Raw genomic sequence first — 353,227 nt, 5'->3', positions numbered from 1 at the left:
AGTAGAGTGGAGCACGTCGAGGTCTTTCGGGATGGCAAGCGTGAAGAACTTCCATCATCCGGGAGACCTCGACCCCTACCCGGCCACCGACGCGCTCAACCGACTACACCCTCGTTCGTGAAGAGCCACCAAACTCAACCGTTTGTGCCCCGACTTCCCCGGCATATTGCAGGGCCTGATCAAGAGTTAATTCCGACAAACTATCCGTAAGAATTCCAATTCGCATAGCGACTCCCACATCTTTGTAGTGCGGTTGACAGAATAAATTAGACCGCTCTAAAGTGAACCGTATCAGACCTGATTTGGTCAGTGAAGACTGAAATCGAAAGGAGCACGTAGCAGTGCAAAAGACCTTGAAAGTCGCCCTGGTTGGCGCAGGCATGGCCGGTCAAGCCCACGCCTTCGGCTACCGAAATGCAACGATGGCTGACGACCTGCGCGGGCTCACTCTCGAGCTCGACACCGTTGCCGATGTGTCCGAGTCACTCGCGGAGGATGTTCGCCTCCGCTACGGTTTCCGGCGCGCAACGACGGACATCACCGAGATCGCCAATGACCCGGAGATTGATATCATCAGCGTCGCTCTCCCCAACCACGCTCACCGGGAAGTCCTCGAGGTGCTGCTTGCCAGCGGCAAGCATGTCCTGACCGAAAAGCCACTCGGGGTGGGTGTTGAGGATGCGGAGTATCTGACGGCACTGTCCAAGGAGAATTCCGGAACACATGCGGTCGGTTTCTCGTACCGACGGATTCCAGCCCTCGCCCAGATGGCGAAGATTGTTCGCGAGGGTCAACTCGGCGATATCTGGCATTTTGAGTCCAGCTACTACTCGGATCACGCGGCGGCTACGACCGACCCGTTCACCTGGCGGTTTGACCGCGCCACGGCTGGCGGCGGCGCGCTCAGCGACCTCGGGGCCCACGCGGTTGACGCCATTGCTTTCGTGATTTCACCCATCGCGGATGTCCTCTCCGCGCACTTTCAGACTTCAATCCCCGAGCGCCGCGACCGTGCGGGGGAACCGCATCCCGTTACTAATGACGACTTCGCGAGCGCGCTCGTGCGCACTGAATCGGGGGCCACGGGATCGCTCTTGACCAGTCGCGTCGCCTACGGTCAGCCCAATCGACTCGCACTTTCGGTGTACGGGAGCAAGGGCTCCGCGCACTTTGACACCCAGCACTACAACGATCTCCAGGTCTTCCAGGCTGGCGGCGATGCCGCGACCACGGGCCCGAGTCACGTCGTGATGGGACCGGCAAACCCGCACTATGCCGATGTTTCTTCTTTCCGTAGCCGCGGCGTGAACACCGGTTACGGCGAGGCCTTCATCGCTGAAATTCAGGACTTCATCCGAGCGGTACTCGGGCTCAAGGAGCTCGACACCACCTTCGACAATGCGCTGCACGCCATGCGCGTCATCGACGCCATGTACGCGTTCGAGAAGCACACCGTTCGCTGAAAGTAGATTGACATGACCACTACTTTGCAACTCCCGGCATCTCGCGTTCAGGATCCCAATTCCGCTCCGCCACTGCGCTGGGGAATCATGGGACCCGGACGAATCGCGACCGACTTTGCCAGCTCCTTGAAACAGCATACCCAGCAACAGCTCACGGCAGTCGCATCCCGTAATCACGCGCGCGCCGAAGATTTTGCTGAGCAATTCGGCATTGGCCTGACCTTCGATAGCTATCAAGCGCTAGCCGCCTCACCAGATGTCGATGTGGTGTACATCGCAACACCGCACCCGTTCCATGCCGAATGCGCCCGAATCGCCCTCGAACACGGCAAGCACGTCCTCATCGAGAAACCCTTCGCCGTGAACGCGGAAGAAGCGCAGTCCATCGTCGAGCTTGCTCGTGAGCGCAACCTCTTCGCCATGGAGGCAATGTGGGCACGGTTCACGCCGGCAGCGGATGTGATTCGACAGATTCTCGCGAACGGATTGCTCGGTGAGGTGCAGCACGTGCGCGCGGATCTCGGCGAGCACTTCGACCCTGTCCGGAATGCCCGCCTGTTCGACCCGGCTTTGGGAGGTGGTTCGCTGCTGGATCTGGGCGTCTACCTCATCGCCTACGACGCGTTCCTCTTCGGGGAACCACCTCTCGAGGTAGCCGCGGTGGGCAACCGCACGGACAGTGGCGTAAGCGCCGATGTCGCGATGACCCTCACCCACCGCACGGGCACGTCGCAGTTGTTCACCACCCTGGATGTTCGCACCCCAACAGCAGCATTTGTGAAGGGCTCCACGGCCATGCTTGAAATACACACCCCGTTTTACGCGCCCACCGCGATTTCATTGCGCGCCAACGACGCCTCGAGCGAGGTTCGGCAGGATTTCAGCGTCCAATCCCAAGTCGATGGGCTCTGCTTTGAAGCCGCGGAGGTTGCCCGCTGCATCACTGCCGGTCTCACCGAATCCCCGCACCACACCCTCGACGGGACAGTCGAGACCCTGCGAGTGCTTGACCGGGCTGAGAGCCTTATTCCAGCGGTCGGTGTAGCCCTGAACTCCGTGTAACCCCGTGGGATCGGCCGCGCGAACCCCTGGGTGATCGCGCTACGCCTCCGTCAGCTCAATCCGCAAGAGTCGATCATCCTCGTCACTCGGGCTGCCACGCCCATCGGTGTTGTTCGTGAGAATCAGCAGGCTCCCGTCTGAATCAATCCCCGCATCCCGAATTCGTGCCGGAACCCCCTCCGGCACGAATTCGACCGGTTTGCCGCCAACCTCGCCGGCCGCAGTGTCAATCACCCAAAGCTGCTGACCGCGCAGGGTCGCAAGGAAGAGCGTGTCACCTTTCGCTGCCATCCCGCTCGGGCTCGCTTCCGAAGGTGACCATTGGATGCGCGGGTCAATAAACCCTTCTTCACCGGCAATTCCTTCTACCGTGGGCCAACCGTAGTTGCCACCGGCCTCAATGACATTGAGTTCATCCCAGGTGTTCTGACCGAACTCGCTCGCCCACATGATTCCGTCGGAAGTCCACGCGAAGCCCTGGACATTGCGGTGCCCGAGGCTGTACACGAGATTATCGAAGGGATTGTCCGGGGCCGCGTTCCCCTCAGCATCCACCCGAAGAATTTTGCCGGCGAGCGAGTCCCGATCCTGCGCCGCGTGACGCTGCTGCGCATCCCCCGTAGAGATATAGAGGTAGCCGTCGGGACCGAAATGGATGCGCCCACCATTGTGCGTATTCGCGCGCGGGATGCCGGTGACGATGGACTCGGATGCCCCGAGTTCCAGCTCGTCGAGGGTCATTCGCACCACGCGGTTATCGTCTTCGGCACCGTGGTAGGCGTAGAGGTAGGTCTGGCCGCCATCGTCGAGAAGGGCGAGCCCGTGCAGGCCAGATTCGCCGCCAGAGACCACACCTTCGACCTCGCCGATGGCCGTCTGCGACCCATCCGCGTCGACATACACAATCTCACCATCATCGCGCTGCGAGACGAGGTACCCATCCCGGTAAGGGATGACCGACCAGGGTGATTCCAGACCAGTCGCGAGGGTCTCGGGTTGCGCATCCGCAACGGCCCAGAACCCGGAATAGCCATTGGTGGATGCGTCCGGGTCAGTCGAACCGGACGTCTCGGGTGCCAGTGCACTCGTGCTGCTCTCGGCATCCGGCGTATTCACCACGACCGAATCGCCACTTGTGCACCCCGCGAGCGCAAGCGCGCTCACCATCGCAACCGCAAGCATCCTCACCCGTCGCACGGGCTTCCCGCTTCTTCGTTCGACACCCATGGCCTCAGCTTGCCGTGTAGACCTTGGATTCCGCGGCGTAATCGCCTCGGCAAACCCGCACCCCGATACCCAATACCCGATCGAATGGCGCAGCGTGCGGGTGGCACGTCCCCGCGGCTGCGATGCTTTAGGCCTTCATCTTTCGGAGGAAGGGGATACCGACGAGGATCGCGACCGCCAAGACCGCCGCGGCGAGAGCGGTGAGCGACGGGTACCCGAGCTTGACCGCGAGAAATGAGGGAGCGATCGCACCGATTGCCGCACCGGCGGCGATGATGAGCCCGAATGAGCCAATGATCTGAGCACCCGCAAGGTGTTGTTGGTTCGCAAGGTACATCACCAGGAACAACAGCAGCATGACCAGCAGACCCGCCAGGAACACTCGGCCGGGGCCAAACTTCGCCGCGAGCTTCCCCGCCACGGGGTAGAGCAGAGTGCCTATCGCTGCACCGACCAGGAAGAGCAGCGAAGACACCGTGGCCGAAATCGAGAACGCATCCCGCATCACAAGCGGCACCACGTTGAAGAAGGTTTGTACCCCGGTCATCGCGATGAGCCAGATAACGAGGAACACAACATAGGTGCTCACACGCATCTCCCGGTTCTCACGAGCAGCCAGCCGCCAGATTATCAGGGGCGCTATTCTTGGAAAGTCGCTAATTTTCGTCTAATCGCAGTCAAGGGTGCTGCAATTCTGCCAAATGCGTTCATTTCAATTACGAACGCATGCATATCGGTGGCCCGCGATCAGCTGGTGGAGCGCTCGGAGACTCCGATACGTTCAAGGGCCGCTGCGACGCGGGCACGGTCGGCATCGTTGAGGCCGAGTATCGGGAGAGGCAAGCAGGACCGGCGGGCCAAGCCCAAGTGTTCCGCGATCGCGGCCACCACTCTGTTACTGCCGCCGAGTTCGGCAAAGAGCTCCCAAATCGGGGCAAGCCGCTCGGACTCGGCCATAGCATCCGCCGCCCGACCCCGTTGTGCCGCGCGCGTGATTGCCAGTGCCGGTTCGGGCAGGGTGCCGCCGATCACCGAATACCAGGCATCGCATCCCGTGTTCAGGCCGTTCGCGGCGGATGCATCCCCCGAGACGCCGATGCTCACGTGCTCCGGCAGCCGCGCACGAATTGCCTGCACGTGCTCACGCGCGGCAGCAGAATCTGCAGGCACCGCGGGGATCTTGATCGAGGCGATACCGGGAAGTGCCCCGAGCCGCTCATAGAGGTCGTGACTGAAGGTGAAGTGGGTGGTGCCGGGGTTGTCGTAGACAATCACTGGCAAGTTGGAGTGCTCGGTGACGGTGCGGAAGAGCTCGAAGACGTCCTCATCGGTGAGCGGTTGATAGCTGACCGGCGCCAAGAGCAGACCCGAAGCACCCGCCGCTTCCGCAGCATCCGCGTGCGCAAGAACCTGTGACGTTCGCAGGGCCCCGATGCCGATCACCACGGGCGTATCCCCTGCGTGCTCAACGGCGAGCTTCGCGACGCGGGATCGTTCTTCGGTCGAGAGGTACGCATAGGAGCCCGTTGAGCCCAGCGCCGTGATCGAATCGACTCCCGCGGCGGCAAGCCGTTGCACTAGCCTTGTAAATGCTTGCTCGTCGACGTGATCGTCGAACAAGGGAGTCAGCGGAAAGGCACTGAGGCCGGTGAACTTCATCATGGGTTTTCCTTCCGACTGACCGCTTGCGGCTTGAACTTGCCGAAGCTCACCACCAGGATGAGCAGGATCAACGGGATGATCCAACCACTCCAACCGGTGATATTCGCCTCGAGTGGATCGAAGCTGCTGTTCGCGGCGATGAACAAGAAGAACAGTGTCGCCGAAGCGTTGAGTGAGCTGTGTGCGAGCGCGGCAGGCCAGACCGAGCCACCGCGCAGTCGCAACCAACCAAAGAGGCCGCCCATGATTGTGCAGAATACGACCATCGCGATGAGCGCCAACCAGCCTGGCGTCCCCGGATAGTTGTATCCGAGCAGAATCACCGGCGCATGCCAGAGTCCCCAGATCAGGCCCGACAGCTGGATGGCGGGCCAAGGCCCAAATCGCAAGAGCTTGGGCAGCAGCCAGCCACGCCAGCCAATTTCTTCACCCAGCGCGGGAATGATGTTGATGAAAAGCGCGGCAATGATCAGGTTCACAAACTGCAGGACAACGAGGACGTCGATGGGCATCGGCAACTCGGTGATTCCCACTTCAGCAAGCTGCATTCGGGTGATCTGCTCGAAACCTCTGAAATGGAGGAAGTCCGCGGGAAATACCCCGAGCAAAGCACCGACCGCGAGCGCGAGTACACACAACACGATCGGCAGAATGAGCGCAATTGCGAGATAACCGATCAGTCGCCCGACGGGTTTCAGTGGCACTAACCCGAGGGCACGCGCCTTGTGTTCAGGCTTTTCAATGAAGAACACCACGACCAGCGCTGCAATCGTCGGGGTGAACATCATCGCCACAAGCAAGTTCCCCGCAAGCGGTGAGCTCAGCCCCTCTCCCAGCCACAGTGGCAGCGCCACCAACCAAGCGAGCACGATCGCGATCGCTATGAACACGGCAATCGAAACAGCGCCGCGCATCCGACGACTCCCGCTTGCTGTCTCTGCCAAATCCAACCCTTTCGTTCGCCCGATCAGGACTAATTTACCGATGCGCTGGCAATGCGTCGATGAGTCGGGGTAGGGTGGCTCGCAACACGGGGTGCCCCACGGGGCTGAGATCACACCCGAGAACCTGAACGAGTTAGGACTCGCGGAGGGATGTTATCGGTAGGTCCATTTGGTACCTGCTTTGGCGGCATACGCTGCCATCACTCTGCGTGATCCCGTTCGATGAACACGAAAGGATCACCGCTTTTGACCACCAGATTCACTGAAGAGCTGCGCAACCAAAACCTGCGCACCTGGGAGGCCGCCGTTGGCCACCAGTTCGTCAAGGAATTATTTGACGGTTCGATCGACGACACCGTCATGGCCGGGTATCTCACCCAGGACTACCGCTTCCTCGACGCATTCCTCGCCCTAATCGGTGCCGCGGTGGCTTCCGCGGACACCCTCGAGGCACGCCTGACGCTCGCCCGGTTTGCCGGAGAAGTCGCCGGTGATGAAAACACCTACTTCCAGCACTCCTTCGACACCCTCGGAGTCACGGAGGAGCTTCGTCGAGAGACACCGAATACCGCCGCAACCACGGGCTTTCAGGCGCTCTTCCGCGAAGCCGCAGACACCCGCGAGTACGCAGCAATCTTGTCGGTACTCGTCGTCGCCGAGTGGCTCTACCTCGATTGGGCGACCAGAGTCTCGCATCCGCGCCCAACGGACCCCGTGCACGCTGACTGGATTACCCTCCATGACTATCCGGGATTCCACGAGTTAGTCGCGTTCCTGCGTGCTGAACTCGACCGTGTCGGCCCGCAAGACCGAGACACTGCCGGAGACTTCTTTGGCCGCGCCGTCGACCTCGAGCTTGCCTTCTTCGACGCTGCGTATGCGCATCCACTCACCGAAGCCGGTCGGGAGGTCGTTCGATGAGTCTTTTCGAAGATCTCAAAGCTGCGGCAGCCGAAGAATGGTCGGCATACACGCAGCACGAGTTCGTGCTGCGAATGGGTGATGGCACGCTGCCCCAGGCCGCGTTTCAGGACTACCTCGTGCAGGATTATCTCTTCCTCATTCAGTTTGCCCGCGCGAATGCGCTGGCGGCATACAAGGGCCGCACCCTCGCTGAGATTCAAGAAGGTGCGGATGCGCTGTCGCTGATTCTCGACGAGACGAAGCTGCACCGTCGGCTCACGGCACGCTGGGGGATCGCGGGTGCCGAGTTGGATGCGACCCCCGAGAAGATGGCAACCGTCGCCTACACGCGCTACGTGTTGGATGCCGGCCAGTCGGGTGATCTGTTGGATCTGCACGTAACCCTCGCGCCCTGCGTCATTGGGTACGCCGAAATCGGTGCGGCGCTCGAACCGCAACTGCGAGAAGGCCACCCCTACGGGGAGTGGATCGCCGAATATGCAAGTGAGGCGTTCCAAACGGGCGCGGCTGCAGCTGTGCAACGTCTCGACACCCTCTCGGAAGGTGCGCTCACCGAGCGTCGTTTCGAAAGGCTGGTCGGACTATTCCGCACTGCAACGCGATTGGAAGCCGATTTTTGGCAGCAGGCACTCAATAGCCTCTGACGGAAAGCGGGGTGCAGCGTCGCTCAGTGAGGCTGGATTCGTTCGGTGGCACGGGATTCGTTCGTACCGCCATGGGGCTGGTACAAAGAGGTGTGAACCACTGGAAAGCCCGCGCCATCGCTGCATCCCTCGCCGTCGCTCTCGCATTCGGCCTCGCAGGATGCGAACCCCGGTCGACCTTGACGTCGACCTCGACCTTGGACGTCGCTACAGAAACGCCGACAAGCACTCCGGCGAGCGAAACCGCGACCCTCGCCCCGACCGAAGCCGCGAGCGCGCCGGAGAGCCAGGACACGGCATCCGCCACCGAGACCCCAGACACCTTCACGGTCGTCTCCATCACCGATGGCGACACGATTGTGACGAGCGCGGGCAAGGTTCGCCTGATCGGCATCGACACCCCCGAAATCGGTCAATGCGGGTATACCGAGGCTTCAGCAGCAATTTCAGCGCTGCTGAAGCCCGGCGACACGGTCACGCTGACACTCCCTGATGGGCAAAGCGATACCGATCGTTACGATCGGCTGCTGCGCTATGTGTACACCGAATCCGGTGAGGACGTCGGTCAGCTCCAAATCGAGGCCGGGCACGCGGTCGCCCGCTACGACTCCCGGGATGGCTACCCCGCGCATCCGCACGAGGATGCCTATCACGCCGCACAACTGGCGACCCAGGATGCATCCGGCACGGTCATTCCCGTTGGCTGCGAGCCGGCCGTCGAAATGGAGCCTGCTCCGGCGACGGACTCGTGGTGGCTGGAGTACTCGTCTTGCTCGAAGCTGAAGAAGAACACGGTCGGGCATCCCAAGGGCCCGTTCTCACGTGATGACGCAGCCGAGGCCGAAATCTACCAGTGGTTCGCCTACGGCACCGGCCACCGCGGCGATGGTGACGGCGACGGTCTCGCCTGCGAGTGAGGTGATCAGCGCTTAGGCGCTGGCGCCGTAGCGTTGGCGGGCGGCCTCGCCGCTGGTTCCGATCGCTTCACCGACTTCGCGCCATGACAGGCGCTGCTCGCGCGCAGCATGCACGGCCTCTGCGAGTTCGCGTTCGGCGGCGTCACGTCGCCAAGCGGCGAGCTTTACTGCCATTACTGGGGGCAGCGGAGCATCGACGTCGTCGGGCTTCGGATCATAGTTTTCGAACGCGTCTGCGAACTCGTCGGCGCGGGCCTTGATGTCATCGATAGAGCGTCGAGCCATGAAATTCACCTCAAATACTTAGATCGGGCCGGACGCATCGCGTGGGCAATAGCGATCACACCGTGCCATTCAATGACACCAACTTCGACCAGAATGCCGGTCTCGTCGGGGCCGATGAACATGGTCATCGCATCGTCTTGCACGAAGTGCCGGACTGGGTAACGGAGCGCATGGAGCATCGCCGCATCCGTGACGCCGTGCCGATGGGCACTGTCGAGGATGATCGGTTCTGATTCCACATCACAAGTTTACTTGTGGCAAGTTAACTTGTCGAGGAGCGTGTTCGACATGATCACGTACGCTGACAATGCGCTCAGATTCCTCCATCCGTGTGGGTGCAACACCATACGCTGGAGACATGTCCATGGATGCCACAGAAGGCCGTAGCCTCTCTGCCGAAGAGCGGGAGCTCGCTGCGGTCCCACTCCAGCAGATCAGTGACGATGAACAGGCCGAGGTCGATACGGCCTGGCGTTCGGAACTTCGCCGTCGCATAGACGACATCGAAAGCGGCAAAGTTGACCTGCTCGACGCGGACGAAGTTCACGCGCAGATCCGTGCCGAGCTTGCAGCAAAGCGCAAGTGGCGCTGAACCGCTGCAAGCCCAGGTACTGGGAACACCGGCTAGGCCGGTGACACTTTTCTCGACAGGTAACCCGCACGAACGTGCAGTATTCCTACCCGTATGTTGAGGAGTGAATCGCGTCATGCGGGAGTTTGCGCAGGCCGGTATCGCAAGGCGACCGCGCCCGACCGGAACTCCTGTCGATCCACGAGTTCGAGCTGGATGCCTTCGCGGAGCCCGGCGAGCAAGGTCGGTCCGTGTCCGGCGAGTACCGGCTGCACGATGAACTCGTACTCGTCGATCAGGCCCAGATTTGCCAATGCCAGCGGGAGCGCCACGCCGCCCACCCACAGGCCCTCGCCCGGCTCCTGCTTGAGCCGCTGGATCGTTGGAGCCAGGTCGCCCCGCAGCAGCTCAGCATTCCAGTCGACTCCGCTCAGCGTGCTCGACACGACGTACTTCTTCGCCCGGTCGATAGCCTCGGCGAACGGGACCTCCCATTCATCCATCCAGTCAGGCCACGTGCCCGTAGCCGGCCGCCGCCACGCCGACTCCATCATCTCGTAGGTGATCCGGCCGAAGAGCAGGGCATCGACTCGCGCCATCTGCGCGGTCCAGTAGCGCATCGACTCCTCGTCAGGCGGAAGCCCTGCCTCGTGATGGACACAGCCATCGAGCGTGACGTTGATCGAGTATCGAAGTGGTCTCATCTCGCGGCTCTCCCTTTTGACGAAAACGACCCCTGACCTTGGGAACTCAATCCCAGGTCAGAGGTCATTTTCTCTTCGTGCGCGAGGGGGGACTTGAACCCCCACGCTCTTGCGAGCACTGGCACCTGAAGCCAGCGCGTCTACCAATTCCGCCACTCGCGCGCAGGGAGCAACGCTACCAGAAAAAATCCGCCAAGCGTTAATCGGGCAGAATTTTCTCTGGAATAAGGCCCTCAGCGCCCTTGCACTCATCCGCGCCTATTACTATGCCAATCGACCAGCGCGAGGATTAGTGCGCGCAGATAAGCAAGGAGTCACGTGGGAATTCTCGACAAGTTCGAGCGCGGACTGGAGCGCGCCTTCAATGGCGCCTTCGCGAAAACTTTCCGGTCGGGCCTGCAACCGGTCGAAATTGTCTCGGCGCTGAAGCGCGAAATGGACACCAAGGCTTCGATCATCTCGCGCCAGCGCATCCTCGTGCCGAATCGCTTCCACGTGATCGTCTCGCCCACCGACTACGAACGACTCGCCTCGATGGGTGACACGCTCAATTCCTCTCTTATGCAAGAGATCGAGCGTCACGCGGCCTCGCACGCCTACCAGTTCCCTGGCGGTCTTTCAATCAAGCTCATGCAAGATGATTCGAAGAGCCTCGGCCAGCTATCGATCGAATCCCGTTCGGTCGAGGGCAAGGTCAATTGGACTCCCGTACTCGAGGTCAATGGGAGGCGCCACCAGCTCCACCAGGGATCGAACGTGATCGGTCGCGGCTCCGAAGCGCAGATCACCATCGACGATGGCGGGGCCTCGCGTCGTCACGCAGAAGTGGTCTGGGATGGGCAACGCGCGGGGTTGCGTGACCTTGGATCGACAAACGGTACTAAACTCAACGGGCGTCGAGTCGCGCAATCCGCACTCGAACCCGATTCGCTCATTGAAATTGGCCGCACCCAATTGACTTTCCGGATTGTGCCGGAGGCACCGCCAAGTGACGATACGGGATACCTGCGACGACCGGGAGGTTCACAATGAGTGGCGAACTCACACTGCTCGTTATCCGCCTCGTGTTTCTCGCGATCATGTGGATCTTCGTGTTTTCGATCGTGTACGCGCTGCGCAGCGACCTCTTTGGCTCCCGCTCGCGCGACTACCAGCAAGCAATGGCCCAATCACGCCAGCAAACCTTCGCCGGTTCCGGTGAGAGCAACGCGGCCGCAGCTGCCAGACCTCAGCCAACGCAGCCGGCGCCGCAGTCGGCGCCCGCCGCATCCTCTCCCCCGCCCTCGCAGGGTGGCCAAGCTCAGTCAAGCAATCAGGGCCAGCCCGATCGTCTCTCCAAGCTGGTAATCACTTCGGGCCCCAAACGCGGATTCGAGATCGAACTCGGCCGCGAACCCCTCTCGATTGGTCGGGCGCGGGATGCCGATGTGTGCATCCAAGACGACTACACCTCGACCCGCCACGCTCGCCTGCTCAACTGGGACGGTGCCTGGATGCTGCAAGACCTCGACTCCACCAACGGCACGTTCATCAATGGTGAGCGCGTAAGCCAGCCCGTTGAGCTCCGTAGCGGCGTCTCCGTCCGCATCGGTACGACCACTTTTGAGCTCCGTTAATGCCGAAAGTCGTTCGCGCTGGTGCCGTATCGCACGTCGGTCGAGTCCGATCCAATAACCAGGATTCCGGCTTCATCGGCAAGCACATTTACGGTGTTGCCGACGGCATGGGTGGCCACGCCGGTGGTGATGTCGCCTCCTCCATTGCGGTGAAGTACCTCGCCGAACAAGACCAACTCTTTGACACCGTTGACGATGCCAAGCGAGGCCTGACCGAGGCCCTCCTCCAAGCCAACACCCTCATCACCGATGCCGTTGATGAGCACTCGGAGCTGCGCGGGATGGGCACCACGGCAGATCTCATCACCCGCGTGGACGATGAAATGGTGATCGCCCACATCGGTGACTCGCGCGTGTATCGCTTCCACGAAGGACAGCTCGAGCAAATCACCACCGACCACACCTTCGTGCAGCGACTGGTGGATGCGGGCCGCATTACCCCCGAGGAAGCCCTCGTCCACCCCCGCCGCTCGGTGCTCATGCGCGTGCTCGGCGACGTCGAAACGAACCCAGATGTAGACACCTACGTGGTGCCCGCCGTCGAGGGCGATCGCTGGCTACTGTGCTCGGACGGCCTCTCGAGCTATGTCGAAGAGGACCAGATCGCGGAGGTCCTCGCCCGCACCGTCGAGTCTTCGCGCGAGGTCGCGGACGATCTCGTGCAGCTCGCGCTCGATAATGGCGCCCCCGACAATGTCACCGTGGTGGTCATCGAGCTTGGCAACCGCCCGCTCGAGCCAATGCGCAGCCGCATCGTGGGTGCCGCAGCCAACCCCCTCAAGTACGCATCCCGCGCACCTCGCCGGGTCAAGCGCATCCTGCCGGATGTGCTGCAGTCGAGCCGTCGCCTCGCGCAACTTCCCGAACGCGAAGAGTTCGTGCCGCCCAGCGACGAATTCCTGCAGCAGCTTATTGACGAGGAGCGTAAGCGTAAGCGCTGGCGTCGGGTGACCTGGCTGGTCGCCACGGTGGTGCTCCTCGCCGTCATTGCCGGTGCCGCGATGCTCGCCTATTCGTGGACGCAGCAGCAGTACTACGTCGGCGCCTATGAAGACCAGGTGGCGATTTTCCAGGGCGTGCAGGCCACCCTCGGCCCGTGGGAACTGTCGACCATGATCGAGGAAACGGGAATTTCGGTGGATGACCTTCCCGCGTACCAGCACATGCAGGTAACCTCAACCATTCCGTTCTCGTCGTTGGAAGAGGCGCAGGCACTCGTAGAAAGGTTGGAGGATGCGGTCAAGCACTAGTTCGCCAGTCGGCGAGGCCCAGGCGCAGTTCCCCAGCCCGAAACGGGAGCGCAAGCAGGGCCTGCGCAATATGGAACTCGGGTTCCTGATTTTTTCGTACGTCATCGTGCTCGCGGCGCTGCTGCAGGTGCAGCTCGGCGTCACCGGTGAATTCAACTTCAATGCGCTGACCCTGCTCGGATTGGTTGCGGCGCTCACCCTCGCCATGCACGTGGTGTTGCGCTTCCTCGCCCCGCAAGCCGACCCGTTCATCCTGCCGATTGCGACCACGATCAACGGTCTCGGTATTGCGATGATCTACCGCTTAGATCTCGCCGACTCCGACAATGCGGGCGTGTTCTGGACTTCCTCCACCGCACAGATTCTCTACACCGCGATCGGTGTGACCATCGGCATTGCCGTGCTCTTCTTTGTGCGAAACCACCGCATCCTGCAGCGATTCACGTACCTTGCGGGCCTGATCTCGCTGGTGTTGCTGCTGCTGCCGCTCATTCCAGGGCTCGGGGTATCCGAGGCGAATGCGCGCGTGTGGATCTCGATCGGGCCGTTCAACTTCCAGCCGGGTGAGATCGCGAAGGTCACCATCGCCATCTTCTTCGCCGGCTACCTCGTGACTGCCCGCGACTCGCTCTCCATGGTGAGCCGCAAGTTCCTCGGCATGAAACTCCCTCGGATGCGCGACCTCGGCCCGATCTTGATCATCTGGGCGATCTGTATGTGCATCCTCGTCTTCCAGCGGGATCTGGGTACCTCGCTCCTCTACTTCGGGCTCTTCCTGGTGATGATTTTTGTTGCCACCGGCCGAATCTCTTGGGTCGTCATCGGCCTCGTGCTCTTCGTGGCCGGTGCGCTCGTCGCGGCCCTCAACATCAGCTATGTGAACTGGCGTGTGACCGCCTGGCTCGACCCGCTCAGCCCCGAGCACTACGACGCCGCGGGTGGTAGCTATCAGCTCGTCCAGGGGATGTTTGGGCTCGCGAACGGCGGGCTCATTGGCACGGGCCTCGGCCAGGGCCGACCCGACATCACCCCACTTGCCGAGAGTGACTTCATCGTCGCTGCGCTCGGCGAGGAACTGGGTCTCGCCGGCCTCTTTGCAATTCTCTGCCTCTACCTGCTGTTCGTGGCGCGCGGCTTCCGCATTGGCCACCAGGGTGGGGATGATTTCGGTCGCCTGCTTGCGACCGGGCTTTCCTTCGCGATCGGGCTGCAGGTGTTCATCGTCTTCGGTGGTGTCACCCGAGTGATTCCGCTGACCGGTCTGACCACGCCCTTCCTCGCGGCGGGTGGCTCGAGCCTCCTCACCAACTGGATCATCGTCGCGATCCTGCTGCGGCTGAGCGATACCGTGAAAACTTCTAGTTCCTTAGCCCCGCAATCAGCATCCCGGGAGGTGCGAGCATGAGTCGCAATATTCGCGTGGTCGGCATTGTGATGCTTGCGATGTTCCTGGCGCTGTTTGGGTCATCGACCTATATCCAGTTCGTGCAGGAGCCGCAGCTCGTCGCCGACGGCCGCAACACTCGGACGCTGCTCGAAAGCTACGAAGTTCAACGCGGTCCCATCCTCGTAGACGGCACACCCATCGCCTACTCCCAGGCCGATGACACGTCCTATATGTTCCAGCGGGTTTATACCGACGGAGAACTGTACGCGCCCATCACCGGTTACTACTCGGCAAATCAGGGCGCTACGGGCCTCGAAGAGGCCATGAATGCGGAGCTCTCCGGCACTGCTGACTCGCAGTTCTTCACGAGCCTCCGGGCGCTGTTCACGGGTGAAGAACCGGCCGGTGCCGCCATCGAAACGACCATCAACCCGAATGCACAGCAGGTCGCGTTTGACCTGCTCGATGGGCGCCCGGGTGCCGTGTTCGCCTATGACCCCGCCACTGGCGCGATTTTGGTGTCTGCAAGCTCCCCGAGCTTCGACCCGAACTCGCTCGCGATGCATGACGACGCCGAAGTCATTACGAACTACAACGACCTGCTCAACGACCCTTTGAACCCGCTATACAACCGTGCCATCGCCGGGAATCTGAACCCCCCGGGTTCGGTGTTCAAGCTCGTCGTCGCCGCCGCGGCGCTCGAGAACGGGCTCGCAACCGCCGACTCGGAACTCGACAACCCCGAAGAGTGGACCCTTCCCGGTTCCACTTCGAAAATTTACAACCCGAACCACGGCCAAAAGTGCGGTTCGGATGACAAGACCACGCTGCGTATCGCGCTGCAGTACTCCTGCAATATCCCGTTCGCGCAGCTCGCCGTTGAACTCGGTGATGACAAGATTCGCGAGATGGCGGAGGCCTTTGGCTTCAACAGCTCCGTCGACATTCCGATGGAATCAACGCCGAGCTATTACCCAACCGATCCGCTTGATGACGCCCAAACTGCGCTGACCGGTTTCGGCCAGTACGATGTAAGCGCAACGCCGTTGCAGATGGCAATGATTTCCGGAGCTATCGCAAACGGCGGTGAAATGATTCAGCCAACGCTGATCGAGCAAGTACTCACCCCAAGCCTGCAGGTTATCCAGGGCCCTCAGGTGGAATCGCTCGGGAATGTAATTTCCTCAGCGACCGCCACGGCATTGACCGACATGATGCAGGGAAGTGTCGCCGACGGTGTCGCCTCAAACGCGCAAATTGCTGGCGTGGATGTGGCAGGCAAGACCGGTACCGCTGAGAATGGTGAGGGCGAACCTTATTCACTTTGGTTCACCGGATTTGCCGAATTGGATGGACAACAGGTCGCAGTCGCCGTCGTGTTGGAAGACGGCGGTGGTATGGGTCAAAGCGGAACGGGAAACGGCTTAGCGGCCACGATTGGACAGCAAGTGATTAAGGCGGTGCTTGAGCTATGAGGCCTGGGCAGGGAGTCACATTCGGCAACCGGTACCAACTGGGAAGCCGCATCGCCATTGGCGGTATGGGCGAAGTGTGGGAAGCCACCGACCTCGTCATCGGCCGTCAGGTCGCGATCAAGATCCTCAAGGATGAGTACATGGGGGACCCCGGGTTCCTCGAACGATTCCGCGCGGAGGCCCGGCACGCTGCCCTCGTCAACCACGAAGGTATCGCCAACGTGTACGACTACGGCGAAGAAAACGGTTCCGCCTACCTCGTGATGGAACTCGTGCCCGGCGAGGCGCTGTCCACCATCCTCGAACGTGAACGCGTACTGCCAGCCGATCAGGTCATGGACATCGTGGCGCAGACCAGCGCGGCGCTGTCCGCCGCGCACCGGGCTGGGCTCGTGCACCGTGACATCAAGCCCGGCAACCTGCTGATCACACCTGACCACCGGGTGAAGATCACCGACTTCGGCATCGCCCGCATCGCCGACCAGGTGCCGCTGACCGCGACCGGCCAGGTCATGGGCACCGTCCAGTACCTCTCCCCCGAACAGGCCTCGGGACAGCCGGCCACCGCATCCACCGACATCTACTCGCTCGGGATCGTCGCCTACGAATCCCTGGCGGGGCGTCGCCCTTTCACCGGCGAATCGCAGGTCGCGATCGCCATGGCCCACATTAACGACCAGCCTTCGGCCCTGCCGGTAACCGTGCCGGAGCCGGTACGCAATCTCGTGATGGCATCCATCGCGAAGGATCCGAAGGATCGTCCGGAGTCGGCCGATGCCTTCTCGCGTGCGGCAGCCGCGCTGCGCGACGGCCAGGTGCAACGGGCCGCACAGGCGGTGCCCGCGGTGCTTGGGGCTCCCGGCACCCAGTCCACGGCGCAGCTCGACCAAACGCAGCTCCTGAGCAGCGATGACCGGGCCACCACGGTGCTCTCCGGTCCGGTGCAGGGCAATCAGTTTGATTCCCTGCTTGGTGACACCCGCGAACACAATGCTGTCGGCGACGAAGTCGGACTCGTCGAGAATGAGGATGCACCCAAAGACAAAAGCGGCCAGTGGCGGTGGTGGCTCGTCGGTGCCATTGCTCTGCTCGCCATTGCCCTCGGCATCCTGAGCGTCGCTCTGCTACAGGGTGGCAGCCCCGAACCAACCCCCACGCCGACAAACACGCCGGTGGAAACCACACCGGAGGAAACCGAACCGGAGACCATCTCCATCAGTGCGGCCGACTACATCGGCCTGAGCTACGAAGAGGCAGCTGAGCAACTCACGAGCCTCGGGCTCGTACCGGTGCGGGTGGAAGGGAATGCCGCCACCGATGACTCGCAGGTCGGCACCGTGCACGACATTAACCCAACCGGCAATGTGCGCCCGGGGGCCAGCATTTCCGTGATGGTCTACACGGAGCCGGAAGCCTTGGAGGCACCTTCGAGCGCACCGACCGTGGCATTACAAGGCAGCACACAGCTCACAGTAACTGGCCTCGATCGGACCTGCCCGGCTGGGCGTCCCTTTGAGAGTTTCACCGTGACCACCGCCTGGAGCACCGGTGACACTGAGACAAACCAGACTTCCGACACCTCGATCACCATTCCGGTACCAAACGGTGCCACGTCAGTGAATGTGTCCTACACGCGCTCCTGTGGCGGAGAAGATTCGCCCTCGTCACCGGCAACCCAGTACACGCTCAACCTGCCGGAACCTCCGAACAACAACACCAGCGGTTCGAGTAACTCGTCCAGCAATGACGGCGCGAATAACGCCAATGCCACTGCGGACGCCACCGGGGATAGTGACTCAGCCGGCAGTGACGCGGACAGCGAGGCTGCCACGCCAGAAAGCGATAGCGACGCGGACGCCTAATAGGCCGAATCGACGGGTCTAAGTTGAGGAAAGGTGCTCGAAAAGCAGGGTGGTCGCTAGACTGGGCACTTCGTAAACGTTCGAAAGGACGTCGCAACATCGAGGAGTTTGTGTCGTGATTCAGGCGCAGCGCACACTCGCCGACCGGTATCTCATCGGCCGACGAATTGGCCGAGGCGGAATGGCAGAGGTCTACGCAGCGACCGACCAACGACTGGGCCGACGCGTGGCCGCCAAGTTATTGCACACGAACCTCTCCACCGAACCAGCCTTCCGCAAGCGCTTCCGGCAAGAGGCCCAGGCGGCCGCTCGCATGACCCACCCCACGATCGTGCGGGTCTTCGACGCCGGTGAAGACACCTTCGTCCGTGATGATGGTTACGAGCTGGTCGTGCCCTATATCGTCATGGAGTTCATCGACGGCAATCAGCTCGGAGACATCATGTCCGAGGGCATCCTGCCGCCGGACAAAATCGAGAAGTACATGACGGGGCTCCTCACCTCACTCGAATACTCGCACCGGGCGGGCGTCGTCCACCGCGATATCAAGCCCGCCAACATCATGATCACCACCAGCGACGAGGTGAAGGTCACCGACTTCGGTATCGCCCGCGCGATCTCCGATACCGCCGGCACGATCGCACAGACCACCGCGATCCTTGGCACCGCATCCTATTTCTCCCCCGAACAAGCCCGTGGCGAGACCGTGGACGGTCGCAGCGACCTGTACTCCGCCGGAGTGGTCCTCTATGAGATGCTCACCGGCCGCGTACCCTTCCAAGGTGACTCGGCCGTGGCTGTCGCGTATCAGCACGTTACGGAGCCGCCTCGCCGCCCGAGCGAGATCAATCCGCAAGTGTCCCAAGCTCTGGATGCGGTGGCCCTCAAAGCCCTCGCCAAGCGGCGCGAGGATCGCTATCAGACCGCGGCCGAGTTCCGCGCCGATCTGATCAATGCCTTCCGCGGGGTGTCACCCTCCTACGCCAGCGACACGGTGGAAGAGACGCCCACGGAACTGTTCGGCCCGGGGCCGACCGCGGTGGATGCAACCGAATCGGCGCTACAAAGCATGAGCACCGAAGACGATCGTGCCCCACAGGTGCAACGTCGCCCACCGGCGATGTGGATCTGGGGCGCCACGGGGCTCGTGCTCGCGGTCATCATCGGCGTGCTTATCTGGGTCATGCTGCTGCCGAAAGAGGGGCAGTTGCCCTCTGCCAGCGTCTCGATGCCCGACGTCGTCGGGATGCAGAAGGATGAGGCGGTCACGACAATCGAGGATCTCGGCTTGGTTGCGAACGTCGAAACTTCGCCCAGCGACGATGTCGAGATCGATGAGGTGATGTCGCAGAGTCCACCGGCAGAATCTTCAATTCCGCACGGTGACACCGTGACCATCACGGTGTCAGCGGGCCCTTCCTCGGTGACCGTTCCCAACCTCAATACGCTCACGCAGGAAGCGGCCATCAAGGCGCTCGAGAACGCCGGGCTGACGCTTGGCTCGGTGTACTCAGAAGACTCGCCCTCGCAACCGGCGGAGCAGATCATCCGGAGCGAGCCCTCCGGTGGATCCGCGGCAGCGCCAGGTAGCGCCGTCGACATCTACGTTTCCACCGGCCAGGTCACCATCCCGAACTTCATCGGGGAGAATCTGGAGGACGCGGAAGACATCGTCGGTTCCCTGGGTCTGCGCGTCGAGCGACAGCCTGACTACTCCTGCGTCGCGGAGGATGGCTGGCCGATCACACAGCAGTCCGTGCAGCCGGGCAAGGTGGATCAGGGCTCCACAGTGGGGCTCACCTACTGTGACGGTACGACTGAGGTTCCCTTACCCACCACCGACAACTCCAACTCGAATTCCGACGCTAACGACAATGAAAATGCCGACGAGGATGATGACGGCGGCGGCATTGAAGGCGGCTTCGGCGGACGTCGCTAGGGGTCGACCCCTAACGCATAAGGCCCGATCTCGAGGTGTATTCCTCGGGATCGGGCCTTGTCGTTAAGTATCGTCGTTAGGTATCGAGCCCCATGGAGACGGTGATGTCTTCAGTGTTGGGGAGCACGATTTCCGCATCCACCCACGGGAATACCCACTCCACGAGCGCGTACAGTACCGCGGCGATGAGGATCAAGTACACGATCAATTTCACCGGCCAGGGACCGGGGATCGCACGCCAAATAGCTCCGTACATTAGAGGTCACCGCCCGTGTCGCCATTGTTATTGTTCTTGCGTTCTTCGAAGATGTCGGCAATCTCGGCGGGTGGCCCGTCCGAGCGCGGCACGAAGTCGACCAGCACCGTGTAGGCGACCTGACGCTCAAGCGAGGACGTGTAGATCGGGTTACAGGTCTGCAGGATCATCACCCGGTCTTCGCTCTGGAGCTCCGGGAATCGCGGCACACCGGCAAGCACCGAAACCTCGGTGGGCATGACGTACTCCCCCGACCGGTAGGTGTACACGTACCAACCGTCCACCGTCTCGATGTAGACGTTGTCACCGACCGAGAGGTCGGGCACTTCCTTGAACGCAGAGCCGTAACCCCAGCGGTGCCCGGCAATCACGAAGTTCCCCACCGAACCGACCGGGTCAGACTTCTCATAGGCACCCACGTATTGGTCGAGCACACCATAGAAGGATGTTCCGGTCGCGATCGTGCGCGAGAAGTTACCTTCCCAAGACGGCACGTAGAGCACCGCAAATTCCTGACCTTCGCCCTCCGGCATCGGCCGGATCGGGATGCCGCTTTCGTCAAGCTCTGGCTCGTCAATAGTTTGGTATTGCTCTTCGAGCTGTTGGCTCAGGTTGGCGCCAGCCTCGTCTTGGGCGCTGCCAGCGAGGCCATCGAAGTAGAAGTACTTCCAGCCAATAAACAGCAAGAGCAATGCGCCAACGGTAAGGAGCAATTCGCCAAGAACGCCGGTGAAGGTGACCCTCTTCCGGCGTTTCCCTGCTGCCCGTCGACCGCTTTGCATGCGAGTCTTACTGTGTTGGGGTGCAGTCATGCGGTCATTGTATGTGGCTAGACTTAATCCATGCCCAAGGAGACTGCCTCAACCCCTGCCGAGAACGAGTCGGACGAGACTCTCGACAAAGAGCAGGTGGACACCACCGAATCTACCGAGAACAGCGACAACACGGCTGCCGCCGAAGAGTTGACTGCCGACGCTGACATCGAAGACTCGGAACTCGAAGACGCTGAAGACGCTGAAGACGCTGAAGACGAAGCCGAGCCGGTCGCGGCGACAGTGAAGAAGTCCGCTCTCTCGGAGAAGGAACGCATCCAGCGCTCCAAGGAGATTGCTGCCAAGGCGAAGGGCAAGACCCCGAAGAAGGGGAAGGCGACGCCGAAGCGTAACGCCAAGAAGCTGCAAGTTGAGGAAGCCAAGCGCGCGAGCATGACGAAGGAGCAGCTGCGTGCATCCGGCAAGAAGCAGCGACCCTCGGACGCGAACCCGGTCTGGTTCAAGCCGATCATGTTCGGCTTCCTGCTGCTCGGATTCGTCTGGATCATCGTGTACTACCTGTCGCAGGGCTACTTCCCCGTGCAGGCACTCGGCGACTGGAACATCCTCGTCGGCTTCGGGATTGCGCTCGTCGGATTCTTGATGATGACGAACTGGAAATAGCCCTAAATCTGTGGATAACCCCACCCTTCTGTGGATAACTTTCCACAATTGTGAATAACACTTGTGTAATTACATGTGTGTAATTCTCCCCAGATGTGAATAACCCTGTGGATAACTATCCACAGGGTTATTTTTTGGGGATTAGGCGCGGGGTCGTTGCGAGAATGGATGCGTGAGCCCCGACCATGCAGTCACGCACCGTTGCCGGGGAACGGCTCCATGCAACCCTAGTGGACGCTCCCTAATCGAACGTCTCTAACGAAGGATCCCGATCAGTGGCGGCAGTGCCACACAGACTACGCCGACGAGGATCTGCAACCAGATCCCGAGCTTGCCTCGGTTCGCCTTCGAGAGGTCGGTGACCGTGAGCCAACCGCACAGTGCACCGATGATGAGACCACCGAGGTGTGCTTCCCAAGAGATTCCGGGATTGAACAGTGCCAAGACGACGTTGATACCGATCAGCACAAACATCGGGGTTACGTCCTGGCGTTGTTTGCGCAACACGACGAACCAGGCACCAAAGAGACCAAAGATCGCGCCCGATGCACCCACCACCGCGGTATCGGGCGAGATGAGCGCCACCGCGAGTGAGCCGCCGAGCGCGGAGACGAGCCACAGCAGCAAAAATCGGCCGGAGTTTAGGAGCGGCTCAAGCGCGCGGCCGAAGATCCACAGCGTCAGGGCATTCATCGCGAAATGCATGAATGAGCCATGTAGGAAAGCTGAGGTAAGCATCCGCCACGGCTCGAAAGCGACCACCCCGGATGCCGTGTGGTGCTGCATATCGGTGTACTGCGGCGAATAGGTAAAGAGGAAGTCGATGACCGGCGTCCCCAGCTGCCGGGTGAGCCATTGCAGCAAGCCCATCACGGCCATGATGCCGAGCAGCGTGTAGGTGACCGGAGAGTCGCCGCCGAAGAAACGCGAACTGCTCACACGGGACGCGAGCGTGCGTTTCGGCCTCTGGCTCTTGACGCGCGTCTTGCTCTCTTGAATGCAAGTGGGACAGATGACCCCGACCGGCGCCTGGGTCTGGCACTCGGGACAAATCGTGCGGCCACAGCGCTGGCAAAGCACGAAACTTTGCCGTTTGGGGTGGCGGTAACAGTAGTTGTTCGAGTCGCGGACCTGGCCGGTCGGGGTCGTCATGTTGTGTTGTATGAACCTTGAGTTGGAACTAGAGCTGCTCGACGTCAACCGACTCGATGACGACGTCCTCGAGCGGACGGTCACGGCCATCGGTCTCTAGACCCTCAATGGCGTCGACCACGCGCTTCGAATCCTCGTCAGCAACTTCACCGAAGATGGTGTGCTTACCCACGAGCCAGCTGGTGTTCGCGGTGGTGATGAAGAACTGCGAGCCGTTGGTGCCGCGGCCAGCCATCTTGCCGGCATTTGCCATGGCGAGGACATAAGGCTCGTTGAAGTTCAGCTCCGGGTGGATCTCGTCATCGAAGACGAAGCCCGGGCCGCCCGAACCGGTGCCGGTGCGGTCACCACCCTGCAGCATGAAGTCGCGGATGATGCGGTGGAAGACGACACCGCTATAGAAGGGAGTGTTCTCCTTCTTCTCACCCGTCTGCGGGTCAGTCCACTCGAGTTCACCCGTTGCCAGGCCCGTGATGATCTTCACGGTGTTCGGCGCGTGGTTTCCGAAGAGGTTGAGCTTGATGTCGCCCTTGTTGGTGTGCAGGGTCATGACTGCAGTCGCATTACTCATACCGCTTATCCAAGCACAGCCTGGCGACACATCCCCCAGATTTCACTGCAGGCGAGTTTCAGGATTCGCGGACGGCGCCGTGACAAGATAAGGAGTCGTACCTCGCAAATTCGATTTATCGCCGGAGGAAGTAATGGCACTGTCCAGGAAGAACAAGCGCAAGCTCGAACGTCTCCGCCGAGACGCAGACCGACTTTGGGGCGACCAGCAGGAAGTGCTCGCCAAGGCCCGCGACCTCGGTAGCCGCGGTGTTGAGTCAGCCCGTGACTACGCGGACGCCGAGGTGCTCCCCGCAATCCGCAAGAACGTTGAGAACGTCCGCCCCGCGTTTGAGCGCGGTGTCGAGTCGGGTCGTTCGGCACTCCACAAGGCCGAGTCGGCCCTGCAGCGCAATGTCCTTCCCGCAATTGCTCAGGCAGGCGGCAATGTCACCGGTGCCGTGCGCGAGTTCGTTGACTCGAACAAGACGGTACAGCAGGTGCAGTCCCGCGGCGAGAGCATCGCTAAGGAAGCGGTGAAGCGCGTGGAGGAACTGCAGAAGCAGATCGCCAAGGAGCAGAAGAAGCAGAAGAAGTCCGGCATCGGCGTTGGCGGCTGGTTCGCCATCGGTGCGGGCGTTGCTGCGCTCGCCGCCATTGGCTATGCGCTGTGGCAGACCTTCCGCGCGGACGACGACCTCTGGATCGCCGACGAAGAGCTCGACGCTCCCGTTGAGACCGTCACCCGCAACAACTAAACAGCTTTAGCGAGAAGGATGCGTGCCCCGGCTCCCCGGGCCACGCATCCTTTTTCTTCCCGCCCGTTGAGTAGCGGAGCGTATCGAAACGTGCGGGCGCGCTTCCTCCCACCAAGCAGCCACGCACTAACTCGTCACCAAACGCTGCCACCGCCACCCAAAACAGCATCCATCGACGAGTCCCCAAACAGACGCCCGCTAACTCGTCACCAGATGCTGCCGCAGCCACCAACCACAGCATCCATCGACGAATCTCGGACGAGTGGCCCGCCAACTCGTCACTCGATGCGGCCACGGCCACCAACAACAGCATCCGTTGACGAGTCTCTGAAGAGCGTTGAGTAGCGCAGCGCGTTCTTCCCCGCTGATTGAGTAGCGAAACGTACCCCTTCCCGCCCGTTGAGTAGCGAAGCGTATCGAAACGTGCGGGAACACCTCGATACGGGCTACGCCCTACTCGGTGATCGAAGGTGGTAGTACTCGGTGAACGAGCGGATGTGCGGCGTGCAGCGCGCGCTAGTTGCCTTTGCGCTTGGAAAGCTTTTCGAGGTGGCCGTTGCGCGGACGCTCATGGTAGAGCCGCATCGCGACCCGGACGAGCGACACCGTCTGCAGGGTCTTCACTTCCGAGAGGTCAAACCACTTCGCTTCGTCGGTGGTGCCGCCGACTTCGCTGCGCAGCTCTCCCCCGGTGATGCTCGCGAGGTAAACGATCCGCACATTCTGTAGCGGCGCCTCCCCGGGCTTTCCGGCGCGGCGACGGTTACGCGCGTTGACCACGATCGAATCGACACCGAGCATCTGGTCGATCGCGGCCTCGTAGCCGGTCTCTTCGCGAATCTCGCGGATCGCGGCATCGTAGGGATCCTCCCCCGCCTCCACACCGCCGCCGGGCAGCGTCCATCCCGAGCGTCCGCGCGCGTTCCAATGTGCAAGCAAGATTTGCTTATCGCGCACAATCACGCCGTAGGCGCCGACACGGAATCTCAATTCGACTCCTTTCGGCGAACAGACAGATGGACAATTGCAATAGTCTACGCCGCCGCTACCTGCGCAGTTGCTCTATCGGCAGCGCCTCGCCAAAGCGACCACGCAGCTAGCGACGCATCGCCTTGCGGGCCAGCCAGTTCCCGAGGAACTGCACCACCTGCACCAGAATGATGATGATGATCACGGCGGTCCACGTGACCCAGGGGTTGAATTGGCGATAGCCCCATTGGATCGCGAAGTTACCGAGACCCTCACCACCCACGTAGCCGGCCACCGCCGACATGTCGATGACGGCAACAAAGGCGTAGGTGTAGCCAAGAATCAGCGGGCCGAGGCCCTCGGGAATTACCACCGTCAGCAGCGTCCTGAAACGCCCCGCACCGCTCGCGCGCGCGGCTTCGACGACTCCGGGAGGCACTGTCACGAGCCCCTGCTCAACGAGCCTCGAGATACCGAAGGTCGCGGCGAAGGTCATCGCGAAGATCGCCATCTGGTTACCGATACCGATACCGATGATGGCTCTCGCGAAGGGCTGCAGTGCGGCGAGTAAGATGATGAACGGGATCGGTCGAAAGATATTCACGATCACGTTCAGGATGTTGAAGATGAATTTGTTCTCGAGGATGTTCCCGGGCCTGGTCGCGTAGAGCGCGACGCCGAGAATGAGCCCGAGGATGCCGCCGAGCAGCATCGCCATCGCGACCAGCATGAGCGTGGTCGCCAGCTCCCCCGGCAGCTTCGGCAGCAGGTCAATGAGGCGGTCAATCTGATCGTTCATGCGCGGTTCGCCCCCTCGAGCGTCGTTACGCTGGCAATCTGCGAAACCTGTGCGAGCGACTCGCGAATCTGTGCATCCTCGCCGGTCAGTTCAAAAGTGAGGTGCCCGAAGGAGCGGCCCGAAACCTCATTCATACCGCCGTAGACGAGCTGCGCGTTCGCACCCGAGGCCAGCAGCCGTCGCAGCACCTCGTGCTGTGCGGTCTGCTCATCGTTCACGGTTACCGTGGCGAGCAATCCGGTATGACGGGAGCGGAGGTCAGCGAGCTCGCGGTCGCCCGGGATGCCGGGGATGATCGTCGAGACAAAGCGCTGGGTCGCGGGATGCTGGGGTTTCGAGAAGATATCGAAGACCTCGCCCTGCTCGACCACCTTGCCCTTTTCCATTACCGCGACGTGGGATGCGATGCGCTTGATCACATCCATCTCGTGGGTAATGACGACGATCGTGACGCCGAGTTCGCGATTCACTCGCTCGAGGAGGTCGAGGACGTCTGAGGTGGTTTGCGGGTCGAGCGCCGAAGTCGACTCGTCGGCAAGCAGGATCTTTGGGGAGGTGGATAGCGCCCGGGCGATGCCCACACGCTGCTTCTGGCCGCCCGAGAGCTGATCGGGGTAGGCGCGAGCCTTGTCGGCGAGGCCCACGAAGTCGAGCAGTTCCTTGACCCGCGCGGCCCGGTTCTCTTTCGGGTAGTTCGCGACGTTGAGCGGGAACGCAACGTTCGCCGCGACATTGCGCGAGTTGAAGAGGTTGAACTGCTGGAAGATCATCCCAATGTCGGTGCGAACCTTCTGCAGTCGCGATTCGGAGAGCTGGGTGATGTCGGTGCCATCGACTTCGATCACACCCGAAGTGGATGGTTCGAGCGCGTTAATCAGCCGCACCAGGGTGGATTTTCCGGCCCCCGAATAGCCAATTACGCCGAAGATATCGCCCGGATTGATGTCGAGCGAGACACCATCCACCGCACGGATCGGATCTCCGCCGCGTTTGGCGGAGGGATATTCCTTCACCACATCGCGCATTGAAATCATTGCCATTTGCGTTCCTTTCCGTGCCTACTCAGCGCTGGCCAGCGGCCGCTAACGTGACACGCACCCGGTACCGACGGTAACCGGGTGCGTGTCTAGTATTGCCGAGCGACAAGGGATATTCCCAAGCGACAAGCGAATTGCCTGTCAGTTTGGGCTTAGGGCTGTGCTTCCTGAACTTCGGCGAGCGAAGCCTGAAGTTCCTCGGCGGGGATTACGAGCATCACGGCCGTGCCGCCCGAGGCCTCAAGGGCACCCGCCTGGACGTCTTCATTGGTCTGGTAGATCTCCACCAGCTTCAGGAGCGTCTCGTTGGTCTTGTCTTCCTCGCGTACCGCGAAGACGTTGACGTAGCCGAAGGATGCGGGGTCGTTCGGGTCATCCTGTGCGATCGCGTCTTCGGCGGTGAGGCCAGCGTCTGCCACGAAGTCGTTGTTGATGATGCCGGCGTCAAGGTCGGGCAGCGAAGCGGGGATGAGGTCGGCGTTGAAAGCCTGGACCGTCACCTTGGACTCGTCCGCGATGATGTCGTCGAGGGTCGAGTAGGGGCTACCGCCGTCCGCGAGCGAGATCAGTCCGGCCGACTGCAGGACGAGCAGCCCGCGAGCCTGGTTGGTGGTGTCATTGGGAACACCGACGACGCCGCCCTCGGGGATGTCATCCACCGAGTCGTACTTCGAGGAGTAGAGGCCCAGCGGGTAGATCGCGGTCGAGCCGATCACGGTGAGGGTGTCACCGGTCGCGTTGTTGTGCTCGGCGAGGTAGATGATGTGCTGGAACTGGTTGATGTCGAGTTCGCCGGCGCTCAGAGCGGGGTTCGGCTGGTTGTAGTCACCGAAGTCGACGATTTCGAGGTCAATGCCCTCAGCTTCGACGGCCTCTTCGAATACGGCCCAGTACGGCTCCGAGGCGCCAACGACGCCGAGCTTGATGGTTTCGCCGGTCTCGCCGCCGTCGCTCGAGCCACCCGAGCAGGCGGCCAAGCTACCGATGAGCGCAAGCGCGCCAGCAGCCGCCAGCGCCTTTGTAATGCGTGCCATAGGGAGGTTCCTCTCAAAGATTCGGCGCGCTGATACATCCGCGCCTGACGGATAAAGTTTAGAGATTCCAAGCGGATTCACACTAATTTCTGTTCATTCCGCGTAATATTCGCCGGATGCGAGCAACTCTTCAAGGACGAACCGTGCTCATCTCAGGCGGTAGCCGCGGCATTGGGCTTGCAATTGCACGCCGCGCAGCCGCAGAGGGCGCCAACATTGCGCTGATCGCCAAAACCGCTGATCCGCATCCAAAACTCGAAGGAACCGTCTTCTCCGCAGCCGAGGAAATCCGCGCCGCCGGGGGCCAAGCGCTGCCGATAGTCGGCGACGTTCGTGAGGAATCCAGCGTGGTGGATGCGGTAGCTCAGACGGTCGCGGAATTTGGCGGTATCGACGTGGTCGTGAATAACGCCTCGGCCATCAACCTCACCGGTTCTGCCGAGATCGAGATGAAGCGCTACGACCTGATGCACCAGATCAACACCCGCGGCACCTTCCTGCTGACCCGCACCGCGCTGCCGCACCTGCGCAAATCGGCTGACCCACGCATCCTGAGCCTGTCGCCGCCGCTGAATCTCGCGCAAAAGTGGCTCGGCGCCTACCCGGCGTACATGCTCGCGAAGTACGGGATGACACTGGCGACCCTCGGCATTGGCGCCGAGACGGGCATCCCCGCCGCGACCCTGTGGCCGCGCACGACGATTCGGACCGCGGCCGTCTCGAACATTCTGGGTGGGGATGAGGTCTACCGTCGCTCGCGTACGCCCGAGATTTATGCGGATGCGGCGCACGCGCTGCTAACCGGGCCGGCTGAGGCGATGGCCGGCCAGCAGCTGCTGTGCGAGGACGTGCTGCGGGATGCGGGAGTTACGGACTTCTCGAAGTACTCACCCGGAGTGCCCGAGTCCGAGCTTTTTCCGGATGCGTTTGTGTGAGGTTCGAACTGTCCAAAATTGTGCACGCCGCAAACTGAATACCGGCGAGTTTGCGGTCTACCGCCCCAGTTAGGCGGCGTGTCGCGTCGAAGCGTGCACAATTTTGGACAGGCGGGAGCGACTGGGAAGAGCCGGGAGCCGCGAGGAGCTAACCAGTCGTGACCATTCCGGTGTCGGCCTTGGTCGAGGCCTCCAGCACCACGGGTTCGGGACGGTTCGCCTTGATCGTGAAGGCGAGGACAACCGCGACCAAGGTCAGGATGCCGCCGACGACGAACGGGTAGCGCACCGCATCCTCAGTCGACCCAGCGAGTGACATGCCGAGGCCAAAGGCGGTGAGGAAGAGCGCCGTGCCGATTGCGCCTGCGAGTTGCTGCAGCGTGTTCACGATTGCCGAGCCGTGGCCGTACATTTCGCGCGCGAGCGAGCCGAGCGAGTGGGTCATCATCGAGGCCATCACGAGGGCCATCCCCGCGCCGAAGACCGTGTGGCACGTGATGACGAGCCACACGGGAGTGTCTGCACCCGAGGTGGCAAGGCCCCACTGTCCCGCCGAAAGGAGAACCGCCCCCGGGATCACAAGAGGGCGCGGGCCCTTGCGGTCGAAGATACGACCCGCGATCGGCGAGATAACCGCTTGGATGAGTCCGCCAGGCAGGAGCGCGAGGCCCACCGATGCAGGGTTCAGCCCGAGGCCGTTTTCGAGGTAGACCGGCAGCACGACGACCGAGCCGAGCATCGCTCCGAAAGCAATCGCGATAATGATCACGCTGCGGTTGAAGGCACTGTTCTTGAGCGGTGCCAGGTGCAGGAGCGGGGCGCTCTGCTTGCGTACCAGCGCGTTCTGCCGACGCACAAAGAATGCGAGCGCGATCAGGCCGATGACGATGGCGACAAGCGGCAGGAAGTCACCTTCGATGACCTGCGAAACGCTCGAGACACCGTAGACAAAACCGCCGAAGCCGATGATCGAGAGCAGAATCGAGAACGCATCCAGGCGACCCGCCGGCCTTCCCTTGCCCGAGGGAAGCGACACGAGACCCGCAGCGAATGCGAGGACCGCGAAGGCCGCCATGCCCCAGAACAGCGCGTGCCACGAGATCGCGTTGATGACGATTCCGGCAACGGTGGGTCCAACGGCAGGCCCGACCGAGAGAACGACGGCATTGAGCCCCATGATCGAACCGCGGTGCTGGGCCGGGACCAGGTGGAGCGTCGTAGTCATCAGCAGCGGCATGATGACCGCGGTGCCGAGCGCCTGCACGATGCGCGCGATGAGCATCGTCTCGAAGTTCAGCGCGAGCGCCGCGACCAGGGTGCCGATGCCGAAGAGGGCGATGGCGGTGAGGAACAGCGACTTCATGCTGAACCGCTGCATCAGATAGCCGGTCAGAGGGATGCAGATCGCCATCGTGAGCAGGAAGCCGGTGGTGAACCATCCCGCAGTGGCTGCGGAAATCGAGAAGTCGGCCATCAGCGATGGCAGCGCCACGGTCAGGACGGTTTCGTTCAGGATCATCACGAATGCGGCAACGGCAAGCGTTCCGATGATGGCGACGAGTCGTGCGGTTGAAAACGCTTCAGGCGGGGTCTGCTTCTCGGTCTGGGTCATAGATTTCCTCAGCTTCTAAATATTTGAAGCAACAACCATGTCACATTGTGCCATCTTGTCGTAAGCTGACGTCGGCAAATCTCTTTGAAATCGGACGTGAAGCAATGGCGACCATGACCTCAGACGGCCTCTCGCTGACCGAGCGCCGTCGCGCCCAAACCAGCAACGACATCCACCTGGCGGCAATCGCCCTCTACGAAAAGCAAGGTGTGGATGCGACCACGGTCGCCGAGATTGCGTCGGCGGCTGGAGTGTCCTCGCGTACGTTCTTTCGCTACTTCGAGAACAAGGAGCACGCGGGCATTCCGGGGCAGTTCAGCCTGCGCAACCGGGTTGCGCGTTTCGCGCCCTCCGATGGCTCGCCGAGCAGTGTGCTGCGACAGATCGAGGGCCTCTTCGAAGAAGAAATTCTGAGCGGGGTCGAGCGCGATGAAGATTCGGTGCGGGTCGCCCGGCTGTTTGCGGCGGAGCCGGCTCTGCTGGAAGAGGCTGCGGCGCAGCTGCAGCGGGTGTCGAAGCTGTTGCAGGTTGTACTGTCAGAACACTGCCCTTCGCTGCAGCGATCAACCTCGTTGATGATCACTGACCTAGCGATGACGACCTGGCACACCAGCTGGGAGACCCTCGGGCAGCGCTATCGCGCCGGGGAAGACATCACGCCGATTGAGAACTACCGCGAGCACTGCGCGCTGCTGCGCGAAATCGTGCGCTGATGCACCGGGCCGCTGGTCAAAATTGTGCACGTCCTGAGCGACGTTCGGGCGGATCAGCACGTTTTACCGCAGTCGCCCGGCGTGTCGCGCCGAAGTATGCACAATTTTGACCACGGCTGGGCTGGGGAAGGCTGGGCCGGGCCGGGCTGGGCTGGGCTGGGCTGGGATGCGTAACCTCACCTTGTGCGCGTCGGAAAAGTGCACGCTACGAGGATGTAACCGGCGTGTCGCCGCGTGTCACCCCATAGCGTGCACTTTTCTGACAAGGCCTGCGCTGGCACTGGATCCAGGGCTGGGCCGGGAGGCCCCAGCCCAGCCGGATGCCTACTAGTTGGCTTCGTACTGGCGGGCGCCGCCCTTGATGCCGGCAAAGCGGAAGGGGGCCTTGGTCACGCGGGGCGTCTCAGCATCCGCCTGGCTCGGCAGCACGTTCTCGTGCAGTTCGACGTACTCGTCGAAGGTGATGACGTTGCGTTCGGCAAGCTCAGACTGAATTGGCTCGCGGTAGAGGTGCTCGCGGTAGTCGTCGCGCACGACGCCGGTGAAGAATTCACCCGCACTACCCGAACCGTAGCTGTAGAAGCCGACGCGCTTGCCAGCGAGATCGTCATCGTGGTGCAGCAGCGAAATCAGCCCCGAGTAGATCGAAGCACCGTAGGTATTGCCGAGGTTGCGGTTGTACTCGAAGCTGGCTTCGAGCACATCCTCGGTCAGTTCAGCACCGGTGTGCTTCGCGAGCTCGCGGTGGCCCTTGCGCGCCATTTTGGTGAAGGGCTGGTGGTAGAGGAAGCGGTCGATCTCTCCGATTGGGTGACCACCGTTGGCCTGGTAGTCGTCCCAGGAACCGGAGAGTGCATCCAGGTATGCCTTGAGCGAGAGCGCGCCGTCGACCACCGCTGTGGTCGAGTCGTTCGGGCGCCAGAAGTCATCCACATCGGCGCTGTAAACGCCGGTCGCAGGCTCGATCTCCACGAGAGCAGGGTCGGCGGAAATCAGCATCGCCACGGCGCCGGCGCCCTGAGTGGGTTCGCCCGAGCCTGCCAGTTCGTACTTGGCGATATCGCTCATCACCACAAGGACCTTCGCCTCCGGGTCGCGTGCAATCACACCCAGCGCCGACTGCAGCGCCACGGTTCCGGCATAGCAGGCCTGCTTGATTTCGGCCACGCGCATGGCCTGCGGCAGTCCCAGCAGGCCGTGGATGAACATCCCGGCCGACTTCGACTGGTCAACTCCCGACTCGGTTGCGAACAGCAGCGAGCGGATGCCTTCGGTTCCGGTGCGCTCGATCAGTCGCGCCGCCGCGGTGGCCCCCATGGTGACGGGGTCCTCGTCGACGGCGGGCACGCTCATGAGGCTCTGGCCGAGGCCAATCTCAAACTTGGCCGGGTCCACGCCGCGCGCGGCTGCGAGATCGGCGAGAGGAAGCACGTTGTGCGTCGTGGCGAGCTCAATGTCGTGAATACCAATGGTGGTCATAGTTACTTCCTTTCACCGCGCTCAAGCGCTACGTGTGATCGCATCAGCTCGCCGGGGTTGGTCTGGGCGGCAAGGAGCGAGAGCTCACCGCAAAGCACGGTCGCGGCGATCATGGCCGCAAGACGTCGTGCGTTGGCGCCGGGTTCGCGCTCTTCACGGCAACCCAGCTGTTCAAGAGTGTCGTTGACGTGGTCGAGGTGCTTTCCGTTCCCGACGGTACCAACGATTAGGTGCGGCAGAGAGCAGGAAAAGTACAAACCTTCGGCACGATTTTCAGCGTAAACAATGCCTTGTGAGCCCTCAACGATGTTGGCGGCATCCTGTCCGGTCGCCAGATAGAACGCGAGGAGCATGTTCGCGAAGTGCGCGTTCGCCGAGCGCAGGGCCCCGGCGATCGTGGAACCCACGAGGTTTTTGCGCACGACCATGTCGGTGATCTGCTGCGCGGTGCTGCGCAGTTTCGTCTCGACGATCTCGTGCGGGATGAGGATCTCGGCGACCACGCGCTTGCCGCGACCGAGCACGCCGTTGACGGCGGTGGCCTTCTTGTCCGAGCAGAAGTTGCCCGAGACGGAGCCGTAGTCGAGCCCGAGATCCCAGGAGAGGATCAGGTTCATCAGGGTGTCGGCGGCCTGGGTGACCATATTGTGGCCGGAGGCGTCGCCGGTGGTGAAGGCGAAGCGGATGAACAGCAGGTTGCCGACGATTTCCTCGTGCATTTCGATGAGCTTCGCGAAGCGGCTCTGGGCCGAGACGGCTTCCTGCAGTTCGGCTTCGCGGGCGCGGATGCTCGCCATCGCCTCGTAGGCGTGGCCGGCATCGCGCGCGACAAAGAGTGTGGAGCGGGTCATCCGTTCATCAATGACGGTGGTGCGGATGCCGCCCTCCACCAGGCGCGAGATCCGGGCCCCGCGACCTACCGAGGGCCATAGTGGGGTCTCATAGGTGGCCAGTGGCACCTTGATCTCTTCATTGATTGCGTTCCCGCTGATCCGGAGCGGGCCCACCCAGCTTGACGGAATCCCGGTCACAAATTGGTCGTGCTTGCTCATCGTTCCTCCTGGAGGCGAGCGCCAGAGCGGTCGCTCAGTGCGGCGACGTCAATGCCGCGAAGTGTGGCGAACTCGCGCACGCGTCCGCGCACGAGTAGGTCGGTGTTAGTGAGGTCTGCCGGTGTGGCTGCGCCGAGCATGGCGTGCAGCATCCGCAATTGGTCGAGCCAGCTGCGGATCTCGTCGGTCAACGTCTCGGGTGTGCCCTCAAGTGCCGGCAGTAGGAAGGGTCCGGCAACGCCGACCGCGCGCGCCCCGAGTGCGAGGGCTTTGATCGCGTCGAGCGGATGCCGCACCCCGCCCGAGGCGAGGAGGGTCGGGAACGCGACCGGTGCATCCAGGAGGCAAGCTGCGGCAGACTGGCCGAAATTGCCAAGATAGGCGAAGGCGTTGCCCCCGCGCGCCGACTCGATCCGCGCGAAGTTCGTGCCGCCCAGGCCCGAGACATCGGCGATCTGCACGCCCACTTCTTGCAGTTGCTGGAGCGTGCGACGGCTCAGCCCGAAGCCGACTTCTTTCACGATTACGGGCACGTCGGTTGCGGCCACGGTGCGCTCCACGCCGCGCAGCCAGTCGGCGAAGTCGCGGCCGCCCTCGGGCATCACTGTTTCCTGCACCGCATTGAGGTGCAGCTGCAGCGCGTTCGCTTCGAGGAGGTCCACCGCGCGCTGACCGTGGTCGGCAGGCCGCCCCGCACCGATATTCGCCATTACGAACCCGTCCGGGTTTTCCTCACGAATGACTCGGAAGCTCGCGGCCGTTGCGGGGTCGTCGATCGCGATGCCAACCGAACCGGATGCCATGGGCAGGTTGAGCTCTCGGGCCGCGATCGCGAGGGCGCGGTTCACGCGCATCGCGGTTTCGGCGCCACCGGTCATGCCGTTGATGTAGAGCGGTGCGGACCAGGTCCAGTCACCGACCTGCGCGGTAAGGTCGACGGTCGCGTTATCGATTCCGCCGAGGGCGTGGTGCAGGAATTCGAGATCATCGAATTCGTTGTGTCCCTTGACGGCAGGGTCCTCGCGGCGCTGATCGGCGGCGAGCCTGATGTGGTCTTCCTTGCGGGCGGATGCGCTGGCGACAGCCTGTCGGTGCGCCTCACCATCGCGAGTGGGCTCGACGCTGTGTGGCGACTCGGTCATGCTTCGCCTCCTTCGGACTCGCGAGCATCCGAGTCGGAAGCACCGGAGTCGGAAGCATCAGAGCCGAACGCACCCGAGTCACCAGCTTCCGAGCCATCAGTCTCCGAATCGCACACGTCCGCCTCGCCGCAAGACGGGTACACCCCGAGCCCGAGGCGGCTGATCCCGGCGGCCTGCCAATCGACGAAGATGGCGTCATTGTCGGTTTCCGGACCCGCGAGCACGATGCCGCAGTCGCCACCGCCTGCGCCCGAAGGTTTCGCGGCGGCACCGTGCGATTCGGCGATCTCGCACAGGGCATGCAGTTTCTCGGTTTCGATCTGAATTCCGGTGGTTTCTCCCAGCCCCTGCAGCAGCGTGCGCGCCGCCCGAATCAGCTCGAGCGTGCGCGACGCATCCTGTGCCTGCATGGCCGATACCAGCGCATCCACAATGCCGCGACTTTCGGCGAGGAAAGCTTCGTGGCTGGTGGAGTCGACCGGCGTACGTTTTTCGACGCCCTTGACGAGGCGTTCGGTGGATGCGGGGGAACCGGTCCAGCCGACGAGGAGTTCCAGCGTTTCGGGTTCCGGAAGTTGGGTGACGCTGAAGTCGTCCCACCCGGCCGAGCCGAGGGTTTCCGAGACGGTCTCATTGCATTCGAGATCTTCGAGGAGCGCGTCGCGATCCGGCGAGGTGTAGCGGATCCAACCGCCAAAGGTGCTCGCCGCCAGGTCGCCGCCGGATGAGCGCGGAGCGACCCGCGCGGTAGACAACAGTGCGAGTTTGAAGCGTTCGGTGGGGGTCAGCCCGAGCGCGTAGAAATCGTTGATTGCGGCGATGGTTGCCACCACCACCGCGGCAGAAGAGCCGAGGCCGAACTTGCGGCCGCTGGAGTCGTCCAGCTCGCTTTCAATGTGCAGATCGAAATAGCGCGGCTCGTACCCGCGCTCCCCGCGCAGTCGTTCGGTCACGGCGATCGCGGCCATCACGTAGTCGAACGGCCGGTGTTCAAGCTGGATGCTGTCGTCATCGTCGCGGGTCCAGACCACCGGTCGCAGACCGTACTCGCTGGAGAACACGCGCCCGAGATCATCGCTCGGGGTGAGTTTGACGGTGAGTACCCGGTCGACCGCGACGATCACCGAGGGCTCCCCGGGTTCGACAACCGCGTACTCACCTGCGATGTACAGCTTGCCCGGCGCTTTTGTTTCGATCGCCCCGCGCTCGTTCACAGAGCCTCGCTGTCCGCGAGGAGCTCGGCTCCGGGCCCCGGAGCCATTGTGCGCACCGAGCCGAACTCGACGAGCGCCGCTGCCACCGCATCTGCGTCTTCGGGACGTGCGATGACGCAAACATTGGGGCCAGCATCCGCCGTGGCATAGGCCTCGAGACCCGATTCGCGCAGTTCTCGCACCTTGTTGAAAATCGCGAGGCTGGTCGGTGCGAGGTAGAGAATCGGCGGGTCGCAAGCCTGAATCGTGGCGTGCATCCGCAGCGCATTGGTTTCAGTGATCCGGCCAATGCGGGTGAAGTCGTTGTCGGCGCAGGCGCTCATCATCGACTCGAGTGCCTGCTCGGTGGAGCTCACCCAGGCGTCGTTAAAGGGGGAGGTCAGCGCGGTGCGTTTCATCGCCTCGCGACTGGAGATTTCCTTATTGCCGGCGTTGACGACCACCACGATCATCCGCATATCGGGGGCGTCGATGGCTTCAGCCACGGAAGTTTCGTCGTCGCCCGCGCGCCAAACCGCGAAGTGCGGGATGACCGAACGGGTTGCCGAGCCGGAACCGCGACGAGCGAGGCGGCTGACATCGGCCGGGTCGAGCGAGAGATCGTAGGCCTTGGATGCGGCCAGTGCGAGGGCGGCGAAACCAGAGGCTGAGGATGCCAGGCCCGCGGCGGTCGGCACCTCGTTCTTCGAGCGCACGGCGGCGAACTCGCGAATTCCGGCCTGTTCGCGAACCAGGTCGAGGAACTTCGTCACTCGGCGAAGCGGCTCACCCTCGATAACCTCGCCGTTCAATTCAAAATGGTCGGCGGCGGCCTCGGGGGTGCGTTCCACGGTGGTGGTCGTAGGGAAATCGTCGAGGGTCATCGACATGCTGCCGGTCAATGGCAGCATGAGCGTCGAGTCGCGCTTGCCCCAGTACTTCACGAGCGCAATATTGGGGTATGCGCGAGCCGTGGCCTTGGTCATCGAGTTGCCTCCAGGGTCATGGTCCAGACGTCGGCCGCACCGGCTTTGGTGAGCGCGGTAGCCAGCGCGTCTGTTGCTTGGGGCGTGGCCGCAAGCGCAATGATGCAGCCGCCAAGCCCGCCGCCGGTAAGTTTAGCCCCGATGGCGCCCGCATCCAGCGCCGCGGTGACGAGGTCGTTGAGCTCTGCCGAGCTCACGTCGATGCGGGTGAGGAGTCCGTGAGCCTCGGTCATGATCGTCCCGAGGGTCGGCACGTCGCCGTCGGCGAGCGCAATGCGGGATGCTTCGGTCAGTTCCCCGAGGCGATTGATGGCTGCGGTGGCCATGTCGTGATCAAGCTCGTGCAGTACTCGGACTCCGGCGAGGGCCTGCGCGGTGAAGCTCGGCCGCCCGGTATCGGCAATCACAAAACCGAAAGGGGTACCGACCTCGATGCGGCTGGCCTGTCCGTGCTGAAAGTAGACGGGATGATCGGAAATCACAGTGCGTGCATCCAAGCCACTCGGAGTGCCGTGGGCAATGCGTTCGGAGGCCTGGATAAGTTCGTAGCGCTCGTCGTCGTTCCAGCGCAACCCCGCGACGCTGGCCGCTGCATCCACAATCGCGCCCGCGACCGCGGCCGAGGAGCCGAGCCCGCGACCGACCGGTACGCTGCTGCGAATTGTGACGCCGACCTGGCCTTTTTCGAAACCCGCAGCCTGGGTGACCGCATCCACCGCGGCGAGCACCGGGGCCACTTCTTCGGGTGCTGCATCGGAGAGCCCGACGTAGAGGTCGCTGTCGATCCGCGCGGCATCGAAAAGCCGCAGCGTGACGGCCGCTTCGACGCTGTTCACCGGCAGCGCGATGGCAGGTTGCCCGTAGACCACGGCGTGCTCACCAATGAGAATCACCTTGCCATGGACGCGGCCTTCACCCTCCGCACGCACTGTCGGAGCGTCGGAGAGACGAAGTGCTGCGGTATGAAAAGGATTCGCTGGAACGGGCTGATTCATGCGGATTAAGCGTGTGGGTAGCTAGCTGTCATGCGGTAAGGGCAATTCCATGCTCGTAATGAAACACGCGGACAGGCACAGCCCATCCGCGCACGGTTAGGCGAAAGTTTACCGCGTGTTACTGATGGCCGGTACCCGTTCCGCCTTCGGCGTACGCTCGCCCTACTCCCGCCTGGCTTCTAGCGCCTTTCCCGCTCACGCTCAACCCGTGCGGGCCGATCGGGAGTCACCGGTTGTCGAGCTCCCGGCTTTCGAACTATTGACTGTCGCTGGAGTACCTGTCGTTGGAGTGCGCCGACTTTGCGAGTTGCCAGGCGCTGGCGGCGTGTTGTTGGTTCCAGAAGCTCGCGAAGCGGCCTTCGGCCGCGAAGAGCTCTTCGATCGTGCCGTCCTCGATGATCTGACCGCGATCAATGAACACCACGCGGTCGGCATTGCGAATTGAACTGAGCCGGTGCGCGACGATCACCCGAGTGCGGGAAATCGGGTCGTCGGTGAGTGCCGCCGAAACCGCAACTTCGTTCTCGGTGTCGAGGGCGCTGGTGGCCTCATCAACAAGCAGCACCGGGGCGGGCTTCAACAGCGCCCGCGCGATCGAGACACGTTGCCGCTCACCGCCCGAGAGACTCGATCCCGCTTCACCGACCCGCGCATCCATACCGTCAGGCAGGCGAGCGGCGAGGGTATCGACGCGAGCGAGAGTCGCGGCACCGGCCACCGCATCCGCCGCCGCCTCGGGAGAGCCGACCAGGATGTTTTCGCGCACGCTGCCGTCGAAAAGATAGGGCTGCTGGAAGACGACGCTCACGAGCTCGCGGCGCGCTTCGGGCGTGAGTGTCGCGAGGTCGACATCATCGATGTAGATGCGACCTGCGGTCGGTTCGTGCAGGCCCGCGAGGAGCGCGAGGATCGTGCTCTTCCCGGAACCGGATGGGCCGACGATCGCGGTGGTGGTGCCCGGTTCGAGGGTGAGGTTGAAGTTGTCGAGGACTCGCGCGCTCTCGACGGTGCTATCCGAGCTCGCCGCGCTGGCAGCGGCCCGAGCATTCGACTCCTGCGCACTGTGACCCTGGCCACTCGAGGCTGCCGTGGAGTACGCGAACCGCACGCCCTGGAATTCAATCCGCGGTGCCGAACCGGCGGCGGCTGGCGAGAGCGTTTCGGTGCCTACCGAGACCATCGGGGCATCCAGCACTTCGCGGATGCGCCGCAGGGTTCCGGTGGTCGCTTCCACGCCCGGCGAGAGCTGCGCGAGCATCGTGAAGGATTCGAGGTACCGCACGATCACCACGATCAGCGCGATCGCCTGCGGCACGGTCAGCTCGCCGCGCACCGCCAGCACCACCGTCATCCCGGCGAGCAGAATCAGCATCAGTTGGCTCACGATGCCAAAAATGATCTGCCCTGGAATCTGTAGAAGCAGCAGCCGCATGGTCGCACCGTGTTGCGCATCCAGGGCCGCACCGGTAAGGCTGCGCTCGTGTTCGACCCGGCGCGCGGCGCGCAGGGCCTGCTGGGTGCGGGCGAATTGAATAATGCGCTCGGTCAGGCTCACGTTGGCGACTTCTGCCGCGCGATCGGCATTGCGACTGAACTTGCCCGAGAGGAAATATGCGCCAAGCAGCAGGGGCACCCCGATCAGGGCAACTATCCCGAGCTGCCACGCGATGGGCAGCAGACCGATGCCGATGAACACCGGCAGCAGCACCGCACCGATTAGCGGGGTGACGAGGTAAATGATCACGCCCACGAGGTCCGGCCCGGTCGCGGCCACGGCCTGGCGGGTGGTCGAGGTGTTTTCGGCGTTGAACCAGCCGAGGCGGATGCTCGAAATACGTTCCGCGACCGTGCGCTGTCCCGTATCCAGCAGCCCGAATCCGAGGTCATAGGCGCGACGGGCCACGGCAGCGTCGACAAACCAACCGATCACGGTCGCCAAGGCGAGCATCCCAAGCCAGGGCCAGGCGGATGCTGGATCCTCGCTGAAGAGTGCGGCGACCAGCGGGACGAGCAGCACGATGCCCGCGGCCCGGAAAAGCAGGCCGATGACTGAGAAAATGAGGTGGCTCGTGATGAGTCGGCCGCGCCCCCGGCCGAGCAGCTGCAGCATGGTGCGAATCATCGGATCTGCCCTTCTCCGGATGCGCTCGTGAGGGTCTCAGCGGTGTCGGTAGCGGCACCGGCATTGGCTGCTTTCGCTGCACCGGTTGCGGTATCTGAGCCGGGTTCAGTGGATGCGCCGACGGTGGTGGATGCGCCGACTAGGGTCGCGGCGGCGCCAGCGTCCCAGAGCTGCCGGTAGCGGCCCGCCTGAGTGATGAGCGTTTCGTGATTGCCGAGTTCCGCGAGCCGCCCGTCTTCGAGCACGACGATCTGGTCGACTCCGGTGATCGTGTGCAGGCGGTGCGCGATCACGAGCACCGTCCGCCCCGCGGTGAGCCGGTCGAGAGCCTGCTGCACGAGGTATTCGGATTCGGGGTCGGCGAAGGCTGTGGCCTCGTCAAGCACGAGCACCGGCGTATCCGCGAGGATCGCGCGCGCAATCGTGAGTCGCTGTCGCTCCCCACCCGAGAGCGCCGCATCCGGCCCGAGCACCGTGTCGTAGCCCTGCGGCATGGTTTGGATGCGATCGTGCAGCTGAGCCGCGCGGGCTGCCGCTTCGATTTGCTCGTCGGTGGCGTCGGGAACGGCGAGTGCGATGTTCTCGCGCACCGTGCCGTGCACGAGTTGGGTCTGTTGGAAGACGAACCCGACCTTGGTGTAGAGCTCATCCGGGGTGAATTCGCGCAGGTCGTGGCCGTCAATGCGGATCGCGCCGGATGCCACATCGTGGAAGCGAGCGAGCAGTGCCGCCAGCGTGGATTTCCCGGACCCTGACGGCCCCACAAGCGCCGTCACGGTGCCGGGCTCGAGTGAGAGTGAGAGGTCTGAAATCACCGGGACTCCGGGTCGGTAGGAGAAGCCGACGCGGTCGAACTCAACGCGGCCCGATGCATCCCTGCCCGGCGCATCCGGTGACGCATCGCGACTCGACGCATCCCGGTCAGAGGGATCGCGACCCGGCACAGCCCTACGACCCGACGCATCCTGAACCGACCCCACTGTGGCGGCAGAGCTACCGACCGACGGCGCAGACACGAGCGTCTCAAGTTCGCCCTCGTCGAGGGTGACTTGGATGCGCCGGGCCGCGAGCAGTCCGCCGCGCAAGCCCGAGAGTCCGTAACCGACACCGAGCAGGCGCGCGCCGAAGGTGGTGCCGAGGAAGAGGAAGGGCAGGATCGAGACCGGATCCATTGCGCCGGTCACGATCAGGGTCGTGCCAAGCCCGCAAATGAGCAGCAGGAAGGTTGCGGGGCGGGTGACAAGGTCGATGAAGGCCTTCTGCCCGCTCATCGGCCGCTGCCAGTCCTCGAGGAACTGGATGTATTCACCGAGCCGAGCGCGGAAGGTCGAGGCCGCGGCCCCGCCAAAGACCCGCACCACCGGCTGGCCCTCGAGGTAAGACCCGGCCTCCACGTTCATCCGCTCGGCCCACTTCATGGCTTGCCCCGTGCGCGGACCGGACTGCACCACCATGATCGCCATCGCGACGATGTAGATGAGCACTGGCAGCAGGAGCAGCAGCGCAATCCGCCAGTCAACGAAGAAGAGGTACACGAGGACCGTGATCGGCGCGACTGCGGCGGCCACCGCATCCGGTACCGCGTGGGTGACGAGATAGTGCAGCGCGAGGGTGTCGTCCTGCACGAGCTGTTTGACCTGGCCGGAACTGCGAGCGTCGAACCAACCGAGTGGCACGCGAGAGAGTTTCCGGAGCAGTCGTTGTCGCAAGTCCTTCGCGAAGCGCGCATCCACGGCGTGCAGCCAGAGCAATAGCGCGGTGGAGAGCAGCACCCCGGCACCCATCAGCGCGACCGCCCAGACCCCGAGGGTCCACAGTTGTGCGGCTTCGGCGCCGCTCAGCAGCAGTCGCGCGAGCTCCACGAGCAGCACGAAGGGGGCGAGTTCGACGAGGGTGATGATGCCCTGCGCGATGCCCGCGAGGATGAAGGTCGGTTTCAGCGGCGCGAGCAGCCGGCCACCAGCCTCGGCCTTCCAGGCGCCGCGCTTGGGTGCAGGTTCGCTCGATGCCACGTGACTCGCTTTAGAGTCCATCGTCGCTGCAGATCTCGAGGCCGACGTCGGCAGATCGCCGGCGTATGCACCGACCGACTCTTCACTGACCTCACGACGCTCCCCGGTCACCAAAGCCTCCGGAGTCGATGCGCCTTCCTGCGCAGCAACAGTCCCCGCCGCATCCGGCGCCGCCGTCTCGATCGCCGTCTCGTCGACGAGGTTCTTCGGCCGTTTCTTGCCAAACTCGCGCCCGTAGTACCAATAGGCCTGCGCGTGAATCTCTGATTTCGGGAAGCCGAAGTCATCCCGCAGCCGCTTCCGCAGGTGCTTCAGCGAGCCGGATTCCGGCGCCGCCCACACCTTCCAGTCTGACCAGTCGCGATCTTCAATCGCCGCCGCGAGCGAAGTTTCACCGCGACGCGGCACCCAATGGAACCTTGCCAGCGGGTGGCTTGCCAGCGGGATGCTGCGGTCCTTCGGGTCGTGCTCTTCGAGATAGATCTCCAGCGGGACCTCGTTCGGCACGGTCTCGAGGATCGCGTTGATGGCGGGGATGGATGCGGAGTCACCAATGACGAGATAGCCCGCGGGGAGCTCTTCCGGCACGTCAAAATGCGTGGACCCGAGGGGTGTGACCGAGACGCTATCGCCCGGTTTGGCTTTCATCATCCACGCGGATGCGGGACCGGAAGGCTCGTGGAGGACGACGTCCACGGCGAAAGTACCCGCGTCCTCGTCGATTTCGGTAATCGTGTAGGCCCGCTGCTGTTCCGACTCCGGGTCGTCAACATCCGGGAACCAAAAGCGCACGAAGCAGGTGGGGAGGTAGACGAAGTCGTCCATGAGGGTCGGGGAACTCATCCGCACCCGAATGAAATGCTGCGTGCGCGGCAGGATCTCGGTGACGGTAGCCTCGTGATCGCGCGCACCATAGGTGCGCATCACGACCCCATTAAACCCGCGTTTAGCCATCGGACTGCCTTTCCACTGCCTTCAGCGCCGCTCTGATGCCATCGAACGATCGCCCGGGAGGCGGTGCTAGTGCATCCGCGCCCACCTTGGGAAGCTGCCGCTGCGCGTTGCCGAGTCGTGCATCCTGCAGCGTCTCGCTGATGGCCTGCTCAAGCTGATCTGCCGCGGTCAACCGCCGATCCGCACCACGTCTGATCCCCCGGTTTCGTGCCACGACTCACAGTGAGCTATTGACATTAACTAAGGTGAGCCTAACTTGCTAGCAACCTCGCCTCAAGTGCCAACTTCGGCCGGAAATAGGGTCGGCGGAATAGACCGATCACGTAGCCGCGCACAAGGGCAGTGCTTTGCGGCTGCTCAAGAACTGACTGGTGCGCCGACCGGCGAGGGTACTTCCAAGCGTGAATACTGCGGTCGCAACCAGAAGGCGTAGACCAGCACAATGAAGATCGCAGCCGCCACGAGCGAGAGGTAGGTGTTGACCTTCCCAAGTTCTGCGGCAATCACCGCATCATTGAAGGAGTGCAGCGCGGCAGCCCCTACGTAGGCCGCAATGCCCATACCTATAGCTTTGCCGCGGGAGTACTTCGTGGCCGCGAGCCAGATCATTGCCGCCGCACCGGCGGTCACGATGGGATGCAGCGGCTCGATGATTGCGCGGTTGACCGTACCGACGGCTCCGACTACCGCGTGGAGGCCAGCACTGACTTCTGGTTTGAGGAATTGCAGCACATCATGAATCACGTATCCGAGGCCTTCGAGGAGACCCAACATCGCCCCAGCTGCCATCACCATCCAGAACCCAAGCTTCGGGTCGCGGAAACGGGAACCGAACGCGAGCAGCAACACGGGAAACAGTAGCTTCATCGCTTCCTCTATGGGCCCCGCCAGTGCGAGAGTGCCGGTCGACGTGCCCCAAAAACCAGGGAGGTGTTTGCTGGCAGTCTCGATGAGCAAGGCGAGCACGGTGGCCACAACACCCCAGCCGAGGCCAATAAGAAGTGCCTGCCCGTGGTGGGGGACTTGGCTAATACGGATGCGCGCTCCGGAATAGAGCAGCACCACAAGGATTGCACCGCCCACACCTACGAGTGCCCCCGCAATCACGAGCAACATTGGCAACACGTCGTCGGCTGGGAGCACCGACTTATCGCCCGCCGTCGCCGCGTGCAGCAGGTAACTACCCCAGGCAGCAAGCCCGGCACCCACAAGAATCAACAAAACAATCGCAAGAATCGCGCGGCCACCGTGGTACGTCGTCTTCGTGGCCATGTTGCCCTCTCTGTCAATAATCCCCAGGCTAGCCAATGCCAACGACGTTGGTCGCCGTTGGTCTCATTCCGGCCCCACGAAAACCGAGAGCCCACTAAACTCGTGTTGGCGGCGCGCCGGGTAGGTTTCAAGAACCGTGGTCTGCGGCGAAGCGCCGAACCTAAGCCTGATAACGATGGAAAGCAGCGATTCGAAAATGCACAGTAACGAGTTCCGAGGCACCGGGGCAACGCTCAAAGCGTTAGTCGACATCCTAGGGAAAGCTCATGTGCTGACCTCGGCCCGCGCAACGGGTCCGTACGCGCGTGGCAACCGATTCGGTTCCGGCAAGGTACTTGCGGTGCTTCGCCCCGGCAACCTCGTGGACATGTGGCGTGCACTGCAGGTCTGCGTCGACAAGGACCTCATCGTTATTCCGCAGGCCGCCAACACCGGCCTGACCGGCGGTTCCGGCCCCGGCCAGCAGGGCTACGATCGCGACGTCGTCATTATGTCGACGATGCGTATCAACCAGATCCATCTCATCAACGATGCGCGCGAGGCTGTCTGCCTCGCCGGGTCGAGACTCTACGAGCTCGAGGACACCCTCGCTCCGCACGGGCGTGAACCGCACTCGGTAATCGGATCCACCTCGATTGGCGCATCCGTAATCGGCGGCATCGCGAATAACTCGGGCGGTAGCCAGGTGCGTAAGGGTCCGGCGTTCACCGAACACGCGATCTTCGCGCGCGTGAACGAAGACAAGAAGGTCGAACTCGTCAACCACCTCGGCATCGAGCTCGGCGACGACCCGGCACAGGTGCTCGACCGACTGCAGCGCGGCGACTGGTCGGATGCGGATGTCACTCCGCCGCCGACCGATTCACTGAACATGCCCTACGCGGAACACGTGCGTGAGATCGCCGACTCGCCTGCCCGCTATAACGCCGACCCGAAGTTCCTTTACGAGGCCTCCGGGTCTGCAGGCAAGATCCTCGTGTTCGCCGTGCGTACGCGCACCTTCCCGAAGGATGAGCACACCACGACGTTCTATATCGGTACGAACGATCCTGCCGAGCTTGAGGATCTGCGTCGGGCGGTCCTCGCATCCGATAACCAGCTGCCGATTTCCGGCGAGTACCTCGACCGCACGACCTTCGACCTGGCGGAGAAGTACGGCAAGGACACTTATGTCGCGATGAAGTACGCGGGAAGCAACCTGCTCGGCAAGATGTTCTCGCTGAAGACCTGGGCAAACGGAGTCTTTGGGAAGTTCAAGGTCTTCGGACCGACCTTCGCTGACACGATTTCGCAGAAAATCTTCGGCTTGGTGCCCGCGAAGCTGCCGAAACGTCTCGTCGATATCCGTGACCGCTATGAGCACCACCTGATCATGGAAGTCGGCAACGCGCAGAAGCAGGAAACCGAGCAGTTCCTCACCGCGTTCTTCGCTGAGCCGGGTCGTGGTGGTGGCTTCTTGCTTTGCACCGAAGACGAGGCGGAAAGCGCGATGCTGCAGCGTTTCGGTGCGGCCAGCGCGATGGGTCGTTACAACAACCTCAACCGCGAAAAGGTTGGTGGCATGGTGACCTTCGATGTCGCGCTGCGCCGGGACGACTACGACTGGCTCGAGGTGCTGCCGCCGGAGATCAAGGATCAGATCGAGGTGAGCGTGTACTACGGCCACTTCTTCTGCCACGTGATGCACCAAAACCACGTCGCGAAGAAGGGCGTGGACACCGCCAAGCTCAAGGAGCAGATGACGAAACTGCTCACCGACCGCGGCGCCGCCATCCCCGCCGAACACAACTACGGCCGCATCTACGAGGCACCGGAGTCGCTGGAGTCCTTCTACAAGGAACTTGACCCCTGCAACGTCTTCAACGCCGGCGTCGGCAACACCTCGCCCCGCAGGAACTGGGCCTAGTTGGGCTGAGCATCCGCCCGAGACAGGGCACGATTCGCCGAGACAGGGGTGCTGGCGCTGAGCCGGGGTGTTCTATCACCCCGGCTCAGCGCCAGCACCCCTGGTGGAAAGGCTAACTTCCTGTGATAGCTTCATTCTTGAAGACCCCGGAAGGCCTCTGCGACAGCAAGTCTCCGGGGTTATCGCTTGTAAAAGCCACCCACCACGGGAAATTTCGATGAACCCGTTCCTGCCCATGCCAGATCACGGCTGGAAGGGAAGCAGCAGCGGGACCATGAGAGCGAGGCTGAAGAGCGCAAACGGGGCTCGGGATGCGGCGGGAGCGCTCTCGTCACTCTCGCGCGGCGGCGCCATCGACAGGAAATCGCCCGTCACTTCACCGAGGCGACGAATCGCGTCCCAATCACAGGCGAGCAGCAGCACCGCACCGGCACGCAACCGCTGGTAAGCGGGGTCGCCCTTCACGACACGACCGGCTTGACGCACACCCAGCACCGTCACCCCGTGATCCGAACGGAAGCGCAACTCACTCACGCTCTGCCCGACCATGCGCGAATCCGGAGGAATGACTACCTCCACCATGCCGAGCTGACGTGCGTGGTCATCGAACACGCGGTCCGAGTCACCGACGTACTTGAGCCCCAGCTGCACGAGTTTGGAGCCCTCCGGTGCAAGGTCAAGAATCAGCGTGTCACCGCGCTTGAGCACGGTGTCCGGCTCGGTCAGCAGGGCTGTTCCTTGCCAGAAGCGCTTTCGTTCGACCCCGAGCACGAAAGTCGGCGCATCCTCGAATTGAATCCCTGCGACGGCGCTCCCGATCAGGGGTGACCGAGCGCCGATACGAAACCTGCTCGTGCGGGACTCGATCTCGTAGCGCGTGAGCAGGTCGTTGAAAGAGTCTCTGCCGCTGCCCAACCCTTCAGTCTCGTCGCCACCCAGAAACCGCTGCACGACAAGCATGTAGCCGATCCCGAGCAGCAAGATCACCAGGCCGAAGGGCGTGACCGAGAAGAAATCGAAGCCGCCGGCGCCCTGCCGCTGTAGTTCCGCGTCCACAATGAGGTTCGGCGCGGTGGCGATCAAGGTGAGCATGCCACTGGTGAGCGCCGCCATGCTGAGCGGCATCATCAGCATCCGTGGCGAGATCCCCATGCGTGCGGCGAGGCTCAACACCACGGGGATGAATATGGCCACCACGCCGGTTGAACTCATCACCGCACCCAACGCGGCAACCGTCAGCATCAGCAGCACCAGCAGCCGCCTCGGATTCGACTTCGAATGCTTCACGAGCCAATCTCCGACCCGATAGGTCACGCCTGTGCGCGAGAGTCCCTCGCCCACCACGAAGAGCGCTGCGATCAGAATCACACTGGGATCAGCAAATCCCGCGAGGGCCTCGGGAAAGGTGAGCACTCCCGCCAGCGGGAAAGCGACGATGGCAAGCAGCGACAACGTCGAGCCGCGGCCTACCGAGCCCGAACAGGACGATGACCACAGCGAGCAGTCCGAGTACGAGCCACAGATCGACAGTCATCGGCGGCACCCCTCGTTGTGAGCGGTACCCGGATCACGGGTTGAGCCCCACTGTACTGGCTCTGCGCGGTCATTCGGCGAGGGTTTTTGCCGGGGGTGATGACCGGAAGCGTACGCCGAGACAGGGTGTTCGCGCTGAGCGGGGTTGTTCTAACAGCCTGGCTCGATGCAAACAGTAGGGCTTGGCGGTGCCGCAACCCGCATCGGTGAGGCTCCGACCCGGCTCGGCGCGACATGACCACGGTTGGACGCCGTTGCACCATGGATGGATGCCATTGCACCCTTGGTTGAGCAAAGCGGGGGCCGGGGCCACACCGTAGCCAGCAGCCGGAAGCCGGCAACCACAGAAAGCCAACCCGCACACGCAAACAGGGCCTCCGCCGAAGCGCAGACCCTGTTTTTCCTTGTGGACGCGGGCGGACTCAAACCGAACACCTGGCAGCGGTTCGAGCGGCTGGGTTCCGCGTGGGAACAGGCGAAACTCGGTCTTGGGGACGAGCCTCAAGATGCAGCCGAGGACGAGCCCGAGGTCGTAGCGAACCCTAGGAGACGAGCTAGAACACCGCTGACAGAAAGCCAAGTGGACGCTATTAGAACTGCCCGAGCGGACGGCGAGAGCGTGGTTTCGATCTCCCGGCGGTTCGGCGTGCATCGGATGACGGTGTGGACACACACGAAGGACTTGCTGTCGTGATCCAAGCGAGCACTGGACCCTTACCGACGGACTGGGAGTCGGTCCGAGGAGGGTCTGTGGTCAACTCAGGAGCACATCCGGAGCACCAGCGGCAGTCGATCACAAGGCCGCGACAGCAAGAAAGCGACGTCTCCGATCGAGTAGCCGACTTCCTCAAGAGGAACACTCAGTGTGGGACGATCGGAACATGAGTAGCGAGTCCGATGTACCTACCGGCACAACAGGTCCCGCTTTCACTATTCACTCGCTGAACAACTACACGAATGTGTACGTCTCATCGAGTGCGGCAGCGCTCGACCTTGACAGCAAACACGTCGGCGACCTGATCCGTGCGCTGCATCGCGAGACGACCCGCGAACTTGCCAGGGGCGGCGTGGAGTACGCCGACCTGCGGTGGGCTCTGACTCCCCGAGCGACACATGCGGAGGTCGCCTTCCTCTTCGACTCCACCGCCGCCGAGAGCAACCACTATGGTTTCGAATTCTCGAAATCTTGGTTGCCGGCGCTCTGGCGTCACGGGCCTCAGCGGACTGCGATCAGCCAGGGCGACATCCTCAGCGCGCCGCCCGATTGGGTGTGGAAGGAACTGGACGAGCACCTGGTCCGCACGAACGACTTTCCTCAATTGGCCACTGAGCAGTACTACGTCCTCTATCTCACGAACATGTCGCGAACACAGGTCAGCGCGATGGACGCCGCGCTGCGAGACTCGACGGCCGCGTACTTGGGATACGTCGACTGCTCGACATGGACTCCACTCAAGTCGTTCATGCTGCTTCCGCAGTACGCGATCCGCGACGGCGATGCGCTCGTCGTTCCAGCCGACGAGGACGGCTCACCGCACATCACCCCGCCCACCAGAGACCACGGTTTCCGGCTCGTCGGAGTTGAGCAGACGCTCTACGGCGTGGTACTCGACCACCGCATGGACAACGGCGTGCCGGAGTGGGCCGACGAAGACAGCGCGCTCACGCTGACCGCGCTCGGTGGCGCGCAGAGCCCGCTCAGTGAGTTGAAGCTTGATCTCGACGAGCGACGATTCATCTACTTGACGAGCGAGACCGACGGTCACGGAGCCTCAGTGCGCAGGGCTGGACTCGATGGGCTTAGCCGAGAGGAACTCGTCCAGGCTATTGAGGCCAAGATCCGAAGCGGCCTCATGTTCCACCTGCGATTCGTCCATGGGACCCGTGACGGCGAACCTGCACCTGAGAACGACGCGTTGATGTTCACTGTGCCAGTGGAGTTCCCCGACGGCGCCGGCACGGTCCGCCGCTACCAAGTCGGGGTCAAATACTCCCCGGCAAGTCACTCGGGAGAAGTCGTGACATTTCACTAGCCAGCCGCGCGGACCTCCCCGCGACCATGTGGAGCACACGAGGCAGCTCGTTACTTCTTCCGTAGGTTCAGGTTGAAGTCCCCGCAGGAGCACCGAAGTTCTTCTTCCTTTCCGGGGATACCGAGAACGTAGATCCACCCGGCGCACGCATCGTTACTACAGGTGAACAGTTCGAGGAACTGCTTGCAAGCTTCAACGACTGGTGCGAAGTCCGCTTTCGTCATAGTCGCCCAGTCGTTGTTGTGGACGAGAGTGTTGATCGTCCAGTTTTCCCCGTCCTGAGCGAGGATCGCCTTCGCTCGCTCACCCTTCAGGGCTTCGACCTTCTGCTTCGCCGCGTCGTTGTTCCACGAGTTCGCGGAGGCGGTGGCCTTCTTGAGCAGGTCTCCGTGCCTGCCCTTGACCGCTGAGAAGAAGGATGAGAGGTCGTAGTTGTTATCGGCGCGGAACACGACCTGGCCTTGGATGCTCGCAGCGACATCGGCTAGTGACGACTCCAGATTGCGCCGCAGCTTATGAGCCGCGCCAGGAACATCATCACTGGCGAGGTCGGTTTCGATCTGAGTCCAGAAGTCGACACCCTGACCATAGAACGGTCCCCCATCGACGGTCCAGCCGTGGAATCGAGCGAGCGAACGTCGAGCGATGAGTCCCGAGGACTGCATTTGTCGTGCCCAAACCTCATCGTGGGTCGTCATGATGAACTGGACGTCAGGGAAGACGTCTTTGAGCAACTTGCAGAACTGTCGGCGGTGGTTGGCATCCACGGAGGTGACGACGTCGTCGAGAACGGCGAGCCGGAAGTCCGATTTGAGGAGTTGCCTGATCAGGGCCAGGTAGAGGCAGACCCCCATCCCGTCCTGGTGACCTTCGCTGTGGTAGGCCATCGGTGGGAACATGCCGAGCCCGTAGAAGTCGACTTCGAGGTCGAGCTTCCCGGCGGTGGGTGACAGCCCTGCTTTGAAGGATGATTCGTCGTCGGCGTTGATCTGCCGATAGAAGTTACTGAAGTCGGTCTCGACAGTCTTGTAGAGCGTCGTCAGTGCCGCGTCTGCCACAGAGTTGTACTTCTCGTAGACCTCGTTCGCGGCTTTGTGAGCTGCGGTTGCCTTCGTTGCTTTCGCCCGCGCTTGGCGTAGTTGAGTCCAACGATCTTGAGCAACAGTGAGGAAGGTCCGTGCGGCCTCGGTCGTGGTCTGGTCTGGCAGTGCTTCGATCGTCGTTCGAAGCGCCTTCAATCCATCAGCGATCGGTGACGGAGTGTCCAACGGATCGGTGGTGACGCGTTCGGACTCGTCACGGACGGACTCGACTGCCGTCAGCTTCGCTTCGAACGCGGCAAGGTCATTCGACCACTCCAAGAGAGACGTCTGCAACGCAGACTGTCCCATCGTGACAGCGTGCGGTTGTGCCGCTTGGATCAGGGAACGTACCACGCGAAGTTGCCCGATCACCTTGCCCGCAGCGGTCTGGATGCGCTGCTGGAGCGTTGCGGCGGTCTCGGATCGAGTGAGCTTGTCGTTCAGATGTTTCCGCAGCGACGCGACATCGGGCCACTCCAGGTCGCACAGCGGGCAGGCGGTACTGATCACTAGTGGCAGGCCGGTCTCGACCAGTTGGCGGTGCTTCAGCGAGTCGAGGACTGCGGGATCGGCATCGAGATCGCTCAATGCCGCGCCCAGATCGTTCGCTGCGTTGTCCAGGTCTTCGTGCTCAGCCATGTAGCTGGTGACGGCTTCGATGTCCCGGATGGCCGAAGCTCGGTTGAAAGTGCTTTGACTATCGTCGGTTCTGGCTCCGGCGCTGAGGTCAGTCTCAAGGGTGGTTACTGGCAGCGCTTCCAGGCCGAGCACTTCACGCTTCTTGTTGACCGCCACCGTGACCTCGCTCGGCAGCAGATCGGTGATGTCGAGGCCGCGTTTGACGGCATCCTCTGCGGACTTCACGGCGTCGTCCGCGCTCCTGGCGGCAGCGCTCGTCTTGTTGCGGGCCGTGTTGAGTAGGCGACGAGTCTCGTCGATACGGTCGAGCTTTAGAAGAGCCTGCACTTCTTGGGCACGTTTCCCCGGCTCGGTGTTGACATACTTAATGACTTCACGTCGTGACAGGATCAACTCAGGATGGCGAGCAGCCCATTCCACAGCTGCGACGAGTTCGGGAGTCTTGGGCTCCAGGGTGAACTGGCCCGCGGTCTTCACGCTACGAGTGAGAGTACCGGTCTGTCCGCTGGCTGGGTGTGTGAACGTCAAGGTGACGCTAGCAGCGGCTGGGTTATCCCGCTGGTGCACGTGCGGCGCGTGCTTCGCGACAGAGATGCCGCCTGTGCCAGCTCCGCTGAGGCGAGCGACGTTGCCCGTCAACGCGAAGTCGATGGCGTCTACCACTCCGCTCTTGCCCGACCCGTTCGGCCCGACCACCACGAAGGAACCGCTGCCCAGGTCGAGGTCGAGGTCGCGAATGCCGCGAAACTCTTCTATTCGAAGTTTCTGAACCTGGATCACAGCGCTGACTCACCACTCGCATCGGTGTAGAGCGCCACAAGCTGGTCCGGCTTCGGTAGCTTGTCCGCCGCCAGCAACGCTGCAAGCCTCTCGGTCACCTGCGGCGGCACGTCATCCACATCTGTCAGTGCGGCTAGGAAGGTCTCTAAGACCTCCGATTCGATGCCCGCCACTCCGCGCCCCTTTGCTTGCGATCGCGGCGAAACCTGGACCGCCTACCTGATGATGCCACCACGATTCTACCGCCGCGATCCCGATGGACGTGGGCCAACGCGCGTTCAACTGACGGTGCCTGTGCGGAAGACGTCTGCCACCAGCATGCGCACAGACCCACGCACCGCAGCACTGTCCGGTGCGATACGAAGGAGGTTCGATCGGTGGCACACGTCGCGATCGTCGAGCGCTGTCCTGCGGAACTCGATCTAGGCTTCACCTGGGGCAGGAGATATCGAGGCTCGCAATAGAAAGGCCATTAGGAATCCGCGACTGGCGCATCGTTCAAATCGAGGGCGTTCATGTAAGCATCGATGTCAACAGCCGCGACGGTGCCAACCTTCTGCAAGCGGCCGAACAGTCGGATGAGGAAGAACATCAGCGTCACATCGGGCTCGCTGTACTCCGGCAAACTTGTTGGAGGCTCTTCTATCCGGTTGAACGAGACTCCTCGTAGGGCACAGCCGATGTCTACCCGGCGGGCGCCGCTTAGTTCTAGCAACGCGTTCACAGCGGCCTTTCCTTCTAGATCGGCCCAGCCGCTCCGCGTGGTCAGTAGTCCGCCGAGGATCGGAATGGGTGGCTTGGGGTCGTACGTGCCTCCCGCATGGGCGATGTTGACCGACGTGCGGGTCAGTTCACGCACACTAGCGATCTTCTTCCCGGCGTACTCCAGAAACTTCCTATTCATTTCTTGCTTCACTTCGAAAACTGCGTAGACAGCTTCCGCTGGTACGAACAGATCCCCGTTCGCAGTCTTAGCGAGTAGCGGAGTGTACTGAGCATCGTAGATAAGCAAGTCGATCTGGTCGCTGATGCCCCCTTGCGAGTCTATGACCTGTCCTTTTGCAATCCCGTACCGCGCGGGTAGGAACTCACGAAGTACCCGCGCCCAGTTCGCCTCGGAGTCGTCACCAATCGTTGTTCCGTGACCGGTCAGGTCTGGCACAATCTCCAGGGCGGCGAGCAGGTGGTTCTGCTTTGCGAGGAACGCTGACCTGAGCCTGTTGTTATCCGTCATTGCCGGTTCCTTCCACACTGAACTTGAGCGTCTCTATGCTTTCTGTCGGATCCGCGTTGAGCGCATGGCCACTCCAACCTCGTGTCCCTAGAGCAAGAACCAGTAGAGCGATGTCATGGCCTCCGGCGACGGCAAGCCGTCCAGATGCGTGAACATCAGTCGTGCTCGGGCCGATCGGTAGTGGATGGGTGTGCCACTCGCCGATGTAGCCGAGGGCATCGCTATCGTCCGCGCGGATCCTTGCTCTTAGGATGCGTTCGGCAGCAACGACATCTCGGCGATATCGGATGCGAGTAGCACGCGGGTCGGGCACAACATGGGCTTCGGTTACGTGCGGCCCGATTTCGGTGTAGTACCCGAGCAATAGGCCGCCAGTTTCACGAGGAAGTGCTCGTGTGCCTGCCAGCCGCAGAGTTCGCCATACGGTGTCCGTGAGAGTGAGTGTTCTGGTCATGGGAGCACCGGAAACAGTTCGCGCGACTCACCAGCCGGGAGAACCGACTCCCCAGCGAGCATCCTGATCGCAAAGCGAGCACCCATCGCTGCGGTCTCGGCTACTGCCGTAGGCGGCGTAGGGCTCACTGGGTCGCCGCATCCTGCTTCCCACTCGGTAGCTGCGAGAGGCTGAACAACACTCTCCGCAACGGGATCTGCCCCCTCTAGCGGAGGGCAGATATCTACACGGCCGACCTGCCCATGTCCGATGACTGCGACGTGTAGAAAAGATCGTCCGGTGACTTCGGCGGCGGCAAGCAGAAGTTGCCACGTGAGCCGATCGCCGGTGCAGTCGACCACAAGATCCTGGTCGCGTAAGAGCTGTACAGCTTCGTTAAGGCCTCGAACCGAGGTAGAGGTCTTGATCGGGTGTTCCGGTGTTCGCAGGTTCGCTGTTTCTCTTACGGCAGTCGTCTTTGAGGCACCAACAAAAGCTGGAGAAGCGGCGTGACGTGTGAGATTTCCGGGGAATAGCACATCGAAGTCGTGGATCGTGAGGTCATTCACACCACTGCGATGGAGAAGGTCGGCGAGATGAGAGCCAATACTGCCTGCGCCAATGACCGATACCTTCCGATCTGAGAGGGTTGCCGCATGCCACCCGGCTCGCCGTTGTTGCGCGTATCGCCGTTCAGCTACGGGAAAGCATCGGCGGGTAATTCCATCTTTTGTAGATTCGAACCAGAAACCGATGAAACCTACGGCCTCGTCGCGCGTGTATCGAGCCGCGAACAGAACTGGCCGCCTTGCTTCCAGCATCGCTACGATCAAGGGACCGTTCGCCCCTGCTTCTTCGGCTAACTGCTCGGTGAAGATGAACGGCTTCGTGACCTTCCCGAGGTCAATGGCGATTCCGTTCAGGAACTTGTTCGGTCGGTTCTGCGTGCTGAGTCCGGCTCTTCGCTTCTTCTTGTTGCGCGGGGGTGCTGGCGTTGCTGGCTCAGATAGCTGCGCGCTCGTGACTGTTAGCAGACCGTTCTCGTCGGGTGGAGTGGTGCGAAACCAACCTCCAGCTATCTGTTCCCAATCATCGATAGCCAAGATAGGGGTGAACCATTGGCCATCGCGGACCTCGAGCCATAGGTTGTTGTACGCTTCCAAATCAAGCTGTGGCATGTCATCGACCCAACCTGCCTCCGCATGAGCAATCCACTCTTCGATCCGCGCAAGGAGCCCGTCTCCGTCGAGCCACGGCTGGCTTCCTAGGGAGTGAGCGTTCCAAAGGCACAGTGACCCATCCGGCATCTGATGCCAATCGATCTCATCCACTCTTTGTGGTAGAACGACGCGAGGAGCTGCAAACGGAAAATCGTTGGTGAGTGAGATGGTCGCTGGCTCAGAATTCCCTCCTACCGTGCCGATCCACTCCCAGTCGTCAGGGGCGTCGCCACACTTCACAGTTTGAAATCGCGCGCGGTTCAGCGCCTCGTCGAAGCGGCGGACCGCCGCTTCGACGTAAGCGTCTGTGGTCTGGCTCATCCGAACGTGGGTGACTCTCCGCTGGGCAAGCTGCGGTGTCCGGCTGACACCGCCACCGGAACCTCGAAGACATCGTTACCGTCGCTGTTTTGTCCGAGCAGGCGCTTGAACGTCCGAGCCGCGTCCTGGTCGTTTCCCGATTCCAAGGCTTGACGCGCATCGACGGCAGCTTGTTCCCACTCATCGGCGATCGTGTCAAGTTCTTCCTGGGTTGCTCGGATGTGAAGCTCTTGATCTGGTATCGCTGGATTCATCAGTCGGGCGACACCATCCGCGTGGTCACGAAGGATAGGTGCCATCTTTTCTAGTGCTACCGTGTAGTACTCCGCCGTAGAGCTTGGCGACTCATCCGAACTTCCATCCGGGATATCCGCGAACGCGTGATATGCGGCAACCTCTACAAAGAAGCCGCCGGGTTTGACGTCGCCACGCAGTGCCCGACGGGTTTGGCGCACGAGTTTGACCACTGGAACGTACTTGTCATCATGATCTTGATTTCGGGCAGTGCTGAGTTCGCTGAACTTTACAGGATGAGTTTTCTCCCATCCGCCATCACGATCGGGGATTTCCCATTCATCATCGGCGGGTCGAGCTGGCACTACGTCCACGTGCATATCGAAATCAGGGAAGTCCACCTTCACTGAGCGGTCGTTCTTCGTAACCCGGTCTCCATACTCGCCTTCGAGCAGGTTAGCGAACTTATCCAGCAGATCCTGCGGGTCCTCATCGTCTGGCAGGTTCGGTAGTTCACAGAAGACATCCACGTCTTTAACTCGGCGAATTGAAACTTCGCGTCTGTACGAGCCGATGAGCACGGAGTGAAGACCCCACTCCACAAGATCGGCATGACCGTCGAGGACATCACGGACCTCGGCATGAGCCTCGGCTGCGTGTTCAGCGTCCTCCCCAGGTTCTATCTTCGAGAGTGCGTCCTTGAACTGTTTCGTGAGGACCGACATGCTGTCCCCCCTTTCTGCCTTGAGATTTCGGGCGTGGTCTGGTGTTCCAATGATAGTTGCGGGCTCCGACATCGACGGGGTGCAAGCCTCGCACCCCGCGCTAGACGACGAAGGTGGCGAACAGCGTTCCGGGGCACGACGACCTTCAGAGGCGGAGCCGAGGGTCTGGCCGACGAGCAACTCGATCCTGCACCTGATCATGATCTCGGTTCGCTGTCTGAGCGCCCCGGAGCGCAACCTGTGCCGCTCGATACTCGACCGCTTGGTCTGCGGTCGTGATGGCCTTGGCATCGCCGAGCGGTGACGGGCCGGTGATCTCGTAGCGGTAGCGGTACAGCGCGACCGTGACCGCGTGCGCCTCCCACCGTTCTTGCGCCTCGGCGCGGGCGCTGGGTTGCCCGAGCTTCGCCACCCATGCGGCTCCTACTTCTTGGGCGTCGCGTAGGAGTCGGCGCGCAGCAGCCTCGATGAGCGCCTGCCGCTGGGCGAGCGCGGTCTGCATGTCGTCAGCGATCGGCTCGACAGGCTTCGCGATGAGTCCGGCTACCCGCGCCCTGGTTCGTTTACCGGGCCGGAGTTGCTGGGTGGCTTGGTCAAGCATGTCGGCGAGCTGCGCGGCGGGGTCAGCCTGGTCTTCGCCCGGCGTGAGTCTCGGTGCGAGTGCGGTAAGCGCGGCCGACGCGAGACGGCCGGCGGCCTCGTGCCGGGCGAGGGCTGCTTCGAGGCGTTCGTAGTAGGGGCTGGTGAACACGTCGTCGGCCACGTTCTCGGGGAACGGTGCGACATCGAGCAGAGTTGCCCATCGCTCGGTCTGTGCTTCGCGGGCGAGCACGTCGTACTCGGCGAGCAGCGTGGACAGAGAGGAGTGTCGATCGACCTCGAGCTTGAGGGTTTCGGTGGCGGACAGGTCAGCATCGCTGCGGGCGAGCACCTTGGCGAGCCGGTCCGTCACGGTCAAGGGTTCGGGCTGGCCGAGATGCGCTTCGATCTCGTGCGGGTCGGGCACGATGACATAGGCGTAGTTGCGCTGCTTGCCTCGCGTCATCGCCACATAGAACAACTCCCGCGACGAGACTTCAGGGTCAACGAGCGCGTGCGCGGTATCCACGCTGGCTCCCTGAGCCCGGTGAACGGTGGAGGCGTAGCCGAGTTCGAGTTCCTCGCGGACGTACTTCGCGGGTAGCACGAGAGCTTTACCGTGGGGCTTGTCGCCGCGCCCCAACCGGCGCACAGCGAGCGAGCCGTCGTCGTAGCGGCGGGTGACGTGCCAGCGGTCGCCATTCTTGACCCACGCCCTGCCGGTGGACAAGCGGCGGTCGTTGAGTCGAGTGACGACGAGATCGCCGACGCCTGCGGTAGTGCCATCATGCAGCCGCACACCATCTGCCTCGACCTGCCCAGTCTCGATGAGGTCTGCGCGGGCGCGCTCGTTGAGTTGGGCGACCATCTCGCCGGTGCCCGCGATCATCAGCGTGCGCAGGCCCTCGTCGCGGTCGCTGCGCCACGCCTCGTAGATCGCATCGAGCATCGTCTCGGCGTCACCGCCCGCCAGCCTGCCACGCTCCTGGTACTCGTCGAGCGCATCGGTGCGTCCGTGTCGCAGGCCGAGGCTGGCGGTCTTTTCCCAATCGTTGGCGAAGCGGCGCACATCCGTGAGTTCGGGCACGCTTTGCCGATGGCGCACGAGCATCCCGAACGCCCCGCCGACCTCGACCGCCGAGAGTTGCGCCCAATCGCCGATGAGCACGACCTTGGCTCCGACCTTGGCGGCATGCTCGGTGATGCGATCGAGCGCGAGGGTTCCGGCGAGGGAGGACTCGTCCACCAGCATGAGCTGTCCGGCTTCGAGTTTCCAGCGTCTGTGATGGTGTTCGTAAAGGAACTTCGCGGTGTTCTCTGCCCGCACGCCGAGCGATTCGCCGAGCACTTCGGCGGCAGCCGCTGACGGCGCGAGGCCGATCACCGAGTCGCGTCCGTGTGCGGCTGTCCACGCCCGGTGCAGAGCACGTAGTGCGGTGGTCTTGCCGGAACCAGCGGGGCCGACCAGCAGATCGAGAGTCAGCCCGGAACGGGAGATGCGGGTGATAGCGACGGCTTGGTCGGGGTCGAGCCGGACGCCCCTGATCTTGCGGGAGGTATGCCGCGCGACGAGCCGCGCCGTCAATGATGGCCCGCCGGTGCGCTGACTGCGCGCGAGTAGGCGCTGCTCAGCATCGAGGATGTCTTGGCTGGAGTACGCGATCTGATCGACGGGCTGGAACCTATTGCCCTCGCTCTCGATGTAGTGAGCGGGTAGGGCGCGGTCGTAGTCCGGGGTGAGTCTGAGCGATTCGGCTTCCGCGTGCGCGACGATCTGATCGAGCACCTGGAGACGGTCTTCGGTGGTTGCGAAGCGGACGCCCATGATCTGCCGCATGGTCTCGGCGTGCAGGTTGAAGCGCCCCCAGGTTGCGCGCCGGTTCGCCACACTCATCAGCACCACCGAGGCGAGATCCTCGACCTGCTCCAGCCCGAGATCGTCCGCACGCAGCCGGGCTTCGGTCGCACCCCGGTCGAGCAGGTGCTGCGCCCACGTGGGTGCGTCCTCGCCGAGTACGACCTCGGCCCGCGCACGCCAGTCGGCGGTGAGGTCGGCCAGCGAGTGCAGTTCCTTCTCGGGTCGCGTCTCCAAGGTCGCCTGTTGCCGGAGCTTCGCAATCGTCGCCGCTGAGGGTTGCCTGCCGTGCTCGGCAACGTACCGCTCGATCAGCCGGTTCTTGGCCTGCTCGATGCCCTCCCCGCTGTCGCTGCCTCCTGTGGTGCGGCGGGAGAACTCCGCGATCAACGCGACAGGTACCCCCTCGATCTCCCAGCCGGTGTTGCGGTCCTTGCCCCGGTCGACGGGCACCCACGTCACGCCGAGCAACCGCGCAGTGTGATCGGTGAGAAAAGCGTTGTACGACGCCGAGAGCGCGACCGTCGCCCGGTGCAGGCGACGCGAGTCGAGCGTGCGCCAGCGGCCATCCTCGCCCTGCACCTTGTTTGACACCACGACGTGCGTATGCAGTTGCGGGTCGGCCGCTCGGGAGTCGTAGTGGTCGAACGCCGTGGCGATTACGCCCACGATCGGCATCTGCGCGATACCGCCCGCGCCGACGCGGGTTGCGGCGACCCGCTGTTCGAGCAACGCGATCGTGTCGCGCATCGCGGCGTGATGCGCCTGCGCGATCAGGGCTTGCGTGCCCGCGTCGGCCACGCCCCAGATCGCGCTGACCGACTTGGGCGGTGAGAACGTCAGGTCGAACCCTGCAACGGCGGTGCGCGGCTTCTTCGCAACCTCTTCCTCACGGATGCGCTCCACGGCCTCTGCCCGTGCCTCGCCATGCAAGCCGGGGTCGAGGCGTGCAATCCGCGCCGCAATCCGCTCGCGTGGGGGTTGCAACGAGGGGAACCTCTTGCCGAGCTTGTCCCCGGTGACCGGATGGATGCCCTCACCGAGCAGTCGGGCTAGATGTTCCTCGGTCACGGTGTCGCCCTCGGCCAACGCCGGGGTGCGCCCGTCGTCGAGGCTCGTCAGGCCGGTGCCGGCCCACGTTCCGGGCGGGCAGCCGGACTCGGTGTAGTACCGGGTCAGCGGGCTACTCATCTCGCGGTCGCCGTCGCCGACGACGACCGACTTCAGCAGGTACTCGTAGCCCTTGCCGGACGACATGACCCGGATGGTCATCACCAAGACGGCCCCTCCCCGAGACCGTCACGGGCGGGCCGGTCTCGGGGGTCAGGTGCGCGTATAGCGCGCGGCTCGCACTCTTAGTGCCAACCGTGTGGGGGTCGCTAGCGCAGACGGAAGCGTCGTCAGATGATCCCGCCGAGGCGTGCCTCCATCTGGGACTTGGGCATAGCGCCCATGACCTCCCGAACGACCTCGCCACCCTGGAAGACCTTCATGGCCGGTATTGAACTGACGTCATAGCGGGAGGCCAGACTGGGATTCTCATCGACGTTGAGCTTCACCACTCGCAGCTTGCCGTCCTGTTCGGCTGCGATCTGGTCGAGGATCGGAGCGATCGCGCGGCATGGACCACACCAGGGTGCCCAAAAGTCGACAAGGACAGGGATGTCGCTCTGCAGAACGACCTTGTCGAAGGTCTGGACGTCAACGCTGATCGCTTCGCTCATGGTGATTGGTTTGCCTTCCCTTTGATCTTGCGTGCGCTGGCGCTGGGCCCATTCCCTGCAACGTGCTACCCCTGGGGGGTATTCCAAGACGGGTGTCAGGTCAGTTGCATCGTGGTGATGCAGGTCTGTGCGTCGTCGCCGGCCGTGGAGATGCTGGAGGTGACGGCTTGTCCTCCGCGCGTGATGGTGATCGTTGCTTGAATGTCGCGAGGTAGCCACAAGCCGGCAAACCCGTTGTCGAAGGTTTGCATGTTCTCGTCGAAGATCGTCTCGCCCGTCTCGGAGTTGGTCACGACCACGACGACGTCTACGTTCCGCAACTCTCCGACGCAGCTCGTAGGGCTGTGGTGGAAGCAGTCGTGAGTCTGCGACTGATAAGGAGCGATGGACACGTAGATAACGTCGCTGGGGAGTGCGACCTCGACTGCGTGCTTGTGCTGGTCGGTCAGGGTCAGCGCCTCTGCCGTGATCGAAGTGGTGAGGCCGTCTGGGCGGTCAGTCAACGGCATTGAATCGAGTGCGTTGACGAGCTGGCCGACGTCGAGACCATCGAGGTTGTGCTCGGCAAGGATGTCGTTGTCGGTGCTGATCGGGGTCGACGTTGATGAGGCTTCGACGCTCGCGCACCCGCTGAGCATGATCGCGCCAAGCGTCAGGGCTGCTACAGCAATGGCTCGGATGCGGACACCTCCAGGGAACGGTCTGAGTCTGTTCATGGAGTTCCTTGCTGTGTCTGTTGGTAGCGGACGGGGATCGCGTGAAGTGGATGCCGCGCGACGTAGAGGTTGGGGCGGCCGGACGGCGAGCCGACCGCCCCAGGGACGATTACAGGCTCTTGAGCATCTCCTGCATCTCCTGAATCTCGGCCGTCTGGGCCTCGATGATCTGCTCAGCGAGCTCGACGGCGTTGGTGTTCCGCCCATCCTTGACCTGCGCCTCGGCCATCTCGACGGCGCCCTCGTGGTGCTGGATCATCTGCTCAAGGAACAGCCTCGACGCGGTTGGGCCGTCGGCGGCTTCCAGCGCCGCCATGTCCTCCTCGGACATCATGCCGCCCATGCCATCGCCGTGGTCCATCCCGCCCATGTCGGGGGCGGACGCTCCCCACGCCTTGAGCCAGTCATTCATCCGGTCGATCTCCGGCCCCTGGGCGTCCTTGATCTTCTGTGCCAACTCGGTGACCGCCGGGTCAACACTGTTCTTGGCGAGGATGACGTCGCTCATCTCGATCGCCTGCTCGTGATGGACGATCATCATGGTTGCGAACATCTCGTCCGCGGCGTTCGCCTCGGCCGACACTTCAGCCGACGGCACCGAGGACGATCCGGACGACTCAGTTCCGGACGGCGTGCTGCTGCATCCAGTCAATAGCAGGACGGCGGTGATGGACGCGGCGGCGAAAGTAGCAATTCTGGCTTTGCTCATGGTTGGTATCTCTCTTCTTGGTCGATGGGTGAAGCGCCCGCCGAGCGGTAGCGGGCGAGCAGGCGTGCTCCTGCGGTTGAGGCCGAGGAGCGCGCCACCATCAGGTCCGACTGATCGAGAGGGCTATGAGCGAGGGTCTGAGATGAGGTGGGGCCGGTTTTAGTCTGGGCTTCCGTCGGACAATGCGCTGGATGCGGACTGTCACCCCCGAGGGAAGGCGGAGCACACTGAGGCCGAGCACGGATAGGAGCACCATGCCGCACATCAGCATCATCCCGACGCCGTCGGAATCGTGCTCTCCGCAGCTCACACACGCATCGACGGCGTCGTTGGTCGTAACAGGGGCGTGAGTGGACCCGGCGACCGTATGGGCGGAGACAGCGGTCGTCGGCGGCGCGACGTGGTTGCTCGTGAAGGTGTGCATACCCAGCAGACCACCGATGACGAGCACGATGACGCCGCCGAGCAGCAGCAATCGGGCGGCGCCAAGACGCGCAGCGACTTTGCGAACGCACCCGCCTCTATTGCCCACGAGTCTAGAGTACCCCATAGGGGTACCCGCTATCCGTGATGATCGGGTGAAAGGACGACCGCGCGTCCTGGATGATGTCGATGTATGCGCTCGAGGCCGGAACCGGTTCGGACCGCACCGCCGACGCCCCAATACCTCACCACTCACCCCCGGAGCACCGCTACCGGACACCTCTCAGACCGGTGAGTCCGAGGATGACGAAGGAGCCGCGCTCAAGCGGTTCGCCTGCGTGAACGTCGAACCGGAGCGTTTGGATTGGCTGGACCTGTCCGGCCCGAAGCCCGCAAGGTGGCGCTTCGTCCGTAAGGGCCGCGTGGAGCGGGCTCGCGATCGTTCCTCGAAGCTCGTTGAGACCGGATGTAGCAATTGGCAAAGCTGCGGCGCCGAGCTACTTCTTGCTTCCTCTATGCGCTTTCGTCTGATGCTGAGCGCAGAGCTTCACCGCGTCGCCCGTCAGATTGAGGAACTTTTCCGCTGCCGTGAACAGCTCGATGAGTGCTTCCGGGTGCTGGAGGGAGTAGATGGACGCTCGACCTTCGGGACGGGAGACCACCAGTCCGGTGTCCTTGAGGCTGGCGAGGTGCTTGGAGACGGTGCTCTGCGAGAGCCCCAGGTGCTCGGTCAGGTCAACGACGCGATGCTCACCGAGCTGGAGATGCTGAAGGATAACTAGCCGCGAGGGATCGCTGAAACTGTGAAACAGGCAGGCCGCGGCCGTCATCGCGGAGACCTCGTCGGCCCAGGCTGCCGGGGGTGCCGCCGCTTCCTTCATCGCCATATGTCGATGATACCCGTGTCTGGGATGGATTGTCGGCGTGTTCCCCGCTCGATGGTGACGGCGGGGCGGTCATCGATCGCCCCGCCGTCCGACTTCTAGTCCTGCGGAGGAGTCGGGCCTCAGTGACTGTGCCCCGCGTGCTGCCCGCCGCTGACTGATGGAGCATCGGTCAGTCCCGCGAGGTCACGGTGCATCGCGCCCTCGTGCTCCAGGTGCCCCGGCTCCTCGAGCTGGACGGTGGAGTGCTCGATGTTGAAGAGCTCGCGCATGCGTTCGGTGACCTGGTCGAGGATCTGCGTACCCCGCCCTTGCTCGTGCGCGTCATCGGTGAGGATGATATGTGCGCTCATGACGGGCACTCCGCTGGTCAGGGCCCACACGTGGAGGCTGTGGACCGCCTCAACGCCGTCCGTTCCATCGATCTCCTTGCGGACCTGCTCGATGTCGATGCCATCGGGGACGCCCTGCAGGATGATATTGATCGCCTGCTTGAGGAGCATGAATGCCCTGGGGAGGATGATCACACCGATCGCGGCAGCGGCGATCGCGTCACCTTGCTTCCAGCCGAGCGTGATGTTCAGGATCCCCGAGACGATGATCGCGGCTGCGCCGATACCGTCGCTCATGACTTCGAGGAACGCGGCTTTGACGTTCAGGCTCTCCTTCGCTCCGCGGCTGAGAATGATCAAGGAGATGGACGCACCGATCAGGCCGACGACCGCGAAGGCGATCACGCCGCCACCCTCGACATCCGTGGGGTTGAACCACCGCTCGACGGCCTCGACCAGGATGATCCCGCCCAGCGCAAACAGCAGGAGGCAGTTGATCAGCACGGCGACGATCTCGGCGCGCATCATGCCGTAAGTGCGCTTCTTCGATGCCTTGCGTGCGGCGAGGAACGTCGCGATCAGGGCGATGAGGATGCCGCTGGCATCGACGGCCATATGCCCAGCCTCGGCCATCAGCGCGAGGCTGCCGGTCACGGCGGCACCGACGATCTGCGCGAGGATGATCGTGGCGTAGATGCCGAGGACCACCATCAAGCGGCGGCGGTGGCTTCCCGTCGCGGTCTGCACGGCATTCTGGCCGCCACCGTGGTCATGATTGTGTCCGATGCCCATTTAGTCGTTCTCCTTTTCTTGGATGGGGTCGTCTTGTGGGGTTCTCAGATGCGCGCAGAGCTGGGAGTGCGTGCCTGCGGCACCGAGAAGGTCTTCAGCGGACGCGATAAGCGAACGCAAACGTGCGGGGTCAGCGAGCGAATACCACGACGACCGGCCCTCTGGCTGCATCGTGATGAGCCGGCAGTCCGAGAGGAAGCTCAGATGCCTGCTCACTGTGGACTGAGCGAAGCCCATGTGGTCCACCAAGTCGCGAACTCGGTGCTGGCCAGAGGCGAGGTGCTGCAACACCGCGAGGCGTGTCGGGTCGGCAAGGGCCTGGAACAGGTGCGCGTACTCGGCCGTCGCTCCACCGTCCACGGCACTCGTTCGAGCCTCACGATTCATCGCCATGTAACGATGCTATCGCTTTATGACACTGTTGTCGACATGTGACGATGCCACTCTGGCCCGACGGCCATGTGTCGGACTTGCGCCAGCGGCTCGGCGCGCCGCCTAGGTGGTCCCGCCGCACCCGATCTCGAATCGCCCGATGGGTGGCGTTGACAAGGGCGTGATCGACAGGGCGACCTCCGCAGTGATTGCCGCCTGCATCGCGGTCGTACGTGGGTTGGGGCGGGCACCGGGTGCTGGTCGAGGTCTTCGTCGAACCCGATGCCTCGACGTTGAGGGCGGGCGGCGGGGTCAATGACGGGCCTTCGAGCCGGAGTCGTACGCACCGGAGCGGGGGCTCATCGCAGTCGCGGCTTTCCCTACCCGTTGCGACCTCTGGAGGTGCCTACGGGATTCGAACCCGTGTGGACGGCTTTGCAGGCCGCTGCCTAACCACTCGGCCAAGGCACCGTTGCGTCAGGGCTAATTCCCTGGCGTGAGTCCGGCGAGGAGATTGAACGCGCCGGTGAGGATGTTGAGTGAGATGACTCCGACCACATCGGCGACCTCGCGGTCGCTATACCCGAAGTGGCGCAGCCGCCCGATCTGCTCGTCGGTGATGGAGCTCGGCTCACGGTAGACCTGGAGTCCGAGCTCGATGATCGCCGCGACGGCTGGATCGCTGGACTTGCCTTGATGGGCGAGTTCGATGTCCTGCTCCGGGACGCCGAGAGATCGGGCTGCTGCAACATGGGATTCCAGGCAGAGGCCACACCCCTGCTGCGCCTGCACGGCAATCGAGATCAGCTCGCTGGTCTTGCGGGCGAGCTTGGCCCGGCGCATGGCCTTGCTCAGCTGTAGGTAGCCACCGAGCACCGCGGGCGAGTTGGCCATCGTGGAGACCATGTCGCCGACGGTCCCGTGCCGGCTGACGAGGTCGCCGAGCAGCTCACGAGAGGCGCCCACGGCGGTGTCCGGGGTCAGTCGAGTAAAGCGGGGCAAGGTTCCTCCTTTGTCGTTGGGCACCTATCTGGTCGCAGCGTGTGCTTGTGAGTCGGCCTGGTGCTGGGCATGGAAGATGGCATTTGCCGCCAATGAGCCCGCGTGCCCATTGGCGAGCTGGTAGAAGTCACGACGGCCATCACGTTCTCGGGCCACGACGCCCGCCGACTCGAGGGTCGCCAGTTCTTGTCCGACCTGCTCGGCCGGGAGGTCCACGATGTCGGCGAGGTGGTTGGCCGACATCTCTATGCCGCGGAGGGCGAGGATGATCTTCACACGGATCGGATGGGCAAGGAGGGCGAAGACTGCGACCGCGGAATCCAGGTACGGCGACTCATAGGTCGCGTTGTCGTGGTAAACCTCTCTCATGCTCGCCACCCTACCCCCTACCCCTACTGGGTATCAACGGAGTATCGCCCTGACACACTCGCACCGGCCGCCGAGCAGCGTGGCTACGGGCCGACAACCGGACTCAGTGGCGGATTCCGAACTGCCTAGCAGGGCCGAGTCAAGAGCGAACGAGCCGGTTGATCGCGTCGGTGGCTTCTTGGATCTTCGCCAGGGCTGCTGCGTCGTCGCCGAGCTTGGCCGCATCGAGCACGCAGTGCTTGAGGTGGTCGTCCAGCAGGCCTGTTGCGACGCCTTGGATCGCACGGGTCAGCGCGCTGATCTGGGTGAGGATGTCGATGCAGTACTTCTCCTCGTCGATCATCTTCGCGATCCCGCGTGCCTGGCCTTCGATGCGCTTCATGCGCTGGAGGTACTGCTCCTTCTCGGTGATGTAACCGTGCTGTTGTGCTGCGGCGCTTTGCGATGACATGGTCGGTTCCTTACCTTCTAGGCCCCACGGGACTTGCTCGCTTTCGGAGGGAACCCCCTACCGGTATTAGGGTAGCCGTCCCGGCGACGCGGTGGCCTGAGCTTGGGGACAGCACCGGATCGGTCAACGGGGACGGTGTTGGCGAGAGCTTCGACTGCGGCGCGGTCAACGACGACGGTCGCGCTGAGACGATGCGTCCTCAAGTCTTCTCCCGTCGCAGACTTCCGTTCAGGATCGCCTGGGTACTAGCTGCGGGACTCAGGTCCAGACGTCGCAGCAGCTGCGCGTTGAGCGCGACCACGACGGTAGACAGCGACATCAGGACGGCCCCGACGGACATGGGCAGGACGAACCCCACTGGGGCGAGCACGCCAGCGGCGAGCGGAACGGAGATGAGGTTGTAGCCGGCCGCCCACCACAGGTTCTGCTTCATCTTGCGGTAGGCGGCCCTGGACAGCTCGATCACCGAGAGCACGGAGCGCGGGTCCGAGCTGGCGAGGATGACGCCGGCCGAGGCGATGGCGACGTCCGTGCCGGCGCCGATGGCGATGCCGACATCGGCCTGGGCGAGAGCGGGCGCGTCGTTGACGCCGTCTCCCACCACCGCGACCTTCTTGCCCTCGTGCTGCAGCTGGGCGACCTTCGCGGACTTGTCCTCGGGACGGACACCGGCGAACACCCGGTCGATACCGAGCTCGCGGCCGACCTCCTGCGCCACGGCCTCCGCGTCACCGGTGATCATGACGACCTCGACGCCAAGCTTGTGCAGTGCGTCCACGGCGTCGCGGGACTCGGGACGGACCTCGTCGGCGAGCTTCAGGCCGCCGATCATGGTGCCGTCGCGGACGACATGCAGGATGATCGCGCCCTCGGCGCGCCAGTCGTCCGCGATGCTGGTCTCGGGCTGCCCGGCCTCCTCGAGCAGGCGCGGCCCGCCGACCCGGATCTCATGGCCGGCAACGGTCGCGGTGACACCCACAGCCGGGGAGGAGGTGAACCCGCTGGCCCGTTCGAGCCGGAGGCCCTTGTCCTTGGCGGCGGCGACGATCGCTTTGGCGAGCGGGTGCTCGCTGTCGGCCTCGGCGGACGCCGCCAGGGCCAGGACTGCGTCGGCGTCGAGGTCGCTGGCGGGCTCGACGCCGACGACGGTCGGCTCGCCCTTGGTGAGCGTCCCGGTCTTGTCGAACAGCACCGCGTCGATCTGTCGCATGGACTCCAGCGCCAAGCGGTCCTTGACCAGGACGCCGCCGCGGGCGGCGCGCTCGGTGGCGATGGACACGACGAGGGGGATCGCGAGGCCGAGGGCGTGCGGGCAGGCGATCACCAGCACTGTGATCGCCCGGACCACCGCGGCATCCGGGTCGCCGACGGAAGTCCACACGACCGCGGTGATGGCGGCGGCGATCAGCGCGAACCAGAAGAGCAGCGCGGCTGCACGGTCGGCGATTCGCTGCGCATGCGAGGACGAGTTCTGCGCTTCGGCGACGAGACGGTTGATGCCCGCCAGGGTGGTGTCGTCGCCGGTGGCGGTGATCTGCACCCGCAGCCCGGAGTCGGTCGCGACGGTGCCCGCGGTGACGGCATCGCCTTCACCACGGGCGACCGGCCGCGATTCGCCGGTGATCATGGACTCGTCCATGTCCGCGCTGCCGTCGACGATGCGGCCGTCGGCGGGGACGCTGCCGCCGGGGCGCACGATGACGACGTCCCCCACGGCAAGGTCGCCGGGGGCCACCTTGACGACGTCGTCGCCCTCGACGCGCTCCGCCTCATCAGGCAGCAGCGCGGCCAGCGAGTCCAGCGCCGAGGTGGTCTGAGCGAGAGAGCGCATCTCGATCCAGTGGCCCAGCAGCATGATGACGATCAGCAGGGCCAGCTCCCACCAGAACTCCAGCTCGTGGTGCACCAGTCCCAGGGTCGCGGCCCAGGAGGCGAAGAAGGCCACGGTGATCGCCAACGCGATCAGCAGCATCATCCCCGGCTTGCGGTTCTTCAACTCGCTCCAGGCGCCGGTGAGGAACGGCCAGCCGCCCCATCCGTACATGACGGTGCCGAGCACGGGCGCAATCCAGGTCGCCCAGGCTGGCACGTCGTAGCCAAGCAGCATGCCGAACATCGGCGAGAAGGCGACCACCGGGATCGCGATGATGAGGTTGATCCAGAACAGTCGTCGGAACTGGCCGGCGTGGTCGCCGTGCCCGGCGTGGCCTCCGTGACCGCCGCCGTGGCCCCCGTGACCGCCCTGGCCGCCATGTGCTTTGTGGTCGTCGCGCGCCACGCATCCGGCGTGGTCGCCGTGGGCGTTGTGCTCCATCTTGTGGCCGTCGTGCACCGCGTGCGCGCCGGGCCGGCTGTGGGACGCCGCTGCGGCAGCGTGGTGCTCTCCGTGCGCAGGCACGCCAGTAACGTCGCCCTCGTGATCGTGGTGTGCGTTCGGATCTGTCATCACTCTGCTCCTCCGCGTCCGGATCGCCCCCAGATAGTCCTCTGAGTGCATCGTGACCGGCTCAGGACGCCGGCTGGATCTCGCTCTCAACGACCCACTTGTGGTTCGTCATCGTCATCCCGTGGGCTTCGTAGTCGACCATGTAGACGGTCTCGTCGCTGGAGTAGGCGATCGTCGCGTGCGCGCCCTCCATGCCCTTCATGTGCTCCGCGAGCAGGGTGACCTCCGCGCCGTCAGGCAGTCGCTGGTCACCGGCGTCGCGGATCTCCTCCTGCACGACCCACCGATGGTCGGTGACGGTGTCACCGCCGGTGGTGGGCGTGTAGTTCACCGAGTAGGTGTAGGTGTCGTAGGCTCCGGCGATCGTCGCCCGAGCCCCATCCATGCCCGCCATGTGGTCCGCCGTCAGGGTGACGTCGGTGCCGACCGGGTACGTCGGATCGGCGGCTTCCTTGATGCCCTCGGGCGCGGGTCCGCCGTCCATCGGGTGGTCCATCATCGAGTGATCCATGTCAGTGTCACCTTTCCGTCAATGCTCTAACCTTATACCCCTAGGGGGTACTAGACAAGGGTGGAGGCGTGCCGCTAGTTGTCCTTGACGGGCAGGGCGGCAATCAGCGGGTGGTCGTAGCCGGTGGGTCCGACCTTCGCGGCTCCGCCGGGTGAGCCGAGCTCGTCGAAGAACTCGACGTTGGCCTTGTAGTAGTCCTGCCACTGGTCGGGCAGATCGTCCTCGTAGTAGATGGCTTCGACCGGGCAGACCGGCTCGCATGCGCCGCAGTCGACGCACTCGTCGGGATGGATGTAGAGCGACCGTTCACCTTCGTAGATGCAGTCGACGGGGCACTCGTCGATGCAGGCGCGGTCCTTGACATCCACGCAGGGAAGCGCGATTACGTAGGTCATGGGCTCTCCTATCGGTAGCAAGCGGATGGGGGCGTTCGCTCAGATCGCCTGCGAACGGGAGTGGAAGTCGCATACCCGAACGCGAACCGGCGCGGCCTGCGCAGCGGTGCGTTCGATCATGAGCCGCCCCCGCGTGATCGCGACAGATGCCGATCAGGGATACGCGCGCGTAGGACCGTGGCGACGAGACTGAGGACGACGATGACCGCGCCAAGCACGATCATCGTCCCGGTCAGCGTCAGTAGTGGCACCAGCAGCCCAGCGATGATGGTCGGCACTCCGAAAGCCAGATAGGAGATGGTGTAGACGACGGCCATCACGGCCGCCCGCTCTGAGGCGGCCGTGTGCGGCATGAGCGTGCGCAGCACACCGAGGAAGGCGGTGCCGAACCCGGAGCCGACGACGGCGACCGCGGCCACGTAGGCCGGGTAGGAGTGCAGTGCGAGCGCACCGATGCTCGCCACCGTGCCCAAGGCCAGCGCCGTGGCCGCGTAGAGGCTGATGGTGCGCGCGGATCGCTGCTGGAGCAGGCGGGATGCGACCACGCCGGCGATGGCCAGAGCGGCGATGACGATGCCCGCGTGAGTGTGCGTGGACCCACCGAGCTCGGTCTGCACAAGTCCCGCCCCGAGGGCTAGGAAGAGTCCGTTCGTGGCCCAGCCAGCGATGATCGCGGGCATGCCGGCGGCGAGCATCCGTCGCAGATGAGGTGGCACGGTGAACCGCGGACGCAGGTCACTTCGTTGTACGCAGACTCTGGAGACAAGCTCGGGCGTGCTCCAGACGGTCGCGGCCACTAGGACGAACGCGACGACGAGGATTCCGAAGACGGCAACCGCCGGGCTGGTGGTGAAGTCGAGGAGGATCGCGGCGCTCAGCGCACCGGTAGCGAGGCCGAGCATCGGCCCGATCGTGTTCCACAGTGCTGCGGCGTTCGGCTGCGTCGGCGGTTCGAAGTCGATCATCATCGCCGAGAGCGTGGGGATGAGGATGCCTGCGGCGAGTCCTTGCAGCGCCCTGGCGATGAGCAGCATCGTCAGACTCCCGGCCCACCAGAACATAACCAGGCTCACGGCGAGCAGGAGCGAACCGGCCATCACGACCGGTCGGCGGCCGATGCGGTCGGAGACTGAGCCGAGGTACAGCAGCGCACCCAAGAGGGTGAACGTATAGACCGCGAACACGAGCGTCGTGGCGACCGGGATGAGTCCGAGGCGGTCCGCGATCTGCGGGTAGAACAGCGAAGGTGCGCTGGCGGCGGCCATCGTGAGGATGGTGGCCGCCAGCGCGAGCGCGAACCCGCGTCGTGGGGTCTGGCTGGTACAGACTCCCGGCATGTCTCAGGCTCGCACGCCGTGGAGGCGCTGCCCCCACTGGTAGACGGTGCCTACCGAGTCAATGCCTGTGACACCGACCACCGTGCCCTCCGTCTCGTGCCGGACGACGAACTCCTCGCCGTCCTCGAGGTGGGCTTCGGCGTCACCGCTGTACCCGACGCCGGAGATCATCTGCCCATAAACCATCGCCATGTAGGGGCTGCGCGGCAGATAGACATCCGGATCGCTCTCGAGGCCGAGCTCGTGCAGGGCGACCTGAGCAGCGTGGGTGCCCTGCGCCGCAGCGTCCTCCCAATGGTCGATGCGCCAGGTGCCGAGCGCATCATCGTGGTGGACCGCGACGCCACCGGCCGCATAGACATGCGGCGCATCGGTACGGAGGCGATCGTCGACGTCGATGCCGCCAGTCCAGGGTGCCGGGGCGGCGGGGGTCGTGCCGAGAGCCAGCACGAGGAAGTCTGCGACGACGGGGCTGTCGTTGTCGAGCGTGATGGCAACGCCCGTGTCGGTCACCTCGATGTGCCGTACGGTTCGGCCGAGGCGTGCGAGGACGCGCGCGCTGTGATCGGCGGCGAGACGTTCGGCCACGGGAGCGCCGAACGCAGTCACGCCGGGAACCTCACTACGGGAGATGAGCGTGACAATGTGTCCGTCGCTGTGCAGTGAGGAGGCCGTCTCGGCGGCGATGACCCCGCCGCCGTAGATCGCGACACGAGCTGGCCGCCCGAGGCCAGTCAGCAGCCTCCGCACGCGTAGGGCATCTTCCAGGGAATGAAGGGAACCCACTCGTCCCGCGTCCGTCACAGCGTCTTCGCCGCCGACGTCGGCGGGGAGCATGCGTGGCCTGCTGCCTGTAGCCACGATGAGCGCGTCGTAGGAGAGGCGTGTACCGGAGGCGAGCTGCACCTCCTTCGCCGACGTATCGACCTCGACCGCGGTGTCAGAGAGGACCTCGACGTCGGGCAGAGGAAGCTTGATCATCTCCGGAGGTGTCGGACCGAACGCAACTCCCTTGATGAGCATCCGCGTATAGGGCGTTTCGCCAGTCCGTACCGCGAGCGTGACCCGGATATCCTCACGCGATGCGAGAGCGCGGGCGGCGGCGACGCCGGCTGCCCCCGAGCCGAGGATGAGGACGTGATGCTTGGGCATGGAGATACTCCTGGATTGGTCGTGGCAGAGAGAAGCGCGGCAGTGTCTATGAGCGCACGAGCCGAGCGATGGCGTCGGTGGCCTCGATGATTTTCTGATCGGCCACCGGCCCGCCGGCGACGGCAGCGTCGAGGACGCAATGGCGGAGATGATCGTTGAGCAGGCCGAGAGCGACGCTTTCGAGTGCATTGGTGACGGCCGAGATCTGGGTGAGGATATCGATGCAGTACCGGTCCTCGTCGACCATGCGGTCGATGCCGCGAACCTGACCTTCGAGTCGTCGGAGACGGTTGCGGTACTGAGCCTTATCGGTGATGTAGCCGTGGCCGGATGTTGCGCCGTGCTCGCCCGACGGGCAGATGTCGAGGACGGGGTCGGTGGTAGGGATGGTCATTGTGGCTCCGATCAGGTGGTGGGGGTCGCAGGTCAGACGTGCTGGACTGCGACCCCCACGCGCTGGTGGGCTACGCCATGTTGGCGGCGTACTTGGCCGGGTCCGAGTCGAATGCGGGGCCACAGCCAGCGCAGCAGAAGTAGTAACGCTGGCCCTCGTAGTCTCGGAACAGACCCGCCGCTTCGGCGGCCTTCTTACTGACCGGGTTGCCGACCATGACCGGGCAGGTGGTCATGTCGCTGGCGTTGTCGAGCAGATTCTCACGACCGTTGCCGGCCGCTGCTGGGTTGGCAGAGCTGGTGCTGCAGCAGCTCGATGCAACCGGAGCCTCGACGACAGGAGCCGCCTGCGCCGGGGTGCTGCTGCAACAGCTGGACGTGGTCTGGGTGTCGTTCGTCATGCGTTGAATACCTTTCGCTTGGTGTGATGGGGAGGGTCGGTTCGCAGCCTTACTGCTTGGCAACGCTCTTGAACCCGCGCAGGCGCAGGCTGTTGCCAACGACGAAGACGCTGGAGAACGCCATCGCCGCTCCTGCGAGCATGGGGTTGAGCATGCCTAGCGCGGCAACTGGAATAGCCGCCACGTTGTAGGCGAATGCCCAGAACAGGTTGGTCTTGATCGTCGACAGCGTCTTGCGGGACAGCCGAATCGCGTCGACCGCGCTCCGCAGGTCTCCCCGCACGAGCGTGAGGTCGGATGCCTCGATCGCGACGTCGGTGCCGGTGCCCATCGCCAGGCCCAGGTCGGCCTGCGCCAGGGCCGGAGCATCGTTGACGCCGTCTCCGACCATCGCGACGACCTTGCCCTCCTTCTGGAGGCTGGTGACGACGTCGACCTTGTCCTTGGGCAGCACCTCGGCGATGACCTGCTCGATGCCGACCTCAGCGGCGATCTGGCGGGCGACCGCCTCGTTGTCACCGGTGAGCAGCACCGGGGTAAGCCCTAGATCCTTCAGGCCCTGGATGGCCTCGGCGCTGGTCGGCTTGACGGTGTCGGCCACGACGAGGATGCCGCGGGCTTGCCCGTCCCAGCCGATGGCGACGACGGTCTTGCCCTCGCCCTCGGCGCGAGACTTGGCCGAAGCGACCTCGCGGGAGAGCTTCTGCGACCAGTCGGCCAGCAGCGACTCCCGGCCCACGACCACGGCGATCCCCTCGACGATGCCCTGTACACCCTTGCCCTCAACGTTGGCGAAGTCCTCGGGCGTCGGCAGTGTGCCGACCTCCTGAGTGGCGCCCTTCGCAATGGCCTGGGCAATCGGGTGCTCGGAGGCGTCCTCCAGGGCACCGGCGAATCGCAGCAGCTCGGCGCGGTCCACACCAGGCTCGGTGATCACGTCGACCAGGGTCATCTTGCCGCTGGTGACGGTGCCGGTCTTGTCGAGGACCACCGTATCGACCTTGCGTGTGGATTCCAGCACCTCCGGACCCTTGATGAGGATGCCCATCTGGGCACCGCGCCCCGTGCCGACAAGCAGCGCCGTCGGAGTGGCGAGACCCAGCGCGCAGGGGCAAGCGATGACCAGGACCGCGACTGCGGCGGTGAACGCGGCCGCAACCGGGAATCCGGCTCCGAGCCACGCGCCCAGGGCGACTACAGCGATGACGATGACGATCGGGACGAAGACGCCCGAGATCTTGTCGGCGAGGCGTTGGACCTCGGCCTTGCCGGTCTGCGCGTCCTCGACGAGCTTGGCCATCTGTGCGAGCTGCGTGTCCGACCCGACGCGGGTCGCGCGGACCACGAGCCTGCCGCCCGCGTTCACGGTAGCTCCGGTGACGGGGTCGCCTTCGCCGACTTCCACGGGTACGGACTCGCCGGTCAGCATCGACGCATCAACCGCGGAGGTGCCGGAGACGACCACGCCGTCGGTGGCAATCTTCTCGCCGGGGCGGACGATGAACTCGTCGCCCACCTGCAGCTCGTCGGTCGGGATTTTCGTCTCCACGCCGTTGCGCAGCACGGAGACTTCCTTGGCGCCGAGTTCGAGCAGTGCGCGGAGCGCCGCCCCGGCCTGGCGCTTGGACCGCTTCTCGAAGTAGCGTCCCGCGAGGATGAACATCGTCACGCCCGCGCCGACCTCGAGGTAGATGTTCGCGGCGCCGTCGGACGGGGCAATCGTCAGCTCGAACGGGTGCGTCATGCCGGGCGTGCCCGCCGTGCCGAAGAACAGGGCGTACAGCGACCACAGCAGCGCGACCGACGTGCCCATCGAGATGAGCGTGTCCATCGTTGCCGCGCCGTGCTTCAGGTTCGTCCACGCAGCCTTGTGGAACGGCCATGCCGCCCACACGATCACCGGCGCCGCGAGCGCCAGCGATGCCCACTGCCAGTAGGTGAACTGCAGGGCCGGAATCATCGCCATCGCGATCACCGGGACGGTGAGCACGATCGCCCCGATCAGCCGATGCCGTAGCGACGTCAGCTCCGCATCTTCCTCAGGCGTGTCGTCGGAGTCAGACTGGGCAGCCTTCGTGTGCTTCGGCTTCGGCAGCGCCGCGGTGTACCCGGTCTTCTCCACCTCCGCAATCAGCAGCGCAGGGTCATATCCGGTCGGTACGGTGACCTTGGCCTTCTCGGTGGCATAGTTGACCGTCGCCGAGACACCGTCGAGCTTGTTCAGCTTCTTCTCGATCCGGTTCGCGCAGGAGGCGCAGGTCATTCCGCCGATCTCCAGCTCGATGTCCGGCCCACCCGCAGGTGGCGCTGATGTGCTCATCCTCTTCCTTCTCTTTCAGCTTCTAGCGACGGCCAGAACTCAACGGGCGTGGTCGTCTGGGTAAGATTCGTTGTCTGCGCTCAGTGGCCCGTATCGAGCACGAATTCGGCGGTATGAACCTGCCCGTCGACCTGGAAGTCCAGGTACAGCAGGTAGCGGCCCTCGGTCGGAGGCTCCGCGGCGAACGCGATCTCCGGTCCAGCGGTGTCACCGGGCTGCGGTTCATCGCCCTCGGCGTGGACGTGCAGATAGGCGAGATCGCCTTCACGCAGCGCGACCAGGTGACCGAACGCGCCGAGATAGGGCTCCAGCGTCGTCACGGGCTTGCCGTCACGAGTAATCGAGATCGTCAACTCGCTCGAGGAGCCCGCATTGAGGTGCCCGTCGATCGTTACGGTGTACCCGTCGACCTCGTCGGTGGCCTGAACGGCGCTCTGCTCAGGGGTAAAGTCACCCGAGACCTGAACTGTGCGAGTCAGCGTGATGGCTGATGCATTCTCGCCGACCGGGGTGAAGTCCGCGAACACCCGGTAGGTGCCCGCTTCCTCCCACGTCCACGGGATCGACCAGGTGCCCGTGCCCTCGTTCAGCACCGGGTGAGCGTGATGGAACTGCGTGCCATCGCTGCGTACGACGATCAAGTGCAGATCCTTCTCATGGGCCGTGGTGAACTCCGTCACCGGGTCGCCAGCCTCGTCGAGGATCTGGAAGCTCATCGTGCCTTCGGTGCCCGCAGCCGTGGGCGCCTGGACGGCCGAGAGCACGAAACCGTCGGCGTCCAGCGAGAGGCCGTTCAAGGTGTGACCCTCAGCCTCCTGCTTGGAGTCTCCGTGGCCGCCGCCGTGCCCAGCCGTCTCGCTCTGTTCCGCCCATGCGGCGACGTAGCTATCGGGCACGACGATGCCGGACAGCCCGAAGGCTGCGCCGAACGCCGCGACCAGCCCGACACCGTAGAGCGCGAGCCTTGCTGGTGCCTTCATCAGACGCGCACCGCCGAGTAGCCGGCCTCCTCGACAGCCGCCAAAACCTTCGCGTCGTCGATGTCACCGGAGGCGGTGACCACGAGCTTGCCGGTCTGCGCGCTGACCTGGATGTCCTCGACGCCGGAGATCTCGCTGACTTCCTCGCGGATCGACATCTCGCAGTGCCCGCAGGTCATGCCCGTCACCTGGTACTCGTTCGCAGCCATCAGGTATCCTCCTTCGTAGGTAGTACCCCTACCGGGTACGTGTACAGGATGCAACGGTATACCCCTTGTGGGTATTCCCGCAAGGGCGGCGGCTCGTGCTCAAGGGGATCTGCCCACCCGCAGGATCGATGGCTCGCGATGGATGATGACGCCGGCACTCCCAGCTCGTCACGTACCGGCGAGCGTCCGCTCGTGCCTCTCATCGCACGATCGCGGACGATCTACCATCGAGTGGATCCTGTCGCCTATGACTGCGTGAAAGTGATCATCGTCAGAGACGGAACGGCGATTGTCTTCTCAGAGTTCGGGCAGAAGCCGGTACGACCAGGTGACGTTGTGTTGCTGGCCGCGAACACCCTGTGCGCATCGGAGCCGGAGGGCCACGTTACGGTGACCTCGGTCTCGTTGGACCCGGACTATCTGCTCGATCAGGTGCGCTGGCAGTTTGCTGGCGTCCTCCGAGATCGGCTAGACGCACAAGGTTTCGCGGACGCGATCTACACGGAACCGGCTCAGATCCTTCGTCTTGGTGAAGATCGGGCCGGGATGCTGACGCCCTGGCTGGACGAACTCGTCGCGCTCAGCATCGAACGACAGTTCTCTCGCGACTACTTCCGGATTCAGGCACTTTGGTTCTCCATCACGCATGTAATCGCTCCGTACATCAAGGTTTCTCCGGTACGGGTTTCGTCCTCACAGCGTGCGCATATCCGGCCCACGCTGCCGAGGGACCGACGCTTCGCCCCGTTGCGCGCCGAGGCCCGCCATGCTGCCGAGCTGCTGCGCGAAGCACCAGCACACCGATGGACACTGGAGGATCTAGCCGCACAGGTGCACCTGTCGTCGTCGCAGCTCGCTCGCGTATTTGTAGAGGCGTATGGGAAGACGCCACTGGCGTTCCTGACGATGGTGCGAGCCGAGCATCTCGCCCGATACTTGCGAGAGACCGATATGTCCGTCGCTACGGCGATGCGGGAGGTCGGCTGGCACTCCCGCAGCCACGCGACAGAGCTGTTCCGCCAATACGTCGGGCTCACTCCTGGTCAATACCGGCAGAAGCGCGCACGAATCTGACGTTGTGCCCGTTCTGGCCATGCTATGTGCCCGTAATCAGGATCGTTGCCGCACTCGAGCCCTTCGAGGCCGACTCGTCCGGTAGTCCGGTAGAGACTCGTCGGGCTCATTTCTGGCCTGGCGGTCGAAGTCTCGTTCCCTCGTCCGCCTCCTGATCCTCCCGGCGCGTACCTCGCGATCGCGCAGCCCTCCATCACGGAGCGGCTATGGCAGGCAGAGGGAGGCGAAGTGATGGTGCGAACGGACGAACCCCGTCAGATGGTGACGAGCGGTGGTCACGCCGAGGACATCGCCGTGCTGTTTCGCCAGCTCGGTGGGATGCCGCTGCCGATGGCGGCGCACGCGATCGCGTCCGCGGGAGTGCCGGTGTTCCCGTGCGTGCCTGGCAAGAAGAACCCGATCGTTCCGTCCGGCTTCAAGCTCGCGACCGACGACCTTCGCCAGGTAGACGGCTGGTGGCGCTGGCAGCCGCAGGCGAACATCGGTATCCCCACGGGTGAGGCTTCGGGCCTGGTCGTGATCGACGTGGATCTGCACGGCACGAACGGGTATACCGCCTACGCCCGAGCCGTCAGAGCGGGCCTGATCCCCGAACCGCTGGTCACCGTCGTTACGCCGACCGGCGGACAACACTCCTACTTCCCGGCCGACCCCGCGCATGAGCAGCGGTCATGGGCCATCGGCGACGTGGGCGTGGACTGTCGCGGCGACGGGGGCTACATCGTCGCCCCGCCGTCGATGGTTCGACTGGACGGTGCTCATCGTGCATACCGGGTCGAGCAGACGGCTGTGGGCAGCGTGCAGCCGGTCGACGCCGCGCGTCTGCGTGAGTTCCTCAAGCCGCGCCCGCCGCGCCGGCCGGTGCCGCCGGGGCGACAGGTGGGTCGAACGGATGCGGCTCGGCTGGGCGCGTGGTTGGCGCGGCAGGCCACCGACAGGAACATCAAGCTCTTCTGGGCGGCGTGCCGACTTGCTGAGGGCAACGTGCCCGTCACCGTGGCACTCGACGCGTTGATGCTGGCCGCTCAGGAGGACTTCGGTGAGCGCGAGATCACACGCACCGTGTGCAGCGCCTACCGAACCGTCGGCGCTGGTGGTCGCGGTCGCGACCCGTCGGTCGGTCATCGTCGCTCGTTTGGGGACGGCCTGGTTCCTCGAGCCACGGAGTCGTGCGCTTCCGCGTCGAGGGTGCTGTGATGAAGGGCCAGTCGCGGCGGTGGGCGGTGGCGACGGCGACCGGGGGCACGGTCGGGATCGCCGGGTTCGCGTTCTGGCTGTCGTTCATCGCGCTCACCGATCTGGCCCGCCGTTCCGGTGTGGCCGAGGGGCAGGCGTGGGCGTGGCCGCTCATCGTCGATGGCCTGATCGTTGTGGCAACGGTCGCGGCGTTCGCGCTCGACGGGCACCGTTCGGCCTGGTATCCGTGGCTGCTACTCATGGCCGCGACGGGTGTGTCGGTCGCCGGGAACGTCATGCACGCGACGGTCACCGCCGAATCCGGCGTGCCGGCCCTCCTGGCCGGATGCGTCGCCGCGGTACCACCGATGATGCTGCTGGCAAGCACGCATCTGACGGTCGTGCTGATCCGCTCGACACGTCCAGTCGAACCCGACACCGCGCCTCTTCCGGATTTGGCGGAAGGAGCGTCCGGCTCCTTGCTGGGCGAGTCGGCACTGGAGGCGAGCGACGCGCACCAGGAACTGGATCGCCGGGCCGTCGCGGCCCAGCTGCGCGAGCAGGAATGGTCGAACAGGGCCATCGCCCGGCTCCTGGGCGTGCATCCCGCGACGGTCGGCAGATGGCTGCCACGCCCCGACCAGCCCGACGAAGCCGAGGAGCCTCATGCTCACCATGCCGATGAGACCGACCCCTCCGGGGCGGAACTGGTGAAGCAAGGAGCAGACCAATGAACGAGCAGGAGTACGAGCAGCGGGAACTCGCCGAGCGACACCACCGCGCCGCCAAGGCCGCGCGGGCAGGGCAGGCCGACTCCGAGGCGCGCCCCGCGCAGGCCGCGGAGGCGGCGACGCCGGATGCGGTGAAGGAAGCCGAGGTGTCCCGGCAGGCGGTGAAGCAGCGGCTCGCGCAAATGCGTGGCCGTGGCGTGGATTGGGTGCGCCCGACCGACCTGATGGCGCATCACGCCGGGTCGCTGTCGCAGCGCGGTATCGACTTCACCGCCGAGCAGAGCCGCCGCCTTCGGGCACCGCTGGAAGCGCACGCGCAACGGATCGCCGAGCGGGCGCGCCGCCTGCCGTCCTTGAGCGCCTTCGGACGCCACGGGACCGCCGATCAGGGCCAGAGCCGGTCCGGGGTCGGGATGAGGTAGCAGGGGTGGTGATGAGTCATGGACGCCCGCAAGGCCGAGGCGAGTTCCGCAGTCCGCTGCGGGCTCACCTCCCCGCCAGGAGGCGACCAGACCATGACTCACGACACCACAACGACCCATCCGGCAAACGGCCGGGCGGCTGAGGACTACCGCACCAGCGACGGACTGCGCGCGCTGCTCAACCGGCTCCATGCTGCGGGCAAGCACGCCTGGGAGCACGACCCCGTGGCGGCGGAGCTGATGCAGTTCGCGGCTGAGAAGTACGCCGCCCTCGCGACCAAGCACCGGCTCGACCCGTGGGAGGCCGCATCGGCCGCGTTCGACGTGATGCGCACCAAGTCCGCCCGAACGGCGGAAGACCCGTGGGCGGTGGTCACCCATGCCGTGCGGATCACCTGCATCGCGGAGGAACGCGGCCAAGGGCTCCTGTGCTCCACGCATCAGGCACGCCGGCCTCGCTACTCGGTCTTCCACGACGCCGAACGACTCTCCGACCGCGAGAACGTCCTCTCCGACTATCACCCTGCGTTCCAGGTCCGCGACGCCCACCTCGGCGATACCGCAGCTGATGAGCCCAGCCGATCGGATGCCACCACCGCAGCGGCAGCAGTGGAGGACGCCATCACGCTCCTGACCCTGCTCGGCTGGCAGATCGGCACCGCCAGGGCGTGCGTCGAGCACGTCTGCGCGGCGCTGACCCGCGTCGGGAACCGACACACCGCCTACGAGACACTGCGCCGCGACAAGCACGCCCGCGCGCTGCTCGATCTGCCTGCCCGCTCCTGGGCTGTGCTGTTGCGGGCACTGCTCGGCACCCCGCAGGCCGAGCTTGCCGCGACCGCCGCAGGACGCGGGGTGCTGCTGCGGCTGCTGATCGGCGAGACGCTGCCGCTGCTGCTCCGGGACGACGACCTCGTGCTGACGCTTTCGCTGGCCGCGCCCGGCACCAAGGCGGGACGAGGTGCGAGATGAGCGCACCAGCCGGGCACATCGAACTGGAGCGGACGGTGGAGTCGATCATCATCGGCCACCGGCACCGCGCCGAGCTGGGAGACATCGACGCACTCGCTGCGTCGATCGAACGCGACGGGCTACTGCAGCCGCCGACGATCACCCCGGACGGCGTGCTGGTATGCGGGGCGCGACGGCTCGCCGCGATCAAGAGACTCGGCTGGCGGAGGGTCAGCGTGTGGGTGCGATCCGGGATCTCTGACCAGCTCGGGCTGCTGCTGGCCGAGCGCGACGACAACCTGCTCCACAAACCGCTGACTCCCACCGAAGCCGCGGCGCTGTACCGGGAGATCAAGGGGCTCATGGCCGAGGACGCGGCCCGCAGGAAGGCGCTCACGCAGTTCCAGGACGGGCACGAGCCGGGAAGTCATGGTCCCGCCGATTCGGCGGGACCAGCAGGGTCGCTCCAACTCGGCGACGCTCGCCAGCAGGCCGCGCAGATGGTGACCGGCTCGTCCTCCTACACCCGCCTGGAGCAGATCGGATTCCTGCAACGCCTCGCGACCGATCTCGCCGCCTCGGACGCTCTGCGGGCACTGGCGCAGGATGGCCTGGTTCAGATCGAGGCCGGCGCAGCCGTCAACCCGATCTTCCAGCGCGTCCGTGACGCACGCGCCGAGGCGGAGACCGAACGAGACCGGCTGCTGCACGACCTCGCGAGCGACGCCCTGGAACGCGCCCACGCCACCAAGGGCGCGAAGGCCACCAAAGCGAAGACCGACGCCGCACCGCGGTCGCCGTCACAGGCAGAGAACGCCTTGCCGCTGCGGTACTCCGTGCGCGCCTTCGTCATGACCTGGGGCGAGATGGTGTCCTGGTGGTCGCACTACGACCTCTACGAGCTGGCGGTCGAACTGACCGACGAGCAGATCGACGCCTTCTTCGCGACGGTGGACGGGACCGTCGAGTTCACCGAGCAACTCCGTCAGGCACGGGCCAGGATGCGATCCGGCCGGCCGCTGCTGCGCGCCCTCTGAGCCCTCGAGTCCTGCCAGTCCGGGGCGGGCTCACCTCGGGGCATGAAGACGAACTCTGCCTCCTGGTCCCGTGGCCGACGCATCGCGGTGATCGCCGCCGGCCTCGTGCTGCTCCTGATCGGAGTCGGCGCGTACGGGCTGATCGCCGGCCCGCGACAGCCCACCGACCCCGCGCCCGCCCCGGCCCCGACCGTCACCGTTCCCGGTGAGTCCGACACCGGCAGACCTGGTCCGCCACGGGTGATCCCATCGAACGACCCCGACGAGTTCGCCCGCAACATCGCCACGGCGCTGTTCGCCTGGGACACCGGCTCCGGGCTGATGCCACTGGACTACTCCGCCGCGATCTTGGAGGTCGGTGACCCGTCCGGCCACGAGCAGGCCGGCCTCGCCTCCGACATCGCCGGCTACCTGCCCACCCGTGATGCGTGGATCGAGCTGCGCAAGTACGCGACCATCCAGCACCTCACGATCGACAACTCCTTCGTGCCCGAGGCCTGGGGCCAGGCGGTCGATCAGGCGCAGCCCGGCCAGCTCCCGCCCGGTGCCACCGCGGTCACGATCGAGGGCACCCGGCACCGCGAAGGCGTCTGGAACGGCGAACCCGTGACCTCGGAACACTCGGTGTCCTTCACCGTGTTCCTGGCCTGTCCACCGCCGTCACCGCAGTTCCGCACCGGCTTCTGCCATGTGCTGCGACTGTCGCAGCTCGACAACCCGCTCCGATAGCCGGGGGCTCGTCGTGGTCACGAAGCTCCTCATTCTCGGGCTCGCGTTCGTGCTGTTCGGACCAGCCAGCATCCTGCTCGCCATCGGCGTGCTGATGAACCCCGCCGTCGCGAACTGCGCCGTCCCCGGCGGCAGCGTCACCGTGGCAAACGTCCCCGACGCGCTGACGGTCACCACCGCCGACGGCACCACGTTCACGCTGAACAAGACGCAACTCACGCACGCGGCCACGATCATCACCATCGGCGGCGGGATCGAGGGCGTCGGCCGTCCGGGAGTCAAGATCGCGCTGATGGCCGCGCTCACCGAGAGCACCCTGCGGATGCTGGCGAACACGAGTGCCTATCCCGAGAGCGGTTCGTACCCGAACGACGGCAACGGCGGCGATCATGATTCGCTCGGCTTGTTCCAGATGCGGCCGCAATCGGGCTGGGGCACCGTCGCGGAACTGATGGACCCGCAGTACCAAGCCAAGGCTTTCTTCGGAGGGGCAGGCGGCCCTAACTTCCCAAGCCCAAGAGGATTGCTGGACATTCCCGGCTGGCAGCAGATGGACCCTGGCGAGGCCGCGCAAGCCGTCGAGGTTTCGGCCTTCCCCGATCGCTACCAGAACTACGCGCCCGTCGCTGATGCGATTCTGGATGCTCTCACGACGGTGGCGCGTGCGAACGGCGGCGGCTCGGCGGCGCCGGCCTTGGCGGAGTCGTCGCGGGTCGTGTTCCCACTTCCCGAAGGCACCTGGGTAAAGACTGACGACTTCGGGCCGCGTGTCCATCCGATCACAGGCGAGCAGACATTCCACACCGGGCTCGATCTCGGGGCCCCCGGCGGCACTCCGATCCTGGCCGCCGCTGACGGCCGGGTCACGGTCGCAGAGTTCTCCGGTGGCTATGGCGGCCTCATCATGATCGAGCACACCATCGACGGCAAGACCATAGCGACCGCCTACGCACATATGTGGCAGTCAGGCATCCTTGTGCAGGCCGGCGACAGGGTTACGGCAGGTCAACACATCGGCGATGTCGGCAGCAGCGGCATGTCGACAGGCGATCATCTGCACTTCGAGGTTCGGCCAGGTGGCACGAACGCCGAAGCGGTTGACCCTGCCGGCTGGCTCAACGCGCACGGTGCCGCGAACCTGCCTGAGCCCACCGGCGATATCGGCGGCGGTTGTACATCTGGGGCTACGAACGCGGGCGCACCGATGCCGCTCGATGGTGACCCGAACCTGATGGTCGGCGACGCCACCAGTGACGGGCAGATCACAGCGCGTCTGGCGCATCTGATGGTGCAGACCAAGACTGCTTTCCCTGACACCGCCTGGGGATGCTACTCACCTCGACCGGGCACGAGATCAGAACATCCATTGGGCAGAGCTTGCGACATCACCTTCGGAAACCGAATCGGAACGCGCCCGACACCGGCACAGCTCGAGGCCGGGTGGCGGGTGACGAACTGGATGAAGACCAACGCCGATCTCCTCGGCGTTGAGTACCTGATCTGGCAGGGGAAGATCTGGTCCGTTGCCCGCGACTCTGAGGGATGGCGGCCCTACGACGGCGGCGGGATGCATGACCCGAACGACGTGACGGGCGGCCACTACGACCACCTGCACGTCACCGTCAAGGCCGGTGCGTGATGGGTGTCTTCCCCGACTTCGACGGGCTCGGCGGGATCGGCGACCTGAAACAGGTCGTCGGCGCGCTGCTGATGATCGTGCTCATCGTGGCGGTGCTCATGGTCATCGTCTCAGCGATCTGCTGGGCGGTGGGGACGTCGCACGGCAATCACTCGCTTGCCTCGAAAGGCAGGGTCGGTGTGCTCGTCGGCGTCGCCGGGGCTGCGCTCGCCGGGGCCGGCGTTGCGTGGGTGAACTGGCTGATCGCCTTGGGCAACCAACTCTGACCTCACCACCTATGAAGGCCCGCTCTCCGCGTGGAGAGCGGGCCTTCGTCATGTCCTCTCGCGCCAGGAGGTTCCTGGTTCACCTCGCCGCCACAAACCCAATGGCTCAGCGAGGGAGTACCACCGTGATCGACATCGACCCCAACAGCAATGGTCTGCCCGGCATCGAACAGCTCCGCACCATCGTCGGTGCGGTGATGACGGTGGGCTTGGTCCTGGCTGTCCTGGCTCTGATCGTCTCGGCGATCGTCTGGGCTTACGGCGCGAACTCCAGCAACCCTCACCTCGCCGGGCGGGGCAAGCTCGGCGTGCTGATTTCCTGCGGGGCCGCGGTGATCTGTGGGGCCAGCGTGACGTTGGTCAACTTCTTCTGGAACGTCGGCCAGGCCGTCTGAGCGCGCCCCGCACAGCAGGAGATTCGTGATGGGTGTCTGCGACGTTCCCGTGATCTCGACCGTCTGCGACATCGCTGGCGAGGCCGCCGCGACGGTCGTGGCCGCCCCGTTCGACTGGCTCGCTCAGGCGATGGGCGGCGCGGCCGGATGGCTGATCGAGGCGATGTGGACCGTGTTCGACACGACCACCCTGGTCGATGTCCGGGCGGACGGGTTCACCAGCGTCTACAACTTGATCTTCGGCATCGGGGTCTTCTTGGTGCTGGTCTTCTTCTGTCTCCAACTCATCACCGGGTTGGTTCGCCGCGACCCGACCGCGTTGTCCAGGGCCGCGCTCGGCGCGGCGAAATCGGTGCTCGGCGCGTTCGTCGTCGTCACGCTGACCGCGCTCGCGCTGGAGATTGTGGATCAGCTCTGCATCGGCATCGTGCAGGCCGCCGGTGAAACCACGGGCTCGATGGGCGACAAGATCGCCCTCCTTGCCGCTGGGCTCGCTGGTATCAACATTGCGGCTCCGGGCGTGGGTGCGATCGTCACGATCTTCCTCGCCGGTCTGATGATCGCTGCGGTCGCGATCGTGTGGTTCAGCCTGCTGATCCGCAAGGCGCTGCTGCTGGTCGGGGTCGTGCTCGCGCCGATCGCGTTCTCCGGCGCGTCCTGGGACGCGACGCGCGGATGGATCGGCAAGTGGGCTGCCTTCGTGATCGCCCTCATCATCAGCAAGCTCGTCCTCGTCGTCGTCTTCCTGTTGGCGATCACGCAGATCGCGACCCCGATCGAGCTGGACATCTCAGCGGTGACCGAACCGATCACCGGGATCGTCCTGCTTGGGATCGCGGCCTTCGCGCCGTACATGGTCTATCGCTTCGTGTCCTTCGTCGGGTTCGACCTCTACCAGCAGATGGGGACGGAGCAGGAGGCGAAGAACGCCCTCAATCGTCCGATCCCGGTGCCCGCCAGGCCGAAGGGTGGCGGGGAGCCGCAGAAGGTTCTCGAAGATCCCAAGGGCGGCGGACCCGGTGGCGGGTCAGGTGGCGCACCGCCACCGCCCTCGGGCTCCGCACCGACCGCCGGGTCGGGTGCCGCCAGCACGGCCGGCGCTGGTGCGAGTGCCGGAGCTGGTGCCGGGGCAGGTGCGGCTGCCGCTGGACCCGCTGCTGCGGTCGTCGTCGGTGCGCAGGTCGTCAAGGGAGCCGCTGAGGCTGGGCCGAAGGCCGGCCACGCGGTCGCGGGCCAGGCCGAGACCGCCGCCGGCGCGGCAGGAGGCGACGGCGGCGTCGCGCCCTCGCAGACGCCGCCGCCACCGTCGGCACCGCAGCCGCGCACTCCGGCACCGTCGCGGCCCGCTCCGCCCGCGAGCGGAAGGGAGTGACTGCGATGTCTACCAGGAGGGAACAGCGCAGCACCGGCAGTGAGCTGACGCCGATGAAGTTCTCCCGGCTCTCGCGACGAGGCGTGCTGCTGGGACTTTCCGTCGCGCAGCTCATCACGCTCGGTATCGGCGGGCTCACGCTGCTGGCTGCGTTCTACGGTGGTGCCGGGATGCTGCTGGCCTACTCCGCCCCGATCTGGGTGCTCTGCGCGGCGCTGACGTGGATACCGGTCGCGGGCCGTCCGATCGTTGAGTGGCTTCCGGTCGTGTGCTGGTGGCTGTGGCGATCCACGGGCGGGCAGCTGCTCTACCGCAGGCGGATCGTGAAGCCGCGCCCGGCGGGCAATCTCGCGCTGCCGGGCGACATGGCTCGGTTGCGGGAGTACCGCGACCCGGAGTCGAAGGCGTGCATGATCCACGACCCGCGCCAGGCCACGCTCACCGTCGTCTGCGAGGTCACGCATCCCGCGTTCGTGTTGTTGGACCCCGGCGAGCAGGAACGCCGGGTCACGTCGTGGGGGCGGGTGCTGGCGACGGTCTGCCGGTCCGGTCGGATCGCGACCCTGCAAGTGCTGGAGAGGACCCTGCCGGACTCCGGCAGCGGCCTGGCGGAGTGGTGGTCTGAGCATGGCACCGCCGATGGGTCGTGGGCCGCGACCACCTACGCCGAGCTGATCGAACGCGCTGGCCCCGCCGGGGAACGGCACGCCACGACGATCAGCCTGTCCCTGGACATGAAGACGGCCGCCCGACAGATCAGAACCGCGGGCGGCGGCATCCGTGGCGCAGCCGCGGTGCTCCGGCAGGAGATGGCGACCCTCACCGCGGCGCTACGCTCGGCGGACCTGACCCCGACCGGCTGGCTCGGCCCTGGACAGGTCGCCGTGATCCTGCGCTCGGCCTACGACCCTGCCGTCGCGGCGACGCTGGAACGACACGGACGGCTCGGGCAGGAGCTCGCCACGGCCGGCCCGGTCGCGGTCACCGAGACCTGGGGAAACCTGCGCACAGATTCCGCCTGGCACGCCGTGCTGTGGGTGTCGGAATGGCCCCGCAGCATGGTCTATCCGGGATTCCTCGCCCCGGTGCTGCTGTCCACCGGAATCCAACGGTCGATGTCGCTGATCTACACGCCGATGCGCTCCGACCAGGCCGCCCGCGACATCCGCAAGAAGAAGGTCGAGCACATCAGCGATGCCGCCCAGCGGGCACGGATGGGTCAGATCGAGGACGCCAGCCAGACGGCCGAATACCAGGATGTTCTTCAGCAGGAAGCCGATCTGACCGCCGGGCACGGGGTGCTCCGCGTCTCGGGCCTCGTCAGCGTCTCCGCGCCCACGCTCGACGAGTTGGAGGCCGCGACCGCCGCGATCGAGCAGTCCGCGATCCAAGCGTCGTGCGAGACCCGCCGACTCGTCGGTCAGCAAGCGGTCGCGTTCACGGCGGCCGCGCTGCCGCTGTGCCGGATCGTGTGACGCCGCGCCCACCTCACAGGCAACCCGAACCCGCCAAGGAGACCGTGATGCCCACGTTCACGAACCCGACCAGCGACGCCAACTCCGCCAGCGAGGCGCTGCGCGGGCTCGCGCACGCCACCCGGACCTTCCAGGAACCGGCCGACACCTACCGGGTGATCGGCGACCTGCTGGGTGGGGTTCGCTCCCTCCGGCAGGTACTCGATCAGCTCGCCAGCGTGCACGACTCCCACCGCGACCGAGTCACCGACGATGCCCGCGACTACGCGGCCGGTGCCACCGCAGCGACCTCGGCGGCAGACGAGCTGCGTCAAGCCGCCGCGCTCGTCGACCAGGCCGAGGACCGCCTCAACACGGCGATGATCCACTCCGGCCGGATCGTGTGGAGTCCCGGCGACCGGCTCGTCGAGCGATGGATCGGCGTCGTGTTCCTACAAGGTGACGATGCCGATTACATGCTCGACCTCATCGAACAGCAAGGGTGGCAGAAGGGCATCGAGAACCTGAGCGCGTGGGACTACGGCACCGAGACCACCGACGCCGCGATGGTCAACGGCGACGTTCACGATGCCGCCCCGGTCTATCCGGGCGACCGGCAGGACGAGACCGGCGAGTACGTCATGACCTACAACGCGCAAGCGGGTCACGTCGCGCTCTACCGCCGGCACCTGATCCCCGCCGAGGACGCGATCGACCCACCCGACGAGGCACCCGCACAGCCCGACGCAGGCATCGAGGCGCGCCGCAGCGCGATCCGCGCCGGTGAGTGGTTCGAACCGGCCGCGATCACCGAAGTCAAGCTGGCCAGGAGGCTGGCACTGTGAGCCGGGACGAGAAGCTGCACACCGCCGTCCTCGTTGCCCCGGCATCGGAGCGGCGTCGGCTGCGCAAGGCGCGCAGAGGGGCGGCGGCGCGGCTTGTCGCCGAGCAACGTCAGGCTGAGAAGGAAGCAGCTCGAGCCAAAGCAGAAGCCGCGCGCGCCGAACAGCGCGCCACGGTCTATCTACCTGCGGCGGGAGAGCCCGGCCCCGCGAGCCTCTGGTCACCAGGCCGGTTCCGGCTGTCGCGCCACCAGGACACCAGCGCCGTGCTCGCGGGCCAGTACCCATTTCTCGCCGAGGCGGGGCTGGGGCCGGCGGGCATGTTCATCGGTCAGGATCTGTACTCGGGCTCGTCGTTCGTCTACGACCCGTGGGTGCTCTACCAGCGGGGCCTCATCACCGCCCCGAACTTGATCCTGGCGGGCATCGTCGGCTCCGGGAAATCCAGCCTCGCTAAGAGCCTCTACACGCGCAGCTTGCCCTTCGGATACAGGGTTTATGTTCCCGGAGACCCGAAAGGCGAACACAGCGGAGTCGCCGAGGCGGTCGGCGGGAAGGCGATCATCCTCGGGCACGGGATGGGCACCCGCCTGAATCCGCTCGACGAGGGCTACCGGCCCGGCGGCCTGTCCGACTTGGAATGGGCCACCACCCTCGCCGCGCGGCGGCGCGACCTTCTCGGCGCGCTCACCGAGACGGTTCTCGACCGGCCGCTCGCGCCGTTGGAGCACACCGCGATCGACACCGCCCTGGCTGGCACGGTTCGCGACGCGGAAGTGCCGATCCTGCCCATGGTGGTCGATCGGCTGCTGCGTCCCGATCCCGCCGACGACCCCGACGGACGGCTCACGGAAGACGGCAGGCTCGTCGGCCACGCTCTGCGCCGGCTGGTCGCCGGGGACTTGGCCGGCCTGTTCGACGGCCCGAGCACGGTGCGCTTCGATCCGACCTTGCCGATGGTCAGCCTCGACTTGTCCCGCGTCACCGAGAACTCCACCCTCATCAGCGTCCTCATGACGTGCTCGTCCGCGTGGATGGAAGCGGCCTTGCTCGATCCCAATGGGGGCCGCAGATGGGTGATCTACGACGAGGCATGGCGATTGATGAGCCATCCTGCGCTGCTGCGAAGGATGGACGCGCACTGGCGACTGGCCCGGCACTACGGGCTCGCGAACCTACTCATCTTTCACAAGCTGAGCGACCTGGAGAACGTCGGTGACGTCGGTTCGGCGAGCCGCGGATTGGCGAACAGCCTGCTCGCGAACGCGGAGACCCGGATCGTGTACCGGCAGGAGACCGACCAGCTCGGTCCCACCGCCACCGCGCTCGGGCTGACCGGCACCGAGCAGCGCCTTCTGCCTGGCCTCGGCACCGGGCAGGGACTCTGGCGGATCAAGGACAGGTCGTTCGTCGTGCAGCACCAGCTTCACCCCGCCGAGCTGCGCGCTTTCGACACCACGGCCCGGATGACAGACAAAGTTTAAAGTTCGTCGAACTATTGAAGGTTTTCGCCGGAACTTGAGTACCCGATGCTCCCTCAGACTATCCCGTAGTCAAAGTTCGCGGAACCCGTCAGCCCGACGAGCGAACGTCTTCCCGCGACAAGCTCGACTCTTGCCGATAGGTCAGTGAACACTGTACGGTCAGTGCATGCTGACTCTTGCTTCGCGGGTGGACGTGATGAACCGGCTGGGCCGGGCGATGGCCGATCCCACCCGCTCCCGCATCTTGCTCTTCCTGCTGAACGAGCCGGGGTATCCGGCGCAGCTCGCCCGCGAGCTGGATCTGACGCGCACGAACGTGTCGAACCACCTCGCCTGTCTGCGCGGATGCGGGATCGTGGTCGCCGAGCCCGAGGGCCGGCAGACCCGCTACGAGATCGCCGATCCCCACCTCGCAGCCGCGCTGACGGCCCTGGTTGACGTGACCTTGGCGGTCGACGAGAACGCGCCGTGCATCGACCCGGCCTGCACGGTCCCCGGTTGCTGCACCCCGGAGGAGGAGAAGTGACGACGGCGGTGCTGACTCCTTCGCGGAGCGGAGTGCTGCGGCGGCAGATCAGGATCGTGGTCGCGATCACGATCACCTGGAACGTCATCGAGGCGGCGGTCGCTCTCGCCGCCGGTGGTACCGCGTCGTCAGCCGCGTTGATCGGGTTCGGCCTGGACTCGATCGTGGAAGTCCTCTCTGCCGCGGCGGTGGCCTGGCAGTTCGCCGCTCCCGATCCCGAGAAGCGCGAGAAGGTCGCGCTGCGCGTGATCGCGGTGTCCTTCTTCGGCCTTGCCGCCTACGTCTCGGTCGACGCGACCCTGTCGCTGACGGGTCTGCGAGACCCGGAGCATTCGACGGTCGGGATCGTGCTGGCCGCGTTGAGTCTTCTGGTGATGCCGTTCCTGTCCTGGTTTGAGCGGCGCACCGGACGCGAACTCGGCTCCGCCTCCGCGGTCGCGGACTCTAAGCAGACCCTGATCTGCACCTACCTCTCCGCCGCCTTACTCGTTGGACTCCTGCTCAACAGCCTGCTCGGATGGGCGTGGGCGGACTCCATCGCTGCCCTGGTGATCGCTGGCTTCGCCATCCGCGAGGGCATCGAGGCATGGCGTGGCGATGCGTGCTGCGCCGCGCCCGTCGCCGTCCTCACCGGAGAACGCGAGCCTGAGCATTGCGACGACACCTGCTGCAAAGCTCCTTAGCCACTCTCGGGTTCACGCCCACTGACGATCCCTCAGCCAGCGCGACGAACCTTCACCAACGGTGATCGTTCGTCACCCATCGCCTTTGACTTCGGAAGCCTTGTGCCACTTGGGAAGTAGCCCCATTAGCATGTCGGACCCCGAGTCGGAACCTGAGTGCTCACGGCTGGTTTCAGCATAGTTGAGGGCGCGGGTTTCGGGAACCCGTTGTCCCGCGTCTTGCTCAGTGCTGCGCCTTGGCCCGGCGTTCAGCTGCGGCCGCGTCGAGGTGCGGGCGGGCCTGCCAGGTGATGAGCGCGAAGAGTGCGCCCAGGATGCCGAGTGCGACGAGCACGAGCGCGACAGCGGGTAGGCCGATCGCCGCGCCGAGCGCCCCGGCGAAAGGGTAGGTGATGAGGAAGCAGGCATGCGAGAGGGAGAACTGCGCGGCGAACACGGCGGGCCGGTTCTGCTCAGTGCAGTTACGGCGCAGCAGACGCGCGGACGGGGTGAGAATCGTGGAGGTCCCGGCCCCGAGCAGTACCCAGAGCGCCAGCAGTGTAACCCATTGGGATGTGCCCTCTAACCAGGCGATGGTTCCGGAAGTTGCGAGCAACAGGAACGGCAGGGCGACGCCGCCGGTGAGCATCACGCGACGATCAGGGAGGGAGTCGAGCAGCTTGGGCATGCCGAGCGCGACGATCATGGAGCCCAGACCATAGGCACCCAGGAGGAGCGCGACGTCGATCTGGGGACGGCCGAGGTCGCCTTGGACGAGGATGACGGTGTTCACGATGACCATCGCGGTCGTGGTTGCGACAACGAGGTTCAATCCCATCAGCCCGCGCAGTTCGCTATTGGCCCAGAACGCTTGTGCCCCGCGGGTGAGGCGGTTTAGGAACGGCGCAGGTGCTGGGGGCTCGATGTGCGGGAAGCGGGATGCGATCACGAGGATCGCGGAGGCGAGGAACCCGACCACGGTGCCGACGAAGAGGTTGTGGAAGCTGACCACAGTCAGCAGCACGGCGGCGAGCATCGGGCTGACCAGCGACTCGAGGACATATGCCAGGCGCGAAAGCGACAGCGCCCGCGTATACTCGCGCTCGTCCGGCAGCACGGAGGGGATCACGGCCTGGAACGCGGGCGTGAACGTCGCCGAAGCCGACTGCAGCAGGAAGATCAGGAGGTAGATCTGCCACGCCTCGGTTACGAACGGCAACGACACCGCCACCCCCGCCCGGATCAGGTCTGCGCCGATGAGCACTTGCTTGCGGGACAGGCGCGCGACGAGCGCGGTCGTGACCGGGGAGACAGCGACGTAGGCGACCATCTTGATCGTCATCGCCACCCCCAGCACTATCCCGGCATCCCCGCCCGCGATCTCGAACGCGAGCAGACCCAGCGCGACGGTGAGCAGGCCCGTGCCGAGCAGGGCGATGATCTGCGCGCTGAACAGCTTCGCGTAGGTCGGGTTACGGAGAACGGCAAGCATCAGGGTGGGTCAATCGGTTCAGGGAGGAGGACGCCGGGTTACTGCTGGGCGGCGTGGTGGTGGGGCGGGATCTGCCCGTTCGCGACCGCGTGCTCGGCCTGCTTGATCGGCTCGGCCACCAGAGCGACGGCGCGCTCGTCGGCGAGCCGGTAGAGCACGCTCGTGCCCTCCTGCCGGGTCGTGACCATCCGCGCCATCCGCATCCGGGCCAGATGCTGCGACACCCTCGAGGGCTTCTTCCCCACGATCTCCGCCAGCGCGTTCACGGGCAGCTCGTCAGCCCGCCAAAGAGCGAGCACGATCTGCTCGTGATCGCCGCGGTCATGCGCGTGCCTGTCGGGGTGCGCCTGCCCGTGGGCGTCCAGGTGCGGATGCGCGTATGGCGCGTGCGCGTGGGCAGCATCCTGTCCGTGGTCGTGGATGTGTGCGGTCATGGCTGATCCTGATTCGTCTGCTGGTGGTGGTGAGGCGTGCCGCCCAGGGTGTGCTCGGCCTGGAAGATCGCGTCCGAGACGAGCTGGGAGGCATGCTCGTTCTCCAACCGGTAGAACACCCGCTGCCCCTCCTGCCGGGTCGCCACGATCCGCGCCAGACGCAGCTTCGCCAAATGCTGCGAAACCGCCGCCGGGGACTTGTCCACCACCTCGGCCAACTGGTTCACCGGCAGCTCGCCCGCCTGCCGCAACGCGAGGATGATCCGCACCCGGGTCGCGTCCGCGAGCATCCCGAACACCTCCACCGCAAGCTCGACATACTCCGAATCCGGATCGAGCCCGCATACCTGCTTATCTGCGTCCATACGCAGATTATTGCACACTCCTGACTGCTCAGGATGTGAGGTCAAGAAGCGATACGCACCCGCGCCAACTCGGCCGAAGCGCACGAATCGCGAGGATCACGTGCGAATCCGAGTTCGCCGTTCTTCGCCGCGCACCTCCCGACATGAAGCACCTCGGGAAGCCATGCCGATTCGAAATCGCGGCAGTTGGGACGATCTCGCAAACTCCGACTGGCTCCGGTCGGAGGCATGACGGCCATGCCTGGCAATGATTGGAACGAGGTTCGGGATCAGATCGCTCTCGGCCGCGCGCTGGACGCCTTCGAGGCTCACGTGGATCGGGAGGCCACACTTGGCGGGCTACTTCTCTCCGAACCGTTGTTCTCGGTGCGCGATGGGGAGGTCGGACTCCTGACGCCCCAGGAGCGGGTCGTCGTGGTCGAGGTCAATGGAGAGAGCGGCGGGCGGGCACTGCGGGCAGGGCCGTTGCGGGAAGGACCATTCGAAGCGCGGGTACGGAACACAACCGACACCGCAGGCGCGGCACGCACACTCGGCATGAGCGAGACCGAGGCTGAGCAACTCCTGTCCCACCTCGAGCAAGCCGTACGAGCGGGAATCACCGCCTACGGCCAGGCCACAGAGGCTTTCGACCGCGAGCAGCAGCGACTAACCTGCAACATGAATGCGCTCAACGATGGCCTGGAGCGCATCGTTCGCGTCTACAGCGAGCACGTTCATCTGGAATACGAGGACCCCGAGACCTTCGGGGGTGGGCACTACGTGCTGTATCCGATCGAGAACAGCGACGCCCGCTTCGCGATCGAGGAACGCTACACGGGCACCGACTGGTCCGACCCTGATCGTCTGCCGACTTCCTGGGCATGGCGTGCTGAACGCACGGCACGGCGAACAGACGGCACTTATGGATGGCGCGTCTCCGCGCGCGGCGCAGTCGATTCGGACGACGCGGCGACGCTGCTCAGGCAGGCCGAGATCTGGGCGAAGCGAACCCGCAACGCTGCCCAGCACGCCGTATCGGTTCGGCGTGATGCGCCAGGTCGCCCATCGCCGGACGCACCCCGCTTGTGATCCAAACGGGTCCAACGGCCCCGTAGGAGCGTCGAAGCCAAGATCGTCGCTGGTCGCGTCCGGGCTCACCTCGGCGACATGAGGAAACCCGAGCCTGAGTCTGTCCCGGTGTCGATCCCGCACGTCGTGCTCGACGTGCACGCAGACGGCACGCTCACTGCGACGCTTGACGGTGCGCCGTTCTCACCGCCCGAGGGTGCGCCGGCGTGGCTGCGATCGTCGTTCCCGGAGATCGTCGACCTGGCCAGCCGAAACCGCGTCATCCCTGTGCGGGTGGAGGTTCGCGAAGCCGATGGGGCGGTGTTCACCGACTTCATTCCCTCCAGGCCGCATCGCACCTCCGAGAACACGCCGCAGGCCGCGCCGAAGCGTGCGGCCGTGCCGGTCTTCCACACCGTTGAGGGGCCAGGGTTCGTCCCTGGCGAGGATGTCGCGGTCGCGATCATCACGGGGCACACTGACGCCGCGCACACGGGTATCGCCCGCGCGCTCATCGACCCCACGCACCTCAGCGCGGAGAACGCGGGCGGCGGCGTGGAAGTGCTGCTGTTCGGGCGGGTCTCCGGCACGACGATCGTACGGCGGGTGCCGTGAACGAGGGCCGGCAGACCGGCTCGTTCGGGGATGAACTGACGAACCTGGCAATGATCGGCCTGGTCGTGCTCTTCGGCGTTGCGCTCGTGCTGCGTGGGGCAGGGTCGATTGCGGCGTTTCTGACCGGCACCGCGCAGCCTGCGGCCGGCCCGGCGTCCGGGGTCGCTGTGCTGTTCCGGCCGGGCGACCCCGCCGCGGCGTTGGAGGCGGCGGGCCTGAATCCGGTCGTCTACTGGGTCGTCGCCACGCTTCTGCTGGCGGCCCTCGTCGCCGCCGGCATGTGGGGGTGGACTCGGCTGCGGCGACACGCCCGCAGGATCGAGACCGACCCGCGACGGATCGCGGGGACGGCGACGAAGCACGAGGTCGCCAAGGCCGCGTCCAGTGCGGCGCTGCTGAAACGGGCCGGCACTCTGCGGCCTTCGCTGGAATCACCGCGGCCGCACGATGTCGGCTACCGGATCGGGACGTCCAAGGGCAGCGAGGTGTGGGCGTCGGTCGAGGACTCGATCCTCGTGATCGGCCCGCCGCGGAGTGGGAAGTCGCTGCAGATCCTGGTCAACGCGATCCTGGACGCGCCTGGCGCGGTCGTCTCGACCTCGACGAGACCGGACAACATGACCGCCACCTTGCGGGCGCGGCAGAGGGTCGGGCCGGTGGCCGTGTTCGACCCGCAGCGCCTGGCGGAGGGGCTTCCGGCCGGTTTGCGGTGGTCGCCGATCAGAGGGTGCGAGAACCCGCAGACGGCGATGATCCGCGCGGCGGGCCTTGCGTCCGCGACCGGGCTCGCTGGGGGCGGCGTCGATGGCGGCGGGTTCTGGGAGGGCAAGACGCGCACGGCGCTGCAAGGGTTGCTGCACGCGGCTGCGCTCGACCATCGTCCACCGAGCGAGCTGTTCAGATGGACCCTCGATCCGACGGCGGCGGCGGATGCCGTGGCGATCCTGGTCAACAACGCCGGGGCGGCGCTGGGGTGGGCGGAGTCGCTGGAGGCGATGATCGACGCCGATCCGCGCACGAGGGACAGCATTTGGCAGGGCGTGAGTCTGGCGCTCGGCGCACTGGCCGACCCGCGGGTGCTCGATTCGGTCAGTCCGGGCGAGGGCGAGAGCTTCGACCCGGCCGCGTTCATCCGCGACTGTGGCACCCTGTTCCTCCTGGCGACGGGCTCGGGCTCCAATGCCTCGGCGGCGCTCGTCGCTGCGCTGGTGGAAGACCTGGTGGAGACCGCGCGGCGGCTGGCTGCGCGCTCGGCGGGTGCCCGTCTCGATCCGCCGATGCTGTTGGCGCTCGATGAGATCGCCAACCTTGCCCCGCTGCCGAGCCTGCCGACGCTCATGGCGGAAGGGGGCGGCACCGGGGTCACGACGATGCCGGTTCTGCAATCGCTGGCGCAGGCACGCGACCGCTGGAACGAGAACCAGGCCAATGCGATCTGGGACGCGAGCATCGTCAAGATCATCCTCGGCGGGGCGTCGTCCTCGCGCGACCTGCAAGACCTATCCACACTCATCGGCGAGCGGGACGAGACCACCGACTCGGTGACGCTCGGCGATCACGGCTCCCGCTCCAACCAGCGGTCGGTACGACGCGTCGCGATCCTGCCTCCTGACCGCATCCGGACGCTGCCGTTCGGAACCGGTGTCGTGATGCTGCGCTCCGCCGCACCGATCATCACCGACCTGCGGGCCTGGCCCGATCGCCCCGACGCCGACCGGCTCAAGGCCGACCGTGCGGAGATCGAGGCTCTGCTGGAAGCGGGCGCGGATGGGCCATGACCGACACTCCCAGACGCCCGTGATCGGCGCGACGTCTGATAGCCACGACCGCTCTGGGCGGGGGTGGCCGTGACGGCGCGCCGACGGCGCACGGTTCCACCGGGTCAGCTCGAACTCGACCTGTGGGGGCTCGACGAGCCCGCCGCCGACACCCTGTTGGCGAGCGGGGAATCCAGCACGCCAGCAACCGAGACGAGGGAGAGCACCGATGAACCGCTACGGAGCACGAGTGCGGGAGCACTGGACGAGGCACGCCCCGAACAGGCTGGCGGAGCTGGAGAACCCGGAGCAGTTCTTCACCGACCTCGGGGCGGAGATACAGGGCCAAGTGTCGGACCTGGCAGCGAAACTGGAGAACAATCCGGCCTGGATGCTGGAGATGGGGCGCTCTTCGGCGCAGACTTACTTACAGGACGTGGCCCGTCGGACGACGGCTCGCAGGATCGCAGAGGAGGTCGTGATGAACCAGCTCGCATGGATCAGCGACCCGAGCCTGCCACTGGATCAGGCCCGCGAGGAATGGGAGCAGACCCGTCCCTCGGACGAGAACCTGGTGACCTGGGCGGAGAGGATGCAGGACGCACCGGACCTGATGCCCTCGACGGTCGAGCTGGAGGACAAGGCCAAGGAGTGGGCCGTCCCGGTCGAGTTCTTGGAGGGACTGGTCGAGGCGGAGATTCCGCGCCAGTACCTGGAGTCGAACCGGGCGCTGCTGGCCGAAGCGGCGACGATCCGCTTCCTCCGCGAAGTCCGCTAACCCCGCAAGAACCGGTCGCGGCTGAGCTGCCGCGGTTCGTCCCTGCGTCGCAGGACGACCTCGCCCCGTCCGGAGCAAAAGCGCGGTTCCGCGCCAACCTCGCCGCGATCCAGGTCGTCCGCACGCTGGCCGAGCAGCAGCGGGCCGCCACCGCTGATGAACGGCAGGCACTGGCCCGCTGGTCGTCGTGGGGTGCGATCCCCGAGGTCTTCGACGACGCCAAGCCTGAGTGGGACAGCGAGCGCGACGAGCTGCGCGACCTGCTCAGCGCGGATGAGTGGGACGCAGCGGCCCGCACGACGATCAACGCGCACTACACCGATCCGATGATCGTCGCTCAGATCTGGCGCGCCATGCGCACGCTCGGGTTCGACGGCGGCGAGGTGCTGGAACCGGGCTCGGGCGCGGGCACCTTCATCGGCCTGGCACCCGAGACCGCACAGATGACCGGCGTCGAGCTGGACCCGCTGACCGCCGCGATCAGCCGCGGGCTGTACCCGCACGCGACGATCCGGGCCGAGTCGTTCGCCGACACCCGGCTGCCGGAGGCGCATTTCGACGCGACGGTCGGGAACGTCCCGTTCGGGAACATCGTGTTGCACGACGCGCTGCACAATCCAACCCGGCAGACGATTCACAACCACTTCATCCTGAAGAGCCTGCGGTTGACCAGGCCGGGCGGGCTGGTCGCCGTGTTGACCTCGCACTACACGCTCGACGCGCAGAACCCCGGCGCCCGACGCGAGATGAACCTGCTCGCCGATCTCGTGGGAGCCGTCCGACTCCCGACCGGCGCGCATCGTCGGGCCGCGGGAACCGAGGTCGTCAGCGACCTGCTGATCTTCCGCCGCCGCGAAGACGGCCAGCCGCCGGCCGATGACCTGTGGGAGACCGTCACCCCGATCAGCGTGGACGGTCAACTCATCAAGATCAACGCCTACTTCGACCATCATCCCGAGCGGGTGCTCGGCGATCTGGAGGTCGGTCACGGGATGCACGGCAACGCCACCCTCAACGTGCGCGGCGATCTTGACCGGCTCGAGGACGAACTGCGCGACGCGATCGAGCAGGTCACGTTCAGCGCCCGTCGGCAAGGGCTGACGATGACCGAGCGCACCGGCGCGCAGGAGACCCGCCGTGCGGCGTTCACGCCAGCCCCGCCCGAGCTGTGGGACGGCAGCATCGTCCCCACCGACGGCGGCGAGTTCGGCAGCGTCGTCGACGGCGGCGTCCAACCGTTGGAGGTACCCAAGTCCGCCGCGGTCGAGCTGCGCGCGCTGCTCGGCTTACGCGACGGAGCGACCCGGCTGCTGGCCCTGGAAGCTGCCACGGTGGATGACACCGACGAGATCGTCCAGGCCCGTGAAGGGTTGCGCCGCAGCTATCAGAAGTACGTCGGCAAGTACGGGCCGCTGAACCGCTACTCGCTGCGCCGCACCGGCCGCACCAACGACACCGGCGAGGAGACCTACGCCAGGGTCGTGCCGACGCCGATCCGCATCCTCCGCTCGGACCCGTTCGGGCCGCTCGTGCTGGCGCTGGAGCAGTTCGATGACACCGACCAGACCGCGGCCCCGGCGGCGATCATGTCCCGCCGCGTCGTCGCACCGCGCGCCGAGATTCAGGGCGTCGAGACCCCCGCGGATGCCGTCGCGGTCAGCCTCGACCGCACCGGCGGCATCGACCTCGGCCTGATCGCCGACATGCTCGGCATGGACGAGACCGAGGCGCGCGGGGCATTGACCGGTCTCGTGTTCACCGATCCGGTCACCGACGAGCTCGTCCACGCACCGGCCTACGTTTCCGGCGATGTGCGGGCGAAGCTCGACGCCGCGAAGGCACGCGCCGCCGATGATCCTGAGTTCCAGACCAACGTGGACGCGCTGACCGAGGTGCTGCCGGAGACGCTGGGCGTGGAGGACATCACTGCACGGCTCGGCGCGGTCTGGATCAGCGCCGACATTCACGAACAGTTCCTCAACCAGCTGCTGCGCACCCGCGAGGTCCGCGTGGAGAACGCATTGCCGGGCATGTGGGAGGTTCGCGGCGGACGGCAGGGGCTGCTGGCCACCAGTGAGTGGGGCACCGAGCGTCGCCCCGCACCGGACATCGCGCAGGCCGTGATGGAGCAACGCACGCTGCTCGTCTACGACGAGGTCGAGGACATCGAGGGCAAGAAGCGTCGCGTCCTCAACCCGGTCGAAACGACCGCCGCGCAGGAGAAGGCCGATGCGCTTCAGGAGCGGTTCGGCGAATGGGTGTGGGAAGACCCCGAGCGAGCCCGAGCACTGGTGGACGAGTACAACACGCGGTTTAACTCGCTCGTCTTGAGGGACTACACCGGGGCCGGGGAGTACCTGACGCTGCCGGGGCTCGCGGCGAACTTCTCCCCACGGCCGCATCAACGCTCCGCGGTCGCGCGCATGATCGCCGAACCCTCCGCCGGGTTGTTCCATGAAGTCGGCGCGGGCAAGACGGCCGAGATGATTATGGGCGTCATGGAGATGCGCCGCATGGGCCTGATCTCCAAGCCGGTCCTGGTCGTCCCGAATCACATGCTCGAACAGTTCGGCCGGGAGTGGTTGCAGATCTACCCGCGCGCCAAGATTCTCGCCGCGTCCAGCAAAGACCTCACCGCGGACAAGCGTCGTCTGTTCGTTGCCCGCGCGTCCGCGAGCGAGTGGGACGGCGTGCTCATGACGCAGGGCGCGTTCGCCAAGATCCCGCTGCGGCCGGAGACGCAGCAGACCTACGTCGATGCGCAGGTCGAGCAGTTGCGCCGCGTCCTGCAGGATGCTGAGGGCGAGGACCGGATGAGCGTCAAGCGCATCCAACGCAAGCTGCTCCAACTGGAGAACCGGGCCAAGGCGCGCGCCGACTCCGACCGTGATGTCGGGGTCTGCTTCGAGGACACCGGTATCGACTACGTCGTTGTGGACGAGATGCACATGTATAAGAACCTCTCCACGGAGTCGAACATCCGCGACGCCTCGATCGACGGCTCCGAGCGGGCGACCGACCTGCACATGAAGTTGGAGTACCTGCGCTCCCTGGGACGGGAGCGGGTGGTGACCGGGGCGACCGCGACCCCGATCAGCAACTCGGTGACTGAGGCGTACGTGATGCAGAAGTACCTGCGGCCCGACCTGCTCGACGCGGCCGGGATCGGGAGTTTCGACGCCTGGGCGGCGACGTTCGGGCAGACCGTCACGCAGATGGAAATGGCCCCGACCGGGAACAACACGTTCCGGATGAAGACCAGGTTCGCGAAGTTCTCCAACGTGCCGGAGATGCTGCGGCTGTGGAGCATCTTCGCCGACGTGAAGACCGGCGAAGACCTGCAACTCCCGGTGCCGGACCTCGCCCCTCGCGACGACGGGAAGCGCGCGCCCGCGACGGTGGCCGTGCAGCCCACGGTGGAGCTGGAGCAGTTCATCGAACACCTCGGCAGGCGCGCGGACAAGGTGGCGACCAAGAGCGTGTCGCCGAGCGAGGACAACATGCTCGCCATCAGCACCGACGGGCGCAAGGCCGCTCTCGACATCCGCATGATCGTCCCGAACTCCCCGTCCGGGCCGACCAAGGTGGACGTCGCCGCCGACACCATCTATCGCGTCTGGGAGCAGACCAAGGACAACGAGTACCTCGACACCATCACCGGGGAACCCTCGCCGGTGCGTGGTGCCTTGCAGCTGGTGTTCTCCGACATCGGCACCCCGAACCGGGAACGGTGGAACGCCTACGACGAGCTGCACCTTCAGCTTGTGCAGCGCGGGATGCCCGCCGAGGCGATCCGGTACATGCACGAGGCGAAGACCGACGCGGACAAGGCCAGGCTGTTCGCGGCAGCGCGAGCCGGCCACATCGCCGTCCTGATGGGTTCGACGGAGAAGATGGGCGTCGGCACGAACGTGCAAGCCAGGGCGGTCGCGCTGTACCACCTGGACTGCCCGTGGCGGCCCAGCGACATCGCGCAACGCGAGGGCCGCATCCTGCGCCAGCTGAACCAGAATCCCGAGGTCGCGATCGTCCGGTTCGTCACCGAGCGATCCTTCGACTCCTATATGTGGCAGGGCGTGGAACGGAAGGCCACGTTCATCTCCCAGCTCATGCGCGGCAGGCTCGACTCCCGCGAGATCGAAGAGATCGACTCATCCGCCCTCTCGGCCGCGGAAGCGAAGGCGATCAGCTCGGGCAACCCACTGCTGTTGGAGCACTCCACCATCCAGAACGAGGTCACCCGGCTGCAACGGCTCGAACGCGCCTACCACCGCAACCAGTCCATGCTCGTCCACACCCGCGACCGCTCCCAGGACGATGCCCGCCGCGCCACCGCGGACATCGCGGCCCTCGAAGCCGCGCTCCCGCGGATTGCCGACACGTCCGGCGGTCGGTTCCGGATGGAGCTGCGGGACAGCGGTTACACGTCCCGCGTCGACGCGGCGCACGCACTCGCGACCTGGGCGCACGCCTCCGACCTGAAATGGGCACCTCGGTACGCCAGCCGCGACTACGGCACCATCGGCTCGATCAGCGGATTCGACATCACGGTGAACACGAGTCCGGCGTTCGGCGGTGAGGTCATGGTGCACGTCGCGCTCGACGGCGTGCCGCGCAGCTCGTTCATGCTCGGCCGCGACCTCTTTCTCGAAGGCGGCGTCGGGTTGATCCAGCGCATCGAGAACCGTGTCTCCGGCATCCCTAGCCTGCTCGACCAGGCCCGTACCGACCTCGCCGCCGCCGAGGAAGCCACGGCCGAGGCGCAGCAGCGGATCGGTCAACCGTTCCGCTACGCCCAGGCGCTCAGAGACGCCAGGGAAGACCTCGCCGACGTTGAGACCCGCCTGGCTGCGATGCAGGAGGACATCGAGAACGCCGCGCCCGGCCCGGAGCCGATCACGTCAGACGAAGGGCTCACCGTCGAAGCAGTCAGAGCCCACCGGGCCGCGCTCGGGGTCAGGGGCGATCCGCAACGCAGTCCTGTCGCGGCCGCCTCTGCTGCGGCCGGGGAGTGCGCGGCGCGTGATCCGCACTCGCTGGGCTTGTAGGCGAGCACCTGCCTGCCACATCGGCCGTGGGAATGCGGCCGTGGGAAGGACAGGAGGCTACGAGATGAGCATCAAGAACGCCACGGTCATGGTCTGTCACATCGCCGGTGACCCGAGGCTGACTTACAGCGAGAAGACGGGGACGCCGCGGTTCTACGCGCGCGTAGGCGTCGATCACTGGCGGCGCGAGGAAGACGGCACGTTCACCAAGCTCGATCGCACGTTCCACGACCTCTCGCTGCGCTACAAGGCCGCAGAGGTCGCGAAGGAGCTGTACCGCAAGGGCGATGACGTCATCGCCACCGGAAAGTTCGAGAAGTTCCCCGACCCCGAGACCGGAGTCGAGCGGGAAGAGTTCCGGGCCGACACGCTCACCCCGAACCCGGTCAGCGGCCGGATCACGATCAACCGTGAGCCGCGCAACGCGACCGTCGAGCGCGACGCCGCCGGCGTGGATCGCAATCAGGCGTTCGAGCGCCCCGACCAGTCCCCGCAGGCGCGCGAGCCGGCCGTGCTGGGCTCCTGAGCAGGAGCCCAGCACATGGCCAACGACGACACCTCCACTACGGGCGACGAAGCAGAGGACCGTCCAGATCCCGACCTCGATCCTGCCTCGATCCCCGAGCCCCGCGGCGACCTCGGACCGATACTCGATGAGCCGCCGGCGCCGATCAACTGGAACCTGCTGCGCGCTGACGAGGCCGAGCACGCCTGGCTGGAGCTGAACCAGTGGGTCAACTGGCTTCGCGTCACCTACGGCCTGCCTGCCAGCGTGGTACCGCCGATGTGGCACAAGCATTGGGAACTGGTGTGGGAGCTGAGCGCGCTGCACCTGCACTGGCTGTGCGCCTACGACCCGCAGCAGTCTGGCAGCGCACCGCTGGGCTGGCATCGGGACTTCAGCGACGCGCGGCAGCGGCTACGCGATTGGGTGGGGGCCAGCGGCACCCGGCTCGATCGGGACCGGCCGACCCGGCAGACCGTCTGGCCCGGCGAAGACCCCGCCGCACCGATCGAGGACGTAGAGATCGTCAACCGAGACGAGGATTTCGTGGACTTCGTGATCGCAGACGTGAACCGACGCCGGCAAGCCGAAGAAGACTTCCTCGCCAACCTCAACGTCGATCCGCAGACCGGCGAAGTCCTCTAGACGGCAACCAGCGGGGCCGAGACCAGCAGAGTCTCGGCCCCGCTGGCGTGCGCAGCCCACGAGGGGCACGCCGCCCGGTGCCTTCCGCATGTCGGGGCCGGGGCGTAGACTGGTCGCAGGCGACAGGAATCAGCTAGGCCATCCGCCTCACGGTCGGTAGCATGACGAGCCAGAGATCCGCTCAGGCAAGTCCTCCCAACACATTGGCGTCGCCGCCAGTGGAGGACTGCGCCATGTTCCGGCTGATCTTTACCGCGACCGCCAACACTCACGGGCTTCTCGGCTATGCACCGAGCAACCTGCTGCTCGACTACATCCGCACCCGCCGCGATCCGAAGTGGGCATTGTGGGCGATGCTCATCGCCGTCCCGTACTTCGCCATCGCCTACTGGTGCACCACGATCATCGACAACGGCGGGCCGGGCTGGCTCCACCTCGTCGTCCTCGTCTGCATCTGGAACGCCCTCAAGTTCCTCATCATGGGGCCGGTCACCCTGGCCCGGCTCACCCGCGAGCACATCCGGGCGCGGCGGCAGGCGCGTGCCCAGGCCGATGATCTTGCGACTCGGGTCGGTGCACCTGCCGCCCATGAAGCACTACCGGGTGACGAGCACCGGCCGACGGATCGCGGCCGAGTCCCGGACACGCTCCACCCCTGACACCAAGCAACTGATCGCGCTCGTGCTGCACGTCGCTGACGAGCTCCACGCCCAAGAACTCGACGAGCGACAGCGTCAGATCGGTGATCGACAAAGGGCTGAGGACATAGCACCGGCCGCCGAGGCGGCGGCTGCAGACGGAGGTAGTAGTCATGACACTCGCGATGCCCATGCAGGAGACGGACCTTGCACCCCTGCTGACCGCGGTGACGTATCAGCGGGTCTCGACCAAGGAACAGGCGTCCAAGGGCGGTCGTGACGAAGGGTTCTCGATCCCGGCGCAACGTCAGGCGAACGCCCGCAAAGCCGAAGACCTCGGAGCACGGATCGTCGCTGAGTTCGTTGACGCTGGAGAGTCGGCTCGTTCAGCAGATCGGCCCGACCTGCAACGGATGCTGGAGTACATCACCACGCATCAGGTCAACTACTGCATCGTCCACAAGGTCGATCGCCTCGCGCGGAACCGCCTTGACGACGTGGAGATTCACCGCCGCCTGGTCGAAGCCGGTGTCATGCTGGTGTCGGCGACGGAGAACATCGACGAGACTCCATCCGGGATGCTGCTGCACGGCATCATGTCCTCGATCGCGGAGTTCTATTCCAAGAACCTCGCAACCGAGGTCGCCAAGGGTCTGACGCAGAAGTTCGAGACTGGCGGCACCCCGATGCGCGCCCCGATCGGCTACCTCAACGTCCGCAAGCGCGACGATCAAGGACGCGAGTACCGCACCATCGAGATCGACCCTGAGCGTGCTCCGCTCGTGCGGTGGGTGTTCGAGCAGTATGCAGGCGGCGACCGCACCGTCGTTGATCTGCTCGCCGAAGTCACAGCACGGGGGCTTACGACCGTGCCGACCCCGAAACGTCCCTCCGGTCCGATGGCACGCTCGGGATTCTTCAAGCTCCTGCGCAATCCGTACTACATCGGCGTCGTCCGTTACAAAGGCGCAGAGCAAGCGGGCACGCACGAGCCTCTGATCGACATGGCGACCTGGCAGCAGGTACAGAGCCTGCTCAACGCTCGGAAGATCGCGTCCGAGCGGCGGCGCAGCCACGACCACTACCTGAAGGGCGCCCTGTATTGCGGGGCGTGCGGATCGCGCCTACAACTCGACTTCCCGGCCAACAAGCAGGGCGTCCGCTACGCCTACTACGTCTGCTCGGGCCGAGCCTCCAAGCGGAAGAACTGCACTCGCCGTGCCGTGCCGGTCGGGATCGCGGAGCAGCTCGTCGCGGACTGCTACCGCGACATCGCGATCACCGAAGAGCAGTACGCGGCACTCGCCGCGCAAGTCGAGGCCGCATTCGATGAACGCCTCACGTCCCGGTCACAAGAACTTGCCGAGCTGACGGAGAACCGCAAGCGGCTGCAGAACGAGAGCGACAAACTGCTCGCCGCGCACTTCGCCGACGCGATCGACCTAGAGACCCTCAAGCGACACCAAGACCGCATCCGCGCCGGCCTCGCCGACATCGACCGACGCCTCGCCAGCGAGCACGACTACCACGAGGGATCACGCAAGCAACTCAGCACCGCGCTGAGCCTGCTGGTCGACTGCGCCACCCTGTACGCCCGCACCGACGAGCACGGCAAGCGACTGGCGAACCAAGCACTGACCAACGGCATCGAGATCAGCGAAGACGAAAGGGCGACGATCCGGCTCGCTGAGCCCTTCGCCGCCCTCGCACCCGAGCACGCATCGAGCGATGTCAGGTGTTCTAGTACGTCTTCAATTGTGGAGCCTAGGAGACTCGAACTCCTGACATCCTGCTTGCAAAGCAGGCGCTCTACCAACTGAGCTAAGGCCCCGTGCTGTTCTTTCGAACAACTGCAGTTCCGAAGAACTACCGGATCAATCCTACTGGATTGAGTGGGGCTACGAGGACTTGAACCTCGGACCTCATCGTTATCAGCGATGCGCTCTAACCACCTGAGCTATAGCCCCAATCCTGTGCTTCACCATTCGCTTGGAATGCCTTGGCACAAGAGAAAAGATTACCAGTTCTTTTCCGCTGCGCAAAATCCGCGGCCAAAAATTTTTCTAGGAGTTTGTGAACCCGAAGACGATGCCCCCGGTCAGCCGCACCGTGAGGTTGTAGAGGAACGCCGCAATTGCCGCCAGGGCGGTCATCACCACGATCTCCAACAGCGCGAGAATCGCCGAGAAGGCGAGCACACCCTGGAAGTTGATGAACGTCTCCACGGTGATCTGCTCGTTGCTCGTGACGTCGTTCAGCAGGTTATTGATCGACTCCATCACGCCGGTGTTGGCCAGCACCGTCCACAGCAAAATCGCGGCAACGATAATGACCACGCCGACGCAGGCGGCGATGAGCAGTGCGAGCTTCACCACCGACCACACGTCAATTTGAACGAGACGAAGCCGCACTTGCTTTTTGGAGGTGCGACGCTCCGACTTCTTTGCGAGCTTGTCCGCTACAGATGTCATGATGGTCGATCCTACTCGTCGGCCTCTGAAGCGGCATCATTTTCGGCTTCGCTCTCGGCATGTCCCGATGCAGTTGCATCTTCAGTCGTAGCCTCGGCAGCCGTCTCGGTGGATGCATCCACCACGTCAGTTGCGGGAGCCTCGGCACCCGAATCTTCCGCATTTTCGTCCTGCGCATCCGCCTCATCGTCGCCGAGATCGCGCTCGGTGTTGCGGGCCACGCCCACGACCGAATCCTTCTTGTCCATACGTGCGAACACCACACCCATGGTGTCGCGGCCCTTCGCGGGGACCTCTGCGACGTCAGAGCGGGCGACCTTGCCGGAGTTCAAGATCACCAGCACCTCGTCGCTCTCGTGAACCAACAGTGCCCCGGCGATCTCGCCGCGGTCTTCCGACTGCTTCATCACCTTGATACCGAGGCCACCGCGGCCCTGGATGCGGTAGTCACCTACCGAGGTTCGCTTGGCATAGCCTGCCTCGGTGACGGTGAAGACGTAGAGGTTCTCATCGGTACCGACCGCCGCGTTGATGAGGTAGTCACCGTCGCGGAAGCTCATGCCCTTCACGCCCGAGGTGTCGCGGCCCATGGGGCGCAGCTGCTCGTTGTCGGCTTCGAAGTGCAGCGACTGACCGGCGTGCGAGAACAGGAAGATGTGGTCGCCATCCTTGATCGCCATTGCCGAGACGAGCTCATCGCCCTCGCGCAGTTTGATCGCGATCACGCCCGCCTGGCGGTTCGTGTCATAGAGCTTCAGTGCGGTCTTCTTCACAAGGCCATTGCGGGTGGCGAGCACGAGGTAGTCGTGCTCCTCGTAGTTCTCGAGGTCGAGGATCTGCGCGACCTCTTCACCCGGTTGCAGCGGGATCAGGTTCGCAATGTGCTGACCCTTCGAATCCCGGCTCGCTTCCACCAGTTCGTAGCACTTCGCGCGGTACACGCGGCCGAAGTTCGTGAAGAACAGCAGCCAGTGGTGCGTGGTCGTGACGAAGAAGTGCTCAACGATGTCATCAGCCTTCAGCGTCGCGCCGCGCACACCCTTGCTGCCGCGGTGCGAGGAGCGGTACTGGTCACTACGGGTGCGCTTGATGTAGCCCGCGCGGGTCACCGTGACGACCTGCTCTTCGACCGGGATGAGCTCTTCATCGCTCACGCCACCTTCGAAGCCGTAGAGGATCTCAGTGCGGCGGTCGTCGCCGAAGCGGCGCACGATCTCGCTGAGCTCTTCCGAGATGATTTCGCGCTGCTGCTCGGGGGAGGCGAGGATGCCCTTGTACTCGAGGATGAGCGCCTCGAGTCGATCCGCCTCGTCAGTGATCTTCTGGCGTTCGAGGGCAGCCAGGCGACGCAGCTGCAGGTTGAGGATCGCCGAAGCTTGAATCTCGTCAACATCGAGCAGTTCCATCAAGCCCGTGCGCGCGATCTCAACCGTCTGCGAAGCCCGGATGAGCGCAATTACCTCGTCCAGCGCATCCAAGGCCTTGAGGTAACCACGCAGGATGTGGACCTCTTCTTCGGCCTTCCGCAGCCGGTACTGGGTGCGGCGCACGATGACCTCGACCTGGTGGTCGAGCCAGTGCGTGATGAATCCGTCAAGCGTGAGAGTCCTCGGGGCACCGTCCACGATCGCGAGCATGTTCGCGCCGAAAGTGTCCTGCAGCTGGGTGTGCTTGTAGAGGTTGTTGAGCACGACCTTCGCGACGGCGTCGCGCTTCAGGATGATCACCAGGCGCTGACCGGTGTGACCGCTGGTTTCATCGCGAATATCGGCGATGCCGTTGATCTTGCCGTCGCGGACCATCTGCACGATACGGTCGGCGAGGTTATCGGGGTTCACCTGGTATGGCAGCTCGGTGACGACTAGGCAGGTGCGACCACCGATTTCTTCGACGTTCACCACGGCGCGCATCGTGATCGAGCCGCGGCCCGTGCGATACGCCTCCTGGATTCCCTTGGTGCCGAGAATCTGCGCACCGGTGGGGAAATCGGGGCCGGGGATGCGCTCAATCAGCGCGTCGAGGAGCTCCTCGCGGGATGCATCCGGGTGCTCAAGCGCCCAAAGGGCACCGTCGGCGACCTCCCGCAGGTTGTGCGGGGGAATCTTGGTCGCCATACCAACCGCGATACCCTCCGAACCGTTCACGAGCAGGTTCGGGTAGCGCGCCGGGAGGACGGTCGGCTCCTGGGTCTGACCGTCGTAGTTGTCCATGAAATCGACGGTGTCTTCTTCAATGTCGCGCACCATCTCGAGGGCGAGCGGCGCCATTTTCGTCTCGGTGTATCGGGGAGCTGCGGCGCCGTCGTTACCGGCCGAACCGAAATTTCCCTGCCCGAGGGCGAGCGGATAGCGCATCGACCAGGGCTGCACAAGACGCACGAGGGTGTCGTAGATCGCCGAGTCACCGTGCGGGTGATACTGACCCATCACATCCCCGACCACACGCGCGCACTTCGAGAAGGACTTGTCGGGGCGGTAGCCGCCGTCGTACATGCCGTAAATCACGCGGCGGTGCACGGGCTTCAAGCCGTCGCGCACCTCGGGTAGCGCGCGTCCCACGATCACGCTCATCGCGTAGTCGAGATAGGAGCGCTGCATCTCGAGCTGCAGGTCAACCTGCTCGACCCGGTCGTTTACCGGCGCATTGTCGTTGGTGAGATCGGTCTCATCAGCCATGTGTATTCAGCCTTGTTGTGTCGGGTTCAAAAAGTGTGTGGATGCGCGGCCAGCAGGGCCGTGCAGGCTCGTCGCTGTTAGATGTCGAGGAAGCGCACGTCGTGTGCGTTTTGCTGGATGAACGCGCGGCGCGATTCGACGTCCTCACCCATGAGCGTGGAGAAGACCTCGTCGGCGGCTTCCGCATCCGACATCGTGACCTGGCGGAGGGTGCGCGTCTCGGGGTTCATCGTGGTGTCCCACAGCTCCGAGTAGTTCATTTCGCCCAGACCCTTGTAACGCTGAATCGCGTTGTCCTTCGGCAGGCGACGACCGGCCGCTCGACCGCGTTCGATCAGCGCATCCCGCTCTTCATCGGAGTAGGCATATTCGTGTGCCGCGTTCGTCCACTTGAGGCGATACAGCGGCGGCATGGCGAGGTAGACGTAGCCGACCTCGATCAGCGGCCGCATGAAGCGGAAGAGCACCGTGAGCAGCAGCGTCGTGATGTGCTGGCCGTCGACGTCAGCATCCGCCATCAGAATCACCTTGTGATAGCGGGCCTTTTCGGCGTCAAAGTCGTCACCAATGCCGGTACCGAACGCGGTGATCATCGACTGAATTTCAAGGTTCTGCAGCGCCCGGTCAATCCGCGCCTTCTCAACGTTCAGCACCTTGCCGCGCAGCGGCAGAATCGCCTGCGTGCGCGGGTTACGGCCCTGCACCGCCGAACCACCGGCCGAGTCACCCTCCACGAGGAAGATCTCCGACTCATCCGGGTTCCGCGAGGAGCAGTCACGAAGCTTGCCGGGCATTCCGCTCGACTCGAGCAGGCCCTTGCGGCGGGTCTGTTCGCGGGCACGTCGCGCCGCGATGCGGGCGGCGGATGCTTGGCTCGCCTTGCGAATCACCTCGCGTGCCTGAGTCGGGTTGCGGTCCAACCAGTCGTTGAGCGCCGCGGTCATTACCCGCTGCACATAGGACTTCGCCTCGGTGTTGCCGAGTTTGGTCTTGGTCTGCCCCTCGAACTGCGGCTCACCGAGCTTCACCGAGATGATCGCGGCGAGACCCTCGCGGACGTCTTCACCGGAGAGGTTCTCGTCCTTGTCCTTGAGGAGGTTCTTCTCGCGGGCATAGCGGTTGATTACCGAGGTCAGCGCCGAACGGAACCCTTCGAGGTGGGTGCCGCCCTCCTTGGTGTTGATCGTGTTTGCGAAGGAGTGCACGGCCTCGTTGTACGACTCGGTCCACTGCATCGCGACTTCGAGGGAAATCTTTGCGACGGTGTCCTCTTCGATGATCTCGATGACCTCGTCGTGGACGACCTCGACCTTTTTGCGCTTAACGAGGTGCTCAACGTAGTCAACAAGCCCTCGATCGTATTTGAAGACCTGCTTGCGCGGCTCCCAAGCCTCCTCGACCTCGGCGCCGTCCTCTGCATCCACCGCCTCGCCCTGCTCGGTCTCGAGGACTTCGCTGACCGTCGTCAGGCTGGCCTTGAGGTCATGCGGGTTGCGCTCATCAATGAGCGTGATGCGAAGGCCCCGGTTGAGGAACGCCATCTGCTGGAAGCGCGCCCGCAGCGTCTCATAGTCGAATTCGATGGTCTCGAAGATGTCGCCGTTGGGGTAGAACGTGATGTTCGTACCGGTGTCAGTGACTTCCTCGCCCTTCTCGATTTGATGCTGGGGGACACCGTCGGCAAATTCGAGCTTCCACTCGTACCCGTCACGGTGCACCTGGGCGACGAACTTGTGCGAGAGCGCGTTCACCACGGAAGAACCCACACCGTGGAGACCACCCGAGACTGCGTAACCGCCACCGCCGAACTTACCGCCGGCGTGGAGCTTCGTGAGCACTACCTCGAGTGTGGAAATGCCCTCAATTGGGTGCATTTCCACGGGAATACCACGACCGTTGTCGAGCACATTCGCGCCACCGTCAGCCTGCAGGGTCACGACAATGTCGTCGCAGTAGCCAGCGAGGGATTCGTCAACCGAGTTGTCGACGATTTCGTAGACGAGGTGGTGGAGGCCGTCCGGTCCCGTCGAACCGATGTACATACCGGGCCGCTTACGAACCGCTTCCAGTCCCTCGAGTACTTGGATCTCGCTGGCGCCGTAGGTGTTTTCAACCTTGTGGCTACCGGGAACCTGGTGATTCGCTTCGGTCTCACTCATCGATTCGGACTCCTTGACGGTTCATGAAAAGTAAACAGCCCAGGACAAGCCCGAGGCTGACGTTCCATCTTACCAAGGATGCCGTTATTTAGCCTTAGAAGGCCCGCTAACCGATTTTGACCCCATCTCTGTGGGTTGGTACGTGATCCCTACCCGTACGTGTCTCGAGGCCCGCGGCCGGGGATCGATCTCGGTCCGCGTTTCCACGACGGTGCGCCGGGGTTCAGGAACTGAATTTCATCAATTCCGGCTTCCGGCATTTGCTCGTGGATGCGCCCAATGATTGTTGAGCGGATGCTCCGCAGCTGCGTGGCCCAGGCCGTGGAATCACACTGCACCACGAGCTTGCCCTCTTCGACATAGAGCGGTTGCGCATGCTGCGCGGTCTGGTGGCCGGCAAGTTCTGCCCATTCATTGATGACCTTGGCCTGCTCGAGCTGGCCCTGCCAGTTGTACTCACGGAAGAGGCCCTGCAGCAGGTCTGACATTCCGATCGGATCCCGATGCGGCCCGAACGCGAACTGCTCTTCCGCGGTGGCTTCTTGTTTCTTCCGCTGGCGCTCTTTGCGGCGATGAAAGGAGGTGGTTTGGCCCCCAAAGACCGCTTTGAAGCGGTGCCAGACTTCGGATGCTTCACTCGGCTGATTCATCCGCGTCACATTCCTCTTGGGTCCCGAGGATCCGGCCGGCGGAAATCCGAATTGTCCGGGTCCAGAGTTCCTTGGGGAGATCGGCAAGCACCGCGCAGGTGATGAGCACCTGCTCGTAGCTTTCCACCGCAGCTGCGAGTCGGCTGCGCCGCTCGCCGTCGAGCTCGGCAAACACGTCATCGAGGATCAACACCGGATCACCGGTGCGAGATTCTTCCCGCACGAGCTGTGCTGCCGCGAGCTTCAGCGACAGCGCGAAGGACCAAGATTCCCCCTGGCTAGCGGTGATTCGGGCGGGGAGATCATTGAGCCAGAAGGTGACATCGTCGCGGTGCGGACCGACCAGGGTGGTGCCGCGCTCAAACTCCCGACTGCGCGCATCCGCCAACCGCTGGGCGAACTGCTGCCGGATCTCATCCACGGTGAGTTCCGTGTCAATCTCACCCCCGGCACCGTCTTCGTCCATGAGATTCTTCGCATCCGCCAGCGCCGAAACCCGCATGGTCATGCCCGCACCGTGATCGGCCGCAACGAGCGCCCGATAGCTTTGGGCCAGGTGCGGTCGCAGCCGCGTGACCAGCGCCAGCCGTGCGGCAATGATCTCGGTACCGAGTGAAATGAGCTGGTCATTCCACACTTCGAGGGTGCCGAGCATGGCGTCCGAAACCTTGCGGGCCTTCGCCGAACGCAGCAGGGAATTGCGCTGTTTGAGCACCCGCTCGTAGTTCGTGATGACCTCGGCCAGCCGGGGTGCGTGCGTGGCGAGAAGCGAATCGATGAAAGCTCTGCGCTGGGCGGGTTCGCCACGGACGAGTGCCAAGTCTTCCGGCGCAAACACCACGGTGTTGAAATACCGCGGCAGTTCCCGAGCTCTGACCGGATGCCCGCTCACGCGAGCCCGATTGGAACCCGATTTTGCGATCTCGACGTCAATGCTCAGTGTTCGCGGTCCGTGGGCGAGCTCGGCGCGGACCACGGCTGAGTCTTCGCCGAATTTCACCAGTGCGGAGTCACTCGATACCCGGTGCGAGCGAAGGGTCGACAGATAGGCGATCGCTTCGATGAGGTTGGTTTTGCCCTGTCCGTTGACACCCTCGAAAATCCTCACACCGGGTGCGAGGTCGAGATCCGCGGATGCGTAATTGCGAAAATTTTGCAGGGTGAGGTGAGTGACGTGCACCGCTTATCGCATGAGCAGGTTCGGCTGCAGCAGGTAGCGGAACGTGTCGTTCTCGGCGGGTTCGTCGAGCGAGGTTTGACCGCTGAGCAGTACCGGTCCGGGCTTATTCGGGTTGTCGGTGGCGGTGAATGCGATCTTCACGAAGGCAGAGTGGATAGCGCCAACGCCATCGAGCAGGAACTGCGGTTTCAGGGACACCACGATGTCATTACCCTGCAGGTTTGCGCCGATTTCCTCGGAACCCGCTGCCTGTTCGGCACCGTGCGCCTGCAGGTTGAGTCCCTCCTCGGTGAAGGAAAAGCGCAGCGCCTGTTCCCGCTCGAGCACAAGCTGCATACGGCGGACCGCGTCGACAACTTCGCTGCCCTGGATCACGGCGTAGTGCGGGGTCTCTTTCGGGAAGAGGCGCGATACAGCGGGGAAGTTGCCCTTGATCAGCAGCGAAGTGACCGTGCGACCTTCGGCGGTAAAGCCAATGAGCTGTCGTTCGCCCTCGGCAACGAGCGTGATCACCACCTCATTGGCGTGTGCGAATGACTTTCCGACTTCGCTGAGGGTACGGGCGGGAACGAGCGCCTGATCGCCCTCGTTGAAATTGCTCTGCCAACTGATGTTGCGAACCGCGACGCGGTAGCGGTCGGTGGCGACCAAGCCAAGCTCATTCGGGGAGAGAGTGAGATTTACACCGGTGATGACCGGCGCCACGTCCTCTTTCGAAGCAGCGAGGGAGACCTGACCGATTGCTTCGGAGAAATCCTCACCGGAAACAACTCCGGTAGTACCTTCCACGACCGGCAACGTGGGGAATTCTTCGATGGGCATTGTTGGCAGCGAGAAATTCGCTCGACCGCAGGTGATTGCAACACCCTGGTCGGTGCGCTCAACCGTGACCGGAGCATCCGGCAGGCGGTTGGCGATATCGGCCAAGAGTCGACCCTGTACCAAGACGGCACCCGGTTCTTCGATTTGAGCGTCGATCGCGGTGCGACTGGAGACTTCGTAGTCGAAGGAAGAAAGCGATAGACCCTCATCCGTGGCTTCGAGTACGACACCACTCAGAATCGGCAGGGTTGGTCGTTGCGGCAAAAGCTTGACGACAAATGACACTGCGTCGCTGAATACGTCGCGGTTGACCTCGAACTTCACGGTGCGTCCTCTCGATGTAGTCGGAGCACCCATGCTAGCCGCATCTGTGACTGTTGTTCCCCAGCTTTCGCAATCACTGGCCGCGGATGCGTAGTGAGGCTTCGTTCTACAGATCCTGTTCTTGTCTCTGGCTGCGTGCGTGATTTTCGTTGTGTTTCCCACTGTGTTCGAAGTGTTCGAGTGATGTCGAACAGAGTATCGATATTGGGTAGTCAAGTAGGTGTTGACGCACTCGACGGGCAAAATTTGCACGAAACCGGGTCAATGTCACGAGCGGGCCCTTAAAGAGTAGATAGATCGCAACCGCACTATTAACAGCTGTGGATAATGTGGATAACTCTGTGGAAGCTTGTCGGGAGTAGGGAACTACATCAGTGTGAGTTGTGGTTTACAGGTGAATGGAAAGTGACAAAAAGTTCCGCTGATGTGAATGGAAACTGAGTTCTCCACAGCCATGTCCGGGTTCTCCACAGAATTTGGGCCCATTTGAGGGCAGTTATCCACAGATTGTGGAATTTGCGTCGAGTTCCGTTGTCCACCGTCTATCCACGGGGTTCTGCACATAGTTATCCACCGAGCCTGTGGATAACTCATTGAATCTGTGGATTAAGGGACCGAGGCATTAAAGGTGCTCGTCGTCGTGCGCACCCTCGATAAATGACCCCTATATATAAGGGGGAAGATTCGAGCGAACCCGCCTAGTTACGGCTGTTCTGCCGGATGCGCGAGGTGAGCTCGGTGACCTGGTTATAGACGGAGCGGTCTTCGGTGATGAGCTTCGTGATCTTGCGGTGTGCGTACATCACCGTGGTGTGGTCTCGGCCACCGAAGAGCTGACCAATTTTCGGGAGCGAGAGGTTCGTCATTTCGCGGCAGAGATACATCGCGACCTGGCGGCTGGTCGCGATGGCCTGTGACCGGCTGGAGCCGTAGAGGTCTTCCACGGTGAGGTGGAAATAGTCTGCGGTCTCGCGAATGATTTCCTGCGGCGCGATGATGTTCGGCTCATCGTCGGTGATGAGGTCCTTGAGCACCACACTCACTAGGTTGAGGTCGATGGCCTGCTGATTGAGGTTGGCATACGCCGTAACGCGGATGAGCGTGCCTTCGAGTTCTCGAATCGAACCGTTCACGTGCGCCGCGATGAACTCGATCGCATCCTTCGGAAGCGAAATATCGTCTGCCTCGGCCTTCTTTCGCAGAATCGCGATTCGGGTTTCGAGGTCAGGAGCCAAGACATCGGTGATCAGACCCCACTCAAAGCGGGAACGCATCCGATTCTCAAAGCCGGTGAGCTGCTTGGGTGGCACATCCGAGGTGATGACGACCTGCTTATTGTGCTCGTGCAGCGTATTAAAGGTGTGGAAGAAGGCCTCCATCGTGGAGTCCTTGCCCTGCAGGAACTGGATGTCGTCAATCATCAGGATGTCGTTATTGCGGTACCGCGCGTGGAACTCTTGCGCGCGGTTGTCAGCAATCGAGTTGATGAAGTCGTTCGTGAACTCTTCACTCGAGACATAGCGGACCTGGATGCCCGGATAGATGTTTTCCGCGTAGTTGCCGATCGCGTGCAACAGGTGGGTCTTGCCGAGCCCGGAGTCTCCGTAGATAAACAGCGGGTTATAGCTTCTTGCCGGTGCTTCGGCGACGGCGACGGCGGCCGCGTGGGCGAAACGGTTGGATGCACCTATGATGAAGTTCTCAAAGTTGTAGCGACGATTGATCCGCGAGTCATGCTCCGGCATCGGTGCCGGCGGCTCAGCGTGGTACGGAGCCTGTTGAAAAGCGTTCGTCGCCTGTAGGGCATTCGATGCCGCTGCCGCCTGTGAATAACCGGTGGATAACGGCTCGTGAGCGACTTCGGTCTGAGCCATGGAAGCCTGTTCCAGGGCACTGGGATAGTCGGGCTCGACCTCATATTCGCGCTCATCGACACGCTGTCGAGGCTGAATATCGGGATTCACGACCACCGCGAAATTGGCCACGCCAGATTCTGGACCGAGGTTCGTGATCGCTTCAAACAGCGGCTCGCGGCCACGCTGTTCGATCATCGTCCGGGTCATGTCGTTCGGCACTTCGAGATAAATAGTGCCGCTCATCACGCCTTTTGGTTCGACGAGCGAGAAGAACCCACGCATCGAAGGCGGTACCGATTCGTTTGACCTGAGGGTGTTGAGCAGTGCTGACCAGATGACTGAAACGTCTTCGGTCATGTGGCTGCTCCTCGGTCGTGGTGGTCGGTGTAGTTCAGTTGCGCACCGAACGTTAGGCGTGTCGGGCTTGATCTTGCCGCGAGCCAGGCGCTGTCGGCAAGTTATTCACAGTCTCTGTGGATAACTGTGGAATCTGTGAATAATAGTAGCGGTAGACCGACCAGCATAAGACCACTCGGTTGGGTTAACACAATCGATTTTGGCACTCTCGGCGAGTCGTCGGAGGGAAAAGCTGCCCGAGTGGTAGAGCGCGCCCAGATTCAAGTTTTACTTGACCTGCAAGTTGCCCGACATGTAGTCTATTGCGGTTGAGCCCGCCTTCTGGGCGATTAGTCGTTTCCCCGTTGACGGGGCTACAAATCCCGGAGTCAATTTATGTCTAAGCGTACTTTCCAGCCGAACAACCGCCGTCGCTCGAAGAAGCACGGCTTCCGCCTTCGCATGCGCACCCGCGCAGGCCGCGCCATCCTCGCATCGCGCCGCGCAAAGGGCCGCAAGGTTCTCTCGGCGTAATTTCGTTGCTAGCCCACCCGAACCGGGTCACTCGAGGCGATGATTACCGTCGCATTTCTCGGAGGGGCCATCGGGTTGGTGCACGCGGCCTCGTCGTACTCGCCGAGCTGCACGTCGACGCAACCGCACCCACTCGATTCGGATTCATCATTACGAAGCGGGTGGGTGTTGCTGTTGTCCGCAACCGTCTGCGCCGTCGGCTCAAGGCCATTTCGCGTGAGTTGTTGATCCTCGTCCCAACCGGGGCATCGTTCATCATCCGCGTGTTTCCGGAAGTTGCCGACCTTACTTATGCCGAGTTACGCGCTCGCGTGCGCGGAGCCGTGCTGAACGCATCCGAACAGATCGGTGTCAAGGCGATACCGGAGCAGTGCTCTTGTGCTGACGTGATCGACTGAGATGCTCAAGCTGCTGCACAACCTCGTGCTCATTCCTCGGAATATTGGGGTGGCGCTCCTTCTGGTCTATCGGAAGGTCATATCTCCCATTTATGGTGATGTTTGCCGGTACTACCCGACGTGTTCCGCGTATGGTTTAGAAGCAGTGCAGGTATACGGTCTGCTTCGAGGCAGCTGGATGGCCCTGCGGCGGATCCTTCGTTGTCACCCCTGGGCGAAACCCGATTTCGACGAGGTACCGGAACAGAAACGCGAGTTCTCGATAAGCACCACCGCATCCGGATTCGTAGTATCAACCCTCCAACCGAAAGACTGATCCCTCCCAATGGACTTTCTCGACACAATCCTCTGGCCACTTCGCTGGGTCATTGAAGTCATTCTCGTGGGTGGCCATTGGCTTCTCACCGAAGTGGGACTGGGCAATCTCGATGGTTGGACCTGGATCCTCTCGATCCTCTTGCTGGTGTTGATCGTTCGGTCGGCGATGATTCCGTTGACGGTTCGGCAGGTGAAATCGATGCGCGGCATGATGGAGCTGCAGCCCGAGCTCAAGCGCATCCAAGACAAGTACAAGGGCAAACGCGATCAGTTCTCGCAGCAGGCGATGCAACAAGAAACGATGGCGCTGTACAAGGAGCACGGCTCGAGCCCGCTCTCCGGCTGCTGGCCGATGCTGATCCAGATGCCGATCTTCTTCGCGCTCTTCCGCGTGCTCAACACCGCGAACAACAATGAGGCCGGCGTTGGCCTCATGAACTTGGAGCTCGCGCACTCCTTCTCGAATTCCACCATCTTCGGCGCTCCGCTGAGCGCGACGCTCGTCAATAACGACGGCAATACCGCGGTCATCGTGGTCGCGATCATCATCATCATTCTGATGGTGGCAACGCAGTTCTTCACGCAGTTCCAGATCACGGCGCAGAACATTTCCCCCACGGCGAAGGAATCGCCGATGTTCAAACAGCAGCAGATGATGATGTACCTGCTGCCGTTGGTAATGGCGGTTTCGGGCCTGATGTTCCCGATCGGTGTCATGAGCTACTGGGCGTTGTCGAACCTGTGGACCATGGGACAGCAGTACGTGACGATCCGCAATATGCCGACTCCAGGTTCGGATGCTGCTAAGAAGCGTGAGGAGCGTCTGCGTCGCCAGGGCAAGTGGGAGACTTCGCCCGACAACCCGGCAAACCAGAAGAAGAAGGGTGCTCCGGTCGAGGAGATCGAGCAGAAGCCGCAGGGTCAGCGCGAACAACCGATTTCGAAGCAGCGCGCCAAGAAGAAGAAAAAGAAGAAGTAGTTTTGTTGTTGGGGCAGGTTTGACCTGCCTCGAGTCCACCCGCCGAAAGGGAAGCAAATGACGAGCGGTATCAGGGAAGACGAGCGCCACGAGGACGCCCTCGACCACGACAAGGTCATTGAGGATGCGCAGGAGACCGAGTCGGATTCCGTCGAGGAGAATGACGCGGACCTCGTTGGCGACGCCGACTTTGACGACGCCGCGGGCGATGACTCCGACGATGAAGATCGCGACGAAGGCGACATCGCCGCGGACTACATCGAGGAATTGCTCGATATCGCGGATGTGGATGGTGACCTCGAAATCGACGTCACCGCTGGCCGCACCTATGTCTCGGTGACTGCAGAGGGTGAATCTAACCTTTCGAAGTTGTCCTCGGGTCCGGTGGTGGATGCACTGCAGCAGTTGACTCGTTTGGCCGTACAGGCGGAGACGGGCGAGTTCTCGCGCCTGATTCTGGATGTGGGTGGCTCGCGCGAGGCGCGTAAGCAGGAACTCGAGGCACTCGTCGGCCGTGCGATCGAACGGATCGAAGAGGGTGCGGCCACCGCTGCTCTGCCACCGATGTCCTCCTATGAGCGCAAGATCGTCCACGACATCGCTGCAGACCGTGGTTACCACTCCGAGAGCGAGGGTGAGGGTCGCGACCGTCACACCGTCCTTCGGGTGCGTGACTAGTCGGCGCTGGAGGGATCAGGATGAGTGACCCGGCGGTGATTCCGGAGCCAATTACTGAGCTGGAGATTGAAGGCGAGCGAGTTGAGGTTGAACCTCGTCCTGCCGTTGCCGAAGAGATCTTCGGAGACCGGGTTGGCATCGCCCAGGCCTATGCGAATGCCCTGGCCCGCGACGGAGAATTGCTGGGCCTGTTGGGGCCGCTAGAGTATCCGCGACTTTGGACCCGGCACGTTATTAACTCGGCACTGATTGCGCCATTGCTGCACGGTGAAGTGGGCGATGTGGGTTCCGGAGCAGGGCTGCCTGGTATTCCTCTCGCTATTGCTCGTCCGGATGTGAAGTTCACGCTCATTGAGCCGATGGAGCGTCGCCACAATTGGCTGGTGCAGCAGATTAAGGAACTCGGTCTTGATAATGTGACCGCTGTTCGTGGTCGCGCCGAAGAGGTTGCTGAGTCCGTTGCCTTCGATCAGGTGACCGCCCGTGCAGTGGCTGCACTGTCGAAGCTGCTTCCGTGGACGGTGCCGTTGGTGAAGTACGGCGGCGAGGTTGTACTGCTGAAGGGTCGTTCTGCGGAAGCAGAAATCACTAAGGCAGCGAAAGTCATTCGTCGCTACAAGCTCGAAGATATTCGAGTGGAAGAAGTAGGTGAGGGTCTCGATACAGAACCCACACGAGTCGTACGAGCCACTGTTGAGTAGTATCTAATCTTAGAAAGCCTGATCCGCAGAATTCGCTGCTGATCAGGCTTTTCTGTTCTCATGACGCTTCCACAGAGTGAGTAATAGTGCTCTGACCTGGGCTTTCTTTGATTGGTAGTTGCTTGAATGAAGGATAAGCAACTATACCTTTGGGGTTCACGATTGCAGTTTTAGTGGACCTCAGCTCCAGTCAGTAGTTTGCTGCTCTCAAGGACGCCCAGTAATCCTGGAAATATTTCGTGCGACTTCCTTCGATTCTCCCTAGGTCTGGGCTGGATGTGGATGCCGGTGTCGGTATGCATGTTTCACGTGAAACGGTGATTGGTTTTGCCAGACGATTGACAGTCCGCGTACTTGGCAATGGCCTGGCGTTGATGACCAACGTGGGAGTCCTTTCGTAGTGCTGATTGTCGGGTCCTTTAGACGCGCTTCTCCCAGAAGGAGGGAAGCGTGGGTCTATTCGTTTCAGATTGATGGGCGGTAGTTACTCGACTCAGTTGAGTGCAAAGGGAGAAAACTCAGTGAAGGCCGGTACTTGGTGGTGCCGCTCACGTGTGCGAATGTCGCTCAAGCAACGTACGCTGTCTGGGATTCCATTCTTGCTGGGTTTCGACTCCGCGTGGACTAGAAATACTGTCTTCGGTTCTGGCATGGCGCCATGCTTTCGATAGGCGCGTAGAAGTGTGAACCTCGGTACGTGAAGGATGTGAAGGCAAAGGCCCGTGGGTTTGCCGCTTCACGTGGAACGGGTGGGGTATACGGTGATGAACTTTCCCGGTTCGAAGCGAGAGTCGCGGCACGACCTGTGTTGGCCAGCTCCAAGGTGCGCGATCGCTCCCAACCTGCCAGGAATATGTCACGCTGTGCAATTTGTACTTCCTCAAGAGTTGCCTGGTGCAGGGTGCGGGGTGCCCGTTGCCTTCTCCGGGCGTTGGTTGTTGTCCTCATCGAGACAATTCAGCTGCCCCATACTGGTTCAAGTGGCGTTTCAGATTGGTAGACAGATTGCTCAGCTCAGCTGTGGCGCAACTTTGGCAGAATTTGAAAGTAGCGTTTCACGTGAAACTACTCACCGACTGATTGCCAGCAGGAGATCAACATGGTCCGAATCAGCAAGGTAAGAAGAGTTTGTCTTGCTGTTTCACGTCAAACACGAGCGAAGCAGTGACTTCAGAACTACGCGGTTGGTTCCCGCAGAACCTGATGATGTGTCAAAGCTTGGAACCGATACGTTTCACGTGAAACGTGAGAACGTGAAGCAGCAAAGCGCCCATGTAGACAGCGATAGACATGTCTCCATGGATATCCGAAGACGTGGTGTAATCCAAAGGGGATTCGCTCTTCTTCGGTGAATGCGGTGCGTCGCCTTGTTGATTGGCAATGCTCCATAACTATCTCCAAACAACTACGTTGGCCATCGAACGTTCAGAGTGCACAAGACAAGAGCATCTAGCTGCGGTTCTTGTTCCCATGAAACTGTTGGGTATGGCTAGGAACTCACATCGCGTCCTGGGATTCGTATTAGTTCCAGACAACGCGGTTCTGTCAAGTTGAGGGACATTGCATAAACCTCGTGGTCACCCGATGACGTCGTTATGTGTCCGATCTTTCAGCTCATGCTGCGTATCAGGCTAGTGGGGTTGTTTCACGTGAAACGGTATGAGCGTGGTGAAGCGAGTTCGACATAGAGCGAAGAGTCTCTCTATTGATGACAAGAACTGACTCAAAAACTGACGACGAAGAATGTTACCGGTCGTATTCCATGCACTCGATGTTGATGATTCACCACCGTCGTCTAGGAAGTGCCTGGTTCTCCACGAAGAATAGCTGCAGGGTGAGTGCGCACAAATCGCTGAGTGAATGGCGGTGAGGACGTTTCATGTGAAACGGACCGATGGCATCTCTCACGAATAGGTCACTGACAGCGGGCTGGCAACCTGGAGAGTGGAGCTGGTTGGTGGGAAGTCGTTTCTATTCGTCCAGTTCGTGCCACTGGAACAATACTGCTCTGATTTGAAATACAGTCAGGCCGATCCTTAAGGGCCACTTTCAATAGTTGCCGAACATCGAGATTGGCAAGTGAGAACATGTCAGTCTCATTTCAAGAGATTTGCGTGGTTGACCGAGGAAGGATTTGTATTTGCTACGGAGGTCTTCGAGATGCTGTCCGTTGCCGAGTGCACGCAGCAATAGGAGCTGGGCAATGGATTCAGGGATTCTCCTCGAGAAACTGTTTGCGCGATTAGTTCCGATCCCGTTGTACTAATACAGCCGTCCAAGGCATCACTGTGATCTAAGCATGACTGGCTGACGCCCCCCGGTCTTCAGTTGGCGAGGGGGCTTTGCAGACACGGATGACGGTAGAGCTTCGTCGATCTACACACACGGGTGTGGGGGCGTTCACTGCCGAGCCGTTTTTGCAGTGAATCCTGTCCTGAATTTCGGGAGGGTGTTTCACGTGAAACAACGCAAACATCACGGGCACGGATGCTCGCTTCATTTCACACGCAGCCCGGAAGTGGTCAACAGTGGTGTAGAACTAGGTTCCTTCCTTCTGCGACGCATACTGCTGGTGGTCGTCACGAACACAACCCTGTCGAAGTCGGCAGGAACCCTTTGTGAATCGTCACGAACTGCCGGTCTCACTCACGTGATTGGCTTGATCGTGCAATGTTTCACGTGAAACGCTGCGGATCTCACTTCAGACTGCTTTCACTGGTGAGTGGCCCGGACGTCCGCTGCATCATTTCTTCCAAGTAGTGGCTGCTCCGTTGGTCACGGAGATGTGTACACGGGAGAGCGTGTGGCTTCTCGGGCGCAATGCTGCCAAATAGTCTAGATTCGAAAGTGAAAAGTGGAACTGCGGAACTGACAGCGCGACGTCCAGCTCGGTCATACGACAGAAATCCAAGTAGGTCGGGTCAATATTGACCTGTCTCCTGTCTTCCGACGGCCGAATATCAGTGCATGGGTCGTCATTCCTGTGGTGTGGAACTCGCGCGGTGTCGGACCAAGCAACTTGATAGCCTAGGCAGCAGTCGCGCGGAGAGAGTCCCGAGTGAAGTGACCCCTTTCCACTCTCTTTCGGGTGTGGATTTGAGCTTCAGAGTGCGAGTGGTGTTGGCGTCGATGCCGAAATCAGAAGCAGCTGCCGTTTCACGTGGGACATATGGCCGATGGTGGCAACGGGCTGAGAGCTTCTGTTCAGCAGTATGTACGGTTCACGAAGCGTATAGGCACTGAGCGAAGATGATTTGGCGATCAGTGTGCGGGCTGTGTTCGCTCCAGAAATTCTAAGACGAACAACTTTCAACTCGAGTCTCTAATTCTTTGAGGCGCAGGACTACGACGTAATTGTTCGCGGGATATGTTTCACGTGAAACATTGAATCGCTAGGTAACGTCGGCACACGACTCTGACTCGACAGTAAGAGATTTGACCGATAGCACCTCCATAGGTGGCCAGACTGTGTGGATGTTTGTTGGAAACGCGATGCGCGAAAGAGGGAAGCGTTTCACGTGAAACGAGTTGCCCTATACGGCTGAGCTTGTCGACATGGCTGCATTCCCCGTTTGAGGAAGGGCTGTTTCACGTGAAACGGGAGTGATGCCCTATTCGGTTAGGGATGGTGCACGTTGGCCAAATTATCAACGTGCACCGGCGATCGGCTCCGGAATCGACCTGGGATCAAGGAAACCTGGGATCAAGTCAGATCGAAGATCAAAGCAGAGCCCGGACCGGAGCAGGCGTTTCACGTGAAACCATCACGACAAATTTGGTCCTTGGAACAGCACTGCAACGTCCCACAAAGGCGTGTCGGAGGCTCATGTGAGACTTCGTGAACGGGGTTGAAGTGGCGTGAGAGCCGAGGAATTGGAAAGTCTCATGTTCCACGTGAAACGTACTTATCCACAGGCCGCGAGTCTTTCCGAAGATTCCCAATTGTGGACGAAGATAGAAGTCCCGGAGCGAAATCAGTACTGAGCACGAACTGGGAGAAAGGGTCAGCCAGCATGAGCGACATTTTTGATTCGCCGATTGCCCGTCAACTCGCGGAACTCAACGCAAAAAAGAAGTCCCTGAAGAAGGAAATTGCGCCACGACCAGGGAAAACGCGTGTTCTGACGGTGTCGAATCAGAAGGGTGGCGTGGGTAAGACGACTACAACCGTCAACCTCGCGGCTGCACTGGCCACTTTCGACCTTCGAGTGCTGGTCATCGACAATGACCCGCAGGGTAATGCATCCACGGCACTCAACATCGAGCACCGAGGTGACACCCCAGGAACATACGAAGTCCTTATTGAAGGGATGCCACTTCGTGAAGTGATTCAGGCTAGCCCGGATCACAAGAACCTCTTCTGCTGCCCCGCAACCCTCGACCTTGCCGGTGCCGAGATTGAACTGGTGCCGATGGAATCACGTGAAACGCGACTTCGGACTGCGATCGAGCAGTACCTCAAAGAAACTGACGAGTCAGGTGACCGCGTTGACTATGTCTTCATTGACTGCCCGCCCTCTCTCGGTCTGCTGACGATCAATGCATTCGCCGCCGCCGAGGAAGTACTCATTCCGATTCAGAGTGAGTACTACGCCCTAGAGGGTCTCGGCCAGCTGCTTGGCTCAATCGACAAACTTCGTGGCTACCTTAACCCAAACCTCAGAGTGAGCACGATCCTGATGACGATGTTCGATAAACGGACCAATCTGTCACATGACGTGCTGAGCGAGATTCAACAACACTTCCCCGATGAGCTCTTGGACACCGTGATCCCGCGATCAGTGCGAATCTCGGAAGCCCCGAGCTTCAATAAGACAGTCATCGGCTACGACCCGGAAGGCGTCGGCGCAGTCGCCTATAAAGAAGCGGCACTCGAAATGGCAAAGCAAGGAGCGAGCACCAATGGCAACTAAGCGGCGAGCAGGTCTTGGCCGAGGATTGGGTGCGCTCATCCCACAAGCACCAGAAAGCGATGATCGTGCCATCGATGTCTTCTTCAACGGCTCGGCACCGAGTGGCCGGCAAGATGCATCGAAAAAAATCGATGCAGAAACTGAGGACGCCCAGAAGGATTCTCCTGAGCTCGTTGCAGACCTGAAGAAAGGTACCCCAAAGTCTGCTCCTGCGAAGAAGACTGCCTCCAAAACTTCTGCAGCAAAAACTACCAAGTCGAATTCGGCGAAAAATGCCAAAGAATCGATGATCGTGGATGAATCGACCGGGGAAATTCTCGACGAAACTTATCCACAGTCATCCACAACTTCATCCACAGATCTCTCCACAGCGAGTTCACCGGAGGTAGTGCAGGTAGACGCAGCTACGTCTGAGGAAACTGACGAGCAGCTTGCATTGAGAATTATCGATGAAGCTGAATCCATGCTTTCCGATGGATTCGCACCCAACGGTGAAGGTGAGGATGCCGGCGAAGAGCAGATCGAACCGGCGGACAATCTGCTGCCCATCCCAGGTGCACAACTCGGGAATCTCGATCCCTTCCGGATCGTTGCGAACACCCGCCAGCCTCGAAGTGAGTTTGATCAGGAAGCGCTCGATGAGCTCACGCACTCCGTGCGCGAGTTCGGAGTCTTCCAGCCCATTGTGGTCCGACCCATCCCCGATGAGGATCCGCGTCGGAGTGAAGGCGAATACGAACTCATCATGGGTGAGCGACGCCTCCGCGCAACCAAAGCATCCGGCCGGACTTCTATTCCTGCGATCATCCGGCACACCGATGACGAAGACATGCTTCGGGATGCGCTGCTCGAGAACCTGCACCGCGCCGACCTGAACCCACTCGAAGAAGCATCTGCGTATCAGCAGCTCCTCGAGGACTTCGGTTGCTCACAGCAGGAACTCTCGGAGCGGATCGGCCGTTCGCGCCCGAGAATCTCGAACACCATTCGCCTGCTTAAGCTGCCAGTCGATGTGCAGCGCAAGGTTGCCGCGGGTGTGCTGAGTGCCGGCCACGCTCGCGCGATCCTCTCGGTGGGTGAACCAGCAGCGATGACGCAGCTCGCGAATAAGATCATTAACGAGAACCTCACCGTGCGTGAATCGGAAATGGCTGCCGCAACCATGAGCATCCGCACCGACCGTCCCCCGACGAAGCAGGCGCAGGTCGGCACCGACTCGCTCAACGCACACCTGTCGACCGTGGGGGAGCGGCTCGGGGACCGGCTCAATACCCGAGTCAAGGTTGTACTCCGCAAGACCAAGGGGCAAATCAGCATTGACTTTGCGTCAGTGGCTGACCTTAACCGGATTCTTGAAGCGATCGGCGAACCAACCGACTACTAGCTGGAAAGCCTCGAGTGGTGTTGCCATGCCACGAAAGCCTCCCCGATCAATCGCAGCTCGTTGCTTTGATTGGGGAGGCTTTTTCCGGTGAATTAATCACGTGGATAGAGCCATAGCGGTTTACTAGCTCCACATATGTTGGGTAAATTCGGGAAAATCTGTGATTTTCAGAAATCTTGAAACGTTTCACTAGACACCGGCGGTGCGGCCCGGTTACGCTACAAACATGGAGCGGCAAGCGCTTTCCCGCGAAGACGCGGAAGCAAATCAGCAGACCACAGAGACCTCGTGGTCTAGTGGCACGCGGCCTCTTCCCAATGCGGGGAAGGCGGCACGGGCCAAAGTCGCTGACGCTGAACTACGGTTGCTCGACACAGGGGCCGCGATTCGGATAAGTCTTGGCGAGGCGCGACTTGCGACCTACACGTACCGCGACGCAAGCTTTTCTGCGTCTGCGTCTGCGTCTGCGTCTGCGTCTGCGTCTGCGTCTGCGTCTGCGTCTGCGTCTGCGTCTGCGTCTGCGTCTGCGTCTGCGTCTACCCAAGGTACGGCAAGTGGCATAGAGGCAGTGCGGGCGCCGCGACCCATTTGGCAGTTCTGGGATGCACAGGGGCGTGAACTGACCGATCGCTTCCCGGACGACCACCCATGGCACGAGGGACTTTCGCTCGCCATTGCGCACGTGGGCAACACGAATTTCTGGGGCGGTCCGACCTATCAGCCTGGCACAGCAGAGCGCGCGGCCGGCTATCAGCAGCTCGAGAACCTGGGGAACCAGGCGCATCAAGCACTCCGCGTCGAGACTTCCATCCTGGGCTCCGCGAATTCCGCGATCCACATCACCCATGAGCTGGAATGGCTCGATGAACGGGTGTTACCCATCCTGAGTGAACTCCGTCGAATGACACTCACCGTCGAAGACGCGCAGCACTGGCGCCTGACCTGGCACACAACCCTCCGCAACCTCAGCAAGGGGCCGGTGCACCTCGGGTCTCCGGCAACCAAGGGGCGGGCGGGTGCTGGCTACGGTGGCATCTTCTTGCGGCTCGCAGCTGACTACCGCGACGGCATCCTCGTCGACGCGAAAGGCAACCGCGGCGAGTCTGTAGCCGAGGGCCATGCCTCGTGGCTCAGACAGTACTCGACCGACGCATCCCGACCCAGCGTCCGCTTGAGCAGTGCGTCCTCCCAGCCCACCTGGTTCGCTCGAAGCGTTGAATACCCGGGCCTTGGCCCGGCACCCTTTGCAGAGACCGAAACCACCTTGGCATCCGGCGACACGGTCGAGCTCGAGTTCGAGATGACCGTCGCTCGAGATGCATTCAGCCCGGATGCATTCAGCCAGGATGCATCCACTCAAGATCCGGAGGTGACACCATGACCTCAACTACCCTCCGCTGTGCAATTGTCGGTACCGGAGACGCGGCGCGCCTGCACGCGGAAGCGATCCTGGCGCATCCGGCCGCGGAGCTCAGCGCGGTCACGAGCCTCAACCTCGATGTCGCGCGAGCCTTTGCCAAGACTTGGGGTGAGCCGGCAGTCTATGACTCCCTCGAGAGTCTGCTCGCGGAAGCCGCACCCGACGTGGTGCTGCTCTGCACGCCGCCGGCCACACATGCGGATGCGGCCCTCGCCGCCTTCGCTGCGGGCGCGCATGTGATCTGCGAGAAGCCACCGGCCACCAGTCTCGTTGATGTGCGTCGGATGGAGGCTGCGGCGCGGGCGGCTGGGCGCGAGTTTGCGGTCGTGTTCCAGCAGCGCTCCGGAACCGCCACGCAGCACGTGCAGCAGCTGCTTCGCAGCGGCGCCGTGGGGCGACCCCTCGTGGCCCAGTGCAATACCCTGTGGTATCGACCGGATGCATACTTCGATGTGCCTTGGCGCGGTACCTGGGCCTCGGAAGGCGCGGGGACTCTGCTGCAGCACGGCATCCACCAGGTGGATCTGCTGAACTACCTCGCGGGCCCCTGGGCGGCAGCGAGCGGCCGACTGTGGCGACTCGCGCGTGACACCGAAACCGAGGACACTGCCACCGGCACGATTCAGTTCGCCAGCGGCCTCATCGCCCAGGTCACCTCCACGGTGCTCGCACCGCGGCAGTCGAGCGCAATCCGAATCGACACCGAGCTCGCCACCATCGAACTCGAGCACCTCTATGGGCACGGCCACGCCAACTGGCGGATCACCCCCGCCCCGGATGTTCCGGAAGCGGTTGCAGCAGGCTGGCAGCTCCCGGAAGCAGAAGTTCCGAGCGGCCACACGCCAATCTTGCACGGGGTGTTGGATGCGCTTGCCACCGGAAGTGCGCTCCCCGACATCGCTACCGGCGCAAGCGAAAGCTTCGGCTTGCTCACCGCGATGTATCAATCCGCCCAAGACGACGGCAGGCTCGTTCGCCCGGATGAACTGACCGCCGACAATGCCGCAACCAGATCGTTGCGGGCCGAAGTCACCGAGCTGCGGCCGGAAGTCACCGAGCTACGGCCGGATGCATCCCAAACCACCGAAATATTCGGCTGAATAGCCGAACCGACCCACCGACCCTATCCACCCACCATCCAACCAACAACCACATCGCTCAAAGCTGCGCGAAATTGAAACGTATCAATCCGCATCCTTGCGCGAACCATGCAGGTCACGTGACATGATCTGACCACGAAAGGATCGAAACTCAATGACGATTTCGGACTCCGGCACCCGCCGAACACCAAAGAAGGCTGCGCTCAGCGGCTGGATCGGCAGCGCCCTCGAGTACTACGACTTCGCGATTTACGCGCAGGCCGCGGCACTCATCTTCCCGCGCATCTTCTTCCCCGACTCCAACCCCGCGGTGGCGATCATTGCATCCCTCGCGACCTATGCCGTCGGCTACGTCGCTCGACCCATTGGTGCGGTCGTCCTCGGCCACTGGGGTGACAGAATCGGCCGCAAGAGCGTGCTCGTGTTCGCGATGTTCCTCATGGGAGTATCCACCTTCGCGGTTGGATTGCTGCCGACCTACGCCCAAATTGGTGTGGTCGCACCGCTCCTGCTGGTCTTGCTGCGTCTCATTCAGGGCTTTGCGGTGGCCGGTGAACTTGGCGGTGCGAGCGCAATGATCATCGAGCATGCGCCGGACGGCAAGCGCGGTTACTACGCGAGCTTCCCCCTGCAGGGCACGCAGCTCGGCACGGCGCTCGGCTCGGCGGTGTTCATTCCGCTGACCGCATTCCTGCCGGATGCCGCGTTTGAGTCCTGGGGCTGGCGAGTGCCGTTCATGCTCAGCGTTGTTGTGGTGATTGCCGGCTACCTGATTCGTCGCCATGTTCGCGAGACCCCGACCTTCCAGGAGAACCGCACCGAGATCAAGCGCGAGAAGCCACCGGTGATCGAGGTATTCCGCACCCGCTGGAAGCTCATCATCAAGGCAATCCTGATGTCCTTCGTGAACATCATCGGCACCACGGTGGTCGTCTTCGGCACCGCGTACGCCACGAACCCCGGGTACGGCGTCGGTATGGATCCCACCGTCTACCTGTGGATTCCGGTGCTCGCGAACCTGGTCGCGATCGCGCTCATCCCCTCCTTCGGGAAGCTCTCGGACCGCATCGGTCGTCGTCCGGTGATGCTCATCGGCACCATCGGGGCCGGACTCCTCGTCTTCCCCTACCTCTACGCGGTCGGGCACAAGAACGAAGTGCTCACGATTCTCCTCGCCATCCTGCTGATGGGTGTGCTCTTCCAGATGTGGAACGCGGTCTTCGCGAGCTTCTTCCAGGAGATGTTCCCCGCATCCACCCGCGTGACTGGCTTCGCGATCTCGCAGAACATTGGTCTTGCGATCGTCGCCTTCGCGCCCACGATCTTCTCCTTCGTGGCACCTCCGGGCACCGAGAATGTACCGCTGATCGTTGGCGGCATCTGCCTGGTCGTTTGCCTCCTCGCCGCGGTGGCGACCATCCTCACTCCGGAAAGTCACCGGGTTCGGCTCGAGGACCTCGGTACCTGGAGCGCCCCGGTGATTCCGAAGGAAGAGTATATGAAGCTCTACCGTGCCAAGACGGAGGATGCGCCTGCCGCAGCCGAGTAGGCGCCCGCCCGCTAGACGACCAGGTTAGGGGTGGCCGGGGTATTACGCGGGCCACGAGCCGCCGCATGCTCGGCGAGTCGCGCGTAGACATCGGACACCTCGAGCCCGGCGGCCTGGATGCCGAGGGGCACGAGCGAGGTCTCGGTCATGCCGGGAATGGGGTCGGCTTCGATGAACCACGGCTTGCCGGATTCATCCACGATGAAGTCGACCCTCGCGACATCGGCGAGGCCAATCACCTGGCAGGCCTTCACCGCAAGCTCCGACACTTCGGCGAGTACCGCTTCGCTCACTCGAGCGGGTGCGAAGAAGGTGGTCTCACCGGCGTTATAACGGGCCGCATAGTCGTAGACACCGCTGTGCGGCACGACCTCAACCGGGGGCACCGCGAAGGGGCCCTCGCCAAAGTCGAGAACACCGACCATGAGTTCGGTGCCGGTGACCTTCTTCTCGATGAGCACGCCATCCGAGTAAGTGAACGCCGTGACCATGGCTCGCGAAAACTCAGCCTTCTCGTTCACGAATGACACGCCCTGGGAAGAACCACCTTCGACCGGCTTCACAACGGCGGGGAAGTCCACACCCTTCGAGATCGCGTCAATCACGCTCGCGGCACCCAGCTCCCGGAAAGTGTCGTTCGGCAGCACGATGGACTGCGGCGTCGCGATGCCGGCGCGCTTCACGAGTGCCTTCGACGTGGCCTTATTCCAGGCGAGCATCGCCGCCGTCGGACGAGACCCGACGTAGGGCACTTCGAGCGCCCGCAGCAGCGAATACAGCGCACCGTTCTCACCCGAGACGCCGTGCAGCACCGGCCACACCACATCCACATCCTCGAAGTGCTGCTCGAGCCAGGGCAGGAGTTTCTCATCGGGTTCTCGAACGGTGACCCGGGCACCTGCCTTGATCAGCGCATCCGACACCCGCCGGCCCGAACGCAGCGAGACATCGCGTTCGTGCGAGATCCCACCCGAGAGAATTACTACGTGGCGTCCCTCGATCGTCATAACGTTTGCTCCTAGCTTCGCTTCAATTCGTTCGGTGAGGGGTTAGTTGAGGTCCGGCGGCGCCGAGGCAAAACGGCCGTCATCGGCGGATCGATTGTCGAAGCTGCCGAAAGTCTCGATGATTTCGAGTTCGCCGTTGATGACATTCGCGAGGCGTCGGACGCCGAGGCGGATGCGCTCGGGTGTGGGCAGCGAGAAGGACAATCGCATTTTGTCGTGCCCGCGGCCATCGGCGTAGAAGCCGGTGCCCGGGGTGTATGCGACCAGTTCCTTCGTCGCGCGGGGCAGCATTTGCTTGGAATCGAGCGACTGCGGCAGCTGCACCCAGGTGAAAAAACCACCGTTGGGAACGGTCCACGACAGCTGCGGCAAGTATTCCTCGAGAGCCAGCAGCATCGCATCCCGCCGCTCGCGATAGGTGCCGCGGAAGGTGTCGATCTGCGCCCGCCAATCGCTGCCCTCGAGGTACTCGGTGACGAGCCATTGGTTGAGGGAGGACGGGGAGAGGATCGAGGACTCCACCGCGAGGATGAGCTTTTCGCGGATGCCGTGCGGTGCGAGCACGTAGCCCACGCGCACGCCCGGCGAGAGAATCTTCGAGAAGGAACCGAGGTAGAGAACGTGGTCCTCATCGAGCGAGCGGATCGCGTTCGGCGCGGGCTCGTCGAAGTAGAGCAGCCCGTAGGGGTTGTCCTCGACGATCAGCACATCTTCGCGGATGCACAGGTCGAGCACCTCGCGGCGTCGCGCTGCCGACATGGTCACCCCGGTGGGGTTATTAAAGTTCGGGATCGTGTAGAGGAACTTGACGGCCTTGCCCTCGGCCCGGGCCTTGTGGATCGCGGCCTCAAGCGCCTCGAGGTTGAGCCCTTCCTCGTCCATATCGACGTGGCGAACATCCGCCTCATAGGATTTGAAGGTGCCGAGCGCGCCGACGTAGCTCGGTGTTTCGAGCAGGATCACGTCGCCGGGGTTGATGAAGAGTTTGGTGACGAGGTCAATCGCGTGCTGCGAGCCGGTGGTGGTCACCACGTCGTCGGCCGAGGCTCCGGTGATGCCTTCAATCGCCATCAGGTCAAGGATGCGCTCGCGCAACTGCACGATGCCCTGGCCGCCGCCGTACTGCAGCGCTTCGGCGCCGTGCTCCTTCATCATCCGCTTGAACGCTCGGTGAATGAGCTCTTCCGGCAGCGCGCTCACGAATGGGGAGCCACCGGCGAGTGAGACGACCTCGGGGCGTGAGGCGACTGCGAAGAGCGCTCGCACCTCGCTTACGGTCAGGCCGGCGGTGCGGCGCGCATAGTTGTCGTACCAGGGGTCTAAATTGAGGCCCCCGGGCTGATGTGTTGAATCTTGCGATGACACGGGCATCCTTCGCGTAATAGACGAAAGGCCAGTCTACGCCCGGGGTAGGCGTGAGACTGGCCGGTCGCTGCGTGACGCGTCCTGAGCGTCGTATCGAAGGAAGGAACCTAGTCCAGCAGGCCCTCAAAGTCCTTCTCGAGCGCGCCCTTGGGCTTTGCGCCGACAACTTCCTTGCGGATTTCACCGTCGCGGAAGAGCTTGATCGCGGGGATCCCGGTGACTTGGTACTCCATCGCGAGGCTCATTTCCTCGTCGACATTCACCTTGACCACCTTGACGTTGGGGTGCTCCTCGGCCAGCTGGTCGAGCACGGGCGATACCTGGCGGCAGGGGCCGCACCATTCCGCCCAGAAGTCGACGATGACGGGGCCGTCTGCCCCGAGCACTTCCTGCTCGAAGGTTGCGGCGGTGGCGTGAGTGACGTTTGCCATGGTGTGAATCCTTACTTGTCGGAGAGCAACGAGGGGTTGAACCCGATGGGGTTGAGTGAAATCGACGCTGCAGCGGGAGCCTCGGCCAACCCGATTGCGGGGGCTTCGGCGTCTGCGGCTTCAGCGTCGGCAGCGCTGTCGCTGGTTTCGACTGAGACCTGGGCGAGGAGCTCGGGGCGCAGCGAACCGAGGTAGTCCTCCACATCGAGCGCTGCGACCGTGCCGGACCCGGCCGCGGTGATCGCCTGGCGGTAGTGGTCGTCGATCACGTCACCGGCGGCGAAGACACCCGGCAGGGTGGTGCGGGATGAACGGCCATCCACCTTCACAACACCGGTCTCGGTGAGTTCGATCTGGTCCTTGAACAGGTCGGTGCGGGGGTCGTTACCGATCGCCACGAAGGTGCCGGTGAATTCCCGCTCGAACTGCTCGCCGGTGATGGTGTTCTCGAGCTTCAGGCCGGTCAGGTTCGTCTCGCCGAGGTACTCAAGCACCTTCGTGTTCGTGACCCACTCAATCTTCTCGTTGGCTTGGGCACGCTCGAGCATGATCTTGGATGCGCGGAAGTTTTCCGAGCGGTGAATGACGGTCACGCGGTCGGCAAAGCGGGTGAGGAAGAGCGCCTCTTCCATTGCCGAGTCACCACCGCCGATTACCGCGATGTGCTGTTCGCGGAAGAACGCACCGTCACAGGTTGCGCACCAGGACACGCCGCGGCCCGAGAGGCGGTCCTCACCCGGAACGTTCAGGTGGCGGTATGCCGAACCGGTCGCGAGGATGACCGCGAGGGCCTCGTAGTCACCCGAGTAGGCGGTGTGGATCTTCTTGATCTCGCCCTCGAGTTCGACCGACTCGACGTCGTCGAAGACGAGTTCGGTGCCGAAGCGCACGGCCTGGTCCTGGAATTTCTGCATCAGGTCCGGGCCGAGGATACCCTCGGGGAAGCCGGGGAAGTTCTCCACATCGGTCGTGTTCATCAGTTCGCCACCGACCTCGACTGCCGAGGTAAACAGCACCGGTTTCAGCCCGGCGCGGGCAACGTAGATGGCGGCGGTGTAACCGGCGGGACCGGAACCAATGATGGCGACATTTCGCATGGGGCGACTCCTGGATGCAGTGCTGGGGTTGGCTGCTATTGACGGCAACCGTAATCGGCGGGGTTCTATTCCGCCAGGGTGGCGGTCAGAAACTGTGGGGGTATGTGGCTGGCAGACTGGTTGACTCTTGGTTAGATCAGTGGCTCATCGTCGATGGCGTGGCGTTTCTCGTACGCCTCGCGGCTGCGTTTGCGCTCATATTCGCGCAGCTCCCGACGGGAGGGCACTTCGGTGGTGACTTGGCTCGCCATCGCCATTTCGCTCTCGGGGCTTGCGGGCGTGGTGGAGCCGAAGGCGGAACCGAGATCCGGCGTGTATTGGTGGACGAGCGAGTCGTATTCCTGCGCGAACTCATCCGCGTTTACGGCTGCAGCCGAGTGGCGGGCGAGTTCGATCGAGTGGCGGCCTCGGCGGCCGACCACGCGGCGAATGAGCGGCCCCACGAAGGGCTCAATTTCGGGGCTGCGTGTCGCGATGGCGATACCGAAGTACAGCAGTGCCATCACGGCACCACCGATGGCGCAGGCCACCAGGGCGTTGAAAATACTGGCTCGTGCCCAACCGCCCTCGCTGTAGGTACCGAGGCTCCACATTAACAGCAGGCCGACCACACCGGCGGGAATGGCGTACACCACAAACCGCACGAAGGCCCGCAGCAGCGAAGCTCCTTCGAGGTGGCCGAGCCGCTTGCGCAGCACATTAATCATGATCGCAAAGCGCAGCCAGGTGACCGCCGACTGGACGAGTACGAGGCAGATCACGAGGATCTCCACCGGGGCGAACTGCGCGACCAGCCAGATGCCTACAAGCTGCAGCGGTGCTGTGAGCGCGTAGAGCAGGAACACACTGCGGGTGTCTTCGAAGGCGTAGAACACGCGCTGCACGTAATAGAGCAGTGAGTAGGACAGCAGGCTCAAAAGGGCCCCGCACATCACCAGCGCGAGGGCTTCGAGCCCGGAATCGCTCCCGTCAAAGATGCGCGCGAAGGCGGGCGAGATCACCATCAGCCCGAAGGCCGAGAAGATCATGAACATCGTGATCGCTCGGGCGCCGCGGGAGAAATCGGCGATCACCGATTTGGTGTCTTTATCGGCGGCCTTCTCGCTCAACGAGGTGAACATTGTGGTGGTCAGCGACACCGTCACGATGGAGTGCGGCAGCATGAAGATCATCCACGCGTTTTGCAGTGCTGCGAGCGAAGCGGCCTGACCGAAGGCCACGTTCGCGGCCACGGTCTCCAGCCAACCGGTGACCTGCACCACGATCAGCAGGCCGAAGGACCAGCCCGCGAGTTTGCCGATCCGGCCCAGCCCGGTGCCGCGGAACTGGAAGTCCAGACGGTACCGCAGCCCCGCCTTGCGCAGAAATAGGAAGAGCACTCCCGCCTGGGCGACCACGCCGAAGGTCGTACCGCCACCGAGCACGGCGATCATCATCGGGTCCCAGTCGGCGATCTGGCGCGACCCGGAGGGGTCGGCGCCGAAGACCACCGAGAAGACCACGAGCATCCCGATCGCGATCACGTTGTTGAGCGCCGGGGCCCAGGCGAAGGGGGCGAAAATGCTGCGGGCGTTGAGTACCTCGGAAACCACCGCGTAGAGGCCGTAGAAGAAGATCTGCGGTAGGCACCAGTAGGCGAAGGCGATCACGAGCCCGAGCTGTTCGCTCGAAAGCGTCACCCCATAGATCCACGAGAGTACGGGAGCGCCGATCGTCACGATCAGCGTCAGCGCACCGAGCACCACCACCGCGAGGGTAATGAGCCTGTTGACGTACTCCTGCCCGCCATCCTCACGCTTGGTGGCCCGCACAATCTGCGGCACGAGCACCGCGTTTAGCAGACCACCCGCGATCAGCGAGTAGATATTCGAGGGCAACGAGTTTGCGTTGGCGAAGGCGTCGGCGGAGGCCGACCCGACCAGACCGATGGTCTGGGCCAACACGATCGCCTTCACGAACCCGAGCACGCGCGAAACGAGCGTTCCCGAGGCCAGCACGAGGCTCGTGCGTCCGAAAGATTTAGCCATTGCTAGTCGTTGTTACTGCTTTCTGTCGGCGCGGATTCCGACTCGCTCGATTCTTCCACTTCAGCGGCGTTGTCGCGCGTTCGGCGGCGAATGGTGCGCCAGATTCCCAAGACAAACAGCAGCACACCGGCCCCGATCAGGATGCCCACTGCCACCGTTTCGAGGCTCGCATTCACATTCACGACGAACTCGGCAGAGTTATTCAGCTGCACATTCGTGGTCGTCCACAGGGTCGCCTCCACCCCGCTCACCCCGTTCGCGATGGCCTGTACCGGGAGGGTGGCGCGGGTCACGGTTCCCGCGGGAATCGTGACGGTGGTGACTTCATCCACGGTGAGATGTCCGGTGGTGGGTCGCAGCCGAAGCTCGACCGTGACATCCCGATCGGAGGCGTTTTCAATAAACAGCGGCAGCGAGGATTCGTGGCCAATGAGTTGAATCTCACTGTCACCAACGATCGAAATCTCATCCGCAACCCCCGTCGCGAATTCCGTAAACTCCGCCCGCTCGCCTGGCCACGCATCCGTCTCTATGACCGAATTTCGGATTGTCCAAAGCAGTGCCACCTGCAGTTCTTGGTCCACCGCCTGCGGATCCTCATAGAGGGCGGTGAGGTTCATGCCGCGCTCGAGCGCGGAGGTCAGCTCGAGAAACTCCGTTACGGTCTCTTGCGCATAGCCGCCCGGCACGAGCTCGGTTTCGGGGAGGATGCTCGGGTCGTCTGCCCGGGTCGGAATCGCGTCAATCGCGGTCCAACTATTGTCGGTGAGCCCAGCGAGCAGCTCCCCGAGCAGCTCCGGATCGGCCAGCGCTTCACGCGGGAGGACGGTCACGATTTGGCGGACCTCATTGGGAGCCTCACGCGCGATGACCGCGAGCAGGGATGCGATATCGGTGCTCGCATCCTGGAATTCGAGGGTGGATTCGGCGGTCACCGCGCTCGCGATCGCAGCATCGAGGGTCTGATCGGTGACAAGCACCTCGGTGCCAGCAATCTGCTGTTGGGAACTCGGCGTCGCGGAGCGGTCGGGCGAGCTGGTGGCCTGATCGCCAGCCAAAATAATGGTCTCCGCGCCCCAATCGGTCAAGGCCTCCAGGCTCTCCACGGTGCCGGATGCTGGCCAAGACAAATCGGGCCGGGTGTAGTCGAATTCGAGGAGCTCTTCGGCCTCGGGCGCTTCCCGAGGCTCCAGGATCGGCTCCTCTTCGTCGGCGGCATCATCGGCGTCCGGCTCGCCAGCGCCGGTTTGCGCGGGATCGGTCTGGCTGGGGTTTGTTTGGGCAGGGTCGGTTTCACCGGGCTCTGTGAGGCTTGTCTCCAGGGGCAATTCACCGGTGCTGTCGGCTTGGCCCTCCACCTCGGGGGCGTCCGTGCCATTTGTGCTGCCCGGGGTTTCGGTGCCGGTTGGCTCCGTGGGCGTCGGGGTGGGCTGCACCTCGGTGAAGAACTCGTGCTGTGAGGTTTCGAAACGAAATCCGGTGGTCTCGATCGGCGCTTCGAGGCCCGCCTGCGCTTGCAAGGTGAGGCTCGCATCCGCAAACTCGAGGGCGAAACTGGGGTCCTCGAGCGACTCGAGCCGCTCGAGCCAGGCCACCGCAGTCTCCGGCGCATCCGCACCCAGAGCACGAATCGAAACCAGCAACCGCGGGTCGATCGCGAGCGTCGCCGAGGTACCCGCCACCGCATCCAGCAGCTGCGTGAGGTCACCCTCGGGGGCCGTGAGCTGTTCCAACTCAACCGCGTCGAGTAGCCCCTCGTCGCCGAGATCGGTAACGATGGGTACCACCGGGCTGATACCCACCGGGTTTGCGGGCGATTCTGCATCCCAGACAAAGGAACTGCGCCCCTGTGCGGCGATACCGCCGTCGGCGTGCCATTGGAGCGTCAAGCCACGCGTGCCGAAGCTGCTGGCAGCCAAAAACTGGGTCGCACTGGCCGGAATTGTGACGGTGAATTCCAGTGTCGAACCTGGATGCACCTGGTCGACAGTCTGTCGGTATACCTCGGTTCCGAGCGAGAAATCAGGGAAGGACTGGGTGTTCTCGGTCCACGCGGTGAGGTCGTATCGCGTGTCGATTGTCTCGTCATCAATGTGGAAGGAGATTTCACCGGCGCTGGCGATCTGATCGGTGCGATTCGAGAGCAGAATCGTGGCCGTGACGGCCTCTCCCGGGGAAAGCGCGCCACCGTCATGCAAGACGAGATCGGCGGACAACTGACCCTCGACACCGTCACCGAGGTCGGTCGGCTCGAGCTGCGCATCCTGCCCCAACACGGCATCCTGACTGAGTCCAGCATCCTGACCCGGCACGGCGCCCGTCTGCGGGGTCGCCAAAGCGCCCTGCGGCGCGAGCGGAGTGACCCCACCGAGGCCGAGTGCCACGACTGCGGCGGCAAGCAAATGTCGCCAGGGCAGTCGTGGTGCTCGCGGATGCGGTGCATCAGACATGAACTTCAGTCTACGAGTCGTCTGGTCCAAGCCGCCTCGGCCGCACGGTGGAGCCCGGCATCCCACGAGGTTCTCAGCTTGTCGTATGGCCCTCGTAGACTGGTTCGGTGGAACACGTGCAGACAGCTATGGCGAGATTGACCGAACTTGCCCGCTCGGGACCGGTCGCGAAGCTTGCGACCGCCTTCGCCGAGGCGGGCGCTCAGTTGGCCCTGGTTGGAGGTCCGGTTCGCGACGCTTTCCTCGGGCGGCCCGTGCACGACCTCGATTTCGCGACGGATGCGCGACCTGACCGCATCCTCGAGATCGTCAAGCCCATCGCGCAGGCGCACTGGGATATTGGTCGCGATTTCGGCACCATCGGTGCGCGGATTGACGGTGAGCAGGTCGAGATTACGACCTATCGTTCGGATGAATACGACGGGCAGTCGCGCAAGCCCGTGGTGGCTTTCGGTGACTCGATTGAAGGTGACCTGCACCGCCGCGATTTCACGGTCAATGCGCTTGCGCTCGCCCTGCCGCAGCTCGAATTGGTCGACCCCACCGGTGGTTTTCAGGACCTCGTTGACGGTGTGCTGCGCACTCCGATTGAACCTGAGATTTCCTTCGGTGATGATCCGCTGCGGATGCTGCGCGGGATTCGGTTTTCTTCGCAGCTTGGTTTCCAGCTCGATTACGCGGCGTTTGAGGCGACTCGGGAAATGGCGCCGCGCATTAAGGACATTTCCGCCGAGCGGGTACGCGATGAGTTCATCAAATTGATGTCGACCGATTCGCCGCGGGCGGGTATCGAGCTGCTTGTGGAGACGGGGCTTGCCGATCTTGTGCTGCCGGAATTGCCGGCGCTGCAGTTGGAGCGCGACTCGGCGCATCAGCACAAGGACGTGTACGAGCACTCGATTCAGGTGCTCGAGAACGCGATTGCGCTCGAGAAGGAGGCGGCAGCGAAGCGGGCTGCGGTGGATGCTGAGGGTGCCGCTGCCGAGGGGTCGCTCGCAGCCGAGTCAGAGGTCAAGCCCGAAGCCGACGTCGTGCTGCGTATTGCTGCGCTGTTGCACGACATCGGTAAGCCGCGCACTCGCGAGTTTGGCCCGAACGGTCAGGTGACGTTTCATGGACATGACTGGGTCGGCGCCAAGATGACGAAGAAGCGTCTGAGCGCACTGCGCTTCGACAATGATTCGGTGAAGGCAATTGCGCGACTGGTCGAGTTGCACATGCGGATGTACAACTACGGCAGTGCGGGGTGGACGGACTCGGCTGTGCGTCGCTTTGCGCGCGACGCCGGGGAGCGGCTGGACCAGCTCCTGATCTTGATCCGCGCCGACATCACCACGCGCAACCGCCGCAAGTCAGAGCGACTGCAGTTCGGCATCAACGACCTCGAAAACCGGCTGGCGGCGCTCCGCGAGCAAGAGGAACTCGACGCCATGCGACCGGACCTCGACGGCGATCAGATCATGCGCATCCTCGACCTGAAACCGGGACGTGAGGTGGGCGAAGCACGCAAGTTCCTACTCGACCTGCGCCTCGACGAGGGCGCCCTCGGCGAAGAAGAAGCCACCAAGCGCCTGCTCGCCTGGTGGGCGTCCCGCTCCGAGAGTCGGCCGTAGGCCGTATCCCGCTCCATGAGTAGGCCGTAGGCCGTATCGAACGGTGCCTAACCGTAGAGCTCGCGGTAGCGGCGTTCGGCCGCTTTGTGGAGGGGAATCGGGGCGGTGTCGATCAGCGCCGCCAGGGTGAGGTACTGGATGCCGGAAGTATCTTCCGGGATGAGCGCGGCCGAGTCGCCGACGAGCACATCCACGACCGCCTGCGCAATCGAATCGGGCAGATCTGGCCGCGCGAGCAGGAAATTCGCGATCCCAATCGTCGGTGTCGGCGTCACCGATCCGTACACACCCGTTGGCACCTCGGTGAGGGAGTAGGTGTGGGGATAGGCGCGATTGAGTGGATCAAACGCGCTGGAAAGATCGAGCAGGCGGATGGGTGTGGTCACCTGCAGCTCGTGGATGCGGGCGGTGGGCACACCACCCGACCAAAAGAACGCGTCGAGCGCCCCCGAACTCAGGGCTGCCGTGGCCTCCTCGAGCGGAAATTCGCCAATTATCGGAGGATCCACGGCATCAATGAGGCCATTCGCAGCCAGTAGCCGCGTGGTGGTCAGCGAACTGCCGGAGCCGACCGCGCCAATGGAAATGGCTCGTCCACGCAGGTCCTGCAGGGAACGGATATCGGTACCGGCGCGCACCACGCACTGCAGATAGTTTTGGTACACCCGGCCCAGAGCCACCACATCTGCGCCCTGCCCGAGCGCATCAATCGCCGAATCCGCGAGAGACATCGCTAGCGGTGCCGAACGATCCGCCAGCATCGCGAGATTTGCCACGCTGCCGTTCGTGATGAGCACTTCCAATTCCGGCCCACCGCGGCGGCCCAGCGCATCCCGCAGCAACTCACCAAATTGCAGATAGAGACCGCCTGGTTCACCAGCGGCGAGTCGAAGCCCATCGGAGTCTCTGCTGGTCGTGCAGCCCAGCAGCGGCAGCGCGAACGTAGCGGCCATTGCCATCAGCACGGTACGACGGGACACTGCCGCCGAAGACTGCCCGCTCATGCCGCCACCAACCGGATGCGGGTACGCAGACCACCCTGCGGTGCACGGTCGACCTGCACGGTCGCGTAATTGGCCTTCGCGAGTTGCATGATGATCGCATAGCCAAGCCCGGTACCCGGCAACTCGCGGTGCTCGGAGGCCCGCCAGAACCGGTTGCCGAGCTGAGCCACGTCCTCCTCGCTCAGTCCGGGGCCGGAATCGGCCACCTCCAATACGGCCGCGGTCCCGTGAACACTTAGCCCCACCGTGACGACGGCACCTGCTCCGGCGTATTTTCGTGCGTTGTCGAGCAAAATCTCCACAATTTCGACCAGGTCGTTTTCCTCCGCGAGCAGGTGCACGGGGGTGTCCTGCGCGATGAGTTCCAGCCCCGCCTGTTCGAGTGAATATCGTTGCGGTTCGGCGAGCGTGGCGGCACTGGTCACACATTCAACCGGGCACTCGACGCCCGCATCCATGCCTTGACCGCTGACCGTCTCGGCGGCGCGATGTTCCGCGTTCGCGAGCGTCAGCATCCGCTCAACCGTGTATTCGAGCCGATCGAGGTCTCGATCCACGGCAGCGAGTTCTGCGGCATTTTCTTCGCGAGCCAGCGAATCAATGCGCAGCCGGATCGCCGCGAGCGGCGTACGAAGCTGATGGGATGCATCCGCGACGAGCCCGCGCTGCTGCTCGAGAGCTTGGTTGACGCTCTGCGCCATTTTCACGAATGACTCCGAAAGCCGCTGCAGCTCGGGCGGGCCGCTCACGCCAGCCAGTTCGTGATCGCGCTGTTCCGAGATCGCAATCGCGGCCGTATCGAGCGCGCTCACCGGCCGAAGCACCCAGCGCGTCCAGACCCAGGATGCGGCGATCAGGACCGCAAGCAGCGCGAGCCCGATCACCGTAATGAGAATCCAATCGCGGGTGACATCGGCTCGGGCCGCGGTTTGGTTGATTTCGAGGAGCACCGCACCGCGCACAGAGTGCTCGGCATGAATCGGATCGGCGACGAGCGCGCTATCGGGACTCCACGGGTAGATCGTTGGCAGCGACCACTGGGGTACCGCTCTGGCTGCCGCAGTCAGCAGTTCCGTGACCTGCGCATCCAGCGGTAGATCCCCCACCGAAGCGACTTCGCTGCCGCTGCCGTCTACCACAATGACCGCTTCACCGAAGGTGTCATAAAAGCGATCGAGATACTGCTGGAGCTCGACGGTGCCGTCTTGCGCTGAGTCATTCCGAGCTGCCGCGGACTGCGCATGCAGGATGAGCTGGTCCATGGAGCTTTCCCGTTCGAGGGCGAGCTGCTGCGTCCGGGATTCGGCCACGGCCTGCCCCACGAACACGAGCACCGCGCACACCGTGATCAGCCCGAACACGAGCAGGGGATAGAGGACCCGACGTCTCATTCTGGGGATTCCAGCCGAAACCCGAAACCGCGAATGGTCGTGATCGCCAAGGCCGGTAGCTTCTGTCGCAACTGCGCCAGGTGCACATCGAAGGAGCGAGAATTCGCGGCGTACCCTTCCGGCCACACCTCATCGATGAGATCCGCGCGGCTTACCGCGGTGCCGGCATGTTCGGCCAGTGAGGTGAGCAGCTGGAATTCTGTTGGGGTGAGCGTAACCGTCTCGCCGTTGCTGGTAACGCGCATTGCCCTGGTGTCAATGACGACCGCACCGAGTTCATACCGTTCGGGTTTCACCGGTGCCGCATAGCGACGCGCAACCGCCCCAATCCGGGCGAGCAACTCGTGCAGCCGAACGGGCTTGACGAGATAATCATCCGCACCGAGCCGCAGAGCGCGCACGGTCGATCGCTCATCCCCGCGAGCGGTCACCACGATCACCGGCATTTCGCTCACTTGCCGAAGCTGTGCCAGCGCCTGAAAACCGTCGAGATCCGCGAGGCCCAGGTCGAGCAAAACAATATCGGCTTCCTGATGCCGGGCCACGACCTCGCTGCCGCGAGTAATTCGGATGCAGGAATGGCCGGCTCGAGTGAGGGCCGAGGTGAGTGCGGCGGCGATGGAGGGATCGTCTTCAACGACGAGTAGTCGCATGCGGTGTCTCCCTCCTCGTTATCTCATCCGTCTCCGGAATCTGCGTATGCGTCCCAACGTAAATCCCAATGTAAAGGGAACGTAAGGGATTTGAGCGGACCCGCGGATCATTCGGAACCATAGCTTCGACCAAGATTCTGCACGATTGCGGCGCGAGCCGGCGCTCGAAACGTGCAGCACCTTACGAAACGATTGGACTGGCTAATGTCAACGACGACTGCAACCAAACCGAATCTACGCCGTTCTGTCTCGAACACGCTCAAGGGTTCCGCAGGCAACCTCGTTGAGTGGTACGACGTCTACGTATATTCGGTGTTTGCAACCTACTTTGAATCGCAGTTCTTTGACGAGAACGATGAGAACTCCACCGTCTACGTGTGGGCTATCTTCGCGATTACCTTCCTCATGCGCCCGCTGGGCTCATGGTTCTTCGGCCGCTTCGCCGACCGCTACGGTCGACGCCTGGCGCTGACGATCTCGGTCTCGGTGATGGCCGCATGCTCGATGCTGATCGCGCTCACCCCCACCGCCGAGACCATCGGAATGGGTGCCGTGGTGATTCTTGTGTTCGCCCGCCTCGTGCAGGGCTTCGCAACCGGCGGTGAATACGGCACCAGCGCGACCTACATGTCCGAGGCCGCGATTTCCGGTCGCCGTGGCTTCCTGTCTTCCTTCCACTACGTCACCTTGGTTGGCGGCCACGTGCTCGCACAGCTGACGCTGCTGATCATGGTTATCGCCCTTCCGCACGACGCAATCGCACAGTGGGGCTGGCGCGTAGCCTTCCTGATCGGTGGCGTTGGCGCGCTCGCGGTCCTCATCCTTCGTCGCACCATGGACGAAACCCTGGAGACCAGCGCGATTGCCGCATCCAAGGCGGGTAAGGCGAAGCAAACCGGTTCGATGCGCGAACTGTTTGTGAACCAGTGGAAGCCGCTGCTGCTGTGCTTCCTCGTGACCGCCGGCGGCACGATCGCGTTCTACACCTATTCGGTCACTGGCCCGAGCATCGTGAAGAAGGCGTTCTCGGACGGCGATGTCGTCACTGGTACCGTGCTCAACCTCATCGCGCTGGTCATCCTGATGCTGCTGCAGCCGCTCGGCGGCTGGCTCTCGGACATTGTCGGTCGCAAGACGCTGCTGGTCTTCTTCGGTATCGGTGGTGTGAGCTACACCTGGTTCTTCCTGACCGCCCTGCCGCAGCAGCAGAACCCGGTCGTGGCCTTCTCGATCCTGGTCGGTGGCTTCATCATCCTCACCGGCTACACCTCGATCAACGCGGTGGTGAAGGCGGAACTCTTCCCCACGCACATCCGTGCCCTCGGGCTCGGCTTTGGTTACGCGATGGCGAACTCGGTCTTTGGCGGTACCGCGCCGCTGCTCTACCAGGCAGCCGGTGAGGCGGGTCAGGTTCCGACCTTTATCTGGTACGTCATTGGGGTCATCGCCGTGTCGCTATTCGTGTACGTCTTCTTCCTCAAGAACAAGGGGCAGAACTGGCTCGACGACGAGACCGCAATGAACCAGGTCGTCACAGACGGTGCCCGTGAAGCAGACGCGCAGCGCGAAGAAAAGGACGCCGTGCGCGTGTAGTTGATTGCTGCTGTACAGCAAAGCGGGGTGTGGAATCGATTCCACACCCCGCTTTTTGGTCGGTCTGTGACTTAGTCGTACATGCTGTTTTGGGTAACGAAGAACAGCGGCAGGAACGCGAATAGGGTGAGGATGAGCAACAGCGCCATGATCAGTAACGCGGCGATACTTACTCCGAGCCCCCACCCGGCAAGCGCGCGTCGGCCCTCATACTTCTTGCTCAACCCGATGAAGCCGAGGATGATCCCCGCGACGGGCATGAAGATCGCGAGCCCGCCGATGATCGGAAGAATCCAGAAGAGGAATGACCCCAGCCCGAGGATGAGCGACCAGAGTCCCGGCTGGTTCGTGTTGCTGGCGACGTTTTGGTTTGGGTACGCATTGGATGCGTACTGATTCATCCCGTAGTTCGGCGTCGAATAGTACGGCGCGACTGACCCCGGGACGCCCGGCTGAGTGCCGAATTGGGCGCCGTACTGTGGCGCGCCATATTGGGGAGCGCCGTATTGCGGCGCGACGTTCTGAGGCGGCTGATTGGGATTGAAATACTGCGAAGGGGAAGCATTCGGGTTGGGAGTCTGGGGACTGGATGCATCCGGCTGGGATGCATAAGGCGACTGGCCCGGCTGCTGGTCGCCTTCGGGAGCTTGTCCTGGGTAGTGGGTCACGATGCTGCTTCTCCTAGGTTTCGTATTCCTGCTCGATGAGCGTCTCGAAACTGTCGATGGTGCCCGACTGCTCAAGCCAGTTCCAGGTCCACCAAATGCTGGTGATCACCGGAAGGAACATAGCCAGGATAAAGGCGACACCGCTGACGGCCGTGCCGATGATACCGAGCATCCGCCTACCACGATATTTATCGAGGGCGATACCCAAGATGCCGAACACCAGACCGACAAAGCCGATGAGCACGCCCACGAAACCGATCCAGGGAATCCAGCAAACAGCCAGCGCGACGATGCCGATAATCAAGCCCGTCAAGCCCATCCCATTGATGCCACCGGAGGGCTGTGGTTGGGTCGCCGGTGACTGGTTATACCCAGACTGTTGCCCGTATTGGGGTGGGGGCATGGACATGGCAGCTCCTTGGGGTTGGGTCCTATCCATCACATCACTCGCAGCAATCGGAGTCGATCCCGCGGTCGAGGGATCTTTTGGTCCTCCGAAAGCACGTGATTGCACTGGCGCGGGAACTTTTAACCCTCTAAACTTATCCAGTTGTCCCGACACTGCTGTGTCTGGTCACGGCATTCCCTCGATCAACCGTAGGGGATGTGATGCAACAACCCTCCTGCTGCGGAACGTCCGCAGCCGTTCAAGACCAAAGGAGGTGGGTTTATCGTGCATCAGTATGAGCTCATGGTGATCATCGATCCAGAGATCGACGAGCGCACCGTCGCCCCGAGCCTCGATAAGTTCCTCGCCGTTATCACCAAGGATGGCGGAACCATCGAGAACACCGACATCTGGGGTCGCCGCAAGCTGGCCTACGAGATCAACAAGAAGTCCGAAGGCATCTACGCCGTCGTGAACTTCACGGCTGAGCCGGCAACCGCCGCAGAGCTCGACCGTCAGCTTCGTCTGTCCGAGGCAATCATGCGCACCAAGGTGCTGCGTGCCGAGGAAGCTATCGCCCGTGTGGCAAAGGTGGAAGCTGCAAAGGCTAAGAAGGCTGAGTCCGTAAAGTCGGTCGCAGCTGAGGCAGCCAAGGTTGCCGCATCTTCATCCTCCGACGCTGAGTAATCAGCGACTGAGTAATCACACTTCATCCAAGTAGGGAGCGCGATATGGCAGGCGACACGATCATCACAGTGGTGGGAAATCTCACCGCCGACCCCGAACTCCGGTACACCCCAAATGGTTTTGCAGTGGCGAACTTCACCATTGCATCCACCCCTCGCACCTTCGACCGTCAGTCGAATCAGTGGCAGGACGGGGAGCCGCTGTTCCTTCGTGCGTCTGTATGGCGTGAGCACGCCGAAAACGTCGCGGCAACGCTGACCAAGGGTCAGCGCGTGATCGCGCAGGGCAAGCTCAAGCAGCGTTCCTACGAATCCCGCGAGGGCGAGAAGCGCACCGCGTTCGAACTCGACATTGACGAGATCGGTCCGGCACTTCGCTACGCAACCGCGCAGGTCACCCGCAGCGCAGGCGGCGGTGGCGGTGGCGGTCAAGTTGGCGGCGGTGGCGGCCAGTTTGGTGGCGGCGCTCCCGCACACCAGCAGCGCCCGCAACAGACCCAGCAGCAGCGTCCCCAGGCTGAAGAGCCCTGGGGCAGCCAGCCTTCGGGCGGCGGGAACTTCGGTTCCGGCGGTTGGGCAGCACCGGGCGCGGGTAACTCGGGTGGATTCGATGACGAGCCGCCGTTCTAAACGGCAGGTTCTCACAACGTTTCATATAGCTAAGAAAGAAGCAGATCAGCATGGCTGGTAAGTCGAGCGGCAAGCGCCGCACGCAGGGTCGCGGCAAGGACAAGCCCGCAGCACCCGCGAAAAGCATCAAGGTTGGCGTCATTGACTACAAGGACGTCAACACCCTCCGTAAGTTCGTGTCGGAGCGCGGCAAGATCCGTGCCCGCCGTATCACCGGTGTTTCGGTTCAGGAGCAGCGTCTCATCGCTCGCGCCGTAAAGAACGCCCGTGAGATGGCTCTCCTTCCGTACGCCGGCTCAGGCCGCTAGGAAGAAAGGTCCACGACATCATGGCAAAGGTAATTCTTACTAACGAGGTCAGCGGGCTCGGCTCGGCTGGCGACGTCGTTGAGGTTCGTAACGGCTACGCCCGTAACTACCTCGTACCGCAGGGTCTGGCAACGAACTGGACCCGTGGTGGCGAGAAGCAGGTAGAGCAGATTCAGGCTGCTCGCGCCGCTCGCGAACTCCACTCGGTTGAAGACGCTAAGGCACTCAAGGCTTCGCTTGAGGCTGCACTCGTCAAGGTCAACGTCAAGGCTGGCAAGGAAGGCCGTCTCTTCGGTTCGGTTCGCCCGGCCGCCGTTGCAGAGGCTGCTGAGGCTCAGGGCATTGGCAAGATCGACCAGCGCAAGATCGTGTTCCCGAACCCGATCAAGTCGGTTGGAAACCACCAGGCAACCGTTCGTCTGCACGACGACGTTTCGGCAACCTTCACGGTTCAGGTGATCGCAGCTCGCTAAGCAATTTGGCGAACTGACACCTCAAGGGTTGGTTGTGCATCCGCTGGATGCACAACCAACCCTTTATCGTGTTTCCGGCCGGTTATCCACAGTGAAAGTGCAGTGAGCTAAAACTCTCAAGTTCAACTTTACACAGATTAAGATTTTTGCCTGTGGAGTGTAAAAAGCCTGGTCAGCTAGTATTTTTCTGGTCGTATTTTTGGAGTTATCCATAGTTTTCCACAGGCTGCTCACATGAGCCAACAGGTTCGTCCACGAACCCTCCACAAGTTTTCCACAGGTGCGGATTTTTGTGAGTTGAACTGCCGCTATGGTGGCGAAGCGCTCTCTTTCGGACCAGCGGGTCGCCATTTTTCGTCGATGTCGGTGGCTCGCGATAGAACCGTTCCAATTGAGATTTGCGCAGAGGAAGGAAGTCCATGACGATCACGCATCTGGGTGCAGAGGCTCGCGAGCGGTCAAAGGATGCGCAGGACGGCTCCCGCACTCCTCCGCACGACTTGCTTGCCGAGCAGTCGGCGCTCGGCGGCATGCTGCTGTCGAAGGATGCGGTGGCGGACGTGGTCGAGTCGGTTCGCGGTGTCGACTTCTACATTCCCAAGCACGAGATCATCTTTGACGCGCTGAGCACGCTCTACGCGGCGGGTGAGCCGACAGACGTCATCGCGGTCACCGACCAACTCACCAAGACCGGTGATCTGCAGCGTGCCGGTGGGGCTGATTACCTGCACACTCTCGCGGGCATTGTGCCGACCGCGGCCAACGCCGGCTACTACGCCGGGATCGTCGCCGAGCGCGCGGTGCTGCGCCGTCTTGTCGAAGCGGGTACTCGCATTGTGCAGATGGGCTACGGCGCCGAGGGTGAAGTCGTTGAACTGGTGAACCAGGCTCAGGCCGAGATTTACGGTGTTACCGGTGGTGTTGAGACTGAAGACTATGTGCCGCTGAGCGATGCGCTGCTCGAAGCGCTGGGTGAGATCGACGCCGCACAGAACCGTGACGGCACGATGACCGGTGTCCCCACCGGCTTCCGCGATCTCGATGCCCTGACGAACGGCTTGCACTCCGGGCAGTTGATCATCATCGCGGCACGACCAGGTTTGGGTAAGTCGACTTTTGCGTTGGACCTGTGCCGCAGTGCGGCGGTGCACGCCAAGAAACCGGCGATCTTCTTCTCGCTTGAAATGAGTCGCGCCGAGATCGCAATGCGTTTGATCTCGGCGGAGGCAAACGTGAAGCTGCAGCACATGCGTACCGGCAAGGTTTCGGATGAGGACATGCAGCGCATCGTGCGCACGCAGGGAGACATTAACGATTCCCCGCTCTACATCGATGACTCACCGAATATGACGCTCGTGGAGATCCGCGCGAAGTGCCGTCGGTTGAAGCAGAAGTACGGCCTCGAGCTGATCGTGATCGACTATCTGCAGCTGATGACCTCGGGCAAGCGTGTGGAATCGCGTCAGCAAGAGGTGTCGGAGTTCTCGCGTGCGCTGAAGCTGCTCGCGAAGGAGCTCGAAGTACCGGTAATCGCGCTGTCGCAGCTGAACCGTAACTCTGAGCAGCGCGCCGATAAGAAACCCGCCGTGAGTGACCTGCGTGAGTCCGGCTCGCTCGAGCAGGACGCCGACATGGTGATTCTGCTGCACCGTGAAGGTGCGTATGAAAAGGATCACCCGCGCGCATCCGAGGCCGACATCATCGTCGCGAAGCACCGTAACGGCCCGACCGATACGATCACCGTGCTCTTCCAGGGCCACCTCTCGAAGTTCGTCGACTACGCCCCGGGCATGGCGCCGTCGCAGAATATGGGGCCGTAGGGCGAGCTTCAAGCGGTGTGGCTGATTACGCCTCTGTCAGCGAGTCAGGCGTGAGTCGCAGACGAACGGGTATTTCGACCTCAAAAGTCTCTGTACCGGTAGCGCGGTCGACCTCGACGTACGAACCGTCGACCAGGTCCCAAGCAATGACGGACGGTTCGTCGGGGTCCACGACCCAGTAGTGAGGGCAACCGGCGCGCTGCAATCGCTCCTTCTTCAGGAGCATGTCGATGCTGCGGGTTGAAGGCGAGACCACTTCAACTGCGAGCAGCGGTGGGCCGGGGAGTTCGGTTTCCGTGAAGGCGTCGTGTGGCGCGACCAAGAGGTCGGGCTGGATGACGGTGTTGTCGGCAAGCACGACATCGATGGGTGCAAAAAGGACTTCGAGGTCAGATGGCACGGACTCCTGCAAGATCCTCACGAGCTGTGCCAGTACTCGCTGATGCCGCACTCGTGGTGCCGGGGTCACGATGAGCACTCCATCGATGAGTTCGTAGCGGTACCCGTCATCGGGCACCGACTGCAGATCGGCACGCGTCAGCTCCCGCCCGTAAGGCAAGAAACTCTGCGCTGAAGTCGTCATGGTCGACATGGTAATTCGCCTCCCTGGTCAGGGGGAGACAGCGAAGACGCCGTGGGCGCCGTGTTCGGCGTCGATCATGAGGTGAGAGACGAACGGATAGTTGCCAGCCTCGGGGAAGCTCAACTCGACAAATCCACCCTGTGCGGGCAGCAAATCCAATGCCTGTGCGCCGACGCCCGGACTGTTGTTGATCGAGTAGGCACCCTCCTTCCACACCGTGTCGAACTGACCACCGACGATGTGGAAACTCGAGGGTCGCTCGATTCCCGCATCCAACACCCAAATACGCACCCGTTCGCCGACCGACGCTTCGAGCGGTGCGTGATCGTATTGGTTTGCGTAGCCATTGAAGACGACGAGGTCGGGCGCGCGATCTTCGATCTTGGTCATGTCGACCTCACCACCCTCATGATCGCCGAGATAGTACTCACCCTGGACGAGCACATAACTGCGGTCCACAGCGGGCAGGTCGTCGGGCTCGATGACCACCGCGCCGTACATACCGTTCGCAATATGCGCCGACATCGGCATCGTCGAGCAGTGGTACATCCAGATCCCGGCGCGGGTCGCCGTGAAGGTGTACGTGAGCTGTTCACCCGGCGCGATGGTGCGCATCGGCTCGTCAGGGGCGAGCGCTCCCGCGTGGAAGTCGATCGAGTGGCCCATATTGCCGTAGTTCACGAGGGTGACCACGAAGGTATCGCCCACTCGACCGTGCAGGGTTGGGCCCGGAGCGCTGCCGTTGTAGACCCAGAGCGTCTGTGTGACGCCGGGTGCCACTTCGAGCACCTCGTCGGTGACGGTGAGTGTCACCTCGTGGGTAGTCGGGCCATCCGCGGCGGGGAGGGGTGGCAAATCGGCAGCAAACGGTGTGAAACCCGCGCCGGGATCCGCCGTAAGATCCACGCCACCCATGTCCATATCGGCCATCGAGTGGCCGTCCTCGGCGGATGCATCGCTCGTGTCATCGGCGCCACTGGAGTCAGCACCATCTGCGGTGTTCGCCGAGTCGACGGCTCCGGTCACCTTGACCGTCAAGGTCATCCCCATTTGACGGTGTCCCACGATGGAGCACCAGCCGTCCAAGTCCTCGGTCAACACCCCAAAATCGATGGTTTCACTCTCGCCAGGCGCGAGACGACCACTCGTGACCCCGTTCGCAAACACCAAGTCGTGCACCTGCGAGGCATCGGTATTGGTGAGCTCAACGACGAGCCGATTACCCGCCGGAACCTCCAGCACATTCGGCGTGAAGGTCATGTCCGCGGCATCGACCTGAATCGTGGTGACCGGCGCATCCGCGTCTCCCGCTGCTCCGGCACCCCAGCCGACACCGATCGGGTCGAGGGATGCGGTAATTACCGCCGCCAGCAGCACCGTCACGAGTCCTGCCATTGCCTGTCCGGCGCGGCGACCCTTTTCAGGAGCCGCCCGTTCAGGGCGAGCCGGCTTTGGGGTCGCCGAGTCTGGGGTCGCCGCCGCAGTGCGCGCCGGTTTAACGTTCGCGGCGACCTTGCCCGCCGATTCAGCGCTTGCGGCAGCCTCGCCCGCCGATTCAGCCCTCGTGGCAGCCTTGCCCGCCAAGGCCTGTTTCGCCTTTCGCTGGGCCCGCATTGCCGGGAACATATTGACGAGGAAGGATCCCATCGCGATTACATAGAGCAGCGATGCAACCACCCGCATCAGGCTCGACACTGGCAGGGCACAGACCACGAGCGCGGCATTCGCGACGGTGACCCGCAGCGTCCCGAGCCGGTCAAAGGCGACGGTGCCGATACGGACGGGGCGAGGTCCACCACCGAGCACCACGGGAACGAGATAGCTCAACGCGCCCACGAGTACCTGCGCCGCGAACCCCGCCGCCAGGTACGGCACAAGGCCATCGATGAGCACCTGAATCTGCTCGAAACCGCCACCGGTTAGCCGCTTGGTGATCGTGCCGACCATGAGCACGGCCACACAGCCGAACCACCACAGCAGTGCGCATCCAACCGAAAGTGCGGCGAAGCTGCGGGGCGGAGCATTGCGGGCCGCGCGTACGAGCGAAACCCCGAGCATCCCGAGACCGGCAAGATATCCGGCCAGACCCACTGCCAGCAGTGGCATCAGGGCGAGCGCTGCCCCGAGCGCGGCCACCAGCACACCCACCGCGAGGACCGGCAGCGCGCGCATGGCCCAGGTGGCCGCGTGCTCATCGGCGCGGGTGCGCAGGATCGTCGGCCAGAGCGTCACGACCGTCCCGGCCACGGTGAGCCCGACCCAACCGAGCACATTGATCAGTGCGTGTGAAAGCGCGAGCTGAGGGGCCGCATCCCCTCGGGCGACGATTGCGCCGAGCACCGCACCGATTGCGAGGAGCCCGGCCGAGGCCACGTAGTAGCGGATCGTCTTGCCGAACTTCCCCGGCAGGCTCCCTCGAGCGCGCCGCACGATCGCCCAGCCATGCCACAGCACCGCCACGATCAGCGCCGCCGAACCCACCGCGGTGAGCGCCCAAATGCCCGTAGGCACACCGATGAACACGAGCACCGCGCCCAGGTTGGAGCAGGTCAGACGGATGTTTTGCAGTTTTTGATCGCGTCTGGTCGCGCGAGTGCGAAGCAGCGCGAAGGAGAAATACTCGCTCCAGGTGAGGATGGCGTGGGTGATCGCGCCGAGCAGCAGCAGGTGGATCATCAACCAGCGCGGTTCGGGAATGCCGCGGTGCACGAAGGTCGCGATCAGCGCGAGCAGCAGCCACAGCGCGGTGGGAATATCGCGCATAAACCGGAAGCCGCGACCGGGTGCCGCGTCGCTCGGTTTAACGGTGGTCAAGGGCTGGACTGAGGGAGACATCATTGCGTGCCTTCGGGGCGCTCGGGATGGTCGAGGTGATCGGGACTTAGGGCGGTTGCCTTCGACCGGTCGCGCGGTGGCTGCGGTGCAGTGGCCTGCTTGGTGCTCGCGGATGCTTTGGGTTCCTTGGCCTTGGGCGGCCCGAGGATCGCGCTCGTCACCGCGGTCAGCGCGAAGAGCAGCAGTGCCGCGACGTTCAGCGCCCCGCCGATCTGCCAGCCGACGGGGTAGCCGAGCCCGTCGCCAATCCAGATTCGCACGATCAGCGCCAGCTGCAGCAGCGAAACCGGTACCCAGAAGGCGGCCCGGTAGGGGAGGGTGACGTGCAGCACCGCGGGCAGAATCGTGGTCGCGTGCGCCATGATCATCGAAAAGGTGTAGCCGAGAAAGATCGCGTGCGCGACGGCGTCGTAAGCGGGCTGATTCGCACTTGGGTCGCCAAAGCTCAGCACGATTCCGGCGACCGCAAGCCAAACGTATCCGGCGAGGATGCACGCAGCCATATAGCGGGTCGCGCCGGTGGAGCGGATGGTGCGGCGGGCAATATCGTGCCGCACGAGCCAACCGCACAGCGACAGTAGCGAGATGCCCAACAGGATGGCCCCCGCATCCGGCAGCACCATGCCGACGACCAAAGATCCGGTGACCGCCCAGGCGTGCGCCAGGAGCATCCCGCCCGCGCGCGGACCCATGGTGATGCGGGCGAGTTCCACGCGTTCGGCGGCGATGGTGAGCACGAGAAATCCGATCAGCCAAGGCACCACTCGGCCCATGCCATCCTGTGCAAGCCAAATGATCGCGCCGCACAGCCCCAGCGCGGCCCCAAGCAGCTGTGCGAGGAGCGGTGCGTCGAACTGTCTGCGCCAGAGCGGAATATAGAGGAGCGTGAAGGCGGCGGCACCCGCAATGACTGCGACTTTGGCGACGAGCAGCGGCACCGGCGAGGCCACAAGCAGGATCCCGCCGAGCCCGAGGAGCGCCGGGGCGATGAATCCCCACCAGCGGCCCAGCGCGGTCGCTCGTTCGAGGGCGATCAGGGTGCCGACGAAGGCGAGCACGAGGAGCATCCCGTGCACATCGGGCAGGCGGTCGGTGGTGAGCGGAGCCGGTACTCCGAGCAGGAGCAACCCGGCATCGAGACCGAGCAGCAGCGCGATCGCGGCGGGAACGAGCCACACCAGTCGCCAGGAGGGGCCGCGGCGGGATGCACTGGTCCCGATCGTCGACACGGTCGTACGCCCAGCGGTGGCTCGGTGGCCGGTCATGATGCCGACTGCAGTTGGCTGTGGAGTCGCAGCACGCAGACGCCGCCCGGAGCGAAGGGTTCGAGTTCGGCGCTCGCGGTTGGGTCTTGGCTGCGCGCGATGCCCTCGATCATGCCCTCGTGCACAGCACAGATCACTTCGGAGTACTCGGCGGCCGCGGCGAGCAGTGGGCATACTCGCAGGGCGATGGTGGCTGTGGCGGATGCATCGGAATTTTCCTCCACAGGCGCAAATCCCTGCTCGCGCATGACCTCGAGCACGCGGCTGCGTGTCGTTTCTTCCTTGTCGTCTTGCCGCTCGGCGGCGAGCCGGGCGCCCCAGGTCGTGCCCGTGCGCCGAGCCTCGCGCACCGCATCGGGCACCGTGCGTTCGAGGGTCTCGGCCAGCGTCGCGGCAAGGCCGGCATAGGGCGAGGCGACCTGTGCATCCACGGTTCGCCAGCGCACCGCGGGACGCCCGCGAGCCCCGGTACTCGACTCTTCGCGGCGCAGATGTCCGTCGGAGTGGAGGCGCTCGAGGTGACCGCGCACCGTGTTTTCGTGGAGGCCCGTGGCCTCGACGAGCTCTGCTGTGGAGGCCGAGCCGCGCCGCTCAATCTCACGCAGCAGGCGCTCGCGGGTGGGTGAATGCTTGCGCCCCGTGGCCGTACGTCGAGGCTGAGCCTTGGGGTTCGCATCCGCACTCTCATCGAATGCGCGCTGCCGAGTCACTTCCACCACCTCCAAATCTTTTCCACGGGATTAAGTGTAATAAACTTTGGGGCACCTGAACATCGAGCCGGAGGGGTGCCATGGAGCCCATCGAAATTCACCGTTCACGCGCCGAAGCTGTCGACCAGCCCAGTGGCACCTGTGCCTGCGGCGGGCACGACGAAACGCTGCCGGAGCTCGACGTGCAAACTATTCCGCACGCGATCCGGCACGCAGCGATTTTTGGTGCCATTGAGTCGCTGCGGCCCGGGACGGGACTGATCATCTCGGCCACGCACGACCCGGTGCCACTGCTGCAGCAATTGGAGGCCAAGCACGGCGAGCAGTACTCGACTGAGTACCTGGATCGCGGCCCGGAGCGCTGGTGCATCGAGATCCGCAACGCGGGCTGAGCGAGGATCTCGCACGAAATACCACCGATGATGCAGTTTGCCCCCTTTATTTCGGTGGCAAACTGCATCCTCGGTGGTATTCGCAGGCTCTAGGCGGTGACTTCCTCGCGGGCGGCGGGAGTAGCCTGCGGCATTACCTGCAGCTGGCCCTGCGCATCCACCGTCACCGCGATCGTGCCGCCCTCGGCAACTGCTTCGCCCACCAGCAGGTCGGCGATGCGGTCGTCGAGTTCGCGCTGGATCACGCGGCGCAGCGGGCGAGCGCCGAATTCGGGCTCGTAACCGGTCTCGGCGATCCAGCTGACCGCGGCGTCGTCCACCTGCAGCGTGATGCCCTGCGTGGCGAGGCGAGCGATTGACTTACCGAGCTGCAGCTTCGCGATTTCGCGCAGTTGCTCGGGCTCGAGCTTGCGGAACAGCACGGTCTCATCAATGCGGTTGAGGAATTCCGGTCGCATCGATTCGCGAAGCTTCCCCATCACCTTCTGCCGCATCTCGCGATCGGCATCTTCCACCCGTCCGGAGGCGAACCCGAGGGGTGCGCCCTTGGCAGCGATGAACTCCGAACCGAGGTTCGAGGTCATGATGATCACCGTGTTGCGGAAGTCGACCGTGCGGCCCTGACCGTCGGTCAGACGCCCGTCGTCAAGAACCTGCAGCAGCAGGTTGAACACGTCGGGGTGCGCCTTCTCGATCTCGTCGAGCAGCACCACCGAGTACGGGCAGCGGCGGACACGCTCGGTGAGCTGCCCGGCCTCGTCGTAGCCGACGTATCCCGGAGGGGCACCGACCAGTCGCGACACCGTGTGCCGTTCACCGAATTCACTCATGTCGAAGCGGACCATGGCGGTCTCATCGTCAAAGAGCGACTCGGCGAGCGCCTTCGCGAGCTCGGTCTTCCCTACACCCGTGGGGCCGAGGAAGAGGAAGCTCCCCACCGGACGGTTGGGGTCACCCATGCCGGTGCGGTTACGGCGGACGGCCTTCGCGACCGCGGTGACGGCCTCATCCTGGCCCACCACGCGCTCGTGGAGCTGTTCCTCGAGACGCGCAAGCCGCGACTTCTCCGATTCAGTCATCGAGGCGGCCGGGATGCCGGTCGCGCGCGAGACAACCTCGGCGATCTGCTGTTCGTCGACCACGCGCGAGCTGGTGCTCGCGGTGGTGCCGGATGCTGTGGCTGCGGATGCCGTGGCCGAACCGGACTGAGTGGTCAAGCCGGATGGGGCACCCGAGCCTGACTGCGTGGCCGCGTCGAGTTCCTTGGTCACCTCGCTGATCTCATCGCGGATCTCGCCGGCGCGCTCGAAGTGTTCGGCCTCGATGGCACTGTGCTTTTCAGCCTCGAGCTCACCCAGTCGTGTGCGGAGCGCCTCAACGTCAACCTTCGAACCGGCCTGCAGCGAGAGTCGAGCACCCGCCTGGTCTATCAGGTCGATCGCCTTATCGGGCAGGAAGCGGTCGCTGATATAGCGGTCCGAAAGTTCCACGGCCGCGCGGATGGCCTCCGGCGTGTAGGTCACGCCGTGGTGTTCGGCGTAGCGATCCTTGAGCCCGTCGAGGATGCTCACGGCATCTTCGATACCGGGCTCGCCAACCATCACCGGCTGGAAACGGCGGGCGAGGGCCGCGTCTTTTTCGATCTTGCGGAACTCGTTCAGCGTGGTCGCGCCCACCATGTGCAGGTCACCGCGCGCGAGGCGCGGCTTCAGGATATTGCCGGCATCCATCCCGCCGGATTCACCCGAACCACCCGCGCCGACCACGGTGTGCAGCTCGTCGATAAACACGATCGTGTTGCCACCGTCGGCCGCGATCTCCTCGATCGCGCCGGTGAGGCGCTCTTCGAAGTCACCGCGGTAACGGGTACCGGCGACCATTCCCGCGAGGTCGAGCGAGAGGACGCGCTTGCCCTTGAGCTGTGCGGGCACCTCATCCGCCGCGACGGCCTGCGCGAGGCCTTCGGCGATGGCGGTCTTTCCGACACCGGCTTCACCGATCAGCACCGGGTTGTTCTTGGTTCGACGGGCGAGGATCTCGATGGTCTGCTCGATCTCGCGAGCACGGCCGATCACCGGGTCGAGCTTGCCCTCGCGAGCCTCCTCGGTCAGGTCGATGGCGAACTGCTCGAGCACCGAACCCTGCTGACCCTGCTGCTGGCCGGCAGCCTGACCCGCGGCTTCCGCCTGGGCCTCGGCCTGCGCCTGAGCTTGCGCTTGCGCACCGGCCTGCAGCGAGTCCTGGGTGATACCGGCAGCAGCGAGCAACTGCCCCGCGGTCGAGTCGTGGTTGAGGACGAGCGCGAAGAAGAGGTGCTCGGGGTCGACATAGGTTGAGCCGAATGCGCGAGCAGCCTGGTAGCCGTCGAGCAGGGTCCGCTGGGCGGAACCAGTGAACGAGGGGGTGCCCTCAAAGCGGTCTGTGTGCTCGGGCAGACGTTCATCGACCGCGTTCGCGATCGCCTCCGGCTCTGCGCCGAGCTGCTTGATATAGGGCGAGATAACCTCATCCAGAATCATGACGCGCAGTAGGTGTAGCGCGTCCACTTCACCGTGGCCGTGCTCCACGGCGAATTTCACCGCGCGGTTTACGATTTCGTGCGAGCGCTTGCTCAGCAGGCGTGACATATCCACCGAGCGTCCAGAACGGCCCGAGCCCCGACCCTGCAGGTAGCGGGACAGGAACTCGTCGAAGGAGCCGTCAGGACCGGCGGACCCGAAGAATGCGGGCATTAGTGAACCTCCAACAGGAAACTTGAGTGTGTATGACTCAAGTAACGTATCAGGGGTCGGCTCTTATTCCCACCATGTTCGAAATGAGCGAAATTTCTGGGACAGCCGTCACAATGGCCGTGATGTCTCGACGCGGCGACGACCGTGCGGCAGCGGATGCGTCAGGCAGATCTCGTGCGGCTGGCAGGGGTGCGGCCGGCAGGACCGGAGGTGACTGATGGACTGGTCAAGCTGGATGAACTGGCTCGCACTCCTCGACGCGACGAACTACACCATCGCGCGTGAAGTCATCCTGCGCGGCACCGCGGCAATCTACTTCTTCGCATTCCTCTCCACCTTCCACCAGTTCCCGGTGCTGATCGGCGAACGCGGCCTGCTGCCAGTCCAACGCTTCATCGACCGCACTCGCGCGAAGGACTTTCCGGGCCTCTTCCGCTTCAAACGATTCCCATATAGCGATCGCAAGCTGCGCATCCTGTGCCTGATCGGGATGGTGCTCGCGCTCGCGACCGTGGCCGGGCTCCCGCAACTCGGGCCCGCTTGGAGCACCATCCCGGTGTTCCTCGTGATGTGGCTCTTCTACCTGTCGATCGTGAACCTAGGGCAGCGCTTCTACAGCTTTGGGTGGGAAATGATGCTGCTGGAAGCGGGCTTTATCGTCGGCTTCCTCGGGTCGAACGAGGTCGCCCCACCCGCACTGATGCTGCTTTTTATCCGCTGGCTGATGTTCCGACTCGAGTTCGGCGCCGGGATGATCAAAATGCGCGGGGACACCGCCTGGCGCAACCTCACCGCGATGTACTACCACCACCAAACCCAGCCGATGCCGAATCCGGTCAGTCGCTGGGCGCACCAAAAACCAGCCTGGTGGCATCGCGGCGAGGCGCTCGGCAGTCACATCGTCCAGCTCGGGATGCCGTGGCTGCTGTTCTTCCCGCAACCCATCGCATCCATCGCCGCCAGCGCGATCATCGTCAGCCAACTCATCCTCGTAATCACCGGCAACTACGCCTGGCTCAACTGGCTCACAATCATCCTCGCCTTCAGCGGCATTAGTGACTCTTTTCTGCGCTGGGTTTTCGGCGGTCCCTGGCCGGGCTGGGGTTGGGAGCGACTCGAGCAGCTTGGCACCGCGGCCGCGATGCACTCCCCGGCCTGGTGGCTCATCCTCACCACGGTCGTATTCCTCGGTTTGTTGAGCCTGAGCTGGCCGCCGCTGCACAATCTCTTCTTCGCCGAGCGGCAGCGGATGAACGCGAGCTTTAACCGCATCCACCTCGTGAATGCCTACGGGGCGTTCGGATCGATGACCAAGGAACGTCGCGAATTTGTCGTCGAGGGCACGATGGCGGCGGTTCCCGGTCCGGATGATTGGCAAGCCTATGAGTTTCGCGGCAAACCGGGTGACCCGCGCCGCATCCCGCGACAGTTCGCGCCCTATCACCTGCGCCTGGACTGGCTGATGTGGTTTGCCGCGCTCGGCGCCTACCGCGAGGTCTGGTTTTCGCGATTCCTCGACCGAATCCTCGAGGGGGATGCGGGTATCCGCAAGCTCTTGCGGGTCGACCCCTTCGGTGGGGATGCGCCGAGGCTGATTCGCGTGCGCATCTACGAGTACCGCTACGCGACCCGTGAAGAGCGAAAGCGCACCGGCAACTGGTGGGTGCGCGAACCGCGCGGAATGCTCGTGAAACCGCAGGGGCTGCGGCGGAAGCCGCGGCCACGAGAATAGCGCTCACATGGCCCGAGCAGCCGAAACCGCATAAATTGGCAGGGGTAGAGCCGCGGCGTGGAGGAGAACGAACGAATGCAAGCTGAGCGCGACGAGCACGACCCGAGCGCAGCTGGCTCCGGAAACTCCAAAAACTCCACACCCGCAAGCGATAAGCACCGCGGAATCACCTACCCGAAACCGCTCGCGATCCTCGCGGGTGTGGTGCTCGCCATCGTCGGGCTGATCGCCCTGCAGCAGATCGCGAGCTTCGTCACACCGGTGTTCCTCGGCTTCAACCTGGCGCTCGCGATCTCGCCGTTCTTCCACTGGATGCTCCGCAGACGCGTGCCGAAAATCCTCGCCGGTACGGTCGCGGCGCTCACGGTGTATGCGCTACTGATCCTCTTTGTCGGGCTGATGATCTGGTCGGTGGCGCTGCTGATCCAGGAGCTGCCAAAGTACGGCGCGGAGTTTAACGACCTCTATCGCAATCTGCTCGAGTGGCTGAGCGGCTTCGGCATCACGCAGGATGCGCTGCTCGCGCAGCTGCAGGGGCTATTCAACCCGGCGCAGATCGCCGCACTACTGCAGAGCCTGATGGGAAACTTCGGGAGCGTGATGTCGCTGTTTGCGACCCTGCTCGTGGTGATCTTTTTCATCTTCTTTGACGCGGTCACCTTTGAGCCGCGCATGCAGCGCGTCCGCGTCGAACAACCCCAGGTGGGTGCCGCCTTTGATTCTTTCTCGCAGGGCGTGGGCCGCTACTGGATCGTCACCACGATCTTTGGCCTCATCGTCGCGGTGATCGACGTGATCGCGCTCGAGATCCTCGGTGTGCCGCTGGCGCTCGTGTGGGGTGTGTTCTCCTTCCTCACGAACTACATCCCCAATATTGGTTTCGTGATCGGGATGATTCCGCCGGTGCTGATGGCCCTGCTCGCAAATGACTGGGTGAACGCGCTGATCGTGCTCGCGGTCTGGTCGATCATTAACTTCGTGATTCAGTCACTTATCCAGCCGAAGTTTGCGGGTGAAGCGGTCGGTGTCACTCCCACGGTGTCCTTCCTTTCACTGCTGGTGTGGGCCTTCGCCCTCGGCCCGATTGGGGCACTCCTCGCGCTGCCGGCGACGCTGCTGGTCAAGGCGGTGTTGGTGGATGCGAACCCCAACGCCCGCTGGATCAACCTGCTCATCTCTTCCGAACCCGACCTCAATCCCTCCGCGCCGAAACCCGAGCGCCGCAGGCGGCGCGGCTCGCGCCCGGGAAGTTCTGAGGTCGGTGACGCGGCCGCAGGCTAGCGTGGCTGCATGGCCATTGTTTTTGACGCAAAGCTGGTTCCTTCCAAGCCCGACCTGATCGCGGCCTGGCTTCCCACACAGTCGTGGTTCCAAGAAAGCAATCCCGCGATCGAGGTCCTCGGTGCTTTCCGATTCGACGACCCAAACGGTGAAGTGGGCATCGAGACGCACATCGTGCGCGGCGCATCCGGCACGGTGTACCAGGTGCCGTTGAGCTATCGCGGCGCTGCGATGGCCGACGCCGGTCGCTTCCTCGTCACCGAACTGGAGCACTCGGTGCTGGGCCACCGCTGGGTGTACGACGCCGCAGCTGATCCGGTAGCCGTGGCCGCGCTCGTGACGGCGATCACCACCGGGCAACACCAGGCCGAAGTGTTTCTGGCGGAGTCTGAGACGCCGCTGCCGGTGAGCGTTGCGGTGCAGGGCACCGGCACGTCAGAGCGAGCCCCGCAGGCCACGCTAATTGGTTTGGAGACGAAGGATGCGGTCACGCGCGTGCAGACTGATTCGCTCGCGCTGGACATCTTCCGCGTAGTTTCCGGCTTGCAAGAGGGCAGCTTCCGGCTGGATGCGCAATCCGGTTTCGACGGCGTCCCGGCTACGCTCGCCCGAGTGGTTTCGGTATAAGATTCCCCGCCGACTAGCGGTCGCGGATGCGTCGGGACGCGTGACGTGCTCGCAGCCGACTGGCTAGTCTGTAACGCATGAGTCACGCATCCGCCGAACCGAGGCAGCCGGAGCCGAGGCAGCCTGCGCCGATCGGCGACGGCGAACCTCCGCGGCGACGCGAGGGTCGTCGAAAGTTCGGCGCCGGTGCGGCGATCCTTGCCGGCACGGTGGTGTTTTCGCTGCTCGTATGGGCGGCGTTCTACCTCGGGTTCGAGCGGATGCAGGCGGACCTGGTGATCTCAAATAAGACGCATCTGAACGCCGAGCCGATCATTCAATTCGACGCGGAGGAGCAGGGCTGGACGCTCGTGCGCCCAGCGAATGCCCGTTCCGAATCCGGTCCCGAATACGGCAATATCAGTAACGCCATCGAGGTGATGTGCGTATTCACTTGGACCACCGGGAAATTTGATGACCCGCGCATCCTCGACGCCGAAACCGACGAGGCGGCGACGCTTTCGCTATTGGAACAAGGCGGCCGTGACACCAGCGGCTATGGGGTGGTGCGTCTCGTGAGTGAGTCGGGACAGTCGATTGAACTCGTGTATGTCGATGAGGATGCGACCACGGGCCTGGACACGGTCGTCGCGGCCAGGACTTTCGCGGGCTCGGGGGACTACGTGGTGTTCACGATGAAGTGCGAGCGCACCGGTGAGTTGGACCGCGAAGTGCTGCAAGACACCCTGCTCGGCGTGGAAGTGAGTCTCGACCTCCTCAACTAGGGAGGAGGACTCATCACTGGTTCGTACGCCGCGATCATCCCTTGTGTGGAAAATGGCGGGCTCCACTCGAAGCGATACACCTTCCTGTAGCAATATGGCCTCAGGACCGGGCAGCTCTGCGTGCAAAATTTACGCAAGTTTGCGCAGGTAGCCAAGAATTACGACTCAACCGAAGGATTTGAATGTCGAATCAGTTCCCGCCAACCCAGGGTGGCGACCAGAACCCGAATAACTCGGCGAACCCCAACGGCGCGGAGAACTCCGGGCAGCCAAACTTCGGCGACGCAAGCGCGTCGAATCAGCAGGGGTATGGCCAGCAGGCGGGCAACGGCCAGCAGGGCTACGGTTACCAGCCGACGGATGCGCAGCCTCAGCAAGACTTCGGCCAGCAGCCGGCTCCCGGTCAGCAGGGTGCCGGTCAGTCTGGTTACGGCCAACAGGGCTATGGTCAGCAAGGTGCCGGTCAGCAGGCCAGCGGGCAACCTGCTTATGGCCAGCAGGGTTATGGCCACCAGGGTTACGGCCAGCAGGGTGGTGCCTACGCGCAGGGCACCTATAACGCGGCGCCGGGTGCTGGCGGGCCCGGTGCTGGCGGCGCCAAGAAGTTCCCTGCGTGGGTCTGGATCGTGGTCGCTGTGGTTGCCGTTGCGCTCATTGGCGGCCTTATCTGGGGCGCGATCGCGCTCTTTAGCGGTGGTAAGGGCTACTCCCTCAACTCCAAGAGCCTGGTCGATGACGTCGAAATTGAGTACGTCGGCGACTGGGATGACGATAGCTACAGCTACTACATCCAAGACCCGAGTGGGGCTTGCGGCTACAACGCAGATTTCGTCACTTCCGGGTTTGATGACATCGACCCCGACAACGTCGAAGGCAGCATCGACGATGGCTTCGCGGAAATGATGGAAGAGACGGGCGCCGATTTTGAAGCAGAACGCCTGGATAACTTCACAGTGAAGGACATCAACGGCGAATCCGTAGAATTTGCCGTCTTCCAAATGAGCAATGAGAGCGAGTGGGGCTCCGTGTCGGCGATCTTCGCTGTTCACCCCTTCTCGGACAGCGGTTCGGTGCTCACCATGGGGCTGACCTGCCAGGACTCCGACGCGACGCTCGACGAACTGCGCACGCAGATCGACAACACCGAGTTCGAACTGATCCCGGCCGAAGACTAATCTCCGCCGACTGATCCTCGCGAGGCGGCCAGCGCGTCCGATGCCATGCATCCATTGCCCTGGCCGCCTCTCGCTTTGCTCTCAAAGCCAATCCCGGTCAAATTGGGAGCCGACACGTGGGTAGACTGGTGGGTATTCAGCGTTGGTCTCAGGATCGCCAGTCGTTTGCTTACCGACACGGATGATCACGCCAGTCATCGCTCGGAAAGGAAGCTTCTCGATGAATAAGACTCAGAACAAGACCTCGGTCGCTGAGATCGATAAGCGCCTTCCCGATTCGCTCTGGAAGTCGATGCTCTTCCGCGCACTGCCCGCGCTGATCGGCGCCCTGGTGATCACGTTCACGCAAGAGCACACGGCCCGGTTTGGGTTTGTCGTGTTTGGCGCGGTGGCACTGTGGTCGGGCGTGATTGTCGGCTTTGAAGCCGTCGGAATTAAGGGCCACCCGCTTCGCAGTTTCGTGTTTGCCCGCTCCATTCTTGGCGCGCTCGTCGGCGGCTACTGCCTCTTCATGGGCACGGGCGGTCACGACTGGGCCACCGTGCACAACTTCATTTGGACCGTCGCAATTTGGGCGATCGTGACCGGCGCGATTGAGCTCGTGGCTGGGCTGGTATTCCGAAAACAGTCGATGTACCGCAGCGAAATCGTGCTCTCGGGCGCGATCACGATGCTGCTCGGCATCATCGTCGCGTTCGTGCCGCCGGAACTTGACGCCGACTATGGTGGCATTGAGCACATTGAGGGCTCGCTCACCGCAGAAGTTCAAGCCATCGGCTTTGTCGGTGCCTATCTCGCCGTCCTTGGCGTGCTGCTCGTTATCGAGGCGTTCACCCTTCGCTCGGCGTTGCGCCGCCGCGATGACGGCAAGAACGCCAAATCCCCCGCAAAGAAAGAGAGTTAGTTAGTGGCGAAGTCATCGTCGAAGAAAGACCGTTCCGCGCAGCGTGCGCTTATGAAGCCCTTCGAGGTTGTCGCGCTCTCGTTTGTCTGCGGTGTCTTTGTTCTCGGCGTCGTCCTGCTCACGCTCCAGAATTGGCTGCTTGGCTTCATTTTTGGCGGCATCGCAATGGTTATCGTGCTGCTGGTGCTCGCGCTCTTGCTCCTGAGCTATAAGCCGAACCCGGATGTGCCGGTGTACTTGGACCGTCAACTCTACGAGTCGAAGGAACCCGGCGCCCAGGGCGCCTCGCTTCGACCGCTCGAGAAGTACGACGAAGAGCTCCCGCGCGAAGAAGAAGAGCGCGAGGGCAAAACGAAGGACGAGCCCAGCCGTCCCGCGCCCGCGCCCGACACCCAAGACGACCAGCACCCCGGCGAAAAGTCCGCCTAGCTCTTCGCCGCGGGCACTCACGCCCGGTCGTTAGCGGCACTGCGCCGCGCATCCTTCACCGAGCGTTTGCGGCGCGCCTTCCTCATCGAGCCGGGCTGTTAGCGCCGAACCATGCTGTTCTACCAACCCGGCTCAGTGCTACCGACCCGGGTCTGTGATTGATCACCCCGGTGTGCGTCCGCTTTTGCGGCTGCGGCGTCGTCGGGCTGTGTGATCGCCTGCGCGTAGGCGATCACCATGGCGCGGTACGCCGCGACTTCCTCGCGTTCTCGCTCGGCCGACCAGCCGAGCTCCTGCGCGGCGATCGCCGCGATCTCGACCACCGCATCCAACCCCTGATTCGGGTATTCAAAGCGGATGCGCGTGCGACGGTCCATGAGATCGTCCAGATGGAGTGCGCCCTCGGCACGGATGGCGTAGATGATTTCCGCACGCAGGTAAGCGGATGCTGCTCCGAGCGGTCGCGCAGCTTCGGGGATCTCGGCGACAATCTGTGCGAGTTCGGCAATATTGTTGCCATAGCGACGTAGCAGGTGCCGTGTGAAGCGGTCTTCGAGCCCGTGTGTCGTCACGAAATCGCGGGTGAATCGGGCAGTTTCTCGCAGCCCCATCGTGCGGCCGGCCGGTAGTCGTTCGGCGACTGACGGGCGAAGCTCAGCTCCGACCAGCCGTAGCGTTTCGGTTCGTGAGGGGCGCCGTGCCGCCTCGGCCCCGAGCGCGAAATCCACCGCATCCTTCGCCATGACGCGATAGGTAGTGAGCTTGCCGCCCGCGATCGACACGAGGCCCGGCACGGGGGAGGCGACCGTGTGCTCGCGAGAGACCTTCGCCGACTTCGTGCCGGCTTTCACCTCGGGTAGCAGCAAGGGGCGCAGTCCCGCGTAACTGCCGACCACATCCTCGCGGGTCAAGGGCGTGCGCAGCACTCGATTCGCTTCCGCGAGCACATAGTCAATATCCGCGGCAGTGGGCACGGGATGGTGCAGGTCCTCAGTCCAAGGAGTGTCGGTGGTGCCAATGATCCAATAGCGCGACCAGGGGATCACGAACAGCACGCTCTTTGCGGTGCGCAGAATCAGGCCGCGCTCCCCGGTCAGGCGCTCTTTCGGAACTACTACGTGAATGCCCTTTGACGCGAGCACCCGCAAACCCCCGGGTGCGGCCATCGCCTGGGTAGCTTCGGTCCACACACCGGTGGCGCTAATGACCTGCTTGGCGCGGACCTCGAAATGCTCACCGGATTCGAGATCGACCAGCATCGCCCCGTCCACGCGACCCGCCGCATCCGTGTGTAATCCCGTGACCTGTACGCGGGAGGCGACGTGCGAGCCTTGCGCGGCGGCGGTGCGCACGAGCGAGGTGACTAGGCGGGCGTCATCGACCCGCGCATCCCAATACTGGATCGCCCCGACCGCGGCATCGCCGCGAAATTCAGGGAAAGCGTGGTGCAGTTCGCGTCGGCTCACGTGGCGGTGCCAGGGCATCACCCGCGGCATCCGGCGGAGGGTGGCGAGCAGGTCGTACAGCGCGATACCGGTGCCGTAGTAGAAACGATCCCAAATCGGCCGTCGAAGTGGATGCAGGAAAGCGATCGGTTCGACAAGGTGCGGAGCGAGCCTGGTTAGCAATACATCGCGCTCGGTGAGGGCCTCGTGGACGAGCGCGAAGTCGAGCATTTCGAGGTAGCGCAGGCCGCCGTGGAGGAGTTTGCTCGAGCGACTCGAGGTACCGGAAGCCCAGTCTTCCGCTTCGACGAGGCCGACGCGAAGGCCCCGGCTGGCGGCATCGAGGGCGGTTCCTGCCCCGGTGACGCCGCCACCGATTACGAGCACGTCGAGGGGTTCGCCGTCGGGACGGCCGTGGGTTCCGGCGCTCGCCTGACCGGTAGGTTCGCTGCCAGTGGGTCCGCCACCAGCCTGACGGCTGCGCTTGAGCGCGCTAATGGCGGCCTCGCGGCTTTGGCGGCTTAGGTGGCTGGCGTTCATGATCCTGCTAGCAACCTACTAAGAATCCGCGCCCGCAGGGAATAACCTGCGGGCGCGGATGCAAAGAAATTGGCTGGCCTACTTGAGTCGGTCGACCAGGGCCGAAGAACGACCCGTGTAGCTGCCGGGGGTGAGCTCGCGAAGCTGCGCCTTCGCATCCTCACCGATGTCGAGACCGTTCACGAACTCGACGAGCTCCTCACGACCAACCGAGTGGCCGCGGGTGAGCTCTTTGAGCACGGCGTAGGGGTCTTCGATCTTCGAGCGACCGGCGACGATTTCGGCGCGGATCACGGTCTGGATGGCCTCGGCGAGGACCTCCCAGTTGCCGTCGAGCTCTGCCGCGAGCTTCTCGGCGTTGATGTCGAGCTCGCGAAGGCCGCGGCTGACGTTGTCGATTGCGAGCAGTGAGTGGCCAAACGCGACGCCGATATTGCGCTGCGAGGAGGAGTCAGTGAGGTCGCGCTGCAGGCGCGAGGTGACGAGGGTCTGCGCGAGCGAGTCGAGGAAGGCGTTCGACAGCTCGAGGTTCGACTCGGCGTTCTCGAAGCGGATCGGGTTGATCTTGTGCGGCATCGTCGAGGAACCGGTCGCCCCGGGCTGCGGGATCTGCTTGAACACGCCGCGCATGATGTACAGCCAGATGTCGCTCGCGAAGTTGTGCAGGATGCGGTTGAAGTGCGCGATGTCGGAGTAGAGCTCCGCCTGCCAGTCGTGCGATTCGATCTGGGTGGTGAGCGGGTTCCAGACCAGGCCCAGTTGCGCGGTGAACTCGTCGGCGACCTTCTCCCAGTCGATCCCGGGCGCAACCGCGACGTGCGCGGCGAAGTTTCCGGTGGCGCCGGCCCACTTGCCGAGGTATTCCTGCTGCTCGATGCGCTTCAACACGCGACGCAGACGGTGGGCGACCACGGCGAGTTCCTTCCCGAGAGTGGTCGGGGTGGCGGGCTGGCCGTGGGTGAGTGAGAGCAGCGGCTGGTCGCGCTGGGCGACAGCGAGTGCGGCGACCTGGTCGGTGAGCGCGGTCGCGGCGGGCAGCCACACCTTGGTGACGGCATCGCGAATCGTGATTGCGTAGGAGGTGTTGTTGATGTCCTCCGAGGTGCAACCGAAGTGGGTGAGCTCCTCAATACCCGAGAGGCCAAGCTCACCGAGGCGGGCGCGCACGTAGTACTCCACGGCCTTCACATCGTGGCGCGTGGTGGCCTCGATCGAGCCGAGCTCGTCAATCGCCGACTGGTCGAAAGCATCCACCACGCCGCGCAGCTTCGCCTGCAGGTCCTCCGCAATCGGCTCGGTGCCGAAGAACTTATTGTTCGTGAGGTAGATGAGCCACTCGATCTCGACCGCAACTCGGGCCCGATTCAGCGCGGCTTCGCTGAGGTGCTCACCGATGGGGGAGACGACCTTGAAGTACCGGTTGTCGAGGGGGCTGAGGTATTGCGGGGGTAGGGGGCTCATAGCGCTCCGTTCATCGAGAGGGCGCAGAATCTCGGGCCGCCCGCACGGCTGGCTCAATCTGGTTCAGCAGCTGTGTGCAGGCTTGCTCGATGGTGTCGCGCACCTCGTCAAATAATTCGTCGGTTCCATAGTAGGGATCTGGGACCTCGAGATTGTGCGCTCGGGCGGGATCAAAGCTCAACAGTGGTTGGATGAGCGCCCGATTGGTCTCGGTTTCGGCCCAGGTGCGCAGGATGCGCTGCTGGCCGCGATCGAAGGTCAACAACAGATCGAAGCGACGAAAGTCTTCCGGATCAAACTGTTTGGCGCGGTGCTGCTCCCCGGAATATCCGGCGCGGGTGAGCGCGGAGCGGGTGCGCGGATCAGCCTTTTCCCCCACATGCCATTCGCCGGTGCCCGCGGATTCGAGCTGGATGGCCTCGCTGAGCCCGCGCTGTTTCACGAACTCACGCATGATGATTTCGGCCATGGGCGAGCGGCAAATATTGCCGGTGCACACGAAGCAAATTCGGAATACCGGCTGCGATCCGTTGGAGGCCATGCTCGTAATTGTTGCGCATTCAGTTCAACACAAGGGAAACAGAGCCTGATTCTGTGGCCGAAGACCATATTTGTTCGTCCGGTGGCTTGCTTCGGGGTTGTGGATGCGCGGTTATGCACAGTCGTGACGAGCAGTCGCGCAGGTTGCTTGCTGGCCGGGCATCCTTTGGGCATCGACGTTCGAGATCGACTTTCGATTGCTGAGGGGGATGCACATGGGCGACGGGGAATCGACCGGGCTAGTGACCGGGATTGAACGGGACACAATCGAACGGATCCGGCAGAACTGTGTCGACTTTGCGCAGCTGCTGCGGGACTCCGCGCAAACACTCAACAACCGGCTCGTGCCGCTTGCCGACGAGGCCGTGATCAGCGACTGGGTTTCCAGCGCGCGGCTCACCTACGACCTGGGCCGCACGACGATCAGCACCGCCTTGGGGCTTGCCGCGGTGGCCTGCGGGGTAGCTGCGGCGCACTATGACGACGCCGTGTGGCTGATCGACCAGCAGATCGGGGTGGAGTTCCTATGAATGGCGGGCAGATTCAGGTTGATACTGCCTCGTTTGGCCCCGCGAGTGAGCGGATGAGCGAGCTTGGCGACGGCATTGCCTCCCTGGAAGGCACGCTCAGCGAACAGTCTTGGTATCCGGCGGATGCTTGGCGTACCGCGGCAGTGGTGAAGCTCCTACAGGCCTCGGGGGAGGCCTCACTGATGGAGTTGGGCCTCGCTGGTCTCGCCGGTATGGCACACGGGCTGGCCAGTCATCTGCTGCAGGCGCAGCAGTGGTACGAAGAGGTGGATGCGACGGTCGTGTCGGCATTCTCGGAGCTTTCCGATCAGGTCACCACGGCGATCGTGGTGGGGGTGGCGCAGGGTGGCCTGTTTGCCGCAGGCGCGCTCGCGGGCACGCTGATGACCCCGGGTGGGCTCGCGCTCGTGGTGGCCGGTACCCTCGCCTATCACGGACTTGAGGATGCGGGGCTCATGGTGGGTGCGGATGACCTCGCCAGCTGGCTGGGTGAGAACCAGCATTCGCTCGCGAACCCGATGATGGTGCTGCTCGTGCGCACGCTCACCTCCGGGGGCGACGAGATCATCGGCGAAGCGGTCTCTGGCGTTGCCGGCGTCGCTGGTGGCGCTGTGCTCGGACCGCTGGGCGCGATTGCCGCGCAGGCGCTGATTCGCCAGTCGTTGTCATCACCACAGGCGGCGGCCGGCGCGATTTCTGATGTGATCCAACGCGTTCAGGGCGCGCGCGACTACAAGATCGAACATGCCGAACGTGAGCCGGTTGCGACGCCGGAGTCGATTGGCGATCTGATGCAGAGCATCCCGAAAACCACTCCCGACGGCACTCACGTGACCGTCACGGAATATCTCACTCCTGAGGGTGAGACTGTCTACGTGGTCAGCGTCGCCGGGACCAGTTCTACCGGCTTTGGTGGCGAAAACCCGATGGATAACCTGTCGAATCTGGCGGCTTTTGCGGGGCAGGACGATGAAACCATCGGTGCCACGATTGCCGCGATGGAGCAGGCGGGCGTCGCTCCGGGAGATGCGGTGGTCTTTGCGGGCTACTCGCAGGGTGCGCTCGTGGCGGCGGCACTCGCGGGGTCTGAACAATGGCAGACCCAATCAGTGCTGCTGGCGGGGTCGCCCATTCACGGCAATGAGATCGGCGGGAGTATTCCCGTGGTGCAGCTCGAGCACTCGGGGGATCTCATCACCGGGTTGCAGGGAATCGTGCCACCGGCGGCGGGTGAAGTCGCCGTGGTGCACCGAGACCCCTACCCGAATGGTGTGCCGCAAGACCAGGGAATCCTCGGCCCGCACATGATGCATACCTATCAAGACACCGCCGCGCTCTATGACGCGCACGAGGATGCGGCCTCCGTGGCGAATCGCGATGCGGTCCTTGACCCGCTCGCAGGCGCGGAGCCCGTAGCCACGCATGACTTCCACCTCCAGCGGGAGTATCCCGACTCGACGGAAGCGGCAACTTCTGGCGCTCCCTCGGGGACGAAGACCCCGGTGTCCTCGGAACCGATCATGTCGAAACTGCTGCCCGATTTCGGTGACCTCGCCGATGGGGTAGGCGAAAACCCCATTGGTTTCCTCGGCATCGATGAGGCCCTCGGCGGAAAGCCGGAAGGTCCCGCAATGCCGGATGCCTTCCAAGTGGAAGTCCCCCGCCCCGGACGCTAGCCGGGTAGTCGGTGCGTCGAGCCGGGGCTTAGTCGCGGTCGTCGTCGCGGCTACGTGAGCGGTTGTTGAAGATGCCGTTGAGGATTGCCGAGAAGATACCCATCAGCAGGGCACCACCAATAGCCCACCAGAAGTTATCCACTGCGATACCGAAACCGGCCTGCTCGCTCAGCCAGGCCACGAGCCAGAACAGGAAGCCGTTGACCACGAGTGCGAATAAGCCCAGCGTGAGGCAGTACAGGGGGAAAGAGACAAACCGCACCACCTTGCCGATGATCGCGTTCACAAGCCCCCACACCAATGCGAGCAGGAGATAGGTGACGATGAGCGCGAGGTTTGTTTCTTCGTATGCGGTGACGGTGATTCCAGCGCCCAAGATGAGCGTCGTCAACCACAACGCGATGGCATTCAGAACAATGGTGGCGAGAAAACGCATGCGCACAGTCTCGCGTACCGGCATGAATGCTTTCAGGGAAGCCCGTAGACTTTGGGCATGACTGACGTTCCAGTGAAGCTACGACCTGAGATTCTCGCCCAGCGCGCTTATACCCAGGGAAAGCCCGCCCCCGCGAACTCCTTCAAGCTTTCCTCGAACGAGGTGCACTTCGAGCCGCTCGAGAGCGTGCAAAAGGCGGTGACCGAGTCAGTCATCACGAACCGCTATCCGGACGCCTCTGCAAAAGTTGTCCGGGAAGCACTCGCCGAGCACTACGGGCTGGCCGTCGACAACGTGATCGTCGGCGCCGGATCGGTGTCGCTGCTGTATCAGGCGGTGCAAGCTGCGGCCTCCGTAGGCGATGAGGTGCTCTACCCGTGGCGCTCCTTCGAGGCATATCCGGGCATGGTCACCCTTGCCGGGGCGACTTCGGTCACCGTCCCGCTACGCAAGGACGGCACCACCAACCTCGAGGCCATGCTTGACGCCATCACCGAGCGCACCCGCTTGGTTATCGTGTGCACGCCAAATAACCCCACCGGACCGGCAGTTGGTCAGCGCGAATTCGAGCAGTTCATGGAGAAGGTCCCCAGCGACCTGCTGGTGATCGCCGACGAGGCCTATATCGAATTCGTCACCGACCCGAGCGCGCTCAACGCCACGCGCATCCTGGCCGACCACCCGAACCTCGTGATCGCCCGCACCTTCTCGAAGGCCTATGGGCTCGCCGGAATGCGCGTGGGCTACATGCTCGGTCACCCGGAAATCATGCGCGCCTTCAACACCACCGCAATTCCCTTCCTGATCTCCGGTCAAGCACAGGCCGCGGCGCTCGCGGTCATGGGGGAACCCGAAGCGATCCGTCAGCGCGTGAATGAAATCACGGCTCGACGAGATGAGGTACGACGCGCGCTGCTCGACCAAGGCTGGCCGGTACCGGAGACACAGGCGAACTTCGTGTGGCTGCCCTGCGGTGAACAAACTGAAGCCGTTGCTGAGATTCTCCGCGAAGGTGGCATCATCGCCCGAGCCTTCCCCGGTGACGGCATCCGCATTTCGATCGCCGAGGAAGAAGCAGTAACACCACTGCTGGCAGCCTGTTGGCGGGCCATCGAACGCTATCCTTACCTGCGTGCCGAAGAGCAGAACGCAGGTTAAATCGAACGGTGCGGTTGTGGGAACCCACTAATTAATCTCGGATTCCCCTAGTAGAAGGACTCAGAATCTACGGCCCTTTGGCCATAGACTGACGAAGTTGTATCGATCAGTTGGAAGGTGTCGACCGCGTGACTGCAGCCAGAGAATTTGCTTCAGCGCTCTCTCCCGAGGGAAAACTCGAGCCAACGGCAGCGTTTGAGCCTTTCCAAGAGCGCTTGGCAACAGCCGAGGACTCACTCTGGCGCACCGCATATCGGCAGATGCGCCTGGTGCGAGCATTCGATCGGGAAGCCACCCATTTGCAGCGACAGGGACAACTCGCGCTCTATGTTCCCGCCGAAGGACAGGAAGCTGCGCAGATCGGTTCCGGACTCGCGGCACGTGCGCAAGACGCCATTTTCCCCTCCTACCGCGAACACGGCGTTGGGTTCGTGCGCGGGCTTGACCTCGTCAAAATCCTGGCACTGCTGCGCGGGGTCACCAATAGCGGCTGGGACCCAGAAGAAGAAAATAACTTCCGCAATTACGTGCTGGTGATCGCATCCCAGACGCTGCACGCCACGGGTTACGCGATGGGGCAAACCCTTGACGGCAAGGTGGGTACCGGCAGTCTCGACGAGGATGAAGCCACCATCGTCTACTTCGGTGACGGTTCCACGAGCCAAGGTGACCTCAACGAAGCGCTCGTGTTCGCGCGCAGTTACAACACCCCCGAAGTCTTTTTCCTGCAGAACAACCACTGGGCCATTTCGGTGCCCGTGAGCGTGCAGTCACCCGTCCCGCTCTATCAACGCGCGGATGGCTTCGGCATCCCCACCGTGCAAATCGACGGCAACGACGTGATGGCCAGCTGGGCCGTGACCGGGCAGTTCATGGACGACGCCCGCGCCGGCAAGGGCCCGTCATTCATCGAGGCACTCACCTACCGGATGGGTGCGCACACCACGAGCGACGATCCAACCAAGTACCGCAGCAAGGATGAAGAGCAGTACTGGCGCGATCGCGACCCGATCGACCGGCTCGAAAAGTACCTGCGCGCCGAAGGTGATGCGGATAGTTTCTTCACCGACATTGATGCCGAAGCCGCGGACTACGCCGCCGACATCCGTCGACGCACGCTTGCGCTCCCAGAACCGGAGCCACACCAAATGTTCACTCACGCCTACGCCGACGCGAACGAAGAGATTCGACGACAGCAACTGGCCTTCTTCGACTTCGAGGAATCGCTCGAGGAGGATGCATGACCGACCGCGAAAATCTCCCACTCGCGAAAGCCCTCAATGCCGGTCTGCGTGCCGCGATGGAGAAGGACGAAAAAGTCCTCCTCATGGGCGAAGACATCGGCACCCTCGGTGGCGTCTTCCGCATCACCGAGCACCTCAAGCGTGACTTTGGTGCGCACCGCGTGATGGATACCCCGCTTGCCGAGTCGGGCATCCTCGGCACCGCGATCGGCCTCGCGATGCGCGGCTACCGGCCGGTATGTGAGATCCAGTTCGACGGCTTCGTGTATCCCGCCTTCGACCAGATCACCTCGCAGCTGGCGAAATTCCACGCCCGTACGCAAGGTGCGGTGACGCTGCCAATCGTCATCCGCATCCCCTACGGCGGCCATGTCGGTGCCATCGAACACCACATGGAGAGCCCCGAAACCTACTTTGCGCATACCCCGGGCATCCGCGTCATCTCGCCGTCGACCCCGAACGATGCCTACTGGATGATCCAGCAGGCCATCGAATCGAACGACCCGGTCGTGTTCCTCGAACCCAAGAGTCGCTACTGGCCCAAGGGCGAGGTGAACCTCGCGGAGGCGAGCGCGCCGATGGTGCAGACTCGCGTGGCCCGCGAGGGCGAGCACGTCACCCTGATCGGTTTCGGTGCGCAGACGACGATGAACCTGCAGGCGGCCCAGCTCGCGGAAGCCGAGGGTGTTTCGGTAGAGGTACTCGATTTGCGGAGCGTCTCGCCGATCGACTGGGATCCGATCTTTGACTCGGTCCGCAAGACCGGCCGAGCGGTGGTCGCCCAAGAAGCACCGGGCAATGTCTCGGTGGGCAGTGAAATCGCCGCGACGATTGCGGAACGCTGCTTCTATAGCCTGGAGGCACCGGTGCTGCGCGCCAGCGCCTACGACGTGCCCTTCCCGCCCGCTCGACTCGAAAAACACTATCTACCCGACGTGGATCGCGTGCTCGACGCGATCGACCGCACGCTGGACTACTAGGAGTACCCATGGCCATTGAGTTTGAACTCCCAGATGTAGGCGAGGGCCTCACCGAAGCTGAAATCGTCGAGTGGCGAGTCAAGATCGGTGACACCGTCAACGTGAACGACGTGCTCGTCGAAATCGAGACCGCAAAGTCGCTGGTCGAGCTGCCGAGCCCCTTCGAAGGCAAGATCGCCAATCTCCTCGCCGGTGAAGGCGAGACCGTCGAGGTGGGCAGCGCGATTCTCTCGATCGAAACGGCCGATTCGCCCGGCTCCGAGGTCATCACCGACCCGAATGATCCCGATGGTGACGGGCATCCCGGCCTCACCTCCGAAGAATTTGCCGAGGCCGAGCGGGATGCAGCGAGCACGGTTGATTCGGAAGGCGGCGCCAACCTCGTGGGTTACGGCACCGCCCCCTCCGCACAGTCGCGCCGATCCGGTCGCCGCCGCAAGGTCGCGGAGCGCACCAAGCCCGCGACCGAAACCGAAGTGCAGCAGGCACAAGCTGCGAAAGCCAAGCCAGCACACCCCAAGTCGGCCCGGCCCGCTTCCGTACCCGCCGCATCCGCCTACCCGATCGTGGCGAAGCCGCCGATCCGCAAGCTGGCGAGAGACCTCGAGGTCGAGCTGAGCCAGGTCCAGGCCACCGGGCTTGCCGGGGAAATCACCCGCGAGGACGTCATCCGGCACGCCGAGCAGGCGAAACTGTTTACCAACCTCGAAACGCCGAGCTGGAACCCGGTGCGCGAGGAGACCTTCCCGGTCAAGGGCGTGCGCAAGCAGATCGCCCAGAACATGGTGAAGTCCATGTTCACCGCGCCGCACGTCACGCTTTTCGTGGACGTGGATGCGACCCGCACCATGGAATACGTCAAGCGGCTCAAGAGCTCGCCCGACTTCGCGGGGGTGAAGGTTTCGCCGCTGTTGCTGGTCGCGAAGGCCGTGATCTGGGCGATTCGCCGCAACCCGACGGTGAACGCGACCTGGACCGACACCGAATACACGATCAAGCACTACGTGAACCTCGGCATTGCGGCTGCGACCCCGCGGGGTCTGATCGTGCCGAACATTAAGGATGCGCAGGAGCTCAGTATGCGTGAGCTCGCGGGTGCCCTCGAGAAGCTCACGATCACCGCGCGCGAGGGTAAGACGCCCCCGGCCGATCAGCAGCACGGCACCTTCACGATCACCAATATCGGTGTCTTTGGGATGGATGCGGGAACTCCCGTGCTCATGCCGGGCGAGGTCGGGATTGTTGCGTTCGGTACCGTACGGCCGAAGCCCTGGGTGGTGAACGATGAGGTGCAGGTGCGCCAGGTGACCACGCTCGCCGCCTCCTTCGACCACCGCCTGGTCGACGGTGACGTCGCCTCGCGCTTCCTCGCCGACGTCGCGCGGATCGTCGAAGAGCCAGCGCTGCTGCTCGATTAGCGGCGGGCGGTGCCGCGGCGCTCCGCCGCCGGGCGGCTTCGGGTCGGCTACCGAGACTCGTCACTGGATGCTGCTCTGCTCGCTGCGGGCAGCGTCTGGTGACGAGTTACTTTCGGGCCCTTCGGAGACTCGTCGATAGATGCTGTCTTTTCGGCTGTTGGCAGCGTCGAGTGACGAGTTGTTGCGGGGTACTGCGGAGACTCGTCGATGGATGCTGTTTTTCCGACGGTGTTCAGCGTTGAGTGACGAGTTAGTGGGGTGGTGGTCGCGGCGGCAGTACGGGGCGGCGCCGCCAAATTGCGGTGACACCTGATAACGGTTATCGTTAGTAGCTGCGGTGGCTGTGACCGGGAGCGGCGCCGTTTTCGTTTTCTTCCGGTTGGAGAGGACCGCAGTGCGCAACTTCACCCGCACACTACTCGGCGGCGCTGCCGCGATCGCCATCGCCACCGGCCTGGTTGGCTGCTCGAACGCGAGCGAGGACCCCGCCGCCGACGGCCTGCAGATTGTCACCACGACCACCCAGCTCACCGACTTCGCGAACAACGTCACCGCGGGTACGGATGCGCAGGTCACCGGGCTCTTGCAACCCAACGCCTCGGCACACAGCTTTGAAGCGAACGCCGCCGATCTTGAACTCATCCGCACCGCCGATGTCGTGATCATGAACGGCATAGGGCTGGAAACCTGGCTTCCCGACATTCTTGAATCCGCAGGCTTCGAAGGCACCACGATCGACGCTTCCTCGGGCATCGACGCGAGCGAGATCCTCGCGGGAGGCGACCACGATCACGGCGACGAATCCGAATCGGGCGCCGAAGACGAGCACGATCACGGCGATGAAACGGCAACGGATTCTGCGGGCGCCGAACACGCGCACGACGTGGAAGCCGAGTCGCACGCGGGAGACGAACACGACCACGCCGATGAAGCGGCAACGGATTCCGAGGACGCGGAACACGCGCACAACGAAGAAGCGCACGACGACCACGACCACGGCGACGAAAACCCGCACATCTGGACCTCGCCGACCCTCGCATCCGAGATGACCACCGAGATCGCAACGGGCCTTGCATCCGTCGACGAAGCCCACGCCGAAACCTACGAAACCAACGCCGCCGCGTACGTCGAAAAGCTCGACGCGCTCGACACCTGGATTGCCGAAAACATCGAATCGGTGCCCGAAGCAGACCGCCTGCTCGTCACCAACCACGACGCGCTGACATACTTCAACCACGACTACGGCATCACCTTCATCGGCTCGGTCATGCCCAGCTGGGACGACAACGCCGAACCCTCGGCCGCCGAAATCGACACGCTCGTCGCCGCGATCAAGGACAGCGGCGTGCAAGCCGTATTCACCGAAACCCAGCTCTCACCAGGCACCGCCGAAGCGATCGCCAAGGAGGCGGGTGTAAAGGTGTACTCGGGCGATCAGGCCCTCTACACCGACTCGCTCGGGGCGGAAGGCTCGGGCGCGGAGACCTATATATCTTCCACCATCCACAACACCACCCAGCTCATGGACTCGTGGGGCGAAACCGCCACCGAGCTGCCAGAGCAACTGCAGGAATCCTAAGCATTTGACCGCATCCACCCCCGAACTGACGCCGCAGCCGCTTGCCGAGTATCGCGACGTCACCCTCAGCTACGACGGGCACACCCCCGCCTCCGCGGACCTCAACCTGCAGATCCGCGAAGGCGAGGCACTCGCCCTCGTCGGCCCCAACGCATCCGGCAAATCGACCCTGCTCAAGAGCATGGTCGGCCTCGTCGACCCCATTGGCGGGTGGATGCAGGTGCTCGGCACCTCAGGTCGGCGCGCGGCCCGCGAGATTGGCTATATGCCGCAGACGGATGAAATCGATCCGGAATTTCCGATCTCGCTGCGGCAGGTGGTCACCATGGGGCGCTTCCGGAAGCTCGGGCCGCTGCGTTGGCCCGGCAAAACTGACCGACAGACCGTGGATGCGGCGCTCGAGCGAGTGAATCTCACCGAGCACGCACACAAGCGCTTTGGCGATCTCTCCGGCGGCCAACAGCAGCGGGGGCTCCTCGCGCGGGCACTCGTGACGAACCCGAAGTTGCTGCTGCTGGACGAGCCCTTCAACGGTCTCGACACCACCAGCCGCCAGCAACTCATGCAGACTCTGCGGGAGCTTCGCGAAGAAGGCGTGGGCATTGCCGTGTCCACCCACGACCTCGAGCTTGCCCACCAGGTGTGCTCGCACGTGCTGCTGATCAACCGTCGGCAGATCGCCTTCGGGCCGATTCACGAGACGCTCATTCCGGAACACGTCACCGCGACCTTCGGGGAGTCGGCCGGGCACTTCGACACGCACGACGACCTGATCGCTCACCCGCATCCGGTGCCGGCGCCCGAACGGACGGGCCTTTGACCCCGATTGATGTGATGTTCGGAGCGCCGTTCATGCAGCAGGCGGCGCTCGCGCTCATCCTCCTCGCGATTTGCGGCGCGGTGGTCGGCGTGATGCTCAATCTGCGCGACCTCGAGTTCGTCAGCGACGGGTTGGTGCACGCGGTGTTTCCGGGAGTGGTCATCGGGCTTGCGCTCGGCGGCAGCGAGGCGGTGTATGTCGGCGCCATCATCGCGGCGCTGATTGCCACGGTGCTGCTCACCATCGCGACGAACCGCGGGGTGGGGACGGATGCGAGCACCGCGGTGCTGCTCGCGGGCGCCTTCGCGCTCGGTATCGTGATCGTCTCGCGCACCACGACGTATTCCACCGGAGTCGAGCAATTGCTCTTCGGGCAGCTGCTGACGATCGGCGTCGGCGACATCGTGATCATTGCGGTGCTAGGCGTACTCGCGCTCCTGCTCGTCGGGCTCACCTGGAAAGAACAGCTGTTCATTTCCTTCGACCGCCGCGGCGCGGAAGCCACCGGCATGCGCGTGTTCGCGTTTGAGCTCGCGCTCAATCTCGCGATCGCGCTCGTGGTGGTTGCCGCCTCCCGCGCGGTCGGCAACCTGCTCGTGCTGGCGGTGCTGATCGTGCCCGCGGCGGTGGGGCGCCTGCTCGCACGGCGCATCGGCTCGATCGTGCTGATTGCGGTCGTGACGGCACTGGTCGGCAGCCTCGCAGGGCTCGTCGGCGGCTACTGGTTCGCGGTGGATGCGCGACTCGCGGTCTCGCCTTCGGGCGTGCTCGTGCTCGTGCTTGTCGCGATCTATCTGGTTGTGGCTGGGGTATCGACCCTCGCCACCAGGATGCGCGGGGGACGTCGCCCGCTTGTGACGGATCCGTTTGTGCAGTCGATTCGCGGGGCCTCGGCGACAGCGGAATTAGCCGGTGCTGGCGTGGCTGTCGGCGGGGCGATCCGCTCGAACCCTGGGGCAAACGTGCAAGGCGATCTCGTCGGCGACGAGAACACGGGGGAGGCTCGAGCATGACCGTATTCGGAACTGCCCTCGTGGCTGGCATCCTCGTCGGCGCCCTCGCTGGATTGGTCGGCTCGATAGTGGTGCTCCGGCAGCGCGCCTTCTTTACCGTTGCCCTCACTCACGCGACCTTCCCGGGAGGCGTGGCCGCTGCCCTCCTCGGGCTCAATATTGTCTTCGGAGCCGCGGTCATGGGGCTCCTCCTTGTGGCGTTGATGATTGCCCTCGGGCGCATCCGTCGCCAGGGACGTCAGGTGGCCGCTGGCATCGTGCTCTCCTTCGGCTACGCCCTCGGTACCTTCCTTCACTCGCTCAACCCGCAGCTACAAACCAAGGTGGATTCCTTCCTGACGGGACAGATCCTTGGCATCTCGGCGACAAATATTGCGATCATCGCGGGGATGCTGGTGGTCGCCCTCGCGGTGATCGCGGTGGCCTGGAAAGAAATGCTGTTCTCCACCTTCGACCCGGCCGGGTTCGAAGCCGCAGGCTTCCGAGAATCCCGGATGGAACTGCTCACGCTGCTGCTGATCACCGGCACCGTGGTCGCCACCATGCCCGCGATCGGCTCGATTCTTGCGATCGCGATGATCGCCGCCCCCGCGGCCGCCGCACGACTGGTGACCACCCGCATCCAATGGCTCGTGCCACTAGCGATGGTGCTCGGCGTGATCGCCGCAGTCGCGGGCCTCTACGCCTCGCGCTGGTTCAATATCGCCGCGGGCGGATCGATGGCCCTCGCCGCGACGGCAATTTTTGCGCTGGCACTGCTGTGGTCGAGGATGCGCAAGACCCGCGGTCGGTCGGTTCGGCAAACGAGCGGTGTGGGTGGCGGTGAGGAGACGGCGTCCGCGCCGGGAGCGGTACCCGATAGGGTGGCGTCATGACCGAGTCGAAGGAAGCCACCCCCGCGCGTCGGAATACCTGGCAGCGCGAAGCCGTTCGCCAAGCCCTGCGGGGCCGGGATGACTTCGTGACCGCGCAGGAGCTCCACCGCGAGATCGAAGACTCGGGACAGCGAATCGGTCTCGCTACTGTCTACCGCGCCCTTGCATCCCTCGCCGACGACGGCGAAGCTGACACGCTGCGCAACAGTGAGGGGGAGCACTATCGCTTCTGCCACACCGACGACCATCACCACCACCTCGTGTGCCGCAACTGCGGTGCCACCGAGGAAATTACCGAACCGATGGTGGAGGAGTGGACGCAGCGGGTGGCCGCCGAATTCGGCTACACCGATATCAGTCACACCATCGACATCTTTGGGCTCTGCAAGGTGTGCACCGCGGAAGCCAAAGAATCACACGACTAGTAAGTCGCGCGGCTAGCTAACAGCTCGGCTGGCGAGTATCCCGGTCGGTACAACCCGGCCGGTGCGTCCCGCCGGTGCATCCGGTCCAGCTAAATCTTGCGTGAAAGAGTTGCGCGAGCTGCGCATCCCCGAGTAAGGTTGCTAGCTGGTGCGTTTGGGGTCACTCCTCCGGCGACACCGCGAAGGGCTTGCAATCCCGCAGGTCTGGACGCAGACAAGAGATCTTGGGCAGCGCCTTCATGGGTGTTGCGGTATTGAAGGAGACACCATGGCAGCAGTATGCCAGGTGACCGGAACTACTCCGCAGTTCGGTCACAATGTTTCGCACTCAAACCGACGAACCAAGCGTCGTTTTGACCCGAACATTCAGAAGAAGAAGTTCTACGTTCCCTCGCTCAAGCGTTCGGTGACGCTCACCGTTTCGGCTAAGGGCATCAAGGTGATCGACGCTCGCGGCATTGACGCAGTTGTTGCAGACCTGCAGAAGAAGGGTGTGAAGCTCTAATGGCAAAGAAGAGCCAGGACGTTCGTCCGATCATCAAGCTCCGCTCGACCGCGGGCACGGGCTTCACCTACGTCACCAAGAAGAACCGACGGAACACCCCGGACCGCCTCGTGCTCAAGAAGTACGACCCGGTAATCCGCAAGCACGTCGAATTCCGCGAGGAGCGCTAAGACATGGCTAAGAAGAGCAAGATTGCAAAGAACGAGCAGCGCAAGGAAATCGTTGCGCGCTACGCCGAGCGTCGTCTGCAGCTGAAGAAGCAGCTCGTCGACCCCAACGGCACTGACGAGTCGCGTGAAGAGGCTCGCATCGCCCTGCAGAAGCTTCCCCGGAACGCTTCGCCGGTTCGCGTTCGTGGCCGCGACAGCATCGACGGTCGCCCCCGCGGTTTCCTCAGCAAGTACGGTGTTTCGCGTGTTCGCTTCCGCGAGATGGCACACCGCGGCGAGCTCCCCGGCATCACCAAGTCGAGCTGGTAACAGCTCGACCATCAGCGCTGTGAGCTGGTAAGCCTCACCGGTCACTGAGTAGCGAGCGTAGCTCGCGTATCGAAGTGACTTAGAGCTTCACCAGCTAGCGACAGTAATCGAGGGTGGGCATCCTGATTTGGATGCCCACCCTCGATTCGTTTCCGCGTGCTCGGCCGGAGGCACGGCGGCAAGTTCCGACCCGTATAGGCACCTTCGAGGTTGTATTTCCCTCCTGAGTGCCTATACGCGACGGAAATTGCGGGCGGGGAGTGACGCCTACGCCTCCCAGCGGCGAATCAGCGCGGCGAGGGCTTGGCCGCCGCCGATGCACATGGTCACCACGGCGTATTCCAGGTCGCGACGCTGCAGGTCCAGTGCCGCACGGAGGGTCAGAATCGCGCCGGTCGCACCGACCGGGTGGCCGAGCGCAATCGCACCACCGTAGGGATTGGTCTTCTCGGGGTCGAGACCAGCGTCGCGAATCACCGCGACGGCCTGGGATGCGAAGGCCTCGTTGAGTTCAACCACATCCACATCTTTTGGCGTCAGTCCGGTGCGCTGCCAAAGCTTCTCCAAGGCAACCACGGGCGCATAGCCCATGAGTTCAGGATCGTTCCCGGCGGTTGCTACGGCCTCAATCGTGGCGAGCCCGCCGAGGCCGCGCTCGCGCACATCGTTCTCCCGCAGCAGCACAGTTGCCGCGGCGCCGTCATTGATCCCCGAGGCATTCCCGGCAGTCACCGAACCATCCTTCGTGAATACCGGCTTGAGCCCGGCCAGGCTCTCGAGCGTCGTATCCGGTCGCGGATGCTCATCCACCGAGACCTCGACGGGCTTGCGACCACCCGTGGTTACGGCCACGATTTCCTCCGCGAACGCAGCACGAGCCGCCTCACTGGCAGCGCGACGCTGGCTCTCGAGGGCGAACTCATCCTGCTCGGCGCGCGAGACGCCATATTTCGCCGCAACATTTTCAGCGGTCACTCCCATATGCGAGTTGCTGAACGGGTCGGTGAGGATTGCGACGGTGCCATCGAGCACCGTGCGGTCACCGAGGCGACGGTTGCCGCGAGCGTTGAAGTCGAGGAACGGTGTGCGGGACATGCTTTCGTTCCCGCCAGCGACGACCACATCGGTGCCACCCCAGAGGAGCTCCTGCGCACCCGACCAAATCGCCTGCAATCCGGAACCGCACAGTCGGTTCACGTTAAACGCCGGCACCCGGTGCGAGAGTCCTGCGCTGATGCTGACCCGACGCGCGTTATACGCATCCGGCCCCACCTGCGAGATGCAGCCCATGATGACCTCGTCCACCGAATCCTTATCGACACCCGACCGGGCCAGGGCCTCGGTGACGGCGGCCGCGCCGAGTTGATACGCGTCGACACCGGCTAGTGCCCCGCCGAAGCTTCCAATCGGGGTGCGCGCCCCGCCGACAATGACGACTTTCTCGCGTGTGGTCACGCTTTTCCTCCTCGTTGAAGTGTGAGTATCTGGGGATGGTCGCAAGACACAACACCGGACACTTTCCTGATATTCATGCTAATGTATTTCTCATTGGAAGCGAGATCTCGTGACTAGAGTGCCAACGACGGGACTACGGCCGACGCAACCTAAAGCCGAGCTGCGAGATCACACCCAGCACAGCGAGGAGATCATTCAATGGAGAAGCAGACCATCGCGGTACTCGGCGGCACCGGCCCACAGGGCAAGGGGCTCGCTTATCGCTTCGCGAAGCACGGCCACTCGGTCATTATCGGTTCGCGTGATGAGGCCCGCGGTGCGGAGACCGTCGCGGAGATTCAGGCTCGGCTGGGCAGTGCATCCGAGGTCACGGCCGCGGCAAACTCGGCGGCAGCCGAAGCCGCCGATGTGGTCGTGATTGCGGTCCCGTACAAGGGTCACGCGCCGCTGTTGACCGAAATTGCGTCCGTCCTGCGCGGGAAGGTCGTCATCGACTGCGTCAATCCGCTCGCCTTTGACCAAAAGGGCCCGCACTCGCTCGATGTGGAAGAGCGAAGCGCCGCCGAAGAGTGCCAGCGGCTCGTGCCCGAGGCGCAGGTCACCGGTGCTTTCCACTTGGTTTCGGCGGTGAATCTTTGGTCCGAGGATGAGTACCTCGACCACGAAGATATCCTGGTCTGTGGTGACGATAAGGACGCAAAAGCGGTCGTGGCCGAGCTTGCGGCGACGGTGAGCGGCCGCCTCGGCGTGGACGTTGGCCCGCTGCGCATGGCGCGCTATATTGAGCCACTTACGGCAATGATCATTAGCATCAACAAGAAGTACAAGGTCCGAGCTGGCATCACCATCTCGGGGCTTGAAAACAGCCCGCTGCTGCAGCAGGCTGTGCCCGCCAGCTAGAGAACGCCTCGGACGAAACGGTCCGCGGCTGATCCCGCACTGGCAATCCAGCCGCAGTTTGCCAGCGCGGGCGAGACTAACCACGTCGTGTCTGCCCGGCCCGACCAACGACGTGAGGAGTGAGAGTGCGCGGACACACGATTGGCTATGCCGTAGGGCTCGAGCAGTTCGGCCCCGCAGAGGCCGTCGAACTCGCACACCGGGCAGAACAGCACGGCTTCAGCGGCACCATCATGAGCGACCGCTTCCAGCCGTGGACGCCCGCCCAGGGCCACGCATCCTTCACCTGGAGCGTCCTTGGGGCCCTCGGGCTGCAAACTCGGGGCGAGCTCGGCTGCGTCACGACGCCCGGGTTCCGGATGCATCCCGCCTCGGTGGCGCAAGCCGCCGCGACCGTCTCGGCGATGTATCCCGACCGGCACTGGCTCGGCATCGGTTCGGGTGAGCTGATCAACGAGCACATCGTGGGGGAATACTGGCCCGAGGCGCACGCGCGCGTGGAGCGGATGTTTGAAGCGGTCGAGCTGATCGGCAAGCTTTTCGCGCGCGAGGAACGGGATGTCCGCCACGAGGGCCGCTATTTCAAGCTCGAATCCACACGGCTGTGGGGGTTGGATGTGCGACCACCTGAGATTGTCGTCGCGGCTTCCGGCCCGGTCACGGCCCGTCGCGCGGGTCGCAGCGCCGATGGCTTCATCACGGTGGAGGCGCCGCCCGAACGGCTGGAATTGCTGCTGCGTCGCTTCGGCGAGCGCGCCCGTGAGGGTGGCAAACGCGCCGGGGCCTTGCGCAAGGTGATCCAGCTGCGAGTTTCGTGGGCGCAGACGAAGGAGCGGGCCGTCCAGAATGCGATCGAGGAGTGGCCGATCGCGGCGATGCGATTCTCGAAGGTGGACATTCGATCGCCCTACGAGGTCGCGCAGATGGCGCGCACGGTGCGAGCGGAGGATTTTTCGGGACACTTGCTTATTTCTGCGGACCCGGAGGAGCATCGCGCCTATCTGCAGCGGCACGTGGATATGGGCTTCACTGATATTTATGTCCACAATGTCGGCCGCAATCAGGCCGAGTTCATGAAGGTCTATGGCGACGAGGTTATTCCGGGGGTGCGTTGGTAATGCGAATGAGTGTGTGGGCCTTGACGGGGATTCCGGAGATCCAACCGGGCGACGATCTGGTCGAGGTGATCCTGGCGGCGCTTGAGCGCGACCCGGATGAGCCCCTGGAAGACGGCGACATTCTGGTGATCACCTCAAAGATTCTCTCCAAGGCAGAGGGTCGCATCGTCGAAGCGGAAGACCGCGAGGAAGCGATTCGGAAAGAGACCGTGCGCGTGGTCGCCACGCGCCCGCGGGAGGGCGGCGGGGCGACCATGATCGTCGAGAACCGGCTCGGGATCATTGGCGCTGCCGCCGGGGTGGATGCATCCAACACCGCCGAAGGCACGGTGCTGCTGCTGCCAGTGGACCCGGATGGTTCGGCGCGGCAGATCGCCGAGCGGATGCGCGCAGCGCTGGGCGTGGAGATCGGGATTATCGTCTCGGACACGCTCGGGCGGCCCTGGCGGGAGGGCCAGACGGATGTCGCGATCGGTGCCGCCGGGGTGCACGTGTTCGAGGATTACGCCGGCAAGACCGATGCAGCGGGGCGTCCGCTCGCGGTGACGATGCCCTGCCTTGCGGATGAACTCGCCGGTGCGACGGACCTCGTGAAGCGAAAGTCCACTGGGAACCCGGTGGCCGTGGTGCGCGGGCTCGGGCACATTGTGGGCGGGCTCGACCTCCCCGGAGCGGCGGCGATTTTGCGGCCCGCCGAACGGGACTTCTTCCGGCTCGGGACCGATCTCGCTTTCGAGCAGGGGTTTGATGCTGGGGTCGCCTCGGTGCGCGGAGCGGGAGGCTCAAGCGCGGGTGGGTCTGGAACGGGAGATTCAGGCTCGGGAGGCTCAGACGCCACGACGCCGGGAGCGCAGAATGCGGAGGACGAAACGTCGTGAGTCAGTGGCAGATCATCGTTCCGGTCAAGGAGTTCAGCCGCGGCAAGTCGCGCATCCGCCACAACCGACGGGCGCAGTACGCGGGGGCGTTCGCGCTCGACACGATCACTGCCGCGGCCCGGTGCGGGCTGGTGAGCCGAGTGGTCGTGGTGACCGATGAACCGAGCCTGCAGGAAGGCAGCTTTGATGCCGGAACGGCTCGGAAGCTGGCGTTCCTACGCGAGGCGCCCGAGGGACTCAACCCCGCGATCCGCTATGCGGTGGCCCGCCTCGGTCACACGCAGCCGGAGGACCGCGTCGGCATCTTGCTGGGGGATCTCCCGGCGCTGCGCGCCAGCGATCTGGGGGATGCGCTCTACGCGGCCACCGAGTTCCCAAGATCCTTCGTCCGTGATGCTGCCGGAACCGGCACGACCCTCCTCACGGCCGCGAAACCGAGCCTGCTGATCCCCGCCTTTGGGGAAAACTCGGCGGCGCAGCACGAGGCGCTCGGATACGTCGAATTGCGGGGCAGATTTGGGCAGCTCGACCGCGACGTCGACACCGCAGAGGATCTCGCGGAGCTGAAGCCCGAACAGCTCGGCCACCACACCGGCGCGATCATGACGGTGCGCCCGTGAGCGCTAGCCGTCCGACCGCTGACCGTCGGACCGTGATCGTGCTGAGTTGACGCTTCCCAGACCGGGCACGCGTACCTGCGGACGGGAGCGAGGGGTCTATGGCGGCTCTTGTGATCGCCACCGCTGCGAGCGCGACCGCGCCGGGTTAGCCCCGCACAGCGAGCGCCATCTCGAAGGCGTCCGCGGCGATGGCGGCGGTTTCGGCCAGGCTCGTGAAGAGGAGCGGGCGCTGCAGGAGCCGAATACCCGGCAACTCGACCGCCGCATCCGCCTCATCAATCAGCCAGCCATCGAGCAGGCCGCCTGCCGAGCGCGCACCGTAGGCGCGAGCAATCGCGGCGGAATCCGCCTCGATACCGAGCGTGGCAAGGCAAATATCGGCCATGCCGCGCAGCGGCTTGCCAGCAATGACGGGAGACAGGCCAACGATCGGTGCCTCGGCGGCCCGCAGCGCATCTCGCAAACCCGGGATGCCGGGTACGGCGGATGCGGGACCCGACAGGCCAATCATCGTGCCGATCGAGACCACCGGGTTGGAGGGCGCCACGAGAATGACATCAGCAGCGGCGATCGCCGCGAGTGCGCCAGGGGAGGGCACCGCCTCGGCAGCACCCGGCTGTACAAACGCATCCGCTCCGGGGTTGCCCCGCAGCCGCACCCACCATTCCTCAAAGTGCATTTCGGTGGCACCGACCCGCACTCGGGTCTCGACCTCCGCATCCGTGGCGGGAATGAGCTTCGTCGACAGCTGCCAGCGCGCGCAGAGCCGGGTGACCACCTCGCTAAGGGTCAGGCCCTCGCGCAGCCAGGTGCTGCGGGCGATGTGCGTGCCGATATCGAGATCGCCGAGCGTGAACCAGGGCCAACCGACCCCGTAGGCGGTCATTTCGGCACTGACGCGCTCGGACTCGTCCTTCCGGCCCCAACCGCGTTCGGTATCGGCCTCACCAGCGAGGTGATACATCACCGAGTCGAGGTCGGGCGTGATGCGCATCCCCGCGAGCCAGAAATCATCGCCGACATTGCAGATCACGCTGAGTTCGGCTGTGGTCTCGCCTTCACCGTCGGGCCAGCGCTGGCGGAGAAACTCGCGTACTCCGAGGGTGAACTTCGCGCCACCGACGCCGCCCGAGAGGACGACGACCCGCGGCCCCGTCTCACGCGGCCCGGTCTCACGCTGGCCGGTCACATGCCGGTCCGTCACGCTCGGACCGGTGACACGCGGGCCGGTCATGCGAACACCTGCGCTGCCACGGCATCCGCAAAGGCGAGCATGCGCTTGCCGGTGAGCGGATTGTTCACGAACTGCACGTCCACCCCGTAGAGTTCGCGGATAAGCGGCTCGGTGATGACCTCTTCCGGATGACCCGCCGCGGCAACCCTTCCCTCATGCAGCGCGACCACGTGATCGGCGAAGGCGAGGGCATGCCCGATATCGTGCAGCGCCGCGATCACGGTGAGCCCGTCGACTGCGAGTTCCTGCAGCAACCGCAGGGTCTGCAGTTGCGCGCCCACGTCGAGGTGGTTCGTGGGTTCGTCGAGAATGAGGATGCTCGGCTCCTGTGCCAGCGCCCGTGCAAGCGACACTCGCTGCCGCTCACCGCCGGAGAGCGTAGTGAAAGTGCGGCCGCGCAGGTGCGAGCCGCCGACCCGGGCCAGTGAAGTAGCGACGAAACGCTCCTCAGCATCCTGCGCCGAACCGAAGGGACCGGAGTGCGGGATGCGGCCAAGCAGCACCACGTCATCCACCACGACGCCCGTGTCGGTGTGGGCTTGTTGCTCGACGAGCGCCAGGTGACGGGCGCGCTCGCGGCGCTTCATGCGGAAAAGCTCATGGCCGTCGAGCCACACGGAGCCCTGTGCGGGCGTGGTGATGCCCGCGAGCAGGTGCAGCAGGGTGGATTTCCCGACGCCATTGGGGCCGATGATTGCGGTGAACTTGCCGCTCGGGAACACCGCCGAGGCGCCCTCGAGGACGGTGCGAGCACCGTGGGCGAGGGTGATATTGCTGATCGCGAATTCCATGGGGCTCCTGTCAGATCAAGCTGCGCGCTTTCGCATCAGGATGAGCGCAAAGATTGGTGCGCCGACGATCGCGGTGACGATGCCCACGGGCAGCTCTCGAGGGTCAAAGAGGGTGCGGGCCGCGGTGTCAGCCCACACCATGAAGACCGCGCCGGCGAGGGCGGACAGCGGCAGAATATTGCGATGGTCATTGCCGACCAGCAGGCGTACGGCATGCGGCATCACGAGCCCCACGAACCCGATCGAACCGCTGACCGACACCAGCGAACTCGTGAGGAGCGCACAGGCGAGCAGCAGCATCCAGCGCGTGCGGGTGGCGTTGATGCCGAGGCTGGCTGCCGAAATATCCCCAAAGGTGTAGGCGTTGAGCGTCTGCGCGGTGGTGAGCAGCGGCGTACCGATCAGCAGCATTGCGCCGAGCGCAATCGCGACTGCCGACCAGTTGGCACCGGCGAAGGAGCCGAGCATCCAGTTGAGAATTTCACGGAAGGAGTCGCCGGTGGCGCTCCAGAAAATTACCAGGCTGGTGATCGCGCTCGCGATTGCTGAAACCGCCACGCCCGCAAGCACCACCTTTGCCGCCCCAAACTGTCCCGAAGCCGAGGCGATCGCGAGGGTCGCGGCGAGGGCGAGTGCGCCGCCGAGGAAGGCGGCGAAGGGCAGGGCGAGGGATGCGCCGATCACCAATACCGCCACGGCCCCGAGGGATGCCCCGGAAGACAGCCCCAGCAGGTAGGGGTCGGCGAGGGAGTTGCGGGTAATGGCCTGCATGATGACACCCACGAGCGCGAGGCCGCTGCCCACGGTGGCCGCCACGAGCACTCGCGGCACGCGCAGCTCCCAGATGATGGCTTCTGCACGCAGCGACAGCGTGGATTCCGCGAACCCGAGCTTCGCGAGCACCGTGTTCCAGACGTCGCCGGGGGAGATATCAGCCGGACCAACGCAGATGGCGGTCACGAGGCTGACGAACAGCAGCGCGGCAAAGATGCCGGCCCACAGGCCCGCACGGGCGCGATTGCCGCGTTCGAGGGACCGTTCCTGGCGTCGGTCGCGGCGCCGGGGCGCACCGGTGGGTGTCGCTGGAACTGTGTTCTCTCCAGCGACACCCGCCGCCCGACCGGCGGCGCGCTGGATGACGGCGTTGCTCATAGCTAGCCCAATTGGTTCAGCTGATCGACGATGCTGGCGACCGCTTCGACATTCCGCACACCCGCCTCACCCGAGGCGAAGGGGACGATGACATAGCGCTCATTGGTGACCGCATCGAGGGTCGCGGTGGCCGGGTTCGATTCGAGGCGCTCGATCTTGTCCTCGGCGCTATTCCACTCGGCGTCGATCAGCACAATCACGTTTGGGTCGGCATCGACGATCGCCTCCCAGCCCATCGAAGTCCAGGTGTCCGCGACATCCCCGGCGATATTCTCGAGCCCCGCCGCATCCATAATCATCTGCGGAGAACCCTTACCGGCGCCGACGTAGGGGACATCCGAGCCGGAGCTGTACCAGAGGGCGGTGTAGCCCTCGGTGCTCGGCTCCACGGCGTCGAGTGCGGCTTGCTGCTCGGCAATCAGCGCGTCAGCCGCTTCCGGGACGTCGAAGATCGCGCCTGCCTCGGCAATCTCGTCGAAGAGCACCTCGAAGGTGAGCGGGTCGGGCATATACGCCGGGTCTTTGCAGGCTGACGGTGCGACGTAGGAATTCACCAGCAGCGACTCGAGCTGATCGCGCTCGCCCACGCCCTCGGCGCTGAAGTTCGATTCCCAGCCGCCGAAGACGAGATCGGGTTCCAGCTCGAGGGTGGCCTCCTGGCCGGGCACCTTATCGCTGATGATGGTCAGGGCGGATGCATCGGGAAGCCACTTCTCGGGCACCTCACCGTCGAGGAAGGATGCGCCGATGATCGAGTCTTCAAGGCCGAGTGCGAGCAGCAGCTCGGTGGTTGAGGATTTGATGGTGATCACGCGTTCCGGGGCCTGGTCGAAGGTGACCTCGTACCCGCAGTTGTCGATGGTGAGCGGGTAGTTCGAGGCGGTTTCGGCCTCGGTGGTGGAGTCGGGGGAGGCAGTCCCGGATGAACTCGCGCAGGCGGTGAGGCCGAGGAGCAGCATGGATGCGGTGGCCGCGGTTGCGGCGCGGAAAGACTTCGGTGTCATGAAAACTCTTGCTGTTTGAAGGCGTCGCGCAAGAAGGCGCTGCAGGGGGCTATGACACAACCGTGAGTACCCGATCAATCACCGACCGGGGCTGGCAAAAGCTTCGCATGAATTATTCGCGAAGTCAAAAACGCTGCGCATCAATTGCCGCAGATCAGTTGCGGCGAATCAATTGCGGCAACCTAGTCGCGGAATTTTGGCTTCCGCTTTTCCATGAAGGCGCGGGCACCTTCGAGCATGTCATCGCTGCCGACGGCCTGCAGGAGCATCCCGAGCCCCGCGCGCATGCTGTCGGCGGACTCATTCCACCAGAGGTTTGAAGAGATCTTGGTGATTTCGAGATAGCGCGGACTGAGGGCGTGAATTTCATCCGACCAACGCGTGATCGCTTCCTCGAGTGCCGCCTCATCGGCAACCACCTCGTTGATCAGGCCCATATCGAGTGCCTGCTGCGCGGAATAGCGACGGCACATCATGGCCATCTCTCGCGCACGCTTTTCGCCAATCTGTATGGGCAGCAGGTTCGTGGCGCCGAGGACCGGTGCGGAGCCGACTTTTGGTCCGGTCTGACCGAAGGTGGCGCGTTCGGTGGCGATGGCGAAGTCGCAGGCCACGACGAGCTCATTACCGCCGCCCGCAGCCGGGCCATCGACCGCGGCGATCACGGGGCGCGGGCACTGGCGGATCGCATCCACCACCCGAAGCGAGCCCTCAAAGAGCGATCGGATGGTGATGGGGTCGGCCTTTTCGAGGTTCGCGAGATAGCCGCCCGCGCAGAACGAACCGCCGCTGCCGGTGAGGACCACCATTTCAAACCCGGCTGCCGATTCGAAGGCTTCGGCCATCGCGACTGCCATGTCTTGGTCGTACGCGTTGCGGCGTTCGGGGCGGTTCAATCGGACGGTGCGGATGTGCTCGGTGTCCACAATTTCGACGTCTGCCACGGAAATCTCCTTTGATCGCGCGAAAACCACTGGTTGATTGCAACACCACTGGGTTAATTGAGTATCATGATAGTCATCTAGTCGGTATTCTCGATACCCAGTGGCAGGATGCCACGCCCGGCGGTCCAATACGCCCTAACGGAGGGGCGGGGGAGTGAGTGTGCATGCGCGCAGCAATCGTGGCACGAACAACTGGTCCTTCGGGGGTCGAACTCGTTGACCTTGCAGAACCGGCCGCGGAGCCGGGGACCGTCGAGGTCGAAATTCGTGCGGCCGGAGTCTCCTTCCCGGACCTGCTGCTCTCGCAGGGGCGCTATCAAATCCAACCAGAACTGCCCTTTGCGCTCGGCACGGATTTCTGCGGAATTTTACGTGAAGACGTCCCCGAGCAGGCCCTTCGAGCGGGTGAGCGGGTTGCGGGCGTGCTGCAGTACGGTGCCGCGGCGGAGTGGGTACGCGTCTCGCCGCTTGGGTTGTGCCCGGTACCGGAGAGTCTGTCCGACATTGATGCGGCAGCCATGCCGCTGGCCTACCTCACGGCCCACTTTGCACTGCTGTGCCGGGGCGGAGCGCGTCGCGGCGACCGCATCCTCGTTACCGGCGCCGCCGGCAGTGTGGGGCTCGCGGCGGTGCAGGTCGGCAAGGCGATTGGTGCTCGCGTGGTGGCGCTCGTGCGCAGTGAGGCTGATCGCGAGCTGCTGCTGAGCCGAGGGGCGGATGCTGTGGTGGCCGAAGCATCCGCCGCCAAGATTCGCGAGGCAGCGGGCGGCGGCATCGATATTGCCATGGATGTGGTGGGTTCCGATGATGTGGTGCTGGAATCGCTGCGGAGTCTCCACGAGGGCGGTCGACTGCTCACCGTGGGCTATGCGGGCGGGTCGATACCGACCGTGAAGCTCAACCGGCTCCTGCTGGGGAACATCGAGGTTCGAGGTGCGTCCTGGGGGCCGTATACGCGTGCGCATCCCGGCTTCATGCAGGTGCAGTGGCGCGAGATCATGCGCTGGCTTGCCGAGGGGCGCATCGCGACCCCGGATGTTCAGGTGTTCCCGCTCGAGGATGCTGCGGCCGCGCTCGCGACGGTGGCCGGCGGGGGCGTGCGGTCTCGAATTGTGCTCGAGCTCTGAGCGGGCCGCATTACGTAGATAAAAGCGATCAAAGGGGATCACTGTGTCAATTGCAGGAAAAGTGGGCATCATCACCGGCGCCGGGTCGGGACTGGGGCGCGACATTGCGCTGCTGCTCGCGGCAGACGGAGCGCGAGTCATCGTCGCCGACCGTGACATTGACGGCGCGGAAGAAACGGTGCGGCAGATTCATGACGCGGCCGGTGACGCGGTCGCGGTTGAACTCGACGTCACCGATGTGGAATCCGTAGCCGAAGCCTTCGAGGAGGTCGATACCCAGGGAAAGCTCTATTGGGCCGTGAACTGCGCGGGCATCCATCCGGATGACAGCGACATTGCCGATCTTGATCTCGCGGCTTTTGATCGCATCATGTCGGTCAATACCCGCGGGGTCGTGCTGTCGCTGCGCGAAGAAATGCGGCGGATGCGCGAGCACGGCAGCGGTGGTGCGATCGTGAATATCGGCTCGACGCGTTCGATTCGCGCAATGCCGGGCTCGGTGGCGTACGTCGCTTCCAAGCATGCGGTGATCGGTGTGACCGAAACGGCGGCCCTCGAGGGTGGGCCAATTGGCGTGCGCGTGAACTGCGTGTGCCCCGGCGTGATGAATACGCCAATGGTGGCCGCGCGTCGCGCCGAGAGCGACGAGTCGGAGGCGAGTTATGTGGATCGTGTCGGCGGCATCATCCCGCGCATTGCCGAGGCCAAAGAGGTTGCCGAGGGCGTTCGCTGGCTGCTCTCGGATGCTTCCTCATACGTAACCGGTCACACCCTCATGGCTGATGGTGGTTACAAAATTCGACCCTAAATTTTTTTACATTGATATTCATGCGCAGCATTACTACCATTAGGGCATTGGTCAAGGAGGATCACATGAACAGACAGCAGGGACGGAACCGCGCCCGTCGGGCCGGATTTGGCGGACTCGTGAGCGCGGCTTTGGTCGCAGTATTGACGGCATGTTCGGCGGGCGGCCCAGCCGCGGAAACCGGTGGAGCAGCTGCCGAAGACGGGGTCTACGCTGACCTCTACGCGGCTGCCCTTGAAGAGGGCGGCCAAGTCACCTGGTATTCGTCGTTTATCCCGGAAAACCTCGAAGTGATTGAGAAGCAGTTCGAGGAGCAGTTCCCCGGGGTCGACCTGCAGGTCCTTCGCCTCGGTGGCACCGAGGGGCCGATCCGTTTCTCCTCAGAGATGGAAGCCGGTGCGCAGAGCGCCGATGTACTCACCACGAGTGAGACAGACTTCGGTACGACCGCGGCAGAGAACGGTTGGACTGAGGACATCTCCGCCTTCGACCTACCGACCTATGCCGACTTCCCCGAGGAATTTGTCAACGGCCCACTCTTCGTGACACAGATCGCGCCGATCCGGGTGACCTACAACACCGAGCTTGTTGAGACTCCGCCGGAGACCTGGGAAGACCTGCTGGAGCCCGAGTATCAAGGGCAGATGATGCTGGTTGATCCGAGCGCAATTTTGCCATGGATGGCGCAGTACAACCTGCTCTATGAGGAGTACGGCGTCGAATACCTCGAGGGTCTGGCCGGCCAAGACTTCCGCCCCGTGGACAGTGCGGTACCCGCGGCACAGTCGCTTGCTGCGGGTGAGGGCTTCGTGGTCTTCCCGAGCCTCGACTCGGTTGCGAACCCCATGATCGAAGAGGGGGCACCCGTGGCCAACGCGACGCTCACTCCGTTCACCGGCGTGGAGAACTCCACGATGATTTCTTCGGCGGCGCCGAACCCCGAGACGGCAAAGCTATTTGCTGCCTGGCTCATGGGTCCGGAAGGCCAGACGGCTGTCAATAGCGGCTTTGCAGCATCGCCGCTGCCGGATGTGCCGAACGTTGCCTCCGTGGGTGACGGCTATGTGCCGTACGACCCGGCTGTCGTCGAAGCCAACCGCGACACGATCCTCACGGCCCTCGGCTTCCAGTAGACCTGCGTCCTGTAGGCCACCTTTCCTTCCTGTGGGGCCGCTCGCGTAAGCGGCGGCCCCACACTGCATTACTTCCCAGATGAAAGCGATCCACAGCAATGTCCGAGAACCACACGACCACTGCGCGACGCAGTAGGACTCGTGCACGCACGGCAGACGAGACGTACACCATCCCGGTCGGCGAGGGGCTTGAACCGGTCCTGCGCATTGAAAGCCTCTACAAGCACTTCCAACTGCCCGGTGAAAAGAAAGTCACCGCGGTTGACGGCATCGATCTGACCGTAAATCGAGGCGAGTTCCTGGTACTCCTCGGCCCATCCGGATGCGGAAAGACCACCCTGCTGCGCTGTGTTGCGGGCCTTGACCAACCGGATTCGGGCCGGATTAAGATCTCCGGGCAGGATGTGTACCGCAGCGAGCAGGGCCTGAATTTACCGCCAGAAAAGCGGCACATTTCGATGATCTTCCAGACCTACGCACTGTGGCCGCACATGACGGCAGCCCAGAACGTCGCCTACCCGCTGATTTCCCGCGGGATGAAGGCCAAGGAGGCGAAGGAACGCGTTGAGCGGGTGCTCGAGCAGGTGGATGTGTCCTCCCAGGCCAAGCGTTATCCCAACCAGATGTCGGGTGGACAGCAACAGCGCGTGGCCCTCGCCCGTGCCCTCGTGGCGGGCACTGACCTCATCCTCTTTGACGAACCGCTATCGAATATTGACGCCAAGGTGCGAGAACAGCTGCGGGAAGAAATGCTGGAGATGCAGCGCACCATCGGGTTCACCGCGCTCTATGTCACGCACGATCAATCCGAGGCAATGCACCTGGCACACCGCATCGCGGTCCTCGATAACGGCAAGATTTCGCAGCTGGACACGGGACGCGCGATCTACACCCGCCCAGAGAACCGCTATGTGGCCCGCTTCATCGGTCGGACCAACGAAACCAAGGCCACTGTGGAAGCCGATGGCGTCGTTGCGACTCCCTTCGGGCGCGGTCACGCGGAGTTTTCTGGTGGCGAGATTCCCCTCGGCCAGGAGGCCTCGGTCGCCTGGCGACCAGAAAATGCGACGGTCACTCGCGTGACGGAACCCGCCGGTGAGCGAGCCGCACTGACTGTCGAGGGCGTGGTCGCCGCGCGAGTGTTCGTCGGGATGAACGTCGAGCTGCTCGTGTCGGTGGGGGACGAGACCCTGCTCGCTATTGCGCCACCGGACTCGGACATTATCGAAGGCGAACAGGTCCGCATCTCGGTCAAGGAACGCAACCTCCTCGCGCTGCCGACGGGAGCATGACATGGTTACGACAGCTCCCGCACCGCAGCGGACAAGCCCCACCGAAAAACCTGAACCGAAGCGCGCGACGCTGGGCCAGCGCGTAGTGGGCCGAGTCCGCCACATGTCGGCGTTCTCGATCTTCGCCGCGGTGGTCACGATCGGCATTGTGCTCATTGTGGGGTACCCGCTGCTGGCAACCCTCGTCTCGGTGTTTGTCGAGGACGGTCAACTGAACTTGAGCGCCTTCGTGGACGTCTGGGCACTGCCGGGGATCGGCACGGTCCTGCTGAATACGGTCATCGTGCTTGGTATCTCACTGCCGATCTCGCTCATGGTCGCCACCTTCTTCGCCTGGCTCATGGAACGCACGGATGCCCGGATCGGCTGGGCCTCGACGATCTTGCCGCTAATTCCACTCATGGTCCCCTCGCTTGCGGGGACACTCGGCTGGATCGCGCTCACCTCGGGTCGTTCGGGCCTGCTCAACGTGTGGATTCGCGACCTCTTGAACGTCTTCGGGATCGAACTTGCCGAAGGCCCCTTCGAGATCTATTCGTGGACGGGGATGGTCTTCCTCTACGTGCTCTACATCGTGCCCTTCGGCTACCTCTCGATCAGCTCCGCGCTGCGACACCTCGACCCCTCACTGGAAGAGGCCGCACGGGTGAACGGTTCGGGGATCATGCGCACCTTCTTCACGGTGACGCTGCCTTCGATCAAGCCGGCCCTGGTGGGCGCGTTCAACATCATGCTGATCATCGGGTTCGCGATGTTCTCGATTCCCGCGACCGTGGGTGTATCGGCCGAAATTGAAATCCTCGCACTGCGGATCTATCGACTGCTGACGTTCGCCTTCCCTCCGGACACGGGCTCGGCGATCGTGCTCTCCATCTTGATGCTCATCGTGGTCGCGATTGCCGGCTGGTGGCAGCTGAAGGTGAACCGAACCAAGCGATACGGCACGATCGGTGGCCGCACGGCCCGCGGTTCCGAGATCAAGCTCGGGCGGTGGAAGTGGGTAGCCAAGGGTGGGGTGCTGCTCTACATCGCAGCCACTTCCATCCTGCCCTTCCTCGGGCTGATCTTCCTGTCGCTGCAGGGGTTCTGGTCGAGCACTTTCGATGTCTCGAAGTTCAGCTTCAACAACTACATCAAGCTCTTCGAATCCCCCGATATCCAGCGCTCGCTGCAGAACTCGGTGCTCTTCGGCATCCAGGGTGGGCTGATCGTGATGCTCGTGGCAACGATCGTAGCGATGTACCTCGCACGCAATACCGGGGTCGCCGCCAAGATTGTGGACTTCATCTCGCGCCTGCCAGCCACCATTCCGCACCTCGTGATTGCGGTGGCGTTCATCGCGACCTTCGCCGGCCCTCCCTTCAACCTCGCCGGTACCTCGGCGATTCTGATCGGTGCCTATATCGTGATGTACCTGCCGCAGGCGGTCATCTCGGCCAACTCTGCGATGGCCCAAGTCGGTAACGACATGATCGAAGCCTCGCTCGCGTCGGGCGCCGGTCAAGGGAGAACCTTCGTGAAGGTGATCCTGCCGTTGATCTGGCCGGGATTCATCTCCGGCTTTGCGCTGTGCTTCGTGCTGATGGCCGGGGAGCTCACGGGTTCCGCACTGCTGGCGGGCATCCAAACTCCGGTGATCGGCTTCACGATGATCAAGATGTGGTTCGACGGCTCCACCACGCTCCTCGCCGCGCTCTCGGTGATCGTGAGCATCGTCTTCAGCGTGGTGACCCTCGCGGCACTGCTCCTGGGGCGAAAGCGCCGCTGAGCGACCACCGCTCAACCAAGTCAGCGCTCAACCAACGCAGTGAGGGCCCTCGGAATTCCGAAGGCCCTCACTGCGTATTGACGCTAATAAAGCTATTGGTACTGCGCGAGGAATCGATCGGTTGCTTTCGCGGCAGCCGTTGCCGCGGCCACGGACGAAAGCTCGCGCAAGGCATCCGAGAGCACCTCGACGCCAATCGGTGCCTTGACACCCTTCGCTGCGAGCGCGTCGAAGAGCGTGGTCAAGGGGAACTCGCCCGCGCCGGGGACCGCACGCGAATGGAAAGTGGCGTCCATCTCATCGGTGACCGGATTTAGTGGCCCGTCGCTGAGCTGAATCACCGCGATTCGATCGGCGGGGATCGGCTCCAGCATCTCGAGGGTGGAACCACCGCGGAAGAAGTGCCAGGTGTCGAAGGCAATCTTTGCGTTCGGTTCACCACTTTCCGAAACGATCTGCCAGGCCTTCTCGAGGGTATTGGTATCCGTCCACGGCAGAAATTCCAGCGCCACATCAAGGCCGTGCGGTGCAGCGCGGCGGCACATGGCCCCGAATCGTGCTGCCGCGGCATCGATGCCCTCGCCGAGAGGTCCGCCGATGGCCATCATGTGCCGGGCACCGAGGTCTTCTTTGAGTCGGTGCAAGCCCTGCTCGTGCTTGAGAGAGACAGCATTGCCGTCCCCATCGAGGGTCCACCAGTCGCTGATGAAACCAATTTCGACGAGTTCGAGGTCATTTGCCTGCAGCTCACCGTAAAGATCAGTGACAGGGTGCTCTCCCTCGACGGCCCGCTTGACGTGGCCCGGGCGCAAACCGAGCCCCATGTATCCACCAGCCATCGAGGCGTCGATACGCTCGCGCATCGACGCCTCAAGAATGGTGGATGCGCACAGAAAGCGCTCCTGGAACATCAGTAGGACCGCGGCAGCCCGAGAACTTTTTCGCCCAGGAAGGCGAGCACCAGTTCATTGCTGATCGGGGCAATGCGCTCGACACGAACCTCACGCCAGTACCGCTCCACGTGGTATTCCTTCGTGTAACCGTAACCACCGTGGAACTGCATCGCGCGGTCGGCGGCCTCGAAGGCCCACTCGCTTGCAAGATACTTGGCTTCATTTGCCTCTTTGGCACAGGGCTGGCCATTGTCGTAGAGGATGGCCGCCTTGCGGATCAAAAGCTCCACCGCATCCAGCTTCGCCAGCGAGTCGGCAAGCGGGAACTGCACGCCCTGGTTCATACCGATGGGGCGACCAAACACCTCGCGCTGCTTGGCGTATTCCACAGCCTTCCGCAGGGATGCGCGGCCGATGCCGAGGCAGAGCGAGGCAACGATGATGCGTTCGGCGTTCAGGCCCGAAAGTAGGTACTTGAAGCCCTTACCCTCTTCGCCCACTACGTCTTCATCGGGGATGAAGAGGTCATCAATGACGAGCTCATTCGTGGCGATTGCGTTGCGGCCGAGCTTCGGGATCGGATTGATCTTGACGTGCTCCGGGTCCATCTTCGCGAAGAAAAGGGTCATACCGTCGGTGACCTTGGGGCTGGCGCTCTTTGGCGCCGTGCGGGTGATCAGCAGCATTCGGTCGGCTTCGAGCGCGCGGGAGATAAAGACCTTGCGGCCGTTGACGATGTAGCCGCCCTCCACCTTCCTCGCGGTGGTGGTGATCGAGGTCGTCTCGGTGCCGGCATCCGGCTCGGTCACGGCAAAACAGACCTGCAGCTCGCCAGCGATGGCAGCGGGGAGGAAGCGCTGCCGCTGTTCTTCGGTACCGTGCTTGAGGACCGGCTCGAGGCCAAAGAGTGCCACCTGCACGGTGGTTGCGGCGTTCAAGCCACCGCCGTTACCGGCGACTTCTTCCATGAAAATGGATGCAGCCTGCACACCGGCACCGCCACCGCCGTACTCTTCGGGCGTGGTGATGCCGAGCCAACCGGCCTCAGCCATGGCCTTATAGAAGTCCCATGGGAACTTGTGGTTTTCGTCCGCATCGGCCCAGTACTCGTCAGGGAAGTCCTGACAGATCGCACGAACCGCGTGACGAATCTCATTCTCGTCCTCCGTGGACAATTCGTTCATGAGCGTGGACAGTTCGGTCATGAGTCTCCTCCGTTGCAGAATCTATGTGTATGATTCATATCAAATTATCCCTTACGGGGCAACAAGATTGACGGCAACGGAGTCGTCACTCGGAAAGGATTACCATGCGTCCATGGCGCTCCATGCTGTTTGTTCCGGGCCACCGCACGTCGTGGGTTGATAAGGCGATTGCTTCCGGCGCTGACGCCATCACTTTGGACCTGGAAGATTCCGTTCCTGAGGAGCTTAAACCCGAAGCCCGAGCCCAAGTCCGTGAATCCATCGACCGCATCCGTCGCGAGGGTGTCAATATCGGTGTGCTCGTCCGTGTAAACGGGCTTCCCACCGGACAAACCGGTTTCGATATGGAGGCGGTAGTGGGGCCGGGAGTAGATGCGATCTTCGCCCCAAAGATCGAAACGGCCCTGGACGTGCACCGGTTTGAAACGCTGCTCGACTATTTCGAAGCGCGTAACGGCGGCGAAGACATCAAGCTCGTCATCCCAATGGAGACCGCCAAAGCCGTGGTCAATGTCGAAGAAATCGCCGCGGCAAGCCCCCGCGTGGGATCGATTCTCGGCTCCACAGCCGAGCACGCCGACGTGGCCCGCGAAATCGGTTTTGAATGGACCGATGAGGGCCAGGAAACCCTCGCGATTCGCACCCGCGTACAGCTCGCCGCTCGAGCCGCGGGCGTGCATCCCATGACGGGCCTATGGGAGCGGATCAAGGACATCGATGGGCTGCGAGAATTCTGCCTGCGCGGTCGCCGGATTGGCTTCCGCGGGCAGATCGCGATCCATCCGAGCCACGTCCCGGTGATTAACGAGGTGTTCGGGCCCGATCCCGAACGTCGCCGTTTCTTCGAAGGCATGATCAAGGCCTACGACGCCGCGGCAGCCGAAGGCGCAGGTGCCGTGGTCTATGAGGGCGGCCACATCGATAAGGCCCACGTGGACAAAGCCAAGCAGTGGCTGGCCAACGCCGACGAACTCGAAAGCATGAACGCGCGCTAATCGGTGCCGCGACAAGATAACCGCGACAAGAGCAACAGGAAGAAGGACGCAATGAAGGGTCTCTACTTTGAGGAAATGGAGCCGGGCAAGGTCATCAAGCACCTGCTGACCCGCACCATCACCGAGATGGACAACGTGATGTTCACGTCACTCACAATGAACGTCGCACCGATCCACCTTGACGTGGAATACGCGAAAACACTGCCCTACGGCAAACCGCTCGTAAACAGCCTGTTCACCATGGGGCTCATAGGCGGGATGACCGTACCCGACCTCGTCTTCCAGACCTCGCTTGGCAATCTCGGCTACGAGGAAGTGAAATTCCCGAACCCGGTCTTCGCGGGAGACACCCTCCGAGCGGAAACCACCATCCTCGACAAGCGCCTCTCAAAGAGTGACCCAACACGCGGCATCGTGTGGTTTGAGCACCGCGGAATCAACCAGCGCGACGAGATCGTCTTCCAGTGCAAGCGCGCGGGTATGGCAATGTGCCGCCCCGCCGACGAAACCCAAGACGCCTAGAGACCAATGACTGCATCCACGACACCGCGCCCAGCGCTCGTCCTGCAATCGCTGCTGGCACCGCAGTCCATTGCCATCATCGGTGCCTCGGCGGATCCGGGCCGACACAATGGCCGTCCCCTCGCAAACCTCCTGCGGACCGGCTACGCCGGGCGGATCTATCCGATCACCCCGCGAGAAGGGGATATTCGCGGCATTCCGAGCTACCGAAAGATTGCGGATGTTCCCGAGCGAGTAGACCTCGCATACCTACTGGTGCGGGCCGATCTCGTGCCGGGGCTTGTTGAAGAGTGCGCCCAGGCTGGCGTGCGGAACCTCGTGGTGAACTCCTCCGGCTTTGCCGAAGAGGGCGAGGCGGGGGCTGCAGCCCAGGACCGCCTGCGCGAGCTCGCCTGGCAACACGACATGCGCATCATCGGGCCGAACTGCATCGGGCTGCTCTCCACCGTGGAGAACGCGATCTCGGTCACCACTCTCAACATCACCATCGAGCACACCCCCGGCGATGTCGCCATCATTAGCCAATCGGGCGGCATGGCCACCAACCTGTTCAACCGTGCCCAGGGCGATGGCATCGGGGTCCGCGCCATGGTGAGCCTCGGGAACGAGGCGGATGTCGATGTTGCCGATGTGGTGGATGCGCTCGCGGACGACCCCGAAACCCGCACCATTCTGCTGTACATCGAGCAGCTGCGCGATGTACCGCGATTCCGCAGCGCGGTGCGACGCGCTCGAGCCGCGGGCAAGGCAATTGCCGGCATCAAGATCGGTCGCACCGCCGCGGGCGTCCGCAGCGCGCAGAGTCATACCGGGGCGATGGCAGGCTCTTATGCGGTCTTCCGCGATCTTGTCGGCGCCATGGGCGTCACGCTCGTGGAAAGCCTGGATGAGCTGCTCGATTTCGCGTACCTGCGGCAGCAGCTGGGCGAGGTCGCCGGAGATCGTGTACTCGTGGTGTCGCCTTCGGGCGGCGAATGCGGGTACGTTGCGGATCTGGTCGAAACCGCGGGGCTGCAGATGCCGGAAATCTCCGCCAAGCTCGCCGAACGGCTCGGCAAGGTGATGCGATTTGGGACGCCGTCGAATCCGCTCGATCTCACCGGACAGGTGATCGGCGACGACACCCTGCTCGGCAGCGTATTCGGGGAAATTGAACGTTCGGCAGAGTTTGACGTCGTCGTGGTGGCGCTGCCGACCTGGGGTGAGTTTGATTCGGCCAGGCTGATGCCCGCGGTGATTGCTGCCTGTCGCACCTCGAAGGTGCCGATGATCGTGACCGCCTGGAGCTCGCGAGGGCTCACCGAGTATCGCGATGACTTGCTTCGCGAGTCTCCGGTGGCCTCGTTCGAGAACGCCGGTCGCGCCGTCGCGGCGCTCCGGGCACTCGCGCATCGTCCTCGGGCGATCGTGTATTCGAGCAAGGTGGATGCGCAGCTCACCGTGGACCCCTCGGCGCTCGTCGACGAGGTGGCCGCCAAATCCTGGCTTGCGGAACTCGGCATCTCAGTTAGCGAAGAATCCGTGCTTGCCCCCGGTCAGGCGCCGCGCGCAGCCGCCGGCTTCCCGGTGGTGGTCAAGGGCATCGTTCCGGGGCTCGCGCACAAGTCTGAATACGGCTTGGTGAAAGTGGGCGTCAAGGACCAGCCGGAACTGGAACGGGCGGTCAGCGAGATTGCCGATGCGGCTCGGGAACACAAGCTGCCGCTCGAGGGCCAGCTGATCGCCAAGGCCTATTCCGGCGTGGAACTGATCGCCGGGGTGGTCGATGATCAGTCCTTCGGCAAGATCCTGATGATCGGTGCCGGGGGAGTGCTCGCGGAACTCTTGGACGACAAGGTGTTCCTCGCCTGCCCGGCATCAGCTGACTCGGTGCGTTCGGCACTCAGCAAGCTGCGGATCTCGCGACTGCTCGAAGGCTATCGGGGCGGTGCCAAAGACGTGGCCGCGCTGGTGCGGATGCTCGCTCGGGTCTCTGAGGTCGCCGCGGCTTGCAGCGATCTTGCGGAACTCGATCTCAACCCGATCATCGTCGGGGAGGAAGGCGAGGGTGCCTTCGTGGTTGATGCCCTCGTTCGCAGCCACAGTATCGACTCGGCTCCCGCGCTCACGCGGGTCTAATTCAACCAACTCACTCACCAACTGCAACGGAGGAAAGCAATGACGCTTAGATTCGGACTCGCCCTACAGAACGATTTCCCACCGGGAAGCGACGTCCAGTCGCGGATCGCGCAATTGCGCGAACAGGCGCAAGAGGCAGCCCGCGGCGGTATCGACTCGCTCTGGGTGCTGCAGCACTATCTCGGGTCAATGCCCACCCTGCAGCCCGTCCACCTGCTCTCGGCGCTCGTGGAGGACTCGGGAGACCTGGGGCTGGGCACCAATATGTACATCCTGCCGCTGCGGCACCCCGCGGGTGTGGCGGAAGAGTTCTCCACGCTCGATAATCTTTCGGGTGGCCGCGCCCGCGCCGGGTTCGGCATGGGGTACCGCGAGAACGAATTTGAATCGTTCGGCATCCCGATGAAAGAACGTATCGGTCGGTATACCGAGTCGATCGAAATCATCCGGGCGCTGTGGCGTGGCGAACCCGTCACCTATGAGGGTAAGTACTTCCAGCTCGACAATGAGAAGATCAGTCTGCCGCCGGTGCAGGCAGGTGGTCCGCCCATCTTTGTTGGTGCCGGTGCCCACAAGAAAGGCATCGAGCGGGCCGCGAAGCTCGGCGACGCGTGGATCGTGCCGCCGCACGTCACGGGTGAGCGACTGACCCGGGCTGCCGAACTCTATCGGGCCGCGCGCGCGGAAAATGGCGCCGACCCGGCCACCGATCGGTTCATGATTCGCCGCGAACTCGTGCTGCATGAGGACCGCGACCAGGCGCTTCGCGAAGGTGCCGAGGCTCGGACGCGACTGACTGCCGAGTACGGCAAGTACAACGCGCCGGACAAGACTGCGGACTACGCACAGCTGACCGACGAGAAGGCGGCTGAGGAGAAGGCCACCGAGGCCTATATCTTTACCGATCCGGATGGCGCGGTGGAGCAGTTCCGTGAGCTCGAAGCGCAGGGCGTCACCGACATTGTGTTGCGGATGCAGTGGTTCGATCTCCCGCACGAGCGGATGCTGAAGACCCTGCGGCTGTTCCGCGAAGAAGTACTGCCGCGACTGCAGTCCGAGGCACTCGTGCCATAGTCGATGTCGAAAAGGCCTGCGGGGTGCATCCGATCGGATGCACCCCGCAGGCCTTCTTGGTGTCTGTTGCTACGCTGCGGGAGCAGTGCTAGCGACTGGCCGCTGCCGCCACGGGTGGGGTTTCGGATGCCGCCCGTTCACAGATCAGTTTTGCGAGCACGAGTGCCTGGCGGGTGCCGAACACGATGCGCCGGGGCGCATAGGCGTCACCGAGGATGTGCGACTGCACCCGACCCTCTGCCTGGGCACGTTCAAAGAGTGCGGCCTCCGAAGTGCCACCGCAGGCCAGCACTACGTGATCAATCTCGGGCAGCTCGAATTCGCGGCCCGAGTAGATGTTTCGCGCGGAGACGCGCCCCTCGTGAATCGCGGTCACCTCGGTCATAATCTCCACACGAACTCCGAGCTCGTCGAGTCGGCCCAACACCGCACCCACGCTGTATCGACCCAGCAGCTGCGCCGGCACGTGGGTCTGATAGGCCATCGTCACCCGTGCTCCAGAGGCGGCCAGGCTCTCGGCCACACTTGCGGGGGCCAGGTGATCCTCGTGCGCAATGACGAGGACATTCCCCTCGAGCGCCAGCTTGTGATCGAGCACCTCGCGGGCGGTGTGGACGTGTGGCAGGTCAACGCCCGGTATCTCGGGGCGACGCTCTGAGGCGCCGGTGGCGAAGACCACATTCACACCGTCAGCAACCTGCTCGAGGGCGGCCTCATCGAACGTCGAGTTCAAACGCACATCGATGCCGAGTCGCTGGATGCGAGCTAGTTGCCAATCGAGGTACTGGCCGTACCGCTCCCAGGACGGTGCCTGCGCGGTGCTGCGCAACTGGCCGCCGAGGGCATCCGAAGCCTCGTGAAGCGTGACGCTGGTGCCCGCTTCAGCCAGCAGCGCCGCGATTTCGAGCCCCGAGGGGCCACCACCGACAACGATCGCTTCGCGTGGTCCGGTGCGACCCGCGGGCCAATCGCCGTCACGCTCATCGGCGGCATGCGGATTGACCGCGCACCCAAAGGCGAGGCCGTCCACATAGCGGCGATTGATGCAGTCATTCGCACCGATACAGGGGCGAACGAGCGCCGGGCTACCCGCTTTGGCCTTCACCAGCAGGTCGGGATCGGCAACGTGGGCGCGAGCCATGCCGACCATGTCGGAGTCGCCGGAGCTGATAATCTCCGCCGCCCGGGCCGGGGTCGCGACCAATCCCGAATAGATGATCGGCAGGTCGAGCGCTTGCCGATACGCGCGGGCATCTGTCGACCATTTTCCGAGATCGAAGAAGTGCGGCTGAATATAGCTCGGGTTACCCCAGGTTGATCCGTGAACGATATGGAAGTAGTCCACCAGCCCGGTCGCGGCAACCGCGTTCGCAATCTCGACACCCTCATCGAGGTCGTAGAACAACTCATCCGCGCCATTGAAACGAACCCCGAGCACCCGGTCGGGGCCGATTTGCTCGCGAGCGGCCCGCAGTACCGCCAGCGGAAATCGCAGCCGGTTTTTGAGCGAGCCGCCGTATTCATCCTCACGACCGTTCGTTCTTGCCGAGACGAACTGGGCAGTGAGGTCCTCATGATTCATGTGGAGTTCGAGCACATCGATACCGGCGCGGAAGGCTTGGCCCGCCGAGAAGCGATACTCCTCAATCAGGGTGTCCAACTCGTGACTGCTAATCACATGCGGTGCCTGCGCGTTGATCTTCTGCGCAAACCGAGTGGACGGGGCATGCGGATAGCCGCCATTCATCGTCAGCTGGGTTGCGGCAAGCGCACCCGCATCGTGCATGGCATCGACGTACTGCGAGGTTCGCGACACGTAATTGTCGAAGCGGTACTGCGTGGTGATCACCGCGCTGAGCCCCGAAGGTTCAAAGCCCGGAGCGAGCACATTGCTGATGCGACCGGGCATAGTGGTCCACGCCACTCCGGCTTCGGCACGGCGGCGCAAGTAGGCGATTGCCTGCTCGGCTTCCGAATCCGTACCCCACAGATTGCCAATTGCCGAAGAGTGCGGCGGCACGACCACGCGGGATCTTGCCGTCAGTGCACCGATTTGCAGCGGCTCGAAGAGCACAGCGAGCCGCTGCGCCGCATTGGGATCGGTGAGGGATTGAGCCACCACAGCTATTTCCCGGTGGCGCGTACAGCGGTCTCGGTGGGGAGATCGGCCGTGTCGGTAATGCTGATGGCGCGCTCGGGGCAGTTGCCCTGGGCCTGCCGAGCAAGATCGCGTTCGGCGTCGTTTTCGGGCTGCTTCATGACGTAGGCGAGGCCGTCCTCGTCGTCAATATCGAATAGGTTTTCCGCCATCATCAGGCAAACACCGTGTCCCTGACAAATGTTCTTATCAACGCTCACGTGCATTGGCTTCTCCTCTTCATTGAGTTTCTGCTGTGTTCGTTTCGCTAGGCGACAGTCGTTGGATTACTATCGTCAGTACCGAGTATAGTACCCAATTGACACTATTATGATAATAGTTAGACTATACAGGACGCATCATACTCAGTCCGAATGTAGAGGTTCGGACGCACAAGGGAGTGGAGTACTTAAATGAGCGAAACTAACCGCACGCCCACGGTCGATTTTGACCACAACTCGGCGGAACACAGTGTTGACCCGGTTGCGAGCTATCGTCAGCTTCGCAAGGATGCGCCCGTGGCCTGGACCGAGGCCTGGGGCGGTTACTGGGTACTCAGCGGACACGATGCCGTGTTCGATGCAGCTCGCGATGACGACACCTTCAGTTCGGCTCGCCACGAAGAATTTGGCGTAACCGGGCAGGCGATTACGCTCCCGCAGAAGCCGATGGCCCTGCACCTGCCGATCGAGCTGGACCCGCCGGAGTCGCAGAAGTACCGCTCGATCATGAACAAGCTCATCACTCCGAAGCAGGTCCGAAAGATCCTGCCGATGATCGATAAGTACGTCGATATGTTCATTGACGAGCTCATCGAAACCGGTGAAGCCGACTTCGCGAGCCTCACGGGCGTGCCGGCGATTGTCACGATCGACTGGCTCGGGATGCCGATGCAGGATTGGCGACGCCACGCGAAATTCCACCGCGACGTGTTGGCGGAGCCGCTGGACAGCGAGGCCTATCGCAAGGCTACCCAGGAAGAGATGCCCTACCTGGTGGCGCAGATCGAGGAAGCCATCCAGGCGCATCGCGAAAACCCGACCGATGAGGCCATTAGCTTCATCGTGCAGCAGGAAATCGACGGTCGACCGATCACCGATGAAGAGGCCTTCAGCATGATCGAGCTGCTGATCTCGGGTGGTGTGGGCACCACCGCATCACTGACCGGGCAGGCGCTGGTGTGGATTTCGGAGCATCCGGAGGCGAAGCAGCAGCTCCTCGAGAATCCCGACCTGATGCAGACCGCGCTCGAGGAATTCCTTCGCGTGTTCAGCCCCACGCAGGCGCTGTCGCGCACCGTCATGAAGGATGTGGAGTTCCACGGCGTGCAGCTCAAGCGCGGTGACCGGGCGCTACTGTCCTGGTCCTCCGCCAACCGCGACCTGGAGGACACCAAGGACAACCCCGACGAGGTGGATCTCGCACGCTCCCCGAACCGCCACCTCGCGTTCGGCGTCGGTAGCCACCGCTGCGCCGGCAGCCACCTGGCTCGTCCCCTCGCCCGTTCGATCATCACGAAGATCCTCGAGCGGATGCCCGACTACAAGGTCGACACCGACAAGGCAATTCGCTATGAACGCCAGGGCGTCAACACCGGCTACCAGACGATTCCCGCGACCTTCACTCCGGGCGAGCGCGTCTACAAGGATGAATCGCTAAGCGACTTTGAACGGGCGCAGGAAAATCGGGCCCAAGCCGCCTAACGGTCATGAGTGAGTCGACTGCGCCCGCGACCGCGCGCGGCATGCTGTGGGGCATCAAACGGAGCTTTCTCGAATATGTTTCGCGGATGCCCGATAGTGCCATGTCGGTGACCGACGGCGCAGTCGACACCTCACTCGGGTTCATCTTTCCGGTGGCCGATGCGGCCGGATTCGACCCGGCCAGGGGCGAGGGGTCGCTCGTCTTCGCCGGGGATGTGCGGATGCGCGGTCACGCCGGGATGCTCGCGGTCCGGGTCGCGGACCCGATCGTGACCGTCGGTGCGAACGGTGCGCGACTGACCGTGACGGATGTGTCCGGCAACCCGCTGCACATCGCCAACCTCGGTGCCCCACGACGGGCTCCGGGCGGCGGGATTGAGCTCCCGGCGCAGCTCGCCGCGGATGCGGTGCCCTATTTCAACGATGTCTATCCCGAAGGTACCGAGCTCGATCCCCTCACCATTCGAGGGATCTAGCTTCGGTAAGACCTTCCCACCCATATGAACTACCAACAGGGTGTGCAGTCCGAGTGACGACCCCCGGAAAGCCAGGTCGATCAATGAGTACTGGAATGGTGATTATCGGCGCCTCACAGGCCGGCGTGCAGCTGGCAACGAGCTTGCGCGAGGGCGGTTATGACGAGCGCATCACCCTCGTTGACGGTGCCAGCCACGAGCCCTATCAGCGGCCACCGTTATCCAAGGACTTCCTCTCCGGTGTGGTGGATGCCGAAGGGCTGCGCTTCCGTGAGCGTGACTACTACGAGACGAACAATATTGTCCTGGCCCTCGGCTCGCCCGCGGTCAAGGTTGAACGTGTTGGAGACGGTGGGGTGGTCATGACTGCTGACGGCAGGGAATATCCCTATCGGCGACTGGCTTTCGCCAACGGTGCTGCACCTCGCAAGCTCGAGGTGCCCGGTGCGGATCTCGACGGGATCTTCTCGCTTCGCGACGCGGACGACGCCGAACGCCTCAAAGCATCCTTCCAGCGCACCGACAACGTGGTCATCATCGGTGGCGGCTTTATCGGTCTCGAGGTCGCCGTGAACGCCCTGCAGCAGGGCAAAACAGTCACCGTGCTCGAAGCCGCACCGCGAATTATTGGCCGTGCGGTCGGGGAAGAAACGAGCGAATGGTTCCTGCAGGCACACCGCAAGCGCGGCATCCGCATCGACACGGATGTGCAGATCACCGGCTTCCACGGGGAGCAGGGCCACGTGACCGGCGTGGAGCTTGGTGACGGAAGCGTCATCCCGGCAGGCATCGTGGTGGTCGGCATCGGCGTGATCCCACGGACCGAACTTGCCGAGCAGCTCGGCCTGGAAGTCGCCAACGGCATCGTGGTGGATGAGTACTCCCTCGCATCCGATGGGCAGACTCTCGCCGTGGGTGATGTGGCGAACATCCCGAACCCCTATGACCGCACGGCTGAGGCGATGCCGCGCATCCGCCTCGAAAGCGTGAATAATGCCATCGAGCAGGCGCGCTTTGCCGCGACCACCGTGGCCGGGACCCCTGCCCCCTATAAATCGGTGCCGTGGTTCTGGTCGAATCAGGGCGAAGTCAAGCTGCAAATGGCAGGCCTCAATATGGGCTACGACCGGGTGCTGATTCGTGGCGATCAGGATGCGGATAAGTTCGCGATTCTCTACTACCGCGGGGACACGCTCCTGGGTGCCGACTGCGTCAATTCACCCGCCGACTTTATGGCAATTCGTCAGGCCCTCGGCAAGGGCAAGCACCTGTCGCCGGAAGCCGCGCTCAGCAGTGAGCCACTGAAGAAACTGTTCTCAGACGTTGTCATCGCATAACACTCCACCAAGCCGCCGCGAGCCAGACCAGGCTCGCGGCGGAATGCTTTGGGCCGCGGCAGCCTTCTCGATGTGGGGACTGTCGGTACTGTTTTGGCCACTCGTCGAACCCACCGGTGCCCTCGAAGTGCTGATGCACCGAATCATCTGGGCCTTCGCGTTCAGCGCCCTGATCATGACCGTGCTGCGTCGTTGGAAACAGCTGCGTGGCCTGTCACTGCGAGCCTGGCTGCTGATCGCCGCCGGCAGCATCCTCAACGCGGGGAACTGGGGGCTGTTCATATTCTCGGTGCTGACCGATCAGGTGGTCGCCGCATCCATGGCCTACTTCCTCAACCCGATTGCCAGCGCTACCCTCGGCGCTATCGTACTGCGCGAACGACTGCGGGTTACGCAGCTGCTGGCGCTAATCTTCGGCATCGCCGCGGTGCTCGTGCCCGGCATTGCCGCGGGTGCGAACTTCTGGTTGCCGCTCGTGATGGCCAGCTGCTTTGGCCTGTATGCGCTCGTGCAGCGAGTGGTGGTGCTCGACCCGATCCCGACATTGACCGGAGAGTCTGCGGTACTGACGCCGCTGGCAATCGTGGTGCTGGTGATTATGCAACTCACGGGTACCGGCACGACCTTCTCATTCGGCCCCGGTCACGTGGTACTGCTCATTCTCGGCGGTGCCGTGACCCTCGCACCGTTGTTGGCCTTTGGCTATGCCGCACGACGCACACCGCTGACGACGATGGCGGTCATGCAGTACATTGCGCCGATCATCCAATTCCTGGTCGGGGTGTTCATCATGCACGAACCGATGGCGCTGAGCCGCTGGATCGGCTTTGGCCTGGTGCTCATCGCGGTGGCCACCTTCACCACCGGCGAGTTCCGGCGCGCTCGCAGCGCCCGGCGTGAAAAGAGTGCCCAGTCTGAAAAGGCAGCCTCACCCGAGCATTCGCACTCGAGTGAGGCCGAAGTTCAGCCGCAAACGGTCAGCCGTGCGACCAACGCTGCGCAACCCGATCCAGAGTGATCGGTGCCGCATCCGGAACCCCCGGGACATCGAGCTCCGAGCGCGAAAACCGCGGCGCGGGGGCTGCTTGAGCCACGCCATCGATCGAAATGAACGCGTCGCGCTCGCGAGCGTGCGCATCCGCCAGCGCCTCCGCAAAGGTCAGCACCGGGGTGAGGCACGCATCCGTCCCCGCCGAGCGCTCGGCCCACTCATCACGCGTGTGCCGGGCAATGGCCGAGGTGATGGCCGCCCGCCAGGCGGGCCACGCATCCCGATCGTATTGATCGCCGTGAACCGTCGGGTCGAGGCCGAGGAGCGCCACGAACTGCGCGAAAAACTTCCGCTCGATCGCACCCACCGCCACGAACCGGCCATCGGCGCAGGTGTAGGTGTCATAGAAGGGCGCGTGGCCGTCGAGCAGGTTCGCGTCGCGCTCATCCGACCAGACCCCGGAACCGCGCAGCGCCCAAATCTTCTGCGCCACGAGGCCGATGCCGTCCACCATGGCGGTATCGACCACCTGACCGCGACCGGAACTTGCTCGCTCCAAGAGCGCCGAGGTAATCCCGAGGGCCAGCAGCATCGAGCCGCCCGCGTAATCGCCGAGCAGGGTCAGTGGCACCGGCGGGGGTGAACCCTGTTTGCCCATTGAGTGCAGCACGCCGGTGACGGCGAGATAGTTGAGGTCGTGACCGGCCGACTGCGCGCGCGGCCCCTCGCGACCCCAGCCGGTCATCCGGCCGTAAATGAGCCGCGGGTTGAGGTCGGCAACCTGCTCGGGCCCGAGGCCGAGCTTCTCCATGACACCCGGCCGGTACCCTTCAATGAGCGCGTCGGCATGCCGCAGGATTTCGGCCACGCGCTCGAGATCAGCCGGATTTTTGAGATCGGCGGTGGTGTGGACGCGGCCCCGCAGCACGTGGTCGGTGGCACCCGCAAGTTCCGCCATAGCGGAAGGTCCGGGCCGCGCGATGCGGACCACCTCGGCGCCGAGGTCGGCGAGGATCATGCCGGTATGGGGGATCGGGCCGAGCCCGGCAAATTCGACCACGCGGATTCCGTGCAGCGGTCCGGTCATGCGTAGGTCCCCCAAGCGGTCATGTGATTGGCTTCTCGATTGGTGTCTTGGCGCGCTTCGCCTGCGTGGTCGCGCTCCGAGGGTGCCCTGGTCACGACGCATTTCAGGCCCTCGGTTTCCTCCGTCACCGTGTACGTGAGCCGGTCGCCCGGCCAGGCCGGCTGTTGCCAGCGCATCCGCAGGGTGCGCAGCCGTCGAGGGTCCCGCACCTGGCCAAACCGCGCCGCGGCGACTCCCGCGGTGAGCATGCCCACGGCGAAGGGCCCGTCATAGCCACCGTTGCGGGCGAATTCCGGGTCGTGATGAATCGGATTGAAGTCACCGGATGCGCCCTGATAGCGCACGAAATCGGTGAGCGTCAGGGGCTCGGTGGTGTGGGAATCGAGCGGGGCCGACGTGGCCGAATCGCTCGGTTCGGATGCGCGGCTCGGGCCGGATGCCTTGCCGGACTCGGAGGCGTTGCCAGCTTCGGATGCCTGGCCAGACTCGGCAGGCTGCGCCGCATCCGAGTCCTCCGGCACCGGCGGCAGGGTGATTGAGAGCGAGGTCATGATCGCATCCGGATCGGTCTCATCCTCGCGCCAGAAACGGGTGACCACCTCCTGGAAATGCATCCGCCCCTGCGAGCCATCCTTCTCGAAAGAGCGGCCGAAGGCCTGTCGAGCGTGAAAGCGATCCCCGACGTGCGGCAGCCCGCGGGGGTAGTCGAAGCGCTGCTCGCCGTGCAGCACGCGGCCGTAGTTTCGGGTGATGCCGTACCAGGCGGCATGTTCGGGAGCCATCCAGAGCTGGCTGACCGTGAGAAAGGTGGGCGGGGCCAACCAGGTGTCCCCATCGCGAACGAGACCCGCGGCACCGGTGGCGCGCGCAAACTCATTCGCTTTGCCCTCTTCGATCGCAAACTCAAAGGCTGGTGCCGCGGTCGAAACCACGGCACCAGCCCGTTGATGTGTGTCAGTCATCGTGAACCGTCAAGATCCGACTACCGAATTGGCCACTGGATGTGCTTGACCTGGAAGAACTCCTGGAAGCCGTCCTCACCCATCTCGCGGCCGAAGCCCGAGAGCTTGAAACCGCCCCAGGGCGCATCCGGTCGCATGAAGCCACCGCCGTTGATCGAGACGGCGCCGGTGCGCAGCCGCAGCGCGACCTGGTAGGCCTCGGCGGGGTCGCCGTAGACGGCAGCGTGCAGCCCGTAGGCCGAGTCGTGGGCGATGTCGATGGCCTCTTCCACGGTGTCATAGGGGATGAGCACGCCGACGGGGCCGAAGAGCTCCTCGCGGGAGATCTCCCAGGTGTTGTCCACGCCGCCGATGACGGTCGGATTGTAGAAGTAGCCGTCGAGGCCATCCGTATAGCCACCGCCGGCAATGACATCCGCACCCTGGTCGATGGCACGGTCCACGAACCCGGCCACGAACTGGCGCTGCTGCTCGCGAATCAGCGGGCCGAGGTCCGAAGACTCATCCCAGGGCATCCCGACCTTGAGGTCGCCAACGAAGCGCTGGATGCTCTCGGCGAATTGGTCGTACTTCGAGCGAGGAACCAGCATTCGGGTGGTCGAGCCGCAGCCCTGACCCGAGTTGCGGGCAAAGCGCATGATCGAAGGCTGCACGATCGCATCGAAGTCATCGACCGTGGGCAGCAGGATGTTCGCCGACTTGCCACCGAGCTCCAGCACCACCTTCTTGGTGGTCTCCGCAGCGGCAGCCTGGATGGCCTTACCGACCTTGAGCGAACCGGTGAACATCACCATGTCGACGGCCGGGTGGGTTGCCAGCACGTTGCCGACATCGCCGAGCCCGGAGACGAAGTTCACGACACCTTCGGGGACACCGGCCATTTCGGTGAGCTTCATCAGGGCCCGCGTCGACAGCGGGGTGCGCTCGGAGGACTTGAACACCAGCGTGCAACCGGCGGCAAGGCCTGGCCCGAGCTTCCACACGACCGAGTTGATCGGGAAGTTATAGCCGGTGATGCCCGAGACGACTCCGACGGGAACCTTCTGCAGCACCGAGTTCGATGCGGGGGCATCCCAATTCGGCCCGAGCGGCTCAACGTAGCCGCCGCGGGGGCCGGCGAGCGCCCGCTCTGCCGCCCAGCGGATGTTGTTGACGGGCATCCCGACCTGCATCGCGCGGGCGAGCGTAATTGGGGTCCCGACCTCGGCGATAATGATCTCGACGAGCGCGTCGAAGTGCTCATCCATGAGGTCCGCGAGGCGGTTCAGGATCGCGGCGCGGTCGGCCGGGGTGGTGCGACCCCAGGGGCCGCGGTCGAAGGCCTCGCGTGCGGCTTCCACCGCACGGACTGCCTGCTCGGGGGTGCTGTGCGGTTCGGTGCGCAGTGGTGCACCCGTGGAGGGGTTGTAGATCGTATTGGTTTCGGCGGACTGGCCGTCCTCCCACTTGCCGCCGATCCAGTTGAGCGGGCCGTCAATGAGTGAGCGCGCCTTGGCGCTGAGCCGATCCAGGTCGGTGAGTTCGGTGATCGCGGTCATGCGAGCAGTCCTCCATCCAGGGGAAGTGCGGTGCCGGTAATCCAGCTTGAGTCATCGCTTGCGAGGAAGGCTGCTGCGGCCGCGACCTCGTCGGGGGAGCCCGCGCGGGCGAGCGGCACGTTCTTGGCGAACTCCTTCTTGACGGCTTCGACGTCGTCACCGGGGTTGCGGCCAAAGAACTCGGAGAGCATCGGCGTTTCGATCATGGCGGGGAGGATGGCGTTGGAGCGGATGCCGTCGGGGCCGAGGCGCTTGGCCACGGCCTTCATGAACACCGTGATGCCACCCTTGGCGAGCGAGTAGAGAGGGCTGAAGGGGGAGCCCACCAGGCCCGAGGTCGAGGAGGTGAAGATAATGGATGCTTTCGGCGCGGCCTTCTGGAGGAGGGGCACCGAGTACTGCGTGGCGAAGAAGGCGCTGCGCAGATTGATGTCCATTGCCTTTTCGTACTGCTCGGCAGTGACTTCGAGGCCCGAGGCCCCCGGGATGCCAGCGTGGTTGTAGAGGATGTGCAGGATGCCGAACTCCTGCTCGATCCAGTCGAAGGTCGCCTTGATCGCGTCGACATCGCTCACGTCAAGGGCTCGTGCGGTGGCGTTTCCGCCGGCGTCTTTGATTTCGGCGACGACCTTCTCGGCCGCCTCCGAGTTGAGGTCGCTCACAATGACATGGGCGCCTTCGCTCGCGAAGCGGAGGGCACCAGCTCGACCCATACCTGAGCCAGCCGCGGTGATTAACGCAATGCGTCCGTCGAGTCTCTTCATTGAATCTCTCCTCGTTTTTGGTTCAGGCCTCCATTGGCCATTAATTCCATAATCTATGATTATAGAAATCATGATATTTTGTCAACCAGACGGGCGCAAAGCGGCGTCCGCCGAGATGGAGTAACCATGAAAACGTATCCCGGGCTCGAGATCCCGTTTGCAGATTGGAAAGACTGGAGCCTCCAGAAAGTGCTCCGTCATCAAGCAGAAACGCGGCCGGATGCGACCTACCTCGTCGCCCCGGAGGAGGGGCTGACGCTGACGTTCGCGCAGACCCTGGAGGCTGCGGAGGCTTTGGCCACCACGCTGTACGCCAACGGTGCGAGTTACGGCGATCGGGTGCTGATCCAAGCGAAGAATAGTTCTGAGCTCGTATTGAGCTGGTTTGGTGCCGGCGTCGGTGGGCTCGTCGAGGTCCCGATCAACACCGCCTATGAGTTCGACTTCCTCGCACACCAGGTGCGCACCTCGAAGCCGCGCTGGGCAATCGTCGACTCGACCTTCGCATCCCGCTTTGTGCAGGTGCGCGAAGACTGTGCGGGTATCGAGAAGTTCTGGGTGATTGACGACGGCGAACTCGAGGCGGGCCTCGCCGCGCTGCGGGACGCCGGATGGGCCGCCGAGCCCTTCGAGGATCTGCGCGAGCGACGCGCGGAAGTCGAGCTTCCGGATGTGGTGTCGCAGGACCTCGGCGCGATCTTCTTTACCTCGGGCACCACCGGCCCCTCGAAGGGCGTCGCGATGTCGCACGCAATGTTCTACTTCGACGCGGTCGAGTGCATGAACCTCACCAAGCTCACCCCCGAAGACACCTACATGGTGACCACCCCGCTCTTCCACGGAAACGCGCAGTGGCTTGCGGCCTATCCGGCGCTCGTCGCTGGGGCAAAGTTCGTGCTCTACAAGAAATTCAGCGCCTCACGCTGGATCGACTGGGTGCGCGATAACGGCGTCACCGTCACCAACTTCCTCGGCGTAATGATGGACTTTGTCTGGAAGCAACCACCGCGCGAGAACGATGCCGACAATAATCTTCGCTGCATCTTCGCTGCACCCACCGCCGGTTCGATCGCGCAGCCTTTCGGCGAGCGGTTCGGCGTGGAAGCGTTCGTGGAGTGCTTCGGACTCACCGAGGTCTCGATGCCCATCCTCTCGCCCTACGCGCCGGTGGGTGAACGCCCGGCGGGTGCCGCGGGCTTGGCCGTCGCGGAATGGTTCGACGTGAAGCTCGTCGACCCCGAGACCGATATCGAAGTTCCCGTGGGTGAGGTTGGCGAGCTCGTGGTGCGCTCGAAGCACCCGTGGACCCTCTCGATGGGTTACTACGGCGCCCCCGAGAAGACCGTCGAGGTCTGGCGCAATATGTGGTTCCACACCGGGGACGCGCTCCGTAAGGATGAGCACGGCTGGTTCTACTTCGTGGACCGCTATAAGGATGCGCTGCGTCGCCGCGGTGAGAACATTAGCTCCTATGAGGTCGAGCAGGGCATCCTCGCGCACGAGGACGTCTTCGAATGCGCGGTCATCGCAGTACCGGCCGATTTTGCTGGTGGTGAGGACGAAGTGATGGCCTGCCTCGTGCCCAAGCGCGAGATTGACGTGGAAGAGCTCTGGGAGTTTGTCGCCACCAAGGTCCCCGCCTTTGCGGTGCCTCGCTATATCCGCTTCATGGATGCACTGCCGAAGACCCCCTCGGAGAAGGTGCAGAAGGCAGAACTCCGCAAGGATGCCGTCACGGCCGACACCCACGACCGTGAGGCGCTCGTGAAGGCGAGCTAACGCTACGAGTGCGGAATGCAATGAACCGGCCGGTAGGAATTCCTACCGGCCGGTTCATTGCACTCCGTGGACTCTGACGAGGTGCGCCGACAAGCGACGCCGCGGATGCGCGCTTGCTGCTGGAGCGCGCATCCACAGGCCTAGGAGTTCGTCCAGACCGGCTCGCGCTTCTCGGTGAAGGCCGCGGCACCTTCCTTGGCGTCGTTCGAGGTGCGAATGGGCTGCACAATCTCATGCTGCTGCTTGAATTTCTCGGCCAGCGGCCAGTCATTCGACTCGCGAATCACCTGCTTGCTCGCGGCAGTTGCCAGCGGCGCGTTCTTCGCAATTGTTTCGGCGAGCCGGATGGCGGCGTCGAAGGTTTCGCCCGCGGGTACCAGGTCCGCGAGGAGCCCGTAGCCATTCGCTTCTGCGGCCGGCAGCATCCGCCCGGTGAGCACCAGCTCCATCGCCTTGTTGTAGGGGATGCGCTGGTGCAGGCGCAGCAACCCACCGGCGGCCGCAGTCAGCCCGCGCTTGACCTCCGGCAGTCCGAAAGTCGCGCTGTCGGCGGCGACAATGAGGTCGGCTGCGAGCGCGATCTCGAAACCGCCACCGAGTGCATAGCCTTCAACCGCCGCAATGAGCGGTTTGCGGGGTGGGTTTTCCACGAGGCCTGCGAAGCCACGACCCGGAATGATCGGAATCTCGCCGCGCGCGAAGCCCTTGAGGTCCATACCGGCGCAGAAGGTGCCACCGGCACCGAAAATCACGGCGCAGGAAAGGTTGTCTCGCGCATCCAACTCTTCGAAGGAGCGGGCAAGCTCTTGCGCGAGCTCGAGCGAAATCGCGTTCTTCGCGCGCGGGCGATTGAGGGTGAGTACGAGCACGCGACCGCGCTGTTCGGTCAGCAGCACGGCTTCTTGAGTGGTGGTCTCGGTCATAGTTCTTCCTTGCTGGAGCGGTCGTCGGGGCTGGAGCAATCGGCAGGGACAGCGCCGATGGTCGGTGTCGGTTAGCGCGGTGGCATCCGAATCGCACCATCCAGGCGCACGGTCTCACCGTTCATCATCTGGTTCTCGATGAGGTGCGCGGCAAGCGACGCAAATTCCTTGGGCTGGCCGAGGCGCGAGGGGTTCGGTACGGCCTTGGCGAGCGATTCGCGGACGTCTTCGGGAAGCCGCGCGAGAATCGGCGTGTCGAAGGTGCCGGGCGCGATAGTCACCACGCGAATGAGCTTGGATGCGAGGTCGCGGGCTGCCACGAGGGTCATCCCGACGATGCCAGCCTTGGCGGAGGCGTAGGGAATCTGGCCGATTTGGCCCTCCCAGGCTGCGACCGAGGCGGTGAGGATGCACACCCCGCGTTCGCCGTCCACGGGCTCGTTTTTCGCCATTCGAGTCGCGGCGAGTCGCAACACGTTAAAGGTACCGATGAGGTTCACGCGGACCACGGTCTCGTAGGTCTCGAGCGAACCGGGGTTGCCATCGCGGTCCACGAGACGGATGGCACCGCCGCGACCCGCGCAGTGGATTACGGCGCGCAGCGGGGCGACGGCCTCGGCGGCATCGAGGGCGGCGTTGACCGCATCGGTATCGGTGACGTCTGCCGGGGCGAAGGTGCCGCCAATCTCCGTGGCGCGCTCCTCACCCGCAGACTGCGGGAGATCCACGATCACCACGTGGGCGCCCTGCGACGCGAGTTTCTGTGCGCTTGCCCAGCCGAGCCCGGAAGCTCCGCCGGTGACGATTGCAGATGCGCCTGCAACATCCATATCTCTACCTCCAAATGGTGAGTGTCTTGTCTTCGTTGACGAGTGGGGTCGGCTCGGTCAGAGTCGCTCAATGATGGTGGCGTTCGCCATCCCGCCGGCCTCGCACATGAGCTGTAGGCCGTACCTGCCGCCGGTGTCCTCGAGTGCGTGGAGCATCGTGGTCATGAGTCTCGCGCCGGATGCGCCGAGCGGGTGGCCCAGCGCGATGGCACCGCCGCGGGGGTTGACCTTGGCGGGGTCGACATCGAACTCTTGCATCCACGCCAAGGGTACGGGTGCGAAGGCCTCATTCACCTCCACGTGGTCGATTTGGCCGAGGTCAAACCCGGTCCGCTCGAGGAGCTTGTGGGTGGCCGGAATGGGGCCGGTGAGCATGAGCAGCGGGTCGTCACCCACCGCGGTAAATGAGTGGATGCGCGCCCGCGGGGTGAGCCCGAGCTGCTCGGCTTTCGCGGCGGACATCACCAGCAGCGCGGATGCGCCGTCGGTGATCTGCGAGGAGTTGCCGGCGGTGACGCTCCAATTAATTTGGGGGAAGCGCGCGGCTAATTCATCGGTCTTGAACACCGTATTAAGCTGCCCGAGCTTTTCGACGCTGCTGTCGGGGCGCACCGTGTTGTCGGCGGTGATGACTTCGTTGCCGTTACGCACCGGGACGATCTCACGCGAAAAATCTGTGGCTGCCGCAAGCTGATGTGAGCGGACCGAATACTCATCAAGCTGTTCGCGGGTCAAACCGTATTTTGCGGCTACCAGCTCTGCGCCGACGCCCTGGGAGGTAAGGCCCGGCGAGTAGCGCTCGCCCACCAGCTCACCGTAGGGATCGGCACCCGCGCGAGCGGAGCCCATCGGTACTCGACTCATCGATTCCACACCGCCCGCGACCACGATATCTGCGGTGCCCGACATGATGGCCTGCGCCGCGAAGGACACTGCCTGTTGGCTCGAGCCGCATTTGCGGTCAATGGTGACGGCGGGGACGTGTTCTGGAAAGCCCGCGCCGAGCCAGGCCATGCGGCCCGGGGTCGCGGATTGCTCGGATACCTGCGAGACGCAGCCAATTAGAACGTCGTCGACGGTGCCGGGATCAAGATCGCTGCGGGACACGAGCTGCTGCAGGGTCTGTGCGAGGAGGTCGACGGGATGGATGTCTGCAAGCAGGCCACCGGGCTTACCGCGGCCAATGGGCGTGCGGATGGCGTCGACGATGACTGCCTCACGTGCTGATGTCTCTGGCATAGTAATTGTTTATCATAATTGCCAGGATTAGTCACTTGAGCTTGCGGTCGAACTTATCGCGATCTAATCTATGCATATCAATAACACGTAAAGGAGCGTGATCCAATTGACTACCGTCACTGTGGATGAACTACGGGAGATCAAGGACCTGGCTGCCACGGTGGCGCGCGAGGTCTACGGTCCCATCGCCGAAGAGCTGGACGTGAACCGCACGCCCATTTCAGTAGAGCAGCGGAAGGCATTGGGGGAGATGGGGTTCCTCGGAATTGCCCACGAGGAGAAGCACGGCGGCGCCGGTGCCCCCTTCTCGCACGCGCTCGCGGTGATTGAAGAGTTCGCCAAGGTGTGCCGTCCTGCGGCCTTCCAGATTTTTGAGTCGAACACCGGCCCCGCGCAGGTGATCGCGCACGCAGCGAGCGAAGAGCAGCGCGAGCGGTGGCTCCCCAGCATCATCAGCGGCGAAAAGACCATGGCCGTCGCGATCTCTGAACCGGATGCCGGTTCTGCGGCGACCGATATGAAGACCAAGGCGACACCGGCTCCCGGCGGCGGGCTCATCCTGAACGGCTCGAAGCGCTGGATCTCTAACGGCGGCGAAGCCGATCTCTACCTTGTCTATTGCCGCATGAGCGATGCGCCGGGCAGCAAGGGCATCGGCGCGGTGGTGATTGAGAAGGGGGATGCGGGATTCACCTTTGGTGCGCAGGAGCGCCTGATGGGCTTCCGCGGCATTCCCTCCGCCGACCTCTACTTCGACGGTGTGCAGGTACCGGAAGAAAACATCGTGGTCCCCGCCGGGAGCTTCGGCCGACTCTTCCAGTACTTCTCGCTCGAGCGCATGGGCAACACCACCATGAGCCTCGCAATCGGTCAGGCGGCCCTCGATAAGTCGGTTGCCTACGTGCAAGAGCGCCAGGCTTTCGGCAAGGACATTGTCGAGTTCCAGACGATTCAGAAGTCGATCGCCGACATGATCATGCAGGTGGATGCGGCGCGCCTGCTCCGCGATCGGGCTGCGGCAGAGATCGACGCCGGGCGGATTAACTCCCTCTATGTCTCGATTGCGAAGTGCACCGCCAATGAGATGGCGAAGCGGGTTACCGACCTCGCGATTCAGGTGCACGGCGGCAACGGCTACACCGAGGAATACGGACTGGAGCGACTCCACCGAGACTCGCACGGTTGGGCGATCGCCGGCGGCACACCCGATATGCAGCGCACCCGAATCGTGTCGGAGGCGCTCGGCCGTCGCTTTGATCAGCGCGCCTAGCGCATCCCAATCCGAAGCATGCCGGTGCCTCGGCAAGCTGCGAGACCTATTGTGACGGTGGCGGGCCGATGATGGCCCGCCACCGCTGGACTATTTGAGAGGTTTGAATTCGTGTCAGCTCCCTTCCTAACCACATCCGGCGCACTGTTCACTCTTGACCAGGAGCACCTCGAGATTCGCGAAGAGGCTCGTGCGGTGGCCGCAAGCGTCGCGCAGTATGCCGCCGAAGCGGATGAGCTCGATGTTGTGCACCGGCCGATGGCCCAGGCGGTGAAAGCATCCGGTCTCACGCGATACGTGATCCCGGCCGCCTACGGCGGTGCGAACGAAACGCTTGATCCACTCGCGATCGCAATCGTTCGCGAAGAGTTTGCCGCGGTCTCCGCCCACCTCGATTCGCTCTATGGGATGCAGGGGGTCGGCAGCTACGCAATCACCGTTGGTGGCTCGGATGCTCTGCGCGCCGAATGGCTTCCCAAAGTGCTCTCGCTGGATGCGATTGCCGCGATCGCCCTGACCGAGGTCGAGATCGGCTCGGACCTGCGCAGTGTCTCCACGGAACTGCGCGAAGAGGGCGATGAAATCGTCATCACCGGTGAAAAATCCTTCATTACCAATGCCCCGGAGGCCGCCTTCTTCTGCGTGCTTGGGCGTGAGGGTGATGGCTACTCGATGGCGTTCGTGCCCGCCGATACGCCCGGCGTGACGGTCACGAGCGGTCCGGATTTGATCGCCCCGCACATTATCGGCGGCGTGACATTTGACGAGGTGCGGGTCCCGAAAGAGAACCGCTTGGGAGAGACCGGCAAGGCCTTCTCTCTCATGCTGCAGGTACTTGCGGTGTTCCGCGCGACGGTGGCCGGCGCATCCCTCGGGATTGGCCGGGCCGCGCTGGAAGAGGCGCTCAAGCACACCCAAACTCGCGAACAGTTCGGTAAGCCACTGCTCAACTTGGGCGCGGTTTCGCAGAAGCTCGCCCTGAGTTGGGCAGAGCTTGAGGCTGCCCGGGCGCTGACCTATAGCGCCGCGGCCCAGGCTGCTGCCGCCCCGCTCGCGCACATCGCCGAAACCTCGATGGCGAAAGTGGTGGCGACCGAAACGGCAGGCCGGGTTGCCGACCGGGCCGTGCAATCCATGGGGCGCTTCGGCTTGGTGCGCGGCAGCGATATTGAACGGCATTACCGTAACTCCCGGCCAGGGCGTATTTATGAGGGTTCGACAGAGGTGCTGTTGGATTCGCTCGCTCGGCAGCTGAGCAAGCGCACGAAAGCGGCACTCGAAAACGGTGGAGGAATTCTGTGATTATCGACGCGCACACACACGTCTGGCCCGACAAGATCGCCGAGAAAGCGCTCACCGCAAATCCGGTACCGGGGCTCGAAGCTCGAGGGGACGGCACCGTCCACGGGCTCGACACCTCGATGGAACACACCGGCGTGCACCTCAGCTGCTGCCTCGCAATTGCGAACGAGGGCCGTCACGTGCACAAGGTCAATGAATTCGTCTCCGGCCTGGCATCCGAGTCTCGCTATCCGGTGGGTACCGTGCACGTGGATCTCTCGGTGGAAGAAAACCTCGAGTCGCTGCGCCGAAACAACATTAAGTCCGTGAAACTGCATCCGCTCTTTCAGCGTTATGGACTTGATGACAAGCGGCTCTGGGACATCCTGGATGCCTTCGGCGAAGACATCTCGGTAATCACCCACGTCGGTGCGGGCGGGGATGAGTACACCAACAGTCTCTCGAGCCCGGCGATGATCGGTGCGATCGCGAAGCAGTTCCCAAAGCTACGGCTGATGGCCTGTCACTTTGGCGGCTACAAGCTCTTCGACGATGCCGAGGAGATGCTCGCCGGTGCCGATATCGTGCTGGAAACCTCCTGGCCACCGTCGCTGGCGCTGCTGCGTCCGGAACGGGTACGTGCGCTCATTAAGAAACACGGCGCCGAGCGCGTGGTGTTTGGCTCTGACTGGCCGATGACCGACCCGCTTGAAGAAATCCAAGCGATCGAGATGCTTGGGCTCAGCGATGACGAGGTCAAGCAGGTGCTCGGTGGCACGCTCGCGCGCGTGCTGGGGCTGCCCGAGGCTGCCTAGCAGGGCAAAACATCAAGCAACGCAAGAGGCGGGAACCGGTGGGTTCCCGCCTCTTGCGCTGTGCTGGCTGGCTCTAGGCTGAGCGATCGGTCTGCTACTCCCAGCTGATCGGTTCCATGATGGTGTCGGGGTACTTGCGACTGATGTACTTCGAATACTCTTCGATGTGCTCGAGCATGGTGTTCGAGGCCGCGGCCGCATCCCGGCTCGCGAGTGCCTCATAGATCCGTCGGTGTGCTTCGACCACGTGCTTGCGTCGGTGCTCGGGGTATTCAATACCCATGGTCGTACCGTCGAGGATCCCGGTGAGGGCATCGATCATGTGGGTGAATAGCGAGTTACCCGAGGCCTTAGCGATAACTTCGTGAAACTCGTGGTTCGTCTCGGCGAAGATCTCTTCGTCTTTGATGTGCTCCGACATCCGATCCACACTCTCCTTGAGCGCGGCGAGTTCCTCGTCCGTGATTCGCGAGGCGGCATAGCGAGCCATCGCCGGTTCGATAGTTTCGCGCGCTTCGACAACGTCTCGGTACGGGGCGTTCTCCAGCTGCAGGAGCAGCGTGAGCGAGGTTGCGAGGCCGGTACCGTTCGGACGTTCCACGATTGGCCCACCACCGGGGCCGGGCTTGAGACTAATCAGCCCCTGCAGTTCAAGGAACCTCAGTGACTCCCGCAGTGTGCCCCGCCCGATCTGGTACTCCTCAAGCATCTGCTTTTCTGGCGGTAGGCGGTCCCCGGGGCCAGCGCCACGGGTCTGAATGTCAGTCACGATCTGCTGAGCGACGAGGAGCGCCATCTTCTGCGGTCGACGGCTTGCCGGCAGGCTCATGGTCGTCTCCCTTCCTAAACGTTGTGGTGATTGCTGAGACGAAAGGGCGTCGCATCCCAATTGTTCATCACGAATTTAGCTGGTGGCGCCTGCGAATTGTGACGAAATGGCGCCTATTTCTGACAATGATGCGATCTTGTCATCGTCATAGCCAAGTCGCTCCGCCAGAACTTCCGCAGTATTCTCACCCACTGCGGCAAGCCCGTCATAGCTGGGGCCCGCATAGTCGCCGATGTGCAGCACCGGTCCGGGTACGAGCCCGCGACCGAGTGGCGTATTGGTCACGGCCTGCAGTGTCCGTGCCAAAAAGTGCTCATCCTCAACAATGTCGCTCGAGTCATTCACCGCCGCGGCAACGACTTCATTGCGGTCAAGAATCGCGAGCACCTCGTCGCGCGGCATCGAACCGACCCACTCGCGCACCGTCTGCTGCACCAATTCATTGTTCGCCATGCGCGCTTCGTTCGTGGCGTAGCGCGGGTCTTCCTTGAGTTCGGGACGACCCATCGCATCAAACAGCCGCATGGCAATGGACTGCGCGGAAGCGGCAATCGCGAGCCAGCCGCCGTCGGAACCCTGATAGATGCCGCGTGGTGAAGCGGCGCCCGAGGCATTGCCGTGGCGCTGCATAATCTTGCCCGTAGTCGTGTAGTTGAGGATCGCATCCCCGAGGATGAACATCAGCGGTTCGTAGAGGGCGACGTCAACGACCGAGCCCTTGCCGGTTGCGGAACGCTGGTAGAGCGCCATCGCAGCACCCATCGCGGCAGAAATGCCCGCGATCGAGTCCGCAAATCCAAACGGGGGAGCGGTGGGCGGGGTCTCGGGCCAGCCATTGAGGAAAGCGAAGCCGCTGGCCGTTTCGGCCACGGTGCCAAAGCCCGGACGGGCGCTATAGGGCCCGGTCTGCCCGAAGCCGGACACTCGGGTAAGAATGAGCCCCGGGTTCTCTTCCGCAAGCGAGTCATAAGACATACCCCACTTTTCGAGTCGGCCCGGGCGGAAGGATTCGATCACGATGTCTGACTGCGCGATGAGTTCGCGAACCACCTGCTGGCCCTCGGGCTTACGGAGGTCCACACCCACCGAACGCTTGCCGGAGTTCAGTCGCACATAGCCGATCGACGTAGAATCCTTTTGCGGCTGCCACTGACGAGCCATGTCACCGTTGACCGGCTCTTCTACCTTGACGACATCCGCACCGAAGTCACGAAGCATGCGTCCGGCAGTTGGCGCGGCATACATAGAACCGAGCTCAAGCACGCGAACGCCTGCGAGTGGTGCAGTGGTGTTGTTCATAATGGACTCCCTTGGCCATATCTTTCGGGGTCGAGATTCCGAGATCTCGCGAAATCGGATGCTTCCTGTAATAATCATAAGCAGGAATTGCTTCAGATGCGAGGAGGCATAGATGAGCGGTCACGGATTTGACCTCAGCGGCAAGGTAGCACTGGTCACCGGCGGGAGCCGTGGGCTCGGTCGAGCTATGGCGCAGGCGTTCGCCGAAGCGGGTGCCGCGGTGGTCATCGCGAGCCGGAACGGTGAAACCTGCGAGGCCGCCGCGGCCGAGATTGCCGAATCCACCGGTGCGAAGACGCTCGGGATCGGCGCACACGTCGGGAAATGGGATGAACTCCCCGCCCTGGTCGATCGCGTCTACGCGGAGTTTGGCCGAGTGGATGTGCTCGTGAACAACGCCGGCATGTCCCCGCTCTACGACGGCATCGGTGACATCACCGAGGCGCTCTTCGACAAGGTGATAGATGTGAACCTCAAGGGCCCCTTCCGCCTGTCAGTACTGATTGGGGAACGCATGGTCGAGGCGGGTTCCGGCTCTATCATCAATATTTCCAGCGCCGCTTCGCTTCGCCCTCGCGCCCACGTGCTGCCCTATGCGATTGCCAAGGCAGGCGTGAACACGATGACCGTTGGCCTCGCGCACACGCTGGGGCCCAAGGTGCGGGTAAACGCGATACTTGCGGGCACTTTCTTTACCGATGTCTCCAAAGCCTGGGACATGGAAGCCTTCGAAGAGCGCGCGCAAACCTTCGCGCTCAAGCGTGGTGGTCAGCCCGAGGAGATCGTGGGTGCCGCCCTCTACCTGGCGAGCGACGCATCCTCATTCACCACGGGAGCCACGATGGCAGTGGATGGTGGTCAGCCATGAGTTCGGTAGATCTGCAGCTCGCCGCGGGCATCGCGACCATCACGCTCAACCGAGCCGACCGCCTCAATGCGCTCAATGTCGCCCTCGCGAAGGAACTCGCCGAGGTCGCGACCGAAGCCGCCGCCTCCGATGCCGAACTGGTGATTCTCACCGGGGACGGGCGGGCATTTTGTGCCGGTGGGGATGCACAGGAGATGGCCGAAGCCGCCGACCGCAGTGCCTACCTCAGGGAGCTCGTCGGTGAAGCGAACCGCGCCATGATCGCGCTGCGAGAGATTCCGCAGCCGGTCATCGCCAAAATCAACGGCGCCGTTGCCGGTGCGGGCTTGGGGTTGGTGCTCACCACCGATATTGCGGTTGCCGTAGACACGGCAAAGTTCACGCCAGCGTACGGCGCGATCGGGTTGAGCCCCGACTGTGGCGTGACGGTCCTGCTCGGTGACGCGATCGGTGCCCGTCGGGCACGCGACTTCCTCCTTACCGGTCGCCGGATTGATGCTCAAACCGCGCTCGACTGGGGCTTGGTCTCCAGCACCGCATCCGCGGAGGGACTGGACGAGGCCGTGGCGGAAGTCGCAGCCGCGATTCGCAACACCGGTCCGCTCGCACCGACTGCCATCAAGACCCTGCTGAATGCGTCGGGAACGTACGCCGACCGGCTCGAGCTGGAACGCGCATCCATTAGCTCGCTCGCCGGGAGCAGCTTTGCCGGTGCTCAGCTCGAAGCCTTTGTAAGCAAGTAGCACGCGGCGACAATGACGCCCCGCGGAACTGCAGCAATCGACCAATTTCTCTGAAAGGAACGACAATGAAGATCGTTGTCCTCGTGAAAGAAGTGCCGGACACCTACGGCGCTCGCAAACTTGACCTCGAAACCGGGCTCACCGACCGCGGCGCGAGCGACGCCGTGATTGACGAAATCAACGAACGCGCGATCGAAGCGGCGCTCTCGTACGCCACCGGTAAGGACGACACCGAAGTCGTCATCATGTCGATGGCACCGGCGGGTTCGACCGCAACCGTGCGAAAAGGGCTCGCAATGGGGGCCTCCAGCGCCGTGCACATTGCGGATGAAGCGCTCGCGGGCTCCGACCTCGGGCAAACCGCTGATGTGCTGGCCGCAGCATTGCGAAAAACCGGCTTTGACCTCGTGATCACCGGGAACGTCTCGACGGATGGCGCCGCGGGCATGGTGCCCGCGATGCTCGCCGAGCTGCTTGAAGTCTCACTCCTCAGCGGGCTCGATGAACTCACGATCAATGCCGGCTCGGTCTCGGGGGTGCGCCCAGTTGAGGGCGGCTCACAGCAGGTCTCGGCCTCGCTGCCCGCGGTCATCTCGGTCACCGAATCGATGCCGGACGGGCGCCTGCCGAACTTCAAGGGCATCATGGCCGCGAAAAAGAAGCCCCTCGAGGTGCTCACCGCGGCGGATCTCGGCATCAACCCGGAGGATTTCTCCGTGGCGCGCTCGATTATGATCACCGTTTCCGAAAAGCCGCCGCGTGAGGGCGGTATCAAGATTGAAGACTCGGGGGATGCCGGCGAGCAGCTCGCAAACTTCCTGGTCGAAAACCGTCTGGTCTAGGCCGACAGGTAATAAGGAGTCCAACATGTCTGAATTCCCCCGTGACGCCATCCTGGCCGTACTTGAAGCCGACGCCGCCGGTAATCTCGACTCGACCGCAGCCGAGGTGCTCGGCGCAGCCAGCAACATCGGCACCCCGATTGCGCTGGTCCTTGCCCCCGCAGGTGTGGGCGAAGCCGCGGCAGCTGGCGCAGCCGCAATCGGCGCATCCCAGGTGCTGATCGCCGAGAACCCCAACGTCGGTGAGCTCGGAGTCTTCGAAGTGGATGCACTCGCCGCCGCTGCTGCCGAGGCGCAGCCGGATGCGGTGCTCATTCCCCACACGATCAGCGGTCGCGATATTGCGGCTCGCTTCGCTGCCCGCGCTCGTGCCGCCGTGGCCGTCAATGTGATCGGCGTGGCTCGCGATGAAGAGGGTGTCATCGCGCAGCACTCTGTGTATGGCGGCGACTTCAATGTGCAGTCTGCCCCGACTTATGGCCTGTTTGTCTGCACGATCCGTCCCGGTTCGATCGATGAGCGACTGGAGGCGCAGCAGGTCAATGCGCGCGCGCTGCAGGTGACCGCGAGCAATAAGCCGGCCGCCAAGATTGAATCCTTCGAAGAGGTACAGGTCTCCTCTTCGCGTCCCGATTTGCGGGGAGCCGCGAAGGTGGTTTCGGGCGGTCGCGGGGTCGGTTCGGCCGAGCAGTTCGCGCTCGTTGAGCAGCTGGCGGATGCGCTGGGTGCCGCTGTCGGCGCGTCTCGTGCGGCAGTGGATGCTGGCTACGTGCCACACTCCTATCAGGTTGGGCAGACCGGTGTGTCGGTGTCGCCACAGCTATACATCGCGCTTGGGATTTCCGGGGCTATCCAGCACCGCGCGGGCATGCAGACCGCGAAAACCATCGTGGCCGTGAATAAAGATGCCGACGCCCCCATCTTTGAGATTGCCGATTTCGGCGTCGTGGGCGACATCTTCGAGGTCGTCCCGCAGGTCATTAGCGCGATCGAAGCGCGAAAAATTGAAGCCGGGAAGTAGGAACCATGGCGACCTACACCGGAAGAATCAGGAGGGGGCTGCCACGCGACCGCAATGGCGAGCCGTGGCCCCCGGTTGAACAGGCCCCCCTCGAGCCCAACGCGATAGACGAGCCCGTAGCTAGCGCCTGGACGTCCCCGAGCACCGATGTGCCCGCGACTCACGATGCGCCCCAGCAGGATGCGGTCGCCGTGGCAGCACCGGAAGATCACGGTTCGGCCCCCGCTGCCGCGGTGCCCGATGAAGCTGCTGCCTCGGAAGCTGGCGAAGTCTTCGAGCCTGTAGTCTCCGAGGATGGCGCGGAAGTCGTGCGGGCTGCCGAGGCGGTCCTCGCCGAGCACCGCAACGCGACGGCGTCCACCGAATCGAAGCGCGAAATGCCTCTTCGACGCGGACTGCCGCGAGTCAGTGGTGGCGAAGCCTGGCCCCCAGCTGGCACCGTGACGGTGGATGCAGGCGCCGCACCGAAGTCTGGCGGCCCGCAGGTGGCTGCTGGCTCAGATAGCGCGAGTGGGTCGAACGCAGGTTCGCCTGTAGCAGCTGCCTCCGAAGACGCAGCCAAGGCTGCGTCGGCTGCACGATCAGAGCAAACGTCCGATGTCGCTGCAACTTCAGCGACAGCCACCTCACCGGGGGAGGATTCGGCAGCCCCAACTTCATCTGCCGCGAGCCCGGCGTCGAGTGGCTCAGGAACCGGTGCACCATTGCGGCGAGGACTACCCCGAGTCGCGGGCGGTGAAGCCTGGCCACCCGTGGGCTTCGCACCGGCACCGGCACCGGCACCGGCACCACCCGCGAAGCCCGAGCCTGTGGCTGCCGAGCCCAAAGTGAGCCCGGCATCCACCCCGGCTGCACCTGTGACGTCGACTCCTGCAGTTGCCTCAGCATCCAGCCCCGCTCCCGTTGCTAAGCCGGCCACGGCATCTCCAAAGGCCGCACCTGCCGCGGCGAAGTCGAAGCCGGCAGTCACGAAGCAGAAAACGGCGAAGCCAGAGCCCAAGCGCTATGGCGGTCGTACTGTCGGCGGTTGGATCCGATTCGGTCTGCTTTGGGTGGTCGGTGCGGCTGCTGCCGCGGGAATTATCGTGTTGGCGGCGCGAGGGCTCACGACCTTCTCGGCCGTGCAGAACTTCATGGCGCGCTATCCGGCTGAGTACGAGCTGCCGGCGACGGCAGAGCCCGGCTTCCCGGCCTGGGTTCGCTGGTCACACTTCCTCAACATGTTCTTCATTGTGTTGATTATTCGCTCGGGTTTGCTCGTGCGAAGGCAACAGAAGCCGCCAGCCTTCTGGACACCGAAGAACGGTAAGGGTGCGAAGATCAGCATCAACCTGTGGCTGCACCAGTCGCTGGATTTGCTCTGGCTGATCAACGGCATCGTCTTTGTGGTGCTGCTGTTTGTCACCGGTCACTGGATGCGCATCGTGCCAACCAGCTGGGAAGTGTTCCCGAACGCACTTTCGGCGATGATCCAGTACCTGACGCTGGAATGGCCAGTGGAAGACGGCTGGGTGAACTACAACAGCTTGCAGCAACTGATGTACTTCCTCGTCGTGTTCGTCGCGGCACCGCTCGCGGCAATCACCGGTGCGCGACTGAGTGACATGTGGCCGAAGAAAGCCGCGCGACTGAACAAGCTCTACCCGGTGGAGCTCGCTCGCGCGCTGCACTTCCCGACGATGCTCTTCTTCGTCCTGTTCGTGATCGTGCACGTGGTGCTGGTGTTCTCGACCGGGGCGCTCAAGAACCTCAACCACATGTATGCGGGTACCCCCGAGATCAGCTGGGTTGGGTTCTGGCTCTTCGTGGGGTCGATCCTGGCGGTGGCTGCGGTCTGGGCCGCATCCAAACCGATGATCCTCGCGCCGATCGCGAACCTGTTCGGGAAGGTCTCGAGCCGCTAACCGCACTCGGAATCGTCTCTGCAAAAGTGGCCGACCTCACTGCGAGGTCGGCCACTTTGCTTGCTGCTTGCCTGAGCTCAAGGCTGCTGGCCCTGTCCGCAGCAATAACCAAAGGGGGTTCCCGCCACAGCATGTGGCGGGAACCCCCTGAGGTTGTCTACCGGTTACTTGGCCGGAGGCGTCGCGCCCTGGACCAGCTTGGGCTCGAGGAAGGCCGAGAGGCCCTCGACGTTACCCTCGCGGCCGAGGCCCGACTGCTTGAAGCCACCGAAGGGCTGGGTGACGCACATGTCCCAACCGTTGATGCTGATCTGGCCGGTGCGAACGCGGTTCGCGATGCTCACGGCGAGGTCGTGGTCCTTCGCGTAGACCGCACCCGACAGACCGTAGACGGTGCCGTTGGCGATTTCTACTGCCTCATCAATCGAGTCGAAGGGGATGACCACGACGACCGGGCCGAAGATCTCCTCCTGGGCGATTCGCATGTCGGGGCGAACATCCGCAAAGAGGGTCGGCTCGACGTAGTAGCCGCGCTCGAGGTGCTCGGGAGCCTTGCCGCCGGTGACGACGCGTGCGCCTTCTTCCTTACCGATCTCGATGTAGTTGAGGACACGCTCACGCTGGCGGGCTGAGGATAGCGGACCGAGAGCGGTGTCGGGTTCGCGAGGGTCGCCGACCTTGACCGACTCGTAGACCTGCTTGAGCGCCTCGATGATTTCGTCTTGGCGTTCACGCGGCACCAGGATGCGGGTGATCGCGGCGCACACCTGGCCGCTGTGACCGATACCGGCGAATGCGAGGCCGGGGACGAAGTCTTCGACAGGAATGTCGTCGGCAATGATGGCCGCCGACTTACCACCGAGCTCGAGGGTGATGCGGGCGATGCGGTCGGAGGCGAGTTCCATGAGTCGCTTACCGACTGCGGTCGAACCGGTGAAGGTGATCTTGTCCACGTCGGGGTGGGCTGCGAGGCGCTCAGCGTCTTCGCGGGCGGCCGGCACAATGCTGACCACGCCTTCGGGAAGGCCGGCGGCCTCGAAGGCTTCAGCCATCATCATGATTTCGGCAGCGGCTTCACTGGCGGGCTTCAACACAACCGTGCAGCCGGCAGCGAGAGCAGGCGCCATCTTGAGGGCTGCGGTAGCGACCGGGCCGTTCCAAGGAATGATCACGCCGACAACACCAACGGGGTCATAGGTGATGTAGCCGCTGCCGTTGTCCCAACTGCGTTCCTTGACCCACTCAAAGCGCTCCCAGAGCGTCGAGGCGTCGTCAAACATCTTCAGCGCGTTGTTCGTAAACGCTACCGAGGCACCGTTCGCCGCACCGATTTCGGCGGTGAATGCGTCCACGAGTTCGGGAACGCGCTTGGCAAGCTCCTCGCGGATGCGCACCAGGTAATCCGCGCGCTCCTTCGGCGAGAGTCGCGGCCAGGGTCCTTCGTCGAACGCCTTGCGAGCCGCAGCAACCGCGGCATCGATGTCCGCGGCCTTACCCGCCGGAACCGTGGCGATAACTTCCTCGGTGATTGGCGAGACGCTCTCGATGATGGCATCGCTCGAGGGCTCAACCCACTTGCCGCCGATGTAGAGCTTGTCAAAGCTGCGGATTTGGACAGGTGCGAGATCTGTAGTGGACAAGTGAACCTCCATTGGTTCGCAGTTCATTTTCCTACGGGGAGAGCCCCGAAAGTCAGAATCGACGGGGCTTCGCCTCATCGTACAGATCCCGACATATGTTGTCTATCATGCGCCTGAATTTTCGGTGAGAGTGCAAGGTGGATGCTCGCGGGAATCACTCAGCTACAAGTGTTGTGCATCTGTGCTAACTGTGATTATGGTTATCTCGCATGCCAATTTGGTTGCTATGAATAACAGAAATTGCCCGCAAGAGACAAGGGAGTCGATGTGGCACTTGATGAAGCAACGGTGAAGTTCTTGGAAGCAGCGGCGGCAGGGACACCTGAAGGTGCTCCGCCCGCGTGGGAGCTTCCACCCGAGCAAGTTCGTGAGAACTCGTCAGCGATGACACCCATGTTCGGCAAAGGGCCGGAGATGCACGCAACTGAGGATCACGAACTGGTCGGATTCGATGGCGGAACCTTCAAAGTTCGAGTCCATCGCCCGAGCGCTGAAGCAAGCGCGGTCTTTGTGTACCTGCACGGTGGCGGCTGGGTTGTCAGCGACATTGACGACTTCGATACTCTCGGTCGACAGCTCGCTGAAAAGTCTGGCGCCACAGTCGTACTGGTGAATTACCGCAAGGCTCCAGAGAACCCTTTCCCGGCAGCAGTGGAAGACTCGTGGACTGGCCTGAACTGGGCGGCCGACCGGATCGCTGAACTCGCTCGACCCGGCGCCCCCTTGTTCGTTGGTGGTGATAGTGCTGGCGGCAACCTGAGTGCGGTGATGGCGATTCGAAGCCGTGACGCCGGTGCGCCCACGATCGCCAAGCAGTTCCTGATCTACCCCGTCACCGACGCTGACTTCTCGCGTCCGAGCTATAACGAGCCCGAGAACCAAACCCTGCTCGCAAAAGAATTCATGTTCTGGTTCTGGGACCACTACATCGCGAACCCCGAAGAGCGTAGTCACCCCGAGGCCTCGCCATTCCGTCAGGAAAACCTTGCCGGTGTTGCACCCGCATTCCTCATTACCGCGGAGCACGACGTCCTGCGTGACGAAGGCGAGGCCTATGGCGATCGCTTGCGCGACGCGGGCGTTGAGGTGGAAGCGCACCGCTGGCCCGGTCAGATGCACGGATTCTTCAGCATGGTGAACGTGCTTCCGGCGAGTGCCGAGGTGATGGATCTGGTGGCAGTTCGCGTCAGAGAGAGCATTTCGGAGACGGAAGGGGCACAAGCATGAGTGGTGCACAGCAAGTTGATGCGGTCGTAGTTGGGGCAGGCTTCGCCGGCCTCTACATGCTCAAGCGACTACGCGAACGTGGACTCAACTCGGTGCTGCTGGAACGCGGCGCTGGTGTTGGCGGGACCTGGTACTGGAACCGGTATCCAGGCGCCAAATGTGACGTGGAGAGCCCGTTCTACTCCATGTCCTTCGACGACCCCGCTCTCGACCAAGAATGGGAATGGTCCACTCGTTACCCGGATCAGGCGGAACTCATGAGTTTCATGAACCACGTGGCTGACCGCTTCAATTTGCGGGAAGACATCCGCCTGGAGTCTTCGGTTGAGTCCGCGACCTTTGACGAGTCAAGCAACACGTGGTCAGTTACCTATCGCGGGCCGGACGGTGAGAAAACACTCGAGTCGCGGTTCTTCATTTTGGCGACCGGTTGCCTATCAGTGCCAAACGTTCCCAAATTTGAGGGGCTCGAAAACTTCAAGGGCTCCGTCTACCACACCGGTGACTGGCCACACGAGGAAGTCGACTTCACGGGGCTTCGAGTCGGGGTTATCGGTACCGGTTCCTCCGGAGTGCAGCTGATTCCAGAAGTGGCGAAGGAAGCCTCCGAACTTAAGGTCTTCCAACGGACAGCAAACTACAGCGTGCCGGCAAATAACGGGCCGTTGACCGCGGAAAAACTCGCGAAGGTCAAGGAAGAATTCCCCGAAATCCGCGAAAAGATGCGGAATACGGGCACGGGGATGCCGACGCCCGACCCCACTGAACTCGTCTCGAATACCCCGGATGAGGTCGTCCGGAAGGTATTCGAGGATCACTGGACGCTCGGCAGCTTCGCCATTCAGAACACCTTTGCCGATCTCGCGATAAATCAGGAATCCAACGACAAGCTCGCGCACTTTATCCACGAAAAGATTGACGGCATCGTCGAAGATCCTGAAGTCGCCGAGAAGCTGAAAGCACGCGAATACCCGGTTGGCAGTAAGCGCATTTGCGTCGACTCCAACTACTACGAGACCTTCAACCGGTCTAACGTCGAACTGGTTGATGTGAAGTCAGACCCGATCACTAGCATCACCGAGACCGGTGTGGCAACACAGAACAAGGAGTATGAACTCGATGCTCTCGTCCTGGCCACCGGCTTTGACGCGATGACGGGCGCGATCATGAACATCGATATCCAGGGTCGCGACGGCAAGCGCATCCAAGAGTATTGGGATGCTGGGCCGTTGACCTACCTTGGGCTCTCGGTTGCGGGATTCCCGAACATGTTCTCGCTCGCTGGCCCGGGAAGCCCGAGTGTGTTGACGAATGTTGTCGCCGCGATTGAGCAGCATGTCGAATGGGTTGATGAGCACATCGGCTATCTCGATGAGCATGACTTCGCGACGTCTGAGGCTCATCCCGACTACGAACGTGAATGGGTGGACCACGTCAACGAGATTGCCAATATGACGCTTTTCCTCAAGGGCGCATCGTGGTACCTCGGCGCAAACGTGCCTGGAAAGCCGCGCGTGTTCATGCCATACGCGGGTGGTTTGAAGGCCTATCGAGACCGTTGCGAAGAAATTGCCGCGAATGGTTACGAAGGCTTCCAGCTCGTGAAACGTGACGCAAACGCAATGTCGCTTTCGGGCGCCCGATAGTCCCCGCCAACACTCCAATTCACTCATCGAAAGACACACGTCTCGGTCGCAGCTGACCGGGCAAGAAAGGTAAGTAACTCCATGAAGGCAGCAGTTGTCAACGCGGTCGGCGAGGATTTCGTCATTGAAGATGTTGAGATCGCCGATCCCATTGGTGGTGAGGTCCTCGTGGATGTGAAGGCGAGCGGTCTCTGCCACAGTGATGCTCACATCCAGAAAATTGACTTCGGGTTCCCGATGCCCGTAGTCCTCGGTCACGAGATTGCCGGCGTCGTGAAGGCTGTTGGCCCCGACGTAGTAGATCTGAAGGTTGGCGACCGCGTCGCCGCATCGCTCGTCGGTGCCTGTGGCGTTTGCGATTCCTGTATTGCGGGTAAGCGGCACATCTGTGAGAACACGGACTCGCTATTGCGTGGCCCGGATGAACCCTCGCGGTTGACCCGCAAGGACGGCTCTGCGGTCACGCAGTTCCAAGGCATCAGCGGCTTCGCTGAGCAGTGCCTCGTCCACGAAAACCAGCTCGTAAAGGTTCCCGAAACCGTCCCGTTCGACAAGGCATGCCTCCTTGGCTGCGGTGTCGTCACCGGGGCGGGTGCCGTCCTGAAGACTGCGGGCGTACGCGTGAACGATGACGTTGCGGTGATTGGTTGTGGTGGTGTGGGACTCAATGCGGTGCAGGCAGCGCGTCTTGCCGGCGCCCGTCGAATCATTGCGATTGATCTGCAGCCCGCCAAGCTCGAGCTCGCGAAGAAGTTCGGTGCGACCCACGTGATCAACCCCAATGAGGTTGAGGATGTGGTGGCCGCAGTCCACGAGATTACCGGCCGCAAGGGTGTCGATCACGCCTTTGAGGTCATCGGTCTGAAGCCCACTGCGGAGCAGGCATTCCAGCTTGTGGGGCCGGACGGTACCGCGTACCTCATCGGTATGCAGCGCCCGGGTACCCGCCTGGACATCGACCCGATCACGCAAATGATCATGACGCCGCGTACCCTGCACGGTGTCTACATGGGATCGACGAACGCAAAGCTCGACATCCCGATGTTTGCGGACTACTACGAGCAGGGGCGTTTCAACCTTGACGACCTCGTGTCCCGCACCATCACCCTCGACGAGATCAATGAGGGCTACGCGGAACTCGACAAGGGTGGCGTAGCTCGCAGCGTGATCGTCTTCGACTAGATCTCGATGAGCAAGATCACCTATGGATAGCGATGAGAGCGCCTCAACGGGCGCTCTCATTGTTTCCGATCAGCCAAAACTATTCACCTAATAAGTACTTCAACGAGGAAATACGAACCATGACTGCAATTACCGCACAAGAGACCGACCTGCTTGAAGAAGCAAAAATTCGCCGACTCAACTACGAATATGCCAACGCCATCGACAATTCTCGGGTCGAGGATGTCGTGAATTCCTTCACGGAGGATGGTGTCTTCGATATGCAGTCGCTTGGCGCTCCGGCTGCCTTTGAGGGCGCGGAAGGCCTACGCGCCGCATTCACGGGCATGGTCGAAAGCATGGCTGGCTGTCTGCACATGATGATGAACCATCTCATCGAAGTGGCCGGCGACCGTGCGACCGGCACCGTCTACTGCGACGCCTATACGCTGCAACCCGATGGCGAACGCGTACAAATGCTGGTGTTCTACACCGACCAGTACGTCAAGCAAGACGGTGAGTGGAAGTTCGCAGAACGCATCGTCAAGCCACTATTGGCTGGGGCCAAGAACTAACCAAAGTAAGTACGTGAGCCCCCTCTTCATCGGAGGGGGCTCACGTACTTTCACAATGCGAACTCGAGACGCTAGACGAGTACCGAGGCGACGTGTTCGCTGGCCACGAGACCGGTCGTGAACGCGTGCGTGAGACCGTTCCCGGGGAGGTAAGTGTCCACTCCCGTACCGGAAATTCCCGCGGCGACACCGCCGGTGGCGTAGAGCCCAGGGATCACTTCAGCGTTCGTGGTCAGCACGCGGCACGAAGTGTCGACGGTGAGGCCACCCTGCGTGTGGATTACCCCGGCAGAGACGCTCGCCGCGTAATATGGGGGAGCAAAGGGGATCCGGCCTCGCGCCGCACGGTCAAGCTCATCGCGTTCCGACCCCGCAGCTGCGTTGTACTTGCGCACCTCATCAGCTACCGCATCCACCGGGAGATCAAAAGCAGCGGCGAGTGTCTCGAGATCCTCGAACTGTTTCACGGCCCCCATCTCGGAGGCCTCTTCGTAGGCCCCGTTTGTCATCGCGGCTCGGTGGATGCGCTCATCGTAGATTTCCACCGCTTGGCTACCCGGAAGCGGGATCATGAACTTTGAAAAACCGGAGTTGGTGGTCGCTTCCGAGGCGAATCGGCGACCGGATGCATCCACGAGAATGCTTCCGAGCGCTGGAAGCGCGCCGCCCATGCGCGTGCCATACTTCGGATTCAGGTGGCTGTGACCCTCGTAGGCAGTCATGTAAGCGGTGCCGGCACCTAGCCCCATGCCGATTAGGATGCCGCGGCCGTCACTATTTTCTGATCCCCAATAGGGGAGCGCGGCGATGGCCTCGCCAATGTACTTCCGGACCATCTCTCGGTTCGCGCCGAAGCCGTTCGACGCGAGGATGACGTTTCGTGCGGGGATCACTTCCTGTTGACCACTCATCGACACCAGAACGTCGAGTGAGCTGCCGTTGGGGACGATATCGGTGACTTCGGCATTGTCGACGAAGTCAATATTTTCGTCGTTGCGGATGCGCGCGCGGATTCCCTGCACAAGCTCCTGGCCGGTCTCTGACGCCATGGAGTGCATCCGATATGTCGAGTGGCCGGAATAGAGGACGCTTTGGTCGAGGTGAAGCGCAAGCCCTGCCTCATCAGCGAGGAGATGCACCGCGTCGGCCGAGCGGCGGGCGACTAACTCAACAATTGCGGGGTCGGACTCGCCGCGATTCTGCCGCTGCAGGTCAGCGAAGTGCTGCTCGGGCGAATCGGTGACCCCTGCCTGTTCCTGGAATCGTGTTCCAGAACCCTGGATGAGACCTCCGGAGAATTCAGCATTGCAGCCAACTCGAACGTTTTTCTCGAGGATAATGGCGGGTTGTCCCGATATGGATGCGTTGATGGCGGCGATCATGCCGGCGGCACCACCGCCGACAATGACCAGTGGGAGGGCATCGTCGGTCATTTCGCTGCTCCTTGGGCGACTTCGTCGACGGCATCGTCTGGAAGCTCTTGGGCCTGGGCGGCGTCACCACGGTGATACGGCTTGCCCATTGAGGTGAAGAACCAGGTGCGGTGCTCGCCATCGAAAAGTTCTCCGGCGCGAGATTCGATCCAGGGTTTGCGACCTGCAGCGAGCGCTTCAGCGCGCTCCTTTCGCTGATAGGCCTGCGCTCGCTGAGCATCCTCGAGACGGCCTTCGGCGATCTCGTAAATCGCCAGGTACCGGTATTCGCCCTGTTCGATCTGATTGGGCACGAGCTCAAAACGCTGTGCCGATTCGAAGCCGTCGAGCTTGTCGACCACATCCACGACGTGCACATTCGTGTACCAGTCATTGAACTCGGCATCGAGTTCCGGCTTTGAATTGGACAGCACAACCATCACGTTTGCGGCCATGTCTACTCCTCAGTGATTGAAATGAACAGTTGCTCGGTCGACGGCGCTATCCCTGCCAACCGGGAATCTTCTCGGGCAGGTCGGCCGCGGTGGGCGTCCCATCTGCCCAACGGATGCGCTGATTGCTGCGGAAGCCTTCTGCCATGTCTTGTGGGCGCATCGAGTAGAAGAAGTTCAGCGAACGCTTCTTGAACCGCCAGCCGGAGGGTTCTTTGACGTATTCGTCGTAGTAGCGGTAGGCCGCAAAGTGCGCTTCGCCCGCGAGCACGAGTTCGGCGTGACCGGAGACCACCCCGTTCACCCGCGGGCGATCATCCGTCGAGGGCGCGGGATCAAGCACCTGCGAGTGCGTGACGTGATTGGTGAAGTCGTATCGGTCTGCGGAGCCGAGAAAGAACGCACGAAGTGCATCGATGCCGCTGACAGTCTTCCCGATTCGCTCGAACTCTCCGTCCTCGGCGAAATATGAAAGCAGGTCATCGAATCGCTTGTCGTCACGCGCGAGTGAGTACCGGGCAATGAGTTCTTGTAGGTCGAGGCGATCTTCGACGGTCAAGGAATGGGTGAGTTCGGTGGTCTGCATAACCAGCCTTCCCGTGGGTGCCTACGCTGCCACCCACATGTTCAGTTTGTTGGTGTTCAACGGCGCAATGATGGACGAAACATTGACGATGTCAATCGGATTCAAACCGTGGACTCGTTGACAGCCACTCGTCGAATGGTTTTCCAAAGACTGACCGTTCGACCAGTTCGATATATGCGCCGTCCGGCCCTTCGTGATGAGCGAAGCGCGCGGGATAGTTGCCCTCGTCATCCGCTGCACAGACGACAAGCGGGAATCCGGCCAAAGCCAATTCTGCCGACGCTGCAACGAGGTCGTCGACCCAGTATCCGAGGTGGTGGATGGATCCGCCCTTCAATGCCCAAGGAGTGCCCGGCACAGCTTCAATGAGTTCGAGGTGGGGCGAATCGATCGAGTAACAGTAATTGAGACGCACGGTGGTCCGAGTGCCGTCAGCGTAAACAACTGGACGCTCGTTGCCCGTTGCGGGTTTCGTCCACCGATATCCCAAAGCTTTGGACATCGTCCTTGCCGCTTCATCGAGGTCTTGGACGACGAAACCTGTGTGATACAGGTTCTCGGGGGTCAGATGGTTCATAGAACCTCCTTAATTTATAAATATGAATATAATTGTCATAGAGTGTCCTCTCTTTGGTCAAGGGCTGACCAGTCGGCGTCGTTCATTGTGCGGGGCGAAAGCGCTCGATCACAGGCGATCATTTCGGTGAGAGACGAAAGTGGGCTCATTGATGAGCATTGGTACGGGGAGTGTGCGGGGTGATTCCTCCGCTGCCATCGTGGTGCTATCCGCGGCTACTGGAACTTTTGCAATCTTGCTGTCAATTGTTGGGCCCGCGATTCCAGTAATGCAGCGTGCGCTCGGGACAGATCAGCTGGGTGCAAACTGGATAATGACCGCGTACTTGTTATCCGCAGCGGTGATGACCCCGGTGGTAGGTCGGCTCGGTGACTCGTTGGGGAAGAAGCAAGTTCTCATCGCGGTGCTGCTGCTCTTAGTCCTGGGGTGCGTGGTTGCGGCTCTCGCCAATGATCTCTGGGTCATGATCGTTGGTCGTGTCATTCAAGGGGCTGGCGGTGGAGCTTTCCCACTTGCTTTTGGATTTCTCCGCGACCATCTCGAAGGTCGTCGACTGACGCACGCGATCGGTGCGGTAGCGGGTTTCGGTGCCGCGTGCGTGGGGCTGGGCGGAGTTCTGTCAGGCATCATCGTTGAATTAGTTGGGTATCAGTGGATTTTTTGGGCGCCGGCTATGGTCTTGCTGGCTGCCACGGCGGTGGTCGCCGCGTTGCCGAGATCACCGAAATCTAAAGCGACGATCAGCCCGCTTTCTGTTCTTCTTTTCGCCTTGGGGTTGGGTTCGTTTCTGCTGGTTGTAAATCAGTCATCGAATTGGGGTTTTGCTTCGACCCCGACATTGTTGGTCGGCTTGCTTGCCACGGGCGGGATCGTTTCCTGGATATGGAGTGACCGAAGGGCGTCGGGGCCGTTGATTGATATGGGCATGATGGTCACGAACGTCATGTGGACGACGAGTCTTTCTGCAGCCCTACTCGGAATCGGTCTTTACGGCCTGCAAACGTTCATCCCACAGTTTGTGCAGACGAGCGATGTCACCGGCTACGGCCTTGGATTGAGCGTCATGGAGTCCGGCCTTGTCATGCTTCCGATGGCGCTGGGGATGTTTGTCACCGGGTTCACATCTGCCAGATTCGTCGATTGGTTTGGTGTTCGCAGGGTGCTGGCAATATCGCCAGCAGTTGCGGGAGTCGGCGTGCTGTTTCTGATCCCGACGCCAACTGAACTATGGCAAGTGCTCGTTGCTAGCGGCCTCGCGGGACTCGGGATTGGTCTTGCCTTTTCCGTCATGCCTGCCGTGGTGGTGAGCGGCGTTTCCGCACACCAGAGCGGAATTGCTAGCGGTATCAATGCAAACTTGCGCACAGTTGGTGGGGCAGTCGGGACAGCTTTGATTGCGGCGATAGTGACCCCGGGCGTTGCGGGTGAAGTCTCCAGCGCAGAGGACTATCAAATGGGGTTCGTGGTTATTTCGGTTGCCGCGTTCCTATCCGCTGGCGTTGGGTTCTTCACGAATCCACGCGCGGGGAACTGACAGTGATGCGCTCTCGGCGGATATCGACTTGGGCTGGCGTGGTTGTGGCCGTATTGATTGGTGTCGGCGCGGCGGGGCAATCGCACATCAACGGAGCACTTGCGCAATCGCTGGGCAGCGGGCCCCATGCCGCTGTGATCTCATTCGGCACGGCCCTAGCGGTATCGCTGCTGGTAGTGGCCGGGAATCGAGCGGCACGGCAAGGAGTGCGCCGCGTCCTGGAATCCTTTCGAACAGGGCAGCTCCCTTTGTGGGGATTCCTCGGTGGCCTCCTCGGGGCTCAGATGGTTTTCGCTCAGACATACCTTGTGCCAGTAGTGGGTGTTGCGGTCTTCATGACTTCTCGCATGGTTGGCCAATTGATTGGCTCGATGAGCATTGATCACTTTGGCTGGCTCGGTTCTCCAGTCCGGCGCTTGACTAGGACGCGGAGCATAGGTGCCGCGTTGGCCGTCGCGGCGGTAATGGTGATCGCGTCAGGAAGTGACGTCGAGATCCAATGGGTGGGCTACTTGTTAGCTGGCGCCGTGGCTGGATTTCTCGTTTCATTGCAGATGGGTGTGACTGGTGCCATCAAGTTGCATGCGCGGAACTCATTCAGCGCTACCCTGTTGAATTTTGCGGTTGGAACATCCGCGCTACTGACCGTCATGCTGGTCGGCATGTCCCTCGGTTGGGTCCATGCTGGGCCGCTTCCGGTGGAACCTTGGAAGTATCTCGGAGGCGTTCTTGGGGCGCTATACGTAGTGCTGATTGCAGCAATCGTTCGAACCCTGGGGGTGACGCTGCTCTCGCTTTCCATCGTGGGTGGGCAACTCCTTGGTTCGCTGATCTTCGACACGATTGTTGGTCGATTTAGCTGGTTGTTGGTTGCGGGTCTCTGCCTGGCTTTCATTGGAATCGGCTTAGCAAACATGCCAACCAGACGTTAGCCGTGCTTGTGGCGGAGCTTCGTGACCTGGTGTGCAACTGAGGTACCTTCAAGAAACCCTTGCAATCTCGGACAATCAGTATCATTATTGTAATGGACGACTTGTTCCGGCGCAGCGCAGCGCCAAGAAAGGCGAACCCGTTGAGCGAAACCGACGTACTATCCCGGCTCGAAGTTCTCGAGCAAAAAGAATCGATTCGAGCAGTCCTAGCCGATTACTGCTACACCTGCGACGCGCTGAAAAGTGCTTCCACTCTCAATGACCTGTTTGATGAAGACGCGATACTGCTGAACCCAGCAGGCGAAATTCGTGGGCGTGAGTCAATCGTTGGCTACTATCGCGAAGTAATTGAAGACACGACATTTTCTCGCCACCACATCGTGAACCAGGTGATCGAGATCACAGCCCCAAAGAGTGCGCAGCATCGAGCGTATTTCTTGGCATTCATTGGCCGAGCCGGTGAATCAAAAACGATTTTCGGTCATTACGAAGATGAACTTGCGCTGACCGGTGATGGCTGGAAGTTCGTGCGCAAAGCGAATGTTATTGACAAAGTAACCATCCTTTCTCAGGGTTGGGCATAGGCGAAAAGGACGACTAAGTAATGGAACTAGGAATTATCCTCGGCAACATTCCAACCAATATCTCTGAGAAGGACCACTTCGACTCGATTTTGCGACAAGCTGAGGCCGTGCAAAAAGCGGGGATGACACATATTCTTGTCGGTCAGCATTTTCACTTCGAGGGGTCGAGGTGGTTCCAACCTGTTCCCCTTCTTGCAAGACTCGCTGGTGAACTCGACCCGAGCGTTCGTCTTTGCACGCAGATTCTCATCGGGCCGCTATACAACCCAGTGATGCTCGCTGAGGAGCTTGCGACATTGGATGTCGTGACCGGTGGGCGAATCTCAGTCGGGCTCGGCCTTGGCTATATTCCTAAGGAATATGAAACGTTTGGAATCCCGTTCAAGGAACGTGGCCGTCGGCTGAATGAGATCATCGAAATCTTGAAGTTGATGTGGACACAAGACCGCGTGACCTATGACGGTAAGTACTACCAGCTCGATGACCTCGCGGTTCACATCAAACCGGTCCAAAAGCCGCACCCGCCGATATGGGTAGGGGCCGGCAGCGATGCGGGCATTCGACGGGCAGCAAGACTTGGTGACGCATGGCCGATTACTCCCCAGGAAACTCCGGAGGAGCTACCGGAACTGCTAGGTAAATACTTTGACTTCCGAGAAGAGGCAGGGCGTCCAAGGGAGGGTCGTGTTCCCCTTCGTAGGGAGATTATGATTGGTCGTGACCGCGAGGACGCTTTGGCGAAAGCGGTCGATGTTGCCTCCGAGTGGTATTTGAATATGGCGGCAACTGGACACAATGAGTACGTTGACCCGGAGGGTCTACGCAAGTCGATTCCCGGTGTAATGGCAAAACACTGGGTGTTGGGTAGTGCCGAGGAAGTTGCGGGACAGCTGCGAGATATTGGATCAGTTGTGCCCGTTGACCCGATTATCACTCGGGCGAACTGGCCCGGAATGTCCACGCAAGATTCGGTTGACTATATCGAACTGCTCGGAAAAGAATTAGTTCCGTCGCTCAAAGAGTTTGAGGGCGTAACGTCCATGTAATTGCGGTATTTCTTGCCGCTATTTACTTCGAGTGTGATCCAAATGCTTGAGTCGTTTTGCGTTGAGACGCCTAGTACTTGTGAAGTGCTTGAATAACCCGATCATCAATGGAGATGGAGGAGTACATGTATCAAAATAAGGTAAAGAACAGATATCTGGCCAAATTGGTGGCATCTTTGGGAGTCGTGGCGCTCGCTTTGACAGGTTGTGCGTCCGGTGATGCTGCGAGCGAAGATGCTGCGAGCACAGATGGGGCCGGCGGCGGAGAGCTAACGGCAGTAAAGGTTGGAATTACGCCAGCCATCAACAACGCCACCTTCAACTTGGCGATTGATGGCGAACTTGGTCAGGCTCATGGTCTTGACCTGCAGCGAACGGTGGTGGGTGGCGCTGGAAGCTCAAACCAAGTTTCTGCGATGCTTGCCGGTGACATTGACATTAGCGTTGGTGGCACGAACACAATTGCGGATGCAATTTCGCAGGGTTCAGACATTCAAATTATCGCTGGGCATGCTCCGCTGATGAATAATTTGACGCTCACGACGGATGCCATGGAAGCTTCCGGTGTGAGTCTTGATGCTCCTTTGGAAGAGCGAATTGAAGCGCTGAAGGGGCTCAAAATTGCGGTGGCCTCTGCTGGTTCGACGAGCCATACGGTGCTCGTCTCCTTACTGACTAGCTACGGCATTGATGTTGATAACGACATCACGCTGGTGCCCATCAACGATTTGGGCGCCGTGCCAGCGGGGCTCATGCAGGGTACCTATGACGCGGCGTTTGCGAGTGCAGAGACTGGCGGCGTAGCTGTGTCTTCGGGTGACGCTGTGACGTGGATTTCGCTACCGCGTGGTGATGTTCCTGAGTATGCAGACTATGTCGGTCTGGTGCTGTATTCCTCGCGTCAGTTCATCGAGGAGAATCCAGAAATCATCGAGGGTGTAGTCGCCACACTCCATGATGCCGAAACCATGGCTCGCGAAAACCCAGATGAAGCTGGTGACATTCTCAAGGCTGGCATTTTCTCGGATATGGAGCCGGCAGTGTTTGATGATGCTTGGTCACAGGTACATGCGTCCTTCCACCAAGGGGAGAAGTTCACGAAGGAAAACTGGCAGACGATCGTGGATCTCTTCGATGAGGGAAGTGAGAACGACTATTCCGCCCTCGTATATGAAGACATTGTGATCGAACCTGCGCGAGGCTAACTAGCTCTACCTAGTCGCTTCGTGCCGAATCGGGCCTCGGGATTCCATGGATGGGATGCCGGGGCCCTTTTTGTGCGCGGATTCCTCGAAGAAGTTGGCTGCTTATTAGTAGGCGTCAGGTGTCGATTTTCGTCGAATCATTATAAAAGATGTGGCAATCGGAGCTCGCCCCATGCTATCTTCGTGATATTCATAATCAAGAATTGCGACCTAGTCAACGGTGATGGAGGAATCGCGTGAAAATTCAGAGAAGAAGACTGTCAGGAGCTTCTGCTCTTGGGGCAGTGGCTGCGATCGCGGCACTGGTGCTCACAGGATGTGCAGGTAGCCCAAGTGCGAGCGAAACATCCGGCGCAGCTGACGGAGAGTTGCCGGTGGTTCAGATCGGCATCACCCCCTCCGTTAATAACGCCACCATGAACCTGGCTGTAGATGCGGAGTTTGGCGACGCGCACGGCGTTCGACTCGAGCGAACAACAGTCGGTGGCGCCGGCAGCACCAACCAGGTTTCTGCCCTGTTGGCAGGGGACATCGATGTTGGAGTCGGAGGTACCAACACCATTATTGATGCCATTGCCCAAGGATCCGATATTCAGATCATCGCTGGAATGGCGCCACTGCTGTTCAGCTTGACGCTCACCGATGACGCGGCTGAGGCCTCAGGTGTCAGCCCAGATGCCCCGATCGAAGAGCGCATTCAGGCGCTCAAAGGTTTGAAAATTGCAGTATCGCCGTCCGGTTCTACTGGGAACACGGTGCTGCGAACCATCCTCGCTGACTATGGGTTGGACGCGGACAGCGATGTGACTTTCGTCCCGCTCAATGACTTAGGTGCAGTACCGGCTGGCTTGATGCAGGGCACCTACGATGCATCCTTTGCTGCTGTGGGAACTGGTGAAGTTGCCGTGGCGTCCGGAGACGCCGTGACATGGGTCTCACTGCCACAGGGCGATATTCCGTCATTTGAGCCGTATGTGGGCATTGTGGCGTACTCGTCGAAGAGCTACATCGAAGAGCACCCCGATGAGATTGCTGCCGTGTTCGCTGCCCTTAACGATGCTCAACAGATGACGGTCAACGAGCCGGATGGAGTTGCAAGCATCCTCAAGCAATCCATTTTCGCGGAGATGGACGACAGCGTATTTGAGGCCACCTGGAGTCAAGTGCAGGACTCCTATACCGAGGGAAGCCAGTTCACAGAAGAGAACTGGAACACGATAGTGACGCTGTTTGATGCCACTAGTGAGAATGACTACGCATCCCTGAACTACGAAGACATCGTCGCTGAAATTGCTAGGGGTTGATGAGGATCATGGCAGTGACAATGAAAAAAGCTAAGGCTGGCAGTAACGATTTCCACGACGGACCAATCTTCGAGGTACGGAATCTACATATCGGCTTTGGTGATGCTCCTGACATTCTCGGAGACGTCAGCATGAGCATCGAAAAAGGCGAATTCCTCACACTCCTTGGCCCGTCGGGATGCGGAAAAACGACGATTCTTAACCTCGCGGCCGGCCTCCTCACTCCTCGAAGTGGCTATGTGCGGTTCGCAGGTAAGGACATCAAGGGTGTGAACACCGATGTCGGTTACATGACTCAAGACGACACGCTCTTGCCATGGCAATCCGTGCGCAAGAATGTCGGACTCCCCCTCAAACTGCGTGGTGTCGGGAAAGACGAAATCGATGAGCGTGTCAATCGCCTCTTGAAGCTGGTGGACCTCACACACGCGGCAGATCTTCTGCCGAGTCAACTCTCCGGCGGCATGCGCCGGCGTGGGTTACTGGCACGCAGCATGATTTACGAACCCCTACTCCTGCTCATGGACGAACCCTTTGCGGCTCTCGATGCGCAGCTCCGCCACCAAATGCACGCAGAGCTACGTGAGACGGTCAATCGCATTGGGCAGACGGTGATGTTCGTCACGCATGACATCGCCGAGGCCGCAAAACTCAGCGATCGAGTGCTGATCGTTGGTGGGGGACCTCCTGGCGGCATCGTTTCTGAACACCGCCTGCCGTTTGGCAAAGACCGGGACTTTGACAAGCTCCGATTCAGTGATGAGTTCGCTCGAGTCGAGCGTGAACTCGACGAGGCACTGCACGGTGCTCGCAAAGCAGGGAAGCACTAGGAGGCTGAAATGACTACCGCTACTGGCGAAAAGCCGACTTCCACTGAACCGCTTTCCACGAGTGCGATCATCACCGTGCAACGGAAGAAGTCCAAGAAGCGCGGCCGCACTGGGATGATCGTTGGCATCCAAATTGCGCTGGTGCTCGCACTCCTTGGTATTTGGGAACTGGTCTCGGGCACCTTAGTTCCAGAAATTCTGTTGAGCAGACCGAGCAAAGTGCTGCCGTTATTTTGGCAGTGGATCATCGACGGCACCCTGCTGACGAACGCAGCAAGCACCTTCTCGGGGGCTCTCTGGGGCCTGTTGATTGGTGGGCTCGCGGGCATCATCGTCGGCGCTATCCTGGGGCAGTCCAAGATTCTTGCCGACATATTCGAGCCCTTCATCACAGCGCTTTACACGATGCCGAAGCATGCGCTGATTCCGCTATTCATCATGTGGGTTGGCATCGGCTCGATGCTCGGAATCGTGACGAGCGCGGTCATCGTGTTCTTCTTGGTGTTCTTCAACACCTTCTTCGGGATGAAAGACGTTCGTCAGTCTCTGATCGACTCGGTGAGAATCATGGGAGGTAGCCCGTGGGACGTAATGTTCCGTGTTCGCCTGCCATCGGCGCTGATCTGGGTGGTCGCGGCACTGAAACTCGCTGTACCGCAGGCTGTTGTCGGCGTAGTTGTGGCGGAAATGCTGGCCGGCGACAGCGGCCTCGGCTATCTGGTCGCGCACAACGCTGGCATGTTCAACAGCGCGGGCACATTCTCGGCGCTGATTGCGTTGCTGATTGCTGGCTACCTGATCGATCGTTTGATGACCTGGGTGACCAAGAAACCACTTGCGTGGAAGAACAACAACTCGACGTCGTAGTTGCCCGAAAGCACCCCAAACCCCATAACACCCCCACTTTTCCCACTATCGACGGATTCGCAGGTCTTTTTTCGATGAAAACCCGCGTATTTGCAACGATCGCAGGTCGGTGGTGCTAGTTTGGCGACGTTGCCCACCGCTGTAACTGGCGAAACGTGGCGACCCAAAATGTAAATCTGCGCTCATGAGAGTGAGTGCAGCGTCCTGAGGAGGGCACGTATGGCAGAGAAGACCACCGTGAACAAGACCGAACTCGTTGCTGCAATCGCAGCTGAGACTGGCCAGAGCCAGGCAACCGTGAACGGCGTTCTCGACGCACTGTTCCAGCAGCTCGCGACCAACGCTGCCGCTGGCAACAAGGTCACCATCCCGGGCTGGTTCTCGGTTGAGCAGACCGAGCGCGCAGCACGCGTCGGCCGCAACCCACGCACTGGCGACGAGATCCAGATCCCCGCTTCGAAGGGCGTCAAGATCTCGGCTGGCTCGAAGCTCAAGAACGCTGTCAAGTAGTCTTCAGCGCGATTAACGCTTTAGTGCAACGGACCGTCCCGAAAGGGGCGGTCCGTTCTTTTCCTCCGGGGCACTGGCCGCGGGTACCCTGGAAGGACCATGAAATCGTCCGCCTCGGGCTCTCCTTCCCCCACTGAACGTCTCGGCACCACTGCGGTCAAGCGACGCAAGAACGTCCTCAGCGACGCCGAACTCGACCGCATCGGCGAGGCCGGTTGGGGCCCACGCACTCGCGCGCTGATCACCTGGGGCCCGGCCGGGCTCCTCATCGTCGCGCTGCTTACCCTGCTCGGCGCACTCGCATACGGTGGCGGTTCTGCCCCGCTCGTAGTGGCGGACCCGGGCCCGATCGTTCGCTGGGGGCTACCCGCCGCGCGACTCGCATACAACATGACGGCCGCGCTCACCATCGGTGGCCTGATCGTCGCCGTATGGTGCGCCAGCCGCAAGGAGCCCGAATTCGAGCGGGCAATGAGCCTCGCCCAGAGCGGGGCAGCGGCCTGGACGGTCGCGACCATCGCATCCGCACTGTTCACCTACCTCGACGTGTCGGCAGTGCCCTTTTCTTTCGACGCGACGTTCGGTGAGGGGATGTGGTTCTACCTCGTCAGCCTCGAAGTCGGCCAGCTCTGGCTGATGGCCATCGTGATGACCGCGATGCTTAGCACCTTTGTCTTCGCCTCGCGCTCTCGTTGGGGAACCTTCCTCACGACAGGCTTTGCCCTGCTCACGCTCTGGCCCATCGCATCCCTCGGCCACACTGCCGGCGCAGCCTTCCACAGCACCGCCGTCGGCGGCATCACGCTGCACTACACCGGCGCCGCAATTTGGCTCGGCGGGCTCGTGGTCTCCGCAATTGTCGCGCTCGGGGCACCGGGACGACGACGCCTGCCACTCATTGAGCGCTATTCGCAATTCGCGCTCATCGCGTTCATCATGACCGGCACGAGCGGCATCGTTGCCACCTGGATGAACGTGGGCGATTGGGAGCGGCTCTTTATGAGCGACTACGGTCGCATCACGCTGTTCAAGGTGCTGCTCTTTATCGTGCTCGGCTGGTTTGGCGTCCTGCAGCGCCGCTATTTCATCGGGCGGATGCAGAAAAACGTTGCCGAGCGCAAGCCCACTCTCGAGCCACTCACCTATCTCGTTGCGATTGAGTTTCTCATCATGGGTGCCGTGTCGGGCGCAGCTGCCGCGCTCGGTCGCACGCCGAGCCCACAGCCGCAGATTGCCGCCGAGGAACTCGCCGAACCGACGCCAGCGCAGCTGCTCTCGGGCGAAACCCTCCCACCACCCTTCGAATTCTCACGACTGTTCACCGAATGGCGGCTTGACCCGATCTGGACTTTCCTGTCGCTGATGGGGCTCGCCTTCTACCTCATCGGCTTTTATCGGCTCCGTAAGCGCGGCGACAAATGGCCCTGGTGGCGCCTCATCGCTTTCGCGTTCGGCATCCTGATCCTGCTGTACAACGTCAACGGCGCGATGATCGTCTACGGGAAGTTCCAGTTCAGCTTCCACATGACCGATCACATGATCCTCTCCATGATCATCCCGATCTTCATCGTGCTTGGCGCCCCGATGACGCTGCTGCTGCGCGGAGTGAAGCCGCGCGATGACGGCTCAATGGGCGGCCGCGAATGGGTCCTGCACATCGTCCACTCGAAGTACGCGGCCTTCTTCTCGCATCCAATCGTCGCCGGAATCAACTTCGCGATCGCGCTGCTGGTGTTCTACTACACCCCGCTCTTCCGCTGGGCCACCGAGGACCACGTCGGCCACATGTGGATGATCGCGCACTTCCTGCTCGTCGGTTACCTCTTCGTCGAATCGCTTATCGGCGATGACCCGACCCGCAATCGCGCCCCGTACCCTGCGCGACTGATCGCACTCGTGCTGGTGATGACCTTCCACGCCTTCTTCGGCCTGTCGATCATGACCGGCACGGGCCTGCTCGTCGCGGAATGGTACGGTGCCACCGGGCGCACCTGGGGCCCGGCCACGGCGCTTGAAGATCAGCAGATTGGCGGTGCCATAGCCTGGGGTATTGGTGAATTCCCGACGGTGATCCTGGCGCTTATCGTGGGTCTGCAGTGGGCCAAGAGCGACGAGAAGCGCGCCAAGCGCGAAGACCGTCGCGCGCAACGTGACCACGATGCCGAACTCAAGGCCTATAACGAGCAGCTACAGCGCATGGCAGAAAGGGACGCACAGCAGTGACCCTTCACCTCACGCCAGAGCAGCAGGGGGTCTTCGACGCGATCGAAGGCACCCGCGACCACCTCTTCGTCACCGGCCGTGCCGGCACCGGAAAATCCACGCTGCTCAACCACCTCTCCTGGCACACCAGCAAACAACTGGTGATCTGTGCCCCCACGGGAGTCGCCGCGCTCAACGTCGGCGGCCAAACCATCCACTCGCTGTTCAAACTGCCAATCGGCATCATCGGCAACCAACCCATCGAGCAAAACCGCGAGGTCAAAAAGCTCCTCAACACCATCGACACGCTCGTGATCGACGAGATCTCGATGGTCTCCGGCGATCTGCTGGATGCGATGGACCGGTCGCTGCGGCAGGCTCGGCAACGCAAATCCGAAGCGTTCGGTGGCGTGCAGGTCGTGATGTTCGGCGACCCCTTCCAGCTCGCGCCGGTGCCGCCGAGCGACCCGGAAGAGCGCGCGTGGATGCGCGACAACTACAAATCGACCTGGTTCTTCGACGCGCACGTGTGGCGGGAAGCCGAGATGCGCATCCACACCCTGCGGGAAATTCACCGGCAGCACGATGACGAGTTCCGCAACCTGCTCACCGCCGTGCGATACGGGAATGTCACCGAGGCCATGGCCAACCGGCTGAACGAGGTTGGTTCGCGCACCCCGCCGCGGGACGGGATCATTACGCTCGCGTCGAAGAACGCGACGGTCTCGCGCATTAATGCGCGTGAACTCGAGCGGCTGCCAGGCCAGTCAATGTCGGCTGCGGCCGAGATTAACGGCGACTTTGGCAATGCCCGCACCTATCCGGCCGAGCTCGAACTTGAGCTGAAGATCGGGGCGCAGGTGATGTTCCTGCGCAATGACACCGACAGTCGCTGGGTGAACGGTTCGGTGGGTGAAGTCACGAAGATTGACCGCACGGTGCATGTTGAGATCGACGGCGAAGAGCACGAGGTCGAGCCGATCGTCTGGGAGAAACTGAAGTACTCCTACGACGCCGACACGAAGGAACTCTCGCGCGAGGTGGTGGGGGAGTTCCACCAGTTCCCGCTGCGGCTCGCGTGGGCGGTGACGATCCACAAGTCGCAGGGGAAGACCTATGACCGCGCGGTCGTGGATCTCGGCGCCCGGGCATTCTCGCCGGGGCAGACCTACGTGGCACTCTCGCGCATCCGCTCGCTGGAGGGCCTGTACCTCAGCCGCCCCTTGCAGCCGCGCGACATCTTCGTGGATGCGGACGTCATGCGCTTCATGAACGAGGTCGCCGAGGCCAACCGCGTCGCAAAGCTCGCCGCCGCCAAAGCCCCGGTCGCTACAGAATCGCTCGCTGAGTAGCGAAGCGTATCGAAGCGCCCTAGTGCGGCCGGATGAACGGCCGGATCGCCTCGATCAGCGCATCCACATCTGCATCCACCCCGAGCACCTCGGCCCAGGCCGCGACGTACTCCTCGTAGTACCGGTGCGCGTGACCGCCCTTGGTCTGAATCGAGGCGGGCATATCGGCAGCAATCTGCCAGAACGTGACCCATGGCCACCAGGTCATGTGTTCGGTGACATCGTGGCCGCGCGGTTCGGTCATCCACTCCGGCTCTCGCCAAATCAGCGGCACATTCCACCACACGATCGGGTCACTCGGATGCTGCATGAAAATAAACCGCTTCGGGCCCCAGGGCGCATAGCTGGTCCCGGCATTTGAGCGCGGCAAATCACCTAGCCGGTTTGAAAACCGAATCATCTCCCCATCGCGAATTCGTGGCCGGATCACGCTCGAACCCGCGGTGCGGCCGTCGGTGAGTTCCTGCCAGATCGGGCTGAATTGCGGGGTGCCGGCCCAGACCGCACCATCGAGTCGCTCAGTCATATCGCGCGCATCCGTGAATTCGGCCAGCCCGCCGAAGGCACCGAGTGACTCGCCGGACATGTACAACTTGGGGCGTTCCGAAAGAGGGATTTTCTCGAGCTCGACCGTGACCGCCTCGTAGAGCGCTCGCCCGGTTGTCTGTGGGGACTTGCGGTCGAGCATGATCGCGAAGGCGCTCGGTAGCACGGTGTATTGCAGCGACACCATCGCGCAATCACCTTTGGTGAGGAATTCCATCGCGCCCATTGACCAGTCGTTGAGCCAGCCGGTACCGGTGCCGATGTAAATGCACAGGTGCTTGCGTCGGAAGCCCCCGGCGCGCTTCAGCTCCCGTACCGCTCGGCGGGCCGCCTCTTCAATGGTGACGGTTGCCCGCAGACCGACATAGGCGCGCACGGGTTCTTTTGCGGCTTCCCCGGTGAACCGTGAGATGTCTTTCGCTCGTGGGCCATCCGAGACCACGGCTTTTCCGTGACGGCCTAGCGTGCCAAATGGTTCGAGGGATGCCGCGGAGCCGGAGCGTTCGGGCTGTGTGGGTGGGGTGCGGTCCGGCAGCGGTTTCAGATTATTGACGAGTGCACTCGCCTGGATTTGTTCGACGAGCCGATTCCAGAGGAAAGAGCGATTCAGCAGGTACAGCAGCCCCAGCGTGGTGGCGCTGCCAGAGAAGGGCACCGCGATGGCGGGGAGATAGCGTTTCAGGAGCTGGCGCGTTCCCCAGGACTGCAGGCGAAATAGCCGCACTCCGAGCAGCACCGCCATGGAGCTTGCGGTACCCGCGGTGAGCCCCAGCAGCTGGATGCGCGGGGTCGGCGGTTCCTTATCGACTAGTCGGGCGATCTCCCGCTGCCGATTCATCGAGTTCACGAGCGCCGTGACGGTGCCGAGTACGAGTCCGCTCAGCAGTACGATCTGCCACGGGGTGGTGAGTTTGGCGAGCTGGTGACCCAGCTGCGCGGGGAGCCGCTCTTGCGGGAGCCGGCTTCGTACGAGTGCGGCGATACCGATGCGAGCGGTGCGGGCGCTGAAGCCCAGAGCGTATCCGTAGAGCTGCGAGAGGCTGACGCTCGCCGCGGTCATCCACCAACTGCGCGGTAGAAAGCTCGGGCCGAGCGCGATCCAGGTCGCGAGCTGCCCGCCAACCATGCCCCACCAGTCGGGCAGTAGCGGGTGCCCGCTGGCGTCGAGTCCGCGCGGCGGGTCGCCCGGTGGATGCAGTGGGGAGGGCACGCGACCGGTTCGGTTGCTTCGCAGTTCGCGGAAGATCTGCCGGATTTTGCGTCGCTGTTCGCGCTTATCTCTCCTGCGCGCGCGACGACCAAACATGTCGCCATTATCCAGGGTTCAAGTGACACGGTGTAACCGGTGGCCGTTTGAATCAATCGTCAGACGGACATCGGGTCGTCGCTGGGGAAGTCGTTCTCAGCTTCAATCCCTGCAACTTTCATGAAAAGTGTTGCATTTTCGTGGCAAGTGAAATAAGTTGTATCTACAACCAATTGTTGAAGGAGTTCGCATGACCGTTATTGAAGGCATCAGCGCCGGTACCTGGGTAATCGACCCCACCCACACCGAAGTCGGATTCGTCGTTCGCCACATGGCGATCTCGAAGGTTCGCGGCAAGTTCGAGCAGTTCGAAGGCTCGATCGTTGTTGGTGACAACATCGAGGATGCACAGGTCAACGTGACCATCGAAGTTGCTTCGGTGAACACCAACCAGGCACAGCGTGACCAGCACCTGCGCACCTCGGACTTCTTCCTCGCCGAGGAGTTCCCGCAGATCAACTTCGTCTCGAAGTCGATCCGCGTTGAGGGCGAGGACATCTACGTGCTTGGCGACTTCACGCTCCGTGGCGTCACCAAGGATGTCGAGCTCAAGGTTGAATTTGGTGGCGTCACCGTCGACGGCTACGGCAACACCAAGGCTGGCTTCGAGGCGTCGACCAAGATCAACCGCAAGGAATTCGGCGTGAGCTGGAACGCTCCGACCGAGGCTGGCGGTCTCACCCTGGGTGACGACGTCACCATCGTGATCGACGGCCAGGCGGCCCTCCAGGCCTAAGTCTCACGCGAGCAAGAAATCTCCCGCATGCTGTGAAGCGCATGCGGGAGATTCTGCTTTTCCCTAGACTCAGCGAGTTGGCCGTGATCGTATACGACCATCCGATGCAAGGAGAATGCGATGTCGGATCCCAAAGAAGTGTCACGCGGCGTGAACCTCACGCTGCGCTATCTCACGTTCTTGGTCGGAATCTTCATCATGTCCATCGGCATCGCACTGTCGGTGTACGCCTTGATCGGGACCACCCCGATCAGCGCCATCCCGCTGGTGATGAGCTACGCCACACCGTTTAGCCTCGGGGTCTACACGGTCGGCATCAATATCGTGCTGCTGATCTTTCAGATTCTCCTGCTGCGCCGACGCTTTGAATTGATTCAGCTGCTCCAGATCCCCGCAGCCTTCGCTTTCGGTTCCTTCTGTGACCTGTCGGTCTGGTTGCTTCGAGGCCTGGATGGTGTGGCCGCTGACAGCTACCTCATCCAGCTCGGGCTTTCGCTCGCGGCTTCGGTGGTGCTCGGAATTGGCGTGTGGCTGCAGGTCACCCCGCGGGTACTCACGCTCGCCGGTGATGGCGCTGCGGTGGCCCTCGAAATCGTGACCCGCAGGCCGTTCAGCACGGTGAAGATCATGGTGGACTCCACGCTCGTGGTGATCGCAGTGATCCTGTCGTTGCTCTTCTTTGGGGAGCTCCTGGGCGTTCGAGAAGGCACGGTGATTGCCGCGGTGCTCGTCGGTTACGTCGTTCGACTCCTGCACCGTCACGTGAAATGGCCCGCGGTCCTCTCCCGCCCGGGAGTTCACGGCAGCTAGCGTCAGGGGCCTACTCGCCCGGGAACTTCACGCCAATCGCTGCCCGAGCCTCGTCCATAATCTCGAGCACCTCGATTGTGGCGCGGTACGGCATAACCTCCGACTCCTGCATCCCGGCCGCCACACAGCGAGCCACCTCGGCAACTTGGAACTGGAAGCCGCCCGGAACCGTCGCATCCCACTCGGTGACGGTAGCGTCGGCTACGCCGTCGGCGGAAGCTTCTGTCGGGCCGTCATCGTCGAATTCATAGAGCCGGAGCACGCCAGGCGCGTAGAAGTCGGTCGGGAAGTCGACGATGCCGTGTTCGAAGATGAACTCCGCGCCGGAGGGTGCGCGGCCGTCGAGGTTGCTGCGGGCAGTGCCGAGGGCCTCAGAGGTGCGCATGATGATCGCGGCGGATGCATCCACCGCGTGCTGCTTCATCAGGTTGCCAGCGGCGACCACCTGCTCGGGCTTGCCGATCACGTCGTGAATCGCCGAGACCGAGTACACCCCGATATCGAGCAGCGCACCGCCACCCTGGGCGGGCTCCACCAGCCGCGGAATCTCTTCAAGCATCGTGCCCGCGAAGTTGGCGTGCGCGTTCACGAGCTTTCCGAGCTGACCGCCGCGGGTGATCGCGCGCAGCACCTCGAACTGGGGGAGGAAGCGCGTCCACATCGCCTCCATAATGAACACGCCCTTCGCCTCCGCTGCGGCAAATACCGCGCTGGCCTCGACCGCGTTCAGCGTGAAGGGCTTTTCGACCAGGATGGGCTTACCCGACTCGATAGCGCGCAGCGCCAGATCGTGGTGGGTCGGGTTGATCGTCGCGATATAGAGGGCATCGACTTCGGGGTCGTCGATGAGCTCGTCATAGGAACCGTAGGCGCGTGGAATATCCAGTTCGGCGGCGAAGGCCTGCGCGCGCTTCACATCCCGGGCGCCGATGGCAGCGACGGTAGAGCGCGTGTGGGCGGTCACTTCCTCGGTGAAGCGGCGAGCAATCAAGCCGGCACCGAGGATTCCCCAGCGCAAGGCTGGTGCATCCATCGGGTCTCGCAGCTCGGCGCTCGCGGCAATGCGGGCGATCGACTCGGGAAGGTTCGAAAGTGTGGCATCAGAAAGTGAAGATGTCATAACAAGAGCATCTCAGGTTTCCGATGCGAATGGCAGGAGGCTGCCGGTTGCCCACGCCCCCACTGCTTTTCTCGCCCGCGGGCTCGACTACGGTGGTCGAAGTGCCCGATGGCACGGATGCGAACCTGGTGGTGCATCCCCAAACCACCCTGAGACGGAGGCAGCAGCGCGATGAGTAATGGAGCCGCAATCGTGGGCTCCGGGCCGAACGGTCTGGCTGCTGCTGTGACGCTCGCTCGCGCCGGTATCCCCGTCACGGTCTTTGAGGCCGCCGACACGATCGGCGGTGGCACGCGCACGGGCGAAGTGGTGATGCCCGGGGTCGTCCACGACATTTGTTCGGCGATCCACCCAATGGCCCTGGCCTCGGAATTCTTCCGCCGTTTTGAGCTTGCCAAGCGCGTGGAGTTTGTCGTCCCGGAAGCCTCCTATGCGCATCCGCTCGATGGTGGCCGAGCGGCCATCGCGTACCGTGACCTTGATCGCACGGCCGCGGAACTCGGGCGTGACGGCGAAGCCTATCGGCGCTTGTTCGCGCCGCTCTTGCAGCAGTTGGATGGGGTGCTCGATTTCGGTCTCGGCGGCAGCATGTTGCGCTGGCCACGCTCGCTCCCGGCCGCACTGGCCATGGGATTGCGCACGCTCGAGCAGGGTTCGCCGCTGTGTAATCTGCGGTTCCAAGAGGATGCCGCACCCGCGATGATCTCTGGGGTCGCGGCGCACAGCATCGGCACAATGCCGGCGCTGTCGACCGCGGCAATCGGTCTCGTGCTCTCGGTCACGGGCCACGCGGCCGGATGGCCAGTGCCGGTTGGCGGTTCGCAGGCGATCGCGCAGGCGCTCGCGGATGATTTGCTCGCGCACGGTGGCCGGATCGAGACCGGCGTTCGGGTGCAGGATGCAGGCGAGCTGTCGGGCTATCAGGTGAAGGTTTTTGACACTTCGGCTCGCGACCTTGCCCGCATTGCCGAGCGTGAATTGCCGGAGGATTACGTGCGGGCGCTGCGGCGGTTCAAGTCGGGGAATGCCGCGGCGAAGGTTGATCTTGTGTTGGACGGGCCGATCCCGTGGGCTGATCCGCGGGTGGCGCAGACACCGACCGTGCACCTTGGCGGTTCGCGGGCGCAGATCGCTTTTGCGGAGGCGGAAGTTGCACGCGGTCGCCATCCGGATCAGCCTTATGTGCTGCTGGCGCAGCCCAGCGAGTTCGATCCGGGGCGTAACCCTTCGGGCAAGAACGCGGTCTGGAGTTACACCCACGTGCCGAACGGTTCGACCTTGGATGTCTCGGAGCGCGTGATCGCACAAATTGAGCGCTTTGCGCCGGGCGTGCGCGAACGCATCCTCGATTGTCGCGTGACCACCGCGGCCGAGCTCGCTGACTACAACTCGAACTATTTCGGTGGCGATATCAGCGCCGGGGCGGTGCAGCTGCAGCAACTCATCGCTCGGCCGACGCTCTCACCTTCGCCCTGGCGCACGCCCGGCAAGGGCATCTATCTCGCCTCGTCTTCGACGCCTCCTGGACCCGGCGTGCACGGTTTGGCAGGTTGGCATGCCGCCCGGTTGATTCTGGCCAAAGAATTTGGCAAATCATTACCGAGTCTCGCTGTGTAGGGGGAAGCCGCAGGCTCGAGATTCGCGGGTGATGTGCCGTAATGGCTAGACGCATCTGCTAAACAAGGGCGGGCAGGGCACGAGTGTGTGCTGCCCGCCCAGTTTCGTGTCGCCAACACTGAGCCCGGCCCGCCGGGAGTCTGAAAGCCCTCATGGATAAAGAGAAAAAGAAGCGCTCACCCCTGGTCCGAGGTGTGCTCGCGGCCCTCAGTCTGGTCACCGCATGGCATATTTTCGCGTCCTTCCTGTGGATCGCGCCCTATTCGCCACTGCGAGAGATCCCCACACAGCAGGTGCTTTCGAGCTACATGATTCCCTTCTTCGGGCAATCCTGGAGTGTCTTCGCGCCGGCCCCGATCAACGGCAGCTACACCCTCAAGGTGCGCGCGATCGTTGACGAGAACGGCACCCTCACCGAAACCGACTGGGTGGATGCGACCGCGGTCGAGCTCGACATGATTCAGAACAATCTTTTCCCGCCGCGCGCGGGCCTGCAGGCGGCGGAAGTCGCCAGTCAGCACAAGTCCAGCTACGACGCGCTCACTGACGACCACCAGGTCATCGTCGAGCTCAACTACTTCGAGGGCGACTGGGAGGCACGACTCGAAGAAAAGATGGCGAGCTACGGCGATGAAGACCTCGTCGAAGACTTCATGGTCACCGAGCACATGACCGTCGCCTACGCCACGCAGGTGGCGCTCGCGGTCTGGGGTGATGACGTCGTGCGCGTGCAGTACGAGGTGAGCCGCCAGAATGTGGTCCCCTTCGCGGAACGCAATGATTCGGATGCGCAGCGACCGGCCGTACAGATCGTCTCGACTGGGTGGCGGGGCCTCGCGAAAAACCCCGGCCAATCCGATGAGGCTTTCGCCGAGACCTTCCTGCGCGTCTACGAGGGGATGAACTAGTGCTCACCCGACTGAAACGCTTCTTCCTCGCGCTGGGCCTCTTCTTTGCTGGCGGCATCAAGTCGATCATCCGCGGCGCCGGCCGGCTCATCAGCCTCGGCTACACGATCGCCGAAAACTGGCTCATCGACTCGAAAAAAGCCACCTACGGACTGGCCGTCACGCGCATCCTGCTGGGGCTCTCGGCCGTGGGCCTGCTGGTCTCCAACTGGCGCACCCGCCTCTACGCCTTCGGCAGCGGCTCGCTCTGGAACGGCGAGGGGCTGGATGCGAAAAGTGACTTCCCGCACATTTGGCTGTTCAGCGCGTTCCACCACGCGATGCCGAACGATGCGCTCTACACGACCCTGTACCTGCTGCTGCTGGCGCTCGCGATCGCGTTCACACTCGGCTGGCACACCCGGATCGTGCATCCGATCTTCCTGGTGCTGTGGATTAGCTTCATCGAGGCGAACGACATGCTCGGTGACCAGGGCGACAATATGTTCCGCATCGCCCTGTTCTTCATGCTTTTCGCCAATTGCGGGATGCGCTGGTCGCTTGATGCGCGCAGGCGGGCGAAGAAGGATGGCCCGGCTACCAACGGGACCCCGAAGACCGAGTGGGGGCAGATTCAGAACGTCGCGCACAACCTGGTGCTGGTGATCCTCACCGCGCAGGTGTCCTTCGTGTACGTTTCCGGCGCACTCTACAAAGCCGGTGGTGAGCCCTGGTCGGGCGGCTACGCGGTCTACAACCCGCTGATGACCGACCGGTTTGGCACCTGGCCGACGCTCAGCGAGATCGCCACCACTTGGGGGCCGCTCGTGACCATCGCGACCTGGGGTTCGATCCTCATGCAGCTCGCGTTCCCGTTCATGCTGCTCACTCGCCCGACCCGCATTATTGGGCTTGCGACCATCCTCACCTTCCACATGGCAATTGCGGTGCTGATGGGGCTGCCATGGTTCTCGCTCGCGATGGTCGCCATCGACTCGATCTTTATTCGCGACCGCACCTGGAGCGGGATGGTGCGGGGACTGCGAAACCGATTCCGTGCATCCCACGAACTCGCGCGCGAAAAGGTTCCTGTGTAGCAGGTACAAAATGACGGTCAAGTTCGCACCGAGCGGAACGATACATGCAGATTCACAGATGATCCGTCGATAGGCTGATCCGATAATGAAATCTGGACAAGTTACTTCGACCCCGCCGCAGCCCTCGAGCAATGCGAGCGGGAATTCAACGTCCAGGCACACCAATGTGGCCCTCCTCGCCATCACCGAAACCATCGCGCCCGTTGAAGTGAGTTCAGCGTCGTTCGACGAGCGGTTGAGCGAAGCACTGCGCAAACTTGGTCTGCCTCGAAACCTGCTGCAGCGGGTCGCGGGTGTGTACACCCGACGCAACTGGGAGAAGCCGACGGACTATATCGACGGTGCGGCCGACGCGGGCCGTAAGGCTCTAGCCGAGTCCGGCATCCCGGCAGACCGCATCGGGCTGTTGATTAACGCTTCGGTCTCCCGCGAGGGGCTCGAGCCCTCAGTCGCGACCGCCGTGCACGACCGAATCGGACTCGGTCCGCAGGCCATGAACTTTGACATCACCAACGCCTGCCTCGGATTCGTCAATGGGATGACCGTGGCGGCGAACATGATCGACTCCGGCCAGATTGACTACGCGCTGATCGTTGCGGGTGAAGACATGTCGCGGGTGCAAGAGGCGACGGTGCAGCGGCTCATGCGCGAGGGGATTACCCGCGAGGAATACCTGAACGAGTTCGCGACACTGACCCTCGGTTCGGGTGCGGCGGCAGCGGTATTGGGTCGCGCCGATCTGCACCCTGAAGGTCACCGCATCCTCGGCGGGGTGACGCGGGCCGCGACCTGGAATAACCACCTCTGCGTCGGTGACTACGACGGCATGTTCACCGACACTCAGGGGCTGCTCGAAAACGGCATGGAGCTGATCAACGCCGCCTGGCAAGAGGCCAATGCTTCCGGTTGGGATTGGGAAGACATGGATCACTACATTCCCCACCAGGTCTCCAAAACCCACGTCAAGGCACTCACCGACGCGACGACGATCGACCCCGACAAGATCGCCCGCACCTACCCCGAACTCGGGAACGTGGGCCCAGCATCCCTCCCGATCACCCTCGCCCGGCGCGCCCCCGACATGCAGCCCGGTGACCGGGTGCTCTGCATGGGTGTGGGTTCGGGGCTCAACACCGCAATGATGGAAATTGCATGGTAAAGATTCCCGCGCACGTCGCGACTCTCCCCGGCCCGCTTCCCGAATGGGATGCACAGTGGTCGCGTCTGGTGACGGTCGACACCGTTGACGGGTCGCGAACCTTTCACGTGCTCGACACCCTCCCCGCGCTGCGGGCGCAGGGGCGCGAGCCGACCGGGACCATCCTCGCGCTGCACGGCAACCCAACCTGGTCGTACCTGTGGCGCGGGCTTGCCGCGGCGACGCTGGCGGGTGCTGTGGCTGACGGTGGTGCTGGCGCGGGCGGCCGAATCTGGCGGGTGATTGCGCCGGACCAGCTCGATATGGGCTACTCCGAGCGGCTCGAGCATGACGCCCTTCCGACCACTCACGGCACCGGCTATCGCCGTATTGCCGAGCGCGTAAGCGACTTTGACACGGTCGTGCAACAACTCCTGCCGGAAGGCGGGGCGCTGGCTGCGCGTGAGACGCGGGCCTCCGCCGATTCCCGGACGGCCGATTCTCCGACCGGCAAACTCGCGACGGCTGGCTCTGCAACGCCTCAGCCCGCGACCCCCGCGCATCCCATCATCACGATCGGACACGACTGGGGCGGGCTGCTCTCCCTAACCTGGGCCGCGCGTCACCCGGAACTCGTGGACGCCGTGATCAGCCTCAACACCGGGGTGCACCAGCCCGAGGGTATGCCATTGCCGGTGCCCCTGCGTGCCGCACTGAGCGGGCCAATGCTGCCGACCTCGACGGTGCTCACCGACTGGTTCCTGCGCACTACGCTCGCCCTGGGGCAGGGCCCGTTGCGGCCCGAGATTCGGGATGCATTTTCCTCGCCCTATCGGGGGTTGGATGCGCGGGGCGGCATCGGCGGGTTTGTCGCCGATATTCCCGCCACACCTTCGCATCCTTCCTATGCCGAATTGCAGCAGCTGGGCACCGATATTGCCGGGATTTCCAGTCCCGCCCTGCTGATTTGGGGCCCGAAGGACCCGGTATTCGTCGACTATTTCTTGCGGGATCTGCGCGAGCGGTTGCCGCAAGCGGACTTGCATCGCATCGAGGGCGCCTCGCACCTCGTGAGTGAGGACGCCGATGTTCCGGGGATTGCGCTGCGTTGGCTGGCGCAGCAGTTCCCAGCGGAGCAAGCCCCGGGACAGCAAGCCCGTGCTTCGGAGGAAACAGGCGCAGTGGAAGCAGCGGTCATGGCTGCCGAGTCCTCGACCGACGAGCTTGCGCCCTTGATCTTTGAAGCGCTCGACCAGCGCGCCGGTGACCGCGCCATCGCGAGCGTGGACATGAGCCACAAGCCGCCGCAGCAGGTCACCTGGAGGCAGCTGACGCGGGTTGTCGACGGCATCGCTCGCGGCTTGCAAGACCTCGGGCTGCAGAAAGGCGATCGCGTTTCGCTGCTCGTGACCCCCGGCAATACCCTCACCGCGGTGCTTTACGGCGTGCTGAAGGCCGGCGGTGTCGCGGTCGTCGCCGACACCGGGCTCGGAGTCGCCGGCATGTCGCGGGCAATCAAGGCTGCCGACCCCAAGTGGATCATTGGCTTGAAGCCCGGGCTCACCCTGGCGCGTGCCGCGAAGTGGCCAGGCCGCCGCCTCGGGGTGGGGCGTTTCGACCGACTTGAGCGCGCGGCCCTCGGCATCGAAACGACGATCAACGAACTCTCGCGCACCCGCTCGCAGGTACCGATTGCGCTACCTGGCCCCGATGATGAGGCAGCAGTCCTCTACACCTCGGGCTCCACCGGCCCCGCGAAGGGCGTGCGCTACACCCACGCCCGCCTCGGCGCGCTCGCGCGCACGCTGCGGGAACAGTTCAAGGTGCACGAGGGCACCGGTTGGGTCGCGGGGTTCGCGCCATTCGCGCTCCTCGGTCCGGGCCTCGGAATCAGCAGCGTCACGCCGGATATGTCGGTCACGAAGCCCCGCACCCTCACTGCGGCAGCCCTCGCGGATGCGATCATCGCCGGAAAATCAACCATGGTCTTCGCCTCTCCCGCGGCCCATAAGAACGTGGTCGCGACCGCGGGCGACCTCACCGAGGCACAGCGCGCGTCCTTCCTCGACATTGAGCTCGTGCTCTCGGCCGGGGCGCCGGTGCCGCTGAGCCTCATGGACCAGCTCGCCGAACTCTTCCCAAACGCCGAGATTCGCTCGCCCTATGGCATGACCGAGGGGCTCATGCTCACCAATATCGATCGCGACGGGGTCGCCGCTGCAGAAGCCCAGTCCCGCGACCACGGGGTCTGTGTGGGCAAGCCCGTGTCTCGCGTGAGCTTCGCGCTCGCGCCGCTCGACGAACTTGGCGACACGACCGAGGAACTCCTCATCGGGGAAGCCGCCGCTGGCATCCTCGGCGAATTTGTCGTCTCGGCACCGCACGTTAAGGCTGGCTACGACGTGCTGTGGGACACTGATCGGGCCTCGAAGCGGGATGCGCTCGCGGGGCTCACCTGGCATCGCACCAACGACATCGGTCACTTCGATGCGGAGGGCCGAGTCTGGCTCGAGGGTCGCCTGCAGCACGTGCTCAGCACACCGCTCGGGCCCCTGGCTCCCGGCGGCGTCGAGGCCGTGGTCGACAAGGTCCCGAGCGTGAGCCGCTCCGCCGTGGTCGGCGTCGGACCGGTCGGGACACAGGCAGTCGTGGTCGTGCTGGAACCTGAAGCGGATGCGCGGCTCAAGCCGGGCATTGCTCCACTGGAACTTGCAGATGCGGTGCGCGCCGCAGCCCGGGAACACTACCCGCACGACATTGCGGCCGTTCTGGTCGCATCCACCTTCCCCACGGATATTCGCCACAACTCCAAGATCGATCGCTTGCGACTGGCAACTTGGGCCGATTCGGTGCTGCGCGGCGAAACGATCCGCAAACCCTAAGCAGCTGGGCCGGCGCGAACCCGCAAGAATGCATGACCCGGAAGAAAAGAGGAAGTCGATCGTGAAGATTCTCGTGACCGGTGCATCCGGACTCCTCGGCTCCTCAGTGGTGCGCAAGCTCCTCGAGGATGGCCACGAGGTGACCACGCTACAGCGGCGCGCCTCGGGTGTGGCCGGGGCCCGGGACATCCGCGGCAGCGTGACCGAGCCGGCCGCCGTCGCCGAAGCAATGTCGGGGCAGAATGCGGTCATCCACCTCGCCGCGAAAGTGTCGATGGCTGGGGACCCGAGCGATTTCGAGCGGGTCAATATCGGCGGCACCGAGCACGTGCTCCGTGAGGCCAAGGCCGCCGGGGTTTCGCGGTTCGTGCACATTTCTTCACCCTCGGTGGCAAATTCCGGAGACTCGCTCGTCGGTGCGCCCGCGGGAGTGGCCAACCCGGCCGCTGCGCGCGGGGAATACGCCCGCACCAAGGGCCACGGGGAACTCCTGGCCCTCGCAGCCGACTCGGCGGAATTCCCTGTACTCGTGCTGCGCCCGCACCTCATGTGGGGCCCGGGCGACACGCAGCTCACCGAGCGCATCATCGAACGCGCTCGAGGTGGACGGATGCCCATCCTCGGTTCGGGAGCGGCGCTGGTCGATACGCTCTACGTCAGCAACGCGGTGGATGCGATTCTCGCCGCACTCGAGGCCGTCACCCGGGTGCACGGCGAGGCACTCGTGGTCACTAACGGCCAGCCGCGCGCAATCGGTGAATTCGTCGAACGCCTCGCAAAGGCGGGCGGCGCAGGCAGGCCCAAGCTGCGCATCCCGGTCGCCCCGGCGCTTGCGGCAGGGGCAGCCGTGGATGCGATCTGGAACCTTAGCGAACACGATGACGAGCCGCCGCTGACCCGGTTCCTCGCCGAGCAAATGAGCACCGCCCACTGGTTTGATCAGCGCCGCACCCGCGAGGTACTGCAGTGGGAACCGGCGGTCAGCTTCGAGGAGGGTATGGCCGAGCTCGCTCGGCACTACGCCACTCGCTAGCACTGTGCCACTCGCTAGGCGCTCTCAAATTCTCCGGTCACCGTGGCGCTGATCGTGATCTCGGGGACGGTAACCTCGGCGGTTTCGGGTTGACCACCCGGGGCTGCCGACATCGCTCGCATCGCTGGGCCACCGAACGAAGGCTGCTGACTGTCTGAGATTGTCATGACCTTCGTGACCTGTTCGCCGAGCGCACTGGCGTAGTCCTCTGCGATCTCGCGTGCCTGACCCACGGCCGCTTTGCGCGCCGCTTGCTCGTGCGCGCGACGGGTGTTTTCCGTGAGTGCCCAATCCACGCTCGCCCGCACGCCGGCTTCGGAAAACTCGGTGACCAGCTCGCTCACGAGCTCGAGACTCGAGAGTTTCACGCGCACCGTACTCGAGGTGATGTGCTCGACGATGACGTTCGAATACGACCCCTGCGCGTAGCTCTTGCGCGTCCAGGTACTGATTGGGGTGGCGGCATGCCAGGTCGCATCGCCAGAGCTCCGCAGCTGTTGGGCCCGGCTACTGACCAGATTGTGCAGGTGGGTCGCGAGGCGGATGCTCTCCGCACGGTTCTCGGAGGTGATGGAAATGTGCGCGATGATGGTCGCGCGTTCCGCACGGTAGTGCGCTTCGCTGGTGCCAGTGGCGTGGATTCGTGTCATAGGAGTAGCTAACACCGTGCATCCCGAACCGTGGCTGAACCCGTGGCAGATTCCGCCGTCTACGAGGCCGTCGACTACGAGGCCACTTTCATCCGGCGCTCCAGTGCCATGGTGACGAAAATCAGTACCAGGCCACCTCCCGCGAGGGCGATGCCCACCCAGGCCGGGGCGAGCATCCCGTACCCGAGCGCGATTACCGCGCCACCAGACCAGGCGCCGATGCTGTTTGCGGCGTTGAAGGCTGCGTGGTTCATCGCCGAGCCGAGCAGGCGCTGCTCTTCCGCCGCATCGATCAGCCAAGACTGCACCGCTGGCGTGAACGTCCAGGCGGTCAGGCCAACCAAGAACGCGGTGATGAAAATTCCCGCTGGATGCATTGCCACCAGCAAGTAGGCGAGTAGGGACGCAACCAGGGCCACCAGCCCGAAGATGGCGGTGCGGCGCATGTTTCGATCAGCTCCAGCGCCACCGATGATATTGCCGAAGACCATGCCGAGCCCAATGGCGGCGAGCAGAAACGGCGTGAGCGAGGCCTCGAGCCCGGCGACCGTCATCGCGGCCTCGGCGAGGTAGGTGTAGATCGCGAAGAACCCACCGAAGCCGATCATCCCGACCGCAATCACGAGCCAGAACCGCGGTCGGGTGAAGGCCTTGAGTTCGGACCGGATGCTGGTGCCGGGATCTCCCGGAACCGTTGGCAACACGGTCTTCAGTACCGCAGCGGCGAGCACGAACAGCACCGCAATGGCCACAAAAATCCACCGCCAACTCACCGATTGGCCAACCCAGGTCGCAAGCGGCACCCCGACGACATTCGCGACCGTGAGACCACTGAGCGCGAAAGCGACACCACGGGCCTGCATCCCGGGACCGAGGAGATATCCGGCCAGCAGAGCCGCGAGGCCGAGATATGCTCCGTGTGGCAGACCGGCAAGGAAGCGCACCGCGACCGAGGGGAGTAACCCACCGATCACTGCCGTAAGCAGGTTTGCCAGCGCGAGCGTGAGCAGTAGCCACGGCGCCAGTGAATGCTGTGGACGGCGGGCGAAGAGCACACTGATCAGTGGCGCCCCGATGAACACACCGAGGGCATAGGCGCTCACCATCGCACCCGCCTGGGCGATCCCGGCCTCTGGCGCGTTGAAGTAATTCGGTACGAGATCTTCGGCGATGCTGCCGAGTACCCCCATCGTGGCGAATTCCGAGATGCCGAGCCCGAAAGCACCGACGGACAGCGCGGTAAGCGCGAGGGCGCGGCGGAGTGATGTAAGTGACGGATTCGTGGGCGACGACTGTGTCGCAGCAGAATCGGTGGTGAACTGACTCATGCATCCGAATGTTAGGCAGGATCAGTGCGCCGAGACAGCGACGGTTCCGGTTAGTGAGACTGGCGTGGCGATGGGCGCTGGTCGCAACTTCGATGGAATACATGCAGACGCATTGATGTTGTTGTTGCCATGGCAACGAAAATCGGCTTCCTCTCATTTGGTCACTGGATGGATGCACCCGGCTCGCGCGTCGTGACCGGGCAGGATGCGCTCCTGCAGGCCATTGATATGTCGGTCGGTGCCGAAGAGGTCGGAATCGACGGGGCATACTTCCGCGTGCACCACTTTGCTCGCCAGCACTCGGCACCGTTTCCGCTCCTCGCCGCAATCGCCGCCCGCACCAAGCGCATTGAAATCGGCACCGGCGTGATCGATATGCGCTACGAAAACCCGCTGTACATGGCGGAGGAAGCCGCCGTCACCGACCTCATCTCTGATGGCCGCCTGCAACTCGGGGTGAGTCGTGGTTCACCGGAACCCGCGCTCGCGGGATATCAGTCCTTCGGGTACGTGCCGGAAGACGGCGACCACGCCGAAATGGCGCGACACAAGACCCTCGTGTTTCTGCGCGCGATTCAGGGCGCGGGCGTTGCGAACCCGGATCCGCGACAGGCTGTCTCCCCGGAGCCGCTGGCCCTCGAGCCGCAGTCAGAGGGCCTGCGCGAGCGCATTTGGTGGGGCGCGGGTTCCCGCAAGACCGCGGTTTGGGCGGCGGAGCGCGGCATGAATCTGATGTCTTCGACGCTGCTGACCGAAGATACCGGCGTGCCCTTTTCGGAACTGCAGGCCGAGCAGATCCAGCAGTACCGCGACGCTTGGGAGGTTGCCGGCCATCACTGGACGCCACGCGTGAGCGTCTCCCGCAGCATCATCCCGCTCGTCGACGATGAATCGCGCCGATACTTCGGTATCCGTGCGCAAGCCGAAGCTCGCGACCAGGTTGGGCAAACCGAACCGGGCGAACTCGCGCGCTTTGGCCGCAGCTATATCGGCGAGATCGACACGCTGATCGAGGAACTCCAGGAGGACGCCGCCGTGCAGGCCGCGGACACGCTGCTCGTCACCGTGCCCAACGCCCTTGGCGTCGACTTCAACGTGCGCATGCTCGAGGCAATCTCAAAGGAGATCCGCCCGGCACTTGGGTAGCGCGAGCCTGGGGCTGGGCTGTTGCCCGGCGCAATATCTGACGCGTATGGGTGCTCAGGAGGTAATAATTCCCTCCTGAGCACCCATACGCGTCTCTTATTGCTCCCTGCCCGCTGAACGCGCCTGGATTGGCGCTGGAGTGACGGTTTCTGGAGGCGGTTTAGGTCGACACGGGGCCGGTTGTTGCCCTCAGCACCAGCGAGGGCGTTGAGGTCACAAGCTGCGGCTCGAGGTCAGGATTCTCAAAGCGTCGCAGCGCAAGTCGAGTGGCCTCACGACCGAGCTCGAGGGCGTGCAAATCAATGGAAGTTAGCGCCGTACCCGGGGTATTGCTGACCGAGCTGTTGTCATAGCCGATCACCGAAACATCCTGCCCCGGCACGAGAGACCGCGCGGCGAGCGCGTCTAACACCCCGAGCGCGGCCTGATCGTTGTGCGCAAAAATTGCCGTCGGTGCCTCGGTATCTGCCAACAGTTCCGTCGCGATTTCGGCTGCGTCCGAGCGCGCATAGGTGGATTCGATTACCCGTGGCTTAAGCCCCGCTTCGAGCATCGACGTTTCGTAGCCTTCTCGACGCCCGAGGTAGCCGTCCGTCGGCGGGTTCGCGAGAAAGACGATCCGCCGATGCCCCAGCTGGAGCAAGTGCTCGGTCGCCAACTGCCCGCCAAAGACATTGTCCGAATAGACGCTGTCGACACCTGGAATATGCCGCGCGATTGCGATGAGCGGAGTGCGCTGGGAGTGCGCCAGCGCATCCGAATCGGCCATCCGCAGACCCGCGGCAATGATCGTGCCGACCTGCGCGCCTTCCAGCGTGCCGAGGGAAGAAGCATCGCGATCGTGATTTCGTGATCCGACCGAGAGCACCAGCTGGCGGGCTTTCGGCTCGGCAATTTCGCGGATGCCATCGTAGACGTCCGCGAAGAAGTCATTGTGGAGGTCTTGCAGAAAGACCCCGATTGAGGCGGGTTTTGTGGAGGCGAGGCTCGCGGCGATGCGGTTGTGCACGTAGCCGATCTGATTGCCCGTGGAGAGGATGCGCGCCCGGGTGGATTCGCTGACGCCGCTGGCATTGCGGTACGCGAGCGATACGAGTGCCCGTGATACACCCGCCGCCTTTGCGACGTCCTCCATGGTTGTTCTGGCCATTTGCCACCTCCCAAAAAATATCTATTGACACTATCGCCTAGAGCGCTCTAGTCTAGCAACACCTAGAGCGCTCTAGTTCCGTATCAACCGCTAGTGCGTTCTGGGAACCACTTGACAGCAACACATTCGGAATGAAGCGAGGAAGCTCATGACCAACGGCATCGAAGCCACTGATTCCGCACCCCGCGTCGGTATCGCACCCGACTCTTGGGGTGTGTGGAACGCCGTCGACGAGGCGCAGCCCGCTCCCGAGCAGTACCTTCGCGAGGTTGCCGAGGCTGGCTTCCACTGGACCGAACTTGGCCCCTTTGGCTACCTCGGCACCGACGCAGCCAAGCTGCGCGAGGACTTCGCCAAGTACGATCTCGCCCTCTCTGCGGGAACGGTGTTCGTGAATCTCCACCGCGGGGCTTCCGAAATCGACAAGGCCTGGGCAGATGTGCGCGAGGTCGCAACCCTCGTGCAGGCGCTCGGCGCCGAGCACATCATCACCATTCCGGGTCTTTGGGAACGCGGTGAGGACGGCCATGTCGTGGGCGATCGCGCCTTCAACGCCGAAGAATGGGATGCCTTCTTCGCCGGTCACAATGAAATCGGCCGTCGCCTGCTCGAAGAGTTCGGGATGCGTCAGCAGTTCCACTCGCACGCAGAAAGCCCGATCGGTTCCTACCGCGAGGTGGTGCGTCTGCTCGAGGGCACCGACGAACGCTACGTGAACCTTTGCCTCGACACCGGCCACCTCGCCTATTACTACGGCGACAACGAGCGACTGATCCGCGAGTTCCCGAACCGCATCGGCTACCTCCACCTCAAGCAGGTCGAACCGGACCTTCTCGCCGACGTGCTCAAGAACGACATTAGCTTCGTGGATGCCGTCAAGCAGGGCGTGATGATCGAGCCGCCGCTCGGGGTGCCCGACTACAACCCGATCCTGCGGGAAGCGGCAATCGCGAACCCCGGCATCTTCGCCATCGTCGAGCAGGACATGTACCCGCTCGCTGACTTCGCGCAGCCGCTGGAAATCGCGCGCCGTACGCACGAATACATCGCCGGTTGCGGTGCCCCAGTGCGCTTCCGCGAAACCGCCACTGCCAAATAACCGTCGCTAGCCGAGCAACACTCCGTTCGTCGAGTAGACGCCGTAGGCGTCGTATCGAGACGCGCCCCTTCGATACAGGCCTTCGGCCTTACGCAGGCACCGAACTCCAACCACAACCACTAAGGACTAGAACACTATGAACACCCCAATTCGTGTCGCCGTCATCGGCGCCGGCATGGCCGGCCAGGCTCACGCTTTCGGCTTCCGCAACGCCATGATGGCGGTTTCGTCCAAGCTCAGCGTTGAGCTCGACACCATCGCCGATCCGAACCTCCCGCTCGCCGAATCGGTCGCTGCGCGCTACGGCTTCAAGCAGGCCACCGGCGACATCGACGCGCTCCTCGAGCGTGACGACATCGACGCGATCAGCGTCGCCCTGCCGAACTTCCTGCACGCCGAGGTGCTCCCCAAGGTGCTCGCCTCCGGCAAGCACGTCTTCGCCGAGAAGCCGATCGGCCGCACCGTCGAGGAATCCTCCTCCCTGCAGGCACTCGCCGAGAAGACGGATGCTGTGACCGGCGTCGGCTTCTCCTTCCGTCGACTGCCGGGGCTGGCTGCCCTCGCACAGGCGATCGCGGATGGTCGCCTCGGTGACGTGCACACCGTGCGCGGTTGGTACTACGCCGACTACGCAGCCGACCCCGCCGGAGCGCTCTCCTGGCGCTACTCGCAGGAACAGTCCGGCGGTGGAGCACTCCTCGACATCGGCTCGCACGCCATCGACGCAGTGCAGTTCGTTGCCGGTCAGATCACCGGGGTCGCCAACGCGACCCTCAAGACCGTGATCTCCGAGCGCCCGAAGCCTGCCGCCGGTGCGATCGGTCACGGTGCATCCACCTCGACCGAAACCGGCCCCGTCACGAACGATGACATCGCGCTGCTCTCGGTGGAATTCGCATCCGGCGCCGTCGGCCAGATTGAACTGAGCCGCATCGCGCAGGGCGTGCCGAACGCACTCGGCGTCGAGGTCTTCGGCACCGAGGGCCACGCCGCATTTGACTCGATCGCCGCGGGTGAATTCTCGATCTTCGAGACCGGCCTCACCGACTCGGCCTACAACGGCCCGCGCCGTGTCTTCACCGGGCCCGAGCACCCCTACTTCAAGGACGTCGCCGCGATGCCAGGCGGCGGCGTGGGCACCGGTTACGCCGAGGCCTTCACCGCGGAGATTCAGGAGTTCGTGCGCTGCATCCAAGAGGGTGCCGAGATGGACACGGACTTCGCTGAGGCAACCGCGATGATGCGCGTCGTCGGTGCCGCTCTCGAGTCGAGCAAGACCGGCCAGGCCGTCGCGATCGAGCACGCTCGCGAGGCCGCGACCGTCTAGTTCCCCCGGTTTGGGCCACTTGGTCCAAATTCGAATCGACTCGATCCAAATCAACCAACCCGCGTCCTCGAGACGCACCGCGCGGGGCCGGACGTGCATCCAAGTCTGGCTGTGCACCTAACCTCGGCCATGCATCCACCCGGCCCCGCGCATCCCAAAACGTTCCAAACACCACACCGCTATTCGTCGCGCTCTGACAAAGGAGTCGTTCATGTCCGCGTCAATACCCAATAGTTCAACCCCTGCCAGCTCTACCAGCACGCGCGGCCACGGTTCCGCTGAGGAATCCACGCTGCCGCCGCTCACCGCCGGGCCGTACCGTCGTCGCCTCTCGGTCGTGGCGTTCATCGCGACCATCGGTGGCCTCCTGTTTGGTTACGACACCGGCGTGATCAACGGGGCACTTCGCCCCATGACCATCGAGCTCGGGCTCACCCCGCTCACCGAAGGTGTCGTCACCTCCTCGCTGCTCTTCGGTGCCGCTGTCGGTGCCATGCTCGGTGGGCGACTTGCCGACCTCTGGGGTCGTAAGCGCACCATCATGCTGCTGGCCTTCGCCTTCCTGCTGGGCGCCGCGGTCTGCGCCCTGTCGCCAAGTTTCGGCGTGATGGTGGTTGGGCGCGTCATCCTCGGCATCGCCGTGGGTGCCGCATCCACCGTTGTGCCGGTGTACCTCGCTGAGCTTGCACCGCACGAGATTCGCGGTTCACTCTCAGGCCGCAACGAAGTGATGATCGCGGTGGGTGCCTTCGCGGCCTTCGCGGTCAACGCCATCATCGGTAACGTCTGGGGTCACCTCGACAGCATCTGGCGAGTGATGCTCGCGATCTGCGCCATCCCGGCAATCGCCCTGTTCCTCGGCATGATTCGTATGCCCGAGTCGCCCCGCTGGCTGATCGCACACGGTCGTCGTGATGAGGCACTCGAGATCATGCGTACCATCCGCCCCGAGGCACGCGCGGTCGCAGAAATCGACGAAGCCGAGGCACTGTACGCGGCCTCGAAGAACGCTCGCCGCACTCGCCTGAGCGCGGTCCTGAAGAACCGCTGGCTGCTGCGTATCCTGCTGATCGGTATCGGCATCGCGGTCTTCCAACAGCTCACCGGCATCAACACGATCGTGTACTACGGCCAGACCGTGCTCATCGAAGCTGGGTTTGAGGCGGATGCGGCGCTCATCGCGAATGTCGTCCCCGGCGCGATCGGTGTGCTCGGCAGCATCGCCTCGCTGTTCATGATGGAACGCATCAACCGCCGCACGATGTTCATGTGTGGGTACGGGCTCGTCACGCTCTGCCACGTGCTCATCGGGCTCTCCTCGATCATGTTCCCGGTCGGAGCCCCGGCCCGCCCCTATGTGATCCTCGTGCTCGTGGTGCTGTTCGTCGGGTCGATGCAGACCTTCCTGAACGTGGCCACCTGGGTGATCCTCTCGGAGATCTTCCCGCTCCACATGCGCGGACTCGGCATCGGCATCGCCGTGTTCTGCATGTGGATCGCAAACGCCACACTGGGACTCTTCTTCCCCTCGGTGGTTGATGGCGTGGGCATCACCGGCTCCTTCTTCATGCTCGGTGTCTTCAACTTGATCGCGTTCGTGTTCGTGTTGAAGTTCCTGCCGGAAACCCGCGGACGCACGCTCGAGTCGATTGAAGAAGACGTCTCCACCGGCGCGATCTACCTCAATAAGAAGTAGCGGTCGGCTGGCGCTGCGATTTCTGACGCGTATGGGTGGTTAGGAGGGAAATATTCCCTCCTAACCACCCATAAGCGTCAACTTTTGCGTCTGCGGCAACTATCAAGTCCGGGAAGCACCGGTGCGGGAGCCCTAAACCGCAGGTCTGCGGCTACGGTTGAAGCGACACAGGCTTGCTGGTGTGCACGGAAGGATGATGCGGGCATGCGAGTGATGGATCAGGGCAAAGTGGAGGCCCGGGAACGCGCGCGAGAACGAGCCAGGAATATCGCGCTCGGCGCGGCTGCGGTCGCGATTACCGCGGTGATCATCGGGATAGACGTGGTAACCGGGTTCTGGCAGGATTTGGTGATTCTCTCGGGGCTCGCCGCCGGTCTGGTTTCTTTCCTGTTTACGGTAACGGTGCTCAACCGGCTGGTTGCCAAGTCTGCTGAGAAGCGTTGGGCGCCGGTGAACCGGCTCGCCTTCACCGAGTTTCTGCATGCGATGGCAGACGAAGACGCCAGCGAAATCTCGCGGGGCAAGGTCGTTATCCGGATGCTCCCGCAGGTTGCGGCGCAGCCACACGCTGCCGAGCTCGACGCGGAGCTGCACGACCTCCGCGAGCTAGTCACCCTCGAACACCAGCGGCTTGCGGATCATCTGAGCCGCTGGGCACAGTTCCTCACCTCGAGCGGCGACAACGAGATCATCATGTTCCACGTGGCCGAGATCGCCTTCGGCTTCGAAAAGGTGCGGGATGCGGCGCTCGAGCTGGAATCGCAGCGTGACGACGCGAGCCTCGCGGCCCTGGCCAGCGAGATCGACGAATGCAACGCGCAGCTGAATGCTTTGGCCCAGGAACTGCGGGCACGCTTGCGGCTGCCTGTCAACGACGCGAGCCGGTAGGCGAAGTAGCCAACGGTCATTGCCGCAGCTAACCTTCTCGCCGCATCCAACGCGCCTCGCCGCAGTTACCCGTTCACGCATGCAACGTCCCGTGACGCTGCCAACTCCCTCGACGCATCCAACGCGCTCGACGCATCCAACACCCAGGAAACCCAATCGGGCGGCACCTCCGCAGAGGCACCGCCCGATTTCGGTTTGATTTAGCTAGACCAAACTTTCGCTACTCCAAGCCCTACTCGCCACCAAGCGAGTCGACGTTGTCCTTGGTGATCCACTCGGCCTGGGTGAGAACTTCGTCCTCCACGTCTTCACCGTTGATCAGCTGCACCATGGTCTCGACACCGAGTTCACCGATGCCGGCGGTGTCCTGCGAGACGGTGCCCGCGAGGCCACCAGCGTTGATCGCGGCGACACCGTCGGCGGTGGCGTCGATACCGAACACCTGGATCTCACCGGTCTTGCCAGCGTTTTCGATCGCCTGCACCGCACCGACGGCCATGCCGTCGTTCTGGGCGACGACCGCCGTGAACGCGGTGCCGGTGGAGAGCCAGTTCTCGGTGAGCTCGAGCGCCTCGGCGGTGACCCAGTTCGCGGTCTGGTCGAAGACCACGTTCACGTTCGGGTTCTCGGCGAGGACGGCGTCGTAGCCTTCCTTGCGGGCGAGCTGCGCGTCACTACCCATCGGGCCGTAGAGAATCGCAATGTCGCCTTCGCCACCGATTGCCTCGATGGCCTGCTCCATCTGCAGCTTGCCGGCCTCAACCTCGTTACCGCCGATGTAGGCCGCGGCGAGGTCCTGCTGCGATGCCTTCTGCACGATGGTCGCGATCGGGACGTTCGCGTCGTTCGCGGCGATCAGGCCGGGCACGACACCGTCGGTGGAGACGGGCTCCACGAGGATGCCGTCGAAGCCCTGCGAGACTGCCTGCTCGATCTGGCTCACCTGGGTGGATGCATCCTGATTGCTGTCGAAGACGGTGACCTCGTAGCCGAGTTCCTCGCCCTTCGCCTCGGCCGCGGAGGCGACGGTGGTGGTGAATTCATTGGTCATGTGGCTCATGATCAGCGCGATGGTGCCGCCTTCGGCACCGGTTTCGCCGCCGTCGCTCGTGCCGCCGTTGGCACAGCCGGTGAGCGCCAGCGCGGCGGTTGCCGCGAGGATCGTGATCTTGGTCCATTTCTTGGCCATGGTTTGGTTCCTTCCAAAGGGATTTGGGGATTGGTGAAGTGTTGGCGGCTCGAGATGAGCAGGATGCGCAGAGTGCGCGGGGTGCGCGACGGTCCTTAGTCGCGACGCACCTTCACGTCGATGAGCACCGCGAGGGCGATGATCGCGCCCTTGATGATCAGCTGCACGTTCGAGTCGATGCCGAGGATGTCGAGGCCGTTTGCGATCACCGCGATCATCAGCGCGCCGATCACCACGCCGAAGGCTTTACCGCGACCACCGGCCATGCTCACACCACCGATGACCACCGCCGCAATGGCGTCAAGCTCATAGGACTGGCCCGCGGTCGGCGAACCGGTGAAGGTGCGGGATGCGAGCAGTACGCCCGCAAGGCCCGCGAGGGTTCCGGCGATCACGAACGGCGCGATGGTGAGCCGCTTGATATTGATGCCGGAGACCTCGGCCGCGTGCGGGTTGCCGCCGAGTGCGTAGATGCGACGACCGAAGACGGTCTTCCGCAGTACGAAGGCTGCAACCACGGCGATCACAATGAAGTAGATGGCGAGTACCGGGATGCCAAAGACTCGGCCGGAAGCGAGCGACTGGAACTCGGGGCTGAGGTTCGAGACGGGGGCTCCGCCCGACACCATCAGCGCGATGCCGCGCACCGCGGTGAGCGTACCGAGGGTGATAATGAAGGAGGGGATCGCGCCGTAGGCGACACCGACACCGTTCACGAGTCCGACGAGGATGCCCACACCCAGCCCGACCACGATCGGCACGATGAGCGGGAATTCGCCCGGATGCGCGAACATGGCCGCGGCCACGCCCGCAAGGCCCACGGTGGAGCCCACCGAGAGGTCGATCTGCCCCGAGATGATCACGTACATCATGCCCATCGCGAGGATGCCGTTGATCGCGGTCTGAATCAGGATCAGGAAGATGTTGTTCAGGCTGATGAAGGAGTTATTCGGCGACGCCAGCGTGAGCGCGATCACCAGCAGCACGAAGATGATCGCGAGGCCGGCATCGTTGACCCAGGTTACGTTCGCCAGGCGGCGCTGTGGCTTCGTCTCCGAAGTTGTAGGTGCGGTGGTCATGTCAGTCTCCGAATTGGGATGCGAGCTCGAGGATGCGCTCTTGGTTGAAGTCGGGTCGGTCGAGGGTGCCGGTGATGCGGCCTTCGGCGAAGACGTGGATGCGGTCGCTGAGCCCCATGAGCTCGGTCATTTCAGAGGAAATGAGGATCACCGAGCGGCCCTTTTCGACGAGTTCCCCGATGAGGTTGTAGATATCGCGTTTCGCGCCGATATCGATCCCGCGGGTGGGGTCGTCAAAGATGATGATCTCGGGCTCGGTGAGCAGCCATTTCGAGAGCACGACCTTCTGCTGGTTGCCGCCCGAGAGCCGCGAGACCAGCTGCTGGTGGCTCGGGGTGCGGATGCGCAACCGGTCGATATAGTCCTTGGCGATTTTGGTCTCGGTGCGGGTGCGCAGAAGCCCCGCGGGGAAGAGCTTGTTGAGGTTCACCAGGGTGATGTTTTCGGCTACGGAGCCGGCGAGGTTGAGGCCGGTGACCTTGCGGTCTTCCGTGACGAGCGCGATCCCATAGCGGATCGCGTCGATGGGTTTGCGGATGCGCACGGGCTTACCCTTGAGCAGGATCGGCTCCTCCGAAGAGCCGGGGCGCACGCCAAAGAGCGACTCAACAAATTCGCTGCGGCCAGCGCCGACGAGACCGCCGATGCCGAGCACCTCGCCCTTGCGCAGCGAAATGCTGATGTCTTTCACCAGTGGCGGACTCGACCAGCCCTGCACAGTCAGGACAGGCTCGCCGATTTCGACCTCGCGCTTGGGGAAGTTCTCGTCGAGATCGCGACCCACCATGAGCTTGATCAGCGTCGGCTCATCGAGTTCGGCAGCCGGGGCCGTGCGGATGAGCGCACCATCGCGCAAGACCGAAATGGTGTCGGCGATGGTGAAGATTTCTTCCATCTTGTGCGAGATGTAGATGATGCCCACGCCCGATTCACGGAGCCGGTTGATGTGGCGGAAGAGGATCTCCACGTCCGATTCGGTGATTGCCGAGGTCGGTTCATCCATCACCACGACCTTGCTGTCGAAGGCGATGGCCTTGGCAATCTCGATGAGCTGCATTTGCGCCACCGAGAGCGTGCGCATCATCCGGTTGCCATCGATGGGGATCTCGAGACGCTTGAGGAGCGCATCCGTTTCGGTGCGCATCCGCTTGGCGTCGGCAAGGCCGAGCGAGGAACGAAGCTCCCGACCGAGGTAGATGTTCTCGTAGACGCGCATGTCGAGGACGGGGTTCAGTTCCTGGTGGATCATCGAAATGCCGCGGGAGAGCGCGTCGCTCGGGCTTGCGATCTCGGCGGGCTCGCCGCCAATGACGACGCTGCCCGCATCCGGGTGATAAATACCCATCAGGATCTTCATCAGCGTGGACTTGCCAGCACCGTTTTCGCCCATCAGCGCGTGCACTTCACCGGCGTGCAGCTCGAAGGAGACGCCATCGAGCACCTTCACACCGGGGAAGCTGATCGAGATGTCTTCGAAGCGTAAGAATGCGTCGCTCATGAGCGCCGTCTGCTCTCGGGATTCGCGATGTGGTGTCGCGATATGGGGCTGCGTGCCGCGCTGCACATTGAGGTTCCTTTCAGCGCTTCCTCGCGCAAATGTATGTCTTATCTGTTAGACAATTCGTCCATTATGCGACCGGCGCGCGCCAATGTGCAAGGTGAAATCTTATGCACAAGACATAGCGTTCAGCATGTCAATGCTGCGGGCGCTAGAGTTGCGCTTCGCGACCGATGATGACCGTGCGTTCGCGTGGCAGCGATAGTTGCTTGACCGGGTCGGTGCGCATCCGAGTCAACAGCGCGAAGACCTCGCGGGCGAATCGGGCCGGGCTGCGGGTGACCACCTCGACGACCGGCAGCTGGAGGTAGAACACCGCCTTGCTCAGGTCGAGTCCGCGAAGTATTCCCGGTTCGAGTGCGGCTGCCTCTTCGAGGGCGCGGACGGGGTGGATGCGCTCGCGGTACCCATAGCGTGCTGTGAGGAGCACTATCCCCGGTTCGGGGCTGTGGATGTCGCGGATCGTGAGCCGTTCGTGGTCGGCCACCACTGGCGCGTGCGCGGTCTCCCAGGTGAAGAGGATGACCTGCTGCGGCAGGGCGTGCTGCTGATTCATCATGACGCCAAGTGCCACGGGGATGCGCTCCGCGGAAGGGGTGACAAATACCCCGGTGCCAGCGACCCGGGTAACTTCCCCAGCATCCACAATGTCAAGGAACTGCGCCGGCGACATTTCTTCGCGCTGCCGCCAACGCTGCAGCTGCCGACGACCGCTGCGCCAACAGAACATCAGCGCGCACATAACCGTACCGATCAGAATCGGCAGCCAACCGCCGCTGGCAATCTTGGGCAGGTTTGCGGTGAGGAATACCAGGATCACGAGCCAGACTGCCAGCGCCACCCAGAACCGCCAGCCAAAATCGCGCTTGAGCGTCGAGTACACCAGGAACAGGCTGCTGGTGATCGTGATGGTCACGGTGGCCGCGGTCGCCAGCACAATCATTGGCGCAATCAGCGGCGGCGGCATCATCGCGAAGAATATGCCGCCGGGGTCGCTCGCGCCCTGCGTGAGCATCGCCGCCTGCCCCAAATAGGCCAAGGTGAGGGCCGGGAAAACGATCCACTGCCAGGCCCGGCGCACGGCTTTACGGCCGAAGTGGCCCATAACGGCATAGAGCGCCTCGGACCCGGTTATTGCCAGCACCACCGAGCCCAGCGAGAGAAACGCGATGAGTGGATGCGCGGCAAAGTACGGTGGAATCCAGTGCGGTGAGAGCGCCCAGAGCACCTAGGGTTGCTTGATGACGGCAAGGAGTCCGAAGCCCGCGATGCACGCGAACCACAGCAGCATGATCGGGCCAAAGGCTTTCGCCACGCGATGGATGCCGATGGGTTGCAATATGAACAGAGTGAGCAAGATCGCGATCGTGATCGGCACAATCCATGCGTGCAGGTTTGCGTCTAATAGCTCAAGGCCCTCGACCGCCGAGAGCACGGAGATTGCGGGAGTGATGATGCTGTCGCCAAGAAACATCGCGGCGCCCACCCCGGCGAGGACCACCCAGACTCCGCGCCGGGCGGCACGGTTGGGGAGCTGCCGGATGAGCCCCAGCAGGGCGAGCAGCCCGCCCTCGCCGGCGTTGTCGGTGCGCAGCAAAATCGTCACGTACAGCACCGTGACAATCAGGATGAGCGACCAGATGAGGGTCGACACCATTCCGTAGCTAATGGTTTGGTCGAGGTGTCCGGATGCGGATTGCTCGGCAGACAGCGCGGTCACGGTCTAGATCGCGCTGGTTCCGATATCGCCGAACACCACGCCGAGCGCGCCGATGACAAGGACCAGTGAGGGCCTTACGGGTTGTTGCGATGGGCGGGCATCTTTGCCCCAGCCATGGTCACAACGTACACCCGCGACCTGGCGATTGGGCTGGCAGATTCGCTGGGCCGGTGGATGCGCTGGGTCGAGTTCCCAAGGCACGACAAATTTGCAGATTGGCGACCTAGGGTCGATTTTCATGAAGATTGATCAGAAATACGCCGAGGCGATTAACAAACAGATCACCCTCGAGCACACCGCTTCTCTTGTCTATCGTCAGCTCGCCGTCGATATGGAGGCGATCGATCTCACCGGTTTCTCGGCCTGGTTCCAGGCTCAGGCCGAAGAGGAACTCGAGCACGCTGCCAAGTTCACGCAGTATCTACTTGACCGCGACTACCACCCGGTGCTCGGCACGGTTGACCTTCCCGGCACGACCGTGGAGACCGCACTCGACGCGTTTAAGGCATCCCTCGCCCACGAAGAAAAGGTGTCGGAGGCGATCCGTAACCTGTACCGCGTGGCCGATGAGGTGGGTGACATTGACTCGCGTCCGATGCTGCACTGGTTTATCGACGAGCAGGTTGAGGAGGAATCGACCGTGAGCGAGATCATCGGCCGCATCGAGATTCTCGACGGCGACGGCTCGGGCCTGCTGAACCTCGACAAGGAACTCGGCCAGCGTAAGGACAGCGCCGACGAGTAAAAACTTGCCCGACTGATCGGGCTCAAAGAACGATCCGCCCCGAGCTGCACACGGCCAGCTCGGGGCGGATTTCTTTTTCGTTAGGCCAGGGGCGCGCGCTCGCGGAGCAGCTTGATAAAGGCGCCAAACCAGGGGCCGTTGTCATTCCACGCGCGCGAGGTGACGAGGTTGCCGTCGACGACAGCCTGGCCACCTTCGTAGGTTGCTCCGCCCGATTCGATATCGGGCGCGACCTCAGGGAATCCGGAGGAGGTGCGGCCCGAGAGCACGCCCGACTTCGCGAGGATCAGCGGGCCGTGACAGGTCGACGCGACCGGTGCATCCGCCCCGAAGAAATGCTGCACGATGCGCTGCACATCGGGGTTGTTACGCAGGTACTCAGGCGCGCGCCCGCCGGGGATCACGAGCGCGACGTAGTCGGCGGGGTTGACGTCAGCGACCGCGATGTCGGCGTCCCAGCCGTGCCCCGGCTTCTCGGTGAAGGTGAAATATCCGGGCTCGAAGTCGTGCACCACGAACTGCAGGCGCTTCTTCTCTAGCGAGGCGATGACGGGTTCGTAGCCCTCCTCGCGAAGGCGCTCATAGGGGTAAAACACTTCGAGGGTCTCGGAAAAATCGCCAGCGAGGATCAGGACTTTCGACATGGTTGCTCCTTTGCACGGGCCGGTGATTCCGGCCACAGGAGCAGTGTGGTCCGGCAAGCTTCGGGATACGTGAATGCGGTCTCGTGCTCAGACCCCGCTACGCGAGACCTGAGCGCGGGATTCATGCATCCGTGTCTTAGTCGACAGTGTCGACGGCGAGTTCGGTCGGTTGTTTCGTGAAACCCCGCGTGGTGATGGCGAGCACGATGATTCCGACGCCGAGCCAGATCGACCCGAGCGTGATCGCGTGGATGTCGAGTTGCAGAAGCAAGTAAGCGATCACGATCATGCCGATGATCGGTGCTACGAGATACAGGAGCGCATTGTGTGCCCGTCCCTCGCGTCGTTCCTTCGCCCAGTAGACGATGACCGAGAGGTTCACCATGATGAAGGCAACGAAGGCGCCGAAGTTGATGAACGAGGTTGACGTGGCCACATCCATGAAGATCGCGATGAGTCCGACAACGGAGATCGCGAGAATACTAAACACGGGGGTGCGAAACTTCGCGCTCAGGGAGCCGAAAATGCGCTTCGGGAGTACGCCGTCGCGACCCATCGCATAGAGGAGGCGGCTTCCCGAGGCTTGAGCCGCGAGGCCCGAGGTGAACTGTGCGATGACGAGTGCGGCGAGGAACACGGCGCCGAAGAAATTACCGCCGATGCGCGTGGCGATCTCGAAAGCTGCGGTATCCGCGTTGTCGAAGACACCGCCCGGATGCACGAGTTGTGTCACGTACGCGACGATCACGAAGATGCCACCGCCGATGAGGGCGACAAGCAGGATCGCCTTGGGCACGGTGCGGCGGGGCTCGATCGTCTCCTCCGTGAGAGTAGTCACCGCGTCGAAGCCGAGGAAGGAGTATGCGGCGATCGCTGCACCACCCGCGATGCCAGCGAATGTGGCATCGATGCCGACGAACGGGGAAGCGCTCACCAAGCCTCCCGCTCCGTCGGCGCTCACGACATTTGCGATGGACAGTGCAACGAAGAAAATGATGACGAGGATCTGGAACGTCATGAGCACGAGGTTCGCGCGATCTGCGACCTTGATACCGATGATGTTGAGCGCGCTGGTGATGAGGATGAAGACGAGAATCCACACAGGCATGGGCACGCCGGGAAACTGGGCCTGAAGATATGATCCGCCGATGAGCCAGATGACCATCGGGAGGAAGAGATAGTCGAGCATGATCGCCCAGCCGACGAGGAAACCGACACGACCGTCAATCGTGCGGCGTACGTAGGTGTAGGCGGAACCTGCAACTGGATACGCCTTGGCCATTCGTCCGTAACTGTTCGCCGTAAATAGCATGGCGATGAGCGCTATGAGATAGGCGCTTGCGCTCGCACCGCTCGTCTCAGTGGCGATGACCCCGAAGATACCCAGCACGATGAGCGGGGTGAGATATGCGAGCCCGAAGAGTACGAGCGAGGGTAGCTTGAGCGTGCGGGTGAGCGTCGGCTGAGCGTGAGTAGTTGACACAGATGACTCCTCTGTCTGTTTATGTGTCGATGTCGGCTTGTGGGTCGACGGGGGTACGTCGTTGTATGAGGTTCGAAAAGCGGATTAGCGCGAGCGCGGAGTCCACGACTTTGGATCGATGCGGCCGTCGTAGAGCGGCATCGGAATCACCGCGTCGCCCTCTTGAAACTGCGACCACATGCGGTTGCTGAACATGGTGCCCCGCTCGCGAACGGCGGCGACGTGTGCTGGGTCAAATTCGAAGACGAGCGTCTCCTCGCCGATCCCAGCCTCTGCGATGACGAAGCCTTCGGCGTTGACGACGATGCTTCGCCCCCGGCCGACCGGAGGCGCGCAGTTCACGCTCGCCATGACGTTCTGATTGACGATCGCGTTCGCGCGAGCGAGTACGAGCTCCTGCTCGCGGTCTGGGGTGGTGGTCTTCACGATGTTGAGAATGAGGTCTGCCCCGTCCCAGGCGAGCTGGCGCGTGTGCTCGGGAAACCAAGCGTCGTAGCAAATTGACAGTCCTGCGATCGCGGTCCCATCGAGACCCTGGGTGATGAACTCGGTGCCGGGCTGGTGCGGCTCGTAGGGGCGCCACGGAAACATCTTGCGATAGCGGCTGCGGAGTGCGCCGGTGCCATCGAACAGCAGCTGCGTGTTGAAGAACTCTCCTGCGGGGCCGCGCTCGCCGAGGCTACCGGGGCAGAGCCAGATGCCGTGCTCAGCGGCTATGGCGCCGAGCGTACGAATGTAATCGCTGTCGAGCGTGACCGCAGCCGCTTCGAGCGCGTCCGCGCGCTCAGGCTCGGGTAGGTGCTCGGTGCCGTTGAGGTGCAGTTCGGGGTAGACGAGCAGTTGGATGTTCGGGTGGGCTTCGACGGTCGCCGCAACATCGCGGGCGAAGGCATCCAGTGGCCTGTCGATGGGATGTGGAGCGCGCTGCGCAAGCGCCACAGTGAGTGTTTTCTTGGTCAATTTGGCCTCCTTGCCGGGCGGCGCGCTGAAATTTGAGCACAAGCACCCTGAAGTGATCATTTTGATCATGTTCAATTTGATCACTATACGATGAGGCTTGGCTAGTATCAAGCCATGACTGCGACCGGTAAGAACTCAGGAACCGAGGTGGATAGGGCGTTGTTCGCCGCGCCCGGTTCTGCAGCTCTCACCCGGCTCTCCGCGGTGGAGACTGTGCGCGCGCGCATCCTGCTCTCGATCGAGCATGGACTGCTTGCGCCCGGCAGCAAGCTGCCCAGGGTGGAACACATCGCCGCTGGGCTCGAGGTAAGTGCAATCACCGCGCGACGAGGGCTCGAGAGCTTAGTTGAGAGTGGAGTGCTTATCCGCCGCCCCGGTCGTGGTGGAGGAACCTTCGTCGCGGAGCAGGTTCCCGAACTGCAGGACAGCTCGGTGATGGCCTTTCGAGCTGACGAGACGGCGATCCACAGCCTTATTGACCAGCGCATCCTCATGGAGAGCGCCGTCGTGTTTGCGGCCACCCTCGCCGCCACACCCACGCAGTGCGATGCTCTTGACGAGCTCATTGAGCAATCGCAGAACGCGCAGAACTGGATGGAGCACCACGTTCCAGACAGCCGGTTTCATCACCTCGTCGCTGAGATGAGCGGACTCCCGGAAGTGCCCGCTTATCTTGCGGTGTATGAGTCGTTGCTGAAATATTTCGTGCCGTATCCGATGGATCAGCTCGAGGAAGGTCGTGACGAGCACCGTGCGCTGGTGGCAGCATTCCGCGCGCACGATACGGCGGCCGCGATTGAGGTCACTCGTGCTCACGTTGATTCATTGCGGCGAGAGATGTTCCTCGCCCTCCCTCGGAGTGGTCGCAGCCCAGAATGACGCTCGGGGCTCAAGAAAATGCGACGGGCACTGCCAGTCCATTCGAGAAACCGGCCAGCCCTGAGCCGAACACGTCCAGCTCGGCGCGGAATTCTGTCGTTGGGGCGAGACTCCGCAAATTGAAGTTCCTAGGGTTCCGTCCGCTAATCGGTGCCCAGATCGTACGATGGAATCACGATTGCGAGAGCCTCCATGACGTCCAACGCAAAAGACTCCGCCTGCGCCTTGAAGGAGTTATTCAATGCCCAGTCTGGATGAACCGAAGTGCATCGAGACGACGCATGTCAGCATGCTCGTCGGCGGTGAGGTCATCTTGGGAAGCTTTTTCCAGCAATCTTTCGAATGAACCGCGACGCGCTTCAATATCCTGAATCTCACGCGCAACTTCTGACGAGCTCATCCGACGAACGGTGGGGCGCGACGGCGGAGTTTAAGTAGTCAAAGCCTTGCCCTCCCATGTTGGTTCTTTGGTCGGATTGTAATTTGAGCATCCGACAAAACGTGGTGAACGGGCCGTTCGAGGCCAACTGGAGGGGCTGACGGGAATCGAACCCGCGCTGTCTGCTTGGGAAGCAGAAGTTCTACCATTGAACTACAGCCCCAGTCGGTGCCTATACACACTGCAATTGAGCACCGAGGGATAGTGTAGCAACAGGTTTGGCCGCAGCGACAAATAAAGGTGGATGGATGCTGCTCAGTGATCGAGATATTCGTGCGGGAATCGACTCGGGCCGCATTGGCCTCGACCCCTGGGACCCGGGGATGGTGCAGCCCTCGAGTGTGGATGTGCGGCTCGACCGCTACTTCCGTCTCTTCGATAATCACCGTTACCCGTCGATTGACCCGCGCGAGGAGCAGGCAGAGCTCACACATCTGATCGAGTCGGAACCAGATGAGGCGTTCATCTTGCACCCGGGCGAGTTCGTGCTCGCGTCGACCTTTGAGCAAGTCTCGCTGAGCAATGACGTGGCGGCACGGCTCGAGGGCAAATCCTCGCTCGGCCGACTCGGCCTCCTCACGCACTCCACCGCAGGCTTCATCGACCCCGGCTTCCAGGGCCACGTCACGCTGGAACTTTCCAACGTCGCGACCCTCCCGATAAAGCTCTGGCCGGGCATGAAAATCGGTCAGCTGTGCTTCTTCGATCTCTCTTCGCCGGCTGAGCATCCTTACGGGTCCCAGAAATACGGTTCCCGCTACCACGGTCAGCGCGGTCCCACAGCCTCACGCTCGTGGAAGAACTTCTCCGTGATCGATGTGTCGAGTACCCAGGCTGGGTCGCCGGGGCAATAGCCGACTTCAGGATGCAGCGCTCATGACGGCTGACCGCCTAAACTAGCGGGTCGTTATTAACGAATGGAGCCCTGTTGCCGAATCGAATCGCGCACCGCCCTGACCCTTCAAAACACGACGTTCGGCGGTGGCGGCGCTACCTCGCGAATGAACGCGCTGAGGAGGCCACCTACCGCGAACTCGCGAAGAAACGTCAGGGTGAGGAACGGGAGATCCTGCTAGAGCTGGCGGAGTCCGAGAAGCGGCACCAGCAGCACTGGATCGATAAGCTCGGCCCGCTCGCCGAAAAGACTGTGTCACCGGACTTCAACACCCGGGTGCTCGGATTCTTCGCAAAGAGCTTCGGGTCGGTGTTCGCGCTCGCGCTCGTGCAGAACTTTGAGGCGCGCAGTCCCTATGCCGAAGATCCGGATGCCACCGACCAGATGGCGGCGGACGAACGTGTCCACGAAGAGGTCGTGCGCTCGCTCGCGACGCGTTCCCGGGCGCGGATGAGCGGCACTTTCCGGGCCGCGGTGTTCGGTGCGAATGACGGTTTGGTGTCGAACCTCGCGCTCGTGCTCGGGGTCGGTGCAACCGGGGTGTCTTCGGGCGTGGTGCTTGCGACGGGTATCGCGGGGCTCCTGGCGGGGGCACTGTCGATGGCCGCGGGAGAGTACGTGTCGGTCAGTTCGCAGCGGGAACTGCTCAATGCATCCACCCCGAGGCCCGACACCCGCGACCAGCTCCCGGCGCTGGACGTTAATGAGAACGAGCTTGCGCTGGTCTATCGTGCGAGGGGGATGCAGGAAGCCGAGGCGAAAGACAAGGCTGCGGCGACGCTTCGTGCGGTTCACCGGCAGACCGGGGCGGTCCACCTTGGCCCTCACGGTCGCACGGCTACGAACCATGAGGAACTCGGTACGCCCTTGGGCGCCGCCGCTTCGAGCTTTATGTTCTTTGCGGTGGGTGCGTTGATTCCCGTGCTGCCCTGGATTTTTGGCCTACAGGGCCTGCTCGCGGTGGCGATCGCCGCGGTCGTGGTGGGTATTGCGTTGCTGTTGACCGGTGGCGTGGTCGGCGTGCTTTCCGGCGCACCTCCCTGGAAGCGAGCGCTGCGACAGCTACTGATCGGATACGGTGCGGCGGCGGTCACGTACGTGCTCGGGCTCGCGTTTGGCGGTGTGGTCGGTTAGCTGCGGCGCAAAGTCGCTTAGGCCCAGAGGACGACGAGCAGCGCCGCCTGATTCGGCACCGTGACGTCGATTTCGGTGAGCTCGCGGAACCGTTGCAGCCGGTTGGTGAGTGTATTTCGGTGACAGAAGGTCGCCTCAGCAGCCTCCGAAACGCTGCCGGTTGCGAGGTACGCGCGCACCGCGGTGAGCAGATTATTGCGTTCTGCCTCCCCACAGCTCGCAAGTAGCGGATGCACATCCAGGAACGTCGCGAGGTTGAGGTCGTGCACGCGGTCGTGGATGAGCTTGGTCCAGCCGAGTTCGGGGGTTACCGCGGGACGTTTTGCGGGCTCGCTCGTGGGCACGATAGGTCGCTTGGTCGCGAGCCCCGCCAGCTGAATCGCGAGTGGAATCGCGTGACGGAGGGCAGTGAGCCCCTCAGCCCGCTCGATGAGCCCGATTCGGTGCTCATGCAGCTGTTGGATCGCGAGGTGCTGGGGCGTCGTCGGTTGCTCGGGCCACTCGAGAAACACGATGAGCGCCGTCCCGCGGTACTGCGCGAAGGGTTTGAGGGATGCGCGTTCCAGTCGGTTGACTTCGGTCCGTAACCCGGTAATCGCCTGTTCGTCTTCATCGGCGGCGGCGATCAGGAATGTCGGGGAAGTGCCAATGCCAAGCGCCTCCGCGATCACTTCCAGTCGATGAGTAGAGAGTTCTTCCTGGCGCAGGAGCTCTGCGAGGAGTTTTCTTCGGACCGCTCCGGCCTCATCGGCCATTCGCCGCTCCTCAGCCATATACGCATCCTGAGTTTGCCGCACGTAACTGTCGACCGTGAGCCACACCGAGTTCGCGTGTCGAATCAGTAATTGCGCATCCTCGTCGGCCGACACTTCCAGGATGCTGTTCCAGAGCACCTGGAAGTCGATTCGGATGGCGGTCATCAGCGAGGACATCGGCACGTTCGCACGAGCGCGCGTGATGCCGACGTGCGCGGCAATGTCTACGGTGCGGCTGCTATCGCCGTGTTTCAAGGCGTCAAGGAGGGCGAGGAAGGAACTGAGCGCGGAAGTTCGTATTTCAGTCCAGGTGACGGCCGGGGTGGAGTAGTCATCGACCTCGCGCACCTGCGATACGAACCGTTCGACCAAGTGGTCAGGTGATACCTGTGCCAGAATCTCAATCCAGCGGCCTCGGTCTTCGGGCTGTGGCTCGAGTAATTCATTGCGCATACACCCCAATCTAGGGCAGATGCACAATTTGGTGCGAAAACTGACGAAGGTTGCCCACCACTTCTGGGCATTATCCCTGGCACGGTAGAAGCATGGAAGCTCCGAGACGGAGCGCCCGCTACAAAGGAGTGGTTTTGACTAACGAGCATGCGCCAACCGCGTCAATTGAATACGGCGCCACCAAGCAAATTTCTACCAAGGATGCGAACAAGGTCGCGATCGGTGCGCTGATCGGCACCGCAATGGAGTGGTACGACTTCTTCCTCTTCAGCGCGGCTGCCGCGCTCGTGTTTAACGTGCAGTACTTCGAGTCGGAGAATGCCACGGTCGCCGCGATGTCCTCCTTCGCAACCTTTGGTGTTGGCTTGGTTGCGCGTCCCCTTGGTGGGCTGATCTTTGGCACCATGGGCGACAAGATTGGCCGCCGCAAGGTGCTGCTCATCACGATCGTCGGCATCGGTATCGTGACCGCGATGATCGGCATGCTGCCGACCTATGCCGCGATCGGTGTCGCGGCCCCGATTCTGCTGGTGCTGCTGCGCATCTTCCAGGGCCTGTTCGTGGGTGGTGAGTGGTCTGGCGCCATGACCATCGTGGTCGAAAATGCGCCACTCGAGAAGCGCGCCCTTTACGCCGCAATCCCGCAGATCGGTTCACCGATCGGTACGATCCTGTCCTCCGGTGGGTTCTACGTGATGACCCTACTGCTCTCGCAGAACAGCTTCGACTCCTGGGGTTGGCGCATCCCCTTCCTCATCGCGATCCCGATGCTGCTGATCGCCGTCTACATTCGTCGCCAGCTGGAAGAATCGCCGGTATTCACCGAGCTCATGGAGCAGGGTGAAACCGTCAAGAGCCCCGTTGCCGAGACCTTCAAGCACTACTGGCGCCACATCTTCATGGGCATGGCAGCGGGCCTGCTCGGTATCGGTGGTTTCTATCTCGTGACCGCGTTCATCGTCTGGTACGGCGTGAACGTGCTCGGCTACCCCTCCGAACTGATGCTGCTGGGCAGCATGGTGGCCGCGATTGTTGAGATCCCGGTGCTCGTGATTGGTGGTCGTCTCGGCGCCCGCTTTGGTGCGAGCCGAGTGATTCTCTGGGGCGGTATCGTTTCGGCGATTATCGCGGTGCCGAGCTTCTTACTGCTCGAATCGGGTATTCCTGCGCTCGTGGTGATCAGCATGACGATCGCGGTTGCCGCGCTCTCCTTCCCCTACGCCGCATCCGGCACCGTCCTCACGGGCCTGTTCCCCGCGAAGACCCGCTACACGGGCGTCGGTATGGCACAGAACATCGCCGGCATGATCTCGGGATTCATCCCGCTGATGGCGACCGCGTTCGTGGCCTCGGCCGCAAACCACTGGTGGCCGGCCGCAGCAATGCTCGTGTTCCTCTCGTTGTTCACGGCGTGCTCGGGCCTCATTACCCCGCGCATGAGCGTGAAGCTCCCCGGGTTCAAGCACTAGACAGCCGCGGTTTCAGGAAGGAGTCCCGTCATGGAAATCGATCTCATTGTCGAGGCGAAGCGCATTATCACCCTCGACCCGAAGCGACCCACCGCATCCCTAATGGGCGTCTTTGGTGGCCGAATTATCGGCTTCGATGAGGAGCTCGCGGGGGTCACCGCGACGCGGCAGGACTCCTTCCCGAACGAGACCCTCGTGCCTGGCTTCATTGATGCCCACTGCCACACCACCTGGTGGGGGCTTGGGCTCACGGCGATCCAGCTTGATCAGGCTCGCGGGCTCGAAGAGCTCTACGCAATGATCGAAGCGGAGGCAGACCGCCTCGCGGACGACCCGAACGCGTGGATCCACGGCACCGGGTTCAACCAGAAACACCACGGTGGCCAATACCCCGACATCGCACGTCTCGACGAAATTACAGGAGACCGGCCGCTGTACCTGCGGCACACCTCGGGGCACGCATCCATCACCAATACCGCGACGCTGCGAATGATCGGTGCGCTCGAGGACGGGTTTGAGAACCCCGTCGGCGGTGAAGTGGTGCGCAACGCCGACGGGACGCCCACAGGTTTGCTCGATGAGGCGGCGCAGAGCCTGATTCAGTCGATGCTGCTGCCCTACAGTTCCGAAGAGATTGCTCGGGCGCTGGATGCGGCGACCACGCGATTTGCGGCCGAGGGCATCACGAGTTTCAGCGAGGCGGGGATTGGCGGCGGCTGGATCGGCCACAGCCCGATTGAGGTTGCGGGCTATCAGCTTGCGCGGGCCAGCGGTCGCCTGCATGCTCGCGCGCAGTTGCTCCCCGCCATCGACTCACTCGACCTGCTCGAAGGCAACGCGAGCGATTTCCGTGGCGAAGGGAAGGGACTCGCGACGGGGCTCGGCATCGGCACCGGATTCGGCAGCGAGTGGATTCGTCTCGGCCACGTGAAGGCGTTCATGGACGGTTCGCTCCTCGGTGCCACTGCCGCGGTGACCGAGGACTACTGTGGCCACGACCACAATCGCGGGTACCTGCTCAACACTCCCGAAAAATATCGCGAAGATGTGCTTGCCGCCTATCGCGCGGGCTGGCCGGTCGCCTTGCACGCGATTGGGGATGCGGGGATCGACATGGCGCTCGATTTGATCGAAGAGTGCCAGCAGACGTACGGCAGTAACGGTGCCCCAAGCCGGGTCGAACACTTCGGTATCGCTCGACCCGACCAGGTGGAGCGGGCCGGAAGGTTGCGGATCGTAGTGACACCGCAGGCAGGATTCATCGGCCCATTGGGCGATCAGTTCGTGAAGAACGTCGGCCCCGAACGCGCGAACTGGCTGTACCGCGGGCGCTCGGTGGTGGATGCGGGGGCGATTCTCGCGGGCTCATCTGACCTGCCGGTCGCCGACAACAATATTCGGCGGGGGATGCAGTCGGCGGTTGACCGGCTCACGGAAAACGGCATGGTGCTTGGGCCTGAAGAGGGTATTAGCCCCGAGGAGGCGCTGCGCTCATACACCGAGTGGGGCGCGATCGGTACCGGCCAGATTGCCGATAAGGGCACCCTTGAACGCGGCAAGCTCGCGGATTTTGTGGCGCTGTCCGATTCGCCGCTCGACTGCGAAAACATCGCCGATCTCGACGTGGTCGCCACCTTCGTTGGCGGCGAACCGACCTTCGACTCGCGCAGCTAATCCCCGGGCTGGCCGGGCCAGCGTGACCGCTCCGGTCATCCGGACCGCCAGCTCCATGCATCCAACTCGCGAGCCACACGAAACCATCTCACTCAACCGAGACCATCGCACCGAGGCGGCCTCGGCACTACCTCAGGAAAACTCATCATGACTACTCAGACTCCACAGTTCCTTCTCGACTTCCGCTCGATGAGCACGATCGGTGCGACGCCCGGCGGTGGTGTTGACCGGCAGGCAGCCACGGTTGCGGATGGGCAAACGCGGAACTGGTTCCGCGGGCTCGTTGAGGGCTATGGCTTTGAGGTGCACTACGACCAGGTTGGCAACCAGTTTGCGCTCCTTGAACTGGTACCGGGAGCGCCATATATTGCGGTGGGTTCGCACATGGACTCGCAGCCGCTGGGCGGTCGCTTCGACGGGGCCTACGGTGTGCTGGCCGGTGCGCACGCGGCGAAGGCACTCGCCGAGGAACGCAGCGATGGCGCGAAGTTCAACCTCGCGGTGGTGAACTGGTTCAACGAAGAGGGCTGCCGCTTCAAGCCCTCCATGATGGGCAGCTCGGTGTTCACCGGCAAGCTTCCTGCGGAGCAGGTGCTCGAGACCACCGATCCCAAGGGCGTCACCGTCCGTGAGGCGCTCCAAGCGATCGGCACGATCGGGGACTTCACGCTGGATATTGCCGCGTACGTCGAGATCCACATTGAACAGGGCCGTTCGCTTGACGACTCGGGTGTGCAGATTGGTGTGGTCGAGTCGACCTGGGCAGCAAACAAGTACGAGTATCGAGTGATTGGCGATCAGAGCCACACCGGTGCGACGGTCATCGCTGACCGCAAGGATGCGCTGCTCGGCGCCGCCGGGATGATCGTCGCGGCGCGGGATGTTGCAGATCAGTTTACGGATGAGCAGGAGATGGTCGTGACCTCCTGCGGTGAGATCAGTGTGTTCCCGAACTCGCCGGTCGTGGTTGCCAGCGAGGTGCAGTTGCTGATTGATATCCGCAGCACGAGCGTGGAGCGGCTGGCCGAAGCGGATGCCGAGCTGATTCGTCGATTCGAGGCGGCAGCGGAACGTGCCGATGTCGTGCTGGAGCGCGGCAAGGAGCACATCTGGGGTGCCAATGAGTACGACGCGAAGGGTCAGGCGCTCGCGGCTGCCGCGGCGGACTCCCTCGGGCTCTCGCACAGCCAGGTGCGTACGCTCGCGGGGCACGACTCGACGAACCTCAAGGACATGGTGCCGACGATCATGCTCTTCGTGCCGAGCGTCGACGGGATCACCCACAACGAAAAGGAATTCACCAAGGACGAGGACATGCTCGCCGGCGTTAGCCTCCTGACGGAAGTGCTGCGCCGCGTGACCGCGGGCGAGTTGGTCGAAGCGAAGTAGCTGGATCTATTCTGGCGCGCCGACCACGAGCTGGCCGGACTGTGAGCCTTGCGTGACGGTCACCGTCTGGCTGCCGCCGGCATACTCAAACTCGCATTGGAATGACTCGCCCTGCTGCACCTTGATCCAGTCGGGGCAACTCACCTCTGTCAGGTCACCGAGCCCGTAGTCATCGCGCAACACCGCGACGACCTCGCGCTCCACAGCCTGGCTGTCGTAACTGCCGAGCTGGTTTGCGTAGGTATAGCCCGCAAGCACGCCCGCGGCGATCCCGATCGGAAGTAGCAGCGACAGAATCACCACGGTGGCCCGTGCCCCGCGGCCGCGTTTCTTGTCGCGCTTGCTGGAAGCCGGCGAGGACTGGCCCGCAGTTTGGGTGTGCTGATTGGCCTGATGGGTTCCGTAGTGGCCGCTGGCCGCCGGTGTCCCGTAGGCCTGCGGGCGGCCGTAGCTTCCGGATGCGCCGGACTGGCTGCCATACGCCGTCTGGCCGACGCCCGTCGACTGCCCGGCATGGGTGGTCTGTGCGGATTGACCGTATTGCGCGTGTGTCTGTCCCGCGTAGCTCTGCGGGCGGAACGCGCTGTGGCTGCTGGCTTGTTGGCTGCTTGCATGCTGGCTATTGGCCGGCTGGCCACTCACGCTATAGGAAGGTCGGCTGGTGCCAGGTCCGTTCCAACCTGACGACGAGGTCGAAGCAGTCCCCGCATCCTGCGCTGCAGTGTGCCGCCCAGCCGCTGACCTCGGCGGGATGTGCTGGGACTGGGCCTGCGGCTGGGAGTCGCCCTTCGCATCCGGACCCTTGTCGGCACCGGCCGAGGCCTGGAAAGCCGCGGCAGGCGAAGCCGCAGTGTCGGCTGCAGCGCCAGTTGTAGTGCCAGCTGCAGGGGCAGTTTCCTGGTTCAGCGCCGACAGGTCCGGCAGCTTCGGCATCTCCGGCTGCTTGGGAGACTCCGGCTGTTTGGGCAGCTCTGGCCGGGCAGCGTCCTCATTGGGTTGAGGATCATTCGTAGGCGGGTGCGTCATGATCAGTTCCTCGCTGCTCGGTTAGACCGAACCAATTTTGGTCAAAAACTCTTCAAGCTGGGCCTGGGTGGTGATCCGGTACAGGTCATTCTGCGGAATATCCGCGGCAGCCACCGGCACCATGTCCGTGGAGGCCGAGGTGCTGGTCAGCTCGAAGCCGATCTGCATCGACAGCTGATTACCGGAGGAACTCTTCAGGACCCCGTTCACCTCGATCTTGGTGATGATGCCGTCGGGATTCACCCACAGATGCATCGGCACGAGCGTGTCGCGCATCTCATCACTCGCGAAACCCTTGAGATCTCCCTCGCGCAGGATCAGACCCGTGTCCGACAGCGCCCCGTAGGAGACCGCGGTCGCGAAGTGCTGGTCGCCCGATTCGCTGCGCGAAAGCTGCACCGGCACTGTCTCGATGTTGTCTCGAGTCAGGTTCCATGCATCCACAAGAGCACACATATAGGCGACCGCGAAGAGCTGGCAGGAGGCATCCGGATCGGTTTTCAACCCGAGGTCGGGCACCGGCATGCTCACCCAGCTCTTGCCGTCGGCGATCTCCTCTTTGATCTGGTCGCCGAGCAGATAGTAGGTCTCGCCCGAACCGCCCTCATGGGACTGGTCGAAGGAGTAGCCGTCCATATCGGTGAAGAGCCGCGACACGTAACTTTCGCCGCTCACCGAGGTCTCGTACTCCATGTGCAGTTCGAGTTCGGTGGCCTCGAAATGGTGGTAACCCACTGCCTGAAATTCTTCGAGGGATGCGAGGCCCGCGGTCGCATCCAGGTTCAGCAGCTCGTCTCCCGCACCTTCGTGGAAGGTCGCTTTGTCGTCGTGGTGTGCGACCACCCACGGGTCGACCTCGTACCCGAGCCCGGCGTCATGGGCGGCATCGACGATCGGCGCGCAGGCTGTCAGACCAAGGGCAACCGCGCCGGCTGCCACCGCGGCAAGAACTCGTCGAGCGCCTCGATACGTCGCTGCGCTCCTTCTCGGCGAGCGTGGTGCGATCGGTCGCTGAGTAGGCGTAGCCGTATCGAAGCGTGGCGAGCTGCGAAACTTCATCCCCATCACGACCCGTCCAACTCGTTGTAGATGTTCAATGCGGTCTGCCCGAGAACGGGCGAGTTGGAATCTTTCGTTCCCACCGAGATGGTCGAGGTTACGCCGACCACGTACCCGGTGCCGCTGGCGGCATCATAGTTCGCGAGCCAACCGCCGCCCGAAGCACCCTGTGTCATGGTGCAGTCGTGCGTGTAGCCGCCCTGCCAGTTCGAGGTGAACTCCACGGATGCGCACATGTATTCCTCGCGCCCGTCATAGGGCGCGGCGCTCGGGTAGCCGATCTGCGTGAGCGTCTCGACGGGGATACCGAAGGCGATGCCCTGCGCACCGGTCACCTCCTGAATCGTCTGGCCGTCCTTCTCCTCCATCTTGAGGAAGGCGTAGTCGTAGTTCCAGCCCTCGTCGCTGACGAGGTAACCCTTGTCATCCGTAATCGCACCGTCAACGAACTGCTGCGGCACCGACACCGATACCGCAGCCCACATCCCGTAGGGCTGTTCTTGCGCGTCATTCCGGTCGCCCGGCACAAACATCACCGACTGTGCGAGCGTGCCGGTGCCGTCGGTAGTGACTACGCAGTGCGCCGCGGTTACGACGATGCTGCCCGATTTCGAGTTCACCACGGTGGCCGAGCAGACGTTCAACATCTGCCCGTCGAAGGTGAAATAGAGCCGACCAAAGGTGGATTCGCCGAGCCCGGCGCGGTCGAAGACTTCCGCATCCGCCACCGTGCCGTAGCCGTTCGGGTTACTCGGCATGGATGCGCTGGCCGGCAAATACGCGCCGGTCGCCGGGTCGCCGGGGCCGGGAGGCAGCGAGTTATCAGGGGACTGGAACTCCATACCCTCCGCGTTTTCCAGCTTCGAAGGATCGGACCAGAAGTCGTGGGATTCCTGCGGGGTGCTCTCGAAATCCTCGCGAAGCCCGGCGTCGTCACTGAGCACTTCGGGGAGGTACGGCGAGTAACCACCTGCGGAAGTTTCGCCCTGCACATCCGTGACCGCGCATCCGCTCATGAGAAATGCCGCGAGGGTCGCGAGAATCGCGCCGGCGCGGCGTATGCCGTTGCGGGGGTGTGGCATGGAACTCCATTCGTGGGGGTACATCCCAGTCTCGCCTAGTAACGCTACTCCTGGCGTCGTTCAATGGTTGGAATCACGCGCAAGCGGATGGAATGATTCGCGGCAATGTGTTGTTGTCCGCAGGTATGACGAAGTTTTCGGTGCTCGATCTTATTCCTGTGAACGACTCCCAGAAGGTGGCCGACGCACTGCAGTCCTCGAAGGCTCTGGTTGAGGCGGCGGATCGCCTCGGGTACCACCGCTACTGGGTGGCGGAGCACCACAACACTGAAGCGATTGCGTCCACTTCTCCCGCGGTCTCACTGGCCTACCTCGGGAGCGCAACTGAACGCATCCGCCTCGGCTCGGGTGGGGTGATGCTGCCGAACCACTCGCCGCTCGTGATCGCCGAGCAGTTCGCGCTGCTGGAAGGGATGTATCCCGACCGCATCGACGTTGGGCTTGGCCGTGCGCCCGGCACCGACCCGATCACCGCCCGGGCCCTGCGCCGCGATATGTCGCGGGAGACGGTGGAACGCTACCCGGCGGATGTGCTTGAGCTTGCGGGGTACCTCGGCGACGTGCGTCCGCAGGTGGATGCGGAGATGTTCCGCAAGCTGCGCGCGGCGGCCGATGTGCCGCACCGCCCGGAGATCTGGCTGCTCGGCTCGAGTCTGTATTCGGCGGAGCTTGCCGGTGTGCTCGGGATGCCGTTCTCGTACGCGAATCACTTCGCGATGGGGCAGAACGCGGTGCAGGCCGTGAACCACTATCGGGCCCACTTCGAGCCCTCGGCGACTCTCGCGCAGCCGCGCGCGATGGTCTCGGCGACGATGCTCGTGGCCGACACGATTGAGGATGCACAGGCGCTGGATCTTCCGACTCGCGTTGGGCGCTACCAGCTGATGGCCGGCAAGATGGGGCGCACCATGTCGCCCGAGGCCGCCAAGGAGTTCTCTGAGCGGGTCGTCAACAGTGAGTTGTGGAACCGGGCTACCGGCAGCCAGTTCGTGGGGCCGGTGCAGTTGGTGGCCAATAGCATTCGGCAACTGCACGACCAGACCGGGGCTGAGGAAATCATGCTGCAGCCAAACGGCTATGACGTGGCCACTCGCATCCACACGATCACCGAGGTCGCCGCCGCGCTCGAGCTCGATTCGGCAGCCGAGTGACCACTTCGCTCGCCGAGTGACTACCCCGCTCACCGAGTAGGCGCGTAGCGACGCCCCCTCGTTCCCTGAGTAGGCGCGTAGCGCCGTATCGAAGGGCCTCGGGCGGGCGCGCTTCGATACGCTTCGCTACTCAGCGAGCGGTGTATTTCGTTCGCCGAGTAGGAGCGCAGCGACGTATCGAGGCGTACTCAACAGGTGCGAACGCCCCGTATATCACCCCCGCAGGCGACGGTTTTCGACCCACAAAGTGCATATGACCAATGCAGGACGCGCTTTCGCGTTGAATGCCCGTGGCTGCTGGCGGTTGCGACTGAGAGAGTGGAACGAACGCTGGCGTTGATGCTGGCGATGTTTCGCAGCTTTTGGAGGACCTCCCCATGACTCAGTCCCAGCAGGCTCAGCGCCAGTCGACCGACGGTTCGCAGGCTCAGCAACCGTCGTCGCAATCCCGTTCTGTAGGCCACGCGATCGTCGAAACGCTTGCGACTCACGGTGTGGAGCGGGTGTATTCGGTGCCGGGCGAGAGCTTCCTCGACGTGCTCGACGGGCTGTATGACTCGGGAATCACGAACGTGGTCTGCCGCCAGGAAGGTGGCGTTGGTTTCATGGCACTCGCGGAAGGGCGGCTCACTGGTAATCCCGGAGTGGCGTTGGTGACTCGCGGGCCGGGCGCCGCGAACTTCTTCATCGCGGCGCACTCCGCCTATCAGGATGCGACTCCGCTTGTCTGCTTCGTGGGACTTGTACCTTTTGCGGACCGCCGCCGGGAATCCTTCCAAGAATTCAGCATTGATAGTTGGTTCGGGTCGACCGCGAAGCGTGTGCTCACGATTGAAACGGCCGACCAGGCCGGTGCGATTGTCGCGGAGGCGATGCACGTTGCGGTTTCGGGCCGCCCCGGTCCGGTAATCGTTGGTCTCCCTGAGGACCTGTTGTGCGAAATCACCGAGGCGCCCGCACCCAAGCCGCGGGCGATCGCCGCCCCAGCGCCCAGTGGGACTGATCTCGAAGAACTGGCTGCGCGCATCCGTGCCGCGAAGAAGCCGTTCCTGCTCGCTGGTGGTGACGCGTTCTTCGGCAGCACAGGCAAAGAACTTGCGGATTGGGCGCTGTTTAACCACATCCCGGTGGCGGGGGATTGGCGCAATTACGATGCGGTGCCCAATAGCCACCCGGCGTACATTGGCTGGCCCGGGTACGGTCGCCGCGACAGCATTGTCGAAGCGATGCGCGAGGCCGACCTCTTTATTGGGGTTGGTGCGGTGCGCGGGGACGTCATGAGCGAGGGCTACACGGTTGGTCTCGAGACCGAAACGGTGTTGGTGTCGACGGATGCGCAGCTGCTGCAGCACGCCGGTCGCGTCGATCAGTTCATTGCGGCCACGCCGAAGCACTTTGTCGAGGCGCTCGGTGACCTCGAGGATGTGCGCGGCGACCGCACCCCGGATCGTGTCGCTGAACTGCGCGCGAGCCACGAGCGTTTTTCGCAGGTGACTGAGCATGAACCAGTGGCCTCCGGCGTGGATCTCGAACTGGTGTTCGCCGAGTTGGAATCGCAGCTGGGGGATGCGCGGGTCGTGACTTACGGCGCCGGCAACGCGACGATTTGGGGTCACCGCCAGCTCTCGCACAATGTGCCGAATAGCCTTGTAGGTTCGCGGAACGGTGCCATGGGGATGGCGGTTCCTGCCGCTGTGGCCGCGGCGCTGGTTTTCCCGGAGCGCCGAGCGGTTGCGGTGTGTGGTGATGGTGATTTCTTTATGAATGGCCAGGAGATTGCGACGCTGGTGGCGCAGGGCGGGAAAGCCCTCTTCGTGGTGGTCGACAACTCCCGGTTCGCGACGATCGTTGAGCATCAAGAGAACTGGTATCCAGGGCGGCCTTCGGGCACAGACCTCGTGAACCCTGATTTCTCGGCATGGATCGCTTCCTTCGGGGGTCGCGGCGCGCGGCTTGACTCGAATGAGCGCATCGCTGAGACTGTGGCTGAGCTGCTGGCATTTGACGGCCCGGCGCTGCTGCATCTCGTGATCGATCGTGAGACTCCTTCTCCTAGCGGTAAGGGGTTTTAGGCCCGCGGTGGCCAGACGAGTTCTGTCTTGTGCTCGCTAAATCCGCGCCGGAAGGGCAGCAGACGATCTAATTCGCCTGGACATGCATCCGCCGCCCTGGCCCGGATAGATAGGGGACAATAGACATCGTGAACTTTGATGACCCTCGCGACGCCCCTGACAGCTCCGACGCCGCTCGCCTTGAGCGCATCCGCGCCGCCCTGCAGCGGGCCGATTACACCGTTGACGGTGTCGAGCGCTTGCTCGGCTCCGGGGCGGCGGATGCGCTGCACCGCGACCTGCTGGCCCCGGCTCAGTTCGCGCTCGACGCACGCGAGGCGACGGGTGTGGGTTCAGACACCGCGCATCCGGACAATCAACTTGCCGCGCTCATCCGCGTGTACCTGCTTGCCGAACCGGTCGAAGCCGGGATGCTTCCCGCGGTGGATGATCAGGTCGCCGCCGGGCTCCTCGACCCGCGCGATCAAGACGGTCTTGTCGCTGCCCGAGTCGACATCCGCCCCTACGCGATCGCCGAAGGCGAGACGACCCTCGACCTGTGGGTCGCCAGCGACCTCGGTGGTCTACAGGTGCCGGAAGACCAGCCATTGCGTCGCGACCACGTGGTCGGCATCGGCCCCGCGACCGCAAACCTCGCGCAGCTGACCCCACGCGGCGAGGTTTCGCGGGCGCTCGACCTCGGTGTTGGGATGGGCGTGCAGACGCTGCACCTGCTGCGGCACGTCGAGTTTGTGGTTGCCACGGATATCTCTGACCGCGCGCTGAGCTTCGCGCGCTTCAACCTGCTGATTAACGCTGAGGCGCTGGAACTTGACCCCGCCAATCTCGAAGCCCGTGTCTCGCTGCGCAAGGGCGACCTGCTGGAACCCGTGGCGGGGGAGCAATTCGACCTGGTCGTCTCAAACCCGCCGTTCGTAATCACTCCGCGCCGCGAGGGTGAGGATGCGAGCGAGCAGTACACCTACCGTGACGGCGGTCGCCCCGGCGACTCGCTCGTCGAAGGTCTCGTGCGCGGGCTCGGCGACATTCTTGCCGAGGATGGCATCGCGGTGATGCTCGGGAACTGGGAGATTCACGAGCAGGATGCGAACTGGCACTCGCGCCTGGAAACCTGGCCGAGCACCGGCACCGACCTGTGGGTCGTGCAGCGTGAGCAGGCCACCCCGATCGAGTACGCCGATATGTGGCTCAAGGATGCGGCGGAGAACCGCGAACTGGAATCCTGGCGAGTGCAGTTTGGCCGCTACCTCCGCGACTTCGAATCGCGCTCGGTCGAGGCGATCGGTATGGGGATGCTCTTCCTCCACCGAGCTCCTGAAGGAGCGACGCCGGTGCGCCGCTTCGAGACGCTGGAACACCAGCTTGAGCAGCCGCTTGGGGCGCGCATCCGCGATGCCTTCACGGCCGATGACTGGCTGCGCGAACGTGAGAACGACGACCTGGTCGACGAGACCTTCGTGGTCGCGGGGGATGTGACCGAGGAGCGCTGGACGATCCCTGGCGACGCCGACCCCTCGGCGATGCTGCTGCGGCAGGGTGGCGGTTTTCGCCGCACCTTCCCCGAGACCACCGAACTCGCTTCGTTCGTTTCGGTATCGGACGGGGACCTCACCGGTCGGCAAATTTTGACCGCGATTGCGGCGCTCCTCGAGGTCGATCAGGATGCGCTGAATGAGAGTGTCTTGCGCGACGTGCGTGATCTCGTGTCGCTCGGGTTCCTGGTGCCGAGGTGGATGTAATGAGCGAGGCAACCCCCGCGCCGCCCGAGCACACGCCGTCGGTATCGCCGGCCGATCCTCACGCTCACCACCACGGCTATCGCAATGACGTCAATGCGTTGAAGAACCGTCTTAAGCGTATTGAAGGCCAGGTGCGCGGCGTTGAGCGCATGGTCGATGAGGATGCTTACTGCATCGACGTGATCACGCAGATTTCGGCGATCAAAGCCGGCTTAGACCGCGTTGCAATGCTGCTGCTCGAAGACCACCTCGACCACTGTGTCGCCGACGCAGCCACGCAAGGCGATTCCGAATACACCGCGATCAAGATTCAAGAAGTTACCGACGTCGTCAAGCGACTGCTGAAGTAGTCGCACGGCGCCGCGACCGCAATCACCTCGTTGCCGAGGCCGCGGTCACTTCGTCGCTGCCGCCACGCCACCGAGCCGTGCCAGCGCATCCGCGAGCAAGGTCAGCGAATCTGCGAGCCAGGTTCGTCACACTGAGCCGGGGCGTTCTACCAACCCGGCTCGGTGCGACCACCCCGTGTGGGTGTGGGTGTGGGTTGAGCCCCGGCGCTGCGTCGGGTTGCGGCTGTTCTACGAGGCGAGCGCGGCCTCGAGTGCCTCGAGAGACTCGCTGAGCTCTTCGGCGGTGATCGCTCGACTGAAATACTGCAGCATCAAGCCATCGAGCGCGGCAAATAGTGCTCGACCCAGTGCCTTGTTCGGGGCGATTCCGTTCGGTGAGAGTCCCGGCAGGAGCGCGGCAAGATAGCGGCGATAGAGCTCGTGGACTGCCGGGCGAATTTCCTCGCGCCGCGTGGCTTCGAGGATCATCTCGTACTGGAAGATCTCGAGCTCTGGTTGAGTCGCAACATTCTTGAGCAAGGCCTGTCGAAAAGCGTGGCTGTCATGTACGTATTCGGACAGGTCGGCCGCGGCAATCGAACCGGTGGTTGACCATTCAAGCGCGGCTGCGAGCAGCTTGTCGCGGTTGCCGAAGTGGTGCGCGATCAGGGTGTTATTGACCCCCGCAGCCTCGGCGACGGCGCGGAAGGTCATTCCGCGGAGCCCTTTCTTTGCGACTACCTCGACGGTCGCGCGAAGCAGGGCCTCCTTACCGTCGCCGTAACCCGGTTTCCGATCCTTGTCGCTCACCGTTTCAGCATACTGACTGCCCTGAACCAGTCAGAGCCGGTGGAGGATGCTTGACGGAGCGCATCCTCTCCGCGTACGTTGAACTAAGCAACTGCTTAGCAAGCGACTTTGGCTCGAATCCTCGAGCAGGTCGCAAGCACTACGTCTCAAAGTTGAGAAGGGGAATTTCATGACGATTCAGCAGCCCACGCAGCCAGCGCAATCCACCCAGTCGGCACAGCCCACGCATCGCGCACAGCTTGCACCAGCGGACCAGGGCTATGTGTCCACTGAAGAGTGGCCCGATGTGACGGCCATGCTCGCCGGATTCGGCGACCCGAGCCTTCCCGCGAGCGAAAAACTCGAGGGGCCAGCGATTGTGGTCGCGTTTGAGGGCGGGCGAAGGATCGAGCACCAATTCGCCGCAGGAAAGGTGACTTGGCGCATCCTGAACGGCGATGCTGCCGGTGCCGAAGGGGCGCATCCGTACCGCGCGGTCGAAGTTCGCCCCAGCATTTTCTTCGTTGACTTCCTCAAGGGGGAATCGGTAAGCACCCATGATGTTTCGCTCGTGATTAACCTCAACAGCGGTCAGGTGACGGTTGCTGAATCCTCATTTGTTGACCGTGGCGGTGAGGTTCGGATGCGCACTGATATTGCACACGGGGTGGTCGAAGGCTTCGGAGAGATTAAGCCACTGGAGCCAACGAGTGAACTTGTCGGGAAGCGGATCTACTACCGCTACAGCCCAACTGAGCACTATGAGCACATCTATCTCAATGCGGGGACCTTCGTGTGGCATTGCGTGCGCGGTGCGGAGGTTGGCCTCGCCGACGCGGACCCAGTCCAGGTTTGGCATATTGCCGAAGATTTGGTGCTGCTGCATTGGAGTGAGACCGTCATGCCGGTGGAGTCGATCGTGACCATTGACCTCGCGGCCAAGCGCTCGATCGGCCGGATGTTCTGCTGGGACGGGCCGACGCTCGATACTGTGCACATCCCTTTCGATAGTCAATTCACGGTGCTTGCGGATACGGACTATCCAGCGGAGTAGCCGCGACGGATACGTGTGCCGGGAGTGCACGCGAATTGCCCCTCAGTGCGCGACTTGGCATAGCGCATCCCATCACCATTGACTCCAAACTAAGCAAACGCTTATTTTTAACCTGTTCAATCTCAGCAAGTGCTGAGTTTTAACTCGACGGAGAGTAACTATGAGCGACATCAACCAAGAACGCTTGGATACCCAACGCTTCGACACGATCATCATTGGCGCAGGATTTGCCGGGCTCACGGCCGCGCGTGACCTCGCTGCTGAAGGCCAGAGCGTCCTCGTCATCGAGGGCCGCGACCGCATCGCCGGGCGCACCTGGTACGAAGAACGCCTCGGCATGGGCCTCGAACTCGGCGGCACCTGGGTGCACTGGACCCAGCCCTACGTCTGGCGCGAACTCAACCACTACGGCATCGGCACCGTAAAGAGCCCCGACTTCCAACGCGCGATCTGGTTCGAAGACGGCGAGCGCCAGGATGGTTCACTCGAGGAACTGCTCGAGGCGATGGCACCCGGTTGCGATGCCTTCGGCGTCGAAACCCGCAAGTATTTCCCGCGCGCCTTCGAACCCTTCACCAACCCAGAGGCCGCCGACCTCGACCACCTCAGCGTCGACGACGTCATCGCCACCCTCGAGCTCACCGACTCGCAAAAGCAACGGCTGCGCACTTTCTGGACGCTCAACTTCAACGGCAGCACCGACACCGCGGCCTACACGCAGGCGCTGCGCTGGCTCGCCGCGACCAACGGCGACTGGCAGGTGATGTGGGAGGCCTGTGCCACGTACAAAGTCGAAGGCGGCACGAAGGCACTCGCAGATGCGATCCACCAGGATGCGCTGGGTCACGGCGCGCAGTTCCTGTTCAACACCCGCGTGGCTGAGGTCGTGACGGATGCAGACCGCGCGACCGTGCACACCTTGACGGCCGAGTATGTGGCCGATCGCGTGATCGTCACCGTTCCGCTGCAGATTCTCGGGGATATCTCCTTCACCCCGGCCCTACCGACCCCGATCAACCACGCCGCCGCACGCGGACAAACTGGGCTCGGCACCAAAGCCTGGTTCAAACTCAAGGGCCACGCCGAGCCGTTCATGGCGCTCGGCGAGCCCGACTGGCCATTCAACTTCCTGCAGGCCGAGTACCCCGTCGAAGACGGCATCATCGTGATTGGCTTCGGGTCGGATGCATCCGCCATCGATGTCACGGACCTCGCGCAGGTGACGGATGCGGTGCAGCGGATCATTCCTGGTGCCGAGATCGAGGCCACCACTGGGCATGACTGGTGCTCCGATGAATTCGCGGGCGAGACCTGGCCGATGCACAGCGTTGGGCACTTCAAGGAATCCTTCACGGCGTTCGTGGCGGGAACCGATCGAGTCCGTTTTGCCGGTGCCGACTACGCCCTCGGCTGGGGCGGATTCATTGACGGGGCGATCGAAAGCGCAACCCAGCAGTCGCGCCGGATCCTCAATGAAGTTGTGGCCAGCGCATCCACCGAGCGCACCCTCTCGGAAGCGAGCCAGAAATGAGCGCGCCAAAGTCAACAATTGAGACCGCGAAAGTCGCCGACGGCCAACACCAGCTGAAGGCAAACAGTCTCGGGCCCGTCGGCGTCGCATTCTTCGTGCTCGCCGCAGCCGCTCCGATGGCCGCGTTCGTAGGTGCCGGTCCGGTGATTTTCTCGCTGATTGGTCCAGGCGTGCCGCTGGTGTACCTCCTGATCGCCGCGGTTGTCGCGATCTTCGCCGTCGGCTATCTCAAGATGAGTCAGCACGTAAACAGCGCCGCTGGGTTCGTCGCCTACATCGAAAAGGGGCTCGGGATACGCGCCGCGGGTGCGACTTCGGGACTCGTGATCGTCACCTACATTGCCCTGCAGGTTGGATTCTGGGCGCAGTTTGGGGTGTTCGCGAACCAGCTGGTGGCCACCTACCTCGGCGTCGATATTCCGATCTGGCTGTGGGCGGTCGTCTTCATCGCGATCACGACGGGGCTGGCGATGTGGGGCGTGGATATGAGTCTGCGCGTCCTCGGAGTAATTCTCGCGCTGGAAGTGCTCGTGGTGCTCGCGCTGGTCGGCGGTATCTGGATCTCCGACGACAAAGTGCCTTCGCTCGAAAGCTTCAGCCCGGCGGTGTTCACGAACCCCGGCCTCGGCATCGCGATCCTGTTCGTCGCCACCTGCTTCACAACCTTCGAGGCCACCACGGTTTTCGCGGAAGAAGCGCGTAACCCGCGGCGAACGATTCCGCTGGCGCTCTTCTTCGTGATCGGCTTCATCGCGATTTTCTACGGACTCGCGACCTGGGCGGTCAGCATGGCGGTCGGGCCGGATGCGGTGCAACAGGCCGCGACGGAGAACCTGGAAGGGCTGATGTTCGGCTTGGCTGCGCAGTATGTTGGGCCTTGGCTCGACCTGATTATGCAGATCATGGTGGTCACGAGTTTCGTGGCGATGCTGCTCGGGATGTCCAATATGTTCGCGCGCTACGCTTTCGCGCTGTCTCGTGCGCGGGTACTGCCGCAGGCCCTCGGCAAAGTGACGAAGCGACAGGCTCCCGCTCGAGCCGCCCTCGCAAACGGCGTGATTGTCGCGGTGATCCTACTTGCCTTCCTGTGGTCAGGTGCCGATCCCATGGTGGTCGTCTACGCCTGGTTTGTTGCGCTCGGCACGATCGGATTCATCCTGATCATGGCCCTCGCATCCGTTGCAGTGCTGGTGTTCTTCCGGCGTCGACGTGACATCAAGGGTGGCCTGATCTCCACTGTGATCGCACCCGCGGTCGCGCTCGTGCTGGTCGTCGCGATGCTCGTGTTCTCGATCGCGAACTACGACGCGCTCCTGCTCGGCGGGGGAGAGACCGCGAAATGGCTGCTACTTGCGCTGCCGATCGCGGGCGTGCTCGGCTGGCTCGCTGCCCGCAAGTCACGCCGCATCGACTTCGACACCGAATCCATCAACATCCAAAAACTGCGTGCTGAAGAAGCCGCCGCCCTCGAGGGCGATTCATAGCCAATCCCAGGAATGTCCATGAGCTGTCCGCCGCGGCCACGGTGGCAGTCAGGACAACAACAAGGAGGAATCATGACCGAATACATCACCCACGGAGTCCGCGACGACTCGAAGCAGGAGCCCTTCGAGGTCGGCACCGTGCAGTGGATCCGCCGCCCAGGTGAGGGTGATCGCGAGGGCCTCAGCTGCGGGTACTGGAAGGTAACGCCTGAGGAAGCTCCCGAAGCATTCGACCTCGTCTCCCATGGCGACGAAACCATCCTGCTTCTCGAAGGCAAGATCCGCATCGAGCCGGTCGATGGGGAACCGTTTGTGCTCACCGCCGGTTCCAGCGCATCCTTCAACGACGGGTCGCGCTCGCGCTGGCAGATCCTCGAGCCCGTGCTCGAGTGGTTTGTGTACAGCTAATCACGTGGATTCGGCGGTGCCGAAGTACTCGGCAACGCTGAGATGCGTCGCGACACGGCACGCCTAACGATGGGTCGCAGTTTCGGCTGCGGCCCATTGCGGCGTTCGAGGTTGGCGAAGTGCTTGGCATTGCCGTTTGCGCTAGCCCTTGCCTGTAGTACTGCAATGTCTACAGCTTGTGGCAATGGTCTCGATTCGTACCATTGCCGTTTGCGCTAGCCATGGTCGGTAGTTCTGCAAGGGCTACAGCTTGCGGCAATGCGTTCGATTCCTGCCATTGCCGCTGTCCCTAGCCAGGGCCCGATTGGCGAAGGCAGTAGCCGCATCGCTGAAGGATGCTTACCCGACCGGGCGCGTGAGTTTGTTGCTTGGGTCGATGGCCGGGTCCGGGAATTGGATGCGCCCACCAGGTTGCACGATCTGCGTCACCTGCGCGTTCGCGAATTGTCCATCGGCGTCGTAGAGCGCGGCGGTGCCGATCGCGACTCCGTGTTGGGCGATGCGATCGATCCCGGTCACACCGACCTCGGTGCTCGTGGGGTAGCGCACGAGCGAAAGTGTCGCATCCGCATTAATAAAGTCGAGGCCTTTCGGGCCCCAACCGGTCGCGAGATTGGCGACATCGCAGACATTCGCGGCAACCTCGAAGCCAGTCAGTTCCTCCCCAACCACGGTGGGAACCGGAAACTGCCAGACGGCCTTCCGCGCCCCATTTTGGTGGTCGAAGCCCTGATCGCTCCAGCGGCTTTCCGCCTCCGCCGCAGTCTCGGCCTCACCATCGAGGCGTTCGCTCCAGTAAATACGGCCATCGTCAGTGATGTTCCAGGGACCAGCACTCGGCGTTGAAAACCGCTGGCTCGGTGTCCACGCGTCATTGTCGGATACATCGATTACGACATCCCGCTTGAGCCATAGGCTCCGCGCACGCGCGTAGACGCGGCCATCATGGATGAGTTCGGCATCAACGAGCTTGAGCCGTCGCCCGTCACGAAGCACGGTCGCGCGCGCTGTCACCGGCACTAGCGGCAGCGGCGAATGCAGGTCGAAGGTCGTCTTCGTGGGGATGAAACCGCCTGTCTCACCGCTGCGATCAAGTGCGCTATTCGAGTTGTCTGTCACGTCGACCCGATCCACACCGATTTGCGCAACCACAGCCAGCTCTACCGTCCGCGCCATGAGCGAGGTCATTGCGGGCCCGCGCACCATGGCACCCCAGCCGCTCACCGCATCCGTCGTCGGCGTGAAAATCTCCCCGTCTGGGGTCCGTTCCCGCTCGAAATAGCCGCTCATCTCATCCACACTAATCACCGATCTGTGATCCCGTTGAATTTTCCGATCGCAGGAATACCCATGGGGGGTATATTGGTTACATGGACCGAGGAGGAAAAATCATGACTACCACCACCTATCAGATCACCGGAATGACCTGCGGCCACTGCGAGATGAGCGTGCGCGAGGAACTCGGCGAGATCGACGGGGTGACCTCGGTGATTGCGAGCCACGAAGTGGGCTCGGCTGTCGTTGAATCTGCTGCACCGCTCGACATTGTGGCGGTGCGCGCTGCGATTGAGGAGGCAGGATATGAGCTCGTCGACACCGAGTGACACCAGCGCGAGCAACAGCCGCAACTCGTCGGGGAACACAATCTTCAACGAGCCTGTCCTCAAGACCATCACGCTTGACGTCGAAGGGATGACCTGCGCATCCTGCGCGAATCGCATCGAGCGCAAGCTTAACAAGCTCGACGACGTCGAAGCGAACGTGAACTTCGCGCTCAACCGCGCGAGCATCCGCGTGCCTGCGGGGCAGGATGCGGATGCTGAGATCGAGCGACTGATCGAGACAGTTCGGGCGGCCGGTTACGACGCCACCCCGCACGCTTCACCCCACACGGCTGCCACGGCGACGCTGCCGCATCAGATGGAGGAAGTTGGGGAGACTGCAGCGGGCAGCAAGAAGCAGCGCGGGCTTGAGGGCCGCACAGCGGAAGGTAGTGCTGCCGACAATCACGCCGCGCACGCTCATGCCGACCACGACCACGCCGGGACGCCCGACGAAAATCAACGCGCCGCATCCGCCTACCGCCGCCGCTTTATCTGGTCAGCGATCTTGACGGTCCCGGTCATCCTTCTTTCGATGGTGCCGCAGCTGCAGTTTGTCGGCTGGCAGTGGCTGGTCATGGTGCTGACGCTGCCGGTTGTCACTTGGGGCGCGTGGCCGTTCCACCGCGCGACGCTGAGGAACTTACGCCACGGCGCAACCAGTATGGACACGCTGGTGTCGATCGGCGTCACGGCGGCGACTCTCTGGTCGCTGTACGCGATGTTCTTCGGCCACGCGGGCATGCTTGGGATGACCCACGGCTTCGAGTGGCGGCTCACGCCCGAGTCGGGCACCGGCAATATTTACTTCGAGGTCGCCGCGGGCGTGACGATGTTCCTGCTGCTTGGCCGCTGGCTCGAAGCGCGCGCAAAGCGTCAGGCTGGGTCAGCTCTGCAGGCGCTCCTTGACCTTGGCGCGAAAGACGTCGAGATTCTCGACGGCGACGAGACCCGCCGCATCCCCGTCTCGGAACTCATGGTTGGCCAACGCTTCGTGGTGCGCCCGGGCGAGCGAATCGCGACCGATGGCAGGGTGCTGGAAGGTGCATCCGCCGTCGACACCTCGATGCTGACCGGCGAATCGGTGCCGGTCGAGGTGGGTGTCGGCGACGAGGTGGTTGGCGCGACCGTGAACGAGTCGGGCCGACTGATTGTCGAAGCGACCCGAATTGGCGCGGACACTCAGCTTGCCCGGATGGGTGAGCTCGTCGAAAACGCGCAGAACGGAAAGGCGCAGGCCCAGCGCCTCGCTGACAAGATCTCGGCCGTGTTCGTGCCGATCGTGCTGGTGTTGGCAGTGGTCACGCTGATCGCCTGGCTCATCTTCGGCGGCACCGTCGACATGGCCTTCACCGCCGCGGTTGCGGTGCTGATCATCGCCTGCCCGTGTGCGCTGGGACTCGCCACCCCGACCGCAATCCTCGCCGGAACCGGTCGCGGTGCCCAGCTGGGCATCCTGATCGCAGGTCCCGAAGCGCTCGAGCAGGCGCGCCGGATCGACACCGTCGTGCTCGACAAGACTGGCACGGTGACAAGCGGCGAGATGAGCCTCGCGCGGATTCGTTCGCTGGATGCTTCGGTCGATGAGGATGCTCTGCTCACGCTGGCAGCCTCGGTTGAGGATGCTTCGGAGCACCCACTCGCCCGCGCGATTGTCGCGGCGGCAAGGGATCGCGGCTTGGCACTCGAGCCCGTTGCGGACTTCCGCAATGAAGCTGGCCGCGGTGTTGTCGGAGTGGTGGATGGTGCCGAGGTGCGGGTTGGGCGAGTTGTGTCGCAGCCTCAAGATGGTGCCGGTGCTGTCGAGGTATCGGCATCCGACTCGGTCATCGCCGAGTTCTCGAGCGCGGGACAGACCCCGGTGCTTGTCCGTGTCGACGGCAAGCCGATCGGTGTGATTGCTGTCGCCGACACGATCAAACCGACCTCGGCCGACGCTGTCACACACCTGCGCGAACTCGGGCTCGAACCGGTGCTCCTCACCGGCGACCATGAGCTTGTGGCTAAGGCCGTAGCGGCAGAGGTCGGTATCGACCGGGTGATCGCGGGGGTGCTGCCCGAACAGAAGGCACAGGTGATCGCCAAGCTGCAGTCCGAAGGGCAGAAGGTCGCGATGGTGGGTGACGGGGTGAACGACGCGCCCGCACTTGCGACCGCTGACCTGGGGATCGCGATGGGTGGCGGAACCGATGCCGCGATCGAAGCATCCGACATCACACTCGTGCGCGATGATCTGCAGGCTGCGGTCGACGCGATTCGGCTCTCGCGGGGCTCAAACCGCGTGATCATGCAGAACCTGTTCTGGGCCTTCGCCTATAACGTCGCGGCGATCCCGCTTGCCGCGCTGGGACTGCTCTCGCCGATGATCGCGGGCGTCGCGATGGCGTTCTCGAGCGTCTTCGTGGTGCTGAACTCCCTGCGCCTACTGCGATTCCGGTAGACCCCTACTAGCGCCGCAGCAATTCCTCAAACTGTGCCGAGCTAATCACCGGCGCGAAGAAATTGTTGATCCGGCGGAAGGCGGCGGCTTCGTCGGCGGGGTCGTGCGTGCCGGTCGCGTCCCCAATGATGATCGGCAGTAGGCCGTGGTCGCGCGCAGCACGGGCGTTGCCCTCCACGCACCAGTCGAGGTGGATGCCCGTGAACACGACGACCTCGACCTTTTTGCGGGCGAGGGTACCGGGCAGATCGGTACCGACAAATGCGGTCTGCAGGGCCGTTTCCTTGAGCTGCTTGTCGCTGGGTTCGACGAGCTCGGCTAGTTCGTCAACGAGCGCGTCATCCCAAGCAATTTGCTCCGGGGTTGCGTCGATGTGCCCGGTCCAGTGGTCGTACTGCGCCGCATCGAACACGGTCTGCGGGTACTGATCGCGGAACACCGAGAAGCCGACCCAGTTAAACGAAACAAAATTGCTGGCCTGACGCGCGGCCTTGGCCGAGCGTACAGTCGCCTCGAGGCTGCCGCGGTAAGCGTGCCCCTCCGAGTACTGCACACCACCTGGCTTGTACAGCGAGTTCGACTGGCTCACCGATACGAACGCCGCGGGACGCGAAAGCACCTCACGCAGGTCGAGCGACTGCCACTGCGGGTGCAGTGGAGGAATCACATCGACGTTGCTGGCCGGCAGCTTCGCGATGGTTGCCGCGTCGAGCTCGACTGGCTCAAGTGGGGTGATGCGGGTTTCGAGGGCTACGGTGCTCACGGTTCTCCTCCGATAAGGGACGGACCTGCCCCACCGTATCCACGATCCGCCTTCAGTAATAGGCGAGTGCTCGAACGTGAAGATATGTGACTTTCCGGGCCAGGCCTGATCTGGCTCACCCGCAGCAGGTCGTCTTTGCGAACTACTCGCGGGATGCAGCCTCGGTCAGGCCGTAGGCAGCGGCCCGGGTGAGGATGCGGTGGGCAAAGCCAAGTTGCGGGGCATCATCACCGGTGGCGGGGTTTTCGGGGTCTAGCGTCGCGATCAGCTTGCGAGCGGATTGCACCGCGGCCGGCGTTGGTGCGAAGGCCTGATTGAGCGGCAGCACCTGTGCTTCGTCGATCACGAACTTTCCTTCAAAACCGAAGTCGAGGGCGTTCACCGCTTGGGAACGTAGCGCAGGCTCATCAGTGCCGCGCGCGCCACCGTCGATCGGTCCCGGCAGGCCCACCGCGGCCGAGGCTACCGTGATGCGACTGCGTGCGTGGCCGAGTACGTGATCGGCCACGCTAAACCCGGTGTCTCGCCGAAAGTCGCCCGACCCGAAGCCGAGCCGCAGTACCCCGCCAACCTCAGCAATCGCGTCCACCTGCTGCAGGCCCCGCGCCGACTCGATTAGCGGCACCACCAGCACACCTGGCAGTGTCGCTACCGTGCGGGCAACCTGCTCCGGAGCCTCGGTCTTCGCGAGCACGACGCCGAGGAGCGAACCCGGGTTGTCGAGCGCCGCCAGTTCCTCAACATCGGCGCACCACTGACCACTGCCAAACGCGTTGATCCGCACCCACGCGCGGCGACCGGACGCGAATGCCGCGACCAGAGCATCCCGCGCGGCCTGTTTCTCGGTCGGGGGAACCGCATCCTCCAGATCGATTACCAGCGCATCCGCCGCAGTTGCATCCCACGCTGAGGTGACCGCGGGCCGGCCGGAGCGCATCAGCCACGTGCGCGCGTATTCGGGAGCGATGGCTGCGGTGACGCTGTCCGAGGTTGGGAGGTCGCGGGCGGCGCTGTTCGAGATGGCGTTGTCTGAGCCGACGCTGTCTGAGTTGGTCCTGCCGGCGGCGTTCTCTACCGGGGAAGTGGCGGGCTGAGTCATGGGGCTGTCTGTCTCCGAAACAAGCGGCTAAGTTAGGTTAGGCAAGCCTAACGTATTAGCTCGAAGCTGCGTGCTTCATGAACCTCGGAGAACCATGTCCCAAGACCGCCAGATCCACCTGTCCCTCTTCGCGCTGCCGCACGGGCAGCTCGCTTCCGCCTGGCGGCTTCCAGAAATCCCCGCGCACAGCACCAACGATCTCAGTCAGTACGCCGAGGCCGCGCGCATCATTGAGGACGCAAAGTTCGACGCCTTCTTCATCGCTGACAAGCTTTCGGCGGGCGCGGATGAGAGCTGGCAGTACGGCCCGCCGGTGGATGCGTTCGAACCGTTCTCGCTTGGCGGTGCGCTCGCGGCGCTCACCGACAAGCTCGGAATTATCGCGACCGCCTCGACCACCTTCCAGCACCCCTACCTGATCTCGCGCAGCGTGCTCGCGCTTGATCATCTTTCGAAGGGCCGCTCGGGATGGAATATCGTCACGAGCTATTCGCCCGACACCGTCAAGAACTTCGGCCAGTCGGAGCACCTGCCGCACGATGAGCGCTACGAGATCGCCGAAGAGGCGATTGAAGTCGTTCGCGAGCTTTGCTGCAGCTGGGGTGAGGATGCGGTGGCTTGGGATCGAGAAGCCGGCACCTACACGCAACCCGGGTCGGTGCAGGCGATTGACCATAAGGGTCACTACTTCACGGTGGCTGGCCCGGGGGAGTTCCGGCGTTCGGTGCAGGGTGAGCCGGTGCGGGTGCAAGCGGGATCCTCAGCTCGGGGTGTTGCGTTTGCGGCAAAGCATGCCGAAATCGTGTTTACCGCGCAGACCACACTGGAAGAGGGAGTGAACTTCGCGTCGAAGCTGCGTGCGGAAGTCACCGCGGCAGGACGCGCGCAGGAAGAAGTACTGATTACACCCGGCTTCTCCTACGTGGTCGGCTCGACCGATGAGGAAGCGAAGCGGGCGCACGAGGCCTTCCTCGACACGGTGCAGCCCGAACACATCCTCGGCAGCATCCGCGACGTGGTGCAGATTGACCTGCGGGAGTACCCGCTCGATGGCCCGGTGCCGAAGTTGCCGGACCCGGAATCGGTGCAGGGGCACCAGTCGCGCCTGGGGGTCTACAAGCGAATTGCCGAGACCGAGAACCTCAGCCTGCGGGAATTCGCGAAGCGGGTTGCCGGGCAGCGCGGCCACCACCAGATCGTCGGCTCGCCGGAGCGGCTGGCCGATGAGATGCAGCGCTGGTTCGAATCCGGTGCGGCCGATGGCTTCAACCTGATGCCGTACACGATCCCCGGCCAGCTGCGCGAGTTCGCCGAGCATGTGGTGCCGATCCTGCAAGACCGCGGTCTCTTCCGCCGCGAGTACACCGGCTCCACTCTCCGCGAACACTTCGGGCTGCCCTACCGCGGCTAGTCTGCCAGCTACTTCGCGAGCGACGTAAACCACTCCGGGGCCTGTCCCTGGCCAGCCGCAAAGTACTCGTGCTGGAACAGCGACCCGACCACGAGTTTCGGGAACTGCATCCCACGCGCGAGCAGCTGCGAGAAGCGGTCGGCACCACCACCGGCGGCTTTCATCGCATCCCACTTGGTGTCGAAAGCTTTCTTCGCGGGGATGTCGTACGCGAGGTCCGACTTCGAGACGAACTGCGCCAACTGCTCCTCACTGAACGACACGGTCTTCCGCAAGGTCTTGGCGACGCCTGCGCCCTTGTTGATTAGTTCCTTCGTGAGGGCGGCCTCAACCGTCGGGGCACCCAGCTGCTCGGCAAGCGCGTTACCAATCTCGTGCACCCGCACGTGGGTCGGTTCGTGGACGACACCAATCTTGTCGTAGCTCAGGATGAGGTCGATCTCTTCGTCGGCAAGCAGTTCGCGGATGCGCTCGGTCGCCTCGACCGCCGGCACCTTCGACTCGGCCTCGAGTGCCAGCTCGTACCCGAGGGTCTCGGCGCGCGCCGCCCCGAGCTGCTGCGCGATCGCGGTGGGTGCCTCGCCCGTGAGTGTCACGATCACGACGCGGCGGCCCTCCGCAGTCAGGCGAGCAATCGTGCCGCCGGTAAGCAGCGGAACATCGGCGGTGGCGGCGTGCAGGGCAAGAACGGTAGGCATGGAGTTCCTTCAAGGTGTTCGGTAGTGGATGCGTGCGGCGGTCACGGAGTTCCGGTCATTGAGTAGCCCGCGGGCGTATCGAAATGACGCGAAGTTCAGGCCGTTTCGAGATGCGCGCTGCGGAGCTATTCGGCAACCGGTTGGTTCATGAACCGATCGGTGACCTCGCAGCGGCCCCGAGCATAGCGAGGAAAGACGAACGTTCCTCCGGGCATGGACCGCCTCGAAGCGATACGATTCCGGTCTGCCCCGACACGCATTCGAAGGAACCTGCCCGTGACCCGCGACATCAGCATCCGCCCCGCGACGCCGGCCGACTTCGAGACTGTCGCGAGCATCCTCGCCCGCACCTGGCGGGAGACCTATTCCGGCATCGTTCCGGATGCGCTTGTCGCGGAACGCTCGAACCTCGCATGGCAACTCGACACCTGGCGCGAGCACTTCGCCGACGCGGCGTCGCTCGCGGGAACCTGGCTCGGCTCGCTCGATGGTGAACCGGCCGGAGTCGCGTTGGTCCGTGAAACCTCCGGTGAGGATGCACCGAGGCCGCTTGAACTGAAGCTTTGCTACACGCTCGCGGTTGCGTACGGCAGCGGCCTCGGGCACGCGCTGATCGACGCGGCCATCGCTGACCGACCGGCCTGGTTATGGATGTTCGACGGCAATGACCGGGCGGAGGCGTTTTACCGCAAGCACGGGTTTCAGCGCGAGGAGCCGTGGTTCACGCGCTCGTGGGGCCACCTGTATGACGGTGGGGATTACCGCGATATTCGGTTGGTACGGTAGCCGGGGCGAGGCTCGGGGACTCCACGCGTCCGAGGCTAGGGAATCCTTGGGTTTCGTGCTCGCCGCCGTCGAAGGAACGTATGGGCCGTCACAAGGATGACCCGAGGACTGGAACGCGGGTCACCGGTTTTCCCATTGCCGCCGGATGCAACTTCCTCAGAACTTGCGTCCTTCCCTGCATCCTTCTTATCACCAGGGACTCTGGCCTTGTCGGCACTGTCCTTCTCAGGTGCTTTCTCTGCTTCCCTGGAACCGCAAATATCGCAGTCATCTTTCGCTGCTTCGGCCTCAGCTATTGCCGCGGACGCATCCTTCGCCGCCGCATCCGCCTTCTTCTCTTCAACCTTCGCGACGCTATCGCTCAGCTTCGCAAGCATCGTGTCGAGGAGGCGTGCGGACCAGCCGAACGCGATCGCGATACCGAGAGCGAGGATACTGAAATGCTGCGGGCTCGTTTCGATGCCGAGGCCGTCGGGGAGCCCGAGTTTGGCGCCGAGGGTATCGCTCAGCAACTCTGCCTGGGCCAGCGCCGCAACCGCGTAGAGGCCGATCACCGCTGAGACCGCTCCGAGCAGCGGGGTAATGAACAGCGCCATCCAGCGCGCCCCACCGTCATATTTTTCGGGATCCCCCACGGGCATCAGGTTTCGAATTCGAAAGATGAGTGCGGCGATTGCAGCAAGCGTCATCGGTACGATCCACCCGGTGGCACTAAGCGCACCGACTGCGACAAGCAGTACCAATGCCACAATCGCGAGTTGGTTCTGGACCTTCATCAGATAAACGAAGCGTGGTGAAGGCGAACTGACCGTGACAAGGATCATGGTGGTGAGTCGTCGAATGCGGTCCATACAGGCTGTCGGGTCGAAGCTGCTATCGGCTGCCTTCTTTGCGCATTCGAGCTTCGCGATGAGTTTGCTGAGCGCCTCACGATCCGTCTTTACGGCCTCATTTCCTCGCGTGGTAGCGAGGATATGCGTGGCCTCGGCGAGTAACGCATCGCCGGAGGCTTTGCGGATGCGGTCAAACTGGCGAGCGCGCGCCCTGTCCGACTCATATATGAAATAACCGTCAGAGAAGGGGCTTACGCGGGGATAGTGCTGCGTGTCTTGTTTTGGCTGCGCGTCGCGTTCGTTCTGCGGATCTGGTTCTAGCGGGTACGTGATGTCCGAACTGTAAAGCTGCGCCAGCGGCCGCAAAATCCAGCGATAGCGAACACCGAGCAGTGCCACAGCATAGAGCGCCATGCCCGCGGCGATATAGAGCATCTGCACGGTAAAGGTCGATGACACTAACTTCTCGCCGCCTATCAAGGTGGCCGCGAACATCAGCCCCACCAGGCTCGCGCTCAGAAACACCCACAGCCCCGTCGCCACCAGGGTGAGCACCGCAGAATATCGTGCTCCACCACCGAGCGATAACTGCACCACGTGCACCGCAATAAGCCCGAGCAAAGCAACCCCGAGCGTAATCGTGATGGGATTCGGCGGATTTCCACTCGAAAGCCACCACCACAGATAAGCGCCGAGCGTCAAAAGTGCAGCGATAAGACCAATTGCCCTGCTGACTTGTCCCGAGGATTCCATGATTCACCTCACGGTCACACCACTCCATTGTGTTTCTTCAATGATCAGCGGTTTTGTGCGCTGATTGTGTAGTTGCAGCGCAGGGGTGGAACTAAACTCAAAGAACGCCTGCCCCTGAGGCAATTGCGACAAGGGGGTCGTTATGTCGGAGCAGCCCAACACCAAGGAATTCTCAAAAGAGCGTGCCGCGCACATTCTTGAATTGCGCATCCACGGCATCGCAAATACCCCGCCAGAAACCATGCTGGGCGTGCCTCGTGACGAGATCGTGAGCGTGGCCGGCGATGAGCTCGGCGGATTTTGGACCTATAAGAAGCCCGCCGCATCCCCGACCGCCCCCGAAGCCGGTGACCTGAACACACCGCAGCCGCGCACCGACGAGCCCGGACGCATTCGCACCGAAGCCTATTCCTGGGGCAATATGGTGCGCTCGGGAGGCTCGCTCGGCTCCGCGGTCGTCTCGATTTTCGTGCAGATTGGGTGGCTGCTGACCCTGCCGTTCGCCTTCTGTAATGTGGCCTATTGGACCAGGCGTATCACCCGCAACACCGATGGTGACCGCGAGTGGCTCAGCGGTCCGGGGGCGGTCAGGGATGCGGCGGTTTTGGTGAGCCTGGTGGCTCGCGACGGCACCCTGGCCACGGCCAGCGCGAGTTTCCTCGCGGTGGTGGATGCGGCAATCGCCGCCTCGCTCACGGTCATGATCGCACTCGCGGGCATGGCCATTGTGATGGCGATCGCCAATGCTGCTTCGAGCAAGGAACGTCCGCTGGGACTGCTCTGGAATATCCTCTGCTTCTTCCCGAGGGCTGGCCACCCCTTCGCGCCACCCTGTTACGGGGAGCGCGCGATCCCGGAGTTGAGCACCCGCACCCTCGACTGGCTCGATTCGCCAGAGCATCCGGAAGACCCGGACCGCCCGAATAACCCGAGTGACACGGAGCGCCGAGTGGTGCTTGCCGCGCACTCCATGGGTGGCGTGCTCGCCACCGCCACGCTGTTTGCGGCGCTCGGCCAAGCGGGCGGCAGAGATGAAGCTGACGATGCTCAAGCGAATGCTTCCCAGCTGGAACGATCTGCACCGCCTGACACCCGACCGGATGCACGGGGCCGGCTTGGCCTTGTCACTTTCGGCATCCAGCTGCGCGCCTACTTCTCGCGGATCTTTCCGGATGTCCTTGGTCCGGATGTGCTCGGGGTACCGCCGACTCGGGGGCCACAGCTGTTCTCTGTCGACCCCTGGAACCGGCAGGTGCTGCACGAATTCCACGAGGACCTAGCTGGGCTCAGAATTACTGAACCCCGCTACGGGCCTTCACTTCGTGAAGAGCTCACGTCGGGCGCAAGCTCAGAGCCACAGCCGGCCTGGCGCAGCCTCTGGCGTCGCACCGACTACCTCGGCTTCCCTATCTATAGCTACCGTGACAAAGACAATCCCATCGATCGCGGTGCATCCGAAACTGACCCGAACGGCTACCTGTGGAAGGTTGCAACGCACTCCGGCTACCAGTTCACCCTGCAATATCGCGTCGCCCTCGACGAGGTGATCGAGACGCTCCAGCCCTAACCCGAGCTACCGATCCGACTCGACCGCCACCGGAACTCGTCCCGACTCGGCAGCCGCTTGCAGTGCGCGGTAATCCGCAAAGGACTGCTCCGCATACGCAAACGCCCAATCCACGATCGCCTCGGCGGCGGTATTCGAAGTACCGATATAGCCCACGACCTGCGCTGCGAGCGGGCTCTGCGAGTGCGCCCGCGCGAGTAGGGTCGCGCAGAGAATGCCGTAGTCACGGAAACCTTCGGCGTCCAGTTCCGAGAGTTCCACCGAACCCTTCATGTCGTGAAACTGCCGCACATAGAAATCAGCGTCATCAAAGCGAAGATGTCCGAGGAAAGGATCCGACACAGCCTGCAAGAGCCGCTGCCCATTGATCACGCGAGCGCCCTGGCCACGCTGTACCACCGCATCCACCAACCGCCGCGGCTGCGCAAAGCCGCCGTACTGCACGAGCACCGATTGATTGGCCTGCTTGACCTGCAATACGAGGGTGTCATCGTCGGCGCCCTCGAGGAGTTGCAGCGCGCAGCGGGTGCCGACGCTGCCAACCCCAACCACGCGGCGGATCGTGTCGGTGGGCAGGTACTGCGCCAACACTGAAGCGATATCGAAGGTGACGGTACCGCGGTACTCGGCAAAGAGCTGTTCCACCAGCGGCGCATTGAGATTATCGAGCCGGGTCATCCGCGGCGTCTGCTCGATAAACCGCAACTGGCCCTGCGCATCCCGCTCGGTATTCCGGCGCACCACCCGTTCGGATGTGCGCTTGCGTGCGGAAGCCACTGACCGCTCGAGCACCTTGCGAGTCTGCTTATCGATCTGCGCCGTCATCGCCTCAATATGTGGCTGCACGAAATAGCGTTGCACGGGGCTCTGCTCAACCATCGCCCGCAAGCTGCTTGCGTAGGCCGAGAACGCGGCGAGGGCGAAACGACGGATCTCGGACTGCTCAAAGCCATGGTCTTCGCCACCCACGATCACACTGGTGATGAGCCGCTTGACGTCCCAGTCCCACGGCGCGATCGCGACCTCGTCGAAATCATTAAGGTCGAACACGAGCCGCCGCTCGGGGGAAGCATAGAACCCAAAATTGCTGAGGTGGGCATCCCCACAGCAGAGCACCGGGATGCCCGAATGCGGATCCTGCGCAAGATCGAGCGCCATCAGCCCCGCGGTGCCGCGGAAGAACGCGAATGGGCTCGCGAGCATGCGCCCAAAACGCAGCGGGATGAGGTGCTCGAGCCGCGACCGATTCTGCTCTTCTAAGTGCGCGACCGCGTCACGGCTGGTTGGCGTGCGCTGCGCGAGCGAGGTTCGCGGCGTCTGCTTTCGCAGCGCACGGCCCATCGCAAATTGCTCAGCGCGACTTGCGGGGTGGATGCGGCGGGTCGCGTCAGCTTTTGCGTTCCGGGGTTGCCAATCGTCTGAGCTCGGGGGAGTGCCGTCTGTGGCCGTCATCGCTCAAGTATGAGCGTCCACGCTGTGAGGTGGACTGCTGTGAGGCAGGCCGCCGGCCACACCAGCCGGCTCAAGCATCCGTCGGGGTGAAGTACTCCACGTGATCAATGATTTCGAAGGCAGGTGCGCCGAGGGTCACGTGCGCCCGGTCCGGCCCTGGGGCGACCTGCTGGCGTTTCTTGCGTCCGAACGGCCAGAACCGGGGGCCGATTGTGTTCCCGTTTGTACGTATTTCGACCTTGCCGGAGTCGGTCACCAGGTATTCGGTGCTGCGAGTTTCGGTCCCTTCGCCGTGCTCACCAAACGGCATCACCTCGAGGACCACTTTGGATGCTCCCGCGATGGCCAGCCCGGGCACACCGAGCGTGAGGCCCATGGGGCGCCAGACGTGCACCGAGACGCCGTCTTCGAAGAGCAGAATGAGGTGCTTGCTGAAGGCGTGGACTTCCACGAGCTCGTGATAGTTGTCGACCCTACCGCCGAGGATGTCACCAAAACACGCGAGGGAACCACCGAATGAGCGGGGTCCGAGATCTTCGATCGCGGTTGCGATGCGAGCAGCGCCGTCAAGCCCTCTCCTGCGTGCCATATTTACTTGCCTCCGGTTATGTCAATTCATCGAATCATGACATGTCGAGGATGAGATTTCTCACAGCACTTCACCGACAGATGTCGTTCACAGGGTTGTGAGCTAAGACTGCGAAGGGGCGCCAACCCCCAACACATCGCCAATGAAGAAAGCAGGGAACCCGAAATGACATATCCCGTCCTCCAAGACAAGGTCGTGATCGTCACCGGTGCCGCCATGGGCATGGGTGAAGCCACCGCCAGACTCTTTGCCGAAGCGAAAGCCAAGGTTGTCGTTGCCGACTTCAACGTCGAAAAGGGCCAAGCTGTTGCTGATGACATCCTCGCAAACGGGGGCGAAGCGACCTTCGTGGAAGTGGATATTTCGAAGAGCGAGCAGGTGCAGCAGATGGTGGCCGCCACCGTCGAAAAGTACGGTCGTTTGGATGGCGCGGTGAACAACGCCGCACTCACTCCGGACAATGCCTTGGTCTCGGAATTTGATGAGGATTACTGGGACCGCCTGATGGCGATCGATCTCAAGGGCACGGCGCTGTGCATGAAGTACGAGCTGCAGCAGCTGCTTAAGCAGGGTGAGGGTGGTTCGATTGTGAACATCTCGTCGGTTTCGGGTTTCCGCCCGCAGCCGAACAACATTGCCTACGTCGCGGCCAAGCACGGTGTGGTCGGGATGACCAAGGTTGCGGCGATGGAGAACGGCGAGCACAACATCCGGGTCAACACGGTGGCACCGGGCGCGATCGATACGCCGATGCTCCGCGGGGCGCTGGAGGAGTTCGGCCTCGATGAGGCGAGCTACGCGCCGCAGCTCTCGCTCCTCAACCGCTTCGGGCAGGCCAAGGAAATCGCGGAGGGTAGCCTCTGGCTGATCTCTGACCAGTCCAGCTACGTGACGGGTACGACCCTCCACGTGGACGCGGGTTACGTCGGTCGCTAACAAGCGATTCCTCTATATAACGGATGCTGGGCCTACGCAGTTGCGTGGGCCCAGCATCCGATTCTGAGCGGCTAGTCGGGCACAGGGCCCGGTCGCGCGGGCTACTGGTGGTCGGCTTGCTGGAGTTTCACGACGCCGCGTTTGGCAGGAACCGTGAGCAGCAGCACGAGTCCGAGCGCAAGGGTGATGAGGATGCCCCAAACACCGGCCTTGGGCTGCATGATCCAGGTGATGAATGCGAAGTAGAGCAGGTTCGCGATCCAACCGGCTGCACGCCCCGTGGTCGCGTAGAGACCGAAGATTTCACCCTCGTGTCCGGCTGGCACCGCACGCGAAAGGTAGGAACGTGACGCGGACTGCACCGGGCCCACGAACAGGCACAGGATCAGCCCAACTACCCAGAACACAGATTTCTCGTTCGAAGTGAACATCATCGTGCCGCCCACGATCAGCAGGCAGATGAGGGATGCGATGATCACGGCCTTCGGCCCGAATCGGTCATCGAGATAGCCAGAGATGAGCGTGCCGAAGCCAGCGGCGAGGTTCGCGGCCACCGCGAAGTAGATGACCTCGCTGCTCGTGAAGCCGTAGACCTGGGCAGCGAGCACGGCACCCCAAGCAAAGATCGCGCCGAGCCCGTCGCGGAAGATCGCGCTGGAGAGAAGGAACTGCAGCAGCTTGCGGTCGTGCTTCCAGAGCCAGGTGATTGTCTTCCAAAGTTCGCCATAGGCCTGGAAGAAGCTCACCCGCTTGACCCCAACTTTTGCGTCCGCTTCGGGGACACGACGCAGCAGCGGGATTACGAAGCAAATAAACCAGAGTGCCGAGACCACGACCGCGAGGCGAATGTTGAGCGCATCCCCATCGAGCCCCGAAGCGACGGCGAGGAGGCCACTGCCCGGCGCATCTCCGTTGAAATCCTGCAGGAAGAGTACAAGCAGCACCAGCAGCAGCACGATCGAGCCGATATAACCCAGGCCCCAGCCGGTTCCGGATACGCGACCGACGTTCTGCTTGGTCGACACCTGCGAGAGCATCGCGTTGTAATTGACCTCCGCGAGGTCGGAGAACACCTTGCCTACCGAGAGCAGGGTCGCGCCGAGCACAAGGAATTTCGCCTCGGGGAACACAAAGAACATTGCAAGCATGCAGGCGATCGTCACGCCCGAGAAGAGCGCGAGGTAGAGCTTGCGTTTCTTCGACCCGTCGGCCGAGCGACCGAGCGCCGGAGCAATCACCGCGACGATGATTGCAGCGGCGAGATCGAGCCCACTCATGATCTGCTGCGAGCCCGCCTGGGCGTTAAGATAGGCCGAGTCTTCGGGATTGGCGGTGCCGAGGGCCACGATCTCCGGGTCGATGAAGTAGTCGGATGCGAGATAGGTCGCGAAGACAAAGGTCACCACCACCGCTTGGAACGCGGAGTTCCCCACGTCATAGAGCTGCCAAGCAAAGGCGCGACGGCGCTGCTCCTTCACGGTAATCTGCTCACCGTCCTGCGTGGTCAGCAGGGAGGTCTTCGTCTTTGAATCGCCTGACTCTGGCGTCGTCGAGGTGCTCACAATCCGGATTCTAGGCTGCGCCCACGACATCCGGGTATCGGCTTGGCGTCTACAGCCCGACCGTGTTGCTAATTGACTACCGATGAACGCTCAAGTTGTGATTTCGAGACCTGAGTCTCATACACTCAACTCTCAGCTTTCAAACTTGACACGATTCGGCTCAAGAGTAGACTTGAGTCAGGTTCACTCAAGGTTGCCGAGTGAGAGCTTCTGAGTCTTGGAAGTACATGCTCCCGGCGCCGCCGCACTCACATCACGCAAGTGAGAAACACGGCAGTGCGGAGTGAACCGCAGACCAATATTTACGAAAACCACAAGGAGAACACATGTCCCGTGCCGTTGGTATTGACCTCGGAACCACGAACTCTGTTGTAGCTGTCCTCGAAGGTGGCGAGCCGAAGGTCATCGCCAACGCCGAGGGCATGCGTACGACCCCCTCGGTCGTTGCGTTCGCAAAGGACGGCGAGGTGCTCGTCGGTGAAACCGCCAAGCGCCAGGCCGTTACGAACGTTGACCGCACCATTGCATCGGTAAAGCGCCACATGGGTACCGACTGGACCCAGGGCATCGATGACAAGAAGTACACCGCCCAGGAAATCTCGGCGCGTACCCTCGGCAAGCTCAAGCGCGACGCCGAAACCTACCTCGGTGACAAGGTCACCGACGCGGTCATCACCGTCCCCGCATACTTCAACGACGCTGAGCGTCAGGCGACGAAGGAAGCCGGCGAAATCGCTGGCCTGAACGTCCTCCGTATCATCAACGAGCCGACCGCAGCAGCGCTCGCGTACGGCCTCGACAAGGGTAAGGAAGACGAGCTCATCCTCGTCTTCGACCTCGGTGGTGGTACTTTCGACGTCTCGCTCCTCGAAGTTGGTAAGGACGAAGACTTCTCGACCATCCAGGTGCGCGCCACTGCCGGTGACAACCGCCTCGGTGGTGACGACTGGGACCAGCGCGTTGTTGACTACCTGATCGGCGAATTCAAGAGCCAGACCGGTGTCGACGTCTCGGGTGACAAGATCGCCCTCCAGCGCCTCAAGGAAGCCGCTGAGCAGGCGAAGAAGGAACTGTCGAACTCGACCAGCACCAGCATCCAGCTGCCTTACCTCTCGCTCACGAACGAGGGCCCCGCAAACCTCGACGCGAGCCTGACTCGCGCGAAGTTCGAAGAGCTCACCAAGGACCTCCTCGACCGCACCAAGAAGCCCTTCAACGACGTCATCGCGGAAGCCGGCGTCAAGGTCAGCGACATCGACCACGTCGTCCTCGTCGGTGGCTCGACCCGTATGCCCGCCGTCACCGAGCTCGTCAAGCAGCTGACCGGTGGCAAGGAGCCCAACAAGGGTGTCAACCCGGATGAGGTCGTCGCCGTTGGTGCTGCCCTCCAGGCTGGTGTGCTGAAGGGTGAGCGTAAGGACGTCCTCCTCATCGACGTCACCCCGCTGAGCCTCGGTATCGAGACCAAGGGTGGCATCATGACCAAGCTCATCGAGCGCAACACCGCCATCCCGACCAAGCGTTCGGAGACCTTCACCACGGCTGAAGACAATCAGCCTTCGGTGCAGATCCAGGTCTTCCAGGGTGAGCGTGAGTTCACTCGCGACAACAAGCCGCTGGGTACCTTCGAGCTGACCGGTATCGCACCGGCCCCGCGCGGAATCCCGCAGGTTGAGGTCACCTTCGACATTGACGCGAACGGTATCGTGCACGTCTCGGCGAAGGACAAGGCCACCAACAAGGAGCAGTCGATGACCATTTCGGGTGGCTCGAGCCTCCCGCAGGAAGACATCGACCGCATGGTCAAGGAAGCTGCTGAGCACGAGGCAGAAGACAAGGAACGCCGCGAGGCCGCCGAGCGTCGCAACCTTGCCGAGTCGACCGTCTACCAGGTTGAGAAGATCATCTCGGAGAACGAGGAGAAGCTTCCCGCCGACGTCAAGAACGATGTTCAGGCTGACGTTGACGCACTGAAGACCGCTCTCGCCGGTGATGACGACGAGGCAGTAAAGACCGCGTTCGACAAGCTCAACGAGTCGCAGCAGAAGCTCGGCGAGGCAATCTACGCGCAGCAGGCTGCCGAAGGTGAAGCCCCGCAGGAGCCGACCGCGGCAACGGCTGACGGTGACGACGACATCGTTGACGCCGAGGTTGTTGACGAAGACGACGAAGACAAGAAGTAGGCGGTGACCCAGAACATGGGTAACGAGCAGAACAGCGGGTCCGAAAACCCAGCCCAGCACGAAGAGCCGATCATTCGCGATAAGCGACGGATCGACCCGGAGACCGGGAAGGTTCGTGAGCCGAACCAGGATGCGGCAGGTAACGACGTCGAGGACGCCGTAGCCGACGCGCAGGCTGACGCCGAGCGCGAGACGATCTCGGACGAGGAACTGCAAAACCTCCTCAACGAGGCGATGAACGCATCCACTGCTTCTGATCTGCCCGGCGAGGACGCCGCATCCGCTGTCGAAGAGACCGAGGATGCGCGCCTCGCGCGGGAGCGCCTCGATGACCTGCGCCGGGTACAGGCGGAGTACACCAACTACCGTCGTCGCACCGATCGTGAGAAGGCAGAACTCGGTGAGGTGGCCACGGCCAATGTGGTCACCCAGCTGCTGCCGGTCCTCGACGACCTTGGCCGTGCCGAGGCGGCGGGCGACCTTCCTGAGGGCAGCGCCCTGCAGGTGATCGTCGCGAAGCTCTACGGCACGATCGAGAAGCTCGGCGTGGAATCTTACGGCGAGAAGGGCGAACCCTTCGACCCGGCGATCCACGAGGCAATCGCTCAGCTGCCGAATCCCGAAGTAACCGAACACACCATCGCCGACGTGGTCCAGCTTGGCTACCGCATTGGTGAACGTGAGATTCGTCCCGCCAAGGTCGCGGTGTTTGTCCCGGCCGAATAAGGCGTACCGGATGGGGGTGCTCGCTACTGCGGGTGCCCCCATTTGCACATGACACACACCGAGACTTTGAAAGGAGAAGTGCATGGCGAGCCAAGACTGGTTCGAGAAGGACTTCTATAAAACGCTAGGTGTCGACAAAGACATCAGCGATGCCGAGTTGCGCAAGACATACCGCAAGCTCGCGCGTAAGTATCACCCGGACTCCAACCCGGGTGACAAAGCGGCCGAAGAGAAATTCAAAGAAATCTCCGAAGCCTATGACGTGCTTTCTGACGAAGAAAAGCGCAAAGAGTACGACCAGATTCGCGCCATGGGTGCGGGTGCGCGCTTCTCTGCCGGTCCTGGCGGTCCGGGCGGCGCTGGCAACTTCGAGGACCTCTTCGGGGGACTTTTCGGTCAGGGCGGCTACGGCCAGAGCGGTCGCACCTACACCACCACCTCCGGCGGCGGGTTCGAAGACCTCTTCGGCGGGATGTTCGGTGGCGGTGCCGGGGGACCGGCGGGCTTCCAAGCTGGTCCCCGAAAGGGCAACGACCAGCGCGCATCCACCACCCTCAACTTCATGACCGCGATCAAGGGCGACACGATCGACCTGCAGGCCGGTGACGGCCGAGTCATTACCGTGCGCATCCCCGCGGGCGTGAAGGATGGCCAAAAGATTCGCCTGCGCGGCAAGGGCTCCCCGGGGCCCCAGGGTGGCGAGCCCGGCGACCTCATCCTCGAGGTGTCCGTGCGACCGCACCCGGTGTTCGAGCGCGACGGTGACAATATCGTCGTGAAGGTGCCGATTACCTTTGCGGAAGCCGTGCGTGGCGCGACGATCGAGGTGCCGACCATTGACGGCAAGACTGTCAAGGTGCGCGTCCCCGAATTCTCGCAAACGGGCAAGAAGCTGCGCGTGAAGGGTCGCGGTGTGAAGACCAAGTCGAAGACCGGTGACATGGTCGTCGAGCTCGGTGTGATCGTGCCGAACCGACTCACGAGCGAGCAAGAAAAGGCGCTCGACGCCTTCATCGATGCTTCGCCCGAAGACAATCCACGCGATGACCTGCTTCGCGAAGCTCGCAATTAAACTCTCGTATAACTGCTCACCAGAAAGGAGGCAGCGATGACCATCCCACCGACGCCAAATCTTGATGAGGATGCCCCGGTATTCTCGATCGCCATCGCTGCCGAACTGGCGCAAATGCATCCGCAAACACTGCGGCAATACGACCGGATGGGGCTCGTGGTGCCCGAACGCACCTCGGGTCGCGTCCGGCGGTATTCGCTCGTGGACATCGCGAAGCTGCGCGAGATTAGCGAGCTTTCAGAAGCGGGCGTGAGCCTCGAGGGCATTCTGCGGATCGTTGAGTTGCGCGAAGAAGTTCGCGGCCTTCGTAAGCGGATGCGAGAACTCGAGCATGAGCTTGCCGAGGAACGTCTCGAGCGCCAGCGGGTCTTCGCGGCCGGGCACGGCGAGATCGTCGCGATCGCGCGCGGTCATCGGGTGCGGGCTCGCAGCGAGGTCGTGCTGTGGAACCCTCGGGCTGCCGCGCGCTACGCGGCCGAGCAGGATGAGGACGAGGACTAAACGACGCATCCGGTCGGGAAGTCTGAATGTGGACTTCGCTGGAATGTGGAAAGCTAGCCCGGGCTCGTTTGAGTCCAGTTACTTAAGGCTTGAAACTTGAGGCCTGAAATCTTTAGCCCGCAGCATTGAGCCCTGCAGCAGCACGTTATTGAGGAGACCGCTAGGTGACGACCGAGCACGAGGACGCCGCGCCGCCCACCAAATCTAAGGCACCACAGGTCACGCGCGTGATCGCGAGCGTTGCGCTCCTCGCCGCGACCGCCGCGGGTATTGGCATCGCATCCGGCTGGGGTTCGCCCAGCGAACCGCTCAGCATCGCGCCGCCCACGGCCAATAGTTCGCACGGTTTGACGCTCACCGTGACGCCTTCTTTCACGTCCGCTGATGGGGACTCAACCGACCTTGGAGCCAACCCAACGGGGGATGAAGCGACCGCATCCGCCGAGAGCACCACTGGTGCCCCGACCGACCCCGGTAACACCGAGGCGACGCCGCAGTACGACATCACCACCGCATCCAGCATCACCGTGCTGGTCAACAAGCAGGTGCCGCTCGACCCGGCCGACTATGCGCCGGATGACCTCGTCTACATGAACGAGATCGGGGTCTCTTCGATCAACGAGCACGCGCTGCGACACGATGCGGCGTTCGCGGTGAAGGAAATGTTCGCGGCGGCAGCCGAAGCTGGACACGTGCTCGACATGACCAGCGGCTATCGCGATTATGACCTGCAAACGCACCTTTACGACGGCTACGTCGAGGAGCAGGGGCAGGAAGCGGCCGACTCCACGAGCGCTCGCCCCGGTTATAGCGAGCACCAAACTGGGCTCGCTGCCGATATCTCGGCTCCCGACTCCGACCCGTTCTGCATCTTGGACGGGTGCTTCGGTGACACGCTCGCCGGTCAGTGGCTTGCCGAAAATGCCTGGCAGTACGGTTTCATCCTGCGCTTCCCCGAGGGGGAGACCGCAGTGACCGGTTACGAGTATGAGCCCTGGCACTACCGCTTTATCGGGGTGGATGCGGCGGCCGACTTCCACGAGTCCGGTGCGGCGACCTATGAGGAATTCCTCGGCGCAGATGCGGCGCCGGACTACGACTAGCGGACGCGGCGTCCGCCCCTAAGCGGATCTTTCGACGTTCGCGCGACGCTTGTCGGTGGCTCGGGCCACAATGGGGATATGTCTGCCCAGCATCTTGCCCGCGCGCGTTTGACCACGGCCCGACGCACTCCACTTGTCGGCGCTGTGCTGCTGTGCGCCCTCATGGTGCTCGTGCTGCTCTTTGTCGGGCCGCGGCCGGCACAGGCGAATGTGGACAACTTCGACTTCGCGAGCTGGCGCACTGAAATTGACGTGACGGTGGAGCGGGGCCCGCTGGGCGGCGAAGTGGTGCGTTCTGCCTTCACTGAGACGATCACCGCGCGATTCCCGCAGGAGGATCAGAACCGGGGTCTCGTGCGTGGCATTCCCGTAAAAATGAGTTCGCAAACAATGCGGTTCGAGAATCTCTCGGTCACCGATGGAGCGGGGAACCCGGTACCGTTCAGTACCTCGCAAAAGCACGGCGCCGAGGACGTGCTGATCGCAATCGGCGATGACAATTTTGTACACGGTGAAACCACCTATGTCATTCGGTATGACCTGGTCAATACGCTGCGCGATCTCCACTACACCGACGGCCTGCAGTACGCCCCGAACCTTGTGCCGCCCTATCGCAGCCAAGATATTGAAGCGTTTTCGGCGGAAGTGCGGATGCCGAGCGAGCTGTGGTCGAAGGTCAGCCCAATACCTCGCCATCGCGAACCCGATGAAGGCTTCGAAGGGCTCGATGTCCGCTGCTATATGGACGGTTTCGGCGATTCCGAACGACAGTGTGACCTCTCGGTGACAGCCGATGGTGACGTGACGACGATCTCTGTTGCCGAAGAGAACCTCGGGGAAGACGACGTCACGCTCGACATCCAGTTCGAGCAGGATGCGGTGCAGCACGCCGGTGTTTTCGGCGGGCTCAACCTCGGGCAGGTTATTGCCGCGGCGGTATTCCTCGTCTCGCTCATCCTGGCTGGATTGCTGATTTGGTTATGGGTGCGGCGGCGTCGAAATCCCGAAACCGCGGTGGATGTGCCAGTCATCACCCGCTACCGTTCCGAAATTCCCCCGGTGCTCGCGGGACTGCTACTGCGCGAAGGCCGAAAGCCCGACAATAAGAAAACCTTCGCCGCGAGCATCCTGTTCGCCGCGGTTCGCGACGTCGTCACGCTGGAGACTGACTCGAGCGGGAAACGCAACGAAACCACGGTGCGATTAGTCGGCGCTCTGACGAATTTGCCTGCGGAATCCCGCAAATTCTTGCGCAAGGTGCTGCGGATCACGAGCGAAGGTGACCTTCGCACAATCCACAGCTTCGAATACAGCATGGGCCAGCGCTGGGTGTCCTTCCTCGAAGATATCCAGAAGCAGGCTCGCGCGGACGGGTTGATTGGACACTCCGCCGAAATTGCCCGGAGAAACTGGCTCTTCGCCGCGGTGCTGGGCCTGGTAGTGGCGAGTTACGTTTGGGTATTTTTTGCCTGGGCGCACGTCAGCGAAGATCTCATGGCGTTGCCGCTCGTTGGCTTCTTCCTCGCGGCCGCCGCGCTGGTCAGTATCGGTTTTGTGATCCACAGCGCAATCACCGCAACCGGTCTCACCCCGGAAGGCAAGATCCTGCAAGCTGAGCTGCTCGGGCTGCAGGAGTACATCATGCTCGCGGAACAGGATCGGCTCGAAATGCTGCAGGGTGCCGAGACTGCGGAGCGTCGTATAGCTGGTGTTCACGGCGAGACTGCCGGTCGCGGTGGGGCTGGCGCCGTCACGGGTCGCGAAGTGATTGAGGTGTACGAGGGTTTGTTGCCCTATGCCGAACTCTTCGGGCTCACGAAGTCTTGGGCGCAACGACTGCAGGTGCGCTACCGCGAAGAGAACTACTCGCCGAGCTGGATTCCCGACCTCGGCGCGATGGATCTGTCGACCACATTGGACTCGGTACGAAGCACGGCGGCGATCTCCACTCCACCGGACACCTCGAGCTCGGGATACAGCGGTTCTTCCGACTCCTACTCGGGCGGCGGCTCAGCCGGTGGCGGTTTCGGTGGCGGTTCAGTCGGCGGGCGCTAACCGGCAGGGAAGCCGCCGAACCCCCGTCACCGCCACCGGCGCATCCCTTAGCTATACCAAGTCGGGGTCGGGATCTCATTCACCAAGACAAATTTCCCAACCTCGTGCTTCTTATAGGGGAGCGGGTCGTGCAGGCTGTGCGTGCGCAGGTTCCGCCAGTAAATGTCCAAGCCCACCCGATTCGCGCTCGCACGCGCACCGGTGAGTTCAAAGATCTTGTTCGCGATCTCGAGGCCATCCTCGATGATGCGCAGCTTGCCGGCCGCGACTCGCACCGCGACCTCGCCGCGACGACGCTCAGTGAGCTCTTCACGCGGCGCGTGCAGGACCTCGCTGATCTCAAGGTCAATCTGGTCGATGAGCGCCGCATCCGCCCAGAGCTTAGAGGCGAGCTGGCCGTAGCCCTCCAGCACATAAAACTCTTCCGTACCGTGCTGCTTGTCCTCGCCGCCGAAGGGCCACGCGCGCGTGTATTCGCGGGTGTAGGCCGCGGCGCTGGCCAGCGCACCCTCCGCGATTCCGAGATAAATATTGTTGAACACCGCCTGCAGCCCCGGAACATTCAGCGTGTTGTACACCAGCGGCTGGAACTCGCGGTCCACGAAGCCCGCTGCACCGGACCAATCGACCCGCACATCCTTGATCTCGACCGAACCGGACTCGGTCAACCGCTGGCCGAGGTTATCCCAGTCACCGGCAAACACAATGCCGGGCTGCTGGGTCGGCACGATCGCGAAGATATGCGTTTCGGTGCCGTCGAGAACTCCCTCGAGCACCGTGAGGTCGGCAACGCGACCGCCGGTCGAGAATGACTTGTGGCCGTTGTACACGAGCTGGCCAGCTTCTTCGGTGATCTTCAGGTCGCTATCGCGCGGGTTCACGGCGCCGCCGAAGAAGAAATTATTGCTCGTGTAGAGCTCCTCGACCGCCGCGATCTGCGCTTCGGTGCCGACGAGCCGCACCGCCCAAGCCCAAAGGTAGTGGTAGCCGAGCAGCTGTCCGATCGAGCCGTCGGCACGCGAGATGATCCGCACGATTTTGTTCACCACATGCCAAGGCAGTTCTGCTCCGCCGTGTGCGATGGGGCCGAGTACGGTGACGAGCCCGGCGTTCTTCAGCAGTTGCACCTCATTGACAGGTGCCTGATTGGCGCGGTCGCGCTCAAGCGCATCGGCGGCGAGGATGTCCGCGACTTCCAGCGCGCGGGCGAGCCACCCCGCGTGGTCGGTGGGGCGGGAGGCGTGCTGCCAGCGGTCGAGCAGTTGCTCGGGCGCCTGGGTGAGGGTGAGAGTTTCGGTCATGGTGGATGCTCGCTTTCTGCGGCTGCGAACGGCGCGGCACACGGTTGTGCGCGTCGGGATTGGAAGCGGAATTGCTTGCCGAGAAATCTGGCTGTCGAGACGTGCTCAGGTCAACGGGCACCGTGCAACATGACGTCGATTAACGCCGTGTGACGCTGCGAAGTAACTTCGCGTCATGCTTCAACACAAAGGGATGACAGGATCCGTGGGCCTGCGTAACTTTCTTCGCACAGCAGCATGAGCACGGCTCGAGGCATTCCACGAGGCAGTGAACTTCTCGAGGCCCTGTGCTTGTCGAGGCCCAGTGCTTCTCGAGGCCCTGCGCTTCCCGCCATTCGAAAGGACCGCTAATGACGTTCGCAACGACCACCCAGACCACCGAACTTGATCGCTTCCCGGCCGCCGCATCCATCGCTGGCCTAGCCGCCCGGCTCCCGGAGGAAACACGGGAAGAACTCTCGCTCGGTGCCGACTATGAGGCGCTTGCGGCGAAGTATCGCCCGATTTTCGCGAAGATTGCCGCCACTGCGGTCGACCGTGAGAAGGAGCGTCGGCTGCCTTACGGCGAGATCGACTGGCTCAAGCGTGCCGGTTTTGGCGCCGTGCGGGTGCCGCGCAAATATGGCGGTGACGGTGCATCCCTGCCGCAGCTGATCGAACTGCTCGCGGAGCTCGCGGCTGCCGACTCAAATATCACTCAGGCGCTGCGCGGCCACTTTGCGTTCGTGGAAGACCGCTTGAACCAGCACGCCACGAGTGACCAGTCGAACTGGTTTGCGCGGTTTGTTGCGGGGGAGACCATCGGCAACGCGTGGACTGAAGTCGGCGAGGTCAAGGTGGGCGACATTGCTACGCGGGTGACTGAGACTTCGGAGGGCCTCGTCGTCAACGGCGCGAAGTTCTACACCACCGGCAGCATCTACGCCGACTGGCTTGATGTGTATGCGGGGCGCGACTCGGATGACGAGCCGGTGATCGCGCTCGTGAACCGGCACCAGCCGGGCGTGGAAATCAGCGATGACTGGGATGGTTTTGGTCAGCGCACCACCGGTAGCGGTACGACCGTGTTCACCAATGCCGCAGTCGCGGCGGAAGAAATCACTGTGTTCACCGAACGCTTCCGCTACCAGACTGCCTTCTACCAGCTTGTGCACCTCGCGACTCTTGCCGGCATTGTGCAGGCTGCGGCGAACGAGTTCGCGCAGCAGGCCGCTGCTCGCAAGCGCGTATTCAGCCACGGTTCGAGCCCGCAGTGGAGCCAGGATCCGCTCGTGCAGCAGGTCGTGGGCCGCGCGACTTCACAGGGTTTCGCGGCGCTCGGGATCGCGGTGCGCGCGACGGAGTCATCGCAGGAGGCTTACCTCGCACGATTTATCGGGGACGCAGAAGTCGAGAAGCAGATCAACCAGCGCGCCGAACTCGAGTCGGCGCAGGGACAGATTGTCATTATCGACCTCGCGCTCGACGCAACCAGCAAGCTCTTCAATGCGCTCAGTGCTTCAGCCGCTTCGGACGCGAAGAAGCTCGACCGCTACTGGCGCAACGCCCGCACTGTCTCCTCGCACAACCCGGTGATCTTCAAGGAACGCATTGTCGGCGACTGGGCGATCAACGGTACTGAGCTGCCCTACGCCTGGGCGATCGGCGCGCAGAAGGACGCTAAGTAGCGCCGCGCGCGTCGACGCGAGCCTAGCTATCTGGACAATGCGCGGGCGCCAGAAAATTAAGCCGCACGCGGAGGGTCCGTGGTTATATAGCCATGGAGGCCTTCCCTGCGGCCTAATTTTTTGCGGGGCCGAGCCACCTCCGGATTTCGTTGATCACTGCAGGACGATCGGCAGCTAAATATGCATTCAGAACCGGCACGACCCCAGCCGATCTGGCCTGTGCGTACTCGCCCCGGTCACTCGCGAGCCGAGCCGTCCAGACGCTGAGGTTTACCGCGAGCCGAGCCACGACCGAGTCAAAGACCACGTCGGATTCCGCCGCAGTGAGCGGTACTCGGTTACCCCACCCGGCGACCACGTCCAGCAATGCGGCGACCGGGTCGGGAGATCGACGACTCGCATACGCTCCAGCGACGACCAGTTCTGCCACGCGGGGTGCCCACACCATGTCACCAAAATCGAGAACTCCGGTGACAGAGTCCCCGGTCACCAGCAGATTCGAGTCGTGCAGATCGTGGTGAACGACCTGATGGGGAAGCGAGGGGAGCTTGTCCGCGACGTGCTCGGCAAACCGCCCAAACGCGGTTTCGAGGATCGTCCAGATAACCGAGTCATGGCTCACCGCAGGCATGGTGGCTGCAAGCGTCTCAAGTGTTCGGGTGAGTTCCCACGGGTGCGCAATCGGCTGGGGTGGCTTCGGCCAACCCTTGAGCCCCTCGCTCACGGTTGCGGCCACGCGGCCAACGTCTCGCAATAATTCAGAGGAAGGCTGCAACGAATCGAGCGGCGTTCCCTCTAACCACTCGGTCAATTGCACGATTGCCTGCCCCGCTTCGGTCTCGACAACCGCGAGGTCGGCACCAGCTTCGGGACCTGCATCCGCACGCACAGCGAACACCCGCCCCACCGGGACCCCACGCTCCTGCAACCGCACCATCGCGCCGGTGCGCCAGCGCGCGATGGCGAGTTCGGCATCCGAATACCGCGAAGCCTTGAACGCGAGCCTGCGCCCGTCGGCCGAATCCACCCGGTACACGGTTGCGAGCTCGCTCTGCATCGCACGCAGCTCGAGCGCAGCCACACCAAATGTCTGCAGCAGGATCTTGCGCACCTGTTCGGTGTCGAGCGAGAGCACTTCCGGGGCGACAGTGTTATCGGGCATCCAGGCAGTCTGCGGCAGAATCGTTGTTATGTCTACAACTCCCTCCCGAGTTCATATGGCCATGGGCTTCGACCCCAACGAAGATGTCGATCTGAACCCCGAAACCGCAAAGCTCCTCGAGCGGCGCGACCGCGTGCTCGGGCCGTCCTATCGCCTCTTTTACCGCGAACCCGTCGCGATTGAGGGCGGCAAGGGCGTGTGGCTCAAGGGTCTTGACGGGCGAGACTATCTGGATGCGTACAACAACGTTCCGGTGATCGGCCACAGTCATCCGGCTGTCACTGAGGCGGTAACGAAACAGCTCTCGACGCTCAACACTCACACGCGCTATCTCACCGAAACGGTGGTCGAATACTCAGAGCGACTGCTCGCGACGTTCCCCGACGAGCTCGACCGTGTCACCTACACCTGCACGGGCAGCGAGGCCATCGACCTTGCGATTCGCACGGCGCGTTACGCGACCGGGAACCGCGGGCTCATCATCTCCGAGCACGCCTACCACGGCACCACCGTCGCAGCAGCGGGGGTCTCGCCTTCGCTCGGCCCGAATAATCCGCTCGGCGAGGATGTAGTGACGATCCCCTCTATCGACACCGCCCGGACTTCTGCCGACCAGGTCGCCGCCAAGCTCGAAGCGGATGTGCGCGCGGCGATCGCGAAACTCGAAGCCTCGGGAGCGGGAGTCGCCGCGATTCTCCTCGATTCGATTCTTTCGAGCGACGGCGTGCAGGTAGAACCGGCCGGTTTCCTCGCCCCGCTCGTCGACCTCGTGCACGACGCTGGCGGTCTCTACATCGCCGATGAGGTACAGCCCGGCTTCGGTCGCACCGGCAATTGGTGGGGCTTCGAGCGACACGGACTCGTGCCCGATCTGGCGGTGCTCGGTAAGCCCATGGGTAACGGCATCCCGATCGCAGCGTTGGTCGGCACGGCGGCAGCACAGCAGAAATTTGGCGAGGAAATCCGCTACTTCAACACCTTCGGCGGCAACCCGGTGAGTATCGCCGCGGCCGGCGCCGTGCTCGACGTGATTGAGCAGGAAGGCCTTCGCCAGAACGCGGCTAAAGTTGGTGGGATGCTTCTGGAGGGCCTCGAGCGGATCGGCACGACGGATGACCGGGTGTTGCACGTGCGTGGTGCCAGGCTCTTCCTCGCAATGGAATTTGCGGATGCGCAGGGCCAGCCGGATGCGGCGCTCGCGGCCCGGGTCGTCAACGGGATGCGCGACGAGGGTGTGCTGATCAGCGCATCCGGCCCCGCTGCCGCGGCGCTGAAAATCCGCCCACCGCTCGTGTTTGACAAGACCAATGCCGAGCAACTCCTCGACACCCTCGAGCGCGTACTGCGCGGGCAGTGATGACACCGCCCGCGCAGTCACTTGCTCGTTGAAAGGCCTACGCCGGCTGGCCTATCGTCTGAGGCGCAAAGGCACCGCGGTACTTTGTTGCGGGGTGACGTTCGTTGAGGCGTGGCTGACCGAAGAGCTTTTCGCGCAGCGGGCCCGGAGCGTACTCGGATTGCGCGAGGCCCCGCTCGCGCAACACGGGAAGCACCTTGTCGGCAAACTCTTCGAATGATCCCGGAATCACCCAGTTGATGACGTTGATCCCGTCGACGCCCGCAGCCTGCCATACTTCGAGCTGGTCCGCGATCTGCTCGGGGGTTCCGACCACGCGGTTGTTCTGCACGAGTCGGTGGGCGATGTCGCCGACTACAGGTTCCCGGTCCGTAATCGACTTGCTAGTCCATTCGAGGAAGCCGCGCGCGGTGTTCGTCTCGATGTCCTTAAGTGGGGTGTCGGCGGGGTAGACGCGGCCGTCCCGATCGACCAGGGTGTTGTGTGCGAGGAATCCCTCGCTGCTCGACCAGCGCTCGTATTCGTTGGCTTTCTCATTCGCTTCAACCTCGGTATCCCCGATGACGAAGCTCAGCCCCTGGAAGAACTTGATGTCGCCAGGCAGCCGGCCTTCGGCCACCGCAAGCTGACGCGTCTGGTCGATCTGCAGTTTCGCGATTTCCGGTGACGGCGAAATGATGAAGGTGGCTTCCGCATTGCGTGCCGCAAATTGGCGACCCGAGGTAGAAGAACCCGCCTGGAACAGCAGCGGCGTGCGCTGCGGCGAAGGTGAGGGAAGGTGCGGGCCCTCAACGCGGTAGCGCTCACTTTCGTGATAGATCTTGTGGATCTTCGACACATCCGCGTAGATGCCGCGTTCCTTGTCTTTCAGCAATGCACCCTCATCCCACGATCCCTCCCAGAGCTTGTAGACGACGTCGACGTATTCCTCGGCCCAGCGGTATCGCTCCGTGTGATCGGTCAGCTGCGGCAGCCCAAAGTTTCGAGCGCCGTTGTCCTGCAGGCCGGTGACGATATTCCACGCGATTCGGCCGCGGGAGATGTGGTCGAGTGTCGAGATCTGTCGAGCGAAGTTATAGGGATGGTTTTGCACCACATTCGAGGTGAGAGCGAGGCCAATATTCTCGGTCACAACCGCGAGCGCGCCGAGCAACACCGTGGGGTCGTTACTCGGAATCTGCAGGCCGTGCCTGGTGTAGACCTCATAGTCGGCATCGGCGTCACCGTAGTGGCCGGTGACATCGGCGAAGAACAGCGAGTCGAATTTCGCTTCCTCGAGGAGCTTAGCGAGGTTTATCCAAATGTCGACGTCCTCAAAGTTCACCTGTTCGGCGTCTGGGCGGCGCCATTGACCGTGCTGGATGTGGGAGTTTGTGTTCATGACGAACGCGTTGAAGTGCAGTGGCTGATTCATTCGGAGACTCCTTCGGTCGATGCGGTGTTGTTGACTACTTCGCTGTTGGGTACTTCGTTGTGAGTTGGCGTCTTGGCAGTATTGACTTCGAGCGTGGCGAGCGAAGCCACCAGCTCTTGGGTATATGGATGCTGCGGGGCGGTGAAGATCTGTTCGGAATCACCGGCTTCGACCACGTGTCCGTGCTTCATCACGAGGGTCCGGTCACTCATGTGGTGGATCACCCCGAGATCGTGCGAGATGAACAGGTAGCTGAGGCCGTATTCGCGCTGCAGATCGACCAGCAGGTCAAGGATTTGGGCTTGCACCGACACATCCAGCGCAGACACCGCCTCATCGAGCACGATCAGATCGGGGGAGGGCGCGAGCGCTCGGGCAATCGCGATGCGTTGCCGTTGTCCCCCCGAAAGCCGCAGCGGAGAACGCTGCACGACTTCCTCGGGCAGTGCCACCTGTCGCAGCAATTCCCGGGCGCGAGTTTTTCGCTCGGCAAGGCTCGGCCAGTCCGCGCGCGGAATCGCGTCGAGCAGGATGCGTTCGGTGTTCCAGCGCGGGTCGAAAGAGCTCAACGGGTCCTGATAGACCACCGAAATTCGGTTGCGGAGGCGACGTCGCCGCTTCTCCGGGATGCGCAGCCAGGGTTCGCCGAGGAGTTCGACGTCGCCGGAGTCGGCAGTTTCAAGCGCCAAGGCGATACGTGCGGTGGTGCTTTTCCCCGATCCGGATTCGCCAACGATGCCGAGCGTCTCACCGCGGCGAACGGTGAACGAGACATCGTTGACCGCGATCGTCGGTGTTCCATCTGCGGCCGTGAAGGTTTTCCGCAACCGATCAGCGTGCAGGACGACCTCAGGGTGATCGCCAGCGTGGTCGCCAGCGCTGCCCTGCTCGGAACTCGCAAGGGAAACGCCTCGTGGGGACGTCTTCAGCGCGAGTTTCGGTGCGGACTCATCCTGCGGTGCGAGTCGTTCGCCACGCGTGTGGCCGCCCGGGACGGCATCAATGAGGCGACGAGTGTAGGGATGCTGGGGTCGTTCTAGTACTTCGGTGGCCGGACCCTGTTCAACCACTTCACCACCGCGCAGCACCAAAATTTCGTCGGCGAGGTTCGCGACCACGGAGAGATCGTGGCTAATGAGCACGAGCGAAGAACCGCGGCGCTTCATATCGGCGAGCAGGGCAAGCACCTGGGCCTGCACGGTCACATCGAGCGCCGTGGTTGGCTCATCCGCAATCACGATCTCGGGGTCCAATGCCACCGCCGAAGCGATTAGCGCGCGCTGTCTGAGACCTCCCGAGAGCTCTCCGGACCGCTGGCGGGCACGCAGCTCGGGGTTGGGCACCTCCACGCTGGCAAGCAGATCGATCGCCTTTTGCCTGCGGGATGCTCGGTCGCGCCAGCCGTGCAGCCGGAGCGGTTCTTCGATCTCGCGACCGACGTGACGGAGCGGATCGAGCGAAACCAATGCATCCTGCTGGATGAATCCAATACGACGGCCGCGCAGCCGACGCCAGGATGCGGCAGACTGCGTGAGCAGGTTGACGTCGCCGAGTTGGAGATGGTCCGCGGTGACTATCGCGCCGTTGCCGGTGAGACCCACGAGGGTGCGGACGGTGACGCTTTTCCCGGAGCCGGACTCACCCACGATGGCAACGCACTTTCCGGCGTGCAAGTTGAAGGACAGGTCGCGAACCACAGGACGTACGCCCTCGCGAGTGGCGAAACCGACGTTGAGGTGCTCCACGCGAAGTCGCGGGGCGCCGGTACCCGAGTTCCCCTCCCCGGAGTGGAATCGCGTTTCGGTTCTCGATGCTTCCGTCACCGATGGTTCTCCGACCGGCACGGTAGAAATTTCAGTTGCGGTCATTGGTCAGTCTCCCGATTCGAGATGAGTTTGAATGTGCTTGCCGAGGACCGTGGCGGACAGCGCGAGCACGAGGATGACGAGACCCGGAATGAAGGTCAGCCAAGGAGCCTGGAAGACATAGCTGCGGCCAGCATCCAGCAACGCACCCCACTCCGGTGAGGGAGGGGCGACGCCCAATCCGAGGAAAGCGAGCCCCGAGGCCCAGACGATGGACTGGCCGATGGCCATCGTGAAAATGGCAACCAGCGGTCGCATGGCATTCGGCAGAATGTGCTGGCGGATGATCTGCCAGCGGCTGTGCCCGAGGGCGAGGGCTGCTTCGACATAACCGGCATGCTTGGCGGCGAGGATCTGCCCGCGCACCATCCGGGCATATCCAGGAGCGGTGCTGAGACCGATTGCGATGACGCCGGTGAGGGCGCTCGGGCCGAGAATCGCCACGACGAGCAGCGCTAGCAGCAGTAGAGGGAAGGCGAAGATCGTCTCAATGAGGCGGTCGATGGTGGCGGCCAGGAATCGGCCGCTGAGTGCGGCGACCGCGCCGAGCGGCACCGCGAGGGCGAGAGCGAGACCCGCGGCCCCGACCCCGATCAGTAGTGACTCGCGCGTCCCGTAGATCACGCGGCTGTAGAGATCCCGGCCGGATTCATCCGTGCCGAACCAGTGATGCCAGGACGGCGTCTGCAGTGCCCTCGCGAAGTCGACTTCGGTGGGGCTATAGGTGGCTAAGAGCGATGGGATCAGCAGTGCCGTGGCAAAGAACAACAGTGCGAGGCTGGCTGCGACCGGGCTCCAACGCACCTGACGGAGCGTTGTCTGCCACCTGGCCCGCTGCGGAGTTGCTGCGGCGGGGCTTGCTTCAGGCAGATCGGATGCAGGGCGAGTGGATGTGTCGGGAGTGGTCATGATGTCTTCAACCTCGGGTCGATAAGTGCGTAGAGCAGGTCCACCAGGAGATTGGCGAGCACGTAGATTGCGGCCACAAGCACCACCACCCCGGTCACCACCGGCAGGTCGCGCGACCCCACCGCGTCGATGAGGGTCTTGCCAATTCCGGGACGGGAGAACACCGATTCCACGATGACCGCGCCGGAGATAGTGGCGCCCAGCGCCCAGCCGGTGAGGGTGATCGCGGGCAGCGATGCGTGTCGGAGCACGTGTGACAGCCGGATCTGCAGATCGCTCATGCCGCGCATCCGCGCGCTCAACACGAAGGGCTGTTCGAGCGTCCGCTCAAACTCGGTGCGCACTGCCTGGCCCATGAACCCCGCCAGCGGGATCGCGAGGGTGAGTGCCGGCAGCAGCAGCGCATCCACCCCCGAACCGCCCATCACCGGGAACCAGCCGAGTTGGAAGGCAAAGACGAGCAGCAGCAGAATGCCGAGCCAGTACTGCGGCAGGCCCGCGGTGAGCGTGTCGATCGCCGAACCAAACTCGCGCAGCCGCGGGCTGCGGCCCGCGGTCAGCGTGACCCAGACGATCATCAGTAGCCAAGACAGCAGGATTGCAGTCACCGTAAGCGCGAGGGTCGCACCCAGCTGTTCGCCAATCACGTCCCAGACCGGTTTGAATTGCAGATAGGACGTGCCCAGCTCGCCGCGCAGAAGCCCGGCAAGATAATCGAAATACTGCACAACAATGGGGTTTTGGAGCCCGAACTGCTCATTGATCGGCGCGAGTTCTTCGGGAGTGCGCGCCTGCACCTGACCGGAACGGATATTCAAGATCGCGGTCGCTCGGTCTCCCGGCAGCGCGAGCTGCGCGAGAAACGCGAGGGATGCGGAGCCCCAGAGCACGATGACCGCGCCACCGAGCGAACCGAGGAGTCGACGGGTGAGGATGCGGCGACGGGCAGCGCGGGTCGCCCGCTGTGTCGATTCGATGACCTGAGCATCCTCCGCGACAGCCTGCGGCTGCTCGACCGGTGCCGTCACGACTGACTTATTCGACGAAGTAGGCGTCATGGAACGTCGGTCCTCCCTGTGCGTGCTCCTGCTTCACTCCCTGCAGTCGCGGGTTGACACCGAGGGTGCTCAGCCTGTCGTAGATGCCGAAGGACAGCGCATGCTCGGCGATGTATTCCTGGGCCTGGGCGTAATACGCATCCTGGGTTTCCTGGTCGGGCGCCGAGTTGCCCGCGAGAATGAGGTTCTCGAGCTCCTCGCTGTTGTAGAACGCGGAGTTCGCGTAATTCGGCCATGCCTCGGTGTGCTGCCGCCAGTTGATGTAGAGAATGCCGCCGTTGATCGCGGTCCAGTAGCCGGGGTAGGCATCCCGTTCTTCGGCGGTGGAGTAGGCACCCGCGAAAAACTCGCCCTGCGGCACCGGAATCAGATTGACCTTGAAGCCGGTGGCCTTCGCCTGTTCCTGCAGCGCCTGCAGAATCGATGCACCATCGGCATTAATGATTGAGCCGGCACCGTAAGGAATGTCGATCTCGAGGAGCTCGCCGTCCTTTTCGCGGTAGCCATCCGCGTTCACCGTAGACCAGCCGGATGCTTCGAGCAGCTTGATCGCCTCGACCGGGTCGTAACTGTAGTAGTCAGCCGCATCCTGGCTGTAGCCGGGAGTCGACTGGCTCACACCGCCGTTACCCTCGTACGGGATCACGCCCTGGCCGATAGTTTCGACTGCGCTCTGCCGGTCGAGCGAGTAGATGAAGGCCTTGCGAACGTTTTCGTCCACGAACGGGCCCTGAGTTGTCGTGAGCGAAATCTGCTGCGGGCGACCACCCGTGACGTACTTTTGGAGCTCGTAGCCGGAGTCTTCCAAGCCCGACCATTCGATTGCGGGAATGTCGTAGATCGCATCCACCTCACCAGAACGTAAGGCGGCTACCCGAGTGACGCCCTCGGGGACGAACCGCCAGTCGATTTTCTCGACGTAAGCGGGACCGTCATGGTCAGCATTCGCTGGCGCTGAGGTGTAGTTTTCATTGCGCACAAGGACGAGGTTCTCGCCGCGATTCCACTCGTCGACCACGAATGCGCCCGAACCGATCGGTGCCTCGCAGTTCTCTTCCTCGGTGCGAGTCTCAAGTGCCTGTGGCGATTGAATACCAAAGTACCCCTGCGTGAGGTTCTCGATGAATTTCAGATACGGCTGGGAGAGATGGACGGCGAGTGTGTGCTCATCAATGACCTCGGTGGATTCGTAATATCCACCGAGCCACGCGAGTGCGGTGCTGTTGCCGCCCTCGGCCCAGTAGTTGAAGTTGTAGGCAATGGCCTCGGCATCCACAGGGGTGCCGTCGGTGAACTCGTTGCCTGGCTCGACGGTGATTGTGTAGGTGAGCCGGTCCTCCGAAAGCTTCCAACCGCTCGCGAGCCAAGGGACTGCCTCGCCGTTCTCGTCCAGCGCAAAGAGACTGTCGAGCACGTTGTAGGAGATATAGGACTGCTCGATCCAGCCACCAAAAATGCAGTCGGGCTCTTGCTGGTGGGCATACACAATGGTGCCGTCTTCGACGCGCTCACCGGTGCCGGATGCGACCGCACCGGTGCCGGCACAGGCGGTCATCGACATGGTCGCGAGCGCGGCAAATGCGGTCGCGGGATGGAGAATCCGCTGTGTCAGTGTCCGCCTGGTTGGCGCGGGTGGTGTTCGGGACATCCTCGGTCCTTCTGTCGTGTGGGTTGAGTGGGTCAACCGTAAAAACCAAAACAGACGGTGAACAGCGAGGATTACTTGGCGCTACATCGTGCATCCTTCCATGACTGTGGATGTCGCTTCACGACGTCACAAAGATTAATGTGCTGCGAAATGAGCAGCATGCGGGTATTAAGGCCTAACGCCCACCTACCGAACCGCCGCCGGCGCCACCACCGGCGAAGCCACCGCCGGCGAAACCGCTCGAAGAGGCACCGCCGCCCGAGCTGGCGGGCATCGCGGCGTGGGCCGATTGCTTGACGTGCGTCATCGCGGCACCGAACATCACCGGCTGGTAGCCATAGAGCCAGAAGGGTGTGCTGTCGGCGGCTTCGTAGTGCGCCTGCAGTTCCTTTGCCCACTTGCGATCGAGCCCGAACAAGACCGCATAGGGCAGCAGCTGCTCATAGACCTCAATGATGCGCGCTTCGCCGGTTGGACCGTCGATGCGTTCGGCGGTGTCGGTCGATTGCAGCGCGCGGATGCGATCCGCTTCGGACAGCTTGATGTAGTCACGCAGGCCCCGCAGATGGTCATAGGCTGCGGCGCCCTCGGCGGTGCGCAGTTTCGTGGGCAGCAGCGCACTGATCACCAGCACCGCCACAAACGCGAAGAACAACCCGGCTGTCAGCGCCATCAGGCCACCACCGTTGACGATCACGAGGATGATGAATGCCGCAATCGCGACGACCAGACTGACTATGGTGACCCAGATTGTCCGGTTCTTCCACGCCGTCGCGACGGGCGACTTTGCCAAGAAACCGGCATCCGCAGCAGCATTCTGCACGTCCTTACCGAACTCGGTATAGGCCTCGCCGATTGCCGCATTGCCAGCCAGCGGTACGGGTTCACCGATCGAATCCGCATCAGTAACTGAGCCTTGACCAGCATCCGCGCTCGAACCATAGCCCGCATCCGCAAATAACACCTCGTCGACAAACTGTCGCTCGACCGGATGCAGGCTGGCTCCGCCCGAAAGCCGCCGAAGCTGTGGGGCCCGAAGCTTCGCGGTGGTTCCTGCGACCGGCTGCTCGGGCGCATCCACCGACTCTTCGATTCTTAGGGCACCCTTCACCGCAGCATGAAGGATGCTCGCGGGGAAGGCCTGCAGCGACAGGGACGGAATCACCTGGGCGGCGAGCTGCGGCGGCAGATCCGCCCGCGGCTCGTACTGCGAGACCACAACACCGCCGCGGGTATGCCGCGACTTGCGCCACTGCAGCACCAAGAACACAAGGCTCACCACCAGTCCAACCGGTGGCACGAACGCCACCACGAGCGGGAACCAACCGATCCGATCGAGTAGCGACAGCTGCGGAACAGTGCCCGGCTCAAAACCAATATTGATCGTCACGGTCTCATCCGGCGGCATCGCGCCGGGGTTCAAGTCATAGGTCAAACCATCGATGGTCACCTCGCAGGGTTCGGTCGCGCCGACGTCACCGAGGTAGCAGGATGCTTCGCCCACGGTCTTTTCTGCCAGCTCTGGCGCCAGGGTGACCCGGGCGGAAAACGTTCCGATGGGTTGGGCGCGGGTCGTCGGCAGCAGATTGGCATAGAACTCTTGCACCTCGGGATTCCCCAGGTCAGCAATAACATCGTGCAGCGTGTAGGTCAGCACATAGGTCTGTTCGCCGTGTACGTATTCGTCATCACCGATTTCGACGACCAGTTCGCCACCGGATACGTCGCTGTCGAACTCCACCTCGTTGCCGTCTTCATCGCGAACATCAACGTCGGAGGCTTCCATCCGGCCATCACCGATCGCCAGCGGCACCGTGCGGATGATGCCGCGGTTCTGGTCCTGCTCGGGGAAGACCGGGACGATCGTTTCGGTCACTTCAGCGTAGGAGCGGTCCTTGCCACCGGGAGTGGTCTCAATGCCCACCTGCCATTCGGAATCCCAGCTCAGGAACTCAAAGTCATCGACCGAACCCGCGGCGAGTTGCTTCACGCCGGGGGCAGAATTTGCTGCGGTTTCGGTGGCAGGGAGTGCAATTGTCTCTGCGGCCGGGCTGACTGTCGAGGCTGCCGAGCTAGCCGCAGAGCCTGCTGCCGCCCCCGTTGCTGCGAGTGCGTGCGTGGCGGGCCCGGCCGCAAATAATCCTGCCAAAACGAGCACGCCTAGTACGAGCGCGAAGAGCAGCGCGGGGATCGATGTCGGTCGGCGAGTGAGCTGGTGATGCACGGCATTCCCTCCGGTTGCGTGCGCCCCAGCCTAAAGGCCTGATCTCGGCGCAATCTGCACATCGAGTGCGCGCGGATGCCTAGTTGCAGTCGGCGAGTACCTCGCGCATGGCCTCGTCTTCGGCCTCGGTCACCCACAGCCCGTAGTTTGCTTTCACTACGATCTGCCGGGCGACGTAGGTGCAGTGATAGGACTCGTCCGGCGGCAGCCACTGGGATGCATCGCTCGATTCCTTCTCATCGTTCGCCCAGTCGACCGTCGGCTGGAGGTTGAGCGGATCGTTTGCGAGCTGGAGACGTTCTTCCTGTGTGAGGTCTTGCGCTCCGGTGCGCCAGGCGTTGTAGAGCGCGACCACGTGGTCGATCTGTACGTCATCGCTTGTGCCCTGGCCGCGGATGAACTCCACAGTTTCGCCCGTATACGGGTCGTGCAGCACACCCGAGTCGACTCGGCAGCCGTCGCGGTTGAGCTCGACTTCTTCAAGCTGTTCGGCGAGCATTTCCTGTCGGGTATTGCAGCGATCGCCGTCAAGGTCGGCCCAGCCATCGCCGAAGTATTCGGCCCGCTGGAAGTAGCCGTCCCACTCCGTCTTCGGCGCCACCGGAATCGTGTCGAGCACCTCGAGGGCGGTGTCTGCGAGGGAGTCATCAACCTGCGTCTCTCCATCCTCGCCCGCTTCGGTCACCGACTGCGACAGTATTGGCAGCGCGCCGTCGGGGGTTTCGGCGTCGTTGCCCAAGTCGGCCGAGCATCCCGTCAGCAGTAGTGCGACCAGGCTGAGCGGTGCAACAACGCGGGCAAGCGCTCGCGGCCGGGTGCGGCTGCTGGTGGCGCTGCGGTGAATTTCAGTCATAGAGTCTGCTGCGGAGTACAGCGCACGTTCAGCGTGCGCGGCAACTTTTGCGCGGCGGGGGACTCGGTTGGAGGTGCGTCGGGTCAAGGTGCTCCCGGTCAGAGAAGAAAACTAGTCATCTGCCAGGGTAGCGAGTGCGAGATACCTCTAGGCTCGCAGCGCGGGCACCCGGTGCCGCAGAATCTCCGCGATCGCCTCACGCGCGGCAGCTCTACCGGCCTCAACCATCGCATCCACATGCTTCGAGGACCACTGCGAGAATCCGTCGAGCTTCGGTGAAATGAGGAGCGTCGTCGGATCAGTTTCGAGGTCAGAGACGTGCGGGGTCAGCGGCCGCATGCTGCGCACCGGCCGTTCGGGGCGGATGCGCACTGCAATCACGTGCGTCGCTCCTAAAGACTTAGCTGCTCGAATCGGCAGGTTCTCTACGAGCCCGCCGTCATAGAGCCACTGCCTGCCCTTCCGAATCGGCGGGAAGATCGCCGGAATTGCCATGCTCGCTCGAAGTGCCTCGGCCACGGAGCCCTCCGTCATGACGACCTGCCGACGGCCGACCACGTCGGTCGCGGTGGCCGCGAACTTGCGCGGTAGCTCCTCAATATTGCGATCACCCCCGAGCTGCTCGATTGTGCGCAGCAGGCCATCAGAATTCAGCAGCGCCGGTCCATCGGGAAATCTTCGCTGTGCGGTCTCGGGCTTGCGGCCAAAGATGTGCCGCGAGAACGTGCTGATATTTGCGGTCGAGGCCTGCTGATACAGCACGGAAAGCGGCACCCCTGCGGCGTAGCCGGCGCCGATAATCGCGCCCATGCTGGTGCCAGCCACAATGCCGGGACGGATCCCGCGACCGTGCAACTCTTGCAGCACACCGACGTGGGCAGCACCGAGCGCGCCACCGCCGCCGAGGGCGATGCCGACTTGTATGGGGTTGTCCTCATCCGGCGCTGGGGAAGCGAAAGGAAAGAGGTGCTCTGCGGCGAGGGGGCCGTGGGTCAAACAATCATCTCCAAAAGCTCCGGAACGTTCCCGACTGTTCAGGGGAGGGATTGGGAAGTTCCGGAATCTCACGATGGTAGAAACAGAGCCTGAAGATTGTGGCGATACTCTCAGGATTAAAGGTTTGACGAAAGCGGTTCGTCGGGAAGTGGGCGAAGTGCTGACAGCGGGGCAGAGGTCGAAACGGCGCGGGCAGGATGCACGCCCCGGTATTCGCGGTCGGCTTCGGCGTCGGAATCAGCCTCAGCTTCGACTGCCGCGGTTTCGGCGCAGGATTGCGCGTGTCATCGGGGCAGCAGGGCTCACCACGGTGCTGCTGCTGACGGCTTGGATTGGCGCGGATATCGACCCGGCCGTGGCGGCACCTGAGCGCATCCAACCAAGCCTTGACGAGCCCAACGCCACCACGACATCCGAAGCCGATGGCCTCTGGTACTTCACCGAAACCCAGCTTGCGGATATTCACGCGTCCGGAATCACCGGTCAGGGCGTGACAATCGCGATCATCGACTCACCGATCAATCTCGAGGTTGCCGACCTTGCCGACGCCGATATCCGGCCTCGCACCGAGGAAGTCTGTCCCGGTTTTACCGGTATTGAGATCTCCGAGCGCGCTCGCCACGGCACCGCCATGGCCTCGCTCATCGTCGGCAATGGCAAGGGAGTCGGCGCGGAACCGGGCGTGCTCGGGGTTGCACCCGACGCCACGATCCTGCACTATGCGGTGCTGAATGTGGCCGTCGACGAATGCGCCGCGCCGCTTGCCGATCTCGTGGCTGACGCGATCGAGCAGGGTGCCGACATCCTGAATCTCTCGATCAGCTATAACTCCCCGATGGATGCGCAAAACGCGATCGACCTCGCGCTCGAGGCCGGGCTGGTGGTCAACGTCGCAGTGCAAAACGAATCGAGTGACAGCCTCGATCTGCTGTCGGGACTGCCGGGGGTCGTCTCTGTCGAGAACGTCGATCAAGATGGCCAGCCGGATGCATACTCAGTGACCGGGGACGGGCTCGATTTCATCGCGCCCGGCGTGGGAATTCGGATGCTCAAAACCGACTTCTCGGGATACGAACTCGACCATGGCACTTCGCCCGCAACGGCCTGGGTGAGCGGGGTTTTCGCGCTCGCGCAATCCGCCTGGCCGGATGCGACCGGCAACCAGCTCATTCAAGCGGCAATCCGCAGCACCCGCACTTTCGATGTGGATGCGCTACCTCGCACAGATTCTGAAGGGTTCGGATTCCTAGACCCGAGCACTTTCCTGAGCACAGACCCGACCCAGTTTCCCGACGCCAACCCGCTGCTCGACAGCGGTGAAACACCCGCAACTGATTCTGCAGTGGAGGAGCACCCCACTGATCCCGATGATCTCACTGGCGCTGAGCGTCCTTGGCTCACGCTCGTGTCTCTAGCCGCGGGGTTTCTCGCAGCTACGGGGCTCTACGTGGTCATCTTGCTGCGTCGTCGCCGACGGCACCGATATTGGCAGGAATAGCTGCAGCCCTACAGCCCCAGCAACCCACGCAGCTCGTGCGCGTTCGAGGCCACCGCAACGGCGCCCTCATCCTCGCCGACGTGGCCGTAACCCCAGTTCACATAGATGGTCGGTACACCGTGCACTGCGGCGCCCTGTACGTCGTAGAACCGGTCGCCGATCATGATCACGTTCGACAGGTCGACGCCCTTCTCACGCAGCCGGCGGAGCGCCTCTTCGACCACGTCTTCCTTCTTCGACCGCGACTCGTCATCGGTCGCGCCGGTGATGAAATCAAACTCATCCGCGATGCCGTAGTAGCGCAGCACACGGTTCGCGGGTGATTCGGGCTTACTCGTCGCGGTGGATTGCGGAATCCCTGCCCGCCGCACCGACCGCACAAGATCCGCCATGCCTGCGAATGCGGGGGAGTCCACAAGGCCCGATTCTTCGTGAATTTCACGGTATGTTTCGAGCGCGTGCAGCAATTCGATCTGGTCGTCGAGGTGGTTCGCCTTGAAGGAGTCAATGATCGGTGGCCCGACGTAACTCAGCAGCGTCTCATCACTCGGAATTGGCATCCGGAACACATCGAAGGTCTTCCGCAGTGCCTCAATGATGCCCGCGGCAGAGTCAGAAATCGTGCCGTCAAGGTCCCACAGGATCGCGCTGAACGGCGGCTGCCCGGTGCCCAACGGCATATTGACCGGGGTAATCGGTCGCGATTTTGGCTGGATGCGCCGCGAAAGCGTGGTCGGGGCAATCGGCGGCTGCTGGACCACGGTCACGGATGCGGGAGAAAAATGTTCGCTCGGTTTGGTGGGCGTGCGCAGGCCGTCGAGGGGATGCGCAACATCCCCACCGTGGCGCTCGAGCGTCGCGGTGCGGGCCTCATCGTGGTCGGATTCGGCGAAAGCGTCTTGCCCGGCGGCTTCTCGTGCCGCCAGTTTGCGCTCCGCTTCGGGATCAACTTCCTCGAGCAGTGGCGCGTCGACGGGACCGGTGATGTCGCCGGATTCGTAGGTGGCGTCGGTATTGCTCATCCAGTCAGCCTACCGGCGCCCTCCTGCGAGAGATCTCGCCGTCTCCCAGAGAATGCGCGCCGATCGCTCCCAGGTGAATCGCTCCATGTGCTTGAGGCCAGCGGCGATCGTCGCCGCCCGAACCTCGGGGTCATCCAGAGCCTGGACCTGCGCGGCGAAGTCTCGCGCATCCTCCCGGGCGAAATAGCGTGCCCCGGGGCCCGCAACCTCGTGGAAGATCTCGAGGTCGGTGACCACCGCCGGGGTGCCAAGCGCGAGCGCCTCAGCGAGCGGCAGCCCATAGCCCTCGTCAAGCGAGGCGGTCACAAGCACGGCGTTATTGGCGAGCAGTCGCGCGTATTCCTCGTCGCTCACACCCTCGTGAAACACCACGTCCGCGCCGGCGGGCACGAGCGCTTCGAGCTCGCGGCGGCGTTCGGGCTTGATTCGGCTGAGCAGATGCAGCGCGCGCCCGGGCAGGTCCGCCATCCCAGCGATCAGCGTCTCCACACCCTTATAGGGCATGAACGACCCCATATAGACGAGGTTCTGGATGCGCTCGGTCGGCTTGGTCTGGCCAGTTGCGTTGGTCTGCCCGGTCGCTGCGGGTTCCGGC

General features: G+C 63.1%; 314 protein-coding genes, 5 tRNA genes, 3 pseudogenes and 1 riboswitch (1 of these 323 cut by a window edge). Of the genes and pseudogenes, 168 read left to right on the top strand and 154 right to left on the bottom strand.

The window, feature by feature from the left end; translation table 11 throughout:
- The first annotated feature begins 341 nt into the window (after positions 1 to 341).
- Positions 342 to 1,463 (top strand): Gfo/Idh/MocA family protein, encoded by a 1,122-nt coding sequence (locus tag F8O05_RS03420; RefSeq protein ID WP_158051304.1) that lies wholly within the window; start codon positions 342 to 344, stop codon positions 1,461 to 1,463.
- A gap of 12 nt (positions 1,464 to 1,475) precedes the next feature.
- Complete coding sequence (locus F8O05_RS03415; protein ID WP_158051303.1) at positions 1,476 to 2,525, top strand: Gfo/Idh/MocA family protein; 1,050 nt, start codon at positions 1,476 to 1,478, stop codon at positions 2,523 to 2,525.
- A gap of 39 nt (positions 2,526 to 2,564) precedes the next feature.
- Here F8O05_RS03415 and F8O05_RS03410 read toward each other — a convergent pair whose 3' ends face one another.
- From F8O05_RS03410 to F8O05_RS03395, 4 genes are all read right to left on the bottom strand, one after another.
- Positions 2,565 to 3,752, bottom strand: coding sequence for a PQQ-dependent sugar dehydrogenase (locus F8O05_RS03410; protein WP_192497012.1), 1,188 nt, complete (start codon positions 3,750 to 3,752; stop codon positions 2,565 to 2,567).
- Between the two features lie 127 nt (positions 3,753 to 3,879).
- Positions 3,880 to 4,341, bottom strand: a complete 462-nt coding sequence (locus F8O05_RS03405; protein WP_158051302.1) for a hypothetical protein — start codon at positions 4,339 to 4,341, stop codon at positions 3,880 to 3,882.
- A 158-nt stretch (positions 4,342 to 4,499) separates the two neighbouring features.
- Entirely contained in the window at positions 4,500 to 5,414 is a 915-nt protein-coding gene (locus F8O05_RS03400; protein ID WP_225735706.1) for a dihydrodipicolinate synthase family protein, read from the bottom strand.
- The gene (locus F8O05_RS03395) at positions 5,411 to 6,358 is read right to left on the bottom strand and encodes a CPBP family intramembrane glutamic endopeptidase (protein WP_225735705.1); all 948 of its coding nucleotides are present in this window, start codon (positions 6,356 to 6,358) and stop codon (positions 5,411 to 5,413) included. Before F8O05_RS03395 ends, F8O05_RS03400 begins: the two co-directional genes overlap by 4 nt.
- Positions 6,359 to 6,435: 77 nt before the next feature.
- A riboswitch (TPP riboswitch) is annotated at positions 6,436 to 6,526 on the top strand.
- Positions 6,527 to 6,604: 78 nt separating this feature from the next.
- Here F8O05_RS03395 and F8O05_RS03390 point away from each other — a divergent pair.
- The 3 genes from F8O05_RS03390 (at position 6,605) to F8O05_RS03380 (ending at position 8,843) form a co-directional block, all read left to right on the top strand.
- A complete protein-coding gene (locus F8O05_RS03390) occupies positions 6,605 to 7,279 on the top strand; it encodes a TenA family protein (protein WP_192497011.1) in 675 nt (224 codons plus the stop codon).
- Positions 7,276 to 7,926: a TenA family protein gene (locus tag F8O05_RS03385; protein ID WP_158051300.1), complete on the top strand. Its 651-nt coding sequence runs from the start codon at positions 7,276 to 7,278 to the stop codon at positions 7,924 to 7,926. The genes F8O05_RS03390 and F8O05_RS03385 overlap by 4 nt, the downstream gene beginning before the upstream one ends.
- Before the next feature lie 92 nt (positions 7,927 to 8,018).
- Entirely contained in the window at positions 8,019 to 8,843 is an 825-nt protein-coding gene (locus F8O05_RS03380) for a thermonuclease family protein (protein WP_158051299.1), read from the top strand.
- A 12-nt stretch (positions 8,844 to 8,855) separates the two neighbouring features.
- Here F8O05_RS03380 and F8O05_RS03375 read toward each other — a convergent pair whose 3' ends face one another.
- Together F8O05_RS03375 and F8O05_RS03370 are read right to left on the bottom strand one after the other, a co-directional pair.
- Positions 8,856 to 9,128: a hypothetical protein gene (locus F8O05_RS03375; RefSeq protein WP_158051298.1), complete on the bottom strand. Its 273-nt coding sequence runs from the start codon at positions 9,126 to 9,128 to the stop codon at positions 8,856 to 8,858.
- Positions 9,129 to 9,133: 5 nt separating this feature from the next.
- On the bottom strand, positions 9,134 to 9,367 hold the full coding sequence (locus tag F8O05_RS03370; protein WP_158051297.1) for a hypothetical protein: 234 nt from the start codon (positions 9,365 to 9,367) through the stop codon (positions 9,134 to 9,136).
- Positions 9,368 to 9,486: 119 nt separating this feature from the next.
- On the opposite strand from F8O05_RS03370, the gene F8O05_RS03365 reads away from it, so the two are divergent.
- Positions 9,487 to 9,720, top strand: coding sequence for an addiction module protein (locus F8O05_RS03365; RefSeq protein WP_192497010.1), 234 nt, complete (start codon positions 9,487 to 9,489; stop codon positions 9,718 to 9,720).
- Between the two features lie 113 nt (positions 9,721 to 9,833).
- Here F8O05_RS03365 and F8O05_RS03360 read toward each other — a convergent pair whose 3' ends face one another.
- Positions 9,834 to 10,403, bottom strand: coding sequence for a dihydrofolate reductase family protein (locus F8O05_RS03360; RefSeq protein ID WP_158051295.1), 570 nt, complete (start codon positions 10,401 to 10,403; stop codon positions 9,834 to 9,836).
- Positions 10,404 to 10,481: 78 nt separating this feature from the next.
- Positions 10,482 to 10,565, bottom strand: a tRNA-Leu gene (locus tag F8O05_RS03355).
- 156 nt (positions 10,566 to 10,721) lie between these two features.
- On the opposite strand from F8O05_RS03355, the gene F8O05_RS03350 reads away from it, so the two are divergent.
- From F8O05_RS03350 to pknB, 7 genes are all read left to right on the top strand, one after another.
- Positions 10,722 to 11,435: an FhaA domain-containing protein gene (locus F8O05_RS03350; protein ID WP_158051294.1), complete on the top strand. Its 714-nt coding sequence runs from the start codon at positions 10,722 to 10,724 to the stop codon at positions 11,433 to 11,435.
- A complete protein-coding gene (locus F8O05_RS03345) occupies positions 11,432 to 12,019 on the top strand; it encodes an FHA domain-containing protein FhaB/FipA (protein ID WP_158051293.1) in 588 nt (195 codons plus the stop codon). The genes F8O05_RS03350 and F8O05_RS03345 overlap by 4 nt, the downstream gene beginning before the upstream one ends.
- Entirely contained in the window at positions 12,019 to 13,269 is a 1,251-nt protein-coding gene (locus tag F8O05_RS03340) for a Stp1/IreP family PP2C-type Ser/Thr phosphatase (RefSeq protein ID WP_158051292.1), read from the top strand. Before F8O05_RS03345 ends, F8O05_RS03340 begins: the two co-directional genes overlap by 1 nt.
- Complete coding sequence (locus tag F8O05_RS03335) at positions 13,253 to 14,674, top strand: FtsW/RodA/SpoVE family cell cycle protein (RefSeq protein ID WP_158051291.1); 1,422 nt, start codon at positions 13,253 to 13,255, stop codon at positions 14,672 to 14,674. Before F8O05_RS03340 ends, F8O05_RS03335 begins: the two co-directional genes overlap by 17 nt.
- A complete protein-coding gene (locus tag F8O05_RS03330; RefSeq protein WP_158051290.1) occupies positions 14,671 to 16,131 on the top strand; it encodes a peptidoglycan D,D-transpeptidase FtsI family protein in 1,461 nt (486 codons plus the stop codon). Before F8O05_RS03335 ends, F8O05_RS03330 begins: the two co-directional genes overlap by 4 nt.
- Positions 16,128 to 17,993: a protein kinase domain-containing protein gene (locus F8O05_RS03325; RefSeq protein ID WP_158051289.1), complete on the top strand. Its 1,866-nt coding sequence runs from the start codon at positions 16,128 to 16,130 to the stop codon at positions 17,991 to 17,993. Before F8O05_RS03330 ends, F8O05_RS03325 begins: the two co-directional genes overlap by 4 nt.
- Positions 17,994 to 18,108: 115 nt before the next feature.
- Positions 18,109 to 19,932, top strand: a complete 1,824-nt coding sequence (gene pknB / locus F8O05_RS03320) for a Stk1 family PASTA domain-containing Ser/Thr kinase (RefSeq protein WP_225735704.1) — start codon at positions 18,109 to 18,111, stop codon at positions 19,930 to 19,932.
- Positions 19,933 to 20,008: 76 nt separating this feature from the next.
- On the opposite strand, the gene F8O05_RS03315 is transcribed toward pknB, so the two are convergent.
- Positions 20,009 to 20,188: a hypothetical protein gene (locus F8O05_RS03315; RefSeq protein ID WP_158051288.1), complete on the bottom strand. Its 180-nt coding sequence runs from the start codon at positions 20,186 to 20,188 to the stop codon at positions 20,009 to 20,011.
- Positions 20,188 to 21,000, bottom strand: coding sequence for a class E sortase (locus F8O05_RS03310; RefSeq protein WP_158051287.1), 813 nt, complete (start codon positions 20,998 to 21,000; stop codon positions 20,188 to 20,190). Before F8O05_RS03310 ends, F8O05_RS03315 begins: the two co-directional genes overlap by 1 nt.
- 393 nt (positions 21,001 to 21,393) lie before the next feature.
- On the opposite strand from F8O05_RS03310, the gene F8O05_RS03305 reads away from it, so the two are divergent.
- Complete coding sequence (locus tag F8O05_RS03305; protein WP_158051370.1) at positions 21,394 to 21,624, top strand: cell division protein CrgA; 231 nt, start codon at positions 21,394 to 21,396, stop codon at positions 21,622 to 21,624.
- A 255-nt stretch (positions 21,625 to 21,879) separates the two neighbouring features.
- Here F8O05_RS03305 and F8O05_RS03300 read toward each other — a convergent pair whose 3' ends face one another.
- Both F8O05_RS03300 and F8O05_RS03295 read right to left on the bottom strand, forming a co-directional pair.
- A complete protein-coding gene (locus F8O05_RS03300) occupies positions 21,880 to 22,563 on the bottom strand; it encodes a rhomboid family intramembrane serine protease (RefSeq protein WP_225735703.1) in 684 nt (227 codons plus the stop codon).
- 241 nt (positions 22,564 to 22,804) lie between these two features.
- Complete coding sequence (locus tag F8O05_RS03295) at positions 22,805 to 23,347, bottom strand: peptidylprolyl isomerase (protein WP_158051285.1); 543 nt, start codon at positions 23,345 to 23,347, stop codon at positions 22,805 to 22,807.
- Positions 23,348 to 23,480: 133 nt separating this feature from the next.
- On the opposite strand from F8O05_RS03295, the gene F8O05_RS03290 reads away from it, so the two are divergent.
- Positions 23,481 to 24,083, top strand: a complete 603-nt coding sequence (locus F8O05_RS03290; protein WP_158051284.1) for a hypothetical protein — start codon at positions 23,481 to 23,483, stop codon at positions 24,081 to 24,083.
- A gap of 516 nt (positions 24,084 to 24,599) precedes the next feature.
- On the opposite strand, the gene F8O05_RS03285 is transcribed toward F8O05_RS03290, so the two are convergent.
- The 4 genes from F8O05_RS03285 to F8O05_RS03270 form a co-directional block, all read right to left on the bottom strand.
- The gene (locus F8O05_RS03285) at positions 24,600 to 25,073 is read right to left on the bottom strand and encodes an NUDIX hydrolase (RefSeq protein ID WP_158051283.1); all 474 of its coding nucleotides are present in this window, start codon (positions 25,071 to 25,073) and stop codon (positions 24,600 to 24,602) included.
- Between the two features lie 106 nt (positions 25,074 to 25,179).
- Entirely contained in the window at positions 25,180 to 25,851 is a 672-nt protein-coding gene (locus F8O05_RS03280) for a methionine ABC transporter permease (protein WP_158051282.1), read from the bottom strand.
- Positions 25,848 to 26,891: a methionine ABC transporter ATP-binding protein gene (locus F8O05_RS03275; RefSeq protein WP_158051281.1), complete on the bottom strand. Its 1,044-nt coding sequence runs from the start codon at positions 26,889 to 26,891 to the stop codon at positions 25,848 to 25,850. Before F8O05_RS03275 ends, F8O05_RS03280 begins: the two co-directional genes overlap by 4 nt.
- A 149-nt stretch (positions 26,892 to 27,040) precedes the next feature.
- Positions 27,041 to 27,922: a MetQ/NlpA family ABC transporter substrate-binding protein gene (locus tag F8O05_RS03270; RefSeq protein ID WP_158051280.1), complete on the bottom strand. Its 882-nt coding sequence runs from the start codon at positions 27,920 to 27,922 to the stop codon at positions 27,041 to 27,043.
- A 116-nt stretch (positions 27,923 to 28,038) separates the two neighbouring features.
- Here F8O05_RS03270 and F8O05_RS03265 point away from each other — a divergent pair, with 116 nt between their 5' ends.
- Positions 28,039 to 28,857 (top strand): SDR family oxidoreductase, encoded by an 819-nt coding sequence (locus F8O05_RS03265; RefSeq protein WP_158051279.1) that lies wholly within the window; start codon positions 28,039 to 28,041, stop codon positions 28,855 to 28,857.
- A 148-nt stretch (positions 28,858 to 29,005) separates the two neighbouring features.
- Here the strand turns inward: F8O05_RS03265 and F8O05_RS03260 are convergent, their stop codons facing one another.
- Entirely contained in the window at positions 29,006 to 30,469 is a 1,464-nt protein-coding gene (locus tag F8O05_RS03260; protein WP_158051278.1) for an MDR family MFS transporter, read from the bottom strand.
- 113 nt (positions 30,470 to 30,582) lie between these two features.
- On the opposite strand from F8O05_RS03260, the gene F8O05_RS03255 reads away from it, so the two are divergent.
- Positions 30,583 to 31,182, top strand: coding sequence for a TetR/AcrR family transcriptional regulator (locus F8O05_RS03255; RefSeq protein WP_192497009.1), 600 nt, complete (start codon positions 30,583 to 30,585; stop codon positions 31,180 to 31,182).
- A 327-nt stretch (positions 31,183 to 31,509) separates the two neighbouring features.
- On the opposite strand, the gene F8O05_RS03250 is transcribed toward F8O05_RS03255, so the two are convergent.
- From F8O05_RS03250 to F8O05_RS03205, 10 genes are all read right to left on the bottom strand, one after another.
- Positions 31,510 to 32,661, bottom strand: coding sequence for a hydroxymethylglutaryl-CoA synthase (locus F8O05_RS03250; protein ID WP_158051276.1), 1,152 nt, complete (start codon positions 32,659 to 32,661; stop codon positions 31,510 to 31,512).
- A 2-nt stretch (positions 32,662 to 32,663) separates the two neighbouring features.
- Positions 32,664 to 33,713, bottom strand: a complete 1,050-nt coding sequence (locus F8O05_RS03245) for a hydroxymethylglutaryl-CoA reductase (protein WP_158051275.1) — start codon at positions 33,711 to 33,713, stop codon at positions 32,664 to 32,666.
- A complete protein-coding gene (fni, locus tag F8O05_RS03240) occupies positions 33,710 to 34,855 on the bottom strand; it encodes a type 2 isopentenyl-diphosphate Delta-isomerase (protein ID WP_158051274.1) in 1,146 nt (381 codons plus the stop codon). Before fni ends, F8O05_RS03245 begins: the two co-directional genes overlap by 4 nt.
- Positions 34,852 to 36,069, bottom strand: a complete 1,218-nt coding sequence (locus F8O05_RS03235; protein ID WP_225735702.1) for a phosphomevalonate kinase — start codon at positions 36,067 to 36,069, stop codon at positions 34,852 to 34,854. The genes fni and F8O05_RS03235 overlap by 4 nt, the downstream gene beginning before the upstream one ends.
- Positions 36,066 to 37,034: a diphosphomevalonate decarboxylase gene (gene mvaD, locus F8O05_RS03230; protein ID WP_158051273.1), complete on the bottom strand. Its 969-nt coding sequence runs from the start codon at positions 37,032 to 37,034 to the stop codon at positions 36,066 to 36,068. The genes F8O05_RS03235 and mvaD overlap by 4 nt, the downstream gene beginning before the upstream one ends.
- Complete coding sequence (mvk, locus tag F8O05_RS03225) at positions 37,031 to 38,029, bottom strand: mevalonate kinase (RefSeq protein WP_158051272.1); 999 nt, start codon at positions 38,027 to 38,029, stop codon at positions 37,031 to 37,033. The genes mvaD and mvk overlap by 4 nt, the downstream gene beginning before the upstream one ends.
- 256 nt (positions 38,030 to 38,285) lie before the next feature.
- The gene (locus F8O05_RS03220) at positions 38,286 to 40,151 is read right to left on the bottom strand and encodes an ABC transporter ATP-binding protein (RefSeq protein WP_158051271.1); all 1,866 of its coding nucleotides are present in this window, start codon (positions 40,149 to 40,151) and stop codon (positions 38,286 to 38,288) included.
- A complete protein-coding gene (locus F8O05_RS03215; RefSeq protein WP_318655805.1) occupies positions 40,148 to 43,117 on the bottom strand; it encodes an ABC transporter ATP-binding protein/permease in 2,970 nt (989 codons plus the stop codon). Before F8O05_RS03215 ends, F8O05_RS03220 begins: the two co-directional genes overlap by 4 nt.
- Positions 43,110 to 43,289 (bottom strand): hypothetical protein, encoded by a 180-nt coding sequence (locus F8O05_RS03210; RefSeq protein ID WP_158051270.1) that lies wholly within the window; start codon positions 43,287 to 43,289, stop codon positions 43,110 to 43,112. Before F8O05_RS03210 ends, F8O05_RS03215 begins: the two co-directional genes overlap by 8 nt.
- A gap of 185 nt (positions 43,290 to 43,474) precedes the next feature.
- Positions 43,475 to 44,389 carry a PrsW family glutamic-type intramembrane protease gene (locus F8O05_RS03205; RefSeq protein WP_158051269.1) on the bottom strand — a complete coding sequence of 305 codons (915 nt, stop codon included), beginning with the start codon at positions 44,387 to 44,389 and terminating at the stop codon, positions 43,475 to 43,477.
- A gap of 175 nt (positions 44,390 to 44,564) precedes the next feature.
- Here F8O05_RS03205 and dld point away from each other — a divergent pair, with 175 nt between their 5' ends.
- A complete protein-coding gene (gene dld, locus F8O05_RS03200; RefSeq protein WP_225735701.1) occupies positions 44,565 to 46,295 on the top strand; it encodes a D-lactate dehydrogenase in 1,731 nt (576 codons plus the stop codon).
- 243 nt (positions 46,296 to 46,538) lie between these two features.
- Here dld and F8O05_RS03195 read toward each other — a convergent pair whose 3' ends face one another.
- Complete coding sequence (locus tag F8O05_RS03195; protein ID WP_192497008.1) at positions 46,539 to 47,747, bottom strand: SLC13 family permease; 1,209 nt, start codon at positions 47,745 to 47,747, stop codon at positions 46,539 to 46,541.
- A gap of 962 nt (positions 47,748 to 48,709) precedes the next feature.
- Between F8O05_RS03195 and F8O05_RS03190 the strand changes: the two genes are divergently transcribed.
- Complete coding sequence (locus F8O05_RS03190; RefSeq protein WP_158051267.1) at positions 48,710 to 49,861, top strand: hypothetical protein; 1,152 nt, start codon at positions 48,710 to 48,712, stop codon at positions 49,859 to 49,861.
- A 50-nt stretch (positions 49,862 to 49,911) separates the two neighbouring features.
- Here the strand turns inward: F8O05_RS03190 and F8O05_RS03185 are convergent, their stop codons facing one another.
- The 28 genes and pseudogenes from F8O05_RS03185 to F8O05_RS03055 form a co-directional block, all read right to left on the bottom strand.
- Positions 49,912 to 52,362: an ATP-binding protein gene (locus F8O05_RS03185; protein ID WP_158051266.1), complete on the bottom strand. Its 2,451-nt coding sequence runs from the start codon at positions 52,360 to 52,362 to the stop codon at positions 49,912 to 49,914.
- The gene (locus F8O05_RS14745) at positions 52,359 to 52,535 is read right to left on the bottom strand and encodes a hypothetical protein (protein ID WP_192497007.1); all 177 of its coding nucleotides are present in this window, start codon (positions 52,533 to 52,535) and stop codon (positions 52,359 to 52,361) included. Before F8O05_RS14745 ends, F8O05_RS03185 begins: the two co-directional genes overlap by 4 nt.
- 299 nt (positions 52,536 to 52,834) lie before the next feature.
- Positions 52,835 to 53,596, bottom strand: a complete 762-nt coding sequence (locus tag F8O05_RS03180) for a DUF6602 domain-containing protein (RefSeq protein WP_158051265.1) — start codon at positions 53,594 to 53,596, stop codon at positions 52,835 to 52,837.
- Positions 53,586 to 54,050, bottom strand: a complete 465-nt coding sequence (locus F8O05_RS03175) for a Mov34/MPN/PAD-1 family protein (protein WP_158051264.1) — start codon at positions 54,048 to 54,050, stop codon at positions 53,586 to 53,588. Before F8O05_RS03175 ends, F8O05_RS03180 begins: the two co-directional genes overlap by 11 nt.
- Positions 54,047 to 55,570, bottom strand: a complete 1,524-nt coding sequence (locus tag F8O05_RS03170) for a HesA/MoeB/ThiF family protein (RefSeq protein ID WP_158051263.1) — start codon at positions 55,568 to 55,570, stop codon at positions 54,047 to 54,049. Before F8O05_RS03170 ends, F8O05_RS03175 begins: the two co-directional genes overlap by 4 nt.
- The gene (locus F8O05_RS03165; RefSeq protein ID WP_225735700.1) at positions 55,567 to 56,601 is read right to left on the bottom strand and encodes a nucleotidyltransferase domain-containing protein; all 1,035 of its coding nucleotides are present in this window, start codon (positions 56,599 to 56,601) and stop codon (positions 55,567 to 55,569) included. Before F8O05_RS03165 ends, F8O05_RS03170 begins: the two co-directional genes overlap by 4 nt.
- 73 nt (positions 56,602 to 56,674) lie before the next feature.
- The gene (gene mobF, locus F8O05_RS03160; protein ID WP_158051365.1) at positions 56,675 to 60,235 is read right to left on the bottom strand and encodes a MobF family relaxase; all 3,561 of its coding nucleotides are present in this window, start codon (positions 60,233 to 60,235) and stop codon (positions 56,675 to 56,677) included.
- Between the two features lie 128 nt (positions 60,236 to 60,363).
- Complete coding sequence (gene trxA / locus F8O05_RS03155; protein WP_158051262.1) at positions 60,364 to 60,687, bottom strand: thioredoxin; 324 nt, start codon at positions 60,685 to 60,687, stop codon at positions 60,364 to 60,366.
- A 95-nt stretch (positions 60,688 to 60,782) separates the two neighbouring features.
- Positions 60,783 to 61,403 carry a CueP family metal-binding protein gene (locus tag F8O05_RS03150; protein WP_192497006.1) on the bottom strand — a complete coding sequence of 207 codons (621 nt, stop codon included), beginning with the start codon at positions 61,401 to 61,403 and terminating at the stop codon, positions 60,783 to 60,785.
- A gap of 109 nt (positions 61,404 to 61,512) precedes the next feature.
- Entirely contained in the window at positions 61,513 to 62,112 is a 600-nt protein-coding gene (locus tag F8O05_RS03145) for a DUF305 domain-containing protein (protein ID WP_158051261.1), read from the bottom strand.
- A 100-nt stretch (positions 62,113 to 62,212) separates the two neighbouring features.
- Positions 62,213 to 62,644, bottom strand: a complete 432-nt coding sequence (locus F8O05_RS03140; RefSeq protein ID WP_158051260.1) for a DUF6153 family protein — start codon at positions 62,642 to 62,644, stop codon at positions 62,213 to 62,215.
- A gap of 388 nt (positions 62,645 to 63,032) precedes the next feature.
- The gene (locus F8O05_RS03135; protein ID WP_373695280.1) at positions 63,033 to 63,422 is read right to left on the bottom strand and encodes an ArsR/SmtB family transcription factor; all 390 of its coding nucleotides are present in this window, start codon (positions 63,420 to 63,422) and stop codon (positions 63,033 to 63,035) included.
- Between the two features lie 119 nt (positions 63,423 to 63,541).
- On the bottom strand, positions 63,542 to 64,543 hold the full coding sequence (locus F8O05_RS03130; protein ID WP_158051259.1) for a cation diffusion facilitator family transporter: 1,002 nt from the start codon (positions 64,541 to 64,543) through the stop codon (positions 63,542 to 63,544).
- Positions 64,544 to 64,936: an ArsR/SmtB family transcription factor gene (locus F8O05_RS03125; protein ID WP_158051258.1), complete on the bottom strand. Its 393-nt coding sequence runs from the start codon at positions 64,934 to 64,936 to the stop codon at positions 64,544 to 64,546. It abuts the gene before it with no gap.
- Between the two features lie 376 nt (positions 64,937 to 65,312).
- A tRNA-Cys gene (locus tag F8O05_RS03120) sits at positions 65,313 to 65,386 on the bottom strand.
- A 12-nt stretch (positions 65,387 to 65,398) separates the two neighbouring features.
- Positions 65,399 to 65,917: a carboxymuconolactone decarboxylase family protein gene (locus F8O05_RS03115; protein WP_158051257.1), complete on the bottom strand. Its 519-nt coding sequence runs from the start codon at positions 65,915 to 65,917 to the stop codon at positions 65,399 to 65,401.
- Between the two features lie 24 nt (positions 65,918 to 65,941).
- Positions 65,942 to 66,286 (bottom strand): ArsR/SmtB family transcription factor, encoded by a 345-nt coding sequence (locus F8O05_RS03110; RefSeq protein ID WP_158051256.1) that lies wholly within the window; start codon positions 66,284 to 66,286, stop codon positions 65,942 to 65,944.
- A gap of 139 nt (positions 66,287 to 66,425) precedes the next feature.
- Positions 66,426 to 66,737, bottom strand: coding sequence for a metal-sensitive transcriptional regulator (locus F8O05_RS03105; RefSeq protein WP_158051255.1), 312 nt, complete (start codon positions 66,735 to 66,737; stop codon positions 66,426 to 66,428).
- Positions 66,738 to 66,936: 199 nt separating this feature from the next.
- The gene (locus F8O05_RS03100) at positions 66,937 to 69,183 is read right to left on the bottom strand and encodes a heavy metal translocating P-type ATPase (RefSeq protein ID WP_225735698.1); all 2,247 of its coding nucleotides are present in this window, start codon (positions 69,181 to 69,183) and stop codon (positions 66,937 to 66,939) included.
- Positions 69,184 to 69,244: 61 nt separating this feature from the next.
- A pseudogene (locus tag F8O05_RS03095) lies at positions 69,245 to 69,688 on the bottom strand (YdhK family protein); the annotation flags it as partial.
- Between the two features lie 80 nt (positions 69,689 to 69,768).
- Positions 69,769 to 70,089 (bottom strand): ferredoxin, encoded by a 321-nt coding sequence (gene fdxA, locus F8O05_RS03090; RefSeq protein ID WP_158051254.1) that lies wholly within the window; start codon positions 70,087 to 70,089, stop codon positions 69,769 to 69,771.
- 116 nt (positions 70,090 to 70,205) lie between these two features.
- A complete protein-coding gene (locus F8O05_RS03085) occupies positions 70,206 to 71,426 on the bottom strand; it encodes an MFS transporter (RefSeq protein ID WP_158051253.1) in 1,221 nt (406 codons plus the stop codon).
- Between the two features lie 3 nt (positions 71,427 to 71,429).
- The gene (locus tag F8O05_RS03080; RefSeq protein ID WP_158051252.1) at positions 71,430 to 72,578 is read right to left on the bottom strand and encodes an FAD-dependent oxidoreductase; all 1,149 of its coding nucleotides are present in this window, start codon (positions 72,576 to 72,578) and stop codon (positions 71,430 to 71,432) included.
- 46 nt (positions 72,579 to 72,624) lie between these two features.
- Complete coding sequence (locus tag F8O05_RS03075; RefSeq protein ID WP_158051251.1) at positions 72,625 to 72,972, bottom strand: metal-sensitive transcriptional regulator; 348 nt, start codon at positions 72,970 to 72,972, stop codon at positions 72,625 to 72,627.
- Positions 72,973 to 73,042: 70 nt separating this feature from the next.
- The gene (locus F8O05_RS03070) at positions 73,043 to 73,372 is read right to left on the bottom strand and encodes a YHS domain-containing protein (protein WP_158051250.1); all 330 of its coding nucleotides are present in this window, start codon (positions 73,370 to 73,372) and stop codon (positions 73,043 to 73,045) included.
- 49 nt (positions 73,373 to 73,421) lie between these two features.
- Complete coding sequence (locus F8O05_RS03065) at positions 73,422 to 75,692, bottom strand: heavy metal translocating P-type ATPase (RefSeq protein WP_158051249.1); 2,271 nt, start codon at positions 75,690 to 75,692, stop codon at positions 73,422 to 73,424.
- Positions 75,693 to 75,772: 80 nt separating this feature from the next.
- Positions 75,773 to 76,672 (bottom strand): hypothetical protein, encoded by a 900-nt coding sequence (locus tag F8O05_RS03060; protein WP_158051248.1) that lies wholly within the window; start codon positions 76,670 to 76,672, stop codon positions 75,773 to 75,775.
- Positions 76,672 to 76,881 carry a heavy-metal-associated domain-containing protein gene (locus F8O05_RS03055; protein ID WP_158051247.1) on the bottom strand — a complete coding sequence of 70 codons (210 nt, stop codon included), beginning with the start codon at positions 76,879 to 76,881 and terminating at the stop codon, positions 76,672 to 76,674. Before F8O05_RS03055 ends, F8O05_RS03060 begins: the two co-directional genes overlap by 1 nt.
- A gap of 138 nt (positions 76,882 to 77,019) precedes the next feature.
- On the opposite strand from F8O05_RS03055, the gene F8O05_RS03050 reads away from it, so the two are divergent.
- The 16 genes from F8O05_RS03050 to F8O05_RS02975 all read left to right on the top strand — a co-directional run bounded on the left by F8O05_RS03050 (position 77,020) and on the right by F8O05_RS02975 (position 91,662).
- The gene (locus F8O05_RS03050; RefSeq protein ID WP_158051246.1) at positions 77,020 to 77,955 is read left to right on the top strand and encodes a helix-turn-helix domain-containing protein; all 936 of its coding nucleotides are present in this window, start codon (positions 77,020 to 77,022) and stop codon (positions 77,953 to 77,955) included.
- Between the two features lie 231 nt (positions 77,956 to 78,186).
- Positions 78,187 to 79,152: a bifunctional DNA primase/polymerase gene (locus F8O05_RS03045; protein ID WP_225735713.1), complete on the top strand. Its 966-nt coding sequence runs from the start codon at positions 78,187 to 78,189 to the stop codon at positions 79,150 to 79,152.
- Positions 79,152 to 79,865 carry a DUF2637 domain-containing protein gene (locus F8O05_RS03040; protein WP_158051245.1) on the top strand — a complete coding sequence of 238 codons (714 nt, stop codon included), beginning with the start codon at positions 79,152 to 79,154 and terminating at the stop codon, positions 79,863 to 79,865. Before F8O05_RS03045 ends, F8O05_RS03040 begins: the two co-directional genes overlap by 1 nt.
- Positions 79,862 to 80,284: a hypothetical protein gene (locus tag F8O05_RS03035; protein WP_192497005.1), complete on the top strand. Its 423-nt coding sequence runs from the start codon at positions 79,862 to 79,864 to the stop codon at positions 80,282 to 80,284. Before F8O05_RS03040 ends, F8O05_RS03035 begins: the two co-directional genes overlap by 4 nt.
- A 93-nt stretch (positions 80,285 to 80,377) precedes the next feature.
- Positions 80,378 to 81,256: a hypothetical protein gene (locus F8O05_RS03030; RefSeq protein ID WP_158051244.1), complete on the top strand. Its 879-nt coding sequence runs from the start codon at positions 80,378 to 80,380 to the stop codon at positions 81,254 to 81,256.
- Positions 81,253 to 82,272: a ParB N-terminal domain-containing protein gene (locus F8O05_RS03025; protein ID WP_158051243.1), complete on the top strand. Its 1,020-nt coding sequence runs from the start codon at positions 81,253 to 81,255 to the stop codon at positions 82,270 to 82,272. Before F8O05_RS03030 ends, F8O05_RS03025 begins: the two co-directional genes overlap by 4 nt.
- Before the next feature lie 42 nt (positions 82,273 to 82,314).
- Positions 82,315 to 83,001, top strand: a complete 687-nt coding sequence (locus tag F8O05_RS03020; RefSeq protein WP_158051242.1) for a hypothetical protein — start codon at positions 82,315 to 82,317, stop codon at positions 82,999 to 83,001.
- A 13-nt stretch (positions 83,002 to 83,014) separates the two neighbouring features.
- On the top strand, positions 83,015 to 84,640 hold the full coding sequence (locus F8O05_RS03015) for a M23 family metallopeptidase (RefSeq protein ID WP_158051241.1): 1,626 nt from the start codon (positions 83,015 to 83,017) through the stop codon (positions 84,638 to 84,640).
- Positions 84,640 to 84,906, top strand: a complete 267-nt coding sequence (locus F8O05_RS03010) for a DUF6112 family protein (RefSeq protein WP_158051359.1) — start codon at positions 84,640 to 84,642, stop codon at positions 84,904 to 84,906. Before F8O05_RS03015 ends, F8O05_RS03010 begins: the two co-directional genes overlap by 1 nt.
- A gap of 101 nt (positions 84,907 to 85,007) precedes the next feature.
- Complete coding sequence (locus F8O05_RS03005) at positions 85,008 to 85,301, top strand: DUF6112 family protein (protein ID WP_158051358.1); 294 nt, start codon at positions 85,008 to 85,010, stop codon at positions 85,299 to 85,301.
- Between the two features lie 28 nt (positions 85,302 to 85,329).
- Entirely contained in the window at positions 85,330 to 86,673 is a 1,344-nt protein-coding gene (locus F8O05_RS03000; protein ID WP_158051240.1) for a conjugal transfer protein TrbL, read from the top strand.
- Between the two features lie 5 nt (positions 86,674 to 86,678).
- Entirely contained in the window at positions 86,679 to 88,148 is a 1,470-nt protein-coding gene (locus tag F8O05_RS02995; protein WP_158051239.1) for an SCO6880 family protein, read from the top strand.
- Positions 88,149 to 88,195: 47 nt separating this feature from the next.
- Positions 88,196 to 88,972, top strand: coding sequence for a hypothetical protein (locus tag F8O05_RS02990; protein ID WP_158051238.1), 777 nt, complete (start codon positions 88,196 to 88,198; stop codon positions 88,970 to 88,972).
- Entirely contained in the window at positions 88,969 to 90,453 is a 1,485-nt protein-coding gene (locus F8O05_RS02985; protein WP_158051237.1) for an ATP-binding protein, read from the top strand. The genes F8O05_RS02990 and F8O05_RS02985 overlap by 4 nt, the downstream gene beginning before the upstream one ends.
- A gap of 166 nt (positions 90,454 to 90,619) precedes the next feature.
- Entirely contained in the window at positions 90,620 to 90,979 is a 360-nt protein-coding gene (gene cmtR / locus F8O05_RS02980; RefSeq protein ID WP_158051236.1) for a Cd(II)/Pb(II)-sensing metalloregulatory transcriptional regulator CmtR, read from the top strand.
- Positions 90,976 to 91,662 carry a cation transporter gene (locus F8O05_RS02975; RefSeq protein ID WP_158051235.1) on the top strand — a complete coding sequence of 229 codons (687 nt, stop codon included), beginning with the start codon at positions 90,976 to 90,978 and terminating at the stop codon, positions 91,660 to 91,662. Before cmtR ends, F8O05_RS02975 begins: the two co-directional genes overlap by 4 nt.
- 223 nt (positions 91,663 to 91,885) lie before the next feature.
- Here the strand turns inward: F8O05_RS02975 and F8O05_RS02970 are convergent, their stop codons facing one another.
- The 3 genes from F8O05_RS02970 to F8O05_RS02960 are packed head-to-tail and all read right to left on the bottom strand — an operon-like array spanning position 91,886 to position 93,932.
- Positions 91,886 to 93,133, bottom strand: coding sequence for an MFS transporter (locus F8O05_RS02970; protein WP_158051234.1), 1,248 nt, complete (start codon positions 93,131 to 93,133; stop codon positions 91,886 to 91,888).
- A 38-nt stretch (positions 93,134 to 93,171) separates the two neighbouring features.
- The gene (locus F8O05_RS02965) at positions 93,172 to 93,567 is read right to left on the bottom strand and encodes an ArsR/SmtB family transcription factor (RefSeq protein WP_158051233.1); all 396 of its coding nucleotides are present in this window, start codon (positions 93,565 to 93,567) and stop codon (positions 93,172 to 93,174) included.
- Entirely contained in the window at positions 93,564 to 93,932 is a 369-nt protein-coding gene (locus F8O05_RS02960) for an ArsR/SmtB family transcription factor (RefSeq protein WP_192497003.1), read from the bottom strand. Before F8O05_RS02960 ends, F8O05_RS02965 begins: the two co-directional genes overlap by 4 nt.
- 237 nt (positions 93,933 to 94,169) lie before the next feature.
- Between F8O05_RS02960 and F8O05_RS02955 the strand changes: the two genes are divergently transcribed.
- From F8O05_RS02955 to F8O05_RS02940, 4 genes are all read left to right on the top strand, one after another.
- Positions 94,170 to 95,003, top strand: a complete 834-nt coding sequence (locus tag F8O05_RS02955; protein WP_158051231.1) for a hypothetical protein — start codon at positions 94,170 to 94,172, stop codon at positions 95,001 to 95,003.
- 108 nt (positions 95,004 to 95,111) lie between these two features.
- A complete protein-coding gene (locus tag F8O05_RS02950) occupies positions 95,112 to 95,597 on the top strand; it encodes a hypothetical protein (protein ID WP_225735696.1) in 486 nt (161 codons plus the stop codon).
- A 50-nt stretch (positions 95,598 to 95,647) separates the two neighbouring features.
- On the top strand, positions 95,648 to 97,375 hold the full coding sequence (locus tag F8O05_RS02945) for a type IV secretory system conjugative DNA transfer family protein (protein ID WP_158051357.1): 1,728 nt from the start codon (positions 95,648 to 95,650) through the stop codon (positions 97,373 to 97,375).
- 208 nt (positions 97,376 to 97,583) lie between these two features.
- Entirely contained in the window at positions 97,584 to 98,132 is a 549-nt protein-coding gene (locus tag F8O05_RS02940; protein ID WP_158051229.1) for a hypothetical protein, read from the top strand.
- On the opposite strand, the gene F8O05_RS14895 is transcribed toward F8O05_RS02940, so the two are convergent.
- Entirely contained in the window at positions 98,129 to 98,446 is a 318-nt protein-coding gene (locus F8O05_RS14895; RefSeq protein ID WP_225735695.1) for a hypothetical protein, read from the bottom strand. The two genes, F8O05_RS02940 and F8O05_RS14895, sit on opposite strands and share 4 nt — an antisense overlap.
- A gap of 12 nt (positions 98,447 to 98,458) precedes the next feature.
- Here F8O05_RS14895 and F8O05_RS02935 point away from each other — a divergent pair, with 12 nt between their 5' ends.
- The 5 genes and pseudogenes from F8O05_RS02935 to F8O05_RS02915 form a co-directional block, all read left to right on the top strand.
- The gene (locus F8O05_RS02935) at positions 98,459 to 103,180 is read left to right on the top strand and encodes a helicase (RefSeq protein WP_225735694.1); all 4,722 of its coding nucleotides are present in this window, start codon (positions 98,459 to 98,461) and stop codon (positions 103,178 to 103,180) included.
- 64 nt (positions 103,181 to 103,244) lie between these two features.
- Positions 103,245 to 103,706, top strand: coding sequence for a single-stranded DNA-binding protein (locus F8O05_RS02930; protein WP_158051228.1), 462 nt, complete (start codon positions 103,245 to 103,247; stop codon positions 103,704 to 103,706).
- 15 nt (positions 103,707 to 103,721) lie between these two features.
- Positions 103,722 to 104,330 carry a hypothetical protein gene (locus F8O05_RS02925; RefSeq protein ID WP_158051227.1) on the top strand — a complete coding sequence of 203 codons (609 nt, stop codon included), beginning with the start codon at positions 103,722 to 103,724 and terminating at the stop codon, positions 104,328 to 104,330.
- Between the two features lie 233 nt (positions 104,331 to 104,563).
- Complete coding sequence (locus F8O05_RS02920; protein ID WP_192497002.1) at positions 104,564 to 104,989, top strand: sulfate permease; 426 nt, start codon at positions 104,564 to 104,566, stop codon at positions 104,987 to 104,989.
- Positions 104,990 to 105,141: 152 nt separating this feature from the next.
- Positions 105,142 to 106,215 (top strand): annotated as a pseudogene (locus F8O05_RS02915) (recombinase family protein); the annotation flags it as partial.
- Between the two features lie 288 nt (positions 106,216 to 106,503).
- On the opposite strand, the gene F8O05_RS14890 reads toward F8O05_RS02915, so the two are convergent.
- From F8O05_RS14890 to dnaA, 10 genes are all read right to left on the bottom strand, one after another.
- Positions 106,504 to 106,686 carry a hypothetical protein gene (locus F8O05_RS14890; RefSeq protein WP_225735693.1) on the bottom strand — a complete coding sequence of 61 codons (183 nt, stop codon included), beginning with the start codon at positions 106,684 to 106,686 and terminating at the stop codon, positions 106,504 to 106,506.
- Between the two features lie 40 nt (positions 106,687 to 106,726).
- A tRNA-Ala gene (locus tag F8O05_RS02910) sits at positions 106,727 to 106,799 on the bottom strand.
- 62 nt (positions 106,800 to 106,861) lie between these two features.
- Positions 106,862 to 106,935, bottom strand: a tRNA-Ile gene (locus F8O05_RS02905).
- Positions 106,936 to 107,031: 96 nt separating this feature from the next.
- Positions 107,032 to 107,439 (bottom strand): DUF3566 domain-containing protein, encoded by a 408-nt coding sequence (locus tag F8O05_RS02900; protein WP_158051226.1) that lies wholly within the window; start codon positions 107,437 to 107,439, stop codon positions 107,032 to 107,034.
- Positions 107,440 to 107,450: 11 nt separating this feature from the next.
- Positions 107,451 to 110,114 (bottom strand): DNA gyrase subunit A, encoded by a 2,664-nt coding sequence (gene gyrA, locus F8O05_RS02895; RefSeq protein WP_158051225.1) that lies wholly within the window; start codon positions 110,112 to 110,114, stop codon positions 107,451 to 107,453.
- 77 nt (positions 110,115 to 110,191) lie between these two features.
- A complete protein-coding gene (gene gyrB, locus F8O05_RS02890) occupies positions 110,192 to 112,273 on the bottom strand; it encodes a DNA topoisomerase (ATP-hydrolyzing) subunit B (protein WP_158051224.1) in 2,082 nt (693 codons plus the stop codon).
- 149 nt (positions 112,274 to 112,422) lie between these two features.
- Positions 112,423 to 112,923: a DUF721 domain-containing protein gene (locus tag F8O05_RS02885; RefSeq protein WP_158051223.1), complete on the bottom strand. Its 501-nt coding sequence runs from the start codon at positions 112,921 to 112,923 to the stop codon at positions 112,423 to 112,425.
- Positions 112,907 to 114,103, bottom strand: a complete 1,197-nt coding sequence (recF, locus tag F8O05_RS02880) for a DNA replication/repair protein RecF (protein ID WP_158051222.1) — start codon at positions 114,101 to 114,103, stop codon at positions 112,907 to 112,909. The genes F8O05_RS02885 and recF overlap by 17 nt, the downstream gene beginning before the upstream one ends.
- A gap of 3 nt (positions 114,104 to 114,106) precedes the next feature.
- Positions 114,107 to 115,249, bottom strand: coding sequence for a DNA polymerase III subunit beta (dnaN, locus tag F8O05_RS02875; protein ID WP_158051221.1), 1,143 nt, complete (start codon positions 115,247 to 115,249; stop codon positions 114,107 to 114,109).
- A gap of 698 nt (positions 115,250 to 115,947) precedes the next feature.
- Positions 115,948 to 117,462 carry a chromosomal replication initiator protein DnaA gene (dnaA, locus tag F8O05_RS02870; protein ID WP_158051220.1) on the bottom strand — a complete coding sequence of 505 codons (1,515 nt, stop codon included), beginning with the start codon at positions 117,460 to 117,462 and terminating at the stop codon, positions 115,948 to 115,950.
- A gap of 375 nt (positions 117,463 to 117,837) precedes the next feature.
- Here dnaA and rpmH point away from each other — a divergent pair, with 375 nt between their 5' ends.
- From rpmH to F8O05_RS02810, 11 genes are all read left to right on the top strand, one after another.
- On the top strand, positions 117,838 to 117,975 hold the full coding sequence (gene rpmH / locus F8O05_RS02865; RefSeq protein ID WP_158051219.1) for a 50S ribosomal protein L34: 138 nt from the start codon (positions 117,838 to 117,840) through the stop codon (positions 117,973 to 117,975).
- 5 nt (positions 117,976 to 117,980) lie between these two features.
- Positions 117,981 to 118,373 carry a ribonuclease P protein component gene (rnpA, locus tag F8O05_RS02860; RefSeq protein WP_192497001.1) on the top strand — a complete coding sequence of 131 codons (393 nt, stop codon included), beginning with the start codon at positions 117,981 to 117,983 and terminating at the stop codon, positions 118,371 to 118,373.
- Position 118,374: 1 nt separating this feature from the next.
- Positions 118,375 to 118,689, top strand: a complete 315-nt coding sequence (yidD, locus tag F8O05_RS02855; RefSeq protein ID WP_158051217.1) for a membrane protein insertion efficiency factor YidD — start codon at positions 118,375 to 118,377, stop codon at positions 118,687 to 118,689.
- Between the two features lie 9 nt (positions 118,690 to 118,698).
- Entirely contained in the window at positions 118,699 to 119,670 is a 972-nt protein-coding gene (yidC, locus tag F8O05_RS02850) for a membrane protein insertase YidC (RefSeq protein ID WP_158051216.1), read from the top strand.
- Positions 119,671 to 119,727: 57 nt separating this feature from the next.
- A complete protein-coding gene (locus F8O05_RS02845) occupies positions 119,728 to 120,348 on the top strand; it encodes a Jag family protein (RefSeq protein ID WP_158051215.1) in 621 nt (206 codons plus the stop codon).
- Positions 120,349 to 120,368: 20 nt separating this feature from the next.
- Positions 120,369 to 121,049 (top strand): 16S rRNA (guanine(527)-N(7))-methyltransferase RsmG, encoded by a 681-nt coding sequence (rsmG, locus tag F8O05_RS02840; protein ID WP_158051214.1) that lies wholly within the window; start codon positions 120,369 to 120,371, stop codon positions 121,047 to 121,049.
- A 4,013-nt stretch (positions 121,050 to 125,062) separates the two neighbouring features.
- Positions 125,063 to 125,962: a ParA family protein gene (locus F8O05_RS02835; RefSeq protein WP_158051213.1), complete on the top strand. Its 900-nt coding sequence runs from the start codon at positions 125,063 to 125,065 to the stop codon at positions 125,960 to 125,962.
- A gap of 286 nt (positions 125,963 to 126,248) precedes the next feature.
- The gene (locus F8O05_RS14885; protein WP_404811353.1) at positions 126,249 to 127,346 is read left to right on the top strand and encodes a ParB/RepB/Spo0J family partition protein; all 1,098 of its coding nucleotides are present in this window, start codon (positions 126,249 to 126,251) and stop codon (positions 127,344 to 127,346) included.
- Between the two features lie 568 nt (positions 127,347 to 127,914).
- On the top strand, positions 127,915 to 128,727 hold the full coding sequence (locus tag F8O05_RS02820; protein ID WP_192496999.1) for a DUF6807 family protein: 813 nt from the start codon (positions 127,915 to 127,917) through the stop codon (positions 128,725 to 128,727).
- Positions 128,724 to 129,866: a Gfo/Idh/MocA family protein gene (locus F8O05_RS02815; RefSeq protein WP_158051211.1), complete on the top strand. Its 1,143-nt coding sequence runs from the start codon at positions 128,724 to 128,726 to the stop codon at positions 129,864 to 129,866. The genes F8O05_RS02820 and F8O05_RS02815 overlap by 4 nt, the downstream gene beginning before the upstream one ends.
- A gap of 154 nt (positions 129,867 to 130,020) precedes the next feature.
- Complete coding sequence (locus tag F8O05_RS02810) at positions 130,021 to 131,415, top strand: MFS transporter (protein ID WP_158051210.1); 1,395 nt, start codon at positions 130,021 to 130,023, stop codon at positions 131,413 to 131,415.
- Between the two features lie 11 nt (positions 131,416 to 131,426).
- Here the strand turns inward: F8O05_RS02810 and F8O05_RS02805 are convergent, their stop codons facing one another.
- The 6 genes from F8O05_RS02805 to F8O05_RS02780 all read right to left on the bottom strand — a co-directional run bounded on the left by F8O05_RS02805 (position 131,427) and on the right by F8O05_RS02780 (position 139,792).
- Entirely contained in the window at positions 131,427 to 132,422 is a 996-nt protein-coding gene (locus tag F8O05_RS02805) for a D-alanine--D-alanine ligase family protein (protein WP_158051209.1), read from the bottom strand.
- A 42-nt stretch (positions 132,423 to 132,464) separates the two neighbouring features.
- Positions 132,465 to 133,793, bottom strand: coding sequence for an aminotransferase-like domain-containing protein (locus F8O05_RS02800; RefSeq protein WP_158051208.1), 1,329 nt, complete (start codon positions 133,791 to 133,793; stop codon positions 132,465 to 132,467).
- A gap of 101 nt (positions 133,794 to 133,894) precedes the next feature.
- On the bottom strand, positions 133,895 to 134,218 hold the full coding sequence (trxA, locus tag F8O05_RS02795; protein WP_158051207.1) for a thioredoxin: 324 nt from the start codon (positions 134,216 to 134,218) through the stop codon (positions 133,895 to 133,897).
- 11 nt (positions 134,219 to 134,229) lie between these two features.
- Positions 134,230 to 135,315: a thioredoxin-disulfide reductase gene (gene trxB, locus F8O05_RS02790; RefSeq protein ID WP_158051206.1), complete on the bottom strand. Its 1,086-nt coding sequence runs from the start codon at positions 135,313 to 135,315 to the stop codon at positions 134,230 to 134,232.
- 131 nt (positions 135,316 to 135,446) lie between these two features.
- Positions 135,447 to 137,342, bottom strand: coding sequence for a murein biosynthesis integral membrane protein MurJ (murJ, locus tag F8O05_RS02785; RefSeq protein WP_158051205.1), 1,896 nt, complete (start codon positions 137,340 to 137,342; stop codon positions 135,447 to 135,449).
- Between the two features lie 2 nt (positions 137,343 to 137,344).
- Positions 137,345 to 139,792 carry a DUF6049 family protein gene (locus tag F8O05_RS02780; RefSeq protein ID WP_158051204.1) on the bottom strand — a complete coding sequence of 816 codons (2,448 nt, stop codon included), beginning with the start codon at positions 139,790 to 139,792 and terminating at the stop codon, positions 137,345 to 137,347.
- A gap of 107 nt (positions 139,793 to 139,899) precedes the next feature.
- Between F8O05_RS02780 and F8O05_RS02775 the strand changes: the two genes are divergently transcribed.
- The gene (locus tag F8O05_RS02775) at positions 139,900 to 141,405 is read left to right on the top strand and encodes a CCA tRNA nucleotidyltransferase (RefSeq protein ID WP_158051203.1); all 1,506 of its coding nucleotides are present in this window, start codon (positions 139,900 to 139,902) and stop codon (positions 141,403 to 141,405) included.
- A 47-nt stretch (positions 141,406 to 141,452) separates the two neighbouring features.
- Here F8O05_RS02775 and F8O05_RS02770 read toward each other — a convergent pair whose 3' ends face one another.
- From F8O05_RS02770 to F8O05_RS02760, 3 genes are read right to left on the bottom strand one after another with little or no spacing between them, the layout of a single operon-like run.
- Entirely contained in the window at positions 141,453 to 142,409 is a 957-nt protein-coding gene (locus tag F8O05_RS02770) for a TAXI family TRAP transporter solute-binding subunit (protein ID WP_158051202.1), read from the bottom strand.
- Positions 142,406 to 143,800: a sensor histidine kinase gene (locus tag F8O05_RS02765; RefSeq protein WP_158051201.1), complete on the bottom strand. Its 1,395-nt coding sequence runs from the start codon at positions 143,798 to 143,800 to the stop codon at positions 142,406 to 142,408. The genes F8O05_RS02770 and F8O05_RS02765 overlap by 4 nt, the downstream gene beginning before the upstream one ends.
- Positions 143,797 to 144,453: a response regulator transcription factor gene (locus F8O05_RS02760; RefSeq protein WP_158051200.1), complete on the bottom strand. Its 657-nt coding sequence runs from the start codon at positions 144,451 to 144,453 to the stop codon at positions 143,797 to 143,799. The genes F8O05_RS02765 and F8O05_RS02760 overlap by 4 nt, the downstream gene beginning before the upstream one ends.
- Before the next feature lie 204 nt (positions 144,454 to 144,657).
- On the opposite strand from F8O05_RS02760, the gene F8O05_RS02755 reads away from it, so the two are divergent.
- Positions 144,658 to 146,046, top strand: coding sequence for an MFS transporter (locus tag F8O05_RS02755; protein WP_158051199.1), 1,389 nt, complete (start codon positions 144,658 to 144,660; stop codon positions 146,044 to 146,046).
- Between the two features lie 71 nt (positions 146,047 to 146,117).
- On the opposite strand, the gene F8O05_RS02750 is transcribed toward F8O05_RS02755, so the two are convergent.
- Together F8O05_RS02750 and F8O05_RS02745 are read right to left on the bottom strand one after the other, a co-directional pair.
- Positions 146,118 to 146,714 (bottom strand): DUF4190 domain-containing protein, encoded by a 597-nt coding sequence (locus F8O05_RS02750; protein WP_158051198.1) that lies wholly within the window; start codon positions 146,712 to 146,714, stop codon positions 146,118 to 146,120.
- A gap of 13 nt (positions 146,715 to 146,727) precedes the next feature.
- Positions 146,728 to 147,123, bottom strand: coding sequence for a hypothetical protein (locus F8O05_RS02745; protein ID WP_158051197.1), 396 nt, complete (start codon positions 147,121 to 147,123; stop codon positions 146,728 to 146,730).
- Between the two features lie 282 nt (positions 147,124 to 147,405).
- Here F8O05_RS02745 and rpsF point away from each other — a divergent pair, with 282 nt between their 5' ends.
- The 5 genes from rpsF (at position 147,406) to dnaB (ending at position 151,019) form a co-directional block, all read left to right on the top strand.
- Entirely contained in the window at positions 147,406 to 147,789 is a 384-nt protein-coding gene (gene rpsF / locus F8O05_RS02740) for a 30S ribosomal protein S6 (RefSeq protein WP_404811352.1), read from the top strand.
- Between the two features lie 44 nt (positions 147,790 to 147,833).
- The gene (locus tag F8O05_RS02735; protein ID WP_158051195.1) at positions 147,834 to 148,418 is read left to right on the top strand and encodes a single-stranded DNA-binding protein; all 585 of its coding nucleotides are present in this window, start codon (positions 147,834 to 147,836) and stop codon (positions 148,416 to 148,418) included.
- 50 nt (positions 148,419 to 148,468) lie between these two features.
- Complete coding sequence (gene rpsR / locus F8O05_RS02730) at positions 148,469 to 148,726, top strand: 30S ribosomal protein S18 (protein WP_158051194.1); 258 nt, start codon at positions 148,469 to 148,471, stop codon at positions 148,724 to 148,726.
- A gap of 20 nt (positions 148,727 to 148,746) precedes the next feature.
- On the top strand, positions 148,747 to 149,199 hold the full coding sequence (gene rplI / locus F8O05_RS02725; protein ID WP_158051193.1) for a 50S ribosomal protein L9: 453 nt from the start codon (positions 148,747 to 148,749) through the stop codon (positions 149,197 to 149,199).
- Positions 149,200 to 149,618: 419 nt separating this feature from the next.
- Positions 149,619 to 151,019 carry a replicative DNA helicase gene (dnaB, locus tag F8O05_RS02720; RefSeq protein WP_158051192.1) on the top strand — a complete coding sequence of 467 codons (1,401 nt, stop codon included), beginning with the start codon at positions 149,619 to 149,621 and terminating at the stop codon, positions 151,017 to 151,019.
- A gap of 25 nt (positions 151,020 to 151,044) precedes the next feature.
- Here the strand turns inward: dnaB and F8O05_RS02715 are convergent, their stop codons facing one another.
- The 4 genes from F8O05_RS02715 to F8O05_RS02700 are packed head-to-tail and all read right to left on the bottom strand — an operon-like array spanning position 151,045 to position 156,412.
- On the bottom strand, positions 151,045 to 151,602 hold the full coding sequence (locus tag F8O05_RS02715) for a Uma2 family endonuclease (protein ID WP_225735691.1): 558 nt from the start codon (positions 151,600 to 151,602) through the stop codon (positions 151,045 to 151,047).
- 27 nt (positions 151,603 to 151,629) lie between these two features.
- Entirely contained in the window at positions 151,630 to 154,416 is a 2,787-nt protein-coding gene (locus F8O05_RS02710) for a multicopper oxidase domain-containing protein (RefSeq protein WP_318655804.1), read from the bottom strand.
- A 20-nt stretch (positions 154,417 to 154,436) separates the two neighbouring features.
- Positions 154,437 to 155,702, bottom strand: a complete 1,266-nt coding sequence (locus tag F8O05_RS02705; RefSeq protein ID WP_192496998.1) for a hypothetical protein — start codon at positions 155,700 to 155,702, stop codon at positions 154,437 to 154,439.
- Entirely contained in the window at positions 155,699 to 156,412 is a 714-nt protein-coding gene (locus F8O05_RS02700; protein ID WP_158051190.1) for a helix-turn-helix transcriptional regulator, read from the bottom strand. Before F8O05_RS02700 ends, F8O05_RS02705 begins: the two co-directional genes overlap by 4 nt.
- 80 nt (positions 156,413 to 156,492) lie before the next feature.
- Here F8O05_RS02700 and F8O05_RS02695 point away from each other — a divergent pair, with 80 nt between their 5' ends.
- Complete coding sequence (locus tag F8O05_RS02695) at positions 156,493 to 156,804, top strand: DUF2249 domain-containing protein (protein WP_158051189.1); 312 nt, start codon at positions 156,493 to 156,495, stop codon at positions 156,802 to 156,804.
- Positions 156,805 to 156,893: 89 nt separating this feature from the next.
- On the opposite strand, the gene F8O05_RS02690 is transcribed toward F8O05_RS02695, so the two are convergent.
- Entirely contained in the window at positions 156,894 to 159,536 is a 2,643-nt protein-coding gene (locus F8O05_RS02690) for an ATP-dependent Clp protease ATP-binding subunit (RefSeq protein WP_158051188.1), read from the bottom strand.
- A 217-nt stretch (positions 159,537 to 159,753) separates the two neighbouring features.
- Here F8O05_RS02690 and F8O05_RS02685 point away from each other — a divergent pair, with 217 nt between their 5' ends.
- The 7 genes from F8O05_RS02685 to F8O05_RS02655 all read left to right on the top strand — a co-directional run bounded on the left by F8O05_RS02685 (position 159,754) and on the right by F8O05_RS02655 (position 166,448).
- On the top strand, positions 159,754 to 161,268 hold the full coding sequence (locus F8O05_RS02685; protein WP_158051187.1) for a lipase maturation factor family protein: 1,515 nt from the start codon (positions 159,754 to 159,756) through the stop codon (positions 161,266 to 161,268).
- Positions 161,269 to 161,343: 75 nt separating this feature from the next.
- Positions 161,344 to 162,549, top strand: coding sequence for an AI-2E family transporter (locus F8O05_RS02680; protein WP_158051186.1), 1,206 nt, complete (start codon positions 161,344 to 161,346; stop codon positions 162,547 to 162,549).
- A 9-nt stretch (positions 162,550 to 162,558) separates the two neighbouring features.
- Positions 162,559 to 163,176, top strand: coding sequence for a CG0192-related protein (locus F8O05_RS02675; RefSeq protein WP_158051185.1), 618 nt, complete (start codon positions 162,559 to 162,561; stop codon positions 163,174 to 163,176).
- 77 nt (positions 163,177 to 163,253) lie between these two features.
- Positions 163,254 to 163,940: a hypothetical protein gene (locus F8O05_RS02670; protein WP_158051184.1), complete on the top strand. Its 687-nt coding sequence runs from the start codon at positions 163,254 to 163,256 to the stop codon at positions 163,938 to 163,940.
- A 182-nt stretch (positions 163,941 to 164,122) separates the two neighbouring features.
- A complete protein-coding gene (locus tag F8O05_RS14740; RefSeq protein ID WP_192496997.1) occupies positions 164,123 to 165,115 on the top strand; it encodes a hypothetical protein in 993 nt (330 codons plus the stop codon).
- Positions 165,116 to 165,335: 220 nt separating this feature from the next.
- The gene (locus F8O05_RS02660) at positions 165,336 to 166,019 is read left to right on the top strand and encodes an HdeD family acid-resistance protein (protein WP_192496996.1); all 684 of its coding nucleotides are present in this window, start codon (positions 165,336 to 165,338) and stop codon (positions 166,017 to 166,019) included.
- Positions 166,020 to 166,022: 3 nt separating this feature from the next.
- Complete coding sequence (locus F8O05_RS02655; protein ID WP_158051182.1) at positions 166,023 to 166,448, top strand: hypothetical protein; 426 nt, start codon at positions 166,023 to 166,025, stop codon at positions 166,446 to 166,448.
- A gap of 119 nt (positions 166,449 to 166,567) precedes the next feature.
- On the opposite strand, the gene F8O05_RS02650 is transcribed toward F8O05_RS02655, so the two are convergent.
- The 3 genes from F8O05_RS02650 to F8O05_RS02640 form a co-directional block, all read right to left on the bottom strand.
- Entirely contained in the window at positions 166,568 to 168,433 is a 1,866-nt protein-coding gene (locus tag F8O05_RS02650) for a glycerol-3-phosphate dehydrogenase/oxidase (protein ID WP_158051181.1), read from the bottom strand.
- Between the two features lie 78 nt (positions 168,434 to 168,511).
- Complete coding sequence (purB, locus tag F8O05_RS02645) at positions 168,512 to 169,894, bottom strand: adenylosuccinate lyase (protein ID WP_158051180.1); 1,383 nt, start codon at positions 169,892 to 169,894, stop codon at positions 168,512 to 168,514.
- A 10-nt stretch (positions 169,895 to 169,904) separates the two neighbouring features.
- Positions 169,905 to 170,435 carry a low molecular weight protein-tyrosine-phosphatase gene (locus F8O05_RS02640; RefSeq protein WP_158051179.1) on the bottom strand — a complete coding sequence of 177 codons (531 nt, stop codon included), beginning with the start codon at positions 170,433 to 170,435 and terminating at the stop codon, positions 169,905 to 169,907.
- Positions 170,436 to 170,649: 214 nt separating this feature from the next.
- Between F8O05_RS02640 and F8O05_RS02635 the strand changes: the two genes are divergently transcribed.
- Both F8O05_RS02635 and F8O05_RS02630 read left to right on the top strand, forming a co-directional pair.
- A complete protein-coding gene (locus tag F8O05_RS02635; RefSeq protein ID WP_158051178.1) occupies positions 170,650 to 170,964 on the top strand; it encodes a hypothetical protein in 315 nt (104 codons plus the stop codon).
- Positions 170,961 to 172,640 (top strand): hypothetical protein, encoded by a 1,680-nt coding sequence (locus tag F8O05_RS02630; protein ID WP_158051177.1) that lies wholly within the window; start codon positions 170,961 to 170,963, stop codon positions 172,638 to 172,640. The genes F8O05_RS02635 and F8O05_RS02630 overlap by 4 nt, the downstream gene beginning before the upstream one ends.
- A 28-nt stretch (positions 172,641 to 172,668) precedes the next feature.
- Here F8O05_RS02630 and F8O05_RS02625 read toward each other — a convergent pair whose 3' ends face one another.
- Entirely contained in the window at positions 172,669 to 173,076 is a 408-nt protein-coding gene (locus F8O05_RS02625; RefSeq protein ID WP_158051176.1) for a phage holin family protein, read from the bottom strand.
- Between the two features lie 57 nt (positions 173,077 to 173,133).
- Between F8O05_RS02625 and F8O05_RS02620 the strand changes: the two genes are divergently transcribed.
- The 12 genes from F8O05_RS02620 (at position 173,134) to rpsN (ending at position 183,572) form a co-directional block, all read left to right on the top strand.
- Positions 173,134 to 174,234: a histidinol-phosphate transaminase gene (locus F8O05_RS02620; protein WP_158051175.1), complete on the top strand. Its 1,101-nt coding sequence runs from the start codon at positions 173,134 to 173,136 to the stop codon at positions 174,232 to 174,234.
- Between the two features lie 128 nt (positions 174,235 to 174,362).
- Positions 174,363 to 175,478 (top strand): thiamine pyrophosphate-dependent enzyme, encoded by a 1,116-nt coding sequence (locus F8O05_RS02615; protein ID WP_158051174.1) that lies wholly within the window; start codon positions 174,363 to 174,365, stop codon positions 175,476 to 175,478.
- On the top strand, positions 175,475 to 176,458 hold the full coding sequence (locus F8O05_RS02610; RefSeq protein WP_158051173.1) for an alpha-ketoacid dehydrogenase subunit beta: 984 nt from the start codon (positions 175,475 to 175,477) through the stop codon (positions 176,456 to 176,458). Before F8O05_RS02615 ends, F8O05_RS02610 begins: the two co-directional genes overlap by 4 nt.
- A gap of 8 nt (positions 176,459 to 176,466) precedes the next feature.
- Positions 176,467 to 177,876, top strand: a complete 1,410-nt coding sequence (locus F8O05_RS02605) for a dihydrolipoamide acetyltransferase family protein (RefSeq protein WP_158051172.1) — start codon at positions 176,467 to 176,469, stop codon at positions 177,874 to 177,876.
- 394 nt (positions 177,877 to 178,270) lie between these two features.
- Positions 178,271 to 179,455 (top strand): metal ABC transporter substrate-binding protein, encoded by a 1,185-nt coding sequence (locus tag F8O05_RS02600; RefSeq protein ID WP_225735690.1) that lies wholly within the window; start codon positions 178,271 to 178,273, stop codon positions 179,453 to 179,455.
- A gap of 4 nt (positions 179,456 to 179,459) precedes the next feature.
- Complete coding sequence (locus F8O05_RS02595; RefSeq protein WP_225735689.1) at positions 179,460 to 180,275, top strand: metal ABC transporter ATP-binding protein; 816 nt, start codon at positions 179,460 to 179,462, stop codon at positions 180,273 to 180,275.
- Complete coding sequence (locus F8O05_RS02590; RefSeq protein ID WP_158051171.1) at positions 180,272 to 181,288, top strand: metal ABC transporter permease; 1,017 nt, start codon at positions 180,272 to 180,274, stop codon at positions 181,286 to 181,288. Before F8O05_RS02595 ends, F8O05_RS02590 begins: the two co-directional genes overlap by 4 nt.
- A complete protein-coding gene (locus F8O05_RS02585; protein WP_158051170.1) occupies positions 181,285 to 182,163 on the top strand; it encodes a metal ABC transporter permease in 879 nt (292 codons plus the stop codon). The genes F8O05_RS02590 and F8O05_RS02585 overlap by 4 nt, the downstream gene beginning before the upstream one ends.
- The gene (locus tag F8O05_RS02580) at positions 182,160 to 182,588 is read left to right on the top strand and encodes a Fur family transcriptional regulator (protein WP_158051169.1); all 429 of its coding nucleotides are present in this window, start codon (positions 182,160 to 182,162) and stop codon (positions 182,586 to 182,588) included. The genes F8O05_RS02585 and F8O05_RS02580 overlap by 4 nt, the downstream gene beginning before the upstream one ends.
- 268 nt (positions 182,589 to 182,856) lie before the next feature.
- On the top strand, positions 182,857 to 183,093 hold the full coding sequence (rpmB, locus tag F8O05_RS02575; RefSeq protein WP_158051168.1) for a 50S ribosomal protein L28: 237 nt from the start codon (positions 182,857 to 182,859) through the stop codon (positions 183,091 to 183,093).
- Positions 183,093 to 183,263: a 50S ribosomal protein L33 gene (gene rpmG, locus F8O05_RS02570; protein WP_026937797.1), complete on the top strand. Its 171-nt coding sequence runs from the start codon at positions 183,093 to 183,095 to the stop codon at positions 183,261 to 183,263. Before rpmB ends, rpmG begins: the two co-directional genes overlap by 1 nt.
- Positions 183,264 to 183,266: 3 nt before the next feature.
- Positions 183,267 to 183,572, top strand: a complete 306-nt coding sequence (rpsN, locus tag F8O05_RS02565; RefSeq protein ID WP_158051167.1) for a 30S ribosomal protein S14 — start codon at positions 183,267 to 183,269, stop codon at positions 183,570 to 183,572.
- 267 nt (positions 183,573 to 183,839) lie between these two features.
- On the opposite strand, the gene F8O05_RS02560 is transcribed toward rpsN, so the two are convergent.
- Entirely contained in the window at positions 183,840 to 185,027 is a 1,188-nt protein-coding gene (locus tag F8O05_RS02560; protein ID WP_158051166.1) for a thiolase family protein, read from the bottom strand.
- A 198-nt stretch (positions 185,028 to 185,225) separates the two neighbouring features.
- Between F8O05_RS02560 and npdG the strand changes: the two genes are divergently transcribed.
- The 4 genes from npdG (at position 185,226) to cofC (ending at position 188,543) form a co-directional block, all read left to right on the top strand.
- Positions 185,226 to 185,927 carry an NADPH-dependent F420 reductase gene (gene npdG / locus F8O05_RS02555; RefSeq protein WP_158051165.1) on the top strand — a complete coding sequence of 234 codons (702 nt, stop codon included), beginning with the start codon at positions 185,226 to 185,228 and terminating at the stop codon, positions 185,925 to 185,927.
- A gap of 125 nt (positions 185,928 to 186,052) precedes the next feature.
- Positions 186,053 to 187,045, top strand: coding sequence for a TIGR03557 family F420-dependent LLM class oxidoreductase (locus F8O05_RS02550; RefSeq protein ID WP_158051164.1), 993 nt, complete (start codon positions 186,053 to 186,055; stop codon positions 187,043 to 187,045).
- A 5-nt stretch (positions 187,046 to 187,050) separates the two neighbouring features.
- Positions 187,051 to 187,923, top strand: coding sequence for a coenzyme F420-0:L-glutamate ligase (cofE, locus tag F8O05_RS02545; RefSeq protein WP_158051163.1), 873 nt, complete (start codon positions 187,051 to 187,053; stop codon positions 187,921 to 187,923).
- A complete protein-coding gene (gene cofC / locus F8O05_RS02540; RefSeq protein ID WP_158051162.1) occupies positions 187,920 to 188,543 on the top strand; it encodes a 2-phospho-L-lactate guanylyltransferase in 624 nt (207 codons plus the stop codon). The genes cofE and cofC overlap by 4 nt, the downstream gene beginning before the upstream one ends.
- A 145-nt stretch (positions 188,544 to 188,688) precedes the next feature.
- On the opposite strand, the gene cofD is transcribed toward cofC, so the two are convergent.
- From cofD to F8O05_RS02515, 5 genes are all read right to left on the bottom strand, one after another.
- A complete protein-coding gene (gene cofD, locus F8O05_RS02535) occupies positions 188,689 to 189,777 on the bottom strand; it encodes a 2-phospho-L-lactate transferase (protein WP_158051161.1) in 1,089 nt (362 codons plus the stop codon).
- Positions 189,774 to 190,568, bottom strand: a complete 795-nt coding sequence (locus F8O05_RS02530) for an ABC transporter ATP-binding protein (RefSeq protein WP_158051160.1) — start codon at positions 190,566 to 190,568, stop codon at positions 189,774 to 189,776. The genes cofD and F8O05_RS02530 overlap by 4 nt, the downstream gene beginning before the upstream one ends.
- A 15-nt stretch (positions 190,569 to 190,583) precedes the next feature.
- Positions 190,584 to 191,720, bottom strand: coding sequence for a putative F420-0 ABC transporter permease subunit (locus tag F8O05_RS02525; protein ID WP_158051159.1), 1,137 nt, complete (start codon positions 191,718 to 191,720; stop codon positions 190,584 to 190,586).
- Positions 191,721 to 191,722: 2 nt separating this feature from the next.
- Positions 191,723 to 192,724: a putative F420-0 ABC transporter substrate-binding protein gene (locus F8O05_RS02520; protein WP_158051158.1), complete on the bottom strand. Its 1,002-nt coding sequence runs from the start codon at positions 192,722 to 192,724 to the stop codon at positions 191,723 to 191,725.
- A gap of 182 nt (positions 192,725 to 192,906) precedes the next feature.
- Positions 192,907 to 193,668 (bottom strand): enoyl-CoA hydratase/isomerase family protein, encoded by a 762-nt coding sequence (locus F8O05_RS02515; RefSeq protein WP_158051157.1) that lies wholly within the window; start codon positions 193,666 to 193,668, stop codon positions 192,907 to 192,909.
- Between the two features lie 164 nt (positions 193,669 to 193,832).
- On the opposite strand from F8O05_RS02515, the gene F8O05_RS02510 reads away from it, so the two are divergent.
- From F8O05_RS02510 to F8O05_RS02490, 5 genes are all read left to right on the top strand, one after another.
- Complete coding sequence (locus tag F8O05_RS02510; RefSeq protein ID WP_158051156.1) at positions 193,833 to 194,795, top strand: NADPH:quinone oxidoreductase family protein; 963 nt, start codon at positions 193,833 to 193,835, stop codon at positions 194,793 to 194,795.
- A 43-nt stretch (positions 194,796 to 194,838) separates the two neighbouring features.
- Positions 194,839 to 195,603 (top strand): SDR family NAD(P)-dependent oxidoreductase, encoded by a 765-nt coding sequence (locus F8O05_RS02505; protein WP_192496995.1) that lies wholly within the window; start codon positions 194,839 to 194,841, stop codon positions 195,601 to 195,603.
- Positions 195,604 to 195,668: 65 nt separating this feature from the next.
- Positions 195,669 to 196,736 carry an ABC transporter substrate-binding protein gene (locus F8O05_RS02500; RefSeq protein ID WP_192496994.1) on the top strand — a complete coding sequence of 356 codons (1,068 nt, stop codon included), beginning with the start codon at positions 195,669 to 195,671 and terminating at the stop codon, positions 196,734 to 196,736.
- Between the two features lie 98 nt (positions 196,737 to 196,834).
- Positions 196,835 to 198,028, top strand: a complete 1,194-nt coding sequence (locus tag F8O05_RS02495; RefSeq protein ID WP_158051153.1) for an ABC transporter ATP-binding protein — start codon at positions 196,835 to 196,837, stop codon at positions 198,026 to 198,028.
- Between the two features lies 1 nt (position 198,029).
- Positions 198,030 to 199,796: an ABC transporter permease gene (locus F8O05_RS02490; protein WP_158051152.1), complete on the top strand. Its 1,767-nt coding sequence runs from the start codon at positions 198,030 to 198,032 to the stop codon at positions 199,794 to 199,796.
- A 92-nt stretch (positions 199,797 to 199,888) separates the two neighbouring features.
- On the opposite strand, the gene F8O05_RS02485 is transcribed toward F8O05_RS02490, so the two are convergent.
- Together F8O05_RS02485 and F8O05_RS02480 are read right to left on the bottom strand one after the other, a co-directional pair.
- A complete protein-coding gene (locus F8O05_RS02485) occupies positions 199,889 to 200,707 on the bottom strand; it encodes a sugar phosphate isomerase/epimerase family protein (protein WP_158051151.1) in 819 nt (272 codons plus the stop codon).
- Positions 200,707 to 201,894: an acyl-CoA dehydrogenase family protein gene (locus F8O05_RS02480; protein ID WP_225735688.1), complete on the bottom strand. Its 1,188-nt coding sequence runs from the start codon at positions 201,892 to 201,894 to the stop codon at positions 200,707 to 200,709. The genes F8O05_RS02485 and F8O05_RS02480 overlap by 1 nt, the downstream gene beginning before the upstream one ends.
- A gap of 104 nt (positions 201,895 to 201,998) precedes the next feature.
- On the opposite strand from F8O05_RS02480, the gene F8O05_RS02475 reads away from it, so the two are divergent.
- Genes F8O05_RS02475 through F8O05_RS02460 form a run of 4 tightly spaced genes read left to right on the top strand, consistent with a single transcriptional unit; the run spans position 201,999 to position 206,603 of the window.
- Positions 201,999 to 202,889: an HpcH/HpaI aldolase/citrate lyase family protein gene (locus F8O05_RS02475; protein WP_158051150.1), complete on the top strand. Its 891-nt coding sequence runs from the start codon at positions 201,999 to 202,001 to the stop codon at positions 202,887 to 202,889.
- Between the two features lie 3 nt (positions 202,890 to 202,892).
- Complete coding sequence (locus F8O05_RS02470; RefSeq protein WP_404811350.1) at positions 202,893 to 203,411, top strand: MaoC family dehydratase; 519 nt, start codon at positions 202,893 to 202,895, stop codon at positions 203,409 to 203,411.
- A 6-nt stretch (positions 203,412 to 203,417) separates the two neighbouring features.
- Entirely contained in the window at positions 203,418 to 205,529 is a 2,112-nt protein-coding gene (locus F8O05_RS02465) for an acetate--CoA ligase family protein (RefSeq protein ID WP_158051148.1), read from the top strand.
- Between the two features lie 39 nt (positions 205,530 to 205,568).
- Positions 205,569 to 206,603: an LLM class flavin-dependent oxidoreductase gene (locus F8O05_RS02460; protein WP_158051147.1), complete on the top strand. Its 1,035-nt coding sequence runs from the start codon at positions 205,569 to 205,571 to the stop codon at positions 206,601 to 206,603.
- An 88-nt stretch (positions 206,604 to 206,691) separates the two neighbouring features.
- On the opposite strand, the gene F8O05_RS02455 is transcribed toward F8O05_RS02460, so the two are convergent.
- A complete protein-coding gene (locus F8O05_RS02455) occupies positions 206,692 to 208,722 on the bottom strand; it encodes an FAD-dependent oxidoreductase (protein WP_225735687.1) in 2,031 nt (676 codons plus the stop codon).
- A 5-nt stretch (positions 208,723 to 208,727) separates the two neighbouring features.
- Positions 208,728 to 208,967, bottom strand: coding sequence for a ferredoxin (locus tag F8O05_RS02450; protein WP_158051146.1), 240 nt, complete (start codon positions 208,965 to 208,967; stop codon positions 208,728 to 208,730).
- A gap of 186 nt (positions 208,968 to 209,153) precedes the next feature.
- Here F8O05_RS02450 and F8O05_RS02445 point away from each other — a divergent pair, with 186 nt between their 5' ends.
- The 4 genes from F8O05_RS02445 (at position 209,154) to rarD (ending at position 213,274) form a co-directional block, all read left to right on the top strand.
- Positions 209,154 to 210,443, top strand: coding sequence for a cytochrome P450 (locus F8O05_RS02445; RefSeq protein WP_158051145.1), 1,290 nt, complete (start codon positions 209,154 to 209,156; stop codon positions 210,441 to 210,443).
- Between the two features lie 5 nt (positions 210,444 to 210,448).
- Positions 210,449 to 210,919 (top strand): HtaA domain-containing protein, encoded by a 471-nt coding sequence (locus F8O05_RS02440; protein WP_158051144.1) that lies wholly within the window; start codon positions 210,449 to 210,451, stop codon positions 210,917 to 210,919.
- Positions 210,920 to 211,002: 83 nt separating this feature from the next.
- The gene (locus F8O05_RS02435) at positions 211,003 to 212,256 is read left to right on the top strand and encodes an NAD(P)/FAD-dependent oxidoreductase (RefSeq protein ID WP_158051143.1); all 1,254 of its coding nucleotides are present in this window, start codon (positions 211,003 to 211,005) and stop codon (positions 212,254 to 212,256) included.
- Positions 212,257 to 212,299: 43 nt separating this feature from the next.
- Positions 212,300 to 213,274, top strand: coding sequence for an EamA family transporter RarD (gene rarD, locus F8O05_RS02430; protein WP_158051142.1), 975 nt, complete (start codon positions 212,300 to 212,302; stop codon positions 213,272 to 213,274).
- Here rarD and F8O05_RS02425 read toward each other — a convergent pair.
- Genes F8O05_RS02425 through F8O05_RS02410 form a run of 4 tightly spaced genes read right to left on the bottom strand, consistent with a single transcriptional unit; the run spans position 213,234 to position 217,598 of the window.
- Positions 213,234 to 214,334 (bottom strand): CaiB/BaiF CoA transferase family protein, encoded by a 1,101-nt coding sequence (locus F8O05_RS02425; protein WP_158051141.1) that lies wholly within the window; start codon positions 214,332 to 214,334, stop codon positions 213,234 to 213,236. The two genes, rarD and F8O05_RS02425, sit on opposite strands and share 41 nt — an antisense overlap.
- On the bottom strand, positions 214,331 to 215,296 hold the full coding sequence (locus F8O05_RS02420) for a MaoC/PaaZ C-terminal domain-containing protein (protein WP_158051140.1): 966 nt from the start codon (positions 215,294 to 215,296) through the stop codon (positions 214,331 to 214,333). The genes F8O05_RS02425 and F8O05_RS02420 overlap by 4 nt, the downstream gene beginning before the upstream one ends.
- A gap of 20 nt (positions 215,297 to 215,316) precedes the next feature.
- Positions 215,317 to 216,834: an aldehyde dehydrogenase family protein gene (locus F8O05_RS02415; protein WP_158051139.1), complete on the bottom strand. Its 1,518-nt coding sequence runs from the start codon at positions 216,832 to 216,834 to the stop codon at positions 215,317 to 215,319.
- Complete coding sequence (locus F8O05_RS02410; protein WP_192496993.1) at positions 216,831 to 217,598, bottom strand: SDR family NAD(P)-dependent oxidoreductase; 768 nt, start codon at positions 217,596 to 217,598, stop codon at positions 216,831 to 216,833. Before F8O05_RS02410 ends, F8O05_RS02415 begins: the two co-directional genes overlap by 4 nt.
- 126 nt (positions 217,599 to 217,724) lie before the next feature.
- Between F8O05_RS02410 and F8O05_RS02405 the strand changes: the two genes are divergently transcribed.
- Entirely contained in the window at positions 217,725 to 219,377 is a 1,653-nt protein-coding gene (locus F8O05_RS02405) for an AMP-binding protein (protein ID WP_158051137.1), read from the top strand.
- A 140-nt stretch (positions 219,378 to 219,517) separates the two neighbouring features.
- On the opposite strand, the gene F8O05_RS02400 is transcribed toward F8O05_RS02405, so the two are convergent.
- From F8O05_RS02400 to F8O05_RS02390, 3 genes are all read right to left on the bottom strand, one after another.
- The gene (locus tag F8O05_RS02400) at positions 219,518 to 220,300 is read right to left on the bottom strand and encodes a crotonase/enoyl-CoA hydratase family protein (RefSeq protein ID WP_158051136.1); all 783 of its coding nucleotides are present in this window, start codon (positions 220,298 to 220,300) and stop codon (positions 219,518 to 219,520) included.
- A gap of 71 nt (positions 220,301 to 220,371) precedes the next feature.
- The gene (locus F8O05_RS02395; RefSeq protein ID WP_158051135.1) at positions 220,372 to 221,130 is read right to left on the bottom strand and encodes an SDR family NAD(P)-dependent oxidoreductase; all 759 of its coding nucleotides are present in this window, start codon (positions 221,128 to 221,130) and stop codon (positions 220,372 to 220,374) included.
- A gap of 57 nt (positions 221,131 to 221,187) precedes the next feature.
- Positions 221,188 to 222,369, bottom strand: coding sequence for a thiolase family protein (locus F8O05_RS02390; protein WP_158051134.1), 1,182 nt, complete (start codon positions 222,367 to 222,369; stop codon positions 221,188 to 221,190).
- Between the two features lie 106 nt (positions 222,370 to 222,475).
- Between F8O05_RS02390 and F8O05_RS02385 the strand changes: the two genes are divergently transcribed.
- The 3 genes from F8O05_RS02385 (at position 222,476) to F8O05_RS02375 (ending at position 225,735) form a co-directional block, all read left to right on the top strand.
- Positions 222,476 to 223,639 (top strand): acyl-CoA dehydrogenase family protein, encoded by a 1,164-nt coding sequence (locus tag F8O05_RS02385; RefSeq protein ID WP_158051133.1) that lies wholly within the window; start codon positions 222,476 to 222,478, stop codon positions 223,637 to 223,639.
- 111 nt (positions 223,640 to 223,750) lie between these two features.
- Complete coding sequence (locus F8O05_RS02380) at positions 223,751 to 224,941, top strand: acyl-CoA dehydrogenase family protein (RefSeq protein WP_225735686.1); 1,191 nt, start codon at positions 223,751 to 223,753, stop codon at positions 224,939 to 224,941.
- On the top strand, positions 224,938 to 225,735 hold the full coding sequence (locus tag F8O05_RS02375) for an amidohydrolase family protein (protein WP_158051132.1): 798 nt from the start codon (positions 224,938 to 224,940) through the stop codon (positions 225,733 to 225,735). Before F8O05_RS02380 ends, F8O05_RS02375 begins: the two co-directional genes overlap by 4 nt.
- Positions 225,736 to 225,829: 94 nt before the next feature.
- Here the strand turns inward: F8O05_RS02375 and F8O05_RS02370 are convergent, their stop codons facing one another.
- The gene (locus F8O05_RS02370; protein WP_158051131.1) at positions 225,830 to 226,564 is read right to left on the bottom strand and encodes a FadR/GntR family transcriptional regulator; all 735 of its coding nucleotides are present in this window, start codon (positions 226,562 to 226,564) and stop codon (positions 225,830 to 225,832) included.
- A 75-nt stretch (positions 226,565 to 226,639) separates the two neighbouring features.
- A complete protein-coding gene (locus F8O05_RS02365; RefSeq protein WP_158051130.1) occupies positions 226,640 to 227,863 on the bottom strand; it encodes a CaiB/BaiF CoA transferase family protein in 1,224 nt (407 codons plus the stop codon).
- A gap of 112 nt (positions 227,864 to 227,975) precedes the next feature.
- On the opposite strand from F8O05_RS02365, the gene F8O05_RS02360 reads away from it, so the two are divergent.
- The 5 genes from F8O05_RS02360 (at position 227,976) to F8O05_RS02340 (ending at position 233,241) form a co-directional block, all read left to right on the top strand.
- Positions 227,976 to 228,731, top strand: coding sequence for an SDR family NAD(P)-dependent oxidoreductase (locus tag F8O05_RS02360; protein WP_158051129.1), 756 nt, complete (start codon positions 227,976 to 227,978; stop codon positions 228,729 to 228,731).
- Positions 228,728 to 229,474 carry an enoyl-CoA hydratase/isomerase family protein gene (locus F8O05_RS02355; RefSeq protein ID WP_158051128.1) on the top strand — a complete coding sequence of 249 codons (747 nt, stop codon included), beginning with the start codon at positions 228,728 to 228,730 and terminating at the stop codon, positions 229,472 to 229,474. Before F8O05_RS02360 ends, F8O05_RS02355 begins: the two co-directional genes overlap by 4 nt.
- A 65-nt stretch (positions 229,475 to 229,539) precedes the next feature.
- Entirely contained in the window at positions 229,540 to 230,316 is a 777-nt protein-coding gene (locus F8O05_RS02350) for an electron transfer flavoprotein subunit beta/FixA family protein (protein ID WP_158051127.1), read from the top strand.
- Positions 230,317 to 230,341: 25 nt separating this feature from the next.
- The gene (locus F8O05_RS02345; protein ID WP_158051126.1) at positions 230,342 to 231,337 is read left to right on the top strand and encodes an electron transfer flavoprotein subunit alpha/FixB family protein; all 996 of its coding nucleotides are present in this window, start codon (positions 230,342 to 230,344) and stop codon (positions 231,335 to 231,337) included.
- A gap of 5 nt (positions 231,338 to 231,342) precedes the next feature.
- A complete protein-coding gene (locus F8O05_RS02340; RefSeq protein ID WP_158051125.1) occupies positions 231,343 to 233,241 on the top strand; it encodes a cytochrome b/b6 domain-containing protein in 1,899 nt (632 codons plus the stop codon).
- A 164-nt stretch (positions 233,242 to 233,405) separates the two neighbouring features.
- Here the strand turns inward: F8O05_RS02340 and F8O05_RS02335 are convergent, their stop codons facing one another.
- On the bottom strand, positions 233,406 to 234,881 hold the full coding sequence (locus F8O05_RS02335) for an aldehyde dehydrogenase (protein WP_225735685.1): 1,476 nt from the start codon (positions 234,879 to 234,881) through the stop codon (positions 233,406 to 233,408).
- A gap of 267 nt (positions 234,882 to 235,148) precedes the next feature.
- Between F8O05_RS02335 and F8O05_RS02330 the strand changes: the two genes are divergently transcribed.
- The 4 genes from F8O05_RS02330 (at position 235,149) to F8O05_RS02315 (ending at position 239,490) form a co-directional block, all read left to right on the top strand.
- Entirely contained in the window at positions 235,149 to 236,108 is a 960-nt protein-coding gene (locus F8O05_RS02330; RefSeq protein ID WP_225735684.1) for an alpha/beta hydrolase, read from the top strand.
- Complete coding sequence (locus F8O05_RS02325) at positions 236,105 to 237,754, top strand: flavin-containing monooxygenase (RefSeq protein ID WP_158051123.1); 1,650 nt, start codon at positions 236,105 to 236,107, stop codon at positions 237,752 to 237,754. Before F8O05_RS02330 ends, F8O05_RS02325 begins: the two co-directional genes overlap by 4 nt.
- A gap of 81 nt (positions 237,755 to 237,835) precedes the next feature.
- On the top strand, positions 237,836 to 238,936 hold the full coding sequence (locus tag F8O05_RS02320; RefSeq protein ID WP_158051122.1) for a zinc-binding dehydrogenase: 1,101 nt from the start codon (positions 237,836 to 237,838) through the stop codon (positions 238,934 to 238,936).
- A 119-nt stretch (positions 238,937 to 239,055) separates the two neighbouring features.
- On the top strand, positions 239,056 to 239,490 hold the full coding sequence (locus F8O05_RS02315) for a nuclear transport factor 2 family protein (protein WP_192496992.1): 435 nt from the start codon (positions 239,056 to 239,058) through the stop codon (positions 239,488 to 239,490).
- A 71-nt stretch (positions 239,491 to 239,561) separates the two neighbouring features.
- Here F8O05_RS02315 and F8O05_RS02310 read toward each other — a convergent pair whose 3' ends face one another.
- The 4 genes from F8O05_RS02310 to F8O05_RS02295 all read right to left on the bottom strand — a co-directional run bounded on the left by F8O05_RS02310 (position 239,562) and on the right by F8O05_RS02295 (position 242,517).
- A complete protein-coding gene (locus F8O05_RS02310; RefSeq protein ID WP_158051120.1) occupies positions 239,562 to 240,923 on the bottom strand; it encodes an FAD-dependent oxidoreductase in 1,362 nt (453 codons plus the stop codon).
- Positions 240,920 to 241,357, bottom strand: a complete 438-nt coding sequence (locus F8O05_RS02305; protein WP_158051119.1) for a DUF4286 family protein — start codon at positions 241,355 to 241,357, stop codon at positions 240,920 to 240,922. Before F8O05_RS02305 ends, F8O05_RS02310 begins: the two co-directional genes overlap by 4 nt.
- 46 nt (positions 241,358 to 241,403) lie before the next feature.
- The gene (locus F8O05_RS02300) at positions 241,404 to 241,940 is read right to left on the bottom strand and encodes a nuclear transport factor 2 family protein (protein WP_158051118.1); all 537 of its coding nucleotides are present in this window, start codon (positions 241,938 to 241,940) and stop codon (positions 241,404 to 241,406) included.
- Between the two features lie 91 nt (positions 241,941 to 242,031).
- Complete coding sequence (locus tag F8O05_RS02295; RefSeq protein ID WP_158051117.1) at positions 242,032 to 242,517, bottom strand: VOC family protein; 486 nt, start codon at positions 242,515 to 242,517, stop codon at positions 242,032 to 242,034.
- A gap of 151 nt (positions 242,518 to 242,668) precedes the next feature.
- On the opposite strand from F8O05_RS02295, the gene F8O05_RS02290 reads away from it, so the two are divergent.
- The 11 genes from F8O05_RS02290 to F8O05_RS02240 all read left to right on the top strand — a co-directional run bounded on the left by F8O05_RS02290 (position 242,669) and on the right by F8O05_RS02240 (position 254,883).
- Positions 242,669 to 244,051, top strand: a complete 1,383-nt coding sequence (locus F8O05_RS02290; protein ID WP_158051116.1) for an MFS transporter — start codon at positions 242,669 to 242,671, stop codon at positions 244,049 to 244,051.
- Between the two features lie 5 nt (positions 244,052 to 244,056).
- Positions 244,057 to 244,983 carry a DMT family transporter gene (locus F8O05_RS02285; RefSeq protein WP_225735712.1) on the top strand — a complete coding sequence of 309 codons (927 nt, stop codon included), beginning with the start codon at positions 244,057 to 244,059 and terminating at the stop codon, positions 244,981 to 244,983.
- 92 nt (positions 244,984 to 245,075) lie between these two features.
- Positions 245,076 to 245,567: a nuclear transport factor 2 family protein gene (locus F8O05_RS02280; protein ID WP_158051114.1), complete on the top strand. Its 492-nt coding sequence runs from the start codon at positions 245,076 to 245,078 to the stop codon at positions 245,565 to 245,567.
- A 20-nt stretch (positions 245,568 to 245,587) separates the two neighbouring features.
- Positions 245,588 to 246,613 carry an LLM class flavin-dependent oxidoreductase gene (locus tag F8O05_RS02275; protein WP_158051113.1) on the top strand — a complete coding sequence of 342 codons (1,026 nt, stop codon included), beginning with the start codon at positions 245,588 to 245,590 and terminating at the stop codon, positions 246,611 to 246,613.
- 125 nt (positions 246,614 to 246,738) lie between these two features.
- Positions 246,739 to 247,818, top strand: a complete 1,080-nt coding sequence (locus tag F8O05_RS02270; RefSeq protein WP_192496990.1) for an ABC transporter substrate-binding protein — start codon at positions 246,739 to 246,741, stop codon at positions 247,816 to 247,818.
- Between the two features lie 236 nt (positions 247,819 to 248,054).
- A complete protein-coding gene (locus tag F8O05_RS02265; protein WP_158051111.1) occupies positions 248,055 to 249,122 on the top strand; it encodes an ABC transporter substrate-binding protein in 1,068 nt (355 codons plus the stop codon).
- Between the two features lie 20 nt (positions 249,123 to 249,142).
- Entirely contained in the window at positions 249,143 to 249,952 is an 810-nt protein-coding gene (locus F8O05_RS02260; RefSeq protein WP_225735711.1) for an ABC transporter ATP-binding protein, read from the top strand.
- A gap of 9 nt (positions 249,953 to 249,961) precedes the next feature.
- A complete protein-coding gene (locus F8O05_RS02255; protein WP_158051109.1) occupies positions 249,962 to 250,819 on the top strand; it encodes an ABC transporter permease in 858 nt (285 codons plus the stop codon).
- A gap of 219 nt (positions 250,820 to 251,038) precedes the next feature.
- Positions 251,039 to 251,329, top strand: a complete 291-nt coding sequence (locus F8O05_RS02250) for an HU family DNA-binding protein (RefSeq protein ID WP_158051108.1) — start codon at positions 251,039 to 251,041, stop codon at positions 251,327 to 251,329.
- Positions 251,330 to 251,428: 99 nt separating this feature from the next.
- The gene (locus tag F8O05_RS02245; RefSeq protein WP_158051107.1) at positions 251,429 to 253,552 is read left to right on the top strand and encodes a cytochrome c oxidase assembly protein; all 2,124 of its coding nucleotides are present in this window, start codon (positions 251,429 to 251,431) and stop codon (positions 253,550 to 253,552) included.
- On the top strand, positions 253,549 to 254,883 hold the full coding sequence (locus tag F8O05_RS02240) for an ATP-dependent DNA helicase (RefSeq protein ID WP_158051106.1): 1,335 nt from the start codon (positions 253,549 to 253,551) through the stop codon (positions 254,881 to 254,883). Before F8O05_RS02245 ends, F8O05_RS02240 begins: the two co-directional genes overlap by 4 nt.
- A gap of 19 nt (positions 254,884 to 254,902) precedes the next feature.
- Here F8O05_RS02240 and F8O05_RS02235 read toward each other — a convergent pair whose 3' ends face one another.
- Positions 254,903 to 256,735 (bottom strand): alpha/beta-hydrolase family protein, encoded by a 1,833-nt coding sequence (locus F8O05_RS02235; protein WP_158051105.1) that lies wholly within the window; start codon positions 256,733 to 256,735, stop codon positions 254,903 to 254,905.
- A gap of 190 nt (positions 256,736 to 256,925) precedes the next feature.
- Between F8O05_RS02235 and F8O05_RS02230 the strand changes: the two genes are divergently transcribed.
- Both F8O05_RS02230 and F8O05_RS02225 read left to right on the top strand, forming a co-directional pair.
- The gene (locus F8O05_RS02230; protein ID WP_158051104.1) at positions 256,926 to 257,471 is read left to right on the top strand and encodes a YceI family protein; all 546 of its coding nucleotides are present in this window, start codon (positions 256,926 to 256,928) and stop codon (positions 257,469 to 257,471) included.
- 120 nt (positions 257,472 to 257,591) lie between these two features.
- The gene (locus F8O05_RS02225) at positions 257,592 to 258,281 is read left to right on the top strand and encodes a YczE/YyaS/YitT family protein (protein ID WP_158051103.1); all 690 of its coding nucleotides are present in this window, start codon (positions 257,592 to 257,594) and stop codon (positions 258,279 to 258,281) included.
- Positions 258,282 to 258,291: 10 nt separating this feature from the next.
- On the opposite strand, the gene F8O05_RS02220 is transcribed toward F8O05_RS02225, so the two are convergent.
- Positions 258,292 to 259,401, bottom strand: a complete 1,110-nt coding sequence (locus F8O05_RS02220) for a Gfo/Idh/MocA family protein (protein WP_158051102.1) — start codon at positions 259,399 to 259,401, stop codon at positions 258,292 to 258,294.
- 171 nt (positions 259,402 to 259,572) lie between these two features.
- On the opposite strand from F8O05_RS02220, the gene F8O05_RS02215 reads away from it, so the two are divergent.
- The 6 genes from F8O05_RS02215 (at position 259,573) to F8O05_RS02190 (ending at position 268,055) form a co-directional block, all read left to right on the top strand.
- The gene (locus F8O05_RS02215) at positions 259,573 to 261,018 is read left to right on the top strand and encodes a phytoene desaturase family protein (RefSeq protein WP_158051101.1); all 1,446 of its coding nucleotides are present in this window, start codon (positions 259,573 to 259,575) and stop codon (positions 261,016 to 261,018) included.
- A gap of 152 nt (positions 261,019 to 261,170) precedes the next feature.
- Entirely contained in the window at positions 261,171 to 261,926 is a 756-nt protein-coding gene (locus tag F8O05_RS02210) for a DUF5819 family protein (RefSeq protein ID WP_158051100.1), read from the top strand.
- On the top strand, positions 261,926 to 263,002 hold the full coding sequence (locus F8O05_RS02205) for an HTTM domain-containing protein (RefSeq protein ID WP_158051099.1): 1,077 nt from the start codon (positions 261,926 to 261,928) through the stop codon (positions 263,000 to 263,002). The genes F8O05_RS02210 and F8O05_RS02205 overlap by 1 nt, the downstream gene beginning before the upstream one ends.
- Before the next feature lie 85 nt (positions 263,003 to 263,087).
- The gene (locus F8O05_RS02200) at positions 263,088 to 264,161 is read left to right on the top strand and encodes a 3-oxoacyl-ACP synthase III (RefSeq protein WP_158051098.1); all 1,074 of its coding nucleotides are present in this window, start codon (positions 263,088 to 263,090) and stop codon (positions 264,159 to 264,161) included.
- Positions 264,155 to 267,022 (top strand): alpha/beta fold hydrolase, encoded by a 2,868-nt coding sequence (locus tag F8O05_RS02195; protein WP_158051097.1) that lies wholly within the window; start codon positions 264,155 to 264,157, stop codon positions 267,020 to 267,022. The genes F8O05_RS02200 and F8O05_RS02195 overlap by 7 nt, the downstream gene beginning before the upstream one ends.
- Before the next feature lie 61 nt (positions 267,023 to 267,083).
- The gene (locus tag F8O05_RS02190) at positions 267,084 to 268,055 is read left to right on the top strand and encodes an NAD-dependent epimerase/dehydratase family protein (RefSeq protein ID WP_225735683.1); all 972 of its coding nucleotides are present in this window, start codon (positions 267,084 to 267,086) and stop codon (positions 268,053 to 268,055) included.
- Between the two features lie 14 nt (positions 268,056 to 268,069).
- Here the strand turns inward: F8O05_RS02190 and F8O05_RS02185 are convergent, their stop codons facing one another.
- Together F8O05_RS02185 and F8O05_RS02180 are read right to left on the bottom strand one after the other, a co-directional pair.
- Entirely contained in the window at positions 268,070 to 268,705 is a 636-nt protein-coding gene (locus tag F8O05_RS02185; RefSeq protein ID WP_158051095.1) for an SIMPL domain-containing protein, read from the bottom strand.
- Between the two features lie 74 nt (positions 268,706 to 268,779).
- On the bottom strand, positions 268,780 to 270,033 hold the full coding sequence (locus F8O05_RS02180) for an MFS transporter (protein WP_158051094.1): 1,254 nt from the start codon (positions 270,031 to 270,033) through the stop codon (positions 268,780 to 268,782).
- A gap of 129 nt (positions 270,034 to 270,162) precedes the next feature.
- Between F8O05_RS02180 and F8O05_RS02175 the strand changes: the two genes are divergently transcribed.
- Positions 270,163 to 271,179: an LLM class flavin-dependent oxidoreductase gene (locus F8O05_RS02175; RefSeq protein ID WP_158051093.1), complete on the top strand. Its 1,017-nt coding sequence runs from the start codon at positions 270,163 to 270,165 to the stop codon at positions 271,177 to 271,179.
- A gap of 160 nt (positions 271,180 to 271,339) precedes the next feature.
- Here F8O05_RS02175 and F8O05_RS02170 read toward each other — a convergent pair whose 3' ends face one another.
- Positions 271,340 to 272,329, bottom strand: coding sequence for a LacI family DNA-binding transcriptional regulator (locus F8O05_RS02170; RefSeq protein WP_158051092.1), 990 nt, complete (start codon positions 272,327 to 272,329; stop codon positions 271,340 to 271,342).
- Positions 272,330 to 272,477: 148 nt separating this feature from the next.
- Here F8O05_RS02170 and F8O05_RS02165 point away from each other — a divergent pair, with 148 nt between their 5' ends.
- From F8O05_RS02165 to F8O05_RS02150, 4 genes are all read left to right on the top strand, one after another.
- Positions 272,478 to 273,428 (top strand): sugar phosphate isomerase/epimerase family protein, encoded by a 951-nt coding sequence (locus F8O05_RS02165; protein ID WP_158051091.1) that lies wholly within the window; start codon positions 272,478 to 272,480, stop codon positions 273,426 to 273,428.
- Between the two features lie 136 nt (positions 273,429 to 273,564).
- Positions 273,565 to 274,755 (top strand): Gfo/Idh/MocA family protein, encoded by a 1,191-nt coding sequence (locus F8O05_RS02160; protein ID WP_158051090.1) that lies wholly within the window; start codon positions 273,565 to 273,567, stop codon positions 274,753 to 274,755.
- Between the two features lie 211 nt (positions 274,756 to 274,966).
- Positions 274,967 to 276,451 carry a sugar porter family MFS transporter gene (locus F8O05_RS02155; RefSeq protein WP_158051089.1) on the top strand — a complete coding sequence of 495 codons (1,485 nt, stop codon included), beginning with the start codon at positions 274,967 to 274,969 and terminating at the stop codon, positions 276,449 to 276,451.
- A gap of 204 nt (positions 276,452 to 276,655) precedes the next feature.
- Positions 276,656 to 277,339 (top strand): hypothetical protein, encoded by a 684-nt coding sequence (locus F8O05_RS02150; RefSeq protein WP_225735682.1) that lies wholly within the window; start codon positions 276,656 to 276,658, stop codon positions 277,337 to 277,339.
- Between the two features lie 232 nt (positions 277,340 to 277,571).
- On the opposite strand, the gene F8O05_RS02145 is transcribed toward F8O05_RS02150, so the two are convergent.
- From F8O05_RS02145 to F8O05_RS15140, 5 genes and pseudogenes are all read right to left on the bottom strand, one after another.
- Positions 277,572 to 278,528 carry a sugar ABC transporter substrate-binding protein gene (locus F8O05_RS02145; RefSeq protein ID WP_158051088.1) on the bottom strand — a complete coding sequence of 319 codons (957 nt, stop codon included), beginning with the start codon at positions 278,526 to 278,528 and terminating at the stop codon, positions 277,572 to 277,574.
- A gap of 95 nt (positions 278,529 to 278,623) precedes the next feature.
- Entirely contained in the window at positions 278,624 to 279,607 is a 984-nt protein-coding gene (locus tag F8O05_RS02140; RefSeq protein WP_158051087.1) for an ABC transporter permease, read from the bottom strand.
- A gap of 1 nt (position 279,608) precedes the next feature.
- Positions 279,609 to 281,105, bottom strand: a complete 1,497-nt coding sequence (locus F8O05_RS02135; RefSeq protein WP_158051086.1) for a sugar ABC transporter ATP-binding protein — start codon at positions 281,103 to 281,105, stop codon at positions 279,609 to 279,611.
- A gap of 211 nt (positions 281,106 to 281,316) precedes the next feature.
- Positions 281,317 to 281,838, bottom strand: a complete 522-nt coding sequence (locus tag F8O05_RS15145) for a KUP/HAK/KT family potassium transporter (protein WP_404811351.1) — start codon at positions 281,836 to 281,838, stop codon at positions 281,317 to 281,319.
- Positions 281,830 to 282,885, bottom strand: a pseudogene (locus F8O05_RS15140) (KUP/HAK/KT family potassium transporter); the annotation flags it as partial. The pseudogene F8O05_RS15140 and the gene F8O05_RS15145, both read right to left, overlap by 9 nt.
- 238 nt (positions 282,886 to 283,123) lie before the next feature.
- Here F8O05_RS15140 and F8O05_RS02120 point away from each other — a divergent pair.
- On the top strand, positions 283,124 to 283,630 hold the full coding sequence (locus F8O05_RS02120; RefSeq protein WP_158051083.1) for a ferritin: 507 nt from the start codon (positions 283,124 to 283,126) through the stop codon (positions 283,628 to 283,630).
- Positions 283,631 to 283,710: 80 nt separating this feature from the next.
- Here the strand turns inward: F8O05_RS02120 and F8O05_RS02115 are convergent, their stop codons facing one another.
- The 3 genes from F8O05_RS02115 to F8O05_RS02105 all read right to left on the bottom strand — a co-directional run bounded on the left by F8O05_RS02115 (position 283,711) and on the right by F8O05_RS02105 (position 286,717).
- Complete coding sequence (locus tag F8O05_RS02115; protein ID WP_158051082.1) at positions 283,711 to 284,274, bottom strand: DJ-1/PfpI family protein; 564 nt, start codon at positions 284,272 to 284,274, stop codon at positions 283,711 to 283,713.
- Positions 284,275 to 284,410: 136 nt separating this feature from the next.
- Entirely contained in the window at positions 284,411 to 285,757 is a 1,347-nt protein-coding gene (locus tag F8O05_RS02110; RefSeq protein ID WP_158051081.1) for an APC family permease, read from the bottom strand.
- Positions 285,758 to 285,841: 84 nt separating this feature from the next.
- On the bottom strand, positions 285,842 to 286,717 hold the full coding sequence (locus tag F8O05_RS02105) for a carbon-nitrogen hydrolase family protein (protein ID WP_225735681.1): 876 nt from the start codon (positions 286,715 to 286,717) through the stop codon (positions 285,842 to 285,844).
- Between the two features lie 114 nt (positions 286,718 to 286,831).
- Between F8O05_RS02105 and F8O05_RS02100 the strand changes: the two genes are divergently transcribed.
- The gene (locus F8O05_RS02100) at positions 286,832 to 287,596 is read left to right on the top strand and encodes a FadR/GntR family transcriptional regulator (RefSeq protein WP_158051079.1); all 765 of its coding nucleotides are present in this window, start codon (positions 286,832 to 286,834) and stop codon (positions 287,594 to 287,596) included.
- Between the two features lie 238 nt (positions 287,597 to 287,834).
- Here the strand turns inward: F8O05_RS02100 and F8O05_RS14735 are convergent, their stop codons facing one another.
- Positions 287,835 to 287,996 carry a hypothetical protein gene (locus F8O05_RS14735; RefSeq protein WP_192496989.1) on the bottom strand — a complete coding sequence of 54 codons (162 nt, stop codon included), beginning with the start codon at positions 287,994 to 287,996 and terminating at the stop codon, positions 287,835 to 287,837.
- Positions 287,997 to 288,124: 128 nt separating this feature from the next.
- Positions 288,125 to 288,198 (bottom strand) — tRNA-Gly (locus tag F8O05_RS02095).
- An 85-nt stretch (positions 288,199 to 288,283) separates the two neighbouring features.
- Between F8O05_RS02095 and dcd the strand changes: the two genes are divergently transcribed.
- Positions 288,284 to 288,889 (top strand): dCTP deaminase, encoded by a 606-nt coding sequence (gene dcd, locus F8O05_RS02090; protein ID WP_158051078.1) that lies wholly within the window; start codon positions 288,284 to 288,286, stop codon positions 288,887 to 288,889.
- A gap of 74 nt (positions 288,890 to 288,963) precedes the next feature.
- Positions 288,964 to 290,064, top strand: a complete 1,101-nt coding sequence (locus F8O05_RS02085) for a VIT1/CCC1 transporter family protein (protein ID WP_158051077.1) — start codon at positions 288,964 to 288,966, stop codon at positions 290,062 to 290,064.
- Positions 290,065 to 290,081: 17 nt separating this feature from the next.
- On the opposite strand, the gene F8O05_RS02080 is transcribed toward F8O05_RS02085, so the two are convergent.
- Entirely contained in the window at positions 290,082 to 291,272 is a 1,191-nt protein-coding gene (locus F8O05_RS02080) for a PucR family transcriptional regulator (protein ID WP_158051076.1), read from the bottom strand.
- 134 nt (positions 291,273 to 291,406) lie between these two features.
- Between F8O05_RS02080 and F8O05_RS02075 the strand changes: the two genes are divergently transcribed.
- The 3 genes from F8O05_RS02075 (at position 291,407) to F8O05_RS02065 (ending at position 295,804) form a co-directional block, all read left to right on the top strand.
- A complete protein-coding gene (locus F8O05_RS02075; RefSeq protein ID WP_225735680.1) occupies positions 291,407 to 292,741 on the top strand; it encodes an MFS transporter in 1,335 nt (444 codons plus the stop codon).
- A 30-nt stretch (positions 292,742 to 292,771) separates the two neighbouring features.
- Positions 292,772 to 294,415: an amidohydrolase gene (locus F8O05_RS02070; protein WP_158051074.1), complete on the top strand. Its 1,644-nt coding sequence runs from the start codon at positions 292,772 to 292,774 to the stop codon at positions 294,413 to 294,415.
- Positions 294,416 to 294,562: 147 nt separating this feature from the next.
- Entirely contained in the window at positions 294,563 to 295,804 is a 1,242-nt protein-coding gene (locus F8O05_RS02065; RefSeq protein ID WP_158051073.1) for a M20 family metallo-hydrolase, read from the top strand.
- 6 nt (positions 295,805 to 295,810) lie between these two features.
- On the opposite strand, the gene F8O05_RS02060 is transcribed toward F8O05_RS02065, so the two are convergent.
- From F8O05_RS02060 to F8O05_RS02050, 3 genes are all read right to left on the bottom strand, one after another.
- The gene (locus F8O05_RS02060) at positions 295,811 to 296,830 is read right to left on the bottom strand and encodes a DUF4333 domain-containing protein (protein WP_158051072.1); all 1,020 of its coding nucleotides are present in this window, start codon (positions 296,828 to 296,830) and stop codon (positions 295,811 to 295,813) included.
- Between the two features lie 21 nt (positions 296,831 to 296,851).
- Positions 296,852 to 297,769: a hypothetical protein gene (locus F8O05_RS02055; RefSeq protein ID WP_158051071.1), complete on the bottom strand. Its 918-nt coding sequence runs from the start codon at positions 297,767 to 297,769 to the stop codon at positions 296,852 to 296,854.
- A gap of 125 nt (positions 297,770 to 297,894) precedes the next feature.
- Complete coding sequence (locus tag F8O05_RS02050) at positions 297,895 to 298,971, bottom strand: trypsin-like serine peptidase (RefSeq protein WP_192496988.1); 1,077 nt, start codon at positions 298,969 to 298,971, stop codon at positions 297,895 to 297,897.
- A 92-nt stretch (positions 298,972 to 299,063) separates the two neighbouring features.
- On the opposite strand from F8O05_RS02050, the gene F8O05_RS02045 reads away from it, so the two are divergent.
- From F8O05_RS02045 to F8O05_RS02030, 4 genes are all read left to right on the top strand, one after another.
- Entirely contained in the window at positions 299,064 to 300,122 is a 1,059-nt protein-coding gene (locus tag F8O05_RS02045) for an LLM class flavin-dependent oxidoreductase (RefSeq protein WP_404811349.1), read from the top strand.
- Positions 300,123 to 300,499: 377 nt separating this feature from the next.
- Entirely contained in the window at positions 300,500 to 302,194 is a 1,695-nt protein-coding gene (locus F8O05_RS02040) for a thiamine pyrophosphate-dependent enzyme (RefSeq protein ID WP_158051068.1), read from the top strand.
- A 128-nt stretch (positions 302,195 to 302,322) separates the two neighbouring features.
- Entirely contained in the window at positions 302,323 to 303,933 is a 1,611-nt protein-coding gene (locus tag F8O05_RS02035; protein ID WP_225735678.1) for a DUF7059 domain-containing protein, read from the top strand.
- A complete protein-coding gene (locus tag F8O05_RS02030; RefSeq protein WP_158051066.1) occupies positions 303,933 to 304,283 on the top strand; it encodes a metal-sensitive transcriptional regulator in 351 nt (116 codons plus the stop codon). Before F8O05_RS02035 ends, F8O05_RS02030 begins: the two co-directional genes overlap by 1 nt.
- Before the next feature lie 228 nt (positions 304,284 to 304,511).
- On the opposite strand, the gene F8O05_RS02025 is transcribed toward F8O05_RS02030, so the two are convergent.
- Entirely contained in the window at positions 304,512 to 305,072 is a 561-nt protein-coding gene (locus F8O05_RS02025) for a TetR/AcrR family transcriptional regulator (protein ID WP_158051065.1), read from the bottom strand.
- A gap of 169 nt (positions 305,073 to 305,241) precedes the next feature.
- On the opposite strand from F8O05_RS02025, the gene F8O05_RS02020 reads away from it, so the two are divergent.
- The 4 genes from F8O05_RS02020 to F8O05_RS02005 all read left to right on the top strand — a co-directional run bounded on the left by F8O05_RS02020 (position 305,242) and on the right by F8O05_RS02005 (position 309,528).
- Positions 305,242 to 306,105, top strand: a complete 864-nt coding sequence (locus tag F8O05_RS02020; protein ID WP_158051064.1) for a MoaF C-terminal domain-containing protein — start codon at positions 305,242 to 305,244, stop codon at positions 306,103 to 306,105.
- Between the two features lie 160 nt (positions 306,106 to 306,265).
- The gene (locus F8O05_RS02015) at positions 306,266 to 307,636 is read left to right on the top strand and encodes a flavin monoamine oxidase family protein (protein ID WP_158051063.1); all 1,371 of its coding nucleotides are present in this window, start codon (positions 306,266 to 306,268) and stop codon (positions 307,634 to 307,636) included.
- Entirely contained in the window at positions 307,633 to 309,120 is a 1,488-nt protein-coding gene (locus tag F8O05_RS02010; protein WP_158051062.1) for an APC family permease, read from the top strand. The genes F8O05_RS02015 and F8O05_RS02010 overlap by 4 nt, the downstream gene beginning before the upstream one ends.
- A 72-nt stretch (positions 309,121 to 309,192) precedes the next feature.
- The gene (locus F8O05_RS02005; protein WP_158051061.1) at positions 309,193 to 309,528 is read left to right on the top strand and encodes a cupin domain-containing protein; all 336 of its coding nucleotides are present in this window, start codon (positions 309,193 to 309,195) and stop codon (positions 309,526 to 309,528) included.
- 339 nt (positions 309,529 to 309,867) lie between these two features.
- Here F8O05_RS02005 and F8O05_RS02000 read toward each other — a convergent pair whose 3' ends face one another.
- Entirely contained in the window at positions 309,868 to 310,818 is a 951-nt protein-coding gene (locus tag F8O05_RS02000; protein ID WP_158051060.1) for an acyl-CoA thioesterase domain-containing protein, read from the bottom strand.
- Positions 310,819 to 310,919: 101 nt separating this feature from the next.
- Here F8O05_RS02000 and F8O05_RS01995 point away from each other — a divergent pair, with 101 nt between their 5' ends.
- Together F8O05_RS01995 and F8O05_RS01990 are read left to right on the top strand one after the other, a co-directional pair.
- The gene (locus F8O05_RS01995; protein ID WP_158051059.1) at positions 310,920 to 311,132 is read left to right on the top strand and encodes a heavy-metal-associated domain-containing protein; all 213 of its coding nucleotides are present in this window, start codon (positions 310,920 to 310,922) and stop codon (positions 311,130 to 311,132) included.
- Entirely contained in the window at positions 311,110 to 313,569 is a 2,460-nt protein-coding gene (locus F8O05_RS01990; RefSeq protein ID WP_158051058.1) for a heavy metal translocating P-type ATPase, read from the top strand. The genes F8O05_RS01995 and F8O05_RS01990 overlap by 23 nt, the downstream gene beginning before the upstream one ends.
- Before the next feature lie 7 nt (positions 313,570 to 313,576).
- Here F8O05_RS01990 and F8O05_RS01985 read toward each other — a convergent pair whose 3' ends face one another.
- Positions 313,577 to 314,332, bottom strand: a complete 756-nt coding sequence (locus F8O05_RS01985; RefSeq protein WP_158051057.1) for a cysteine hydrolase — start codon at positions 314,330 to 314,332, stop codon at positions 313,577 to 313,579.
- Between the two features lie 142 nt (positions 314,333 to 314,474).
- The gene (locus tag F8O05_RS01980; RefSeq protein WP_158051056.1) at positions 314,475 to 315,431 is read right to left on the bottom strand and encodes an HpcH/HpaI aldolase/citrate lyase family protein; all 957 of its coding nucleotides are present in this window, start codon (positions 315,429 to 315,431) and stop codon (positions 314,475 to 314,477) included.
- A gap of 94 nt (positions 315,432 to 315,525) precedes the next feature.
- On the opposite strand from F8O05_RS01980, the gene F8O05_RS01975 reads away from it, so the two are divergent.
- Positions 315,526 to 316,842, top strand: a complete 1,317-nt coding sequence (locus F8O05_RS01975; protein ID WP_158051055.1) for an LLM class flavin-dependent oxidoreductase — start codon at positions 315,526 to 315,528, stop codon at positions 316,840 to 316,842.
- An 8-nt stretch (positions 316,843 to 316,850) separates the two neighbouring features.
- On the opposite strand, the gene F8O05_RS01970 is transcribed toward F8O05_RS01975, so the two are convergent.
- Positions 316,851 to 317,540, bottom strand: a complete 690-nt coding sequence (locus F8O05_RS01970) for a PIG-L deacetylase family protein (RefSeq protein ID WP_158051054.1) — start codon at positions 317,538 to 317,540, stop codon at positions 316,851 to 316,853.
- A gap of 276 nt (positions 317,541 to 317,816) precedes the next feature.
- Between F8O05_RS01970 and F8O05_RS01965 the strand changes: the two genes are divergently transcribed.
- On the top strand, positions 317,817 to 318,326 hold the full coding sequence (locus F8O05_RS01965) for a GNAT family N-acetyltransferase (protein ID WP_225735677.1): 510 nt from the start codon (positions 317,817 to 317,819) through the stop codon (positions 318,324 to 318,326).
- Positions 318,327 to 318,361: 35 nt separating this feature from the next.
- Here F8O05_RS01965 and F8O05_RS01960 read toward each other — a convergent pair whose 3' ends face one another.
- Positions 318,362 to 319,912: a hypothetical protein gene (locus F8O05_RS01960; RefSeq protein WP_158051052.1), complete on the bottom strand. Its 1,551-nt coding sequence runs from the start codon at positions 319,910 to 319,912 to the stop codon at positions 318,362 to 318,364.
- A 142-nt stretch (positions 319,913 to 320,054) separates the two neighbouring features.
- Between F8O05_RS01960 and F8O05_RS01955 the strand changes: the two genes are divergently transcribed.
- Positions 320,055 to 321,479 carry a hypothetical protein gene (locus F8O05_RS01955; RefSeq protein ID WP_158051051.1) on the top strand — a complete coding sequence of 475 codons (1,425 nt, stop codon included), beginning with the start codon at positions 320,055 to 320,057 and terminating at the stop codon, positions 321,477 to 321,479.
- A 6-nt stretch (positions 321,480 to 321,485) separates the two neighbouring features.
- Here F8O05_RS01955 and F8O05_RS01950 read toward each other — a convergent pair whose 3' ends face one another.
- The gene (locus F8O05_RS01950; RefSeq protein WP_225735676.1) at positions 321,486 to 322,931 is read right to left on the bottom strand and encodes a DUF2252 domain-containing protein; all 1,446 of its coding nucleotides are present in this window, start codon (positions 322,929 to 322,931) and stop codon (positions 321,486 to 321,488) included.
- 70 nt (positions 322,932 to 323,001) lie between these two features.
- On the bottom strand, positions 323,002 to 323,520 hold the full coding sequence (locus F8O05_RS01945; RefSeq protein WP_158051050.1) for a hypothetical protein: 519 nt from the start codon (positions 323,518 to 323,520) through the stop codon (positions 323,002 to 323,004).
- A 165-nt stretch (positions 323,521 to 323,685) separates the two neighbouring features.
- On the opposite strand from F8O05_RS01945, the gene F8O05_RS01940 reads away from it, so the two are divergent.
- Entirely contained in the window at positions 323,686 to 324,456 is a 771-nt protein-coding gene (locus tag F8O05_RS01940; RefSeq protein WP_158051049.1) for an SDR family NAD(P)-dependent oxidoreductase, read from the top strand.
- Between the two features lie 101 nt (positions 324,457 to 324,557).
- On the opposite strand, the gene F8O05_RS01935 is transcribed toward F8O05_RS01940, so the two are convergent.
- The gene (locus F8O05_RS01935) at positions 324,558 to 326,018 is read right to left on the bottom strand and encodes an MFS transporter (protein ID WP_192496986.1); all 1,461 of its coding nucleotides are present in this window, start codon (positions 326,016 to 326,018) and stop codon (positions 324,558 to 324,560) included.
- A 326-nt stretch (positions 326,019 to 326,344) separates the two neighbouring features.
- Here F8O05_RS01935 and dnaK point away from each other — a divergent pair, with 326 nt between their 5' ends.
- The 6 genes from dnaK to F8O05_RS01905 all read left to right on the top strand — a co-directional run bounded on the left by dnaK (position 326,345) and on the right by F8O05_RS01905 (position 333,658).
- A complete protein-coding gene (gene dnaK, locus F8O05_RS01930) occupies positions 326,345 to 328,201 on the top strand; it encodes a molecular chaperone DnaK (protein ID WP_158051047.1) in 1,857 nt (618 codons plus the stop codon).
- A 3-nt stretch (positions 328,202 to 328,204) separates the two neighbouring features.
- Positions 328,205 to 328,927, top strand: coding sequence for a nucleotide exchange factor GrpE (locus tag F8O05_RS01925; protein WP_225735675.1), 723 nt, complete (start codon positions 328,205 to 328,207; stop codon positions 328,925 to 328,927).
- Positions 328,928 to 329,009: 82 nt separating this feature from the next.
- The gene (locus F8O05_RS01920; RefSeq protein ID WP_158051046.1) at positions 329,010 to 329,999 is read left to right on the top strand and encodes a DnaJ C-terminal domain-containing protein; all 990 of its coding nucleotides are present in this window, start codon (positions 329,010 to 329,012) and stop codon (positions 329,997 to 329,999) included.
- Between the two features lie 36 nt (positions 330,000 to 330,035).
- Positions 330,036 to 330,500 carry a heat shock protein transcriptional repressor HspR gene (locus F8O05_RS01915; protein WP_158051045.1) on the top strand — a complete coding sequence of 155 codons (465 nt, stop codon included), beginning with the start codon at positions 330,036 to 330,038 and terminating at the stop codon, positions 330,498 to 330,500.
- Positions 330,501 to 330,664: 164 nt separating this feature from the next.
- The gene (locus F8O05_RS01910) at positions 330,665 to 331,603 is read left to right on the top strand and encodes a D-alanyl-D-alanine carboxypeptidase family protein (RefSeq protein WP_158051044.1); all 939 of its coding nucleotides are present in this window, start codon (positions 330,665 to 330,667) and stop codon (positions 331,601 to 331,603) included.
- A 78-nt stretch (positions 331,604 to 331,681) separates the two neighbouring features.
- Positions 331,682 to 333,658: a DUF2207 family protein gene (locus F8O05_RS01905; protein WP_158051043.1), complete on the top strand. Its 1,977-nt coding sequence runs from the start codon at positions 331,682 to 331,684 to the stop codon at positions 333,656 to 333,658.
- A 47-nt stretch (positions 333,659 to 333,705) separates the two neighbouring features.
- Here F8O05_RS01905 and F8O05_RS01900 read toward each other — a convergent pair whose 3' ends face one another.
- Complete coding sequence (locus tag F8O05_RS01900) at positions 333,706 to 334,959, bottom strand: acyl-CoA dehydrogenase family protein (RefSeq protein ID WP_158051042.1); 1,254 nt, start codon at positions 334,957 to 334,959, stop codon at positions 333,706 to 333,708.
- Between the two features lie 350 nt (positions 334,960 to 335,309).
- Between F8O05_RS01900 and F8O05_RS01895 the strand changes: the two genes are divergently transcribed.
- Complete coding sequence (locus F8O05_RS01895; protein ID WP_158051041.1) at positions 335,310 to 336,626, top strand: acyl-CoA dehydrogenase family protein; 1,317 nt, start codon at positions 335,310 to 335,312, stop codon at positions 336,624 to 336,626.
- A gap of 112 nt (positions 336,627 to 336,738) precedes the next feature.
- Here the strand turns inward: F8O05_RS01895 and F8O05_RS01890 are convergent, their stop codons facing one another.
- A complete protein-coding gene (locus F8O05_RS01890) occupies positions 336,739 to 337,788 on the bottom strand; it encodes a phosphotransferase (protein WP_158051040.1) in 1,050 nt (349 codons plus the stop codon).
- A gap of 28 nt (positions 337,789 to 337,816) precedes the next feature.
- Between F8O05_RS01890 and F8O05_RS01885 the strand changes: the two genes are divergently transcribed.
- On the top strand, positions 337,817 to 339,145 hold the full coding sequence (locus F8O05_RS01885) for an aspartate aminotransferase family protein (protein WP_158051039.1): 1,329 nt from the start codon (positions 337,817 to 337,819) through the stop codon (positions 339,143 to 339,145).
- Positions 339,146 to 339,182: 37 nt separating this feature from the next.
- On the opposite strand, the gene F8O05_RS01880 is transcribed toward F8O05_RS01885, so the two are convergent.
- The 8 genes from F8O05_RS01880 to F8O05_RS01845 form a co-directional block, all read right to left on the bottom strand.
- A complete protein-coding gene (locus F8O05_RS01880) occupies positions 339,183 to 340,559 on the bottom strand; it encodes an LLM class flavin-dependent oxidoreductase (protein ID WP_158051038.1) in 1,377 nt (458 codons plus the stop codon).
- On the bottom strand, positions 340,556 to 342,427 hold the full coding sequence (locus F8O05_RS01875) for a dipeptide ABC transporter ATP-binding protein (protein WP_158051037.1): 1,872 nt from the start codon (positions 342,425 to 342,427) through the stop codon (positions 340,556 to 340,558). Before F8O05_RS01875 ends, F8O05_RS01880 begins: the two co-directional genes overlap by 4 nt.
- Before the next feature lie 3 nt (positions 342,428 to 342,430).
- Positions 342,431 to 343,333, bottom strand: coding sequence for an ABC transporter permease (locus tag F8O05_RS01870; RefSeq protein ID WP_158051036.1), 903 nt, complete (start codon positions 343,331 to 343,333; stop codon positions 342,431 to 342,433).
- A complete protein-coding gene (locus tag F8O05_RS01865) occupies positions 343,330 to 344,391 on the bottom strand; it encodes an ABC transporter permease (RefSeq protein WP_158051035.1) in 1,062 nt (353 codons plus the stop codon). The genes F8O05_RS01870 and F8O05_RS01865 overlap by 4 nt, the downstream gene beginning before the upstream one ends.
- Complete coding sequence (locus tag F8O05_RS01860) at positions 344,369 to 346,039, bottom strand: ABC transporter substrate-binding protein (protein WP_192496985.1); 1,671 nt, start codon at positions 346,037 to 346,039, stop codon at positions 344,369 to 344,371. Before F8O05_RS01860 ends, F8O05_RS01865 begins: the two co-directional genes overlap by 23 nt.
- 175 nt (positions 346,040 to 346,214) lie before the next feature.
- Positions 346,215 to 348,263, bottom strand: a complete 2,049-nt coding sequence (locus F8O05_RS01855; RefSeq protein ID WP_158051034.1) for a DUF2207 domain-containing protein — start codon at positions 348,261 to 348,263, stop codon at positions 346,215 to 346,217.
- A gap of 79 nt (positions 348,264 to 348,342) precedes the next feature.
- Complete coding sequence (locus F8O05_RS01850; protein WP_158051033.1) at positions 348,343 to 349,116, bottom strand: HNH endonuclease family protein; 774 nt, start codon at positions 349,114 to 349,116, stop codon at positions 348,343 to 348,345.
- A 147-nt stretch (positions 349,117 to 349,263) separates the two neighbouring features.
- Positions 349,264 to 350,112: a patatin-like phospholipase family protein gene (locus F8O05_RS01845; RefSeq protein ID WP_192496984.1), complete on the bottom strand. Its 849-nt coding sequence runs from the start codon at positions 350,110 to 350,112 to the stop codon at positions 349,264 to 349,266.
- Positions 350,113 to 350,236: 124 nt separating this feature from the next.
- Between F8O05_RS01845 and F8O05_RS01840 the strand changes: the two genes are divergently transcribed.
- Positions 350,237 to 351,610 carry a S8 family peptidase gene (locus F8O05_RS01840; RefSeq protein WP_192496983.1) on the top strand — a complete coding sequence of 458 codons (1,374 nt, stop codon included), beginning with the start codon at positions 350,237 to 350,239 and terminating at the stop codon, positions 351,608 to 351,610.
- Between the two features lie 8 nt (positions 351,611 to 351,618).
- Here F8O05_RS01840 and F8O05_RS01835 read toward each other — a convergent pair whose 3' ends face one another.
- Both F8O05_RS01835 and F8O05_RS01830 read right to left on the bottom strand, forming a co-directional pair.
- Positions 351,619 to 352,632: an HAD hydrolase-like protein gene (locus F8O05_RS01835; protein WP_225735674.1), complete on the bottom strand. Its 1,014-nt coding sequence runs from the start codon at positions 352,630 to 352,632 to the stop codon at positions 351,619 to 351,621.
- 9 nt (positions 352,633 to 352,641) lie between these two features.
- Positions 352,642 to 353,227 carry the 3' portion of a glycosyltransferase family 4 protein gene (locus F8O05_RS01830; protein ID WP_158051030.1) on the bottom strand. The gene runs 539 nt beyond the window's last position, so 586 of the gene's 1,125 nt are visible here — the last part of the coding sequence; the start codon falls outside the window, past its right edge; it ends in the stop codon at positions 352,642 to 352,644.

The organism is Gulosibacter chungangensis (assembly GCF_008831155.1).
Lineage (GTDB): Bacteria > Actinomycetota > Actinomycetes > Actinomycetales > Microbacteriaceae > Gulosibacter > Gulosibacter chungangensis.
This window is presented reverse-complemented; position numbering and strand designations above follow the sequence as displayed.

Bases quoted from the DNA above. Each gene is read 5' to 3' on its own strand.
- F8O05_RS01920 (WP_158051046.1), top strand. From the start codon at position 329,010: ATGGCGAGCCAAGACTGGTTCGAGAAGGACTTCTATAAAACGCTAGGT.
- F8O05_RS02200 (WP_158051098.1), top strand. From the start codon at position 263,088: ATGAAATCTGGACAAGTTACTTCGACCCCGCCGCAGCCCTCGAGCAAT.
- F8O05_RS03080 (WP_158051252.1), bottom strand. From the start codon at position 72,578: ATGCCCAAGCATCACGTCCTCATCCTCGGCTCGGGGGCAGCCGGCGTC.
- F8O05_RS01895 (WP_158051041.1), top strand. From the start codon at position 335,310: ATGACGTTCGCAACGACCACCCAGACCACCGAACTTGATCGCTTCCCG.
- F8O05_RS03055 (WP_158051247.1), bottom strand. From the start codon at position 76,881: ATGGCTGCGAACGAGTACCAGGTGACGGGCATGACCTGCGGGCACTGC.
- F8O05_RS03060 (WP_158051248.1), bottom strand. From the start codon at position 76,672: ATGAAGGCACCAGCAAGGCTCGCGCTCTACGGTGTCGGGCTGGTCGCG.
- F8O05_RS02030 (WP_158051066.1), top strand. From the start codon at position 303,933: ATGAGCGAGGCAACCCCCGCGCCGCCCGAGCACACGCCGTCGGTATCG.
- F8O05_RS02755 (WP_158051199.1), top strand. From the start codon at position 144,658: ATGTCAACGACGACTGCAACCAAACCGAATCTACGCCGTTCTGTCTCG.
- F8O05_RS02195 (WP_158051097.1), top strand. From the start codon at position 264,155: ATGGTAAAGATTCCCGCGCACGTCGCGACTCTCCCCGGCCCGCTTCCC.
- F8O05_RS03165 (WP_225735700.1), bottom strand. From the start codon at position 56,601: ATGTCGGAGCCCGCAACTATCATTGGAACACCAGACCACGCCCGAAAT.
- trxB (WP_158051206.1), bottom strand. From the start codon at position 135,315: ATGCGAAATGTCGCCATCATTGGTTCCGGTCCCGCCGGTTACACCGCC.
- F8O05_RS02020 (WP_158051064.1), top strand. From the start codon at position 305,242: ATGACGATTCAGCAGCCCACGCAGCCAGCGCAATCCACCCAGTCGGCA.
- gyrB (WP_158051224.1), bottom strand. From the start codon at position 112,273: ATGAGTGAGACCGAAGCGAATCACCAGGTTCCCGGTAGCCACAAGGTT.
- F8O05_RS02705 (WP_192496998.1), bottom strand. From the start codon at position 155,702: ATGACCGGCCACCGAGCCACCGCTGGGCGTACGACCGTGTCGACGATC.
- F8O05_RS03125 (WP_158051258.1), bottom strand. From the start codon at position 64,936: ATGGCGATGAATCGTGAGGCTCGAACGAGTGCCGTGGACGGTGGAGCG.
- F8O05_RS02065 (WP_158051073.1), top strand. From the start codon at position 294,563: ATGACTACTCAGACTCCACAGTTCCTTCTCGACTTCCGCTCGATGAGC.
- F8O05_RS03020 (WP_158051242.1), top strand. From the start codon at position 82,315: ATGAAGACGAACTCTGCCTCCTGGTCCCGTGGCCGACGCATCGCGGTG.
- F8O05_RS02325 (WP_158051123.1), top strand. From the start codon at position 236,105: ATGAGTGGTGCACAGCAAGTTGATGCGGTCGTAGTTGGGGCAGGCTTC.
- F8O05_RS03010 (WP_158051359.1), top strand. From the start codon at position 84,640: ATGGGTGTCTTCCCCGACTTCGACGGGCTCGGCGGGATCGGCGACCTG.
- F8O05_RS03365 (WP_192497010.1), top strand. From the start codon at position 9,487: ATGTCCATGGATGCCACAGAAGGCCGTAGCCTCTCTGCCGAAGAGCGG.
- rplI (WP_158051193.1), top strand. From the start codon at position 148,747: ATGGCAAAGGTAATTCTTACTAACGAGGTCAGCGGGCTCGGCTCGGCT.
- F8O05_RS02670 (WP_158051184.1), top strand. From the start codon at position 163,254: ATGAGTCACGCATCCGCCGAACCGAGGCAGCCGGAGCCGAGGCAGCCT.
- F8O05_RS15145 (WP_404811351.1), bottom strand. From the start codon at position 281,838: ATGTCGCCGGCGCAGTTCCTTGACATTGTGGATGCTGGGGAAGTTACC.
- F8O05_RS02510 (WP_158051156.1), top strand. From the start codon at position 193,833: ATGCGCGCAGCAATCGTGGCACGAACAACTGGTCCTTCGGGGGTCGAA.
- F8O05_RS03275 (WP_158051281.1), bottom strand. From the start codon at position 26,891: ATGGCAATGATTTCAATGCGCGATGTGGTGAAGGAATATCCCTCCGCC.
- rarD (WP_158051142.1), top strand. From the start codon at position 212,300: ATGCTTTGGGCCGCGGCAGCCTTCTCGATGTGGGGACTGTCGGTACTG.
- F8O05_RS02800 (WP_158051208.1), bottom strand. From the start codon at position 133,793: ATGCCCGTGTCATCGCAAGATTCAACACATCAGCCCGGGGGCCTCAAT.
- F8O05_RS03385 (WP_158051300.1), top strand. From the start codon at position 7,276: ATGAGTCTTTTCGAAGATCTCAAAGCTGCGGCAGCCGAAGAATGGTCG.
- mobF (WP_158051365.1), bottom strand. From the start codon at position 60,235: ATGACCATCCGGGTCATGTCGTCCGGCAAGGGCTACGAGTACCTGCTG.
- F8O05_RS02765 (WP_158051201.1), bottom strand. From the start codon at position 143,800: ATGAGACGTCGGGTCCTCTATCCCCTGCTCGTGTTCGGGCTGATCACG.
- gyrA (WP_158051225.1), bottom strand. From the start codon at position 110,114: ATGGCTGATGAGACCGATCTCACCAACGACAATGCGCCGGTAAACGAC.
- F8O05_RS02155 (WP_158051089.1), top strand. From the start codon at position 274,967: ATGTCCGCGTCAATACCCAATAGTTCAACCCCTGCCAGCTCTACCAGC.
- F8O05_RS02015 (WP_158051063.1), top strand. From the start codon at position 306,266: ATGAGCGACATCAACCAAGAACGCTTGGATACCCAACGCTTCGACACG.
- F8O05_RS01875 (WP_158051037.1), bottom strand. From the start codon at position 342,427: ATGACCGCAACTGAAATTTCTACCGTGCCGGTCGGAGAACCATCGGTG.
- F8O05_RS03035 (WP_192497005.1), top strand. From the start codon at position 79,862: ATGAACGAGCAGGAGTACGAGCAGCGGGAACTCGCCGAGCGACACCAC.
- yidC (WP_158051216.1), top strand. From the start codon at position 118,699: ATGGACTTTCTCGACACAATCCTCTGGCCACTTCGCTGGGTCATTGAA.
- fdxA (WP_158051254.1), bottom strand. From the start codon at position 70,089: ATGACCTACGTAATCGCGCTTCCCTGCGTGGATGTCAAGGACCGCGCC.
- F8O05_RS02050 (WP_192496988.1), bottom strand. From the start codon at position 298,971: ATGCCACACCCCCGCAACGGCATACGCCGCGCCGGCGCGATTCTCGCG.
- F8O05_RS03325 (WP_158051289.1), top strand. From the start codon at position 16,128: ATGAGGCCTGGGCAGGGAGTCACATTCGGCAACCGGTACCAACTGGGA.
- dld (WP_225735701.1), top strand. From the start codon at position 44,565: ATGGAAAGCAGCGATTCGAAAATGCACAGTAACGAGTTCCGAGGCACC.
- F8O05_RS02480 (WP_225735688.1), bottom strand. From the start codon at position 201,894: ATGACCGAACTGTCCACGCTCATGAACGAATTGTCCACGGAGGACGAG.
- F8O05_RS01865 (WP_158051035.1), bottom strand. From the start codon at position 344,391: ATGACGCCTACTTCGTCGAATAAGTCAGTCGTGACGGCACCGGTCGAG.
- F8O05_RS03245 (WP_158051275.1), bottom strand. From the start codon at position 33,713: ATGAGCAAGCACGACCAATTTGTGACCGGGATTCCGTCAAGCTGGGTG.
- F8O05_RS02060 (WP_158051072.1), bottom strand. From the start codon at position 296,830: ATGACGCACCCGCCTACGAATGATCCTCAACCCAATGAGGACGCTGCC.
- F8O05_RS02770 (WP_158051202.1), bottom strand. From the start codon at position 142,409: ATGAGCGGGCAGTCTTCGGCGGCAGTGTCCCGTCGTACCGTGCTGATG.
- F8O05_RS02530 (WP_158051160.1), bottom strand. From the start codon at position 190,568: ATGGAATTCGCGATCAGCAATATCACCCTCGCCCACGGTGCTCGCACC.
- F8O05_RS02405 (WP_158051137.1), top strand. From the start codon at position 217,725: ATGAAAACGTATCCCGGGCTCGAGATCCCGTTTGCAGATTGGAAAGAC.
- F8O05_RS01995 (WP_158051059.1), top strand. From the start codon at position 310,920: ATGACTACCACCACCTATCAGATCACCGGAATGACCTGCGGCCACTGC.
- F8O05_RS02920 (WP_192497002.1), top strand. From the start codon at position 104,564: ATGTTCCGGCTGATCTTTACCGCGACCGCCAACACTCACGGGCTTCTC.
- F8O05_RS03190 (WP_158051267.1), top strand. From the start codon at position 48,710: ATGAGTAGCGAGTCCGATGTACCTACCGGCACAACAGGTCCCGCTTTC.
- F8O05_RS03135 (WP_373695280.1), bottom strand. From the start codon at position 63,422: ATGGCGATGAAGGAAGCGGCGGCACCCCCGGCAGCCTGGGCCGACGAG.
- yidD (WP_158051217.1), top strand. From the start codon at position 118,375: ATGCTCAAGCTGCTGCACAACCTCGTGCTCATTCCTCGGAATATTGGG.
- F8O05_RS02400 (WP_158051136.1), bottom strand. From the start codon at position 220,300: ATGACCGAGACCACCACTCAAGAAGCCGTGCTGCTGACCGAACAGCGC.
- F8O05_RS02175 (WP_158051093.1), top strand. From the start codon at position 270,163: ATGGCAACGAAAATCGGCTTCCTCTCATTTGGTCACTGGATGGATGCA.
- F8O05_RS02000 (WP_158051060.1), bottom strand. From the start codon at position 310,818: ATGAGCGGCTATTTCGAGCGGGAACGGACCCCAGACGGGGAGATTTTC.
- F8O05_RS02170 (WP_158051092.1), bottom strand. From the start codon at position 272,329: ATGGCCAGAACAACCATGGAGGACGTCGCAAAGGCGGCGGGTGTATCA.
- F8O05_RS02635 (WP_158051178.1), top strand. From the start codon at position 170,650: ATGGGCGACGGGGAATCGACCGGGCTAGTGACCGGGATTGAACGGGAC.
- F8O05_RS03335 (WP_158051291.1), top strand. From the start codon at position 13,253: ATGCGGTCAAGCACTAGTTCGCCAGTCGGCGAGGCCCAGGCGCAGTTC.
- F8O05_RS03170 (WP_158051263.1), bottom strand. From the start codon at position 55,570: ATGAGCCAGACCACAGACGCTTACGTCGAAGCGGCGGTCCGCCGCTTC.
- F8O05_RS02495 (WP_158051153.1), top strand. From the start codon at position 196,835: ATGTCCGAGAACCACACGACCACTGCGCGACGCAGTAGGACTCGTGCA.
- fni (WP_158051274.1), bottom strand. From the start codon at position 34,855: ATGACCGAGTCGCCACACAGCGTCGAGCCCACTCGCGATGGTGAGGCG.
- F8O05_RS03280 (WP_158051282.1), bottom strand. From the start codon at position 25,851: ATGAACGATCAGATTGACCGCCTCATTGACCTGCTGCCGAAGCTGCCG.
- F8O05_RS02260 (WP_225735711.1), top strand. From the start codon at position 249,143: ATGAAAAAAGCTAAGGCTGGCAGTAACGATTTCCACGACGGACCAATC.
- F8O05_RS02360 (WP_158051129.1), top strand. From the start codon at position 227,976: ATGAGCGGTCACGGATTTGACCTCAGCGGCAAGGTAGCACTGGTCACC.
- F8O05_RS02425 (WP_158051141.1), bottom strand. From the start codon at position 214,334: ATGACCGGACCGCTGCACGGAATCCGCGTGGTCGAATTTGCCGGGCTC.
- F8O05_RS02690 (WP_158051188.1), bottom strand. From the start codon at position 159,536: ATGCCCGCATTCTTCGGGTCCGCCGGTCCTGACGGCTCCTTCGACGAG.
- F8O05_RS02390 (WP_158051134.1), bottom strand. From the start codon at position 222,369: ATGCCAGAGACATCAGCACGTGAGGCAGTCATCGTCGACGCCATCCGC.
- F8O05_RS01860 (WP_192496985.1), bottom strand. From the start codon at position 346,039: ATGTCCCGAACACCACCCGCGCCAACCAGGCGGACACTGACACAGCGG.
- F8O05_RS02245 (WP_158051107.1), top strand. From the start codon at position 251,429: ATGAAATCGTCCGCCTCGGGCTCTCCTTCCCCCACTGAACGTCTCGGC.
- F8O05_RS03310 (WP_158051287.1), bottom strand. From the start codon at position 21,000: ATGACTGCACCCCAACACAGTAAGACTCGCATGCAAAGCGGTCGACGG.
- F8O05_RS02040 (WP_158051068.1), top strand. From the start codon at position 300,500: ATGACTCAGTCCCAGCAGGCTCAGCGCCAGTCGACCGACGGTTCGCAG.
- F8O05_RS01960 (WP_158051052.1), bottom strand. From the start codon at position 319,912: ATGGAATCCTCGGGACAAGTCAGCAGGGCAATTGGTCTTATCGCTGCA.
- F8O05_RS02970 (WP_158051234.1), bottom strand. From the start codon at position 93,133: ATGCTTGCCGTTCTCCGTAACCCGACCTACGCGAAGCTGTTCAGCGCG.
- F8O05_RS02285 (WP_225735712.1), top strand. From the start codon at position 244,057: ATGCGCTCTCGGCGGATATCGACTTGGGCTGGCGTGGTTGTGGCCGTA.
- F8O05_RS03110 (WP_158051256.1), bottom strand. From the start codon at position 66,286: ATGAGAGAGGTTTACCACGACAACGCGACCTATGAGTCGCCGTACCTG.
- F8O05_RS03410 (WP_192497012.1), bottom strand. From the start codon at position 3,752: ATGGGTGTCGAACGAAGAAGCGGGAAGCCCGTGCGACGGGTGAGGATG.
- F8O05_RS03260 (WP_158051278.1), bottom strand. From the start codon at position 30,469: ATGACCCAGACCGAGAAGCAGACCCCGCCTGAAGCGTTTTCAACCGCA.
- F8O05_RS02280 (WP_158051114.1), top strand. From the start codon at position 245,076: ATGGACGACTTGTTCCGGCGCAGCGCAGCGCCAAGAAAGGCGAACCCG.
- rsmG (WP_158051214.1), top strand. From the start codon at position 120,369: ATGAGTGACCCGGCGGTGATTCCGGAGCCAATTACTGAGCTGGAGATT.
- mvaD (WP_158051273.1), bottom strand. From the start codon at position 37,034: ATGACCAAGGCCACGGCTCGCGCATACCCCAATATTGCGCTCGTGAAG.
- F8O05_RS03050 (WP_158051246.1), top strand. From the start codon at position 77,020: ATGGATGATGACGCCGGCACTCCCAGCTCGTCACGTACCGGCGAGCGT.
- F8O05_RS02675 (WP_158051185.1), top strand. From the start codon at position 162,559: ATGGCCATTGTTTTTGACGCAAAGCTGGTTCCTTCCAAGCCCGACCTG.
- F8O05_RS02845 (WP_158051215.1), top strand. From the start codon at position 119,728: ATGACGAGCGGTATCAGGGAAGACGAGCGCCACGAGGACGCCCTCGAC.
- F8O05_RS02965 (WP_158051233.1), bottom strand. From the start codon at position 93,567: ATGACCGCACACATCCACGACCACGGACAGGATGCTGCCCACGCGCAC.
- F8O05_RS02520 (WP_158051158.1), bottom strand. From the start codon at position 192,724: ATGACACCGAAGTCTTTCCGCGCCGCAACCGCGGCCACCGCATCCATG.
- F8O05_RS02010 (WP_158051062.1), top strand. From the start codon at position 307,633: ATGAGCGCGCCAAAGTCAACAATTGAGACCGCGAAAGTCGCCGACGGC.
- F8O05_RS02625 (WP_158051176.1), bottom strand. From the start codon at position 173,076: ATGCGTTTTCTCGCCACCATTGTTCTGAATGCCATCGCGTTGTGGTTG.
- rpsN (WP_158051167.1), top strand. From the start codon at position 183,267: ATGGCTAAGAAGAGCAAGATTGCAAAGAACGAGCAGCGCAAGGAAATC.
- F8O05_RS02235 (WP_158051105.1), bottom strand. From the start codon at position 256,735: ATGTTTGGTCGTCGCGCGCGCAGGAGAGATAAGCGCGAACAGCGACGC.
- F8O05_RS03075 (WP_158051251.1), bottom strand. From the start codon at position 72,972: ATGACCATCCCTACCACCGACCCCGTCCTCGACATCTGCCCGTCGGGC.
- F8O05_RS01950 (WP_225735676.1), bottom strand. From the start codon at position 322,931: ATGACGGCCACAGACGGCACTCCCCCGAGCTCAGACGATTGGCAACCC.
- F8O05_RS02680 (WP_158051186.1), top strand. From the start codon at position 161,344: ATGCAAGCTGAGCGCGACGAGCACGACCCGAGCGCAGCTGGCTCCGGA.
- F8O05_RS03105 (WP_158051255.1), bottom strand. From the start codon at position 66,737: ATGTCATCGCAAAGCGCCGCAGCACAACAGCACGGTTACATCACCGAG.
- F8O05_RS02080 (WP_158051076.1), bottom strand. From the start codon at position 291,272: ATGCGCAATGAATTACTCGAGCCACAGCCCGAAGACCGAGGCCGCTGG.
- F8O05_RS03295 (WP_158051285.1), bottom strand. From the start codon at position 23,347: ATGAGTAATGCGACTGCAGTCATGACCCTGCACACCAACAAGGGCGAC.
- F8O05_RS02805 (WP_158051209.1), bottom strand. From the start codon at position 132,422: ATGACGATCGAGGGACGCCACGTAGTAATTCTCTCGGGTGGGATCTCG.
- F8O05_RS02320 (WP_158051122.1), top strand. From the start codon at position 237,836: ATGAAGGCAGCAGTTGTCAACGCGGTCGGCGAGGATTTCGTCATTGAA.
- F8O05_RS02525 (WP_158051159.1), bottom strand. From the start codon at position 191,720: ATGAGCAACGCCGTCATCCAGCGCGCCGCCGGTCGGGCGGCGGGTGTC.
- F8O05_RS02475 (WP_158051150.1), top strand. From the start codon at position 201,999: ATGCGTCCATGGCGCTCCATGCTGTTTGTTCCGGGCCACCGCACGTCG.
- F8O05_RS02210 (WP_158051100.1), top strand. From the start codon at position 261,171: ATGGATAAAGAGAAAAAGAAGCGCTCACCCCTGGTCCGAGGTGTGCTC.
- F8O05_RS02345 (WP_158051126.1), top strand. From the start codon at position 230,342: ATGTCTGAATTCCCCCGTGACGCCATCCTGGCCGTACTTGAAGCCGAC.
- F8O05_RS01900 (WP_158051042.1), bottom strand. From the start codon at position 334,959: ATGACCGAAACTCTCACCCTCACCCAGGCGCCCGAGCAACTGCTCGAC.
- dnaB (WP_158051192.1), top strand. From the start codon at position 149,619: ATGACGATCACGCATCTGGGTGCAGAGGCTCGCGAGCGGTCAAAGGAT.
- F8O05_RS01990 (WP_158051058.1), top strand. From the start codon at position 311,110: ATGAGCTCGTCGACACCGAGTGACACCAGCGCGAGCAACAGCCGCAAC.
- cofD (WP_158051161.1), bottom strand. From the start codon at position 189,777: ATGACCGGCCCGCGTGTCACCGGTCCGAGCGTGACGGACCGGCATGTG.
- F8O05_RS03150 (WP_192497006.1), bottom strand. From the start codon at position 61,403: ATGAACAGACTCAGACCGTTCCCTGGAGGTGTCCGCATCCGAGCCATT.
- F8O05_RS01870 (WP_158051036.1), bottom strand. From the start codon at position 343,333: ATGACCACTCCCGACACATCCACTCGCCCTGCATCCGATCTGCCTGAA.
- cofE (WP_158051163.1), top strand. From the start codon at position 187,051: ATGAGTGTGTGGGCCTTGACGGGGATTCCGGAGATCCAACCGGGCGAC.
- F8O05_RS02350 (WP_158051127.1), top strand. From the start codon at position 229,540: ATGAAGATCGTTGTCCTCGTGAAAGAAGTGCCGGACACCTACGGCGCT.
- F8O05_RS01885 (WP_158051039.1), top strand. From the start codon at position 337,817: ATGTCTACAACTCCCTCCCGAGTTCATATGGCCATGGGCTTCGACCCC.
- F8O05_RS02275 (WP_158051113.1), top strand. From the start codon at position 245,588: ATGGAACTAGGAATTATCCTCGGCAACATTCCAACCAATATCTCTGAG.
- F8O05_RS02640 (WP_158051179.1), bottom strand. From the start codon at position 170,435: ATGGCCTCCAACGGATCGCAGCCGGTATTCCGAATTTGCTTCGTGTGC.
- F8O05_RS02465 (WP_158051148.1), top strand. From the start codon at position 203,418: ATGACTGCATCCACGACACCGCGCCCAGCGCTCGTCCTGCAATCGCTG.
- F8O05_RS02995 (WP_158051239.1), top strand. From the start codon at position 86,679: ATGTCTACCAGGAGGGAACAGCGCAGCACCGGCAGTGAGCTGACGCCG.
- F8O05_RS03375 (WP_158051298.1), bottom strand. From the start codon at position 9,128: ATGGCTCGACGCTCTATCGATGACATCAAGGCCCGCGCCGACGAGTTC.
- F8O05_RS02945 (WP_158051357.1), top strand. From the start codon at position 95,648: ATGATCGGCCTGGTCGTGCTCTTCGGCGTTGCGCTCGTGCTGCGTGGG.
- F8O05_RS03085 (WP_158051253.1), bottom strand. From the start codon at position 71,426: ATGCCGGGAGTCTGTACCAGCCAGACCCCACGACGCGGGTTCGCGCTC.
- F8O05_RS01850 (WP_158051033.1), bottom strand. From the start codon at position 349,116: ATGACTGAAATTCACCGCAGCGCCACCAGCAGCCGCACCCGGCCGCGA.
- F8O05_RS02180 (WP_158051094.1), bottom strand. From the start codon at position 270,033: ATGAGTCAGTTCACCACCGATTCTGCTGCGACACAGTCGTCGCCCACG.
- F8O05_RS03315 (WP_158051288.1), bottom strand. From the start codon at position 20,188: ATGTACGGAGCTATTTGGCGTGCGATCCCCGGTCCCTGGCCGGTGAAA.
- F8O05_RS02925 (WP_158051227.1), top strand. From the start codon at position 103,722: ATGGCCAACGACGACACCTCCACTACGGGCGACGAAGCAGAGGACCGT.
- F8O05_RS02780 (WP_158051204.1), bottom strand. From the start codon at position 139,792: ATGTCTGATGCACCGCATCCGCGAGCACCACGACTGCCCTGGCGACAT.
- F8O05_RS01945 (WP_158051050.1), bottom strand. From the start codon at position 323,520: ATGGCACGCAGGAGAGGGCTTGACGGCGCTGCTCGCATCGCAACCGCG.
- F8O05_RS02315 (WP_192496992.1), top strand. From the start codon at position 239,056: ATGACTGCAATTACCGCACAAGAGACCGACCTGCTTGAAGAAGCAAAA.
- F8O05_RS02490 (WP_158051152.1), top strand. From the start codon at position 198,030: ATGGTTACGACAGCTCCCGCACCGCAGCGGACAAGCCCCACCGAAAAA.
- F8O05_RS02150 (WP_225735682.1), top strand. From the start codon at position 276,656: ATGCGAGTGATGGATCAGGGCAAAGTGGAGGCCCGGGAACGCGCGCGA.
- F8O05_RS02500 (WP_192496994.1), top strand. From the start codon at position 195,669: ATGAACAGACAGCAGGGACGGAACCGCGCCCGTCGGGCCGGATTTGGC.
- F8O05_RS14885 (WP_404811353.1), top strand. From the start codon at position 126,249: ATGATCGTGGATGAATCGACCGGGGAAATTCTCGACGAAACTTATCCA.
- F8O05_RS02215 (WP_158051101.1), top strand. From the start codon at position 259,573: ATGAGTAATGGAGCCGCAATCGTGGGCTCCGGGCCGAACGGTCTGGCT.
- F8O05_RS02630 (WP_158051177.1), top strand. From the start codon at position 170,961: ATGAATGGCGGGCAGATTCAGGTTGATACTGCCTCGTTTGGCCCCGCG.
- F8O05_RS02415 (WP_158051139.1), bottom strand. From the start codon at position 216,834: ATGACCGCGATCACCGAACTCACCGACCTGGATCGGCTCAGCGCCAAG.
- rpmH (WP_158051219.1), top strand. From the start codon at position 117,838: ATGTCTAAGCGTACTTTCCAGCCGAACAACCGCCGTCGCTCGAAGAAG.
- F8O05_RS02885 (WP_158051223.1), bottom strand. From the start codon at position 112,923: ATGAATCAGCCGAGTGAAGCATCCGAAGTCTGGCACCGCTTCAAAGCG.
- F8O05_RS02450 (WP_158051146.1), bottom strand. From the start codon at position 208,967: ATGCACGTGAGCGTTGATAAGAACATTTGTCAGGGACACGGTGTTTGC.
- cmtR (WP_158051236.1), top strand. From the start codon at position 90,620: ATGCTGACTCTTGCTTCGCGGGTGGACGTGATGAACCGGCTGGGCCGG.
- rpmG (WP_026937797.1), top strand. From the start codon at position 183,093: ATGGCAAAGAAGAGCCAGGACGTTCGTCCGATCATCAAGCTCCGCTCG.
- F8O05_RS03360 (WP_158051295.1), bottom strand. From the start codon at position 10,403: ATGAGACCACTTCGATACTCGATCAACGTCACGCTCGATGGCTGTGTC.
- dnaA (WP_158051220.1), bottom strand. From the start codon at position 117,462: ATGACCGAAGACGTTTCAGTCATCTGGTCAGCACTGCTCAACACCCTC.
- F8O05_RS02715 (WP_225735691.1), bottom strand. From the start codon at position 151,602: ATGACGACTTCAGCGCAGAGTTTCTTGCCTTACGGGCGGGAGCTGACG.
- F8O05_RS02580 (WP_158051169.1), top strand. From the start codon at position 182,160: ATGACCGAGTCGAAGGAAGCCACCCCCGCGCGTCGGAATACCTGGCAG.
- F8O05_RS01940 (WP_158051049.1), top strand. From the start codon at position 323,686: ATGACATATCCCGTCCTCCAAGACAAGGTCGTGATCGTCACCGGTGCC.
- F8O05_RS03340 (WP_158051292.1), top strand. From the start codon at position 12,019: ATGCCGAAAGTCGTTCGCGCTGGTGCCGTATCGCACGTCGGTCGAGTC.
- F8O05_RS01835 (WP_225735674.1), bottom strand. From the start codon at position 352,632: ATGAGCAATACCGACGCCACCTACGAATCCGGCGACATCACCGGTCCC.
- F8O05_RS02355 (WP_158051128.1), top strand. From the start codon at position 228,728: ATGAGTTCGGTAGATCTGCAGCTCGCCGCGGGCATCGCGACCATCACG.
- F8O05_RS02610 (WP_158051173.1), top strand. From the start codon at position 175,475: ATGACCGACCGCGAAAATCTCCCACTCGCGAAAGCCCTCAATGCCGGT.
- dcd (WP_158051078.1), top strand. From the start codon at position 288,284: ATGCTGCTCAGTGATCGAGATATTCGTGCGGGAATCGACTCGGGCCGC.
- F8O05_RS02120 (WP_158051083.1), top strand. From the start codon at position 283,124: ATGAAGATTGATCAGAAATACGCCGAGGCGATTAACAAACAGATCACC.
- F8O05_RS03205 (WP_158051269.1), bottom strand. From the start codon at position 44,389: ATGGCCACGAAGACGACGTACCACGGTGGCCGCGCGATTCTTGCGATT.
- mvk (WP_158051272.1), bottom strand. From the start codon at position 38,029: ATGAATCAGCCCGTTCCAGCGAATCCTTTTCATACCGCAGCACTTCGT.
- F8O05_RS02940 (WP_158051229.1), top strand. From the start codon at position 97,584: ATGAACCGCTACGGAGCACGAGTGCGGGAGCACTGGACGAGGCACGCC.
- F8O05_RS02685 (WP_158051187.1), top strand. From the start codon at position 159,754: ATGGACTGGTCAAGCTGGATGAACTGGCTCGCACTCCTCGACGCGACG.
- F8O05_RS02290 (WP_158051116.1), top strand. From the start codon at position 242,669: ATGAGCATTGGTACGGGGAGTGTGCGGGGTGATTCCTCCGCTGCCATC.
- F8O05_RS02395 (WP_158051135.1), bottom strand. From the start codon at position 221,130: ATGGATGTTGCAGGCGCATCTGCAATCGTCACCGGCGGAGCTTCCGGG.
- F8O05_RS02435 (WP_158051143.1), top strand. From the start codon at position 211,003: ATGAGTACTGGAATGGTGATTATCGGCGCCTCACAGGCCGGCGTGCAG.
- F8O05_RS02760 (WP_158051200.1), bottom strand. From the start codon at position 144,453: ATGCGACTACTCGTCGTTGAAGACGATCCCTCCATCGCCGCCGCACTC.
- F8O05_RS02045 (WP_404811349.1), top strand. From the start codon at position 299,064: ATGATTCGCGGCAATGTGTTGTTGTCCGCAGGTATGACGAAGTTTTCG.
- npdG (WP_158051165.1), top strand. From the start codon at position 185,226: ATGGAGAAGCAGACCATCGCGGTACTCGGCGGCACCGGCCCACAGGGC.
- F8O05_RS02990 (WP_158051238.1), top strand. From the start codon at position 88,196: ATGCCCACGTTCACGAACCCGACCAGCGACGCCAACTCCGCCAGCGAG.
- F8O05_RS02005 (WP_158051061.1), top strand. From the start codon at position 309,193: ATGACCGAATACATCACCCACGGAGTCCGCGACGACTCGAAGCAGGAG.
- F8O05_RS02140 (WP_158051087.1), bottom strand. From the start codon at position 279,607: ATGACCACCGCACCTACAACTTCGGAGACGAAGCCACAGCGCCGCCTG.
- F8O05_RS02420 (WP_158051140.1), bottom strand. From the start codon at position 215,296: ATGACTGACACACATCAACGGGCTGGTGCCGTGGTTTCGACCGCGGCA.
- F8O05_RS01980 (WP_158051056.1), bottom strand. From the start codon at position 315,431: ATGACTCAGCCCGCCACTTCCCCGGTAGAGAACGCCGCCGGCAGGACC.
- F8O05_RS03345 (WP_158051293.1), top strand. From the start codon at position 11,432: ATGAGTGGCGAACTCACACTGCTCGTTATCCGCCTCGTGTTTCTCGCG.
- F8O05_RS02070 (WP_158051074.1), top strand. From the start codon at position 292,772: ATGGAAATCGATCTCATTGTCGAGGCGAAGCGCATTATCACCCTCGAC.
- F8O05_RS03005 (WP_158051358.1), top strand. From the start codon at position 85,008: ATGGCTCAGCGAGGGAGTACCACCGTGATCGACATCGACCCCAACAGC.
- F8O05_RS03145 (WP_158051261.1), bottom strand. From the start codon at position 62,112: ATGAGCAAAGCCAGAATTGCTACTTTCGCCGCCGCGTCCATCACCGCC.
- F8O05_RS02250 (WP_158051108.1), top strand. From the start codon at position 251,039: ATGGCAGAGAAGACCACCGTGAACAAGACCGAACTCGTTGCTGCAATC.
- F8O05_RS03040 (WP_158051245.1), top strand. From the start codon at position 79,152: ATGAAGGGCCAGTCGCGGCGGTGGGCGGTGGCGACGGCGACCGGGGGC.
- trxA (WP_158051262.1), bottom strand. From the start codon at position 60,687: ATGAGCGAAGCGATCAGCGTTGACGTCCAGACCTTCGACAAGGTCGTT.
- F8O05_RS02955 (WP_158051231.1), top strand. From the start codon at position 94,170: ATGCCTGGCAATGATTGGAACGAGGTTCGGGATCAGATCGCTCTCGGC.
- F8O05_RS02900 (WP_158051226.1), bottom strand. From the start codon at position 107,439: ATGACATCTGTAGCGGACAAGCTCGCAAAGAAGTCGGAGCGTCGCACC.
- F8O05_RS02445 (WP_158051145.1), top strand. From the start codon at position 209,154: ATGAGCGAAACTAACCGCACGCCCACGGTCGATTTTGACCACAACTCG.
- F8O05_RS02735 (WP_158051195.1), top strand. From the start codon at position 147,834: ATGGCAGGCGACACGATCATCACAGTGGTGGGAAATCTCACCGCCGAC.
- F8O05_RS02295 (WP_158051117.1), bottom strand. From the start codon at position 242,517: ATGAACCATCTGACCCCCGAGAACCTGTATCACACAGGTTTCGTCGTC.
- rpsR (WP_158051194.1), top strand. From the start codon at position 148,469: ATGGCTGGTAAGTCGAGCGGCAAGCGCCGCACGCAGGGTCGCGGCAAG.
- dnaK (WP_158051047.1), top strand. From the start codon at position 326,345: ATGTCCCGTGCCGTTGGTATTGACCTCGGAACCACGAACTCTGTTGTA.
- F8O05_RS02365 (WP_158051130.1), bottom strand. From the start codon at position 227,863: ATGAACAACACCACTGCACCACTCGCAGGCGTTCGCGTGCTTGAGCTC.
- F8O05_RS01880 (WP_158051038.1), bottom strand. From the start codon at position 340,559: ATGAATCAGCCACTGCACTTCAACGCGTTCGTCATGAACACAAACTCC.
- F8O05_RS03220 (WP_158051271.1), bottom strand. From the start codon at position 40,151: ATGATTCGCACCATGCTGCAGCTGCTCGGCCGGGGGCGCGGCCGACTC.
- F8O05_RS02165 (WP_158051091.1), top strand. From the start codon at position 272,478: ATGACCAACGGCATCGAAGCCACTGATTCCGCACCCCGCGTCGGTATC.
- F8O05_RS02270 (WP_192496990.1), top strand. From the start codon at position 246,739: ATGTATCAAAATAAGGTAAAGAACAGATATCTGGCCAAATTGGTGGCA.
- F8O05_RS03330 (WP_158051290.1), top strand. From the start codon at position 14,671: ATGAGTCGCAATATTCGCGTGGTCGGCATTGTGATGCTTGCGATGTTC.
- F8O05_RS02695 (WP_158051189.1), top strand. From the start codon at position 156,493: ATGGAGCCCATCGAAATTCACCGTTCACGCGCCGAAGCTGTCGACCAG.
- F8O05_RS03065 (WP_158051249.1), bottom strand. From the start codon at position 75,692: ATGAGCACATCAGCGCCACCTGCGGGTGGGCCGGACATCGAGCTGGAG.
- F8O05_RS01955 (WP_158051051.1), top strand. From the start codon at position 320,055: ATGTCGGAGCAGCCCAACACCAAGGAATTCTCAAAAGAGCGTGCCGCG.
- F8O05_RS02650 (WP_158051181.1), bottom strand. From the start codon at position 168,433: ATGAACGCCAGCCACCTAAGCCGCCAAAGCCGCGAGGCCGCCATTAGC.
- F8O05_RS02460 (WP_158051147.1), top strand. From the start codon at position 205,569: ATGACGCTTAGATTCGGACTCGCCCTACAGAACGATTTCCCACCGGGA.
- F8O05_RS01970 (WP_158051054.1), bottom strand. From the start codon at position 317,540: ATGCCTACCGTTCTTGCCCTGCACGCCGCCACCGCCGATGTTCCGCTG.
- F8O05_RS02100 (WP_158051079.1), top strand. From the start codon at position 286,832: ATGACTGCGACCGGTAAGAACTCAGGAACCGAGGTGGATAGGGCGTTG.
- F8O05_RS02370 (WP_158051131.1), bottom strand. From the start codon at position 226,564: ATGAGCCTGCCGGCAAGCCGTCGACCGCAGAAGATGGCGCTCCTCGTC.
- F8O05_RS03400 (WP_225735706.1), bottom strand. From the start codon at position 5,414: ATGATGAAGTTCACCGGCCTCAGTGCCTTTCCGCTGACTCCCTTGTTC.
- F8O05_RS02930 (WP_158051228.1), top strand. From the start codon at position 103,245: ATGAGCATCAAGAACGCCACGGTCATGGTCTGTCACATCGCCGGTGAC.
- F8O05_RS02440 (WP_158051144.1), top strand. From the start codon at position 210,449: ATGAGTGAGTCGACTGCGCCCGCGACCGCGCGCGGCATGCTGTGGGGC.
- F8O05_RS03070 (WP_158051250.1), bottom strand. From the start codon at position 73,372: ATGACGAACGACACCCAGACCACGTCCAGCTGTTGCAGCAGCACCCCG.
- F8O05_RS02310 (WP_158051120.1), bottom strand. From the start codon at position 240,923: ATGACCGACGATGCCCTCCCACTGGTCATTGTCGGCGGTGGTGCCGCC.
- F8O05_RS03215 (WP_318655805.1), bottom strand. From the start codon at position 43,117: ATGGCTAAACGCGGGTTTAATGGGGTCGTGATGCGCACCTATGGTGCG.
- F8O05_RS03270 (WP_158051280.1), bottom strand. From the start codon at position 27,922: ATGGCACGCATTACAAAGGCGCTGGCGGCTGCTGGCGCGCTTGCGCTC.
- F8O05_RS01975 (WP_158051055.1), top strand. From the start codon at position 315,526: ATGTCCCAAGACCGCCAGATCCACCTGTCCCTCTTCGCGCTGCCGCAC.
- F8O05_RS02585 (WP_158051170.1), top strand. From the start codon at position 181,285: ATGACCGTATTCGGAACTGCCCTCGTGGCTGGCATCCTCGTCGGCGCC.
- F8O05_RS03100 (WP_225735698.1), bottom strand. From the start codon at position 69,183: ATGACAGATCCGAACGCACACCACGATCACGAGGGCGACGTTACTGGC.
- F8O05_RS14740 (WP_192496997.1), top strand. From the start codon at position 164,123: ATGTCGAATCAGTTCCCGCCAACCCAGGGTGGCGACCAGAACCCGAAT.
- rpmB (WP_158051168.1), top strand. From the start codon at position 182,857: ATGGCAGCAGTATGCCAGGTGACCGGAACTACTCCGCAGTTCGGTCAC.
- F8O05_RS02135 (WP_158051086.1), bottom strand. From the start codon at position 281,105: ATGAGCGACGCATTCTTACGCTTCGAAGACATCTCGATCAGCTTCCCC.
- F8O05_RS03415 (WP_158051303.1), top strand. From the start codon at position 1,476: ATGACCACTACTTTGCAACTCCCGGCATCTCGCGTTCAGGATCCCAAT.
- F8O05_RS14735 (WP_192496989.1), bottom strand. From the start codon at position 287,996: ATGAGCTCGTCAGAAGTTGCGCGTGAGATTCAGGATATTGAAGCGCGT.
- F8O05_RS02115 (WP_158051082.1), bottom strand. From the start codon at position 284,274: ATGTCGAAAGTCCTGATCCTCGCTGGCGATTTTTCCGAGACCCTCGAA.
- F8O05_RS02960 (WP_192497003.1), bottom strand. From the start codon at position 93,932: ATGGACGCAGATAAGCAGGTATGCGGGCTCGATCCGGATTCGGAGTAT.
- F8O05_RS02605 (WP_158051172.1), top strand. From the start codon at position 176,467: ATGGCCATTGAGTTTGAACTCCCAGATGTAGGCGAGGGCCTCACCGAA.
- F8O05_RS02230 (WP_158051104.1), top strand. From the start codon at position 256,926: ATGACCGTTATTGAAGGCATCAGCGCCGGTACCTGGGTAATCGACCCC.
- F8O05_RS02810 (WP_158051210.1), top strand. From the start codon at position 130,021: ATGACGATTTCGGACTCCGGCACCCGCCGAACACCAAAGAAGGCTGCG.
- F8O05_RS03305 (WP_158051370.1), top strand. From the start codon at position 21,394: ATGACGAAGGAGCAGCTGCGTGCATCCGGCAAGAAGCAGCGACCCTCG.
- F8O05_RS02835 (WP_158051213.1), top strand. From the start codon at position 125,063: ATGAGCGACATTTTTGATTCGCCGATTGCCCGTCAACTCGCGGAACTC.
- purB (WP_158051180.1), bottom strand. From the start codon at position 169,894: ATGAGCCCCCTACCCCCGCAATACCTCAGCCCCCTCGACAACCGGTAC.
- F8O05_RS02935 (WP_225735694.1), top strand. From the start codon at position 98,459: ATGATCGTCGCTCAGATCTGGCGCGCCATGCGCACGCTCGGGTTCGAC.
- F8O05_RS02815 (WP_158051211.1), top strand. From the start codon at position 128,724: ATGACCTCAACTACCCTCCGCTGTGCAATTGTCGGTACCGGAGACGCG.
- F8O05_RS03180 (WP_158051265.1), bottom strand. From the start codon at position 53,596: ATGACGGATAACAACAGGCTCAGGTCAGCGTTCCTCGCAAAGCAGAAC.
- F8O05_RS03025 (WP_158051243.1), top strand. From the start codon at position 81,253: ATGAGCGCACCAGCCGGGCACATCGAACTGGAGCGGACGGTGGAGTCG.
- F8O05_RS02410 (WP_192496993.1), bottom strand. From the start codon at position 217,598: ATGAAGAGACTCGACGGACGCATTGCGTTAATCACCGCGGCTGGCTCA.
- F8O05_RS03045 (WP_225735713.1), top strand. From the start codon at position 78,187: ATGGTGCGAACGGACGAACCCCGTCAGATGGTGACGAGCGGTGGTCAC.
- F8O05_RS02160 (WP_158051090.1), top strand. From the start codon at position 273,565: ATGAACACCCCAATTCGTGTCGCCGTCATCGGCGCCGGCATGGCCGGC.
- F8O05_RS02225 (WP_158051103.1), top strand. From the start codon at position 257,592: ATGTCGGATCCCAAAGAAGTGTCACGCGGCGTGAACCTCACGCTGCGC.
- F8O05_RS03000 (WP_158051240.1), top strand. From the start codon at position 85,330: ATGGGTGTCTGCGACGTTCCCGTGATCTCGACCGTCTGCGACATCGCT.
- F8O05_RS02660 (WP_192496996.1), top strand. From the start codon at position 165,336: ATGAATAAGACTCAGAACAAGACCTCGGTCGCTGAGATCGATAAGCGC.
- F8O05_RS01905 (WP_158051043.1), top strand. From the start codon at position 331,682: ATGTCTGCCCAGCATCTTGCCCGCGCGCGTTTGACCACGGCCCGACGC.
- F8O05_RS03265 (WP_158051279.1), top strand. From the start codon at position 28,039: ATGCGAGCAACTCTTCAAGGACGAACCGTGCTCATCTCAGGCGGTAGC.
- F8O05_RS02300 (WP_158051118.1), bottom strand. From the start codon at position 241,940: ATGCAGACCACCGAACTCACCCATTCCTTGACCGTCGAAGATCGCCTC.
- F8O05_RS02220 (WP_158051102.1), bottom strand. From the start codon at position 259,401: ATGACATCTTCACTTTCTGATGCCACACTTTCGAACCTTCCCGAGTCG.
- F8O05_RS03130 (WP_158051259.1), bottom strand. From the start codon at position 64,543: ATGGGCATCGGACACAATCATGACCACGGTGGCGGCCAGAATGCCGTG.
- F8O05_RS01915 (WP_158051045.1), top strand. From the start codon at position 330,036: ATGACCATCCCACCGACGCCAAATCTTGATGAGGATGCCCCGGTATTC.
- F8O05_RS02620 (WP_158051175.1), top strand. From the start codon at position 173,134: ATGACTGACGTTCCAGTGAAGCTACGACCTGAGATTCTCGCCCAGCGC.
- F8O05_RS02185 (WP_158051095.1), bottom strand. From the start codon at position 268,705: ATGACACGAATCCACGCCACTGGCACCAGCGAAGCGCACTACCGTGCG.
- F8O05_RS03250 (WP_158051276.1), bottom strand. From the start codon at position 32,661: ATGACCACCATTGGTATTCACGACATTGAGCTCGCCACGACGCACAAC.
- F8O05_RS02305 (WP_158051119.1), bottom strand. From the start codon at position 241,357: ATGGCCGCAAACGTGATGGTTGTGCTGTCCAATTCAAAGCCGGAACTC.
- F8O05_RS03290 (WP_158051284.1), top strand. From the start codon at position 23,481: ATGGCACTGTCCAGGAAGAACAAGCGCAAGCTCGAACGTCTCCGCCGA.
- F8O05_RS03255 (WP_192497009.1), top strand. From the start codon at position 30,583: ATGACCTCAGACGGCCTCTCGCTGACCGAGCGCCGTCGCGCCCAAACC.
- trxA (WP_158051207.1), bottom strand. From the start codon at position 134,218: ATGGCAAACGTCACTCACGCCACCGCCGCAACCTTCGAGCAGGAAGTG.
- F8O05_RS03175 (WP_158051264.1), bottom strand. From the start codon at position 54,050: ATGACCAGAACACTCACTCTCACGGACACCGTATGGCGAACTCTGCGG.
- F8O05_RS02255 (WP_158051109.1), top strand. From the start codon at position 249,962: ATGACTACCGCTACTGGCGAAAAGCCGACTTCCACTGAACCGCTTTCC.
- F8O05_RS02340 (WP_158051125.1), top strand. From the start codon at position 231,343: ATGGCGACCTACACCGGAAGAATCAGGAGGGGGCTGCCACGCGACCGC.
- F8O05_RS03030 (WP_158051244.1), top strand. From the start codon at position 80,378: ATGACTCACGACACCACAACGACCCATCCGGCAAACGGCCGGGCGGCT.
- rpsF (WP_404811352.1), top strand. From the start codon at position 147,406: ATGGTGATCATCGATCCAGAGATCGACGAGCGCACCGTCGCCCCGAGC.
- F8O05_RS02145 (WP_158051088.1), bottom strand. From the start codon at position 278,528: ATGGCCAAGAAATGGACCAAGATCACGATCCTCGCGGCAACCGCCGCG.
- murJ (WP_158051205.1), bottom strand. From the start codon at position 137,342: ATGGCTAAATCTTTCGGACGCACGAGCCTCGTGCTGGCCTCGGGAACG.
- F8O05_RS02745 (WP_158051197.1), bottom strand. From the start codon at position 147,123: ATGTCCATGCCCCCACCCCAATACGGGCAACAGTCTGGGTATAACCAG.
- F8O05_RS02485 (WP_158051151.1), bottom strand. From the start codon at position 200,707: ATGTTCCAGGAGCGCTTTCTGTGCGCATCCACCATTCTTGAGGCGTCG.
- F8O05_RS01890 (WP_158051040.1), bottom strand. From the start codon at position 337,788: ATGCCCGATAACACTGTCGCCCCGGAAGTGCTCTCGCTCGACACCGAA.